Below are 458,769 nucleotides of genomic sequence, written 5' to 3'. Positions count from 1 at the left end.
GGAATGACGAAGGGGCGGAATGCGGGCGTGGCCACTTCCAGCCCCTCCACGGCGGAAAGGACGGAGATGGCCGGCGTGATCATCCCGTCGCCATAGAACAGCGCCGCGCCGAACACGCCTAGCACCGACAGCCCCCACGCCTTGCGCCCCGGCGGCACCACTCTCAGCGCCAGCGACATCAGCGCCATGATGCCGCCTTCGCCGCGGTTGTCGGCACGGGTGATGAACGTCACATACTTCGCCGACACCACCAGCATGAGCGCCCAGAAGATCAGCGACAGGATGCCGTACACATTCGCCGGGGTGACCGGCACCGCATGCGGGCCGTTGAACACTTCCTTCAGCGTGTAGAGCGGGCTGGTGCCGATGTCCCCATACACGACGCCGACTGCCGTGACCACGATGCCGGCGATGCCGCCCTTGTGCTCCTGCGCGTGCCCCGCTCCGTGCTCGGCGGGCAATTCGGCCCCGGTCGGTGTGTGCATGATGCTTTCTTCCGAAGTGCTGCGATGCGAAACGAGGGGCGGGGCCGAGCGATGCGCTGCCGTCATCCCATGGGGCGACGCCGAGGCCGCTTCATTCTACGCGCGCAACTGCGCCCGCACCGCCGAATCGCTCACGCAGCGCGCGCGCCGCCCGCGACACGCTGGCGCGCGCTTCCGGAAAGCATTTGCCGAGGGTGAGATAGCCATGGATCATCCCCGCGGCCACTTCGTAATCGACCTCGCCGCCTTCCGCCCGGACGCGGCTGGCGAACGCCGTGCAGTCGTCCACCAGCGGATCGAACTCCGCCCCCAGCAGCAGCATCGGCGGCAGGCCGGCAAGCGACGCCGCACGCATCGGCGAGACGCGCCAGTCCTCGGTGTTGCCATCCGGCAGGTAATGGCCGAAGAACCACGCCAGGGTGCCGCGATCGAGGAAGTAGCCCTCGGCGAAGCGCTCGCGCGAGGGCCGCCCGCTCACGATCTCGGTGCTCGGATAGACCAGCAGCAGAAAGCGCGGCAGGCGCAGGCCCTCGTCCCGCAGCGCGATCGAGGTGACGATGGCGAGGTTGCCGCCTGCGCTGTCGCCGCCCAGCGCGATGCGCGCGGGGTCGATGCCGAGGCTCGGCGCCTGCCCTTTGCACCAGTCGAAGGCGAGGCGGGCGTCATGGATCGCCGCCGGAAAGGGATGCTCGGGCGCAAGGCGGTAATCGACCGACAGCACCGCGCAGCCCGACTGGTTGCAGAGTTCGCGGCAGGTGACGTCGTAGCTGGCGACATCGCCGACGCACCAGCCGCCGCCGTGGAACCAGATCGCCAGCGGCAGCGCATCGCCGGCGTGGCTTTCCAGCGGCCGGTAAAGGCGGGCCAGCAGGGCCGAACCGTCCGGGCGCGGAATCGGCACCTCGGTGGTGGATGCGACCGGCGGCGCTTCGCCGCGAAAGGCGAACTGGAGCTTTTCGAAGGAGCGGCGCGCCTGGTCGACGGTGAGATCGTGAAAGCGCGGGGCGCCGACACGGTAAGCCATGTCGAGCAGGGATCTGGCCTCGGGGGTGAGCGGCATGGAGCTTTCGGGCCGGCATCCGGGCCGGCGCATACTGATTGAATGGGGCCGAATTCTACCCGCGGATGGGCGGGCATAGAACGCGGACGAGGGACGCGGCGGCGCCATGTCGGAAGGGAATCGCAATCTCCGTGGCGCGGGGGCTGGACGCAGACCGGCTCTGCTCGGGCAGACGGAAGGAGGCTTCGTCCCCAAGGGCGTTCAGGCTGGGTTCAGGTATCGTCTTCCATAGTGTGTTCCATCCCTTTCGGACACACTGCAGGAGCCAGACGATGAAAGCCCGTTCCCCCCTCGCCCTCACCCTGTCCGCCGCCGCCATCGCGGTGGCTGCCGGCATCGCGGCCGTAGCGGCCACGCCCGCGGCGGCCGACGATCGCCCGCGCGCCGACGAAGTCCGCAAGCTGCGCGAAGCCGGCAAGATCCTGTCGATGGAAGACATCCTCAACCGCAGCCGCGCCGCGCAGCCCGGGCAGGTCGTCGAGATCGAACTCGACGACGACGATGGCCGCTACACCTACGAGGTGAAGCTCATCGACGACGCCAACCGGGTGCACAAGCTGAAACTGGACGCCAGTACCGGCGAAGTGCTCCGCCGCAAGGCGAAGTGAGCCATGCGCCTGCTGCTCGTCGAAGACGATGCGGCGCTCGGGGAACGCCTGCGCGGCCGGCTCGCGCAGGCGGGGTACGCGGTGGATCTCGTCGCCGACGGGATCGACGGTGCCCACCTCGGCGCCACCGAGCCGTACGACGCGGTGATCCTCGACCTGGGCCTGCCGCGCAAGCCCGGGCTCGCGGTGCTGCGCGACTGGCGCGCCGCCGGAAACACGGTGCCGGTACTGATCCTCACCGCGCGCGACGGCTGGGCCGAGCGCGTCGAGGGCCTGCAGGCGGGTGCGGACGACTATCTCGGCAAGCCCTTCCACGGCGAAGAACTGGTTGCCCGCATCCAGGCCTTGCTGCGCCGGGCGGCACCGGTGCATGCGCCGCAGCTTCGCGTGGGCGACTGGCGTCTGGACGAAGCGCGCCAGTGCCTCGTCGACGACCGCCGGGGGCAGCAGCAGGCGCTCACCGGCACCGAGTTCCGCCTGCTGCGCTATTTCCTGCGCCATCCCGGTGAAGTGCTGTCCAAGACGCGGCTGTCCGAGCATGTGTACGACTATGACAGCGAGCGCGACAGCAACGTGATCGAGGTCTACGTCAAGCGGCTGCGGGCGCTCCTCGGTCCGGACCGCATCGAAACCCGCCGCGGGCAAGGCTACCTGCTGCGCCCGGATGCCTGAGCCCGAGCAGACCGGTGCCTTCCTTGCCATGAACTCGCTGCTGCGTCGCCTGTCGATTTCGCTCGCCGCCGTCCTGCTCGCGGCCGGAGCGCTGCTGGCGGTCGGGCTGCAGGACTTCCCACGTGGCCTGGTCGAGGACTACGTACTGTCGCGCCTGCGCCACGATGCCGATCTCCTCTATGTGCGCGCAGCCGAGGCCGGCCCCGACCCCGCCGCGCTCGAGGCCGCCACCCGCGGGGCCGCCGGGTCGACATACGAGTTGCCGCTGTCGGGGCACTACTTCCTCATCCAGCGCGGCGAGCAGTCGAACAGGTCGCGTTCGACGTGGGACGAGGACGTGCCCCTGCCCCGCAGCGCGGCCGGCACCGAGTCCGTCACGCACGTGCCGGGGCCGGCGGGCCAGCGGCTGCTCGCCCTGGCGCGGCGCTACGCCGACGCTCCGGACGCCCCGGAGATCGTCGTCACCGTGGCGGAGGACATCGCGGCGATCGACGGTGCCATCGCCGCATTTCGCACCCGCATGCTGGCCGGCGTCGCCTTTGCGCTCGGCGTGATGCTGATCCTGCAGCGCAGGCTGCTCGTGCGCGGGCTGGCACCGCTGCACCGGGCGGTGGATGCCTGCCGCCGCCTGGAGCGCGGCGAAGCCACCACGCTGGACGGCGACGCGCCGGCCGAGGTACAGCCGATGATCGATGCGGTGAACCGCCTCGCCCATCATCACACCCAGCGCCTGGGCCGCATCCGCCGCGCAGCGGGCAACCTGTCGCATGCGCTCAAGACTCCGCTCGCCGTGCTGTCGCAGACGGCCGACGAGATCGCCGCGCAGGGCGACGAGGCACATGCCGGGGAATTGCGCATCCACATCGATGCGATGCGCTCCACCATGGAACGCGAATTGCACCGCGCCCGGCTCGCGGGCGCCGGACCGACCCGGGAATACTTCGAGGCGCGCGGCCAGCTTGGTGCGCTCGCCGCCGCGTTGCAGAGATTGCATGCGGACAAGGACATCGCGATAGAACTCGACGTCCCCGACTGCCGCTTCCCGGTGGATCGGGAGGACATGCTCGAACTGTTCGGCAACCTGCTCGACAACGCCTGCAAGTGGGCGCGCCGCCACGTGCGCGTGTCGATCGACGGCGCCGTGGCACCCGGCGAGCTGTCGTGCCATGTGGACGACGACGGCCCCGGCGTACCGGACGACATGCTGCACAGGCTCGGCACCGCCGGCCTGCGCGCCGACGAGAACCGCCCCGGCCACGGACTGGGATTGGCGATCGTCGGCGACATCGTCGCCCAGTACGACGGCACGCTGCACTACGGACGCGCCCCGGCGCTCGGCGGCCTGCGCGTGAGCGTGCGGCTTCCCCTCGCCGACGACTGACATCCGTCATGCCGGTCCGTCCCGCGCTACGGCAGGCGGGCACCGAATCGGCCGGCGACTGTCTATATGCTTGTCGGAGATTCGCCCTCGAGGGGCAAGGCCGGGCATGCCCGGTCGGGTTCCGGGTTCAGACGGATCTCCGGCACTCGCTGGGGGATCAGGGGATGGAACCCGTATCGAGGAGATGATCATGACCCTGCATGATCTGCCCAAGATGTTCTACTCGTATTCCGAAGGCTGGTCCGAGCTCAGGCGCATCCACCCGGCGATGGGATGGCTGTTCGTGCTGTACGTGATGCCGCTGTCGCTGCTGCCGCCGGCGATGGTGACGTACTCGATGGAGGTCTCGCCTGGCGCGGTATTTCCCCAACTGGTGCCGGCGCTCAGCGGTGGCGAAGCCTTCGCCGTCGCCGCTGCGTTCTATGTCGCGCAGTTGCTCATGGTGCTGCTGATGGCCTCCATCATCCAGGACATGGGCGAACTCGTGGATGCGACCCCCAGCCATCACGACGCCTTCATGCTCGCCGCCGTCGCACCGACGCCCTTGTGGCTGTCTTCGCTGGCGCTGTTCGTCCCGTCGGCGTGGATCGTCGGCACGATCGTCGCCGCGGCATGGCTGGCATCGGCGGCGCTGATCTTCCACGGCGTCTGCCCGCTGTTCGGCATCACTGACCACGGCAAGGGGCGGCTGATGGGCTACTTCGTGCTGGCGCTGGGCGTCGTCGCATGGCTGGCGCTGCTGGTCGTGCTGGCGCTGATCCTGAGCATCATCGTCGGCCTGCGCTGATTCCGAAACGCGCTGCCGCCGCAGGCGGACTCCGGCCGCGCCGGGTCCGCCTCGTGTTCTTCACCGGTCGCGCGCCCATCATCCCGGACGCGGGGAAGCCTGCGGCGGGCATGCCGGCTCCCGCGCCGTCCAGGCCGACCGATTCACCCCCCGGACGGCCCTTCCCGCTTCATCCCATAGCGCTCCATCCATGCGCGAAAGCCTATGTCGCAGGGATCGCGGCGCAGGCGGGCGAGATGCAGCAGCATGTTCTCGACCATCGCATGCGCCGCGATTGCCGCCATCATCTCCAGACGCTGGTCCGCAGGCAGCCCGAATTCCTCGAGTTGACGGTTGATCTCGCAGAAATGCGCCGCCATCAGGCGCCGCGCACCCTCCACATCGATGGCGAGCGCGCCGAAGTCCATCGGATCCCCCGCCTCGATCTCGGCGATCAAGGCGGCAATCGTCTCGGGGGTCATGGATGCCTCCATGCATCTGAATGTGATGCTATGACCCCCCGCCGCGCGGAAGAGTGCCGCGCGACCGGGATCGCTCCAGCCCATGCGGCGGAACCGTCCGCCGCGCTCGCCGGGGCTCCGCATGCTGACCGGGATCGGGACGCCACCCGCCGCGCCTGCGAGCAGGACGCCGGGTTGCCATCGATCTGCCGCAATCCGGCCGCAAGAAGCCGGGGCAATCGGCGCCTCCGACGCCACGAAAAAATAAAGCCCTGAAGAGTCAGGGCCTTAGTTTCGATGTCTGGCGGAGAGGGCGGGATTCGAACCCGCGTTGGGATATTATCCCAAACACGCTTTCCAGGCGTGCGACTTAAACCACTCATCCACCTCTCCGTGGAAGCCGCGCATTCTAGCGGCAAAGGGATGGAGGGGGAAGCCCCGGCGGATGCTTTTGTCGCCACCGCTGTCGGCATGGGGACCGCCGTGCGGGGCGCGTCCGCAGACGGGCGGGATCGGATCGACGGGAGAAACATGAGCGAACAACGCAACGTCCTCGGCGGGCTGCTGCTCGCTTGCAGCTATGCTCCGTTGGCCGGGTTCTACCGCACCGGCTGTTGCGTGACCGGCCCGGAAGATGTGGGCCGCCATCTGATATGCGTGCGGGTGACGGCCGAATTCCTCGCCTTCTCCAAGCAGGTTGGCAACGACCTGACCACGCCGCTTCCGGAATATCGCTTCAAGGGCCTGAAGCCGGGGGACCGCTGGTGCCTGTGCTCCCTGCGCTGGAAAGAGGCCCTGGAGGCAGGCATGGCGCCGCCGGTGGTGCTCGAGGCCACCAACGAACTGGTGCTGCGCGTCATCGACCTCGACACCCTGAAAGCCCATGCGCATGGCGCGCCGATGGGGCCGGCTTCCTGAGGCGGCCCGGACGGGAGCGCTGAACCCGCACCGCGACCACTCTCCTCCGCCGCCCGGCGCGCCGTCCGCGCGGGCAGGTTCCCGGCGTATCGGGAGAAGAGCCCGGCGCCTTCGCATCCGGGCCGGCAGCCGCGCTCCCGTCAGGGCCTGCGCGCAGACCATCCGTCGAGAACCTGCATTGCGATGAGCGATATCGACAGCAGGCCGGCCATGCCGAGTGCGAGCGTCAGCGTGCTGCCCCACAGCACCGGCGCGAGCGCGCCGGCCGCGATCGAGTTCATGCCCATCTGCAGAAAACCCTGGCAACTGGAGGCCAGCCCGCGGCGCTCGGGGAACAGGTCCAGCCCCATCAGCGACATGCTGGGCATCGCCAGCGCCATGCCCAGCGTATACATCGGGATCGCCAGCATGGACCACGGCAGGCCCGGCGGCAGCATGGCGGCGAGCGAGACGTTCAGGATCGCGGCGCCGATCATTGTCGCGAACCCCACGGCGACGGCGCGCTGCGGCGGCCATCGTCCGGCGATCCGCCCCGACAGCATGGAACCGAGCATCATGCCCCCGACCGCCGGCACGAAGAGCCAGCCGAAACCGCCCGTACCCAGGCCGAGATGGGTCATGACGAAGACCGGCGCCGACATCACGTAGAGGAAGAAGCCGCCGAAATTGAGCGACACGGCGACGCCGAGCAGCATGAAGGCTGGGTTCGTCAGCACCGCCAGGTAGGCGCGCAGCAGCCCGACCGGATGCAGGGGCTGGCGGGCATCCTGGGCCAGGGTCTCGGGCAGGTATCGCCAGCACAGCGCGAACAGCGCGGCACCGAAGGCCGTCAGGAACACGAAGATGGCGCGCCAGCCGCCGAGCTCCAGCATCGATGCGCCCAGCAGCGGCGCGACGGCGGGGGCGACCGCGAAGATCACCATCACGCGCGACATCTGCTGCTGCGCCTGGGCGCCTTCGTGCAGATCGCGGATCACCGCGCGGCCCACCACCATCCCCGCTCCGCCGCACAGGCCCTGCAGGACGCGCCCGGCCCACAGCCATTCCACCGACGGCGCGCAGGCGCACAGCGCCGAGGACAGCGCAAACACCGCGGTCGACACCAGCAGCACCGAACGGCGCCCGTAGCGGTCGGCCAGCGCGCCATGCCACAGCACCATGCAGGCGAACGCCACCAGATAGGCGGTGAGCGTCTGCTGTATCTCCAGTTGCGACGCGCCGAGCGACCCGGCCATCGCCGGGAAGGCCGGCAGATAGGCGTCGATGGAGAACGGGCCGATCGCACTGAGGGCGGCGATCAGGAAGGCCAGCATGGGGTGGCTTGGGGGCATCGGATGGAATCGTCGGGATGAAGGGATGTGCGCGGGGCGGGCGCACGGCGCGGCATGGCGCCGCGGCGGCGCATCTGGCGCGGGCGGACCGGAGGCCGCCCGCCGGACGTCACGGACGGCCGATCAACCCCTTCAGAGCGCTCTGCAGATCGGCGGGCAGGACCACCACCTTGGCGCCGCCGGCCTGGCCGAGCGCCTGCATCGACGCGATGTACTTCTCGCCCAGCAGGTAGAGCATGGGCGCCGTCTGGTCGCCCACCGCGCCCGTCACGCGGCGGATCGCCTCGGCGGAAGCCTCGGCCAGCATCACCTGCGCATTGGCGTCGCGCTTGGCCGCCTCCAGCCGCGCCTCGGCTTCCAGGATGGCGGCCTGCTTCGCGCCCTCGGCCTTGGTCACCGCCGCCTTGCGCTCGCGCTCGGCCGCCGCCTGCAATTCCATGGCGCGCTGCATCGATTCCGACGGCTTGATGTCCTGGATCTCCACCGACTTCACCGTCAGGCCCCAGTCCACCGCCTCGTCGGCGATGCTCTCGCGCAGCCGCGCCTTGATCTTGTCGCGCGAGGACAGCGCCTCGTCCAGCTCCATCTCGCCGACGATGGAGCGCAGCGTGGTCATGATGAGGTTGCGGATCGCTTCCGAGAAATCGGTGACGCCATACACCGCCTTCACCGGATCGGTGACCTTCACGAAGGCGATCGCATTGGTGAGGATCACCGCGTTGTCGCGGGTGATGACCTCCTGCTCCTGCACGTCGAGGATGATGTCCTTGGTGACGAGCTTGTAGGCGACGTTGTCCAGATAAGGGATCAGGATGTTGAGGCCCGGCCGCAGCGTGCTGTGGTACTTGCCCAGCCGCTCGACCACCCATTCCTCGCCCTGCGCGACCAGCCGCACGCCCTTGGCGATGGTGACCGCCACGAAAACCAGTACCGCGATCGCAATTGCCAGCCCTGCACTCATCGATTCATCCTTGTCCGGAAAAAAGTCTCAAGCCTTCGTCACCCTGACGAAGCTTCCCTCGATCGCCACCACCCTCACCCGCTCCCCGGCGGGAATCGCGCTTTCCGCGCGACATACCCACTCGTCCGCGCCGAGCACCGGCCGCTGGAAGCGCACCTTGCCGTTCCGATAGGGCTCCACCGCCCCCACCAGCAGGCCCACCTCGCCGATGACCTCGCCATCGGCCGTGCCCACGAGGGTCTTGTGCCGGTTGCGCTTGAACACCCGGAACCACAGCACCACCATGGCCAGCGAGGCGACGATCCACAGCGAGATCTGCACCGTCAGCGACAGGCCGCCGGCAGCCAGCGTCGCCAGCGCGACGACGATCGCCCCCAGGCCGAACCAGATCACGAAGAAGGCGGGAATGGCGAGTTCCAGCAGCACGAGCCCGATCCCCGCGATCATCCAGTGCCACCATTCAGGAGTCATCATCCGCCCTTCCCCGGCCGCCGTCCGGCATGTTCGAAGCCCCGGAGTTTAACAGGCGGATGATTACCGGGAATGACGCCGCAGCGCGCAGTCCGGCGCGGCCGGAGGATGCGGCGAGGAACTGCGCATGACGGACGGGCGGCGGGCAGGTGCCGCGGGCGGGGGAGGCTCAGACCTGGAAGCGGTTGCGATCGATGCCGTACTTCTTGAGCAGCTTGCCGAAGGCCCGCCTTTCCTTGCCGGCATGCTGGGCGGCGAGCGACACGTTGCCCCGCGTCAGCGCGATCGCCTGTTCCAGGTAATCGCGCTCGAAGCGCGCGATCACCTCGGCCTTGGCGAGCTTCATGTCCATGCCGGAGAAATCGATGTTCCAGCCGCTGCCCGCCTCGCCGCCGGCCGCCGCGCCGGGCGATTCGATCGGCGCATCCAGCCGGACGACGTCGCCCTCGGCAAGCAGGAACTGGCGATGGACCACGTTCTCCAGCTCGCGCACGTTGCCCGGCCACGGATGGGCCAGCGCCACCGGGACGGAAGCCGCATCCAGCCTCGGTGCCGGGTGTCCGTACTCGCGGGCGAAGCGCGCGAGGAAATGGTCGATCAGCAGCAGGATGTCGTTGCCGCGCCGGCGCAGCGGCGGCAGGTCGACCGCCATGATCGCCAGGCGGTAATAGAGATCCTGGCGAAACCGGCCGCTGCGCACCAGTTCGCCGAAATCCTGGTTGCTCGCGGCGATCACCCGCACGTCGGCGCGCAGGTCGCCGTGCCCGCCGAGCTGGCGATAGTGGCCATCCTGCAGGAAGCGGAGCAGCGCCACCTGCCCCTTCAGCGACAGGCACTCGATCTCGTCGAGGAACAGCGTGCCGCCCTCGGCGCCGCCGATCAGCCCGCGCTGGCTCTCGCGCGCATCGGTGAACGCGCCGCGCGCATGGCCGAACAGCTCGTTCTCCATCAGGTTGTCGGGCAGCGCTCCGCAATTGACCGGCACGAAGGGCTTGTAGCGGCGGTCGCCGAGGTAGTGGATGGCGCGCGCGACGAGTTCCTTGCCGGTGCCCGTCTCACCCTGGACGAGGACATGGGCGGAAGTCTGCGCGAAGCGGCGCATCAGGTTCGTCGCCGCGATGAAGGCGGGAGAACGCCCGAGCAGGCCGAAGCCGGCCAGCGCGTCGCCATCCGCCCCGGGCGCGGCCCGCGCCCCGCCCGCTTCCCCCGCTGGTGATCGTCGATGCCCATGGCTGCCAGACATGCATTCCCCACTTGTCATTGCGGCGGAATATAGGTCTCCCGCTCGCACCAATGCATACCAGCGCCGCATGGCCGACGATACGAGCCGGGCCGAGCGCCGTGCTTCAATCTGGAATATGCCTTCCGTAAGGTCAACCGCAGTTACACCTGCGACGGCGGCATGCGCGCACGGCGGACTCGCCGTGCGGAACGAAGGCCCGGCCGCCCCGCGACGGCGGCTCTCAGCCGGAAAGCGGCAGGCCGGCCTGCCGCCAGAGGAGGCTGCGCAGGCGGGCAAAGGCCGGGGGAGGCTCCACCCGCTCGATCGCCACCGAATGGGCGCGCTCGCCGAGCACGACGTCGAGTTCCTCGCGATATCCGTCCCGCCCCTGCCGCACCGTTTCGGCGGGAAGCCCGAAGAACCCCGAGTGCGAGATCGCCCGCGCCAGCTCGCCGATCTCCGCCGCCTGCAGCCTGCGCACCGGGGTCCCGGGCCACGGCCCGCTCCAGTGCGTGCCGCGCGGGCAATCCCCCGTGACGACATCGACGAACAGGGAACCGTCGGCATCCAGGCGAATGCGATGGTTGCCGCGCGACGACAGCGCCTGCATGTGCCGGAACTCGATCCGCAAGATCGCAGGCGCCGCCGGAACGGTCATGAGAGTTTCCATTCCGCCTGCGCGATGTCGGGTGCCGTCATCCGCCCCAGCGCTTCCCACAGGGTGACGTAGTGGCGGGGCAGGACATCCACGCCGGCCGACATCTGGCTGGCCGTATTGACTCCCCACACCGCCGGTCCCTGCGCCCCGGCCGCCGTCACCAGCCCCGAGTAGAGGGTCTGCTGCGTGCCGAGGACGCCGGTGGTGTTGTTCTGGTATTCGTCCGGCAGGCCGAGCATGTGGCCGAACTCGTGTTCGCCGACGGAATAGCGGTTTGAGCTGTACGTCGTCTCGAACGCATGATCGGCGGTGATGTCGGCCTTGCGGTTGACGACATCGCCCGGCGCCCCCACCGGGCCGTGCCCGAGCACGCCGATGGGCTGGAGCACGCCCAGCCCCGCCAGGAAGCCGCGCACCGCGATCGCCCGCCGCTCCGACAGGCCGACGTTGTGCCCGTGCTCGCCCTCGCTGCTGGCAAAGCCGTCCACCTTGAGCGGAATGAGCGGGTCCGAAGGGTTCTTCTGCTTGAGCGCGGTGGCGAAGGCCGTCAGCGTCCCGGCCGCCGCCGGCGTGATGGCGTCCGAATTGTTGGCGAACAGGACGGGCGTCGCCGCCGCGGCCGCCAGCGCACTCTCGATGCGCTGGCGCTCCGACGTGGCGACGCTGGTGCTGTTGAAGTCCGGCTCCTCGCGCACGTCGGACGACCACAGCTCCGCCGTCGCGGGGCGCTCGGGATGGGCGACGTCCGGGTCGCTCGTCGACGACTTGTAGTCGATGCCGGGCCCGGGGCTCTTGTGGACCGTGACCACGTAATGGGCCGAGGCATCGTCGGCCACCTCGACCGGGCTCACCAGCGGCAACGCCCTGAAGTTCCAGCACGGCTTGGTCGACACCATGGAATGCTGCGCGCTCCAGCGCGTGGCGACGCGGGAGATGTAGTCGCTCCTGAACGTGTCGCGCTCGGTGTCGCTCCAGTAGAAGCGGCTCAGGTCCTCGCCGCCGAGCGTGCGGCGCATGCGCTCCCAGAAGCCGGGCGCATTGTCGGCGGAAACGAACTTGAACTTCATCTTCACCGTCACCGACATGAGCCCGAAGAGCGGGAAGTAATCGGCATCGAACATGCCGAAGGTCGTCGACGGGATGTTGCGGTCGAGATGGAAGCGCCGCAGCGCAAAGGCATCGCGGCGCCGGCCTTCGTCCTCGGTCAGGCAGGCGCCATACACGCTGTCGAACACGGGCGGGGCAGGCGCCGCCGGCACGCCCGCCGGCAGCGGCACGCCCGCGTCGGTCACGCCGCCTGCATCGGGCGCAGGGGCGGCGCCGGCATCGGGTTCCACCCCGGCATCCGCCTCCCGCGCCACGCGGTCGCCGGGGCCGGGGCTCACCACGTGCGCGAGTTCGTGCGCCAGCAGATGGCGCCCCTCGCCGGTCGCCGGTGCATAGCGGCCATCGCCGAACACGATGTCGTCGCCCACCGTGAACGCCTTCGCCGCCAGCGAGCGCGCCAGGCGCCCTTCATGCGGGCCCGCATGCACCCGCACCGATCCGAGATCGCGTCCGAACCGGGGCTCGAAATAAGCGCGCGTCGCCGCGTCGAGCGGCGCCCCGGAACCCAGCCCGCCCGCGCGCCGGCCGGCCGGCGCCGCCTTCGCGGCATCGGACGCGCATTTCACGCAAGGCGCGAGCGGCGTACACGCCGGGCACGCCGCCGGCTCCATGACCGCATCGGCAAGCGCATCCGCCCGGCGTTCGGCGGCATCGCCCGGCTTCGACAGCGTCATGCCGCCGCCCAGGAAACGCGGCATGCCCTTCCTCGCCGCGGGCGCGGCGGACGACCGCTCCGGCCGGCCCGGCATGCCCGTGCTGCGGGCCATCAGACTCAGGCTCATCGCACTACCCTCCTGCCGCCGCGCGGCGGAACACTCACGCATCCGCCGGCGCATCGGCGCCTCATTCACTATAGATGCCCGCCGGTCCGATGCCGCCGCTTTCCACGGCGCCCGCATCGCCGGCCGGCGCGGCACGGCTTTCCCGTCCGCGGGTAACCGTCCCGTCCTCTACCCGTCAGCCGCCCTTCATCCGCTCGACCAGCGCGCGCGCCATGGCGTCGAAGCGTTCCGGGCCGAGCACGGCGTCGCGCAGATGGGTGATGCGGCCGCGCAGCACCTGCTCGACCACCGCCCACCCCCTGTGCCGCGCGACCGCGAGGCCGGTGGCGAGGGCGCGGTAGGCTTCGTCGTGGCGGCCGGCATCGACGTGCAGCGCGGCGACGAACACGATCATGCTGACGTAGCCGATCACGCTGCCCTGGCGCGCGTAGCCCTTCGCCACCTCCAGCGCCGCGGCGACGGCCGCCCCGGCCTGGCCCTGCGCCGCCAGCGCGCGTGCGCTGGCAAGGCCGAGCAGGGTTTCGAGCTGGGGCTGCGGGTAGCGCTCGCACAGTCCGGCGGCGGCGTCGAAGCGGCACTGCGCCGCCGCGGCATCGCCGCAGGCGGCATGCAGGCTGCCGACGGCGAGTTCCATCTGGATCACCTCGGGCCAGGCGCCGGCGGCACGCAGCAGGTGCCGCGCTTCGTCGAGCCGGGCGCGCGCCGCCTGCGGCTCCACCTGGGCGATCAGGACGAAGCCGAGCGACTGCAGCATCTGGATGCGTTCTTCCACCACCTCGGCCGGCAGGCCGAGCAGCGCGGTGTGCAGCGTCGCCGCGGCGGCGGTGAATTCGCCGCATTCGAGCTGGAGTTCGGCGCGGGCGACGACGGGCAGCCAGCCGGTCCACCCGGCGTCGCGCGGTCCGGCCAGGGTTTCGAGCGTGGCCCGGGCGGCGTCGAACTGCTGCCGGCGCACCAGGATGCGCGCGCGCGTCGCCAGCAGCCAGCCGCGCCCGGATTCGGCTGGTGCGCCCCGGACCTCCCCGGCCTGCGCCAGCGCCGCCAGCGCTTCGTCGAATTCGCGCCGTCGCATCAGGACCACCGCCCGCCGCAGGATCAGGCGCCGCAGGGTTTCCGGTTCGCGCCGCGCGCGGGCGAGCGCCTGGGCCTGCTGCAGCCAGTCGTCGACCGGCGTCGGCCAGTCGGGGAACACCGGGGTGAACAACGCCGCGCGCTCCAGCGCGGCGAGCATGGCGGCATCGTCGCCCTGCGCGCGCGCCAGCGGCACCGCCATCAGCAGGTCGGACAGGAAGGCGCGCGCCTGCGCCTCGATCGCCTCAGGCGAGTGTGGCTTCATCGGCGGCCTCCTCCGGCGGCGGCGCTTCCCCGGCCGGTTCCACCATGCCGGCCAAGGCAAGGGCGTCCTCGCCGGCGCCTTCCTCTGCGGCCTCTTCCCCGCCGGCGACTTCCTCTTCCCCGGCTTCCGCTGCGGCGCTTTCCCCGGCCGCCATCGGGCCCGCCTCGCCCGCGGCCGCTTCGGCAGCGAAGAAGGGCTGGTAGCGCGCGCCGAAGTCGACGATCCACGCCTGCCCCTGCACTTCCTCGGCGACCAGCATCTGGTCGTGGGCCTGCAGCGCGGCCAGTAGCGCCTGCGCGTCCGCCCGGTCGGTCTGCGCGTCGGCGACGTTGACGTCGGCCTGGTCCATCGACTGCTGGTTGCGCTCCGCTTCGGCGGCGGCGACGTCCTGCGTTTGCTGCAGGCCGGCGTCGGTCTCCTGCAGGCTCGCGCCGCGCTGCGCGATGTCCTCGCCGCCGCCGTTCAGTTCGGCCTCGATCTCGTCCAGGCCGAGCGCCTGGTTGATCATGTCCATGATGAATTCGTTGATCGACTGCATCACCTGATTGACCTTGCGCCGTACCGCGCGCACCGCGGGAGCGATCAGATTGTCCCACAGCGCGCCGGCGGTCGCGTCCCAGGCGCGCTCCAGCCAACTGCGCTTGCGCGGCTCCTCGGGCTTGGGCTCGACGCTGACGTTGCCGCCTTCGGCCTGTACCGACTGTGCCTCGCCCTGGCCGCGCCCGGCCTCGCCCGAGGCGCGCGCATTCTCGGCCGCCATGTCCTGCTGCGCGCCGCCGGCCTGGCCGAGCTTGTCCTGCTCGCCGGCGACGGTGGCGCGCTCCGCCCCGGCGACGGCGCCCTGCTCGGCATTGCGCGCCTTCAGGTCGGCGGCGGCATCGCGGGCGCCGCGATTGTGGCGCTCGGCACTGCCGGCGTCGGCGATGAAGTCGGTGACGACCTCCATCGCCTCCGCAACCGCGTTGCGCTGCCCGCGGATCGACACCAGCGCCTGCGGACTGTACGGCACCGGCGCGGGCGGCGGCTCCAGCGCTTCGCCGTCCGCCGCCCCTTCTTCCGCGCCGGAACCGCCGGATGGCGGCAGAGCGATCCCGGAGTCGGGCGCGGCGGCCCCGGCCGGCGGCCCGATCTCTCCGCCGGGCAGCGGCAGCGACGCCATCGCGCCCTCGTCCGCCGCCAGCGGCGGCAGCAGGGCGGCAAGCTGCGGCGCCGGCGACGGGCCGCGCCGCGTCAGCGTGCGCGCACCGATGGCGGCGTCGATGAGCGCGGTCGCGCGCGGCTCCGGCGCACCTTCGCCGCCGGCCTGCGCGTCCGGCGTGCCCGCGGCCAGGCGGCCCGAACGCTTGATCGCCGGCACCAGCAACTGGCTGCCAAGCTCGCGCCGCAGGCCGATGCCCAGGCGCGAATTCATGTCGAAGATCTGCCGCGCAAGCTCGTTCTGCCAGTCCCAGCCGTGGCCGATGCCCAGGTGAGGGTTGAAGAACATGCGCCGGCCCGCCGCGCGGCGGTTGCGCCACACGCCGCTGCTGCCGTCGGCGACGAGGTCGTCGGCAAGGCCCCGGCCCATGAAGTAGTCGATGTCGGCGCGGGTGTAGCCGGGGACCTGCCCGCGGTCCAGCATGTCCTCGATGACTTCGCGGCGGTTGAGCGCCTGCCGCGTCCGCCCCGGGCGCGCGCCCGGCACGCGGTAGCCGCGCACTTCGGGGACGTGGGCCAGGCCCGGATAGGCATCGTCGATGAAACCCCGGTAGCTGCGGCTGTCGTTGACGATCTGGATGAAGCGCGGGTCGCGGCTGATCTGCGGCGCCATGCTCGCCGGCAGCGTGTGGTGGCCGGTCTTCGACACCGCCAGCGCCTCGCCGGCGGCGTCGCGCAGCGCCAGTCCGCCGCCCGGCCCGCGCGCCGGGTGCAACTGGGTGAAGGCGCGCAGTTCCTCCTCGGTCCACCGGCCCTTGATGAAGGGGCTGGCATTGACCGCGTCGGCCAGTTCGCGCGGCGTCGCCCCCGGCGGCAGGCGGTCGCGGACGAGCTGGATCTCGGCGAACTCGGTCTCGCGCACCGTGCGCAGGAACTCGGCATCGTCGCGCACGAACTGGATGTTGCCGCCGCGGCTGGTGCCGACCCCGGCGTGCCCCATGCGTTCGCGGCCGAAGCGGGTGCGCAGCGCGTCGTCGAGCTGGCGCGCGCTCCAGCCCGGGTTGGCCTGGCGCAGGGCGTCGAGTTCGTCGATCAGTTCGCGGCCCAGGCGCAGTTGATAGGCGCGCTCGACCGGGTCGCCGATGGCGCGCGCCACCATCACGTTGCGCTCGTGGATGCCGCGCAGGCGGCGGTTGTAGAAACGGCCGACGGCGCTGTCGGCGGTGGCCACGCCGCGCAGGCGCCGGCGCGCCCATTCCTCCGCCCCGCCGCCGAGGCGGTTCGCCCAGCGCACCGGCGCCGTGCCGCGCGCCCAGCCGAGCGCGCGCATGGCGCCGCCGCGCGCCGCACGGCGGGCGCTGCCGAATGCGCGCCGGCCGCCGACGGCGGCGATGCGCATCCCGCGCGCCGCGCGGCCGGCGAGCGAGGACGAACGCGACAGGCGGCGGAAACCGCCGCCGGCGGCACGCCCCGCCGCATGCAGGCCGCGCCTGCCGGCGCGCGCCGCCAGCCGTCCGGAAAGCCCCACCGCGCGCACCGCCCGCGCGCCGCGGCCGAGCGCGCCGGATGCGCGCGACGCGGCGCGCAGGCCGCCCGACACGCGCCGCCCGGCGCGGCCCAGCGCCCGTCCGGCACCCGGCGCCACCGCGGTGGCGACCGCGACCGCGCTCATCACCGTGCCCATCGCGTCCTGGCGCACCATGCCGAGCAGGCGGCGGCGCTCCTCGGGGTCGGTTTCGTTCTTCAGCCGGTACAGGTTGTAGCCGGTCAGGATGATGCCCAGCACCAGGCTGATCGCATCGAGGATCAGCGCGGCGACGTCGCAGAAGCGCCCGACGGTGAGCAGGAAGGCACCCACCGGCGGGATCAGCAGGCTCAGGATGAAGCCGCTGACGGTCGCCACCAGGCCGATGATGCCGACGATGCCGCCCAACTGGCCGGTGATGTCGCGCACGCGGGCAAGCGTGCGCAGCCACAGCGGCTCGCCTTCGTAGCCGGTGGCCGGCGCCCCCGGCTGCAGGGCTTCGCCGCCGAGGGCCTGCAGTGCGCTCGCCTCGGGGTCGGTGATCTGGCGCTCGCCGAGCAGGTCGACCGCCTCGAGCAGGGCCTGAGTCTGCGGGTCCAGCGCCGCCAGCCGCTCGGCGGACAGGTTGCCGTCCAGCCAGGCGGCGACGTCGGCGGCGACCAGGCTCTCGAACTCGGCGGCCGGGCCGGGCGCGGGCGGCGGCGGCGCGGGCGGTTCGCCGCCGCCGGCGCCCGCGTGCCGGCCATCCGCCCTGCCCCGCGCCGCGCCTCCTTCCGCCTGCGCTCCGCCTTCGCCGCCGTCTCCCGCGGTACCGCCCTCGCCGCCCGCAGCCCCGCCTTCGTCGCCGCCGTCGCCGCCCTCGCGCTCGACCTCGTTCAGCTTGCCCTCGGTGGATCTGTCGAGTTCGACCGTCGGCGCGCTGGTGTCCGCTCCTTCGGCGGGCGTGGCGGCGAGCCGTGCATCCATCTCCTCTTCCGAAAAGCCGAAGCTCTGGCGCGCCGCCGCTGCCGGGCCGGCCTCGGCGCCCGGCGGCGCCGTGTCCGCGCGGCGGCGCAGTGCCGCCGGCGCACGCCCCTGCTGCACGACGTGTGCCACCTCGTGCGCCATCAGGCCGAGATCGTCCGCGCCGGACCGCGCGCCGAGCCAGATGTCGCTGCCGTGGGAGAATGCCTTCGCCTGCAGTGCGGCGGCGGCATGCTCGGCATGCGGGCCGGTATGCACCCGCACCCCGCCCAGGTCCAGATCCAGCACCCCTTCGAGGCGGCTGCGTAGCGGCGGGGCGAGCGGTGCGGCGGTATCCGGGCGCCCGTCCTTGCCGGGACGTACCGGCGCCTTGCCGCCGCCGTCCGGCGCACCGCCGCGCGGCATCGGCGCCCGGACGACCACAGCGGCGGATGCCGCAGCGAGCGGGTCGGCCAGGGCATCGACACCGCGCGAACCGCGCACGGGCTGCGCCCTGCCACCGTCATCCGGCGTGCCGCCGTGCGGCATCGGCATCCGGACCGCCTCACCGGCCACGTCGACCAGCGCCTCGGTACCACCGGTGCGCGGCTCGCGCGGCGCGGCCGCACGTTCGCCGGACAGAAAGCGCGGCAGCGCACGGCCACCGTGCTGTACCGCCTGCGCAAACGCATCGGCCTCGCGCTCCAGCGGGTCGTCCACCGCGCCCACCTCGAGCCTGGCCTGCACCGCCCCGCCGCCGAGAAAGCGCGGCACCCCGGCTTCGCGCCCCGGCTCTTCCATGCCGGGGCCCTCAGTTTCCGGGCGCCGGGCGCCTTCCGCCGACTGCGGCTTGCGCGCGGCCTCGCGGGCGGCGTTCACCGAACCACCCTCCCGTCGTCGCGTGGCGGAAAGCCGGTCTTGCACGACCGGGCGGGGGCGCTCATCCCGGCCGCTCCAGGCCGGCCGGCAAGGGCTTGCCGAGCTTGCGGTATTCAGCCGCCAGCGCCGCGACCAGGTCGGCTTCGGCCATCGGTTCGCCGCGCTGGCGCGCGATCGCCGCGGCCGCCAGCACCGCGTTGCGGATGTGCCCGCCGGCCAGATCGCAACTGGCGGCGAAGCGGTTGAGCACCACCGCGTCGAGCCGGTGGGCGCCGCCCAGATGCGCCAGCCACAGCGCGCGGCGCTCTTCCGGGCCGGGCGCGGGGAACTCGATGATGGCGTCGAGCCGCCGGGTGAAGGCGGAATCGAAGCGGGCGCGGCTGTTGCTGGTCAGCAGCGTGATGCCCTCGTAGGACTCGATGCGCTGCAGCAGGTAGTTCGTCTGCTGGTTGGCGAAGCGGTCGTTGGCGTCCTTGACGTCGGTGCGCTTGCCGAACAGCGAGTCGGCCTCGTCGAACAGCAGCACGACTTCCGCATGCTCGGCCCTGGCGAACAGTTCGGCGAGGTTCTTTTCGGTCTCGCCGATGTACTTGCTGGTGACGGAGGCCAGATCCACCCTGTACAGCGGCAGGCCGAGCCGGGTGGCGATCCAGCCCGCCGCCAGCGTCTTGCCGGTGCCCGACGGGCCCACCAGCAGCCCGCGTACGCCGGGCCGGTAGCGTGCGCGGGCGGCGATGCCGAGCCCTTCGGCGAGCGCGTCGCGCACCCGGCAGCGGGCGAGCAGCGCTTCGAGTGCGTCGCGCAGTTGCGCCGTCAGCACCAGCGCATCGTCGGGGATGTCGTCCGCCAGCAGTTCGGCCAGCGCGCCGAGGTCCGCCCCCACGCCGGCGCGTGCGGCCTGCCCCACGTGGTCCGCCCGCAGCGTCTCCCCGGCGCGCGCGGCGGCCGAACGCGCCGCCTGGCCCAGTTCGGCGATGCGGCCGGCGGAATGGCGATGCGTGCCCGCGAGGGCATCGACCGCCACGCCGTCGCCGAGCGCCGCGCGCCACAGCAGCGCACGCTCCGCCGCTGCGGGCACGGGCACGCGCCACTGCGCCACCGCGCCCGGCGCTTCGATGCTGCCGTCCAGGCCGGTGGCGACGAGCACCGCGCCGTCGTGGCCAGGAATGCCCGGCAGGCGATAGCGCTCGCCCGGCCCGAGGCGCGGGCACAGCACCGGAACGCGGCCGCGCAGCCACAGCCACGTGCCCAGTCCGCGCGGGACGTCGCCTTCGACGAACGCCGCGCGGCCGCCCAGCGCCGCGGCCACCTGCGCGGCGGCGGCGCGCGCCTCCGCCGCGAGGCCGCTGCGCACCGCCAGCACGCGCGCCCCGCCCCGCTGCAAGCCTTCGGCATGGTGGCGCGCCGCATCGACGACCGACGCCGACAGCGCCGGCAGTCCGTCCTGCGCCGCATCCACGCCGTCCGTCCGGCCCTCGTGCCCGCCCAGCGCCAGCACCAGCGACGGAGGCACACGCACGCTGCGTTCGCACAGCGGACGGTCTTCCGGCAGCAGTTGCAGCACGCCGTGGGCGCATGCCGGCCCCTCGGCCAGCCGCGCGAGCGCATCGGGCTCGCCGACGCGCTCACACAGCGTCGCCAGCAGCCCGACGGTGGGCCGCGCCTCGCCCACCGGATGCTGCAGCCAGATCAGCGCGCGCGCTGCCATCGGCATCATCTCGCCGGCGCAGGCCAGGGCGATGGCGGCCGTCTCGGGCAGGCTCAGGCGGTCGCGGCCGGCAAGCGCATGCAGCCGGATGTCGCAGGCGGGCGGCTGCCTCTGCCACGCCGCCAGCGCGACGCGCACGGCATCGGCGCGCCCATGAGCCGCCGCGGCCACGCCCGTGGCGAAGCGGTCCACCGTCTCGCCCACTGCCGCCAGCCAGCCGGCCTCGCCGCCCGGCTCCCGCGCCTCGTCGTTCGCGGCCGGGGCGAGCAGCGCGAGCACGATCTCGAACAGCGGCGGAAGGCCGGGCCGGTCCGCATGCCGCCCTTTGGCGTCGTCGGCGGAGGCGGCCGGCCGTGCCGGCCCAGCGGACTGCGCAGGCAGGCGTTCGGGATGGTTCATGGCGCGGCATCGCCATAGTGGAAATGCACCACCCGCCCCAGCCACGGCACCCAGCCCGGATCGAGGTCCAGCCCCGCGCGGCGGATGCGCAGGTCGGTCTGCCCGATCGCCATCCAGACGTCGGCATGCGTGGCGGTGATGGCCAGGAGACCGGGCCGGCGGACCAGGTCGGCAAGACCGATGCGCGCGCCCATCCGCAGCCGGCGCCGGCAGGCGTTCAGCCACGCATCCTCGACCGTGCGCGCCTGCGCCGCACGCATGCCGGCCGCCGCGAGCATCGCCCATTGGCCCTCGCCGGAAATCCGAAACGGCACGGCGGGAAGCGCCACGGCGGGATCGAACGCCGCCAGCAGCCAGGCCGGATCACCGTCGTCGACACGGAGCCGCCGCAGAACCCGCCCGAAAATCCGCGCCGGCAGTTGCACACTCGCCCAGGCTGCGTCCGCGGCCAGCCACTCCGGCAGGCAGAGCGACTCCATCACCCGCAGCAGGAACAGCAGGCCGGCGGCCGACGTCGGTCGCGCCGCCGCAGTACCTTCCTGCGTCACGGTCATGCGGCGCATGGCATCCGGCTCCGGCACGCCGCGCTGCGAGCCGGCGGCGCCATCCGCGGCGCCGCCGGCGGTCTCGCCGGGCCGCGCCCCGGCAACGCCGCGCCTCGGCCGATCCGCTGCCCGCGAGAGCGGCACGCCTGGCGGACGGGGTTCCGCATCCTGCCGGGTGGCGCTCGCCTCCGCCGCCGGATCGCGCTTGCGCCGGACCTCCGCCGGCTCCGCGGCATGCCGCGCATCCGCGCCGTTCCGCATGGCCTGCGGGATCGCCTCGGGCATGCCGCCCGCGACCGTCCCCGGAATCCAAAGCGCGCACGCCTGCAGCAACTGCCGCCGCGCATCCGACGGCCCGAAGTGCCGGCCGGCCCAGCGCAGGGGCTCCCGCCATCGCGGTGCGGCCTCCGGTGCAGGCGCCGCCGGCACGCCCGCCGGCACATCGGCGGCGGGCCGGGCCGCGCCGGGCAGCGCGGCGGCCGGCCGCTGCGTGCGCGAAAGCGCGGCCGGCGGCAGCACCGCCAGCAGGCATACGGCATCGCCTTCCGACAGCGCGGCGAAAAGGCGCGGAACCGCCCCCCGCGCCGCGATCCCGTCCAGCCACAGAGGCAGGGCGGCCGCAGCCTCCGGAAGACCGGCGATGGACATGGCGATCGCCCGCAAGGCTTCGCCCGCGCCGAGCCCGGCATGGTAGCCGGGTACCGCGAGCGGCCAGCACCAGGCGTGTGGCGCGGCGCCGCCCAGCACGCGGGCGCCGAGTTCCAGCCGCGCGTGCAGCGGGTCGCGAAAACGCACCGCGGCGGCGGCGGCGACGTCGTCCTCGGACGTGGCGGCCGTCACCGGCAGCACGGCCAGCGCACGGCAACGCGCTTCCAGTGCGAGCGCCACGCTTTGCGGTGTGGCGGTGCCGCTGAACGGCGGCAGCCGCAGCCTGCGCACCAGCACCACCGCACCGCCCTGCCCCGGCAGGCTCGCGGTGCGCAGTGCATCTTCCACCAGCAGCCGCGCCCTGCGCGCCAGCGCTTCGTCCGGCGCGCGCACGCGCAGCCGGCGGATGGTGCGCTCGGCCGGCATGGGCGCTACCTCACGGCCACACTCTTGATGCGCGCCGCGCTCATCGCGGCCGGGCTCGCCGCATCGACGAACTGCACACGCGTCTCGGCCGCGAGTTCGACGCGGTTGCCGTCGGCCTGGATCACCGTCGCCGCCACCTGGGCGGAGCCGACGTCGTCCACCGTCGCCCGCGCCACCACGCGGTCGGCCTGATACACCAGCGCCTGCATGCCGACGCGCAGCTTGAGCACCTCGGTGACGCGGATCGGTATGCGCACGCCCGGAATCGCGACGACCGGCGCCGGCAGGCGGCCGGAGACGATGCGGTTGATCGGCGCATGGCTGGCCAGCAGCAGGCACATTCGCACGACGTCGTTCATCAGGCTTTCGGCCTCGGCGACGCCGGCGCGCATCTGGCCGAACAGCCAGTCGGCGGCCGCCTGCATGCGGCGGCGGTCGGCGTAGTCGATCTCGCCCCAGCGCGGCAGGCTCGCAAGGTTGCGCAGCCGCGGCGCCTCGTCGAACTGCGACATGCGCTCGGCCCAGTCCAGCCGGATCGACGGCAGCACCGACGAGAAGCCTTCGTGCAGGCAGGCGGCGATGCGCGAGACGTCGCCGAACAGCGCCGCCGCCTTCTGCGCCACGTCGCCGCGCCCGTGCTCGCCGTCGATCAGGTCGCCGAGCGAGACGATTTCCTCGGCCTGCGCACGCGCGCCCTGCCAGCCCAGGCCGGCGATCAGCGACGGATCGACCCTCGTCGCCACCGCGCGCAGGCTCTGCACGGTCTGCAACTGCCTGCCCTGCAGCGCGGCGATGCCGGCGGCCACGCCGCGCAGCGCGGTGGCCGCGGCGACGGCGACGGGGGCCGCGGCGGCCACCTTCAGCGACATGAGCTGGCTGCGCAACTGCGCCGACTGCACCGCCTTCACCAGCAGGTCGACGCGGTCGAGCCGGTCGAGCAGTACCGGCGCGCCAGCGAACCAGCGCGCCGGGGCTTCGCGCACCACCGCGAGCAGGTCGCGCAGTTCGTCGGGCGCGTCCAGGTGCTCCATGAAGCAGGCCGGCAACGGCGCTTCGAGCAGGCCGGGATCGAGTCCGCGCATCGGCGCGGCGGCGATCAGTTCGGCCTCGCGCGGCCGCTGGTAGGCGAGGAAATGCACGTGCTGCTGCAGCACTTGCGCGCGGCGCGCGTTGATCGAAGCCAGCCGGGCCTCTTCCTCTGCGATCAGGGCGCGCGTCACCGATACGTCGTGGCGCGCTTCCGCCAGTTCCTCGCCCACCGCGCGCAGGCGCAGTTCCAGGGCCGCCGCGCCGGCGCGCAGTGCGTCGAGCAGCTTCTGGCTGGCGGCGATCGCGTTGCGGTAGAGCTTGATGCGGCCTTCGAGCTGGCGCATCAGCGCCACCGTGTTGTCGGCCAGGTCCGCGCCGTCCGAGAACTGCGCCGACTCGTCCACCTTCACCCGCAGCGGCGAACGCAGCATCAGCGGCAGGCGCCAGCGTTGCGCCATCAGGTCGCTGAACGGCAGGCTGCGGCGCATGGTGTTCAGTTGCGCCTGCTGGTTCGGGTCTTCGGTGTCGACGCTGGGCAGTGGCCGGTCGGCGTTGTTGACTTCCTCTTCCTTGTCGAAGAACAGCGCGGGGTCGCCGCGCACACCGTGGAAGCTGACGCCTTCGAACAGCCCGGCCGGCTCGCCGCCGTCGGCGGCCTGCAGTTCGTCGGCGAACGCGAGCAGGCCGCGCACCGCCTCGAAGCGGGTGGAGGTGGTGTAGTCCTTGGCTTCGGTCGCCTTGGGCGCCGCCAGGCGTTCGGCGATGCTCGTCGTGCGCACGTCGGCCTTGCCGATCAGCGGCGCGGCATTGGTGATGTCCGATGGGGTGAAGGTGCCGACGGTGACGGGGAACTGCACCAGCGTCGCCTCGGCGAAGAAGTCCCGGGTCGTGCCGGTGCCGAGCGTGCTCTTGGCGGTGATGCCGGCCTTGGTCTGGATCAGCGCCGGCTCCGCGATGGTCGTGGTACGCAAGTTCGTCGCGCCGGCAAGCCCGAGCCCGCTCACCGCCGCCATGTCCGCGCCGAGCTTGACGGCGCGCGCGGCCGGCTCGGCGGCGCTCGCCGCCATGGCCCGCGGCTGGATCGCCGCGGCCTCCTTCTTCAATTCGTCGAAGAAGCCGGCGATGCGCTCGGTCGAGGCCACCGCGGTCTCGGACTGCGCGATGCCGGCCAGCGCCGGCGAGACCGCCAGCCGCGTGGCGGCGGTGGTGCCCAGGATCAACTGGCGCACGCGGTAGATGTCGGTCTGCACCTTGACGAAGTTGAAATCGACGAGGTCGTCGGCGCGGTCGGTGCGCGCCTTCAGGTAGGCGATGAAGCCCTCCAGCCCGAGCTGGAACAACTGGTAGCGCTCCTGCGCCGACAGCGGGGCCAGCGCCGCGTCGTCGTAGAGCCGGGCGAGCGCATCGACTTGGCCTTCGTTGCCGCCGGAGGTCGGCGCGCGCAGGTCGTGCTCCGACAGGAACTGCCAGATTCCGTACACCGTCGCGCGCGGCGGCAGGCTGCCGGAGAACCACTCGCGCGACGTCTCCGGCGCGGCGCCTGCCGGCACCAGCGCGCCGGAAGGACCGAAGGCCGCGGTGCCGTCGAAGAAGGTAAAGGCCATGCCGTTGATCTCCGCCCCCGCGAGGCCGACCGCATCCGGCGCGATCTCCAGCCTCACCCAGCGCCCCGGTCTCGGCAAGGCGCCCAGCCGGCGCCGCGACGCCGTGCCTTCCTGCCCCCAGTCGATGCGCGACAGCCCCCAGTAGGCCCTGTGCTCCCAGCTCGTACCGGTGCGCCACTGCAGCATCAGTTGCGTGGGCGGATCGTTGGGGTCGAGATACACCCAGGCGTAGAGGCGCTCGTTCGCCGCCGCGGTCAGCGTGACGCCGGCGTTTTCGAAGGCGTGCTGATGCAGGCCGGCGGCGGCCGGCTCGATGTGCCCACCGCCGCCCGGCGCGTTGGAGCCGTCGGCCGGCAGGATCACCGTATTCGCCTCGAACGGCGACCACAGGTCGTTGTGCGTGAGGAATTCCCAGCGCTCGTCGCCGTTCTGCTGCGCGCCGGTGGGCAGCACGCCGCAGAACCACTTGCGCTGGGTGCCGTCGGCCGCGCCCGCGCCGGTCATGCCGAACGCGGCCTGGCCGTCGTACAGGGCGAAGCTCATGCCGTTGGCCGTCTCCCCGTCCAGGCCGACGAGGCTCGCCGGCAGCGTCAGTTGCACCCACTGGCCCGCCGGCGGCAGGTCGCCCGCCCGCGCCCGCGCAGGCGTTCCGTCGTCGCCCCAGGGCAGGAGGTCTTCGCCCCAGTAGGCGCGGTGCTCCCAGGTGCCGGCATGCCATTGCAGCATCAGCGTGCGCGGCGGGTCGTCCGGGTCGAGATACACCCAGGCGAACAGGGTTTCGCCGGCCGCCACGGCCATCGTCCCGGTGGCGCCCTCGAAGAAGTGCTGGTGGATGCCCGCCCTGGACGGGGAGCGATGGCCGCCTCCGGCCGGCGGCGGCCCCCACGGGGCGAGCGATTCCGGCTCCAGCGCCTCGGTATCGTCGGCGATCGCCGGCACCGCCAGCGCCTTGCCCGAGATGGCGCGCGCCAGTATGGACGCGCGCGTGCGCAGCCCCTGCCGCGCGCCGAGCCAGCGCGCGCGCACCGCCAGGAACTCCGCCAGCGTGCGTGCGAACTCGGGGTCGATCACTTCCCGCAGCAGCAGGCGCGGCTCGAACACGGCCTGCGGCACGGGCACCAGCACGCGCACGCGGCCGCCGAGCGCGGCATCCAGCGGCGCCAGCGCGGCGGCCTCCGCCACGGCCGCATCGAGCTGTTCGAGCGGAATGGGCACCGCGTCGAGTTCGAAGGCCGCCGCGAAGAAATCGCTGCGCAACGCGCCCAGGTCCACCACGTTGGCCGGCAGCAGGCCGAAGGGCGGCAGCCGCGCGAAACCCTCGGCCAGCGTGGCGGCCGGCGGTGCGGAGTCGCCCGCCGCGGCCACCTGCTCGGCCAGTTGTTCGAACTGCGCCTGCCACAGGCCGGGCAGCCGCCAGTGGGTGGCGAGCCCGCCGGCGCCGCCGCCCATGCGCGAGTAGCGTGCGCGGCCGCCGGTGCGCACCACGCTGGCGCGGTCGAGGAAGAGTGGATTCCACGCCGCATCGCAGCACACCAGGCCGACGGGCACGCCGAAGGCTTCCCACGGCAGCGCGTCGGCGGCGGCGAGCCCGCGTTCGGCATCGAACACCTGCCAGGCGAGCAGGTTGCGCCACCGCGCCGGGGCCGCCGCCAGCACCACGTCGAGATCGAACGCATCCAGTTCGGCCGGCCACGCGTACCACAGCAGGCGTGCCGCGTCGCCGATGCGCCAGTCCTCGAAGGAGGTGACGTTGCCCGAACCGCAGCCGTCCAGCGAGCAGGGGTCGGTAGGGTCGAACGCACCGATGCGGTCGGCCGACACCGGCTGCAGCAGCAGCACGCCCACGCGGGCGATCGCGTCGGGGCGTTCCGCGACGAGATCGCCCAGGCGCGGCCCGATGACCTTGGCGCGCAGTTCGGCGCCCTCGCCGCCTTCTTCCCCGCCGGTACCGCCCATGCCCGCGAAGGCCGACGGATCGCCCACCACCGAGAGATCGGCAAGTGCGAACTCGACCGCCTGCGGCAGGCGCACGTCCTCGCCGCCCACCGCCAGCCCGCTCCCCTGCATCAGCGCGACGCGGGCGCCCGCCAGCCCGCCGCCATCGGCCAGCAGGGCGGCTTCGAGCCCGCGCACCACGCCCGCGGTGAAGGATCGGCCGCGCAGCGCCACGTGCGCCGCGGCCCAGCCCTGCCTGCCCTGCAGCGTCGGCCCGGTGAGCGTGCGCCCGGGAAAGAGATTGGGCCGCCGCAGCCACCAGCGCGACACGTCGGCAGTGTTCTCCGGGGCGAGGTGGATCACCTGTTCGCCCGGCAGGGAACCCTTGATCGGTGTGATGCTCACTGGACTACCCTCCTGCCGCTACGCGACGGAGAACCGGCTTTTCCTGGCCGGCCCGTTGTGCGGCGCTACGCAGTGCTCCGCGAAATCCCCGCTCCCCGCCCCCGGAGGGCGAGCCGTGCAAAGCCGGCCCCGCAGCGAGCGCGCCTTCCGGACGGGCGGGAGCGCCCACGCGGCACCTGCGTCATCCATGAAGCCGTCCCCCGGGCGGCCCGCTCACTTCCCGCCCGCCGGCTTGCGCCGCCGGCCGGAAGGCGAGGTCGAGTCCTGTTCGCCCGGCCCGGTCTCGGGCGGGGCTGCGCGGCGCCGGCCCGCCGCGGGCGCGGCCGTCCCCGCCTGTGCCTCGGCCGCGGCGCGCTTCGCCGCGGCGCCGGTCCGCCCCTTCGCCCCGGCCGCCTTGCCGGCCGGCGCCGCTGCCGGCGGAACCTCGGCCGACGGGACCGGTGCCGACCCGGCCGCCGCGGCTGCCGTACCGCGCGGCACCGGCGTCGCGCCGGGGGCCGCCACCGTGCGGACCACCTGCGGACGCAGCACCTTGTTGGCGAGCGGCGCCAGTTCCGCCTTCGTCGCCGCAGCCGCGGCGGTATCGGCGCCGCGCCAGTCGCCGCCGTCGGCGATCTCGCGCAGCGCCGTCTTGCTCGGCACCGTGTCCACCCTGGCCGTCTCGAGCTTCACCAGGCCGTCGCCCACGCCGGGCGCCGACAGGTCCGCCGCCACCCGCAGCACCGCCGCGCGGTCCACCGTCTCCGCCTTCGACAGCTCCGACAGCGCGGCCGCGGTCAGCGCGGGCGAATCGGCAAAGCGCGGGCTCGCCAGCAGGGCGCTCGCCTCGCTTGCGGCAAGCGGCGTCGCACGTTCCAGCACGCGGTTCAAGGAGGTATCCAGGCCGATCGCCTGCAGGCGGTTCACCACCACGTCGGAGCGGATCTCGAGCGAGGCCAGGCGCACCGCCTCGCCCGCCAGTTCGTCCCGGTACGCCAGGTTCCGCCGGCGCGCGAACCACAGGCCGGGCAGCGCCGCCAGCCGGGCCCATTCCGCGGTCGACGGGTCGGCCGGTTCCGGCGCGATCACCACGCGCGGGATGCGCAGCTTCTGCAGGATCTCCAGCGGCTTGCGCGTCGCCACCAGGTTGACCGCCGCCGGGCGCAGCGCCCGGGTGCGCGTCGCCAGCCGGCCGCTGACCACCCGCCATTCGTTGCGCGGCACCGGCGCCAGGATCAGCACCGCGGTGGCTTCCAGCGTGTCGGCGTCGGCCTCGAGGTCGATCGGCGGCAGCGTCAATGCTTCTTCGACCAGGGCCGGCAGTTCGTCCTCCGGGATGATGGAGAAATCCACCGCCATCTCCGGCGGGAAATAGCGCTGGGTGAAATCGCGCGTGTCGATGATACCGGGCGGCAGCGGCCCGGCCGGGGGCAGCGCCGGGAACTGCTCGCGGGCGGCGAAGGCGCGGCCGCCAACCTGCAGCACGTCGGCCAGATGCGCCTGGTGCTGCAGCAGGTGGGCGAGCCGCAGCGCGCGCGGCGCATGGCCCAGGCCCGGCAGGTCGGCACGGTCGGCGCCGAGTTCGCGCCGCACCATCGGCACGTCCACCCACGCCACCACGTTGTTCTGCAGGGCCACCATGGCCAGCGGCAGCACGTTGGACGACAGCGCCCCTGCGCCGCCCGCGGCGAAGATCGCCGCCGCGGCGCGGCCGCGCCGCGCCTGCAGCGCATCGGCGGCGCCGTCGTCGTCCCACGGCACCAGCACGATCGCGGTCGCCTCGATGATGTCGCCGTCCTCGACGGTGCGCTTGCCGGTGATCGAGGTCGGATAGGCGCCGATCGGCCCGGCGGTGAACTCCACCGGCCGCAGCGCCAGCACGAAGAGCCCGGTGCGGTTGCGCAGCGGCGGATGCGCGATGCGCCCCAGCCCGAAGCGCGCCGACAGTTGCTCCGCGCGCCGGACGTCGGCCAGCCGCAGTTCGACGTCGCGCGGCAGCAGCACGAGTTCGCCCGCCGGGGTGACGCCGTGGCCGGCCGACACGGCCAGCCGGTCGCCCGCGCCGCCTGCATCCACGTCCAGCCCGGCGGCCACGCCGCTGCCGGCGGCCTGGCCGAGATCGGCCTCGCGAGTGAGGATGTACTGCTGGTCGCGGATCAGGTCGCGCGCGGCGAGAAAGCGGCCGTCGAAGTAGCGCGGACGCTCGCGGCGCGGGTCCTCGATCAGCGCGCCCGCGGTGCGCAGCGCGGCAACCTCCGCCGCGGCCAGGCTCACCCTGGCGAGTCCCTTGGTCAAATCCATGGCTCCATCTCCCCGGCGCCTCGCGGCGCCGCTTGTCTCGGTTCAATCCAGCCCCAGGCCGAGCGCGCCGGCCAGCATGCCCAGGTGCGGCAGGAAGCGGCGCCCGCCGTTGTCCACCACCGCCCCGCCGCTGCGCGCCGGCGGGTCGCCCGCCTCCACGCCGATGAAGACGCGGGCGAGGAATACCGCGGTCGGGTCCAGCCCCGGCGGGTGCCCCGGCGGCGGCGCGAGCTGGCCGTCGGCGCCGACGCTCGCGGCGAGATCGGGCCAGCCGTCGAGCACCGCGTCCTGCAGCGCATCGCGCCGCGCCGCGCCGTCGAGCGCGGAAAGGTCGCGGTCGAGCAGCGGCAGGCCGTCGAAATCGTCGTCCAGGCCGTCGGTGCGCGGCACGAAGTGCACCTCGAAGGCGTCGCGCAGGCGCGAGGTCTCCACCGCGTCCAGGGCATCGAACGGCCCGTTCGCGAACGCCGGGGTCAGCGCCTGGCGGCAGGTGACGAAGCGCACGAACACATCGACGACCACCGCGCGCGCCGGCAGCGGGTCCGCGCCCGCGGCGATCCCGTCGTTCAGCCGCGCGCTGGCGAAGCGGGCGGCGTCGGCCTGCGCGGCGCGGCGCAGGTCGTCGCCGCCGTCGCGCGCGAGTTCGCCGTCGAACCAGCGTTGCAGCCGCAGGCACACCGGCCGCGGCACTTCGATGAGGCGGCCGAGCCGGTCCACCGCCAGCCCCGGCGCCACGCGGATCTCCTCCGGCTGCTCGCCGGATTCCGGCCGCTGCGTCACACGCAGCCCGGCCAGCGTGCCGCCGGCGAGGAAGCCGGTGGCGCCGGGGCTCTCCCCGGCGCCTTCGGGCAGCCTGCGCGCGCCGGCGCCGCTGGCGAAGGCGAGCGCGCGCGCCAGGCGGTTGCGGTGGTAGATCTGCTCGGCGGCGAAGTCCGCCGCATCCAGCAGCATGCCGGTGGCGTAGTGCGGACGTGCCGCGTCGGGCAGGCCGTAAAGCGGATCGTCCGCGGGCGGGCGAAGGTCTCCGTTCATGATGCGCTCCTGCGCTTGCCGCGGGCCTTGCTGCCCCCGGCGGCGGGTGTGGATGCGGAGGGATCGGGCGGCTCGCCGGGTTCGCCCGCCCGCGGCGTGCGGAGCGGTGCGGTGCCGGGCCGTGCCGGAGTCACGGTGGTCGTCGGCTGCGTGATCGTGACGGCCGGGCGGATCACCGGATCGACGGGCGTGGGCCGCACGACCGGCTGCAGCGGCTCCAGGATCTGCAGGCGCTGCACCGAAACGTCCACGACGTCCGCGGCGCTGCGCCGGCCATCTGCCGTCAGCACCTCGAGCTGGAACCGATGCACCCCGACCGCCAGCCCTGCATCCACGGTCACCACCGGCTCGGCCGTCCTGACCGCGCGCCCGACGACGAACGCGACCATGTCTCCCTCTCCCTCAGGTCAGCGGCTGGCCGAGATAGGTCCACAGGTAGGTCGTGACCCGCCCGCCGCCGGCATCGAAGGACTTCTCGCCGCTCAGCGTGAAGCTGGAACCGAAGGACACCGAGCGCGGCGCCGTCAGCACGGCCGTGGGGTTCCCGGTGTCGGCGACGATCACCACCACCTCGTCGGGAATCGACGTGTTGCCCGAATCGTCCACCACCACCAGCCGGAAGGTGTGCCGCCCCAGCGGCAGGGGCGTGTCGGTGGTCACCGTCACTTCGACGGTGGGCGTGTCGGTCTTGACTTCCTGGTTGATGACGAAGGTTGCCATGTCGATGCTCCTTTCAACGGTGAGTGATGCACGAGTGCTTCAATCGATGCGGCGCCAGCGGTATTCGGTGATGCGGCGCCCCGGCGCAGCCGCCGAACGGCTGCCGTCGAGGCGGAAGGATTCGCCGTGCCCGGCGCTGACGTCCGCGCCGGCGTCGGCCACCGGCCTGGGCCGCGGCAGCGGCTGCGGGATCTCGGCCGCAGCCCCGGAGAGGCGCGGGTCCAGGCTGCCGACCCCCAGCACGAGGTCGCCGTTGCCCAGGTCCGACACGCCGGCCCGCGCCGGCTGCGGCTTGCGCGGCGGGCCGAGATAGGTGTCCACACCGACGAGGCTGGCGATGCCCACCAGCAGCGGCCAGCTCGCCGCCTCCACCTGCACCTCGACGTGCGCCGGCGATTCGAGTTCGACGATGCGCCGGATGAGGCCGAAGTCCTGCGCCTCGACCTCCTGGTGCACCAGCACGAGGGCGCGGTACGCGAGCTTGTCGTAGAAGGCCAGCACCGCCTTGCGTTCGGCCTCGCTCGCGACCTCGTCGCGGAACAGCGCCAGCAGCTCCGCCCGTTCGGCCTCGCCCAGCACCAGCGTGTCGCCGACGATGGAATTGCCGCTGATCACCAGGCCGGGCAGCAGCGGATCGTCCTCCACCTCGAGGTCCACGCCCAGCAGGGTGGCCATCAGGCGCCGCATGCGAAAACCCTCCAGCACGACGATCTCGCCTCCCGCCACGCCGCCGCCGGTGGCGATGTCGAGCGCCAGGCGCAGGCCGCGGCGGGTGCCGTGGAAGCGCGCGAGTTCGGCCGCGCGCGCCAGCCAGTCGCGCCGCCGCGCGGCGGGCAGTGCGCCGTCGAAAGCGACGCCGATCCAGCCGCCCAGCCATTCCAGCGCATCGCCCGGGGCGAGGGCGGGATCGGTCAGCAGGTGTGCGCCGGCCACCCGGTCTTCCAGCACGGTGAGCCAGCCTTCCGCATTGCCCAGGAAGCGTTCGAGGAAGTCCGCCGGCGTCGCCGCTTGCGGGGCGTCCGGGCGCCCGGCCTCGGCCGCGGCGCCGAACTCGGTCTCGCGGTAGAGCCGCGGCAGATAGTGGTCGCGATACGAGAAGCGCGAGCCGTAGATGCGCAGCGCCGCCAGTTCGGGCGAATCGCGGCCGTCGCCGAAGAACGCCGCCCTCACCCACAGGTAGCGGCCGGCGAGGCTGCGCACGCGGCGGCCGTGGCGCTGCACCAGCACCGTCCATAGCCCGGCCCTGCCCGGCTGCGGCGCACCCCAGTTGCCGAGGCCGGGATGGCCGGGCAGTTCGGACGGCTGCCGTTCCCACGCCGCGCGCGGCAGCGCGCCGACCGGCACCACGCCGCCGGGAACGAGGCCGGGCGCCAGCGGCGGCACGTCGCCCAAGAGGTGCGGATGCCACGCCGCCGCGTCGTCCGCCGCGGGCGGCAGCGGCTCGGCGCTCGCCGCGAGCCACACGACCATGCCGCATGCGGCGGGCAGGCGCGCCTCGGCGCACAGGCGGTGCCACACCGTGCGCTGGTCGCCGCCGTCGATCAGGTGGAGGCCCGGCGTGCCCGGTCCGCCGAAGTTGGCGGCCTCGCCGAGCCGCGCGAGGTTGGCCAGCGACAGGCGGTGCAGCGGCTCGACCCGGTTGCCGCCCGCCGGATAGCGCGGCGGATCGTCGAGGCGGTGGGCAAAGGGCGCCTCCTCCGCATCCGCCGCCAGCGGATGGACCTCGCCGGCCGCCTGCAGGACGGCGGCGGCATCGGCATCCAGCGCGAGGCGGGGCACGAACACCGGCGCATCCCGCCGCCCGGGCACGCGCACCGCGACGCGGCCGCCCGGCAGCCAGTCGGCCGCGTAGGCGAAGCGCACGCCGGCCAGCGTCTGGCGCGCGCCGAGCACGCCGCTGGCGGCGTCGAACAGGCGCAGGCCGCTTTCTCCGTCGCCGGCCCAGCTCAGCAGCACGATGCGGCCGTCGGCGCCCGCGGCCAGCGCCTGCGGGCGTTCGCCCACGGGCCAGCCCACGCGCTCGCAGGGCAACAGGCGGGGCGGATCGGGGTTTTCCGGATCGGGGCGGAAGGTGGTGTGCGCGTAGTCGGCCGCCGGGCGTGCCGGCTGCACGCAGCCCGTCAGGCGCGCCAGACGGCCGCTGGCGCGTTCCAGCAGCCAGGCGCCGCCCTGCGGATCGGCCGCCAGCCGCCAGGGCTGGAAGCCGGGAGCGGGCAGTACCTCGTCCGGCCAGCGGCCGCGCAGGTCGTGCAGCAGCACGCGCCCGGACAGGGCCACGTAGAGGACGTCGTCGTAGCCGACGGCGAAGTCGGCCGGCCGTTCGGCCAGCGCCAGGGTGAGCGCCGTATCGGGCAGGTGGCTGCGGGCGACGATGGCCGACGCCGCCTCGTCCCACCACGCCGTCGCACCCTCGCGATCGACCGCCCGCGGCAGGCGCTCCAGCGCGGACACGGCGATGCTTGCCGCGTCGGCCGCCGGTTCGCCCAGCGTGCGCTCGCTGGCCAGCATCAGCGCGCGGCAGCCGCCGCGCCAGTCGACATGGCTGCGCGCCGGCCAGTGGCGGTCGTCGGCGAGCAGCCAGAAGCGCAGTCCGTTGGCGTCCATCAGCACACCTCGGGCACCACCGGCACCGCCACCGCGGTGTCGCCGGCGAAGGGATTCGGCACGGCGGAAAGGTCGGCCGGCGCGCCGGCCGTGCCGCCGGCATCGTCGACCGCCACCACGCTGAGCAATTCGGGCAGTTGCCAGGCGGCCAGTTCCAGCGTCTGCGTACCGTCGGCCGTGGCGCGGGTGAGCAGCGACCAGCGGTCGCGGCCATCCACCGTGGCGCGGCCGAAGAGGTTCAGCCCCGCCACCTCGGCCACGCCCGCCACCCGCGACACCTCGACTTCCAGCTCGCGCTCGCGCACGTCGCGACCCAGCGGCCAGCCGGCGCCGGCCTGCCCGCCCGGCGGCAGCGGCCACAGCAGGCGGCGCAGGGCCTCGCCCACTTCGTACAGCACCGCCTCGCGCGCAAAGCCGTCGCGGATGGCGACCGCCACCGAGATGCCGAGCGGCACGTATTCGCAGCCGATCACATAGAGTTCGGTGGCCAGCGGCGTGCGCGCCGACAGGTGGGCATGCACGCGCTCGATGAAGGGCCGGTCCGGGCGCGGATTGGGCGCCTTGCCCGGCACGCGCGCGGGCAGCACCATCACGCTGACCACGCCGGGCACGTCGGGGCGCCGTTCGCGGGGCTTGAAGCGCGGCAGCACCTCGACGCGGCCGACGTCGGTGCCGGGCGTCTCGGCGGCGAGGCGGCGGTAGTCCTCGGCGGTGACGGCGCGCTCGCGATGCCGCAGTTGCGCGGGGATGCGCTGCTCGGCGCGCGCCAGGGTCTCGGCATCCTCGCCGCCTTCGGTGGCCAGTGGCTGCCACGCCTTGATCGCCGGCATGGGGCGCGCCGCGCCGACCAGCGTCGCGCCCGACACCTCGGCCAGGCTGCCCGGCGGCAGATTGCCGGCCCGGCCGCCGCCGAAGCGTCCGCTGGCCAGCCGGATGCGCATCTGGCGCTCGGGTACGCGGCCGCGCACGCCGTCGCCGAAGCGCACGATGCCCGCCTCGGCGTCGAGTTCGAAGGCCGGCGCTTCGCGCGCGACGGCCGGGTCGGCCGAGATCGCGGCCAGGTCGTCGACGCGCGTCCATGGCTGGTAGCCTCGCCCCGGCGCCTCGACCTGCAGGACGAGGGAGGCGGGATCGACCGAACCCGCCGGGAGCTGGAACACCTGGTCGGCCGCGCCGGTGGAGGCGCCGATCACCCGGCCGGCGATCGTCACGCGCTGATCCACCTCGACCGCATTCACGCCCACCCAGGACAGGCGCAGGCTGCCAACCCCGCTGCCCGGCCTGGGCCGCAGCCGCAGCCAGCCGACGAGGCGCGCCGCGCGCTCGGCGTCGTCGATGCGCGGCGGGTTGTCCGCCACGCCGGCGCGCGGGTTCTCGCCGACGTCGTTGACCGGGGCGAAGATCAGGCTTTCGTCGGGCATCGGCAGGCGCAGCACGCCCGGCCGGGTCAGGCCGGCGGTGGTGTCGTAGGCGTCGCCCGGCAGCGGTTCCACCGTCAGGTAGTCGGCATCCAGGCCGTTGGCCGCCGCGGTCACCACCTCCCACAGCACCGGCACACGGGCGCGCGGACCGATCTCCTCGAACAGCGCCGGCGCGGCGATCGCCGGCACCACGCCCACCGACAGCAGCGCCGCCGCGCCGCTGTCGCCGCCGCCGAGCGCGGCGCGGGCTGCGGCGTTGGCCGCGGGCTGCCGTTCGGGCTGCGCCGCCACCGGCGCCAGCAGCGCCAGCCACAGGGCGCGGTCCACGCTGTCGGCGAACACGTCCACGCCCGCTCCAGCGGCCTGGCCGCCCTCGAACAGTGCGGTGGAGAGGTAGCCGCTGACTTCGTCGGCGATCCCGTGCACCCGCTGCAGCCCGCTCAGCACCTCGGCCATGCGCAGCCGGTCCGCCTCGGGCAGCGGGCGCTTGTAGTAAGCCTCGGCGGTGACCGGCAGCACGGTGGTCTCGCTCAGCGTCTCGAACGGCACCGGCGCCTTGATGCGCGCGCCCGCGGCCAGCGTCGCGCCAGCCAGTTCGGTGGGCTGCGCGAAGGCCAGCCCGACGATGCCGCGCGCCGGCTGCGCCGGGCGCAGCCCCTGGCCCAGCAGCTTCAGGAACACCAGCCGCTGGCGCTCGGGGATCAGGTTGGCGCGGTACAGCAGCGCATCGCCCAGCCAGGCGAACAGTTCGAGCAGCGTGCGGCCGGGATCGCCCAGGCGCGGGTTGGTCCATTCCGGCGTATGGGCCGGGATGCGGGCCAGCAGGTCGTCGAGCAGGTCGTCGAAACTGCGGTCGTCGAGACGGGGGGGCAGGATGGGCATGCTAGCCTTCCTCCAGTCGGACAGTCACGGCCAGCGCCGCGGGCATGCCGGTGCGCGCCAGGCGGTAGGCGATCTCGACCCGCAGGTCGGCGGGCTCGCCGGGCACCTCGAGCACCTCCACGCGGTCGAGCACGATGCGGCGCTCCCAGCGCTCCAGCGACTCCATGACCCAGTCGCGGATCTGGCGGCGTGTGCCGAGGTTGTTGGGCTCGTGCAGCAGCCGGTCCAGCCCGGCGCCGAATTCCGGCCGCATCAACTGCTCGCCGGGCCGCGTGCTGAGGATGATGCGGATGGACTGGCGCACGCTGGTTTCCAGCTCGGGCCAGCCGAGGCGGCCGTCGGCATCGGGCACCGCGAACAGCGGCCAGCCGATCAGGGGGCGGGGCAGGCCGTCGGCGCTCATTGGACTACCCTCCCGTCGCTGCGCGACACCCTCCCCACGGGAGGGAGAGCACCCCCTTCGGGCGGCCGTGCGGGGGCGCTCATTCCTCACCTCCGCCCTTCTTCGGGAAGGGAATGCAGATCTTGATGAACATCATCCAGCGGAAGAACAGGTCGAACAGCGACAGGAAGATGTTCAGCACGATGAAGGCGCAGATCGTGATGATCGGAATGTTGAAGCTGCAGATCCAGCCCAGCGCGAGGCCGCTGCCGGCCGGCTTCTTGCCGTCGAGCAGGTCCTGCGGGTCGCCCGCCAGCAGGTCGTGCAGCGAGGGCGGCACGGTGAAGGCGACGTTGGGCTTCAGCTTCTTCAGCATGTCCTTGTCGGTCGGATCGGGCAGCGCCACCTGCACCGGCGGCGCGCCGCCGCCCTCGTACCAGGGCGCGATCACGAAGGCGGGGCTGTAGGCGCTCCACACCGTGCGCGCCGGGCAGCGCCCGTCCGGCTTCAGGCGCACGAAGGCGCGCAGCACGTAGCGCGCATCGGGGTCGTCGTAGCGTCCGGCGGTGCCGGCCACCGCTTCGAAGCGGTTCATCAGCGTCACCGACAGCGCGCTCGCCAGCGCGGCGGTCGTGTCCCTGTCCAGCGCCGGCCAGCCCAGGGGCATCGCCGGCGGGTTCGCCACCGCCTCGCCGTCGAGCAGGACGCGGCTGGCCACGGCGAGGAAGTCGCCCGCCGGCGTGGTGAGGCCGGAGGGCAGGCCGTCGTCGCCGAGCAGCGGCAGGCCGATGCGGTTGAGCACCGCCACCAGCGCCTCGCCGTCGGCGTCGCCGCCGAAGGCATCGAACTCGATCGCGAGCTGGCGCAGCAGCAGCAGCAGGCGCTTCATGCTCGAATGGTCGCCGTCGCCCGCCGACGCCGGCTGGGCGATCGTGGCGAGCCCGGGCGTGAGTACCGCGCCGGCGCGCGGAAAACCGTCGGCCAGGCCGCGCAGCGGGCCGGCCAGATGAGCGCGGAAATCGGCGGATTCCGGGCCGAAGCCGGCGGCGTCGAAAGCCGGCGCCCCGCCCCCGGCGCGCTCGCTGCTGGTGGTCGGCACCAGGCCATAGAAGAAGGTGCGCCCGGCGGCGCGGCACACGTCCGGCGGCGCGACGAACATCGGCACCACATGCTCGGACAGCAGCGCCTCCTCGGCCTCGCCGAGCAGCGCGGCGACCGTGCGGTCCAGCACCGGCTGGCCGGTGGCCGGGCGCGCCAGCCGCCGCGCGGCCTCGGGGTCGTAGCGCGTGTCGGCGGCATCGGCCTCCACCCGCGCCCAGCCGCGCAGTTGCTCGCCGGCGCGCATCCAGCCCTGCTTCACTTCGCCGCCGCCGGCGTCCCGCCGCAGCCGCCGGATCACCAGTCCGGCACCCTCCACCTTGTCGGGGTCGAGCCGCGGATTGCCCGGCGCGAGGCAATGCGCCTCGATCACCGCGAGGTGGAACTGGCGCTGTATGGGCTGGAACAGCTTCAGCACCCGGGAACGCCCGGCGCTGTCGCGGATCTTCTCGGCGAGTTCGGCGACGGACCCGCCTGCGGCCGCCGGCGCGGGCGTTCCGCCCCCCGCGGCCTCGCGCCGGCCGTCCAGCCCGAGCAGGGAACGGATCGCAGAGCGCGCGTCCTTGCGCGCCCGCCTGCCGGTGTCGGTGCCGGCCGCCACGGCGGCTTCCTTCGCCAGATCGGCGCGCAGCGCGGCGCGGCCGTCCGCGTCGCGCAGCGCGGCCAGCACCGCCTCGACGAAATCCTCGTCGCTGCGCTGCAGGATGGCGGGCGCGCCGTCGTCGGCGAGGCCGCGCGGCGCACGCAGTACGATGTCGTGGTGCATCACCATACGTTCCCCGCTCCGGGCGTGTAGCTGGTGCCGACCACCGAAGTCGCGATCAGCACCTCGCATTTGACGACGCCGGAAAACTTGGCCATCGCCGTGTCCACGGTGACCATGCCGGCGCTCACCTTGACGTTGGCCGCCTCCACCTTGACCTGCGCGGCCGCCGTGACCGTGATGCCGCTGGATTCCAGCACCACGCTGTTGCCGTTGCTGTCCTCGATGCGCACCTTGCCCGGGCCGTCGGACAGCGTCATCTTCTGTCCGCCCGGGGTTTCCAGCACCAGCTTCTCCTGGCCCTGCTGGTCGTCGAGCGTGACGACGACGCCGTTCTTCGAGCGGATGCGCTTGTGCTGGTTGCTGCCGCCCGACAGCGAGGCCGGCGCTGCATTGGCGCCGCTCCAGAGCCCGCCCACCACCAGCGGATGGCGCGGGTCGCCCTGCACGAACACCACCAGCACCTCGTCGTCGACGTCGGGCATGAAGAAGGCGCCGCGGTCCGCCCCGGCGAAGGGGCATACGACGCGCGCCCACAGCGGCGCGTCCTGCCCGTCGGCGCCGTCGAAGGCATACAGCCGCACCTGCACGCGGTTGCGGCTCTCGGGGTCGTCGATGGAGACCACCCGTGCGAGATAGGCCGCCTGCAGCCAGCCGGCGCTGCGCTCGAAGTGCGGTGCGCGGTCCATCAGCGGCCCCCCAGGTAGGCGCATTCGCCGACGAATTCGGTGCGGTAGCCGGCATGCACGTCGTAGCGGTGGCGGGCCTCGACCACGTAATAGGTGTTGTCGAAGCGCGCCGACATGCCGCTGACCGCCACATGGGTGCCGACGCGCAGTTGCGGATTCCCCTCCGCCACCCCTTCCAGCCGCACGAAGCGGCGCGCCCGGCGGTCGAACGCCGCCTCGGCGATCGCCTGCGCCTCGGCATCGGTGCTCACCGCGAGGTGGCCGAGGTGTTCGGCGCGCTCGTCCAGCGCACGGGCCAGCCAGTCGCCGCCGCTGGTGCCGCTGCCAGGGCCGCCGTGGGTGAGGCGCGTCGCCTCGCCGGCGACGGCGCTGCCGCCGGCGGGGTCCCATCCGCCCGTGGTGAGCGTCGTCACCTGGTGGGCCAGATCGGCGACGACGCGCGCGCGGGCGAGCTGGCCGTGCATCTCCAGCGCGATTTCGCCGCGGCGCACGTCCCCGCGCGGCGACACCTGCAGTTCGTCGCCGACGATCTGCAGGTCGCCGTCGAAGCGGCCGGCCAGCCGGCGCAGGAAGGCGAGATCGCTTTCGTTGAGCTGCGCCCAGGTCGCGACCGGGGCATCGAGCCCCTGCACCGCGGGCCGCAGGCCGAGTTCGTTCGCTACCTGGCGCACCACCTCGGCGGGCGCCATGTCGGCGTAGACCTTGCTGCGGCGGGCCATGCGGGCCCTGGCCAGCGGGTCTTCGGCCATCACCGTCAGTTCGGGCGGCGTGCCCTGGCCGAACTCCGCCTCCAGCGCGCTGACGACGCCGCGGAAGATCTCGCGCGGCTGCGTCTCGTCGCCGGCATAGACTTCGATGGCGGTGCCGAGCGCCAGCCGCGAGCCGTCCTCGAAGCCGCTCTCGGCGCCGCCCGGGGTGCTCACCCAGTTCGAGAGGCGCAGTTCGGCCGTGCTCATGCCGCCCTCCGCCTCGGTGATGCACATCGAGATCAGCAGTTCCGACACCCGCTCATCGGCCTGCCCGGCCAGGCGCAGCGTCGGCCGCGCGCGATACACCGCCTGCTGGCTGACCGAGGTTTCGGACATGTTCCGCTGCTCCCGTGGAAAGAAAGTTCCGTCCATGCCGGCCCGCCGTGGCGGGCCGCCCTGTGTCCCGGGCGGGTGGCGCCGTCAGTCGGCCGCCACCCGCTGCATGCGCTCGTCGCGCACGCGCTGCTCGCGCGCGATGCGCTCCATGAGTTCCGCCTCCCGCGCGCCGTCGGAGGCGCCGCTCGGCGACGGCTGCGCCGGTGCCTCGCGTTCGGGCGTGACTTCCGCCTGCATCTCTTCGATCGTGATCGCCATGTCTTCGTCCTTCGTCGAAACCCTCGTCAGCGGATGCCGATGACGAAATCGGCCTCGGCGCCGACATCGGCCTTCAAGCCGCTGCCACCGTCGTCGATCAGGCGCCCGCCCGCCGCGACCGAGCCCCTGGCGGAGCCGGAGACCGCCGGTTGGAGCAGCATGCCGGTCGACAAGGCGTGGGTGGACACCGTCGTTTCCCTGCGCAGGCCGGAAAATCCGGCGCTCGCACCGGCGCTGGCGGAGAAGCCGCCCGCACCCGAGGCCCCGGCACCCGCGCCGATCGAAACGCCCGCACCCGCACCGATGCCGCCGCCCACCGACAGGCCGGCGCCCGCTCCCGCACCGCCACCCAGGCCGATCCCCCCACCGCCGCCCGCGGCGAAGGCGGCCGCGGGCAGCAGGTGGGCATCGCCCCCGGCCCCCGCGCCGAAGCCGGCACCGGCCGAGGCCCCGGCGGAAATGCCCGCCCCCGCCGACGCATCGATGCCCGCCGAGAAACCGGCGCCCACCGAAGCCCCTGCGGAAAAGCCAACGTTCGCCGAGGCGCCGACGGCCAGCCCCGCCCCGCTGCCGAAGCGCAGGCTGGAGGCGCCGTTGGCGGCGGCGATGCCGCGCGCGGCGCGCGGCGCGCCGAGCGAATTGGCCAGCCCCTGCGGGCCGCCGACCGGGCCACCGTCGTCGGGCACGACCACCGCCTCGGGCGTGATGTCGTCGTCTACGCTGGCCTTCCTGTCGCTGGTGCCGATGTCGAACACCTTGTCCTGGCTGGCCAGCGTCAGGTTGATCGACGCGCGCAGCGGCAGGCCGCCGGCGGCGAAGAAGTCGATGGTCTCCTTGTACTGCTCGACCAGGCCGGTGAAGGAATAGGCGCCCCACGCGAACTTCACCGTCGGCGGCACGAACTTGCTGCTGCCCTCGGCGACCGGCTGCAGCATCTGCGCCATCTTCCTGGTGGCGATGCGTACGTCCTCGCCGGTGTCGGTGGTGTCGAACACCAGGTCCATCGTCAGCTTGGCCGTGGTCTGGCTGACGTACTGCTTCTTCTTCGCCCCCTTGCCTTCTTCCTTCAGCGTGTTGCTCACCTGGTACTGCAGGCTGGCCGGGTTGAAATGCACCTCGACCTTGACCCTGGGGCCGGTCAGGGTCTCGAAGGTGGCGGGCGCATCGGCGAGGTCTTCGGGCAGTTCGGGCATCGCTCAGCCTCCGCTCACCGGCAGCAGCACCAGGCCCTCGTGCGCCAGGTGCAGTTCCTCGATCCCGACCTCGCTGCCCTTGGCGTTGAGGTCGGCCGCCTTGAACTTCACCGGCATCGCCCGGCGCAGCGCCCAGCGCACCACCGCCTCGTCGCGGGCGTTGCGCATCTCGATCTCCACCATCAACCGGTAGGCGTAGGCGCCGCCGCCGACCATGCCGAACCAGTTCCACAGGTCGCGCGTCTTCGTCATGCCGCGCTTGAGCACCACGGTGGCGAAGGTCACCGGGCCGGCACGCTGCGCCGCGCCGTAGTTGGAGCCGCCGGCCTTGATCACCTTGGGCTCCATGGTGGCTTCCAGCCCGGTGCATTCGGAGAACGCGCCCTGGCAGATCGGCACCTCGGTATCGCCGGCCGGCCGGTGGCCGAGTGCCTGCTTGCGGAAACTGACGTGGAAGCGGAAGACGTGCAGCGGCGCAAAGTCCAGCCGCTCCTGCTGTTCCCGGCTCAGCGGATCGGCCATCACGCCACCTCCCGCGCCGGCAGCGCGGCGCCGGTCAGTTCCAGGACGACGGTGATGCGCTCCACCGCCGCCACCGGCAGTACCGCGATCTCGGCCCGCACGCGGCCGTTGTCGAGGTCGTTCTGGCTCATGGTGCTGCGGTCGCAGCGCACGGCGAAGGCTTCGTCGGCGGTCGCGCCGCCGAGCGCGCCCTCGCGCCAGAACGCCAGCAGCGTCTGTTCGAGGCTGCGGCGCACGCGGCTCCACAGCGCCGGGCCGTTGGCATCGAACAGCGCCGATTCGCCCGCCCGCCGCGCCGCCCGCAGGATGGCGCCGAAAAGCCGGCTGACGCCGCCCGCGCGCCACGGCTCGACGTCGGAAGCGCTGGCATCGGAGCGCAGCGCCCAGCCGTCGGCGCCGGACGCCGCCACGCACACCCGGGCCGCCAGCCGGTCGGACGGCGTCCCGGCGACGCCGCTCCAGTCCAGCACCGGTTCGCTGCCGTAGACCGCCGGCAGCGGCGTGCCGGCGACCGAACGGAAGGTGCCGCGCGACAGGGCATTGCGCGCCAGCAGGCCGGCCAGCAGGCCGTCGGGCGGCTCCAGCAGCGCCGGCAGATCGCCGCTGTGCCGCGTCTTCAGCCAGGGCCAGCCGAACTGCACGAAGGCGGCCGGCGGCCGCCCCTGCGGATCGTCGTCGGCGTCGTGCCGCAGGATTTCGGCGCGCTCCAGCCAGGCGGCGAAATCGGCCTGGGCCCAGACCGTGCCGGACACCTCGACGCTGCGCACCCCGGCGTGCGGAAGCGGCAGCGCGGCGACCAGTTCCATCTCGCGGTGGTGGGTGGCGAACCGCGCCCGGGCGGCGGCCAGCGCGTCGCGCCATGCCTCGAAGCCCGCCCCGTCGCAGCGCGGCGGCGCCAGGTCGCGCAGGCCGACGTCCTCCTGCACGCCCGCCTCGCCGCCGTCGCTGCATTCGACGAACACCTCGGGCGACGACGGTGCCTCGACGGCCACGTCCACCACTTCGCCGTCGTCCGCGCATGCGTCCGCCAGGTCGGGCATGGCGACCAGCGCCACTTCGGGCAGGCCGAACAGGTGGCCCAGGCCGCGCCAGGTGGCGGGGTCGACCGCGGCGGCCTCGGGGGCGAGCAGCGCCGCGAGCCTGTCCCCGCGTGCCGCGGCCCTGCCGCCGGCCGCTTCGAGCACCGGCCACGGATCGCCCGTGCGCACGACCACCGCGCGGCGGCCGCCATGCGCAAAGAAGCTGCGCACCGCGGCGCCCAGGTAGGTGGCGCAGCGGCGCGGGGCGCCCGCCCGCACCGGCCGTTCGTCCCAGGCGAACAGGGCATCGAAGGCGGCCCAGTTGTCCACCGCCACCGGCACCTGCAGCAGCGCCTCGATCCCGTCCGCATCCGTCCGCCACGGTCCGGGCACCCAGCCGCGCGGGGCCGATGCATCGCGCACCAGCCAGCGCTGCGCGGCCAGGCCGTCGATGACGCTGGCGGGCAGCGCGCCCGGCCGCCGCGCCACGTAGCCGATGAAGCAGGCGACGTCGACCCGGTTGGGGTCCGGGCGCAGCGGCAGAGCCGCGGTCTCGAAGCGCAGGCCGTACATGGCGGATTCCGGGTGCCGGCGGCGTCAGGCCTGGATCTCGAAGCCTTCGGCCGACAGCACGATCTCTTCCATCGCCACGTCGGTGCCGCCCTTGCCGGCCAGCGTCGGGCCGGTGTACTTCATCGGGATGCAGCCGCGCAGCACCCAGGTGCGCACCGGCTTGCGCGCCTCGTCCATCAGCGTGATGGCGACCGTCTTCTGCGCCGCCGGCCCGTCGCTGCGGGTCTGCTGTATCCAGGCCCACAGGCTGTCGAAATTGACGATGCCGCGCTTGCAGGTCACGTCGCCGACCTTGTGCACGCCGGCGACCTTGCGCACGTGGTTCTCCTTGTCGTTGCCGGCGCGGTACTCGGCCACCGTCACCTCGGTGCCGATGCCCGACACGTCGGAGAATCCACCGAACTCCTCGCCGCCATCGAAGTTGACGATGAAGTTGAAGGCGCCATAGGGCGTGATGCGTTCAGCCATGATTCAGTCCCCCTCGCTCAGGCACTGGCATCGGCGGTCTTCTGGCCGATGCGGAAGATGACGAATTCGGCCGGCTTGATCACCGCCACGCCGATCAGGCACACCAGCCGACCGTTGTCGAGGTCGTTCTGGGTCATGGTGCTGCGGTCGCAGCGCACGAAGTAGGCTTCCTCGGTCTTGGTGCCGAGCAGCGCGCCGTTGCGCCACTCGTTGTAGAGGAAGTCCGAGATCGTCTGCCGCACGTTGGCCCACAGCCGCTCGCCGTTGGGCTCGAACACCGCCCACTGCGTGCCGCGGTCGATCGACGACTCCAGGTAGCTGAAGTAGCGCCGCACGCTGACGTACTTCCATTCCGGATCGGACGACGCCAGGCGCGCGCCCCACACCCGGAAGCCCCGCCCGGAGAGGTAGCGCAGGCAGTTCACGCCGATCGGGTTGAGCATTTCCTGCTGGGCGAAATTGATGTCCAGCTCGAAGCGCAGCGCGCCGCGCACTACCTCGTTGGCCGGCGCCTTCCACACGCCGCGCTCGATGTCGTTGCGCGCGTAGATGCCGCACACGAAGCCCGACGGCGGCAGCGCCAGTTCGCGCGGGATGTCCTCGCGCCCGGGCCGCGCCAGCGGGTTGGGCACCACCACCCAGGGGTAGTACACCGCGGCATAGCGCGAATCGATCAGCCCGCGCAGGGTGCGCGCCTGGCCGGGGATCTGCGCCGGCGGCAGGTCCAGCACCGCGATGCGGTACGCCCGCCGTGCCTCGGCGTGCGAGATCAGCAGGTTGTTCACCGCCTGCGCGTCGGCGTAGGCGGACGCGCCCGGCGCGGCGACGATGGACACGTCTTCCAGGCTGGCCAGTTCGCCCAGCGCCAGCGCGTAGTCGGCCGCCGCCGGCGCGGCGCCGTCTCCCCCGCCGGCCAGCGCGAAGCTGCGTTCCAGTTCGCCCGCGGCATTGGCCGCCGCCCCGGCGAACAGGGCATTGCGCAGTTCGAGCGCGCTGACGTTGCCGCCCACGCCGATGGCGAACATGTTCTGCAGGTGGTCGGCGCGGCGCGCGGGCGTGGCCGACATCAGATGGCCCACCCAGGCCGGATGCGTGCGGTCGAACCCCATGCCCTCGAAGCTCAGGTTCTCGCCGTCCGCATCGACGGCCACCGCCAGCAGCGTGACGATGCGCGGCGTGTCGCCGGCGAGCGTCGCCGCCGATTCCGCCGCGGCGGCCGGGTCGGTGGCCGGATGCCACTCGCTGCCGACCTTGAGGTGGTAGGCGGTGGTGCCGCCGCTGCCGGTCACCAGCAGCGTGCCGGCGGGCGCGTTCTGCATCGCCGGCAGCGCCACCGGGGCGAGCACCTCGCGCACCACGACGCGGCCGTTGCCGAGCGAACCGGGAAAGCGCGCGACGAAGCGCACCGCCTCGTCGTCCGCGGTGCCGCCGGGCGTCACGTCGCCCGCGGCAGCGGCGGCGTCGGCCCCCACCGCGCGCGAGACGTAGAGGCGCGAGCCGCCCTCGTTGAAGAAGGCGCGCACCGCATGCGCGAGGTAGTTGGTGGCGGGATCGGTGCCCGTCAGCGCGAGGTCGGAGATGCCGCCGTAGATGCGCTCGAAATCACCGAAGCTGGTGAGCAGTTCGGGCACCTCCTGCGCGTCCTGGTCGGTGCGGTACGGCCCCTTGCGGGCCGCGCCGACGAAGGCCGTCGTGCTGGTCCCCACGCCTTCGATGGACTTGGCGCGGAAGCTGGTTTCCTCGACATATACGCCGGGTGCAAGGTACTCGGGCATGTTTGGTCTCCTTTCATCGAGCGTGCTGGGCCGTATTCACGCCCAGGGAAACGGACTCCGATCTCATGGCAGGTCGAGGCCCAGGTTCAGGTGCGGCGCGCCCCGCGCGGCAAGGCTGAGGTCGCGCCGCGCTGCCGGCAGGGCGGCACGGCGCGCTTCCAGGCCATCCGGGTCCACCAGCGGCAGCCGCGCCGGCGGCCGGCCGGCCGCCACTGCGGAGCGGCTCACGCGCGTGCCGGCATCAGGATCGAAAAACACTTCGACGGTGGCGGCGATGCTGCTGACCACCACCGCGCCTTCTTCTTCCGACCAGGTCGTCACCGGCACGCCGGCGACCGGGACCAGGCCTTCGCCGCGCCAGTCGGTGAGGCCGCGGGCGACGACCCTGCCGCCCGACACCACCCGCAGCAGCGCGCCGCCGAGCGCATCGCCCGGCCCGCCGGCATCGCCGGGAGGGTTGCGGAACACGCTGACCCGCAGCGCGCACCAGTTGGTACCGAGGCCGGCCGTCGGCGCGGGGTACAGCGGTACGTCCAGCGGGGCGAAGAGCGAATCCCCCGCCTCCCCTTCCGGATCGCGGGGCAGCGCCATGCCGACGAGGCGCGGCAGGTAGCGGCCGGACAGGTCGCGCACGACGAGTTCCAGCACTTCGCTGCCGGCGGCGGGGTCCTCCGGCGGAAGATCGAAATGCCGCGAATACGCCGCCAGCCGTTCCCATGCGTGGATCACGAACAAACCGCTGCGGTTGCGCACGATGCGCGTCCCCGCCGCCTCCACCTGCACCGTGCCGTCCGCGGCCCGCAGCGGCATGCCGGTGACGCCGTCGACCGGGCGCAGGGCGCCGAGCACCCGCCATTCCAGCCGCTCGAGTTCCCGCAGTTCGCGCGTGCTCACCGGACTACCCTCCCCAGGGGAGGAAGAGCGCTCTCCTGCGGGCGGCCGGGCGGGAGCACTCTCATCGCGCTTCCTCGCCGAACGCGAAGCGGCTCGCCACCACCGGGCGGAATTCGGCCTCGTCGACGTCCGGATCGATCCGGACCAGCCGCGCGACCCAGGACACCGACAGCCGGTACGACGGCGTCAGTGCGTCCCAGATGCGCATCAGGTCCTCGGTTGACAGCTCGGAGGGCACGATCTGGATGACCTCGTCGGCCGCCCAGCCGGCCTCGGGCGACAGCGACGACACGTCCAGCACCGGATACTGGTGCAACTGGCGCAGGGCCCAGGTCAGGGCGACCTGTTCCTCGTGGGCGGTCATGCCCCAGGCGCTCATCAGGTAGTGCAGATCCAGCCCCAGCGGCCCCGCACCCGCGTCGGCCGCGCGCAGATGGGCGTTCTGGCGGCTGTGTTCATTCACCGAGATGCGGTACAGGAACAGCGTGATGCGGTTGCCTTCCTCCATCTCGCCGGCGAGCTGGCCGGCGCTCATCAGGCTGAACTCGCAGGCGGGCATGGCCTGGCCCGCCACGTCCTGCGGATAGGTATTCCGCAGGAAGGTCGCGATCGAGCTGCCGACCGAGTGCACACCCAATACGTTCGCCATCGCCCGTCCCGTACCGTTTCCCTTCAGTGCGTCCCGCCCGGGTCGCGACCGCCCGCCCAGGCATAGATCAGGCGTCCGTCGGGCATGCGCCGCGGCAGCACCAGCCCCCGCTCCACCAGCACGCAAAGCGCCGCCTTCACCTCGTCCTCGGAAGCCACCACGCCCTCGCCCACGAGCCACCAGCGCGCAATGCCTTCCGCGCTGTCCGCCGCGTCCGGATGACTGGCGAAATAGCCCTGGATCGCCCGCGTCACCCTCGAGAGGTTGCCACCGAGCATGGCGCCGGCTCCGAGTTCCGTCCTGGAGGTCCTATGCAAGACTCGGGCCACCGCCGCCGACACGCCGGAATCCCCGCCGGCAGCGAGGTCCGGGGCGAACGGGGACGCGAGCGGCGCACCGCCGCCGGGTCGGCCGCGACCCACCGTATCGACGGTATCGACGCCTCGGAACGGGCATCCGGTCAGGAGGTCGTCCACGCCCGCCGGATTGCGCGGGTGTGGGTCGGGCCATGCCGCGGCGGGTCGAATCTGCCCCGCCCGACGGAAGGCGCAAAGGGAAACGGGGCCGGCCCCTGGCGGCCGGCCCGTTCGTGCCCCGGACGTCCGAAAGGACTTACAGCACCTGGAAGGCGAGGATCGCCACGCAGGTCGGCGGCACGGCGGCGAGGAAGAGGCCGAGCGCGCTGATCGACTCGTCGTCGAAGCTCGACTTGAGGATGGTCGCACCCGCCGGATTGGGCGCGTTGGCGATGATCGTCAGGCCGCCGCCGGTGACCGCGCCCGCCACCAGCGCGTACTTGAATTCGGGCGTCACGCCCTCCACCAGCGAGCCGAGGTAGGTCAGCGCCGCGTTGTCGGTGATCGCCGTCAGCCCCGTGGCCAGGAAATAGAGCAGCGTCGGCTCGACCCCCAGCAGCGTCTGCTGCAGCCACCATTGCTGCAGCCCGCCCAGCACCACGAGCCCGGCGAGGAAGAAGGCGACCATCAGCCCCTCGCGCAGGATCAGCCTGTCCTGGTGCTGCTTGTACGCCTCGGTATAGCCGATGAAGAACAGGAACAGGCCCATGAAGACCGCCGGATGGTGCGCGAACACCACCACCGCGACGAGGAAGAGGATGTGGATGCCGGCGACGACGGCAGGCACGCGGTGCGAACCGGCATCGCCATGCACATGCCCTTTCTCGCCGATCTCGGCGCGGAAGAACCAGGTCAGCACCAGCGCGTTGAAGACCACCGCCACCGCACCCTTCCAGCCGAAGTGGGAGAACATGTACAGCGCGTCCCACCCCCACTTGCCGGCCACCATCAGCACCGGCGGCGCGGCGAAATGGGTCAGCGTGCCGCCGATGGAGATGTTCACGAACAGCAGGCCCAGGGTGCCGTACTTGAGCCGGTTGGAGAGCTGGTACTGGAAGAAATTCTCCCTGAGCATCAGCGCGGCCAGCGTCATCGCTGCCGGCTCGGTGATGAAGGAGCCCAGCATCGGTACCAGCGCGAGGATCAGGAAGTACATCGCCACCGCGCGCCGGATGGGGATGGCCGCAGCCAGCAGGCTGACGATGTTGACGACGGTGTTGAGGATGGGCCGGCTGGCGGCGATCACCATGATCACGAACACGAACATCGGCTCTGTGAAGTTGCGCCCGTCCAGGTAGCCGACCGCGGCGTTCTTGCCGGACAGCAGGAACATCGCCAGGATCAGGATGAAGGCCCAGAAGCCGAACACGACCTCGACCTCGGCCAGCAGATGCCACAGGCCGGCATGGCGCGGCTGCAGGTGGGCCAGCCTGGCGAAGAACTTGGTCGAAAAGGTGTGCAGCACCGCGATCGCGAAGAGCACGGTCGCGACGAGTTCGGGGGCAGTCGGTGCGAATCCGGACATGGTGGGGCTTGGCGACGAAAGGGCCCCGGACGATAACTCAACACTTGCGGCCCCCACAAGCCGCGCCGCGGCGTCATCGGACGCATCCGGCCGCACTGCGCGCGGTGATGCATCCCGGACTTCGCCCGCGGGCTTCGCGGCATCGGCGCCGCGCTGCGACGGCACCTCGGAGCATGGGCCGACGGCGGAGTGGCGGGCGCCCGCCGCGCCCTACCCGCCGTCCGGACGGCGCTCAGCCGGCCACCGGCCTCACGCGGCTCGCCGCGAGCCTGGCGCGTTCCCGCGCCTCGTCGATGGATTCGCCGTTGGCCACCGCAACGCCCATCCTGCGCTTGACGAAGGATTCCGGCTTGCCGAACAGGCGCAGGTCGCTGCGCGGCACGGCGAGCGCCTCGGCCACGCCGTCGAAGGCGATGCCGGCGGCCTCGATGCCGCCGTAGATCACCGCCGAGGCACCGGGTTCGCGCAGCGCGGTATCCACCGGCAGGCCGAGGATGGCGCGCGCATGCAGCTCGAACTCGGAGAAGCGTTGCGAGCACAGCGTCACCAGCCCGGTGTCGTGCGGGCGCGGGCTGACTTCCGAAAACCACACCTTGTCGCCCTTGACGAACAGTTCGACCCCGAACAGCCCGCGGCCGCCCAGGTTGCCGGTGACCGCCGCGGCGATGCGGCGCGACTCGGCGAGCGCCACCGCGCTCATCGGCTGCGGTTGCCAGGATTCCACGTAGTCGCCCGCCACCTGGACGTGGCCGATGGGCTCGCAGAACCAGGTCCCCACCTCGCCATCCTCGCCGCGTGCACGCACGGTGAGCAGCGTGATCTCGTAGTCGAAATCGACGAATCCCTCGACGATCACCCTGCCCTGGTTGACCCGCCCGCCCGCGGCGGCGTAGTCCCAGGCCGCTTCCACGTCGTCCGGGCCGCGCAGCAGCGACTGCCCCTTGCCGGAGGAGGACATCACCGGCTTGACGATGCACGGATAGCCGATGCCGCCGTCGATGGCGGAGCGCAGTTCGTCCAGCGAGCCGGCGAAGCGGTACGGCGAGGTGGGCAGGCCGAGTTCCTCGGCGGCGAGCCGGCGGATGCCCTCGCGGTTCATCGTCAGGCGCGCCGCGCGCGCGGTGGGGATCACCTCGGCGAGGCCCTCGGCCTCGATCCCGGCCAGCATGTCGGTGGCGATCGCCTCGATCTCGGGCACGATCAGGTGCGGTTTTTCCTGCTCGATCAGGTTGCGCAGCGCGGGGCCGTCGGTCATCGAGATGACGTGCGCCCGGTGCGCAACCTGGTGGCCGGGCGCATCCGGATAGCGGTCCACGGCGATCACCTCCACGCCGAGCCGCTGCAGTGCGATGATGACTTCCTTGCCGAGTTCGCCGGCACCCAGCAGCATGACCTTGAGCGCGCCGGGGGACAGGGGGGTACCGAATCTCATGGGTGGGTATTCCTTCAAGACCATCGGGTTGCGCAACCGGTGCGCAAGCGCGACGCAGCTCCGGCGGCCCCTCGGCAGGGCAGGCCGGATCAGCCCGCCAGGCGCTCCAGTGCCCGTTCCAGCAGTGCGACGCTGCGCTCGACCTCGTGCAGCTTGTCCAGGCCGAACAGGCCGATGCGGAAGCTGCGGTAGTCCGCCGGTTCGTCGCACTGCAGCGGCACGCCCGCCGCCACCTGCAGGCCGAGCGCCGCAAACTTCCTGCCGCTCTGGATGTCGGGATCGTCGGTGTAGCTGACCACCACGCTGGGCGCCTGGAAACCGGCCGCCGCCACGCTGCGAAAGCCCTTGCGCTCCAGCGCGGCGCGCACGCGCAGGCCGAGTTCGCGCTGCTCGCCGCGCACCCTGTCGAAGCCGTAGTCCCGGGTTTCCTGCATCACGTCACGCACGCGGGCGAGCGCATCGGTCGGCATCGTCGCGTGGTAGGCGTGGCCGCCGCCCTCGTAGGCTTCCATGATCTGCAGCCACTTGCGCAGGTCGCAGGCGAAGCTGGTGCTGGTGGTGTCGTCGATGCGCGCCCTCGCCCGCTCGCCCAGCATCACGAAGGCGCAGCACGGCGACCCGCTCCAGCCCTTCTGCGGCGCGCTCACCAGGATGTCGACACCGATGTCGGCCATGTCCACCCACAGCGTGCCGGAGGCGATGCAGTCCAGCACGAACAGCCCGCCCGCCTCGCGCACCGCGCCGGCGACGGCACGCAGGTAGTCGTCGGGCAGCATCATGCCGGAGGCGGTTTCCACATGGGGGGCGAAGACGATGTCGGGCCGTTGCTCGCGGATCGCGGCGACGACCTCGCCGATCGGCGCCGGTGCGAACTGCGCCTGCGGGCCAGGCCCGTTCGGGCGCGCCTTCAGCACCGTCTGTTCGGCCGGGATGCGCCCCATGTCGAGGATCTGCGTCCAGCGGAAGCTGAACCAGCCGTTGCGGATCACGAGGCACTTGCGGTCGGTGGCGAACTGGCGCGCGATGGCCTCCATGCCGAACGTCCCGCTGCCGGGCACGATGACGGCCGACTTCGCGCCGTACACCTGCTTCAGGATCGCCGAGATGTCCCTCATCACGCCCTGGAAGCGCTGCGACATGTGATTGAGCGCGCGGTCGGTGTACACCACCGAGTATTCGAGCAGCCCGTCGGGATCGACGTTGGATAGCAAGGCAGTCACAGGCAACTCCGCTGGAAGGAACGAGGTACGTGATCGTAACCGATGCGAACGGCTTTTCGGCCGGGGAGCGAACCACGAAAAACGGGCGGACCGCACCGGCCCGCCCGTCGCTGTGTCCTGCTTCGCTTCGGCACGCCGGCAGCCTCTCCGCCGGGCGCGTGCCGCGCTGCATTTCCTTCCCGGACAAGGCGGCGCCTTGCGGCCGAAGTGTCTCCTTCACCCGTTTCCGGACGCGTCGGATCGCGACGGTCGGGTGTTTCTTGTTCGCTTTGCCGGTTCGCTCCGGGCCGGTGGGCCGGAAACGCGCGGCATCCTACGGCGCCGTCGTCAGCGAGTCCAGCCGTTCCGCACGATCGGATGCCTCGGCGGACTGCCTCCAGTTGACGACTTCCATGCGGCCGTCGTAATGCTCGACGATGGCGCTGCAGGTATCGACCCAGTCGCCGCAGTTGAGGTAGCGGATGCGGCCGATCTGGCGGTCCGCCGCCCAGTGGATGTGGCCGCAGATGACGCCGTCCAGCCCGCGCTGCTGGGTGGCGTGGGCCACCGCGTCCTCGAAGTCGAAGATGAAGCTGACCGCGCGCTTCACCTTCTGCTTGGCATAGCCCGCGAGCGACCAGTAGCCGGGGACGTGCAGCAGGCGCCGCACCCGCGACAGCAGGTGGTTCATGCGGACCAGCGCGTTGTAGGCCACGTCGCCCAGCACCGCGACCCAGCGGTGGTGGCGGGTCACCTGGTCGTACTCGTCGCCGTGGATCAGCCAGTAGCGCCGGCCGTCGATGGCCTGGTGCACCCATTCGCTTTCCACGCGGATGTCGCCGAAGGCGATGCCGGCGTATTCGCGCAGGGCCTCGTCGTGGTTGCCGGGGATGAAGATCACCTTGTCGCCGCGGCGCGCCCTGCGCAGGATCTTCTGCACCACCGTGTTGTGCGCGCCCGCCCACTGGATGCTGCGGCTCATCGACCAGAAATCGACGATGTCCCCCAGCATGTAGAGGTACTCGGACTCGTATTCCCTCAGGAAGGCGATCAGGCGGTCCGCCTGGCACGCCCGGGTGCCCAGGTGGACGTCCGAGATGAAGACGGCGCGGACCTTCTGCATCAGCGCTCCATTCTCAGGTGCTCGGCCGCCACCGCCTCCGCCGGCACTGCGGCGGCGGTGCGCCAGACGCGGATCAGCGAGCCGGCGAAGTGGTCGATCACCCGCGCCCAGTCGAGCGCCTCGGCGCTGGCGCGCCCTTGCGCGGCAAGCCGCTGGCGCAGGACGCCATCGGTGGCGGCACGCACCGCGCGCTCGATGAAGGCGGGCTCGTCCCGGCTCGGCGCGCAAAGGCCGTTGTCCATGTCGCGCACGACCTCTGCCGCCGCGGCGTAGTCGTAGGCCACCGTGCACACGCCGCTCGCCATCGCCTCGAGCACGACGTTGCCGAAGGTCTCGGTGAGGCTGGGGAACAGGAACAGGTCGGCCGAAGCGTAGTGCGCCGCCAGATCCTCGCCGGTGCGCATGCCGCACAGCAGGGCCTCGGGGCAGTCGCGCGCCACCGCCTCCCGCATCGGGCCGTCGCCGACGATGACCAGCCGCGTCCGCGGGCATGCCTCGCGCACCGCGGCATAGGCGCGCAGCACCAGTTGCAGGTTCTTTTCCGGCGCCAGGCGGCCGACGCTGATCAGCGCCACGTCGTCCCGCTCCAGGCCCCATTGCGCGCGCAGCCCGGCATTGCGCCGCGCCGGCGAGAACAGGGCGGTATCCACGCCGCGCGACACCACCTCCACGTGCGCATAGCCCTGGGCGCGGAGCGCCCGCGCCATCTCGGCGGTCGGCACGAAGGTCGTTTCGGTGCGGTTGTGGAAGCGGCGCAGGTAGGCCGAGACCGGCTGCCGCAGCCAGCCGACGCCGTAGTGTTCGCTGTAGTGGTCGAAGTTCGTGTGGAAGTCCGACGTCACCGGCAGGCGCAGCTTCCTCGCCGCCGAGATCGCAGTCCAGCCCAGCGGCCCCTCGGTGGCGACATGCACGAGGTCCGGCCGCTGGCGGCTCCACGCCCGCACCAGCGCCGCCTTTGCCGGCAGGCCGAAGCGCAGGCCGTCGTAACGAGGCAGCTTCCAGCCGCGCGACAGCATTTCCTCATAGTCGCCGCTGGATTGCGCCACGTCGGAGCGGGCCTGCCGCGGACGTATGAGCTGCACCCGATGGCCGCGCCCGATCAGCCCGTCCACCATGCGCTGCAGCGTCATGGCCACGCCGTTGATCTCCGGCGGGTAGGTCTCGGTGACGAGCGCGATGCGCAGCCGCGGCTCGAGGCAGAGTTCCTCGGTGGTGAATTCGAGCGTCTTCATGCCGCGGCAGCTTAGGCGGCAAAGGCGACGTCTCCGTTACATTCCAGTGTCGCTACGATGACAGCGCCGACAGGACCCGCCCGTCGCGGCCGTAGATGTCCTTGCGGAAACGGACCGCGCCCGAGGCGTCCGTATCGGCCGTGTAATAGAGCAGCATGACCGGGATGTCGCGGCTCACCGGCACGGTTCGCGTCTTTCCGGAAGAGATCGCGGTCTTCAGCGCCTCGGCGTTCCATTGCTGCGGATCGCCGAGCAGCAGCACCGCCAGCTCTTGCGGATTCTCCACCCGTATACAGCCCGAGCTGTAGGCGCGGGCCGGCCGCTTGAACAGCGCGCGCGAGGGGGTGTCGTGCAGGTAGATCGCGTAGCGGTTGGCGAGCGCGAACTTGATCTGCCCCAGCGAGCCGTCCGGCCCGAGGACTGCACCACCTGGTAGGGGAAACCGCCTCCCGGGCTGCTCCAGTCGACCGCCGACGGGTCGACCGCGCGGCCGGAACGGTCCACCAGCCTCAGCCTGTGCGAATTCAGGTAACCGGGGTTGCGCCGCATGCCCGGGATGACGTCTTCGCGCAGGATGGTGGGCGGCACCACCCACTTCGGGTTCAGCACCAGGTGCTGGACGCTGTCCAGCAGCGACGGCGTCTCGCGCGAAGGCCGCCCCACCACCACGCGCGTCGCCCACACCGTCCGGTCCGCGAGGCGCAGTTCGGCGCGGAAACCGGCGATGTCCACGAGCAGCAGGTCCGGCCCGAAATCGCCCGCCACCCAGCGCAGGCGCTCGAGATTGACGCGGATCTGCGCGATCCGCTCGGCCACGCCGACGTTGAGCGCATCCAGCGTCGCCTTGCCCGCCGCACCGTCCGCGCCGAGTCCGTGACGCTCCTGGAACCGCGCCACCGCGGCGGCCAGCGCATCGTCGAAGCGATCCCGGGCTTCCCCGCCGGCCGCCTCGAGGTCGCCGCCGGCGATGAGGCGCGCCCGCAGCGCGGCCACCCGCGCCCCCCTGTCGCCACGCCGCAGCGTCGGGCCGGCCGCGACCTGCGGCCATCCCCCGGCACCCTCGATCGTCCGGTAGCGGGCCAGCGCCTCGCGCAGCCGGCCATAGGCTTCGAGCTGCGGCGCCTGCTGCGCAATCGCCGCCTGCAGCGGCTCGGCGTCGATCAGCGACTGCAGCCGCAGGGCCTGGACGGATGCATCCGGGGGCGGTGAAAAATTCCAGATCGAGTACAGCGAGGCGGGAGGCACCTTGCCGTACCGCAGATGGCGGACCAGCCGCGCCAGGGAGTCGGTGAACAGCACGTCCTGCGCCGCCAGCGCCGCCGGATCGTCCGGGGGTGCGGACAGGTGCGCCCGCAGTTGCGCGATGCGGTAATCCGCCGGCTCCAGGCCGTCGGCGCGGCTGTCCTCGACGGCGGCGACCAGCCCCGCCCTGCGCTCGGCGCTCGACCACGCCGGCCGGAAGCCGCGCCCTTCATAGACCGCGCGGACCACCTCGGCCTCGGCGCTGCCGCCCCGCGCGCCGATCTCGCGTTCGATCGCCTGTTCCACCGGTGCGAGCGGCTCCCCGCCTTCCGGTTGCGCCAGGGCCGCGCCCTGCATCACGGCGGCGCCGAAGGCGGACAGCGCGACGCGGCGCAAGGCGCGAAAATTTTTGCGCAATAGCATTGCCACATCGTCTACGATGCGTGCTTCGCCAAGTGCTTGTGTCTGCAACGATATTCCCATGCGTAATCACACTCCCTGCCACATCCTGCGGCGGCGGCGCCTGATGCTGAAAGGCTTCGTCGCGGCGCCTCTCGGGTTGCGGTTCGCGACCGCCCGTGCCGCCGGCGGCAAGGCGCCCGAACGTGAATTGTCGTTCCGCCACACGCATACCGACGAACGCCTCGAGATCGTCTACCACGACGGCCGCGGCTACCTTCCCCCGCCCTGCAGCGCATCGACCGGCTGCTGCGCGATTTCCGCACCGGCGAGGTCCAGGCGATGGACCCGCAACTGTTCGACATCCTGCATGCGCTCAGGATAACCCTTGGCGGCGGAACCTTCGAGATCATTTCCGCCTATCGTTCGCCGGCCACCAACGACATGCTGCGCAAGACCGGCGGCGGTGGCGTCGCCAAGCGCAGCCTGCACATGGACGGCCGCGCGATCGACGTGCGCCTGCCCGGCGTCCCGACCACCAGCCTGCGCGATGCCGCGATCGGACTGGGCCTGGGCGGCGTGGGCTACTACCCCGAATCCGATTTCGTGCATATCGACACCGGCGCGGTCCGCGCCTGGGGTCCGCGCACCGCCTGACTCCGTTTCTGTGACCGGCCGCGGCGGCGGGCGTTCATCCCGCGCTGGCGGCGGCCCGTTCAGCCGAAGAGCACCAGCCCCCACACCAGCACGACGTTGCACAGGCTCACCAGCACCGCCGCGCTGCCGATGTCCTTCGCGCGCTTGGCCAGCCGGTGGTTCTCGAGCGAGATGCGGTCCACGGTGGCCTCGACCGCCGAATTCAGCAACTCGGCCAGCAGCACCAGCGCAAGGCTGCCGACCAGTACCGCCTTGGCCACGCCCGACTCCCCCAGCCACAACGCCGCCGGCACCAGGATCAGCGCCAGCCGCAATTCCTGACGGAACGCATCCTCATGCCGCCAGGCTGCGCGCAGACCCTCGAGCGAATAATGGAATGCGTTCCACAGCCGGCGCAGGCCGGTCTTTCCCTTGTACGGACTTTCCATCGATCTGCATCGGTTCGAGCGAAGTGGAGGATGATGCCACGTGAACGTGACGGAAGCGGGCCGCGGGCACGGCCGTGTGTCGCGGTTGTGCAATAATCCGCGCCCGGCGCCGCGCCTGCCGCACTGCCCGCCCGCAACCCGGCTTCCGCGCGCCGCAGCCATGAACTCCCACGCCGCCGGTTCCCTTCCATGACGCAGCCAGGTCCAGACGCACCGCAACCCGACCCCGCCGTTCCGCCCCATGCCGCGGACGGCTCCGAAGGCGGAGCATTGCCGGCTGGCGGCACCGGACCCCATGCGGAGCCACGGCAGAAAGCGCTGGAATTCCTGCTGCGCCGCATGCGCCACAGGAGCGACTTCCCGGCGCTGTCGTCGTCGGTGGTGGCGATCAACCGCATCACCGCCAGCGAGTCGGAGAGCGTCGGCCAGCTCTCCGAGCTGATCCTGCGCGACTTCTCGCTCACCCACAAACTGCTGCGGGTCGTCAATTCGGCGCACTACCGGCCCTCCGGCAGCAGCATCAGCACGATTTCACGGGCGGTCATCGTACTCGGCTTCGACGCGGTGCGCAGTCTCGCGCTCACCGTGCTGCTGTTCGAGCATCTGCAGGGCAAGGCGGGCGCCGCGCAGTTGAAGGAGGAATTCCTGCGCGCCTGCCTCGCCGGCCTGCTGGCGCGCAGGATCGGCACGCGCATGCATCTGCGCGAACTGGAGCAGGCGTACATCTGCGCCGTCTTCCACAATCTCGGCCGGCTCGTGTCGCAGTACTACTTTCCCGACGAGAGCGAGGACATCCGCCGCGTCATGAAGCAGACCGGCTGCCGGGAGGACGTGGCCGCGCTGCAGGTCCTCGGCCTGAGCTACGAAGACCTCGGCACCGGCCTGGCGCGGGCCTGGGGCTTTCCGCCGGTCATCGTCGCCAGCATGCGCAGGCCCGCCGACGGCCCCGTACGCCGGCCGGACAGCCAGGAAGGACACCTGCGCGCGCTGTCGGGCTGCGCCAACGAGTTGTGCGACGCGGTCGCCTCCCTGCCCGCGCCGGAGCGCGACCGCGAGATCCGCCGGATCGCCGGCCGCTTCGCGGACGCGCTGCCCATGGCCGACGACGAGATGCGCGAAATGCTCGAAGACTCGATCGGAGAACTGGCCGGCCTCGCCCAGGTCATCCAGGTCCCACTTTCCGCCACGCGCATCGGCCGCCAGTTGAACCACTACCTCGGCACCGGCGGCAGCGCCCCTCCCGCGCACGAGGCGCCGCTGCCCGGCCAGTTGGCCGAGCCCTGCCGGGACGGCCCCGGCGCGGACGGGGAAGCCGCGGTCCCCCCCATCGACGCCCAGGCCGTGCTCACCGCCGGCATCCAGGACATCACCAGTGCGCTGATCGAGGGTCTCGGGCTCAACGACGTGCTGCGCATCATCCTCGAGACCATCTACCGCGCAATGGGCTTCACGCACGTGCTGCTGTGCATCCGCGATGCGCGCAGCAACGCCATGACGGGGCGCTTCGGTTTCGGGCCGGACATCGACGAACTGATCCGCGGCGTGCGCTTCAGCCTCGCCACCCAGCCCGACGACGTGTTCAACGTCGCCACCGCGAAGGGCGTGGACATCCTGATCAGCGACGTCGACGATCCGCAGATCGCCGGCCGCATCCCGCCGTGGTATCGCAAGGCGCTGGGCTCGCAGACCTTCGTGCTGTTCCCGCTGACGCTGAAGAACACGCCCGTCGCCCTGATCTACGCCGACAAGGACCACGCCGGCGACATCGTGATCGCCGAGCGCGAACTGGCGCTGCTGCGCACGCTGCGCAACCAGGCCCTGCTGGCGATCAAGCAGTCGGCCTGATTCTCACTGGGCGTCCAGCCTCAGGATGCGGCCGTTGGTGTCGTCCAGCAGCCACAGCCGCCCGTCGGGGCCCTGGCGCACGTCGCGGATGCGCATTCCCGCGTCCGCCAGCAGGCGCTCCTCATGCACCACCTTTTCGCCGTCGAGGACGAGGCGCACCAGCATGCGGTACTTCAGCGCGCCGACGAAGAGATTGTCCTTCCAGCGCGGGAACACGTCGCCGGTATAGAAGGCCATGCCCGACGGCGCGATCGACGGCGTCCACTGCGTCACGGGCGGCTGCACGTCGGCGCGCGCGGTGCCCTCGCCGATGCGCAGGCCGGTGACGTATTCGCGGCCGAAGGTGATCTGCGGCCAGCCGTAGTTGCGCCCGGGAAGCAGCACGTTCAGTTCGTCGCCGCCCTGCGGGCCGTGCTCGTGCGCCCACAATGCGCCGGTGACCGGATGCAGCGCCGCGCCCTGCACGTTGCGGTGGCCGTAGCTCCAGATCTCCGGCAAGGCACCGGCCCTGCCCGCGAAGGGGTTGTCCGCCGGCACGCTGCCGTCCGGCCCGATGCGCACCACCTTGCCGAGGTGGCTGCCCAGGTCCTGCGCGCGGTCGCGGTGGCTGAAGCGGTCGCCCAGCGTCACGAACAGCTTGCCGTCGCGCCCGAACACCAGCCGCGAGCCGAAATGATTGCCGCCGGACGGATCGTCCTTCTGCGCGAAGATCACCCGCACGTCCTCGAGCCGCAGCGCATCCGCGTCCAGCCGCGCGCGGGCGACCGCGGTGCGCGCACCGCCGGCGGTCGGCTGCGCGAACGAGAAGTAGATGAGGCGATCGGCCGCATGGGTCGGGCCGAGCACCACGTCCAGCAGGCCGCCCTGCCCGCTCGCATGCACGGCGGGCACGCCGGCCAGCGGCTGCGACAGCTCGCCCGCCGGCGACACCAGGCGCATGCGCCCTTCGCGCTCGGTCACCAGCATGCGGCCGTCGGGCAGGAAGGCGAGCGCCCAGGGGTTCTCCAGGCCGCGCGCCACCTCGGTGACGCGGATCGGCCCGGCCTCGGTCTTCACCTGCATGTCCGCGGCCGTGCCGGCGGACGGAAGGAAGCTCGCCGTGCAGAAGAAGGCGAGCAGGGCGGCAACGGGCATTCTGTTCATCGAAAGACTCCACGTCGGGTCATGAAGCGCAGGTCCGCCGCATCGCGGACCCGCGGGCGATCCCGCGAACGGCGGGCAGGCCGGCCTCCCCTCGAAAGGCCGGGAGCCGGCCGGAGGGCGGGTCCGCGCATTGCATGGCAGAATCCTGCCTCCCCGCCCCGCATGGCAACACTGATGCCCAAGCCCGCCCTTCGGTTCCCCGCCCGCCTGCTGTTCCTCGCCGCGCTGCCGCTCATGTTCTGGCTCGCGCTGCGCCCCGCGCCCGACATCGTGCAGGTCGTGTCGTGGCAGGACAAGATCGAGCACGCCCTGCTCTTCGCCGCGCTCGCGCTGCTGGGCCGCACCGGCTGGCCGCAGCGCCCCGGCATGCTCGCGCTCGGCCTGCTCGCCTACGGCGCGGCGATGGAAGTCGCCCAGTCCTTCACCGCCTACCGCGTCGGCGATCCGCTGGACTGGCTGGCCGATGCAGCCGGCCTGCTGGTACTGCTCCCGGCCGTGATGAGGCGCCCGCGCCGCACCGCCTGAGGCAGACGCGGTATCATTACGTCCTTTCCGATCAAGCGCTTGCGCGCGCCCTGCCGATGAGCATTGCAGCCCCCCGCGACCGCAAGGTCCTCGAACTCCTCGCCCCCGCCAGGACGGCCGACATCGGCATCGAGGCGATCAACCACGGCGCGGACGCGGTGTATATCGGCGGGCCGTCGTTCGGGGCACGCTCCGCGGCGGAGAACTCCGTGGCCGACATCGAGCGCCTCGTCCGCCATGCGCACCGCTACCACGCGAAGATCTTCGTCACGCTGAACACCATCCTGCACGACGCCGAACTCGAACCGGCGCGCCGGCTGGTGTGGGAACTCCACGACGCCGGTGCGGATGCGCTCATCGTGCAGGACATGGGCCTGCTCGAACTCGACCTGCCGCCGATCCAGCTCCACGCCAGCACGCAGACCGACATCCGCGACGCCGGCAAGGCGCGTTTCCTGCAGGACGTCGGCTTCTCGCAGATCGTGCTGGCGCGCGAACTGAGCCTGAACCAGGTACGCCAGATCGCCGGGGCCACCGACTGCCATCTCGAATACTTCGTGCACGGCGCGCTGTGCGTGGCGTATTCGGGCCAGTGCTACATCAGCCACGCCCACACCGGCCGCAGCGCCAACCGCGGCGAGTGTTCGCAAGCCTGTCGCCTGCCCTACGATCTGAAGGACAAGGACGGCAACACCATCGCCGGCAACCGGCACATGCTGTCGATGAAGGACAACAACCAGAGCGCCAACCTGCGTGCACTGGCCGGGGCCGGCGTCAGTTCGTTCAAGATCGAGGGCCGCTACAAGGACCTCTCCTACGTCAAGAACATCACCGCGCACTACCGCACGCTGCTCGACGAGATCATCGAGCAGCCCGGGGCCGACGGCGCGGCGTATCGCCGTGCGTCCAGCGGCCGCTGCACCTTCCTGTTCACCCCGCAGGCCGACAAGACCTTCAACCGCGGCTACACCGACTACTTCGCCAACGAGCGCCGTCACGGCATCGAAGCCTTCGAATCGCCCAAGTTCGTCGGCGAGCCGATCGGCCGCGTGACGAAGATCGACGCCAGGGGACACCGCTTCTTCGACGTCGAGCGCGTGGCGCCCATCCACAACGCCGACGGCCTCACCTGGTACGGCCCCAAGGGCGAACTCACCGGCCTGCGCGTCAATCGCGCCGAGGCCGATGCCGGCGGTGAGGGCGTGGACCGCATCTACCCGTCCGAGGCGCTGCCGGCCGACCTCGTGCCCGGCACCTCGCTGTTCCGCAACCACGACCACGAATTCGAGCGCGCGCTGGAAAGGAAATCGGCCGAGCGCCGCATCCGCGTCGACGCACGCTTCTTCGCCACCGCCGACGGCTACGCGCTGAGCCTCACCGACGAGGACGGCGTTTCCGCCACCGCCCGCATCGCCGCCGCGGCGGAGCCCGCGCAGAATGCCGGGCGCGCACTGGCGAGCCTGCGCGAACACATCGGCAAGCTCGGCAACACCATCTTCAGCATCGGCGACATCGTGCTCGACGTGGCGGACGCGCCCTTCCTGCCCGCCTCGCAGCTCAACGCGCTGCGCCGCGAGGCCGTCGAGCGGCTCGAAGCGGCGCGCCTGCAGGCCCACGTCCGCCCGCCGCGCGACGCTGCCGTCGAGCCGCCGGTGCCCTATCCGCAGGATGCGCTCGGCTACCTCGCCAACGTGCTCAACGCCCGGGCGCACGCTTTCTACGCCAGGCACGGCGTCAAGCTGATCGACGCCGCCTTCGAGGCCAACGAGGAACGCGGCGACGTCTCGCTGATGATCACCCGGCACTGCCTGCGCTACAGCTTCAACCTGTGCCCCAAGGAAGTGAAAGGCATCCGCCCCGATCCGATGCAGCTCGTCAATGGCAATGAGACGCTGACGCTGCGCTTCGACTGCAAGCGCTGCGAGATGCACGTGGTCGGCGCGCTCAAGCCTCACGTGGCGAAGATGCGCGACAGCGTGGTGGCGCAGAAGGTCAGCTTCTTCCCCGCCAGGCCGGGCAAGGACAAGGCGCCCGCGCGGGCCTGACGCCTCACGGCTTTCGATTCCACGCCTCCCGCATGCCCGGGCTGATCCCCATCGCCGAGCTTCCCTGCCACCCGCGCCTCGCCGCCGGGACGCTGGTGGTGGTGGCGCTGTGCGCCGAATGGTGCGGCACCTGCCGCGAGTTCCGGCCCATGCTCGAACGCATCGCCGCCGCCCATCCCGACGCCCTGTTCGCCTGGGCCGACGTCGAGGACGACGCCGATCTCGTCGGTGACATCGACGTCGACAACTTCCCCACGCTGGCGATTTTCAGGGACGGCAAGCCGTTGCATTTCGGCGTGTCGCTGCCGCTGGAACCCGTGGTTTCCCGCCTGCTGCAGAGCGTCGTCCGCGGCGGTGGGGCACAGCAGCAGGTCCCTGTCGAAGTCGCCGAGCTGGGAGGCCGGCTGGCCGGCTGAGTTCCGGGGCTCCCGCACGGGTTTTCAAGGCGACGGCATGGGATGCCGACCCACTATGCAAGAGCGGCAACCCGCTCGCGGTGCGCATTCCCAAGGAACCGGCTTTTCTCGATCCGGCGCCGGACATCAGCCGCCGGAGCATGCGGAAGGAGCGCAAATGCAGACCCTCGAAAACGACGTGCCCTACTGGAGCCGCACTGTTGCCGAGCTGATGGCCGCCCAGCGCAGTGCCCCCGACGGCCTGGCGGATGCCGAGGCGGCGCGCCGGCTGCAGCAGGCCGGCCCCAACACGGTGGAAGAGCGCGACGAGCGCACCGCGCTGCGCCTGCTGCTGCGCCAGTTCGAAAGCCCGCTGGTGCTGATCCTCGTGTTCGGCGCCTGCGTCTCGCTGTGGCTGCGCGAATGGGTCGATGCCGCGATCATCCTCGCCATCGTGCTGGGCAGCGCGCTGCTCGGCTTCGCGCAGGAATACCGCGCCTCGGCCGCCGTCGCCGCCTTGCGCCAGCGTCTGGCGCTGACCGTGCAGGCGTGGCGCGACGGCCGGCCGGCGACCATCCCGGCCGCAGCCGTCGTGCCCGGCGACGTCCTGCAGCTTGCCGCCGGCAGCCTGGTGCCGGCCGACGGCGTGATCCTCGAGGCGGTCGATTTCCTCGTCACCGAAGCCAGCCTGACCGGCGAGTCCTTCCCGGTGGAAAAACGCCCCGGCGCCGTGCCGCCCGACACGCCGCTCGCCGGACGGACGAACGTGGTGTTCCTCGGCACCTCGGTGCGCAGCGGCACCGCGAAGATGCTGGTCGTGCGCACCGGCCGTGGCACGGAATTCGGCGCCATCGCCGCGCGGCTGCGCTCGCGCGAGCCGGAGACCGAGTTCTCCCGCGGCGTGCGGCAGTTCGGCTACCTGCTGGTGCGCATCATGATCGTGATGGTGGTGTTCGTGCTGATGGTGAATCAGGCGCTGGGACGCCCGCTCATCGAATCCCTGCTGTATGCCGTGGCGCTCGCGGTCGGGATCTCGCCCGAACTGCTGCCGGCCATCGTCAGCGTCACCCTGTCGCGCGGCGCGCGCACCCTGGCGCGGCACGGGGTGATCGTGCGCCGCCTGGAAGCGATCGAGAACCTGGGCAGCATGGACGTGCTCTGCACCGACAAGACCGGCACGCTCACCGAAGGCGCCATCACCCTGGCCGCGGCGGTGGATGCGGCCGGCGCCGGCTCCGACGCCGTGCGGCGGCTCGCCTGGCTCAACGCGGTGCATGAGACCGGCATCGCCAATCCGCTCGATGCCGCCATCGTCGCCGCCGGCCAAAGCGCCGGCCTGGGCACCGACGACGCCGTCAAGATCGACGAGATCCCCTACGACTTCAACCGCAGGCGGCTGACGATCGTCGTCGCAGAACGCGATGCCGCCCCCGGCCGCCACCTGCTGGTGACCAAGGGTGCCTATGCGCAGATGGTCGAGGTATGCACGCGGGTGCGGATCGACGGCGCCGAGGCCGCGCTCGACGACGCGCAGCGCGCCCGGCTGGACGCCTATTTCCGCCGCTGCGGCGAGGACGGCTACCGCGTGCTGGCGGTCGCCACGCGGACCGTCGAGGCCAGGGCGGCCTACACGCACGCCGACGAGCACGACCTCTGCCTTGCCGGCTTCCTGCTGTTTTCCGATCCGCCCAAGGCGGACGCCGCCCGCACGATCCGCAACCTCGCCCGCCTGGGCTGCCGCACCAAGATCATCAGCGGCGACAACCGCTACGTCACCGCCCATCTGGCGGCCGGCATCGGCCTCGATCCGCAGGCGCTGCTGACCGGCCCGCAGATCGCCCGGCTCAGCGACGAATCGCTGTGGCACCTGGCCGAACGCACCGATCTCTTCGTCGAGGTGGACCCGCAGCAGAAGGAGCGCATCGTGCGCGCCCTGCAGCGCACCGGCCACGCGGTGGGCTACCTCGGCGACGGCATCAACGATGCGGCGGCGCTGCATGCCGCCGACGTCGGCATCTCGGTCGAAGGCGCCGTCGACGTGGCCCGCGACAGCGCCGACGTGGTGCTGCTGCAGAGCGACCTCGGCGTGCTGCGCACCGGCGTGGAGGAAGGGCGGCGCACCTTCGCCAACACGCTCAAGTACATCTCGATCACGACCAGCGCCAATTTCGGCAACATGGTGAGCATGGCCATCGCCACGCCGCTGCTGCCTTTCCTGCCGCTGGCGGCCAAGCAGATCCTGCTCAACAACTTCCTGTCCGACCTGCCCGCCGCCGCGATCTCCACCGACCGCGTCGACCGCGAACGCGTCGCCCGCGCACAGCGCTGGAACGTGCGCGAGGTGCGGCGCTTCATGATCGTCTTCGGACTCATCAGCAGCGGCTTCGACCTGCTCACCTTCTTCGTGCTGCTGAAGGTCTTCGCGGTGGACGAGCCCGCGTTCCAGACCGCCTGGTTCGTCGTCTCCCTGCTCACCGAACTCGCCGTGGTGCTGGTGCTGCGCACCCGCAGCGCCGCATGGCGCAGCGCCCCCAGCCGCCTGTTGCTGCGCGCCACGCTGGCCGTCGCCGCAACCGCGCTCGCCCTGCCCTACCTGCCCGGGGTGGCGTCCGCGTTCGGCTTCACCCCGCTCGGCATGCCGCTGATGGCCGTGCTGCTCGTCATCGTGCTGGGCTATGTGTGCAGCACCGAGATCGGCAAGCACCTGTTCTTCCGCCGGCACGACGCAGCCGGGCGCCGGGCCGGGCGGCGCCGGCATGCCGCCGGCTCCGCGCGCTGACTCCCGGCCGGCATCATTCCGCCGCGCCGCGATCCCGGATCTCCGCGAAGCGGAAGCAGGCCGCGAGGTGGTCGTTCACCATGCCGACCGCCTGCATGAAGGCATAGCAGATCGTCGGGCCGACGAAGCGGAAACCGCGCCGGCGCAATTCCTTGCTCATCGCTTCGGAGTCGGCGGTGCTGGGCGGCACCTCGGCCAGGCCCGGCCAGCCGGCATGCCGCGGCCGGCCGTCGACGAAGCGCCACAGAAAGGCATCCAGCGAGCCGAACTGCGCGCGGACTTCCAGCGCGGCACGCGCATTGGCGATGGCGGACTCGACCTTCAGGCGGTTGCGCACGATGCCGGGGTCGGCCAGCAGGCGCTCGACGTCCTGCGCGGTGTAGCCGGCGACGCGTCCGGCATCGAAGCCGTCGAAGGCGCGGCGGTAGTTCTCGCGCTTGCGCAGGATGGTGATCCAGTTCAGGCCGGCCTGCGCCCCCTCCAGGATCAGCATCTCGAACAGGCGGTGGTCGTCGTGGACGGGCACGCCCCACTCCTCGTCGTGGTAGGCAACGTAAAGCGGGTCGGTTCCGCACCATTCGCAGCGTCGTTTCATCGGCCGTCTCCGGGAATCGGTTGAGGGTATCGGCCGGCATGCCGGCCGGCGCATATCGGCATATCGTAATGCGATGCCCGGCCGGCGGGCCGAACAGGGGTAACGTTCGGGCGTTACAATAAGCGCTTTTCCAGGCAGCAATCCGGAGCCCCGCAATGTCCGTCGCACAGACAGAGAACCTCAACATCGCTTCCTTCGACCACATGCCCTCGCCGGACGAGATCAAGGCCCGCGTGCCGCTGTCCGAGCGCGCCGCGGCATCGGTACTGGCCGGTCGCAGGGCGCTGTGCGACATCCTCGACCGCAGGGACGGACGCCTCTTCGTCGTCGTGGGTCCCTGCTCCATCCACGACCCGGTCGCCGGCCTGGACTATGCCCGCCGCCTGAAGGCGCTGGCCGACGAGGTGGCCGACACCATGCTGCTGGTGATGCGCGTGTATTTCGAGAAGCCGCGCACCGCTACCGGCTGGAAGGGATTCATCAACGATCCGTTCATGGACGACTCGTTCCGCATCGACGTCGGCATGGAGCGCGCGCGCCGCTTCCTGCTCGACGTCTGCGAGATCGGCCTGCCCACCGGCACCGAGGCGCTGGACCCGATCGCGCCGCAGTACTACGGCGACCTGATCTCGTGGACGGCGATCGGCGCACGCACTTCCGAATCGCAGACCCACCGCGAGATGGCATCCGGCCTGTCGACCCCGGTCGGCTTCAAGAACGCCACCGACGGCGACCTCGAGGTGGCGATCAACGCCATCATCTCGGCCTCCAACCCGCACAGCTTCCTGGGCATCGACTCCCGCGGCGAATCCGCCATCACGCGCACCCGCGGCAACCGCTACGGCCACGTCGTGCTGCGCGGCGGCGGCGGCCGGCCGAACTACGACACGGTGTCGATCTCGCTCGCCGAAAAGGCGCTGGCCAAGGCGAAGCTGGCGCTCAACATCGTGGTCGACTGCTCGCATGCCAACTCGTGGAAGAACCCCGAGTTCCAGCCGCTGGTCATGAAGGATGTGGTGCATCAGATCCGCGAGGGCAACCAGTCGGTGGTGGGCCTGATGATCGAGAGCAACATCGTCGCCGGCAACCAGCCGATTCCCGCCGATCTCTCCCAGTTGAAGTACGGCTGTTCGGTCACCGACGCCTGCGTGAACTGGGAAACCACCGAGGAGATGATCCGCAACGCCGCCGCGCTGCTGCGCGACATCCACGCGCGCCGGGAACGGGCTGCATGAGCCTGGTCGTACTCGGCGAAGACGTCGACAATCTCGCGCTGAAATCGGTCGCCAAGCTGACCGGTGCCCGCGCGATCGAGCAGATCACGCCGCAGGCTTTCCGCCTGCTCGATGCCGTGCCGCACGACGGGCTCGCCGCGCGCTGCGCCGAAGCCGCGCTGGATTTTGCCTGGGTGCCGGACGGCCGCCGGCTGAGTGATTTCGGCCTTTTCGTCACCGACATGGACTCGACGCTGATCAACATCGAGTGCATCGACGAGATCGCCGACATGCAGGGGCTCAAGCCCCGGGTAGCCGACATCACCGAGGCGGCGATGCGCGGCGAGATCGACTTCCGCGAATCCCTCACCCGGCGCGTGGCGCTGCTGGCTGGGCTGCGCGAGGAAGCGCTGGGTGAGGTCTACGAGCGGCGGCTGCAGCTCAACCCCGGTGCCGAACGGCTGATGCGCGGCCTGCAGCGCGCCGGCATCCGCACCGTGCTGGTGTCCGGCGGCTTCACCTACTTCACCGACCGCCTGCAGCAGCGCCTGGGCTTCAACCATGCCTACTCCAACCTGCTCGAGGTCGCGGACGGCAGGCTCACCGGGCGGGTGGTCGGCGACATCGTCGACGGCGCGGCCAAGGCGGCGCATCTGGTGCGCGTCCGCGATGAACTGGGCCTCGCGCCGGAACAGGTGATCGCCGCCGGCGACGGCGCCAACGACATTCCCATGCTGCGCGCGGCCGGCTTCGGCATCGCCTTCCGCGCCAAGCCGGTGCTGCGCGACGTGGCGCAGTGCTGCCTCGACCATCGCGGGCTGGACGGCATCCTCGACCTCTTCGGCTGAGGCCGGCGCCGCCGTCCGCGGCGGATCGCGTCAGGCCGCCTGCGGCGGCGCCTCGGCGAGATGGCCGGCGCTCATGCGCAGCACCCGGGTGCAGCGGCGTGCGAGCGATTCGTCGTGGGTGACCAGGATCAGCGTGGTGCCCGCCTCGCGGTTGAGCCTGAAGATCAGCTCGATGATGGCGCTCCCGGTTTCGGCGTCCAGGTTGCCCGTCGGCTCGTCGGCCAGCAGCAGCCGCGGAGCCGGCGCGAAGGCGCGCGCCAGCGCCACGCGCTGCTGCTCACCGCCCGACAGATGCTTGGGATAGTGCCGCAGGCGGCCGCCGAGCCCGACGCGCTCGAGCCATCGGGTGGCGATCTCCCTGGCGTTTTCTGCGCCGGACAGCTCGAGCGGCAGCATGACGTTTTCCAGCGCGGTCAGCGCCGGCAGCAACTGGAAGGACTGGAACACGAAGCCGATGGACTCGCCGCGCAGCGCGGCGCGGGCGTCCTCGTCGAGCGCGAAGAGGTCGCTCCCGGCGAGGCGGACGGTGCCCCCGTCGGGAACGTCCAGCCCGGCGAGCAATCCCAACAGCGTCGATTTGCCCGAGCCGGAGGCGCCGACGATGGCCACCGACTCGCCGGCGCGTACGGCGAACTGCACATCCTGCAGAATGTGCAGCACGCCCTGCCCGTCGGCCACGGGCACCTGCTTGGACAAGCCGGCCACCTCGATGACCGGAATGGAGAACTCGATGCCGCTGCGATCCATCGCCACCTTCCTGTTTCTGCTGCTGTTCGCCGGCGCCGCGCCCGCGGCGTCGATCCTGGTGTGGGGCGACAGCCTGTCCGCCGGCTACGGCCTGAAGCCCGGCGAAGCCTGGCCCACGCTGTTGCAGACGCGTCTGGCGCGCGAAGGGTTCCGCCACAAGGTGGTCAATGCCAGCGTTTCCGGCGAAACCTCCGCCGGCGGCCGCTCGCGCCTGCCGGCGGCGCTCGCCGAGCACAAGCCCGACGTCGTGATCCTCGAACTGGGCGCCAACGACGGCCTGCGCGGGCTGAAACCGGAACTGCTGGCCGCCAACCTGCAGGCGATGATCACCGCCACGCACGAGGCCGGAGCGCGCGTCCTGCTGGTCGGCATGCGCATGCCGCCCAACTACGGCCCGGCCTACACCCGCCGCTTCTCGGACACCTTCGCCGACGTGGCGCGGACGCAGAAGGTGGCGCTGGTGCCCTTCCTGCTGGAAGGCTTCGCCGAACGTCCCGAGCTGTTCCAGGCCGACGGCATCCACCCCACCGCGCAGGCGCAGCCGCTGATCGTGGAGATCGTGTGGAAGGGGCTCGAGCCCCTGCTCGCCCCGCTGTCGCCGTCGACCCGCCGCTGACCACGCGCCGCGCGCGGCTCAGACCACCCTGACCGCGGCCTCGCCGGCGGCCATGCCGCCGATCACGGTGCCCGCCTCACCCTGCACGCCGCGGATCACCGCCTGCACGGCCTCCACCGCTTCGGGCGCGCACGCGATCAGGAGCCCTCCCGAGGTCTGCGGGTCGGTGACCAGCTTGCGCTGCCATTCGGCTGCGTCCGCCGGCAGGCGGACCGATGCACCGTAGCTCGCCCAGTTGCGCATCGAGGCGCCGGTGGCGACGCCGTCGCGCACCAGCCGGGCCGCCTCCGGGATGAGCGGCAGGTCGGCAAGACGCACGGTCGCTTCCAGGTTCGCGCCGCGGCACATCTCCAGCAGGTGGCCCGCCAGGCCGAAGCCGGTGACGTCGGTCACCGCGTGCACCGCATCGACGTCGGCCAGCAGCGCGCCGGCGCGATTGAGCGTCGTCGTCCAGCGCACCATCTCGCCGTAGCCTTCGGCCGACAGCAGGCCCTTCTTGAGCGCCGCGGACAGGATGCCGATGCCCAGCGGCTTGGTGAGGATCAGCACGTCGCCGGGCCGCGCGCCGGCATTGGTCTTCACCTTGGCCGGATCGACCACGCCGAGGCCGACGAGGCCGTAGATCGGCTCCAGCACGTCGATCGAATGCCCGCCCGCGACCGGGATGCCGGCCGCGCGGCAGACGTCGGCGCCGCCCTGCAGGATGCGGCCGATGACCGCCGGCGGCAGCTTGTCCAGCGGCATGCCGACCACCGCCAGCGCGAAGAGCGGCGTGCCGCCCATCGCATAGACGTCGGAGAGCGCGTTGGTCGCGGCAATGCGGCCGAAGTCGTAGGGGTCGTCGACGATGGGCGTGAAGAAGTCGGTCGTGGCGACGATGGCCTGGCGATCGTTGAGCCGATACACGGCCGCGTCGTCGGCGGTGTCGGTGCCCACCAGCAGGTCGGGCGGCATCAGGCCGGCGGGCATTGCGGCGAGCAGTTCGGTCAGCACGCCGGGCGCGATTTTGCAGCCGCATCCGCCGCCATGGGAGAATTGCGTCAGTTTGACTTGATCCATGGGAAAGGGAACGCGCGGCGGGAAACGCTCCGCCAGGCGCGAAAAACGATGAGAAAAGGCGTTGCGACCGTAGCACAGCTCCATGAGTTTGACGAGATCATCGATGCACGCACTCCGCTGGAGTTCGCCGAGGACAGGATTCCGCATGCGATCAACCTGCCGGTGCTCGAAAACGAGCAGCGCGTCGTCGTCGGCACGATCTACAAGCAGCGCTCCGCCTTCGAGGCGCGCCGGCTCGGCGGCGCGATGGTGGCCGAGAACATCGCGCGCCACCTGCACGGCCCGCTCAGCGACAAACCCAGGAACTGGCGGCCGCTGATCTACTGCTGGCGGGGCGGCCAGCGCAGCGGATCATTCGCCACCTGGCTGCGCATGGTGGGCTGGGACGCCTGCCAGCTCGAAGGCGGCTACAAGGCATTTCGCCACCACGTCATCGCCGAATTCGAGCGCCTGGCGCCGGTGCTGCCGTTCCGTGTGGTCTGCGGCCCCACCGGCAGCGGCAAGACGCGGCTGCTGGAGGCGCTCGCACGCCAGGGGGCGCAGGTCCTGGACCTGGAGGACCTCGCCGCGCACAAGGGCTCGGTGCTGGGCGCGCTGCCCGATCGCATGCAGCCGTCGCAAAAGGCGTTCGAGACGGCGATCTGCATGAAGCTGCAGCGTTTCGGGTCGGAGCGGCCGATCTTCGTCGAGGCCGAGAGCCGCAAGATCGGCCGCCTGTTCGTGCCGGAAGCGCTGATCCTGGCGATGCGCCGCGCGCCCTGCGTCGCCATCGACGCGAGCCGCGAGGCGCGCCTCGAATTCCTCGTGCGCGACTACGCCTACCTCGGCGACGACATCGGCCGCCTGCACCGCAACATCGACCACCTGGCCGATCTCCAGAGCCGCGAGACCATCACGCGCTGGAAGGAGCTCGCCAGCGCCCGCGCGCTGCCCGAGCTGTTCGCCGAATTCGTGGATCGCCATTACGACCCGCTCTACCGCCGCTCGCAGAACAGCAACTACGCGGGTTTTCGCGCCGCGCCGCGCTTTGCCGCGGAGGATCTGTCGCCGCAGGGAATCGATGCGCTGGCGGCCCGCATTCTCGCCGCGGCCGCCTAGATACGGCTCAGGGCAGCACGCCGGCCTGGCCGCTGCCCTTGATCGCGCACACGCGCTGCACCATCGCCGGCCGGGGTTCGCGCACCTCGCCCTGCTCGAAGGCGACGACGTTCCAGCCTTCGGCCAGGCGCTGCAGCATCTCGCCGGGTGCGAGCAGGAAATCCGGATTGCTGGGCTTGCCGAAACGTTCGTTGCCGAGCATGAAGGTCTCGTAGATCAGCACGCCGCCAGGCACCAGCAGTTCGAACAGCAGCGGCAGCCGCGGACGGTAGAGGTAGTTGGTGACGACCACCGCATCGAAGCGGCGCCCGCCGTACGGCCACGCACCCTGTTCGAGATCGGCGTGGCGCGTCCGCACGTGCGGCACGCCCTGCAGCAGTTCCAGCGCCACTCCGTCGCGGTCCACCGCCTCGACGCGGAACCCCCGCTGCGCCAGCCACCGCGCATGGCGGCCGCCGCCGCAGGCGAAATCGAGAACCTCTCCGCCCGCGGCGATCAGCGGTGCGAAACGGGTGACCCAGGGCGAAGGCGAAACCAGACTGGCATGCATGGCGGAAGGATCGCGGACGGAACGGAGAAGGCAAGGAGGAAGACCGGGGGCGGGCGCCGCGGCGGCCCGCCATCGGGCGCGCCCATTCTAGCGAACGCGGCGCCGGCCGGCACCGGCGGCGCCTTCCGGGGCCACGCCGTGCGGAACAACTGTGCTAGATTCAACGCGCCGATGCACGCATGCACACCGCCCCCAGACCGCTGGAGGATACCTTGCCGCACTCCCGGACCTCGTTCAGCCGCCTGTTCGCCACCGGCCGTCGCGCGCCCTTTCCGGCGGCGCCGGCACCCGCCTCCCGCGCCACCTGATACTGCGCGCAAGCCATGCTGAACACGGACATCGCGCCCGCCGTCGTGCTGGCCATGCTGGCCGGCGCCGCGCTCGGCTACGTGCTCGGACGGCGGCGCCTCCCTGCCCCGGCCGGTCCAGCGCAGACCGGCGACCCGGGCCCCGCGGCCGCAGGCGAAACCGGGAGCGCGGTCGATGCCCCGCGCGAGCCCGGCCACGCCTCGCCCGAATGCCAGTACCGGGAGCAGTATCGGCAGATGGTGGAATCGGTGAACAGCGTCATCTTCCGCCTCGACGAGGCGGGACAGCTCGTCTTTCTGAACGCCGCCTGGAAGCGCCTTTCCGGCTACGACGTCGCGCAGAGCCTGGGCCGCCCGCTGATCGACTTCCTCCACCCCGACGATCGCGAGACGGCGCACCAGCGATTCGAGGCGATGGCGCACGGCACCGACCGGGAGTGCAGTTGCCAGTTGCGCCTGCGCACACGCACCGGGGAGATCCGCTGGACCGAACTCACCGGCCGCACGGTCTGCGACGACGAGGGCTGCGGCCTCACCGGCACGATCGACGACATCTCGGCGCGCAAGGTGGCCGAACTCACGCTGCGCAACCTGAACCAGGAACTCGAATCGCGCGTGCGCATGCGCACCGCCGAACTGGAAGCCTCGAACCGCGAACTCGAAGCCTTCTCCTACTCCGTCTCGCACGACCTGCGCGCGCCGCTGCGCGCCATCGACGGTTTTGCCCGCATCCTCGAGGACGACCTCGGCGAGCGGCTCGACGCGGGCGCGCGCAGCCACCTCGAGCGCATCCGCAAAGCCTGCGAACGCATGGCCGACCTGATCGACGCGCTGATCAAGCTCGCCACGCTGACCCGCCAGCCCCTGCGCAGGGAAACCTTCGATCTGTCGGAACTCGCCCTGCCCATCATCGACGAACTGCGCGCGGAAGAACCCTCGCGCGCGGTCGAGGTGGAGATCACCCAGGGGCTCATCGTGAACGCGGACAAGGTCCTGATGCACGCGATGCTGGAAAACCTGCTGCGCAACGCCTGGAAATTCACCGCGCGCGCACCGCTGGCGCGGATCGTGTTCGGCGCCGTCCGGGAAGGCGGCCGCGTGATCTTCTGCGTCGAGGACAACGGCGTGGGTTTCGACATGGCCTACGCGGGCCAGTTGTTCCGGCCCTTCCAGCGGCTGCACAAGGCGACGGATTTTCCCGGCACCGGCATCGGCCTGGCCACGGTGCAGCGCATCGTGCAGCGCCATGAGGGTTCGATCTGGGTGGATTCCCGCCCCGACGGCGGCACGCGCTTCCGCTTCACGCTGGGCCATTGAGCGGCGGCCCCGGCGTATCGGGGGCCGTCCGGAACAAATGTCTCAGCGCGCGAAAAACTCGTCGCCGATCGAATTGTGCAGCGCAGTATAATTTGCGCGATCAACAATAATGTCCGGGGTCCGGGCTGACGCAGGGCCGACCCTCGGGCGCCACCGAACCCATGCGGGGCCAGACATGAACGAAAAGCACTACCTCTCTCCACTGCTCGAGCCCGCCTCGGTCGGCATCATCGGCGCAAGCGAGCGCGAATCCTCGCTGGGCGACGTGCTGATCCGCAACATGCTCGCGGCCGGATACAAGGGCAGGCTGTTCGCCATCAATCCCAAGTACGAGATCGTGCATGGCGTGCCGTGCTTCAAGTCGATCGAGGAAGTCCCGCAGCGTCTCGACCTCGCCGTGATCGCGGTGCCGGCCGAAAAGACGCCGGCCATCGTGGACGCCTGTGGCCGCGCCGGCGTGAAGGCGGTGATCGTGATGTCGGCCGGTTTTTCCGAAGCCGGCCCGCGCGGCGCGATGCTCCAGCGCCAGGTCATGGACGCGGCCCACCGCCACCGCATCCGCCTGCTCGGCCCCAACTGTTTCGGCGTGATCCGCCCGCAACTCGGCCTCAACGCCACCTTCGCGCACGCCGGCGCGGTCAAGGGCACCATCGGCCTGATCTCGCAGTCGGGCGCGCTGTGCGCGGCGATCCTCGACTGGGCCAAGCCCAACAACGTCGGCTTCTCCGCGGTGGTCTCGCTCGGCACCTCGTCGGACATCGACTTCGGCGAAGTGCTGGACTACATGATCTCGGACCCGCGCACCGAGAGCATCTTCCTGTACGTCGAGGGCGTGCGCGATGCCCGCCGCTTCATGAGCGCGCTGCGCGGCGCCGCCCGCGTGAAGCCGGTGCTGCTGATCAAGGCCGGCCGCCACCCCGACGTGTCGCGCGCCATCCTGTCGCATTCGGCCTCGTCCTTCGGCGACGACAAGGTGTTCGACGCAGCGCTGCGGCGCGCCGGCGTGATCCGGCTCTACAACATGGGCCAGCTCTTCGCCGCGGCGAACGCCCTGTTCTCGCATTTCCGCCCGCGCGGCAACCGCCTGGCCATCATCACCAACGGCGGCGGCCCCGGCGTGATGGCGGCCGACCGTGCGCTCGACATCGGCATTCCGCTGGCGCAGTTCTCCGAAAGCACGATGGAGAAGCTCAACGCCGTGCTGCCGCCAAGCTGGTCGCACGGCAACCCGGTCGACATCCTCGGCGACGCCGATCCGGAGCGTTACCGCAAGGCGGTGCATGCAGTGCTCGAGGGCGCCAACGTCGATGGCGTGCTGGTGATGCTGACGCCGCAGTCGATGACCGACCCCACCGGCGTCGCCGAAGCCATCATCGGTCTCGAGGAAAGCGCCGACAAGCCGGTGGTGACGTGCTGGATGGGCGAGGAAATGGTCGCCGAGAGCCGCGCCAGGTTCATCGAGGCCGGCATCCCGACCTTCCGCACGCCCGAGCCGGCGGTGGAGCTGATGAGCCACATCTCGGCCTACTACCGCAACCAGAAGCTCCTGATGCAGACGCCGGCCTCGCTGTCGCACCTGTCGCCGCCGTCGATCGAGAGCGCGCGGCTGGTGATCGAGATGGCGCTCGGCGAGCATCGCAAGAAGCTCAACGAGATGGAATCGAAGGCGCTGCTCGCCGCCTTCCGCATCCCCATCGCGCAGACCGTGGTCGCGCGCTCGGCGGCCGAGGCCATGGTGCTGGCCGCCGAGATCGGCCTGCCGGTGGTGATGAAGATCGACTCCCCGGCCATCGTCCACAAGTCGGACGTCGGCGGCGTGCGCCTGAACATCCGCAGCCTGGCGGCGGTGCGCTCGACCTACCAGGAGATCCTCGACGAGGTCAGGAAGTCGCAGCCCGACGCCGTCGTCAATGGCATCGCCATCGAGCCGATGATCCAGAAGCGCAACGGCCGCGAACTGGTGGTCGGCGTGCGGCGCGACCCGGCATTCGGGCCCGTCATCACCTTCGGCGAAGGCGGCAACAACGTCGATGCCAACCCCGAGGTCGCGATCGCCCTGCCGCCGCTGAACAGCTTCCTCGTCGGCGACATGATCCGCTCCACCCGCATCGCGTCGCGGCTGGGCGAGTTCCGCAACATGCCCGCGGTGGACATGGAGGCGCTGGAACTCGTGCTGCTGCGGGTGTCGGAAATGGTCTGCGAGCTGCCATGGCTCACCGAGATGGAGATCAACCCGCTCATCGTCGACGAGAACGGCGCCGTCGCGGTCGATGCGCGCATCATGGTCGAGAACATCTCGCCGACCGCCGATCGCTACGACCACATGGCGATCCACCCCTACCCGCAGCACCTGATCAGCACCTGGATCGTGCCGGACGGCACGACGGTGACGATCCGTCCGATCAAGCCCGAAGATGCCGATCTCGAGGTCGACTTCATGAGCCGGCTGTCGCCGGAAACCAAGTACTACCGCTTCATGAACACGATGCGCGAACTGCCGCCGGCCATGGTCGCGCGCCTCACCCAGATCGACTACGACCGCGAGATGGCCTTCGTCGCCACGGTCGCCGCCGGCGGCGCCGAGAGCGAGATCGGAGTCTGCCGCTACGCCGTCAACCCCGACGGCGAGTCGTGCGAATTCGCGGTGGTGGTGGTCGACGACTGGCAGCACCGCGGCCTCGCCCGCAAGCTGATGGGCGTGCTGATCGAGACCGCACGCGACCGCGGCCTCAAGTACATGAACGGCATCTTCCTGTCGAACAACGAACGCATGATCAAATTCGTGCAGAAGCTCGGCTTCGTGCTCAGCAACGATCCCGACGACAGCACGATCAAGGTCGGCGTGCTGAGCCTGCAGGACTGAACGCGATGCCGGCAGCGATCGAGACGATCGATTTCCACGGCCAGCCGGCCCTGCGGCTGGCCACGGCTTCGGGCGCGCAGGCGGTCGTACTGCTGCTGGGTGCGCAGGTGGTGTCGTGGACGCCGCCCGGCGGCCCGGAGCGCCTCTACCTCAGCGAACGGGCGGCATTCGACGGCAGCGCCGCGGTGCGCGGCGGCGTGCCGGTCTGCTTCCCGCAATTCGCCGCACGCGGCCCGCTGCCGCGCCACGGCTTCGTGCGGACGATGCCGTGGTCCGTGGAGACGCAGCGCACCGGGACGGATTTCGCCCTCGCCACGCTGCGCTGCACGGACACCGAAGCCACGCGGGCGCTGTGGCCGCACCGCTTCGCGCTCGAACTGACGGTCGCGATCGAGGAAAGCCGCCTGGACCTCGAGCTGGAAGTCGTCAATGAAGACGACGCACCCTTCAGCTTCACCGCGGCGCTGCACACCTATCTGAAGGTGCGCGAAGTGGAGGAAACCCGCATCGAAGGGCTCTACGGCCTCGACTACGAGGACAGCACCGACGCCGGACGGCTGCACCACGACAGCGGCGACGTGCTGCTGATCGAATCCGAGACCGACCGCATCTACCGCGAGGTGGCGCGCCCGCTGCTGGTGCGCGAATACGACCGGAGCCTGGGCATCAACCAGGAAGGATTCCACGACGTGGTCGTGTGGAACCCCTGGGAAGAACGCTGCGCCGCGCTGGCCGACATGCCCGACCGCGGCTTCCGCCACATGCTGTGCGTGGAGGCGGCGGCGGTGCACGCCCCCATCGAACTGGAAGCCGGCCTGAACTGGTGGGGGCGGCAGACCCTGGTCGCGCTCTGAACGCAGGCCGGCTCAGGAAGGGCGTCGAGTGGCGGATATCGACATGGCCGGGCCGGTGCCGTAGTCGGCCGTCCCGTTGTACGCCGGCTTCTTGACGCGGCTGGATTGGAGCGCCGTTTCGACTCCGCCATCCGGCACACCACCGTTACCGCAGACGAAATGTCGGGCGCCGAATGGCAGCGCTGGCGCTCTGTAATGTCAAGCGGCGCAAGAACCGCGCCGAGACGCTGCAGCGGATGAACTCATCCGTTCTCACGCAGGTACAGCTAGCGCCCCAGGAGAAGGTCTTGCGCGACCTACTGGGTCGCCCCCATGACTAGCGACGCGACGGCAGGGAAAGCCCTTGACGCGGACAGGCCCATGATCGGCGTGTCCAGGGAAAAGCCGGAGCGAGGGTACTGGTGGGGCAGTCCGTCAAAAGAAAACCATTGTCTTAGAAGGAGGAATAAACATGTACTGGCGTCCATTTATTCGTGAGGGTGACACACTAACTCCAGGTGGTGGCGTAGTACAGCCTGTTCCACAGCAATGTCCTGTTAGTTATGCCGGGAAAAATGCTTGCTTCGAGGGAGACCCCGTGTATTGCAATACTTGCAAAAGCTGGGGCATTACCAAGTGCGTCCCGCCCTATCGTCCGCATACCGCGCCCGATGGCAGGCAAGCAAATTTAGACGGTGACTTGTGTATCTGTAAATGTTCGACACCGCCACGCCTGAAGGCATTGTCTGACAATACACGGATGGGTTTTGAAGAGCACGAGATTGCACGAATGGCGGGCGCAGAACCCTGGCTCCAATATTCTGGATACAAGAGTTTTGCATATGACCAACATTTTCTGGCGCAAGACATAAAGACTGGAAAGCCATTAGAAAATGTAAAGTACAAAATTACACTTGATGATGGAAGAGAGTTTATTGGTTTTACAGACAGTAATGGATTAACAGAAAAGGTTTTTTCTAATTCTCCGCAGACGGCAACAATCGAGGTGCCTTACTATGGTAACAACGAGTGCAACACTAACCCCTGTCGTGAATCAGACGCCTGCGGTTGTTAATACCGGCAAAGAGTTAAGTGGCGCTCAGTGGGTGCCAAGATTTCAGGGGAGTAACCTCACCAGTGAGTTGAATGATACTTTTCGTGCGGCAACGGAATTCTTTATCTCTGCACTAAAAGCTGCTGGAGCAACTGTACGGATTTCCGCCACCTATCGCCCGCGTCAGCGTGCATACCTCATGCATTACAGTTCAAAAATTTCCAGAGATGAAATTTCGCCAGCCAATGTTCCTGAAATGGATGGAGTAGATATAGAATGGGACCATGGAAACGATGCCACGTCCAGGCAAGCAGCAATTGAAATGTCAAGCAGTTATGGAATTGTCTATCCGCCAGCGCTAATTTCAAGACATACGGAGCGCGCGGCCATTGACATGACAATCACTGGAATTATCGGCAGGACCATGCTCAATGCAAGAGAGCAAGAAATCGAAGTTACTAGCCATTTGATATTATATCAAATTGGCGCAACTTACGGATGCCACAAGTTGACATCGGACCCACCGCATTGGTCCGACAACGGTCATTGAAATATGGCAAAAATACTTTTTCTTCTTATTTTAAGCATTGCAAACCAATGCGTTGCAGCGATTGGCATTGGCTTTTCTGAAAGACGTCCCGATGGAAATGTTTTTCTATACACAAGTGAAAAAATAAGAGAATCAACCATCATCAGGTTGAAATTTGGAATAAACCAAGACGCAAAGTGCTGTCAGATTCTCCATGGACGGGATTTTCAGAAAACTGATTCCGTTGATTTCGTCATGGGGAACAAGGAAGTGGCAGGATATGAACTCAAGAAAAGAGGCTCGGAGAAGCGAGGCGAACGAAAAATTGGCGTTGCCATCATCAATTCCAGTAGTGCAAGAAATTACAAGAAAGACGTAAAAGCCTTTAAAGACGGGAAGCAATATCTAATAACAACATGCTTCGGAACGGAGGGGGTAAATTTAAAGCTCTATGGCGGCAGAGATTTGTTGGATAGTTTGTATTATTATCTTGGATATGATGTCCCTGCCACTTGTAATGACCGGTAGCGCTTGAGTCGAAAAATCCACTTCTCATATGCGCCGGCGCAGATTGGCCGACGTTCGTCACCGTGGAAGGAAGTCCCCTGAAACCTCTGCGCTATCCCAATGGGCCGCGGGGCCATCTGCTTTGATGCCGGCCTCTCCCATGGATTCGCCGGGCACCGGGGCCGGACCATGATGTCCGGGAGTCCCCGCCCGGCATCGGCCCGGACGCCGGAGACTTGTTCCGCGGCCCGGCTTGTTGCAACATCGCGGCCTTCCGCTGCCCCTTTCGGCCCCACTTCTGAAAACGCGCCCGCATGCACGGGCGCTTCGCATCCATGCTGCCTCCGATCGAACACCGCATCGCCGAAGAACTCGGCGTTTCTCCCCGTCAGGTCATCGCCGCCGTGCAACTGCTCGACGACGGCGCCACGGTGCCCTTCGTCGCCCGCTACCGCAAGGAAGCCACCGGCGGCCTCGACGACACGCAACTGCGCACGCTCGAAGAGCGCCTGGGCTATCTGCGCGAGCTGGAAGACCGCCGCGCCACCGTGCTCGCCTCGATCGAGGAACAGGGCAAGCTGACGCCCGAGCTGCGCGCCGACGTCGACAACGCCGACACCAAGCAGCGGCTGGAAGACCTCTACCTGCCCTACAAGCCCAAGCGCCGCACCAAGGCGCAAATCGCGCGCGAGGCCGGCATCGGCCCCCTGGCCGAGAGCCTGTTCGCCGATCCGGCGCTCACGCCTGAAGCCGAGGCGGAGAAGTACCTCGATGCGGACGCGGGCTTCGCCGACGTCAAGAGCGTGCTGGAAGGCGCGCGGCAGATCCTGATGGAGCAGTTCGCCGAAGACGCCGCGCTGCTGGGCGAACTGCGCGGCTACCTGCACGAGCACGGCGAGGTGCGTTCGACCGTCATCGAAGGCAAGGAGAATGAAGGCGCCAAGTTCCGCGACTGGTTCGACTTCCGCGAGCCGATCGCGAAGATGCCCTCGCACCGGGCGCTCGCGCTGCTGCGCGGACGCAACGAAGGCGTGCTGCGCCTGGCGCTGGACGTGGAACGCGCCGACCCGGACGCTCCCCACCCGTGCGAGGGCCGGATCGCCGCGCGTTTCGGCATCCGCAACCAGGGACGCCCGGCCGACCGCTGGCTGGCCGACACCGTGCGCTGGACATGGAGCGTGAAGATCTCGATCCACCTCGAACTCGAGCTGATGAACGAACTGCGTGAGCGCGCCGAGGAAGAAGCCATCCGCGTCTTCGCGCGCAACCTCAAGGCTCTGCTGCTCGCCGCGCCCGCCGGCAGCCGCCCGACGATCGGCCTCGACCCCGGCATCCGCACCGGCGTCAAGGTGGCGGTGGTCGACGCCACCGGCAAGCTGGTCGACACCGCCACGGTCTACCCCTTCGAGCCGCGCCGCGACCGCGAGACCTCCCTCGCCGCGCTGGCGATGCTGGCGAAGAAGCATGCGGTGGAACTGATCGCCATCGGCAACGGCACCGCCTCGCGCGAGACCGACGCGCTCGCCGCAGAACTGATCCAGCGCCATCCCGAACTGAAGCTGACCAAGGTCATGGTGTCGGAGGCCGGCGCCTCGGTGTATTCCGCCTCGGAACTCGCCGCGCGCGAGTTCCCCGACGTGGACGTGTCGCTGCGCGGCGCGGTGTCGATCGCGCGCCGCCTGCAGGACCCGCTGGCCGAACTGGTGAAGATCGATCCGAAGTCGATCGGCGTCGGCCAGTACCAGCACGACGTCAACCAGGGCCGCCTCGCCAAGAGCCTGGACGCGGTCGTCGAGGATTGCGTGAACGCCGTCGGCGTGGATGTGAACATGGCCTCGGCACCGCTCCTGGCGCGCATCTCCGGCCTCAACCCGGCGCTTGCCGCCAACATCGTCGAATACCGCAACAGCAACGGCCCCTTCCGCGACCGTTCGGCGCTGAAGGACGTGCCGCGCCTGGGGCCGAAGACGTTCGAGCAGGCCGCCGGCTTCCTGCGCATCCCCAACGGCGACAATCCGCTCGATGCGTCCTCCGTCCACCCGGAAGCCTACCCGGTGATCGAGCGCATCCTCGCCCGCATCCAGAAGGGCGTACGCGAGCTGATGGGCAACGGCGGCTTCCTGAAGACGCTCAGGCCCGCCGAGTTCACCGACGAGCGCTTCGGCCTGCCCACGGTGCAGGACATCCTCGCCGAACTGGAGAAGCCCGGCCGCGACCCGCGACCCGAGTTCCGCACCGCCAGCTTCCGCGACGGCATCGAAACGCTGAAGGACCTGCAGCCGGGCATGCTGCTCGAAGGCGTGGTCACCAACGTCACCAACTTCGGCGCCTTCGTCGACATCGGCGTGCATCAGGACGGCCTGGTGCACATCTCGGCCCTGTCCAGCACCTTCGTGAAGGACCCGCACAGCGTCGTGAAGGCCGGCCAGGTGGTGAAGGTGAAGGTGCTGGAGGTCGACATCCCGCGCAACCGCATCGCGCTGACGATGCGCCTGAGCGACGAGCCCGCACGGCAGACCGGGCGCGACGGCCGCGGCACCGACGACCGCCCGCGCAACCAGGCGCCGCGCGATGCCCGCCAGCCGGCACGGCGCGACGCCGGCGACCGCCGCCCCGCAACCGGCAGCGCACTGGCCGAAGCCTTCGCCCGCGCACGCGGCAAGTAGGCAAAGGACAAGGGAGGCCCGACATGGAAACCGTCATCTTCGGCATCAAGAACTGCGACACGATGAAGAAGGCTTTCGCCTGGCTGGATGCGAACGCCGTTCCGTACCGTTTCCACGACTATCGCAAGAGCGGCGTGGATGCCGCCACGCTCCAGCGCTGGTGCGTGCAGGTCGGTTGGGAAGCGCTGGTGAACCGGCGCGGCACGACGTGGCGCAAGCTCTCTCCCGAGCAGCAGGCGGTTGCCGGCGAGGCCGACGCGATCGCGCTGATGCAGGCCCAGCCCAGCCTGATCCGCCGTCCGGTCATCGAACACCGGCCTACCGCAGGCGGCGCGGCCGAACTGCTCGTCGGACTCGACACCGACCTCTACGCGCGCGTGCTGCGCAAGGACTGAACACCATGAACGAGCGCAAACCCGCGAGCTACGTCCAGCGCTTCCTGCTCGAAGAACTCGACATCCGCGGCGCGGTGGTGCATCTCACCGACGTCTGGCAGGCCATGCAGGCCGGCCGCAGCTATGCCCCCGCCGTCGCCCGCCTGCTCGGCGAGATGAGCGCCGTCTCCAGCGTGATCGCCGGAAACCTGAAGCAGCCCGCCCGCCTGACCTTCCAGATCGCCGGCCACGGCCCGGTCGGCCTGCTCGTCGTGGACTGCTCCGAAAGCCTCAACCTGCGCGGTTACGCGAAGGCGGAAGGGTCGCCGCAGGACGCCCCCCTGGCCGACCTGGTCGGCGACGGCCGGCTGCAGCTCTCGCTCGAAGCGGAAGGGATGGACCAGCCCTACCAGAGCCTGGTGCCGCTCGAAGGCAGCACCATCGCCGCATGCTTCGAGCACTACCTGGCGCAGTCGGAACAGCAGCCCGCCGGGCTGTGGCTCGCCAGCGACAGCCATGCCGCCGCCGCGCTGTTCATCCAGAAGATGCCCGGCGCCGACGTCAAGGACATCGACGGCTGGTCGCGCGCGCATCAACTGGCGCAGACCGTGCGCGGCGACGAACTGCTCGGCCTGCCGGCGGAAACGCTGCTGGGCCGCCTCTTCGCCGAGGAAACCGTGCGCCTGTTCGAGCCCCGCGCGGTCACCCACGACTGGCCGGCCGATCCGGAAAAGGTCGCGGCCATGCTGCGCGCCCTCGGCGAGGACGAGGTGCGCACGGTGCTCGCCGAACATGGCGAGGTGGTGGTGCATGACGACCTGTCGAACCACACCTACCGCTTCGACGCCGCCGACGTCGACGCCCTCTTCCGGCCGCCCACGCTGCATTGAGGGGCCGTCCGCCCGGGCGTCCGCACTGCTTGCCCCGGCGTCGGCTCGTCAGTACACTTCTTTGATTTTGAAGACCGTTCCGCCAATGTCCACCCCTGCGCCCGCCCGTCAGATCGAGTTCCGCAACACGACGCTCGGCGCCACCGTCGCCCTGGTGCAGGCGGTCGAACCCGCCACGCTGGCCGACGCCCTGCACAAGATGCTCGGCGGCATGCCGGACTTCTTCAACGGCGAAGCGCTGATCCTCGATTTTTCCGGCGTCGCGCAGTTGCCCGAGCGCATCGACTGGGCCGGCCTGCAGTCCCTGCTGCGCCGCTACCGCCTGCAGCCCATCGGTGTCTGCAACCTTCCCGAGAGCCTGGCCGCCGGCGCACAGCGTGCCGGCCTGGCGGTGCTCGACGCCGCGCTCCTGCGTGACCGCCCGTCGGAACCGGCGCGTCCGCCCGCTGCGGCGCAGCCGCCGGCCGCCGAGCCGGCACCGGTACCGGCCGCGGCACCCGCCGCCGCCTCGACCATGTATCTGGACCGCAACCTGCGCTCCGGCCAGCAGTTCTATGCGCGCGGCGCGGATCTCGTCGTCATCGGCAGCGTCAGCCCGGGCGCGGAGATCATCGCCGACGGCAGCATCCACTGCTACGGCCCGCTGCGCGGCCGCGCCATCGCCGGCGCGCAGGGCGACCACGGCGCGCGCATCCTCGCCACCGACTTCGGGCCCGAGCTGGTGTCGATCGCCGGCGTCTATCGCACCTTCGAGGGCGGCATCCCGGCGGCGTTCGCCGGCAAGCCGGCGCAGTTGCGGCTGGCCGGCGCGGAACATGCGCTCACAATCGAATCGCTGCAGCTCAACTAGGCCAGCACAACCAAGTTCTTCGGGGGATAAACCGTGAGAGTCATCGTCGTAACGTCCGGCAAGGGCGGCGTAGGCAAAACCACCACGAGCGCGGCGTTTGCCTCCGGACTCGCCTTGCGCGGGTTCAAGACGGCCGTCATCGACTTCGACGTCGGCCTGCGCAACCTCGACCTGATCATGGGCTGCGAGCGCCGCGTCGTGTACGACCTGGTCAACGTCATCAACGGCGAAGCCCGCCTGAACCAGGCGCTGATCAAGGACAAGCACTGCGAGAGCCTCTTCGTGCTCCCGGCCTCGCAGACCCGCGACAAGGACGCGCTGACCGAGGAAGGCGTCGAGAAGGTACTGAAGGAGCTCGAGCACATGGGCTTCGAGTACGTGGTGTGCGACTCCCCCGCCGGCATCGAGCGCGGCGCGGTGATGGCGCTGACCTTCGCCGACGAAGCCGTCATCACCACCAATCCGGAAGTGTCGTCGGTGCGCGACTCCGACCGCATCCTGGGCATCCTGCAGTCCAAGTCGAGGCGCGCCCGCGAAGGCGGCGAACCGGTGAAGGAACACCTGCTCGTCACCCGCTACTCGCCCAAGCGCGTCGACGAAGGCGAAATGCTGTCGTACAAGGACGTGCAGGAATTGCTGCGCGTGCCGCTGCTGGGCGTGATCCCCGAATCCGAATCCGTGCTGCACGCCTCCAACCAGGGCACGCCCGCCATCCATCTCAAGGGCACCGACGTCGCCGAAGCCTACACGGACATCGTCGCCCGCTTCCTCGGCGAGGACCGCCCGCTCCGCTTCGTCACCTACGAGAAGCCCGGCCTGATAAAGCGCCTTTTCGGAGGCAAGTGACATGTCCCTCCTGTCGCGCCTTTTCGGCGAAAAGAAGAAGACCGCGGAGATCGCCAAGAACCGGCTCTCGCTGCTGATCGCCCACGAGCGCGCCAGCAACAGCGCGTCTGCCGATTTCCTGCCCGCGCTGCAGCGCGAGTTGATCGAGGTGATCTCGAAATACGTCGCGGTCAATCCCGACGACATCAAGGTGCAGTTGGAAAAGCAGGACACCTACGAGGTGCTGGAAGTCAACATCGTGCTGCCGGAGCAGCCGCGCTAGCAGCGCCCCGCCCGGCATCCTCCCCTGGCGGCGAGCAGCGCCGGCATCGCGGTGCCGCGTCCGGCGGCACTGTACCCATCGCGTGCAGCCCGCATCGAGGCGCACGAACGCCTTGCTGGTAAACTTTCTGGCAACGAGACTCCCACCCGATACGTACGGGATCGGAATATCCGAAAACTTTTCGGAAATTTCCATACCAAAGTTGACCAGACGGGGCGTAAGGTGCGAAACTTGATGCGCAACGTATAATTACCTTCGACACGGACAGCCATACCATGGCAAGAGCCGCCCCGAATCAAGATCGAACGTTGGCGAAGAATCATGCGCGCAGCACGCCCGCAGGCCGTTCGATGGACGCTGCCCATCCCTCCGGGCGGAAAGGCGGGGAGCCTGAAACGCTCTTCCCGCTTCGCAGGCAGATGCTCGAACGTTACCGTACAGAAGCCGGCCTGAGCATCGACCGACTCGCGCAAAAACTCATGTTGCCGCCTCCCCGTGTGGCCGATCTCCTTGACGGCCGGGCCATCCTGGGCAACGAGATCGCGACTCACGTCGAGGAAATGCTGGGGCTCCCCTCATCATGGCTCGACGACTGCCACGAGGCCGCGGCCCCCGTTCGCCCGCCGCCTGGACACACCCCTCCACGAACGCTTTCCACGGTGTCTCCCAGGACGGCGGAGGACGTGGAGAACGGCACATCTCAGGATACCCAGGACATGGATACCGATATCGAACCCCCGAACCTCGCCGGCAAGCGCAACCGCGGCCAGAACAAGCAGCAGATCGGCGAACAACGGCGGCAAAACCTGGTCATGCTGACCGCGCGGCGCGGCAGCAAGAACCGGCTGGCTCAGCTTGCCGGGACCAGCGGCAGCCGGATCAGCCTGATGACGTCGGCGCGGAAACCCGTCTCGGACCCCTTCTCCCAGGCAATCGAGGATGGCCTGGGCCTGCCGCGGAACTGGCTCGACACCCCCCACACGCCCGACGACGTCCCGCCGCAGGTCTGGTCGCTCCTCGAATTCGAGCCGGCCGGCAACGGCCTCGCCTCCTCCATGCCGCCGAGGGGACGCGACGCCATCAGCCGCCTGCGCAAGACGATGGCCGAATCCCTTTCCCGGACTGCGAGCGTGGCCGGTAGCGCCAGTCGCGAAGGCAGCAGCGGCAATACCGACGGGCCGCAGATGGCGCCGATGCCGGAAGAAAAACCGGCCGGTATTCTCTCCCCCGCCCCGGAGGCCGGCTTCGTCCGCCTGCCGGATCACCCGGAGATTTTCGACAAGGAGCCCGGAAAGATCGGCGCCATCGCCGAGGCCCTGGCAAAGACCATCCTGCACCTGTCGGAAACGGACCGCCTCAGCGAAACGAGGGCCTTCCAGATCCTCGGCCTGCTGATGACGGGCGAGGGCCAGCGCTGAAGCAAAGGCCACGCGCCACCGCAGGAAGACGCGGCGTTCAGTAGATCAGCCATTCATCGGGATTTGCCGGGTCCAGCAGGCTCTCGCTTCGGCAGGCCCCGTCCGGCCCGACGTCGATGGCGTACATGTCGACGAGTTCGGGCATTCGCTCCGACCGGCCCGGGTCCAGCAGCGACACCGTAAGCTCGAGCGCGCCGCCTTCGCCGCTTCCCAGCCATTCGATCCGGAGCACGTGTCCGCGCGGCAGCCTGCCATGCCTGCCCGCAGTGAGAGCCTCGATCGCGAATCGCCCGCGATGTTCGCCGCAAGCGCCGATCAACGGCGGCGGTGAAGATCCGCAGCGGCCCCCCGCGGCGGGAAGTGCATACAGATGGATGAAGCCGGGATCTCCGGCATGGTCGACCTGCACCCAGTGCCATGCGGCGTCTTCGGAGCTGACGGCATGGACCCTGTCTCCCCCCGCCACAATGAATTCCAGCACGGTGAAACATGCCGGGTCGCGCGCCAGGTCGAACACGAACCAGCGCTCCGACGCCATCCGGCGCAACACGTCCGACAGCCGGACACCGAGGCGAAGCAGGCCGGGCTTCAGCCACGCACACTCGAGAACCTCCGTCACCACGACGGTTCCGAGCGACACGCCCGTGCCGTGGCTTTCGGGCAAGGGTGACGGGGCCCGCCCGCCGTACTCGACGAGAAGAAGACTGCCCTCGCCCTCATCGAAGCAAAACCTTACCTGCACCCCGGCCGACAGCGGAATGTCCCGCGCCGGCCGGCCGCCCTGCCCGGGGTCGATGCGATCCACCTGCACCAGTTGCCGGAAAACACCGTCGTCACAGATCTCGATCTTCACAGCGAACGTCCCCGGCCAGGCCGTAAAGGTTTCTGCAGCACTCGGAACACCGGCTTCGCCGCCCGGATTCCTGCGCGGAGCGCCGCCAATGTAATGTTTACAATCGTCCTGCCGGCACGAAGCGACAGATCCGTCGGTGCATGAAGCGGCGGCCAGCCGCGGCAGGCCCGGCCGGCTTCAATTTCACGCGGAAACGACGCCTCCCCATCGGCCGCAGCGCGTGCGCAGGCGAAGACCGCATGCGGCCGCCGACGTGGTACCCGGGACGGGACTCGAACCCGTAAGCCATGCGGCGGTGGATTTTAAGTCCACTGCGGTTACCGATTTCGCCACCCGGGCAGGGGCCGGAATTGTACTCCTTTGCCATTGCGTGCGAAATTCCGCACGAAATTCGCGAGCACGCCCACTCCTGCGCCGCGATGCGGAATGACGACGCCACGCCACCACCCGACCGGCGCCAAGATATTGGTTTTCCGGCGTTTATTGCCGCCGCATCGCGTTGTTTCAGGGCTGCCCTTGGCTTAGAATCCGCGGTTTCGACCTCGCCAGCGACCCGGAATCGCTGCATCCGGGGCACCATCTCCGCGCACCGCGGTCGACCGGATAGGCGACGATGGCCGCCATGACGTTTCATTCAACCAGACCTGCCCGCCACTGCCCGTGATCGTCCTCGACCTCTGCTGCGACAAGGAACATCGTTTCGAAGGCTGGTTCGGCTCCGCCGGAGCCTTCGAGGCCCAGCTTGCGCGCCACCTCGTCGAATGCCCGACATGCGGCTCGAAGAATCTGCAGCGCCTGCCCAGCGCGCCGTACGTGCAGACGCGCCATGCCTCGCCGCCGCAGGTGCCGGCGCCGGCTTCCCCGGCGGAGATCCCGGCAGCCGGGCAGGACACCTCGCCTTCAGCCCCCGCGGCGGCCGCGGCAGTGGTGTCCATGCTGCGCAAGCTCGCACACGAAGCCGAGGACGTCGGCGCCCGCCTGCCGGAAGAAGCGCGGAAGATCCACTACGGTGAAACCGAGGCGCGCAGCATCCGCGGTGCCGCCTCGCGCGACGAAGTGGAGGAATTGCTCGAGGAAGGCATCATGCTGATGCCGGTGCCGCCACTGGAAGAAGATCTGCACTGAGGGGTGGCGGCCTGCCCGCCAGGACGGCCGAGCGCCGCATGCCGGTCTCCGTCCAGGTTTTTGGCATGGATCAGCAGCCCCCACGGCTAGACGTGCCTCCCCATCCGCACCGGCTCGGGCGCGCCGTCGTTCAGCAATTCGCTGAGCTGCCAGAGCGCATGCTTGAGGGTCGTCCGATCCGGCGCGGCGTTGACGCAGACCCGCACCGAGTCCGAATCGTGCATCGCCCCAACGTCGAAGACGCCAAAAGGTGTCACCCCGACGCCGTTCGCCTCGGCGGCGCGGGCGAACGCCTCGCCGGTCCAGTCGTTCCTGAGCTTCAGCCGGAAATAGAAGGCCGCCGAGTTCGAAACGACCGAATCCTTCGGCAGATTGGCAAGGACGATCGCCTGCCGGGCCGCAGTTTCCGTGCGGACCGCGTCGATGATGCCGTCGATCGCATCCGAGCGGACGAGCCGCGCCGCCCATTCGGCGTTGATGGGGGAAGCCATCAGCGTCGAGGCGCGCAACGCGACGCCGAAGGCATGGACATAGCGCCGGGGCGCCGCCAGGAACCCGATCCGCAGGCCCGGACCGACGAGCTTCGAGATGCTGGAGACATGGACCGCGCGATCGGGCGCGAGCGCCGAGAGTGGAGCCGGCGCGGGTTCCGGCATGAAGCCGTAGACGTCGTCCTCGACGATCGTCACATCGTAACGCTCGCAGATCTGCACGATCTCGTTGCGTCGGCCGAGCGACATGGTCGCCGTAGTCGGATTGTGCAGGGTGGGCGTGCAGAAGAGCACGCGCGCACCGGTGCGCCGGCAGGCGTTCTCGAGCACGTCGGGGATGATGCCTTCCTGGTCCATGCGCACGCCGACCAATGAACGCCCCATCATCGCGGCCGCGGATTTGAGGCCGTAGAAGGCGTATTCCTCGGTGAGCGCGATGTCGCCCGGCCTGGTGAGGGCGCCGAGCGCCAGCATCAGCCCGTGCTGCGCGCCGCAGGTCACGAGGATGTCGTCCGCCATTGCCCTGACCCCGAAGCGTCCCAGCCAGTCGCTTGCGGCGCGGCGATGCGTCTCGAGACCGGCATCGTTCTGCGCGGCCAGCAAACCCGGGAAGTCGAGCGGCGCACAAAGCTCGGCCATGATGAGTTCCGCGGCGGGATGCGGCCCGATCTGCGCCGGGAAATTGTGCGACAGGTCGACGAAGTCGGTCCTGACGGAATGATCCCACAGCGTGGTCGGACCATCCGGTCCTTCCATGCGGTTGATGAAAGTGCCGCGCCCGACTTCGCCGCGGATGCGTCCCGATTTCTGCATCTCCGCATAGGCGTGCGTGACGGTGCCGATGTTGAGGTCGAGCCGCTCGGCCAGTTCGCGCTGGGGCGGCAGCCGGTCGCCCTCCTTCAGTTCGCCATTGGCGATCGCCGCCTCGACCGCCTGGATGATCGCCAGATAGCGCGCGCCCGCAAAACCGGCGACTCGCCCGGTCCAATGAAGATCGGTCTTTCCACTCATGTCTGCCCTCTCATGTCAAATGTACTATTCATTGCCATAGTTCATTGATGCGAATTTCTGGCAAAGCGAATCATTTTTCGCCTATCTTGCGTATTGTCATGCTTTATATGCAGTGATATGGTTCACACCTATGGCAATCGTTTTAATTGTACCACCAATAAGCAGGACAATTTCCCTTTGCCTGATCTATCAATTGAGACCAATGGAGGGTATGCCGTTGACTGAAGTCGCACAATCCGAGAAGCCGGCGATGCTGTTCCACATGGTGCCCGGCGCGCCACGTCCGGTTGCCCCGTTCAGCCATGCCGTCGAATGCGGCGGTTTCGTCTTCGTGACGGGACAGATGCCGGACTCCCCTGCGGACACGGGCGTATTGCCGGAAGGCGTGGTCCAGCAGACCCGCAACGTGATGGGCAACCTCACGACCGTTCTGAAAGCCATCGGGCTGGGTCTCGACGATGTCGTTGCAGTCCGTGCGTATTTGACCCGGTTCCACGACGACTACGGTTCGTTCAACGAGACCTACCGGGAATTCTTCCCCGCCGACCGGCTTCCCGCGCGGACCTGCGTCGGGGTCACGGGTCTTGCCTACGGCGCACTTGTCGAGATCGACCTGATCGCGCGGCGATGACGACGCGCGTCGGGATGGATGGCGTTCCAACATTCGAAAGGAAGATGACATGATGAATTTCAACAGACGCGCCCTGTTGCTGTGCGCAGCGGTGGCCCTGCCCCTGGCGGCCTGCTCGAAGAAAGGTCCGGACGGTTCCTCGCTCGAGGCGATCCAGGCGCGCGGCAAGATGGTTGTCGCGACCGAGGACAATTACAAGCCATTCGAATACATCGAGAACGGAGAGCCCAAGGGGCTCGATCACGATCTCCTGGCGGGGCTGAAGAAGAAGGCGGCCTTCGACATCCAGCAGCAGATCATTCCCTGGTCGGGCCTGCTGCCCGGCGTGACCACCGGCAAATACGACGCGGCGATCACGGCTGCGGTGATCACGCCGGAACGGCTGAAGACGCTCGACTTCACCATGCCGATCGCCGAGGCCACGCAGTATTACGTGGTCCGGGCCGGCGAGACCCGCATCAAGGGCGTGGCCGATCTCGCGGGCAAGAAGGTCGGCGTGCAGTCGGGCGGCGCATCCTTCGCCGCGCTCGACGACCTCAAGGTGACGCTCGCCAAGTCGGGCGGGGAACTCGGCGAGGTGGTGCAATACACGTCCTTCCCGGAAGCCTATCAGGATCTGGCCAATGGACGGCTGGACTACGTGATCAACGGCATCGTCAACCTTACCAGCCTTACCGCCGAGCAACCCGGCCGCTTCCGCATCGGAGAGGCCGCGGGAAGGCCGACCTATGCCGCATGGGCGGTGGCGAAAGGCAACATCACGCTGCTGAACTATCTCAACGCCTATCTGGCCGGCGCACGCGCCGACGGAAGCCTTTTCGAGCTTCAGCAGAAATGGCTCGGGGCCAGCTTCACCGACCTGCCCGACGCGGCACCGCAATGAACGGGCACGGCAAGGCCGCGAGGCGGATGCCTCGCGGCCGCCCACCGCGACACGACGGGAGCCTGCGGCGATGACACTGGCCGACATCCTCGACATCGGCGCCGGCGCGGTGACGACACTGGGTCTTTCGCTCTCCGGCATCGCGCTGGGGTTGCCGCTCGGCTTCGTCCTCGCGCTCGCCCGCTGGAACAAGGTTCCGATCCTCGACGGCGCGATCGCGCTCTATGTCAGCATGCTGCGCGCGACGCCGATCATCACCCTGGCGCTCTTCATCTTCTTCGTGCTGCCGACGTGGGGGCTGGAACTCGGGCCGGTGCCGGCCGCCATCATCACGCTCGGCCTCAACACCTCGGCCTTCAACTGCGAGATATGGCGCTCGGGCCTCGACAATTTCGCCCGCGACCAGCTCGAGGCGGCGAAGGTCTATGGCATGAGCCGCCGGCAGACCTTCCGCCGCATCATCTTTCCCCAGCTCTGGCGTTCCAGCCTGAGCCCGATCGTCAGCGAGGCGACGCTGCTGCTCAAGGCGACGCCTGCGGTGGCCGTCATCGGCGTCGTCGAGATCACGCGCGCGGCGACCCGGATCGGCGCGCAGACCTATCAGCCGCTGCCGCCGTTCCTGACCGCGACGCTCATCTACACGGCGCTCATCGCGGGCGTGGTGTGGGTGCAGCGGACGATCGAACGCGCCGTCGAGCGCAAATACGGGAGTGCGTGGCGATGAACGGCATCGAGATCCTCTGGCGCGAGCGCGACATCTTCCTCGCCGGGCTGGCGACGACCCTGTCGCTATGCATCGCGGCCGTCCTCCTGAGCCTCGCCCTGTCGGCGCTCGGAGCGGTCGCCATCCGCGAAGCCTCGCCCCGCGCCCGCGCCGCGATCGTCAGGTTCGTCGACCTCGTGCGCTGCGTCCCCTTCCTGCTGCTCGCCTACGTCGTCTACTTCGGGCTGCCGGAACTGGGCTGGAACATCGGTCCCTACTGGGCCGGGCTGCTGACGCTGACGATCTATACGTCGGCCTATTTCGTCGAGATCTTCCGTTCGGCGATGATGAACCTGTCGAGCGGCTGCACCGAGGCGGCCCGTGCCTACGGCTTCTCCATGCCAGCCCTGTACCGGCGGATCATCTTCCCGCAGGTCGCCATCACCACGGCGCCGCTGGTCGGCAACCAGATCATCATGGTGCTCAAGGACAGCGCCATGCTGATGATCATCACGGTGAAGGAAATCTCCTTCGCCGCCAACTACGTGAGCACCAACTATTTCTCACCCTTCGCGCCCTTCGTGCTCGCAGCGGGACTCTACTGGAGTGTTTCATTGCTGGTCGAACAGGGCGTCCGCTTTCTCTCGAAGATCAGGAGTCAAAGATATGGCTGAGATCGCCTTGTCCACCGAACGGCTCTGCAAGCATTTCGGCGACGTGGAAGTGCTGCGCGACATATCGGTCGACATTCCCGCCGGCACGACCAACTGCATCCTGGGCCCGAGCGGATCGGGCAAATCGACCTTCCTGCGCTGCCTGAACTGGCTCGAGGAACCGACGTCGGGCGCGATCACCGTTGCCGGCGTGCGGCTCCAGCAGCGGTCGGGCAAGCCGGCGCCCAGGCGGGAGCTGGCCCTGGCGCGCGGCAAGATGGCGATGGTTTTCCAGAACTTCGCGCTGTGGCCGCATCTCACCGTGCTGGAGAACATCGTCGAATCGCCGGTCCACGTCCTGCACCGTCCGCGGGACGAGGTGCGCGCCGAAGGCTTGGCGCTGCTCGAGCGCGTGGGGCTTGCCGCCAAGGCGGACGTCTATCCGCACACGCTTTCGGGCGGCCAGAAGCAGCGCGTCGCGATCTGCCGCGCGCTCGCCATGCGGCCGCAGATCGTGCTGTTCGATGAACCGACCAGCGCGCTCGACCCCGAGATGGTGGGCGAAGTGCTGGCCGTCATGCGCGAGCTTGCCGCCGGGGGCCTGACGATGCTGATCGTGACGCACGAGATGGCCTTCGCCCGCGACGTCGCCGACACGGTCATCTTCATGGACCAGGGACAAGTCCGCGAAATCTCGCCGCCGTCGGTCTTTTTCACCAACCCCGGGACCGAGCGCGCGCAGCGCTTCCTGCAGCGCTTCATGGGCTGAAGCGCTGCCCTTGCCGCGCGAGGCTCGACCCGTTCCACAGGACTTTCTCGAATGAACAAGACTCTCCGCAGTTATCGCGGGATGGTGACGTCGCCGCATCATCTGGCAAGCCAGGCCGGTCTCGACGTGCTCAAGGCCGGGGGCAACGCGGCCGAGGCCGCGGTCTGCGTCGCCGCCGTACTCTCGGTCGTCTATCCGCACATGAGCGGGATCGGCGGCGACAGCTTCTGGCTGCTTGCGCCCGCCGGCGGGCTGCCGGTCGGGGTCGAAGCCTGCGGCACGGCAGCCGCGCTGGCGACGCCCGGCTGGTATCGGCAGCAGGGCTGCGACCAGATCCCGACACGCGGCCCGCTTGCCGCCCTGACCGCTCCGGCGACCGTCGCCGGCTGGGCCAGGGTGCTCGACGAGGCAAGCCATTGGTCGCGGCCCCTGCCGGTGTCCGAACTGCTCGGGCCGGCGATCCACTATGCCGAAGCCGGCTTTGCGGTGAGCCGCAGCCAGGCCGAACTGAGCGCCCGGTTTCGCGCGGAACTCGAGCCTCAGCCGGGTTTCGCCGCAACCTTCATGCCCGACGGCGAGCCTCCGATCGAGGGCCGGAGGCTGCGGCTGCCCCGCCTCGCCCAAACCCTGCGGGAGCTCGCAAGCGACGGTCTCATGAGCCTCTATCGCGGTGCGCTGGCGCAACGCATCGCTGCCGAGCTGGAAGGTGTCGGCTCGCCGCTTCGCGAAGCCGATCTCCGCGAGGTCGAAGCGCGGATCGTGACGCCGCTCTCGGTCAGGATCGGCGGTGCCCGTCTCTTCAACATGCCGCCGCCGACCCAGGGCATCGCCTCATTGATGATCCTGGCGCTGTTCGACCGCCTCGGCGTCACCGAGGGCGAAAGCTTCGCCCACGTCCATGGCCTGGTCGAGGCCACCAAGGCGGCTTTCCGGGTCAGGGACGCCCATGTCGGCTGCCCTGCCACGATGAGCGCCGATCCGGCTGCATTGCTGGGGCCTTCCGCGCTCGACGCGCTTGCCGGGGAAATCGACAAGGAGCGCGCGCAACCCTGGCCGCATCCGGCAGGCAAGGGAGACACGACCTGGTTCGCCGTCGCCGACGGCGCGGGCAACATGGTGAGCGCGATCCAGTCGGTCTATTTCGAGTTCGGCTCGGGCGTGGTCCTCCCCGGGACCGGCATCACCTGCCAGAACCGCGGCCTTGCCTTCTCGCTCGACGGCGGCGGGCACCGGGCGCTGCGCCCCGGCGCACGGCCGTTCCACACCATCAACCCCGCGCTCGCCCTGTTCGACGACGGCCGCAAGCTCGCCTACGGCACCATGGGCGGCGAGGGCCAGCCTCAGACCCAGGCCGCGGTGTTCACCCGCTACGCGCGGTTCGGCATGGGCCTGCAGGAAGCCGTCACCGCGCCGCGCTGGCTGCTGGGCAGAACCTGGGGCGAGAATGCGGCCGATCTCAAGCTCGAGGGCCGCTTCGCGCCCGAACTGGTCGCGCGGCTGCGCGAGGCCGGCCACGAACTGCGCCTCGTCGAGGACTTCTCCGACATGATGGGCCATGCCGGCGCCATCGTCCGCCATCCCGACCAACTGCTCGAAGGCGCGACCGATCCGCGCTCCGATGGCGCCGTCGCGGCCTGGTGACGGCGCGACCACGCCTGGCTCCACGAAATCTGGAAACCCGCATGACTCCTTCCTGGCTCGGATCGTTCAAGGTCGATCCCTATCTCGTCGCGCTCGTCGCCACCGTCGCCTTCGCATCGATCTTTCCCGCACAGGGCGCCGGCGTCGAAGTCCTGGACTTCGCCGTCCAGATCGCGATCGCAGGACTCTTCTTCGTCTACGGCGCAAGGCTCTCCACCGGCCAGGTCCTGTCCGCGCTGCTGCGCTGGAAACCCCAGCTCGCGGTGTTCGCCACGACCTATCTCGTGTTCCCGCTGGTCGGGCTCCTGCTGGTCAGGCTCTTCGGCGGCAATGTCGACGAGGGCATCGCGATCGGCATCCTGTTCCTTTCGATCCTGCCGTCGACCGTGCAGTCCTCGATCGCCTTCACCTCGATCGCCCGCGGCAACGTCGCGGCGGCGCTCTGCGCGGCCTCGGTCTCCAACCTCGCCGGCGTCGTCCTCACTCCGGCCCTGATGGCCCTGCTCATCACCTCCACGGCGGGCCACGCGATGCCCGGGAGCGCGGTCAAGGACATCGCGCTACAGATCCTTGCCCCCTTCATCGCCGGCCAGTTCGCACGGCCCCTGCTCGCCGGATGGCTCGGCCGCCACAAGTTCGCGACAATGCTGTTCGACCGGGGCTCGATCCTGCTCGTGGTCTATTCGGCCTTCAGCGCGGGCATGCTGGCAGGCGTCTGGAAGGATGTCTCCGCGCAAAGCCTCGTCTGGATCGCGCTGCTCGACGTCCTGCTGCTCGCGCTGATCATGGCCTTCACCTGGCTCGCGAGCCGGAGCCTGCGTTTCGAGCGGGGTGACGAGATCGCCGTCGTCTTCTGCGGTTCCAAGAAGAGCCTGGCGAGCGGCATACCCATGGCGAACGTACTGTTCCCGGCGCATACCGTCAGCCTGGTCGTCATACCGCTGATGCTGTTCCACCAGTTGCAGCTCTTCGTCTGCGCAGTGCTCGCCCGCCGCTACGCCGCGAACGACCCCGCGCACGACGAGGCCACCGCATCCGAATAGGGTGAATCGCCCTATATGTCCTCGGCGCGGATCAGCGGCACCCACATCTCGTCCGCGCTGAGGCCGCCATGCACGCCGATCATCGCGTGCGGCTTTTCGCCTTCCACCGTGTCGACCAGCGTCCAGCCGCGCTCCATCAGCAGCGCACGATGCCCCACCCGTTCGCGCAGCCTGGCGTTCGGCTTGCCGGGCCCGAGCAGGCCGGAAGCGAGCAGTTCCCCGGCGGCCAGCACCACCGCCCTGCCCCGCAGTTCGGCCGCGGCCCAGGCGTCGAACTCGTCTTCCGCCCCCTCCCGCAGCGCACAGAAGGCGGTCCGCCGCTCGCCGAACAGCGGTGCGGCCAGCATCCGTGCCACCTCCGAGCCCGGTGCGATCGCAACGATTTTGTCCTCCGGCGCATCGATGAAGCCATGGTCGGCCGTCGCCAGCAGCACCGCGCCGCTACCGCGCATAGCCTGCAGCAGGAAGCCGAATCTGGCCTCGATGCGGCCGAACACCGACAGCGCCTGCGGCGATCCGGCACCGTACGCATGGCTGATCGCATCGAAGACCGGATAGTAGGCATGCACCAGGCCCCCTTTCCCGCGCAACGCGGCCGCCTCTTCCACGATCGCGGCCGCGAGCTGATCGAGCCCCTTGTAGGGGCGAACCCGGGCGCCGCGGGAGTGGTGCAGGGAAAAGCGCGAGAAGGCGATGTCCTCCGGCGACAGCACGGTCACCGGCCGTCGCGCGCCGCGGAACATGGATGAATACGGGAACAGGCGCGGGGCCAGCCGTACCGCCTCGATCGGCCCGTTGCCGCGCCTGGTCAGCGGCAGCGGCGCAATGACACCGCCAAAGCGGCGATCGTGGATGAACCAGCCGGTGAGTCCGTGCTCGGCCGGGGACAGGCCGGTGTGCAGCAGCGTGACCGCACTCGCGGTGGTGCTCGGAAAGACCGAACTCATCCGGCGCACGCGATGCGCAAGCAGAGCCGATCCGGCGCCGTGCCGGGCCAGGAAGCCGTCCCCCAGCCCATCGACGATCAGCAGCACGACGACGCGCCGCTCGTCCGCCTCGATGCCCGCCTGCGGCCACGCCGCGCCCGGATCGTGCAGCCAGCCGCGCAATCCGTGCGCAAAACCGTAGAGACCGTCGTTGCCGTAGTCGGGCAGCACGGCATCGCGCGGCACCGCCGGAAGCTTGACCTGCATGCCCCTACTCCAAAAGCAGAAAGCCGGATGAGCGCATTGCACTCATCCGGCTTCGGATACTGGAGCGGGAAACGAGTCTCGAACTCGCGACCTCAACCTTGGCAAGGTTGCGCTCTACCAACTGAGCTATTCCCGCGTTTCATGCTGCAGGCCGGATGAATTCGCCTTCATCCCGCACGGAAAACTCTGGTTCCGGAATTCTCTGATAGCCATTAACACATTGATTATTAACGGCTTTTTGCACCCATGAATCAGGAATGGACGCAATTATGGACTGGCTTCGGACGATTGGCAAGCCCTATCTCGGCACATTGCAGGGCGCACGCGGACGGTCCGGACCCGTGGCGGCCGGTCCGTCCGGTTTCATCCGGTCCGCGGGAGGTTCCGGCGAGACGGACGGCGTTGCGGCGCGGCATCGAGCGCTACGGGCAGGCGGCGCCCGGGCGGGTATCATCGCCCGCCATGCACCCCCACCCCGACCTTCCGCCCGACGGCGGCCGCTGCATCGGCAACGTCCGGCGCGACTTCGCCGAATGGCACCTGGGCCGGCCGCGCTACGCGCTGTGGGCGCTCGACGTCGACGTCCCCGCAGTGCGGCAGAGGATGGGCGCGGCGCAGGAGCACCTGGCCGGCCTGCTGCTCGACGGCTACCAGCGCCAGCCCCACATCACCGTGAGCCTGTGCGGCTTTCCGAGCGCCGCACCGCGGCATGCCGACGACTTCGGCGCCGCGGCGCTGCACGCCCACGTCGCCGCGCTGCGCCGCGCGTGGCCGGAGCCCTTCGACATCGAGATCGGCGCCCTCGCCAGCTTCGCTTCCGCGCCCTATCTCGCCGTAGGCGATGCTGGCGGACGCATCGCCGCGCTGCGCGCCTGTTTCGCGGCCGGCGATCACAACCATCCGGACGGGGAATACGTGCCGCACGTGACGGTGGGGCTCTACGCCGACGCCTGGCCGATGGCCGGCGTGCGGCCGCGGCTCGACGCCTTCGCCGCCGGGGCGCCGCTGCGCCTGCGCATCGGGCACATCGGCCTGCTGGGCTACGCCGCGGCCGACATCGGCGGACCGCTGGCACGCATCGCCGACTACGATTTCGCCGACGGCGTGCTGCACTGGCATGCGCCGCCGCCGTTCGCCCACGCCGCCGCCGCAGCGTTTGACACACTTTGACACGAACGCTAACCTGCACCGCTGTCATGGTTGCCTGCCGACGTCGGCAGGCATGAAAAGGGAAGCCGGTGCCGCGCCCATGCGCGAAATCCGGCGCTGCCCCCGCAACTGTAATCGGCGAGCCTTGCGCCCTCCACGCCACTGGAAATCATCCGGGAAGGCTGGCGCCAGGCGAAGACCCGTGAGCCAGGAGACCTGCCATGCACATCGTCTCGACTGCACGGGCGGGGAGCCCCTGATCTGACGCCATGATGCCTGCCGCCACTTCGCCCACCGTTCCGTTCGCTCCGGCAAACGCCCGCCCGACCGCGGGTGCGACGTCCTGCGCGCGGACGGCGGCCGGGCGTCGGGAACGGACGGCGCCTGGCCGTGCCCACTCTCCCTTGCAGTCCCTGCCGACCATCCTGGAGGAACACCCGATGCGAGAAAGCGCGGGCACGGCCTGAGCCGCCCGCAACGGATGGCGGCGTCCCCGGTCCGCCGCCATCCGCCAGCCCGCGGCAACGCGGGATCGACCGGGAATCATCCGGCAGGTGCCCCCGTTCCCAACCGGGACGGAGGTGAAACGGGAACAGGATGCGCGCGCCGCCACGCCGCGGCGCGCAATGTCCTGGCTGCCCCCGCAACGGTAGGCAAGTGCGGACGGACCACATCCGCCACTGTATCGACCGCGTGGCGCCGGCACGGCGCTGCGCACGGTATGGGAAGGCGGTCCGTCAAGACTTGCGAGCCCGGAGACCGGCCTGCCGGCCGTTGGCGCGCTCCGTCCACCGCAAGGATGTGGACGGCGGCGCGCTTCTTACTGACCGGCCGCGGGGATGCGGACGGCGCCAGGCGCAGCGGACGACGGCACGGGCCGCCGCATCGCAAGGCTCCGGACGCCCGGCCGGTCTCACCTGACTGGAGCCGTTCCGTGAAGCCTCGCCCCCGTTCCACCCGCCTCCCCCTCGCCGCCGCACTGCTCGCGGCCTTTCCCCTGCACGCCGCCGCGCAGTCCGCCGGCGACGCGACAGTGCTGTCGACCGTCGTCGTCACCGCCCAGCGCGCCGAGGCGCCGCTGGAGGAAACGCCGCAGCGCGTGCTGGTGATCGACCGCGAGGACATCGAGCGCACGCCATCGCGCGAACTGACCGACGTGCTGAAGAAGAACGCCGGCCTCGACGTGATCCAGTACCCGGGCAACCTGTCGGGCATCGGCATCCGCGGCTTCACGCCGGAGTTCTCCGGCATCAACAAGCGCTCGCTGCTGCTGATCGACGGCCGCCCGGCGATGAGCACCAACCTCAGCATCGTCGACATGAACCGGGTCGAGCACATCGAAGTGCTCAAGGGCCCGGCCTCGGCGCTGTACGGCTCGTCGGCGATGGGCGGCGTGGTCAACGTCATCACCCGCGAAAGCCGCGGCCCGCTCACCGGCTCCGCCGAAGTCGCCGCCGGCAGCTTCGACCTGCGCGAACTCAAGGGCCACCTCGGCGGCAAGCTGGGCGAAGCCTTCGACTTCGACTACAGCGGCTCGTGGTTCGACCAGGACGACTACAAGACCGGCAAGGGCCACGAACTGCCCACCAGCGCCTACGAGCAGCAGTTCCACGCCCTGCGCCTGGGGCTGGACCTGAACGCCGACTGGCGCGTCAATGCCAGCTTCAACACCTACCGCGGCCGCGACATCGGCACGCCCGACGACGTCGCTTACGCCGATCCGGCGCGCACCACGAAGGACATGGACCACGACGGCCTCGACCTGCGCCTGTCCGGCCGCATCGGCGCGCACCGCCTGTCGGCCACCGTGTTCTCCGGCCGCGAATACAGCGAATACGTCGCCCACGGCTCGCCCTGGTACAACCCGGCCCTGCTGCCGCGCAGCAGCTTCGCCGAAGAGACCGAATGGCAGGGCTGGCAATTGCAGCACCAGTGGGAATGGGCGCAGGACGCCCGGCTGGTGTGGGGGATCGACCACGAACGCGCCAAGGTCACCGGCAAGAGCTGGGACCTCTACGTCACCGGCGCGCGCAACGCCCCGTACTCGGCCGACAACGAACGCGAAGCAACGGGCATATACGTCGAGAACACCTGGACCTTCAACGGCGGCGACACCACCGTCAACGCCGGCATCCGCCGCGACGACATCCGCGTGAAGACGCTGGGCACGCCGCTGAAGACCAACTTCACGCCGACCACGTCGGACTTCGACACCGTCAACCCGAGCATCGGCTTCAAGCACCTGCTCGGCGCCGGCTTCCGCGTGCACGGCACCGCCGGACGCGCCTTCGTGCCGCCGACCGCGGCGGAGTTCACCGGCGAGGCCACCAGCATCAACTGGCAGGGCAAGACCGAGATCACGCGCGGCAACGCGAACCTGAAGCCAGAATCGAGCGTGACCGTCGACCTCGGCCTGGAATGGTCGGGCAACGGGCTGTACCTCGATGCGACGGTGTTCGACACCCGCGTCAAGGACAAGATCACGCGCGACGGCGGCACCGCGATCGACGCCGATACCACGCTGTTCACCTACATCAACGCCAACCGCGCGCGCATGCGCGGCCTCGAACTGGAAGGCCGCTGGCAGATCCGCCCCGGCCTCGGCCTGACGGCGGGGCTCACCCACATGTTCGCCGCACGCCAGGAAATCGGCTCGGACTGGGTGGACCTGAACAAGGTCGCGCGCCAGAACGCGCACCTGGCGCTGGATGTCGACCACGGCGCCTGGAGCGCGCGCGTGGGTGGGCGCTACGTCGGCCGCAGCAAGGACCTGGACTGGGTCAACAGCTCCGGCACCCAGGTCGGCTACGCGGGCTACACGGTGTGGGACGTGGCCGCGCGCTATCGCTTCGACGCCCGCCAGAGCGTGGCGCTGTCGATCGACAACGTGTTCGACCGCTACTACGCCGAGAAATACGGCTTTCCGCAGCCCGGCCGCGCCGCGCGGCTGGCCTACCGCTACGCGTTCTGATCCGCGCCGGACGCCAGCCCCGGCATGCGCACGGGGCCGGCACGGCCCGCCGCACGGCCGCCGCCCGCCCGGCGACCGCCCCTTCCCGCACGGAGGCGACACCATGACGACCCTTTCCACGCCGCAGCCCGCCACGCCCCCCATCGTCGATGAACCCGGCCTCGGCCGCGTCCAGTGCTGGCCGCTGCCCACCGACGAAAACACCCTGTGGCTGCTGCTCAAGGACATCTTCCAGGGCTACTGGCGCGACATCCATTTCGGCACCCTGGTGCCCGGCGCGGTATGGGAGATCCGCGCCCCCGGCGCGCCGGTCAACGTCGGCCTGCTCGACGGCTACGCCACGGTGGATTTCGGCGCATGGCACTTCCATCTGTGCATCGGCCACTTCAGCGGCACCACGCCGGAACAGGCCGCGCAGCGGCGCACCGGGCGCGCCGAGTTCTACCGCGTGCTGGGCCGCGACGGCGCGCCGAGATCCTGGGGCGTGCGCCTCTTCACCGCGGCGGGCGACCAGCAGATGACGGTGTTCCTGCCCAACCCCTTCCTCGGCGACGACGGCCGTCTCGCCAGGCAGCCGGACTGGTCGAAACTCGCGGCCTGGGACGAACTGCGCCGCGCCTACCTCGACCGGCCCGCCGATCCGCTGGACCGCAGCGGATCGGGCCCGGTCTGCGGCGGCTGACGCCATGCGCCCGGCCGCATCCCCGCCGTGCCGCCGCATCGCCCACGCGCTGCGCCTGCTGCCGCTCGCGCTGGCCGCGGCGGGGCCGGGCGCCGGGACCGCCGCGGCCACGCCGCAGCGCATCGTGTCGCTGAACCTGTGCACCGACCAGATCCTGCTGCAACTGGTCGGGCGCGAGCGCATCGCCGCCCTCACCCACCTCAGCCAGGACGCCTTCAGCGCCGCGCTGCACGAACAGGCGCGCGGCCTGCCCACGGTGCGCGGCAATGCAGAGGAAGTGCTGGCGCTGTCTCCGGACCTCGTGCTCGTCGGCACCTACACCACGCGCCACACCACCGCCATGCTGCGCCGCTACGGCATCCCGGTGGTCGCGGTGCCGGGCGCCAGCAGCTTTGCCGACGTGGCGGACGAGATCCGCACCGTGGCGCGCGCGGTCGGCGAAGAAGCGCGCGGCGAAGCCATCATCGGCCGCTTCAATGCGCGGCTGGCCGAACTCGCAGCCAAGCACCGCGAACCGCGCCCGGTCGCCACCCAGTTCGCCTCCGGCGGCTACAGTGCCGGCAGCGGCACGCTATACCACGACATCTTCGCCGCCGCCGGCCACGACAACGGCGCCGCGCGCGCCGGGCTGGCCGGCTACGGCATCCTGCCGCTGGAAAGGCTGGTCGGGCAGGCGCCGGACATCCTCGTCGGCAGCGACTACCGCCGCGGCACGCCGACGCTGGGCAACCGCCTGCTGCAGCATCCGGCCATCGCCAACCTGGGCGCGCGCGAGGTCGTGCTGCCCGCGCGCCTGACGATCTGCGGCGGCCCGTGGAACCTGGATGCGGCGGCCCTGCTCGCCGCCGGGGGAAGCGGCCGATGAACGCATCACCTCCCCCGCCGCCGGGCTCCGGCACGCACGACGCCACCGCGCCGAACGCCCGCGCGGGCGGGCGGAAGCTGGACGGTGCCGCATCCGGCATCGCAGCCGACGGCGGCACGGCCGCCTCGCGCCCCAGGCGCACGCCCCCCGCCCGGCGGCTGGCAGCAGCCGTCCTCGCCGCCGCAGTGGCGGCGCTGGCGGTGCTGTCGCTGTTCACCGGCTACGTCGATCTGAGCCCGCAGCGCCTGCTCGCCGGCACCCTGGCCGGCGAGACGATTCCGCAGCGCATCCTGCTCGACATCCGCCTGCCGCGCACCCTGCTGTGCGTCGCGGTGGGCGCGGCGCTCGGCATCACCGGCGCGGCGATGCAGGGCCTGCTGCGCAACCCGCTGGCCGAACCGGGCCTGCTCGGCGTCTCCAGCGGCGCCGCGCTGGGCGCGGTGCTGGCGCTCTACACTGGCTTCGCCGACGCCTTCTACGCCGCGCTGCCGCTGGCGGGCTTCGCCGGCACCGCGGCGGCCACCGCCTTCGTGTTCTTCCTCGCCGGCCGCCAGACCGGCACCACCACGCTGATCCTGGCCGGGGTGGCGGTGTCCTCGCTGTGCGGGGCGCTGATCTCGCTCGTCCTCAACTGGTCGCCCAATCCCACGGCGGTGACCGAGATCGTGTTCTGGCTGCTCGGCTCGCTGGCCGACCGCAGCAGCCGCGACGTCGAACTCGCCCTGCCCTTCATCGCCGCCGGCGGCGCGCTGCTGCTGGGCTGCGGCCGGGGGCTGCGGGCGCTGACGCTGGGCGAGGACACTGCCCGTTCCCTCGGCATCGATCTCGCCCGGCTGCGCCGCAACGTCCTCGCCGGCAGCGCGCTGGCGGTCGGCGCCGCGGTGTCGGTGTCCGGTGCGATCGGCTTCATCGGCCTGGTCGCGCCGCACCTGATGCGCCCCTTCTCCGGCGGCAACCCCGCGCGCCTCCTGCCGCTGTCGGCACTGGCCGGCGCTGCGCTGCTGACGCTGGCCGACCTGGGCGTGCGCATGCTCCACGAGGGCGGGCCGGAACTGAAGCTCGGCGTGCTTACCGCGCTGGTGGGTGCGCCCTTCTTCCTCACCCTGATCCTGCGTGCGCGCAGGGAGATCGCATGAGCGTGCTGCGCGGTACCGGCCTCGGCGTCGCCGTGCGCGGCCGGCGCCTGATCGACGGCATCGACGTCGAACTGCGGGCGGGCGAACTGACCGGCATCCTCGGCGCCAACGGCGCCGGCAAGTCGACGCTGCTCAAGGCCCTGGCCGGCCTGCTGCCCTGCAGCGGGCGGATCGCCCTCGACGGCCGCCCGCTGCATGCGTACTCCATCGCGGAGCGTGCGCGCCTCGTCGCCTATCTCGCCCAGGGCCACGCCGCCCACTGGCCGCTGCCGGTGCGCGAAGTGGTGGCGCTGGGCCGTCTGCCCCACGGCCGCGGCGACGGCCCGCACGACGATGCCGTCATCGAGCGCGCGCTGCACGCGACCGACATCGCGGATCTGGCCTCGCGCAACGTGCTGACGCTCTCCGGCGGCGAACGCGCCCGCGTGATGCTGGCACGCGCGCTCGCCGTCACGCCGCGGGTGCTGCTCGCCGACGAACCGCTGGCCGCGCTGGACCCGGCGCACCAGATCCGCATCATGCAGTTGCTCGCCGCCGAAGCCGCGGCAGGGCTGGCGGTCGGCATCGTGCTGCACGACCTCACGCTCGCGGCACGCTTCTGCACCCGCCTGGTACTGCTGGGCCACGGCCGCGTGCTCGCCGCCGGCGCGCCCCGCGACGTGCTCGGCGACGACCTGCTGGCCGCAGCCTTCGGCATCCGCGCGGTACATTTCGACCACGACGGCTGCACGCTGCCCGTTCCCTGGCAACTGACCGGCGTCGACGGTTAGGAGGACGCTGCGCGACCCTGCGGCTCGCGGCAGCAGTGCAATAGGGTCGGCCGGGAATCGTGAAAAATTCCCCTTTTCGTCGCTAGGGAACCCCTGATCAATTGATGTGCTGAGCACGCTCTTCCGACGACAGAGTCATCTCAGAAAAAGCCTGGCTCTTGACTGTAATAATTTCATTTCGATGGTGGCGCCGTTGGGCGCGACGATCGCGGCGAGCCGGCCGACGCCGTCGTACTGGAAGCGCCAGACATGGCCGTCCAGCGTAGTGCTCGCCAGCCGCCCGGCGGGCGTCCAGGCGTAGTCGAGCGCCTTGCCGCCGCGGCTGTCGACGATGCGCACCACACGGTGGGCGGCGTCGTACTGGTAGTCGTAGGCGACGACGAGGTTGCCCGCGCCGTCGCGCGTCTCGGCGCGGGTGACCTGGCCGAGCGCGTTGCGCGCATAGCTCACGCTCTGGCCCGCACTGCCGCTGCCCGGCACGCTGCGCCCGGCCAGCAAGCCGTGCAGCGCCGGATCGTAGCGGTAGGTGCTGCGCGTCGAGACCTTGGCCTGCTCGGGCGTCTGGCTGGCCACGAGGTTGCCGTGGGCGTCGTACTCGAACTTCCACACCCAGCCCAGCGCGTCGGTGCGCGTCAGCAGGTTGCCGCCAAGCGGCGCGGTCGCGCCGCGTTCGTACCCTCGTCCGAGCGTGGGGTTTGTCTCCCGCGAAGCGGCTGTTCTAGTTGTGAATGGGTCGGTGCGTAGAGAAAGACAGGATGCAAGCCCAACCTACAGGCGCTCAGTTTCGATCGAACTCAGTAATTACCGTGTCGTGCAATCCCTGCTATTTGCCTCGCCCAAACAATGCCATTGGTCGGACCAGTCAGTAGTCTTCCGCTCTTCTCGGCTGCGGCCTGAATGCAGGGTATATCTGTCGAGACGCCGCCAAGAGAACTGGAGAGTATGTCCGCCTCTTACTGCATGTTCAAGATGTGGATTTCTAGTCTCTATTCCATATCGATTCCTATAACCTCTCCATACGCAATAGTTTTCCCCTCCCACAAAGTAAATCTTGCCCCCAACCGGACTTGAGTAAGAACTTCATCAGGAGATAGGAAGAGCATCCTGACTTTCTCAACCTCGTCTCCAGGCTGAACAGGTTCAGGAACTTCTGAGATAAGAATACGACAATCGTATCCGTGGGAAGAAAGCTCCGGAATACCTTCGAAGAATACGGGGCAACCGAAAGTATCAGATGGTAGCGCTTGGGAACGCCCCCCTTCTGCTGTGCTAAGAAAGCGTATTTTCGCGACGATATTGGGCATTCCATCATCCACTATGGAAAAGGAGAATAATTCCATATCTGTAGCGTCAGCCCGGGAAGATGGTTACCTCGAATACCGATGCTGGCCGGCCGTACTCTCAAAAATCATACATGACGCGGCGCGCAATTCCACGACCGTACAAGACAATTGAAAATTTACCACTGCTTACTCCCCACCAAACACGTCGATCTAGCCCTGACGCCGAATAGGCAGTAGATGAGCCTCTCCTCAATCAGACTCAGCGATACCGGCGTCACGCAGTCGTCGAATATCTCTCATTACATCAGCAAAATCCTTCTTGTTGCGTTTCGGCGTGATGATTAAAAGCCCCTCCCCTCTTTCATTTTAGAGTTCGCCCTATAAAACCGTAACCGTGGCAGTCTTTCTATTTCCTTCGTAAAGTTCGAACGTGCCCACCTTTTTTAGTCTCCCCCAAGGGGCATCGGACACTAAGAATCGGGCAGTTGCAGCAAAATTACGCTTTTTGGCATCTTCAGGCTGAAATGCCAATGCAATGCTCCATCCTTCCCTTTGCCATGCCTCAGCATCTTCCATGAACTTTGCTGCCGTAATGTAGCTGCCGCCAGTTGGCAATTGCTCCATTTTCTCTGCATCCCAGCTTACAGCGACTTTGATCGGCGTATTCATCAATCAGGACCCTTGATAACCGCACCACGTAGCTGCTCAAGTCGCCATAGGGGGCAGTTCCAATCAGACGATTGAGTACGCAGCGACACCTACATTTTGTGCAGCAAGGGCCTACCGATCTAGTTCCGCGAGAGATCTTCCTTCTTCGAGTAGCTTCACGAACTGATCCCAATCGATCACCCTTCCACCAATACTTGAGTTGAAGGCGACTTCGAAGACCTCGTCATCCGTATATCCGGCATCCAGTACCGGTGTCTCACCGTCCAGTAACTCGAACAGCGGGTGCTTGCGATTGATGTCTGTGGTCTTCTGCCACCGATATGTACCGCGAGCCGCCATAGCCACAATCCTTATGGGTTGATGAAACCGATGAAACTGCCGTCAGATACCCATCGGGCACCGAATCCTTCTGGAACCTGAATCTGATCAAGCGATTCGCAAGAGGTACGGCTTACCTCAATTTCTACGCCACGAGGCACTTGTATGCACTCTTGCCATAGAGCGAACGCTTTTACCACGGCTTCTACGCCGCACTGCAAAAAACCGATCTCAGAAGTTAATGGGAGGAAACGCCCCTCGTATAACTTTTTAGCCAAGTAAAATGACAACCATAGGAACGATCACTCATAAGATCTTGCCGCCAACAACATATCAGCAACGTTTTTCCAATCTGGCCTCTTTGGCACAGGAAGCTTGTGGTTAAGGTAATAACCGTCCATATCGGAAACCCACGCTGCTAGCGCATCAAGATACGACCCAATGTCATTATTTTCCCATGATTCTGGATTCATCCGAAACGACTTGCTAAGCTCATTCACGAAAGCCACGAATTCATCTCGACTCTTAATTGACTCAAATTTTCTTATCTCATCCATGGTCATTCCCCTCGAACTCGGATCGATGTTCCTCCGTTTCGCGTAGTAAATTTCCAAGCCTCGGCAGCCGCCTCCTCTGGCGTTGCCATCCGGTAAGGAATCGGAGTTTCTGCCCTTCGGAAAGCTTCTAAACGTCGGTTGTCGAGCGTAAACAATTGGCCATCTCTCTCGACCAATCGGACTGCAGGAATCTCACTGGGTTTTGTCGCACCATTGCGAAGTGATGCGGCGAGATCGTCAATTGAGCTTCCAGAACTAAAGTTTCGACTAATGCTGCTCTGACTAAACCGGACAGTTGCTGGAGCATGTCATTGGCGCCGGTCAAACGAGTCCGACCCATTTGTTACAGGCGGTTTTGGATTCTGCAGAGCTGACAAAATCGCTTCGCGGACACTTGGACGGGATACCTGCGCTTTGCGAACGTAGTCGACCGCATTCTTTGCGCCGAAATCAGCGCCGTGATCTTTGAAGTGTCTGAAGGCATTCTCAGCAATGGATTGGGACTTGGTTGACGTCCACATCGTCCCCTTTGCGGCAAGGAATCTACGGCAACGTCCTCTCTCTCACCCAAGACCCCAACGGCAGGTCTCGAATCGCCTGAATCGACGCCAACAGGCCATGATCGTTGTCCACGACTGCACCGCTCTCAAACGGCACAGCCCGGATCAATGCTTCAATCAAATCACTTCCCTTCCATTCGAGCAAGAACGGCATCGGCTCGGCCAACATTGCCGAGAGTTCAGAGCGTTCCTCATCGTCATACTCATCGAGGACGCGGTCATCGCGCAAGATCGAGAGCCAGCTTGATTGGCCCTCAATCATGACTTGCCCACCAACACCTCGTTCGCCACCGTGCTGCATTGCCCAGGTTTCCGGCGACCACACGCTGTCGCGCTTCAGAAGCAGAACCAGTGTGTTCATGGCTTGACAATCTCAATCAGAGTTTGCTCGCAGTTTGTTGCTACACATCCCCGAAGGATGGAGGGCTTTAGGTCAGGCCCATAGCCGACAGTCGGCAGTCCTGTTGCTTGTTCTGTTCGTTGAAGTTGGCTCGTCAGGCCTTTGCCACCTCCTGACTTAACCTGCACGATGCCGTTCTTGAGGAGGATGTCAGCATCAGTGACAAGGCGCCCCGCTGCGTCCCGGATTGGTACGTTTACTCCAACGACATGGCCTGGGTACGCAGCATCGATTTTCGTTGCCAAGTTGCCGACCAGCGGGTCAGAGGAAGTGAAGATTCTCCCCCTTGCAGCTCCCGTACCTGACAACTCCGCAAACGTTGCCCCCGAGCCTAGCATGCCGCTGCCAGCGAGCGTCGCTCCGATGGCAGCAACGCCACGCAAATCCCCAGCTACGTCCTGCGCAACGGGGTTTCGCACATCCACCCACGAGTCCATGCGCCCGAACGAGCCCGATTCTTGGTGCAGGAACTGCTCAAACCAACCTGTTGCACCGTTGACCGTGTCTGGAACGAAGTTGCCAGCGGCCACTGCGGCCCCATTTCGAATCGTGGCGACCGTTTCTTGAACTATCGGCTGTCCCCAGTAGCTGGCCGCCGTATTCCACGCCAGTTGCGCCAGCAAGCCATCCGGATCGTTGTAGAGGACGGGATTCCCGCCCGCGTAGGCGTAGGGATTGATCCCCGCCGCCAGCCCCATCGGGTCGCGGCTGGCGAAGCGGCCGAGCGCGGGGTGGTAGTAGCGGGCGCGGTAGTAGACCAGGCCCGTGGCATCGGGCTCGCGGCCGGTGTAGCCGAAGGCCGGGATGCTGCCGCTCGCCTGCGTGACGTTGCCCCAGGCGTCGTAGCGGGCGGTGGCCACGCTGGCCGCGCCACCGTCCGCACTCATCGTCACCTCGGCCATCAGCACCAGGCTGCCGTTGCGCACGCCCTTGACGAGCACGCGCAGCGCGCTGCCGGGGGCGCCGGTGAGCACGATCTCGGGACTGTCTTCGCTGGTGTTGTTTGTCAGCGTGCCGACCGTCTGCCACGAATTGTCCGGTTTTCGGACCTGCACCTCGGCATCCTTGACCACGTAGTCGGGCAGGTAGCTGGCCACCCGGTGCAGCCTCACGCGGCTCACGCTTTTCTCCGCACCCAGTTCCAGCGTGATCACGGCTGGATCGGCAGCGAAGTTGCCCGAGCTGCCAGCCCAGAACCCGGTGCTTCCGGTCGTCTCGCCGTCGATCAGCTTTGCCGGCGGGTAGCTGCCGGCGCTGTAGCTGTGGGTGGCCGATACGCTCGCGGCACTGACCGGACCGCTGGCGCCGATCTCGCCGTAGGCCGCGACGATGCTGCCCAGCCCGTCCTGCGCGTAATGGTGCGCAGAAGCGGCCGGCGTGCTCGTCGCGCCGGTGAGGCGCAGCAGCGGTTCGTCGATGCCGGCACCGTGGGCATAGACCGCGGTGGGGCTGCCGGCCGGGCTGGCGTACTCGGCCAGGATGTCGGGACCGTCGTAGGCGAAGTGGGTGGCGCTGCTGCCCACCGTCTTGGTGATGCGGCGCCCAGCATCGTCGTAGCCATAGGTTTCGGTGGGCAGGCCCGTCCTGGCGGCCTGGATCAACTGGTCGAGGCCGTTCCAGGCGAGGCTCAGCACGGTGGTGCCGGTGCAATCGCTGGTGCCGCCGCTCGGGCTGCCGACGCAGTGCTTCCGGACGTTGCCGTTGTCGTCGTAGGCGAGCCGCTCGGTGGGGGTGCCGGCGACCTGCACCTGGGTGAGCTGGTGCGCCGCGTCGAAGAGATAGTCGGTGGTCACCCCGCCCGTGGTCTTGCTGGTGCGATTGCCGAAGAGATCGAAGGCATGGGTTTCGGTCGCACCGTCGGTGGTGACGGTCTTCAGGCGGTCGAGCGCGTCGTAGCCGTAGGCGAGGTTGCGGCTGGTGCCCGCGAGGGTCTCGGTGGCGCTCGTGCGGTTGCCCCAGGCATCGTAGGCATAGGCGAACTGTGCGAGCGCGCTGCCGCCCGCGCTGTGCTCGATGGCGGCGAGGCTGCCTTCGGGCAGCCAGTCGAAGGCGCTCTTCGCGCCGTCGGGCCAGCGCCGCTCGGTGAGCCGCCCGGCGGCATCGCGTGCCATCGCGATGGTGGCGCCGTTGGGCGCGACGATCGCGGCGAGCCGGCCGACGCCGTCGTACTGGAAGCGCCAGACATGGCCGTCCAGGGTGATGCTCGCCAGCCGCCCGGCGGGCGTCCAGGCGTAGTCGAGCGCCTTGCCGCCGCGGCTGTCGACGATGCGCACCACACGGTGGGCGGCGTCGTACTGGTAGTCGTAGGCGACGACGAGGTTGCCCGCGCCGTCGCGCGTCTCGGCGCGGGTGACCTGGCCGAGCGCGTTGCGCGCATAGCTCACGCTCTGGCCCGCACTGCCGCTGCCCGGCACGCTGCGCCCGGCCAGCAAGCCGTGCAGCGCCGGATCGTAGCGGTAGGTGCTGCGCGTCGAGACCTTGGCCTGCTCGGGCGTCTGGCTGGCCACGAGGTTGCCGTGGGCGTCGTACTCGAACTTCCACACCCGGCCCAGCGCGTCGGTGCGCGTCAGCAGGTTGCCAAAGTCGTCCCAGCTCTGGGTGAGCTGCACCGCGGGGCTGCCGGCGCAGGCGGCACTGGTGGGGTCGGTGGTGGCGCCGGCGCGCACCTGGGTGAGGTTCGAGAGTGCATCGTAGCTGTAGCAGACCTGCAGCCGCTGGCCGGCGTCGTCCGGCGCGGAGACGCTGCGCACCACGCGGCCAAGCTCGTCGTGGAAACGGTAGCCTTCGCGCGCTTCGCCGCCGGCCGAGACCTGGCGCACGCGGATGGGCAACCCACCCGCATCGTAGTCGGTCTCGGCGGCGCGGCCCGCGTTCTGGCCCGGGATGGCGGGCTGTTCGACGCGCGCGAGACGCCCGTCCTGCTCGTCGCCGTGATAGTCGTAGAGCGTCGCGGCGCCGTTGGGGTCGATGACCGCGCGCACGCGCCCGGCCACGTCGAAGGCGGAGAAGACGCGGTTGCCGTCTTCGTCGTAGGCCGAATAGGGCCGTCCGGCGAGGTCGTAGTCGAAGCCGATGGCGTAGCCGTCGGGGCTTTCCACGCTCACGCGGTTGCCTACCGCATCGTAGGCGTAGGCCACGCGGTTGCCGGCGTGATCGAGGACGTGGGCGACGCGGTCCTGCACGTCGAAGGCGGCCACCGAGGAATCGATACGGCTGCCGCCGGCAATCAGCTCCGTACCGATGCGGTTGCCGTTGACGTCGAACGCGTAGCGGCGCGGCTGGCCCGTGGCGTCGGTGGCGCGGGTGACGCGGTCGAGCACGTCGTAATCGAAGGCGACCGGATACCAGCGCCCGTCCACCCCGCCGGTGAGGCGCCCCAGCGCGTCGTGGGAGAAGATCGGGCTGGTCTCGCTGATCGCGCTGCCGTTGCGGTTGCCGCTGCGGCCGACGCTGGCGACGTTGAGCCTGGCCGCATCGAAGGTGGTGGTGACGACGGGGCCGCTGCCGCTGGCGAAATTGCCCAGGGTCGCGCCCGTCCAGTCGCGCAGGCGCTTGACGCCGGTGAGGTTGCCCACGCTGTCGCCCTGGTACTTGATCCAGGAAACGACGTTGGCCGCGGCAGGCGCGGTGCCGACGGTGGGGACCACGCCCGATTTGACCCGGATGGAGTCGGTCCGTGTCCCGGCGGTGTCGTAGTGGTGGAGCGTCCAGTTGCCGCGCGCGTCCTTGACGCGGCGGGGCTGGCCGAAGGCGTCGTAGTCGCGCCACTCCTGCACGGCGCCCGACGGCAGCGTCAGGGTCTGCAGATAGCCTTCGGCGGTATAGCTGTACTGGGTGACGCGGCCGACCGGGTCGGTCATGCGCGTGCGCAGGTGCGGATCGTTCGGGTCGGCGTACGCGTAGGTGTGGGTGGCACCGTTGGCGGCGGTCTGCTGGATCACGTTGCCGTGCGTGTCGAACAGGAAGCGCTCCTCCGCACCGCGGCCATCGACCGTCCAGCTCTCGCGCCGATAACTGTTGTAGTGGAAGGTCAGCGCCGATTCGGGGATGAGGCTGCCGCTGGTGTCGAACGGCGTGTGCCGGAAGACCTGGCCACCGGCGTAGTACTCGAACTCCATGCCGTTGCCGCGCGGCAGGGTGTGGCGGCGCAGGGCGTGGTCGAGCTTGGCACCGTCGGCACTGGTGTAGTAGCTGTAGCGCGTGGCTTGACCCAGCGGATCGGTGACGCGCGTGAGGTTGCCGCCAAGCGGCGCGGTCGCGCCGCGTTCGTACCCTCGTCCGAGCGTGGGGTTTGTCTCCCGCGAAGCGGCTGTTCAGGTTGTGAAGGAGCGTGCGCTCAAGTGGCCCACTTGCATGTCATTGGCGCCGGTCAAACGAGTCCGACCTTGCTTGCCAAAATCGCCGAAATTCATGCGAAGAGGCGTATTAGGACGAAAGCCACCTATGATTCATCGGCTACCAACTTGCTTGGACTTCAGAGAGGCTAAACTCTTTTGTCGCCGGAGCCATCGGGCCTTTCTTTTCGGCTAAGAAAGCGTTTTCAGGATCATAAAAATCCTCTTTAAACGCATCAATACCGAGAGCCATTAAGTACTCTTCGAGCATGGCCTCCGTGAATCTGCTACGAACAGATCTGTTGGCATACTGGTCGACCTGCTCGAAGCACTGCTTAGCACCAGCCTCTGAGAAAGCCCATTTCTTGCCGTCAAAAGCCACAGCTATAGAGCGTTCGGTGTTAACAAAGTCAGTTTTCTGCGCAGAAAATATTTCTAATGCTACTGCGCCATAACGCCCTGGTTGAGTTCCTTCCTGTGAATCGAGAGAGTGAGGAACATACAGCATGCGACCACCACGACATCCGATCATTTCCGCAAGATAGGAAATTGTGCTGTAAGCATCCGTCCCTCTCCATCCGTTGTCGAAATATGCACACCAACTACCCCTTGTCGAGACGAACAACATTCGTCTTCGTTCAACACTTGTTAGCGGCAAGAGATTTTCAAGCAATATATCAAGCGATTCACAGGAGGCACGGCTTACCTCGACCTCTACGCCACGTGGCCCTTGCATGCGCTTTTGCCACAGAGTGAACGCTTTCACTGCGGCCTCTACGTCACACTGCAAGAAACCAATCTCGGAAGTGAGCGGAGATAAACGCCCTTCGTATAGTTCAACTGACGAAATCGCTTCGTGGACACTTAGACGGGACACCGACTGCTTTATAGCATTTCCCATTGAAGGGTGCGGGGCATTTCGCCAGAGAGTAAAAACTCTTGAACTGCTCTGAATCCAGAGTCCAAGTCAACCAAATTTCTTTCTAGATATTCAGATTCTTCTGTACCATAGCAAAACGTTGTTGTTCCACTCGAATTCGACTCTCCGATGCTAATAAAATAAGGAGGATCATTCGATTTTTGAAACGTAAGAACGGTTTTCTCTCGGCCAATGCCGATACCAAGAGATACGCCTTCATGATTGAAAAACTCAACTATGGCAGGGATTTTAGCTGTATCTCTAACTTCATCTAATAGTGTAAATGCCTCATTGGATGTTGCCACATTTCGTTCGAAAACACTATTCCAGTCGGACCACTGAACGTTCCACTTCATTAGAAAACTCGCTAGTACGTCGTTAGTCAGGAGTGCCAATATAAACTTGAACACCATTTGGGTGTCGAATTGTTAAATGAGCCCCCTCCGGCAGCATTCGGGGAAGCAACCCATTACATCCACCACCACTACCAGCGGTGCAAGGTGCTTTGTTTATGTCCAGAACAGCCTCAGAGACCTTGTGAGTCCGCATGTAAGCAGCAGCATGACCTTCCACATGGGTCAACTGATTACCGTTGAATCCTGGCAAACCTTGACCTCTAACGACTTGAGACGGCCCCGCAATTCCGCTCGTGAGCGACAGTGATTCTTGCCCTGGAATGTGCAACATGCCAGATGTTTTTCCTCCAGTGTTGAGCGGAAGATTGGCTACTGGCGGATTGAAAGACGCGTTGGAGGCACGACCATACCGCAGCGGCGTCATCATTAACCCAACGGCTGCGACACCGCGCAGGTCCTGGGCTACGTCCTGCGCAACGGGGTTTCGCACATCCACCCACGAGTCCATGCGCCCGAACGAGCCCGATTCTTGGTGCAGGAACTGCTCAAACCAACCTGTTGCACCGTTGACCGTGTCTGGAACGAAGTTGCCAGCGGCCACTGCGGCCCCATTTCGAATCGTGGCGACCGTTTCTTGAACTATCGGCTGTCCCCAGTAGCTGGCCGCCGTATTCCACGCCAGTTGCGCCAGCAAGCCATCCGGATCGTTGTAGAGGATGGGATTGCCGCCCGCGTAGGCGTAGGGATTGATCCCCGCCGCCAGCCCCAGCGGGTCGCGGCTGGCGAAGCGGCCGAGCGCGGGGTGGTAGTAGCGGGCGCGGTAGTAGACCAGGCCCGTGGCATCGGGCTCGCGTCCGGTGTAGCCGAAGGCCGGGATGCTGCCGCTCGCCTGCGTGACGTTGCCCCAGGCGTCGTAGCGGGCGGTGGCCACGCTGGCCGCGCCACCGTCCGCACTCATCGTCACCTCGGCCATCAGCACCAGGCTGCCGTTGCGCACGCCCTTGACGAGCACGCGCAGCGCGCTGCCGGGGGCGCCGGTGAGCACGATCTCGGGACTGTCTTCGCTGGTGTTGTTTGTCAGCGTGCCGACCGTCTGCCACGAATTGTCCGGTTTTCGGACCTGCACCTCGGCATCCTTGACCACGTAGTCGGGCAGGTAGCTGGCCACCCGGTGCAGCCTCACGCGGCTCACGCTTTTCTCCGCACCCAGTTCCAGCGTGATCACGGCTGGATCGGCAGCGAAGTTGCCCGAGCTGCCAGCCCAGAACCCGGTGCTTCCGGTCGTCTCGCCGTCGATCAGCTTTGCCGGCGGGTAGCTGCCGGCGCTGTAACTGTGGGTGGCCGATACGCTCGCGGCACTGACCGGACCGCTGGCGCCGATCTCGCCATAGGCCGCGACGATGCTGCCCAGCCCGTCCTGCGCGTAGTGGTGCGCGGAAGCGGCCGGCGTGCTCGTCGCGCCGGTGAGGCGCAGCAGCGGTTCGTCGATGCCGGCACCGTGGGCATAGACGGCGGTGGGGCTGCCGGCCGGGCTGGCGTACTCGGCCAGGATGTCGGGACCGTCGTAGGCGAAGTGGGTGGCGCTGCTGCCCACCGCCTTGGTGACACGCCGCCCGGCATCGTCGTAGGCGTAGGACTCGGCGGGCAGGCCCGTCCTGGCGGCCTGGATCAACTGGTCGAGGCCGTTCCAGGCGAGGCTCAGCACGGTGGTGCCGGTGCAATCGCTGGTGCTGCCACTCGGACTGCCGACGCAGTGCTTGCGGAGATTACCGTTGTCGTCGTAGGCGAGCCGCTCGGTGGGGGTGCCGGCGATCTGCACCTGGGTGAGCTGGTGCGCCGCGTCGAAGAGATAGTCGGTGGTCACCCCGCCCGTGGTCTTGCTGGTGCGATTGCCGAAGAGATCGAAGGCATGGGTTTCGGTCGCACCGTCGGTGGTGACGGTCTTCAGGCGGTCGAGCGCGTCGTAGCCGTAGGCGAGGCTGCGGCTGGTGCCCGCGAGGGTCTCGGTGGCGCTCGTGCGGTTGCCCCAGGCATCGTAGGCATAGGCGAACTGTGCGAGCGCGCTGCCGCCCGCGCTGTGCTCGATGGCGGCGAGGCTGCCTTCGGGCAGCCAGTCGAAGGCGCTCTTCGCGCCGTCGGGCCAGCGCCGCTCGGTGAGCCGCCCGGCGGCATCGCGTGCCATCGCTATGGTGGCGCCGTTGGGCGCGACGATCGCGGCGAGCCGGCCGACGCCGTCGTACTGGAAGCGCCAGACATGGCCGTCCAGGGTAATGCTCGCCAGCCGCCCGGCGGGCGTCCAGGCGTAGTCGAGCGCCTTGCCGCCGCGGCTGTCGACGATGCGCACCACACGGTGGGCGGCGTCGTACTGGTAGTCGTAGGCGACGACGAGGTTGCCCGCGCCGTCGCGCGTCTCGGCGCGGATGACCTGGCCGAGCGCGTTGCGCGCATAGCTCACGCTCTGGCCCGCACTGCCGCTGCCCGGCACGCTGCGCCCGGCCAGCAAGCCGTGCAGCGCCGGATCGTAGCGGTAGGTGCTGCGCGTCGAGACCTTGGCCTGCTCGGGCGTCTGGCTGGCGACGAGGTTGCCGTGGGCGTCGTACTCGAACTTCCACACCCGGCCCAGCGCGTCGGTGCGCGTCAGCAGGTTGCCAAAGTCGTCCCAGCTCTGGGTGAGCTGCACCGCGGGGCTGCCGGCGCAGGCGGCACTGGTGGTGTCGGTGGTGGCGCCGGCGCGCACCTGGGTGAGGTTCGAGAGTGCATCGTAGCTGTAGCAGACCTGCAGCCGCTGGCCGACGTCGTCCGGCGCGGAGACGCTGCGCACCACGCGGCCAAGCTCGTCGTGGAAACGGTAGCCTTCGCGCGCTTCGCCGCCGGCCGAGACCTGGCGCACGCGGATGGGCAACCCACCCGCATCGTAGTCGGTCTCGGCGGCGCGGCCCGCGTTCTGGCCCGGGATGGCGGGCTGCTCCACGCGCGCGAGACGCCCGTCCTGCTCGTCGCCGTGATAGTCGTAGAGCGTCGCGGCGCCGTTGGGGTCGATGACCGCTCGCACGCGCCCGGCCACGTCGAAGGCGGAGAAGACGCGGTTGCCGTCTTCGTCGTAGGCCGAATAGGGCCGTCCGGCGAGGTCGTAGTCGAAGCCGATGGCGTAGCCGTCGGGGCTTTCCACGCTCACCCGGTTGCCCACCGCATCGTAGGCGTAGGCCACGCGGTTGCCGGCGTGATCGAGGACGTGGGCGACGCGGTCCTGCACGTCGAAGGCGGCCACCGAGGAATCGATACGGCTGCCGCCGGCAATCAGCTCCGTACCGATGCGGTTGCCGTTGACGTCGAACGCGTAGCGGCGCGGCTGGCCCGTGGCGTCGGTGGCGCGGGTGACGCGGTCGAGCACGTCGTAATCGAAGGCGACCGGATACCAGCGCCCGTCCACCCCGCCGGTGAGGCGCCCCAGCGCGTCGTGGGAGAAGATCGGGCTGGTCTCGCTGATCTGGCTGCCGTTGCGGTTGCCGCTACGGCCGACGCTGGCGACGTTGAGCCTGGCCGCATCGAAGGTGGTGGTGACGACGGGGCCGCTGCCGCTGGCGAAATTGCCCAGGGTCGCGCCCGTCCAGTCGCGCAGGCGCTTGACGCCGGTGAGGTTGCCCACGCTGTCGCCCTGGTACTTGATCCAGGAAACGACGTTGGCCGCGGCAGGCGCGGTGCCGACGGTGGGGACCACGCCCGATTTGACCCGGATGGAGTCGGTCCGTGTCCCGGCGGTGTCGTAGTGGTGGAGCGTCCAGTTGCCGCGCGCGTCCTTGACGCGGCGGGGCTGGCCGAAGGCGTCGTAGTCGCGCCACGCCTGCACGGCGCCCGACGGCAGCGTCAGGGTCTGCAGATAGCCTTCGGCGGTATAGCTGTACTGGGTGACGCGGCCGACCGGGTCTGTCATGCGCGTGCGCAGATGCGGATCGTTCGGGTCGGCGTACGCGTAGGTGTGGGTGGCACCGTTGGCGGCGGTCTGCTGGATCACGTTGCCGTGCGTGTCGAACAGGAAGCGCTCCTCGGCACCGCGGCCATCGACCGTCCAGCTCTCGCGCCGATAACTGTTGTAGTGGAAGGTCAGCGCCGATTCGGGAATGAGGTTGCCGCTGGTGTCGAACGGCGTGTGGCGGAAGACCTGGCCACCGGCGTAGTACTCGAACTCCATGCCGTTGCCGCGCGGCAGGGTGTGGCGGCGCAGGGCGTGGTCGAGCTTGGCACCGTCGGCACTGGTGTAGTAGCTGTAGCGCGTGGCTTGACCCAGCGGATCGGTGACGCGCGTGAGGTTGCCGTTGCCGTCCTCGTAGGCGTAGTTCACTTCCCGTCCGCTGACGTCCTTCACCTTGCCGATGCGGTTGCCGTTCCAGGTGAAGCTGAGCACCGTGCGGCCGAGGCTGTCGCTCACCGAGGCAAGCTGGCTGCCGCTGTAGTTGAGCGTCAGGGTGTTGCCGTGGCGGTCGGCGATGGCCAGCAGTCTTGCGCGCGGTTCGCTGCCCGCGGCCGGCGGGGTGGTCGGGCTCGTGAGCGATTCGAAGCTGTAGGTGAGGCCGTTGGTCTCGCGCACCTGGAAGCGGCCGTCGGCCAGACGCGACAGCGTCGTGAACACCCCGGCCTGCGCGGCCAGCGTCGTGCCCGGCGCAATGCTGCCGGCGGCGGCCACGGCGTAGAAGCGCTGGGCGCCAGTGCCGTCCACCCAGCCGACCTTGGACTGGCCGCTCTCGATGCCGTAGAAACGCAACTGATGGTTGAAGCTGTGCGTCCAGCCGAAGCCGAACGGCCCGTCGGTGGCGTTCTGCGCGTTGAACCAGCGCTCCAGCACGATCGGCAGTCCGCCCCGGCCCTTGATGGTGAAGTCGCGTGCCTGCAGCGTGTAGTTGCCGGTGAGCATGTTCACCGGGTCGCCGGCCTTGGTGATCCAGGAACTCTCGCCCTGGGTGCCGCCGGGCAGGGTCTGCACCGCACCGGCACCCCCGTTCGTGCCAAGGAGGGTGTTGGGCACGAAGGAATCGAAGTTGTAGAGATTGCTGAAGGGCGTGCTGTTGAGCAGCGGGAAGCCGCCGGCGATGGTGCCGTTGATGATCGCCCCGTACTCTCCGGTGACGGGGTTCTGAGACATGTAGACCGCGCCGGTCCATTTGCTCGCCGGATCGACGGGGTCGGCGTAGGCGATCTGGGCGCGCGGCACGGTGACGACGCCGTGGTTGCCGTTGTCCGAGCCCTTCACCGCGTTCTGGATCGCGCTCTTGTAAGCGGCCATGCTGGTGGCGCCGCTCATCTGCATGAGGCTGTCGTACTGGCCGATGTTGGCCGCGGTGAAGGTGACGAGCGGAATGCCCTGCTCGGCGGCGAACTGCAGCCCACGCACGGTGGACACCGCATCGGTGCGCAGCGCCTGCTGCCAGACGTGGTGTTCGAGCGCGGAGCCGGAGTAGATCGAGAGCTTGGCCAGATCCACGTTTTCGGCGGCGCGTGCCGCGGCCGTCTCGGCCGTGGTATCGAGTTTGACGAAACCGTAGAGGCCGCCCTTGAAGTCCACGAACACGCCGGCCGGCTTGATCGCGACCGGGATGTCGAAGAGGTAGTCGGTTTCGAGGTCGGACGCGGTCAGCCCGAGGTCGTACGGCCCCACGCTCTTGAAGCCGCGCAACGCGGCGTTGCGCTGGTCGGCCTGCTCGGTCTGGTGCAGGTAGTCCTGCAGCACCAGATGCAGCAATTCACCGACCGTGGCCTCGTAGCCGGCACCCGCGGCCGGCGTGGGCGCGACGGGATAGGCCTGCACGCCGGCCGCCAGCGCTTCGAGCCGCTGGCCGAGGAAGGCATTCGAGGTGTGCAGCGCATTCAGGCCCAGGGCGTGGTAGGCGCCGGCCTTGATGTTGGTGTAGACGGTCTTGTTGAGGCAGGTGCCGTCGGTGTCCTTCGGGTCGGCGGGGTTGCCGCTGTCGTTGATGCACGCGGCACCGCTGCGCTCGCCCTGCGAGACCTTGAGGATGACGTTGTGCACGCCGGCGAGCGGCAGCGCGTTGGCGGGCGCACCTGCGGCGAGCACGGTACCGTCGGCCTTGATCTGCGGCACGACCTGGATGCTGCCGTCGGCCGCGGCGGGCAGATCGCCCGTCCAGGCGTTCCAGGCCGCCTGCGAGGCGGCAGTCGGCTGATAGGACAGCGTGACGCGCTTGAAGGCGTTCTGCGGATAGGGCAGCGCGGCGCTCGCCAACGTGGTGGCGCCGTTCCTGACCGTCACGGTGAAGGTGTGGCGGTGTGCGTCCGGCAGGCTTGCGGTTTCGGACGAACCGAGGCCGGGCCAGTTGGTGAAGGCTTCGACCTCGTAGGGCAGCGAACCGGGCAGCACGTCGTAGCGCAGCGGCCGCGGCGTACCGGCGTAGGGCACGTCGGCCAGCGCCGCATTGGCGTCGGTCGCACGCGCCGCCTCCGCCACCTTCTGTGCGAAATGCTCGTGCGGCAACTGGTCGCTGCGCGCCGCCAGATAGGGCGTGTAGAACGCGGCATCGGTGAGCGGCACATCGACCGCGATGCCCTGCTGGTAGTCATGGTCCTTCACCGCCGCGTCCAGCGCCAGCCAGCGATAGCCGCCGGCTTCCGCGCGGGCACCGCGGTAAGCGCCATGGGGAACGCAGGCCTGGACCCAGACATGGCTGAAGCGGATGCCGCGGACGGTGCCGTCGATCGACTGCAGGCCGGCGGAAGTTCCGCCGCCGGCGAGTACCGCGGCCGATGCACGGTAGCGCTTGGTGCCCAGCCAGCGCTGCGCCCGCCCGCCTGCGTCGTCCTGCGCGGCAGTGTCGTTGAGCTGCACGGTGCCGCGTACGTAGCGGGCGGGAATGTTGGAGGCCCGCAAGAGTGCGATCAGCAGGCTGGCCTGGTCGGTGCTGTTGCCGGCGCGCGTCTGCAGCACGCCTTCCGCCCCCTTGAGTGCCCCCCAGTAGGGTTCGAAGGCGACGTTCTGCTGCGTCCAGCGCAGGATGCGTGCCGGTGAGTAGTCGAGCGATGCCGCGAGGTCGCGGATCGGCTGGGTCAGGCGCACGTCCTTGCCGTCGTCGGCCAGGTCGGCGCTGGTGGCGGAGCAGTCCGTTGCCGCCTCGGCCGCGACCGCCGGCGGCAGTGCGGCGACCTTCATCAGCCGGAAGCCACCGGGGGTAAAGGGGTCGCCAGTCGCGTCATCCGCTTGCGCATAGGCTGGCAAGCGCGCGGCCGGTGGGTTGGCAGCCGGCTCGCCGGCCGGTTGCAGGGGGCCGAGGGTAGGAACAGGAATCGCAGCCGGAGCCGGGGTGCCGGCATGGCGGAGCGTGGCGAGCGCGGCACGCAGTTCGCGGCGGGCCTGGCGGCGTTCGCTGCCCTGGGGCGCATTGCGCCAAGTGGTAAAAAGCCCTTCGAGCCGGTCGAAGCGTGCGTCCACCTGCCCGCGGATTCGACCGATGCGCTGCGTCGCCTCGGCCGAGCCGCTCGCCTTCGCGGCGTCCTCCAGACTGGCGAGATCCCGGCGCGCCTGTTCGCGCAGCGCGGTGAGTTCGCCCGCCCTTGCGGCAAAGCGTTGGCTGCGGGCGGGTACGTCGTCCGCTTCCGGTGCGGTGTCCAGCTCGCGTTGCGAGGCGTCCAGGTACTGGCGCAAGGCGGCAGCGGAGGCAAGGCCACGCGGCGCCAACCGCTCCTTGAGCTGGCGGGCGCTTGCTTCAGGCAGACGCCCCAGCATCGACGACGTGTCAGCCGCAGCAGGTGCGGCTGCCGCCGAAAAGGCGAGAAGGCAGGCGATCAGGCGGAAGGCACGCATGGCTGTCGTTCCGTTTGGGATTCAGATTGGGAAAGGCGGCCGTTCAGGCGCGGGCGCGTCGCTGCATGGCGTGGAGCATGGCGCCACCGAGCAGCGCGAGCGCCCAGGCCGGTAGCGGCACATCACCATCCGGACGGTTGTCCGGCGCACTGGCGACGTCGATCCGGCCGATGAGTCGAACGCTCTCGCCTGTGCTTGCCGCGGTGAACTCGAAGGCATAGTGGCCACCCTGGCTCGGCGTTCCTGCGAGCATCCCCGTCGCGGCGTCGAGGCTGATGCCGGGCGGCAGCGAACCGCTGGCAAACGTGAAATTGCTACCGCTCCCCAAGGAATAACTGAAGGCTTGGCCCACCGTGCCGGTGGCCGTGAAAGCGGAGATCGTGACACCCGGTTGCGACAGGTCCGGACTGGGCAGCGCACCGCCCGCGTCGGCGGTGGCCGTGTTGGTGCCCAGTTGTGTCTCGACCACATCGGGCAGTCCGTCGAGGTCGCTGTCGGTAAGCTGGTCGCCGGTGGCTGCCGGCAGTACTGCGAGTACCTGGGCGGTCACCAGGGCATCGCCGCGCCAGCTGCCGTCTGTGCCATCCTGCCGTGCGAGCAGATAGGCGAGGACGTTGCCGGTGGCCGGCTGTGCCGGGCTGGCCTGGCTGGCGAGCGCCCGGTAGGCCAGGGCGGAGACGACGATGTTCGATGCCCCCTTTGAACCGTCGGTACGCACCTCGCCAAAGCCGCCGTCCGCGTTCTGCTGCGCCACGAGCCAGTTTCCGGCTTCCTGCAGCAGGGTTGAGACGGTGTAAGCGGTGCCGTTGCAGGTCACGCCCGACCAGTTGAGGCGTGACTGCATCGCCCGAAGCTCGGCAAAGACGAGACTGCTGGCGACAACCGACGGCCGGGCACCGCCCGCGGCCTGCCCGCTCACCGCCGGCGCCACCGGCCATGCCGCCTGCCCGGATGCCGGTGCCAGCTTGCCGGTCGCGAGCCGGCACAGGGCACCCAGCAGCGGACTGTTGCCCTGTGCGGCCTTGCTGTCGTACGTGGCGTCGGCGACGCGCAGAGCGGTCAGTCCGAGCGCGGTGTCGACGAACGCCAGACTATGACCTGGATAGCCACCCCAGGCGGCCGTGTTCGCGGCCACACGCTGCGCGAAGAGCGTGTCCGCGGCTCGCTGCCCTGCCACGGTCATGCCCGCGGTCGCCAGGACTTCACTCTTGCGCGCCAACGCATCCGTGCTGTCGGCATCGAGGTTGGCGAGCCAGGCGAGGGCTGCACCGAACTGCGGGGCGTTCTTCAGGCCGCCACGGCGAAAGGCTTCGATGGCATTGGCGGTAGCCTGCGCTTCGAGTCCGGTCGCAGTGCTGCGCCAAGCCCCATCGCCATGCTGGTTCTGGACCAGCCATTTGAGACCCTTGGCTCGGGCATCGTCGACGGACCCGTAGGCGGGCAGGCTCATTGCCGCGCACAGTGCGGCAGCGACTATGACGCGACGGCGGTCCATGCTCATCCCCAGTGACTCGTTGTCGCGAGCCTAGAGGGGCATCATGACAAGCGGTCATGCGGAACGCATTGCCATATTGAACTGTTCGGACTATGCGCCCACCTGCGCCCGTTCCGTCATCGCAGGCCCGTCGGGAAACCCGCCCGCGGCAGCCGGCCAGCCGCGGGCGGCTGGAATCACGGCGCGATGGCGACCTTCAGCACGCCGTCGCGCTGGTTGGCGAACAGCTCGTAGGCGGCCACGATGTCGTCGAGCTTGTAGCGGTGCGTCACCAGCACGCCCAGATCGACCCGGTTGGATGCGACCACGTTCATCAGCCGGCGCATGCGCTCCTTGCCGCCGGGGCACAGGGCGGTGTTGATCCGGTGGTCCCCCAGGCCGGCGGCAAAGGCCGACAGCGGAATCTTCAGGTCGGTGGAATACACGCCCAGGCTGGACAGGGTTCCCCCGGCTTGAGCACGCGCAGGGCGGATTCGAAGGTTCCCTGGGTGCCCAGCGCCTCGATGGCCGAATCCACGCCGCGGCCGCCGGTGAGATCCATGATCTCGCCCACCACGTCGCAATTGCGGAAATTCAGCGTCACGTCCGCGCCCATCACCTTCGAGATGCCCAGCCGGTGGTCGTTGCCATCCACCGCGATGATGGTCGTCGCCCCCAGCAGGCGCGCGCCGGCGGTGGCGCACAGCCCGATCGGCCCCTGCGCGAACACCGCCACCGTGTCGCCGAGCTTGATGTTGGCGTTCTCGGCGCCCTTGAAGCCGGTGGACATGATGTCCGGACACATCAGCACCTGTTCGTCGGTGAGGCCGTCGGGAATCGGCGCGAGGTTGGCCTGGGCATCGGGCACCAGCACGTATTCGGCCTGGGTGCCGTCGATCAGGTTGCCGAAGCGCCAGCCGGCGGTGGCCTTGTAGCCATGGTGGCCGCACTGCCCGCTGGGGATGAGATAGCTGCCGTCCTGCGACGGCGCGCCGTCCTGGCTGGCATAGGAGGTGAAGCTGGGGCAGATGGCGCCGGCGATCACGCGCTGGCCCTCCACGTAGCCCTGCACGGCGCTGCCCAGCTTCTCGATCACCCCCACCGGCTCGTGGCCGATGGTCAGGCCGGGCACCACCGGATATTCGCCCTTGAGGATATGCACGTCGGTGCCGCAGATCGTGGTGGTGGTGATGCGTATCAGGGCATCGTTGGGGCCGACCTCGGGAATCGGCTTGTCCACCAGTTCGATACGGCCGGGAGCCACGAAAACGGTTGCCTTCATCATGGTCATGGGACCTCCTCCTGGATCGACCCGAAAACGTCTTTTCCAGTGTAGGCCATGCCGCCGTTCGTGCCTCCCCGCGGGCCTTGACCTGGGTCAACGGCCCGGCCCGGCGTCAGGCGCCGGCGCGCAAGGTCCGGGCGGCCGCGACCATGTTGGTGAGCGCGGGGATGACCTCGGACCACTGCCGCGTCTTCAGCCCGCAGTCGGGATTCACCCACAGCCGCTCCGCCGGGATGCGCTCGGCGGCCTTCCGCATGAGCTGCACGATGTGCCCGGTGGTCGGGATGTTGGGCGAATGGATGTCGTACACGCCCGGCCCGATCTCGTTCGGATACTTGAAGTCGTCGAAGGCGTCGAGCAGTTCCATGTCGGACCGCGAGGTCTCGATGGTGATGACGTCGGCGTCCATGCCGGCGATCGACGCGATGATGTCGTTGAACTCCGAGTAGCACATGTGGGTGTGGATCTGGGTCTCGTCGGCCACGCCGTTGGCGGTGATGCGGAAGGATTCGACCGCCCAGTCCAGGTACGCCTGCCACTGCGCCTTGCGCAGCGGCAGCCCTTCGCGCAGGGCCGCCTCGTCGATCTGGATCACGCGCACGCCGGCCTTCTCCAGGTCCAGCACTTCCTCGCGGATCGCCAGGGCGAGCTGCATGCACGACACCGAGCGCGGCTGGTCGTCGCGTACGAAGGACCAGTTGAGGATGGTGACCGGGCCGGTGAGCATGCCCTTCATCGGCTTGTCGGTGAGCGATTGGGCGTAGGTGATCCAGTCCACGGTCATCGGCCGGGGGCGGCTGATGTCGCCGAACAGGATGGGCGGCTTGACGCAGCGCGAGCCGTAGGACTGCACCCAGCCGAACTGGCTGAAGGCGTAGCCGTCGAGCTGCTCGCCGAAGTACTCCACCATGTCGTTGCGCTCGGCTTCGCCGTGCACCAGCACGTCCAGCCCCAGCGCCTCCTGCTCGCGCACGCTGCGGGCGATCTCGGCCTGCATGGCGGCCTTGTAGCCGGCGTCATCCAGCGCGCCGGCCTTGTAGCGGCTGCGCGCCTGGCGGATTTCCGCGGTCTGCGGGAAGGAGCCGATGGTCGTGGTCGGATAGGGCGGCAGCTTCAGCAAGGCCGCCTGCCTGGCCGCGCGCGCCGGGTAGGGGCTGTGGCGCCGGCCCAGGGCAGGGGTGACGGCCGCCAGCGCGGCTTGCACCGCCGGGTTGTGGACCCGGGGCGAATGGCGGCGCGCGTCGATGGCGGTCCGGTTGGCGGCCAGTTCGGCGGCGACGGCCGCGCGCCCCTGGTTCAGCGCCGTGGCCAGCACCTTCAGTTCGTCCAGCTTCTGCAGGGCGAAGGCCAGCCATGAGGTGATCCCGGCATCCAGCGCGTGCTCGCTGGCGAGGTCGACCGGCACGTGCAGCAGGGAGCACGACGGCGCGATCCACAGGCGATCGCCGAGGCGCTCGGCCAGCGGCGCCAGCCAGTCCAGCACGGCGTCGAGGTCGGTCTTCCAGATGTTGCGGCCGTTGATGACGCCCAGCGACAGCACCTTGTACGAGGGCAGCAGGTTCAGCAGCGGCATGACGTCGTCGCGGCCGTTGATCGCGTCGATGTGCAGACCCGCCACCGGCAGGTTGGCGGCGAGGTACTGGTTCTCCGCCAGTTGGCCGAAATAGGTCGCCAGCAGCAACTTGACGCGGCTGCTCTTCAAGTGGTGGTAGGCGGTATTGAAGGCATGCTGCCAGTCGGCGTCGAGTTCGGTGACCAGCAGCGGCTCGTCGATCTGCACCCATTCGACGCCCTGCGCGGCCAGCGTCTCCAGCAGTTCGGCATACACCGGCAGCAGGCGCGGGAGCAGCGCGAGCCGGTCCGAATCGTCCTTGGCCTTGCCGATCGCCAGATACGTCACCGGGCCGACGATCACCGGCTTGGCCTTCACGCCCTGCGCCTGCGCTTCTTCCAGCTGCGCCAGCAGGCGCGAGGCGTCCAGCCTGAATTCGGTGGCGGCGGTGAATTCCGGGACGATGTAGTGGTAGTTGGTATCGAACCACTTGGTCATTTCGCCGGCGGCCACGCCGCCGCAGCATTCGGCATGTTCCTCCGCCGACTGGGCGGAACGTCCCCGTGCCACACGGAAATAGTTGTCCAGGGCGTCGCCGTGGAAGCCCTGCACGCGCTCGGGCAGGTTGCCCAGCGTGAAGCTCATGTCCAGCACCTGGTCGTAGAAGGCGAAGTCGCCCACCGGCACCAGATCGAGCCCGGCCTGGTCTTGCCAGTGGCGCCGGCGCAGGCGGGCGCCCTCCGCCTTCAGTTCGTCGCGCGTCGATTGCCCTTTCCAGTAGGACTCAAGCGCGAACTTCAGCTCGCGCTTGGCGCCGATGCGGGGAAAGCCGAGGTTGTGCGTCCTTGCCATGGTGTGTTCCTCATTCCGTCGGGTACGTGTCGGGGCGGATCGTAGAGAGGATTGTCCATGACGTAAAATGGTGTTATTTCAACAATCGATCGACAGCATTCATGGATCGCAATGCTTGACCGAATTCACCTGACCATCGTCCGGGAAGTGGACCGGCAAGGGTCGCTGACCGCCGCGGCCGGCGTGCTCTGCCTGACCCAGTCGGCGCTGAGCCACACGATGAAGAAGCTGGAACAGCAGCTCGGCACCGACATCTGGCTGCGCGAGGGGCGCCGGCTGCGGCTGACCCAGGCGGGCGAATACCTGCTCGCGGTCGCCAACCGGGTCCTGCCGCAACTGGATCTGGCCGAAGCGCGCATCCGCCAGTACGCCCTGGGCGAGCGCGGCACGCTGCGCATCGGCATGGAATGCCACCCGTGCTACCAGTGGCTGCTGAAAGTGGTGTCTCCCTATCTGGCGGGCTGGCCCGACGTGGATGTCGACGTGAAGCAGAAATTCCAGTTTGGCGGCATCGGCGCGCTGTTCGGCTACGAGATCGACCTGCTGGTGACGCCGGACCCGCTGTACAAGCCGGGCCTCGCTTTCGAGCCGGTGTTCGACTACGAGCAGGTGCTGGTGGTGGGCCGCCGTCATCCCCTGGCCACCGCGGCCTGCGTGGAGCCGGCGCAACTGGCACCCGAGGTGCTGATCACCTACCCGGTGGAAATCGAGCGGCTCGACATCTACCAGCAGTTCCTGGTGCCGGCCGGCATCGCGCCGCGGCGGCACAAGACCATCGAGACCACCGACATCATGCTGCAGATGGTGGCCAGCGGCCGGGGCGTGGCGGCGCTGCCGCGCTGGCTGGTGGAGGAGTACGCGGAGAAGATGGACATCGTCCCGGTGCGCCTGGGGCGCGACGGCATCGCCAAGCAGATCTTCCTCGGCGCCCGCGAGTCCGACATCGGTATCGACTACCTCAAGGCCTTCATCGAACTGGCGCGCGAGCCGGCCGCCGCCGCGACCGCAGCGATCCGCTGAGGGAAGGCGAACCGTGCAAGGACGAGAACATCCGCTTCGCCGCGCAGTTGTCAAAAAGGCTTGAGCACGACCAGCGCGATGATCGCGGCGACGGCGCCCAGCAGCCCGGCCGGGGCAAGACGCAGGGCGGCGCTTGGTTTGCGCACGTCCTTCACCGTCACCCGGCGCAGGCTGGCGGCCAGCAAACCATGCAGCGCGGACAGGCCCAGTACCAGTGCGAACTTGGCGTGGAGCCAGCCCGCCGCGAACCAGTGGCCGCTTCCGGCCAGCGTCAGGCCCAGGCCCCAGGCGGCCAGCATGGCGGGTGTGATCGCGCGGCGCTGCCAGCGGCGCGCGGCCTCCAGCAAGCGCGCCTCCGGCAGCAGGAAACAGCCCTCGACGGGCCGCAGCGCGGCGAGCAGGGCGGCCATGGCCAGCATCCCGCCGGTCCACACGAACACGGCCACGATATGGCCGGCCTTGATGAGCAAGTAAGTCACGATACCGTTCCCCGAATCGATGAGCGCCGCGCTGCCGATTGTGGCGGCATGGCGGAGCATTCTGGCGGATGGGGTGGTCGTGGGCCATTGGCCGGAATGACAATCTTCGCAATAATCCGGCCATGCACAAGATCGCCATTTCCGCCTTTCACGGCGTGGTGCCTTTCGACCTCGCCTGCGCCTGCGAGGTCTTCCGCTGGACGCGCACCCCGGACGACCGGCCGGCCTACGAGGTGCGCGTTTGCAGCGAGGCGAAAACCGTGGCGGCCGGCGCCTTCGATATCCACGCGCCCTGGTCCCTGGACGCCCTCGCCTGGGCCGACACCATCGTCGTGCCCGGCATGGCGGATCTGGACGCGCCGATCTCGCCCCGCCTGCTCGCCCACCTGCGGGACGCGGCGGTGGCAGGCACGCGCATCGCCTCGATCTGCACGGGCGCCTTCGTGCTGGCTGCCGCCGGTCTGCTCGACGGCCGGCGCGCCACCACCCACTGGCGCGCGGCGGACGAACTGGCGCGACGGCATCCGCAGATCGAGGTCGACGCCGGCGTGCTGTTCGTGGACAACGGCCGGATACTCACTTCCGCCGGCGCCGCCGCCGGGCTGGATCTCTGCCTGTATCTGGTGCGCCGCGACCATGGCGTCGCTGTGGCCAACCAGGCTGCGCGCCTCTCGGTGATGCCCCCGGCGCGGGAAGGCGGTCAGGCCCAGTTCATCGAACGGGCGGTGCCGGAGAGTGCGGCCGCGCTGCAACCGCTGCTGGCCTGGCTGGAGCAGAACCTGCACCAGCCCCTCGACCTTGCCGGCATTGCCGCGCAGGCCGCCACCAGCGTGCGCACCCTGAGCCGGCGCTTTCAGGAACAGGTGGGCACGACGCCCATGCAATGGCTGCTCGCCGCGCGCATCCGCCAGGCGCGCGCCCTGCTGGAAACCACGAGTCTCGACATCGAGCGCATCGCCGCCGCCGCCGGCTTCGGTTCCGCCACCGCGCTGCGCGCCCATTTCCAGCGCGCCGTCGGCACCAGCCCGACACGCTATCGGCGGACTTTCGGCGGGCCTGAATCCTCAACCATGGACGCCCCCGGATGCTCGCCATGCCTGCAAGACGCGGTTTGAATTTCCTATGCCCCCTCACCGACTGAAGGCCGCCCCATGACCATCGAACGCAAACCCCTGCCCTTGCCCGGCGGGCAACGCAAAGTACTCCTGCACTCGTGCTGCGCCCCCTGCTCGGGCGAGGTGATGGAAGCGATGCAGGCTTCGGGCATCGACTTCACGATCTTCTTCTACAACCCCAACATCCATCCGCTCAAGGAATACGAACTGCGCAAGGACGAGAACATCCGCTTCGCCGAGCAGTTCGGCATTCCTTTCGTGGATGCCGATTACGACCGCGACGACTGGTTCGCGCGCGCGAAGGGCATGGAGAACGAGCCCGAGCGCGGCATCCGCTGCACCATGTGCTTCGACATGCGCTTCGAGCGCACCGCCCTCTATGCCCACGAGCATGGCTTTCCGGTCATGACCAGTTCGCTGGGCATCTCGCGCTGGAAGAACATGCAGCAGATCAACGAATGCGGCATCCGCGCCGCCGCGCACTACCCGGGCTTGATCTACTGGGACTACAACTGGCGCAAGGGCGGCGGCTCGGCGCGCATGATCGAGATCAGCAAGCGCGAGAACTTCTACCAGCAGGAGTACTGCGGCTGCGCCTACTCCCTGCGCGACACCAACCGCCACCGCGAGGCGACAGGCAGGCCGCGCATCCGGCTGGGCGAGTCGTACTATGGCCAGCCGCCGCGCGAAGACCCGACGGCGTCCGCCCCCGATGAAACGGATTCTCCGGGCTGACGGAGGCGCCACCTGCCCGGAGCGCCTGTGCCAGCGCGGGCAGGCGGGCTGCGCTCTCAGTCCGCCCGCGACCGCAGCAGGCCGATGATGCTCGAAAAATCCAGCCCGCCCTGCCCGGCGCGGCTGTGGGCGGCATAGAGCGATCCGGCCAGCCCGCCGAGCGGCACGGGCGTCCGGCTGGCGATGGCCGCCTCGGCCGCGAGGCCGAGATCCTTCAGCATCAGGTCGGTGCCGAAGCCGCCGCTGTAGCCACGCGCAGCCGGCACGCCTTCCATCACGCCCGGCACCGGGTTGTATTTCTCCAGCACCCAATTGGCGCCCGAGCTTTTCTGCATGATGCCCGACAGCACGGCCGGGTCCAGCCCCAGCGCCTCGCCCAGCGACAGCGCCTCGCTGGTGCCGATCATCAGGATGCCGAGCAGCATGTTGTTGCACAGCTTGGCGGCCTGGCCGGCGCCCGCGCCGCCGGCATGGAAGAGGTTGCGCCCCATGTGGCGCAGCAGCGGTTCGGCGCGGGCGAGGTCGGCGGCGTCGCCGCCGATCATGAAGGTCAGCGTGCTGGCGGCCGCGCCCGCGGTCCCGCCCGACACCGGCGCATCGAGTACCGCGATGCCGGCCGCGCGGCCGGCCTGCGCGAGCTTTTGCGCGCTGGCGGGCGCGATGGTGCTGCAGTCGATGACCAGGGTGCCGGCGGCGAGCCCGGCGAGCAGCCCCGGCGCTCCGTCGTGGCCGAGGAAGAGCCCTTCGACGTGGCGGCTCGCGGGCAGCATGCTGATCACCACGCCGGCCCCTTCCGCGGCGGCGCGGGCCGATTCGGCGATGCGGGCGCCGTGTTCGGCAACGCGCGCGCAGGCGGCCGGTTCGAGGTCGAAGGCCTGCACGGTCAGGCCGGCCCTGGCGAGGTTGGCGGCCATCGGCCCGCCCATGTTGCCCAGGCCGATGAAGGCGATGGTGTGGTCGTTCATGTCTGTGTCTCCTCGATGGTGTCAGGCCAGATCGGCCAGCGGGTGCGGGCCGGCGAAGCGGGGCCGGAAGTGGTCGGCGACGAAGTCCCCGCCGACCTCGGCGAGGCCGCCATGGCGCCAGCGCGGCTTGCGGTCCTTGTCGATCAGCAGCGCGCGTACGCCCTCGGCGAAGTCGCCATGCACGGTGCAGGCCACCGACGCCAGGTATTCCAGGCGGAACACCTCGGCCAGCGACAGCCGCGGCACGCGCTGCCACAGTGCCCAGGCGAGGTGGGCGGAACTGGGCGCGCCGCTGGCGAAGGTCTTGCCGGCGGTGGCGAGCCAGGGGTCCGCGTCGTCGGCGAGCGCGGTCAGGCGTGCGCCGAGGCTGGCCAGGCCGTCGTGGCCGATCAGCGTCTCGATGCGGTCGAAGTGTTCGCGCAGCGGCGACGCCGGCACGCCGTCGGCGAGCGCCAGGCGGTCGAGCAGCGCGCCCAGGCGGGCATGGTTCGCCGCGCTGCCGGCCGCGTCCGGCGCGTCCCAGCGGGTGTCGGCGAGCAATCCATGCAGGCGTTCGCGTTCCCCGTCGGCGACGATGACGTCCGCCAGCCCGGCAAAGCGCGCATCGGCGGCGTTGAGCGGCGTGCCGGTGAGCGCGAGGAACAGGCCCGTGCGCCCCGGCATGCGGCGCAGGAACCAGCTTCCGCCCACGTCCGGGTACAGGCCGATGCCGATTTCCGGCATCGCCATGCGCGTGGTGGGCGTGGCGACGCGGTGCGAGGCGCCCGCCATCAGGCCGATGCCGCCGCCCATGACGATGCCCTGGCCCCAGCACACGATGGGTTTCGGGTAGGTGTGGATACGGTAGTCGAGGCGGTATTCGCGCTCGAAGAAGGTGGCGGCTTCCGGCGGCGCCTCGCCTTCCGGCGCGGCCTTGATCGCGCGGTACAGCGCGGCCACGTCGCCGCCGGCGCAGAAAGCCTTCTCGCCCGTGCCGTCGAGCAGCACGCCGACGATGCCGGGGTCGGCCGCCCAGGCGTCGAACTGCGGCGCGAGGCGGTCGATCATCGCCAGCGACAGCGCATTGAGGCTCTTCGGCGCGTTCAGCGTGGCGTGGCCGAAGCGCCGCCCGCAGGCGGTGGGGATTTCGCGCAGGATCACGCACTCGTCCATCGGCGGCTCCTTAGGCGTTGCGCCACATCGGCGTGCGTTTTTCGAGGAAGGCGGTGACGCCCTCGTGCTGGTCGGCGGTGTCGAACAGCTTCACGAACGCGGCGCGCTCGCCCGGCAGGGCTTCGCCCGGCGGCATGTGGCGCGCGGCCTGGATCATGCGCTTGCAGGCGGCCACGCTGGTGGGGCTCTGGCGCTCGACCGATTTGGCCAGTTCCAGCGCGCGGGTCAGCGCCTCGCCGCGTCCGGTCACCTCCTCGACCAGCCGGATGCGCAGCGCGGTGGCCGCATCGAGCCGCTCGCCGCACAGGATCAGGCGCTTGGCCCAGCCTTCGCCCACCATCCACGACAGCCATTGGGTGCCGCCGGCGCAGGGCAGCAGGCCCACGGCGGCTTCGGGCAGCGCGAGCACCGCCTGTTCCTCGGCGATGCGGATGTCGCAGGCCAGCGCGCATTCCAGCCCGCCGCCCATGGCGTAGCCGTTGAGCGCGGCGATGGACACGCCGCGGAAGGCGGCCAGGGTCTCGAAGGCGCGGCCGAAGTGGTGCGCCATGCCGGCGGCGACCGCCTTGTCGCCGTCGGCGAAGACCTTGAGGTCGGCGCCGGCGGAAAAGAACTTCTCGCCCTGGCCGGTCACCACCAGGCTGTAGATCTCGCGGTCGGCATTGAGCGCCTCGACCACCTCGACCAGCGCGGCGAGGCTTTCCTGCGTCCAGGTGTTGGCCGGCGGGTTGGCCAGGGTGAGGATGGCGGTGTGGCCGCGCTTCTCGAGTTCGAGGCCGGGGTAGGTGTGTTTGCTCATTGGAGGATCTCCGTGGTGGTGTGCGCGAGCAGGCGGCGGGCGATGATGACGCGCATGATTTCGTTGGTGCCTTCGAGGATCTGGTGCACCCGCGCGTCGCGCAGGTAGCGTTCCAGCGGGTATTCGCGGATGTAGCCGTAGCCGCCGTGGATCTGCAGCGCTTCGTTGCAGATGGCGAAGCCCAGGTCGGTGGCCAGGCGCTTGGCCATGGCGCAGTACAGCGTGGCGTCCGCCGCCCCGGCATCGAGCCGGCTGGCGGCCAGGCGCACCATCTGGCGTGCGGCGACCAGTTCCGTGCCCATGTCGGCGAGCTTGAACTGCAGCGCCTGGAAGTCCGCCAGCGGGCGGCCGAACTGGCGCCGCTCCTGCACGTAGGCGAGCGCGGCGGCGAGCGCGCCCTGGGCCGCGCCCACCGAGCAGGTGGCGATGTTGATGCGCCCGCCGTCCAGCCCCTGCATAGCGATGGCGAAGCCTTCGCCTTCCTCGCCCAGCAGGTGGGCGGCCGGCACGCGCACGCCGTCGAAGGCGATGCTGCGGGTGGGCTGGCTGTTCCAGCCCATCTTGTGCTCCTTCTTGCCGTAGCCGATGCCGGGGCTGTTCGCCGCCACCAGGAAGGCGGAAATACCCTTCGGTCCGGCCTCGCCGGTGCGCGCCATGACCACCAGCACGCCGGTGGCGCCGGCGCCGGAGATGAAGGCCTTGGTGCCATCCAGCACGTAGTGGCCGCCGTCCCGTTGCGCGCGGGTAGTGAGCGAGGCGGCATCCGAGCCCGCGCCCGGCTCGGTCAGGCAGTAGGAGGCCAGCAGTTCGCCCGAGGCCAGCCGCGGCCCCCATTCGGCGGCGATCTCGGGCCGGGCGAAGCGGGTCACCATCCAGGTGGCCATGTTGTGGATGGTGAGATAGGCGGTGGTGGACGGGCAGGCGGCGGCCAGTTCCTCGAACACGATGCCGGCGTCCAGCCGCGGCAGGCCTAGGCCGCCGTATTCGGCCAGGGCGTAGAGGCCGCAGAAGCCGAGTTCGCCGGCATGGCGCAGCGCGTCCACCGGAAAGATGCCTTCTGCGTCCCAGCGCGCGGCCTGCGGCGCGAACTCGCGCCGGGAGAATTCGCGCGCGGTGTCGCGGAAGGCGCGCTGGTCTTCGGACAGTTCGAAGTCCATGGCGATGCTCCGGGCCGGCTTACTTGAGGCTGATGGTGGTGTTCACCGGCGCCACCACGTCGTCGTCGAACCAGCGCGCGGTGATGGTCTTGGTCTGGGTGTAGAACAGGATCACCTGCTTGCCGTAGGGCCCCAGATCGCCGAGCTTGGATGCGCGCGAACCGGTGAAGGAGAACAGCGGCACCGGCACCGGGATCGGCACATTGATGCCCACCTGGCCGACGTCGATCTCTTCCTGGAACTTGCGCGCGGCCGCGCCGGACCGGGTGAATACCCCGGTGCCGTTGCCGTTGGGATTGGCGTTGATCAGCGCGATGGCCTCGTCCAGCGTATCGACCGCCATCGTGCACAGCACCGGGCCGAAGATTTCCTCGTCGTAGATGCGCATGCCGGGCTTGACGCCGGAGAACAGCGTGGGCGCGACGAAGTTGCCGTCGGCATAGCCGGGCACGCGCGGGTTGCGGCCGTCCAGTTCCAGCGTGGCGCCTTCCTGCACACCGGCGGCGATCAATTCGAGGATGCGCGCCCTGGCCGTGCGCGAGATCACCGGGCCGAGGTCGGCGCCCGCCTCGTGGCCGGCATTCACCTTGAGCGTGCGGGCGCGCGCCACCAGTTCCGGCAGCCATTGCGCCGATTCGCCGACGAACACCACCACCGACGACGCCATGCAGCGCTGCCCGGCGGCGCCGAAGCCCGCGCCGGCCAGCGCGTTGAGGGTCTGTTCCTTGTGCGCGTCCGGCAGCACGACGACGTGGTTCTTGGCCCCCATCATGCACTGCGCGCGCTTGCCGGCCAGCGTGGCGCGGTTGTAGACGTGGGTGCCGACGCGGGTCGAGCCGACGAAGGACACCGCCTTGATGTCCGGGTGGTCGCAGAGGCCGTTTACCACGTCCGCCGCGCCATGCACCACGTTGAGCACACCGGGCGGGATGCCGGCTTCCACCGCCAGCTCGACCAGCCGCATGGTGGACAGCGGGTCCTGCTCCGACGGCTTGAGCACGAAGGTGTTGCCGCAGGCGATGGCCATCGGGAACATCCACAGCGGGATCATCGCCGGGAAGTTGAAGGGCGTGATGCCGGCGCACACGCCGATCGGCTGCAGCAGGGTGTAGGTGTCGACGCCGGTGGCCACGTTGTTGGCCAGCCCGCCCAGTTGCAGCGTGCCGATGTTGGCGGCGTGCTCCACCACCTCCAGGCCGCGGAACACGTCGCCCTCGGCGTCCGGCAGGGTCTTGCCCTGCTCGGCGGTGAGGATCGCCGCCACCTCCTTCATGTGTTCGCGGATCAGTTGCTGGTACTTCAGGAAGATGCGCGCGCGGGCGCCGATCGGCGTCCTGCGCCAGCCCGCGAAAGCCTTCTTCGCCGCCGCCACCGCGGCGTTCAGTTCGTCGGCGGTGGCCATCGGCACCCGCGCCAGCACCTGCTGGGTGGCGGGATTGACCACGTCGCGCCATTCGGTGGTGCGCGATTCGACGAATTCGCCGCCGATCAGCAGCTTGACGGTGGGGATGCTCGGGCTGGGCGCTTGGCTCACGGGGTGTCTCCTCGGTCGGTTTTCTGCGGGGCGTCCGGGACTTTCCGGCACGCTCGGAGCCATCGTATTTACAGCCTTCCAAATCAACAATAAGCTATTGATGTAAAAGAGAAATGTTGTAAATAAATTCGCAACCCGGAGCGTGATTCCGCGAATGTTGTGAATCCGGAGGGGACTTTCTTGAACCGCAAGCTCTTCATCGGCGCGCGCCTGCGCCGCCTGCGCGAACAGGCCGCGCTGAACCAGGCGGCGATGGCCACGCGGCTGGGCATCTCGCTCAGCTACGTGTGCCAGTTGGAGAACAACCAGCGCCCGGTCAGCGCCACCGTGCTGCTGAAGCTGGTCGAGGTGTTCGGCTGCGACGTCGGCGAGTTCTCGGAAGACCAGGACAAGCGCCTGCTCGGCGAACTGCAGGGGCTGTTCCGCGACCGCTCGCTGGTTGGCGAGGACGCCACGCAGGCCCAGCTTCTGCGCATGGTGGAACAGGTGCCCGAACTGGCCGCCGCCTTCGTCGGCCTCGCCCAGCGCCACCTGCGGTTGCAGGACGAGTACGCGCAGATGGTCGACCGCTTCTACGGCGAGCAATTGCCCACCCCGCTGGCGCCGCTGCCGCACGAGGAAGTGCGCGATTTCTTCAACCGCCGCAACAACCACATCGACGCGCTGGATGCGCTCGCCGAGGCGCTGGCGCAGGAACTCGCACTGCGGCCCGGCGAACGCGCCGCGAGGCTGCGCGAGCTGCTGCGGCAACGCCATCGCATCGAGGTGACGGCGCTGGACACGGCGGCCGGCGTGCTGCGCCGCTTCGACGCCCGCCGGCAGCGGTTGCAGGTGGCCGCCGGGCTGACCGACGCGCAGCAGTCCTTCCAGCTCGCCACCCAGCTCGCGCTCGTCGCCCACCACGATGCCATCGACGCGGAGATCGACACCGGTGGAATCGTCGATGAACAGAGCCGCGCGCTCGCGCGCCAGGGCCTGGCGCACTACTTCGCCGGCGCGCTGCTGCTGCCCTATGGAGACTTCCTCGCCGCGGCGCGCGCCGCGCGCTACGACATCGAGGCGCTGCAGCGGCGCTTCCACGTCGGCTTCGAGACCGTCTGCCACCGGCTGTCCACCTTGCAGCGGAGCGGCGCGCGCGGCGTGCCCTTCTACCTCGTGCGCGTCGACCAGGCCGGCAACATCTCCAAGCGCCAGAGCGCCACCGCCTTCCACTTCGCCCGCCACGGCGGCGCCTGCCCGCTATGGCACGTGCACGACGCCTTCACCCGTCCCGGCGAGATCCTCACCCAGATCGCGGAAATGCCGGACGGCTCGCGCTTCTTCGGCCTGGCGCGCACCATCGGCCGCGGCGGCGGCGCCTACCTGGCGCCGCGCAAGCTGTTCGCCATCGGCCTGGGCTGCGAGCTGTCCCACGCCCGGCACCTCGTCTATGCCGACGGCTTCGACCTCGCGTCGCCGCGCAACGTGGTGCCGATCGGCCCCGGCTGCCGCGTGTGCCCGCGCACCGGCTGCGTGCAGCGCGCCTTCCCGCCCGCCGGCCGGCCGCTGGAGACGGGCGTGGACGTCGAATCCCTGGTGTCCTACCGCTTCGAAGGCGCAGCCGATGAATGCGCCGATGCATCCTGAAGGCATTCGGCGGACAGGCCGGATTCGTCCATTTTTGAGGGAGGTCAAATCAACATTTAGTGTGTTCTGCTAAAAATATCACCACATTTAGTATTCATTGAGGTGAGTAACATGCACGACCCGGCCCAGCCCGACCTCGCCACCCTGCCGCGCGACACGATCAAGCGCGATGGCCGGCGCGTGGCCTTCGAGGCCGCCAAGATCCGTTCCGCGCTGCGCCGCGCGGGCAACGCCAGCGGCGAATACGGCGACGACGAGGCGGGCCGGCTCACCGCCCGCGTGCTCCGGGTGCTGGGGCACCGTTTCGGCCGGCAGGCGGTGAGCATCGAGCAGATCCAGGACCTGGCCGAGGAAACCCTGATCGCCGACGGCTTCACCGCCACCGCGCGCGCCTACATCGTCTACCGCGAGCAGCACGCCGTGCTGCGCGGCGAGCGCAAGGTGCAGGTGGACGTGGAAGCCTCGGTCAACGAATACCTCACCCGCGCCGACTGGCGGGTCAATGCCAACGCCAACCAGGGTTATTCGCTCGGCGGGCTGATCCTCAACGTCGCCGGCAAGGTCACCGCCAACTACTGGCTGTCCCACGTCTATCCGCCCGAGGTCGGCGCCGCGCACCGCGAGGGCGACATCCACATCCACGACCTCGACATGCTGTCCGGCTACTGCGCGGGCTGGTCGCTGCGCACGCTGCTGCACGAGGGGCTGAACGGCGTGCCGGGCAAGGTCGAGGCCGGGCCGCCGCGCCACATGTCGAGCGCGGTGGGGCAGATCGTGAATTTCCTCGGCACCATGCAGAACGAATGGGCGGGGGCGCAGGCGTTCTCGTCCTTCGATACGTACATGGCGCCCTTCGTGCGCAAGGACGGCATGCGCTACGAAGCGGTGCGCCAGAACGTCCAGGAACTGATCTACAACCTCAACGTGCCCTCGCGCTGGGGCACGCAGACGCCCTTCACCAACCTGACCTTCGACTGGACCTGCCCGGACGACCTGAAGGCGCAGATCCCGATCATCGCCGGCGAGGAAATGCCCTTCAGCTACGGCGAGCTGCAGGCCGAGATGGACATGATCAACCGCGCCTACATCGAGGTCATGTCGGCCGGCGACGCCAGGGGCCGGGTGTTCACCTTCCCGATCCCGACCTACAACATCACCCCGGATTTTCCCTGGGAGTCGGACAACGCCGCGCTGCTGTTCGACATGACGGCCAAGTACGGGCTGCCCTACTTCCAGAACTTCGTCAATTCCGAGCTGCAGCCCAACATGGTGCGGTCGATGTGCTGCCGCCTGCAGCTCGACCTGCGCGAACTGCTCAAACGCGGCAACGGCCTCTTCGGCAGCGCCGAGCAGACCGGCAGCCTGGGCGTGGTGACGATCAACTGCGCGCGCCTGGGTCATCTTTTCCGTGGCGACGAGGCCGGGCTGTTCGCCCGCCTCGACCGCCTGCTGGCAATCGGCCGCGACAGCCTGGAGATCAAGCGCAAGCTGATCCAGCGCCTGATCGACCAGGGCCTGTTCCCGTACACGAAGCGCTACCTCGGCACGCTGCGCAACCACTTCTCCACGCTGGGGGTGAACGGCATCAACGAGATGATCCGCAACTTCAGCGCCGATGCCGAGGACATCACCACCGCGTGGGGCCACGCCTTCGCGCTGCGCCTGCTCGACCACGTGCGCGCGCGCATCACCGCCTTCCAGGAAGAGACCGGCCACCTGTACAACCTCGAAGCCACGCCGGCCGAAGGCACCACCTACCGCTTCGCCCGCGAGGACAAGAAGCGCTGGCCCGACATCCTGCAGGCCGGCACCGCCGAACAGCCCTACTACACCAACTCCTCGCAACTGCCGGCCGGCTTCACCGACGACCCCTTCGAAGCCCTGGCCCGGCAGGAAGCCCTGCAGGCCAGGTACACCGGCGGCACGGTGCTGCACCTCTACATGGGCGAGCGCCTGTCCAGCGGCGAAGCGTGCAAGCGCCTGGTGCGCCGCGCGCTGGAGAACTTCCGCCTGCCCTACATCACCGTGACGCCCACCTTCTCGATCTGCCCGGCGCACGGCTACCTGGCCGGCGAGCATGCCTTCTGCCCGAAGTGCGACGAAGAACGCCTGGCCGCGAAGCGGGCGCGGCTCGCCGCCTGACCACTTTTCCGCCTCACGAGGAACCGCACCATGAACATGAACACCGCGATCGAAACCCGTCGTCTCGCCGATGCCGTCACCCTCAGCGACGAGGAGCGCCAGCCCTGCGAGGTGTGGACCCGGGTGATGGGCTACCACCGCCCGGTGGCGAGCTTCAACACCGGCAAGAAAGGCGAGCACGCCGAACGGCGCTTCTTCGCCGAGCGCCGCTGCGATCTCGGCGGCTGACGCCTGCCGCGCCATGAACCCGCTGCGCGTGGGCGGCCTGACGCCGCTCACCACCATCGACTTCCCCGGCCGGCTGGCCGCGGTGGTGTTCTGCCAGGGCTGCCCGTGGCGCTGCGGCTACTGCCACAACCCGCAGCTGATTCCGGCCGACGCCCCACCGGCGCTGCGCTGGGACGAGGTGCTGGCCTTCCTCGAACGCCGCCGCGGCCTGCTCGACGGCGTGGTGTTCTCCGGTGGCGAGCCGACCCTGCAGGCGGCGCTGCCGGATGCCCTGCGCGCGGTGCGTGCCCTGGGCTTCGAGACCGCGCTGCACAGCGCCGGCATGTACCCGGAACGCCTGGCCGCCGTCCTGCCGCTGCTCGACTGGGTGGGGCTGGACGTCAAGGCGCCTGCCGAGCACTACGACGCCGTCACCGCCACCCCCGGCGGCGCCGGGCGGGTGTCCCAATCGCTCGATCTGCTGCTCGCCAGCGGCGTCGACCACGAATGCCGCACCACCTGGCACCCCGGCCTGTTCGGCCGGGACGAACTCGACCGTCTCGGCGCCGGCCTGAAGCGGCGCGGCGTGCGGTGCTGGCAGGTGCAGCCCTGCCGCCTCCCCGGCCAACCGGCCGTCTCCATCGACGGCATCGGCGCACAGGTGCCGTCCGGCAGCCGCGGAGAGAACGACGGAATGTCGGGCCGGCACGGCGCACGGCCGGAGAAGTCCTAGCCGGCGCAGCGCGCGGTTGGCCTGCCGGACCGGCAGGCAAAGGCGCCAGGCGCGCAAAGGCAGCGCTCCGCCGGGCGAGGCGCCCGGCCCCGGGCACCCTACGAACCGGCGGCAACCGTGACGGGGCGGCCGGCCAGCCCCCGGCGCGCGACGGCGTAGTCGCGCCATGTCCGTTCCGCCTGAGCCGCGTCGTGCCGTGCCAGGGCGGCGGACAGCGCGGGAGCGGCGCGTGCGAAAAATTCCGCCTCGCCGCGGCAGTAGGCCGGGCCGAGGGCGAGCTGGAGCTTTTCGCGCAGGCGGGTGATGGCCTCGGCGGCGTAGCGGTTGCCGGCGGCTTCGAGCAGGCTCGCATGGTTCGCCAGCCCGGCGCCGGCGGCGAGGCCACGGCTCGCGGCTTCGCGCACGGCGTAGGCTTCCAGCAGATCGAGCGCGTCGAACAGCGCGGCCACGTCGGTTGCGGAGAATTCGGCGACGCAGCAGCCGCGGCGCGGTTCCATCGCGACCAGCCCCTCGTGGGCAAGCACCTTCAGCGCTTCGCGCACCGGCGTGCGGCTGACGCCATAGCCGGTGGCGAGCGCGACCTCGTCGAGCAGGCTGCCGGGCGGCAGTTCGTGGGTGAAGATGCGTTCGCGCACCGAGTCGGCGATGGCCTGGAAGAGCGCCCGGGGGCGCAGCAGTTCGTCGTTCATGGTGTCGGTCCTCCGGTGGCTGCGCCGCTGCACGGCGACGGGTCTTGCGTTCGGCATGTGGCCGCTGGACTGCCCTGGAACGAACGCTCTCCTTCGGGCAGCCGGGCGGGGGCTCTCATGCGGGCTCGAACTCGACCAGCAGGTCCTTGGCTTCCACCTGGTCGCCCGGGGCGACGCGGACGCGGGCGACGGTGGCGTCGCGCTCGGCGGTCAGCACGGTTTCCATCTTCATCGCCTCGATCGACAGCAGCGGCGTCCCCTTCCTCACGCGCTGGCCGGCCTCGACCGCAACCATCGCCACCGCGCCGGGCATCGGCGCCGGCAGGTGCGCGGCATTGCCGTCCTCGGCTTTCGGGTGCTTGCGCCCGGCCTGCACGAGGCCGGCACGGGCGATGCGGATCGGCCGCGGCTGGCCGTTGAGTTCGAAGAAGAGCTTGACCATGCCGTCGTCGTCCGGCTCGGTGCGGCCGACCAGGCGTACCGCCAGGGTCTTGCCGGCGTCGATCGGCACGTCGATCTCGTCGCGTTCGGCCAGCCCGTTGAAGAACACCGGGGTCGGCAGCACCGAGACGTCGCCATGGCGGCGCTGGTGGCGGGCGAAGTCGGCGAAGACCTTGGGATACATCAGCCAGGAGGCGAGATCGTTGTCGTCGATGTCGCGGCCGGCGGCTTCGGCGGCGCTGGCGCGCGCGGCGTCGAGGTCGGCCGGCGGCAGCACCGCGCCGGGGCGTTCGGCGAGCGGCGCCTGGCCCTTGAGCACCTTGCGCTGCAATTCGGCGGGAAAGCCGTCCGGCGGCAGGCCGAGTTCGCCTCGCATCAACTGCACGACGGATTCGGGGAAGGCGATCTCGCGTGCCGGGTCTGCTACGTCGGCCGGCGTGAGTTCGTTGGCGACCATGAAGATCGCCATGTCGCCGACCACCTTGGAGGTGGGCGTGACCTTGACGATGTCGCCGAACAGCATGTTGACGTCCGCATAGGCCTGGGCGATGGCCTCCCAGCGCTGCTCCAGCCCCATCGCGCGGGCCTGTTCGCGCAGGTTGGTGTATTGGCCGCCGGGCATCTCGTGGCGGTACACGTCGGCGGTGCCGGCGCGCATGTCGGCCTCGAAGGGGGCGTAGTGGCGGCGCACGCCCTCCCAGTAGTGCGAGAACGGGCGGAGCTGGTCCAGGGTGACGGCCGGCGCGCGCTCGCCGCCGTCGAGCGCGGCGACGATGGCGCCGAGCGAAGGCTGCGAGGTGAGTCCGCTCATCGCATCCACGGCGCCGTCGACCGCATCCACGCCGGCTTCGACGGCCGCCAGCACGCTGGCCGCCGAGGCGCCGCTGGTGTCGTGGGTGTGGAAGTGCACCGGCAGGCCGGTTTCCTCGCGCAGCGCCTTGACCAGCGCGGCGGCGGCGCGCGGGCGGCAGATGCCGGCCATGTCCTTGATGCCGAGGATGTGGGCGCCGGCGCGTTCGAACTGCTTCGCCAGATTGACGTAGTACTTGAGCGAATACTTGTCGCGCCGCGCGTCGAACAGGTCGCCGGTGTAGCACAGCGCGGCTTCGCACAGGGCGCCGGCTTCATTCACCGCGTCCATCGCCACGCGCATGTTGTCGGCGTTGTTGAGCGAGTCGAACACGCGGAACAGATCGATGCCTTCGGCCGCCGCGCGCTGCACGAAGAAGCGCACCACGTTGTCCGGGTAGTTGGTGTAGCCGACCGCGTTGGAGGCGCGCAGCAGCATCTGGAACAGGATGTTGGGGATGCGCTCGCGCAGTTGCGCGAGGCGCTGCCACGGGTCTTCCTTGAGGAAGCGCATGGCCACGTCGAAGGTGGCCCCGCCCCAGCACTCCAGCGACAGCAGGCCGGCCAGTTCGCGCGCGTAGTGCGGCGCGGCCGGCAGCATGTCGGCGGTGCGCATGCGGGTGGCGAACAGCGACTGGTGGGCGTCGCGCATCGTCGTGTCGGTGAGCAGCACGGCGCGCTGCTCGCGCATCCATGCGGCGAAGCCCTGCGGGCCGAGTTCGCGCAGGCGGTCGCGGCTGCCGGCGGGGATCGGCGCGCCCAGGCTGGCGGCCGGCCAGACCGGGGCGGTGTCGCCATGGGCGGGCGCCGGCGCGGCCTGGCGGCCCTTCATCTCCGGGTTGCCATTGACGACCACTTCGCCGATGAATTCGAGCAGGCGCGTGGCGCGGTCCTGGCGCGGTGTGGTGGCGAAGAGTTCCGGCGTGTCGTCGATGAAGCGGGTGGTGCAACTGCCGTCGCGGAAGGCCGGGTGGCCGACGATGTTCTCCAGGAAGGCGAGGTTGGTGCTGACGCCGCGGATGCGGAATTCGCGCAGCGCGCGGTCCATGCGCTGCGCCGCTTCGCCGGGGTCGCGGCCCCAGGCGGTGACCTTGACCAGCAGCGAGTCGTAGTACGGGGTGATCACCGCGCCGGTGTAGGCGGTGCCCGCATCCAGCCGGATGCCGAAGCCGGCGGCGCTGCGGTAGGCGCTGAGCTTGCCGTAGTCCGGCGCGAAGCCCTTGTCCGGGTCTTCGGTGGTGACGCGGCATTGCAGCGCGTGGCCGTTGAGGCGGATGTCCGCCTGCGCCGGCACGCCGGAAGCCGCATCGCCGATGCGCGCGCCTTCGCTGATGCGGATCTGCGCCTTGACGACGTCGATGCCGGTGACCTCCTCGGTGACGGTGTGCTCCACCTGGATGCGCGGGTTCACCTCGATGAAGTAGAACGCGCCGCTGTCGGCATCCATGAGGAATTCCACCGTGCCGGCGTGGGTGTAGCCCACGGAGCGGCACAGGCGCAGCGCGGCCTCGCACAGCTCGGCACGCCGGGTGTCGTCCAGATAGGGCGCGGGCGCCCGCTCGACCACCTTCTGGTTGCGCCGCTGCACCGAGCAGTCGCGCTCGAACAGATGCACGAGCTGGCCATGGGTGTCGCCCAGCACCTGCACCTCGACGTGGCGGGCGCGCACGATGCGCCTTTCCAGATAGACCTCGTCGTTGCCGAAGGCGGCCTTGGCCTCGCGCCGCGCGGCGGTGACCGCGGCCGCGAGTTCGTCCTCGCTGTCGATCGCCCGCATGCCGCGCCCGCCGCCACCCCAACTCGCCTTGAGCATCAGCGGATAGCCGATCGCGGCGGCCTGGGCCTTGATCGCATCGAGGTCGTCGGGCAGCGCGCCGGTGGCCGGAATCACCGGCACGCCGGCGGCGACGGCGGCATCGCGCGCCGCGACCTTGTTGCCCAGCGTGCGCATGACCTCGGGCGAGGGGCCGATGAATTCGATGCCGGCGGCGGCGCAGGCGTCGGCGAAATCCGGGTTTTCGGACAGGAAGCCGTAGCCGGGGTGGATGGCGTCCACACCCGCCTCGCGCGCGATGCGCAGGATGTCGTCGATGTCCAGATAAGCCTGGATGGGCGTCTTGCCCTCGCCGACCAGATAGCTTTCGTCGGCCTTGAAGCGGTGCAGCGCGAAGCGGTCCTCGCGCGCATAGACGGCCACGGTGCGGATGCCCAGCTCGGCGGCGGCGCGCATCACGCGGATGGCGATCTCGCTTCGATTGGCGACCAGCAGGCTGCGGATGTTCTTCATGTGGGATTCTTCAGTGCGGGATGGGCGGCAGCCCATCCCGGAAGGGGGACTGCGGACGGAATCAGGAATAGCGCTTTTCCAGCGCGTCCCATTCGGGCTTGCCGACCAGGCGCTGGCGCTCGGCGAAGGGCGCGACCAGGCCGCTCGACTCCTTCACTTCCTTCTCGTCGCGCAGCACGGTCAGCGCCTTCTGCATGCCGGCCACCGCACCCTGCAGCGCGGCGTTGGCATACAGCACGATGCCGTAGCCCAGTTCGCCCAGCTCGGTGGCGTTGAAGATCGGCGTCTTGCCGCCGATCACCATGTTCATCAGTTGCGGGCGCGGCAGGCGGCGGGGCAGTTCGCGGATTTCCTCGGCGGTGGTCACCGCCTCGACGAACAGGATGTCGGCGCCGGCCTCGGCGAAGCGCGCGGCGCGTTCGACGGCAGCCTCGAAACCATGCACGGCGGCAGCGTCGGTGCGCGCCATGATCAGCAGGCTCCCGTCGCGGCGGGCATCCACGGCGGCCTTGATCTTGCTCACCGCTTCCTCGGTGCTGATCACGTCCTTGCCGCTGAAGTGGCCGCAACGCTTGGGCGCGACCTGGTCTTCGAGCTGGATGCAGTCGGCACCGGCGCGTTCCAGCGTGCGCACGGTGTGATAGACGTTGAGCGCGTTGCCGAAGCCGGTGTCGGCATCGACGATCAGCGGCAGGCTCACCGCGTTGCGGATGCGGGCGGTGTGGTCGGCGATCTCGGCCAGCCCCATGAAGCCCTGGTCCGGCATGCCGAACCACATGTTGGTGACGCCCGCGCCGGTGATGTAGATGGCCTCGAAGCCGAGGTCTTCGACGACCTTGGCGGACAGGGCGTTGAACGCGCCCGGCACGATCACGCCACGGCGGGCTTCGGCGAGTGCCTTGAGGGTCTTGCGGGTGGACATGCTTGTTCCTTTTTTCTCGGAGGGGAATCAGAAAGCGTCGCCGGGCACGCGCACCCAGCCTTCCATCAGCACGCGGGCGCTGCGGCTCATGATGGCCTTGGTGACCTGCCACTGGCCCCCGGCCAGCTTCGCCTCGGCGCCGACGCGCAGCGTCCCGGACGGATGGCCGAAGCGCACCGCCTGGCGCTCGCCGCCGCCGGCGGCGAGATTGACCAGGGTGCCGGGGATGGCCGCGGCGGTGCCGATGGCCACCGCCGCGGTGCCCATCATCGCGTGGTGCAGCTTGCCCATGGACAGCGCGCGCACCAGCAGGTCGATGTCGGCGGCGCGCACGGCCTTGCCGCTGGACGCGGTGTAGTCCGCCGGCGGTGCGACGAAGGCGACCTTGGGCGTGTGCTGGCGGCCGGCGGCCTCGCTCACGTCGCGGATCAGGCCCATGCGCACGGCACCGTGAGCGCGGATCGTCTCGAACATCGCCAGCGCCCGGGCGTCGCCGTTGATGGCGTCCTGCAGTTCGGTGCCGGTATAGCCGATGTCCGCCGCGTTGAGGAAGATGGTCGGGATGCCGGCGTTGATCAGCGTGGCCTTGAAGGTCCCGACGCCCGGCACTTCCAGGTCGTCCACCACGTTGCCGGTGGGGAACATCGCGCCGCCGTCCTCGCCTTCGTCTGCGGGGTCGAGGAATTCGAGCTGCACTTCGGCGGCCGGGAAAGTCACCCCGTCCAGTTCGAAGTCGCCGGTTTCCTGCACGTCGCCATCGGTGATGGGCACGTAGGCGACGATGGTCTTGCCGATGTTGGCCTGCCAGACGCGCACCGTGGCGACGCCATTGCGCGGTACGCGACCGGCATCGACCAGCCCGCCGGCGATGGCGAAGGCGCCGACCGCCGCCGACAGGTTGCCGCAGTTGCCGGACCAGTCGACGAAGGCGCTGTCGATGGAGACCTGACCGAACAGGTAATCGACGTCGTGGTCCGGGCGTTCGCTTTTCGACAGGATCACCGTCTTGCTGGTGCTCGACGTGGCCCCGCCCATGCCGTCGATCTGCTTGCCGTAGGGGTCGGGGCTGCCGATCACGCGCAGCAGCAGTTTGTCGCGCGCCGCGCCCGGTACCTGCGCCGCGGGCGGCAGGTCCTGCAGGCGGAAGAACACGCCCTTGCTGGTGCCGCCGCGCATGTAGGTGGCGGGGATCCTGATCTGGGTTGGATGGCTCATGGGATGTGCTCCGGTCAGGCGGCCTGCGACGAGGCGAGGAAGTCCTGGGCGAAGCGCTGCAGCACGCCACCGGCCTCATAGATCGACACTTCCTCGTCGGAATCGAGGCGGCTGGTGACCGGCACCCGGACGGTCTCGCCGTTCCGGCGATGGATCACCAGCGCCAGGTCGGCGCGCGGCGCGCGCTCGCCGACCACGTCATAGACTTCCGTGCCGTCGAGGCCGAGGGTCTTGCGGTCGGTGCCGGGCTTGAACTCCAGCGGCAGCACGCCCATGCCGATCAGGTTGGTGCGGTGGATGCGCTCGAAGCCTTCGGCGACGATGGCTTCCACACCCGCCAGGCGCACCCCCTTGGCCGCCCAGTCGCGGCTGGAGCCCTGGCCGTAGTCGGCGCCGGCGACGATGATCAGCGGCTGGCGGCGGTTCATGTAGGTCTCGATGGCTTCCCACATGCGCATCACTTTTCCCTCCGGCTCGACGCGGGCGAGCGAACCCTGGCGCACGCTGCCGTCCGCGTTCCTCACCATCTCGTTGAACAGCTTGGGATTGGCGAAGGTGGCGCGCTGGGCGGTGAGGTGGTCGCCGCGGTGGGTGGCGTAGGAATTGAAGTCCTCTTCCGGCAGGCCCATCTTCGCCAGGTATTCGCCGGCGGCGCTGTCGGGCAGGATGGCGTTGGACGGCGACAGGTGGTCGGTGGTGATGTTGTCCGGCAGCAGCGCCAGCGGACGCATGCCGCGCAGCGTGCGTTCGCCGGCGAGCGCGCCTTCCCAGTATGGGGGACGGCGGATGTAGGTGGATTGCGGACGCCAGTCGTAGAGCGGCGACGCAGCGCGTTCGGCGGCGCGTTTCTCGAACATCGGGACATAGACCTGGTTGAACTGGGCCGGCTTGACGGCCTGCGCCAGGACGGCGTCGATCTCTTCGTCCGACGGCCAGATGTCCTTCAGCCGGACACCCTGGCCGGCGCTGATGGTGAACCAGTCCTGCTCGATGTCGAAGCGGATGGTGCCGGCGATGGCGTAGGCCACCACCAGCGGCGGGCTGGCGAGGAACGCCTGCTTGGCATACGGATGGATGCGGCCGTCGAAGTTGCGGTTGCCCGACAGCACGGCGGTGGTGTAGAGGTCGCGGTCGACGATCTCCTGCTGGATCTTCGGATCGAGCGCGCCGCTCATGCCGTTACAGGTGGTGCAGGCGAAGGCGACGATGCCGAAGCCCAGCGCCTCCAGATCTTCCAGCAGGCCGGCTTCCTTCAGATACAGCTCGACCACCTTGGAGCCGGGCGCCAGCGAGGTCTTCACCCACGGCTTGCGCCTCAGGCCCAGCTTGCGCGCCTTGCGCGCCAGCAGGCCGGCGGCGATGACGTTGCGCGGGTTGGAGGTGTTGGTGCAGGAGGTGATGGCGGCGATGATGACCGCGCCGTCCGGCATCAGGCCGGCGGCTTCCTGCTCGCGCGCTTCCCGCAGATTGCCGGCGATGCCGCGCTCGGCCAGCGCCGAGGTGGGCAGGCGGCGGTGCGGGTTGCTGGGGCCGGCCAGGTTGCGCACGACGGTGGAGAGGTCGAACTTCAGCACCCGCTCGTACTGCGCGGTTTCCAGCGTATCGGCCCAGAAGCCGGCGGTCTTCGCGTAGGTTTCGACCAGCTTCACCTGCTCGTCGCTGCGGCCGGTGAGCTTCAGGTAATCGAGGGTCTGTTGGTCGATGTAGAACAGCGCGGCGGTGGCGCCGTATTCCGGGCACATGTTGGAGATGGTCGCGCGGTCGCCGATGGTGAGCGCGGCGGCGCCCGCGCCGTGGAACTCCAGGTAGGCGCCGACGACTTTCTCGCGGCGCAGGAACTCGGTCAGCGCCAGCACCACGTCGGTGGCGGTGATGCCGGGCTGCGGCCGCCCGGAGAGTTCCACGCCGACGATGTCGGGCAGGCGCATCATCGACGCGCGGCCGAGCATCACGTTCTCGGCTTCCAGCCCGCCCACGCCCACCGCGATCACGCCCAGCGCATCCACGTGCGGGGTGTGGCTGTCGGTGCCGACGCAGGTGTCGGGGAAGGCCACGCCGTCCTGCACCTGGATCACCGGCGACATTTTCTCCAGATTGATCTGGTGCATGATGCCGTTGCCCGCCGGGATCACGTCCACGTTGTCGAAGGCGGTCCGGGTCCAGTCGATGAAGTGGAAGCGGTCCTCGTTGCGGCGGTCCTCGATGGCGCGGTTCTTCGCGAAGGCTTCGCGGTCGTAGCCGCCGCATTCCACCGCCAGCGAGTGGTCGACGATGAGCTGCACCGGCACCACCGGGTTCACCGCGGCCGGATCGCCGCCCTGGTCGGCGATGGCGTCGCGCAGGCCGGCGAGATCGACCAGCGCGGTCTGGCCGAGGATGTCGTGGCACACCACGCGGGCGGGGAACCACGGGAAGTCGCGTTCGCGCTTGCGCTCGATCAGTTGCAGCAGGCAGGCGTCGATGATCGCCGGGTCGGCCTTGCGCACGATGTTCTCGGCATGCACGCGGGCGGTGTACGGCAGCGTGGCCCAGGCGCCGGGGCGAAGGGCTTCGACCGCTGCGCGGGCATCGAAGTAGTCCAGCGACGTGCCGGATAGGGATTTGCGATAGCGTGTATTCATGGCGCGTAGTTTGTCCTGGCTCCCTCTCCCCTTGCGGGGCGGAGGCGGAAAAGCGAAGCACTGCTTCGCCCGCTGGAGCGCGCTGTGGCCGGCAGGCCACAGCGCCGGGGCGCGGAGCGGGTTAGGGAGAGGGGGCTGCGTTGGAAACTGGCTCAGCGCTCCCCTCTCCCCCGGCCCCTCTCCCGCGAGGGGAGAGGGGAGAAAAATAGGGGCTCAGTGGCGATCCTCGATCGGCACGAAGGCCAGATCGTCCGGGCCGACGTAGTTGGCGCTCGGGCGGATGATCTTGTTGTCCTGGCGCTGCTCGATGATGTGCGCCGCCCAGCCGCTGGTGCGCGCGATCACGAACAGCGGCGTGAACATCGCCGTCGGCACGCCCATCATGTGGTAGCTCACCGCGCTGAACCAGTCGAGGTTGGGGAACATCTGCTTCACTTCCCACATGACCTTTTCCAGCCGCTCGGCGATGTCGAACATCTTGGTCGAACCGGCCGCCTCCGACAGTTGCCGCGCCACGCGCTTGATGACCTCGTTGCGCGGATCGCTGACGGTATAGACCGGGTGGCCGAAGCCGATCACCACTTCCTTGCTCTCCACGCGGCGGCGGATGTCGGCTTCGGCCTCGTCGGGGTTGTCGTAGCGCTTCTGGATCTCGAAGGCCACCTCGTTGGCGCCGCCGTGCTTCGGGCCGCGCAGCGCGCCGATCGCGCCGGTGATCGCCGAATACACGTCCGAGCCGGTGCCGGCGATGACGCGGCCGGTGAAGGTCGAGGCGTTGAATTCGTGCTCAGCGTACAGGATCAGCGAGGTGTGCATGGCCCGCTCCCACAGCGCGGACGGCTTTTCGCCGTGCAGCAGATGCAGGAAGTGCGCGCCGATGGAGTCGTCATCTGTTTCGACGTCGATGCGCTGGCCCTTGGTGGACCAGTGGTACCAGTACAGCAGCATGGAGCCGAGCGATGCCATCAGGCGGTCGGCGATGTCGCGCGCGCCCGGCGTGTTGTGGTCGTCCTTCTCCGGCAGCACACAGCCGAGCGCCGACACGCCGGTACGCATCACGTCCATCGGATGGGCGGAGGCCGGCAGGCGCTCCAGCGCTTCCTTGACGCTCGCCGGCAGGCCGCGCATGGCCTTGAGCTTGGCCTTGTAGGCGCGCAGTTCGGCCCGGTTGGGCAGCTTGCCGTGCACCAGCAGGTGGGCTACTTCCTCGAATTCGCAGCGTTCGGCGATGTCGAGGATGTCGTAGCCGCGGTAGTGCAGGTCGTTGCCGGTCTTGCCGACGGTGCACAGGGCGGTGTTGCCGGCGGTGACACCGGACAGGGCGACGGATTTCTTCGGCTTGAAGCTGCTTTCCAGTTGGGTGCTCATGCTGCGCTCCGGTTGAAACAGAGGGAAGGGTTTGCAATTGCGCGACTTCGTTCGCAATATACGCATCTCAAAAACACCGTAAATGCCTGAATTGGCGTTGATTTGCGAATGGTTCGCTGCAATTTTGCGAATCTTGCGAACACTCTCTGACTGGACTTGCGATGAAGAAAGTATTTACCGGGGTGCGCCTGCGGCGCCTGCGCGAGGAACGCGGCCTCACCCAGGCGGCCCTGGCCCGCCTGCTCGACATATCCGCGAGCTATCTCAACCAGATCGAGCAGAACCAGCGCCCGCTCACCGTGCCGGTGCTGCTGCGCATCAGCGCGACGCTCGGCGTCGACGTGCAGCGTTTCTCCGACGACGACGAAGGCCGCCTGGTGGCCGAACTGCGCGACGTGCTCGGAGACGCCGGCCTGATGGCGGCGACCGGCGAGGCCGTGTCGCTGGCCGAGATCCGCGAACTCGCGAGCCAGATGCCCGCGCTCGCACGCGCCCTGCTGACGCTGGACCGGCAGCGGCGCGAAGCGGACGAGCGCCTTGCCGCCTATGCCGCCCGCCTGGGCGAGGACCGCGGCGCGCTGGCGGCGACCACGCCCATGCCTTACGAGGAAGTGCGCGACTTCTTCTACGCCCGCCACAACCACGTCGCCAGCCTGGATGCGCTCGCCGAACGCTGTTTCGACGACTGGAAGCTGGAGCCGGGCCGCATCGACCTGGGTTTGTCGGCACGGCTGGCCGACGTACACCGCATCGCCGTCACCGGGCCGGCAGGCGGGGCTGCCGAAGCGGAGACGGAATTCGCGCCGCTGAGGGAATTCGACGCGGCGCGCGGCGTCCTGCGCCTGTCGCCGCTGCTCGACGCCGGCCAGCGGGCCTTCCAGATGGCCACCCAGCTTGCCTTCCTGGAGGCCAACGAAGAAATCGAACGCCTGGTGGCGGAAGGCGGATTCCTCGGCGACGAGGCGCGCGTGCTCGCCCGCATCGGCCTGGCGAACTACTTCGCCGGCGCCTTGATCCTTCCCTACGGGCGCTTTCTCGCCGCCGCCGAAGCGCTCGCCTACGACATCGACCGCCTCGGGCGCCGTTTCGGCGTCGGCTTCGAAACCGTCTGCCATCGCCTGTCCACCCTGCAGCGGCCGCAGGCGCGCGGGGTGCCGTTCATCTTCGTGCGGGTCGATCGGGCCGGCAACATCTCCAAGCGCCAGTCCGCCACCGATTTCCATTTCTCGCGCGTGGGCGGCACCTGTCCGCTGTGGAACGTATACGAAGCCTTCGCCCAGCCCGACCACATCCTGACCCAGCTCGCGACCATGCCGGACGGCCGCACCTACCTGTGGATCGCGCGCACCGTCGTACATCGCCGCGGCAGTTGGGGCAGCCCGGAGAAGACTTTCGCCGTGGGCCTGGGCTGCGACCTCCGCCATGCACCGCGCCTGGTGTACTCGCGGGGCCTGAAACTGGACGACCCCCAGGCGCGCACGCCGATCGGCGCCGGCTGCAAGGTCTGCGAGCGCCCGTCATGCCCGCAGCGCGCCTTCCCGCCGGTCGGCACCCGGCTGGCCGCCGACCCCGACCGCAGCCGCTTCGAACCCTATGCCGCCGCCGCGGACGTGGAAAAGCCGTGACGCCCACCGGCCAGGAACATGAAACCCGCGGCCGGGCGGCGGATTCATCCCGATGCCATGCGAATGCTGACCAGAAAATCCTGACAGAAGCGTTTATTGTAGAGCGGCAGACGCTTTCCATATAATGTCTCTCATGGAATCAATATTGCTCATTTAACGCCCTGAAGGGAGCGTTTAAATTGGACTCCCCCGTCCCTTTGCCCGTCGAGCGCGCCATCCAGAAGCTCGGCAGCGACATTTCCCTTGCCCGCCGGCGGCGTCACATCTCCCAGGCATCGCTGGCCGAGCGCATGGGTGCATCCCTGTCCACCGTGCGTCGCATGGAAAAAGGCGACGTGCGGGTACCCATCCACTTCTTCGCCCGCGCGCTGCATGTGTTCGGCGAGATCCAGGCGCTGGCGCATCTGCTGGACACGCCAAACGACGAGATCGGCCTGACGCTGATGGATGAGCGCCTGCCCAAGCGCGTGCGCAGCAAGCCCGGCACCTCGGGAGCACTGTGATGACGGCTGTGGCACCGATTCGCCGACAGCTCCAGCTTTGCATCGGCAAGGCCGGTCTGCCGGTGGGCTCGCTCGTCTATGTCCGCCAGGGACGGCGGGAAAACAGCGCCTTCGCCTATGATCAAGGCTGGCTGGCCAGCCCGGCATGCTTCAATGTGTCGGCCGATCTGCAATTGATGCCGGGCCATCAGCCGCACAAGGCGGCCTCGCCGCACGATTCGGTATTCCACGGTGCGATCGCCGACACGGCGCCGGACGCCTGGGGCCGGCGCGTCATCGCCCGCGACCATGCCAGGCGCCGCAAGGACGATCCGAAGCTGCCGGCCCTCACCGAGCTGGACTACCTGCTGGCGGTGGACGACTTCAGCCGCGTCGGCGCACTGCGCATGCGCGGCCCGGATGGAACCTGGCATCGGACGGTGGCGGCCGGTCGGCGCAGCACCCCGCCCTTGATCGAACTGGAGCGTGTCTTCCAGGCCAGCCGCGCCGTGGAGCGCGGCCAGGAGACTGCGGAGGATTTGCGCTACCTGCAGGGCAAGGGCACCTCGCTGGGCGGCATGCGGCCCAAGTGCACGATGGTGGCCGAGGACGGCCGGCTCGCCATCGGCAAGTTTCCGAGTGTGGGCGACACGCGCAGCGTCACCCGCGGTGAAGTGCTGGCCCTGAAACTGGCGGTACAGGCGGGGATCGACGCCGCGCCCGCCCGCATCGTGTCGCTGGGCGAGGTACCGGTGGCCGTCATCGGCCGGTTCGACCGTGACGAGGCCGATGGCCGCATCCCGTACCAGTCCGCCGCGTCCCTGCTGCAGGCATCCCGCGAGGAGGATCGCAGCTACACCGAGATCGCCGACGCCATCCGCACCCACGGCCATGCGCCCACGCAGGACGTGCGGCAGCTCTGGCGCCGGCTGGCATTCAACCTGCTGATCACCAACGTAGACGATCACCTGCAGAACCACGGCTTCCTGCACGTGGCACACGGCCAGTGGCGTCTGGCGCCAGCCTTCGACATCAACCCGTTTCCGGACAAGGACCGGGAATCCAAGACCTGGCTGTCGGAGCAGGACGGGCCGATCACCGACGTGCAGATGCTGTTGGCCCGCGCGCCCTACTTCGCACTGGATGAGGAACTGGCCCTGGCCGTGCTGGCCGAGGTACATGCCGCCGTGTCGAACTGGCGGCAGGTCGCGCTCGGCCCGGAAGTGGGGTTGCGCGCAGCCGAGCTGGACGACTTCGCGCCGGCCTTCGAGCATGGGCAGATGGACGCAGCCGCCATGCTGCTGAGACGATGACGGATGCCCGTCACGCGCCTCTCGCTCCGCCGACAGGAATCCGGGTCCGCCGTCCCCGCAAACATGGACTGGAAAATGGACTGCGAAGTCGCGGCCGTGGGCAGGCTCCGGCGGACTTGGTCAGAATGAAAAATGGGGCTTTCGCCCCATTTTTCAATAACTTGCAGCACTCAGTGGAACTGCTGCAGAACAAATTCTGGAGCGGGAAACGAGTCTCGAACTCGCGACCTCAACCTTGGCAAGGTTGCGCTCTACCAACTGAGCTATTCCCGCGTGGTGAAGGGCGGCATTCTAGCCGATCTTCCCCTGCAGTCAACCCGCTCGTGGAAAAGCGCTCGTCCTGCAGGGAATCTGCTCCGGCGGGTCCCCTGCAGACGCATCGATCGTCGCGCCGGCCCGGACAGGCGCGACGGGCCTGCCGCGCGATGTGTGCCCGGGCCGCTGATATACTTCCAGCCGTAACAAAGACAAGAATCCGCGCCGCCCCGCATGCCATTCAATATTCCCAATTCCCTGACCTGGGCGCGCATCGCGCTGATTCCGCTGTTCGTCGGGATCTTCTACCTGCCCGAGAGCTGGATGACCACGACTCACCGCAACGAACTGGCGACGCTGCTCTTCGTCATCGCGGCGGTCACCGACTGGTTCGACGGCTACCTGGCGAGGGCGCTGCACCAGACCTCGGCCTTCGGCGCCTTCCTCGATCCCGTGGCGGACAAGCTGATGGTGGCGGCGGCGCTCATCCTGCTGGTCCAGCTCGCGCGGGTCGACGCCATCATCGCGGTGGTGATCATCGGCCGCGAGATCACCATTTCGGCGCTGCGCGAATGGATGGCGAGGGTGGGACGCTCGGCGAGCGTCGCGGTGGCCTACATCGGCAAGCTCAAGACCGCGGCGCAGATGGCGGCGATTCCGCTGCTGCTGTTCGATGCGCCGGTGCTGTCGATCGACGTGCGCCTGCTCGGCAGCATCCTGATCTACGTCGCGGCGGCGCTCACCCTGTGGTCAATGGGCTACTATCTGCACCGCGCGCTGCCGCTGCTGACGCAGCACGACGCGGAGTGAGCGGCCGATCCGGAATGGATTTCCGGTTGACAGGCGGGTTTCGCTAACTATAATGGCGGTCTTTCCCGAGCGGGAATAGCTCAGTTGGTAGAGCGCAACCTTGCCAAGGTTGAGGTCGCGAGTTCGAGACTCGTTTCCCGCTCCAAGCATTCCTGGATCGAGCATGCCGCTCGTTCCCTCGGCAGGCCAGACGGACCGGCAGCCGGCCAGCAGATCATGGCGCGATGGCAGAGTGGTTATGCAGCGGCCTGCAAAGCCGTGTACCCCGGTTCGATTCCGAGTCGCGCCTCCAGTAGATCGAGCAGAAAACCCGCCCGGCGCGGGTTTTCTGCTTTTTGCGTCCGTATCCCGCCCTGCGTTTCCGTTCCAGAGCCTGCAGGTGCGCCCCACGAAGTCGGCCGACACCCGAGGCCCGCGATGCACTCGGTGGCCCTCGCCGCCCCAGGGCGCAAGGCCGTGAAACCGGTGGCGCCGCCCATCGATTTCCGCCACGCCGCCGCCGATTTGCGCGAACATTCGAATCGATGACGCGTGCAACCAATCCGCTCGCACCGGGCGAGCACTGCTGATCATGGCCAAGACACGACGTGATGCTCCCGACGACGCTTCGCCCGCCGATGGCCGCGTCGATCCCGGTACGTTGGCGGCCCTGATGCAGGCCACGCACGGCGACCCGTTCTCCGTCCTCGGCATGCACGTCGCCGGCAGCGCAGTCATCGTGCGTGCCCTGCTGCCCGGCGCGCACGCCGTGGCGGTGCTGGACGGCGGGGCGCGACGCGTGGCGAGCCTCGTCCGCCAGGACGGCAGCGGCCTCTTCACCGGCCTCGTGCCGCGCCGGCGCAGGCCCTTCCCCTACCGGCTTCGGGTCGCATGGACGGCGCCCGGCGGCGGCGCCGGGCACGAATCCGACATCGACGACCCCTACCGCTTCCCGCCGCTGATCGGCGACATGGACGTCTGGCTGCTCGCCGAGGGAACGCACCACCGGCCCTACGAATGGCTGGGCGCGCATCCCAACCTGGTCGATGGCATCGCCGGCACGCGCTTCGCGGTCTGGGCCCCCGCCGCCCGCAGGGTGTCGGTGGTGGGCAGCTTCAACGACTGGGACGGCCGCCGCCACCCGATGCGGCTGCGCCACGAATGCGGCGTGTGGGAGATCTTCGTGCCCCAGGTGGGAGAAGGCGATCTCTACAAGTTCGAGATCCTCGGCTGCGACGGGCGGCTTCGCATCAAGTCCGACCCCTTCGCCTTCCGTGCCGAGATGCGCCCGCAGACCGCCTCGGTGGTGCAGCGGCTGATGCCGGGGCTGGCCGGCAGCGAGGCGCGGCGCCACGCCAACGCGCTCGATGCGCCGATCAGCATCTACGAGGTGCACGCCGGCTCGTGGCGCCGCAACGAACGCGGCGAATGGCTGAGCTACCGCGAGCTGTCCGCGCAACTGCTGCCCTACGTGCGCGACCTGGGCTTCACCCACATCGAGCTGATGCCGGTGCACGAACACCCCTTCGACGGCTCCTGGGGCTACCAGCCCACCGGCCTCTATGCGCCGACCTCGCGCTTCGGCACGCCGTGGGATTTCCGCGCCTTCGTCGATGCCGCGCACGCCGCCGGCCTGGGCGTGATCCTCGACTGGGTGCCGGCCCACTTCCCCACCGACGAGCACGGCCTCGCGCGCTTCGACGGCACCCATCTCTACGAGCACGCCGACCCGCGCGAAGGTTTCCACCGGGACTGGAACACGCTGATCTACAACTACGGCCGCACCGAGGTGCGCAACTACCTGGTCGGCAATGCGCTGTACTGGATCGAGCGCTTCGGCATCGACGGCCTGCGCGTGGATGCGGTGGCATCCATGCTGTATCGCGACTACAGCCGCAAGGAAGGCGAATGGGTCCCGAACCGCGAGGGCGGCCGCGAAAACCTCGAGGCGATCGGCTTCCTGCGCCGCATGAACCACATCGTCGGCACCCAGCGCCCCGAGGCGATCACGCTCGCCGAGGAATCGACCGCCTTCCCGCAGGTCACCCGCCCGCCCTCGCCCGACCTGCAGGGCGGCGGCCTGGGCTTCCACTACAAATGGAACATGGGCTGGATGAACGACACGCTGGGCTACTTCGCGCGCGACCCGGTGCATCGCAGGCACCACCACGACCAGATCCGCTTTTCGCTGATGTATGCCTTCAGCGAGAACTTCGTGCTGCCGCTGTCGCACGACGAGGTGGTGCACGGCAAGGGCTCGCTGCTGCGCAAGATGCCGGGCGACGACTGGCAGCGCTTCGCCAACCTGCGCGCCTGCTACGGTTTCATGTGGGGTCATCCGGGCAAGAAGCTGCTGTTCATGGGCTGCGAGTTCGCACCGTGGGACGAATGGAATGCGGATGCCGCCCTGCCCTGGCACCTGCTCGAACATGCACCGCATGCCGGCGTGCAGCGGCTGGTGCGCGACCTCAACGCGGTGCTGCGCCACTACCCAGCCCTGCACCAGCTCGACGCATCGCCCGACGGCTTCGCCTGGATCAGCCACGACGACGCCGCGCATTCCGTCATCGCCTTCGAGCGCCGCGCGCGGGACGGCGGCCCGGTGGTGGTGGTCTGCAACCTGACGCCGGTGGTGCGGCACGGCTGGCGCATCGGCGTGCCGCAGCCCGGCCGGTGGCGCGAGATCATCAACACCGACGCGGCCATCTACGGCGGCTCGGGCGTGGGCAACCCCGCCATCGACAGCGACTCCGTCGCATGGCACGAGCGCGCCCAGTCGGTGGTGATGACGCTGCCGCCGCTGGCCACCGTGATGCTGGTATGCGGTGACTGACATGCCCGGCGCCCCTTCCCTGCTGCAGACGCTGATGCCGGGCCGGCCATGGCCGCTCGGCGCGAGCGTCTGCGAGGCTTTGGAAACGCCCGCCGTTTCCGCGCCGACGGCCCGGGCATCCCCGGCCGGCGTGAATTTCGCGGTATGGGCGCCCGATGCCGATGCCGTCGAACTGTGCGTGTTCGACGACGAAGGCCGCCGGGAGATCGTGCGGCAGCGGCTGCCCGCCTGCAGCGAAGGCGTCTGGCACGGCTTCCTGCCCGGCGCGCGGCCCGGGCTGGTGTACGGCCTGCGCGCCCACGGTCCGTGGGCGCCGCACCTGGGGTATCGCTTCAACCCCGCCAAGCTGCTGCTCGACCCCTGGGCGCAGGAAGTCGTCGGCAGCTACGGCCGCCAGGCGCCGGGCCCGGCCGGCGATACCAGACTGGCGGCGGAACTCGCGCTGCACGTGGGGCACGCGGCGGCGGACCCGCAACAGCCCGACCCGCGCGACGATGCCGCCACGGCACCGAAGGCGCGCATCCCCGCCCCCATCGCGCGTGCATCGCGGCCGCCGCGGCCCGGCGTCCCGCGCGAGCGCACGGTGCTGTACGAAGCCCACGTCCGCGGCCTGACGATGCGCCACCCCGACATCCCCGAGGCCGAGCGCGGCAGCTACGCGGCGCTGGCCCATCCGGCGATGGTCGCCCACTACCGCAGCCTCGGCATCACCACGCTGAACCTGCTGCCGGTGCATTTCCGCGCCGACGAGGCCGCGCTGCAGCGCCGCGGCCTCGCCAACCACTGGGGCTATGCGCCGATCGCCTGGCTGGCGCCGGAAACCCGCTACTGGAGCGGCCGCCCCGGCACGTCGCCGGCGTCGGAGCTGCGCGGCGCGATCGACGCCCTCCACGCCGCGGGCATCGAGGTGGTCCTGGACGTGGTGTTCAACCACACCGCCGAAGGCGACGAGAGCGGGCCGACGCTGTCGCTGCGCGGCCTCGCCAACGCCCGCTACTACCATCTTGCGCCGGGCAACCCCGCGCGCTACCTGAACTGCACCGGTTGCGGCAACAGCGTGAACCTCGCCGAACCGCGGGTGGTGGAACTGGTGATCGGCGCGCTGCGGCACTGGGCGGAGCACTACCGCGTCGACGGCTTCCGCTTCGATCTCGCCGCCACACTGGCGCGCGACCGCCACGGCAATTTCGGCACCGGCGCCGGCTTCTTCGCCGCCTTGCAGGCCGACCCGGTGCTGGCGCCGCTGAAGTGGATCGCCGAGCCCTGGGACGTCGGCGCCGGCGGCTATCAACTGGGCGCGTTTCCCGCCGGCTGGCTGGAGTGGAACGACCAGTACCGCGATGCGATGCGCGCCTGGTGGCTGCGCGGCAGCGGCGACCGCGGCGAGTTCGCGCATCGTTTCGCCGGCTCCAGCACACAGTTCCGCCATGCCGCGCGCGCACCGACCGCCAGCGTCAATTTCATCACCGCGCACGACGGCTTCACGCTGCGCGACCTGGTGAGCTTCGAGCACAAGCACAACCTCGGCAACGGCGAGGGCAACCGCGACGGGCACCATCACAACAACTCGTGGAACTGCGGCGCCGAGGGCCCCACCGGCGACGCATCGGTGAATGCACTGCGCGCACGCCTGCAGCGCGCGCTGCTCGCCACGCTGCTGACCTCGCAGGGCACGCCGATGCTGCTGGCCGGCGACGAACTCGGCCACAGCCAGCGCGGCAACAACAATGCGTATTGCCAGGACAACCCGACCACCTGGCTGGACTGGAGCGGACGCGGCGACGACCTCTTCGTCTGCGCGCGGCGGCTGCTGGCGCTGCGCGCCCGCCATCCCGCCCTGCGCCAGCCCGGCTGGCTCGCAAGCCACCCCGATCCGCAAGCGCCGCAGCCGGTGCTGTGGTGGCATCCGGACGGGCACGTGCTGCACGGCAACGACTGGCAGGCGCACGGCGATCGCGCCCTGGCGATCCGCCTGCAGGCGCCCGCCACCGGCGGCGGCGACACCGGCGGCGTGCTGCTGCTGATCAACCCGGACGGCGAACGCGACTTCCGCCTGCCCCCGGGCCACTGGCGCCTGGCCTTCGACAGCGACCACGCCGATGGCCTGCCCGAAGCGGCCGCGACGATTTCGTCGCACCTCCATGCTCCCGCGCCGGCGTGGACGGTTCCGGCGCGCTGCATCCAGATCCTGGTCGACCCGCGATGGACGCCGGAGCCGGCGGCCGGCGCGCGCGACACCCCATCCACGTCCGATGAGACCCTCCCATGAAGATCCTCGACATCGCCACCCGGCCGTTCGACGGCCAGCGTCCCGGGACGTCCGGCCTGCGCAAGAAGGTCGGCGTGTTCCGGCAGCCGCACTACCTCGAAAACTTCGTGCAGTCGCTGTTCGACGCCCTGCCCGGCCTCGCCGGCCAGACCCTGGTGCTGGGCGGCGACGGCCGCTTCCACAACCGCAGCGCGATCCGGACCATCCTGCGCATGGCGGCGGCGAACGGCGTCGGCAAGGTGCTGGTCGGCCGCGGCGGGCTGCTGTCCACGCCAGCGGTCAGCGCGGTGATCCGCAAGCGCGGCGCGTACGGCGGCATCATCCTGTCGGCCAGCCACAACCCGGGCGGCCCCGACGGCGACTTCGGCATCAAGTACAACATCGGCAATGGCGGCCCCGCGCCGGAAAAGGTCACCGAGGCCATCTACGCGCGCACCCGCGAGATCGCGCGCTACCTCATCGCCGGCGACACGCCCGAGGTCGAAATCGACACCCTCGGCCCGCGCAGGCTCGGCGACATGCAGGTGGACGTCATCGACCCGGTCGCCGACTACGCCGAGCTGATGCAGGGGCTGTTCGACTTCGGCGCGATGCGCGCCTGGTTCGCCGCCGGCCATCGCATGCGCTGCGACGCGATGTGCGCGGTGGGCGGGCCCTACGCCAAGGCGATCCTCGAGGGCATGCTGGGCGCACCGGCCGGCACCGTGGTCAACGGCGAGCCACTGGAGGATTTCGGCGGCCACCATCCCGATCCCAACCCCGTCCATGCGACCGGACTCATCGGCGCGATGCGCGGCCCCGGTGCGCCCGACTTCGGCGCCGCCTCCGATGGCGACGCCGACCGCAACATGATCCTCGGCCGCGATTTCGTCGTGACGCCCTCCGACAGCCTCGCCGTGCTGGCCGCCAACGCCACCCTGGTGCCCGGCTACGCCACGGGCCTGGCCGGCATCGCCCGCTCCATGCCGACCTCGCGCGCCGCCGACGCGGTGGCCGGGGCACTCGGCATTCCCTGCTTCGAGACGCCCACCGGCTGGAAATTCTTCGGCAACCTGCTCGATGCCGGCCGCGCCACGCTGTGCGGCGAAGAGAGCTACGGCACCGGCTCCGCCCACGTGCGCGAAAAGGACGGCCTGTGGGCTATCCTGTTCTGGCTCAACCTGCAGGCGGCCACCGGCCTGTCGGTGGAAGAACTGGTACGCCGGCACTGGACGCGCTTCGGCCGCCACTACTACTCGCGCCACGACTGGGAAGGCATCCCGGCCGAGCGTGCCGAGGCGCTGATGGCCGAACTGCGCGGCAAGCTGCCCGGCCTCGCCGGCCGCGAGTTCGCCGGCGCGCTGCGCATCGCCCAGGCCGACGATTTCGCCTACACCGACCCGGTCGACGGCTCGGTGAGCACCGGCCAGGGCGTGCGCCTGCTGTTCGAGGGCGGCGGCCGCATCGTGTTCCGCCTGTCCGGCACGGGCACCGAGGGCGCCACGCTGCGCGTCTATCTCGAGCGCTTCGAGCCCGATCCGTCGCGCCACGACGTGCCCACCCAGGACGCCCTCGCCGCGCTCGTCGCGGCGGCCGAAGCGGTTGCCGGCATCCGCGCGCACACCGGCATGCAGGGCCCCGGCGTCGTCACCTGAGCACCGCCGGCAGGGCCGGCGCGATCACCGGAAGTCCGACAGAACGAGGGAGGAACATCATGCACATCCATGAAGGCGCAGACAGCCGCGCACTGGCGCGGCGCTCCATCGCACTCGTACTGGCCGGCGGCCGCGGCTCGCGGCTGCGCGACCTGACCAACGTGCGCACGAAGCCGGCGGTCCATTTCGGCGGCAAGTTCCGCATCATCGATTTCGCCCTGTCCAACTGCCTGAACTCGGGCATCCGCCGCATGGGCGTGATCACCCAGTACAAGAGCCACTCGCTGCTGCGCCACCTGCAGCGCGGCTGGAGCTTCCTGCGCAACGAGATGAACGAGTTCCTCGACCTGCTGCCCGCGCAGCAGCGCGTGGACGAGGAGCACTGGTACCAGGGCACGGCGGATGCGGTGTTCCAGAACCTGGACATCATCCGCACCAACCCGCGGCCGCCGGAATACATCCTCATCCTGGCCGGCGACCATGTGTACAAGATGGATTACCTGATCATGCTCGCCGACCACGCCGCCAGCGGCTGCGGCGTCACCGTGGGCTGCATCGAGGTGCCGCGCACCGAGGCCGGCGCGTTCGGCGTGATGGCGACCGACGGGCAGCGCAACATCACCGCCTTCGCCGAAAAGCCGGCTGACCCGCCGGCCATGCCGGGCAAGCCGGACATGTCGCTCGCCAGCATGGGCATCTACGTCTTCAACGCCGACTACCTGTACCACCTGCTCGAGGACGATGCGAAGAACGCCGCGTCCAGCCACGACTTCGGCAGGGACGTCATTCCGCGCGCGGTCGCCGAAAACCAGGCGCTGGCCCACCCCTTCTCCATGTCGGCCATCGCCACGCCGCCCTTCTCCGGCCCCTACTGGCGCGACGTCGGCACGGTGGACGCGTACTGGGCGGCGAACCTCGACCTCGCTTCCACCACGCCCGCGCTGAACATGTACGACAAGGAATGGCCGATCTGGACCTACCAGGAACAACTGCCGCCGGCCAAGTTCGTGCATGACCAGGACGGCCGCCGCGGCGAGGCGATCAACTCGCTGGTGTCGGCCGGCTGCATCGTGTCGGGCTCGGTGGTGCGCAACTCGGTGCTGTTCTCCAACGTCCTGGTGCGCTCGTATTCGGAGATCGACCAGGCCGTCGTGCTGCCCGACGTGCAGATCAACCGCCACTGCCGCCTCGGCCGGGTGGTGATCGACCGCGGCTGCAAGATCCCGGAAGGGCTGGTGGTCGGCGAGGATGCGGCGCTCGACGCTACGCGCTTCCATCGCACCGAAGGCGGCGTGGTGCTGGTCACGCAGCAGATGCTGCAGGCGCTGTGAAGGAGCCGGCCATGCGCGTACTGCAGGTGTGTGCCGAGATCTTTCCGCTGCTGAAGACGGGCGGGCTGGCCGACGTGGCCGGCGCCCTGCCCGCCGCGCTGCAGGCGCAGGGTGCCGACGTCCGGGTGCTGCTGCCCGGCTTCGCGCCCATCCTCGCCGGGCTCGCCGATCCGGTCGAGGTGGCGCAGCTCTCGCCCCCCGCGGCGATGGCGGCGAGCGGCGCACGCCTGCTCCGCGGCCGCCTGCCGGCCTGCGCGGCGGATGCCTACGTGATCGACGCGCCTGGCTACTATCACCGTGCCGGCGGCCCCTATGCCGACGCCGACCACCAGCCCTACGCCGACAACCACCTGCGCTTCGCCCTGCTCGGCTGGACCGCCGCCGCGCTGGCCCAGGGGCTGGACCCGCACTGGACACCGGAGGCCGTGCATACCCACGACTGGCACGCGGCGCTCGCCCCCGCCTACCTGCGCGCCGCCGCGCAGGCCCGCCGCCAGCGCATGCCGGGCAGCGTCTACACCGTGCACAACCTGGCCTACCAGGGCTTGTTCGACGCCCGCCACTTCGGCGAACTCGGCCTGCCCGGCCATTTCTTCGCCATGCACGGCATGGAATTCCACGGCCAGCTCAACTTCATGAAGGCCGGCCTGTACTACGCCGACCGCATCAGCACCGTCAGCCCGACCTATGCGCGCGAGATCCAGGGCCCGGAACAGGGCTGCGGGCTCGACGGCCTGCTGCGCGAACGCGCCCTGGACCTGAGCGGCATCCTGAACGGCGTGGACGAAGCCGTGTGGAACCCCGCGACGGACCGCCTGCTCACGGGCAACTACGACGCCGCCGGGCTCGACCGCAAGGCCGGGTGCAAGGCGGCGCTGCAGCGCGAACTCGGACTGCAGGCCGCCGCCGGCGCGCCGATCTTCTGCGTCGTCAGCCGCCTCACCGAGCAGAAGGGCCTGCACCTGGTGCTGCAGGCCCTGCCCGCGCTCGTCGCCCGGGGCGCGCAGTTCGCCCTGCTCGGCAGCGGCGACCACGGGCTGGAGGCGGCCTTCCGCGCCGCGGCCGACGACGACCCCGACGCGGTGGCGGTCAGGCTGGGCTACGACGAAGCCTTCGCCCACCGCCTGATCGCCGGCAGCGACGTCATCATGGTGCCGTCGCGCTTCGAACCCTGCGGCCTCACCCAGCTCTACGGCCTCAAGTACGGCACCCTGCCGCTGGTGCGCCGGGTGGGAGGGCTGGCCGATACCGTCGCCGACACGCGGCTGGAAACGCTGGACACCGATGCGACCGGTTTCGTCTTCGACGACTTCTCCGCCGGCGGCCTGCTGCAGGCCGCGCACCGCGCGCTCGCGCTGTACCGGCGCGCGGCCGACTGGCGGCAGGTGCAGCGCCGCGCGATGTCGCGGCCCTGCGGCTGGGATGTCGCCGCCGCGCGCTATCTGGCACTCTACCGGCAGGCTGCGGGCTGACACGGCCCGTCCCGCGCTTCCAATCGGACCCCGACCCGCCATGGACCTGCAGCAGTTCGAACATCAGTACGACCACCTGTCGCGCGACGTCGCCGCCTTCAAGCGGGCGATCTCCAACAAGCTGATGTACCAGATCGCCAAGAACGCGGAATCCGCCCGCACCGAGGACTGGCTGCACGCCGTGTCCTACGCGGTGCGCGACCACCTGGTCGAGCGCTGGATGAAGACCGTCCGCGCCTGCTACGAGCAGGACGCCAAGCGGGTGTATTACCTGTCGATGGAGTTCCTGATCGGCCGCACCTTCACCAACGCGATGCTGGCCGCCGACCTGATGCCGGTCGTGCGCCAGGCGCTGCGCGAACTCGACGTCGATCCGGACGGACTGCTCGACCTCGAGCCCGACGCCGCGCTCGGCAACGGCGGCCTCGGCCGCCTGGCCGCCTGCTTCCTGGATTCGATGGCGACGCTGGGCATCGCCGGCTTCGGCTACGGCATCCGCTACGACTACGGCATGTTCCGCCAGCGCATCATCGACGGCCAGCAGGTGGAAGTGCCCGACTACTGGCTGACCCACGGCAACCCGTGGGAATTCCAGCGCCCGGAGATCCGCGTGCTGGTGCGCTACGGCGGCCACCTCGAACAGCACGGCGACGCGGTGTGCTGGGTCGGCACCGAAGACGTGCTGGCGATGGCCTACGACCAGATGATCCCCGGCTACGGCACCGAGGTGGTCAACACCCTGCGCCTGTGGTCGGCCAAGGCGACGGAGGAAATGGATCTCTCCGCCTTCAACCGCGGCAACTACTTCGGCGCGGTGGAGAGCAAGAACCATTCGGAGAACGTGTCGCGGGTGCTGTACCCGGACGACTCCACCCTGTCGGGCCAGGAACTGCGGCTGCGCCAGGAATACTTCTTCGTGTCCGCCAGCCTGCAGGACATCGTGCGCCGCTACCTCGTCACCCACGACGATTTCGCTGCGCTGCCCGACAAGGTCAGCATCCACCTCAACGACACCCATCCGGTGCTGGCCATCCCCGAACTGATGCGCCTGCTGGTGGACGAGCACCGCATCGGCTGGAAGCGCGCCTGGGCGCTGTGCAGAAAGGTGTTCTCCTACACCAACCACACGCTGATGCACGAGGCGCTGGAGACCTGGCCGGTGGACATGCTCGGCCGCGTGCTGCCGCGCCACCTGCGCATCATCTTCGACATCAACGCCGACTTCCTCACCGCCGTGACCGCCGCCAACGGCCACGACATCGAGCTGATGCGCCGGCTGTCGCTGATCGACGAGCACGGCGAGCGCCGCGTGCGCATGGCCTACCTCGCGGTGGTGGCATCCCACTCGGTGAATGGCGTCTCCGCGCTGCATTCCGACCTGATGAAGGAATCCATCTTCGCCGACTTCGCCAGGCTGTTTCCCGAGCGCTTCAACAACAAGACCAACGGCGTCACGCCCCGGCGCTGGCTCGCCCAGGCCAACCCCGGCCTGGCCGCGCTGATCGACGAACGCCTCGGCCCGTCCTGGCGCCGCGACCTCGAGCGCCTGCACGCGCTGCGCGAATACGTGGACGATCCGGGCTTCATGCAGCGCTTCCGTGCGGTCAAGCGGCAGAACAAGGAAAACCTCGCGCGCTACGTGCGCGAGCGCCTGTGCATCGAGCTGAACCCGGACGCGCTGTTCGACGTGCACGTCAAGCGCATGCACGAATACAAGCGCCAGTTGCTCAACGTGCTGCACGTGGTCACCCGCTACCAGGCCATCCTCGCCCGGCCCGACGCGGACTGGGTGCCGCGGGTGGTCGTGTTCGCCGGCAAGGCGGCCTCCGCCTACCGGTTCGCCAAGCTGGTGATCCGCCTCATCAACGACGTCGCCGCCACCATCAACAGCGATCCGCGCGTCGGCGACCGCCTGAAGGTCGTCTTCCTGCCGAACTACCGGGTGAGCCTGGCCGAGCGCATCATCCCCGCCGCCGACCTGTCCGAGCAGATCTCCACCGCGGGCACCGAGGCTTCCGGCACCGGCAACATGAAGCTGGCGCTGAACGGCGCGCTCACCATCGGCACGCTGGACGGCGCCAACGTGGAGATCCGCGAGCAGGTGGGCGACGACAACATCTTCATCTTCGGCCACACCACCGCCGAAGTCGCCGACATCCGCGCGCGCGGCTACCAGCCGCGCACGTACTACGAAAACGACGCGGCGCTGAAGGCCGCGCTGGACGCGATCCGCGACGGCGTGTTCAGCGCGGCCGAACCCGGCCGCTACCAGCAGGTGTTCGACGTCCTGGTGAACTGGGGCGACCACTACCTGCTGCTGGCCGACTACGCGAGCTACGTCGTCGCGCAGCACAGGGGGGACGAGACCTTCCGCGACGCCGGGGACTGGAGCCGCCGCGCGCTGCTCAACGTCGCCGGCATGGGCGTGTTCTCGTCGGACCGCACGATCGCCGAATACGCGGACACGATCTGGCACACGCCGCCGGTCGACCTGCGCTGAAACCCGCCATCCCTGCCCACAATGAGAAACGACGAGCCCTCGCCGCTCTCCGGCCTGCATGCCGACGTCGACGCCCGCGTCCGCGCGATCCGGGCGTCGCACCCCGACTGGCAGTGCGCGCGCGGCTGCGCCGGCTGCTGCCGGCAACTGGCCGACGTGCCGCGCCTGACGGCGGACGAATGGGCCCTGCTGCAACAGGGGCTCGCCGCCCTGGCGCCGCAGCGCCTGGGCGACATCCGCCGCAAGGTCGCCGAGCTTGGCCGCGCGCCGTCGCGCCCGGTCGTCTGCCCGCTGCTGGATGAAAAGGAAGGGGCCTGCCTCGTCTATGCCCAGCGGCCGGTGGCCTGCCGCACCTACGGGTTCTACGTGCAGCGCGAACTCGGCCTCTACTGCGGCGACATCGAGGCACGCGCGGCGGCCGGCGAACTCGCCGGGGTGACGTGGGGCAACCACGACGCGATCGACCGGCGCCTGGCCACGCTCGGCGAATCGCGCCCGCTGACGGAGTGGTTCACCCGCGGCATGGCGGTGGAAGCCTGAGCCAGCCGTGACGGTATCCGTTGGCTTGAGCGATTCAAGACCAATCACTACGATTGGAATCGAATCGGAACCTCGCCGGAAGACCGTATCCCATGAAGGAGGCCCGACATGACACAAGCAGCAACCAAAGTGCTGACCGCACACGTGCCGCTTCCGCTGGCCGAAAAGGTGGATCAGATGGCCGCGCGGCTTGAACGCTCGCGCGGCTGGATCGTGAAGCAGGCGCTCTCCGCCTGGATCGCCCAGGAAGAAGAGCGCGACAGCCCGACCCAAGAGGCGCTGGCCGACGGGGACACCGGCCGCGTCATCGACCACCAGGCCGTGCAGGCGTGGGCCGACAGCCTTGGCACCGATCAGCCGCTGCCAACGCCGTGCTGATGGGCATACCCGGGAGAATCGCTGACCGCAGCCTGGCGAGTGCAGGCTTCGGCCTCGCCGGTATCCCACACAAAGCCGCCCGCGCCGCCTGGAATGCGCGGCAGGTTCAGGCGCCCGCCGCCTGCCCCGCCGCCTGCCCCGCCACCCGCCCGCACAGCGCCAGCAGCGCATCCTTCTCCTGCAGTCCGTCGATGAAGCGCGCGGGAATGCCGTCTATCCCCACCTGGGCGCCGACGAGTGCTCCTGCCAGCATGGCGCGCGCCATGTTCTGGCCGCCGCCATTCACCGCATGCAGCACGGCGGACTCGAAGTCGCCGGCGAAGCGCGCCGCCAGGTAGTAGGCGGCGGGGAACTGGTGATACACCGCGCACGGCATGCCGTACACCAGCGACACCTTCCATGCCGGTTCGATGCGGATGTCGGGGTCGTGCGCCGCCCGCGCGATCGATGACGGCGTCAGCAGCGCATCCGGCGACGGGAAGCGGCCGGCGGCCGGTGCCTCGGCTTCGCCGGCGCGCGGCGCCTGCAGATGGCCGGTGGTGACGGTATGGAAGGGCAGCGCCCCGGCCTTCACGCGCGCCATCAGCTTCGCGGAGATCTCCGCATCCAGCGCATGGCCCTCGATCAGCATGCCGAGCACGGCGCCAAAGGCAACCGTCATCGCCACCACCGTGCCATCGGTCTGCGTCAGCACGGTATTGCGGGTGACGGCGGCGGCCAGCGCGGCGGGATCGAGCGCGTAGCGCACCGCGATGGCGAGCGTGCGCTCGGCGGCCTCGGTGTTGTCGGCATTGCCGCCCACCTGCCCCCACGGCAGCCCCTGCTGCACGCGCTTGCGCCACGCCTCGCGGATGGACTGGCTGGTGTAGCCGCCGGGGCCGTGCATCGGCATGCCGTCGATCAGCGGGAAGAAGTCCTCGTCCATGCGGTGGCAGAAATCCGCCTCGTCGTAGCCGCCGCAGACCGCCAGCGACTCCAGCGTCAGGCGCAGCAGCAGGCCGGCCTGCGAGGACTGCCCCGCCTGCATGCCGGCGTGGTAGTGGCCGGGCATCGGCGCGGTGTAGTCCGAGATCCAGGGTCCGTAGCGCGCGCGCAGTTCGTCGAGGTCGTAGTACCAGTGCGGGCCGAGGGCCAGTGCATCGCCGATGAAGGCGCCCATCAGCGCGCCGAGCGCGCGGTCGGCGGTGGAAATCCCGTTGCCGGTCTTCATGGGCGGCACCTCCAGATCGTCAGTTCGGACAAGGTGTGCTGGTGCTTGCGGCGCGTTTCGCGGATCACGAAGGGCACCGCCTGCGGCCCCTGCACCAGTTCGAAGCCGGCGGCGAGCAGGTCCTTCAGGCCGTCCAGCGTAGTGTAGGACTCGCCGTCCTTCTTGAAGCCGCCGATCCATTCCTCGCGCCTGGTGTGCTCTTCCAGCCAGGTGCAGGGCGAAGCCAGCACCAGCAGGCCACCCGGATTCAGCCGGCGGCCGACGTCGGCGAAGAAGCGGCGCGGGCTGTACAGGCGGTCGATCAGGTTGGCGGCGAGGATCAGGTCGAAGCCGGCGAAAACTTCCTTCAGGTTGCAGGCGTCGCCCTGCCAGAACTCGACCCGGCCGGCGGCATCCGTGAGGCCCAGCGCGTCGAGCCGGCGTTCGTGGTAGGTCACGAGTTCGCCTTCGTCGGGCAGCGTGTAGCGCAGCACGCCGGTCTCGGCGAGCTTGACCCCGGCCTGGATGAAGCGCGCCGAGAAGTCGATGCCGGTCACATGGCCGAAGGCGCGCGCCAGCTCGAAGGTCGCGCGGCCGGTGGCACAGCCGAGGTCGAGCGCGCGGCCGAAGCGGCCGTTGCCCAGCCGGCGGTGGGCGTCGATGGCGATCTGCGCCAGCGCCCTGGGGAAGTTCGGCACGCCGAAGGCTTCGTCGCCATAGTGGAACTCGGCGTATTGCGACAGCAGCGCGTCGGTCTCGTAGGCGGAGGCCGGATTGGTCACCGGCGCGTCGCTGACGATGTAGCGGAAGCCCGCATGCTGAAAGAAATGGCGGCGGAAGGCGTAGCGCGAGGCGTGGCGCGACTCGTTGCCGGCGGAGATCCAGCTTCCGCCCTTGATGATGTTGTGGCGGTCGTCGAAGGTCGGCGTGGTGAAGTCGTCGTAGATGGGATGCACGTCGAAGCCGTCGAACGGATAGGTCGGCGTCTCGCACCACTGCCACACGTTGCCGACCACGTCGAACAGCTCGCCGTGGGCGAACGTCGTCACCGGACAGCTCGACGCCCAGTGATCCAGATGCAGGTTCGCGTTCGCGGGCGCGCCATGCGGGACGTCGGCCAGCCCGGCGTGGTCGTACAGCCGGTTCCACTCGTCCTCGGTCGGCAGGCGCACCGACAGACCGCTCTCGCGCGCCTTCCAGCGACAGAAGGCGCGCGCCTCCAGGCAATTCACCTCGGCCGGCCAGTCCCAGCGCATGGGCACTTCTTCCGTCATCAGCCGCAGGCGCCAGCCGTCCGCGCCCGGCACCCAGAAGGTGGGGTGCTCGGCGCGGGAGAAGCGCCGCCAGCCCAGGCCCTCCTCGTCCCACAGGCCGTCGTCGGCGTAGCCGCCGGCCTCGACGAAGGCAAGGTATTCGCGATTGCTGACGAGTTGGCGCGCCGCCCTGAAGGCCGGCACTTCGGCGCGGTGTTCGCCGTACTCGTTGTCCCAGCCGTAGATCGGCTCCTCGAAGCGGCGGCCGAGCACGACCCTGCCCGCCGGGATATCCACCAGCGCGTTCGGCGGCGGCTCGCCATGCTGCCCGCACGGCCGCCAGGCGGGGTGCGGCCGGACGTAGCGCAGCGCATGCTGGCGCATCAGTACCGACGAGGTTTCGAGGTGGATGCGCTCATGCTCGATGCCCATCAGCACCGCCCAGAACGGGTCCTTCCAGCCGATCGGCAGCGTGAAGGGCGTCTCGCGGATCACGCGGTCGACCACCGCCCTCACCTTGCGCCGGTACTCGGCGACCTCGGCCACCGTCGGCCAGTCGTAGCGGGTGTCGTCGAGATCGTCCCAGCTCATTTCGTCCACACCGACCGCGAACAGGGATTCGAGCCGCGGATCGAGGCGCTGGCCGACGAGGCCAGCGAGCATCAACTTGTTGATGAAGAAGGTCGCGGTGTGGCCGAAGTAGAAGATCAGCGGGTGGCGCAGGCTGATCGGCTTGCGGTAGCAGGCTTCGTCGCAGGCCAGTACCTCGAACAGGGACTCGTAGCGGTCGAAGGTGGAGTGGAAGTAGTCCAGCAGTTCGCGGCGCCTGGCTTCGACGTCGCCGCCGGCGAGCAAGGGGGTGCGCGGGAAGAGCGCACTCATCGTCCGCTGCCGGGGAATCCCGCCGCTGCCCTCGCGATCGCCGGGCGCTGCGGACGTGATTGCGGCATCGGCGGCGAGCGGAGCCCCGGCGGGACTCCGGCTGGCGTTTGGCGGTTCTCTCATCTTGCATGCCCTCGGAGGTTTGACGGGAACGGCGGTGGCGCCCGGCCGAATTCGGCGGCGAAAGCGCGGCGCGCGCCGGTGCCGGCAAAAGGATAATGGTAGAGATTTTCACCCGAATTGCCGAAGGGTGGCGAATACGCACCGTGACGGGGCGGGTTTCTCCCGCCGGGCGCCCACGCGCGGACCGCGCCCGCCGCGCTCAGCCGGCGAGGGTCAGCACCGCCTGCTGCCGTTCGGCATCGGCGTACAGGGTGGCGGCGCCCCGCGCGACGTCGGCCACGTGCAGCACCCCGCTCCACCGCGCGGCATCCGGCAGCAGATCGGCCAGCCGGTTGGGCAGGCGCTGCAGCGCCTCCTCGTCGAGATGGTTGCCGGCGAGCCTGGGGAACAGCGCGAAGTACAGCATGTCCGCCTCGATCAGCTCGTTCAGGAAGTGCGTGCCGAGCGACACGTCGGGCACGAGGTTGTCGTGCATCGCCACGATCTCGCACAGCGCGGCGACGTGGTTGATCTCGGCAAACGCCACCGGCAGCCCCAGCCACAGGTCGCGGGAACCCCAGCGTCCCGGCCCGAGCACCAGCAGGCAGCGCCCGGCGCTGGCCTGGTTGATGCGACCGACCAGCTGCGTCACCGCCAGGCGGTCGGCCTGGCCGAGTTGGCCGTAGACGGCCGGCCGCACCAGCACGATGCGTTCGGGGTGGATGACCCTGCCCGGCCCGATCACCGCGCCGCGCGCGGCAACGACCTGCCGCGCCCCTTCGGGCGGCCGCGCGTCGCCGGCACCTTCGCTGTCGCGGATCTGCATCGGCCGGCATTGCAGCAGGTTGATGCGGTAGGCATCGCCGCCGAAGTTGACGGCGAATTCCACCTCCACCGGGTGATCGTAGGCGGCATGCAGCACGGCGAGCAGCGCACGCAGGTCGTCGACGAAGGCGGTGCGCGACACCAGCCCGTCGAAGGTGAGGAAGGCCGGGCCGTCGTCGCGCTCGCGGCTGGTGAAGAGCGCAAGCGGGAAATCGCCCGCCCCCTTCACCAGTTCGGCGAACGGCCCGCTGACGAGCCTGTTCTGCTGCAGGTCGAGCGCATCCATGCGCCGCTGCGCATGGCGGGCGATGGCGCCGAAGTTCGTCTCCGGCCGCAGCGCCGGGGCGTTGAGGGCGATGAGCCGGGTGTAGTCGTCGTCGCTGCGGTCCACCGCCCGCGTGCCCAGGCCCGCCACCAGCCGGACCACGCCGGCGCGCATGTCGATCTGCGGATTCCACGGATACGGATTCACCGACAGCCCCACGCCGGCGGCATGCGGATGGAAATAGCGCCGGCCGGCGGTGCCCGACACCCGCATGATCAGCAGCGCCATCTGCTCGTGCTCGTGCAGCAGCCCGCGGCGCTGGCGGTAGCGCAGCGCCTGCTCGCCCAGCGTGCTGGCATAGACCTGGCGCACCGCGTCCAGCAGGTCGGCCAGCCGCTTGCCGCGCGGGCCCTGGTTCACGCAGAACACGCTGTCGTACTGGCCGGCGAAGGCGCTGCCGTAGCGGTCCTCCAGCCGCGAGCTGGAGCGCACGATGAAGGGCCATTCGCCGAAGTAGTCCAGCATCGCCTCGAAGCGGCGCACGATGGGTTCCGGAAACTCGCCCTGCAGGATGCGCCCGCGCGCCTCGTCCAGGCCCTGCAGGAAGCTCTCCGGCTCGCGCTGCCGGCGGCGGATCCACCACAGCCGGTTGAGGACGAAGAAGGTGTCGAACACCTCGGTGCCGACGTAGAAGGAGTCGTGCGCCTCGAGCCGCTCGTGCAGGGCCGGCAGGTCGCGGCGCAGGATTGCGCGCGCCAGCAGCATGCCCGCCGCCTTGCCGCCGATGGAGCCGTTGCCGATCATGCGGGCGCGGATCGCGAGCAGATCCTCCAGCCCCATGTAGCGCCCGATCAGCCGCAGCAGGCCGCCGCCCTCGGGAAACAGCAGCCGCGCCAGGCGTGCGAAGCAGTCCGCCTCGCGCGCGGCCTGCCCGCCGTCCGCGTCCGCCCGGCGACGGGCGAGCAGGCCGCGCGCGGCGGCGAAGTGGCGGTCCCAGTGGCCGGCGATGGCGCCGCCCTCCAGCCCGGCCCAGCCCGAGCCGGCCAGGATCTCCGACACCGTGCCGCTGTCGGCCACCGCGCGGAAGCGGTCGCCGTCCTCCCAGGCGTGGATGAGGTTCATCGCCCGGGCGGAGCGGTGCTGCACCTTGATCGGCCGGATGTACAGCCGGCCGCGGCAACGGAACACGTCGAGCAGGTACTGGGTGGTGTCGGCGATGGTGTCCATGCCGTCGCCGGCATGGGTGTTGCGGTACACGCCGAAGTAGGTGACGGTGTCGAGGTCGAACAGCCGCGGGCAGGTGAGGCGGAAGAAGTTGCCCATCATGCGGTCCGACTGCCACGCCCCGGCCAGTTCGGACAGGCAGTCGAAGACGTACATCGTCTCCCGCCCGGCAGCCTCGATCACCGAATGCACCTGGTCGACGAAGGCATCGAAGCCGTCCTGCGGGCGCGGATGGTGGATCTCCGCACCTTCGCCGGCCGCCAGCAGCGGCGCGTGCGAGGCGAAGCGGAAATAGATCAGCCGCCGCCGCTGCGCGCGCGCCGCGCGGGCGTACGGCTGCACGAGGGCGAGGTATTCGTCCAGCGACTGGATCTGCCAGACGACGTTGTCGCCGCGCTGCACGCCCCGCAGCACGGCGTCCAGCGCGGGCAGGCCGGTGGTCGGGGCGAAGGCGGAAGCGTCGTCGTCCATGGCTGCGCCCTTGCCGGTGCCGGTCAGCGCAAGGCGCCGTGGATCTGCTCGGCCAGCTTGCGGTTGATGCCCTCGACGCGGCACAGGTCCTCGACGGTGGCGTTGCGCACGCCGTCCAGGCCGCCGAAGGCCGCGAGCAGGTTGCGCCGCCGCGACGGGCCGACGCCGGGGATGTCCTCGAGCCTGGAGCCGATGCGCGCCTTGCCGCGCCGCGCGCGATGGCCGGTGATGGCGAAGCGGTGGGCCTCGTCGCGAATCTCGACGATCAGGTGCAGCGCCGCGGATTCGCCGCCCAGAGCGAGCCCTTCGCGGCCATCGGGAAAGATCAGCGTCTCCAGCCCGGCCTTGCGCCCTTCCCCCTTGGCCACGCCCACCATGCGCACCGATTCCAGCCCGACCTCGGCGAGGATCTCGCGTGCCGCGCTCACCTGGCCCTTGCCGCCGTCGATCAGGATGAGGTCGGGGCAGACGCCCTCGCCGGCCGCGACCTTGCCGTAGCGGCGCTCCAGCGCCTGGCGCATCGCGGCGAAGTCGTCGCCCGGCGTGATGCCGGTGATGTTGTAGCGGCGATATTCGGAGTTCTTCATCGCGCCGGCTTCGCACACCACGCAGGAGGCGACGGTGGCCTCGCCCATGGTGTGGCTGATGTCGAAGCATTCGATGCGCTGCGGCGCTTCCTCCAGGTCCAGCGCATCGCGCAGGGCCTCGAGCCGCTGCTCGATGCGGCCGGTGTCGCGCGCGCGGGCCTGGATCGCCAGCCGGGCGTTCTTCTCCGCCATCTCCATCCAGGCTTTTTCGGCGGCAAAGCGCGGCGCCACCACGCCGGGAGGCTGGTCGACGATCTCCGCCAGCGCCTCGCGCAGGGGTTCGGGGGAGAGGTTCACCAGGATGCGCGTGGGGACGGGATGCTGGCCGTAGTGCTGCTCGACGAACGCGAGCAGGCTGTCCTCCGCGCCCGACGCCGCCGCGCCGCTGGGGAACTGCGGCCGGTCGCCGAGGTGGCGGCCGCCGCGCACCATGGCGATGTTGACGCAGGTGAGGCCGTCCTCCTCGATCGCGGCGAGGATGTCGACGTCTTCGTCCTTGCGGCTGTCGGCGAACTGCTTGTGCAGCACCGCCTGCAGCACGCGCACCTGGTCGCGGCAGGCGGCGGCCTCCTCGAAGGCGAGCCGTTCCGCGGCGTCCTGCATCTTCGCGCTGAGGTCGTCGATGACTTCGCTGGCCTGGCCGTCGAGGAAGCGCGCCGCCAGGCGCACGTCGGCGGCATAGGCATCCTTGTCGATGAGGCCGACGCAGGGGCCGGTGCAGCGCTTGATCTGCTGCAGCAGGCAGGGGCGCGAGCGGTTCTGGAAGACGGTGTTCTCGCAGGTGCGCAACTGGAAGGTCTTCTGCAGCAAGTGGATGCTTTCGCGCACCGCCCAGGCGTTGGGGAACGGGCCGAAGTAGCGCGCGCCCTTGGCGAAGGCGCCGCGGTGGTAAGCGAGCCGCGGGAATTCGTCGGCGGAGAGTTCGATGTAGGGGTAGGTCTTGTCGTCGCGGAACAGGATGTTGTAGCGCGGCGCCAGGCTCTTGATGAGGTTGTTCTCGAGGATCAGGGCCTCGGCCTCGGAACGGGTGGCGGTGATGTCCACGCGCCGGATCTGCGCGACCATCATCGCCACGCGCGGGCTCGACAGCGTCTTCTGGAAATAGCTGGAGACGCGGCGCTTGAGGTTCTTGGCCTTGCCGACGTAGAGGACCTTGTCGTCGGCGCCGATCATGCGGTAGACGCCGGGTTCTTCCGGCACGGTCCGCAGGAAGGTCTTGGCATCGAAGGCGGGAGTCGGCGTCGGGTCGGTCATGGTGTGAGGTTTGCGGAGAAACGTCCTGGAGAACCGTCTTCCTGTTGGAGCGGGCGCGGGGCATTCGTTCCGTGGGCTGCGGAACTCGCCTGCTGCGCAGGCTCGGACAGTCCTCGCCCACTCCACGAATGCCCCGCACCCGCTCCGGCGTCGGTGGGTCTCGATGGCTTTCCGGCGTTTGTGAATACGGTCCCGGTGCGGCACAGCTCCGGGCGGTGATGCGGTCCGCGTGGATTCGGCGCCTGGCGCCGGCCGGAGCCGATGCCCTTCGGTCCGTCCTGCGCGTGGAGGATTATCCGTCCTTGCGCAGCAGTTCGGTGCGCTGCTCGCCTATCGTCGCCGCCGTCATCGTCGGCGACGGGCCGGCATCCTCGGCGATCGAGGCGACCTTGTCCCGCGCCTCCACATAGGGCGCGTGCAGTTCCAGCGCGAACGGGTCGGCGAGCCACGGGGCCCGCGACGCGCGCGGGGCGATGGCGGCGAGGCGCGCGCGGCTTTCCCCGTCGGGTCCGGGCGCCCAGCGGTCCAGCAGTTCCGCGGCGAGGTCGGGCCGGTTGCACACGAGCAGCATGTCGCAGCCCGCGGCATGGGCGGCCTTCGCGCGGCCGACGATGTCGCCGGCCACCCTGGCGCCTTCCATGTTGAGGTCGTCGCTGAAGATCACGCCCTTGAAGTCGAGGCGGCCGCGCAGGACGTCCTCGAGCCAGAACGGCGAGAAGCCGGCCGGTAAGGGGTCGGGAGTGGGATCGGCCTTCGGATAGACGACGTGGGCGGGCATCACGCCGGCGAGTTGGCGGCCGAGGCGGTGGCGGTAGGGGGCGATGTCCTCGGCCCAGATCGTGTCGAAGTCGCGTTCGTCGACCGGCACGTCGTGGTGCGAGTCGGCCTCGACGCAGCCGTGGCCGGGAAAGTGCTTGCCGACGCAGCCCATGCCGGCTTCCGCCATGCCGGCGGCGAGCGCCTGGGCGAGCGCGGCGACGGTCTGCGGGTCGCGGTGGAAGGCGCGGTTGCCGATGGCGCGGCTGACGCCGTAGTCGAGGTCGAGCACCGGAGTGAAGCTGAGGTCCACGCCGTGGGCGAGGAGTTCGGCGGCGAGCACGTAACCCGTGGCGCGGGCGGCGTCGAGGGCGGCGAGGTGGTCCCTGTCCCACAGCGCGCCGAGGCTGCGCATCGCGGGCAGGCGGGTGAAGCCGTCGCCGCGGAAGCGCTGCACGCGCCCGCCTTCGTGGTCGACGGCGATGATCGGCGCCGGGTCGCGCAGCGCGCGGATGTCGCGGGTGAGTGCGCAGAGCTGTTCGGAGTCGCGGAAGTTGCGCGCGAACAGGATCACGCCGCCGACCAGCGGGTCCAGCAGGCGCTCGCGCTCTTCACCGGTGAGTTCGGTGCCGGCGACGTCGATCATGACCGGACCGCGGGGAATGGTGGGAATCATGCGGTGCATCTCGTTTCGGATGGATGTGTGGGTGCCGGGGACGTTTGGCAGTGGAAGCGACGGACCTTGGGTACGGAATACTCGCCGCCGTTCGAGGCGGCGGCGCTGTTCGCGCGGCACCACGATAGTACGGCCATCGCGCAGTCAGTCATCGATCGCCGCCAGTTCGTATGCCGTGCTGCGCCCGCCCGCCGGCATCCTGCGCAGAACGCCCAGTGCCATCAGCTCGGTGATGTCGCGCAGCGCGGTATCAGGCGAACACTTCGCGATGGCCGCCCACTTGCCGCTGGTGAGCCAGCCTTCGAAGCCATCGAGCAGACGATTGAGCAGCTTCGTCTGCCGCGGGTTCATCGGCGTGCCGGCCCAGCGGCGCCAGAAGCGGGCCTTGAACAACACGCCGTCGAGCGCGAGTCGTGCGCTGTCGACGGCATGCTGCAGGCTGGCCAGGAACCAGGCCAGCCATTCGGTGACGTCTAGCGTCCCTTTCTGGGTGCGTTCCAGCACGTCGTAGTAGTCCTTGCGGGTGCGCTGGATCTGGGCCGACAGGCTGTAGAAACGCTGCGGATTGCCATCCGCCCGCGCCAGGAACAGGTCGCCGACGGCGCGGGCGATGCGGCCGTTGCCATCGTCGAAGGGATGCAGCGTGACGAACCACAGATGCGCGAGCCCGGCCTTGATCGCGGCCGGCTCTCCGGTGTCGCCGTTGGCCCAGGCGAGGAAGCGCGTCATCTCGGCTTCCAGCCTGTCGGCCGGAGGCGCCTCATAGTGGACCTTGCGGCGGTGGAGCGGACCGGAGACGACCTGCATCGGACCGGTGGCATCGTCGCGCCACGAACCGACCCGGATGCGCGTGAGGCCGCCGTACCCGGTGGGAAACAGCGCAGCGTGCCAGCCGGACAGGCGCTCGGCGGTCAGCGGTTCGCGACAGCGCGCCGTGGCATCGAGCACCATCTCCACGACACCTTCGACATGGCGGTCGACCGGCGCCAGCGCACCGATATCCACCCCCAGGCGGCGGGCGATGGACGAGCGCACGGAAGCGACGTCGAGCGATTCCCCCTCGATTTCACTGGTCTTGACCACGTCGTCGGTCAACACGGCCAGACTCGCCTGGTCGCGCAGCGCCACGCCGGCGTCGGCCAGGCGCCCGAGCAGCAGCCCCTGCGCACGGCTGGCCTCGGCCAGCGGCGGAGCGAGCACGGAGAGGTCGTAGCGCCACCGCGGCCAGTCCTCTGCCTGCCAGACGTAAAGACAATCTCCGCTTTTCATGCGGAGATTGTGTGCATCATTCGCCGCACCGGCAAGCTTTCCACCGTACAGGACTTCGTGGGCAGATGCCGGCAGCGGCCTCTGGATCGCGGACCGGGACGAGACCGTCGATTCACGCCCCGATCATCGGTTGCATGCATTCGATGACGGCGAACGCCACCACGTTGTCGTCCTCGTCGCTGAGGCTGAGATGGGCGCGCAGGTGGTTGTCGCGCATGTGGGCGGCGAGCCGTTCGTCGTAGCGGTATTCCGGCTTGCCGAGCGCATCGTGCCCGACCGCCACCGCATGCAGGGTGGCCGGCACCGCGACACCGGTGCCGAGCGCCTTGCCGAAGGCTTCCTTGGCGGCGAAGCGCTTGGCGAGCAGGCGCACCGGGTCGCGGCTCGCGCGCCACGCTTGGACTTCGGACTGCGCGAGGATGCGCAACGCGAAGCCTTCGCCGTGGCGTTCGATCGCGCGGCGCACGCGCTCGATGCGCACGATGTCGGTGCCGATGCCGTGGATCATGGCTGGCGCGCGGCGTCAGGCCGACGGCGCGGCGGCTTCGCGCATCAGGCGCTTCATCTCGGCCACCGCCTCGCGCAGGCCGACGAAGACCGCGCGGCTGACGATGGCGTGGCCGATGTGCAGTTCGCGCACGCCGGCGAGCCGGGCGATCGGCTGCACGTTGTAGTAGTTCAGCGCATGGCCGGCGTTGAAACGCATGCCCAGCCGCCGCACCGCCTCGCCGGCGGCCTTCACCTTGGCCAGTTCGGCGAGCACGGCAGGCGCTTCGGCATCGCGGCCGCTGCCGTGGAAGGCGTGGGCATAGGGGCCGGTGTGGATCTCGCACACGCGCGCGCCGATGCGCGCGGCCGCCTCGATCTGCGGATGCTCGGCGTCGATGAACACACTGGTGACGATGCCGGCGTCGGCGAGCCGTGCGATCATCTCCTTCAGCCGCGCTTCCTGGCCGACGATGTCCAGCCCGCCCTCGGTGGTGACCTCGTGGCGGCCTTCGGGCACCAGCATCGCCATCTCGGGCTCGAGGCGGCAGGCGATGCCCACCATTTCGTCGGTGGCCGCCATCTCGAGGTTGAGCTTGACCTGGGTCAGTTCGCGCAGCCTGCGCACGTCGTCGTCGTTGACGTGGCGGCGGTCTTCGCGCAGATGCACGGTGATGCCGTCTGCCCCGCCGAGATGGGCCTCCACCGCCGCCCACACCGGATCGGGCTCCCAGGTGCGGCGCGCCTGGCGCAGCGTGGCGACGTGGTCGATGTTGACGCCGAGTTCGATCACAGTTCAGCAATCTCCTTCAGGACCCGGCGCGACTGCAACGGCTGGCCGCCCAGGTAGTGGTTGATGAGGGCACGCAGCAGCAGCTTGGACTGCGTCAGCGTTTCCGCGTGCGAGAAATCGCCGGCCGCCATGTCGAGCAGGACCTGCCCCCGCACCGGCGGCTGGTCGCCCCAGCCCGCGGCTTCGTCGCCCGGCAGTGCCTGGACCGCGACCGGGCCGCGTTCGAAGACGTAGATGTAGCGCCCGTCGGCGCGCACCGGTCCGCCGCCGTCGCCCTCGGTATCGAGCCCGACGCCGTAGCCCAGTTCCTGCAGCAGCGCGAGTTCGAAACGGCGCAGCAGCGGCGGGACGGCATCGCCGCGGCCCAGCGCCGCAATGGCCGTGGCGTAGCTGCCGAAGAGCTGCGGGTGGGCGTCTTCGCGCGCGGTCAGCCGCATCAGCAGTTCGTTGAGGTAATAGCCGCAGATCAGCGCCTGGCCGGTCAGCAGCGGCTGGCCGCCCTGCCACTCGGCGCGGATGAGGGTCTTGACCTCGCCGCCGCCGGACCAGTCGACCAGCAGCGGCTGGAAGGCCATCAGCACGCCGCGCAGCACCGAATGCGGCCGCCGCGCGCCCTTGGCGACCACCGCCACGCGGCCGTGGTCGCGCGACAGCAGTTCCACGATCAGGCTGGTCTCGCGCCAGGGCAGCGTGTGCAGCACCCAGGCGGGCTGCTGCTCGATGCGCTGTCTCGAACCCACGGACGATGGACCCTTCGTGTCCTGGAAGCGGTGCTGGCGAAGCGCGCCCCGGGCTACTCGTAGCCCAGGCTCTTCAGGGCGCGCTCGTCGTCCGCCCAGCCGCTCTTGACCTTCACCCAGACCTCGAGGAAGACCTTGCCGTCGAACAGCTTCTCGAGTTCGACGCGCGCCTCGGACGAGATGCGCTTGAGCTTCTCGCCACCCTTGCCGATGACGATGCCCTTGTGGCCCGGCTTGTCGACGATGACCGCGGCGTGGATGCGGCGCAGGCGCCCCTCGGTCTCGAACTTCTCGATCTCCACCGCGATGCCGTAGGGCAGTTCGTCGCCCAGCAGGCGGAAGAGCTTTTCGCGCAGGAACTCGGCGGCCAGGAAGCGCTCGCTGCGGTCGGTGATCTCGTCCTCCGCGTACATCGGCTCGCCTTCGGGCAGCAGCGGGGTGGCAGCCGCCACCAGCGCGTCCACGTTGCGGCCGCGCTCGGCCGACAAGGGCACGATCTCGACGAAGTCGCGCAGTCCGCGCACCTCGTCGATGAAGGGCAGCAGCCGGGTCTTGTCCTTGAGCAGATCCACCTTGTTGATCACCAGCACCACGCGCGCGTCCGGCGGAATGACTTCCAGCACCTTGCGATCGTCCTCGCCGAAGCGCCCGGCCTCGATGACGAAGAACACCAGGTCGACGTCGGCCAGCACCTGGGACACGGTGCGGTTCATCGAGCGGTTGAGCGCATTGCGGTGATGGGTCTGGAATCCCGGCGTGTCGACGAACACGAACTGGGCGTCGTCATTGGTCAGGATGCCGGTCACCCGGTGGCGGGTAGTCTGCGCCTTGCTCGAGACGATGCTGATCTTCTGGCCGATCAGGCGGTTCAGCAGCGTGGACTTGCCGACGTTGGGGCGACCGACGATGGCGGCGAAGCCCGAGCGGAAGCCGGCGCACGCGCCCTGCATCGGCGAACCGGCCCCCTCGCCCGCGCCGTCGTCTTCCTTGTGGGTGTCGCTCATTTCTTCCTCAACTCCGCCAATGCCAGCTCGGCCGACTGCTGTTCCGCCGCTCGCCGACTGCCGCCGCGCCCCAGCGTGCGAATGCCGAATTGCGGGATCTCGCACGCCACCTCGAATTCCAGCGCATGCGCCTCGCCCATGACCTGGGACATCGTGTAGACAGGCAGGGCGACGCGGCGTCCCTGCAGCCATTCCTGCAGCGCCGTCTTCGGGTCCTTCGCCGGCTTGCGCGGATCGATCTCGCCCAGCAGCGGCACGTAGAGGGCGTCGATCACGCCCTTCGCCGCCTCGAATCCGGCATCCAGATAGACCGCGGCGAACACGGCTTCGAGGGCATCGGCCAGGATGGAGGGGCGCCTGGCTCCGCCGGACTTCAGTTCCCCTTCGCCGAGCTGCAGGTCGTCGCCGAGCTGCAGGCCGGCGGCCAGCCGATGCAGCGCTTCCTGCCGCACCAGCGACGCGCGCGCGCGCGACAGCTCGCCCTCGCGCAGTTCGCCAAAACGGCTGAACAGCGCGAGGGCGATGACGCAATTCAGGATGCTGTCGCCGAGGAACTCGAGCCGCTCGTTGTTGGGCTGCCCGAAGCTGCGGTGCGTCAGCGCCTGCTTCAGCAGCGATGCATCCTCGAAACGGTGGCCCAGCTCGCGCTGCAGCCGTTCCAGCGGCATCGGCTCAGCGGTCCGTGCTCGAGGCGTGGAATTCGATCAGCAGGCTCACGTTGGCCACGAGCGGCACCTTGCGCTCGTAGTCGACCTCGATGACCGTGCGATTGCCGTCCTTGGAGATGTCCAGGTCCGCCCCGCTTACGCTTTGGATCTCGTCGATCTCGCGGCGGCGGTCGAAACCGCGGCGCAATTCGATCGCCGGCGCGCCGTTGTCGCCGTCCTGCGCGAGCCCCTTGATGATGCGCTCGACGGCCATGAACTCGTTAACCGCCGGAACGGAGCGAAACCCGATCACGATCGCGAACACCGCCAGGCCGCCGACGATCAGGACGCTAATCAGGCTGAGGCCGGCCTGGCGCCTGATGTCCATGTTCCTGCCCGTCGATCGCCCGGCGGGCATCATGTCAGTTGAAGCCACCGATCCGCCCCATGTCGTTGAAATTGAACCAGATGAAGAAAGCGCGGCCGACGATGTTCCCGTCCGGCACGAAACCCCAGACCCGGCTGTCGCTGCTGGCGTCGCGGTTGTCGCCCATCATGAAGTAATGGCCGGCCGGCACGGTGCATCGAACGCCGCGGTTAGTATAGGTGCAGTTCTCGCGGCCCGGAAAATTCAGCACCTGCGGCACGAAGGCCGGCGCCTCCCGTTCGATCAGGATCGAATGCTCGGCGACGCCCAGCTTCTCGGTGTATTTCGGCGAGTAGTAGAGCCGGTCCGGGTGCAGGTAGTTGCCCGACTCGGAGACCGGCACTGCCTCGCCGTTGATCGTCAGGCGCTTGTCGATGTATTCGACCGTGTCCCCCGGCAGCCCCACGACGCGCTTGATGTAGTCCAGCGACGGATCGTCCGGGTAGCGGAACACCATCACCTCTCCCCGCCTGGGCTGGTTGACGTCGATGATCTTCTTGTTGATGACGGGCAGCCGGATGCCGTACGTCCACTTGTTGACGAGGATGAAGTCGCCCACCAGCAGGGTCGGGATCATCGAGCCGGACGGGATCTTGAACGGCTCGACGACGAAGGAGCGCAGGCCGAAGACGATGAGGATGACCGGAAAGAAGCTCGCGCCATATTCGACCCACCACGGCGTCGGCGCATCGGCCGGACGCCGCTTGCGGGCAAAGAAGTGGTCATAGACCCACAGCACACCGGTGGCGACGAGCAGCAGGAAGAGGATTAACGCAAAATTCACGCGGACTCCGGGAAAACTGTATGGATCGGGGAAAACCGACGGGAGGACGGCAGGGCGCTCTTTGCGCGGCGCCTACTTCCCGTCCTCGACGCGCAGCACGGCGAGGAAGGCTTCCTGCGGGATCTCGACGTTGCCGACCTGCTTCATGCGCTTCTTGCCTTCCTTCTGCTTTTCCAGCAGCTTCTTCTTGCGCGTGATGTCGCCGCCGTAGCACTTGGCCAGCACGTTCTTGCGCAGCGCCTTGATCGTTTCGCGCGCGATGATGTGCGAACCGATCGCCGCCTGCACCGCCACGTCGAACATCTGGCGCGGGATCAGCCCGCGCAGCTTGGCGGCGAGTTCGCGGCCGCGGTACTGGGCGCTGGAACGGTGCACGATGACCGACAGCGCATCCACCTTCTCGCCGCCCACCATCAGGTCGAGCTTGACGAGGTCGGCGCTGCGGTACTCCTTGAACTCGTAGTCCAGCGAGGCATAGCCGCGCGACACCGACTTCAGCTTGTCGAAGAAGTCCATCACCACTTCGTTCATCGGCATGTCGTAGATCAGTTGCACTTGGCGGCCGTGGTAGCGCATGTCCACCTGCGTGCCGCGCTTCTGGTTGCACAGCGTGATCACCGGTCCGACGTAGTCCTGCGGCAGGAAGATGTTGGCGGTGATGATGGGCTCGCGGATCTCCGCGTACTTGCCCGGTTCCGGCAGCTTGGCCGGGTTCTCGACGTGTATGACCTCGCCGCCGTTGAGCACGACTTCATAGACCACCGTCGGCGCGGTGGTGATGAGGTCCATGTCGAACTCGCGCTCCAGGCGTTCCTGCACGATGTCCATGTGCAGCAGGCCGAGGAAGCCGCAGCGGAAGCCGAAACCCAGCGCCTGCGAGACTTCCGGCTCGAACTGCAGCGAAGCGTCGTTGAGCCGCAGCTTTTCGAGCGAGTCGCGCAACTGGTCGTATTCGCTGGATTCCACCGGATACAGGCCGGCGAACACCTGGGGCTTGATCTCCTTGAAGCCTGGCAGCGGCTCGACCGCGGGCCGTCCGGCGAGCGTGATCGTGTCGCCGACCTTGGCAGCCTCGAGTTCCTTGATGCCGGCGATGACGAAGCCCACCTCGCCGGCCGACAACTGCTCGCGGCCGACCGACTTGGGCGTGAACACGCCGACCTGCTCGCACGGATACTGGGCGCCGGTCGACATCAGCAGGATGCGGTCCTTCGGCCGCAGCACGCCGTCCACGACGCGCACCAGCATCACCACGCCGACGTAGTTGTCGAACCACGAATCGATGATCAGCGCCTTGAGCGGCGCCCCCGCGTCGCCTCCGGGCGCCGGAATGCGTTCGACGATCGCTTCCAGCACGTCCTCGATGCCCAGGCCGGTCTTGGCCGAACACAGGATCGCGCGGGAGGCGTCGACACCGATGACGTCCTCGATCTCGCTGCGCGCGTTCTCCGGATCGGCCGCCGGCAGGTCGATCTTGTTCAGCACCGGCACCACCTCGACGTCGAGTTCGAGCGCGGTGTAGCAGTTCGCCACCGTCTGCGCTTCGACGCCCTGCGACGCGTCGACCACCAGCAGCGCGCCTTCGCAGGCGGAGAGCGAGCGGCTGACTTCGTACGAGAAGTCGACGTGGCCCGGGGTGTCGATCAGGTTCAGGTTGTAGACCCTGCCGTCCTTCGCCTTGTAGTGCAGGGCCGCGGTCTGCGCCTTGATCGTGATGCCGCGCTCGCGCTCGATGTCCATCGAGTCGAGCACCTGCGCTTCCATCTCGCGTTCGGACAGGCCGCCGCAGAACTGGATCAGCCGGTCCGCCAGCGTGGACTTGCCGTGGTCGATGTGGGCGATGATTGAAAAGTTTCGGATGTGCTGCATGCGATAACAAAACGGGTGCCTTTCAGCACCCGGTTCTGATTGGTTGACGGCGTCAGGCGCCGGATTCTAGCGGAAAACCCGCACAATAGACACGGACGGCCTCGGTATCGAGGCGGTATCGGCACAGTTCGGCGTCGCCGTGCAACAGGACCGGCACGAGTTCGTTCCAGCGTTCCTCCAGTTCCGGGTCCTGGTCGACGTCGAGCACGACGACGCGCCAGCCGAACTCGTCGGCGATCGGCCGCAGCGCCTCGACGAGGTCGTGGCACAGATGGCACCACTCCCGGCTCATCACGGTGAATTCGCGCCCGGGCGGGTTCATCGGCTATTTGTCCGCGCGCAGGCTGACGTAGGACGTTGCATCGCCGCGCTTGACGAGCAGCGTCACCTGCTGCCCTTCCTTCAGGTTCGCGACCTGGCGGTTGAATTCCTCGACGGACTTCAGCGGAACCTGCTTGCCGGCGATGACCAGCGCGAGCACCAGATCGCCTTCCCGGATCTCGGCACGGGCGGCGGCGCCGACGGCGCGCTCGACCACCAGGCCCTGTTCGATGCCGCGCTCGCGGCGTTGCGCCGGCGTCGGCGGCGCCAGCGCGAGGCCCAGCCGGTTGGGGGTGGCCTGCGACTTCGGTATCGTGCCCCGCCGGCCCGACTTGCCGTCCTGCCATTCGCCCACGGTCACCGCCAGTTCGCGCGGCTCGCCGCTGCGATAGACCTGCACCGGCACCCTCGTCCCCGGCCGGACGGCGGCGACGATGCGCGGCAGGTCGCTGGAATTCTCCACCGGCTTGCCATCGAAGCGCACGATCACGTCACCCTGCTCCATGCCGGCGCGGCCGGCCGGGCTGTCGGGTTCCACCGCGCTCACCAGCGCACCGGCTGCCCGCGGCAGGCCGAAGCCCTCGGCGAGGTCGCGGGTCACCTCCTGGATGGCGACGCCGATGCGTCCGCGCTGGACCCTGCCGTGGGTGCGCAACTGCTGCTGGACGTCCATCGCCACGTCGATCGGGATGGCGAACGACAGCCCCATGAAGCCGCCGGTGCGGCTGTAGATCTGCGAATTCATGCCGACCACCTCGCCCTTCAGGTTGAACAGCGGCCCGCCCGAGTTGCCGGGGTTGATCGCCACGTCCGTCTGGATGAAAGGCACGAAGTTCTCGTCAGGCAGGCTGCGCCCCTTGGCGCTGACGATGCCCGCGGTGACCGACTGCTCGAAGCCGAACGGCGAGCCGATGGCGACGACCCACTCGCCGACCTTGAGCTTCTCCGGGTCGCCGAGCGTGACCCTGGGCAGCCCCGATGCCTCGATCTTGATCAGCGCCACGTCGCTGCGGGCGTCGGCGCCGATCACCCGGGCGCGGAACTCCCGCTTGTCGGCCAGCCGCACGACGATTTCCTCGGCCTCGTCCACGACATGCGCATTGGTCAGGATGTAGCCGTCGGCGCTGACGATGAAACCCGAGCCGAGGGACTGGTCGTTGGGGCCGAAGCGCGGCGTCTCGGGATGCTTCGGGATGAACTTGCGGAAGAAGTCGAACATCGGGTCCGACTCGTCCAGCCCCGGAAACGGCATTTGCTGAGACCTGCCGCGCGCCTGCGTGGTGCTGATGTTGACGACCGCGATGCCCTGCCGCTCCACCAGCGCGGTGAAATCGGGAAGGTTGACGACGGACGATGCGAGCGCCGGGCCGGCGACGAAGGATGCGAACAGCCATGCCGCGGCATGGCGCAGGATGGAACGGATCATCAGGATTCCCGGACCGATGCAGAAGGGATTTGCGGGCAGGCGCCGTCAGCCACGACTTCCATGCCCAGGCCGCTGCGCCAGCGCCGGCTCCTGGACAGCAGGCGATTGATCGCGGCCGCGAGGCCAAGCCCGGCGACGGCACCGGCCGCGGCCGGCAGATCGGCCGCGCCCGCGGCGGCCAGCGCAGTGCCGGCCGCGGCGCCGGCCACCAGCAGCACGGCCCCCAGGCCATAGCTGCAAAGCGCCGCCTTCAGCGGTGCGCCGTCGGAAATGGAGATCCGCACCCGGTCGCCCACCCTGGCGCCGTCGTACGAAGGCAGGGCGAACTCGTCGGCCCTCCTGCCGAAGGCATGGGCGATCCGCACCGAGCGACAGCCGCCCGGCTCGTCACAGCGGCCGCAGCCTCCGCCCGCATCGTTCACCTTGAGCCACAAGCGATCGCCCTCGATACGCTGCACGCGAGCGAACGCCTCCATCATTGCACCGAATGTTCGATACCGTCCGCCAGGCGCTGCACTGCCCGCGCGGGCACTTCGCCGAGCGCGGTGATGAGATGGCGGTCCAGCGTGCGCTTGTAGATGTTGATTGCCCCCGAAGCGAGCAGGCCGGCCACCGGTGACGCACCCTGCTCCGGAAGCGGCTCGATGAACACCGAGATCGCCGCCAGTCCGTCGCTGTACACCATGTGGATGGCCTCGCCCCGCTCACGGCCGAGTGGACGCCGCATGACCGACACCAGCGAGTAGCCGGGCAGCGGCGAGCGCAGCATCCAGCCGCCGTCGCCCTTCGCAATCTCGCTGCCGCGCGCATTCACCACGCGCCAGTCGCCTCTCGGATCGAACCGCGACTTCAGCAGTTCGGAACCGACGTCGCCGCCGATGCGGACATCGCTGAAGGCGAACTGCTCGATGACCTCGCCGCGTTCGTCGACCATGCGCGACTTGAGCAGCAGGCCCGATTGCGCATCCGCCCACAGCACATGGCCGTAGCGCAGATCGTCGCGCGGCTCGAGGACGACGGACTGCGCCTCGTAGCCCGCAACGCGGCCGGACTCGCCCTTGCGGACGCGGTAGCTCTCGGCGAGATTCGCAAAGCTCGCCGGCAGACGGGCCGGAAAGGCGCGCCTGCCGCCCGGCTGATCGATGATCACCGTCTTCTGCTCGGGCAGGACGCAGCGGACCTCGTTGCCCGAACGGATCACCTCGCGCGGACTGCCGTCCAGTACCTCGAGCCGCTCATATTCGCCCGTCGCATCCATGCGGTGGGCGATGCGCGACGTTTCGAAGGTCCCGCGCGACTGATAGGTGAAGGTGCCGACGTAGTTGAGCATCTGCCCCGCGCTCGCGATGCGCCCGAGCCAGGTCAGCGGATCGGACGGCGTTTCGGCGCTGGCTGGCGACTGCGCGAACGTCACGCAGAGCGCGATCACGGCCGGGGCGAACCTCATCGGGCGGCATCCTCGCGCTGGTTGGAAATACTGCGGACGTACTGCAGGGCCGCAGGCACCGGCCCGCCGCCTACGACGCTCTGGTGCGCGAACACGTATTCCCGATGCAGATCCTCGCCCGAACGCGGCGCCGGATTCGCCTGCACCGGCGGCGCAATCAGCCGCGCCACCTGGTTCGGCGACTGCACCGCCGCACCCTGGCCCGCCGCCAGCCGGGCCGCCGGCTGCTCCTGCCCGGAGTACAGCGAAGCGGCTACCAGCCCCACCGCCGCGACCCCCATCACCGACGCCGCGACAGGCATCAGCGAACGCCAGCCGCTCCGGTTCGCCGCCACCGCGGCATTACGGGCCTGCGGGGCGAGGACGGTCGGCTCGTCGCCCAGGCAGGCCATCACGCGGTCGACGAAATCGGGCGAACCGGCGCGTTCTCCGCGCAAGGCATCGCCGATCAGGCAATAGGCGTCCCATTCCCGTCTGAGCCCGGAGTCGCGCTGCAAACCGTCGAGCACCGGCTTCATCGCCTGCTCCTCCAGATCACCGTCCAGAAGCGCCGAGAGTCTGTCCTTCATCCCTTGTACCTACCAACGTTTGTCCGGGGCCGTGTCGAGCAGCGGCCGCAGGCGTTCAGCAATCGCCTCGCGCGCCCGGAATATCCGGGAACGCACGGTTCCTATGGGGCAATCCATGATGCTGGCGATTTCCTCGTAGCTGAGCCCCTCCAGCTCACGAAGCATGATCGCCGTCCTCAGTTCCTCGGGCAGCGCCGCCATCGCCTCGTCGACGGTCTCGCCGATCTGGCGCGTCATCATCAGCCGCTCCGGAGTGTTGATGTCGCGAAGCTGCTCGCCATCCTCGAAACCCTCGGCTTCCTCCGAATCGAAACTCGTCGATGTCGGCGCCCGCCTGCCCTGCGAGACCAGGTAATTCTTCGCCGTATTGATGCCAATCCGGTACAGCCAGGTATAAAACGCACTGTCTCCGCGAAAGGAGCCCAGGGCACGATAAGCCTTGATGAAGGTTTCCTGCGCCACGTCCTCGACCTCGGCCGGATCGCGGATCAGCCTGGACAATAGGCGATTGAGCTTGCGCTGGTACTTGGATACCAGCAAGCCAAAAGCCTGCTTGTCACCGCGCTGAACGCGTTCGACAAGCGCCTGATCGATTTCACGATCGCTCATGTGGGGCGGATATTGCGTCTTGGTTGAGAAAACCGCCCGATTATAAGCGCCCGTCCGCGCGCTCTCACCAAAATTCGAAGATGTCACAACAGACACGGGCGCGCCCAATTAGTTCATAGGCAAACAGGGGTATTTCGGTGCGGACTCAATGATTTGCCGCACCGGTTCGGCAACGGCGCGAAGGCCCCCGGGCGTGCTATATTTTTGCCCCCAACCCGCCCGGACCGAAATCTTGCTGAAACAATACGACGTCCTCATCCTAGGCAGCGGAGCCGCCGGCCAGTCGCTTGCGCTGCGCCTTGCAGACCGGCTCAAGGTCGCGGTAGTCACCAAGCGCGAACTGTCCGACAGCGCCAGCGCGTGGGCCCAGGGCGGCATCGCCGCGGTGCTCGATACCACGGACAGCATCGAGGCGCACATCCAGGACACGTTCACCGCCGGCGCCGGCCTGTGCGATCCGGTCGCGACGCGATTCGTGGTCGAGAACGGCCGGCACGCCATCGAGTGGCTGATCGAGCGCGGCGTGCCATTCACGCGCGAAACCGAAACCCACTCCGAACTCGGTTACCACCTGACCCGGGAAGGCGGGCACTCCCACCGCCGGATCATCCATGCGGCCGACGCGACCGGGGCCGCCGTGCAGGCGACCCTCGGCGAGCAGGTCCGTGCGCATCCGAACATCGACATCTACGAGCACCACATCGCGGTGGACCTGGTGCTGGGCGACAAGGTCGGGCATCCGGGCGCCGGCTGCCTGGGAGCCTACGTTTTCGATATCCGCAACGACCACGTCGTCACCTTCAGCGCCCCCAACACGATCCTGGCCACCGGCGGGACGGGCAAGGTCTACCTGTACACCACCAATCCCGACGTCGCCACCGGCGACGGCGTCGCCATGGCGTGGCGTGCCGGATGCCGGGTGGCGAACCTCGAGTTCATCCAGTTCCACCCGACCTGCCTCTACCATCCGCAAGCGAAATCCTTCCTGATCTCCGAGGCGGTCCGCGGCGAAGGCGGCCTGCTCAAGCTGCCCGACGGCACCCGCTTCATGCCCGCGCACGACCCCCGCGCCGAACTCGCGCCGCGCGACATCGTCGCCCGGGCGATCGACTTCGAAATGAAGAAGCACGGCCTGGACTGCGTCTACCTGGACATCAGCCACAAGCCCGCGGACTGGCTGCGCGAGCACTTTCCCAACATCCATGCCCGCTGCCTGGAACTGGGCATCGACATCACGCGCGATCCGATCCCGGTCGTTCCCGCCGCACACTACTCATGCGGCGGCATCGTCACCGATCTGGCGGCGCGTACCGATGTTCCCGGCCTCTATTCGGTCGGCGAATCCGCCTTCACCGGCCTGCACGGCGCCAATCGCCTGGCGAGCAACTCCCTGCTCGAATGCCTGGTGTTCGGCGAGGCGGCCGCGCTCGACATCCTGTCCAAGCCGAAGATGCCGCATCCCCCCCTGCCCACTTGGGACGAAAGCCGGGTGACGGACGCGGACGAAGAGATCGTCATCACCCACAACTGGGCGGAGCTGCGCCGCGCCATGTGGGACTACGTGGGCATCGTGCGCACGACCAAGCGGCTGCAGCGCGCACAGCACCGCATCCGCCTGCTCGCACGCGAGATCAACGAGTTCTACTCGCACTTCCGCGTCAGCAACAATCTGATCGAGCTGCGCAACCTGGTCGTCACCGCCGATCTCATCGTGCGCTGCGCGTTGAAACGCAACGAAAGCCGCGGCCTGCATCATTCACGCGACTATCCCGAAACCCTCGCGCAGCCGCGCAATACCGTGCTGCGCCCGCCGCTCAGGAAACCGGCAGCCTAGCCCCCGGGGCTGCGATACGCCTTGTGTCGCAGCCAGGTGCGAAGTCCGCGCCAACACTCCGCGCCGACATTGCTGCGGATCAGCATCAGCGACCACCTGCGGCCCCGCAGGGAACTTTCCGGCGCAGGATCGCCGCTCTCGGCGCGCAGCCGCACCCAGACGGCCCAGCCGAAATCCACCGCGCCATTTTCGAGGCGATAGCGCCCGTCCCGGGGCGATGATTCGCACAGGAGCGTACCGTCGTCGACCAGCATGAGCCGCATCGCCCGCTTGCCCGATTCGGCACGCAGGCCCGCGACGAGCGACACCGCCAGCACCACGCAGCAGAACACTTGCATCGCGGGTAGCGAAACGGTGAGCGGCCCCAGCTCGAAGCCGGCAGTCCTCGCTGAAAGAACATGAAAAAACGCCAGTGCCGCTGCACCATGTGCTGCGACCACTGACGTCATGACGGCCCGCGAAGGCCGCAGATCCATGGCGAGCGGGTAACGCATGTGCCGCCCGCACATGCCCGGATCAGGCGCGACGGAACACCAGGGTGCCGTTCGTGCCGCCGAAACCGAAATTGTTCTTCAGCGCCACGTCGATCTTCATCGGACGGGCGACGTTCGCGCAGTAATCCAGATCGCACTCCGGGTCCTGCTCGAAGATGTTGATGGTCGGCGGCGAGACCTGGTTATGTATCGCAAGCACGGTGAACACCGACTCCAGGCCGCCCGCTCCGCCGAGGAGGTGGCCGGTCATGGATTTGGTGGAATTGACGACGAACTTCTTCGCCGCGTCGACGCCGAACGCCAGCTTGATCGCATCCGTCTCGTTCTTGTCGCCCAGCGGCGTCGACGTGCCGTGCGCGTTCAGATACTGCACCTCGTCCGGATTCACGCCGGCATTCTTCAGCGCATTCAGCATGCTGCGGCGCGGGCCGTCGGTATCGGGTGCGGTCATGTGATAGGCATCGCCGCTCATGCCAAAGCCGGCGAGTTCGGCGTAGATCTTCGCGCCGCGTTTCACCGCGTGCTCGTATTCCTCGAGCACCATCACGCCTGCCCCCTCGCCAAGCACGAAGCCGTCACGACCCTTGTCCCACGGCCGGCTGGCGGTGGCGGGATCGTCATTTCGCGTCGACAGCGCCTTCGCCGAACCGAAGCCGCCCAGGGCAAGTTCCGTCACGGTGGATTCGGCACCGCCGCAGACCATCACGTCGGCATCGCCGTATTCGATCATGCGGGCGCTCAAGCCAATGGCATGGAGCCCGGTGGTGCAGGCGGTGACCACCGCGATGTTCGGCCCCTTCATTCCGTACATGATGGACAGATTGCCCGAAATCATGTTGATGATCGTGCCGGGAATGAAAAACGGCGAAATCTTGCGCGGACCGCCCGCCAGGAAATCATTCTGCGTTTCCGCAATCATCGGCAGGCCGCCGATTCCGGAACCGATATTGACGCCGATGCGCTCGGCATTGGCATCGGTCACCTCGATTCCCGAATCACGGATCGCCTGGATGCCGGCCGCCATGCCGTAATGGATGAAGACATCCAGGCGGCGCGCTTCCTTGGCCGACAGGTAGGCGGAAACGTCGAAATTCTTAACTTCCCCGGCGATGCGGGCCGAAAAGACGCTTGCATCGAAACGGGTGACGGGGCCGATGCCACTCTTGCCGGCAACCAGATTTTCCCAGGCTTCGGAAACAGTATTGCCAACCGGCGAAACGAGTCCCAGACCGGTTACGACGACTCTACGACGCGACACGGGCAGCTCCGTATGGAATCAAGGAGAAAAAAGAGAAATCCGGACTCCGCGCAAGCAGAATCCGGACAGGAAGGATGCTTCCCGAATTACTTCTTGAGATGGGCGTTGACGTAGTCGATCGCCTGCTGGACGTTGGTGATCTTCTCAGCTTCTTCGTCCGGAATTTCGCACTCGAATTCTTCTTCGAGCGCCATGACCAGTTCCACGGTGTCCAGCGAATCTGCGCCAAGATCATCAACGAACGAAGAATCGTTCTTGATTTCCGATTCGTTCACGCCAAGTTGCTCAGCGACGATCTTCTTGACGCGCTGTTCGATGTTCTCCATGAAAAACTCCTTCCTGACAGATACAGGTTTGTAGTTGAAAAGCGGGCGTATTCTACCAAAAAGGCCGGGAACCGCTATCCCGGCCGACGATCACGACATGTACATGCCGCCATTGACGTGCAGCGTCGTACCGGTGACATAGGCTCCGGCGGGCGATGCGAGGAACGCGACCGCTCCGGCCACCTCTTCCGGCCGCCCGAGGCGGCCCAGCGCGATGTTGCCGAGCAGGGCGTCGCGGGCCGCGTCGGGCAGCGCGCGCGTCATGTCGGTGTCGATGAAGCCGGGCGCGACGCAGTTCACGGTGATGCCGCGGCTGCCCAGTTCGCGCGCCAGCGCCCGCGACATGCCGGCCACGCCGGCCTTTGCCGCGGCGTAGTTCGCCTGTCCGGGATTGCCCGCGCTCGCCACCACCGAGGTGATGTTCACGATGCGTCCGCCGCGCGCTTTCATCATGCCGCGCATGACGAGCTTGCTCATGCGGAAGACCGCGCGCAGATTGGTATCGAGCACGGCATCCCATTCCTCGTCCTTCATGCGCATGGCGAGATTGTCGCGGGTGATGCCGGCATTGTTCACCAGCACGCTGATCGTGCCGAAGCGCTTCTCGACTTCCGCCACGAATGCCTCACAGGCCGCCGCATCGGTCACGTCGAGGGCCAGGCCCGCGCCCTTGATGCCTGCATCGGCGAGCGTCTTGTCGATGTCCTGCGCGCCGCTGGCCGACGTCGCGGTGCCGACCACCACTGCGCCCAGGCGGCCGAGTTCCATCGCCACCGCACGCCCGATCCCGCGCGACGCGCCGGTGACCAGCGCAAGCTGCCCTTCGAGCGAAAAACTCATTGCTTACCTCACTGCCGCAATCGATTGTTCGAGGCTGGCCGCATCGTGCGCCGACCCCCCTTCCACTTTCTTGGCGATGCGCTTGGTCATGCCGGCCAGCACCTTGCCGGGGCCGCACTCGATGACGTGGCTCATGCCGCGGCGCCCCATTTCCTGCACGGTCTCGATCCAGCGCACCGGCGAGAACGCCTGGCGCACCAGCGCATCGCGGATACCCTCGGGCTCGGTGCAGACGGCGACGTCGACGTTGTTCAGCACGTCGATCTGCGGCGCGGAGATGGCGACCGAAGCCAGACGTTCGGCCAGGCGATCCGCGGCCGGCCGCATCAGTGCGCAATGAAAGGGAGCCGACACCGGCAGCAGCACCGCGCGCCTGGCGCCCCTGGCCTTCGCCACTTCCACCGCACGCTCCACTGCGGCCCTGGCACCTGCGATCACGATCTGGCCCGGCGCGTTCAGGTTGGCGGCTTCGACCACCTCGCCCTGCGCCGCCTCGGCACAGGCTTCGCGCACCGCGCCGGCCTCGAGCCCGAGCAAGGCCGCCATCGCCCCTTCGCCGGCCGGCACGGCCTCCTGCATGGCCTGGGCACGGAAGCGGACGAGCGGAACGGCGTCCCCGAAGGCGATGGCGCCGGCCGCGACCAGCGCGGAATATTCGCCCAGGCTATGCCCTGCCACCATGGCCGGCGCCGGTCCTCCGGCAGCGATCCACGCGCGGTAGGTCGCGACACCGGCGGTCAGCATCAGCGGCTGGGTATTGACGGTCAGCGCAAGGCGCTCGGCAGGGCCGTCGGCGACCATCGCCCACAGGTCCTCGCCGAGCGCATCCGAGGCTTCGGCGAAGGTGTCACGGATCACGGCCGAGTCGCCGTAGGCAGCCATCATGCCGACCGACTGCGAACCCTGGCCGGGAAAAACCAGCGCAAATGCCATGCTGTTCTCCGCTTGTCAGAAAAAGGAGGGAAGCTCAGAAATCGATCAGGGCCGCGCCCCACGTGAAGCCCCCGCCCACGCCCTCGATGATCAGCCTCTGGCCGCGGTGGACCTGCCCGCCGCGGACGGCCTCGTCCAGCGCGAGCGGGATCGAGGCCGCCGAAGTGTTGCCGTGGTGGCCGACGGTGGTGATGACGCGCTCCATCGGCAATCCGAGCCGTTTCGCGGTGGCCTGGATGATGCGGATGTTGGCCTGGTGCGGAATCAGCCAGTCGACGCTGCCCGCCTCCTCGCCCGCCTGCTCCAGCACCTGCAGCGCCACGTCGCCGAGCACCTTCACCGCGAACTTGAACACCGCCTGGCCGTCCATGCGCAGGAAGGGGTCGCCGATCACCTGGCCGGAGGCCACCCCGCCGGGCACGCACAGGATGGGATGATGGCTGCCGTCGGCATGCAGCGACGAAGCGCGGATGCCCGGCCGCTCGGACGCTTCGAGCACGACGGCGCCGGCGCCGTCGCCGAACAGCACGCAGGTGGCGCGGTCCGACCAGTCCAGGATGCGCGAGAAGACCTCGGCGCCGATCACCAGCGCACGCGCGTGGCTGCCCGAGCGGATGAACTTCTCGGCCACGGACAGCGCATACACGAAGCCGCTGCACACCGCCTGCACGTCGAAGGCCGCGCAGCCGTTGCGGATACCGAGCTTGGCCTGCACCAGGGCGGCGGTGCTGGGAAAGATGTAGTCGGGCGTGGAGGTGGCGACGATGATGAGATCGATGTCCTCGGGCTCACAGCCCGCCGCCTCGATCGCGTGCTCCGCCGCGATCCGGGCGAGATCGCTCGCCCCCACGTCGGCCGCCGCGAGGTGCCGGCTGTGGATGCCCGAGCGGGTCACGATCCATTCGTCCGACGTATCGATACCGCGCGCCACCAGATCGTCGTTGCTGACCGGATTGCCCGGCAGACAACTGCCGGTACCGGCGATCCGTGCATAGATCATGCCTTCACCTCGTTCATGCTCGACATACGTTCGGAGATGCGCTCGATGAGCCGGTTGGAAGCGGCTTCGGCCGCGCGCACCAGGGCATTCTCGAAGGCCAGCGCGTCGGCCGAGCCGTGGCTCTTCAGTACCACGCCGCGCAAGCCGAGCAGGGGCGCGCCGTTGTAGAGCCGATGATCCACGCGCCGCTTGAAGCGCCTGAGCACCGGCAGCGCGATCACCCCCATCAGCCTCGTCAGCGGCGAGCGCTTGAATTCTTCCTTGAGGAAGGCGCCGATCATCTGCGCGAGTCCCTCGGAAGTCTTCAGCGCGACGTTGCCGACGAAGCCGTCGCACACGACGACATCCACCGTACCCTCGTAGATGTCGTTGCCCTCGATGTTGCCGTGGAAGTTGAGGCCGCTGTTGCGCAGCAGCTCACCGGCTTCCTTGACCACGTCGTTGCCCTTGATGATTTCCTCGCCGATGTTCAGCAGGCCGACGCTGGGCCGCTCCTTGTGCTCCACGGCCGCCACCAGCATCGCGCCCATGACGCCGAACTGCAGCAGATGCTCGGCCGTGCAATCGACGTTCGCACCCAGGTCGAGGACGTAAGTATGCCCGGTCATCGACGGCAGCACGGTGGCGATCGCCGGACGATCGATGCCCGGCAGCGTCTTCAGCACGAAGCGCGAGATCGCCATCAGCGCGCCGGTGTTGCCGGCCGACACGGCGGCATCGGCCCCGCCCGACTTCACCAGGTCGATCGCCACCCGCATCGACGAGTCCTTCTTGGTGCGCATCGCGATGGCGGGCGGATCGTCCATCGTGACGACCTCGGCCGCCGGCTGCACGCGCAGCCTTTCGCCGAATCGCAGCGCCTCGTCGGCGAACAGCGGGCGCAGGATTTCCTCGCGACCCACGAGGATCGCGTTCGCATCAGGATGGCTGCGCAGGAAGGACAACGCAGCAGGCACGGTCACGGGCGGACCGTGATCGCCGCCCATGCAATCGATTGCAATCGTGACACCCATCGGCATCTCGCGTGATTACAGGGAGACCGTCGGACAAAAAAAGCGGCGCCGGCGCGCCATGCGCCGTGCGCCGCCTTCGTATCAGGCTGAAGCCTTATTCACCCTTGGTCTTGACGACCTTCTTGCCGCGATAGAAACCGTTGGGGCTGATGTGGTGGCGCAGGTGCACCTCGCCGGTGGTCGCCTCGACCGCCAGCGCCGGGCCGGTGAGGAAATCGTGCGCGCGGTGCATGCCGCGCTTGGACGGGGACTTCTTGTTCTGCTGAACGGCCATGGAAAGACTCCTGAATCAAAAATGTTCCGCCTACGCCTTGTCGCCGCCGCGCAGCGCGGCCAGCTTGGCGAAAGGCGATTCCTTCTCCGCCCCGCCATCGGGGCGAGGCGGTTGGCAATCATCGTGTCGCGGCGCAATCGGCAGCGCGAGCAGGACTTCCTCCTCGACGAGTCCGACGACGTCGAGATCGGCGCCGACTTCCAGCGCATCCACCTCGTCGTCTTCCAGTTCCTCGTCGGGGATGCCCTCCCCTTCCCGCACCGGCCGCAGCGAAACCCCGATCTCGACCGGCCAGTCCAGGCCGCCGAGACAGCGCTGGCAGCGCAGCACCAGACTCCCGCCGACGCCCAGGCTCAGGCGCGGCCGCCCTTCCTCATCGAGCGAACCTTCGATGCTGAAGTGCAGCACGCCCACGGAATCGGCCAGGCTGCCGGCCAGGCGGTCCAGCTTCGCCACGGCGACCTCGCCGTCGATACGGCGGCCATCGGCCGCGAACCGGAACGGATCGGCAATCGTCGTCGATGTGGTGCCATGTTGCGACATAAGCCGTGCATGATATTATTTTTTCGTCGTTCATGTCAAAGCCCGCGCGCCGAAAGCGGCGTGCCGCGCCGCCGTCCGGGCATCCGCCCCGAGACCGCGCCTCCAACCCGAGCAATCGCCCTCCGCCCGATGAAAATCGTCCTGGCTTCCACGTCCGCCTATCGCAAGATGCTGCTCGAGCGGCTGCAGATCCCGTTCGAAACCGCACGCCCGGAAACCGACGAGACTCCGCTTGCGGGCGAAACCCCCTCGGCGACCGCCGGACGCCTTGCCGTCGACAAGGCCCGGGCGGTGGCCGCGATGCATCCCGACGCACTGATCATCGGCAGCGACCAGGTCGCCCACCTGGACAGCGAGGTCTTCGGCAAGCCCGGCACGGAAGCACGCGCGATCGCGCAGTTGCAGCGCATGCGCGGCCAGACGGTGGTGTTCCACACCGCGCTGGCACTACTGAACACCCGCAGCGGCAACATCCAGTGCGAAGCCGTGCCCACGCTGGTGCGCTTTCGCGACCTCGGCGACGACGAGATCCGCCGCTACGTCGAGAAGGAACGCCCGCTCGACTGCGCCGGCAGCGCGAAATCCGAGGGACTGGGCATCGCCCTGCTCGAAGCCCTGTCGGGCGACGACCCCACCGCGCTGATCGGCCTGCCACTGATCGCGCTGTCGCGGATGCTGCGCGCCGAAGGCATCCAACTGCCATGAACGCGCCGGCCCGCGGCACGCTGTACCTCGTTCCCGTCGCGCTCGGCGATGCCCCGTGGCAGTCCTTCCTGCCCCAGCAGGCGCAGGCCACGGTCGCCGGCCTGAGGCACTTCGTGGTCGAGACGGCGCGCAGCGCGCGGGCGCATCTCAAGCAACTGGACTTCCCGCACCCGCTGCGCGAAACCGACGTCCGGGAGCTTCCCGCCGACCCGGCCGCGGTGCCGGACGCCGCCATCGACGCCCTGCTCGCCCCCGCCCTGGTCGGCGAGGACATCGGCCTGATGTCCGATGCCGGCTGCCCCGCGGTCGCGGACCCCGGCGCCAGGCTGGTCGCGCGCGCCCACGCGCTGGGCATCCGCGTCGTGCCGCTGGTCGGCCCGTCTTCCATCCTGCTCGGCCTCATGGGGTCCGGGCTCAACGGCCAGAGCTTCGCCTTCCACGGCTATCTGCCGGTCGCCGAGGCCGAACGCGACGAGCGCATCCGCACCCTCGAGAACGAATCCCGCACACGGCAGCGCACGCAGATCTTCATCGAGACGCCCTACCGCAACGACCGCCTGTTCGAAGCCCTGCTGCGCGTCTGCCGGCCGGACACCCGCCTCTGCGTCGCCTGCGACCTGAGCACTGCGGCCGAATACCTGGCCACCCGCAGCATCGGCGACTGGCGGCGCGGCGACAGGCCGGCGCTGTCCAAGCGCCCGGCCCTGTTCCTGCTGCTCGCCTGACGCTCCTCTCAAACGTTCTGCCGCAACCAGCGCCCCAGTTCGGCCGGCGTGTCCACGCAGGCGAGCGGCGCCTCGGCGCGCAGGGCCCGCGCGGGATGGGCGCCGAAGCTCACCGCCAGCGCAGCCACGCCCGCGTTCTTCGCCATCAGCAGGTCGTGGGTAGTGTCGCCCACCATCAGCGTGCGATCCGGCTCCACGCCGAGTTCATCCATGATCTCTTCGAGCATGGCCGGATGCGGCTTGGAAAAGCACTCGTCGGCACAGCGCGTGCTGTGGAAGCGGGCGACGAGCCCCGCGTGGCCGAGCGCCCGGTTCAGCCCGAGGCGGCTCTTGCCCGTCGCCACGCCCAGCATGCGCCCCTGTTCCGACAACCAGGCAAGGAGGTCCACGACCCCCGGGAAGAGCGTCAGTTCATGGTCGCTGGCCAGGTAGTGGTGGCGGTAGCGCTCGATCATGCGCGGATAGTCGCTTTCGGCGAGTTCCGGCACCGCATGGCGCAGGGCGTCGCCCAGCCCCAGGCCGATCACGTAGCGCGCCCGCTCCTCGCTGGGCTCGGGCAGCCCCAGGTCGCGGCACGACGCCACGATGGCGCGCACGATCGCGCCCGCCGAGTCCATCAGCGTGCCGTCCCAGTCGAACACGATGAGATCGAAACGTTCAGCCATTCGCCCTTCCCTGTCTTGAATCCAGTCCGTCGATGAAGCGCTGCAGATCCTCCGGCAGCGGCGCCTCGAAGCTCAGCCGTTCGCCCGTCAGGGGATGCTCGAAGCTCAGCTTCGCCGCGTGCAGGAACATGCGCTTCAGCCCTTCGGCTTCCAGGCGCTTGTTGAGCGCGAAGTCGCCGTACTTGTCGTCGCCGCACAGCGGAAAGCCCAGATGCGCCAGATGCACGCGGATCTGATGCGTGCGCCCGGTCTTCAGTTCCACCTCGAGCAGGCTGTAGTCGGGCCAGCGCCGTACCAGCCGCACCACGCTGTGCGCGGGCTTGCCCTCTTCGCTCACCCGCACCCGCCGCTCGCCTTCGGCGGTGAGGTACTTGTGCAGGGCCGCCTTCACGTGCTGCAGCGGATTCGCCCAGCGGCCGGGCACCAGCGTCAGGTAGCGCTTCTCGACCCTGCCCTCGCGCATCATGTCGTGCAGCGCGGTCAGCGCCGAGCGTTTCTTGGCGACGATCAAGAGGCCCGAGGTCTCGCGGTCGAGGCGGTGTGCCAGTTCCAGCATCCGCAGTTCGGGCCGCTGCACCCGCAGTTGCTCGATCACGCCGTAGCTCACGCCGCTGCCGCCATGGACGGCCTTGCCCGACGGCTTGTCGATCACGATGAGGGCGTCGTCCTCATACACGACGGGCAGCGGCCTGCCCGCCGGCGCGGGGGCGGCATGCACGGGCGCGGCGATGCGGATCGGCGGGATGCGCACCTCGTCGCCCGCCTGCAGGCGGTAGGTCTGCTGCACCCGGCGCCCGTTCACGCGTACTTCGCCGCTGCGCAGGATGCGATAGACGTGGCTCTTGGGCACGCCCTTGGCCATGCGCAGCAGGAAGTTGTCGATGCGCTGACCGGCCGCGGCCTCGTCGATGCGCTCGTGGCGCACTGCAATCGCTTTGCCTTCTGTCGTCGTCATGAAATATACTTCTGCGCCGTTGCATCCGGTTTTAGTCAGCCAAGTGCTCCGCCCATGGATACACCCGGATGCGGAGCAGACTGCTGGCGACGAGCCCTGAAGAGCGCTCCCGGATTCTTCGCCGCGTACCGTCCAAGGCCAAAAAAGGCGCCGATGGTAACGCAAACGAGCCAGTACGACATACCTGTCCAGCCCACAAACTGGACTTAAACGCCTAAATCGAAGCAGGCACACGCAGGATCAAATGTGCCGGCCCGCTGGCCCGAAACGGCAGCCGGGCGGGGACACGAGAATTTCGACCAGCCGACCCATCACAGCCCTTACCAACACCGGATGAAAGCAGCAGCCCTACCCGATCGCTCCTGATCCCGGAAAGCGCGATGGTGCGCGCCGTTCGTCCTGCCCGTGTGACCTGCGCGGGAGAAGGATCAAATGAAGCGCATGCTTTTCAATGCGACGCAGGCCGAGGAATTGCGCGTCGCGATCGTGGACGGTCAGAAACTGATCGACCTCGATATCGAATCGGCCGCAAAAGAAGAACGCAAGAGCAACATCTACAAGGCGGTCATCACCCGCATCGAGCCCAGCCTCGAGGCGGCGTTCGTCGACTACGGCGCGGAGCGCCACGGCTTCCTGCCGTTCAAGGAAATCTCGCGCGCCTACTTCCAGCCCGGCGTGGATGCCGGCAAGGCGTCGATCAAGGAAGCGCTGAAGGAAGGCCAGGAGCTGATCGTCCAGGTCGAGAAGGACGAGCGCGGCAACAAGGGCGCGGCGCTGACCACCTACATCTCGCTCGCCGGCCGCTACCTCGTGCTGATGCCGAACAACCCGCGCGGCGGTGGCGTGTCGCGCCGGGTGGAGGGCGACGAGCGCGCCGAACTGCGCGAGAACATGGACCAGCTCGACGTGCCGCAGGGCATGAGCCTGATCGCGCGCACGGCGGCGATCAGCCGCAGCGCCGAAGAGCTGCAGTGGGACCTCAACTACCTGCTGCAGTTGTGGACCGCCATCGAGGGCGCGGCGCAGGGCCAGAGCGGCGCCTTCCTCATCTACCAGGAAGGCAGCCTGGTGATCCGCGCCATCCGCGACTACTTCCAGCCCGACATCGGCGAGATCCTGATCGACACCGACGACATCTACGAGCAGGCGCGCCAGTTCATGGCGCACGTGATGCCGAACAACGTCGCCAAGATCAAGCGCTACTCGGACGACGTGCCGCTGTTCTCGCGCTTCCAGATCGAGCACCAGATCGAATCCGCCTATTCGCGCCAGGTCAGCCTGCCCTCGGGCGGCGCGGTCGTCATCGACCACACCGAGGCGCTGGTGTCGATCGACGTGAACTCCGGCCGCGCCACCAAGGGCGCCGACATCGAGGAAACCGCGCTGCGCACCAACCTCGAGGCCGCCGACGAGATCGCCCGCCAGCTCCGCCTGCGCGACCTCGGCGGCCTCATCGTCATCGACTTCATCGACATGGAGTCGGCCAAGAACCAGCGCGAGGTCGAGAACCGCCTGCGCGACGCGCTGCGCCACGACCGCGCCCGCGTGCAGACCGGCAAGATCAGCCGCTTCGGCCTGCTCGAACTGTCGCGCCAGCGCCTGCGCCCGGCGCTGGCCGAAACCAGCTACATCACCTGCCCGCGCTGCAACGGCACCGGCCACATCCGCAGCACCGAATCGTCGGCGCTGCACATCCTGCGCATCCTCGAAGAAGAGGCGATGAAGGAGAACACCGGAGCGGTGCACCTGCAGGTGCCGGTCGACGTCGCCACCTTCCTGCTCAACGAGAAGCGCGTCGACATCGCCCGCATCGAGATGCGCCACAAGGTGCAGCTCATCATCGTGCCGAACCGCCACCTGGAAACGCCGGCGCACGAGATCATCCGACTGCGCCACGACCAGCTCAACGTCGAGGACATCGCGCTCGCCAGCTACCAGATGGTGCAAAAGCCCGAGGAAGTCGAACAGCGCCTGCCGGGCAAGGCCGGCGAAAAGCCCGTGCGCCAGGAAGCCGCGGTGAAGGGCATCGCCCCCGCGCAACCCGCGCCGACGCCGGAAGCGCGCGGCGAAACCGCGGCCGAACCGGCGGCGGCAGCCCGGCGCCCCGGACTCATCGGCCGCATCCTCGGCTGGCTGCGCGGCGAACCGGCCGCTGCGCCGGCGCCGGTGCCGGCGGTCGAAGCGGCTCCGAAGCGCGAACCGCGCCCGCACGGCGAGCGCGGTTCCGAAATGCGCCGCGGCAACGGCGGCCGCAACCGCCGCGACCGCGATCGTGACACCGAAGCGCAGACCGCCCGCGGCGGCCGTCCGGAACGCGGCGAACGCACGGAACAGGGCGACAAGGCCGCACGCCCGGCCCAGCCGGCCGAGCGTGGCGAACGCCAGGAACGCGGCGAGCGCGCGGAAGGCGGCGGTCGCGGCCGCGGTCGCGGCGCGCGCGGCGCCCGTACCGGCGAGAGCGCGGAAAAGCCGGTGATCGCCCCTGTGGCTGAAACGGCCGTCGAACTCGCCGCTTCGGCCGCCGCTGCAGCCGCGGCCGAAGCGGCCCTCACGCCGCAGGAAGGCGTGGTCTCCGCCGAGGATGCCGCCACCGAGGAAGGTGCGCAGCCCGAGAAGCGCCGCCGCCGCAGCCGCGGCCGCAACCGCCGCGCAGGCGAGGCCGCAGGCGCAGTGACGGCGGCCGAGGAAGGCATCCAGCCGGCCGGCGAGGAAACGGCTGCGCAGGAGGTGCCGGAGCAGGAGGCGGCGGAAGCCGCGGAGGCCACGGAAATCGTGGCGGCGAGCACGCTGGAGCAGGCCGGGGAAACCGCCGCCCCGGCGGCAACCGTGGAAACGGAACCCGAAGCCGCGGCACTCGTCGTGCCTCAGGCGGCGCCGGCCGCCGAAGTGGTCGAGGCCATCGAGGCCGCTCCGCTGCCGATCGCCGTGGCGCCGGCCGTCGAGACGCCGGCCGAGCCCGCAGTAGCGGTTCCGCTGCCGGTCGCGGTGACGGTCGACCAGACGCCACCGCTCGAAGCGGCTGTCGAGGTGGTGCCGGCCGGCATCGAGAGCGCCCCGGTCGAGACCTTCGAGGCCGGGCAGCCCGAGTCCGCCTCTTCCACCGCAAGCGTGGAAATCGCCGGCGCGCAGGCCGAGGAAGCGGCAACGGAAGCCCGGCCGGCCGAAACCGAACCCGTGGTGGAAGGCGAACCCGCTGTGGAAGTTGCGTACGCCGCCGTGGAACCGGCGATCGCCGAACCCGTGACGGTCGAACCCGCAGCGGCTGAACCCGCAGCGGCTGAACCCGTGGTGGCTGAACCCCTGGCGACTGAACCCGCAGCGACCGAGACCCCGCCGGCCGAACCCCTGCCGGCCGAGCCGGCTCAGGCCGAAGTGCAGCCCGGGACGACCGCCCGGGCCGAGCCTCTGTCGGCGCCGATCGAGGTCGGCACCATGGCCGCCGAAAGCGGGCTGATCATGATCGAAACGGATGTCGGCAAGCTCGCGCAGTTCGGCAGCGGCGCGCCGGAAACGCCGCTCCGCCTCGGCCGCAAGCCGCGTCCGGCGCCGGTGATCGAGGACGAACCGCTGCAGCAGATCGAGACGCACAAGTAAGCCGCCTTCGGCACCAGGCAAGAGGCCGCCCCGCGGGGCGGCCTCTTGCTTTGGCGCATGGCGGCGGGCGCCGCTTCAGCCGCGCCGCGCGATCGACTCCAGCAAGCCCTGGATCGCGTCCTCGCACATGTCGAGCACCGCGTCGAAGCCCGTCGGCCCGCCGTAGTAAGGGTCGGGGACCTCGTCGAACTCACGGTTGCGGGCATACTCCATGAACAGCCCGAGACGCCCCCTGTAAAACTCCGGGCAGGTGCGCCGCATGATGTCGAGATGCCCGCGGTCCATCGCCAGCACCAGGTCGAAGCGCGCGAAATCGAGCGCCTCGATCTTGCGCGCGCGCAGCGCCGACAGATCGTAGCCGCGCCGGAGCGCCGCCTTCTGCGTGCGCGGATCGGGCGCCTCGCCGGCATGGTAGCCGTTGGTCCCTGCCGAATCGACCTCGATGCGGTCGCGGTAGCCGCCCACGTCGATGAAGTGGCGTGCCACCCCTTCCGCGGTCGGCGAACGGCAGATGTTACCCGTGCATACGAAGAGCACTCTCGTCATCACTCCTTCCTCCCTCCATCAGACACTGCCGTGCTGGTCTGCGCCAAATGCGCGCTGACGCAGCCTGAACAGCTCGTCGCGCGCCGCAGCGGCCTTCTCGAATTCCAGGTTGCGGGCGTGCTCCTGCATCTCCTTCTCGAGACGCTTGATCGCCCGCGCCAGCGCCTTTTCGTCCATCGTCGCATAGTCGGCTTCCTTGCCGGCCACGCGCGCGGCATCGCGCTTCGCGCCGTCGGCGTCGTAGACGCCGTCGATGATGTCCTTGATCCGCTTGGTCACCGACTTCGGCACGATGCCATGCGCCTCGTTGTGGGCGATCTGCTTCTGGCGGCGGCGCTCGGTCTCGCCGATCGCCGCCTTCATCGAATCGGTGATGCGATCCGCGTACAGGATGGCAGTGCCGTGCAGGTGGCGCGCCGCGCGGCCGATGGTCTGGATCAGCGAGCGTTCGGAGCGCAGGAAGCCCTCCTTGTCCGCATCGAGGATCGCCACCAGCGAGACTTCGGGAATGTCCAGCCCCTCGCGCAGCAGATTGATGCCCACCAGCACGTCGAATTCGCCCAGGCGCAGGTCGCGGATGATCTCCACCCGCTCCACGGTATCGATGTCCGAATGCAGGTAGCGCACGCGGATGCCGTTGTCGGCGAGATAGTCGGTGAGGTCTTCGGCCATGCGCTTGGTCAGCACCGTGACCAGCACCCGCTCCTGCACCGCCAGGCGATTCTTGATCTCCGACAGCAAGTCGTCGACCTGGGTCATCGCCGGCCGCACCTCGACGAGCGGATCGACCAGCCCGGTCGGACGCACCACCTGTTCCACGACCTGCCCCTGGTGCCGGGCCTCGTAGTCGGCCGGCGTGGCCGACACGAAGATGGTCTGCGGCATCAGGCGCTCGAACTCGTCGAACTTCAGCGGCCGGTTGTCTAGCGCCGACGGCAGGCGAAAGCCGTAGCCGACGAGGTTTTCCTTGCGCGAGCGGTCGCCCTTGTACATGCCGCCGACCTGGCCGATGGCGACGTGGGATTCGTCGACGAACAGCAGCGCGTCCGGCGGCAGATAGTCGATCAGCGTCGGCGGCGGCTCGCCCGCAGCGCGGCCGGAAAGATGGCGGGAATAGTTCTCGATGCCCTTGCAGAAGCCCATCTCGTTGAGCATCTCGATGTCGAAGCGGGTGCGCTGCTCCAGGCGCTGCGCCTCCACCAGCTTGCCTTCGCGCTGGAAGAGAGCGATGCGCTCGCGCAGTTCCTCCTTGATCGCCTCGAGCGCCTTCAGCACGGTGGCGCGCGGCGTCACGTAGTGGCTGGACGGATACACGGTGAAGCGCGCGAGCCGGTGCTTGAGGTGGCCGGTGAGCGGATCGAACAGCGTCAGGTGTTCGATCTCGTCGTCGAACATCTCGATGCGCACCGCCAGTTCGGCATTTTCCGCCGGGAACACGTCGATCACGTCGCCGCGCACGCGGAAGGTGCCGCGGCGGAAGTCGATGTCGGCGCGGGTGTACTGCATCGCCACCAGGCGCTGGATCAGGTCGCGGTGCGCCATGCGCTCACCTTCGCGCAGGTGCAGGATCATCGCGTGGTAATCGACCGGGTCGCCGATGCCGTAGATGCACGACACGGTGGCGACGATCACCACGTCGCGCCGCTCCATCAGGCTCTTCGTCGCCGACAGCCGCATCTGCTCGATGTGCTCGTTGATCGACGAGTCCTTCTCGATGAACAGGTCGCGCGACGGCACGTAGGCTTCGGGCTGGTAGTAGTCGTAGTAGCTGACGAAGTACTCGACCGCATTCTCCGGCAGGAACTCCCTGAACTCCGCGTACAACTGCGCCGCCAGCGTCTTGTTCGGCGCCAGCACCAGCGCCGGCCGCCCCATGCGGGCGATGACGTTGGCCATGGTGTAGGTCTTGCCCGAACCGGTGGCCCCGAGCAGGGTCTGGAACAGCAGCCCGTCCCCGATCCCCTCGCACAGCAGGCGGATGGCCTCCGGCTGGTCGCCGGCAGGCGGAAAGGGCTGGTGCAGGCGGAACGGACTGCCGTCGAACGTCAGCACCTCTCCGCTGCCTCCGGGTGCATCATCGGGGGTCTTCGCCTCGCTACTGCCTTGACTCGCCATGCTAAAATTCCCGCTCGTTTTCCGGCTGCATGCCCCGATCCGGTGCGCGCACGCGAAAGCAGTGATTATTTCCCAAATCGCGTCTCAAGGCACGGCTTACCGTCGGCTGCGGCGCGCATGAACCGCCAGCACAACTGGAACAACTGGAGTCGATATGTCCGCTTCGATCTTCGCCGCCGTCGAGATGGCGCCCCGTGACCCGATCCTCGGCCTGAACGAGTCCTTTGCCGCCGACGCCCGCAGCGAGAAGGTCAACCTCGGCGTGGGCGTGTATTACGACGACAACGGCAAGATCCCGCTGCTCGCCGCGGTGCGCACCGCCGAGAAGGCCCGCCTCGAGGCCGCCCCGGCGCGCGGCTACCAGCCGATCGAAGGCCCCGCCGCCTACAACGGCGCGGTGCAGAACCTGCTGTTCGGCACGGACTCCGCCCTCCTCGCCGACGGCAAGGTCGTCACCGCGCAGGCGCTCGGCGGCACCGGCGCGCTGAAGATCGGCGCCGACTACATCAGGCGCCTGCTGCCGGGCGCCACGGTGTACATCTCCGACCCGAGCTGGGAAAACCACCGCGCGCTGTTCGAGGCCGCCGGCTTCCCGGTGGAAAACTACCCCTATTACGAAGCCGGGACGCGCGGCGTGAACTTCGCCGGCATGAAGGCCAGGCTCGACACGCTGCAGCCCGGCTCGGTCGTCGTCCTCCACGCCTGCTGCCACAACCCCACCGGCGCCGACCTCAGCGACGCGCAGTGGAACGAGGTGGTCGAGGTCTGCCGCGCCCGCGGCCTCGTGCCCTTCCTCGACATGGCCTACCAGGGCTTTGCCGACGGCATCGAGCCCGACGCCGTCGCGGTCCGCGCCTTCTCGGCCAGCGGCCTGCAGTTCTTCATCTCCAGCTCGTTCTCGAAGAGCTTCTCGCTGTACGGCGAGCGCGTCGGCGCGCTGTCGATCGTCACCGCCGGCAAGGACGAATCCGCCCGCGTGCTGTCGCAGCTCAAGCGCGTGATCCGCACCAACTACTCCAACCCGCCGACCCATGGCGGCGCGATCGTCGCGGCGGTGCTCAACTCCGCCGAACTGCGCCAGATGTGGGAAGACGAACTGGGCGGCATGCGCGACCGCATCCGCGCCATGCGCACCGGCCTGGTCGAGCAACTGAAGGCCGAGGGCGTGGCGCAGGATTTCTCCTTCGTCGTCAAGCAGCGCGGCATGTTCTCCTACACCGGCCTCAGCGCCGCGCAGGTCGAGTCGCTGAAGAGCGACTTCGGCATCTACGCGGTGTCGACCGGCCGCATCTGCCTCGCCGCGCTGAATTCGAAGAACATCGGCTACGTGGCGAAGGCGATCGCGCAGGTCGTGAAGGCTTGAGCCGCAAGGCATGACGACGACGAGAAATCGTCGTCGTTTCCTTGACGAAGCGGTGCGCTCTGCCTAAAATGCGCGCCTCTGTTCCCCGATAGCTCAGTCGGTAGAGCGCCGGACTGTTAATCCGTAGGTCCCTGGTTCGAGCCCAGGTCGGGGAGCCAAAGTTTCAGGATGTGGCGTTTCGCGGAGAAACGCCATGTCGGCAGCAAAGCCGCGCAACGGCAATCGCCGTGCGGCACTCGAGCAAGACACAGGCAGCACCCCAAGCAACACGATTCCCCGATAGCTCAGTCGGTAGAGCGCCGGACTGTTAATCCGTAGGTCCCTGGTTCGAGCCCAGGTCGGGGAGCCAGATACGAAAAGCCGATCGTCTCATGACGATCGGCTTTTCCTTTTCTCGTGCTGCTCCCTGCCGGCTCACGACGCGCCGTGGCGCTGCCGGTGCTGGTGGCCGAGCGGCTTGTGTCCCTCGGCGTCTTCGTGGGCGCGCCGTGCCGCGGCCATCTCCGCGAGCACCGTCGCCACCTTGTGGTTCAACGTGCCGCGCGGGATCACGCCCTTGGCATCGGGCTCGCCGGCGGGCACGCCGGTCAGCACCGTCATCGCCTCGTCCACCGTGCGGATGGCATGGATGTGGAACAGGCCGTCGCGCGCCGCCTGCACCACGTCCTCGCGCAGCATCAGGTGGCGCACGCTTGCCGCCGGGATCACCACCGCGTGGCTGCCGTCCAGCCCGCGCGCCTTGCACAGGTCGAAGAAGCCCTCGACCTTCTCGTTCACGCCGCCGATCACCTGGACCTCGCCGAACTGGTTCACCGACCCGGTGATCGCGAAGCGCTGCCGGATCGGCACCTGGGCGAGCGCCGACAGCAGCGCGCACAGTTCCGCGAGCGAGGCGGAATCGCCCTCCACCATGCCGTAGGACTGCTCGAAGACCAGGCTGGCCGACAGCGACAGCGGCTGGTGCCGCGCATAGCGGGAGGCGAGGAAGGCGGACAGGATCATCACGCCCTTGGAGTGGATCGCGCCGCCCAGTTCGGCCTCGCGCTCGATGTCGACCACGTCGCCCTCGCCCAGGCGCACCGTCGCCGTGATGCGCACCGGATAACCGAAGCGCTCGCCGGCCAGTTCCACCACCACCAGGCCGTTGATCTGGCCCGAACGCTCGCCGGCGGTCGAGATGAGCGTCGTGCCGTCGAGCATGGATTCGCGCACGCGCAGCGGGTAGCGGCTGCAGCGCCGCGCGCGCGCGGCGAGCGCCGCCTCGACCTCGTCGCGCCCCGTCGCCTCGCGGCCGTTCATGCGGGCGTGATGGTCCGCCTCCCGCATCAGGTCGGACAGGAAGCGCGTGTTGAGAGACAGCTTTTCGGCATCCTCGGCCAGCCGCGCACCCTCCTCGATCAGCCGCGCCACGCCGCTGCGGTCGATCGGCAAGAGATCGGCGCCGCGCGCGAGCAGTGCCATCAGGCGGGCGTACTCGTATTCGTTTTCCGGCGTGCGCGGCAGGTCGTCCTCGAAATCGGCGGCCACCTTGAACAGGTCGGCGAATTCGGGGTCGTTCTCCATCAGCAGGTAGTAGAGTTCGCGGTCGCCGATCAGCACGACCTTCACCGCGCACGGCACGGCCTGCGGTTCCAGGGTGAGCGCGCCGCTCCAGCCCTGCGCTTCGGCAGGCGGCTCGATGCGGATCTCGCCGGAACGCAGGCTGCGCTTGAGCCCCTCCCAGGCGAAGGGCTGCGTCAGAAGGCGCTCGGCGTCGATGACGAGGTATCCGCCGCTGGCGCGATGCAGCGCGCCGGCGCGGATCATGTTGAAGTGCGTGACCTGCACGCCCTGCAGCACCACGTGCTCGATGCGGCCGATCAGGTTGCCGTAGCCGGGGTTGTTCTCGAACACCACCGGCGCGCCCTGCGTGGCGGCGTGGTCGACCAGCAGCTTGACCTGGTAGCGGTGGAAACGCATGGTTTCCTCCGGCTCGCTGGTGTCCTCGTCTTCCTCGTCCTGCGGAATGCCGTTGACCGCGTAGCCGAGCACGTCCTGGCTGACGGCATCGAGAAAGCTCAGCACCTCGGGCAGGTCGGCATGGCGCTCGCGCACCTCGCGCAGCAGGTGCGACACCGCGGGGCCCAGCGCCTCCTGCTCGGCGCGGGCGATCGATTCGCGCAGCGCCTTGCGCCAGCCGGGAAACTCGTTCAGCAGGTCTTCGAGCTTGTCGCTCCAGCCGGCCACGCGCGTCTCGATGTCGTCGCGCTCCTGCTGCGGCAGGGCCTCGAAGGCTGCGGACGACAGCACCTCGCCGTCGCGCGAGGGCGCGAACACGAAGCCGTCGGGCGTCTGCAGCAGCGAGATGCCCTCGGCGCCGCACGCCTGGCCGAGTTCGCGCAGCGTGTTTTCTTCGCGCGCCTTGTGGTTGTTCTGCAGCGCCTCCACGCGGTCGCTGTGGGTATCGCTGCCGAGGGCGGCTTCCACCGCCGGGCCCAGTTCGCGGATGAAGGTCTGCATCTGCGCGCGCAGCACGGCGCCGCGGCCCGCCGGCAGCATCAGCAGCCGCGGGTGCAGCGGTTCGTCGAAGTTGTGCAGGTAGCACAGGTCCGGCGGCACCGGCTCGGCGGCGGCGCGGGAGCGCAGCAGGCGGAAGGTGGTGGCGTGCTTGCCGCTTCCGGGCTCGCCGAGCACGAAGACGTGATAGCCGCTGTGGCCCATCGCCAGGCCGAAGTGGAGCGCCTCCACGGCGCGGGCCTGGCCGAGGTCGCCCGCATGGTCGGCCAGCGAGGCGGTGGAATCGAAGTCGAAGCGGGCCGGGTCGCAACTCGCGCGCAGGGCGGTTGCAGGAAGCGGCGCAAGATCGGCCATGTTGTTGTTCTCCTGGTGCCGAGAAAGTCTGGCGGTACGCCGTGTCGTGGCCGCCATCTTCACCTCCAAGCGCGGCGCAGGGCAAGCGCCTTGCACGCGTCCCGGGCGCCCGCCGATAATCGAATCATTCCCCGGCGAAACGGTCGACGCCATCGAGGGCCTGCCCGATTGATACCGGACAATGCGCCGCATCCCGTGCGCGGGCACCATCCGGCCACCTGACCGCGCGAGCGCCGTTTTTCCATGAAAGTCTTCCCCATCCGCGAGGCGGCGACCACTCTCTTCCTGCCCGAAGGCGCCGCACCGCGCCCGGGCGGCCCCGTGCTCGACCGCCGCGGACGCAACCTGCGGGATCTGCGCATCTCCGTCACCGACCGCTGCAACTTCCGCTGCATCTACTGCATGCCGCGCGAGGTGTTCGGCGAAGACCACCCTTTCCTGCCGCGCGAGGCGCTGCTGAGCTTCGAGGAGATCACCCGCGTGGCGCGCCGGTTCGTCGCGCTGGGCGTGCGCAAGATCCGCATCACCGGCGGCGAGCCGCTGCTGCGCAAGGATGTGGACCGGCTGATCGCGATGCTGGCCGGGATCGGCGGCGTCGAACTCACCCTCACCACCAACGGCGCGCTGCTGTCCAGGCTCGCCCAGCGGCTGAAGGCCGCCGGGCTGCACCGCGTCACGGTCAGCCTCGACGCGCTCGACGATGCGACCTTCCAGCGCATGAGCGACACCGACCTGCCGGTGTCCCGCGTGCTGGAAGGCATCGACGCGGCGCACGAGGCCGGATTGGGCCCGATCAAGGTCAACATGGTCGTCAAGCGCGGCACCAACGACCACTGCATCGAGGCGATGGCGCGCCACTTCCGCGGCAGCGGCCACATCCTGCGCTTCATCGAGTTCATGGACGTCGGCGGCTCCAACGGCTGGAAAATGGACGAGGTGCTGCCCTCGCGCGAGGTCATCGCACGCATCGGCCGCCTGTTCCCGCTCGAACCCGTCGATCCGAACTACGCCGGCGAAGTCGCCGAGCGCTGGCGCTACAGGGACGGCGCGGGCGAGATCGGCGTGATCTCCTCGGTCACGCGGGCCTTCTGTTCGGGCTGTACCCGCATGCGGCTGTCCACCGAGGGCAAGCTATACACCTGCTTGTTCGCGCGGAGCGGCCACGACCTGCGGGCCTTGCTGCGCGGCGGTGCCGGCGACGATCGGCTCGACGCCGCCATCGCCGCGGTCTGGCAGCGGCGCGAGGATCGCTACTCGGAAATCCGCACCGCCGCCACCGCGGCGACGCAGAAGATCGAGATGTCCTACATCGGAGGGTGAGGCCAGCCATGCGCATCGGTATTCCGAAAGAGATCAAGATGCACGAGTACCGCGTCGGCGCCACGCCGCACGGCGTGCGGGAACTCGTCGCCCACGGCCACGAGGTGCTGGTCGAGCAGGGCGCCGGCGCCGCGATCGGCCTGACCGACGAGCAATACCTCGCCGCCGGCGCCGAACTGGCCGATACGGCGGAGGAGGTCTTCGCGCGCGGCGAACTGATCGTCAAGGTCAAGGAGCCGCAACCACATGAATGCCGCTGGCTGCGCGGCGATCAGGTGCTGTTCACCTACCTGCACCTTGCCGCCGACCCGCAGCAGGCCAGGCTGCTGCTCGATGCCGGGATCACCGCCATCGCCTACGAGACGGTGACCGGCCCGTCGGGCGGCCTGCCCCTGCTCGCGCCGATGAGCGAGGTCGCCGGGCGCATGGCGATCCAGGCCGGCGCCACCTGTCTCGAGAAGCCGCGCGGCGGCTCGGGCGTGCTGCTGGCCGGCGTGCCGGGCGTGGCGCCCGGCAGGGTGGTGATCCTGGGCGGCGGCGTCGTCGGCTGCAACGCGGCGCGCATGGCGATCGGCATGGGCGCGGACGTCGTCATCGCCGATCCGTCGATCGACCGCCTGCGCCGCCTGGACGAACTCTTCGCCGGCACCGTCGGTACCCGCCACGCCACCGCCGGCATGATCGAGGCCCTGGTGCTGAAGGCCGATCTCGTCATCGGCGCCGCGCTCGTCCCCGGAGGGCGCACGCCGCGCCTGGTGCCGCGCGACTGGCTGTCCCGCATGCGGCCGGGCTCGGTGATGGTCGACGTGTCGATCGACCAGGGCGGCTGCTTCGAGACCAGCCGCCCGACCACGCATGCCGACCCGACCTACGTCGTCGATGGCATCGTGCATTACTGCGTGGCCAACATGCCGGGCGCGGTCGCCCGCACGTCCACGTTCGCGCTCGACAACGCCACCCTGCCCTTCGTCCTCGCGCTCGCCGGCAAGGGCTGGCGGCGCGCCTTCGCGGACGACCCGCATCTGGCCGCCGGACTCAACCTGCAAGGTGGTAAAGTCGCGCATCCCGCCGTCGCGGCGGCGCTCGAAGGGGCCTGATCCGCGGGCGGCGCGGCAAGGGCATCGCCCGTCTCCACTCCAGCCCGGCCCCGGCGGCCACATCGAAATTGCAGAGCGCCCGTTCGATTCCCTACCCCGGCCTCCACGCCGACACGCCCGCCGAACGCCCGTGGGTGGTACTCAAGCAGACCCTGCTCGTCGCCACGCTGATCGTCGTTCCGCTGTTCTACACCCTCGTGCCGCCGCTCGAGGACTACCCGAACCACCTCGCGCGCATGTTCGCGCTCGCCCGGCTTCCGGGCAGCGACACGCTGTCCGGCTTCTACGAGACCGCCTGGGCGCCGATCCCCAACCTCATCATGGATCTGACCGTGCCGCGGCTGGCATCGTGGGTCGGGATCTATGCCGCCGGACGCATCTTCATCGGCGCCACCCTGCTGCTCCTGCTGCTGGGCCCGATGTTCCTGCACCGCACCCTGTACGGCAACTGGTCCGCCTGGCCCCTGGTGGGAGGGCTCTTCGTCTACAACGGCTTCCTCTTCGTCGGGCTGATGAACTACCTGTTCGGCGTCGGCGTGGCCGTCTTCGGCCTGGCCGCGTGGATACGGCTATCGGATCGCCGGCTCCCCGTCCGGGCGCTGGCCAGCCTGGCCTTCTGCGCCGTCCTCTACGTCTGCCACCTGTCCGCCCTCGGGCTCTACGGCCTGGGCATCGCCAGCTTCGAAGCGTGGCGGCTGTGGACCGCCCGCCCGTCCAGGCCCGGCAGGGTGGCCGCCAGCGTGCTGGCGCTGGGGCTGCCCTTCCTGCCTTTCCTGTATCTGCTGCTGCACAGCCCGACCTGGGGGCTGGCGCGGGAAAACGTGTGGGAAGCGCAGGGCAAGTTCGCGGCGGTGATCCGCTTTCTGTCCGTCTATTCGGATCTGGTCGACATCCCCTTCCTCGCGCTGATCGTGGGGGCCATCGTCGTCGCCATCCGCCGCGGCCTGGTGCGCTTCCACCGCGCCGGGATGATCGTCGCCGCCGTGCTGACCCTCGCCTTCCTGGCAATGCCGCGCATGGCCTTCGGTTCGTGGATGGCGGACGAGCGGCTCGTCGTCGGCATCTTCTTCATGACACTGGGCTTCATCTCGACCGACCTGCGCAAGCTCGAAGGGCAGAACGCCTTCTTCGCCATCTGCCTGGCGACGATCGCCTTCCGCGTGGTGGACGTGTCGGTGAACTGGTCGTCGATCTCGCAGCCGCTGCTCGAACTGCGCAACTCCATCCGCACGATGCAGCCCGGCTCCCGACTGCTCGTCACCCAGGCCGACAACCTGCCCGACGGCGCGATCGGCGCCGCCATGTCGCACGCCCCCACGCTGGCGGTCATCGAACGCTCCGCGCTGGTGTCGCGGCTGTTCGTCGTCCCCGGCAAGCAGATCCTGCACGCGCGCGAGGGCTATCGCGGGCACGTGGATACCGAGGACGGCGAAACGCCGACGATCAGCCAGGCGATACTCGCGATCCACGCCACGGCTCCGGACGGCGAAAGGCACTACTGGGACGGCTGGCCCGATTTCTACGATTACCTGGTCGTCCTCGGCACCGATCCCGACGAGTGGGAAAACCCGGCGCCGCAACTGCTGCAACCGGTCCACAACGGGAACGGCTTCGCCTTCTACAGGATCAGGCGGAAGGGCTGACGCCTCCTCCCGCGGCGCGAAACGCAACGCCGGCCGGCGGCCGCCCTCATTGCCTGCGCATCATCTCGCGGATCATCGCCGAGAACTGCTCCGCCGTCTCGTGGCGTACCAAGGCCGGCCCGATGAGCGGCGGCAGCCAGAAGCCGGGCTCCACCTCGGCATGGTAGCGGAGGCGGGTGCCGGTGCTCTCTTCCTCGAGCAGCATGACGCTGTCCATGCTGCGGACGTTTCCGCCTGTGCCGTGGGCGCGGATCTCGCGCAGGGGCTTGAGGGTGAATTCGCGCACGAAGTCGAAGCGGACGGAGAAGGGGCCGTACGTGGCCTGCCCTTCCTGCCTCACCTTGACCACCGCGCCGCTGCGCTCGAGGACCTCGCTGAGGCGCAGGTTGGGCACGAAGCCGGGCATGTGCTCGAAATCGGTCAGCACCGCCCAGGCGCGCTGCACGTCGACCGGCGCGTGCGCCACCATGTCCACGGTGAAATGATCCCCCGCCCGCTCGACGCGCACGTCGCCGTCGGCCACCGCGTCGGCCTCGGCAGCGCATGCCGTCCCGCCCGCGGCGAGCGCACAGAAGAAGATCAGGATGAAGGGAACGTGCCGCATGCGATTCTCCCCGGATGGCGTTTTCGCGTAACCTGCCGCCCATGCTAATCCACCTCCCTGCCCCGCGAACGCGATGCGCCTGCTGCTGATCGAGGACGACCCGATGATCGGCGCCGGCGTGCAGCAGGCATTGCGCGGCGAAGGCTATTCCGTCGACTGGGTGCGCGACGGCGTCGCCGCCGAGCTTGCCGTCGCCGACAACCCCTACGAACTGCTGCTGCTCGATCTCGGCCTGCCGCGGCGCGACGGCATCGAACTGCTGCAACGGCTGCGCGGTGCCGGCCATGCCGTGCCGGTGCTGGTCATGACCGCCCGCGACGCGGTCGCCGACCGGGTCCGCGGCCTCGATGCCGGTGCCGACGACTACCTCGTCAAACCCTTCGACCTCGACGAACTCGGCGCACGCATACGGGCGCTGCTGCGCCGCCGCCGCGGCACCGCGGCGCCGCTGATCACGCTCGGTGCGCTGCAGGTCGATCCGGCCGCCCACCGCGTCACCCTGGAGGGCGCGCCGGTCCGCCTGTCGGCGCGCGAATTCTCGCTGCTGTGCGCCCTGCTCGAACAGCCCGGCAAACCGCTGTCGCGCGCGCAACTGGAGGAACGCATCTACGGCTGGGACGAGGAAGTCGAGAGCAATACGGTGGAGGTCCACATCCACGCCCTGCGGCGCAAGCTCGGTTCCGGATGGGTCCGCAACCTGCGCGGCGTGGGCTACTACGTGCCGGTGCAGCCGTGAACGCAGGCGCCGCCGCCCGCCCCCGCCCCGTCGCCGCCGCGGCGGCGAACCCCGGCAGGCCCCGATGAACTCCCTGCGCCGCACCCTGCTGCTGTCCCTGCTGGCGGCGCTCGCCGCCGTCTTCCTGAGCGGCGGGCTGGCGACCTTCGTCGCGGCGCGGGCGGAAATCGACGGCCTCATGGATTACCAGTTGCGCCAGCTCGCCCTGTCGCTGCGCGACCAGCAGTTCGGCCGGCCGAACGCCGCACCGCTCGCGCCGCCGGAAGAATCGCTCGACTTCGTCATCCAGGTCTGGGACAGCAGCGGCGTGCAGCTCTACCTGTCGCGCCCGCACAGCACCCTGCCCTCGCTCGCCCAGCTCGGCTACAGCACCGTGAGAACCTCGGAGGGCGACTGGCGCGTGTTCTCGATCCCGCTGCTCGACCGCGTGATCCAGGTCGCCCAGCCGATGTCGGTGCGCAGCCGCATGGCGGCCGATGCCGCGCTGCGCACGCTGATCCCGCTGCTGGCGGTGATCCCGCTGTTCGGCGCCCTCATCTGGTATCTCGTCGGCCGCGGGCTGCGGCCGCTGGAACGCCTCGCGCGCGACGTCGCCACGCGCCGCCCGGACTCGCTCGAACCGCTGCGCGCCGAGCACGTTCCCGACGAGGCGCGCCCGCTGGTCCATGCGCTGAACCACCTGCTCGACCGGCTGGACCAGGCCCTCGCCGCGCAGCGTGCCTTCGTCGCCGACGCCGCGCACGAACTGCGCACCCCGCTCGCCGCGCTGCAGATCCAGTTGCATCTATGCGAGCGCGCCGGCGACCCCCAGGCGCGCGCCGCCGCCCTCGGCGAACTGCGCGCCGGCCTCCAGCGCGCCACCCACATGGTCCAGCAGTTGCTGACCCTGGCCCGCCAGGAGCCGGGCGCCGCCGCACCGGCGCACGCGCCGGTGATGCTGGCCGACGTCGCACGCCGGACGCTGGCCGACCATGCGCCGCTGGCGGAGGCGCGCCGCATCGACCTCGGTGCGGAGGCGCTGGACGATCGACTCGCGGTGCTGGGCGATGCCGCCGCGCTGCGCACCCTCGCCGGCAACCTGATCGACAACGCCATCCGCTACACGCCGGAAGGCGGGCGCATCGACGTCGGCGTGCGCCGGGACGACGGCGACCCGCTCTGCTGGCTGTACGTATCCGACAGCGGCCCGGGCATCCCGCCCGCGGAGCGCGAGCGGGTACTCGACCGCTTCTACCGCCGCGCGGGCCAGGAACAGACCGGCTCCGGCCTGGGGCTCGCGATCGTGCGCAGCATTGCCGAACGGCACGGCGCCCGGCTCGTGCTCGACGCCTCGCCGCTGGGCGGCCTGCGCGTGGCGGTGGGCTTTCCGCCCGCCGCCGCGGCCGGCTGACCCTGCCTTCCGCCTTAAGTTTTCCTTAAGCCAGCCTCCCTTAGCCTGCAGGCGTCGCGGGCGGTGCTCGCCCGCTCCAGCATAAGGAGGCAGACATGAAAGCCACGGTCATCAAGTTCGGCATTCTCTCGACCGCCATCGCAAGCATCTTCCTGGGCGCCTACGAAGGAGCGCGCTTCGCCGGCACGGCGCATGCCGAATCCGCTGCGCCCGCCTTCGCCGCCGCGCCGGCCGGCGCGGCCACCGCCGCGCCCCCGCTGTCCCTGCCCGACTTCGGCAGCATCGTGGAACGCTACGGTCCGGCGGTGGTAAACATCAGCGTCGAAGGCACGGTCAAGGCCAGCGCGCGCACACAGTCGCCCTTCGGCAACATCGACCCCGACGACCCGTTCTACGACTTCCTGCGCCGCTTCGGGCCGCAGTTCCAGGTGCCGCAGGGCGAACAGATCAAGCGCGGCATGGGTTCGGGCTTCATCGTCAGCCCCGGCGGCGTGATCCTGACCAATGCCCACGTGGTCGAGGATGCGAACCAGGTCACCGTCAAGCTCACCGACAAGCGCGAGTTCAAGGCCAAGGTGCTCGGCGTCGACAAGCCGACCGACATCGCGGTCCTCAAGATCGATGCGCACGACCTGCCCACCGTTCCGCTCGGCGATCCGGCGCAGACCAAGGTGGGCGACTGGGTGCTCGCCATCGGCTCGCCCTTCGGCTTCGAGAACAGCGTGACGGCGGGCATCGTGTCCGCCAAGTCGCGCTCCCTGCCCGACGAGGGCTACGTGCCCTTCATCCAGACCGACGTCGCCATCAATCCGGGCAACTCGGGCGGGCCGCTGCTCAACCTGAAGGGCGAGGTGGTGGGCATCAATTCGCAGATCTACAGCCGTTCGGGCGGCTACCAGGGCCTGTCGTTCGCGATCCCGATCAACGTCGCCGCGCAGATCAAGGACCAGTTGCTCGCGCACGGCAAGGTCACCCGCGGCCGGCTCGGCGTCGCCATCCAGGACGTCAATCAGGGCCTTGCCGAATCCTTCGGCCTCGACGCCGCGCGCGGCGCGCTCGTGAGCCGGGTCGAAGCCGACAGCCCGGCGGCCAGGGCCGGCCTGGAGGCGGGCGACGTCATCCTGAAGTTCGATGGCGAAGCGGTCGCCTCGTCGGCCGAACTGCCGTCCAGGGTCGCGGCGGTCAAGCCGGGCAAGCCGGTGGCGCTGGAAGTCTGGCACAAGGGCAAGACGCGCTCGCTGACCGTCACCGTGGACGAGATGAAAACCGCCGAGGCCGCGGGCGAAGACGCCGCCTCGCCCGACCGCGGCCGGCTCGGCGTCGCGGTGCGGCCGCTCAGCCCGCAGGAACGGCAGCAGGCCGAGGCCCAGGGCGGACTGCTGGTGCTCGATGCCGGCGGACCGGCGGCGCGCGCCGGCATCGAGGGCGGCGACGTGATCCTCGCGGTGAACGGCAGGCCGGTCGCCAGCGCGGACGAACTGCGCAAGCAGGTCGCCGGAGCCGGCAAGCACGTCGCGCTGCTGATCCAGCGCAACGAGGCCCGCATCTTCGTGCCGATCGAACTCGGCTGATCCACGACTTCCACGCACCGGCGGCCGCAGCGGCCGCCACCCGATACGGAGACAGGCATGAAAGGCAGACACCGGATTTCCCGCCGCGCGATCAAGCGCTTTCTGCAACTGGCCGCCACCGCCTTCGCCATCGGCGTCGGCACCACGCCCGCACTCGCCGACGACAGCGCCCGGCAGCCGGCGACCGACAGCCGCGACGACGATGCGCACACCGACGATGCCGCGGCCGAGGCGCGGCACGGCTATCGGCACCGCTTCGCACTCGCCGGCATGGCGGCGGGTGCGCACGCGCCCGGTGGCGCCCTCGCCCATCTGCGCGTGCTCGACGCCGGCGGCCGCAAGGTCGTGCATCTCGCCCTTCATGGCGACAGCATGGTGGGACCGCTGGCACACGGCAGCTACACCGTGCTGCTGCGCGCCAACGGCCTGACCGAGGTGCATCGCATCCGCATCGGCAGCGATACGCTGCCCTATCTGCACTTCACCGAAACGATCTAGAGTGCACCCCCGCAGTTCCCCGCAGCCGAACCACGACCGCCGTCCCGCCGCCTCCGCCCCGATGGCAGGGGCCGGGCGGACAACCTTCCGAAGGAGCACACGATGTCCCGCCTGATCGCCGCAATCCTGACCGGCCTCGCCATCAGCAACCTCGCCCTCGCCCAGGCGCCGGCCGCACCGGCCGAGGCTGCCGCACCCGCCGCCGCCGCGCCCGCGGCAGCCTCGGGCTGCGAGTCCCGCGCAGTGGACAAGAACGGCAAGCCGCTGGCCGGGGCAGCGCGCGCCTCGTTCATGAAGAAGTGCAATGCCGAAGCGGGTGCAGGCTGCGCGGCGCGCGCCGTCGACAAGAACGGCAAAGCGCTGGCCGGAGCGGCCCGCAACTCGTTCATCAAGAAGTGCGAAGCGGGCGCGAAGGCCGCCTCCCGCTGACGGACCGCCGCCGGCGGCCGCGCGAAGCGCCGGCTCAGTCGCCGGTTCCGGCGCGGCTGGACGAACTGCCCGCCCCGCCGGCTTCGCCCGGCCCCGCGGGCAGTTCGTCCAGCCGCGCCGATTCTATCGTGTGGAAATGCGCGCTGATCTTGCGGCTCGAGGTCTGCACGTCTTGCACATCCTTGTTCGCCTGCTCGATGTGGCGCGCGAGCGCATTCATGCGCTCGTCGAAGCGGTGGAAATCCTTCGCCAGCTTGCCGAGCGCATCCTTGATGACGTGGATCTGCCTGCGCGTCTCGACGTCCTTGAGTACCGCGCGGGCGGTGTTGAGCACCGCCATCAGCGTGGTCGGCGACACGATCCACACGCGCTTCTGCTGCGCATGGGCGACCACTTCCGGATGGTAGGCATGCACCTCGGCAAACACCGCCTCCGCCGGCAGGAACATCACCGCGCCGTCCGAAGTCACGCCGGGCAGGATGTACTTCGACGCGATCGCATCCACGTGCCGCCGCACGTCGGCACGGAAAGCCTGCTGCGCCGCGCGCCGCCCGGGCTCGCCCAGCGATGAATCGAACATGCGGTGGTAGTTCTCGAGCGGAAACTTGGCGTCCACCGCCACCTGCCCGGTCGGCGGCGGCAGCGTGAGCACGCAGTCGGCCCGCGTGCCGTTCGGCAGCGCCGCCTGGAATTCATAGGCATCGGGCGGCAGCGCGTTCTGCACCAGCGCCTCAAGCTGGACCTCGCCGAAGGCGCCGCGCGCGCGCTTGTCGCCCAGCAGTTCCTGCAGGCTGACGACGTTGGTGGTGAGGCCGTCGATCTTCTTCTGCGCCTCGTCGATCGTCGCCAGCCGCGCCATCACGCTGGCGAAGGTCTCGTTGGTCTTGCGGAACCCCTCGTCGAGGCGCTGGTTCACATGGCCGGCGATGCTTTCCAGGCGGCCATCGACGCTGCGGGTCAGCACCTGGATGCTGCGCGACAACTGCACCGAGGCGGCGGCCAGGCCGCGCTGCAGCAGCTCGCGGTCGGCGCGCGCGTGCTCGCCGATGCGGTCGGTCTGGCGGCCCAGCCCCTCGTGCAGGTCGCGCAGCAGGGCGCGATGCTGCTCGCCCAGGTTCAGCGCCAGTTGTTCGCCGAGTTCGTCGCCCAGGCGTTCGGCCAGTTCGTCACGCAGGCGCGACAGCCGGAACACGGTCCACGACAGCAACAGAAGCGCCACGCCGAGCAGCGCGGCAAGGAGGATCTCGGTCTGCGTCATCGGGCCGTGGGTCAGGCCAGCGCCCGGAGGCTCGCCAGCGGCGGACGCGACAGCAGGCCGCGGGTGCCGAGCCAGCCGCCCGCCACCACGCCGCCGGCACCGAGCACGGTCGCCGCCAGCAGCGGCAGCACGCCCGGCACGTAGGCCATCTTGAACACGTAATGCGCCAGCGCCCAGCCGATGGCGCTGGCGCCGATGCCGGCGAGCAGCCCGGCCACTCCGCCGAGGACGACGAATTCCGCGAGCAGGGCCTGCCGCACCTGGCGATTGCGCGCGCCCAGCGTGCGCAGCATCGCGAGTTCGTATTCGCGCTCGTCGTGCGTCGCCTGCAGCGCGGCATACAGGACCATCAGTCCGGCCAGCACGGCGAAGCCGAACACGAACTGCACGATCACGATCAGCCGGTCGGTCATGCCCTGCACCTGCGCCAGCACCGCGGTGATGTCGATCACCGACAGGTTGGGAAAGGCATGCACCAGCCGGGCGACGAAATCGTGGTCCGAGGCCGGCAGATGGAAGCTGGTGATCAGGCTGGCGGGCGCGCCGTCGAGCACGCCCTCGGAAGCGACGAAGAAGAAATTGACCCGCATCGAATCCCAGTCGAGCGTGCGCACGCTGGTGATCGGCGCCTCCACCGCGCGTCCGGCCACGTCGAAGCTCACCACGTCGCCGATCTTGAGCCCGAAGGTCTCGGCCAGGCCCTTCTCCACCGAGAACTGCGGCGTGCGCGCCGCGCCGTGCCAGCGCCCGCCGATCACCGTGTTGCCGCCGGGCAGCGCCGCAGAATAGGACAGGTTGAACTCCCGCTCGACGAGCCGGCGCGTGCGCTCGTCCGCATAGGATCCGTGGGCCACCGGCGTGCCGTTGATCGCCGTCATGCGCCCGCGGATCATCGGCTCGATGCCGGGCACCGGCAGGCCGGCGGCGGCGAACAGTTGGCGCACGCCCTCGCGCTGGTCGGGCTGGATGTTGATGACGAAGCGGTTGGGCGCATCCGGCGGCGCCATGCGGCGCCAGTTGTCGAGCAGGTCGGAGCGGATCAGCGTCAGCAGCAGGAGCGCGGTCATGCCCAGGCCGAGGGCGGCGGCCTGCACCACGCTGCCGCCCACCCGCCGGCCGAGCGAGGCGACGCCGTAGCGCCAGCCGCCGCCGCGCAGGCTGCCCTGCCCCTTGAGCCGCGCGGCCAGCCCCAGCACCCACCATGCCGCCAGGGCGAAGACTCCCAGCGCCGCGGCGAACCCGCCCGCGACCATCAGGCCCAGGCGCACGTCGGCGGCGATCCAGAAGACCAGCGCCAGCAGGGCCGCGAGGCCGAACGCCCAGGCCGCGCCGGACACCGGCTCGGCGGCGCTGAACTCGCGCCGCAGCACGCGCAGGGTCGGCACCTTGCCCAGCCGCAGCAACTGCGGAAGCACGAAGCCCGCCAGCAGCACCATGCCCACCGCCACGCCGTGCGCAAGCGGCAGCAGCGACGGCGCCGGCAGTTCGGTGGCGAGGATCTCGCGCAGGCCGCCGGCCAGACCCCACTGCACCGCCCAGCCGATGGCCGAGCCGAGCACCGCGGCCAGCAGGCCGAAGATCAGGAACTCGCCGATGAAGATGCCCAGCACCTGCGCCTGCCGCGCCCCGAGGCAGCGCAGCACCGCGCAGCCGTCGAGGTGGCGCTGCATGAAGCGGCGCGCCGACAGGCCGACCGCCACCGCGGCGAGGATCACCGCCAGCAGCGCCGCCAGGCGCAGGAAGCGCTGTGCCTGGTCGAGCGAGGCGCGCACCTCGGGCCGCGCATTTTCTATCGTCTCCACCGCCTGTCCACGGCCCAGCCTGGTGCGCGCCCATTGCTCGAAGCCGGCCACCGCCTCGGGGGTGCCGGCTACGTGCAGGCGCCAGTTGGCGCGGCTGCCTTCGACCAACAGCCCGGTCGCCGCGAGGTCGGACAGGTTGAAGATCGCGCGCGGCAACAGGCTGAAGAAATTCGCGCCGCGATCCGACTCGAAGCTGACCATGCCGCCGACGCGGAACTCGACCTCGCCGAAGCCGACGCGCTCGCCGGCCTTCACGCCCAGATCGGCGAACAGGCGTTCGTCCAGCCATACCTCGCCCGGCCCGGGCGCCCGCCCGGCGATGGCGTCGGGCTGGTTCGGCCCCGGCGCGATGCGCACCGCGCCGCGCAGCGGATACCCCGCGTCCACCGCCTTGACGCCGGCCAGCACGGCGGTCTCCGCGGTGCTGGCCATGCTGGTGAACAGCACCGTGGTCGCCGTCTCCAGTCCGCGCCGGCGGGCCTCGTCGGCGAAGGACGGCGGCCACGGCCGGTCGGCACGCAGCAGCAGGTCGCCGCCGAGCAACTGGTTGGCCTCGCGGTCCAGCGCCCGCCCGACGCGGTCGGCGAGAAAACCGACGCTGGCGAGGCTGGCGACCGCGATCACGATCGCCAGCCCGAGCAGGTGGAGTTCGCCTGCGCGCAGGTCGCGCAGCATCATGCGCAAGGCAAGCCGGAGTGTTCTCATGTCGTCGGGAAGGTGCGCCGCGTGGTCCGCGCCTCAGCCGCCGTGCGGCAGCAGGCGTCGCGCGAGTTCGGCCCAGTAGGCCACGCCGGTGGGGATCACGTCGTCGTTGAAGTCGTAGTTCGGGTTGTGCAGCGTGCAGCCGCCCTCGCCCGGACCATTGCCGATCCACACGTAGGCGCCCGGCTTGTGCTGCAGGAAGAAGGCGAAATCCTCCGCCCCCAGGCTGGGCCGCGCCGAAGTGCTGACGCGCCCGGCGCCGACCAGCGCGCGCGCGGCCGCGGCGCACTCCCCGGCCTCGGCCGCAGTGTTGATCGTCGGCGGGTAGCCGCGGCGGTATTCGAAGTCGATGCGCACGCCATGGGCGGCGGCAATGCCCTCGCACATGCGCCGCAGCGCCGCCTCGACGCGGTCCTGCACCCCGGCGGAAAAAGCGCGCACCGTGCCGCACAGCTCGGCACGGTCGGGAATCACGTTGTACGCCTCCCCGGCGTGGAACTGGGTGATCGACACCACCGCCGCATCGACCGGGTCCAGCATGCGCGACACGATGGTCTGCGCCGCCAGCACCAGCGCCGCCGCGGCCGGCATGGGATCGGCGCCCAGGTGCGGCATCGCCGCGTGGGCGCCGACGCCGAACACGCGGATGTCGAAGCGGTCCGCGCTCGCCATCACCGGGCCGGAATGCACCGCGAAGGTGCCCGCTTCCAGGCCGGGCCAGTTGTGCATGCCGAACACCGCCTCCATCGGAAAACGGTCGAACAGGCCGTCGGCGATCATCTCGCGCGCGCCGCCTTCGCCTTCTTCCGCCGGCTGGAAGATCAGGTACACCACGCCGTCGAAATCGCGCCGCGCCGCCAGCACTTCCGCCGCGCCGAGCAGCATGGTCGTGTGGCCGTCGTGGCCGCAGGCGTGCATGCAGCCCTGCACCGTGGAGCGGTGGGCGAAGTCGTTGCGCTCGGTGATCGGCAGTGCGTCCATGTCGGCGCGCAGGCCGATCGCGCGCAGCCCGCGCCCGCCGCGCACCACGCCCACCACGCCGGTGCCGCCGATGCCGCGGTGGGTCTCGATGCCCAGCGCCTCGAGGTGGCGCGCGACCAGATCTGCCGTGCGGTGCTCGTCGAAGGCCAGCTCGGGATGCGCATGGATGTCGCGCCGGATCGCGGTGAGCTTGGCATGATGGGGCCGGATGCTTTCGATGACGCTCATGGCTGCACCAGTCGGAATCTGTGGCGGGTGGTCGAGTTTATTACAAAGCCGGGTCCAGGCCGCGACCGGCAGCCTGCCGCACGCAACGGCGCGCGGGCCCACTACAATCCACCTCGCCCGCCGCGCCCGCCGCGCCCGCCGCGCCCGCCCTGGGGAGACCATGGCGGGCGCCGGCCGGTTCCTCGGCGCGGGGAAACCCGTCGCCGCGTCCGCCGACCGCGCGCCGCTGGGCCTCCCGGCCGACCGCCCTGAAACCGCCGCCGCGAAACTCTCACCGTGAAGCTCCCGCAGTGAAGCTCTATTACGCCGACCACTTCGTGCTGCCCCTGCCCGCCGGGCACCGCTTTCCGATGGAGAAGTATTCGCGCCTGCGGGAGCGCCTGTCCGCCAGCGGCGTCTTCGCCGCGTCGGATTTCCGCGTGCCGGACGCCGCCGGCGACACCGAGATCCTGCGCGCGCACGACGCCGGCTATCTCGCCCGCATCGTCGCCGGCACGCTGGACGCCGCCCAGATGCGGCGCATCGGCTTTCCGTGGTCGCCGGAGATGGTGGAGCGCTCGCGCCGCTCCGCCGGGGCGACGCTGGCCGCCTGCCGCAGCGCGCTCGAAGCGGGCGAAGGCTGCGCGGCCAACCTCGCCGGCGGCACGCACCACGCGCACCGCGACTTCGGCTCGGGCTTCTGCGTGTTCAACGACGCCGCGATCGCCGCCCTGGCGATGCGCGCCGAGGGCCGCGCGCGCCGCATCGCGATCATCGACTGCGACGTGCACCAGGGCGACGGCAGCGCCGCCATCCTCGCGCACGAGCCCGAGGTCTTCACCTGCAGCCTGCACGGCGCCAGGAACTTTCCCTTCCACAAGCAGGCGAGCGATCTCGACATCGAACTGCCCGACGGCACCGGCGACGCTGCCTACCTGGCGGCGCTCGACGGCGCGCTCGGGCGCATCTTCGACGGCTTTCGCCCCGACCTGGCGATCTATCTCGCCGGCGCCGACCCCTACGAGGGCGACCGCCTCGGCCGCCTGTCGCTCAGCATGGCCGGCCTGGCCGCACGCGACGAGCGCGTGCTCGGAACCTGCCGCATGGCCGGCGTGCCGGTGGCGATCGCGATGGCCGGCGGCTACGCCAGCCCAATCGACGACACCGTGGCGATCCATGCCGGCACCGTGCTGGCCGCCGCGCGGCTGTTCGGCGCAGGCGGCAACGGGGGAATCGCGCCCGATGCCTGATTCCCGGCAGCCGCCCGCCACGGATGGCTGGACGCTGCTCGGCGTCGACTTCACCTCGGCGCCGCGGCGGCAAAAGCCGATCACCGCCGCCATCGGCCGGCTGGCCAGCGGCACGCTCGTCCTCGAACACGTCGAGGCGCTGCCGGACTGGCCTTCGTTCGAGGCGCTGCTGGCGCGGCCCGGCCCCTGGCTGGGCGGCTTCGACTTCCCCTTCGGCCTGCCGCGCGAAGCCGTCGCCGATCTGGGCTGGCCGCAGGACTGGCCGGCGCTGGTGCGGCACTGCGCCGCGCTCGGACGCGGCGGCTTTCGCGCCGCGCTCGACGGCCATCGCCGGAGCCGCCCGGCCGGAAGACGCTACGCGCACCGCGCCACCGATCTGCCGGCACGCTCGCACAGCCCGCTGAAGCTGGTGAATCCGCCGGTGGGGCTGATGTTTCTCGAGGGCGCGCCGCGACTGCTGGCCGCGGGTGTCACGGTTGCCGGCATCCTGGCCGCCGATCCGCTGCGGATCGCGCTCGAAGCCTATCCGGGGCTGCTCGCCCGCCGCATCACCACCGCCCCGTACAAGAGCGACGACAGGGCGAAGCAGACGGCGGCGCGGCGCGACAGCCGCGCCTGCATCGTGCAGGCGCTGCAGGCCGGCCACGCACCGCAGCGCCCTCCGCTGGCCGCGACCGGTGCCCTGCCGTCGCAACTGGTCGACGACGCATCGGGCGACCATCTGGACGCGGCGCTCGCCCTCGTCCAGGCGGCGGCCGCGCTGCGCGCGGGGGCGCCGAACTTCGGCCTGCCCGCCGGGGTCGATACACTCGAGGGCTGGATCGCCGGCGCCTGACGGTCACACTCCGCCGCCCGACGCGTCCGGCGGCGGACGAAACACGGATCGCCGCACGTCCGAAGCGCGCTATGCTCGATGTTCCGCCCCGATGCCCGCCGATCCGACCATGGCCGAATCCCCGATGTCCGATGCTCCCATTCCTGCGGTCGCTCCGCACTGGCCCCCGGTCCCGGCCTGCTACGGCTGGCTGTCCCTCGACCGCCGCGGCGGCTGGCGCCTGCAGCGCGAACCGGTGCGGCATCAGGGCTTCGTCGCCTTCCTGAACGCGCATTACGGAACGGATGGCAGCGGCGCCTGGCTGGTGCGCAACGGCCCGCAGAAGGTGTTCGTGGCGCTCGACTACACGCCGTGGGTGCTGCGGCTCGAAACCGACGGCCGGCTGACGACCCATACCGGCGCCGACGCCGGACGCATCGACACCGTCCATATCGACGACGAAGGCAACGTCCTGCTGCATGCCGGATGCGGCATCGGCCTGCTCGACGACCGCGACCTGCCGCGCCTTCTCGCGCAATGCCGCCTGGCCGACGGCGCCCCCGCCGGCGACGATGCGCTGATCGCCCTGCTGGCCGCCACGGCGGCGCCGGCAGACGTTCCCGCCGTGCGCTGGCGGAACCTGGCCGTGCAGCCCATCCGCCGCGCCGAGGTCGCGCAGCGCTTCGGTTTCGTGCCGGCCCCGGCGCCCGACCCCGCGCCCGGTTCCGTTCCATGAGCGACGCACGCCAGCCTGCTCCGCCCGTCACGGCGAGCTTTCGCTTCTACGAGGAACTGAACGACTTCCTCGCACCGCATCATCGCCGCCAGGAGTTCCCTGCGTGCTGCGCACGCGCGGCGACGGTCAAGCACATGATCGAGGCACTGGGCGTACCGCACACCGAGGTGGAACTGGTGCTGGTCAACGGGGAATCGTCCACCTTCGACCGTCCGCTGCAAGACGGCGACCGCGTGTCGGTCTATCCGCGCTTCGAGACCTTCGACATCACGCCGCTGTTGCGCGTGCGCGACCACCCGCTGCGGCAGACCCGCTTCATCGCCGACGCCCACCTCGGCGGCCTCGCCCACCTGCTGCGCCTGACCGGCTTCGACACGCTGTACGACAACCACTACGCCGACGACGAGATCGAGGCCATCGCCGCACGCGACGCCCGCATCGTGCTGACCCGCGACCGCGAACTGCTCAAGCGCCGCACGATCACCCACGGCTGCTTCGTGCATGCGCTCAAGCCGGCACTGCAGGTGGCCGAGATCTTCGACCGCCTCGACCTCGCGCGCAGCGCCCGCCCCTTCACGCTGTGCCTGGAATGCAACGCGCCGCTGCACACGATCGACAAGGCCCTGGTCGCGGACCGGCTCCCCGCCGGCGTGCGCGAGCGGCACGCGCGCTTCAGCACCTGCGACCTGTGCCGGCGCATCTTCTGGGAAGGCTCGCACTGGCAGCACATGCGCACCCTCGTCGCCCACCTGCTGCCGCACGGCTGAAGCCCGCCGCTGCGCGGGCCGCACGGCGCCCGCTCAGTGATGCCAGCGCCGCTCGGCGAAGTGCACGCGGCCGGCGCCTTCGAGCGGCGGGCGGGGAATCAGACCCGTTCGGCGATGAAGCGCTTCACCGCCTCGACGTCCGGCGCCATCACCTCGACGCGCTGCGGCAGCTTCTCGATGCCCTCGAGATCGGCCGGGCGCTCGGGCTCGCGGCCCAGGGCTTCGACGATGGTGTCGGCGAACTTTACCGGCAGCGCGGTCTCCAGCACCAGCAGCGGCACGCCGGCCGGCACCTCGGCCGCATGCTGCCGCGCGACCTTGACGCCGTCGGCGGTATGGGTGTCGATCATCACGCCGTACCGTTCGAAGACCTCGCGGATCGTCGCCAGCCGGTCGGCATGGCTGCTGGCTCCGGTAACGAAGGCGAAATCGGCGATGCGCGCGAATTCCGGCGTGCCGGACAGATCGAAGGCGCGGCCGGCCTCCACTTCCGCCCACAGCGCCGCGACCCGCCGCGGATCGCGGCCGACGAGGTCGAAGACGAAGCGTTCGAAGTTCGACGCCTTGGAGATGTCCATCGACGGGCTGGACGTCACGTGCGTCTCGGCGGCCTTGCGCGGACGATAGACGCCGGTGCGGAAGAACTCGTCGAGCACGTCGTTCTCGTTGGTGGCGAGGATCAGCTTCGCCACCGGCAGCCCCATCCGGCGTGCGATGTGGCCGGCGCAGATGTTGCCGAAGTTGCCCGACGGCACGCAGAAGGCGACCTGCTCGTCGTTGCTCTTCGTGGCGGCGAAGTAGCCCTTGAAGTAGTACACGATCTGGGCCGCGACGCGCGCCCAGTTGATCGAGTTGACCGCGCCGATCTTGTGCCTGGCCTTGAAGGCATGGTCGTTGGACACCGCCTTCACGATGTCCTGCGCGTCGTCGAACATCCCGGTGACGGCGATGTTGAAGATGTTGTCGTCCTGCAGCGAATACATCTGGGCGCGCTGGAAGGCGCTCATCTTGCCGTGCGGCGACAGCATGAAGACGCGCACGCCGTGCTTGCCGCGCATCGCGTACTCGGCCGCCGAGCCGGTGTCGCCCGAGGTGGCGCCGAGGATGTTGATCGTCTCGTCGCGCCTGTCGAGCACGTACTCGAACAGGTTGCCGAGCAGTTGCATCGCCATGTCCTTGAAGGCCAGCGTCGGGCCGTTGGACAGCTCCAGCAGGCCGAACCGGCCTTCTTCCAGCCAGTGCACCGGCGTGATGTCGGAGGCATCGTCGCCCTTGCGCACGTGGCAATACACCTTGGCGGTGTAGGTCTTGTCGCAGATCGCCTCGAGGTCCGCCGGCGGGATGTCGGTGATGAACTTCGACAGGATCTCGAACGCGAGCCCGGCATAGGACAGGCCGCGCCACGCATCGAGTTCGGCGCGCGTCACCTGCGGATAGCGTTCGGGCAGGTACAGGCCGCCGTCGGGCGCGAGGCCGCCCAGCAGGATGTCGCAGAACTCGGGGTTGGCGGGCTGGCCGGCGTGGCCTCGGGTGGAGATGTACTTCACGGGAAAATCCTCGATTGGCAGAAAGCGGGCGGCTGCCGGAAGCTGCACCGGGACCGCGAGCCCGCAAGTTTAACGAATGCCGCGCCGCAATCGTGGCCGGCGTTCGCCGTCCGGCCGCGTCGCGCGCCGTCCTTGCCTCCGATCGTCGGCCGCGAACCGCCACCGGGCTTGCCCGATCGATCCCCGGTAACCGAGGGACGACTACAATCGAAGCTCCACACAGTACACCCCGGGAGAACACCATGAGCTTCGGCAACATCATCGGCCAGATCCTGCAGCAAGGCATGGCCAGCCAGAGCCCTTCGCGGCTGGAACACACCTTGGGCCCGTCCGGTCTGGGCGGCGTCGGCGGCGGACTGGGCGATCTGCTCGGCTCCGTGCTCGGAGCGGGCGGCGGCCGGGCCGGCGGCGGCCTGGGCGACGTGCTGGGAGCCGTGCTCGGCGGACAGGGCGCGGGGCGGAGCGCGGGCGGCGGACTGGGAGACCTTCTCGGCGGCCTGCTGGGCGGCGGGTCGGCCGGCGGCCAGGCGGCCGCCGGCACGGGCGGCGGGCTGGGGGATCTGCTGGGCGGCGCGCTGGGCGGCGGCGCGGCGCGCGGGAGCGGAAGCAGCAACCCGCTCGGCGGCACCGGCATGGCCATCCTCGCCACGCTGGCGATGGCGGCATTGAAGAACTGGCAGGATTCGCGCGGCGCCGCCACCGCCGCCGGACTGACGGACGCCGCCGCGATGGCGCCGGGCCAGTTCGCCGAGATGACCGCGCCCGAGACCGAGAAACTGGTGCTGCGCGCGATGATTTCCGCCGCGAAGGCCGACGGCCAGGTCGACGAGGACGAGATCCAGCGCATCGTCGGCCGCATCGGCGAAGACGGCGTGACCCCGGACGAGAAGCAGTTCGTCGCCGAGGAACTGCGCCGCCCGCTGGACCTGCAGGGCCTGATCGACGCGGTGCCGAACGAGGCCGTCGCGGCTCAGGTGTATGGCGCGTCGCTCCTGGCCATCCGCCTCGACACCGACGCCGAACTCGCCTACCTGCAGCAACTCGCACGAGGGCTGGGGCTGGACGCGGGCACGGTTGCCCGCCTGCACCAGCTCACCGGCACCCAGGGCTGACCGGGCGCCCCTGGAGGCGCAGCCCGCCTCCAGGGGCCGCATCACCCATATACCGACGGCCGCAGGAACACATCCTGCGGCCGTCTTCTTCATGCACCACGCCCTGCCGACGCGCAGGAACCGGCGCGCCGCCCGCCCGGTTCAGCCCGCCGATTGCGGCTCGGACCTCTCCAGCCTGCGGATCAGCAGCGCACGCGATTCGCGCTCCGCGTGCTGGGCACGCGCCTGCATGCTCTCCTCGACGAAGGCGATGTGGCGGCGCACCGCCGCCCTGGCGCCGCCGGCATCGCGGTCGCGCACGGCCTCCCAGATCGCCGCGTGCTGGTCGCGCAAGCGCAGCCAGTCCTCTTCCACGCGGCGCAGGTGGCGCAGGTTGAGGTCGATGTGCTCGTGGATGACGCGGAACAGGCTCGCCGTCAGATGGCCGAACATCACGTTGTGCGCGGCCTCGGCGATCGCCTGGTGGAAGGCGAAGTCGGCCTTCACCTGTTCCTCGAAGACGCGCGCCGACGGCCCTTCCGCAAACAGGCCCTCCACCCGCCTGAAGGCTTCGCCGATGCGCTCGATGTCGGCATCGGTCGCACGCTGCGCCGCCATCGCCGCAGCCTCGGACTCCAGCATGCCGCGGAACTCGAGCAGGTCGGCCTGCAGGTTGGGATGCTGGCGCAGCATTTCGCCCCACGGATCGGTGAAGCCCGAGTCCAGCCGGTCGGTCACGAAGGTGCCCCCGCCCTGGCGGCTGTGCAGCAGCCCTCTCGACACCAGCTTCTGGATGGCTTCGCGCAGCGAGGGCCGCGACACGCCGAGTTCGGCGGCGAGTTCGCGCTCGGGCTGCAGCCGGTCGCCCGGTTTCAGCGCTCCGTCGAGGATACGGCGCTCGAGTTCGTGGGCGATGGTGTCGGACAGGCGCCGGACCGCGATCTTGCCTGTATTCATGGGGCCTCCGTCATTGGTCTGACCAAAATACTACTCGTGTCGCAGCGCCGTCCGCAAGCGCGGTGGCCGCCTGCCGGGCGGCGGCCGCGCGATAGATGAATGGAATCCACACGATTCACGAAATGAATCATTGACGCTGCCGCCGGATGCGGGTACATTTTCGGCCACGCAGTAAATTGGTCTTACCAATAAACCAAAACTGAGCGTGATGCGCCCGACGGGGCACGCCACAGGAGGAGACATGAGCAGTCCTTCGAACGGTACCGCGCAGTCCTCGCGCACCTATCCGCCGCGGCCCGCGGCGGTCTATTTCTATGCCACCTGCCTGGTGGACCTGTTCGTGCCGGAAGCCGGCATGGACGCCATCACCCTGCTCGAGCGCGAAGGCATCCGCGTGATCTTTCCCGAGAACCAGTCGTGCTGCGGCCAGCCGGCGTTCTCCAGCGGCTTCCCCGAAGAGGCGCGCAAGGTCGTCGCTGCGCAGCTCGACCTGTTTCCGGAGGATCACCCCGTCATCGTGCCGTCCGGTTCCTGCGCCGGCATGATGCGCTGGCACTGGGAGAAGATCTTCGCCGAGGATCCCGCCATGCGCTCGCGGGCCGCCGCGGTGGCTGCGCGCACCTACGAACTCGCCGAGTTCCTGGTCCACGTGGTCGGCTTCCAGCGGCGCGACGAGGGCGAGCCGATCACCGTCACGCTGCACACCTCCTGTTCGGCGCGGCGCGAGATGGGCACCCACCTGGTCGGCCGCGAACTCCTCGCCCGCCTCTCCAACGTCACACTCGCCCACCACGGCCACGAATCCGAATGCTGCGGCTTCGGCGGCAGCTTCTCGATCAAGCACCCCGACGTCTCGACCGCGATGGTGAGCGACAAGGTGGCCGCGCTGAAGGCGACCGGCGCGCACGAGGTGGTGACGGCGGACTGCGGCTGCCTGCTCAACATCACCAAGCGCGCAGAGAAGGAAGACCTCGACGCCGGCCGCACCCGGCCCTCGCTGCCCGGCGAGCACCTCGCCACCTTCGTGCTGCGCCGCACCGGCGGCCAGCCCTCGCGGAGGAACTGAAGTGAAACAGCCCCCACGCTCACCTCGTTCGCTGCCCCAAGGGGGGGCACCCAATGGCTTCGGGCCGGGCGCCAGGGAAGCGGGCACCACCCGCGACCGCATCCTGGCCAGACTGCGCGCCAGCCGCCCGTCCCAGCCCCTGCCCGCACCGGTGCTCGACGAGCACTACGCTCCGCGCGCGCGCAACGAAACGCTCGCCGGGCGCGTGGCGCGCTTCCGGGCCGGCATCGAGAGCTTCCACGCCGAAGTCCATCTCGCGAGCGAGGCCGGCTGGCCGGCGCTGCTCGCCCGCCTGTGCGCCGAGAAAGGCGTCGGCTCGCTGCTCTACGGCGCCGGCACGCCCGCCGGTGGCAGGCTCGACCAGTCCGCCTTCCCCGCCACCGCGCTGCGCCCGTGGGCGGGCTGCGTCGAAGACCTGAAGGCGGAACTCTTCCATCGCATCGACGCCGGCTTCACCCAGGCGCTGGGCGCGATCGCCGAGACCGGCACGCTGATCGTGTGGCCGTCCGAAGCGGAGCCGCGCACGCTGTCGCTGGTGCCGCCGATCCACTTCGCGCTGCTCGACGCCCGCAGCATCCATCCGACCTTCTTCGATGCGATCCGCGCCGGAAACTGGGCCGACGGCCTGCCCACCAACGCGCTGCTGGTCTCGGGCCCGTCCAAGACGGCCGACATCCAGCAGACGCTGGCCTACGGCGCCCACGGCCCGAAGGAACTGGTGGTGATCGTGATCGAGGCCGAAGGAGAGGTTCGATGAGCGCCCCTGCTCCCGCCACCTCGAAGGGCGACGCCCGCCCCATCGCCTTCGTGTCGGCGCAGGCCCTGCGCGAACGCATGCACGAGGCGGTCAACGACCCGCACCTGCGCACGAGCTTCCGCGGCGCGATGGACTTCCTGATGGCCAAGCGCGCGGCGCAGTTCCCGGACGAATCCGAACTGGCCTCGCTGCGCACGCTGTCCGAGGCCATCCGCCAGTACAGCCTGTCGAAGCTGCCCGACCTGCTGGAGCAGCTCGAAGCCAACCTGACGCGCAACGGCGTGCAGGTGCACTGGGCGGCGGACGCCGGCGAAGCCAACGCGATCATGCTCGGCATCGCCCGCCGCCACGCGGCGAAGTCCATCGTCAAGGGCAAGTCGATGGTCAGCGAGGAGATCGAGTTCAACCACGCGATGCAGGCTGCCGGCATCGAGGCGCTGGAGTCGGACATGGGCGAATACATCGTCCAGCTCGCCGGCGAAAAGCCCTCGCACATCATCATGCCGGCGATCCACAAGACCAAGGAGCAGATCGCCCGCCTGTTCGCCGACAAGGTGCCCGGCGTCGACTACACCGACAACGTCGATGCGCTGATCCAGATCGGCCGCCAGGTGCTGCGCGAGAAGTTCGAGCAGGCCGACATCGGCCTGTCCGGCGTGAATTTCGCGGTCGCCGAGACCGGCACCCTGTGCCTGGTCGAGAACGAAGGCAACGGCCGCATGTGCACCACCGTGCCGCGGGTGCACATGGCGATCACCGGCATCGAGAAGGTCGTCGAAAAGCTCGAGCACGTCGCGCCGCTGTTCTCCATCCTGACCCGCTCGGCCACCGGACAGGCGATCTCCACCTACTTCAACATGATCTCCGGCCCGCGCAAGCCGGACGAGAAGGACGGCCCCGAAGAGGTGCACCTGATCCTGCTCGACAACGGCCGCAGCCAGGCTTATGCCGACGAACAGTTGCGCAAGACGCTGCAGTGCATCCGCTGCGGCGCCTGCATGAACCACTGCCCGGTCTATACCCGCATCGGCGGCCATGCCTACGGCACGACCTACCCCGGCCCGATCGGCAAGATCGTGTCGCCCCACATGATGGGCCTGGAACAGACCCACCTGCTGCCGACGGTCTCCACCCTGTGCGGCGCCTGCGGCGAGGTCTGCCCGGTCAGGATCCCCATCCCCGAGCTGCTGGTGCGCCTGCGCGGCGAAGCCCAGAGCGCGCCCCACGCGAATCCGGCGATGGCCGGCCAGGGCGCGGGCTACAGCGCGCTGGCCTCCTTCGCCTGGCGGGCGTGGGCGCGCATCTACGCCAGCCCGGGCAACTACCGGCTGTTCAGCTGGCTCGCGTCGCGCCTGCGCGCGCTCACGCCGTCCCGCCAGAGCGGGTGGACCGCCGCCCGCACGCCGCTCACGCCCGCGCCGCGAAGGCTGAGGGACATGGTGCGCGACCGCCGCTAGACGCGCCCGGCCGCCCCGCCTCGCGCGGGGCGCCCACGGGCGAGCAACCGACCCATTCAACGCATCCCTGACGGGAGGACCCATTGTGTCCGCATTGATCGAAGCCCTGCGCCGCCGGCTGCCCGCCGGACGCGTGATCACCGACGAACTGCGCCGTCTCGCCTACGGCACGGACGGCAGCTTCTACCGGCTGATCCCCGAGGTGGTCGCCGTCGTCGACGACGAGGACGAAGTCCGCGACGTCGTCGGCCTCGCCCGCCAGTTCCGCCGGCCGGTCACCTTCCGCGCCGCGGGCACCAGCCTGTGCGGGCAGGCGGTCACCGACGGCGTGCTGGTGCTGCTCGGCGAGGGGCTGGCAAGCTGCCGCATCGCGGCCGACGGCGCCACGGTGGAAGTGGGGCCGGCGATCGTCGGCGCCGAGGTCAACCGCCGCCTCGCGCCGCTGGGGCGCAAGATCGGCCCCGATCCGGCGTCGATCAACGCCGCCAAGATCGGCGGCATCGCCGCCAACAACAGCAGCGGCATGTGCTGCGGCACGGCGCAGAACAGCTACAACACGCTGGCCGCGATCCGCGTGCTGTTCGCCGACGGCAGCCTGCTCGACACCGGGGACGAGGCCAGCGTCGCCGAATTCCGCGACAGCCGTGCGGCGCTGCTCGAACGCCTGGCCGCCCTTGCCGCCGAGGTGCGCGCCGACACGGAGCTGGCCGCGCGCATCCGCAGCAAGTACAAGATCAAGAACACCACCGGCTACAGCCTCAACGCGCTGGTCGATTTCGACGACCCGGTGGACATCCTCGCCCACCTGATGATCGGCTCCGAAGGCACGCTGGGCTTCATCTCCCTCGTCACCTACCGCACGGTGCCGGAATACGCCCACAAGGCAAGCGCGCTGGTGTTCTTCCCCGACATGGAGAGCGCCTGCCGCGCTGTGGCCGGGCTCAAGGCCGGACCGGTGGATGCCGTCGAGCTGCTCGACCGCGCCTCGCTGCGCGCGGTGGCGGACAAGCCGGGCATGCCGCCGCTGCTGCTCACGCTGGCCGACGGCGCCACCGCGCTGCTGATCGAAACGCGCGCGCCGTCGGCGCCCGGACTCGGCGAGCGCGTCGCCGCCGTGCTCGCCGAACTGGCGAACCACCCGCTGCTCGAGCCGCCCGCCTTCACCACCGACCCGGCCGAGATCGACCGCCTGTGGCACGTGCGCAAGGGCACCTTTCCGGCGGTGGGCGCGGTGCGCAAGCCGGGCACGACCGTCATCATCGAGGACGTCGCCGTCGCGGTGCCCGACCTCGCCGCCTGCTGCCTCGACCTGCAGCGCCTGTTCGCGAAGCACGGCTACCACGAGGCGATCATCTTCGGCCATGCGCTGGAGGGCAACGTCCATTTCGTGTTCACGCAGGATTTCGGCATCGAATCGGAAGTCGCGCGCTACGCCGCCTTCATGGACGAGGTGTGCGCCCTGCTGGTGGAAAAGTACGACGGCTCGCTGAAGGCCGAACACGGCACCGGGCGCAACATGGCCCCCTTCGTCGAGCTGGAATGGGGTGCCCGCGCGTACGCGCTGATGAAGGAGATCAAGCGCCTGTTCGACCCGGAGGATCTGCTCAACCCCGGCGTCGTCATCAACGACGATGCCCGGGCGCACCTCAGGCACCTCAAGCCGATGCCGGCGGCGGGCGCGCTGTACGCCCCGGTGGACCGCTGCATCGAATGCGGCTTCTGCGAGCCGCAATGCCCGTCGCACGGCCTCACCCTGTCGCCGCGCCAGCGCATCGTCGGCTGGCGCGAGCTGGCCCGGCGCGAAGCCGCCGGCGAGGATGCCGGCGAACTCGGCCGCGACTATCTCTACATGGGCCTCGACACCTGCGCCACCTGCGGCCTGTGCGCCACCGCCTGCCCGGTCGGCATCGAGACCGGCGCGCTGACGCGCGCGGTGCGCGGCGAAAAGCTGTCCACCGTCGCGCGCAAGCTGGGCCAGGTCGCGGCCAACCATTTCGGCGCCACCCAGGCACTGGCCCGCACCGCGCTGAAGGCGGGCCACGTCGCCGAATCGGTGGTCGGCACGCAGCTCCTCGCCCGCCTCACCGGCGGCGCATGGAAGGCGGGCATGCCGCGGCCGCAGCCCCCCGGCCGCGTCTCGGCGCGCGCCGGCGCGGGCGACAAGGTGGTCTATTTCCCGACCTGCGCCGGCCGCATCTTCGGCGCCGACACGCCCGAGGCGGCGCTGTCGGCCACCGTCATCCGCGTGCTCGAACGCGCCGGCTACGCGCCCGTGGTGCCCGAGGGCGTCGATGCGCTGTGCTGCGGACAGTCCTTCGTCAGCAAGGGCATGGCGGAGGACGCCGACCGCAAGTCGGCCGAACTCGAGGCGGTGCTGCGCCGCGCCAGCGAAGACGGACGCCATCCCATCGTGCTCGACGCCAGCGCCTGCTCGCTGCGCATGAAGACCTTCCTCGCCGAACGCCTGCCGGTATACGACCTCGTCGAATTCGCGCACGACGCCCTGCTGCCGCGCCTGATGCTGGCGAAAAAGGCCGGCCCGGTGCTGATCCACCTGAACTGCAGCGCGCGCCGCATGGGTTTCGAGGACAAGCTGACGAAGCTCGCCCGCGCCTGCGCCGACGAGGTCACGCTGCCGGCGCAGGTGAAGTGCTGCGGCTTCGGCGGCGACCGCGGCTTCGTCGTGCCCGAACTGAATGCCCATGCGCTGCGCAAGCTGCACGCGGAGGTGCCGGCCGGCTGCTGCGGCGGCTACTCCAGCAACCAGACCTGCGAAATCGGCCTGACCGCCGCCACCGGCCTGCCCTACCGCTCGATCGTCCACCTGCTGGACGAATGCAGCACGGAGGCGGCCCGCCTGGCGGCCTGTTGAACGCGACTCCGATCCACCACCCCAGCCGCGGGGGCCCTCCCCCGCGAACCAGCCCCGCCCGCCGCACGAGAACAACGACCGCCGGCCGCAACCCACGAGCCGCGGCAACCCGCGCAGCACCGTTCAAAACAACCCGATCGAAACGGATTCCTTGAGGAGGACCCACCCGATGCAACCGTGGATGCAAATTTACGATCCGCTGGGCAACCTATGGTTGTCTGCGCTGATCGCCGCCCTGCCTATCTTCTTTTTCTTCATCGCGCTGGCCGTGCTGCGCATGAAGGGCCACGTCGCCGGCACGATCACGGTGGCGATCGCCCTCGGCGTCGCCATCTTCTTCTACAAGATGCCCGTTCCGATGGCGCTGGCCTCCGCCGGCTACGGCTTCCTGTACGGCCTGTGGCCGATCGCGTGGATCATCATCGCCGCCGTCTTCCTGTACAAGATCACGGTGAAGACCGGCCAGTTCGACGTCATCCGCGCCTCGGTGGTGTCGATCACCGACGACCAGCGGCTGCAGATGCTGCTGGTGGGCTTCTCGTTCGGCGCCTTCCTGGAAGGTGCGGCCGGCTTCGGCGCGCCGGTGGCGATCACCGCCGCGCTGCTGGTGGGGCTGGGCTTCAACCCGCTGTACGCCGCCGGCCTGTGCCTGATCGCCAACACCGCGCCGGTGGCCTTCGGCGCGATGGGCATCCCGATCATCGTCGGCGGCCAGGTGACCGGCATCGACCCGTTCAAGATCGGCCAGATGGCCGGCCGCCAGTTGCCGCTGCTGTCGGTGATCGTGCCGTTCTGGCTGGTGGCGATGATGGACGGCTGGCGCGGCATCAAGGAAACCTGGCCCGCGATCCTGGTGGCCGGCGGCAGCTTCGCGGTGACGCAGTACTTCACCGCCAACTACATCGGACCCGAGCTGCCGGACATCACCTCCGCGCTGGTGAGCCTGATCTGCCTGACCCTGTTCCTGAAGAACTGGAAGCCCAAGCGCGTGTTCCGCTTCGACAAGCAGCACCATGCGGAACTCGGCGAGGACCGGCACTACGGCTTCGGCGAGATCGCCAAGGCGTGGTCGCCCTTCGTCATCCTCACCGCGATGGTCACGATCTGGAGCCTGAAGCCGTTCAAGGCGCTGTTCGCCAAGGATGGAGCGCTGTATGCAACGGTGTTCCAGTTCCCGGTGCCGATGCTCGACAAGCTGGTGATCAAGATGGAGCCGATCGTCGCGCAGGCCACGCCCTACGCCGCGGTCTACAAGCTCGACCTCCTGTCGGCCACCGGCACCGCGATCTTCATCGCCGCGCTGATCAGCATGCTCGTGCTCGGCATGAGGGGCGGCGACGCCGCGCGCACGCTGAAGGAAACCGTGCTCGAACTCAAGCGCCCGATCTACTCCATCGGCATGGTGCTGGCCTTCGCCTTCGTCGCCAATTACTCCGGCCTGTCGGCCACGCTGGCGCTGCTGCTGGCCGGGACCGGTGCGCTGTTCCCGTTCTTCTCGCCCTTCCTCGGCTGGCTCGGCGTGTTCCTGACCGGCTCCGACACGTCGTCGAACGCGCTGTTCTGCTCGCTGCAGGCCACCACCGCAAACCAGGTGGGCGTCTCCGACACGCTGCTGGTGGCGGCCAACACGACCGGCGGCGTGACCGGCAAGATGATCTCGCCGCAATCCATCGCCGTCGCCTGCGCCGCGGTCGGCCTGGTCGGCAAGGAATCGGACCTGTTCCGCTTCACCGTCAAGCACAGCCTGATGTTCGCCACCATCGTCGGCATCATCACCACGCTGCAAGCCTACGTGTTCCCGTGGATGATTCCGTGATCCGCGCCGCCGCCCGCTGAGCCGGGCGGGCGAACGCGGCAATGGCAGGGGACGGCCGGCAGAACCGGCCGTCCCCTTTTTCATCGGCGAAACGCCGGTGTCCGGCCGTCAGCCTTCCAGCCGGAATCCGACCTTCAGCGTCACCTGGAAATGCGCCACCTCTCCATCCACGACGTGGCCGCGGGTCTCGACGACCTCGAACCAGTCGATGTGGCGGACGGTCTTCGCAGCGGTCTCGATGGCATTGCGGATGGCGTCGTCGATGCCCGTCTTCGACGAACCGATGATCTCGACCTTCTTGTATACGTGATCCGACATGGTCTCCTCCTGAGCGTGTGGGCCGATCAGAGCTTCTTGTGGGAACCGTCGCAGTACGGCACGCCGGCGGTGTGCTTGCAACCGCACAGAAAGACGGTGCCGTCCGTTTCCGGCGTGAATTCCACCGGGCCGAAACCGCTGCCTTCATGCGAGCCGTCGCAGAACGGCTGGTTCCGGCTGCGGCCGCAGGCACACCAGAAATACTGCTTGCCCGCTTCCGCTTCGACGACGTAGGGCCCTCTCCTTGCGACGTGGGGACCGATGCCGGACATGGCGCTTCCTCCTCGTTGTCGGATGCGGCTGGACGACGTCCTTCGATCCGTCCTTCGGCCGAAGGGCGCGACGCAACAGTGCGCCCCGCGCCGAAGATCTGTCAATCCGGGCGGTGCCATGCCCCGGGGCCGCCGAAGGGAACGCTTATTCCCCCGGCGCCCCGCAGCGCGTGGGCCGTGCCGGCGCAGCGGGCCGCCGGCGCCGGGCGTGCCGTCAGCGGACGGCGGCCTGCGGCGCCGGGCAGCGCTCGCCGATCCAGCGCGCCTCGGTTTCCATCTTCATGTCGCCGCGTTCGGAGCGCAGGTCGATCCGCGTGGTGAATCGTTCCGGCGAGGCGATCGTCGCCTCGAACTCGCCGCTGCCCTTGGGCTGGGTGCAGGTCAATCGCCCGCGCACCGTGCCGCGGCCCTTCACCACGTCCGCCAGCGTGCAGTTGCCCTCGGTCTTGCCGGAATAGATGTTGTCCTGCTTCGCCTGCTCGGGCGTGATGCAACTGCGCACCGCCCCGTCGCCGCCCAGCGTCACGCCGCGCTCGGCCATCTGCTGCTCCAGCATGCGGCGGGTGTCGGGCGGCAGGTTCTTCAGTTGCTGCTGGATCTGCGCCATCTGCGACGACAGGTCGGGCAGCCCGGCGACGTTCATGCGCGTCGAGCGGAATTCCCACAACCCCGGGCGGATGTCCGCGGCATGCACGGCCGCGGCGGCAGACAGGACGACGAGACCGAGGGCGAGTTTTCGCAGCGTATTCATCGAGGGATTCCTTTTCGGCATTTCGGTTGCACGGTCGGGCAGCGGCCCGGAGCGTGGTTTTCATGTATTGCGGCCGCCATGGGCTTCCAGCCAGGCCGCCCGTTCGTTCAGCCGTGCCGCCTTGTCCGGCGCGAGCCCGGGCGCGGTCGCGATCCGGCGCAACAGCCCGGCATCCGGCCTGTGTTCGTTGATCACCTGCCAGTAGCGCGCAAGGCTGAGTTCGGGCGAAGGCCGCTCGAGCAGTTCGAGCCCGTCGCCGGCCTGCAGCGTCCCGGCATCTAGCACCCGGTAGTACCAGCCGGTCAAACCTTGTTGCGCAACAAAACGTGAGGCTTCGTCCACGCCCAGCCGATGGCTGATCTTCCAGCACGGCTGGCGTGGCTGGCTGACCTGGATGCGTGCCGTGCCGGCGCGAAAGACGTCGCCGATGCATACCTGCCGCTCGTCGAGCCCGGTAGTGGAGAGGTTCTCGCCCAGCGTGCCGGGCCGCAGCAGATCGGCGAGTTGCGGCCAGCGGAGGCGAAAGGCGGCGTAGTGCTCGGCCGGGAAATGATGCAGCGCCTTCTGCGGGCCGCCGTGATGCACCCGGTCGCCCTGGTGGTCGCCGGCGAGGCCGTCGCGGGTAAGGCTCACCGCGCCGTGTACCGGCTGCTTGAAGATGCCGGACAACTGCCCCTCGGGTTCGAGCGGGCGCAGGTCGCCGACGAAGATCCGGTCTATGGTCGCCATCGGGAGTTCATCCTGTTCGTCCTGGATCGCCGACGGCGCAATCCGTCGCCTCGGGATGCAGGCGTGCATTATGCGTCGTCGCACTGCGGCAGGTCGCCGAAGGCAATCCATCCACTGCCGGGGGCGCCGCTCCACGTGTCGGCGTAGGCCGCAGCCTTGGCCGTGCCTCCTTCCACCAGGCAGCGCGCCGGCACGCCGAAACTCGCGGCGACGATCCAGCCGTGCAGGCTGGTGCCGAGATAGGAAGAGGCGCCGGCCAGCAGCGCGCACAGATCGAACACATCGGCGGAAGGAAAGATCTCCGCCGGGATGCCGGGCACCAGGCGCGCGATCTGCGACGACAGGCGCTGCAGCACTTCCGGATCGTCGTGCCATGGCGCCAGGCCGGCGCAGAACAGCACGATGCCGGCACGGCGGGCCCGCGCCTCGACGGCGGCGGCCCGTGCGACGCGCGCCAGCGCGGCATCGTCCCCCCACGCGGCGGCGAGTTGCAGCGCCAGCCAGCGCGGCTGCCGGCGGCGCTGGCCGGCAAGGAGGCCGCCGGCCAGCCGCTCGGCGATACGTCCGCCGAACAACCCGCGCGTCCACGCGGCCGGGTCGGGCTGCAGTTCCGCCCGCACGCCCCGGCGCGCGAGTGCCGCCTGCGTGCCGCGGTCCCGCACCGAGACGGCGTCCGCAGCACGCAGCGCAGTCTCCAGTTCGCCCATCGCCTCCGCCGGCAGGCGATCGGCCGCCACGCCGCCCGCCGCGACGAAGCGGCTGGTCCATGCCGGGGGCAGTTCGGGCGGGCCGAGCACGTAGGGCAGCGCGCGAGGCGTGCCGAGGCATTGCGAAGCCCACGCCCGCTGCCCGGCGGGATCGCGGCCGAAGCGGGAAATCGCGCGCCGCGCCTCGTCCGGCGCCTGCAGCATGACTGCGGCCTCCCACGCGGTGGTGGTCAGGATCTCGCCGCCGACGTGCACGAGTTCAGCCGGCTCGTCGCCGTGCATGGCGATGACGTCGGCCAGCGCCTGCACGCGGTGTCCGCCCCAGGGACGCAGGTCGCGCGCCGCCAGCCCGGCGAACACCGGTTCGCGTCCGGCAAGGCCCGCTGCCGCGCAGTGCGCGAGCAGCAGGTCGCCGAAGTTGTGGCGATCGACGGCACCGAACAGGATGGTGCGGGGCTGCATGGGCTCTCGGAAGCGACGGATGGAGACGGAAAGGCCGCCCCAAAGGAGCGGCCCCGTTCAGCCTGTCTCGGATCGCGCTGCCGCGGGGCGATGCTCCGCGCTCAGAGCGATTCCATGCGCAGCTTGGTCACCTTGCCGGACACGACCGGCAGCGCCTCGATCCTGGCGATGGCGGCGTTCGCGTTCCGCTCCACCGTCTGGTGCGTCAGCATGATGATGTCGGTCTGCGATTCGCCTTCGGCGGCTTCCTTCTGCAGCAGCGCCTCGATCGAGATGTCGCTGTCGGCGAGGATGCGGGTGATGTCGGCGAGCACGCCCGGCTTGTCGTCCACCCGCATGCGCAGGTAGTAGGAGGTGATGACATCCTCGATCGGCAGCACCGGCACGTCGCGCACCTGGTCGGGCTGGAAGGCGAGGTGCGGCACGCGGTGCTCGGGGTCGGAGGTGTGCAGGCGGGTCACGTCCACCAGGTCGGCGATGACGGCCGAGGCGGTCGGCTCGGCGCCCGCGCCCTTGCCGTAATAGAGGGTGGCGCCGACGGCGTCGCCCTGCACCAGCACTGCGTTCATCGCGCCCTCGACGTTGGCGATCAGGCGCCTGGCCGGGATGAGCGTCGGGTGGACGCGCAGTTCCACGCCCCGCTCGCGGCGGCGGGCGATGCCCAGCAGCTTGATGCGGTAGCCGAGCTGCTCGGCATAGACGATGTCGGAGGCGTCGAGCCGGGTGATGCCCTCGACGTAGGCTCTGTCGAACTGCATCGGGATGCCGAAGGCGATCGCGCTCATGATGGTCGCCTTGTGCGCGGCGTCGATGCCCTCGATGTCGAAGGTCGGATCGGCTTCGGCATAGCCCAGCGCCTGCGCCTCCTTGAGCACCTCGGCGAACGACAGGCCCTTGTCGCGCATCTCGGATAGGATGAAGTTGGTCGTGCCGTTGATGATGCCGGCGATCCAGTCGATGCGGTTGGCCGACAGGCCCTCGCGCAGCGCCTTGATGATGGGGATGCCGCCGGCCACCGCAGCCTCGAAGGCGACCATGACGCCCTTCTTCTGCGCGGCGGCGAAGATCTCGTTGCCATGCACCGCGAGCAGCGCCTTGTTGGCGGTGACGACGTGCTTGCCGTTCTCGATCGCCTTCAGCACCAGTTCCTTCGCCACGCCGTAGCCGCCGATCAGTTCGACGACGATGTCGATCTCGGGGTCGGCCGCCACCGAGAACGCGTCTTCGGTCAGCCGGACGCCACCGCCGGTCACCTGGCGCGCAAGCTCGAGGTTCTTGTCGGCCACCACGGTGATGGTGATCGGGCGCCCCGCACGGCGGGAAATCTCTTCCGCATTGCGCTTGAGGACGGTGAAGGTGCCGCCGCCGACGGTGCCGATGCCGAGCAGGCCAACGTTGATCGGTTTCATTCAGTGTTTTCCGTGTGGTGATCGATGGGGAGCGGAAGCCGTGTCGCGCTCAGGTGCCGTGGCGCTTGCGATAGTTCTCGAGGAAGCGCGCGAGACGGGTGATCGCGTCGCGCAGGTCGTCCTCGTGCGGCAGGAAGACGAGGCGGAAGTGGTCGGGATGCGGCCAGTTGAAGCCGGAGCCCTGCACCAGCAGCACGCGCTCGGACTCGAGCAGTTCGGCGATGAAAGCCTGGTCGTCCTCGATCGGATAGACCTTGGGGTCGAGCCTGGGGAACATGTACAGCGCCGCCTGCGGCTTCACGCAGCTCACGCCGGGGATGGAGGTGATGAGCTGGTGCGCCAGATCGCGCTGGCGGCGCAGACGCCCGCCGTCGGCCACTAGGTCGTCGATGCTCTGGTAGCCGCCGAGCGCCGTCTGGATCGCGAACTGGCCGGGCACGTTGGCGCACAGCCGCATCGACGCCAGCATGTTGAGGCCCTCGATGTAGTCCGCCGCGCGCCGCCTGTCGCCGCACACCACCATCCAGCCGGCGCGGTAGCCGCAGGAGCGGTAGTTCTTCGACAGCCCGTTGAAGATGATGGTGAGCACGTCGTCCGACAGCGAGGCCACCGAGGTGTGCCGGGCGCCCTCGTACAGCACCTTGTCGTAGACCTCGTCGGCGTAGAGGATCAGGTCGTGCTCGCGGGCGATGCCGACGATCTCCTGGAGCACGTCGTCCGGATACAGCGCGCCGGTCGGGTTGTTCGGGTTGATGATGACGATGGCGCGGGTGCTGGGCGTGATCTTCGCGCGCATGTCGTCGAGGTCGGGCATCCAGCCCTTGTCCTCGTCGCACAGGTAATGCACCGGGCGCCCGCCGGAGAGGCTGACCGCCGCCGTCCACAGCGGATAGTCGGGCGCCGGCACGAGGACCTCGTCGCCGGCGTCGAGCAGCGCGTTCATCGCCATCACGATGAGTTCGGACACGCCGTTGCCGATGTAGATGTCCTCGATCGTGACGTTCTTGATGCCCTTCTGCTGCGTGTAGTGCATCACCGCCTTGCGCGCGGAGAAGATGCCCTTGGAATCCGAATAGCCGGCCGCGTTGGGCAGGTTGCGGATCATGTCCATCTGGATTTCTTCGGGCGCGTCGAAGCCGAACGAGGCCAGGTTGCCGATGTTCAGCTTGATGATCTTGTGGCCCTCGTCCTCCATCTGCTTGGCGCGGGTCAGCACCGGCCCGCGGATGTCGTAGCAGACCTCGGCGAGCTTGGCGGACTTGCGCACCGGGCGCGCGGCGGCTGCGGCCTCGGCCTTGACTGCCGATTCCTTGGGTACCGTCGCGAGTTCGAGTGGCTTGGCCGCTTTCATGTCCGTCATCCTGAGGTCGATGGGCTCGGCGGCACGCAAGATTGCACCGCCAAAGGGAAAAGTTGCTATCTTAGCCCCGCTGCCGCACTGCGGCAATTTGACCGCGATCCGCCCGGCCGGACGATCGCCGGGCGGCACGGACCGCCTACGGACGCCCCGAAACCACGACGCCACACCCGCCATCATGAAGCTCCATCTCGACAGCAATGCCAACGCCAACGTCGTCACCGGCTACGGCGCCGACCACGTCCTCGTCAACAAGGTGCGGCACGACGGCAACCTGCTGCTCACCGCCACGGCCATCGTCGGCGGCTGGGCGCCCGGCGGCTATGCCGGGCTCACCGCCGACGACTTCGCCGCGGCTCGCGACCTGGGGATGGAAATCGTCATCATCGGCACCGGCAGCCGACAGCGCTTTCCGTCGCCGGCGCTGCTGCGCCCGCTGATCGAGGCCCGCATCGGGTTCGAAATCATGGACCTGGCCGCGGCCTGCCGGACCTACAACATCCTCGTCGGGGAAGGCCGTGCGGTGGCGGCGGCGCTGCTGTTCGACACACCGGCCTGAAGAAGCCGCCACCCGCAACCCGGCCGCAAGATCGCGGTAACGCGATTGTCAGCGGAACACGGCTCCGCTACGCTGAGGCAAAAGAACCGCCAGCCTCAGGAGATCACATGAGCGAAACGCTCGCCCCCGACTTCACCCTGTCCGCCACCGCCGGCCGCACCATCACGCTGAACGCCCTGCGCGGCAGGAAGGTGGTGCTGTATTTCTATCCCAAGGACAATACGCCGGGCTGCACCAACGAGACCAGGGACTTCGGCGGGCATCATGCCGCCTTCGCCGCCGCCGGCTGCGAGGTGTTCGGCATCAGCCGCGACAGCCTGAAGAGCCACGAGAACTTCAAGGCCAAGCTCGAACTGCCGTTCGATCTCATTGCCGATCCCGACGAAGTCGCCTGCGAAGCCTATGGCGTGATGAAGATGAAGAACATGTACGGCAAGGAGGTGCGCGGCGTGGAACGCAGCACCTTCGTGATCGACGCCGGGGGCCGCATCGCGCGCGAGTGGCGCGGCGTGAAGGTGCCCGGCCACGCCGAGGAAGTCCTCGCCTTCGTCAAGTCGCTGTGAGTGCGGGCCCGCCGGCGCGAATGCCGGCAGGCCCTGCCCGGCCGGCCGCGCGACGCGCGGCCGGCGATCGACGCACCGTCCCTCCTTTCCGTCCCCGCCGCCCGTCCGCATACGCCCATCATGCCCGCCGAACGCAAACCCGCCCCCCGCTCCCGCCGCCGCAAAACCGAACCCGCACGCAAGCTGTTCGTGCTCGACACCAACGTGCTGATGCACGACCCCACCAGCCTGTACCGCTTCGAAGAGCACGACCTCTACGTGCCGATGATGACGCTGGAAGAACTCGACCATAACAAGAAGGGCATGAGCGAAGTGGCGCGCAACGCGCGCCAGGCCAGCCGCATGCTGGACGAGATCGTCAGCACCGCGATCAACGGCATCGAGAACGGCATCGGGCTCGACGGTCCGTCGCACGGCCAGGGAACCGGCAAGCTCTTCCTGCAGACGGAAGCGATCGACGTCCGGCTGCCGCCGGCGCTGCCCACCAGCCGCGGCGACAACCAGATCCTCGCGGTGGTCACCCACCTTGCCGGCAAGCACCCCGAGCGGCCCGTCATCCTGGTGTCCAAGGACATCAACATGCGCATCAAGGCCCGCGCGCTGGGCCTCGATGCGCAGGACTACTTCAACGACAAGGTGCTCGAGGACACCGACCTCCTCTACACCGGTACCCGGGAACTGCCGCCCGACTTCTGGGAAGCGCACGCGCGCAACATGCAGTCGTGGAAGGAAGAGGGCCACACCTACTACCGCCTGTCGGGGCCGCTGGCGCCCGATCTGACGCTCAACGAGTTCGTCTTCCAGAACGGCGACAACCCGCTGCAAGCCTGGGTCAAGGAAAAGGAAGGCCGCAGCGTGGTGCTGGAGACGCTGGTCGACTACAGCCACAACAAGAACAACGTGTGGGGCATCACCGCGCGCAACCGCGAGCAGAACTTCGCGCTGAACCTGCTGATGAATCCGGAGATCGACTTCGTCAGCCTGCTCGGCCAGGCCGGCACCGGCAAGACCCTGCTGACGCTGGCCGCCGGCCTGACGCAGGTGCTGGAGAGCAAGCGCTACGCCGAGATCATCATGACCCGCGTGACGGTGCCGGTGGGTGAGGACATCGGCTTCCTGCCCGGTACCGAGGAAGAGAAGATGGCGCCCTGGATGGGCGCGCTGGAGGACAACCTCGACGTGCTCAACGGCACCGCCGGAGAAGGCGGCGACTGGGGGCGCGCGGCGACGCGCGACCTGATCCGCAGCCGCATCAAGATCAAGAGCCTGAACTTCATGCGCGGCCGCACCTTCCTGAACAAGTACCTGATCATCGACGAGGCGCAGAACCTGACGCCCAAGCAGATGAAGACGCTGATCACCCGCGCCGGGCCCGGCACCAAGGTCGTGTGCATGGGCAACATCGCCCAGATCGACACGCCCTACCTCACCGAAGGCTCGTCGGGCCTGACCTTCGCGGTGGACCGCTTCAAGGGCTGGGCGCATTCGGGCCACATCACGCTGCAGCGCGGCGAACGCTCCCGGCTCGCCGACCACGCGGCGGAAGTGCTGTAGGGCAGCGCGCGCGGGGCCGGCCGGGCCTCGCCGGGGCGGCCGCCGCGGACCGGCCCGATCCGCGGCGCCTCGCCTATAATCTGCGCATCGCCTGCCTACGCCGTTCTCATGAGCACCACCGCCGCCCAAATGCTGGTCGGAGCCAGCACGGATTTTCTCCGCCACTTCTCTCCCTTCGATCGCATGGAGCCGGCGGCGCTGGCCTATCTGGCGCAGCACGCGGTGCTCGGCTTCCATCCCCGCGGCAGCGAGATCCTCACGCCGGAGATGGGGCCGGCGCGCCATTTCTACATCATCCAGCGCGGAAAGGTGCAGGCGCGCCAGACGGGCGCCACCGCCGTCACCGAATACGCCAGCCTGACGATGAGCGCCGGCGAGTGCTTTCCGATCGGCGCCATCTCCGCGCAACGCCCCTCCACCAATGCCTACGTGGCGGTCGAGGACAGTTTCTGCTTCCAGATCACGGGCGACGAGTTCCTGCACCTGATGCAGATCAGTCCCGTCTTCCACCTGTTCTGCACGCAGTACATCGCCAGCCTGCTCAACCAGTCCCGCCAGCAGTTGCAGACGACCTTTGCGCAGCGCGCCGCCGAACAGCAGACGATGACGACGCCGCTGGGCCAACTGGTCAAGCGCGAGCCGGTCTGCGTGACGCCCGAGACGCGCACGCGCTCGGCGCTGGAGAAGATGAACGAACTGCGCATCGGCTGCATGGTGGTGGCAGACGCCGGGCAGCGGCCGGTCGGCATCCTCACGCAGAGCGATCTGCTGCCGCGCGTGGTGCTCGCCGGCTTCGATCTCGAACGTCCGATCGGCGAAGTCATGACCGCGAACCCGCACCAGTTGCCCGCGACCGCCTCGGCCTACGACGCCGCGCTCGAGATGGCCACCCACGGCGTCCGCCACCTGCTGGTGGTGGACGGCAACGGCTGCCTGAAGGGCGTCATCTCGGAGCGCGACCTGTTCTCGCTGCAGCGCATCAGCCTGCGCCAGATCCGCGCCGGCATCGAGAACGCCGCCGACGTCGACGCCCTGCAGCACGCCAGCCGCGACATCCGGCAGCTCGCGCTGAACCTGATCGCCCAGGGCGTCGGCGCCGAGCAACTGACCCAGTTCATCTCCGCGCTGAACGACGCCCTGACCCGGCGCATCATCGAGCTCGCCCTCGACCGCCACGACCTCGTCGGCATCGATTTCGGATGGTTCGCCTTCGGCTCCGAAGGCCGGCATGAGCAGACGCTGTCCACCGACCAGGACAACGGCATCATCTGGCGCTGCCCCGAGCCGGAGGACGCCGAAGCCGTGCGCAAGCGCCTGATCGCCTTCGCCCGGGAGGTCAACCAGAACCTCGCCGCCTGCGGCTTCCCGCTGTGCAAGGGCAACATCATGGCGAGCAATCCGGACCTGTGCCTGACGCTGGACGAATGGAAGGAGCGTTTCGGCGACTGGATTCGCGAACCCGACCCGCAGGCCCTGCTCAACGCCTCGATCTTCTTCGACTTCCGCGTGCTGTACGGCAACGAGCGCCTCGGCGACCAGTTGCGGACCTGGCTCAACAAGCTGTCGCGCACCAGCACCAACTTCCTGCGCATGATGGCCGCCAACGCGCTGCAGGTGCCGCCGCCGCTGGGGCGCATCCGCGATTTCGTCCTCGAGGACGACGGCACGATCGACCTCAAGAAGTGCGGCGCGCGCCTCTTCGTCGACGCGGCGCGCATCATCGCGCTGCGCACCGGCGTGGATTCGAGCAGCACGGTGCAGCGGCTGCGCCAGGCGAGCGGCAAGATGGGCGTGTCGTCGGAGGAAGTGTCGGCCATCATCGACGGCTTCCACTTCATCCAGCTCCTTCGCCTGCGCTCGCAGCACCTCGAAACCGAGCACGACGCCGACGGCGACAACCGCATCGACCCCGATTCGCTGAACGAACTCGACCGCCGCATCCTCAAGGAAGCCTTCCGCCAGGCCCGCAAGCTGCAACTGCGTCTCAAGCTCGACTACCAGCTCTGACCGCCATGAACTGGATATCGCGATTCATCGGCGGACGCGGCGAGAGCGAAGCGCTCGACCGGGGCGTCGCCGAAACCCTGGCGCACTGGCAGTCGCTGGTGGACGCAGACCTTTCGCGCGCACACTTCGAAACCCGCTACGCCGTCCTCAACACCGAGGCGACCGGCCTCGACCTGGACCGCGACCGGCTGCTCGCCGTCGGCGCCATCGCCATCGAGGGCGGCCTGATCTCGCCGGCCGGCAGCTACTACTCGACGCTGGAACCCTCGCCGTCGCTGGCGCTGTGCGGGCTGCTCGAGTTCGTGCGCAAGGACCCGGTCGTGGTCTTCAACGCCGCATTCAACCTCGGCATGCTCGAACCCGTGCTCGACCAGCGGCTGGGCATCGCCCTCGACGCACAGACGATCGACCTGTATTTCCTGCTGCCGGCGCTCTTCCCGGAACGCCACGGCAACCCGGTCCGCCTCGGCGACTGGATGGAATCCTTCGGCATCGGAACCTTCCAGCGCCACCATGCGCTCGGCGACGGCTGGGCGGTCGCGCAGCTCTTCCTCGCCGCCCAGGCGCGCGCGCTCGCGCAGGGCGCGGCTTCGCCGCGCGCGCTGCAAGACCTCGAGAGGGCCTACCGGCAGTACCGGCGCAAAGCCTGAGGCAGGCACGCTCACCCCGCGCCGGCATCGTCGCGGGGCGCCCGGTTGCTAACAAGTCGTTACGTTTACAATCGCCGCCGACCTGCGTATATTCCGCCGAATGCATTTTCGCCCCATTCTTCTGACCCTGCTGCTGGGCCTGTCCGCAAGCCATGCGGGCCTCGCCGCCGAGCAGGCGCCCGAGGGCGATGTCCCGGCCACCCCGGCATTCCAGCGCTATACGCAGGCCGCGGAAGAACTGGTCGACCAGGCGATGGGCCACCTGGGCATCCGCTACCGTTTCGGCGGCACCTCGCCCGAGACCGGCCTCGACTGCAGCGGCCTGGTGATGAACGTGTTCCGCAACGCGATCGGCCTCGACCTGCCGCGAACCGCCGCCGAAATGGCGAGGATGGGCGAGAACATCGGCCGCAAGGAACTCAAGCCGGGCGACCTGGTGTTCTTCAACACGATGCGGCGCGCCTTCTCCCACGTCGGCATCTACCTCGGCGACGGGCAGTTCGTGCATGCGCCCTCGAGCGGCGGGAAGGTGCGTGTCGAGAACATGGCCAACAGCTACTGGGCCGCGCGTTTCAACGGTGCCCGCCGCCTGATCGACGACGACGAACCGGCCGCCGCCGGCATGGTGCTGGCGCGCTGAGCGCCGCGCCGGCCGCATCCGGCCATGCGCGGTGCCCGCCCTCCCCGGCCGATCCTTCCCCGATACTCACGCGCGCTGACGCGCGCATCCCTTGCCGCAGGCGTCGCAGCGTTCGGCCATGCGCCGGCCGAGCGCCTGCTGCAGCGCACACACCGAACGCCGGCAGCACACCACCATGACCTTTTCGCGCGTTGCCGCGTCGCGAAAGCGCTGCATCACGTTGTGGCCGAGGAAATCGGTGAACAGGATGACCAACTGGATTCCCGCCGGGAGCGACGCGCCGCGCCGCTGATGGCTGCTGTCGCGCCCGCTGACGTGCGCGGCGACGCGGATGCCGAACTCCTCGAGCACGTCGGGGATGTTGCCCAGGCGATCGGCGCCGACGATGAGTGCATTCATGACTGCTGTCCTTTTGCGAACGATTCGTATTTGCATTTTAACTAGATACGAATCATTTGCAATTGCGAACCCGTCTCGTTAGTATCGCGCCACCTCCACACACACCCGAAGGCTGACGCATGATGCTGAAAAAGATCCTGGTCTCGACGCTGCTCGCCGCATTCGGCGCCACCGCGATGCACGTCCAGGCCGCCGATACCGAACTGAACCTGTATTCCGCCCGCCACTACCAGACCGACGAGGATCTCTACGCAGAATTCACGAAGCAGACGGGCATCAAGATCAACCGCATCGAGGCGAAGGAAGACGAACTGCTCGAGCGCATCCGCAACGAGCAGGCCAACAGCCCCGCCGACGTGTTCATCACCGTCGATGCGTCGCGTCTGGCCAGGGCCGACGAGTTCGGCATCTTCGCGCCGGTCAGGTCCGCGTTCCTGGAAGACCGCATTCCGTCCCACCTGCGCACCCAGGACTGGTTCTCGTACTCGACCCGCGCGCGCCTGATCGTCTACAACCCCGAACTGGTCAAGGCCGAGCAGGTGCAGACCTACGAGCAACTGGCCGATCCGGCCCTGAAGGGCAAGGTGTGCACGCGCTCGGGCAGCCACCCCTACAACCTGTCGCTCGGCGCGGCGCTGATCCAGCACAACGGCGCGGCCAAGACGGAGGAATGGGCCCGCGGCGTGGTCGCCAACTTCGCACGCGCCCCCAAGGGCGGCGACACCGATCAGATCAAGGCGGTGGCAGCCGGCGAGTGCGGCGTGGCGATCGCCAACAGCTACTACCTCGCCCGCCTGATGAACTCGGACAAGCGCGAAGACCAGGCCGTCGCCGCGCGCGTCAAGGCGGTGTGGCCGAACCAGCAGAGCTGGGGCACGCACATCAACATCTCGGGCGCCGGGATGCTGAAGAACGCGCCGCACAAGGAAGCCGCGGTGAAGTTCCTCGAGTATCTCGCGTCGGACAAGGCCCAGATCTATTTCGCCGACGGCAACAACGAATGGCCGGTGGTAGCCAGCGTGAAGGTCGACAACCCGGCGCTGACCAAGCTCGGCCCGTTCAAGGCCGACACCCTGCCCGTCGGCGATCTGGCCAAGACGGTGGCCGAAGCGCAGCGCATCTTCGACCGCGCCGGCTTCCGCTGAGCCCGTCCGCGGGCGGCCGCTACCGGCCGCCTCCCGGCGCGTCCGCCCGCGCGGGCTCGCCGGCAAGGGACGGCGGCCCGGCGCTGTCGTCCCTTTCCATCACCGTCCGGTTCCGTCCCGAGTCCTTGGCGCGGTACAACGCCTCGTCGGCACGCGCGAGCGCATCGGCCGGCCCGGCATCGCCGGCCCGCAGAGTCGCCACGCCTGCGCTGACGGTCACCTGCACCTCGCCGAATTCACCACGCGCCGGGCTGTCCGCCACCATGCGGCGCAACCGCTCGGCGGTGCGGAACGCCCCGACCAGGTCCACGCCGGGCAGCAGGATGGCGAATTCCTCGCCGCCCAGGCGCGCGAACATGTCGCTGTCGCGCAGGCGCGCTCCGACCAGCGCGGTGAAGTGCTTGAGCACCGCGTCACCGGCGGCGTGCCCCCATCGGTCGTTGATGCGCTTGAAGTGATCGAGGTCCAGCAGCACCACCGCTGCCTGGCCCACCTTGCGCCGCACGCGGGCAAGCTCGTTGGCCAGCGCGGCATCGAAATACCGCCGATTGGCCAGGCCGGTCAGCGGATCGCTCGTCGCCTGCTGCACCAGACGCTCCTCCAGCGCCTTTCGCGCCGAGATGTCCTGGTGGATGCCGACGACGCGGACCGGGGCGCCTTCCTCGTCGCGCTCGATGACACTGCCCGAAGCCAGCACCCACACCCAGTGGCCATCCTTGTGGCGCAGCCGATGCTCGCAGGCGTAGCGCGCCGTGTCGCCGCGCAGGTGCGGCTCGAGCGATGCGCGGATGGTGGGCCAGTCGCCAGGATGGACCAGCCCTTCCCAGCTCTCCAGGGTCGGCTCGATCTCGTTCTGCGCCCGGCCGAGCATCCCGGCCCACTGGGCGTCGTAGCTGACCCAGCCGCTCGGGACGTGCCAGTCCCACAAGCCCAGCGACGCCGATTCCAGCGCCAGGGACAAGCGCCGCTCGCTCGCCGCGAGCTGTTCCTCGATCCAGCGGCGATCGGTGATGTCGCGGCTGATGCCGATCTCGCCCAGCAACGTTCCGTCCAGCGCGCGGAACGGAATGCGCATGGTGTCCAGCAGCCTGCGGCCGCCGTCGCGGCAGACGACCCATTCCTCCTGGCGCTCGGGCGTGGCTGAGGGCTCCCGGGTTGCGCCCCCGCCCGGCGGCCACGGCCCGAGCCGCGCCATTTCCGCATCGGTGCAGCCGAGGATCTCGTGTTCCGGATGGCCGTGGCAGTCGGAGAACGCGCGGTTGCAGCCCAGATAGGCGCCCCGCGTGTCCTTGAAGGCGATCTGGTCGGGTACGGAGTCGATCAGCGCCCGCAACAGTGCGCGCTCGCCCTCCAGCGCGGCATGCGGCCCCCTCACCCCCGACACGAAGAGGGCCCGGTAGATCATCATGAAGGCGGCCACCTTGTAGAAGTGTCCGAGCACGTTGAAGACGTCCGAAACCTCGACGTAGAGCGTCAGGAAGAGTTCCGCGAGGCCCAGCACCCAGGTGGCGGCGGCCAGCCACGACAGCGTCTCGTCCCGGTCCCGCCGGCCGCGCCGGTAGAGCAGCACCGCCACCAGCAGATGGAAGGCGGTCAGGCCGTACTCGACGCCGATCTTCAGTGGCGTCAGGCCGGCCCCCTGAATCATCGTGCGCGGCAGCAGATCCTGATGCGCGAGGGCGAGCCACCACCACAGCGCTGCCAGCGCCAGCATGCCGGCATTGACGCCCGCGGCCCTGCGGCCGGACCAGCGCCCGGGACGCAGGAACACCACGGCGAACAGTCCGCAGACCGCGACGAACCGCCCCGCGAGCCAGAGGCCGATCGCCTTTTCCCTGTCGCTGGCGCCGATGAAGTCCGGCATGCCTTCGAACACGAGGGTATGCCCGAAGTCGATCACCGCGACGCTCAGGAACACCGCGCCGAGCCATACCAGGCGGCTGCCGCGTTCGGTGTCGCGCAGGTTCCAGCCCAGCGCGAACACCATCGCGGACACGGTGATGCTGATGAACTCCAGCGCGGTATGCAGCGGCAGATACTGGTGCGGGCTGGAAAAGACCTTTGCCGCCGGCAATGCGATGCAAAGCACGAACAGCGCCGTCGCGGCGGACATCCAGAAGAGCGGCCCCCGCCGCCCTCCGCGCGCCCCTCCGAGGCCCGCGGCCGTCGAATGACTCATCAAGAAAATCTCCATCTGCGCCCGGTCTGCCTCCGGCAGCAATCTTCACCGTCGCGCGCCGATTATCGCCCGCCACCGGGGCCCGACGCGCCCCGGGTGCCTTCCGGCGTGCGCGCCGCCGTCCTCAGCGCCTGCGCCTGCCCACGATCTGGCGCGAGATCGCGAACATCGGCAGCAGGCCGACGGCGACGATGGTCAGCGCCGCGGTCGACGCCTCGGCCAGGCGCTCGTCGGCCGCCAGCGTATGGGCCTGCGTCGCCAGCGTGTCGAAGTTGAAAGGCCGGATCACCAGGGTCGCGGGCAGTTCCTTCATCACATCCACGAAGACCAGCAGCACCGCCGTCAGCAGGGAGCCACGCAGCATCGGCACATGTACCCGGCGCAGCGTCGCCCAGCGGCCCAGGCCGAGGCTGCGCGACGCGTCGTCCATGCTCGGCGTGATCTTGGCCAGGCTGCCTTCCACCGCCTGCAGCGCCACCGTCAGGAAGCGCGCGAGGTAGGCATAGATCAGCGCGCCGATGCCTCCGGTGATCAAGAGGCCCGGATTGACGCCGAACATGGCCTTCCACCACTGGGCCAGATGCGCATCCAGCCGGGTGAGCGGAATCAGCACGCCCACCGCGATCACCGAACCGGGCACCGCATAGCCCAGGGCCACGACCCGGTTGAGCAGATACGGCAGGCGCGAACGCGCCAGCCGCGCCGCATATGCCAGCACCACCGCCAGCGCCACCGCCAGCACCGCCGCCAGCGCCGCCAGCACGAAGCTGTTGCGTGCCAGGTGCAGGAAGCGTTCGCCGAACTGCGCATCGCCCTCCGTGAGGGTCATCTCGAGCAGCAGCCCGGCCGGCAGCACAAAGCCCAGCAGCAGCGGCATGAAGCAGGCGAAGGCCGCCAGCAGCCCCCAGCCCGCCGGCAGGCGCAGCCGGGCCGGCGCCACCTGCTGGCGCGAGGTGTTGTGGAAGCGCGCCCGCCCGCGCGTGGCGCGCTCCAGCGCGAGCACGACGATGACGAAGCCGAGCAGCAGGGCCGACAGTTGCGCGGCGGCGATGCGGTCGCCGAGGGAGAACCATGCGCGGTAGATGCCGGTGGTGAAGGTCTGCACGCCGAAATACGAAACCGTGCCGAAATCGGCCAGGGTCTCCATCAGCGCCAGCGCGACACCCGCCACCACGGCCGGACGGGCGAGCGGCAGCGACACGCGGAAAAAGCAGCTCCACGGCCCCAGGCCCAGCGAGCGCCCCGCTTCCAGCATGCCGCCGGCACGTTCGAGGAAGGCCGCGCGGGCAAGCATGTAGCAATACGGGTAGAGGACGAACATGAACATCGCCACCGCCCCGCCCACCGTGCGCACGTCCGGAAACCAGTACTGGCCGGCGCGCCAGCCGAAGGTCTCGCGCAAGGCCGTCTGCACCGGACCGACGAACTGCAGGAAATCGGTATAGACATAGGCCATGACGTAGGCCGGCACGGCCATCGGCAGCACCAGCGCCCACTCGAAGAAGCGGCGCCCTGGAAAATCGAGCATCGTCGTCAGCCAGGCGCAGGTCACGCCGATCGATCCGACCCCAAGCCCCACGCCGATGCACAGCACGACCGTGTTCAGCACGAATTCGCCGAGGACGGTGTCGGCGAGATGGGCCCACGTGGCGCCGGTACCGCCGACGAAGATGCTGGAAAACACCGACAGCACCGGCGCGGCGATCAGCAGCGCGATCACCGCCGCCGTCGCCGTGAGCGCGAATCCACTCTGCCCGAGCCGCGCAAGCGGACCCGGCCCACCCAGACATTTCATGGTGATTCCGTTGTTGTTCGTTCGTGTGCGGCACCGTGGCGCGCCGCCTTTGGAAGGTAAATTATAATTGATCGCATTTGGCCTGCCCGGGTGTAATAATCGCGAAATCTCATATCCGCACGGTCCCGGCCCGTCGCCCGCTGCACTCAATGTCTCATCTCGAACTCATCGACATCGACCTGGCCTTCGGCAGCCAGGAAGTGGTGCGCCATCTCTCCCTGCGCCTGGAAAAAGGGCGGATCGGCTGCCTGCTCGGGCCGTCGGGCTGCGGCAAGACGACGGTGCTGCGATGCATCGCGGGTTTCGAGCCGCTTGCCGCCGGCGAGATCCGCCTCGACGGCACGACCGTCAGCGGCAACCGCACGCACGTGCCGCCCGAGCGCCGCCGCATCGGCATGGTGTTCCAGGACTACGCCCTCTTCCCCCACCTGACGGTGGCGGAGAACATCGCGTTCGGCCTGCGCGGCGAAGAGGCCGCGGCGCGGCGCGCGCGCGTCGAGGAACTCCTCGGCCTGGTGGGTCTGGCCGACCAGGACGGCAAGTACCCACACGAGATGTCGGGGGGGCAGCAGCAGCGCGTCGCCCTCGCACGCGCGCTGGCGCCGCGCCCCAGCCTGCTGCTGCTGGACGAGCCTTTCTCCAACCTGGACGTGGAACTGCGCGAGCGGCTGTCGCACGAGGTGCGCGACATCATCAAGGCGACACACACCACCGCCATCCTCGTGACCCACGACCAGCACGAAGCATTCGCCGTGGCCGACGAGATCGGCATCATGCACCAGGGCCGCATCCAGCAGTGGGACACGCCGTACAACCTCTACCACCGCCCGGCCAACCGCTTCGTCGCCGATTTCATCGGCCAGGGCGTGTTCCTGCCTGGCGTGGTGCTCAACGAACACCAGGTCGAGGTCGAACTCGGCACGCTGCGCAGCGCCGTGCCGCTCGAGTGCAGCATCGGCTGCGGCACGTGCGGCAAGGGCTGCCGGGTGGACGTGCTGCTGCGGCCCGACGACATCATCCACGACGACGACAGCCCGCTGAAGGCGCAGGTGGCGCACAAGGCATTCCGCGGCGCCGACATCCTGTACACGCTGCGGCTGGACAGCGGCGCGAAAGTGCTGTCGCTGGTGCCCAGCCATCACAACCACTGCATCGGCGAGAGCATCGGCATCCGCCTCGACGTCGATCACGTGGTGGCCTTCCGCGACGACTCCGCGCCTGCCCGCGAGGCCGTGATCCGGTTCGCCGCATGATTCCCTGGCTCGTGGGGCGGCCGGCGTTTCCGCCCGTCGACCGCGCACTGGCCGAGCCGAACGGACTGCTCGCCGCCGGCGGCGCACTCAGTCCGCCCTGGCTGCTCGAAGCCTATCGCCACGGCATCTTTCCGTGGTTCAGCGAGGGCGAGCCCATCCTGTGGTGGAGCCCGGACCCGCGGCTGGTGCTGCCGCCGGCCGAGATCCGCATCAGCCGTTCGCTGCGCAAGCGCCTGCGGCGCAGGGAATTCGAGCTTCGCCTGGACACCGCCTTCGTCCGCGTCGTGGCCGCCTGCGCCGCGCCGCGCGAGGGCAGTTGCGGCACCTGGATCACCGGCAGCATCCAGGCGGCCTATCGCGCAATGCATGAACTGGGTCATGCACACAGTGTCGAATGTTGGCAAAACGGCCAACTGGTGGGCGGGCTGTACGGCATGGCCGTGGGGCGCGTGTTCTTCGGCGAATCCATGTTCGCGCGCGTGACCGATGCCTCGAAGGTGGCCCTCGCGCATCTGGCGCGGCTCCTGGAGCTGCGCGACTATGCGCTCATCGACTGCCAGATGACCACCGCCCACCTGCAGTCGATGGGCGCGCGCGAGATTCCGCGCGCCCTGTTCGCCGAGGGCCTCGTGCATTGGACGCGGGAAGGCCCTCTACCGGCGAAGTGGGAAAGCGATGCGCTGGCATCGCTGCCGTGGGATTGAGGCAGCAACTACCGCAGGGATTGCACGATGCAGAGGGACTATCCTTACGCGCTGATCCAGTTCTACGCGACGGCACCTTACGCATGCTCCTACCTGCCCGATCGCAATGCGCGATCGCAGGTCGCGACGCCGGGCCACCTGATCGACACCGGGCTGTACAGCGAACTCGTGCGCCGCGGCTTCCGCCGCAGCGGCGTCTTCACCTATCGCCCGCACTGCGACGACTGCAACGCCTGTGTGCCGGTGCGCATCCCCGTCGAACGCTTCATCCCCGCGCGCAGCCAGCGGCGGGCCTGGGCGCAGCATGCCGGCCTGCGCCCGTTCGAGCATCCGCTGGCCTACTCCGAGGAACACTACGCGCTGTACCAGCGCTACCAGGCCACGCGCCACCCCGGCGGCGGAATGGATCTCGACAACCGCGAGCAATACACCCACTTCCTGCTGCAGAGCCATGTCGACACCCGGCTGGTGGAGTTCCGCGAAGACGGTGCGCTGCGCATGGTGAGCGTCATCGACCGCCTCAACGACGGCCTTTCCAGCGTCTATACCTTCTTCGATCCCGACGTCTCCCGCGCCGCCTACGGGACCTACGGCATCCTGTGGCAGATCGAAGCCTGTCGCCAGATCGGCCTGCCCTACCTGTACCTGGGCTACTGGATCGCGGAGAGCCCCAAGATGGCGTACAAGGTGCGGTTCAGGCCGCTGGAGCGCTATCGCAACGGCGAATGGGTCGCGCTGGACGCGGCGCCGCGCGCATAGTGCATCGCACAAGACGCAGCCCAGTCGCTACAATCGGGCGATGCTCTACGACATCGTCCGCCCTTTCCTGTTTTCGCTCGATCCGGAAACCGCCCACGAATTCGCCATCGGCGCGCTGAGCCTCGTCGGCCGCCTGCTGCCGCCGGCCAGTCCCGAGCCGGGCGAGGCCATCGACGTGATGGGCCTGCGCTTCCCCAACCGCATCGGCCTCGCGGCCGGGCTCGACAAGAACGGCGAAGCCATCCAGGGGCTGGCGCGGTTCGGCTTCGGCTTCCTCGAGATCGGCACCGTCACGCCGCGCCCGCAGCCCGGCAACCCGCGCCCGCGCATGTTCCGCCTGCCCGAAGTGCGCGGCATCATCAACCGCATGGGCTTCAACAACCACGGCGTGGACGTGCTGGCCGCCAACGTGAAGGCGGCCAGGTACCGCGGCATCCTCGGCATCAACATCGGCAAGAACTTCGACACGCCGATCGAGCGTGCCGCCGACGACTATCTCGCCTGCCTCGACAAGGTCTATGCGCTGGCGAGCTATGTCGCGGTCAACATTTCCTCGCCCAACACCCAGAACCTGCGCCAGTTGCAGGGCGAATCCGAACTGGACGACCTGCTCGGCAGGCTGAAGGCGGCGCAGGCCCGGCTCGCCGACGTCCACGGCCGCTACGTGCCGCTCGCGCTCAAGATCGCGCCCGACCTGGAGCCGCCCCAGATCATCAGCATCGCCGACGCGCTGCGCCGCCACCGCATCGACGCGGTGATCGCGACCAACACCACGATCGCGCGCGACAAGGTGCAGGGCGTGCGCTTCGCCGAGCAGGCGGGCGGACTGTCGGGCGCCCCGGTGTTCGAGGCTTCCACGGCGGTCGTGCGCCAGTTGGCCGATGCGCTCGGCGGCGAGCTTCCCATCATCGCCGCGGGCGGCGTGCTGGACGGACGCGGCGCACGCGCGAAGCTGGAGGCCGGCGCGGTGCTGGTGCAGCTCTATAGCGGACTGATCTACCGCGGCCCCGGCCTCGTGCGCGAATGCGTGCGGGCGACGAGGCACGGCTGAGCCCCGCCTTCGCGGTCGGCGATGCGCCGGAAGCGCGGCGACGCCGCGCCGCGCGGATCGCCCGCCCGATCGGCATCGACGGCATCCGCGGCAAGGAGCCCGAGGTGATCGTGGTCGCGATTGCGGCACAATTGCTGCTCCTGCGCCCCCGATCCGAAGGCCGGCCTCCATGACGGAACATCCCGCTTCCCCGTCCGAACGCGCGCCGGACACGCGCGCGGTGCGCGGCGAGATCCTGTACTTCACCGGCGAGCCGGCCGCGCTCGGCGATGCCGCCATCGCGCATTTCCCCGACGGCCTGCTGCTGGTGCGCGGCGGCCGTATCGATGCCGTCGGGCCCGCCGCCGAACTGCTGCCGCGCCTGCCGTCCGGCGCGCCGCTGCACGACTATCGCGGCAAGCTGATCCTGCCCGGCTTCATCGACACCCACATCCACTACGCGCAGGTGGACGTCATCGCCAGCCCCGGCGAGCAGTTGCTGAACTGGCTGCAGAAATACACCTTTCCGGCGGAAGCGCGCTTCGCCGATCCGCAGCATGCCGCCGCCGCGGCGGATTTCTTCTGCGGCGAGCTGCTGCGCAACGGCACGACGACCGCGCTGGCCTTCGCCACCGTGCATCCCGGCTCCGCCGACGCGCTCTTTGCCGCGGCGCACCGGCGCCGGATGCGCATGATCACCGGCAAGGTGCTGATGGACCGGCACTGCCCGCCCGGCCTGTGCGACACCGGCACCACCGGCGAAGCCGAGTCGCGCGCGCTGATCGAGCGCTGGCATGGCCGCGACCGCCTGCTCTACGCCGTCACGCCGCGCTTTCCCGCCACCTCGTCGGCCGAGCAGATGCGGGCCGCCGGGCGGCTGTTCGCCGAACATCCCGGGCTCTACCTGCAGTCCCATCTCGCCGAGAACCGCCAGGAGGTGGCCTGGATCGCCCGCGTGCATCCCGAAGCGCGCAGCTACCTGGACGTGTTCTCGCGCTTCGGCCAGCTCGGGCCGCGCAGCGTGTTCGCGCACTGCATCTGGATCGACGACGAGGACCGCGAACGCATGGCCGGGACCGGCGCGGCGATCAGCTTCTGCCCCACCTCCAACCTCTTCCTCGGCTCCGGGCTGTTCGACCTCGAACGCGCGCGGGCGCACGGCGTGCGCATCGGCATCGGCACCGACGTCGGCGCCGGAACGAGCTTCTCGATGCTGCAGACGCTGGGCGAAGCCTACAAGGTGCTGCAGTTGCAGGGCCAGGCGCTCGGCGCCGCGCAGGCGTTCTACCTCGCCACGCTGGGCGGCGCGCGCAGCCTGTACCTGGACGGGCGCATCGGCAGCCTCGCCCCCGGCTGCGAGGCCGATTTCGTCGTGCTCGATCCCGCCGCCACGCCGCTCGTCGCGCGCCGCATCGCCGGCTGCGCGACGCTGGCCGAGCGCCTGTTCGTGTTCATGACGCTGGGCGACGATCGCGCCGTGCTCGCCACCCACGTGCTGGGCGAGCCGGCCTGGCGGCGCTGACCCTCCGGCCTCAGGTGCCGTGCTTCTCGCGCACCATCTGCTCGACGAGCCGGATCACGCTGGCGCTGGCATCCTCGGCCGCCTTCAGCGCCTCGACCACCTGCTCGCGCGTGCCGTCGTCGCGGCTGTCGCCGCTTCGCACCGCCTCCAGGGCCCTGCGCACCTGCACATGGACGCCGGCGTGCGGGCGGTCGAGTTCGGAGAACGCCCGCGTATGGCCGAACAGCTCGCGGCCGCCGCCGTCGTACCAGCGGCCCAGCCCGCAGCCGTGGTGATCGAGATCCACCGCCGCCGCCTCCGCGCCCTGGCCGGCGGCCTCCATCGCCACATAGGCATGCTGCATGTAGATCACGTGGTCCATCTTCGCGAGCGAGGCGACGGAGACGTCCTTCGCCCGGTTCAACTGCCCGATCGTCGCCTCCGATGACTGCGCCACCGCGGCGAACCGCTCGCGGAAGGCCGCCACCTCGCTGCTGACGCGCGCACTCTCCTCGCCGACGCGGGCGGTCTGCTCGACCATGGCGCCGACGCGGTCGCGGAACCCGCTGATCAACTGGCCGATCTCGGTCGTCGCCGTCTTGGTGCGCTCGGCCAGCTTGCGGACCTCGTCGGCCACCACCGCGAAGCCGCGGCCGACCTCGCCCGCCCGCGCGGCCTCGATGGCGGCATTGAGCGCCAGCAGGTTGGTCTGGTCGGTGATCTCGCCGATGATCTGCACCGTGCGCCCGATCGACGAACTCGCCTCCCCCAGTTCGCCCGCCGCGCCGGCCATGCTCTGCATGCGCTCGTTGATGTGCTCCAGCGCAGTGCCGATGCGCACGACCTCGTCGCTGCTGCGGGTGGCGCCGTCGCGGTTCTCCTGCGCGATCTGCAGCACGTCCTCCATCTGGCTCGACACCTGCACCAGGTCGCGCTGGTTGCCTTTCAGGTTGCCGAGCAGCGTGCCGGTGTTGAGCGCGTGCAGTTGCGAGCTGAGGCGGTTGCGCACCACGAAGCGCGCGTTCTCGTCCATGGTCGCGATCGCCCGGTTGATGTGCTCCACCGAATCCCTCAACTGCCCAGGCATGCCGTGCACCAGGCCGCTGCGATAGTAGTGGCCCTCCGCCACCATGCGAAAACAGGTCGTGATCTCGTTGACGTAGTTCTGCACCAGGTCGAGGAACTCGTTCAGCTCCCACGCCACCTTGCCGACCTCGCCCAGCCCGGCCGTGTTGGTGATGCGCTGATGAAGGTCGCCCTCGCCGCACGCCCGCAGGACCCCCTGCATGCGCTGCAGCACCGTCATCGGCCGCATGAAGCGCCTCCAGGCGTAGAAGCCGAAGCCGATCGACAGCAGCGGCACGATGGCGACGGTGGGCTCGAAGCCGTGCGCGACCGCCTGCCATACGGCCAGGGCCGTGACCATGGACATGTAGGTGAGGCACAGGATCAGGAACTGGCGGTCGAGGAAGGGGACGTTTTCGCTGACCCGGGCGCGGGATTCGTTCATGCTCGGCATTCCGTGTTCACTGCTGGTACAGGCCCAGCACGAATTTGTCGTAGGTGGTGTGCTGCCCGGCCAGCAACTGCCGCAGGTAGGCGACCGAAGCCTCGGGCGCCGCGACCGCGCTGCCTTCGCGTTCGATGCGCAGCATCTCCGCGTACAGCGGCACCACCGCGCGCACTGCGGCCGCCGGCGCCTGGCGGCGCACGGAGACGTAGCCCACCGTCTGGCCGGCGGCATCCACGTCGGCGGTGATGTTCGCGAACACCCAGTAGTAGTGCCCGTCCGACGTCAGGTTCTTCGCCAGGCCGAAGAATTCGCGCTCCTGCTTGAGCGTCTCCCACAGCAGGCGATAGATGCCGCGCGGCATGTCCGGATGGCGGACGATGTTGTGCTGCTCGCCCAGCAGTTCGGATTCGCGGTAGTTCGAGACCCGCATGAAGGCGCGGTTGACGTAGGTGATGCGTCCGGTCAGGTCGGTCTTGGACACGATCCAGTCGTCGCCCCCCAGCGGGACCTCGATGGAGGTCGGCGTGATCTTGTTCTTCACTTGTCCCTCGGCTGTCGCATGCTATGTGTCGATCCTCGGCGGGAACGCGGCGCCGGTCCCCATCCGGTCACCCTCCCGTCACGGAGGATTACGGCACGCGGCGGAGAAACTTCAGTGCGCGGGGCCGTCGGCCTCTGCCTCGTCCGCGGCCGGCACGCCGTTGCGCAGGCAGGCGGCGATCCCGGTGGCGATGCCGTCGGCCATGCGCGCCTGGCGCACCGGGTCGCGCAGCAGCAGTTCCTCGCCGCGATGCTTGATCACCCCGGCCTCGAACAGCACCGCGGGCATCGTCGCGTGGCGCAGCACGGCCAGCCCGTCGTAGTAATGGACGGCATGCTGCCGGTCCGCATAGGCGCGCCGCCGGCCGTTCTTGTGGGTGGGCTCGAAGCCGAGCCGCTGCAGCCGGGCGCCGATGACCCGCGCGCACAGGATGCTGCGTGCCGTGTCCGGGTTGTCGCGCGACACGAAGAGCGAATGGCCGGCGAACTCGTCGTTGTAGTCCAGCACCCGGCCCTCGAACGTCCACGGCACGAGTTCGTGCGCGCCGACCGAGTCGTGGTGGATGGACAGAAAGAAATCCGCCCCTGCCGCCTGCGCCGGCCGCGCGCGCAGCGAGGCGATGCGTCCGTCGGCATTGATCTCGCGCACCGCGATGCCATGCCGGCGCAGCGCGTCGGCCACCCGGCGGGCAAGATCGCGGTTGAATTCCAGCTCCGGCCGCCCGCGGGCACTGGTCGCGCCTGGCGCCGCCAGCGTGTGGCCGGCATCCACCGCCACGGCGGGCCCGTCCGCCCGCGCCGCGCGCCACGGCATGCCCAGCAGCGCGAGCGCCAGCATGCACGCGCCGGCATGGCGGGCACCGCGAAGAAATCGGCCGGAAGGGCCTGCGCCGGAAAATCGTGTCGCCATCGTGGTTCGTAACGATACCGGCAATGCGCCGGCACGTGCCGCCTCGCCAATGGGCGGCATAATCGAGCCGCTTCCGTCCCTTCCATCCTCTGCGAACCTGCCATGCGCCCCTGCACCGCCGCCGCCACGCTGCTGGCCACCCTCTTGCTGCTGGCCTGCAGCAAGCTCACGCCCGAGAACTACGACAAGCTGAGGATGGGCATGTCCTACGCGCAAGTGAAGGCCATCCTCGGCGACCCCGCGGGCTGCAGCGACCTCCTGACGGTGAAGACCTGCACCTGGGGCGACGAGAAGCGCTACATCAGCGTCAATTTCGTCGCCGACCAAGTCCTGCTGTTCAACTCATCCAACCTGCGCTGAGCGCCGCGGACGCCGGAAACGGCGCCAGGGCGATCGCACGATGGTTTTCCATCGGCCCGGACGGCGCAGCACGGCAGGTCTGTAGCGGGGGATGCGTGGAGCGGGCGAGGACTGTCCGAGCCCCGAGCGCAACGAGGGCGAGTTCCGCAGCCCGCGGAACGCATCCCCGCCACCAGACCGGATTCGAGAGACACGCCGAACGGGCGAAGACCGCCCAAGCCCCGAACAAAGCGAGCCCGAATTCCGCAGCCCGACGGAACGCATCCCCGCCACCAGACCGGATTCCAGGTACTCATGCGATCGCCCTCCCTGGATACGGCGCCGCGCCCGCACGGGGCGCGGCGTGGGGATAGGCTAGAATGAGCGACTTTTTCCGTGGCCTTCTTCAGGTGATGCCGGGAGTCCCTCCTGCCTTGCGCCGCGCCTCCCGCAACCAGGCGCCGCCTCTCCGCTCCATCCTCCCGCGCCCGGCCCGGGAGGCCGTCCGGCGGCCGCAGCCGGCCGGGACCGCGCGCCGATGAAACGCCTCGTCGCCGTCATCCTCACCGTCGCGCTGCTGGCGTGGCTCGTCCGCAACGGCCACTGGCGGGCACTGGCGGAGAGCTTCGCCCGCCTGCCCACGCCGGTGCTGGGGCTCGCGGTGCTGGGCTTCGCGGCCAGCTATGCATTGCGTGCCCTGCGCGTGTACGACGAATTCCGCGCCGACGCCGGCGGACGCTTCGCCGTCTGCCTGCGCATCGTGCTGATCCACAACGCCATGGTGAACATCGTGCCGTTCCGTGGCGGAGAGGCCGCCTTCCCGCTGCTGCTGCGGCAGACCTTCGGCACGCCGCTGGCCCGCGCCGTGGCCTCGCTGTTCTGGTTCCGCCTGCAGGATGCGCTGGTGGTGGGCGTCGTCGCCGCCGCCGTGTGGCCCGGCCTGCCGCCGGCGCTGCGCGCGGCGGGCGTCGCCGGCCTGCTGCTGTTCGCGCTCGCCCTGCCGCGCTGGGCGCGCGCGCGGCACGACTGGGCCAAACGCGGCGCGCTGGCGGCCCGGCTCGGCAAGCTGCGCGACGCGTTCGCCGACTCCACCCGGCACGCCCGTTTCGGCTGGTTATGGACGGTCGCCAACTGGTCGGTCAAACTCGCGTCCCAGGCACTGCTGCTGGCCGCGATCCTCGATGCCGGCCTCGCCACCGGCGCCGCCGGCGCGCTCGGCGCCGAACTGGCGGCCATCCTGCCCATCCAGGGCGTGGCCGGTTTCGGCACCTACGAGGCCGGCGCCGCCGCGGCACTGCTGCCGGCGGGAATCGCGTTCGAGGACGGTCTGCGCGCCGCCCTCGCGCTGCATCTGTTCGTCATCGGCTGCGCGCTGGCCGCCGGCGCGCTGGCCGCCCTGCTGATCGCCGCGCCGAAAGCCCACGGGAACGGGAACGCCCCCTCCTCCTGCGAATCTTCCAGCACTTCCCCTCATCCATGAACCTTCAAGCCAAATCCCCGCTCCCGCCCGCAGAACCGCAGATCCCGGAAGGGCTGCCGGAGCACACGCTGTCGGTCGTCGTGCCGATGTACAACGAAGCCGAGAACGTCGAACCCCTGCTCGACCGCATCCACCTCGCGCTCGACCCGTATCCCTGGCCCTGGGAGATCGTGCTGGTGGATGACGGCAGTTCGGACGCCACGCCGGCCGAGATCGAACGCTGCGCGAAGATCTTCGGCCCCCACGTGCGGGTCGTCGAGCTGATGCGCAACTTCAAGCAGACCGCGGCCATGCAGGCCGGCCTCGACGCGGCGCGCGGCAGCGTCATCGTGACGATGGACGGCGACCTGCAGAACGACCCGATCGACATCCCGCGCATGGTCCATCGCCTGCTCGCCGAAGACCTGGACCTGGTCGCGGGCTGGCGCAAGAACCGCCAGGACGGGCTGCTGCTGCGCAAGATCCCGTCGCGCATCGCCAACCGCCTGATCGCACGCATGACCGGCGTGCATCTGAAGGACTACGGCTGCAGCCTGAAGGTGTTCCGTGCCTCGGCGATCAAGAGCGTGCGCCTGTACGGCGAGATGCACCGCTTCATCCCCGCCTGGCTGGCGACGGTGACGACGCCGCGGCGCATCGCGCAGGAGGTGGTGACCCACCACGCGCGCATGTTCGGCCAGTCGAAGTACGGCATCTCGCGCACCTTCCGCGTCGTGCTCGACCTGATCTTCGTCTATTTCTTCATGCGCTACCGCACCCGTCCGGGCCACTTCTTCGGCGGCATCGGCATCGGCCTGGGGACGATCGGCACGCTGATCCTGACCTACCTGGCCAGCGTGAAGATCTTCCTCGGCGAATCGATCGGCACCCGCCCGCTGCTCTTCGCCGGCTTCTTCACGCTGATCGCCGGCGTGCAGATGGTGACCTCGGGCGTGCTCGCCGAACTGCTCGCGCGGGTGTATTACGAGTCCGGCGGCACGCAGGCGTACATCGCGCGCGAGCGGGCTCCCCTGGCCGACGACGCCGGGTGGCACCGCCCCGCGGCATGATGCCCGCCACGCCGCCGCGCCACCCGGCGCTCACCGCGCTGATCCTGCTGCTGCCGCTGGCCAGCTTCTTCCTGATGCTGGGGGCGACGCCGCTGTTCGACGTCGACGAGGGCGCGTTCTCCGAAGCCACGCGCGAGATGTTCGAACGCGGCGACTTCCTGTCGACCTACCTGAACGGCGAAAACCGCTTCGACAAGCCGATCCTGATCTACTGGCTGCAGGCGATCCCGTTCATGGCCTTCGGCGCCACCGAATGGGCGTTCCGCCTGCCGTCGGCGCTCGCGGCGACGATCTGGTGCTACGCGACCTGGCAGTTCGCACGCGAGCGCTTCGGCGCCGGCACCGCGCTCGCCGCCCTCACCGTGGCGGCGACGGCGATCGGCCCGCTGGCGATCGGCCGCGCGGCGACCGCCGACGCCCTGCTCAACATGCTGCTCGCTCTCGCTCTGTTCGACGCCTGGCGGCACCTCGAGAGCGGACGGCGCGCGCCGCTGCTGCGCAGCTACCTCTGGATCGGGCTGGGCGTGCTCACCAAGGGCCCGATCGCGCTGATCGTGCCCGGCGCGGTCACCTTCCTGTACTGCGCCAGCCGCCTGGAATGGCGCCGCTGGCTGCGCTCGGTGTTCGATCCGGCGGGCTGGACCATCCTCGCCGTGCTGGTGGTGCCGTGGTACGCGGCGGCGCTGAGCATCCACGGCCAGGACTTCATCGACGGCTTCATCCTCAAGCACAACGTCAAGCGCTTCACCGGATCGCTGGAAGGGCACACCGGCAGCCTCTTCTACTACGTGGCCGCGGTACCCCTGCTGCTGCTGCCGTGGACGGCGCCGCTCGTCTCCGCGCTGCGCCGCGTGCGCACCGACGCCGCCACCGGGGTGCGGCGCTTCCTGTGGCTGTGGGCGGGCTTCGTGGTGGTGTTCTTCTCGCTGTCGGGCACCAAGCTGCCGCACTACGTGCTGTACGGCTCCACGCCGCTGTTCCTGCTGGTGGCCGCGCACCGCGAGGATCTGCGCAGGGCCTGGCTGCACCTGCTGCCGCCCACCCTGCTGCTGGCGGGCTTCGCCGCGCTGCCGATCCTGGCCGGGCAGTTGTCGCAGGGGAGCGCGGGCAACGTCTATTACCGCGCGCAGCTCGCCGAGGCGCATGCGGTCACGTCGCCGGCCTACTACGTGGTGACGGCCGGGGCGCTGCTGCTGTGGCTGGCGGTCGCGATCTTCTGGAAATCCCCGGTCTGGTCGCGCCTGTCGCTGGGCGCGGCGATCTCCGTCGCCGTGCTGACCACGACGGTCTCGCCCTGGGCCGGGGCCCTCCTGCAGGGGCCGGTCAAGGAAGCCGCCCTTGCCGCGCGCGCGCTGGGCGGCACCGTCGTGGCCTGGCGTTTCGACGCCCCCAGCATCAGCGTCTATCGCGAGGCGGTGACGCCCCTGCGCGCGCCGGAGGCGGGAGAACTGGCCATCACCCGCATCGACCGCGTGCCGGAGGCGGGCTACGAGACGCTGTTCCGCAAGGGCGGCGTGGTGCTGGTCAGAAGGATCGCCGCGGCGGCGCAGTAGCATCCCGGTTCCGCCAGCGCAAAGCGGCAGGCCCCGCCGGCTTCCTCGCCGGCGGGGCCTGTGGTTTTTCAGGGGAAGCGCCGGCGCGCCGCCGGAGTCCGTTCAGTTGTAGCGCGACGGCACGATGGGGCGCAGGTCGGCCAGGTACTTCCCGCCCAGCGCCGCGAACCCTGCCATCGCCAGCGCCGACAGCCGGCAGTCCTCGAAACAGGCCCACTCTGCGTTGAAGCGGCCCAGTTCGATTCCCAGGCAGCGCAGCTCCGTCTCGTCATCCGCGAACGCGTAGATGTCCCCGCGGTATTCACGGCCGAAGGGGAAGCCGTCTTCAGGTTTCAAGCGTTGTCCCATGTCTCCCTGGGGCGCGAGCCCGGCTGAAAGCCAATACGGGGAAAGTCTCTCACCAAACCCATTCGCATGACGTGAAAAACGTCACGGATCGCCGGCCTGCGCCTGCGCCGTCCGGCCCGGCAAATCTTGATTCAAATCATGGTGCATGCCGGGGGCCGAAACCTAGTATCGGCCCACGTCCAGTACCTGCTGCAGAGGACGTTTTCCCCTTCCATCACCTTTGCGGACATAACCAGACCAACGATGAGGACCTCTCCATGAGCGGCATATTCACGAAAGCAATGGCGCGGAACATTTTCTATGGCGGGACGGTGTTTTTCTTCCTGCTGTTCCTGGCGCTGACCTTCGACACCAACAAGGCTTTACCGAAACTCGACAACTCCGCGAACCTGACGCCGAAGGTCATCGCCGGCAAGAAGATCTGGGAGACGCGCAACTGCATCGGCTGTCACACCCTGCTCGGCGAGGGCGCCTATTTCGCCCCCGAACTCGGCAACGTGTACAAGCGGCGCGGTCCGGAGTTCATCAAGGCCTGGATCCAGTCGCAGCCGACCGGCGCCCCCGGCCGCCGCCAGATGCCGCAATTCCATCTCACCGATGAAGAACTCGACAACCTCGTCGAGTTCCTGAAGTACACGTCGGAAATCAACGCCGCCAACTGGCCGCCCAACATCGAGGGCTGAGTCGAAGGCCGACCAAGCACAAGTGTGAGACGACAAGAGGAACACGTCATGCAATACAAATCACAAGCGGTCGCCAAGCCCTACTTCATAGCGGCGATCGGGCTGTTCGTGGGGCAGATCCTGTTCGGGCTCATCATGGGCCTGCAGTACGTGGTGGGGGATTTCCTGTTCCCCGCCGTGCCGTTCAACATCGCGCGGATGGTGCACACCAACCTGCTCATCGTCTGGCTGCTGTTCGGCTTCATGGGCTCGGCCTACTACCTCATACCGGAGGAGACCGAAACCGAGCTGTACAGCCCGAAGCTCGCGCTGGCGCTGTTCTGGATCTTCCTGGTCGCCGGCGCGCTCACGATCGTCGGCTACCTGGCCCTGCCCTACGCCACGCTGGCGAAGATGACCGGCAACGACCTGCTCGAGACCATGGGCCGGGAGTTCCTGGAGCAGCCGCTGCTCACCAAGATCGGCATCGTCATCGTCGCGCTGGGCTTCCTGTTCAACATCACGATGACGCTGCTCAAGGGCCGCAAGACCTCCATCAGCCTGGTGCTGCTCGTCGGCCTGTGGGGCCTGGCGATCTTCTTCCTGTTCTCCTTCTACAACCCGCACAACCTCGTCAAGGACAAGTTCTACTGGTGGTGGGTGGTGCACCTGTGGGTCGAAGGCGTGTGGGAACTGATCCTCGGCGCGCTGCTGGCCTACGTGCTGATCAAGGTGACCGGCGTCGACCGCGAGGTCATCGAGAAGTGGCTGTACGTGATCATCACGCTGGCCCTGGTCACCGGCATCATCGGCACCGGCCACCACTACTACTGGATCGGCACGCCGCAGTACTGGCAGTGGTGGGGTTCCATCTTCTCCGCGCTGGAGCCGCTGCCCTTCTTCGCCATGACCGTGTTCGCCTTCAACATGGTGAACCGCCGCCGCCGCGAGCATCCGAACAAGGCCGCGGTGCTGTGGGCGCTGGGTACCGGCGTGATGGCCTTCCTCGGCGCGGGCGTGTGGGGCTTCCTGCACACGCTGGCCCCGGTGAACTACTACACCCACGGCAGCCAGATCACCGCGGCGCACGGCCACATGGCCTTCTACGGCGCCTACGTGATGGTCGTGCTCACCGTCATCAGCTACGCGATGCCCATCCTGCGCGGCCGTGCCGCCAACCCGGAGAGGGCGCAGGTGCTCGAGATGTGGAGCTTCTGGCTGATGACGATCGCGATGGTGTTCATCGTCCTGTTCCTGACCGCGGCCGGCATCCTGCAGGTCTGGCTGCAGCGCGTGTCCGACACCCCGCTGTCGTTCATGGCGACGCAGGACCAGGTCTCGCTGTTCTACTGGATGCGCGAATGGGCCGGCGTCGTCTTCCTGATCGGCCTGCTCGTCTATCTGGTGAGCTTCTTCGTGAAGGGAGATTCGAAGAAGACCGCCGGCGCGTGATGGCGGACGTCTTTCTGTAGTACCCCCGGGCGACCGGAGGAAGGGGTTGGGGCGGCCGAAGGCCGCCCCTTTTTTCATCCGCCCGCGGCCAACCGGTAGAATCCCGCCTTTCCAGGCCAAATTCCCGCATCGATCGTGTCGCAGGCATCCTCCTCCCCGTTTCACGCCGCCCCTCCTTTCCGTCTCGCCATCAACGGCTACGGCCGCATCGGGCGCTGCTTCCTGCGCGCGCTGTACGAGGCCGGGCTGCAGCGCGACTTTCGCATCGCCGCGATCAACGAGCCCGCCGACCTCGCCAGCATCGCCTACCTGACCCGCTTCGACTCCACCCATGGCCGCTTTCCCGCCCGCGTGGAGGCCGGCGACGGCCACCTGCTGATCGACGGCCAGGCGATCCCGGTGTCGCACGCCAGGGTGCCGGAGGCGGTGGACTGGTCCGGCCACGGCATCGATCTGGTCGTGGAATGTTCCGGGCAGTACAGCGAGCGCAGCGGCCTGGCGCGCTTCATCGAGGCGGGCTGCCCGCGCCTGCTGCTGTCGCACCCGGGGAACAGCGCCGGCGACGTCGACGCGACCATCGTCCATGGCATCAACCACCACACGCTCACCGGCGGCGAGCGGCTGGTGTCCAACGCCTCGTGCACGACCAACGCCGTCGTGCCGGTGCTGGCGCTGCTCGATGCGGAACTCGGCATCGAGCACGCCATGCTCACCACGCTGCACTCGGTGATGAACGACCAGCCGCTGATCGACGGCTACCACCACACCGACCTGCGCCGCACGCGCTCGGCGATGCAATCCATCATCCCGGTGTCCACCGGCCTTGCCCGCGGCGTCGAACGGCTGCTGCCGGCGCTCGCCGGCCGCGTGCAGGCGAAGGCGATCCGCGTGCCCACGCACAACGTGTCGGCCATCGACATGGTCCTGTCGGTCGAGCGCGACGTCGGCGCGGCCCGCATCAACGAACTGCTGCGCGAGGCCGCATCCGGCCCCTACGCCGGCCTCATCGCCTGGTCGGACGAGCCGCACGCCTCCATCGACTTCAACCACGACGCCCATTCGGCCATCGTCGACGGCGGCCAGACGCGCATGATCGGCCCCCGCCTCGTCAACCTGGTGATCTGGTTCGACAACGAGTGGGGATTCGCCAACCGCATGACCGACGTCGCCCGCCACTGGCTGCAGGCCACGCGGCGGGCGGGCGCCGGTACGGGCGGCAGTTAACCGCGATCAAGTGAAAACGGTTCGCAGGCACCTACACTGCGGGCCATGGAACACGCCCGCATCACCGTTTCGCCCGCATCCGCCTCCGCCGTCGCCGCAGCCGCCCCGGCGGCCCCCCGCCTTGCCGGCGACCTCGCAATCTGGTTCTTCATCCTGGCCGAGCTGCTCGCCTTCGGCGTGTTCTTCGCCGCCTATGCCTTCACGCGGGCGGGCAACCTCGAACTGTTCAACGCCGAACAGCAGGCGCTGAACCGCAGCGCAGGCGTCCTCAACACGGTGCTGCTGCTCACCGCGAGCTATTTCGTGGTGCGCGCGGTACAGGCCGCCGAACGCGCGGCCCCGGCGCAGAGCGCGCGCTGGCTGCTGGCGGCGATCGGCTGCGGGCTCGGCTTCATCGCGGTGAAGCTGACGGAATACTCGGCCGCCTTCGACCACGGCGTGAGCCTGTCGAGCAGCCCCTTCCACATGTTCTACCTGTCGCTGACCTTCTTCCACTTCATGCACGTCATCCTCGGCCTGGTCATCCTCGCCGCGCTGTGGAACGGCGCGCGCAAGGGCCGCTACCACGCCGGCGACATGAACGGCATGGAAACGGGCGCGGCCTACTGGCATATGGTGGATCTGGTGTGGCTGATCCTGTTCCCCCTGGTCTATGTCATCCATTGAGAGGGCCGCGACGATGAGCACGGAAGTCCACGGCACCCCGCGGCGCGCCACCGTCCTGTGGCTGCTGCTGATCGCCGCCACGCTGCTGACCTGGGGCATGGGCGCGACCGACGTCGCCGGGCGGCTCACCATCCTGCTGCTGGCGGTGCTGTCGTTCTGGAAGGGCAGCGTCGTCATCCTCGACTTCATGGCGCTGCGGCACGCGCCGCTGCTGTGGCGCGCCCTCACCCTCGGCTGGATGATCCTCGTCTGGGCGTTGATCGCCATCGCGTACTGGAAAGGAATCGCACGATGAAACTCGACACGCCCAACCTCGCCACCCCCTTCTACCAGGCCGCGGGCGACGAGATCGCCGTGTTCGAGCACGCCTGGCGCAACCGCCTGCCGCTGCTCATCAAGGGTCCCACCGGCTGCGGCAAGACGCGCTTCGTCGCGTACATGGCCGCCCGCCTCGGCCTGCCGCTGTATACGGTGGCCTGCCACGACGACCTCACCGCCGCCGACCTCGTCGGCCGCCACCTCATCGGCGAGGGCCGCACCGTCTGGTGCGACGGCCCGCTCACCCGCGCGGTACGCGAAGGCGGCATCTGCTACCTGGACGAGGTGGTCGAAGCGCGCAAGGACACCACGGTGGTGCTGCACCCGCTGGCCGACGACCGCCGCATCCTGCCGATCGACCGCACCGGCGAACTGCTCGAAGCGCCGCCGGGCTTCATGCTGGTGGTGTCGTACAACCCCGGCTACCAGAACCTGCTCAAGGGCATGAAGCCCTCCACCCGCCAGCGCTTCGTCAGCCTGCGCTTCGACTTTCCCGCCGCGGAGCGCGAAGAGGCGATCCTGCGCGGCGAGACCGGCTGCACGCCGGACCTCGCGCGGCGCCTGGTCGGCATCGCCGGCGCGCTGCGCGCGCTCAAGGACCGCGACCTGGAAGAAGCGGCGAGCACCCGGCTGCTGATCTACGCCGCACTGCTCATCAAGGACGGCATGGATGCCGTCGCCGCCTGCCGCGTCGCCATCGTCGAAAGCCTCACCGACGACCCCGAGGTCGCCGAGGGCCTGATGGAAGTGGTGGCGGCCACCTTCGGCCGCTGAACGCCGTGCGACACCGCCCGCCCCGCCATGAACACCGCCGCCCGGACCTCCGAAGGGCACGCCCCCTCCCCCGCGGCAGGTCTCGCGCAGCGAGGGTAACCCGGTGAGCGCCGACCGCCCCGAGTCGCACAAGCAGGCCCTGCCCGGCCCGCCGCTGGCGATCGCCGCCGAAGCCCTGTTCCTCATCAACCTGATGCTGCTGCCCGGCCTCGCCTTCCTGGTGCTGCTGGCGCTGTGGGCGAAGTACCACCGCCATCCCGACCCGCTGGTGCGCAACCACCTGCGCCAGACCGGCATGACCTGCATCTGGGGCGGGCTGCTGCTGGTGACGATCAGCATCGGCGTCTTCCTGCTCGGCGGCTTCGACAATCCCTGGACGTGGGTCATCGGCGTGCTGTACTTCACCTTCGTGCATTCGACGCTGATCCTGCTCGGCGTGCTCGGCCTGTCGCGCGCGATCAACGGCCGCAGCTGGCGCTACCCGGTGTTCGGGCCGCGGGAGGATGCGTGACATGAACACCGCCGTAGAGCGCCCCGCGGCGCGCCGGGTGATCCCCATCGCCCGCGCCGACGCCCCCGCGCCCCGGCAGATGCAGACCCGCCGCCTGCTGTTCCAGATCGGCTTCTTCGTGCTGTTCGTGGCCGCACCGGTGTTCGACATCTTCCGCTACGACCTCAAGGCCAACCACGCCTGGCTGCTCGGCATGCAGTGGCGCCTGGGCATGGACGACTTCCTCGCCGGACGCATCGGCACGCTGGAAGCCGCCGCCAATCTGGCGCTGCGCCTCTTCCTGCCGTTGCTGGCGGGCGCTGCGGCATTCCTGTGGGTGGCATGGAAATGGGGCCGGCTCTATTGCGGCTGGCTGTGCCCGCACTTCTCGGTGGTCGAGACCATCAACCGGCTCATGGTGCGCGCCTCCGGCAAGCCCAGCGTGTGGGAACGATCCGCCCTGCCCCCGTGGCAGCCCGACGGCAGCCCGCTGCGCACCGATGCGCGCTGGTGGCTCGTCGTGCTGCCGGCCGCCGTCGGCTTCGCCTTCCTGTGGGCGGTGGTGTTCCTGACCTACCTGCTGCCGCCGTTCGAGGTCTATGCCAACCTCTTCGGCGGGGAACTGAGCCGCAACCAGACGATCTTCCTCGCCGCCGCCACCGTGGTGCTGTCGTTCGAGTTCCTGTTCGCCCGCCACCTCTTCTGCCGCTACGTGTGCGCCGTCGGCCTGTTCCAGAGCCTGGCCTGGATGGGCAACAAGTCTGCGATGGTGGTCGGCTTTCGCCGCAGCCGCGCGGCCGATTGCGCGAGCTGCCTGCCGGACCGGCAATCCGCCTGCGACGCCGTGTGCCCGATGCGCCTGACGCCGCGCAACATCAAGCGCCACATGTTCACCTGCACGCAGTGCGCGCAATGCGTCGACGCCTGCGCCCAGACCCAGCGCGACAACCCGGACGGCCCGCTGCTGAGCTGGGTGGCCGGCGAGGCCGCGCGCCAGAACGAGGCCGGCTTCCGCGCCGGACGGGAGCGCTGACGCCATGGAAGAAGCCGTCGGCAAGCTCTGGCATCGCCTGATCACCCGCGCCGCGGGCGGGCACCATCCCAAGGCGGCGGTACGGCTGAAGGATGTGGAGCGCGTCGCCGGCGTGTTCTTCCGTGCGCTCGGCGGCGACCCTGGGCTGCGCGTCGCCGCGGCGACGGCCGACACCCACGGCGCGCGCCGCAAGCTGCTGCAGCGCATCGCCGGCAGCGACGAGCGCATCGCCCGTGCGCGCATGGACATCGCCACGCTGCGCCTGCCGCCGGAGATCGACGCCTTTCCGGATGCCTCGCTGAACCGCGACCTCTACCTGTGGCTGGCGGCGCTGGCGGCAAGCCATGCCGCCGGCGGCGACGGCATGGACGAGGAAGCGGTCGGCAGCGCCGATCCGGCCCCGCCGGCCGACCTCGAATGCCGCCTGAACCAGCGGGCGGCCCGGCGCGCGCTGCGCCGCTGGCCCGGCCTCGCGCCGCGCTATCGCCGCCTGGTGGAGGCCGCCATCGCCCAGCGCCCGTCGCCGGAGCGCCTGCCGCCGGCGGAAGCCGCCCGCGAGCGCGCACTGCGCGAAGCCTTGCGCGACCCCGGCAGCGTGGCGGCGCTGCCGCCCGTCCCGGAGCACGCGCCGCCGGCGATGCCGGTGCTGCTGTGGCTGAGCGCCTTTTCCGGCGCCGTTGCCGCCGACACCGCCGGCGCTTCCGGCAGCGGCGCCGCAGCCGCCGGGCGCGGCAAGCACGACGAGCGCGACACCGCGCGCGAGGCGCACCGCGTGGAACGCGTCGATGCGCCGCAGGACAAGCACGGCCTGCTGATGATCTTCCGCGCCGAGAGCCTGCTGTCGGTGGCCGAGTTCATCAAGGCCAAGCGCAGCACCGACGACGAACCCGACGACAACGCCGCCGACGCCGCCGCGAACCTCGACCGGCTCTCCCTGGCGCGGGACGAGGAGCGCATCGCATCCAGGATCCGCTTCGACCTCGACCTGCCCTCCGCCGCCGAGGACGACGCGGTGCTGGGCGAAGGCATTCCGCTGCCGGAGTGGGACTACCGCAAGAACCTGCTGCGCGAAGACTACGTGCGGCTGAGCGAACTGCGGCCCTCGCCGCAGGACCCGCGCGCCGCGCCCGCGCCGCTGCCGCAGCACCTGCGGCGCACCGCCCGGCACCTGCACCGCCAGTTTGCCGCCCTGCAGCCCGGCCGGCGCTGGCTGAAGGCGCAGACCGACGGCAGCGAACTCGACATCGACGCGGTGGTGCGCGCCGCCACCGACCGCGCCACCGGCCACCATCCCTCCGACCAGCTCTACCTGTCGCTGGAAAAGCGCGAACGCGACCTCGCCTGCCTGGCGCTCGCCGACCTGTCGCTATCGACCGACGCCTGGGTCTCGTCCGAGGCGCGCGTCATCGACGTGATCCGCGACGCGCTGCTGCTGTTCGGCGAGGCGCTCAGCGCCACCGGCGACCGCTTCGCACTGTGCGGCTTCTCGTCGGTGAAGCGGGGCAACGTGCGCTTCCACCGCCTGAAGGACTTCGACCAGCGCTTCGACGACCGCGTGCGCGGCCGCGTGATGGCCATCAAGCCGGGCTACTACACCCGGCTCGGCGCCGCCATCCGCCACGCCACCGGCCTGCTCGACGCGCAGTCCGCCGCACGCCGCATCCTGCTCATCCTGTCCGACGGCAAGCCCAACGACCTCGACCTCTACGACGGCCGCTACGGCATCGAGGACACCCGCGTGGCCATCGTCGAAGCGCGTCGCCGCGGCATCGTGCCGTTCTGCGTGACGATAGACCGCGAAGGCGCCGGCTACCTGCCGCACCTGTTCGGGCCGGCCGGCTTCGCCGTCATCCGCAAGCCGGACGAACTGCCCGCCCGCCTGCCCCTGTTCTATGCCCAGCTCACGAGATGACGCGATGAATCACTGCGACATTCCCTGCAAGGAAAGCCTGGAAGCCATGCGGGCGCCCTCCGGCGCCGCCGCCTCCACGCCCGAGATCGAGCGCCTGAGCCAGTTGCTGACCCAGGCTCCACTGTTCAACGGACTGTCTGCCGTCGAGGTGGCGCGCATCGCCAAGGGCGTGCGCGAAATCAAGGTGCCCAAGGGCGAGATCCTGTTCCACCGCGGCGACGCCTGCACCGGCTTCCACCTCATCCTGTCGGGCCAGATCAAACTCGCCTTCACCTCCGCCGACGGCAACGAGAAGGTCGTCGAGATCCTGCGCCCCGGCCAGACCTTCGGCGAGGCGGTCATGTTCATGGACAAGCCCTACGTCGTCATGGCGCAGGCGCTCACCGAGGCGCAGTTGCTGCACATCGGCAAGCAGATCTTCTTCGACGAACTGGCGGTCGACCCGCTGTTCTGCCGCAAGATCATCGCCGGGCTGTCGCAGCGGCTGCACCGCCTGATGGCCGACGTCGAAAGCTACTCCCTGCGCTCGGGCCGCGACCGCATCATCGGCTACCTGCTGCGCGAGGAAGAGATCCGCGCCGACGACACCCCGCCCGAGGGCCGCGTCTCCATCCGCCTGCCCACCAGCAAGGGCACCATCGCCTCGCGGCTCAACCTCACGCAGGAGCATTTCTCCCGCATCCTGCACGAGCTGACCAATAACGGCCTGATCGAAGTCGAAGGCCGCACCATCCACATCCCCGACATCGCCCGGCTGCGCGACAGCCTGGGCTGATCCCGCCGCCGCCCTCCGCCGGGCCGGGGCGGTTCTACATCGCCTTGCCGAACTCGGGGTGTCCCTTGAGCAGCTCGTAGACGATGGTCCCGTTGCGGGGATCTTCCGCCGTCCACTTGCTGCCGAAAGATCGTCCCTTCAATTCAAGGCAGAACTCTTGCGGAACCCTGCCCGGCGGGAGCGACGTCACCGTCACGCAAATGCTGTCATCGGCCGCACGCCATACACCTTCGGCAGTCTGCCCTGGCAGACCGATGTGGCGGAATCGTCCGCCCTCGTAGAAATGAATCAGTGTCGGCCCGAACCGGTTGGAAACGGCGAGCGTATTGCCGGAGACGAGCCGATCCACGCTCGACGTGGATGTATCCTCGGCGCGCCCCTCCTGGGGAATCGCAATACAAAGCAGCGTGACCATGCACCCTGCCCCAATCCGTAACTTGACGGGGCCTACCATGCTGCCTCCCGATCGGCCATGAGACGAACATCGTCCCCGACAGAAAAATGCGATCAGCCGATACGCAACAGCGAATCCTTTCTTCGGCCTGTCTTGGCCCAATCCATGGCCGGTTTTTCGACAAGAAGATGAATCAATAGTGCCGCTGCATATGCGGCAACCGATGCTGCAGCAACCGCCGCCCCGAATCCGAATCCCAAATCAACGAAAACGTACATGATGGCGTAGCCGAACAGGGCATGCACCACGTACAAGGGATAACTGATATCGGACAGATGCGACAATAGTAGATTGGCCGTAATCTTTTGGCGCAGAACATAACACGCATGAAAGACAGCGACTGCCAGCAGATAGCCTCCCAACCAGCGCATCGTATAAACAGAAAACCGTGCAAAGCCCAGCCAGAGAAGCATGAGCAGGGCTATCACCACGACTTGGACAATCCAGAAATCCTTTACACCGATCCGCTGCTTCATTACGGAATAGTATGCAATCCCCAGCAGCAGTAGCAGCCCGGAACCCACTTGCACCCCGATCAGGTAGCCAGCGGACTTCATGGCGAGTGCTGCGGCGATTGCGATGACAACCGCTGCCGCAATGTATTGCTGTACGCGGAATTTCAGTACATAGGCACCGAGGACGCACATCACCAGATAGAAGTAGATCTCCACTTCCAGGGTCCAACTGATCCCATCTATCCGGTCGACTCCCAGCGGCCCACGCGTAATCACGCCAAAATGCGCCACGATATCAGCGAGCGAAAACTTGAAAGGGACACCCGTGTATGACGCCAATGCGTAAAGCGACAGAACCACAAGACTGAATCCGACGATATAAACGGGATATATTCTCATAGCCCGTCGCACGAGGAAGTCCACCCGAGTCGCGCTTTCGATTGAAAATGGAATCACCAATCCGCTCACCAGAAAAAACACACCGACTCCAAACTGACCAAATATGATGCAATTGTCGCCAATGACGGAGAAGGGAAAATCGAGTGACGGAAAATCCGGAACGACGGGAACCCCCATCAACGCGGAAATCTCCGGATGTGCGATCCAGAATATCCCGACATAGTGCGATATAAGTACGGAAACGGCACCGACACCTCGCAGAAGATGGGCAAATACTATTCTTTCGGATGTCATTGTTCACTCGTCTTTTTGCTTTGCCAAGCTCGGGAAGTATGCCGCAGCCACCACATTCACATCTCAACACCACGCATGGCAGCGGGTATGCCGTGAAATACGCGCAGCGTCGGGAGAACCGCAAGCAATGCGCGACTGCCTGAAGCATTGCAGGATTGGCCGCCGGGGCCGAAGACTACCACAGACGACTCTCCGCAACAATTATCCATATGATTTCACGGCCAATAGCCCAAGGCTTAAGGATATCAGACACCCTCCGCCTCCACCCTTACGCTGCATCCGTATCAGGGTATCTTTGCCTTTATCCTTTCCCACGATGAAGGAGGCAATGGAATATCGAACTCCCAATACGTAAAACCATCATCATTTAATGAAAAATCTTCCAACATTTGATCAGATTCAGATTTTTCGTACAGCTTCTCGCCAGTCCTTGTCGAATAAATCCTAATCAAGACATAGTCACGGCTGACATAGCACGTCTCCATGCGATACAGCCCATTGGGGGAACCATCTTTAATCCCGTGACATTTCGCATTAATCCTTATCAGGGCCAAAGGCAAATAAAAAACAAGCAGAAAAACCAGTCCCGCCAATATGAAATAAATCTTCGCTGTAAAAATCAATCTACTACCCACCTTTCCATCCATCCCCATTCTTTTTCTTTTTATAAGAGCAAAAGATATGCACACAGTCCACAAAACTAATATTGAAGCGAAAAATTTCAATGCAAAATATTCACGCAGTCCGATAAAAAACTCATACATATCGACCTCTATGCTGGCAAATAGATTCTTTCTCCTCCCTTTGGCGGATCGACCCAAAGTACATCCTTTGAATAAACAACGAAATCACCCCCTTGCTGCTTGACATCCTGCCATCGCCTAAACTCCGCATTCGTGACCAGGACTGCATTTCCTGTCAAGACATTTGATCTCGTCTTTCCGTCGCCAAATAAAATCTGCGCTCCCATCGAATAGCTATCTAAGATTGATTTCCAAGGCACCTCACCAAACGAGTAGCACTTCGACTTATCCCATAAGCCCAAAACTTCATGCAATCCATTGAAATCATATGTGTCACGCAAATAAATTCCAATCTTTTTGACATTAAAAAAATTACCCATAAATGGCAACCAGGAGGTTGAGCCAACAACAGCAATCTTGATAGTGCAGGTTCCAAGCGCCCCCAGCAATTCATCTACGACCAACCTATTGTCACTATGATCCGCCCTATTAACTTGGCAAATCGAATCAAGCTGCCTTGCTCCCATATTTATGCTACCCAACGAGAAAGACAATTTCTGATTTGGCTTCCACCCTGCTTTCATTAATCTTCTCACGAGGAGCTTTACCCCATTTTCGGTTGCCCATGCTCCTCGAAGCTCTGAAATACCTATAACCTTTCCGTTAAATAAAATATCGCGAGCACGTGGAAAACCGAGATACCATTGCATGGAAACAATGGAGTCATTATATTGATCTGGCGTCAATTCCATTGGATCAAGCTCAACAAGATCCTCTGCCACCGTCCTTTCTTCTCCATAATAAACAGAGCGATTCGGCTCCCACATATCCAGATCGTCAATAGACTTTCTATTTTTTTCTCTTTCACTTGCAATTCTTTCTGCAATCTCTATTTCCTTTTTATACTTCCTTTTATCTTCTTCATACTTTCTTATTGATTTCACAACTTCCTCATGGTTACGCTGCAACTCTTCAGGTGGTAGTGGCCTTTCTTTTTTTCCGCTACGCATTTCAATGGGCATTTTGTAAACGGGATTGGAGAACCATTGAAACATCAGAGCAGCAGCAATATTCCAACCCATTCCCTTCATCACATCAGGAATTTCGTTTATATAAAACGGCATGCGATATTTTCCTTTTTAAATTAGATCTTGCATTCCAATACGTATATTAAGATACAAGACTACATCCCGACATCGTTCGACTGTATAACGTCCTGGACTAACTCTGATCGGCGCGGCAGCCACAGGGCTGTTGTTACCTTATTTCTCTGGATACGGAGTGTCTTCAGCAATTTGTAACGATGGTCCCGTTGCGGGAGTCCTCGGCCGTCCATGCGCTGGCGATAGACCGTCCCTTCAATTCAAGGCAGAACTCTTGCGGAGTGCTTCCCGACGGGAGCAACGTTACAGTCACGCAAATGCTGTCATCGACAGAACGCCATACGCCTTCGCTGCCTGTCCCAGCAGACCAATATGGCGAAATCGGCCACCCTGGTAGAAGTGAATGAGTGTTGGCCCGAACCGGTTGGATACGGCGAGCGTATTGCCCGAGATAGGCTGGTACGCGCTCGATGTAGATGTATCCGCCGTAAGGCCATCCTGGGAAATGGCGACACAAAGTAGCGCTGCCAAGCGTCCCGCACTCATCCATGATCTGGCGGAGCGCATCATGGGCCTCCGCGTCAATCATGGGATGAACATCATCAACGACTACGTGCGAGCCATTCGCCATACCCATGAGTGCTCTCCGATGAGATGCCGGTATTCATACCGGCCTCATGAATGATATCGAACAGATATTCTCTTCGGGCAGCTTTTTCAGCTCATCGTCATTATTATGACGGGGACGAGGTAGCCCTCATGGGTTGGCTTGGGTGATTTTCGTCGTCGCGTGCGTGGGCAATCGGGCGGGGCTGCCCGTCGGACTGGCACGGAGATCCGTCCGCATTCATGCGAGACGACCAGGCGCATGCGCGCCGGCAGCGCCATGCGCAAGCCGGGCGCGGCGGCTGCCCGATGATGAACGTCAGGCTCCGATCACCCCGGCTTGCCGTCGACGCGCGCCCGCGTCAGGAAGGGGAAGTAGCGCCACGCATAGAGGGCGAACGCGATTGCCCACAAGGTGGCGGCCAGATGCACGCCGCCGGTGGCGGCGGCCGGGATGGCCGCTACCGTGAGTACGCGGGCGACGGCGGCGATCTGCACCAGCACGTAGGCGGCGGTTTCCACCGGGCCGGCGGCCAGCATGCGGCCGGTGTGGCCCAGTGCGGTGCGGGTGATCATGCCGATGATGAGGCCGCCGGTCGAGCCGATGGCCAGCGCGTGGATGCCGGCCGACCGTGGCAGCAGGCCCCATTGGGTGGCGGCCAGCAGCAGCAGCCCGACCGGAATCCACAGGTGCGACACGTGCAGCACCCACAGCAGGGCATTCACCCGCGTGGCCCACGGGTTCCAGCCCAGGGTGCGCGCGATCTGCATCAGCGCGGCGATCACCGCGACGATCGCGGCCAGCGGGCCGGCGTCGGCCACCCACAGGACCAGCGCGGCGGCGGTGAAGCCGATGGCGGTGTAGTCGAAGCCCTTGTTGCGCCACTGCTTGACGCCGCGCAGCGCGTTCGCGGTGAACATCGGCACGACGCGGCCGGCGATGATGGTCTCGAGCAGCACGATGAGGCTCAGCGCAAGATGCAGCGTCTTGAGCGGGTCCACGTCCGCGAGCCCGAGCTGCGCCAGGTGGAAGGTCAGGTTCACCAGCGACAGCACGCACAGCAGGCCGCCGATGAAATAGTTGCGCTTGCTCTTGGAGCGCAGCAGCACGGCGAAGAAGATCGCCGCGCAGACCGGCAGGAAGACCACGTCGACCAGCGCCGCGACGGTGTTGCTGCCGAAGGCCATCGCCAGCCGGCCGGCGATCCACAGCGCGGCGAGCGCGGCGAGCGGCTTGCCGGTGGGCGTGTCCAGCCCCGTCCAGGTCTTGCCCGCGGTGAACAGGAAGCCGACGATGACCGCTGCCGCAAAGCCGAAGATCATCTCGTGGGCATGCCACCAGATGCCGGGCATCCGGGTATGCAGCACGCCGGAGTACACCAGCGCCCAGATCGGGATGGCGACGACGGAGAACAGCACGGCGAGCAGGTAGAAGGGGCGGAAGCCGAGCGCGAACAGCGAGAAGGTGTCCGGCGGGATGCGGTGGGAGGTGGGTTCGTCGAGTCGTATCAGTGCCATGGCGTGTCGGGCTCTCTCTATCGGTACGGCGGCCGCGCCGGCGGGCGGGCCGCCTGTGTCATTGTCGTTCAGTGGCTGGTGCCTTCGTCGCGGCTGATCTTGTTCCACACGTTGTACTTGCCGACGGGCTTGCTCATCGGCAGGCGCTTGACCTCCTTCAGGCTCTGCGCGTCGTAGACGATGACCGCGCCGTCGTTCTCCCACAGGCTGGCGAGCGCGTAGCGGCCGTCGCGGGTGAATTCGATGTGGGCGAGCGTCTTGCCCGGCTCGCCGGCGATCTCCTTCACCACTTCCAGCGTGCGCTTGTCGATGACCTGCAGGATGTGCTTGGCGTCCTTGCTCATCATCGAATCGACGAAGGCGTAGGCGCTGTTGGAGTGGCTGCGCAGGAAGAAGCCCGGGCCGCGCGTCGGGATGCGCCGGATCACCTCCCAGCTCGCCATGTCGATCACGGTGACTTCGCCCGACTTCAGGTTGGTGCTCGCCATCACCGTGCGCGGCTTGCCGTCCGGCCCGGTCCAGTCCCAGGTGATGCCCGAACCCAGGTGCGGCATGCCGTCCAGCGGCAGGTTCGCCACCTTCTTGCGCACGTCCAGGTTCACCACCTGGCCCACGCCCTCGCGCGAGGCGCCCATCAGTTCGGAATAGTCCGGGGTGAAGAAGAAGTCGTCCAGCACCTCGTCGAGGACCGTGCGGCGCGGGTTCAGGTAGCCGGGGATGAAGCTGCCCTCGCGCTGCTTGAAGTCGTGGACGAAGCCGACGGGAATGTCCTCGACCGCCTTCGTGTAGCTGATCTCCCACACCTCGGGCACGTCCTTCAGCGCGGCGATGAAGGACTGGCGCGGCGTGGCGTCGTACACCGCGGACACGCGCGAACTGCGCTTGCCGTCGCGGTCGAGCGCCTCGATCGACTTCACCAGGTTGAGGTCGCCGTCGAGCAGCACCAGCGTGTTCGGCAGGTAGTTCGCCACCGCCACGTGCTTGCCGTCGGGCGACACGGCGACGTTGCGGGTGTTGATGCCGGCGCGGATCTCGGCCACCACCTTCAGGTTCCACATGTCGAACTTGGTGACCCAGCCGTCGCGCGAACCGAAGAACACGTAGCGCCCGCCGCCGGCGAACTTCGGCCCGCCGTGCAGCGCGTAGCGCGACTGGAAGCGGAAGATGGGCTCCAGCCGGTCGCCGTCGAGCACGCTGACGTGGTGGTCGCCCGCCTCCACCACCAGGAAGAGATTGAGCGGATCGGCGGCGAACACCGGCTTGTCGCCCAGCGTCTTCGGGTCTACGTGCTGGATGCGCGAGGCGCGGATGTCCGCCTCGGTCCATGCCGGCGCGGGCACCACCGGCGTGTAGATCAGTTCGGCGAGCGCCGCGATCTCGTCCCTGGAAAGCTGCCCGCCGAAGGCCGGCATCTGCGTCGCCGCGCGCCCGCCCCCGATCACCTGCACGGCCTCGGCCTTGCGCAGCCGCGCCAGGTTGTCCGGCAGCAGCGCCGGCCCCATGCCGCCGAGCCGGTCGGGGGAATGGCAGCTCGCGCAGTGCTGCAGGTAGAGCGCCGCCGCATCGGCGCGCGCGCCGCCCTCGGCGGCGAACGCCTGCACGGCGAAGATCGCGACCATCGCCAGCACCCACAGCACGATCACACGGACGAAGGGCTTCATGCGTCCACCTTCTGCAGCCGGACCCAGGGCGTCGTCACCACCCGCTCGCGGCCGTAGTCGGCCGGGGTGACGCCGATCTCGTCGTCGCTCAGGTAACAGGCCGGGTCTTCCGCCCACGGATTGCCCGTGACCTGGCCGGCGCGCACCCTCGAGCTGCCGTTGCAGATGTCGATGTGGCGGCAGGCGCCGCAGCGCCCCTCCAGCCGGCGCGGATGCTGCTTCAGCCCGGCGAGCAGCGGGTCGGAGAGATCGTTCCAGATCTCGCCGAAGGCGCGCTGGCGCACGTTGCCCAGCGGCACGTGCCACCACATCGTGTCGGGATGCACCACGCCGAGGTTGTCGATGTTGGCCACGTTCACCCCGCTGGCGTTGCCGCCCCACTGCCGCAGCTTGGCCTCGACGTGCGCCACGCGGTCGGGAAAGCGCCGGCGCACCCAGTGCAGCAGGAACACGCCGTCGGCGTCGTTGTTGCCGGTGACGAAATCCTTGTCGATGCCGCGCCGGTGCAGGTCCAGGCAGGTCTCGAACAGCAGTTCCATCGCCTCGCGCGTGGTGCGGTGGCGCGCATCGCCGGCGCGGTGCTTGTTGCCGCGCCCGGCATAGTTCAGGTGCGAGAAGTAGAACTTGTCGATGCCTTCGTCCTCCACCAGCTTCAGCAGGCCCCGCAGATCGTGGGCATTGCCCTCGGTCATCGTATAGCGCACGCCCACCTTGATGCCGCGCGCCAGGCACAGCCGGATGCCGGCCAGCGAGGCGTCGAACGCGCCCTGCTTGCGGCGGAAATGGTCGTGGGTGGCGCCGATGCCGTCCAGGCTGACGCCGACGTAGTCGAAGCCGATGCCGTCGATCGCGTCGATGTTGCCCTCGTCGATCAGCGTGCCGTTGGACGACAGCGCCACGTAGAAGCCCATGCCCTTCGCGCGGCGGGCGATGTCGAAGATGTCCGGCCGCAGCAGCGGCTCGCCGCCGGACAGGATCAGCACCGGCACGCGGGCGGCCTTAAGGTCGTCCATCACCTTGAACACCTCGGCGGTATCCAGCTCGCCGGGGAAATCCTTGTCCGCCGAGATCGAGTAGCAGTGCTCGCAGGTCAGGTTGCAGCGCCGGATCAGGTTCCAGATCACCACCGGGCCGGGCGGATTGCGGCGCGGTCCGGCGGGCGTGGGATGGTCGAGTTCGCGGATGAAGTGCGAGATGCGGAACATGGGGCTTCTCCTGTATGCGCCGATTACAACCGAGCGCATCAGGCAAGAAAATGATGCCGGTCAAGGGCACCGGCACGACGCGCCGCCCGCCAGCGGTGGATCGCGCGCATCCCCTGCAGCGCCGGCGGCCACCACACCGCACCGAGCGCGAGTACGGCCGCCGGCATAGAGCAAGCAGCTACGGAAAGCGGAAAACGTAACGCCGTCCTGAGCGCCAGCGGTGCAGGTGACGTTTCAAGAAGAAACCGAACGGGTTCCCGCTGTTGGGCATGTTGGAGAGAAAGAGGTTGTCCGCACCCGGAGCAAGATCGAAGACCATCTTGAAGCTGGTGCCGAAACTATAGGCGCTCCCTCCCTCACCCCCTTGCCCAGCCGTCAGGAAATCGCAATTGCGCCGCAAGGCCGAAACCGTCTCACGGGAACCGCCCTCGAATGGATGGGACGCAGACAACAACCGACGCAGCAGAGGATATCGGCGCAAGGTGTGGCGGTAATCGACGCTCGGAGCGCTTGAATCGGCGGCCTGTGCGGCCCGGAAAGCCTGGCGAATGAGGTGCTCCAGTGTTTCGGTCCGAGGCCAGTCGGCATCCGGCTCGAACAGGATCGCCAGTAGATTCCAGCGATGTGCCGGCCACAGGTCGAGATAGCGGGTCGCCAGCGGCAATGGCAGTGCGCTGGCCAACAGGTTGACACACAGGGTTTCGACCCAGCGTTCGAACAGCAGTGCCGGTTCCGTCTGCCGTGTATCCCCGCGCCAGCCGGCCAGGGGCGAAGCGGCGCGGTCGGAATCCTCCAGCGCGGCCCACAACCGAGGCAGCCAAACCTCGGCGCAGACGTCGACGCGATCATCCTGAATCGCGCTGAAGGCGGCCGCGTCAAGGCGAGGTGTCGCATCCAGCAAAGTCCGGATGCGACGCGCCCGTGACGGCGGATGCCAACGGTTGGAGAGATAAGGAGAGGCGGCGAATTCGGGTGAATATTGGTTGGCGTACATCACCGCATCTTCTGCCGGATTGAATTGCCGGGGCAGATCGTCGAATGGAACATACCCCTGCCACGCCCAGCGCACATCTTCGAGCGGCAAGACGAGACTGCCCGCCGCTTCACGCCCGGCGGCCCGGATCGGAAGCAGGCCGTAGATCTGGGTACCGATGTTGTCCTGTCCGTCGGCGTAGGCGGCAAGGCCCGGTGAGTTCTGTAACCGGGCCATTGCGACACGGAATTCATCCCAGTTGCGGGCGCGATTCAGCGCGTGCAGGCTGACGGACCCCAATCCCTGGTCGAGCGCCGGCCAGCGCAGAAATAGTCCGATGCCCCCTCGTTCAGTCAGTAATTGTCCGCCCGCGAAACCGTAGGTATCGTGACGCTGGCTCTTGCCGCCACGCAACCCGATGTCGCTCTCCCGGTGTGTCAGCGCCTGCCAGCCCTGGCTCGTCTTGACGCGTCGGCGAGGCAGGTCGACCTCGCCCCAGAAAAGGTCTTGATTGTCCATCATGACGCCGGTCATACCCCAGGCAATGTCCGGGTTGCGACCGACGACGATTCCCGGCGCACCCGGGAAGTTGGAACCGAAGGCATCGAGCCCCTCGGCCGAGCGCAGGTGGAAGATCAGATTGAAGCCGGGATTGACAAGCCCCATGTGCGGATCGTTGGCAAGCAGCGGAAAACCGCTGCGAGTTCGCCGCCCGCGCACGGCGAAGACATTCGAGCCGATGTCCGGTGACTCCAGCCCCAGCCGCTCCAGCCCGGCCTTGGCCGAAAGCAGCAGTTCCTCGAGCGCGCCTGCAAACTCGATGGTCAATGCTGTCGGCAAGGAGGGATAGGTCGCGCCGGCCTCGTCGATACTGGAAAACAAGCGGGCGGACCGGCGTGTTCCGAGGGCGGAAGTCACGAGCGTGTGATAAAGCTCAAACTGCCACGCGGAATTGATGAAATATTTGAGCTGCGCAACCAGATACGCATCAATCAGGCGGAAGGGCTGTGGCCGGTAGCCCAGCGCCAGGAATTCCGGCGGCAACAGCCTGGTTTCGGCCAGACCCTGGTTGATGCCATCCACGTAGGCTTGCAAGTGCTCACGTTCGGCGGCGCCATCCGGGTCGTCAGCCGCCCGTTCGGCCAATGCAGTGAGATCGAGGCTACGCTGGAAGCGGTCCGTCGACAGCGCAGTCCGGCCCAACACTTCTCCCAGCCGGCCGCTCGCCAGCCGCCGGGTGAGATCCAGTTGCCAGAGGCGCAACCGGGCACTGGCATAGCCTTGCGCGTAGTAGACGGCTAGATGGCTGTCACCATCGACAACTGCCAACTGTGGGTGGGAAAGATCGACGCGGGCGGCTCCATAGCCGCTTTTCAACAGGATGCCGCCCGTCATACCCGATTTCCGGCGGTGCGAAGGCTGCGCACATAGGCGTCGAAGCGGGAGTCGAATTCATCGCAAACCTGCTGCCATGGCCAGCCCAGTTCAGCCTCGGCTCGGGCACTGCTGTATAGGTAGGTGCTACCGTCCATGACCCGCAAGGTTTCCCTCGACAGCGGCAGGCGCAGGCCGAGCGGGCGCAGGGCGTCACAGAGCCGGGCTGGCCAGCGTAGCTGCTCGGGGGTGACCGTCCGGGGTGTCGGCAGGTGGCAAATCTGGGCGGCCCGAGTGATCAGTTGCTCCATCCCGACCGTCTGTCCGGTCAATAGATAATCCCGCCCACATACGCCCTGCTCGACCACCCGCCTGAGGCCATCGCACAGGGCTTCAACGGAGCACAACTGAAAGCGGCTCCCGCTCGCGACCTGGGCGGGCAGCCGGCCTTGCACGAACTGCCCAAGGGCCTGCGCCAAATCGCTACCGTCGCCCGACCCAAATACTCCGCCGGGAATGGCAATCATGAGCGGAACGCCTCTTCCCTTGAGCACCTCGGCCAAGCCGTGTGCAACGTGCTTGGTCTGCTCGTAAAAAGAACGGAAGCGGCCATTATGGCGCTGCGATTCGTCACCCAACCGCCCGAAAGTTTCGCCCAAGGCTGCGGTACTGCTGACGTGCACGATACGCCCTACGCCTCCCCTCCAAGCAGCGTGCAGAACGCGCCGCGTGCCTTCGATGTTGGAGGCGGCCATCTCGGCCCGGTCTACATTGCCGATGCGATAGCGTGCTGCAAGGTGAATGAGGGCATCGCAGGCTGCGAGTTCGTCCTGCCAGCTTTCCACCCCAGCCAGGTCGCCGCGAACCAGCCGCGCCGACCCCGGTATATCGACAGCGACGCCGGGGCGGACCAAGGTAATGATTTCATGCCCAGCCGCCGCCAGATGCTGCGTCAGATGCCGGCCGATGAAGCCATTCGCGCCAGTGAGAAATATCTTCATGCTGCGTACCGCATAGTGATCATTGCGTGTCACAACTCACGAAACTGACCCATTGGGCCAATTCCCAATGCCCATCGTGGGGCGCGGTCACAGGACGTTCGTGCATGCGTCCCAGGCGGCAGCGATGCAGCGCTGCCGCCTCCACCGGGCCGACGGCCGGCGATGGCCAGATACCCAGGGTCTGCAAGGGTAAAGAGGGCTCCTGCAGCTTCTCCAAGCCACCGACGATCAGACGGAAACCTCGTGGCATCCAGTACGCCACATCGGACGGCGAGCGTGTAACGGCCCAGCCCGTACCGGCATCGAGGGCGACGTCGACCGGCTCGCCCAAGCGTGCCAGGAGCCGCAACTCCTGCGCCTTGATCGACTGCTGCAGGCGAATTTCCTCCGGTAACGGCGGCATGACCGCCAGCCGCGCCGCCAATGCCGCAAACAGGGCTTCCGCTGCCGCCGCACCGGGGGTCAGCACGAACTGGGGAGAACTGCAGACGTTCTGCAGGAACAGGGTCGTGTCCCGTATCAGGGCATCGATACAGGCTGCCTGTTCTGTCGTCGAGACAGGCCACTCGGCAATGCAGGCCGCGCTCATCTGCGGGCCGTATTCGATCAGCCGCACGCGCTGAGCGGCAGCTCGGCGGTAATGTCGAATCAGCGCCTCGCTTCCGGCCAGCACGACGCCATCGACGCCTGCCAGCAATTCGGCATCGTTCTGCCCCTCGCTGCTCCAGTCGGCGATGCGACATGCTGCTTCATCCCAGCCCAGGGCATCCCGCAAGCTTCGCAGTGCCGCCAGGCCGGCCCGGGACTTGAGTGTCAGGCGGTTGCCGGTCAACGCTGCGGCCATCAACGCCGCCACGACGCCCAGATGATCGTTTTCGCTGACGACCGCCAGCACATGCCCCAAGGGTCGCCATGGCCGGCTGCCCAAATCGGCTGCGACTTTGGCAGTCAATACCGCCTCATCGGCAAGCCGCTCGAGCCTTTGCCGGCAAAAAGCCGTCGTGGCGGTATCGGCGGGCGGCCAGTCTGCCGGCAGGCTGGTAAGCCATTTCCGAAGGGCGCGGGCCACTTCGGCCGGGCTGCGCTTCAAAGCTGCACTCATGTCGCCCTGCCGCCGCCACCGGCCTGCCACGCGCACGTCGCCGCGGAGTCGCCAGCACGGCCGAGAAATTCCAGCCAGGGCCGGAGGCTGCCGCAAGCGCAGCCCGATTCCATACGCCCCATGTCTTCGCTCAACAGATCATGGCTGGGCAGCGAGGCGAAGAAGGGGTTTTGCAAGCGGATCAGGCCAGTCTCGCCGGCGGGTGCGGAGGCGCCATCGGCCGCCACGACTTCGAGGCGCGAATAGCGTGGAATGTGGAAGCGGCCATGCGCGCAACTGATGTAGTGCAATGGATGTTCGGTCATGCCGAAAATATCGCGGATGTCGACAGCGGCCCCGCCTCCCAGGACGCCTGCCAGCCGGGCGAGGATTTCCGGCCGGTCGAGTTGGCGGGTCATGCCTTTCCAGCCGCCGCCGGTGAGTCCCCGCACTTGAGTGTTGGAGGTTCTCGGCGTAGACGGCGCCGACAGTGCCAAGTGTTCGAAATGCACGGTCAGTCCGAAAATGAAGATCGGGATCGGCGCTGCGACCCAGCGTGTCAGCGTCTCCCATGCCAGATCCGGTAGAAACCGTCCGGCGTCGTCGACGGCGAAGATCAGTTCGCTGCTTGGAGCGCAGGCGGTGAAACGCAGGAAGCTGGTAGCGTAGCCAGGCTGCGGGCTGCGCCGGGGGTCGGGCGAGAGAAGGAGAAAGCGCGCCGGCTGCGCGCTGATCATGCCCTGATGGTAGAAGATCTGGCGCATGCCGCGCTCGATGCGCGCCATGCTGGAAGTGTCGAAATAAAGCGAGGCGGCTCCCTGCTGGCCCGTGCCCGAGCTGGACAGCCAAACTCCATCGCCTTCGACGGGCGTGTGCAGCGCAACGCGCTTGAAGAGCCCGACGGGCATCCGGGGGCGTTGCTCTCCCTGCCAGAGGGCGGCATAGGCCGGATTGCGGGCACGGTGCCAATTGTCGGCCTCCGCCATGGCCGCCCCGAATAGGACTTCGTCGTCGGCAGTGGATGCGGCGTAGGGATCTGCGAGCAAGCTGAGTTGTTCGATATGCGGCAGGGAATTCATGAGTATTCACACATGGAGATGATCGGCCGTGCATCTGAGCATGGCCATGTCCTTGACCAGGGCATAGAGATTGGGGCCGTGATTGATGAGGGCACGATGGTCGTGCGCGCGGCTGACGACAACGGCATTGTCTCCCCAGGGCATGGCGTCCAGCGAAGTCACCAACGGTCCGCAGGGAGCCTCCGTGATATGGCGCAAGGGAAAGTGGTCGTCGCCGATTTCCTGGCAGCGTTCCAGAATCTCCGGGGCACGCTTGCGGATCGTTTCCAGGGAAGTCGCCGCCGGTGCATTGCCCTCACCTTCAAGCGCGGCGCTGACTGCCTGGTTGGCGGCGTTGACAAACCACGTCTGCGGCACCGCGGCTTCGGCGGGATGCGTACCTGCAATGGCAGCAGCGAAGTCGCGCGCCTGCGCCAACTGCCCGGCCAGATTGGCTTGTTGGCACGGCAATCCGGCATCCCGCCAGTGGCCGGCGTCGAAAATGTCGAACCCGTCGATCCGTTCGCCCCTGCGGTCGATCATGCGCCCCTCGGCTGGCAACAATTGGTACACAGACGGACATGTACCGACTGCTTCCGCACTGAACCCGTGATACTTGCGGGTGGCCGGCCAGTAGCCGTTCTGCAGCATGTAGACCGAATTCCAAGTACCCCGCCAGGGCGGCCCGAATGCGTACCATTTGCCGATCGATTCGCGTATTTCCGGAGTGCAAGTCCGCAGCCAGTAACGGATAGCCGGATTCGCCACGGACTGGCCGATCAGGACGATCTTCTGGTGTTCCCCGAAACGCGACTGCAGGCGCCGGATTTCCAACTCGATCAGCCCGCCCAGGCGCCGATAGTCGCTACGCCAGTCGTAGGCAAGAAAGAAGAGATCGCAACCCAAGCGGTAACCGAGGCCGACTTCCAGCGCATTGACCACATCACGGGTGACGATGCTGCTGTAGATTCCCGGCACGATACGGAATTCGTGCAGGGTTTCGTTGGCAAGGACGCGTTGAGGGTCGGTCGGATCAAGCTCGAATCCGGCTTCGCCCGGCTGGCGGAAGAGCAGACCTCGATAGTCGCTCCACAGATAAACCTGGCGTTGCCGGTCGTAAAGCTTGGTACCAAAAATACCCGGCACGTAGAGAACCGGTGGATTGCGTCGTTCCTGCCGTAGCCTCCCCGGACGGAGGGACTTCAGGACAAGGTGCGAACGGAGCCGGGAATAGGTCTTGGAGAGCATTCTATCTATGGCGGGAGCCCGTCAACGGGGAATGATCAGGGCAGGCGGCACATCGCAACTACCGGTCTGCGACTGTGCCGCAGCGGCGGTCGGGAAATGGGCCCGGTCGAAGACCTCCAATACGCGCACGTCGGTATCCGCTTCAAGGTCGATACGCAGTGCGGCTACCCGCACACTCGGCCGGCTCACCAGGAAGCGCAGGCAAGAGGACTGTCCCCGTCCGATTTCCTCTCCCTCCACATCCAGAAAGACGTAGCGTATCGGGGACTCGGTCGGCTGCTCGATATGCGCCGCGCCGATGGCACCACGAAAGACATGGGTCAGGGAGCGCATGACCTTGCCCGATGTACTGGAAGTGCGGTCTGCCCAACTTGAATTGACGATGGGCAGGTCGCAACCGCAATGGCCGCACCGACTGCCATCGAGATGCATCTCGAGCGTCTCCCCGCTGCGGCGGATCACCGTTTGTCCACATTGGGGACAATAGGTATCGACGCTTGTCGTCCCTCCGGTATTACCCAGGTAGACGAACTTGACTCCAGCATCGAGCGCCTGCCTGCGAGCCGCTTCGAGGAAGTTCACATCGGTACGCTCAACGTGGGTGTACAGGTAATCCGGATGGAAGCGCACATAGTGCAGCGGGATACGATCATCGAGTTTGTCCAGCATCCAATCACAAACCCGGCGTGCCTCGATGAGATTGTCGTTGCGCCCGGTCAAGCACAGATTGGAGATTTCCAGATGCGGGCCGTCGCCATCGCTGCGCGCTCGATAAACTTGGAGGATGCCGTCCAGTACCGGCTGCAGCTCGCCTCGCGCAAATTTGCGGTAATACCCGGCATCCATCGATTTGAGAGAAATGCTGAAGATATCCATGACTTCCAGCAGTTCATCTATGGCTCCCGGCCCAATGGAGAAAGCCGACTTGTACAGGTTCTTCAAGCCGGCCTGACGGCCCAGGCGGGCGGTATCCATGACAAATTCGTGCCATACCACGGGGTCATTGTAGGTCCAAGACAGGATGCCGATTCCGTGGCGCACGGCGTAATCGACAACTTGCTCCGGCGTATAGCGGGCGATGTCCTGTTCACGCACCAGTCGTGCCTGACTGGTCTGCCAGTTCTGACAGAAATCACACTTGAACATACAGCCGATGTTACCCAGGGACAGAATTCGTGCGCCCGGCGCGTAATGATAGACGGCCTCCGACTCGATACGCTCTTCAGTGATCGGCACAGATTTGCCGTAATTGAGCGTTACCAGTCGGCCGCCCTGGTTATAGCGCACACCGCAAAAACCCAGACCCCCCTCGGGAATCTTGCATTCGCGGGGCGACAGGTGGCATTGCACGCGGCCATTGGCGAGTGGCTGCCACAGACGGGCCGGATGCGGGGCTTGTTGCAGTGAAGGGGTCAAGGTATGCAGTTTGTCAGCCATGATTCATTTATTTTTTCTTATTCCATTTCCATTGATAAAGCCGATCGTCTGTATTTTTGACGGACGCGCTTCAACACCGGGGTCGAAGCATGGACATATGATGCACATCCGCCATCCTAGATGAGGATGACATTAAATTGTAACATTAATGGATATTCGTGACAATCGAACAGCATGCCTCCCGAAAAAAGGCGGGAAGTGCGTTGCAACCGATCAGCGCAGTCAATCTGGAAGCCGGGGGGCGATGCGCGCAGAGGCGCCGCACGGCACGTGCGTGCGACGCGGAACGCCTGGCCGGCGCAGCCTCAGCCGCCGATGCGCAGGCCGGTCTTCTTCAGGATGCCATTGGAGAACAGGACGTCCCGGCCGCGGCAGGCGCCGGGGAAGCCGCCTTCGATGAGCGCTGCGATCTCGCCCACGCGCGCGAGCGCCTCTTCGCGGCCGGGCGCATGGACCATCGCGAACAGGTTGTAGGGCCAGTCCGGCAGATGGCGCGGGCGGCGGTAGCAGTGGGTGACGAAATCGAGCGCGCCGACACGCTCGCCCACCGCATCGACCACCGCGTCGTCGATGTCCCATACGCTCATGCCGTTGGCGGTGTAGCCGATGGCGTAGTGGTTGGGCACCGCGCCGATGCGGCGGATGCGGCCGGATTCGAGCATGGCCGCCAGCCGCCGGCGCACCTCCTCCTCGCTGGCGTCCACCTGCTGCGCGACGGCGGCATAGGGACGCGGCACCAGCGGCAGGCCGGCCTGGGTGGCGAGCACGAGGCGGCGGTCCAGGTCGTCCTGCGCGGCGGCGGGCGAAGAGGTGTTCATCAAGCCTCCAGCTTCATCTCGACGAAGTATTCGCGCTCCTTCGGGAACAGGTGCACCGCGAGCCCGGTGGCGGCTTCGATGCGGCGCGCGGCGTCGGCGATGCCTTGCGGCGATTCGGTGGCGAGCACGAACCACATGTTGAGCGCGTGCTCGCGGCGGTAATTGTGCGCGACCTCGGGAAAGGCGTTCACCGTCTCGACGATTCGGCCCCACTGCGCCTCCGGCACCGCGATCGCGGCCAGGCAGAAGGCGCCGCCCATGCGCTCGATCTGGAACATCGGGCCGAAGCGGGTCAGCACGCGGTCGTCGAGCAGGCTTCGCAGGCGCGACAGCACCTCGTCCTCGCTCAGGCCGAGCCGCACGCCGACCTCGGCATAGGGCGATTCCACGAGCGGAAAACCGCCCTGCAGCGCGTTGATCAGCCGGCGGTCGGTGTCGTCCGGCTCGCGCCTGGCGGCCACGCCGCGCCGCTCAGGCATGGGCGGCCTCCCGCGGCGGCAGGTAACAGGCGCCGGTCTGCTTGAAGCGGCGGCAACTGAACAGCACGTCGTGCGGATGGGCGTCGAGCCCGAGGCGGGCGGCGAGATCGTCGCGCGCGGCCAGCACCTCGCCGCGCGCGCTGCCGTGGATCATGCAGAAGAGGTTGTAGGGCCAGCCCGGCAGGGCGCGGCGGCGGCGGTAGCACAGCGTGACGGCCGGCTCCGCCGCGAGCCGCCTGCCGAGGCCGGAGACGACCTCGTCGGGCACATCCCACACGCACATCGCGTTGGCTCCGAGGCCGAGTTCGTGATGGCGCACGACGACGCCGAAGCGGCGCACCAGCCCTTCCGCCAGCCAGCGCTCGATCAGTTCCATCGCCATGCCGGCGCTCAGCCCGGCGCGCGCCCCGAGTGCGGCGAAGGGTTCGGCCACCAGCGGCAGCCCGGCCTGCAGCGCGGTGACCAGGTCGCGCTCCAGCGCCGGCAGGGCACAGGCGGATTCCATCGGCACCGCGGCGGCGGGCGAAGCCGCTCCCGCATCGAGGGCGTGGCAGGCGTGCCGCCGCGCCCTGCCGCCGGTCTTCAGGTCGAAGCCGAGATCGATGTGGAACTCTTCCTCCAGCGGCAGCACGATCACCGCGCAGCCGGTGTCGCGCTCGATGCCGGCCACCACTTCGCGCAGGCCCCCGGGCGATGCCGCGGTGACGACGAACCACAGGTTGTAGGCATGCTCGCGCTGGTAGTTGTGGTTGATCGCCGGCTCGCGGCTGATCCGCGCCGCCACCTCTTCCAGCCGCCCGGGCGGGGCGGCGAGTGCGGCGAGCGCGCTGGCGCCGAGCCGGCACGGCGCGAACACCGCGCCGACGCGGCTCACCAGGCCGTCGTCGACGAAGCGGCGATAGGCGGCGATGACGTCGTGCTCGGCCATGCCGACCTCGGCGCCGATCTGCGCGAACGGCCGCGGCACGACGGGAAAGTCGCGCTGCCAGTCGTTGAGCAGGCGAAAGCCCGCCGCATCCAGCGTTCGGGGCAGACGGACGTGGCGTGGCGTAGTGCTCATCGGGCGGCCTCCTGCCGCTGCGCCGCCGAGGGCCGGCCGTGCACGGCCGACCCGTCATGCGAACGCAGGGCGGTGCGCAAGACCCCTGCTCCACCCTCCTCCTCATGGGAGGGGGAGTGCCGCTGGGCGGGGGCGTCCATTCAGAACCCCGTACGCGCGGCGCGGCTGGTGAAGAAGATGCCGCTCGGGCTGGCGGCGTCGAACTGCGCGACCTGCCTGTGGCTCTTCGTGTCATAGACGACGACGCGGTTGTCGTCGCGCGCGGACAGCCAGACTTCCTCTCCGCGCGGGGTGAACTCCATGTGCAGGATCGCCCGGCCCGGCTGCAGCGTGTCGGTGATCCCGAGGCTCATGGTATCCACGACCTGCACCCAGCCGTTGTCCGGAAAGGCGAAGTTCACCCACACCTCGCGGCCGTCGGGGCGCGCCATGACGAACACCGGCTGGCTCTTCACCGCGATGCGGCCGACCTCCTGCCAGGTGTCCGTGTCGACCACCAGCACCTCGTGGCGGCCGATCGCCGGCAGGTAGGCACGCCCGCCCGCCACCGCCCAGCCACGCAGGTGGGGCATCTTGAACACCGGCAGCGGCTGCTCGCCGCGGCCGTAGCCGGAGAGGATCTTGCGCACGCCCTTCTCCGGCTGCCACAGGTCCAGCATCGCCAGGCCATCCTCGCCGAAGAGGCCGGCGATGTAGTGGCGACCGTCGGGCGTCACCAGCGCATCGTAGGGTTGCCTGCCGGCGGCGAAGGTCTGCGTGACCGGCTTCCCGCGGTCGGAGAGATCGGTGATGCGGATCTCGCCGGCGTCGAACAGCGAATAGATGAAGCGGTTGCCCGGCAGGTCGGCGAGCCCCACCACCTTGGAGCGCCTGCCTTCGTTGCCGTAGGCGGCGGGCACGTCGGCGATCAGCTCCAGCGTGTCGGCGTCGAAAGCCTTGATGCCGCCGGGCTCGTAGTTCTGCGCGACGACGATGCGGCCGTCCTGCGAGATGGCGCCGCCGATGGAGTTGCCGCCCTGCACCACGCGGCCGGCGATGCTGGCGGTCAGCAGGTCCACCTTGGTGAGCCCGCCGTCGCGGCCGAACACGTAGGCGTAGCGGCCATCGCGCGAGAACACCACCGAGGCGTGCGACAGGTCGCCCAGCCCGTTCACCCGGGCGAGCACGCTGCGGCCGCTGGTTTCGACGACCTGTACGCGGCCGTCGGCGCGTTCGATGACGACGCCCAGGTCGCCGGTGCCGCGCAGCCGGGTTTCCTGCGGCAGCGTGCCGCAGGCCGACAGCAGCACCACGATGGCCGGCAGCAGAATCGCCCACAGCACGGTTGGCGCGAGGCGAGCGGGTTGCAGAGACATGGGGGCTCCTACAGGCTCAGTGGGCCGGCGCGCCGGCCCCGCCATCGGCGGGAAAGCCGCGCATCAGTTGATCGACGATCCACCCCGCCTCGGCTTCGCTGACGATGCCGACGAAAGGCGGCATCGGCGTGCCGGGCCGGCCGCCGACGATGGTGGCGACGAGGCTGTCGGCGGGCTTGCCGGCGAGCGCGCCCGGCGTCAGCGCAGGGCCCAGCCCGCCGGCAAGCGTCAGCCCGTGACAGGAGCCGCAGTCCTGGCGGACGATGTGCACCAGCTCGCGGTAGCGCGGGGAGCCGGCGCGCGGCGCGCCGCCCTCTTCGGCGGCGGACGCGTAGGCGGCGATCAGGGCGGCGCCGATGAATACGGCGACATGGACGAGGAGAGGCGGAGGTTTCACCGTTGGACCCTGCTGCGTTCTAGGCAATGCCAGCATGCGGTCGGGCCGCGCGGCGCGCCTTGACTGGCATCAACCCCGCGCGGCGCCCGGCGCCTCAGTCGCCGACGATGACCACGCCGGTCATCTCGGGATGCGGGCCGCAGCGGTACTCGAAGCGGCCGGCCTGCTCGAAGGTGCGCGACCACCGCTCGTCGGGGAAGAAACGGGGCGACTCCTCCCCGGTGGCGGCGAACAGCACCGAATGGCTGACGCGCTTCTCGCGGTTCACCCACACCACCGAATCGCCGGGCCGGATGCGTACCTCGGCCGGCACGAACTTGTAGCCGGCGGCTTCGACGACCTGCTCGGCGGCCTGCAGCGGCGGCGCCAGCCCCAGCACCAACAGGCCACCCGCCAGGGTGGCCCGGAACATCGCACGCATGACGTTCTCCTGCGGCAGATGAAGCACGGCCGGCGCCCTACTGCTTGGCGGCGGTGATGTCGGCCTTGGTGTCGATGCCCAGCTTGTAGCCGAGCGAGACGTGGTGGAAGCGGCCGCTGGCGCTGTCGTCGTGGATGGCGAAGCCGAAGTTGTAGACCTTGCCGGCCTCCAGTGCCACGTCGCCCTCGCCGCCCGCGAACTTGCGCGCGAACACCACCGTCCAGGTGTCGCCGTTCTGCTTGCCGTCGGCGCTCACCAGCGCCTTGCCGCCTTCCATGACGCGCTTGTCGGCGACGTAGCCGTCGTACGCCTTCTTCTCGCCGCTGCGCCACTGGTGGAGGTCGTAGAACTTGCCTTCGGCGAGCGAGCCGCCCTTGACGTACTTGGTCTTGGTCTCGGCCGCGCCCGGCATCGTGCGCGAGTCGGCATGGCAAGTCGCCCAGCATCCGGCCTGGTTGGCCAGCTCCACCTTGCCGCCCGATTCCAGCATGAAGGCGATCTTCACCGGGTTCTTGTCGTCCATCTTGGCGCCGCCGGAGGCGGCCGGCTGCTTCCAGCTGAAGCGCAGGTACAGGTTCTCGCCGTCATGCGCCGCCTGCACCTTGACCGGAATGAAGGCCGCCTTGCCCGGGATCGGGCTGGGCTCGATCTTCTGGCCGCTGGCCATCTTCTTGCCCATGTCGGCCGTTTCCTCGTGGTGGCAGTCGGCACAGGTCTCGCCCTTCTTGAGCGCGCGCGCACCGCCGTGCTCGGTGCCCTTGTTGATCCATTCCAGCGGCGACACGCCCGGATAGAACAGGGTGATGTCCTTGGACGCCACCTTGCTCCAGTCGGCCGGCGCCGCCGCGACCGCAGCTCCGGCACCGAGCGCAAGGGCTGCGCCCACGGCGCCGGCAATCATCGTTCGTTTCATGGTCGATTCCTCACTGTGGATGGGTTGGACATGCTCCGCGCCGCAGCGCGGATCACTCCTCGTCCGCCTCGGTCATGCCTTCGGGCTTGTGGTGCGCGATGCCTTTGTGGCAGTCGATGCAGGTCATCTTGTCTTCCTTGGCGATCTCGTGCTGCTTGCGCGCACGCTGCTTCTGCGCCTCGGGGTTCATGCTCTCCAGCGTGTGGCAGTTGCGGCATTCGCGGGAATCGGCGGCCTTCATCCTCTTCCATTCACTGCGCGCCAGTTGCAGCCGCTTGGCCTCGAACTTCTCGCGCGTGTCGATGGAGCCGGTCAGCTTGCCCCAGACCTCCTTGGATGCCTGCACCTTGCGGATCATCTTGTGCGTCCAGTCTTTCGGCACGTGGCAGTCGGGACAGGTGGCGCGCACGCCGGTGCGGTTGGTGTAGTGGATGGTTTCCTTGTATTCCACGTAGACGTTGTCGTACATCTCATGGCAGGAAATGCAGAACTTCTCGGTGTTGGTCGCTTCCAGCACGGTGTTGAAACCGCCCCAGAACGACACGCCGATGACGAAACCTGCGACCAGCAAAACGCCCAGCGAATACTTCGACGACGGACGGCGCAGACGGGAGAAGAACCCGCCGGCATGTTCTTGTTTGGTGCTGCTGTCACGATCAGTCATGAGCTTCTTCCTCGCCGGCCCCGCGCGGGGACGCGGGGCTCGGGGTAAGGATCGACGAGGCGATCAATAAACGTCGTGCATGGTGTTGAAGACGTTGAACTTGCCGGTCGGCGTGACGATCGCCGGGTCGGTGATGACCTTCTTCAGCTTGAGCGTCTTGTCGTCATAGATGACGATCGCCGACTGGTCGGTCTTGCCGCCCCACAGCGAGATCCACACTTCGTTGCCGGCCTCGTTGTACTCGGGGTGCGTCGCGCGGCGGATCGCCTTGCTTTCCGGCAGGCCGGAATCCTTGGCGACGTCCAGGCGCGTCGGCTCCTTGGAGAGATCGTTCATGTCGAACACATACACCGACTCGGCGATCTCGCGTTCCGGGTTCATCGGCGCGTCGGCCCAGAAGTGCTTGGACTTCGGATGCGTCTTGACGAACAGGTTGCCCGCGCCCGGCATCTTCAGTTGCTGCACCACCTTCCAGTTGTTGCTCTTGTACTTGGCGTACTTCGGATCGTCCGACGCCGTGGAGATCAGCGACACGACGGCGTCGCCGAGGTGGCCGGTCGCCCACACCGGGCCGAACTGCGGATGCACGAAGTTGGCGCCGCGCCCCGGGTGCGGGATCTTCGCCGTATCGACCAGCGCCGCCAGCTTGCCGGTCTTGGTGTCGACCGCGGCGACCTTGTTGGACGCATTGGCCGCCACCATGAAGTAGCGCTTGGACATGTCCCAGCCGCCGTCATGCAGGAACTTCGCCGACTCGATGGTGGTGGTCTTCAGGTTCTTGATGTCCGTGTAGTCCACCAGCATGATCTGGCCGGTTTCCTTCACGTTCACCACCCATTCGGGCTTCACCATCGACGCGACGATGGAGGCCACGCGCGGCTCGGGGTGGTATTCCCCATCCACCGTCTGGCCGCGGGTCGAAACGATCTTGATCGGTTCGAGCGTTTCGCCGTCCATGATCGAATACTGGGGCGGCCAGTAGGTACCGCCGATCAGGTACTTGTCCTCGTAGCCCTTGAACTTGGACGTATCGACCGAGCGCGCGTCCGAACCCAGGCGCACGGTGGCCACCGTGGTCGGCTCCTCGTACCACATGTCGATGATCGTGGTCAGGCCGTCGCGGCCCACGGTATACACGTAGCGGCCGGAAGCCGACAGGCGCGAGATGTGCACCGCGTAGCCGGTGTCGAGCACCTTCCAGATCTTGTGCGTGTCGCCGTCGACCAGCGCGAGCTTGCCGGCGTCGCGCAGCGTGATCGCGAACACGTTCTTCAGGTTGACCTTGTTCAGTTGCTTCTTCGGACGCTGGTCGACCGGCACGATCAACTTCCAGCTGTCCTTCATGTCCTTCAGCGAGAACTCGGGCGGCACGTCGGGCGTGTTCTGGATGTAACGCGCCATCAGGTTGATTTCTTCCTTGGTCAGGATGTCGTCGTAATTGACCATCCCGCCTTCGGTACCGTAGGAAATGATCTTTTCCAGGCGCTCGGTGCCCAGCTTCAGCGTGCCGCCTTCCATCTTGGTGCCGTCGGGCATCGTCTTCGCCCAGTGCGGCTCCAGGTTCTTGCCGGTGGCGCCCTTGCGCAGCACGCCATGGCACCCCGCACAGCGCTCGAAATAGATCTGCTTGGCCTTCGCCTTTTCGTCAGCCGTCATTTCCGGCGCGCTCTGCGCCCACACGGCCCCTACCGCCATCGGCAGCATCGCCAACGCCAGCGTTTTCCCGATCCAGCCCTTGTTTTGCATTGCCCTCTCCTTGAACGACACGGAAACGATGCCGGCAGTATCGATTTCATGGCGGCCTGCAATCCTTGATTTGAATTAATTTCCCCTAGGCGGCATGGGGATAAAGTTCGTGGCATCCGAATTGCAACACAGGGCACGGCCAGCGACCTGCCCGCACGGGAGCCGATGCCATGCCTCATGCCTTGCTGCAGTCCCACGCCGCCGTGTCCGTCGCCGGCCTGCCCTCACGCCTGCGCAACCGCAGCAGCCTCGCCCCGTACCGGCCGCGCGCGTCCAGGCCCGGCGACGCGGCCGCGCCGTGCCGCCCTGCGGGCGAAGGCGGCAAGGTGTGGCTGGTCGGCGCCGGGCCGGGCGATCCGGACCTGCTGACGCTCAAGGCGGCGCGCCTGCTCGCCGCGGCCGAGGCGGTGGTGTACGACCATCTCGTCGGCACGGACATCCTGCAGATGATCCCGCCCGCGGCACGCCGCGTGTATGCCGGCAAGGAAGCCGGCAACCACGCCCTACCGCAGGCGCAGATCAACCAGGTGCTCGTGGACCTGGCGCGCGAGGGCCTGCAGGTGGTCAGGCTCAAGGGGGGAGACCCCTTCATCTTCGGCCGCGGCGGCGAGGAGATGCAGGCGGTGACGGCGGCCGGCCTGCCCTGTGAGATCGTCCCCGGCATCACCGCGGCCGCCGGCGCGGCCGCCGCCACCGGCATCCCGCTCACCCACCGCGAGCACGCGCAGACGCTGGTGTTCGCCACCGGCCACCTGAAGAACGACAGCGTCGATCTCGACTGGACCGCCCTCGCCCGCCCCAAGCAGACGGTGGTGATCTACATGGGGCTGGGCGCGCTCGACATCATCTGCCGCGAACTGGCCGCCCACGGGCTGCCGGCCGATACCCCCGCGGCGGTGATCCACGCCGCGACGACGCCGCAGCAGTGCGGCGTGCACAGCACGCTCGCCGGGCTGCCCGGCGCGGTGCGCGAGGCCGGCATCCGCGCCCCCGCGCTGATCGTGATCGGCGAGGTGGTCGGCGTCGAAGGCTGTCTTGCGGATTCCGCGCCGGCGCGGTTCGAACGGCAGGCCGCCGCGGGCTGAAGCGCAGGCCCGCCGTGCGGCGGTCTTCGCCGCGATGAATGCGGCCGGGCGCGGCGGCATGCCGCCGCGCCCGGCCAGACTCGACGATTGGCGCCGGCTACATTCTGCAGCCGCGCCCCGGATCGGCGAGCGCCTTCGCCGACACCTCGACGAAGTTGTTCTCCCGCCCTTCGGCCCTGCGCAGGTAGATGTCCTGCACCGGATTGTGCGAACGGGACAGCGTGAAGGCTCCGCGCGGGCTGTCGATCTTCGCCGCCTCCATCGCCGCTATCATCTCCTTGCGCCTGCCCAGGTCGCCCTTCACCGCGTCCAGACCCGCCGCCAGCAACTGCGCCGCGTCGTAGCCCTGCACCGCATAGACGTCGGGCTGGCTCTTGTACGCCTTCGCATAGTTGAGCCGGAACGCGTCGTCGCGCGGGTTCTTCAGGCCGTCGGCGTAGTGCAGCGTGGTCAGCAGGCCCTGGCCGGCCTCGCCCATCGCCTCCAGCGTGCCGTCGGTCAGGAAGCCGGGCGCGTACAGCGGGATGCGCTTCGACAGGCCCGACGCAACGTAGTCGCGCACGAACTTGGCCGCCCCCGCGCCGGCGAAGAAGACGTACACCGCCTCCGGCTTCAGCGCCGCGATCTCGGTGAGGAAGGGCTGGAACTCTACGTTGGGGAAAGGCAGCGTCATCTCGCGGACGATCCTGCCGCCGCCCTTCCCGTAGGCTTCCTTGAAGCCCTCCACCATCTGCAGGCCGGCGGCGTACTTCCACGTCAGCGTCACCGCCGTCCCGTGCTTCTTCGCCACGTATCCGCCCATGGCGTAGCTGGGCTGCCAGCTCGAGAACGAGGTGCGGAAGATGTTGGGCGCACACAGCGCGCCGGTCAGTTCGTCGGCCGCGGCGTTGGGCACGATCATCAGCGTGCCGGTCTCGCGCGCCACCTTGGCCAGCCCGAGCGCGACGCCGGAGTGGATGGCGCCGATCACCACGTCCACCCGGTCGCGCTTGATCAGCTTGCTGGCGTTCTCGGTCGACCTGGACGGATCGGCCTCGTCGTCCACCTGGAAGTACTCGACCTCCAGCCCGCCCAGCCTGCCGCCGTTCTCGGCGACGTACTGCTTGAAGCCGTTGGTCGCCGCGTTGCTGGGGCCGGCGTAGGTGCCCGAATAGCTCATCATCAGGCCGACGCGCAGCTTGCCGGGCTCGGCCAGCGCCGGTGCCGCGGCCAGGCTCGCGCCCAGCGCGAGCGCGCGAAAGAGCGCCCCGAACCGGCGGGAAACGCCCGCGGCGGGCATGTCGTCATTGTCCATTCTCATATCTCCTCCTGTGGTCGTTGGGGTGCACCGCCCGGGGCGATCGCACGATGCCTTTTTCACCGGCCCGGATGACGCGACACGGCAGGTCTGGTGGCGGGGATGCGTGGAGCGGGCGAGGACTGTCCGAGCCCCGAGCGCAGCGAGGGCGAGTTCCGCAGCCCGCGGAACGCATCCCCGCCACCAGACCGGATTCCAGGCACGCATGCGATCGCCCTGGTGCGCCGCCCGGGCGATCGTGTCGTGGTCAGACGTGGTAGATGTCGATGACCTGGTGGATGCGGTCGCTCTTCAGGATCACCTTCTTGCGCCTGATCCGGGTCTTGCCGTCGGCCTCGCGCGCCAGGTCGTACAGGCTGCTGCCGAAGTAGTGCTCCACCGCGCCGTGGCGCTGGCTGAAGGTCACCCAGTTGAAGCGCACTCTGCAGGCCTCGCCCTCCCGGCCGGTGACCAGGATGTTGCTCAGGTTGTGGCTGGTGCGGTGTTCCGGCGTGCTGGCGGTGGATTTGCCGGTGCGGATGCGGAACACGCGGTCCTCCAGCCCGTCGCGCCGCGGGTAGTACATCAGCGACACCTCGCGCTGCGGGTTGCCCGTCAGCGTGCCGTCGTCGTCCCAGGCCGGCATCCAGAACTCGACCTCCTTCGAGTACATGTCCAGCCAGGCGTCCCAGTCCTTGTCGTCCAGCAGCGCCGCCTCGGTGTGGAGGAAGTCGCGCACCTCGTCGTAGCAAAGGCTCATCGGCTTTCTCCCCTCGCCTCGCGTTCCACCGCGCGCGTCATCGCCTCGACCCAGTAGCGGTGATGCACCCCGTACAAGCCCTCGTCCTCCTGCCGCGCGCCGCACATCACCGGCTCCATGCCCAGCAGGCGGGCGTTGTCGTCCGCGCCATGCACCCAGTGCACAGCGCCGCGCGAGATGTCGCTCCATTTCGCCAGGCGGCCGTTGTAGCCTTCCTGGCAGGCACGGAATTCCTCCAGGTCGTCCGGCGTCGCCATGCCGCTGGCGTTGAAGAAGTCCTCGTACTGGCGCAGCCGCCGCGCACGCGCCTCGTCGCTCTCGCCCCTGGGCGCGATGCAGTGGATCGTCACTTCGGTCTTGTCCACCGACAGCGGGCGGAAGACGCGGATCTGCGAACTCATCTGGTCCATCAGGAACACGTTCGGGTACAGGCAGAGGTTGCGCAGGTGGGCGATCATCCAGTCCGCCCTCGCCTCGCCGAACCGTTCCGCCAGTTGCGCGCGGCGCTCGAACACCGGGCGGTCCTGCGGGTTCGGCCACTTGATCCACAGGCACATGTGGCCGTTCCCGAAGGCGAAGAAGCCGCCCTCCTGCCGGTTCCAGCTCCCCACGTCCATCGCCTTCACGTCGTCGGCGGAAAGCCCGGTCTTGCGCCGCGAGATGGTTGCGACGTAGTTCCAGTGCGTCGCGGTGACGTGATAGCCGTCGGCGCCGTTCTCGGCCTGCAGCTTCCAGTTGCCGTCGAAGACGTAGGTGGACGACCCGCGCACCACCTCCAGCCCTTCGGGCGCCTGGTCGACCATCATGTCGATGATCCGCGCCGCGTCGCCGAGATGTTCGGCCAGCGGGGCGACGTCGGCGTTCAGGCTCGCGAACAGGAAGCCGCGGTAGGACTCGAAGCGCGGCACGCGCGTGAGGTCGTGCGAGCCGCCGCGGTTGAACTGCTCCGGATAGCCGGCGCCCTCCGGGTCCTTCACCTTCAGCAGACGGCCGTCCGAACCGAACGACCAGCCGTGGAAGGGGCAGGAATACACCGCCCTGTTGCCCTTCCTGTCGCGGCACAGCGTGGCGCCGCGATGCGCGCAGGCATTCACGAAGGCATGCAGGACGCCGTCCCGGTCGCGCGAGATGATGACCGGCTGGCGGCCGACGGTGGTAGTGATGTAGTCGTTCGGTCTCGGGATCTGGCTCTCGTGGGCGACGTACAGCCAGTTGCCCTCGAAGATGTGCTTCATCTCCAGTTCGAACAGCTCCGGATCGGTGAAGACATCGCGCCGCATGCGATGGATGCCCCTGGCCGGGTCCTCCTCCACCGCGGTGGAGATCCTGTGCCGGATCTCGTTCCAATCGTTCATGGGCTCCTCCTCGTATCACGCCTCGCAGCGGCCCGAATGCCGCGCGACGAACTCTACGAAGGGGGGATCCGTTCAAATATCCACTGATTGCGGACCTTTGTCCGCCGCTTGCGAAATGCCCCGCCCGGGTCGAAAAATGCGCACCGGCAGGCGCGTGGGCGTGCATTAGAATCTTCTGGCCGTCCCGCCTGCGGACGGCTCACCGACCCCGGCACAGATCGGGGACACGGAAACGGGGACACGGAGACGACATGGCAGCCAATCTGCTGAAGACCGGCACGGTCTTCCACAAGGCGAGTCCGCTCGAGGTGTCGGCGTATGTCCGCAGCCACATCGGCAACCATACGCTGGACATCCTCAGCCCGACCGCACGCGCCACCCTGCGGCACAAGAACCTGGGCGCCGTGGCCTTGAGCGAGATCACCTACGGCGGCCGGGCGCTGGTGAAGAGTTCCGGCCTGGACCACTGCTACCACCTGCAGGTGGTGGTCGAGGGCGCCTGTACGGTCAATTACCCCGACGAGGAGATCCGCCTGCTGCCGGGCTGGGCGACCTTGATCAATCCGGGCAAGTCGGTGGATCTGCGCTATTCGTCGGATTGCCAGAAGATGATCCTGAAGCTGCCGAACACGGTGCTCAACGCCTGCTGCCGCGAGCAGTTCGGCCACGTTCCGCCGGCGGGCGTGGAATTCCGCAACACCGGTTTTCCGCTCGACCGCGACAGCGCCTTCTTCCGCCTGCTCGAGATGCTCTACCTGGAGGCGGACCAGCAGGACCGGCCGAACCGCCTGGCCGCCGCGCAGATGGAACGCCTCCTCGCGACCAAGCTGCTGGACCTCTTCCCCAGCAACGCCGGGGAAGGCCGCCGCGGCGCGGACGACGAGGATTTTCTCGACCGGGTGGACCGCTACATCGACGCCAACATCCGGCGCGAGATCTGCGCCGGGGAACTGGCGGCGCTGTTCAACATGAGCCTGCGCACGCTGTACGACCGCTTCCACCGCCTGCTCGGCATGGCGCCGGGCGCCTACGTCAAGCACCGCCGCTACGAAGGGGTGCGCCGGCAGATGCTCGAATCGTCCGCCGGCCTGCGCAACGTCACCGAGGCCGCGCTGGAATTCGGGTTCTCGCACCTGGGCCGCTTCGCCGCCGAATACCGCGGACTGTTCGGGGAGCTTCCCTCCGAGACGCTGGCCAGGCGCCGGCGCAGGTCCGCCGCGCCGGGCCGCTTCAACACCCCGCCGTGCTGACCGTCCGCGAAACGCGCGGATTCAGCGCGACGGCGCGCGCGCCGAACCCCCGCCGCCGCGGCCCCGCCCGCGGCACCGGGCCGCCCGAGCATGCAGGCGACGGCCTCGCTGGTGCGGAAGTCGATGCCCAGTTCGTGGGCCAGCGCCCGCTCGCGCTGCTTCACGATGCGCAGGTTGTCGAGCTTGACCGGCCCGTAGCCGCGGATGCCCTCGGCCAGCGACGCGAAGACGACGGCCTTGTCGAGGACATCCGCCGTCAGCCGCGGCAGCAGTGCTTCGATGGAGCGCGCGTAGTCCGCCGGCAGCGCCCTTTCCATGCGGCGCTCGCCGGTCCGTCCGAAGAAATCGAGCGCCGTGCCGCGCAGCACCTTGCCGCGGGCCAGCAGCTTCATCAGCGGCATCAGGCGCGGCCCGAACTCGATCTTGCGCGGCCGGCCGCTGCCGTCGGGCCGCGCCAGGAAGGGCGGCGCCATGTGGAAGCGCAGCGTGCAGCCGCCCTCGAACTGCGCCGCCAGCGCGGCCGAGAAGCTGCCGTCGGTGAAGAGGCGCGCGACCTCGTATTCGTCCTTGTACGACAGCAGCCGCGCATACACCCGCGCGACCGTGGCCGCCAGCCGCAGCGGCGCACCCTCGCCGACCACGCCGCGCTCGACCGCCGCCACCCGGTCCACCAGCGCGCGGTAGCGCATCGCATGGGCGGCATCCTGGTAGGCGGTGAGATGCTCGGCCTGGCGCGCCACGATGGCCTGCAGGTCCTCCCCGGCCGCGCGGGAAGGCAGCAGGCCGAGCCCTTCGTCGCCGGCCAGTCCGGCGAGCGCCGCCGGATCGGCCGCGGCCAGCCTGCCGAGGCGGAACGCGGCGAGGTTGGCCTGCACCGCCACCCCGTTCAGTTCGATCGCCCTGTCCAGCGCCTCGACCGACACCGGCACCAGCCCGCGCTGCCAGGCGTAGCCCAGCAGCAGCACGTTGGCGCCCGCCGTGTCGCCCAGCAGCCGCTGCGCCAGCATCTGCGCATCGCAGGTCTGCACCCTGTCGTCGCCGGCGGCGAAGCGCATCTTCGCCAGCAGGGCCGGCGCATGCAGGTCGGCGTCGGGGTCGTGCACGAAGCGCGCGGTCTGGATCTCGTGCGCGTTGGCGACGATCTGCGTGCGGCCGCGGCGCACCGTCTGCAGCGCGTCGTTGCTGGCGCCGACGACGAGGTCGCAGGCCAGCAGCGCATCGGCCTGCTGCGTGTCGATGCGCACCTGGTTGAGCAGTTCGGGGCGCAGCGCCAGGCGCACGAAGGCCAGCACCTGCCCGCCCTTCTGCGCGAAGCCCATGAAGTCGAGCACCGACGCGCTCTTGCCCTCGAGATGCGCGGCCATGCTGACGAGCGCGCCCAGCGTCACCACGCCGGTGCCGCCGACGCCGGTCACGAGCAGGTCGTAGGGCGCATCCCACGGCGGCGCGGGCGGCACCGGCAGCGCCGCCGCGAGCGCGTCGAGCCGCTCCGCGTCGATGCGCGCGCCGGCCGGCTTCCTGAGCCGGCCGCCCAGCACCGACACGAAGCTCGGACAGAAGCCGTTCACGCACGAGTAGTCCTTGTTGCACGACGACTGGTCGATCATGCGCTTGCGGCCGAAAGGCGTTTCCACCGGCACGATGGACAGGCAGTTGGACTGCCTGCCGCAGTCGCCGCAGCCTTCGCATACCGCGGTGTTGATGAAGATGCGCCGCGCCGGATCGGGATATTCGCCCTTCTTGCGGCGGCGGCGCTTTTCCGCGGCGCAGGTCTGGTCGTAGATCAGCACGGTGACGCCCTCCACCTCGCGCAGTTCGCGCTGCACCGCGTCGAGTCCGGCGCGGTGGTGGAAGGTGGTGCCACGCGGGAAGAAGCCCTCGTGCCCGCGGTACTTCTCCGGCTCGTCGCTGACCACCGCCACCCGCCGCGCGCCCTCGGCCTCGACCTGGCGGGCGATGCCGTCGACGGTGACCTTGCCGTCGATCGGCTGGCCGCCGGTCATCGCCACCGCATCGTTGTAGAGGATCTTGTAGGTGATGCTGGCCTGCGCCGCCACCGCCTGGCGGATGGCAAGGAAGCCGGAATGGAAATACGTGCCGTCGCCCAGGTTCTGGAACACGTGCGGCGTGCGGGTGAATTGCGAATGGGCGACCCAGTCGACGCCCTCGCCGCCCATCTGGATCAGCCCGCCCGTCTCGCGGCCGGGCATCCACGACGCCATGAAGTGGCAGCCGATGCCGGCCTGCGCGCGCGAGCCTTCCGGCACGCGGGTGGAGGTGTTGTGCGGACAGCCCGAGCAGAAGAAGGGCACGCGGCGCACGTCGTCCGCCTCGTTGGACAGCAGCGCCGGCGCGGTGAATTCGGCGACGTGGTCCACGATGTGCTGGCGCTGGTCCAGCGCCGGCCGGTGCCGGGCGAGCCATTCGGCCACCACCGGCATCACCCGCGACGGCCGCAGTTCGCCCAGCGCCGACAGCATCGGCGCGCCGTCGGCCGACGTCTTGCCGACGACCACCGGCCGCCGCGCCGGATCGGCGTTGTAGAACAGCTCCTTGATCTGGCGCTCGACGACCGGCCCCTTTTCCTCGACGACCAGGATCTCCTTCAGCCCGGCCGCGAACGCGCGGACGCGGCCCGGCTCCAGCGGAAAACTGAGCCCCGGCTTGTACCAGCGCACGCCGGCGGCATCCAGATCGTCCAGGCCGATGCCGAGCCGCCGGAACGCCTCGAGCAGGTCCAGGTGCGCCTTGCCGCAGGTGACGATGCCGATGTCGGCGCCGCTCGAGGCACAGATCGTCCGGTCGATGGAATTGGCCGCGGCGAAGGCGCGCACGGCGTCGAGCTTGGCCGCCAGGCGCTGCTCGATGGCGAGGCTGGGCAGGTCGGGCCAGCGGTAGTGCAGGCCGCCCGGCGGCGGCGTGAAATCGGCCGGCGCGTCGAATCGCGTGCGCAGCGCGTCGAGATCGACGGTGGAGCCGCTTTCCACCGTCTCCGAGATCGCCTTCAGCCCCACCCAGCAGCCGGAAAAACGCGACAGCGCCCAGCCGTAGAGGCCGAATTCGATCAGCTCGGCGATGTCCGCCGGGTTGAGCAGCGGCATGCCCCACGACTGCAGCGTGAAGTCGCTCTGGTGCGGAAACGACGACGACACGCAGCCGTGGTCGTCGCCCAGCACCGCGAGCACGCCGCCATGGGGAGAAGAGCCGTAGATGTTGCCGTGATGCAGCGCGTCGCCGGCGCGGTCCACGCCCGGCCCCTTGCCGTACCAGATCGCGAACACGCCATCGACGGTGCGCTGCGGGTCGCTCTCCACCTGCTGCGAACCCAGCACCGCGGTCCCGCCCAGTTCTTCGTTGACCGCCGGCATGAAGCGGATCCGGCTGGCGTCGAGCAGCGCCTGCACCTTCCACAACTGCTGGTCGTAGCCGCCCAGCGGCGAGCCGCGGTAGCCGCTGATGAAGCCGGCGGTATCCAGCCCGGCCGCGCGGTCGAGCGCGCGCTGCATCAGCGGCAGCCGCACCAGCGCCTGCGTCCCGGTCAGGAACACCCGGCCCCGTGCCGCTTCCAGATTGTCGGCCAGGCGATAGTCGTAGCGGATGGCCGCCCGCGGTGCGGCATGGACCGCTGCTTGCGTCGTGCTCACGAAAGGTCTCCTCCGGCCCCGCTTCTTGCCGATGGCAGGCGGGGCTCGCCGGTTTGATGCCTCGCCGGCGGATCAGCGCCCGCCGGCCGCCCTCGTCACGATTCGGCCTTCAGCACGCCGCGCCGCATCTGGTCGAGTTCCATCGACTCGAACAGCGCCTTGAAGTTGCCCTCGCCGAAGCCCTTGTTGCCCTTGCGCTGGATGAATTCGAAGAACACCGGACCGAGCTGGTTCTCGGAAAAGATCTGCAGCAGCAGGTCGCCCGGCGCCCCGTCGACGAGGATGCGGCGCTCACGCAGCGCTTCCAGCGGCTCGCCGTGTCCGGGGATGCGCTTTTCCAGCAGCTCGTAGTAAGTGTCGGGCGTGTCCAGCAACTGCACGCCGCCGGAACGCAGGCCGTCCACCGTGCGGTAGATGTCCGCCGCGGCCAGGGCGATGTGCTGGATGCCTTCGCCGTGGTAGCGGTCCAGGTATTCCTGGATCTGGCCCTTGGTGTCGTTGCCTTCCTCGTTGATCGGGATGTGGATCTTGCCGCAGGGCGAGGTCATCGCCTTCGACTTCACACCGGTGACCCGGCCCTCGATGTCGAAGTAGCGCGCCTCGCGGAAGTTGAACAGGCGCTGGTAGAACTCCGCCCACTCCGCCATGCGGCCGCGATGCACGTTGTGCGTCAGGTGGTCGATGGCGAGCAGGCCGAGCCCGGCCGGATGCTCGTCGGTGTTGCCATCGGCATCAGCGATCGGTTCGAAATCCACGTCGTAGATGCTGATGTCGCCGATTCCGCCGCGGCGGCCGTCCTTGCCGCGCCAGCGGTCCACCAGGTAGATCAGCGAATCGCCGATGCCCTTGATCGCCGGGATGTTGAGTTCCATCGGCCCGGAGTGCGAGTCGTAGCCCCAGGCGCCGAGTTCGATCGCGCGCCGGTAAGCCTTGCGCGCATCGGCCACGCGGAAGGCCATCGCGCACACCGACGGCCCGTGCAGGCGCGCGAAGCGCTGGGCGAAGGAGTCCGGCTCGGCGTTGATGATGAAGTTGATCCCGCCCTGGCGGAAAAGCGTCACGTCCTTGTGGCGGTGGCGCGCGATCGCCTTGAAACCCAGCCGGGTGAACACGCCGGCCAGCTCCACCGGATCGGGCGCCGCGTACTCGATGAATTCGAAGCCGTCGATACCCGTCGGGTTGTCCCACAAATCCTGGCTGCTCACTGTTCGTCTCCTCCGTCCGGCGGCAACCCTCGCCGCGCATGCCCGGATGGGCAGCGGCGGGCTGCGCATGTCGCGCATCTTGAACCAAACCTTCGACCGCCGGGCAAGGCTTTGGTGCGCCGCCGGCGCGGCGCGCGGCCTCTCCCGCCAGCCGCCGCTCAGAACGCCCAGCCGTGGCTGCCGGCGACCGCGCCGAGCACGGTCAGCAGGCTGACGGAGAGCAGGAACACGTGCAGCCGCACGATGCGGCGAAAGGTGCGCTCCGGGTCCCGCCGCGCGCTTTCCCGGAACCAGCGGTGCAGGAAGAGCGGTTCGGCGACGAAGAGCATGAGGGTGAACAAGGCCCACACCGCCACCATCGCATGCATCCACCAGAAGGCCGGGTCCAGGAAGCGCTCCCACAGGTTCCAGGCGTGGGTCATGTAGAAGCCGGTGGCGCCGACGAGCAGCGTGGTGCCGCGCGCCTGCATGGCGAAGCGCCCCTCGACCGCCTCGAAGAGGTCCACCCGCTCGGCCGGCGCCTTCAGGCGGCGCACCGCCGGCAGCAGGACGGTGGTGACGAAGGCGACACCGCCAATCCACAGCACGACGCCGAGGACGTGGAGCGCGCGGGCAAGAATCTGGTGTTCCATCGCTGCCGGACGAGGTGGTCGAAAACGCGTTAGCTTAGCCTGCCGCCGCCCCGGACGGGCCATGTGCGGGGCAATCGCATGATCGACCGAATCCGGTCTGGCGGCGGGGGATGCGCTCCGCGTCCTGCGCAACTCGCCCTCGCTTCGCTCGGAACTCGGACAGTGCTCGTCCGCTCCGCGCATCCCCCGCCGCCAGACCTGCCGTGACGTCGGACCAACGGCCGCAAGAACCTCTTCATACGATTGCCCCGCCGGCGCATGCGACATCCCTTCGGCACCGGCCCGCGGGCACGGCAGCGCCCTACCCGGCGGCCACCCGCGCCGGCCGCCGTCATTCGCCCAGGCCGTACTTGCGGACCTTGTCGTGCAGCGTGGTCTTCGCGATCGCCAGCGCCTCGGCGGTGCGCGCGAGGCTGCCGTGCCGGCGCAGCGCGTCGGCGATCAGGGCGCGCTCGAAGGCTTCGACGGTCTCGGCCAGCGGGCACGGCCGATCGCCCGCCGGCTGGCCGAACGGCGGCGAGCCCGCTTCGATGCCGAGCACGCAGCGGTCGGCGACGTTGCGCAGTTCGCGCACGTTGCCCGGCCACGGATGGCCGACCAGTTGCTGGATGCGTCCCGGCGGCGCCGGCGGCACCGGGCGGTCGTGGCGGGCCGCCGCCTGCAGCAGGAAGTGCTCGAACAGCAGTGGGATGTCCTCGCGCCGCTCGCGCAGCGGCGGCAGCGGCACGGTGGCGACCGACAGGCGGTAGTAGAGGTCGGCGCGGAAGCGCCCCTGCCCGGCCAGCGCCAGCAGGTCTTCCTTGGTCGCGGCGATGATGCGGCAATCGACAGCGATCGGCGTGTTCGAGCCCAGGCGCTCCAGCGTGCGCTCCTGCAGCACGCGCAGCAGCTTGATCTGCATCGGCACCGGCATGGTCTCGATCTCGTCGAGGAACAGCGTGCCGCCGTTGGCATGCTCGATCTTGCCGATGCGGCGCTTGCCGGCGCCGGTGTAGGCGCCCGCCTCGTGGCCGAAGATCTCGCTGTCGAACAGGGTCTCGGGCAGGCCGCCGCAGTTGATGGCGACGAAGTTGCCCTTGCGCCGCGGGCTGGCGTCGTGCAGGCAGCGCGCCACCAGTTCCTTGCCGGTGCCGGTTTCGCCGTGGATCAGCACGTCCGCCGCGCTGCCGGCGAGGTTGCCGATCAGCGCGCGCACGCCGACCATGCCGGGCGAATTGCCGATGAGGCGCGCCTCCAGCAGGTCGCGCTGTTCGAGCCGGCGGCGCAGCGCGCGCACTTCGAGCACGAGGCGGCGCTTTTCCAGCGCACGGCGCGCGGTATCGACCAGTTGTTCGGGCGCGAACGGTTTCTGCAGGAAGTCGTAGGCGCCGTCCTTCATCGCCTGCACCGCCATCGAGACGTCGCCGTGGCCGGTGATGAGGACCACCGGCAGTTCCGGGTCGAGGGCGTGGAGTTCGCGCAGCAGGTCCATGCCGTCCTGGCCGGGCAGGCGGATGTCGCTGACGACGATGCCGGCGAAGTCGGGGCCGAGCCGCCGCCGGCCCTGTTCGGCGCTGGCGGCGCGCTCCGCGGCAAGCCCTTCGAGCTGCAGCGCCTGCACGCAGCCCAGCGCCACGTCGGGATCGTCTTCGATGATGAGGATCTTGAGTTCGTCAGCCATGGCCGGGAGCAAGCGGGAGTTCGAGAGTGAAGACGGCGCCGCCCTCCGGATGGTTGGCACCCTGCAGGCTGCCACCGAAGTCGCGGACGATGCCGGCGGAAATGGCCAGGCCCAGCCCCAGGCCGTCGCCGGCCGGCTTGGTCGTGAAGAAGGGCTCGAACAGGCGCGAGCGGGCCTCGTCGCTGAGGCCCGGCCCGTGGTCGCGCACGCGCAGCCGGACCACGCCGCCGTCACGTTCCCAGCTCAGGTCGAGGCGCGGCTGCGCCTGGCCGGCCATCGCATCGAGGGCGTTGCCGACCAGGTTGACCAGCACCTGCTCCAGCCGGTTGGCGTCGCACATCGCCACCGGCTCGTCGGCCGGGCAACTGCGCTCGACCGCCGCGCCGCTGCGCCGCAGCCGGGCCTCCAGCAGCGCCAGGGCGTTGTCCAGGGCATGGCACAGTCGCACCGGCTCGGACTGCCCGCTGGACTTGCGCGCGAAGTTGCGCAACTGCCCGGTGATGCGGCCCATGCGGTCGGCCAGCTCGGCGATGCGCTCCAGGTTCGCGCGCGCGGTGCCGGCATCGCCGCGTTCCAGGAAGCGGCCGGCGTTGGCCGACAGCGTGCGCAGCGCGGCCAGCGGCTGGTTCAGCTCGTGGGCGATGCCGGTCGACAACTGCCCGATCACCGCCAGCTTGCCGGCCTGCACCAGTTCGTCCTGCGCGGCGCGCAGGGTGCGCTCGGCGCGGATGCGCTCGGCGATCTCGTCCTGCAGCTTCTGGTTGGCGGCGGAAAGGTCGACGGTGCGCTCCTCGACCTTGCGTTCCAGTTCGTCGTGGGCCTTCTGCAAAGCCTCGCGCGCGGCCAGCCGGTGGCGCAGGTGGCGCCGCCGCAGGGCGACGATGATGGCCAGCATGCACAGGCAGGCGGCGGCGATCGCCGCCAGGGCGGCGCGGGTCTGCGCGAGATCGTCGACCTGTTCGAGCTGCGACAGCACCGTCAGCGTCCATGGCGTGCCGGGCAAGGCGCGCGACTGGGCGAGGAAGCGCCCGCTGACCGGATAGACGGACACGATCTGCGGCCCGTCGGCAGCGATCCGCACCAGCCGGGCGCCGTGCCCGTAGCCTTCGATCTCGCGCATGCCCAGCGGCTGGAGCGCGCGGCGGTTGTACTGCTGGCTGTGGTCGAAGGCGGCGCGCGTGTTGTCGTCCAGCGGGCGCAGCGTGGTGAACTTCCAGCCGGCGACGGCCGACAGGATGACGACGCCGTTCTCGTCGGCCACCAGCACCGGCGCCTCCACCGTCGACCACGATTTTTCCAGTTGCTCGAGGCTGACCTTGACCACCGCCACGCCCAGCACCTCCTGCTCGCCCGCCAGCGCGGCGGCGAGGTAGTAGCCAGGGTCCCCCCGCGTGGTGCCGATGCCGAAGAAGCGGCCGCTGCCGGCAGCCATCGCCTCGCGGAAATAGGGGCGGAACGAAAGGTCCTCGCCGACGAAGCTGTCGGGGCGCCGCCAGTTGCTCGCGGCCACCACCCTGCCCTGCGTGTCCATGACGTAGATCGCCAGCGTGCCGGCGCGCTCGTTGAGCCTTTCCAGGTAGGTGCTGACGCGGCCGGCCGCCTCCGCGCCCCGCGGGCCGGAGAGCAGGTCGAGCACTTCCTGCTCCAGGCTCAGCGTGCCGGGCAGGAAGGCGTACTTGCCGATCTCGCGCTCCAGGCTGGCGGCGTACAGGTCGAGCCGGTGCAGGCCGGTCGCCTGCAGTTCGGCGATCCCCAGCCGCTGCGCAACCCGGTAGGCGGCCAGGCCGCTCAGCCCGGCCAGGACGGCACAGAACAGCAGCAGCGCCAGCGAACGGGAACGGAACATGAAGGAACCGCCGGGTCGGGATGGGCCATGGTAGCAGCGTCCTCAGCCGACGAGGTCGGCCACCTGCTTGGCGATCAGCACGATCACCACGCCGAGGAAAGCCTTGCGGATGAAGCCTGCGCCGTGCTTGAGCGCGAGCTGGACGCCGAGGTAGGAGCCGGCCAGGTTGCAGACGGCCATCAGCAGCCCGATCTGCCACAGGATGGGGCCGTGGCTGGCGAAGAAGGCGATCGCCGACAGGTTGGTGGCGAAGTTGATGACCTTGGCGCTGGCCGAGCCCTGCACGAAGTCCATGCCGAACAGGCGCACGAAGCCGAAGATCAGGAAGCTGCCCGTGCCGGGGCCGAAGAAGCCGTCGTACACGCCGATCACGCCGCCGAACAGCGCGCCCTTCCAGCGGTCGGCGCGGGTCACGGTGCGCGTCACGCGGTGGCCCAGGTCCTTCTTCATGAAGGTATAGACCGCCACCACGATCATCATCACCACGACCAGCGGCCGCATCGTCTCGCGCGGCAGCCAGGCGACCAGCGCCGCCCCGCCCCAGGCGCCGGCCAGCGCCGCCGCCGTGGCCGGCAGCACGACGCTCCAGGGAATGCGTACGCTGCGCGCGTAGCGCCACAGCGCCGCACCGGTGCCGGTGATGCTCGCCACCTTGTTGGTACCGAAGAGCGTCGGGATCGCAGTCTGCGGAAACTGCGACAGCAGCACCGGGATCTGGATCAGGCCGCCGCCGCCGACCACGGCGTCCACCATGCCGGCGAAGAAGGCTGCGGGGGCGAGGATGTACCAGTCGATCATCGTTGGGTCTTGCGTCGTGTTGACAGGAAAAGCCCGGTGCGGGGCACCGGGCCGTCGGGCGGGTCCGGCCGCCGGAGGGGCCGAACCCGCGCCACGTCCGCCTCAGGCGGCCTGCGGAACCAGCTCCTCGGGTACCGGCAGCGCTTCCTCGGACTCGGCCAGCGCGGGGTCGACCGGCTCGATCGCCCCCTCCCACTTTGCCACGACCGCGGTGGCGATCGCATTGCCGAGCACGTTGGTGACGGTGCGCCCCATGTCGAGGAAGTGGTCGATGCCCAGGATCAGCAGCACGCCGGCCTCGGGCAGGCCGAACATCGGCAGCACCGCGGCGACGACGACCAGCGCGGAGCGCGGCACCCCGGCGATGCCCTTGCTCGACACCATCAGCACCAGCAGCATGGTGACCTGGGTCGCCAGCGGCAGTTCGATGCCGTAAGCCTGGGCGATGAAGAGCGCCGCGAACGAGGTGTAGATCATCGAGCCGTCGAGGTTGAAGGAATAGCCCAGCGGCAGCACGAAGCCGGTGACGCGGTTGCTGACGCCGAACTTTTCGAGCTGCTCCATCAGCTTGGGGTAGGCCGACTCGCTGCTCGCCGTCGAGAAGCCGAGCAGCATCGGGTTGCGCACCAGCTTGAGCAGGCTGAACACCTCGCGCCCCAGGACCAGGTAGCCGGCCAGGATCAGCACCGCCCACAGCACGGCCAGCGCCAGGTAGAAACCCAGCATGAACTTGCCGAACACTGCCAGCATGCCCAGGCCCTGCGTGGTGATGGCACCGGCGACCGCCGCGAACACGCCGATCGGGGCCGCGCGCATCACGTAGTCGGTGACCTTGAGCATCACATGGACGATGTCGTCCATCGTGCCGACCAGCGAACGCGCCGTCTGGTTGTGCAGATGACCGAGCGCCAGGCCGAAGAACACCGCGAAGACGAGGATCTGCAGGATCGAATTGCCGGCCATCGACTCGACGATGCTCTTCGGGAAGACGTGGGTGATGAAGTCCTTCAGGTTCAGCGCGCCCGTCTTGAGGTCGGTGGCGGTGCCGGCTTCGGGCAGGGCGACGCCGAGCCCCGCGCCGGGCTGCAGCAGGTTCACCGCGATCAGGCCGATCATCAGCGACACCAGCGAGGCGCCGACGAACCATGCCACCGCCCGGCCGCCGATGCGCCCGACCGTCTTCGAATCCCCCATGTTGGCCAGGCCGGCCACCAGGGTCGCGAACACCAGCGGCGCGATGATCATCTTGATCATGCGCAGGAAGATGTCGGTGAGCATGCCGAAGTAGCCGGCGATCTCCTTCGCCGCCGCGGGGCTGCCCGCCAGCGTGTTGCAGGCGTAGCCCACGATGACGCCGAGCACCATGGCGATGACGATCCAGGTCGTCAGGCGATTCATCTTCATGTCGTCCTCCTTTTCTTGTCTCGTCCGCGATCAGGCGCCGGTGGCGGGGATGTGCTGCGGGCGGGTCAGCACTTCGGGGCGCAGCACCTCGGCCAGCCTCTCGGCGCTCATCAGCCCGCGGTCGAGCACCACCTCGGCCACGCCGCGGCCGCTGCGGAAAGCCTCGGCGGCCACCTCGGTGGCGTTCGCATAGCCGATGTAGGGGTTGAGCGCGGTGACGATGCCGATCGAGCGCTCGACCGAGGCGCGCAGCAGTTCGCGGTTGGCGGTGATGCCGGCGACGCAGTGGTCGGCGAGCACGCGGCAGCCGCTGGACAGGTGCAGCACGCTCTTGAACAGGCTGTGGGCGATGATGGGCTCGAAGGCATTGAGCTGCAGTTGCCCGGCCTCGGCGGCGAAGCTCACCGTCAGGTCGTTGCCGATGATCTCGAACGCGATCTGGTTCACCACCTCCGGGATCACCGGATTCACCTTGCCCGGCATGATCGACGAGCCGGCCTGGCGGGCGGGCAGGTTGATCTCGCCCAGGCCGGCGCGCGGCCCCGACGACAGCAGGCGCAGGTCGTTGCACACCTTGGAGAGCTTGACCGCGACGCGCTTGAGGACGCCCGACAACTGCACGAAGGAGCCGCAGTCCTGCGTCGCCTCGATCAGGTTCGGCGAGGTCACCACCGGGACGCCGCTGATCTCCGCCAGCCGGCGGCACACCAGCGGCGCGTATTCCGGATGGGCATTGATGCCGGTGCCGATCGCGGTGGCGCCGAGGTTGATCTCGCGGATCAGCAGCGCCGCCTCCTTCAGGCGCTCCTCGTCCTCGCCCAGCATCACCGCGTAGGTCGAGAATTCCTGCCCCAGCGTCATCGGCACCGCGTCCTGCAACTGGGTGCGGCCCATCTTCAGCACGTCGGCGAACTCGTCCGCCTTGCGCTCGAACGCCTTGCGCAGATAGGCCATTGCATCGACCAGGCGGAAGATGCCGACGTAGGTCGCGAGCTTGAGCGCCGTCGGATAGACGTCGTTGGTCGACTGGCTCATGTTCACATGCTCGTTCGGATGCAGGTGCGCATACTCGCCGCGGGCATGGCCCAGGAGTTCCAGCGCGCGGTTGGCGATGACCTCGTTGGCGTTCATGTTGGTCGAGGTCCCCGCCCCGCCCTGGATGACGTCCACGACGAACTGGTCGTGCCACCGTCCGTCGATGATCTCGCGGCAGGCGGCGACGATGGCGTCGCAGCGGCGCGCATCCAGCAGGCCGAGCTGGCGGTTGGCTTCGGCCGCGGCCTTCTTGATCTGCGCCAGCGCCCGGATCAGGTCGGGATAGGCGGCGATGGTGATGCCGGTGATCGGGAAGTTCTCGCAGGCGCGCAGCGTATGCACGCCGTAATAGGCCGAAGCCGGCACCTCGCGGTCGCCAAGCAGGTCGTGTTCGATGCGAACGGGCAATGTTTCCACGGTCTGTCTCCTTTGGTATGAAGCCCCCCGCGGTCGGGAAGAGCTGCCAGGACATCGCACGTCGCGTGCCAGCGGAGACAGTTTGCAAATATCTGTTTTTACATATGAAATTTTTTCATTTCGAGGCCGCGGCACGAAATCCCGAACGGATGCCCGGTTTCGCCGTCCGGAAATCCGGACGGCCGCGCCGGCGGCCGGCCCGCGTCAGACCGGCCCCGACTCCACGCCGGCGCGGCCGGGGCTGGCCGCACCGTCGGCCACGGGCGCGACGGCCGGCCCCTGCGCGTGCGCCGACCACACGCTGTCCCGCGGTCCCGAGCGCACCCGGCGCGCGGTGGCCCGCGCCATCCACGCGAAGCAGAAGGCGCCGCCCAGCGCGGTCGCATCCACGCCCAGCGCGGCGGCACTGCCGTGCGCCCACATGCCGAGCGACGGGACGCTCCACGCCAGCAGGGTCGTCAGTGGAATGGCCAGCGTGCAGGCGGCCGCCGCCTGCAGCAGATGCACCGAGGCGACGGCCGCACCGCGCGCAAATGCCCAGGCGATGCTGCAGAAGAACACCGCGTAGTAGATATAGCGGTGCCATGCGTTCACGTCCTCCACGTGGCCATGCAGCCACTTGCCGGCGGCGATGGTAAGCGAGATGCCGCAGATGCAGCCAAGGCACACGCCGACGGTGGCCGAGGCCATCAGGCGCACGTCGCGGCGCTGCGCGGGGATGCCGGTTTCGCCGCGGGCAGCCTTGCGCCGGCGGGACTCGACCCACAGCAGGTTGCCGCTGTAGAACAGCCAGACGCCCGCCAGGCCGAGCACGAAATACATCCACTGCACCGGCGTGCCGCCGAAGGCAGCCATGTGCAGCGCGAAGAAACTGCTGACGGTCGTGTGCGCGCCATCCTGCCGCCCGGGCAGATAGTCGGTACTGAGCACGCGGCCGCTGTACGGGTCGATCGCGACGAAGCCGCCGAGCGCCCGCGGCGACAGCGCCGCGGCGTCCTTGCCCCACACGCGCACCGCCGCGCGGGGACCGATCACGTTCTGATACTGCAGCGTCTCGGGCTCGAAGTCGGGCGACACGGCCTGCGCCCGGGCGACCAGTTCGGCGGGCGGCAGCATCGTCGCCGGGTCGGGGGGCGACAGGGACGATGGGGGCGCCGCGGCGCTCCGCCCGCCCTGGAAGTTGCCGGCCAGCCTGCCCTCGTGGAACATCTTGTCCTGCAGGTAGTAGATGCCGTCGTGAAAGGCGAACACCACGGCGGTAAGCGCCATCACCAGGTGGAACGGCAGGCTGACGATGCCGACCACGTTGTGGGCGTCGAGCCACATGCGCTTCAGATTCCGGCCCACGCGCAGGGCGAAGAAATCCTTCACCAGCGAGGGCAGCAGCACGATCACGCCGGACACCAGGGCGAGCGTGTAGAGCGCCGCCACCACGCCCATGATCCAGCGGTTCGGGTCGCTGTCCACCGGCAGGCCCACGACGCGGTGCAGCACGTCGATGAACTTGGACAGTTGAGAGGGGCGGGCCTCTTCGACCTTCACCCCGGCTCCGGCGTCCAGCGAGGCGACGTAGTGCCGGGCCGACGTTTCGTCGTGATCGTCCGCGCCTTGCTCGCGCACCCGCCAGCTCATCCGCGCGGGAAGGTGCTCGGCCTCGCGCAGGTGGATGGTGAAGTCGCGGGCGGCTTCGGGATGCGCCTGCAGCGTGCCGACGATGAGCGCCTGCGCATCCTGCAGCGGCACCGCCCGGCCCTCGGCCGGCGGCGACGCCCAGCGCGCGATCGGCTCCTGGAAGACCGTCAGCGCGCCGGCATAGAACGCGATGAACAGGGCCATGCCGGTGATGATGCCGGTCCAGGTATGGACGGCCTTGTAGATGCGGATGATGTCCGAACGCATGGGTTGCCCGCCGAGGATCAGGATGCGCGTGCCGCTGCCAGCACCGCGAGGATGAGAAGGTTCGCGCCGCCCAGCCAGAGCCAGGCGCGCATTCCGCTGTGGAAGAAGAACGTGCCGCCCAAGACGCCCAGCCAGATGGGCGGAACCATCCACATCGCCAGTTGCGCCTCGATGGAGGCCGCCATGTCGGGGCCGAACACGACGAAGAGGCCGCTGCACCCCAGGGCGAGCGTCAGGCCCAGCAGCGTGCCCGCGGTGGTCTTGGACAGCCAGTCGCGCCGGATGGCCGGGGGTTTGCGCGCGTTCATTCCGATGCCCTCCCCTTCGCCTTCTCCCTCACCCGGAAGGCCGCCGCGTAGGGCAACGACACGAAGAACAGCATCAGGCAGACCACGAAAGCGAAGACCGCCGCCACGGGCTGGAAGAACTGCAGCAAGGCGACCTGGCCCGCGGCCAGCAGCAGCCAGCCCGCCGCCCGCGACGGCCCGCGGGGCCAGGGCCTGTCGCGCCAGTTCTGGTTCGGCGAGGCCAGATAGATGCACACGCAGCCCGCGAAGGCGGCGGCCAGGCCGAGGGGGACGAAAGTGGAAGATGTCATGCGCCTGCGCCCCGCACGGCAATGTTCGCGACATTCCCCGGCCGCATCAGGGCTGCGCCAGGAAGAACTGCATGCCGCGGCTCGAGGCCGGCATCCACCCGATGGCGCGCGGTCACCATCCGGCCGCCGGCAGGCGGCGGCGAGGCGGGCTCCGACACGTAGATGCGATAGCGGTGCCCGCTTCGCCCGGAACGGACTTCCGCCTGTTGCACGGCGGGCAGCACCACCGGGGCCCACGCCTCCCCGCTTGCCGCGGGTCCGGCGGCGAGCGCGGCGCGGCCGGCGGCGAGGATGCACAGGCCCGCGACGATCGGGCAGCGAATCCGCATCACGTCAGAAATCCACCGTCGCCGATGCGGTGACCGAGCGCGCCGGCCCCAGCGTGGCGAAGTTCTCGCTGAAGCTGCCGGACCAGTAGTGCCGGTCGAACAGGTTGGCGACGTTGAGCCGCAGGGCCACGTCGTGCCCGCCCACCTTCGTCCCGTACCGGACGCCGACATCGACCTGGCTCCAGCCCGGAATGCGCTGGGTATTCGCGGCGTTGATGTACTGGCTGCTGGTACCGATCACCCGTCCGCTCAGGGTCAGGCCGGGAAGCCACGGGGTATCCCATTCCAGGCCGAGATTGGCCTGCCAGCGCGGCACGGCGGTCGCATCCTTGCCGTTGTAGAGGTTGTTCGCGGTCTTGGTCTGGGTGCCGCGGGTGTGCGCGATGCCGCCCAGCAGGCGCACGTCCCGCGACAGCGCTCCGAAGGTGGTCCATTCGACGCCGCGGATGCGCTGTTCGCCCTCGTCGGTGTAGGTGTCGCCGATCTTCACCAGGGTCGGCTTGGTAAGCTCGAACGCCGCGAGCGTGTTGGCGAAGCTGCCGGCGTCCCACTTGGCGCCGATCTCCTTTTGCTCGGTCTTGTAGGGCGCGAAGACGTGCCGGTAGTTGGTGGCGGTGGCATCGGTCACCGTTCCGCCCTGGCTGAGGCCCTGCACATAACTGGCGTACAGCGACAGCGCCGGGCCCCACGGCTTGACCAGCACCGCCACCGCAGGCGTCAGCGCGTCCTTGTCGTACTTCGCCGTCACCGCGCCGGTGTTGCTGTTGAAATTGGTGGTCTCGACGCCCTGCTTGCGCGCGCCCAGCGTCAGTTGCACCGCGTCATCCATGAAGGACAGCGTATCCACCAGGGCGAGGCTCGCCAGCGTCGTCTCGCTGGTCTTGCCCGCGCGCGCGGGGAGCCGGCCGACGATGGGCACCGAAGGATGGTAGATGTTCGACGTGTAGGTGGGCCCGATGAGCACCCCCGAGCCCGCCTCCATGTCGAGGCGGGATGCATGGACGACGACCTGGTGCGCCACCTCGCCCCTCTCGAAGCGCACCCGCAGCCCTGCTTCGGCGCTCACGTTGTCGTTGTAGCCGAGCTGTCCGGAGGCCCAGGCGCTGTAGTTGCCGTTGGCCGCGATCTGGCGGGCATGGGTGCCGTTGATGAAACCGGAGTAGTCGTGGTTCATCACCCCGGCGCTGGCGAACGCAGATATCTGGGGACTGAATTCGTACTCCACGCGGAAGACCGCACCCGAGCTTTCCAGGGTGCCGTACAGCCCCCGGAACAGGTTGATGTCGGGGTCCGGCGCCTTCGGGATGTCGGTCAGCGCGGCCCGGAACTGGTACATCGCCGGCGTGCCCCCGGTGTAGGACTCCTTGCTCTGGTAGGCATCGACGGACGCCTTGAGGGCGTCGCTGCGGTAGTCCGCGCCGACCGACAGGAACTCCCGCCTCTTGGACTGCCCGTCCAGATCGGTGTCACCGTCGGTGTAGGAAGCGTTGACGCGCACGCCCACCGCCTTGTTCTCGCCCAAGCGCCGCCCCGCGTCGATGCTGCCGCCCCACTGGCCTTCGGAACGGTAGCCCAGCGACAAGCGCGCGAGCGGCTCATCCCCCGCGCGCTTGGGAACGAGGTTGATCACGCCGCCCACGCCGCCACCCGGCACCATGCCGCTGAACAGCGCGCTGGGCCCTTTCAGGATTTCGACCCGCTCGACGAACTCGATCGGCACATGGCCGACCGGCACCAGCCCGAAAGTGCCATTGACCGCCAGTTCGGAAGCGTTGATGTCGAACCCCCGCACCCGGAAGTTCTCGTACATGTGGCCGTTGGATGTCGTGAAACGCACCGACGGATCGTTGACCAGCACTTCCCCCACCGTGCTCGCCTGCTGGTTCCGGATCACTTCGGAGGTGTAGCTGGTGATGCTGAACGGCGTGTCCATGACGTCCGTGTTGCCCAGCGCGCCCAGGCGGGCCCCCTTGGCAACCTGGCCGCCCGCGTACACCCCCGGCAGCTCGTCGGGCCACGCACCAGCCGTCGCGTGCACCCGCACGGCTGGGAGCGTGGCCGTACCGTCGGACGAGGGCTCCTGCGCGGATTCGGGAACCAGCACGTACCCCGCCGGATTGCGGCCGAGCCGGAATCCGCTGCCGGCGAGCAGCCTCTGCAGGCCCTCTTCCGCCGTCACGCTGCCCGTGATGCCCCGAGAGGATTTCCCCTTCAGCTTGCCGGCATCCACCGCCAGCGAAATGCCCGCCTGCACCGCGAAGCGATTGAGCGCCTCGGCCAGCGGCCCCGCGGGGACGTCGGCGGCGACGGCCGTCCGCGCCCCGCCGGGCTGCGCCTGCGCGGCAGCCTGCGGAACGACTCCGCCCGCCACCAGCGCGACGAGGGCCAGTTGCACGGCCAAGGGTCTGGGAACAATGCTCCTGCCGGAAGATGCGGCAAGGCGGTGCGCCGTCAGGGCACGGCAAAGAGCGCCCAAGCGGGCATTCGTCATGATTCGACCTCGTATCGATGAAAGGCGATGGCGGTTCCGGCCGCCCGGTGGACGGGCTGGCCTTCTACAGACGCGCACCGCCGCCGGCCGGTACGGCCCGAGGCCGGATGTCCCGCGCCGGCAAGGGCGCGTGGCGGGCAGGTTCCGGGAGCGTTCGCGGCGCGAATGCGTCGTCTTCAAGTGCCTTGACGAACGAGAAGCGCAAAGTGGAACCGCCACGCGGAAGAAATTCGTCGCGCCCTGCGGGGAAGGCGCGGCGAACCCGGAAACGCACCGGCGCCGCCTCGCGGACGGCCCCGTCAGCCGCGCGGGCCGATCAAGACCAGCCAGGGCGTGAGGGTGCGCATCCTCAACTGCGGGAACTCCGCCAGCAGCAGGCGCAGGGCCTGGTCGGTATCGTCGAGCGGCAGCACCGCGGTCACCCGCAAACCCTCGACGTCGCCGCGCCGGTAGCGGACGAGGCCGCCGCGATGGCGGCCCAGCTCGTCCAGCACGTCGGGCAGCGGGCGGTCGTTCGCCACCAGGCGGCGGTGCATGAAAGCCTCTTCCTGCAGCCGGGAATCGACCTCGCCCACGGTCTCGATACCACGCTTCGACAGACGCACCTGCTGCCCCGCGCCGACCGTCCTCGTCGCCCCTTCCGCCTGCCGGAGTGCAGGGGCGGCCGTACTGACTTCGGTACGGGATTCGAGCATGGTCAGCAAGGTGGCATCCGCCTCGTTGCGCACGATGAAGCGCGTCCCGAGAGCACGGATCCGGCCGTGGGGCGTTTCCACCACGAAGGGATGCGCCTCGTCCCTGGCCACGTCGACATGGATCTCGCCTTGCAGAAGCCGGACGCACCGCCGCTGCCCATCGACACGAAAGTTCGCGGCGGTGGCGGTGGAGAGGGTGAGGCGGGTGCCATCCAGCAGGATTTCGTGATGCCGCTCGCCGGCGGATGTATGCAGGTCGGCCAGCATCACGGCCGGCGATCCCATGGCCAGGGTCAGCACGGCAGCAGCCGCCACGGCCAGCCCCAGCACGCCGCCGATGCGCTTCATCCGCGCCCTGCGTGCCGCGTCGCCTGCACCGCGCCCGACCAGCGCGGCGAGCGTGGCGCGGGCCGCGCGCGCCGCAGGCGGGGCCTCGTCGCACCCCGCCCCCGCCTGGCCGACCAGGCCACGCGCGCGGTCGAGAAAAGCCTCCATGTCGGCCGCCGCGGCGGCGTGCCGCGGGTCCGCGGCCTTCCACGCGGCGAAACCCTCGCGGGCGCGGCGGCGCTCCTCCGGATCGTCCGAACCGAGGGAGACGATCCACTGTGCGGCTTCACGGGCAGCCGCCTCCTGCGCCGGAGAGAGATGCCCGGGTGCGGCGGCGGAGGCTGGAGGACGATGTTCCGCGGACGGCGACACGTGAGGCTCCGGACGCCGCCGTCTCAAGCACCAAGCCCGATGCAGCGGACCTCGACGAGGACCCGGACGAGGTACTTCTGGATCATCTTCGTCGACACCCCCAGTTCGTCCGCCACGGCGGCCTGCGTCTCGCCGTCGATGTAATGGCGGACGAACGCCGTGCGCGCCTTCGCCGAGACGCTCTCCAGCACCGAGCACAACTGCATGAGGGCCTGCACTGCGGCGAGGATCTGCTCGGGCGACGGTGACCAGTCGTCCTCGCCCAGCGCCGCCAGTTCGGCCAGGTAAGCCTGCTCGATCCGTTCCCGGCGGACCTCGTCGACGATGAGCCGCTTCGCGGTGGTGGTCAGCCAGGCCCTCGGCTGCTGCACGTCGGCCAGTGAATGGCGCCCCGCGATCACGCGCAGAAAGGTGTTGTGCGCCACGTCGGCCGCACGGTGCGGGCAGCCCAGGGTCCTGCACAGCCACGCCTTGAGCCATCCATGGTGATCGGAATACCACGCATGGACCTGCTGTTGGACGGCGGCTTCGGCGGACACGACACACTCCTGTCAACGGTTGGGCGCACTCGAAACGCATGTTGCAAACGAGAATTGTTCGCATTATACATTGAGAGCCGCCGCATCCGGGAGTGCCCTTGACCTCGCCGCGCCTGCGGCGCCCGCGAAAACCGGCCGTCCATGGGAAATTCGAGCACTTCACCGCGCGTGGATAGTTTTTGCCGGACTTGCAGCGGCGCAGCATCCGTCCAGGCTCGGGCGCGTTCCGCAGGGACCGCGACATCGCCTCCCGTCCTCGTCCGGCGACCGCAAGCCGGAGTCCTTCACGAGGCCGGCGACGATGTGGCTTCTGTGCCGCCGTGGCCGGACTCGATCCGCCAGCCACCGCCGAATGCCTTGAACAGATCGACCGCCGCCTGCAGTCGCCCCTGTCTGAGCTGCACCGCCTCGTCCTGCGCCGCATGCACCGTGCGCTGCGCATCGAGCAGGCCCAGCAGGGCCTCGGCGCCGGCGCGGTAGCGGCTCTCGGCCAGCGCCAGCGCCTGCTGCGCCTCGGCCAGCACTTCGGCCTGGGCGGCAATCTGCCCGTCGAGCCGGGCGGCGGCATCGAGCGCGACCTCCGCCTCCGCAAAGGCGGCGACGATAGCCTGGCGATAGGCCGCCAGCAGTTCTTCCCGCCGCGCGAGCGCCAGATCGCGCCCGGCGGCGAGCCGGCCGCCATCGAAGATCGGCGCGGCCAAGCCCGCCGCCAGGGCATATGCCGGATTGTCGAAGAGGCGGCGCAGCCGGTTGCCGCCGGAACCGAGGTCGGCGACGAGCGTCAGGCTCGGCAGCATGGCGGCGCGCGCCGCCGCCACGTCGGCATCGGCCGCTGCCAGCCGGGCTTCGGCCCGCGCGATGTCGGGCCTGCGGGAGAGCAGTTCGGACGGCAGGCCCGCATGGACAGGGGGCGCGGACAGCGATGACAACGAGCCTGTGCGGATCTCGATGCCGCCGGCCTGCCCCAGCAGCACACCTACCGCCGTCTGCGCATCCTCGGACTGCTGGCGCAAGGCCAGCAATGCGCGCCGCTGACCGGCCGCCAGCCCGCGTTGGCGGGCCAGTTCCAGTGGTGTCGCCGCACCTGCCCGGGCACGCGATTCGACCAGGGCGAGCAGACGCTCGGCGTCATGCAGATTCCGCTCGCCGATATCGATGCGCTCGCGCAGCGCCACGGCCTCCAGCCAGGCGCGAGCCACGCCTGTCGTCACGGTGAGCATGACCTCGTCCCGCTCGAAGGCCGTAGCCTGCAGGATGGCCCGTGCGCTGTCGCGGCCGGCGCGATACCTCCCGTGGAAATCCGGCTCGTAGCTTGCGGACACCCCTGCCCCATGGCGCTTGCCGTCGATGCCGGCATTGCCTCCCAGACGGCCTTCGCGGCGAGCCTGCGCCTCTGCAGTCACGATGGGCAGCAGCGCGGCGCCGGCCATGCGCGCGTCTGCCTCGGCCTGCCGCACGCGCGCCGCGGCGACGGCCACGTCATGGCTGCGTGCCTGCGCGGTCCGGATCAGCGCATCGAGTTCGCCGCTGCCGAAGGTCCGCCACCAGCCACGGGTAGGTTCCTTCGCCGCCGGCGGTGCCGACTGTGCGTCGTGCCGCCACTTCGCGGGCAATTCGGGCCCGGGCGGGCGGGCAACCGGCGCTTGCGCGGCACACCCCACCAGCAGTGCGGCGGCAAGCGGGATCAGGCGCGGCAGGATCTGGCGCGCGTCGCACGACATCATCCTCACTCCCCCGCCAGCGCCACCACCGGGTCCAGCCGCGCGGCCTGGCGCGCCGGCATGAAGCCGAACACCAGGCCGGTGGCCACCGCGCAGCCGAAGGCAAGCAGCATGGCCCGGATCGAGAAGACCACGGGCACCGCCCAATAGATCAGCCCCACGCCGATCACCAGCCCGATCGCCATGCCCGCCACGCCGCCCACCAGCGACACCATCACCGCTTCGGTCAGGAACTGGCGCCGGATGTCGCGCTGGCGCGCGCCCGTGGCCATGCGGATGCCGATCTCGCGCGTGCGCTCCTTCACCGCCATCAGCATGATGTTCATGATCCCGATTCCGCCCACCACCAGCGAGATGCCGGCAATCAGCGCCAGCAACAGGCTCTGCTGGCGGGCGGCTTCATTCTGTGCGCGGGCATGGGCCGGGTTGTTGGCGATGTTGAAGTCGCGCACCCGATGCGCTTCTTCCAGCACCGCCGTCACATCGGCCACCGTCCGGTCGATCCTGGCCGGATCGACCACCTTCACCTGGATCAGCCCGGGGTACGGCGTGCCCAGCACCCGGCGGCTGGCCGTGGCGAATGGGATCGCGGCGATGTTGTCGCCGTCGTCCTCGCCCGTTTCCGCCAGTTCGCCGATCACGCGGAAAGGCACGTTGTCAAGCAGCACGTAGCGGCCGATCGCATCGCCATCCGGGAACAGCCGCTCGCGTGCCAGCTTGCCCAGCACCACCACGGTCGCCAGTTGGCGCTCGTCCTCCTCACTGAAGAACACGCCGCGCGCCAGTTGCCAGTTGAACAGCCGCAGACCTTCATGGCCCATGGACCAGACCAGGGTGTAGAGATCGGTGCCGCCGGCGCGCAGCATCACGCTGCCGGTCAGGAACGGCATGGCGATGTCCACGTTGGGCACCTCGCTCACCAGCCGCACGTCCGCTTCGGTGAGCAGCCCGCGCAGGCCGCGCGCGTTGTCGGTGCCCGGGCGGATGGACATGCGGTGTGTGTTGCCGAAGGCGGCCATCTGCGCCAGCGTCTGCTCGCTGGCACCCTGACCCACCGCCATCAGCACGATCACCGAAGCCACGCCGATGACGATGCCCAGCAGCGTCAGCAACGTGCGGAAGCGGCTGACCCACAGGGTGCGCCACGCGCTGCCCAGGGTCTCCTTCACGTCGGCGAACCACGAGGCGCCATGTGCCGCGCCCCGGGCCATGCCGGCCATGAAGTGCCGGGCATCGCATTCGGGCGCTGCCGGCTCGGGGCTTACCCCGGAGCGGTCCTGCCCGCCATCCCCGACGATGTCTCCGTCGCTGATGCGCACCACGCGCCGCGCCTGGGCGGCCACCTGCGGATCGTGGGTGATCAGGATCACCGTGTGGCCCGCATCGGCCAGTTCGCGCAGCAGCGCCATCACTTCGGCGCCGCTGTGGCTGTCCAGCGCCCCGGTCGGTTCGTCGGCCAGGATCACATGGCCGCCGTTCATCAGCGCACGGGCGATGGACACCCGCTGCTGCTGCCCGCCGGAGAGCTGGCCGGGCCTGTGGCCCGTCCGTTCTCCCAACCCCAGCCGGGCGAGCAGGGCCTGCGCGCGGCCTTGCCGCTCGGGAGCCGGCATGCCGGCATACACCGCCGGCACCTGCACGTTGTGGCAGGCGTCCAGCGTGCGGATGAGGTGGTAGCCCTGGAACACGAAACCGAATGCCTCGCGCCGCAGCCAGGCCAGTTCGTCTGCGCCGAGGGACGAGATGTCCTGCCCCGCAAAGCGGTAGCTACCGCTGCCAGGCCGATCCAGGCAACCCAGTATGTGCATCAGCGTGGACTTGCCCGAGCCCGAGGCGCCGACGATGGCGACGAATTCCCCCGCCCGGATGTCGAGGTCGATGCCGTGCAGGATCTCCACGCTCGGTTCGCCGCCGGTGCCCCCATAGGACTTGCGGATGTTGCGCAGTTCGATCAGCGGTTGGCCCGCGGCCGGGCGCGCAGCTACCACCGCAGCCTCCGCGACGCCCGTTCATGCCTGACGGCGGTGACGATCCGCTCGCCTTCGTCCAGGCCGTCCAGCACTTCGCCCGACAGCCGGTCGCGCACGCCGATGCGCACCTCGCGCGACTGCAGCGCATCGCCCGTCAGCACCCGGGCAGTGAAGCGCTCGGCGTCGCCCGCCAGCGGCGACAAGGCTGCCAGCGGTGCTACCAGCACGTCATTCGCGGCAGCCGCGATGAAGAACACCTGCGCGCTCATCTGCGGCATCAGCGCGCCGTCGGCGTTGTCCACGTCGAACAGCGCGGTGTAGAGCACCACCTTGCCGGCAGGCGCGGCGTTCTGCGTGCCCGGTTGGGCCGCGGCACCCTGCGCAGCAGGCGGCGCCGGCAGCACCTGGCGCAGCCGGCCCGGCCAGCGGCGCGGCCGGCCGGCCGCATCCTGCAGGCCCAGCGTGGTGAAGTAGACCGGCATGCCGGGACGGATGCGGCCCACGTCGGCCTCCGACACCTCGGCCCAGACCGTCATGCGCGACAGGTCGGCGATGCGCATGACGTTGGGCGTCTGGTAGGTGGCGTTCAGCGTCTGGCCCTCGCGCGCATCCAGGGTCACCACCGTGCCGGCGATGGGTGCGTAGATGCGTGTGTAGCCCAGCAGCGCCTCGTTGCCCTGCAGTGTGGACCTCGCGCCGTCGATCTGGGCGCGCAGGCTGTCGATGCGGGCCCGGGCGATGCGCAGGTTGGCCTGCGCGGTCTGCACGTCTTCCAGCCGCGTAGCACCTTCGGCCGCCATCTGCTGCTGGCGGTCGGCCTGCTGGCGCGCCAGGTCGCGCTGGGCTTCCTGCTCGGCCAGTTGCGCACGCAGGCTTGCCAGCGTGGCACGGTTGGCCTGTACCGTGGCCTGCTGCACGGCCGGATCGATCTCCAGCAGCAGATCGCCCTTGGCGACCCCATCGCCGGCCTTGACGGCGATGTGCCGGATCTGGCCCGACACCTGGGCACCGACGTCCACGTAGCGCTGCGGCTGCAGCACGCCGAGGGCCGTCACCGCGTTCTCGATGCTGGCGCGGCGCACCGGCTCGGTCTCGACGGTTTCCACGGTGCGGAAGAACCCCCACCACAGGAGCGAAGACAGCAGGCAGGCCGTACCGGCGGCGGCGAACAGCCCGGGGCGGATCGAAGGCATGGGCATGTACGGACGGCGCATGCGGTTTCAGGAGCCTGGCCGCGCGGGCGGCGGCGTGGCGTCGATGTCGCGGCGGTCGACGTCCACCGTCTGACCGTCGATGCCCACTCCGTACATCAGCACGCCGAACTCGCCTTCCGGCCGTGCGAAGCGCGCCCGGCCGCTGGCATCCGTCCGCACGGACGACAACACTTCGCCACCGCGGCCGAGGACGTCCAGCGACGCATTCGGCAACGCGGAACCCATCGACCACCTGCTTTCGCACACCACGGCATCGCCATCGTTCCAGCACCGCAACAGCGGGACGTTCGAATGATCGGGCGCATGCGACAGCGCCTCCCCCGCGCCCGCGAAGACCACCATGCCCGCCAGCACCGCCCGGACACCGGCATCCGTCCAGAGACTGTTCATGTGTTTCATCTGGTGCGCTCCTGAATGAACCGGGCGGTGGCGGGCGAAACGCGGGATACCTCCAGCGCCGCCCGGTGGGTCCGCCCGTCCTTGCCGACGACGGTCAACCAGAGTTGGTCTTTCGGCGTGACGGCCGTCGGAATGGCGAGCACCGCTTCGCGCTGCCGGCGCTCGCCCATGAAGCGAACCCCCTTCGAGCGGCTCGAACGCGGCTCGCGCAACTGGACGTAGGCTGCCCGGATGCCGCCCTCGCAGGCATCGCAGAAGCGCAGCATCAGATGCTTGACGGGCACGCCGGCGGGCGTGTCCTCGGGTGCTGCCTGCTCTTCCTCCACCAGTGTGAAGGCCCACGGCCCGATCCGGCCCTGCACCGCATCGGCGCGCAGCAGCGGATGCACCGGCGCCTGGTACAGGGCCCAGCCGAAGCCGGCCGGGATCACGAGCAGCCCGGCCGCCGCCACGCCCCGCCGGCAGCGTTGCCAGCAGGGCGTGGCGGCGGGCGTCCGCTCTGCGTCCCGCCCCCTCTCCAGGCGGGACGCAGGCTCGCGCGGGGCCGGCCGCCACGGCCGGTACGCGATGCCGAATACGACGGCCAGCGCCGCCACCGTCAGCCAGCCGAACCACACCACCGCGCCGAAGTTGCCGCGCCAGCCGAGCACGCACACCGCCAGAGCGGCTGCCAGCAGCGGCCAGCCCATCAGGCGGAAGGCCAATCTCTGCGCGGCCGACGGCGCGCGGCGCAGCAGCGCCTTGCCCTCCCGCTCGCTGGCCAGGGCCAGCAGGGCAAAACCGGCGAAACAGAGCAGGAAGACGGCCAGATCCCACCAGAACGGTTGCAGGGGCATCATGCCGCACCTCCTTGCCGGATCAGCATCCAGCACGCGGCATAGACGACCAGCGTCCAGCCGGTGAGCCATGCCCAGGCCCGCGTCGCGCTGCGGGTATGGAAGACCCACAGCAGGATGGCGGCGTGGATGGCATGGATCAGCAGGCGTGCCGCTTGCGCTGCCTGCGGAAAGGGCGGCTCCTGCGGGAACGGCAGGGTCAGGACGAGCAGCAGTTCGATGGCCGCCGCCAGCGCATAGCCGCCGATCACCGCGGCCAGCACCCTCGAAGCCACGCTCAGCCGGTAGGAAACGGAATCCGTACGGCGCAGGGAGGGGGTATGCGAACTCATCAGCCCACCTCCGCGACGGCGTCGCGCCGGCCCGGCGCGGCTTCCCCGGGCTCGCCGCCGGCGGCCCATCGGCGCCGCAGCTTCCAGGCAATGGCGCCGAACAACGCCGCCAGTGCCATCATGGACAGGTCCACGCCCGCCAGGGCCCAGTCGCCATGTGCGATGGTCACGCCCAGGTGCCTGTCGGTGGTGACGAGGTTCAGCAGCGGGACGGCGCCGAAGGCCGCGGCCGCGAGCCCCGCGGTCTCGACCCAGGCCCGGCGGACGGGGCGCAGCGCGGCGTAGAGCAGAACCCAGCCCCAGGTCAGGAACAGGCAGTGCGCTTCCCAGCCGGCGCGGCCATCCAGCCCCGGCGGCAACAGGCGGTTGGCCCAGAAATAAGCCGCCACGCCGACCGGCAGGCCGACGAGCACGCCCACGTTCATCCGCTCCACGAGGCGCAGGCCGATGGGGTTCCCGCCGTGCCGCTCGTGCCGTTCGCGGCGCTTCACCGTCCACAGCACCTGCCCGGTGGCGATCATTGCGCAGCCCAGCAGGCCGCAGCAGAAGAACAGCCAGCGCAAGCCCGCGCCCGCGAACCAGGCGAAGTGCGCGCCGACCAGCCACCACAGCGCCTTGTGCGGCAGGGGCTGGCCGAAGGTGTATTCGACGTCCAGCGGCTCGCCGGTCACCGCGCTGAAGCTCAGGAAACTGCCCTCCCTGCCGGCGAAGGGGTATTCGGTGCCCCAGCGCCTGGACACGGTGATGCGCGGTTCCTGGCCTTGCGGATGGCTGAGTTCGATCTCGCCGATCTCCCCGACCCCCAGCACCGCCTCCGAGCGGGCGATGACGGCCGCCATGGGGATGGCCGGGCGCAGCACGGGCGCATGCTCGCCGGCCGGTGCCCGCACGATGGCGGGCGCCTGCAGCAGCGGCGCGGGCATGTAGCCGATTTCCACCATGCCGCTGTAGGTGATCATCAGGAAGAACGGCAGCGCCATCACCCCGAACACGTTGTGCGCGTCCAGCCACGAGCGCTGCCCCTTGCCCGGGCGGAAGGTGAAGAAGTCCTTGAAGATCTTCTTGTGGACGACGATGCCCGTCAGGATGGCCAGGAAGGCCACCATCGTGCCGATGGCGACGATGATCCTGCCGGTTTCCTCGCTCATGTAGTGCAGGCTGTAGTGCATTTCGTCGAGGAGATCGCCCCCCTCGGTGTCACGCGTGGCCGGCAGCGGCGGCAGCGGCCGGCCGGTCGTGCTGTCCAGCCGCTCGGTGTTGCCGGCCCACGACACGGTCAGTTCGGACGGATAGTCCCGCAGCGGCCGGCCGCATCCGGGGCCGCAGCCCACGCGCCGCCCGTCCGCCGGCAGCAGGATTTCCCAGGTGTGGGCAGCCTCCGGCTGCCGCCCCAGGTAGTCCAGCGCCAGTTCCGCCATCATCGTGGCCGGCGGATGCTGCGCATGGACCGGCAGCGGCATCTCCGGCTTCATCCAGCGGGTGATGTCGTCCTTGAAGTAGGTGGCCGACCCGGTCACGAACACGAAGAACAGCAGCCACCCGGCCACCAGTCCGGACCATGTGTGCAGCCAGGACATGCTCTGGCGGAAGGTGCCGTTCATGCCGCCTCCCTGCTGGGACCGCCGCAGGGCGCGTGAACGCGGCCCCGCTCGCGCATCGGAGCGCGCACGTCGTCGGATCTCATGGGCCGCCTCAGAAGTCGAAGGTGGCGGACAGCAGGACGGTGCGCGGCGTCGACTGGTACACGCCGTAGGTCCGCGAGATCCAGAAGTTCTTGTCCAGGGCGTTCTCGATGGTCAGCCGCAGGACCGCGGGCTCGTTCCACAGCGAGGTGAACCGGTACCGGGCGCCGACGTCCAGCAGGGTCCACGACGGTACGCTGCGTGCGTTGGCGGTGTCGATATAGGCCATTTCCGAATGCTTGACGCGCGCCGTGAGGGTGAGCCCCGGCACCAGGCCGGTGTCCCATTCGCCGCCCAGCGTGGCCTGCCATTTGGGCACGGCCGGCGCCTGGTTCCCGTCGTCGGCGCCGCCCTCCGTCTTGCGCAGTTCGGCATCGATGACCATCAGCCCGCCGGTCAGGCGCACGCCGTTCCAGGGCTGGCCGAACATGCTGAACTCGAGCCCGCGGTTGCGCTGCTCGCCGTTGAGTGCCAGCGCAGGCAGCGGTACGCCGGGGATCGTCACCGTGTTTGGCTGGGCGATCTGGAAAGCGCTCACGGTGGTGATCAGGTTGCCGCTCCAGTCGACCTTCACCCCGGCCTCGTATTGCTTGGACCGATAGGGCGGGAAGATCTGGCCGGCATTGGCATAGGTCTCCCCCACCACGGTGCCCGGCCGCAGCCCCTCGATGTAGTTGGCGTAGATCGACACGCCGTCCCGCGGCTTGACGATCACCCCGACCGCCGGGCTCCAGACATGGCTCTCGTAGCTCGACGTGACCGCGCCCGTCGCAATGCTGATGTTCTTCGACGACACCGACTGGCGCCGCGTGCCCACCGTGATCTGCAGACGGTCGCCGAACATCGACAGCGTGTCGGCGATGCCGAAGCTGGAGCGCTTCGCCACGCTGGACGGACGCAGGTCGCCGACGACCAGCGCAGGCTCCGGCACATGCACCGGGTGGTAGAGATTGGAGGTGAATTCGAAGTCGCTGCCCCAGAGCTGCGCATAGTCCGCGTCTTCGGTGATCCGGGCGGCATTGACCGCGATGGCATGGCGCACCGGGCCGGTATCCGCCGCGAACCTCAGGCCTGCCGTCGCCGACCGCGTCTGGCTGGCCGAAGCGGAGCGCGACGGCGTGGCTTCCCAGTCGCCCTCGGCATCGAGCAGGACGGGGTTGATGAACAGGACTTCCTTGCCGTCGGTCTTGCGCATGCCATAGGCCGCGTAGGCGGTGATGCCTTCGGCGATGTCCCATTCCGCCTGCACCATGCCGAACGTGCTGCCGCCGTTCCAGATGGTCCAGGGCGGCAGATAGCTCTCGTCGTTGCGCGGGAGTTTCGGAATCCGTACCCCCGCTCCCAGGAACAGGGGGCGGTTCGCGCTCGAGAGATCGCGTTCCTGATGCCCGAAGTCGGCCGACAGGCGCACGCCTTCACCCTGGTAATCGAGCCCCAGCACGCCGGAGACCATTTTTTCCTTGGTGGGGTCGACCGACAGCCCGCCATCGCGCCAGGTGCCGTTGAAGCGCACGCCGAATGCTCTGTCTTCCCCGAAGCGGCGCCCGATGTCGGCGGACACGCCCGGCTGGGACCGCGACGCATGGCTGACGGTGATCTGCGCGAGGGGTTCGTACGGCGCGCGCTTGCTGACGAGATTGACGGTGCCGCCGACCGCGTCGGCCGTCGGCATGCCGTTGAGCAGCGCGCTCGGCCCCTTGAGCACCTCGACGCGCTCGGCCATGCCGATGCCCGTGGCGTCCGCCGGCAGGATGCCGTACAGGCCATTCAGCGACACCGAACTCGTTCCGTCGCCGGTGGAAAAACCGCGAATCACCGTGGCCTCCCAGCCGCTCGCACTCGGATTGTCGATGGCGACCGACGGATCGCTGGACATCACGTCGGACAGCGTGCGCGCCTGCCGGTCGGCGATGAACTCGGCGGTATAGCTGGTCTGGCTGAACGGGGTGTCCATGACATCCTTGTTGCCGAGCATACCCACCCTGCCGCCACGCGCCACCTTGCCGCCGGCGTAGGGCCTGGGCAGTTCGCCGGCGGCTTCGCCGCTGGCCGTGACGCGGACTTCCGCCAACTGCGCCACCCGGGGTTCCGCCGCGGCGGCAGGCACCGGAGCCGCCGGCGCCTTGTGCAGTGAATAGGCGTCGTTGCCCTGCTTCACGAGTTGGTAGCCGCTGCCACGCAGCAGTTGCTCGAAGCCCTCGCGGACACCGTAGCGGCCTTGCAGGCCCGGACTACGCCGGCCGGCCAGCGCGGCGGGATCGAATACCAGTTGCACGCCCGCGGTGGCGGCGTACTGCGCCAGCACGTCGCCCAGTTCGCCCGCACCGATCGCGTACTGACGCTGCACCATGGCAGCGGCCGGTTCGGCGGCGACGGCCGGCGATGCCACGATGATGCCCAGCGCCGCGCTCATCGCCATCGCCTCGATGGCGGCCCGGATGGCCGCGGGGGGCGCCGCGATCCTGGATGCGCGGATTCCCGCAAAGCGGCCCATGTGCTGGCTCTTCATGTCGATTCGTCCTTTCTTGTGCTGTGTATGGAGAAAAGGCTGGCGATGCGCCTGCAAGGGCATCGCATTTCCCCGTACACCGGACGAGCCGGAAAAAGTGATCACTCCCACGACGTTTTCTTGCCGGCACCGGATCGGCCGGCAAGAAGGCCGACGCCCGCTGCCCGCCGGCTCAAGCGCGGGGGGCGACCGTCACCCAGTAGCGGGTGTTGCGCTCGATGCGCAGCGGCAGGGTGCGCACCAGCAGCGCAAGCCCGGCATCGGTGTCGGCCAGCGAGATGGCGCCGGACACGCGCAGGTCGGCCACGGCGGGATCACAGCGCAACACGCCCGGGCGATGCCGCGCCATCTCGGCGATCACGTCCGCGAGACGCATGTTCCTGGCGAGCAGCATGCCCTGCTCCCACAGCGCGGTACTGGCCTCGACCTCCACCGGCTGCCGCACCTCCCTGGTGCCGAAATCCGCCTGTTCACCGGCGCGCAGGATGCGGGCATCCCCGCCCAGCGGACGTATCTCCACCTTGTCCTGGAAAACGGCGACGCGGCAGGTTTCCCTGTCCAGGTGGCGCACACTGAAGCGCGTACCCAGCGCACGCACGGCCCCGTGCGGGGTGTCGACGAGGAAGGGCCGGTAGGCTGGAGCAGGATCGGCATGCGTGGTGACGAGGATCTCGCCGGCCAGCAGGCGGATGCGGCGCTCGGCGGCGCTGAAGAAGATGTCCACCGCACTGGCCGTGTTGAGCACGAGGCGCGAGCCGTCGGGCAGGGCCAGCGTCCTGCGCTCGCCGGTTGCGGTCGCCACGTCGGCAGTCCATTCCCGCCACGGCGACTGGCGCCAGGCCAGCCAGCCGGCGGGCGCCGCCACCAGCAGCGCACCCAGCAAGCGCAAGCTGCGCCGCCGGCCGCTGCCGTGCCCCAGAGAATGGAGCGCCTCCCTGCCGGCACCGGCCGGCACCTGGTCGAAGGCATGGAAAACCGCCTCGGCGCGCGCCCAGGCTGCATCGTGCGAAAGGCTCTGCCGCCGCCAGCGGTCGAAAGCCTGGCGCTCGGACTCGGTCGGCGTGCCGTACCGGAATGCCATCGCCCAGTTGGCGGCCTCCTCGAGCAAAGCGGTATCGGGAGATACGGGCGACGGCATGGCGGATCAGCGCGGGGGAAGGGCCGCGGGTCTCGTCAGGCGATGGCCATGCAGGCCACCAGCGCCTTGTGGATGTGCCTGCGCACGGTGATCACCGGCATCTGCGTGCGCTCGGCGATCTGCTGCAGCGTCAGGCCGTCGAGCTGCGCCAGCAGGAAGATCTCACGCGTGCGGCCGGACAGGCTGGCGAGCATGGCATCGATGCGGAGCAGCGCCTCGATGATGAGCAGGCGCGATTCCGGCGAAGGCGCTTCGGGCTCAGGAAGATGGGCGACGGCTTCGAGGTAGGCCCGCTCCACCTCCTGGCGCCGCCAGTGGTCGATGACCAGCCCCCTGGCAATGTGCGTCAGCAGCGCCCTCGGCTCCTCTCCGAGCGACTCCCGCCGGCCGGCGATGACACGCAGAAAGGTATCGTGCGCCAGATCGGCCGCATGCTGCGCGTCGCCCAGTTTCCGGCGCAGCCATCCCTGCAGCCATCCGTGATGATCGCTGTACCACGCATGGACTTGCTGCTGGATGGCGGCTTCGGCAGACACGACGCACTCCTGTCGGCGGTCGGGCGTGCTCTGAACGCCCGCTATAAACGAGAATTGTTCGCATTATATATAAGGATGGTGGTATTCGGGAGTCACGCCGGCCTGGCCCTGTCCGCTTCGCCTTGCCTACCTCGTCGGCTCGGCCGCATCCGCCGGCAGAGATCCGCCGTCCAGGTGATCGGGCAATTCACCCCCGGCATCGTGCCGGTTTCTTCCGCAGGCCCCGCGCATGAGGCCGGGCCGATCGAGGCGATTTCCGGTCCGGCACGCCGGACGGCTATGATGCGCGCTTTCCTCACGCGGCATCGCTCCGCCCCGTCCCGCATGAACCTGCTGCGCGCCCTCGCCACCGTGAGCGGCATGACCCTGCTGTCCCGCATCCTCGGCTTCGTCCGCGACTTCGTCATCGCGCGCGCCTTCGGTGCGGGCATGGCGACCGACGCCTTCTTCGTCGCCTTCCGCCTGCCCAACCTGTTGCGGCGGATGTTTGCCGAGGGCGCGTTCTCGCAGGCCTTCGTCCCCATCCTGGCCGAATACAAGAACCGCCAGGGGCCGGAGGCGACGCACACCCTCGTGAACCGGGTCGCCACGCTGCTCGGCCTCGTCGTGGCGGCGGTGGCCGCCCTCGGCGCGCTGGCCGCGCCGGCCATCATCTACGTGTCGGCGCCGGGCTTCGCCGGGGATGCGGGCAAGTTCGAACTCACCGTGGCGCTCACCCGCATCACCTTCCCCTACATCTTCTTCATGGCGCTGGTGGCACTGGCCGGCGGCGTGCTGAACACCTGGAGCCGCTTCGCCATTCCGGCGTTCACGCCGGTACTGCTGAACCTGTCCTTCATCGGCATGGCGCTGTTCGCGGTCCCCTATTTCGACCCGCCGGTGCTGGCGCTGGCGTGGGCGGTGCTCCTCGGCGGCGTGCTGCAGGTCGCGCTGCAGTTGCGGCCCCTGAAACGGATCGGACTGCTGCCGGCCTTCGACCTGAAACTGTCCGACCCGGGCGTGCGGCGCGTGCTGAAGCTGATGGCGCCGGCCATCCTGGGAGTGTCGGTGAGCCAGATCTCGCTGCTCATCAACACCATCTTCGCGTCCTTCCTCGAGAGCGGCAGCGTGTCGTGGCTCTACTATGCCGACCGCCTGATGGAGTTTCCGTCCGGGCTGCTCGGCGCGGCGCTGGGCACCATCCTGCTGCCCAGCCTTTCCAAACTGCATGCGGACGAGCAGCACGATGCCTTTTCGTCGCTGCTCGACTGGGGCCTGCGGCTCACGCTGCTGCTGACGCTGCCGGCCGCGCTCGGCCTCGCCATCCTGTCGGTGCCGCTGGTGGCGACGCTTTTCAACTACGGCGCGTTCACCGCGTCCGACGTGATGCAGACGCGCAGCGCCCTGGTCGCGTACAGCGTCGGCCTGACGGGGCTGATCCTGGTGAAGGTGCTGGCGCCCGGCTTCTATGCCCGGCAGGACGTCCGGACGCCGGTGAAGATCGCGATGATCACGCTCGCCGCGACGCAGTTGATGAACCTCGCCTTCATCGCGCCGCTGCGCCATGCCGGGCTCGCGCTCGCGATCGGGCTGGCTTCGTGCCTGAACGCGGTGCTGCTGTACCGCGGCCTGCGCCGGCGCCGGATCTATCTGCCGCAGGCGGGATGGGGCGCGTTCTGGGCCAGGCTCGCCATCGCGCTGCTGGCGATGGGTGCCGTGCTGTGGTTCGGCAGCGGACCCGAGGCACAGTGGGTGGAGATCCGCGGGCTCGAGCGCGGGCTGCGGCTGGCGGCGGTCATCGTCGCCGGCGCGGCGGTCTATTTCGCCACGCTGTTCGCGCTGGGTTTCCGGCTGCGCGATTTCCGCCGCCGCGCCGCGGAGTAGCGGACGGCGACGGACGGCGTCCGGGCCTCCGGCAAGGGTGCGGCAGCCGGACATGCGGACATGATCGGCGCCGGTCACGGCACCGGCGGTAGCGGGATCTGGTCGCTGCGCCGTGCGCCGGCGGTGAAGCTGCGGCAATCCTGCAGGAACTGGCGGATCGCGGCGGTGTGGTACTTGCCGCGGTGCCAGACGAAATTGAAGCTGCGGCGCAGATCCAGCGCCGGCGTTTCGACCGGCACCAGGCTGCCGCGGCGGAAGGCGTCGCGCAGCGCGAGCCGCGAGATGCAGCCTATGCCCAGCCCGCTCTCCACCGCCCGCTTCACCGCCTCGGTGTGCTCGAGTTCCAGCCGCGGCGTGATCCCCCGCGGCAGGTGGCGCAGGGCCTCGTTGAACGTCTTCCGCGTGCCCGACCCCTGTTCGCGCAGTATCCAAGGCTGCGCGGCGAGTTCGTCGGGGCCGGCGACGCGGCGCTTGGCGAGCGGATGGTCCGGCGCGCAGAAGACGACCAGTTCGTCCTCCACCCAGGGCTCGGATTCGAGTTCGGCGTCGCGCACCTGGCCTTCGATGAGGCCGAGATCGATCTCGTAGTGCAGCAGCAGGCTGGCGATGGCCGTGGTGTTGTGCACCTGCAGTTGCACGCGGCTTTCCGGATGGCGCTGCAGGTAGCCGGCGACGATCAGCGGCAGCAGGTAGTTGCCGATGGTGAGCGTGGCCCCGACCCGCAGGTTGCCCAGCCCGCGCTCGCCGCGCAGCAGCGCCTCGATCTCCTCGGCGCGGTCGAGCAGTTCGACGGCGCGCGGCAGCAGCAGGCGCCCCTGTTCGTTGAGCCGCAGCCGCTTGCCGCGGCGGTCGAACAACTGCTGGCCGAACTGGCTCTCGAGTTCGGACAGCGCCGCGCTGGTGGCGGACTGCGACAGGCTGAGCCCCTCGGCCGCGCGGGACACGTTCTCGTTGCGCGCGATGGCGACGAAGACTTCGATCTGCCGCAAGGTGTATCGCATATCCATCCAACCGATAAGAGATATAAAAATTATCCACCAAGTCGGTATGCATGGCGAAATAGAATCGGCCTCATCCAGTCACCCTCCAGCCTCGACCCATCATGAGCAACCTGCGCACCGAACGTATCCTGAGCGTCCATCACTGGAACGAATCCCTGTTCACCTTCCGCACCACGCGCGATCCGGGCCTGCGTTTCGAGAACGGCCAGTTCGTGATGATCGGCCTCGAGGTGGAAGGCCGGCCGCTGACCCGCGCCTACAGCATCGCCAGCCCGAACTACGAGGAGCACCTCGAGTTCTTCAGCATCAAGGTGCCCGACGGCCCGCTGACCTCGCGCCTGCAGCACCTGCAGGAAGGCGATGAGATCGTCGTGAGCAAGAAGCCCACCGGCACGCTGGTGCTGCACGACCTGCACCCTGGCAAGCACCTGTACCTGCTGTCGACCGGCACCGGCCTGGCCCCCTTCATGAGCGTGATCCAGGACCCGGAGACCTACGAGCGCTTCGAGAAGGTCATCCTGGTGCACGGCGTGCGCACGGCGTCGGAGCTGGCCTACTCCGATTTCATCACCCGCGAACTGCCGGACAACGAGTTCTTCGGCGACCAGGTGCGCGAAAAGCTGATCTACTACCCGACCGTCACCCGCGAGCGCTTCCGCAACATGGGCCGCGTCACCGACCTCATCGAATCCGGCAAGCTGTTCCACGACATCGGCCTCGCCCCGCTGCACCCGGCGCGCGACCGCGTGATGATCTGCGGCAGCCAGGCGATGATCACCGACACCTGCAAGCTGCTCGACGCCCGCAACTTCCGCGTTTCCCACCGCATCGGCGAACCGGGCGACTACGTGATCGAGCGCGCCTTCGTGGAGAAGTGACGGGCCGGGCCGGCCCTGGGGTACACTCCGGCGCTTGCACCGGGGCCGTTCCGGCCGGAACGGCCCGCCCCGGCAAGCGTGAACAACCCATCCGCAGGAACCCATGGCCCAATACGTAATGTCGATGCTGCGCGTGAACAAGATCGTTCCGCCCAAGCGTCAGATCATCAAGGACATCTCCCTCTCCTTCTTCCCCGGTGCCAAGATCGGCCTGCTCGGCCTGAACGGCTCGGGCAAGTCCACCGTGCTGCGCATCATGGCCGGCGTGGACAAGGAGTACGACGGCGAGGTGCAGTGGCAGCCGGGCGTGGGCATCGGCTACCTGCCGCAGGAGCCCGAGCTCGATCCGGCCAAGACGGTGAAGGAAGAGGTCGAGGCCGGCCTGGGCGAGATCGTCGAGGCGCGCAGCAAGCTCGAGGAGATCTACGCCGCCTACGCCGAGCCCGATGCCGACTTCGACAAGCTCGCCGAGGAGCAGGCGAAGTACGAGAACATCCTCGCCGCCGCCGGCAGCGACATCGAGAACCAGATGGAGATCGCCGCCGACGCGCTGCGCCTGCCGCCGTGGGACGCGGTGATCGGCAACCTGTCGGGCGGCGAGAAGCGCCGTGTCGCGCTGTGCAAGCTGCTGCTCTCCAAGCCCGACATGCTGCTGCTGGACGAGCCCACCAACCACCTCGACGCCGAATCGGTCGAATGGCTGGAGCAGTTCCTGACCCGCTTCCCCGGCACCGTGGTGGCCGTCACCCACGACCGCTACTTCCTCGACAACGCCGCCGAATGGATCCTGGAACTGGACCGCGGCCACGGCATCCCGTGGAAGGGCAACTACTCGTCCTGGCTGGAACAGAAGGGCGACCGCCTGGCGCAGGAAGCCAAGCAGGAAGCCGCCCACATGAAGGCGATGAAGACCGAGCTGGAATGGGCGCGCTCCAACCCGAAGGCGCGCCAGGCCAAGTCCAAGGCACGCCTGGCGCGCTACGAGGAAATGGCCAGCGTCGAATACCAGCGCCGCAACGAAACGCAGGAAATCTTCATCCCGCCCGGCGAGCGCCTCGGCGACAAGGTCATCGAGTTCCACGGCGTCAGCAAGGGCTTCGGCGACAAGCTGCTGATGGACGACGTCAGCTTCAGCGTCCCGCCCGGCGCCATCGTCGGCGTGATCGGCCCCAACGGTGCCGGCAAGTCGACGCTGTTCAAGATGATCGAAGGCCGCGACAGGCCCGATTCCGGCGAGGTGGCGATCGGTTCGACGGTGAAGATCGCCGCGGTCGACCAGAGCCGCGAGGGGCTGGCCAACGACAAGACGGTGTTCGAGGCGATCTCCGACGGCGCCGACGTGCTGACGGTGGGCCGCTTCGAGATGCCCAGCCGCGCCTACATCGGCCGCTTCAACTTCAAGGGCGGCGACCAGCAGAAGATCGTCGGCAACCTGTCGGGCGGCGAGCGCGGCCGGCTGCATCTGGCCAAGACGCTGATCCAGGGCGGCAACGTGCTGCTGCTGGACGAACCGTCCAACGACCTCGACGTCGAAACCCTGCGGGCGCTGGAGGATGCGCTGCTGGAATTCGCCGGCTGCGCGATGATCATCTCGCACGACCGCTGGTTCCTCGACCGCATCTGCACCCACATCCTGGCGGCCGAAGGCGATTCGCAATGGACCTTCTTCGCCGGCAACTACCAGGAATACGAAGAAGACAAGAAGAAGCGCCTGGGCGAGGAAGGCGCCAAGCCCAGGCGCATCCGCTACAGGCCGATCGCGCGCTGAACGGCGGAAACGACGCGGCCCCGTCGAGGGGCCGCGCATCATTCCGGCGACACGAAGGCCGCCGGCGGCAGCCGGCGGATCAGCGTCCGCCCGAGCAGCCGCAGCCTCCGCCGCCACCGCCGCACGAGCCCTCCTGGGCGCCGTACTGCGCCGGCGCCTGTTCCTGCGCACCGAGCTGGATCGAGAAATCGATGACGATGTTGCCCGGCTCGCGGGCCACGTACTTGATCCCCACCTGGTTGCCGTAGCGCTGCTGGATCTGGTTCAGCAAGGGCAGTGGATCGTGGTCGTTCACGAAACGCATCGTCTCGCCGTCGTCCAGCGACTCGAGCGCGCCGAAGATGGCCGCATGGCGGAAACGCTTGGCGACGCCGCGGGCGTCGAAGCCGAACACCGCCTCGTTGATGACGGGCAATTCACTCATCGTTCTTCCTCTCCTTGGGTTGTCGGCACCGGGCTGCCGCGTGGCATGCATGATGTCCGCCGCCGGCGGCGAAAGCCTTGAGCCAGAACAAGAAATCGAAGGCCGGCCGGTCTCGCGCCCATCGGCGGGCAGGCGGGCTGCCACCATACCCGGCGATGCTGCTAGAGTGAGGCCCGCATTCACCAAGTTCCGGGAGTTCATCATGCTGCACGCCGCGCTGCGCCGACTTTCCCTGCTGCTCGCCTTCGCCGCCGTACTGGGGCTGTCGGGCTGCGGCTACAACGACTTCCAGCGCCTCGACGAGCAAGGCAAGGCTGCCTGGGCCGAAGTGCTCAACCAGTACCAGCGCCGCGCCGACCTGATCCCCAACCTGGTGAGCACCGTCAAGGGCGAGGCGAATTTCGAACAGGAGACGCTGACCCGGGTCATCGAAGCGCGCTCGCGCGCCACCGCGATCCAGGTCACACCCGAGACGCTGAACGACCCGCAGGCGATGGAACGCTTCCAGCAGGCGCAGGGGCAGTTGGGCAGCGCATTGTCGCGCCTGCTGGCAGTGGCCGAGAACTACCCCAATCTGAAGGCCAACCAGGCTTTCCAGGAACTCAGGGTGCAGCTCGAAGGCACGGAGAACCGCATCACCGTCGCGCGCAACAAGTACATCGAGGCGATACAGCAGTACAACGTGCTGGCCCGCAGCTTCCCGACCAATTTCACCGCGATGGTCTTCGGCTACGCGCCCAAGGCCGGCTTCACCGTTGCCAACGAGGCCGAGATCTCGCGACCGCCGACGGTGGACTTCGGCTCCTCGCCGGCGCAGAACCGCTGACCGGCATGCATGCCCGTCGCCCTGCGGCCATCGCCGGTGCCTGATCCATGCCGCCGGCCGCTCCGTCGCCATCTCTCCGGCTCCGCCCGCCGATGAAGACCGCAGCCCGCCTGCCCGGCGCCGCGCTGGCCGGCCTGCTGATCGCGGTGCTCGGGCTGCTGTGGCTGCTGGCGCCGGCGCAGGCCATCGCGCAGCCGGTGCAGCCCGTTCCCGAACCGAGCGCGCGGGTGGTGGAGCGCAGTGGCACGCTGACGCCCGCGCAGGTGCAGGCGCTCGACGAACGGCTCGCCGCCTTCGAGCGCGAACGCGGCACGCAGATCGTCGTGCTGCTCGTTCCCACCACCGCCCCGGAAGACATCGCCGCCTACGCCTTCCGCGTGGCCGACACCTGGAAGATCGGCCGGCGCGAGGTAGGCGACGGCATCCTGATGGTGGTGGCGAAGAACGACCGGCGCGTCCGCATCGAGGTGGCGCGCGCCCTGGAGGGGGCCGTGCCCGACGTCGCGGCGTTCCGCATCATCGACCGCATCATCACGCCCGCCTTCCGCCAGGGCGACTTCGCCGGCGGCATCGGAGCCGGGGTCGACGCCCTGATGGCCCTCGTCCGCGGCGAGGCGCTTCCGCTTCCCGAGGCTGAACGACGCGACGGGCAGCAAACCTCGCTGGAGGATCTGGGCGCCTTCCTGTTCGTCGCGGTACCGGTGGCCGGCGCCTTCCTGATGGGCGTGCTTGGCCGCAAGCTGGGCGCGCTGGCGACCGGCGGAGCCGCCGGCTTCGTGGTCGAGATCCTGACCGGCAGCCTGCTGCTCGCAGGCATTGCCGGCGTGCTGGCGGCGGTGTTCGTCCTCGTGCTCGGCATCGGAGGCGGCGGCGGCTTCGGCGGTGGTGGCTTTGGCGGCGGCGGGTCGTACCGCGGCGGCCCGGTCATCCGCGGCGGCGGCGGTCGCGGCGGTGGCGGCTTCCGCAGCGGCGGAGGCGGCAGCTTCGGCGGCGGCGGCGCGTCGGGGAGCTGGTGATGGGATTCCTGCAGCTTCTGCGTCACCTTTGGCTCGACGACGGCGACGCCCGGCGCGCACTGGGCGCGGGCGCCCTGGAACGGTTGACCGAGCGCGTGCGCGACAGCGAGCGGCACCACAGCGGCGAGATCTGCATCTGCGTGGAGGCATCGCTGCCGCTGCGCTACCTGTGGCGCCACCTCCGCCACCGGGAAGCCACCGCCCGGCTCTCCCGCGAACGGGCGCTGGAACGCTTCGGCGAGCAGCGCGTATGGGACACCGAATACAACAACGGCGTGCTGATCTACGTGCTGCTGGCCGAGCACCGCATCGAGATCGTCGCCGACCGCGGCATCGTCCCGCACACGGACTCCGCCCGATGGCAGGACATGCTGCGCGACATCTCGGCCTGCCTGGGCAGCGGACGTCTCGAAGACGGCCTGGCGCATGCGATCGACGCGGTGGACCGCGTGCTGCGGCAGTGCTTCCCGAGCGACGGCGGGCCGTCGCAGGCGGACGGACGGGACGGCGGCGGGTTGCCGGACCGGCCGGTGATCCTCTGATCCATCGCCGGCGCGGCAGCCGGCGGCGTCACCGCGACGCACCAAGACAGGGAACCCGCCCCTGCGCGCCCGCACCACCTGCGAACGCGCAGGCTTTCCCCTGTGCTATTGTTCAATAAGAGGCGGGCGGGAATCTGGCCCGGTCAGCGTCATACCAATGATGAATAGGCCCGTCCGGACCTCGCAAAATTCCTATTATCCGTGAGAGTGGAGAATGTGTATGGCCGGAAAGCAAGAGCAGATGAACGAACTTCAGAAGAAAAACCTGGAAGCTGCCATGCGGCTGGCACAGCTTTCCATCGAGAATTCCCAGCGCATCATGGAAATCCAGGTGACGACCGCGAAGACTCTGTTCGAGGAAGGCGTGCATAACGCCAAGGCGCTGTCCACGGTGAAGGACCCGAAGGAAATGATGGATCTGCGCACCCAGTTTGCGCAGAGCACCACCGAAAAGATGCTGGCTTGTGCCCGCGAGATCGCCGAGATCACGACGCGTACGCAGGCCGAAGTGGGGAAGCTGGTCGGCGAGCAGTTGACGACCGGCAGCCACGACGTCTTCGAGGCGATGCAGAAGATGTTCAAGGGGATGCCGATCACCGATCAGAACGCATTGGGCGCGATGCAGTCCGCGATGGAAACCACGCGCGCCGCCTTCGAGCAGATGACCCGCGCGTCGACCGAGGCTTTCCAGGCTTTCACGCAGCAAGGCACGAAAGGCCGCAAGTAAGGCCGACGGTGGCCGGACCGCCGCCAGCGAGGGGGTCCGGTGAAAAAAGGACGGCGCCGCAAGGCGCCGTCCTGCATTCGGCCCGGCATCGCCGCGTCAGCGGCCCCGCCGGCGGGTGTCCTGTCCCTGCTCCCCTGCGCCGGCAGCCGCTGCGGCATCCCCTGACCAGCGTGCGGCCGCCGCGTCGTCGCCTTCCCGCGCATCGACCCAGCGCGCACCGGCCGGCGTCTCCTCGCGCTTCCAGAAAGGCGCGCGGGTCTTGAGGTAATCCATGATGAATTCGCAGGCCGCGAACGCCTCGCCGCGATGCGACGCCGCCACGCCGACGAACACGATGCGATCACCCGGCACCAGCCGCCCGACGCGGTGTATCACCCTCACCGACAGCAGCGGCCAGCGCGAGCGCGCCTGAGCGACGATCTCGCCGAGCGCGCGCTCGGTCATGCCGGGGTAGTGCTCCAGCGTCATCGCCGAGACGCCGCTGCCGTCGTTCGCCTCCCTCACCAGGCCGACGAAGGTCGCCACCGCGCCGACATCCCTGCGTTCGCCGCCCAGCGCCGCGATCTCCGCGCCGACATCGAAATCGGCCTCCTGCACGCTGACGATCCCGTCCCGCCCGGCCATCCGTCGTTGCTCCATCGATCAGCCGCCGGTGACCGGCGGAAAGAAGGCGACCTCGTCGCCCTGCCCGACCGGCGCATCGCCGCCGGCCATGTGCTGATTGACGGCCGCCTTGACACTGCCCGCCGCCAGCCGCTGCCAGCTACCGCCGCGGGCGGCGAGGCAGTCGCGCAGGGCGGCCACGCTGGCGACGCCCGGCGGCAGGTCGAACTCTTCGGCGGAAACGCCCAGCGCTTCGCGCAGGGCGGCAAAGTAGAGAATCCTGACTCCCATTGCAGAGGCTCCGATCCTTCAGTTCAGCAATCCGGCATAGGGCAGGAAGCGCACGGCGTCGCCCCGCGCGACAGCCTGCCCCGCCGGGATGTCGACGAGCCCGTTCGCCCATACGGTGGAATTCAGCGCGGCCGAACCCTGCCTGGCGAAAAGTTCGACGCCACCCTGGGCATTCATGCGCGCCCGCAGAAACTCCCGCCGCCGGTCCGGCTGCGGCCAGTCGAAGTCGGCGCGCAACGCCAGTTCGACCGGCGCGACGTCGGCGACGCCCTGCGTGGCGAGCAGAAAAGGCCGCACCAGCATCACGAACGTGACGAAGCTCGACACCGGGTTGCCCGGCAGGCCGATGAAGGCGGCCCCATGCACCCGGCCACAGGCGAGCGGCTTGCCCGGTTTCATCGCGATCTTCCACATGTCGAGGCTGCCTTCGGCCTCCACTGCCGGCTTGACGTGATCCTCCTCGCCGACCGACACGCCGCCGCTGGTCAGGATGAGGTCGTGCCCCTGGGCCGCCCGCCGCAGCACTTCGCGCGTTGCGGCGAGATCGTCCGGCACGATGCCGAAATCGGCGACCTCGCAGCCCAGGCCGGTGAGCAGGGCATAAAGCAGGAAGCGATTGGAATTGTAGATCCCCCCCGGCGGCAGCGCCTCGCCGGGCATCACGAGTTCGCTGCCGGTGGAGAACATCGCCACCTTCACGCGCCGGTAGACCGGCAGTTGCGCGAGGCCGATCGAGGCCGCCAGGGCGACGGCCTGCGGCGTCAGGCGCAGGCCGGCGGGCAGGACCTCGGCGCCGAGCGCGATGTCCTCGCCGGCGCGGCGCACCGATTCGCCCGTGCGCGGTACGTGGTTGACCACCACCGCGTCGCCGTCGACTTCGCACAGTTCCTGCATCACCACCGTATCGGCACCCGGCGGCAGCGGCGCGCCGGTGAAGATGCGCGCCGCGGTGCCCGCGGCCAGGGCGTGGCCGACGCTGCCGGCCGGGATGCGCTGGCTGACCGGCAGGCGCGTCCCGGGCGCCGGCACGTCGGCCGCGCGCAGCGCGTAGCCGTCCATCGCCGAGTTGTCCATCGGCGGCTGCGCCAGGCCGGAATGCTGTGTCACCGCGAGCACGCGGCCGCAAGCGACGAAGGTGTCGATCTGTTCGATCTCGCGCACCGGGCGCACGAAGCCGAGCAGCGTGTCATGCGCCTCGTCGAAGGAAAGCATGGGGGCATTCATTGGACGTCGGGATATTCCAGGATGAAGGCGGCGACGGCAGCCGGCTCGTTGAGCGGCAGCCGCGGCAGCGGACAGTCGATGTCGGCATCGGAGGCGACGGCGACGACGTGGGGATTCTCCGGCCACAGCGGCGGCTTGCCCAGCGACGGGCGATGGATCTCGATCTTCGGCACGGCGGCCTCCTTGTAGCCTTCGATCAGCACCAGATCGCAGGGTGCGAGCAGGCGCAGTTGCTCTTCCAGCGTCGGCTCCGGCGCGCCGCGCAACTCGTGCATCAGCACCCAGCGTTCGTTGGACAGCATCAGCACCTGAACCGCACCCGCCTCGCGATGGCGGTAGGAGTCCTTGCCGGGGCGGTCGAGGTCGAAACCGTGGTGGGCATGCTTGATGACCGACACGCGCAGGCCGCGCGCGGTGAAGTGCGGGATCAGTTTTTCGACCAGCGTGGTCTTGCCGGAGCCGGACCAGCCGGCCATGCCTATGACTTTCATCGTTTGCAGGGAGGTCCCCGTTTCTCGGGCAGAGGGGAGGATAACGCAATGTGCGCGGGGTCGCCCGGAGCAAGGTCAAGGACGGCGCGCCGCCGTTGCGCTCCGGCCCGCAGGGCGGCGGGGGCACCCGCCTTCCGGATGCCGCCGCGGCGGTGGCCACCTGCCGACCGCGGCTCTTAGCCGGAGGATTTCGGCGGCGGCAGGGCCTGCAGGAAGGCGACCGCGTCGGCTTCCACGCGCGTGCGCCGCATCGGCGGCAGGCTGCGCCAGACGACCTTGCCGTAGGACTTCCCGATCATGCGCGGATCGCATATGCACAGCACGCCGCGGTCGCGCTCGGTACGGATGAGGCGGCCGGCGCCCTGCTTCATGTTGATCACCGCGCGCGGCAACTGGTGATGGACGAAGGGGTTGAGCCCCTGCCGCTGCATGTGTTCGACGCGCGCGGCGAGCACCGGATCGTCGGGCGGCGCGAACGGCAGCTTGTCGATCACCACCAGCGACAGCGCGTCGCCCGGCACGTCGACGCCTTCCCAGAAGCTCTGGCTCGCGACCAGCACCGCGTTGCCCAGCCGACGGAAGCGTTCGAGCAGTTCGGTGCGCGATCCCTCGCCCTGCAGCAGCAGCGGCAGGGCGTCGCCCGAGCGCTGCAGGCCGTCGGCGATCAGTTCGTGCACGCGGCGCATCGCGCGCAGCGAGGTGCACAGCACGAAGGCCCGCCCGCGCGCCGCACGGATCAGCGGCAGCGCCGCGCGCGCCACCGCCTCGGTGTAGTCGGGCGCGTTCGGTTCGGGCATGTCGGCCGGCGCATACAGCAGGGCCTGTTCGCCGTAGTCGAAGGGGCTGCCCCATACCTCGGTCAGCGGCGGCGGTTCCAGCCAGGCAAGGCCGAGTTCGCGGCAGTAGTGGCCGAAGTCCCTGCCCACCGCGAGCGTGGCCGAGGTGAAGATCCACGCCCGCGGATGGCCGTCGAGCTGGCGCTTGAACACGTCCGACACGTGCAGCGGCGTGGCGTTGAGGGCCAGCGACTGGGCGAATACCTCCACCCAGCGGATCAGTTCCTTCTCCTGCGGGTTGCGCCAGCGCGCCAGCCTTTCGCCCATTTCCTGCGTGCGCCGCAGGCAGTTGGCGAGCCCTTCGGAACGCTCGGCCTGGGTGTCGAGCACGGAATGGAAGGTATCGAGCGCCTTCTGCAGCGCTTCCAGTTGCGGCGCGAACGCGTCGCGCTCGGCGGCCTGCGCGGCTGACAATCGCGTGGCCTCGTTGCCGAACACCAGGCGCAGGTCGCGCGCGGCCTTTTCCAGCTTGCGCGATTCGTCGATCAGGGCGATGCAGTCCCGCGCCGCGGCCAGCGTCTCCGAGCGCGTGTCGCGCGCCAGTTCCAGCACCTGCGAGGTCGACACGCTCTCGCCGAAGAACAGGCTGGCCGTCTCGGGCAACTGGTGGGCCTCGTCGAAGATCACCGCGTTGCAGGCCGGCAGCAGTTCGCCCATGCCTTCGTCGCGCAGCATCACGTCGGCGAAGAACAGGTGGTGATTGACCACCACCACGTCGGCCTCCATTGCCGAGCGCCTCGCCTGCATGACGAAGCATTCCTTGACGTTGGGGCAGTCCTGGCCGAGGCAGTTGTCGCGGGTGGAGGTGGCGGCGATCCAGGCCGCGGAATCCTCGCGCACGTCGGTGCATTCGGCCTTGTCGCCGGTCGCGGTGGCCCTGGCGAAGCGCTCGATGGCGCGCAGGTCGGCCGCGTCCTGGGCGGTGAGGAAGCGGCCGTCGCGCGCGTTGCGCTCGAGATGGTAGGGACAGACGTAGTTCGCCCGGCCCTTGAGCAGCGCGATCGACACCGGCACCTTGAGCGCCGCGCGCACGGTCGGCAGATCGCGGTTGAAGAGCTGGTCCTGCAGCGTCTTGGTGCCGGTGGAGATGATGACCTTGCCGCCGGCCATCAATGCCGGCACCAGATAGGCGAAGGTCTTGCCGGTGCCGGTGCCGGCCTCGGCCACCAGCACCCGGTTGCCGTGGATCGCCTCGGCGATCTTCTGCGCCATCTCGATCTGCTGCGGACGCGCGCGAAAACCGGGAATCGCAGCGGCCAGCGGGCCGTCCGGAGCGAAGATCGGTGCGGGATCGGACATCGGGTCGGTTCGTCGGATGGGGCGGGAGGCAAGGGCCCGGAAGGTGCGCGATGCGGGCGGCGCGGGTTTGCGCCGGCGCCGCCTACGCCGCGCCGACCGCCTCCACCCGGTGCGCCTCGGCCAGGTAGTCGCGCGAGCGCATCTCGACCAGGCGGCTCACCGTGCGCACGAACTCGTGCGCATTCTGGCCCTCGACGTAGAGTTCATGCGCCTCGACGGCCGCGCTCATGATCAGCTTGACGCGATGGTCGTACAGCACGTCGATCAGCCAGGTGAAGCGGCGCGCCTCGGCGGCATTGCCGGCCAGCATGCAGGGCACGTCCGACAGCAGCACGGAGTGGTGCTCGCGCGCGATCTCGAGGTAGTCGTTCTGCGAGCGCGGGCCGCCGCACAGCGTGGCGAAGTCGAACCAGATCACGCCGGGCGCGCGGCGCACGACCGGCAGCTTGCGCTCGGCGATCTCGATGGTTCCGCCCTGTCCGTCGCCGCCGGCCAGGCGGCGGAAATCATCGCGCATCTTGCGCTCGGCGCTCTCGTCGGCGGGGACGAGGTAGATCTCGATCCTCTCCAGTTGGCGCAGGCGATAGTCGGTGCCGTGATCCACCTCGACGACGTCGAAGCGGCGCTTGATCATCTCGATGGTCGGCAGGAAATTGACCCGCATCAGGCCGTTCGGATAGAGGCCGTCGGGCGGGTAGTTGGAGGTCATGACGAAGATCACGCCGCGCGCGAACAAGGCGTCGAGCAGGCGGCCGAGGATCATCGCGTCGGCGATGTCGGAGACGTGGAACTCGTCGAAGCACAGCAGCCGCGTCTGGCGGGCGATGCGGTCGGCGACCTTCTGCAGCGGGTCGGGCTCGTGATTGAAGTTCTTCAGATCGTTCTGCACTTCCTGCATGAAGGCGTGGAAGTGGGTGCGGCGCTTGCGCCTGTAGGGCACGGAATCGAAGAAGCAGTCCATCAGGAAGCTCTTGCCGCGCCCCACCCCGCCCCAGAAATACACGCTGCGCGGCATCGCCGGGCGCGAGAAGAGCTTGCGCAGCGCACTGCTGCGCGCCGCCTTGAACGAAAGCAGATCGGTGTAGAGCCGCTGCAGGCGCTGGACCGCGGCCCGTTGCGCCGGGTCGGACCTGTAGCCGCGCGCCTTGAGCTGGGCGTCGTAGGCGTCGAGCATGCCGTGCTCGGCGACCTTGAGGGTGCGATGGGGCATCTTGATGAAGGATGGCGGTTGACGGAAAAGGGTGAGTGCGAGGAGGACCCTCGCACTCACCCCGCGAGGATACTTCAGCTCAGAAGTGCAGCGGCCGCTTGTCGCACGCCAGCGCGGCTTCGTGCACCACCTCGGACAGCGTCGGGTGCGCATGGCAGATGCGCGCCAGGTCCTCGCTGCAGCCGGCGAACTCCATCGCCACCACCGCCTCGGAGATCAGCTCCGACGCGTTGGCGCCGATGATGTGCACGCCGAGGATGCGGTCGGTGCTGGCGTCGGCCAGCATCTTGACGAAGCCGGTCGGCTCGCCCATGCCGAGCGCGCGGCCGTTGGCGAGGAAGGGGATCTTGCCGGCCTTGTAGGCCACGCCTTCGGCCTTCAGTTGCTGCTCGGTCTTGCCGACCCAGGCGATCTCCGGACTGGTGTAGATCACCCACGGGATGGTGTCGAAGTTGCAGTGGCCGGCCTGGCCCGCCATCAGTTCGGCGACCATCACGCCCTCTTCCATCGCCTTGTGCGCCAGCATCGGGCCGCGCACCACGTCGCCCACCGCCCACACGCCGGGCAGGTTGGTGCGGCAATGGCCGTCGACCTCGATCATGCCGCGCTCGGTGATCTTCAGCCCGACGGCTTCGGCATTCAGGCCCTCGGTATTGGGCACGCGGCCCACGGACACGATCAGGCGGTCGGCCTCGAGCTTCTGGTCGGCGCCGTCCTTGTCCTTGTAGGCGATGACGACGCCCTTCTTGCCCAGCTTGACCTCGCCGATGGTGACACCGAGGTGGATCTTCAGGCCCTGCCTGGCGAAGACCTTGTGCGCTTCCTTGGCCACGTCCTGGTCGGCGGCGGCAAGGAACTCCGGCATGGCTTCGAGCACCGTGACGTCGGCGCCGAGGCGGCGCCACACCGAGCCCATCTCGAGGCCGATCACGCCGGCGCCGATCACCGCGAGCCTCTTCGGCACCGCGTCGAGGTCGAGCGCACCGACGTTGTCGCAGACGATCTTGTTGTCGACCGGGATGCCCGGCAGGTGGCGTGCCGACGAACCGGTGGCGACGATGACCTGCCTGGCCGTCACGACTTCTTCGCCGACCTTCACCTGCCAGCCCTCGTCCACCTGGCCGACGAAGGAACCGTGGCCGTTCAGCAGCGTGATCTTGTTCTTCTTGAACAGGCCCTTGATGCCGCCGGTGAGCTGGTCGACGATGCCGGCCTTGCGGGTGATCATCTTGGCGACGTCGATCTTGGGCGTGCCGACGCTGATGCCCTGGGCCTCGAACGCATGGCCGGCCTCCTCGAACAGGTGCGAGGTGTGCAGCAGCGCCTTGGAGGGGATGCAGCCGACGTTGAGGCAGGTGCCACCCAGACGCGGCTCACCCTTCGGATCGGCATAGGGGTTGGATTCGCAGCAGGCGGTCTTGAAGCCGAGTTGCGCCGCGCGGATGGCGGCCACGTAGCCGCCGGGACCGCCGCCGATGACTAGGACGTCGAATTGCTGAGACATTGAGTTCTCCCTCTCGGAAAGAACGGGGCACACGCGGGCCGGAAGACGAAGCTTTCCGGCGCGGTGCGCCCCGGCTGGGTCGTGTGTTAGACGTCGAGGACCAGGCGGGCCGGATCTTCCAGCGCTTCCTTCATCGTCACCAGGCCGAGCACCGCCTCGCGACCGTCGATGATGCGGTGGTCGTAGGACATGGCGAGGTAGTTGATCGGACGGATCACGATCTGGCCGTTTTCCACCACCGGGCGGTCCTTCGTGGCGTGGATGCCGAGGATGGCCGACTGCGGCGGGTTGATGATCGGCGTCGACAGCATCGAGCCGAACACGCCGCCGTTGGAGATCGAGAACGTGCCGCCCGAGAGTTCCTCCAGCGACAGCTTGCCGTTCTTGGCCTTCTCACCGAACTCGGCGATCTTCTTCTCGATCTCGGCGATGGACATCGCTTCGGCGTTGCGCAGGATGGGCACCACCAGGCCGCGCGGCGAACCGACCGCGATGCCGATGTCGATGTAGCCGTGATAGACGATGTCGTTGCCGTCGACCGAGGCGTTCAGGATCGGGAACTTCTTCAGCGCGGCCACGGCGGCCTTGACGAAGAAGCCCATGAAGCCCAGGCGCACGCCGTGGGTCTTCTCGAACTTCTCGCCGTACTGCTTGCGCAGCGCCATGACCGGGCCCATGTTCACTTCGTTGAACGTGGTCAGGATGGCGTTTTCGTTCTTCGACTGGATCAGGCGCTCGGCGATGCGGGCGCGCAGGCGCGTCATCGGCACGCGCTCTTCCGGACGATCGCCGGCCAGCGTGACGGAGGCTGCGGCCGGCGCGGCGGCAGCGGCGGCGCGCGGCGCCTGGGCGACGACGGCATCTTCCTTGGTCACGCGGCCGCCGCGGCCGGAGCCCGCCACGTCGGCGGCGGCGATGCCCTTCTCTTCGAGGATCTTGCGCGCAGCCGGGCTGGCCGCACCGGCGGCGGCAGGCGCCGCCGCGGGCGCGGGCGCCGCAGCAGCCGGGGCTGCAGCCGCCGGTGCCGCGGCGCCGGCGGCCGCCTTGGCCTCGGTGTCGATCTGCGCGATGAGCTCACCGGAGGTGACGGTGCCGCCATTGCCCTTGATGATCTTCACCAGCACGCCGTCGGCGGGCGCCGGCGTCTCGAGCACGACCTTGTCGGTTTCGATGTCGATCAGGTTCTCGTCGCGCGAGACGGCATCGCCTTCCTTCTTGTGCCAGGAGACCAGCGTGGCCTCGGACACGGATTCGGACAACTGTGGAACTTTGACTTCGATCAGCATGGAACTCTCTCCCGATTCGCTTCGTTATACGTTGGGTGACTGCGGCGTGGTGTCCTGGATCGGACCGAAGGCATTCTCGATGACCGCCTTCTGTTGCTGGTTGTGCTTGGCGTAGTAGCCCACCGCGGGCGAGGCGGCAGCCGGCCGGCTGACCAGCAGCAGACGCCGCTTGGTGCCCAGCACATTGACGAGGTACTGGCGCGAGGCCAGCCAGTACCACGCCCCCTGGTTGCGCGGCTCTTCCTGGCACCACACCACTTCCTTCGCATTCGGGAACTGGTTGATGGCCTTGGCGAACTCCTGCGCCGGGAAGGGATAGAGCTGCTCCAGGCGAACAAGGGCAGTGTCGATGATCTTGTTCTCGCGGCGATGCGCGAGCAGTTCGTAGTAGAGCTTGCCCTGGCACAGCACGACGCGCTTGACCTTCTTCGGATCGAGGTTGTCGATCTCCGGGATCACCGTCTGGAAGTGGCCGCTGGCGAGTTCGTCGATCGACGACACCGCTTCCTTGTGGCGCAGCAGCGACTTCGGCGTGATGATGATCAGCGGCTTGCGCAGCTTGCGGATCATCTGGCGGCGCAGCAGGTGGAAGATCTGCGCTGGCGTGGTCGGCACGCAGACCTGCCAGTTGTTCTCTGCGGCCATGCTCATGAAGCGCTCGGGACGCGCCGACGAGTGCTCGGGGCCCTGCCCCTCGTAGCCGTGCGGCAGCAGCATCACCAGGCCGGACAGGCGGCCCCACTTGGCCTCGCCCGAACTGATGAACTGGTCGATGACGACCTGGGCGCCGTTCACGAAGTCGCCGAACTGCGCTTCCCAGACCACGAGTTCGTTGGGTTCGGCGGTGCAGTAGCCGTACTCGAAGGCGAGCACCGCTTCTTCGGACAGCACCGAGTCGTAGCACTGGAAGCTCGCCTGGCCGTCCTGGATGTGGTCCAGCGGCTTGTAGGTGCCCTCGTCCCAGCGTTCGCGCTTCTGGTCGTGCAGCGCGGCGTGGCGGTGGAAGAACGTGCCGCGGCCGACGTCCTCGCCGGAGAGGCGCACGCCGAAGCCCTGAGCCAGCAGGCTGGCGTAGGCGAGGTTCTCGCCCATGCCCCAGTCGAGCGGCAGCTCGCCGCGCGCCATCGCGCCGCGATCGTCGATGATCTTCTTCACGCGCGAATGCAGCGCGAAGGTCTCCGGCACGGTCGCGAGGCGTTCGCCGAGGCGCTTGATCTCCTGCACCGGGATCGAGGTGTCGCACTCGTCGGTGTAAGGCTGCTTCAGATAGGGCGACCAGTCGGTCGAGAACTGGCGCTGATGGCCCGACAGCACCGGGTTGTACAGCAGTTCGCCCTTGTCCAGGTGCTCGCGGTACTCGGCGATCATCTTGTCGGGCTCGTCGCCGCTGCAGGTGCCTTCGGCGATCAGGCGGTCGGCGTACAGTTTGCGCGTGCCCGGGTGCTGCTGGATCTTGCGGTACATCAGCGGCTGCGTGACCATCGGCTCGTCCTGCTCGTTGTGGCCGAGCTTGCGGAAGCAGACGATGTCGATCACCACGTCCTTCTTGAACTGCTGGCGGAATTCCACCGCCAGCGCGGTGACGAAGGCCACCGCTTCGGGGTCGTCGCCATTGACGTGGAAGATCGGCGCCTCGACCATCTTGAAGATGTCGGTGCAGTACAGCGACGAGCGGTAGTCGCGCGGATCGGAGGTGGTGAAGCCGATCTGGTTGTTGATGACGATGTGCACCGTGCCGCCGGTGCCGTAGCCGCGCGTCTGCGAGAAGTTCAGCATCTCCTGGTTGACGCCCTGGCCCGCGACGGCGGCGTCGCCGTGGATCAGCACCGGGACGACCTGGCTCTTCTCGGTGTCCTTGCGGCGCACCTGGCGCGCATAGACCGAGCCTTCCACCACCGGATTGATGATCTCGAGGTGCGACGGATTGAACGCGAGCGTCAGGTGCATCGGGCCGCCCGGGGTCATGACGTCGCTCGAGAAGCCGAGGTGGTACTTGACGTCGCCGGCGGTGAGGTCGAGTGCGGCCTTGCCTTCGAATTCGGAGAACAGCATCGCGGGCGACTTGCCCAGCGTGTTGACCAGCACGTTCAGGCGGCCGCGATGCGCCATGCCGATCACCACTTCCTGGCCGCCGAGGCTGCCGGCAACGCGGATCAGTTCGTCCATCGCCACGATGGACGTCTCGCCGCCTTCGAGCGAGAAGCGCTTCTGGCCGACGTAGCGGGTGTGCAGGTAGCGCTCCAGCGTCTCGGCCGCGGTGGTGCGCTCGAGGAAGCGCTTCTTCATCTCCACCGAGAACTTGGGCATGCCGCGCACGCTCTCGAGGCGGCTCTGGATCCAGCGCTTGTGACCGATGTCGGTCATGTACATGTATTCGGCGCCGATCGAGCCGCAATAAGTCTGGCGCAGCGCCTCGAGGATCTCGCGCAGGCTGGCGTGCTCGGTCGAGAAGCCGTGGAAGGAGCCGACGTTGAAGGTCTGCGACAGGTCGGCCTCGGTGAAGCCGTAGTAGGACGGCTCGAGTTCGGCGATCTGCGGACGCTCCGTGCGCTTGAGCGGATCGAGGTTCGCCCAGCGGTTGCCGAGGAAGCGGTAGGCGTTGATCAGTTGCAGCACCGACACCTGGCGCTTGTCCTCGCCGCCCGCGGCGACGACGGTGCGCACCGGGCCGCGCCTGGCCATCTGCTCGAAAGCCGCGATCACCGGGCCGTGGGCCACGTCGCGCGTCGCCGCGCCGGCCTGGGCCTGCAGCTTGTCGAAGTAGTCGCGCCACTCGTCGGCGACCGAGGCCGGGTCGGCCAGGTAATTTTCGTAAAGCTCTTCGATGAACGGCGCGTTCGAGCCGAACAGGTGCGAAGTTTGTTCGAGTTGCTTCATCATGATGAAAGCCACCTTTGGTCTTCTGTTGTCCTGCCTGGGGGTGTTCTGACGGTCAGCGCGAACCCGCTGCCCGAAGGAAAAACGGGATGGCCGCAAAGCCGCGACCATCCCGCTGGAGCTGGTTTCGATGGAGCCTCCCCTCCCTCTCCATCGACGCTTACGGACGCTGCTCGATCGCCGGCACGTCGCGTCGCGCCGCACCGACGTACAACTGGCGCGGACGGCCGATCTTGTATTCCGGATCGGTGATCATCTCTTCCCACTGGGTGATCCAGCCCACGGTACGGGCCAGCGCAAAGATGCAGGTGAACATCGAGGTCGGGATGCCCAGGGCCTTCTGCACGATGCCCGAGTAGAAATCGACGTTCGGGTACAGCTTCTTCTCGACGAAGTATTCGTCTTCCAGCGCGATCTTCTCGAGTTCCTTGGCGAGCTTGAACAGGCGGTCGTTCTCGAGGCCCAGTTCGCCCAGCACGTCGGCGCAGACCTTGCCCATCAGCTTGGCACGCGGGTCGAAGTTCTTGTAGACGCGGTGGCCGAAGCCCATCAGCTTGAAGCTGTCGTTCTTGTCCTTGGCACGCTTGATGTATTCGCCGACGCGCGACACGTCGCCAATCTCTTCCAGCATGTTCAGGCACGCCTCGTTCGCGCCGCCGTGCGCCGGCCCCCACAGGCAGGCGATGCCGGCCGAGATGCACGCGAACGGGTTGGCGCCCGACGAGCCGGCCAGTCGGACGGTCGAGGTCGAGGCGTTCTGCTCGTGGTCGGCGTGCAGCGTGAAGATGACGTCCAGCGCGTGCACGAGCACCGGGTTCGGCTCGTACTTCTCGCACGGCGTGCCGAACATCATGTGCATGAAGTTCGCCGTGTAGTCGAGATCGTTGCGCGGGTACATGAAGGGCTGGCCGCTGTTGTACTTGTAGGCCATCGCGACGATGGTCGGCAGCTTGGCGATCAGGCGGTTGATCGAGATATTGCGATGCGCGGCATCGGAGAAGTCCATCGCTTCGTGATAGAACGCCGACAGCGCGCCGACCACGCCCACCATCACCGCCATCGGATGCGCATCCCGGCGGAAGCCCGAGAAGAACTTCGTCATCTGGTCGTGCAGCATCGTGTGGTTCTTGATGATCGACTCGAACTCGGTCTTCTGCTGCTGGTTGGGCAGTTCGCCGCTCTTCAGCAGGTAGGCCACTTCGAGGAAGTTGCACTTCTCGGCGAGTTGCTCGATCGGGTAGCCGCGGTACAGCAGTTCGCCCTTGTCACCATCGATGAAGGTGATGGTGGACTTGCAACTTGCGGTCGACAGGAAACCGGAGTCGTAGGTGAACAGACCGGTCTTCGCACCCAGGGTACGAATATCGATCACGTCGTTGCCATGGGTACCGGTCATGACCGGGAATTCGACAGTCTTCCCGTCGACGGTGAGGGTTGCATTGCGCTCAGTGCTCATGGATCGTCCCTTCATCAAGAAGTTTTCTTACGACTTGCTCCCGTTTCCCATGACCAGCCTGGCCGATCAGGCGCCCGGGGCGCGCTGGCTCAGCAGGCCGATCATCTCCTTCCAGCGGTCCGCCTCGCATGCCTTGCTGCCGTTGACCATCGCCCAGATGTCGTAGTCGTCGCAGCGCAGCAGGTCGTCCAGATCCGCCAGTTGATCGTCGGTCAGACGATCGAAGTGCTGCTCGAGGAAGCGCGTGAGGACAAGGTCGAGCTCCAGCAGAGCCCGACGACATTGCCAGCGCACGCGTCCCCGGTTGATGCTCATGTCGTTCCGCCCGCCCGGATCAGATCGCGCGGCGGACCATCATGTCCTTGATCTTGCCGATCGCACGGGTCGGGTTCAGACCCTTGGGACAGACGTCGACGCAGTTCATGATGGAGTGGCAGCGGAACAGGCGATACGGGTCCTCGAGGTTGTCGAGGCGCTCGTTCGTGTCCTGGTCGCGCGTGTCGGCCAGGAAGCGGTACGCGGCAAGCAGGCCGGCCGGCCCCACGAACTTGTCCGGGTTCCACCAGAACGACGGGCAGGAGGTCGAGCAGCAGGCGCACAGGATGCACTCGTACAGACCGTTGAGTTCCTCGCGGTCTTCCGGGGTCTGCAGGCGCTCGCGCTCCGGCGGCGGATCGTTGTTGACCAGATAGGGCTTGATCGAGTGGTACTGCTTGAAGAACTGGGTCATGTCCACGATCAGGTCGCGGATGACCGGCAGCCCCGGCAGCGGACGCAGCGTGATCGGCTGCGCCACGCTGTCCACGTCGGTCAGGCAGGCCAGGCCGTTCTTGCCGTTGATGTTCATCGCGTCCGAGCCGCACACGCCTTCGCGGCAGGAGCGGCGGAAGGACAGGGTGTCGTCCTTGGCCTTCAGCCGCACCAGGGCGTCGAGCAGCTTCTTGTCGGACTGTTCGAGCTCGACCGAGATGTCCTGCATGTAGGGCTTCTCGTCCTTGTCCGGATCGTAGCGGTAGATCTTAAATTGAACGGTACGCTTGGTCATTTGATCTGTTCTCCCGCGCTCAGTAGGTACGCTTGGCGAGCGCGATGGGTTCCACGTCGTCGGACAGCGGCTTCAGGTTCACCGGCTTGTAGTCGAGGCGGTTGCCGTCGCGGTACCACAGGGTGTGCTTGAGCCAGTTCTGGTCGTCGCGGCCGTTGGGATGCTCGGCGGTGTCCGGCGCGTCGTCGCGGACGTGGGCGCCGCGCGATTCCTTGCGTGCCTCGGCCGACACCATGGTCGCCTTGGCGACCTCGATCAGGTTGTCGAGTTCGAGCGCTTCGGTGCGCGCGGTGTTCCAGACCTTGGACTTGTCGGTGATCTCGGTATGCAGCGACTGTTCGGCCACTTCCAGGATGCGGGTGACGCCTTCGGACAGCAGGTCCTTGAAGCGGAACACGCCGGCATGCTTCTGCATGGTGCGCTGCATGGCCAGGCGCACTTCATGCACGTCGGTGCCGTTCTTCTGGTTCTCGAGGCGGGCGATGCGCGCCAGCGAAGCGTCGGCGGCGTCGGCCGGCAGCGGCTTCAGCGTCAGGTTGCCGGACGTGAAGTCCTCGACCACGCTCTCGCCCGCCGACTTGCCGAACACCAGCAGGTCGAGCAGCGAATTGGTGCCCAGGCGGTTGGCGCCGTGCACCGAGGCGCAGGCGCATTCGCCGGCGGCGTAGAAACCGACCACCGGCACGTTCGGGTTGCCGTCCTTCGGCGCGATGACCTGGCCCTTGTAGTTGGTCGGAATGCCGCCCATCTGGTAGTGGGCGGTCGGCACCACCGGGATCGGCGCCTTGATGGGGTCCACACCGGCGAACTGGATCGAGATCTCGCGAATGCCGGGCAGGCGCTTCATGATGGTCTCGGGCGACAGGTGGGTGATGTCGAGCAGCACGTGGTCCTTGTCGGCACCGCAGCCACGGCCTTCGTTGATTTCCGTGACCATGGAGCGGGACACGACGTCGCGCGAGGCCAGATCCTTCAGGTTGGGCGCATAGCGCTCCATGAAGCGCTCGCCGCTGCTGTTGCGCAGGATGCCGCCTTCGCCACGCACGCCTTCGGTGATCAGCACGCCCGCGCCGGCCACGCCGGTCGGGTGGAACTGCCAGAACTCCATGTCTTCCAGCGGGATGCCGGCGCGCGCCGCCATGCCCAGGCCGTCGCCGGTGTTGATGAAGGCGTTGGTGGAGCTGTAAAAGATGCGGCCCGCGCCGCCGGTGGCGAAGATCGTCGCCTTGGCGTGGAAGATGGAGACCTCGCCGGTTTCCATCTCGATCGCGGTCACGCCGAGCACGTCGCCTTCGCTGTTGCGGATCAGGTCCAGCGCGTTCCACTCGACGAAGAACTGGGTGTTGGCGCGCACGTTGCGCTGGTAGAGCGCGTGCAGCATGGCGTGGCCGGTACGGTCGGCGGCGGCACAGGAACGCATCACCGGCGCCTGGCCGTAGTTCATCGAGTGGCCGCCGAACGGGCGCTGGTAGATCTTGCCGTTGTCGGTGCGGTCGAAGGGCATGCCGTAGTGTTCGAGTTCGACGACGACCTCGTTGGCCTTCTTCACCATGAATTCGATGGAATCCTGGTCGCCCAGCCAGTCCGAGCCCTTCACGGTGTCGTACATGTGCCAGTGCCAGTTGTCCTCGGTGGTGTTGCCCAGCGAGGCAGCCACCCCGCCCTGCGCCGCCACGGTGTGCGAGCGGGTCGGGAAGACCTTGGTGAGCACTGCTGTCTTGAGACCGGCTTCGGAAAGTTGCAGGGCCGCACGCAGGCCGGCACCGCCGGCGCCGACGATGACCGCATCAAAGGTACGCTTCGCGACGTTCACGCTTACAGCCTCCAAAGAATCTGGGCCGCCCAGCCGGCATAGCCGACGAGCAGGAAGAGGGTGACGAGATGCAGCACCAGGCGCAGGCCGTCAGGCTTGACGTAGTCCATCCAGATGTCGCGCACGCCGATCCAGGCGTGATAGAACACCGACAGGAAGAACAGGAAGGAGAGAAACTTGAACACGCCGTTCGAGAACAGACCCGACCAGGCTTCGTACGACAGCTCCGGCAGGGTCAGCGCACAGACTGCGAACACGACCGTGTAGAGCGCCATGTACACCGCGGTCGCGCGCTGCGCGATCCAATCCTTCAGCCCGTAGTGGGCGCCGACGACTTTGCGATTCACCACAGCTTCACCCCGATGATCACGGTGAGCGCGATGCTCACGATCAGAACGATGCGCGACGAGTTGCGCGCGGCCTGCAGCTCCAGCCCCTTGTGGAGATCGAGCGCGAGAAAGCGGATACCGGCACAGAAGTGATGCAGGAAGGCCCACAGCAGACCGAGGAGTATCAGCTTGACCAGCGGATGGCCGACGACGGCCTCGAAGGTGGCGAAACTCTCGGGCGAACCCAGGCTGCGATCCAGCAGGTACAGCAGGAAGGGCAGCAGCAGAAACAGCCCGGCCCCGCTGACACGGTGAAGAATCGACACGATCCCCGGCAGCGGCAGCCGGATCTCGTTCACGGCCAGGTGCTTCGGCCTTTGTTTGCGTACTGTCACTTCTGACATGAAGACTCCCCTCGACATGTGCGGCGGCCATCCGCCGCTGACTCCCAAAACCCCACAATCCTCGACTCTAGCCGAAGCCCGCTGACATCAGCCTGACACCGGCCCCACCCGGACGGCAAGGCGTCCAATTCAATTGAGCTCGTTCAAGTAAAAATGATCGGCCGTGGAATACAGGCCACGGCGCCACTCGACCGGCTTGTCGCCATATGTATAGGTCACGCGCTCGACCGACAGCAGCGGCGTGCCCTCGGCCAGCTTCAGCGCCTCGGCCGCGGAACGGTCGGCCGCCACGGCGCGGATGCGCTCCTGCGCGCGGATCATGCGCATGCCGAAACGCGTCTCGAACAGGCTGTACAGCGATCCGCTCCAGTCCTGCAGCACTTCCAGGTTCAGGCCCTGGAACAGGTCGCCGGGCAGGTAGATCTCGTCGATGACCACCGGCTTGGCGCCGAACCTGAGAAGACGGCGGAGGATGATGATGGGTGCGCCGGGCTCGATGCCCAGCATGCGCGACGCTTCCTGCCCCGCCTTCGCCCGCCAGCAGTCGAGCGGCACGCTCTGCGGATGGGAGAGGTTGCCATCCATCGGCACCAGGCGTAAAAAGCGGAATAGCGCGCGCGGATCGTTGTGCGACGCAACGTAGGTCCCCTTGCCCTGCTTGCGCACCAGGAGGTTGTCTGCCGCCATTTCGTCGATGGCCTTGCGGACCGTGCCCTGGGAGACGCTGAAACGGGCGGCGAGCTCCTGCTCGCTCGGGATGGCCTGACCCGGACGCCATTCCCCCGCCTCAAGCGCCTGCAGAATCAAGGCCTTGATCTGGCGGTAGAGCGGACTGAAGGTCGGGGCGTCGTGCGACATGCAAGTATTGAAACACAAATTTTCCGGCACGTCCATGTCATGTCTTATGTCTTATATAAGATTAAGGACCTCATTTGACACGCCCCTGCCTTGCTTCTAACATCTGGGCGCCTTGGAGGCTGCCCGGTAAGCCGTCTTCCGATCCATCCCGGATCGTTCGAAGCCGGCGCCATCGGCACGCATCATCGATCAGCCAGTCAGTCTTTTTTGAGGGAGTCACCACATGAGCAAAGCCCCCGTCCGCGTCGCAGTGACCGGTGCCGCCGGCCAGATCGGCTACAGCCTGCTGTTCCGCATCGCCAGCGGCGAAATGCTGGGTAAGGACCAGCCCGTCATTCTCCAGTTGCTCGATCTGCCCCAGGCCCAGAAGGCCGTCAAGGGCGTGATGATGGAACTGGAAGACTGCGCCTTCCCGCTGCTGGCCGGCATGATCGCGACCGACGATCCCAACGTCGCGTTCAAGGACGCCCAGGTCGCCCTGCTCGTGGGTGCCCGCCCGCGCGGCCCCGGCATGGAGCGCAAGGACCTGCTGACCGAGAACGCCAAGATCTTCACCGTGCAGGGCGCCGCGATCGGCCAGTACGCCGCTCCGGACTGCAAGGTGCTGGTGGTGGGCAACCCCTGCAACACCAATGCCTACATCGCCATGAAGACCGCCGAGAAGTACGGCCGCGTGCCGGCGAAGAACTTCACCGGCATGCTGCGCCTGGACCACAACCGCGCCCTGTCGCAGCTCGCCGCCAAGTCCGGCCGCGCGGTGTCCAGCCTGAAGAGCCTGGTCGTGTGGGGCAACCACTCGCCCACCATGTACGCCGACTACCGCTTCGTGACCTCCAACGGCGACGCCGTCAAGAGCCTGATCAACGACGAAGCCTGGAACCGCGACGTGTTCCTGCCCACCGTCGGCAAGCGCGGCGCCGCCATCATCGAGGCGCGCGGCCTGTCGTCCGCGGCTTCGGCCGCCAATGCCGCCATCGACCACATCCGCGACTGGGTGCTGGGCTCGAACGGCGAATGGGTCACCATGGGCGTTCCGTCGGACGGCTCGTACGGCATCCCCGAAGGCATCATCTACGGCTTTCCGGTCACGACCGAGAACGGCGAATACAAGATCATCCAGGGCCTGGACATCGACGCCTTCTCGCGCGAGCGCATGACCAACACGCTGAACGAGTTGCTGGAAGAGCGCGAAGGCGTGAAGGACCTGCTCGGCTGATCGCGCGGCCGGCATTCGCCGGCCGGCCCCGGGCATCGAGAGCGCGCGGCCGTGGCCGCGCGCTTTTTCGTCGACCGGACCGCTGCTATCCTAGCCCGCCTCCCGACCGCAGACGCCCCGGAGCCGCCACAAGATGAGTACCCCCACACATCCGCGCGACGTCCTGTTCGCCGGTGAAAAGCCCTTCCCCGCCCTGCCCGCCGTCGACCACTACGCCGGCTCGGAAAAGCTCATGCGCAAGGCCCTTGCGCTGCAGCAGGAACTCGGCCCGGTCTTCGACCTCACCTGCGACTGCGAGGACGGCGCGCGCGCCGGCGCCGAAGCCGGGCATGCGCAGATGGTGGTCGAGATCGTCAACGGCGCCGACAACCGCTTCGGGCGCGTCGGCGCGCGCATCCACGACATCACCCATCCGCACTGGGAGCGAGACCTCGAAATCCTGGTCGGCGGCGCCGGCCCGCGGCTGGCCTTCATCACCTTGCCCAAGGTGCGGTCCGCGACCGATACCGCGGCGCAGATCGCCCGGCTGCGGCACATCGAGGCCGCGGCGGGCGTGCCCCGGCCGCTGCCGGTCCACGTGCTGATCGAGACCCACGGCGCACTGCGCGAAGTGTGGCGGATCGCCGCGCAGGACGGCGTCGAGTCGCTCGACTTCGGCCTGATGGACTTCGTCTCCGGCCATCACGGCGCCATTCCCGGCGCAGCGATGAAGAGCCCAGGGCAGTTCGAGCACCCGCTGATCGTGCGCGCCAAGACGGAGATCTCCGCCGCCGCGCTGGCCTGCGGCGTCGTTCCGTCGCACAACGTGACCACCGAGTTGAAGGACGTCGATTTCATCCGCCGCGATGCCGAGCGCGCCCGCCGCGAATTCGGCTACCTGCGGATGTGGAGCATCCATCCGAACCAGATCCTGCCCATCGTCGAGGCGATGCGCCCGGACTTCTCCGAGGTCGAGGAGGCGACGGAGATCCTCGCCGCCGCGCAGGACGTCGCCTGGGGCCCCATCCAGCACGGCGGCCGCCTGCACGACCGGGCGTCCTATCGCTACTACTGGGAGCTGCTGCAACGCGCGCAGCAGACCGGCATGGCGCTGCCGCAAGCCGCGCGCAGCCGCTTCTTCGCGAACTGAGGCCACCCGGCCGCTGCGGACGCCCCGTGCCCGCCCCCCCATCCGGCCGGCCCTCGCCGGCGGCCACCGCAGACGATCGCCTCATGGCGGGCACGCCCGCCTTCCAGCGCGCCAACCTGGCGATGTTCGTCGGCGGCTTCGCGACCTTCGCCCTGCTGTACGGCACGCAGCCCATGCTGCCGCTGTTCGCCGCCTCGTTCGGCGTCAACCCGGCGAGTGCCAGCCTCACCGTGTCCGCCGGCACCGCGGCACTGGCACTGGCGCTGATCCCCGCCAGCGTGCTCGCCGACCGCGTCGGCCGCCAGCCGGTGATGAAGGGGGCGCTCGCACTGGCGGCGGTGCTGTCGATCTGCTGCGCCCTGGTTTCCGATTTCGGCCAGTTGCTGGTGCTGCGCGCGCTGCTGGGCGCAACGCTCGCCGGCCTGCCGGCGGCGGCGATGGCCTATCTCGGCGAAGAAGTGGCACCGAACGCGCAGGGGCGCGCCATGGGCCTCTACATTGCCGGCAACGCGCTGGGCGGCATGAGCGGCCGCGTACTCGCGGCGCTGCTCACGGAATGGGGGTCGTGGCGCGTCGCCCTGGCGGTGCTGGGCGTGCTGGGCGTGATCGCCGCGGCGGTGTTCTGGCGCCGGCTGCCGCCATCGCGCCATTTCAGGCCGCGCGCGGCGTCGATCGGCCGCATCGTCCGCGACGCGCGCGACCTGTTCGCCGATGCCGGCCTGCCCTGGCTGTTCCTCACCGCCTTTCTCGCCATGGGGGCCTTCATCGGCCTCTACAACTACCTCGGCTTCCGCCTCGGCGACGCACCCTTCGGGCTGAGCCAGAGCGCGATCGGCGCGATCTTCCTGCTCTACGTCGTGGGCACCTGGGCGTCGGCGTGGGCGGGACTGCTGGCCGACCGCCACGGCCGCCGCAACGTGCAGTGGATCATGGTGGCGATCATGCTCGGCGGCCTGCTGCTGACGCTGTCGGACACGCTCGCCGTCATCATCGCCGGGGTGGCGGTCTTCACCTTCGGCTTTTTCGCCACCCACTCGCTCGCCAGCGGCTGGGTCGGGCGCCGGGCGCAGGAACGGCGCGCCCTGGGCGCCGCCGTGTATCTGTGTTGCTACTACCTGGGCAGCAGCAGCATCGGCAGCCTGTCGGGCATCGCCTGGTACGACGGCCGCTGGACGGCGGTCGTGGCCATCCTCGGGCTGTGCACTGCGGCGGTGCTGGGCATCGCGCTGCGCCTGCGCCGCCTCGCACCGCTCGGGCCGGCGGAGGGCGGCAAGGGCTGACGTCCGTCAGCGCATGGTCAAGGCCATCAGCACCGGCGTGGTGACCGCGGAGCACAGCGTGGACAGCACCAGGCTGCCCGCCACCTCGCCCTCCAGCACCTTGAACTGCAGCGCCATCATGTAGACGTTGACGCCCACCGCGATCGACGCCAGCAACACCACCACCTGCGTTTCCATGGGCGGCAGCCCCAGGCCGAACGCGATGAGCCATACCACCAGCGGCTGCACCACCAGCTTGATCGCGGAGATCGCTCCCGCCACGCGGATGCCTGCGCGCACGCTGTACTGGGCCAGCCCCATGCCCAGCACGATGAGCGCCATCGGCGCGGCGGTGTCGGACACCATGCCCAGCGTGGTGCCGACGAAGGCCGGCAGCGGCAGGCCCAGCATGCCGAACAGCGTACCCGACAGGATCGCCACGATCAGCGGATTGGTCAGCACGCCGCGCGCCGTCTTGGCAAAGCCCTGCACCGAGAACTGGCCGTGGCGCGCCCATTCCACCGACACGGTGACCAGGGTCCACAAGGTCAGCGCGTTGAAGACGAGCACGAGTGCGACGGACGGCACGGCGGCCTCGCCCAGCGTGAGGCGCGCGATCGGCAGGCCGAGCATGACGTTGTTGGAGAACACCCCGCCGAGTGCGAACACCGACTGCGACACACCGTCGAGCCGGAACACCTTCCAGGCCACCAGCCGCCCGATGCAGAACACCGCCAGGCAACTGCCGAAGAACGCGATCAACAGGCGCGCATCGACGGCGGGCAGCTTGGAGAAATCGCTCATCAGATGGAACAGCATGGCCGGCATCGCCACCGAGAACACGAAGCGCGACAGCGCATCGCTCACCGCCTTCGTCCAGCCGCCGATGCGAACCAGCGCATAGCCCGCGAACACGAGCAGGAACAGCGGCGCGGAGAGGGTCAGTTGATGCAGGAAATGGCTCATGGGCTGACCGGATGGAGCAGGGCCGGATCGACACGGGCGCTGCAAAGGGCCACATCCTAGCGCATGGCGGCGGTGCGGACGCGGCGCGCGGCCGGCCGCCCCCGGGGCAGCCCGGATGTGCGGCCGGGTGGAAGGGTGGTCTAATGGTGGTTTCCAATTTCCACCATCTCACCCATGCCGAAGACGCCGCTGTCCATCCTCGACCTCGCCCCCATCGTGGAAGGTGACACGCCCGCGCAGGCGCTGTGCAACGCCACCGACATCGCCCGCCAGGCCGACCTCTGGGGCTACAACCGCTACTGGCTCGCCGAGCACCACAACATGACCGGCATCGCCAGCGCCGCCACGTCGGTGATCATCGGCCACATCGCCGCCAACACCTCGCGCATCCGCGTCGGCGCCGGCGGCATCATGCTTCCCAACCATGCGCCGCTCGTCATCGCCGAACAGTTCGGCACGCTGGAATCGCTCTACCCCGGACGCATCGACCTGGGGCTGGGCCGCGCTCCGGGCACCGACCAGTACACCGCGCGCGCACTGCGCCGCAACCTGGGCAACAGCGACGACACCTTCCCGCAGGACGTGCTGGAACTGCAAGGCTATTTCAAGCCCGTGCGACCGGGCCAGCATGTGCGGGCGGTACCCGGCGCCGGCCTCGGGGTGCCGATCTGGCTGCTGGGGTCCAGCCTCTTCAGCGCGGAGCTGGCCGCCCATCTCGGCCTGCCCTACGCCTTCGCATCGCACTTTGCGCCGCGCTACCTCCTGCGTGCGATCGAACTCTACCGCGACCGCTTCCAGCCATCGGAGACGCTCGGACGCCCCTACGTGATGGTGGCCGCCAATGCCATCGCGGCCGACAGCGACGAAGAGGCGCAGCTCCTCTTCAGCTCGCTGCGCAACCGCTTCGCCCACATCGCGCGCGGCGTCCGCGGTCCGCTGCAGCCGCCCTCGCTCGAGCACGGGAAGGACTGGACGCCCGGCGAGCGCGACTTCGCCGACGAGGCGACGGCCTGCTCGGCCGTCGGCGGCCCCGATACCGTCCGCCAGGGCCTCGAGCATCTGCTCGCCGAAACGGGCGCCGACGAGCTGATCGTCACCGCCCAGATCTTCGATCACGCCGCGCGCCGGCGGTCGTTCGACATCGTCGCCCGGACCTGGGGCCTGACGCCGGCCTGAAGCGGGTGCCGGCCGGCGGCATGCCGCCGGGCCCCACGCCTATGGGATACTCGGGGCCCCGACACCACGCTCCGAGGCTTCCCATGCAGAAGAACACACCATCCCGCCTGCTCCGCCATCTGCTGCACTGCGCCACCGCGCTGCTCTTCGTCGCCGGCGCCGGCCTGGCCACGGCGGCGGCACCGCAGACCAAGACGCAGGTGCCCGGCTACTACCGGATGCTGCTGGACGACGTCGAGATCACCGCGCTCTACGACGGAGCCATCGAACTCGACACCAAGCTCCTGAAGAACGTCGGCGAGAAGGATCTCGACAGCCTGCTCGCGCGCAGCTTCCTGAAGGCGCCCAAGGTACAGACCGCGGTCAATGCCTATCTCATCAACACCGGCGGCAAGCTCGTACTCGTCGATGCCGGCGCCGCCGGGCTGTTCGGGCCCACGCTCGGCCACGTCGCCGGCAACCTGCGCGCCGCCGGCTACGATCCGGCGCAGATAGACGTGGTGTTGCTGACCCATCTGCACGGCGACCATGTGAACGGCCTCGTCGACGCGGAAGGCAAGGCGGTGTTCGCCAACGCCGAGATCTGGTCCGCGCAGGCCGACAGCGACTTCTGGCTGAACGACGACGTCGCCGCCAAGGCAGCGAAGGACGTGCAGCCTCTGTTCAAGATGGCGCGCGACGCCGCGGCGCCCTACCGCGCCAGCGGCAAGTGGAAGACCTTCGCCACCGACCAGGACATCGTTCCCGGCGTCTCCAGCGTCGCCGCCCACGGCCACACGCCGGGCCACAGCGGCTACCTCGTCGGCAGCGGTGCGCAGAAGCTGCTGATCTGGGGCGACCTCGTGCATAACCACGCGGTGCAATTCGCCCGTCCGGACGTCGCCATCGAGTTCGACGTCGACCGCAAGACCGCCGTCGCCACCCGCAAGAAGATCTTTGCCCGCGCGGCGAAGGAAAAGCTGCTGATCGGCGGCATGCACCTGCCCTTCCCCGGCATCGGCCACGTCCGTGCCGAAGGCAAGGGCTATGCGTGGGTGCCGGTGGAGTTCGGCCCGCTCCCGCGATAACCGAGCGGGAGCAAGCTCCCGCCGAAAACGGAACGCCCCTGCCCGGCCCTGCCGGCAGGGGCCCGACCCGACCGGCATAGCGGGATTTTCATCAGGCGGTGAGATTCCTGCGGCCCTGGTCGCCCGTAACGATTTCACCAGGCGATGAAATCCCCGTCGCCCCCTCTGCATTGCGCCGCCGCAATGCGTTGCGGCCGGTCGGCTGCATCGCCGCTCACCGAAGCCTTTTCCGCACGTTTCGCACCGCACCACGCAGAAGCGGTTCTCCCGACTGGCACTGGCCTTGCTCAGTGGCTTGCAGCGGCAATGAACGAATTGCCGCCCCAAGATCGATCCATCCGGACCAGAAGAGGAGAAGACACGGTGGCATTGCTAGACCGCAGCGAATGGTACGACCTCGCCCGCAGTACCAACTGGACGCCAGCCCACGTTACCGACGGCGAACTGTTCCCCGACATCATGACCGGCGCCAAGGGCGTGCCGGTCGACAAGTGGGAGGTATACGACGAGCCCTACAAGACCTCGTATCCCGAATACGTCCACATCCAGCGCGAAAAGGATGCCGGCGCCTATTCGGTGAAGGCCGCGCTGGAACGCAGCCGCATGTACGAGGATGCGGACCCGGGCTGGGTGTCCATCCTCAAGGCGCACTACGGCGCCATCGCGCTGGGCGAATACGCGGCCATGAGCGCCGAGGCCCGCATGGCCCGCTTCGGCCGCGCGCCGGGCATGCGCAACATGGCGACCTTCGGCATGCTCGACGAGAACCGGCACGCGCAGTTGCAGCTCTACTTCCCGCACGAGCACTGCGCCAAGGACCGCCAGTTCGACTGGGCGCACAAGGCGTACCACTCCAACGAATGGGGCGCCATCGCCGCCCGCCACACCTTCGACGACCTGTTCCTGGCCAGGAGCGCGACCGACATCGCGGTGATGCTGACTTTCGCGTTCGAAACCGGCTTCACCAACATGCAGTTCCTCGGCCTCGCCGCCGATGCGGCTGAAGCCGGCGACTTCACCTTCGCCAGCCTGATCTCCAGCATCCAGACCGACGAGTCGCGCCATGCCCAGATCGGCGGCCCGGCGCTGCAGGTGATGATCGCCAACGGCCGCAAGGAAGAGGCGCAGAAGCTGGTCGACGTCGCCATCGCCCGCGCCTGGCGCCTCTTTTGCCTGCTCACCGGCACGTCGATGGACTACGCCACGCCGCTCGAACACCGCAAGCAGTCGTTCAAGGAATTCATGCTGGAGTGGATCGTCGGCCAGTTCGAACGCACCCTCATCGACCTCGGCCTCGACCTGCCCTGGTACTGGAACCAGATGATCGCCGAGTTCGACTACCAGCATCACGCCTACCAGATGGGCATCTGGTTCTGGCGCCCGACCGTGTGGTGGAACCCGGCCGCGGGCATGACGCCGGAGTGCCGCGACTGGCTGGAGGAAAAGTATCCCGGCTGGAACGACAGCTTCGGCAAGGCGTGGGACGTCATCATCGACAACCTGCTCGCCGGCAGGCCCGAACTCACGGTGCCCGAGACCCTGCCCGTCGTCTGCAACATGAGCCAGTTGCCGATCTGCGCCATTCCCGGCAAGGGCTGGAACGTCAAGGACTACCCGCTGGATTACCAGGGCCGCACCTACCACTTCAATTCCGAGATGGACCGCTGGGTCTTCCAGCAGGACCCGCAGCGCTATCGCGGCCACATGACCCTGGTCGACCGCTTCCTGGCCGGTCTGATCCAGCCGCCCAACCTCCCGGGCGCGCTGCAGTACATGAACCTGGCCCCCGGCGAGATCGGCGACGACGCCCACAAGTACGCCTGGGTCGAGGCTTATCGCAACGTTCCGTATCAAAGGAAGGCCGCCTGAACGGCCGCCGGAAAGGAGACAAACCCATGGCAGCATTTCCGCTGATTTCCAACTTCCAGTACGACTTCGTCCTGCAACTGGTCGCCGTCGATACCGAGAACACCATGGACGAGGTGGCCGCGGCCGCTGCCCACCATTCGGTCGGCCGGCGCGTCGCGCCGCAGCCGGGCAAGGTCGTCCGGGTGCGCCGCCAGGGCGACGCCGCGTTCCTCCCGCGGCACGCGAAGCTGGGCGAGACCGGCATCGCGCCAATGGAAACGATCGAGTTCGTCTTCGCGGAGGCTTGAGCGGCCCATGTCCTACAAGAAAGTCTGCACGCTCGACGATCTCTGGGAAGGCGACATGACCGAGGTCGAACTGGACGGCCGCCAGATCCTGCTGGTCTGGCCGCAGGGGGAGCAGTTGCGCGCCTTCCAGGGCATGTGCCCGCACCAGGACATTCCGCTGGCCGAAGGCAGGTTCGACGGCCGCGTGGTCATGTGCCGCGCCCACCAATGGACCTTCGACGCCAGCAGTGGCCAGGGCATCAACCCCGGCAACTGCCGCCTAGCCGAATACCCCGTGCGGGTCGAAGGCGACGACGTGTTGGTGGAGGTGGAAGGCGTCGAACCCCTCTTCGCCCAAGCCTGACCCACTACCGAGGAAATCATCTTGAACATCACCGCATCCCTCAACGCTTACCGCAACAACCGGGTCGGCCCGATCCTGCGGGCGAGCGACATCACCGAAGGCGTCATCGAGGCGGCCATCGAGGACAACCCCGACAAGGAAGTCTCCGTCCAGGACAAGACCGCCTACGTGCGCATCGAAGCCGACGGCGAGCTGATCCTCAGGCGTTCGACCCTGGAGCGCACGCTCGGCCGTCCGTTCCGCATGTCCGAGCTGGAAGTGAACCTCGGCTCCTTCGCCGGCCGCATCGAAACCACGAACGACTACGTTCGCTTCTATTACGAAAAGACGCTCTGACAGAGGCCCCGACATGAACCAGACCGAAGTCCTGAAGCCCCTCAAGACCTGGAGCCATCTCGCGGCCCGCCGCCGCAAGCCCAGCGAATACGAGATCGTCTCCACCAACCTGCACTACACGACCGACAACCCGGACGCGCCCTTCGAACTCGATCCCGATTTCGGCATGGCGCAGTGGTTCAAGCAGTACCGCAACACCTCGCCGCTGCGGCACGCCGACTGGAACGCCTTCCGCGATCCCGACGAGATCGTCTACCGCACCTACAACATGCTGCAGGACGGGCAGGAGACCTACGTCCTCGGCCTCTTCAACCAGTTCTCGGAGCGTGGCCACGACGCGATGCTCGAACGCGGCTGGGCCCACAGCCTGGCGCGCCTGTATACGCCGGGCCGCTACCTGTTCCACGCCCTGCAGATGAGCGCGGCCTACCTGTGCCAGATGGCGCCGGCCTCGACCATCTCGAACTGTGCCACCTACCAGACCGCGGACTCCTTGCGCTGGCTGACCCACACCGCCTACCGCACCGCCGAACTGGCCAGGACCTTCGCCGACGCCGGCTTCGGCGAAGACGAACGCAGTCATTGGGAAACCGCCCCGGCCTGGCAGGGTTTCCGCGAACTCGTCGAGAAGGCGCTGGTCGCCTGGGACTGGGGCGAGAGCTTCGCCGCCTTCAATCTCGTCGTCCGCCCGGCGGTGGAGGAAGCCGTGCTGCGCGGCCTGGGCCAGGCGGCGCGCCACAATGGCGACACCCTGCTCGGCCTCCTGACCGACGCCCAGCTCGCCGACGCCCAGCGCCACCGCCACTGGACCGGCGCCCTGGCCAGGATGGCGCTGGAGCAGGAAGGCAACCGCGAAGTCCTGGCCGCCTGGGTGCGCAAATGGGAGCCGCTGGCGGACGCGGCCATCGACGCCTATTGCGCCGCCCTGCCGGACACCGGGGCGACCGCCGGCCAGGCCCGCGAGGCCACCCGGGCGCTGCGCGCGAGCTTCGGCCTCTGATTCCGGCGCGGGGCGGCCCGTCCGCCCCGCCCGGCTTCCAATCATGGAGCACATCATCACGATAGAGGGTGGTGCGGCCTTTGCCGTCTCCACCGAAGAGGACTCCCTGTTGCGCGGAGCACTGCGCGCCGGCATCGGCATGCCGCACGAATGCAGCGTGGGCGGCTGCGGCGCCTGCCGCTTCGACCTCGTCAGCGGCGACATGGAAACCCTGTGGGCCGAGGCGCCCGGACTGTCGGAACGCGACCGCAAGCGCGGCAAGCGTCTGGCCTGCCAGAGCCGGCCGCGCGGCGACTGCACCATCCGCATCCGCTGCGCCGACGAGTACACACCCGCCGTCGCGCCGCGGCGCGGCCTGGCGCGCCTCGAAGGACGCCGGCAACTGACGCCGGACATGAGCGAATTCAGCCTGCGCACCGCCTGGCCGGCGGCCTTCCTCCCCGGCCAGTACGCCCTGCTGTATCCGCCCGGGACGGAGGGCGCCCGCGCCTATTCGATGTCCAACCTGCCCAACGCGGACGGCCTGTGGCAGTTCGTCATCCGCCGCGTGAGCGGGGGGCGGGGCAGCAACGCCTTGTTCGACCGGCTCGGCGTCGGCGACGAGGTCGCCATCGACAGCCCCTACGGCAATGCCTGCCTGCGCGACACGCCGGCGCGCGAGATCGTCCGCATCGCCGGCGGGTCCGGCCTGGCGCCGATGCTGTCGATCGCCCGCGCCGCCCTGGCGCGGCCGGATGCGCCGCCGGTCCGTTTCTTCGACGGCGCGCGCACGGCAGCCGATCTCTGCGGCGAGTCCTTGCTCGGCGACTGCCCGCCGCCGCACCGGCTGTCGTACACGCCGGTGCTGTCCATGCCCGATGCAAGCCCGGGCTGGCGCGGCGCCGTCGGCTTCGTCCATGAAGAGGTGAAGCGCGCCCTGCCGCAGCCCCTGGACCGCTACGAGTTCTACTTCGCCGGCCCGCCGCCGATGATCGACGCCGTCCAGACCATGCTGATGCACAAGCACGGCGTGCCCTTCCAGCAGATCCACTTCGACCGTTTTTTCTGATCCGGAGTCAACGCATGTCCCATTTCCAACGTCTCGTCCTCATCGTCCTGGGCGCCCTCGGGCTGGCCGGCCCGGCGAGCGCCACCAACGTCTTCCGCCTGGAAGGCTACGGCGCGGTTTCCCGCGCCATGGGGGGCACCAGCGCCGCCCACGACACCGGCAGCGCGGCGCTGCTCGCCAACCCGGCCACCCTCGGGCTCGGCAGCGGAGGCAGCCGCCTCGATCTCGGCATCGATCTGGTCACCACGAGCCATCTCGAAATCGAAAATGCCGCGACCGGCGAGACCGCGCGATCCGGCCACCGCGACGTCGCCAGCGCCTATTACGCGCCGCAGGCCGGCTATGTGCGCCGCTCCGGCGCCCTGACCTGGGGGGTCGGCGCTTACGCCGGCGGCGGCCTGGGCACGGAGTACGGCAAGAACAGCTTCCTGTCGCGCACGCCGGGCGGCATCGACACCGGCCTCGAGAATTCGAGCCGCCTGCTCGTCCTCCATATCCCCTTGGGCATGTCCTACCAGGTCGATGACCGCCTGACGGTCGGCGGCGCCATCGAAGCGCAATGGACCGGCATGAACCTCGGCCTGCTGCTGGGCGCGGACCAGGTCGCCTCCCTGATCGGCCGGAATCGCGCACGCGGTTCCCTGGTGCCGGCGCTGGCCGGCATCCCCGGGCTGGAAGGCGCGCATTTCAGCTTCTCCAGGAGCAGCGACGTGGAGAGCGGGGCCGATGCCTGGGGCTGGGGCGGGCGCCTGGGGCTGACGTACAGGCTGTCGGAATCGACCCGCATCGGCGCAGCCTACGGGTTCAGGTCGCACATGGACGACCTCGAGGGCAAGGCCCGCCTGACGGCGGTCAGCTCGGTCGCCGGCCAGATCGCGCTGCCGGGCAGGATCCGCATCGTCGATTTCCAGATGCCCTCGACCCTCACCGTCGGCATCGCGCACCAGGCGACGGAGAATCTGCTGCTGGCGGCGGACGTCTCGCACGTCGGCTGGAAGAAGGTGATGAAGGACATCAAGGTCCGCTATGCCGCAGACGGCGGTGGCGAGCTGGCGGTGGAACTGCCGCAGAACTACCGCGACGTCACCATCCTCAGCCTCGGCGCCGCCTACCGGATCGACCGCTGGACGCTGCGCGCCGGCGCCAGCATCGCCAATCAGGCCATTCCCGACAACACGCTGTTCGGCGTCATTCCGGCGACGCCGACCCGGCATCTCTCGGCCGGCTTCTCTTACGATTTCGGCAGGTCGAACACGCTCGATTTCGCCTATTCGCATGCGCTCAGGGAAAGCCTGGGCAACGCCAGCGAACCCAATGTCTCGTCCGGCGCTCCAATCCGTTCCACGCATGCGCAGGACAATTTCGTGCTCAGCTACACGCACCGCTTCTGAAGGCGCCCGTTTCCAGCCCGTTGCCACAGGGAGGTAGCAGCGCGAGAATCCCCCACCGGTTTTTTCCGGCTCCCGGAATTCCACGACAATCGATGAGGCCCGACCGGCCCGGCCGGTACGGACCCGCAGGCAGAAGGAGGAGACGATAATGACGAAACGCCCGGGGAAAAGGGCGTCCGAGCGCTTGTCGCCGGCTGAGCCCCACCAATCGGAACATGCCCCTGCCACCGAGCGGATACCCGTCCCGGATATCCGCGACCTCGCCAAGCGCCTGCGCTTCGCTCCGCAGCAGGGGCGCATCTGGCTCGACGACCAGCGGATGCTGCTGATGCATCTCAGTTCCTTCGGCTCGCTGCGCCAGGAACTGATCGAGAGCCTCGGCAAGGAGACGGCGCGCGGGCTGATCACCCGCATCGGCTACCAGGCCGGCAACCACGACGCCGCGATGACGCGCAAGATCCGCGCCGGCTTCAAGACCAACGACGACTTCCTGGCGGGGCCGCAGCTCGTCTCGCTCGAAGGCATCGTCCATTGCGAGCCGGTCGCGCTGGAGATCGATGTCGAGCGCGGCCACTACTACGGCGATTTCCGCCTGATCGACTGTTCGGAAGCCGAGGCCCACATCGCCAGCTACGGCATTGGCAACGAGGACGTCTGCTGGATGCTGGTCGGCTACGCCTGCGGCTACACCAGCGCCTTCATGGGGCGTCCCATCCTGTGGCGGGAAATCGAATGCCGCGCCATGGGGCACTCGCATTGCCGCGTCGTCGGCAAGCCGGTGGAGGAATGGGACGATGCGGAGAACGACCTGCGCTTCCTGCAGATCGGCGACTTCGTGAAATGGTCACCCAGGCGGCAGGAACCCGCACCGGCGGAAAACAGCCTCATTGCGGCGCGCATCTCGACCGCGACGGAGAACAGCTTCGGCATGGTCGGCATCTCGGCCGGCTTCAACACCGTCTGCCACATGGTGAAGAAGGCGGCGCCGACCGAGGCGACCGTCCTCTTCCTGGGCGAAAGCGGCGTCGGCAAGGAAATCTTCGCCAACAACCTGCACCGCCTGAGCCGGCGCAGCGACGGCCCCTTCGTCGCCGTCAATTGCGCCGCCATCCCCGAGCATCTGATGGAATCCGAACTGTTCGGCGTGGAAAAGGGCGGCTACACCGGCGCCACCACGTCGCGGCCCGGCCGCTTCGAACGGGCCGATGGCGGCACCCTCTTCCTCGACGAAATCGGCACCTTGACCTTCACCGCCCAGGGCAAGCTGCTGCGCGCCCTGCAGCAGGGCGAGATCGAACGCGTCGGCGACATCCGCATGCGCAAGGTGGATGTCCGCCTCATCGCGGCCACCAACGTCAATCTGCGCGAGGCGGTCAAGGCCGGCACCTTCCGCGAAGACCTGTTCTTTCGCCTGAATGTCTTTCCGATCAAGGTGCCGCCGCTGCGCGAACGCCGCGACGACATCCCGCTGATGATGAACTGGTTCCTGCAGCGCCTGGCCAAGCGGCACGGCAAGATCATCACCGGCTTCCGCGAGCGGGCGGTCGATGCCCTGTTCGGCTACGACTGGCCGGGCAACGTGCGGGAACTCGAGAACATGATCGAACGCGCCGTCATCCTGGCCGAAGACGGCGGCGCACTCGATCTCTGCCACCTCTTCACGAGCGGCGAAGAGGTGGATGCCGCTTCCTTCGTGCTCAAGCGCAACGGCGAGATCATCCCGGCGGCCGGCCCCATCGCCAGGGAACCGGAGCCCAGGCGGCCGAACGGCATGCCCAGCCTGGAGGAAACCGAAGCGGCCATGCTGCGCGCCGCCGTCGCCGAAGCCGGCGGCAATCTCTCGAAAGCCGCCCGGCTGCTCGGCATCGGCCGGCCCAAACTGGCCTATCGGCTGCAAAAGCACGGAATCGCGGCGGAGCACGGCTGAGGCATCTCCGCCCGGGTTCTCCGCGGGAAGGCTGCGCCGCGTTCGCAGACGCCGGCCGCGGTTCGCAATCGGTCCGCCTTCCCGCCCGGCTGCGGCATGCGCCGGGCGCGGACATGCCGCGGCGCCGGCGCGAAGCCGGGCCGCACCCGCAATGCAAACGCCCCCGCCGGCTTCCCGGACGGGGGCGTTTTCCGCTTGCGCGGCGGGCACGACGAGCGTGCCCGCCGCGGTCCGCCGGCCTTACATCTCGACGGTGTCGGCCACGCTGCGGAATTCCTCGATCTGGTCGAAGTTCATGTAGCGGTAGATGTCGGCCGCCTTCTTGTTCACGACCTCGACCTGCTCCATGTACTCCTGGACGGTCGGGATCTTGCCCATCAGCGCGCACACCGCGGCCAGTTCGGCCGAGCCCAGGTAGACGCGGGTGTCGATGCCGAGGCGGTTGGGGAAGTTGCGCGTCGAGGTCGACATCGCGGTGCTGCCCTTGCGGATCTGCGCCTGGTTGCCCATGCACAGCGAGCAGCCCGGCATCTCCATGCGGGCGCCGGAGCGGCCGAGCACGCCGTAGTAGCCTTCCTCGTTGAGGATCATCGCGTCCATCTTGGTCGGCGGCGCGATCCACAGGCGGGTCGGGATGTCGGACTTGCCGTCCAGCACCTTGCCGGCGGCGCGGAAGTGGCCGATGTTGGTCATGCACGAGCCGATGAACACTTCGTCGATCTTGTCGCCGGCGACTTCGGACAGGAACTTGACGTCGTCCGGGTCGTTCGGGCAGGCGACGATCGGCTCCTTGACGTCGGCCAGGTCGATCTCGATGACCGCGGCGTACTCGGCGTCGGCATCGCCCTTCAGCAGTTCGCCGTTGGCGATCCAGTCTTCCATCGCCTTGATGCGGCGCTTGAGAGTGCGGGCATCCTCGTAGCCGTTGGCGATCATCCACTTCATCAGCGTGATGTTCGAGTTCATGTACTCGACGATCGGCGCCTTGTTCAGATGCACCGTGCAGCCGGCGGCGGAGCGTTCGGCCGAGGCGTCGGTGAGTTCGAACGCCTGTTCCACCTTCAGGTCGGGCAGGCCCTCGATTTCGAGGATGCGGCCGGAGAAGATGTTCTTCTTGCCCTTCTTCTCGACCGTCAGCAGACCCTGCTTGATCGCGTACAGCGGGATGGCGTTGACCAGGTCACGCAGCGTGACGCCCGGCTGCAGCGTGCCCTTGAAGCGCACCAGCACGGACTCCGGCATGTCGAGCGGCATCACGCCGGTGGCGGCGGCGAAGGCCACCAGACCGGAGCCCGCCGGGAAGGAGATGCCGATCGGGAAGCGGGTGTGGCTGTCGCCGCCGGTGCCGACGGTGTCGGGCAGCAGCAGGCGGTTGAGCCAGGAGTGGATCACGCCGTCGCCCGGACGCAGGCTGACGCCGCCGCGGGTGCTGATGAAGCTCGGCAGCTCGCGGTGCATGCGCACGTCGACCAGCTTCGGATAGGCGGCGGTGTGGCAGAAGGATTGCATCGTCATGTCGGCGGAGAAGCCGAGGCAGGCGAGGTCCTTGAGTTCGTCGCGGGTCATCGGGCCGGTGGTGTCCTGCGAGCCGACGGTGGTCATCCTGGGTTCGCAGTAGGTGCCCGGGCGGATGCCCTGGCCTTCCGGCAGGCCGCAGGCGCGGCCGACCATCTTCTGCGCCAGCGAGAAGCCCTTGCCGCTGTCGACCGGGGCCTGCGGCAGGCGGAACAGGGTGGAGGGCGGCAGGCCGAGCGCTTCGCGCGCCTTGGTGGTGAGGCCGCGGCCGATGATCAGCGGGATGCGGCCGCCGGCGCGCACTTCGTCGAGGATCACCAGGGTCTTGAGCTGCGATTCGGCGATCACGGCGCCGTTCTTCGTCGCGGTGACCTTGCCGCTGGCCTGGTCGACCGCGAGTTCGATCTCGTCGCCCATGTCCATCTGGCCGGCGTCGATCTCGATCGGCAGCGCGCCGGCGTCTTCCATGGTGTTGAAGAAGATCGGGGCGATCTTGGAGCCCAGGCACACGCCGCCGAAGCGCTTGTTCGGCACGAAGGGGATGTCCTCGCCGGTGAACCACAGCACCGAGTTGGTGGCGGACTTGCGCGAGGAGCCGGTGCCGACCACGTCGCCGACGTAGGCGACCAGGTTGCCCTTGGCCTTGAGGTCTTCGAGGAACTTGACCGGGCCGCGCACGCCGGCTTCTTCCGGTGTGATGCCCGGACGCGGATTCTTCAGCATGGCCAGCGCGTGCAGCGGGATGTCGGGGCGCGACCAGGCGTCCGGCGCCGGGGAGAGATCGTCGGTATTGGTTTCGCCGGTGACCTTGAACACGGTGAGCTTCTGCGAGGCCGGCACTTCCGGGCGGCTGGTGAACCACTCGGCATCGGCCCAGGACTGCATCACCGCCTTGGCGTTGGCGTTGCCGGCGACAGCCAGTTCCTTGACGTCGTGGAAGTAGTCGAACATCAGCAGGGTCTTCTTCAGGCCCTCGGCGGCGACCGCGCCGACTTCGGCATCGGCGAGCAGGTCGATCAGCGGCTTGATGTTGAAGCCGCCCAGCATGGTGCCGAGCAGTTCGGTGGCCTTGGCGCGCGACACCAGGCCACAGCTTTCCTCGCCCTTGGCGACCCTGGACAGGAACTCGGCCTTGATCTTGGCGGCATCGTCGACACCGGCCGGAACGCGGTAGGTCAGCAGTTCGACGAGGAAAGCCTCCTCGCCGACGGGGGGATTCTTCAGCAGTGCGACCAGTTCGGTGACCTGCTGCCTGGACAGCGGCAGCGGCGGGATTCCGAGGGCGGCACGTTCGGCGACATGGGCACGGTAGGCTTCAAGCACGGCGACTTCCTCACTTTTCGTGGCGGTGATCAGGGCCCCGCACGGGGATCGCCCATGCGGATCGGAGCAGATTATATGTCTTTTATAAGACTTGCGGTGCGGTGCAGCACGAAAGTCCGGGTGCAGCGACGATCGGCCGGATTCTACGCCTTCTGCAAACAGGAAACAGGATGCATCACGGGCACGGCGCACACCCCGCCGCATGCGGGGAAGGAAGGCATGCCGGCCGCCCCGTCGGCCGCTGCTTGCCAGGGATGGCCCCGTGGGCCAGGATGCGGCCTTCCCGCAACGACGCTCCCCGGATGACGGCACCATTGCGCCGCCCTCCGCAACGCACCCGACATGAAGACCCCACCCTGCCCATGCGGTTCCGGCAAGCCGCTCGCCGTGTGCTGCCAGCCGGTCCTGGCCGGCACCAAGCCGGCGGCCAGTGCAGAGGCGCTCATGCGCTCGCGCTACACCGCCTTCGCCCTGGGCGACGCGCGCTGGCTGCTCGCGTCATGGCATGCAAGCACCCGCCCGGCCGACCTGGACCCCGGCGATGAACCCCGCCCGAAGTGGATCGGCCTCGAGATCCGGTGCCATCGGAACGTGGACGCCGACCACGCCGAGGTGGAATTCGTCGCCCGCTGCCGCGTCGGCGGACGCGCCCGGCGCCTGCACGAAACGAGCCGCTTCGTGCGCGAAGACGGACGCTGGTACTACGTCGACGGCGACATCCACGACTGAGTCCCGCGCCACGGGCGGCGCCGGCCGGCGAACCGGCGTCCTGCCGGCGCGGGATCGCCGAGCCTATAATCGATTGCGCGTGGAGCCACATCGGACACCCAGCGGGACGAGAACAACATGAACCTCGAAAAGGTCGTCTTCGGTTTCTTCATCGTACTGGCCGCGACGCTGAACTTCGGCTTCTTCGTCGGCGAGATCGACAACCCCAGCCACCACGACGTCTACGAGTTGTTCGCCGCGCTCGTCGTCAGCCTGGTGGCGACGGTGCTCAAGTTCGGCGACCGGACGCAGATCGGCGCAGTCCATCTTTCGACCAGCCTGGTGGCCGACCTGCAGTTGTTCGCGGCGGCGATGGTGTGGGGCTACGCCGCCCACGTCTCGCCCGACGGCGTCACGGCGGAGATGGTCTCGCGCGTCGTCTCGCTGTCCGGCGGCGCGCTGTTCGCCAACGTCGTTTCGGTGATCATCCTGATCGCCGAGACCATCATGCAGCGCCGCTGAGCACCGCGTCGCACGCTTGGGCGACGGCTCGACGATGACTCCGCTACCGCGCCATCAGAGCATCTTCTTCCTCGTCCTGCGGCGCATGCGCATGCCGCTGATCCTGCTGATCGTCATCATGGCGATCTCGGTGCTGGGGCTGACGCTGGCCCCCGGCGTGGACGCCGACGGCAAGGTCCAGCACCTGAGCATCTTCCACGCCTTCTATTTCATCAGCTACACCGCCACCACCATCGGTTTCGGCGAGATTCCCTACGCCTTCTCGGACCAGCAGCGCCTGTGGGTGATGATCTCCATCTACCTGTCGGTGATCGGCTGGGCCTACACGCTGGGCAGCCTGTTCTCGCTGCTGTCCGATCGCAACCTGCAGCAGGCTTTCGCCATCCAGCGCTTCTCGCGCTCGGTGCGCCGGTTGCGCGAACCCTTCTACCTCGTCTGCGGCTACGGAGAAACCGGGCGGCTGGTGTGCGATGCGCTCGACCGGCTGCGCCACCGCGCGGTGGTCATCGAACTGGACGAATCCAGGGTCGGCGAGATCGAACTGCAGGGCTATGTCGCCGACGTGCCGGCCATCGCCGCGGACGTGCGCAATCCCGAGACCCTCAAGTTCGCCGGGCTCACCCATCCGCAATGCGTGGGCGTGATCGCGCTGACCAACGACGACGAGAGCAATCTGGCCGTCGCCATCTCCGCGCGGCTGCTGGCGCCCAAGATTCCGGTGCTGTGCCGCGCGCAGCGCGCCGAGACGGCTGCGACGATGACGGCATTCGGCACGCGCCACGTGATCAACCCCTTCCAGGAATTCGCCGAAACGCTTGCGCTCGCGCTGCATGCCCCGGCCGCCTGGCAGCTCACCCACTGGCTCACCGGCCTGCCCGGCACCACCGTCGAGCGCTACCGCAACCCGCCGCGCGGCCACTGGATACTGTGCGGCCACGGCCGTTTCGGCCAGCAGATGGTGAGCGCGATGGATGCCGAGGCGGTGCCGGTCACCATCATCGACCGCGACCTTCCGGACGATCTCGAACACCGCTGGGTCCACGGCGAGGGCACGAGCCCCGACGCATTGCACCAGGCGGGCGTGCTGGCCGCCGTGGGCATCATCGCGGCGACGCGCTCCGACATCGACAACCTGTCGATCGCGGTGGCCGCGCGCGAACTCAACGACTCGCTGTTCGTCATCCTGCGCCAGAACCACTACGCGAACCGCGCACTGTTCGAAGCCTACGACGCGGACACCACCGTGGTGCCGAGCGAGATCATCGGCCACGAATGCCTGGCCATCCTCAGCACTCCGCTCCTGGTGCCCTTCCTGAACATGCTGCGGCGCACCGATCCGGCGTGGTGCACCGGGCTGTTCGAGCACCTGACGGACCGCCTCGGCTGGGACGTGCCCGAGGTGTGGAGCGTGCGCATCAACCTCGCCACGGCGCCGGCCCTGTACCGGCGCCTGATGCGCGGCGAGACCGTCACGCTGGCCATGCTGCTGCGCTCGCCGCAGGATCGCGCCGAGCGGCTCGAATGCGAGGTCCTGTACCTCGATCGCGATGCCGACGACCACCGCATGGCGCCGGACGCCGACACGGCGCTGAGGGCGGGAGACGAGATCCTCCTCGCCGGCAAGCCCGGCAGCCGCAACGGCTTCGCCCTCACCATCGCCAACGAGCACACCCTCAACTACGTGCTCGCCGGTACCGACCTGCCTGGCGGCTGGATCTGGGAAAGGATGGCCGGATCGAGGAAAGCCGCGCCGCGCCCGAATCTGCCATGATGCGGCGTGGATCGCCGCCGTGCCGCAGGCATGGACGCATCCCTCCGACCGGGCCCGGCCGCCGGGCCGGTCACTCTGCCAACCACCCGAGGAGACCTCTGCATGAAGCTTTACTACAGCCCCGGCGCCTGCTCGCTGTCCCCCCACATCGTCCTGCGCGAAGCGGGCGCGGATTTCGCGCTCGTGCGCGTGGACCTCAAGGCCAAGAAGACCGAGGACGGCAGCGACTATCTCGCGATCAATCCCAAGGGCTACGTTCCGGCGCTGGAACTCGACAACGGCGAACTGTTGACCGAAGGGCCCGCGATCATCCAGTACCTGGCCGACCTCCATCCGGCCGCCGGCCTGGCACCGACGCCCGGCACGCTGGAACGCGCGCGGCTGCAGGAATGGCTCAACATGATCTCCACCGAGCTGCACAAGTCGTTCACCCCGCTGTTCCGCGGCGCGGGGGAGGAATGGCGCAATGCCGCGCTGGAGAACATCAACCGGCGCTTCGACTTCGTCGCCCGGCATCTGGCGACGCGCCCCTTCCTGATGGGAGACGCGTTCAGCGTCGCCGACGCCTACCTCTTCACCGTGCTGAGCTGGACCGCCTTCGTGAAGTTCGACCTGTCGCCGTGGCCCGAACTGCAAGCCTACTCGCAACGCATCGGCGCGCGCCCTACCGTGCAGGCCGCCCTGCGCGCCGAGGGCCTGCTGAAGTGAGTGCCGCGGTCAGCCCCCGGCGGCCACCAGCACGATCTGCCGGCCGTCGAAGCTGACCGTCTGGCCGGGCCGGAGCTTCGCCCGCTTGCGCTGCTCCGGCCTGCCGTCCACCTCCACCTGTCCGGCCTCGACCGCCAGATGGGCGGCGCCGCCCGAGGTGACGAGGTTGGCCGCCTTCAGCAGTTGATCGAGCTGGATATGGTCGCCGCGCACGGCGAAGGTGATGCGCATGATGTTTCTCCCGTAAAGAGCGGATGCCTGCGGACGCCGTACGCGAGCCGGCGCCGTGTCAGAATCCGTGAATTGTCCTTCGCCTGCCGCTCCGATGACCAGCCCGCCCAGCAGCACCTTGCTCGACCGCAGCGCCATCACCACGCGCAATGCGCTGAAATCCGGCGCACTGCTGCCGATCCGCACCAACCACACGACGATCGAAGAGCGCGGCCTGCGCTTCGCGGTGCGCTGGGTGTCCTCGCTCGCGCTGAAGGACCAGGCCCGGGTCGCCACCGTCAGCCGGCGCAACCCCGACTTCAACCCCTTCCTGCCGCCCGAACCGGAGCTGACGGTGGGCGCGCTGGGCGACGCGCACCTGGTCGTGCTGAACAAGTTCCCGGTCATCGACCACCATCTGCTGATCGTCACCCGTGCGTGGGAATCGCAGTCGGCGCCGCTGACCTGCGCCGACTTCGCCGCCCTGGCCCAGGTCGTCGGCCCCCACGGCGGCCTCGGCTTCTACAACGGCGGCACCGAGGCCGGCGCGAGCCAGCCTCACAAGCACCTGCAGTGGGTGCCGCACGTGCAGGACGACGGCAGCCCGCCACGGCTCGACGCGCCCGGCGGCCTCGCCGCGGGGTTGCCGCCCGCGCCGCAGGGATCGCCGGTCGCCAACGCCGCACTGCCCTGGCTGCATGCCTTCGTGGCGCTGGACGGCCGCGGGTGGCAGCACGCCGGAGAGGCCGGCGACATGCTCCACCAGGCTTTTTCGTCCGCCTGGCGGGCCATGGACATGCCGGCGCCGAGCGAACCGATGGCGCCCTACAACCTGCTCGTGACCCGTGACTGGCTGCTCGTCGTGCCCCGCCGCCGCGAGAAGTGGCGGCACGTGTCGGTCAATTCGCTCGGCTACGCCGGCTCGCTGTTCGCCCGCACGCCCGAGCAGATCGAGGAACTGCGTAGCGCCGGCCCGCTGGCGGTGCTCGCCGCGGTCGGCCTGCCCGCCTGAACGCTCACGCCGCCGCCGGCAGCGTCCCCGGATGCCACGGCAGCGGCGGCAGGCCGATGCTGGCACGCAGTTCGTCGCACTTCGGATTCGGCGTACCGTCGTCGAAATACGCCGGGAACTCGCGGCACGGCGTCGGCCTGTTCTCGTAGATGGTGCACGCCACCCGCTCGCCCACCTTGCCCGACAGCGCCGAGCAGCGCCGCGGCAGGTCGTTGCTGCCTTTCATGCAGCGCATGTGGTGCGTCAGTTTCTCGGTCATCGCCGCTGGCACGAAGCCGCCCGGCGCGTCGTCGGCCTCGGCCCAGTAGAACGCAATGCGGAAATGGGTGCAGCAGATGCCGCAGCTCAGGCAGGGATTGAACGTGTACTCGTCCATGTTCGGGTCCGACGTCTTTCGGTATTCAGGATTCGGTTCGGGTGGTCCGCGCGGCCGGCTTCGCTTCCGCGGCGGGCAGGCGCGTCACAACGGCGGCAGGCCATGCCGCAGCCGCGCCCGGCGGCAGGCGTCGTCCCCGATCCCCAGCGCGGCATAGGGGGCGAAGTCGCGGCAGGGCGAGGGACGGCTGGAATAGATGGAGCACCGCACCGAGCGGCCGATCTCGCCCTCGAGCGCAGCACAGCGCGGCGGCGCCTCGTCCGTGCCCCGCATGCGGCGCAGCATCGCGGTGACCTGCACCGCCATCGCATCGGGCACGCCGCCGGCCTCGCACGACGCAAGCTCGGCCCGGTGGAAATCGACCCTGTAGGCGGCGCAGCAGGCGCCGCAGCGGGTGCAGTGATCCTCGTGCACCGATGGCGTCAGTCCTTGTCGGCTCCGCAGCATTTCTTGTACTTCTTGCCGCTGCCGCAGGAGCAGGGATCGTTGCGGCCGGGCTCCGTCCCGGCCGCCGCCTGCGGCGGCAACTCGATCTCCAGCGGTTGGGGGGGGGGAAGGCCGATGTCGCGCCAGTGGGCGAAGATGTCGTTGACGCCCTCGCCGACCTCGGCCAGCCAGCCGAGGCGGGTCTCGTCGTCCACATCGCCATCGGCCAGGGACGGAACCTCGTCGTCCTCGCCGTCGCCGCCCGGCCGCCAGGGCGCCAGCACCTCGTCGAGCGTGGACTGCACTGCTTCGATGGTGTCTTCCGACAGGCCCTGTTCCCAGTCCTGCGGCCACAGTTCCAGGCCATGGGCGAAGCCCTCGATCCACTCTTCGCCGAGCCTGAGCGTGTCGCCATCGGCAATCGCGAAGCAGAACGGCTCCCAGCAGGCTTCTTCTTCCTCGTCCAGGCCGAGGGTCGTCGCCATCTCGTTGTAATAGGACAGCACCAGCCGGATCGCCCGCTGCACGCCGCTGCCCGAGCCGAAGCCGACGTCGTCCTCGTGCGCCGACCACACCGCCGGCAGCCAGCGCTCCACCGGGATGACCCGCGGCGACAGCAGCACGCCGGCCAGGAAGCCGTCCAGCATCTCGAGGTCCATGCAGTCTTCGGGCACGATGTCCGAGGTGAGGATCTCCTCCAGCGCCTCGAAGGCTTCGTCGCTCATCAGGTAGGGATTTTCTGCGGGATGGCCCGGGGCAGTGGTTTCGCTCATGTTCGATCTCCGGAAATTGGGTGCAGCGTGGCCGATCGGCCGCGCCGGAGCAAGCAATATTTCAATGTCTAGAGATCCGCCACGAGGCGATACAGGGTCTGCCCGGAATCGCGGTACTTGCGCTCGAACGGCGTCAGCGGCGCCGGTGCTTCGAATGCCTCCCACGGCACCTCGCGGCCCAGCGCCAGCGTCAGTGCAAACGCCATTTCTTCAATATAGACGCGCCAATTGCTCCGGCATTCGAGGCGCCCGCCCAGCCGCGGCAGCCACGGAAACACCGGATGCGCATGCCAGCGGCGCGCGAGATGCCCGATCTTGGGCCAGGGATTCGGATAGAGCACGTAATGCCGCGCCAGACGCAGCCCGGCCTCGTCGAGCAGGCGCCAGTAGTCCACCAGGTCGGCGCGCACGAAGACCATGTTGCCCGGCAGCAGGGCCTCGGGATAGGGCTTGCGCCGCTGCAGGCGGTCCTGCGACTGATCGACGCCGATCACCCAGTGGTCCGGATTGCCCCGCGCGATCTGGATCGTGCTGTGGCCGACGCCGCAGCCGGCATCGAGGATCAGCGGCGCGCGACCGTCCCAGCGCGCGAGGCTGGCGTCGAAGGCGGCGCGGTTGTAGTCGGCGTAGGGCTTGCGGAAGGGTTCGGCCAGATGCCGGGCGACGACGCGCGCCAGATTCTCGTGCACGCCCTGCTGGGCGCTGTCGGGGATGCGCGAATTCGCGTAGCTCACGCGCTCCTCCGCAGCATCGCATCCGCGCCCGCCGATGCGACGCGGACGCCGGCGGCGGCAAACGCGCGATCGATGTCGGGCATCGTTCCCAGACCGCGGATCTGCTGGAAAAGATGCTCCGCCTGCGCGAAATTGCGGCGTAGCAGATTCAGCCACTGCTTGATGCGGCCCGGCGCATGGCGCGGCACCACCTTGCGCAGCACGCGCTCGCGGAACTCGCCGAGCATGCCGCGCAGTTCCTCCCATTCCAGCGCGCGCGCCGCGGCATCCGGTGTCTCGAGCCGTCCGGCGCGCAGGCGGCGGGCGAGGAACGGGTCGGCGACCGCGCCGCGGCCGAGCATGACGTCGCCGACGCCGGACTCGGCGCGGCAGCGCCGCCAGTCCCCGGCGTCCCACACTTCGCCATTGGCCACCACCGGCACCCTCACCGCCTCGGCGATGCGCCCCACCCACTGCCAATGGGCCGGCGGGCGATAGCCTTCGTCCTTGGTGCGGGCATGCACCACCAGCATGGCCGCGCCACCGTCGGCCAGCGCCTGCGCGCATTCGATCGCACGCCCGGCGTCGCGCACCCCCAGCCGCATCTTCGCCGTCACCGGCACGCCGGCCGGCGTGGCGCGGCAGACGGCATGCGCGATCGCATGCACCAGTTCCGGCTCGTCGAGCAGCACCGCGCCGCCGCGATGGCGGTTGACCGTCGGCGCCGGGCAGCCGAAGTTCAGATCGATGCCCGACGGCGCCAGGCGCGCCAGTTGCGCCGCGTTGTCGGCCATGCAGGCGGGATCGGAACCGAGCAGTTGCACCCGCACCGGCGTGCCGCCCGCGGTGCGGCTGCCGTTGGCGAGTTCGGGCGCGATGCGGCGGAAGAAGCGCTCCGGCAGCAGGGTACCGGACACGCGCGCGAACTCGGTGACCGCATAGTCGTAACCGCCGCAGGGTGTGATCACCGCGCGCAGCACGTCGTCCAGCAGTCCCTCCATCGGCGCCAGCAGCAGATGCACCGTCGATTTCCCCCGCCCGCGAACCGGGCCGTGTCCGAAAGCGCGCGATTGTAGTCGAGTTGCAGCGGCGCAGGGCTTGCCTTGTTCAAACAGTGCGCGGATAATTGCGGACTCTTCAAATCAGGGCGGTCACATCCGCCGCCCGCTTGCGCCAGGAAACAGCCATGAAAGCGGACATCCATCCCAAGTACAACGACGTGAACGTGACCTGCTCGTGCGGCAACGTCTTCGTCACGCGCTCCACGATCACCAAGCCGGCACTGCACGTCGAAGTGTGCGCCGCCTGCCACCCCTTCTACACCGGCAAGCAGAAGATCGTCGACACCGCCGGCCGCGTCGAGCGCTTCCGCCAGAAGTACGGCAACGTTCAGCGCCTGGGCTGATCCGCCCGGCATCGAACGCGGCACCCCCGGGTGCCCTCGCAGGAAAGGCAGCCTCGGCTGCCTTTTTTGTTGCGCCGTGGCCGCACCGGTGTGCGCCCGAACCGCCGGCGCGCGTGCCATCCGCATCGTGCCGGCCCGCAGGCCGTAGAATCTGGCCTTTGCCGTCCGCGCGACGGAATTCCCAAGCCCATTCCCGCATGATCAGTGAACCGCGACCGACCTCCCTGCTGCAACGCAGAATCTACGGCACCCTGGGCATCACGCTGCTGGTCGGCCTGTACCTGATCGTCGGCCTCACCGGCCATGATCCCTGGCGCGGGGACGATGCGCGGTATTTCGGCCCGGTCTGGTCCATGCTGCGAGGCGAGGGCCTGCTCTTCCCGCAGTTGGCCGGCGAGCTGTTCGCCGAATTTCCCCCGCTCTACTACTGGCTCGCGGCGCTGACCGCGTGGATCACGACGCCGCTGCTGACACCCCACGACGGGGCGCGGCTGGCATCGGCCATCTTCACCGCCGTCGCCGTCTATTGCATCGCGCGCGCCGCCGAAGCCCTGTACGGCCGCCCCGCGCGAACGCCGGCCGCCATGCTGACGCTGGGCTCGCTGGGCCTCGTGCTGCACGCACACGAAACGCAGCCGATGATCGCCGTGGCCGCCATGCTCGCACTCACGCTGCGCGGCCTCGCCCGCGTGCCGCAGGAGCCGGTCGCCGGCAGCGTCACCGCGGGCCTGGGCAGCGCCCTTGCCGTCCTCGCCGGCGGCCTGCCGGCCGCGCTGCTGACGATGCCGCTGTTCCCGCTGGTGATGACGCTCAGCCGCGACTGCCGCACGCCCCACGCCAGCGGCGGCCTGCTGCTCGGACTGTCGATTGCGCTGAGCCTGGGCGCCCTGTGGCCGCTCGCCGTCCTGCTGCAGCAGCCCGACGCCTTCACGCTGTGGCTGCACGCGAGCTGGCGGGACATCTCTTCCGGCCCGCTGGGCATGCAGGAGATCCTCCGGCTGATCGAACTGCTGGGCTGGTTCACCTGGCCGTTGTGGCCGATCGCGCTCTGGACGCTGTGGCGCGGACGCCGCGATCTCGACGCCCTGCCGCTGCTGCTGCCGCTGTTGTCGGCGATGATCTCCCTGGCGTGGCTGCTGGTGGACGGCGAACTCTCGCAGGTCGCCGCCCTGCCCCTGCTGCCGGCGCTGGCGCTGCTCGCGGCGGGCGGCGTGCCCACGCTCAGGCGCGGCGCCGCCAATGCGTTCGACTGGTTCGGCCTGATGACTTTCGGCGTGTTCGGCGTGCTGGTATGGCTGGCCTGGACGGCACAAGCCTACGCCTGGCCGCCCGGCCTGGCGCGCCACATCGGCCGCGTGGCGCCGGACTTCATACTCCACGGCGGCGCGATGCGACTGGCTGCCGGCCTGCTGATCAGCGGATTGTGGCTGCTGCTCGTCTGGCGGCTGCCGCGCACGCCGTCGCGCAGCCCGTCGACCTGGGCGATGGGCATGACCATGCTGTGGTGCCTGGCCGTCACCCTGCTGATGCCGTGGTTCGACCACGGCCGCAGCTACCGCCCCGTCATGAAGTCGCTCGAGCAGGCGGTGGCCGGGGAGGTGGTGGATTGCATCGCCACGACCGGGCTGCCGGCTGCGCTGCGCAGCTCGCTCGACTACTTCGCCGGCATCCGCACGGTGCAGGTGCATGCCGATGCCACGCCCTGCTCGCTGCTGCTCGTGCATGACAACCGCCGCGTCGACACCCCCGAACTCGCGCCCGAATGGCGCCTGATCTGGGACTACCGCCGTGGCGGCGGCAAGCAACTGGAAACCTTCAGGCTCTACAAGCGCAGCCCCGCCTGATGCCCGGGCGGGCGCCGGCCCTCACTGCAGGCGCAGGAAGTGGTCGCGGTAATGCCGCAGTTCGGCGATGGATTCGTGGATGTCGGACAGCGCGGTATGCGCGCCCTTCTTCGATACGCCGCCATAGACTTCCGGACGCCAGCGCTTGGCGAGTTCCTTCAGCGTCGACACGTCCAGGTTCCGGTAGTGGAACCAGGCTTCGAACTGCGGCATGTAGCGGGCGAGGAAGCGCCGGTCCTGGCACACCGAGTTGCCGCACATCGGCGAGGTGCGGGCGGGCACCCACTGCTGCAGGAAGGCGAGCATCCGCGCCTCGGCCTGCGCCTCGCCCACCTCCGACGCGCGCACGCGGTCGATGAGGCCCGACTTGCCGTGCGTGTTCTTGTTCCAGTCGTCCATCGCATCGAGCACCGTATCGGGCTGATGCACGACGATGACCGGCGCCTCGGCGACGGGCTCGAGCTGCTCGCTGGTGATGACGACGGCGATCTCGATGATGCGGTCGCGATCCGGTTCCAGGCCGGTCATCTCCATGTCCAGCCATATCAGGTGTTTCGGGTCCTGTGCCATAATCTCGCGCTTCTTTGCAATGCCTGCGGGTGAGGGCTTTCGCGGCGAAAGCCCGGCGATGAAAACTTGCCGGGCGCGATTGTGTCACACATCGCGACGGCGATGCGGCGCGGGAATTCGAGCCCTCTCCCGATGCCGCGAACCGCCCCGCTTCATCGTCCCACATCACCCGATCCGCCATGCCCGCCGACGACGCCAACCTGCTGACCAGCCTCTTCCTCGCCATGCTGCTTTCCAGCGTGGCGGTCAAGACCGCGCTGATGCGGCGCCAGATCCGCCACGTCGGCGCGCACCGCGGGGAGGTTCCCGCAGCCTTCGCCGGCGCGATCAGCCTGCAGGCCCACCAGCGCGCGGCGGACTACACGCTCGCGCGCATGCGCCTGGGGGTGGTCGCCACCGTCGTCGGCGCGCTGCTGGTGCTGGCGCTGACGCTGGGCGGTGGCCTGCAGATCCTGCATTCGGCGTGGTCGGGGCTGCTGGAGGCGAGCGGGATCGCCCACGGCGTGGCCCTGCTCGCCACGCTCAGCGTGATCGGCTGGATCGTCGATCTGCCGGCGGTGCTCTATCGCACCTTCGTCATCGAAAAACGCTTCGGCTTCAACCGCATGACGCCGGGGCTCTTCGTCGCCGACACGCTCAAGGAAGCGGCGCTCGGCGCGGTGATCGGCCTGCCGCTGATCGCGCTGGTGCTGTGGCTGATGAAGGCGATGGGCGATCTGTGGTGGCTGTGGGTCTGGGCCTTCTGGCTGGCCTTCAACGTGCTGGTCATGCTGGTGTGGCCGACTTTCATCGCCCCGCTGTTCAACAAGTTCACGCCGCTCGCCGACGAGGCCCTGAAATCCCGCGTCGAGGCGCTGCTCGCCCGCTGCGGCTTCCAGTCCAAGGGGCTGTTCGTGATGGACGGCTCGCGCCGCTCCGCGCATGGCAACGCCTATTTCACCGGCTTCGGCGCCGCCAAGCGCATCGTCTTCTTCGACACCCTGCTCGACAAGCTGAGCCCCGAGGAAGTCGAAGCCGTGCTCGCGCACGAACTGGGGCACTTCCGCCACCGCCACATCCTCAAGCGCATGGCGCTGCTGGCGCCGGCGACGCTGGCCCTGCTGGCCCTGCTCGGCTGGCTGATGCAGCAGGAATGGTTCTTCTCCGGGCTCGGCGCCCGCGCCGCCGACACGGCCACCGCGCTGGCGCTGTTCTTCCTCGTGCTGCCGGCGTTCACCTTCATGCTGTCGCCCGTCGCCAGCCACTGGTCGCGCGTACACGAATACGAGGCCGACGCCTATGCGGCGCGGCAGACGCGCGCGTCCGACCTCGTCGCCGCGCTGGTCAAGCTGTATCGCGACAACGCTTCCACGCTGACGCCCGATCCGGTGTATTCGCGCTTCTTCGACTCCCATCCGCCGGCGGCGCTGCGCGTCGCCCGGCTGCAGGCCATGGCCTGATGGCGCAGCGGCAACGCAGGGATGCAGCGCGGCTCCACGGGCTGATCGTCGCCGCATTCGGCCGCCACTACGAAGTAGCCACCCCCGCCGGCCGGCTGCAATGCACCACGCGGGGCAAGAAGAACACGTTCGCATGCGGCGACGAGGTGGAACTGCTGCCCAGCGGCGACGGCCAGGGGGTCATCGAGCAACTGCGGCCGCGCCGCAGCCTATTGTGGCGTTCGGATGCCTTCCGCGAAAAGCTGATCGCCGCCAACCTGAGCCACGTCGCGATCGTCGTCGCCACCGAGCCCGGATTCTCGGACCTGCTGATCTCGCGCTGCATCGCCGCCGCCGAAAGCCAGGACATCACCCCGCTGATCGTGCTCAACAAGGCGGACCTGGGCGACCGCCTCGATGCCGCGCGCGCGCAGCTCTCGCCCTTCAGCACGCTCGGCTACGAAGTGATCGAACTGTCGGCGCTGGCGGGCGCGGAGGCGTTGCGGGCGCGGCTCGCCGGCACGCATGCCATCCTCGTCGGCCAGTCGGGGATGGGCAAGTCGACGCTGACCAATGCGCTGATTCCCGAGGCCAACGCTGCGACGCGCGAGATCTCGACGGCGCTCGATACCGGCAAGCACACCACCACCTTCGCCCGGCTGTACCCGTTCGGCACCGACCTGCAACGCGACGGCTGGCTGATCGACAGCCCCGGCCTGCAGGCTTTCGGCCTCGCCCACCTGACCGCCGAGGCGCTGGCGGAGAGCTTCGTCGAGTTCCGCCCCCTGCTCGGCCAATGCCGCTTCCGCGACTGCCGGCACGAAGCCGAGCCGGGCTGCGCCCTGCTGGCCGCACTCGGATCGGGTGCGATCAACGCGCGGCGGTTCGAGCACTTCCGCACCATCCGCACCGAGATCGCGGAAGCGAAACGGCTCAACCCCGGCTGGTAGGCGGCGTCGCGCAGCGGCGCACGCGGCGCCTCATTCGTCGCGCAGCGCGATCAGCAGCGCCGAGGTGAAGTCGCGGCGGTACAGCACGACGGCGATCACGGTCGTCATCGCCATGAAGATCCACGGCTGCACGAACCACGCCACCGCGGCGAGCCCGAAGTAATAGGCGCGTATGCCGCGGTTGAACTCGTCGCCCGCCAGCGAATTCACCCTGCCCAGGCGGCGTGCGGCGATCTCGGCCAGGCGCGGATCGTAGCTCTCGTTTTCCTCCTTCATCACCGGCGTGCTGCCGATCAGGATGGAAAGCAGATTGAACTGCCGCAGGGCCCAGGTGAACTTGAAATAGGCGAACACGAACACGCAGAACAGCAGCGCCAGCTTCATCTCCCACAGCGCGCGCGAAGTCTCGCGCGCGAACGGCAGATCCTCGGTGAAGCTGATCACCTGGTCCAGCGTGCCCAGCAGCGCCAGCACGCCGGCGATGATGTAGATGGTGGTGTTGGCGTAGAACGACACGCTCTGCATCAGGTTGCCCACCAGCGCGGCGTCCGGTATGCGCACCTCGCGGCGCAGCATCTGCCATCCCCAGGCGAGGCGATGCCTGTCGCCCACGTCGGCCAGCCCGTGGCGAGCCCAGGGGCTGTGCTCCGACAGCCAGCCGTAGCCGATCCAGACGACCAGGAACCACGCCAGCGCCATCGCGTCGGCATAGCTGACGACGGAGAAAAGGCCGGACGGCATGGGCGAGGCTCAGCCGGCGAGCAGGAAGTCGCGCACCACCGCAATCTGCTCCGCATCCATCAGCATCGGCGCGTGGCCCACGCCGGGGAATTCCACCGTCTGCGCACGCGGCCCGCGCACCGCCATCTGCTCGAGGGTGGCATGCTCCAGCAGATCGGATTCCACCCCCTCAGGACCAGGGTCGGGCAGGCGATGCGTTCGTATACCGCCCACAGGTCGACATCCTCCTGGACCGGCGTCGTGCGGAAGACATCGCCGATGGCGGGGTCGTACACCATCGTGAAGCCGACGCCCGACTCGCCGTGGACCGGCCTGACCGAATACTGGGTGAGATGCCGCCACTGCGCATCGGTGAGCGTGCCGAAGGGTGCGCTCACCTCGCGGATGTAGGTCTCGGCCGCCTCCATGGACGGGAACACCGGCGCCCTGCCCACGTAGTCGCCGATGCGCTGCAGCGACACCGCGGTGATGACCGGCCCGACGTCGTTGAGCACCAGGCGGGTGATCGGGCCGTGGGGCTGGCTGGCGATGAACATCCCGATCATGCCGCCCATCGAGGTCCCGACCCAAGACACCGTCTCGACGTCCAGGCGCGCGATCAGCGTGACCATGTCCGGTACATAGACCGGAAAGCCGTAGTCGGTCTTCACGCCCAGCCAGTCGCTGCGCCCGCGGCCGACCACGTCCGGGCAGATGACGCGGAAGTCGTCCGCCAGTGCGCGTGCCAGGTCGTCGAAGTCGCGGCCGTTGCGCGTCAGCCCATGCGCGCAGACCACCACGCGCGGATTGTCGCGGTCGCCCCATTCCACATAGGCCACGCGATGCAGTCCGTGAGGACCGATGCACTGCACGCTGCGCTCGCGCAATGCATGGCGGGGGCGTTCGGGCTCGAAAGCCTGGCGGATGTCGGAAATGAGGCTCATGGCGGGCATCTCCCGAAGGGCAAAGGTCGGTTCGAGTCTAGCATTGCGCACCGCGGCGCGGAGGCCGCCCTTCAGCGGCCGTGCCAGTAGCGCGGACGCTGCTCCCGCGCGGCGGCGACGTCGATGCCGGCCGCCGTCACGCGGATGCCGATCGCCCCCTGGCTGTCGGTGCGCCAGTTGCGCGCGCCGGCCCCGGCCCAGCGCGCCCATACCGCCGGATGGGGATGGCCGAAGCGGTTGCGGTAGCCTGCGGAGTGGATCGCGGCCTCGGGCATGACGGCATCGACGAAGGCGGGCGAGGACGACGAGCGGCTGCCGTGATGGCCGACGACGACGACCGAACTCGCCAGCGCATCCACGCCGTGGCGCGCGATCATCGCCGCCTCGCCGGGCGCCTCGAGATCGCCCACCAGCAGCAGGGAGCCGCCGCCGGCCGTCACCTTGACCACGCACGACAGGTCGTTGTTGCGGCGCGCGGGCCTCCCCCCGGGCCACGGATGCAGCACCTCGAAGCGCACGCCATCCCACTCCCAGCGCTGCCCGGCGCCGCAGGCCAGGCGCCCGCCGCCGGGCGCCACGGTGTCGTGCCGGAAGCCCGCAGCATCGTCCCCCGAGGCAAGCATGGCGCCCACCTCGACCCCCTCCAGCACGCTGCGCGCACCGCCCACGTGGTCCGCATCGTCGTGCGACAGCACGAGGCGGTCGAGCCGCGCGACGCCGCTGGCGGCCAGAAAGGGCAGGATCACGCGCTCGCCCGCATCCGCCTCGTCGCCGTAAGGCGGACCGGCATCGTACAGAAGCGAATGCGTCGCCGTCTGCACATGGACGGCCAGCCCCTGGCCGACGTCGAGCACGGTCGCGGCGAAGTCGCCGGGCGCCGGCCGTCCGGGCTGCCACAGCAGCAGCGCGGCGAGCACCACGCCCGCCGGCGCACGGACCGGCGTGGCGCGCGGCAGCAGCACCACCGCCGCGGCGGCGGCCCCCGCCAGCAGCAGCCAGGCCGGTGCCGCCGCCTGCCGCCAGAGCGCCAGCGGCGTCGCCGACAACCACTCCACCGGCTGCATCAGCACCGAGAACGAGGCATGGGCCAGTTGCAGCGGCCACTCGAACGGCAGCAGCGCGGCCAGGAACGCGAGCGGCGTGACGAGGAAGCTCACCACCGGAATCGCCAGCGCATTGGCCAGCGGCGAGACGACGGAGAAGGACTGGAACAGCGCGATCAGCAGGGGCACGGTTGCCAGGGTGATCGCGATCTGCGTCTTCACCGCCGCACGCCAGCCATCCCCCCGCCCGCGCACGCCGTGGCGGGCGCCCAGCACCAGCAGGATGACGCCGACGGCGGCGAAGGACAGCCAGAAGCCCGCGGCGAGGACGGCCCACGGATCGGCGATCAGCACGCCGGCCAGGGCGAGGAGCAGCACCCGGGACGGCGACGGCGAACGCCCGAGCAGGAGCGCCAGCCCCACGACGCACAGCATGATCAGCGCGCGCAGCACCGGAATCCCCATGCCGGCGAGCAGCGCGTAGCCGGTCGCCGCGGCGATCGCGGCCACGGCCGCCGCCTTTCTCGCCGGCAGGCGCAGGACGAGGGCCGGCACGCGGCGCCACAAGGCGCCGGCCAGAGCCGCGCCAAGCAGTCCGGCAAGCGAGATGTGCATGCCGGAGATGGCGACCAGGTGCGAGATGCCGGTGCGGCGGAAGACCTCCCACTGCCCGGCCGGAATCGCCCGCTGGTCGCCGACCACCAGCGCGACCAGCACGCCGGCATAGGGCGCGTCGCCGAGCACGGCGAGGAAGCGGTCGCGGATCGCGGCGCGTGCCCGATGCACCCGGTGCATGAAGGACGCCGCTCCGGAATCGAGCCTGCCGGCGTCGCCGCGCACGTAGCCGCTCGCCCTCAGGCCGCGCTCGAGCAGCCATGCCTCGTAGTCGAAACCGGCCGGATTGACGAAGCCGTGGGGGCGCTTCAGGCGCACGACGAAACGCCAGCGTTCGCCCGCCGCGACGTCGGGTGGCGCCTCGTCGTCCCGCAGCCGATACCACGACAGCAGTATCCGCCGTGGAACGCCCTCCGCGCCGGCGTCCGGCACGAATGCGAAGCGCACACCGTCGGCCAGTTGCTGCGGCAACTCGTCGACACGCCCGGTGAGCGCGATGTCCACGCCTTCGAGCACCATCGGCAGGGCGTCGGTGAGCCGCCATTCGGCGCGCTGCGCCGACCACAGGAATCCGGCGCACAGCGCCATGCAGCCGGCGGCCGCGGCGAGCGCGAGCCGGCGGACGCCGCCATCCCCTGCCTGCACCGGGCGATGCGCGAGCCGGAACAAGGCCGGCAGCGCCACGGTCCACCCACACCAGCCGTAGATGCGCCAGGCGGGCACCGGCAGGTCGGCCTGCTGCTGGAAGAGCCAGACCCCGATACCGAACAGGACGATCAAGATTCGCATGGCATCCAATGATGCCAACGTCAATCCCCTGGCGGCAAGCCCCGCGTTCCCGCATGTGCCATGCTGCCGGAACCGCCGCCGCTCCCGACCATGCGCAAACGCCTCAAGCAGCTCCTTCCCGATCACGATGCCATCCGCGACAACCGCTGGCTGCGCCCCTTCGCCGGCACGCTGCTGCATCCGCGCCTGTGGCACCTGAACCGGCATTCGGCCGCGGGCGCGGTGGCGGTGGGACTGTTCTGCGGGCTGATCCCCGGTCCGCTGCAGATGCTGGGGGCGGCGATCTGCTGCGTCGTGCTGCGGGTGAACCTGCCGCTCGCGCTGCTATGCACGCTGTACACGAACCCGATCACCATCGTCCCCCTCTACGTCGTCGCCTTCGAGCTGGGCAACTGGGTGATGGGCAACGGGACCACGCACTTCACCCCGCCGCCGGAGATGGCAGGCATGGATCTGGGGGGCTGGGTGTCCGGGCTGATCGGCTGGATGGCGGGCCTGGGCAAGCCGCTCGCGCTCGGGCTCGTGCTGCTGGCGGCCATCCTGTCGCTGGCGGGCTACCTGGGCGTGAAGGCGTGCTGGCGCTGGTGGCTGATCCGCCACTGGCGCAGCCGCCGGGCCCGGCATGCGGCGGCGCGGAATCCGGCAAACGGCGCCTGATGGCGGGCGCCCCTGCCCGCCCGGCCCGGCCCGGCTGCGGCTCAGGCGAGCCGGCCGTCCTCCAGCCGCAGCATGCGCTGGGCGCGCCGCGCCAGCCCCTCGTCGTGGGTCACGATGACGAAGCTCGTCGCCAGGCGCTCGTTGAGCGACAGCATGAGGTCGAACACCGCCTCGGCGGTGCGGCGGTCCAGGTTGCCGGTGGGCTCGTCGGCGAGCACGCAGGCCGGCTGCGTGACCAGCGCCCGCGCGACCGCGGCACGCTGGCGTTCGCCGCCGGACAGTTCGCCCGGGGTGTGGTCGAGCCGGTGCCCTAGGCCGACCTCGCGCAGCATCGCCGCGGCCTGCTCGTCGGCCTCGGCCCGCGCCATGCGGCGGATGTAGAGCGGCATGGCGACGTTTTCCAGCGCGGTGAATTCGGGCAGCAGGTGGTGGAACTGATAGACGAAGCCCAGCGCCGCATTGCGCAGGCGTCCGCGCTCAGCCTCGGACAGCGTGGAGAAATCCCTGCCCATCAGCCGCACGGCGCCGGCACTCGGCGCATCCAGGCCGCCCAGCAGGTGCAGCAGCGTGCTCTTGCCCGAGCCCGAGGCGCCGACGATGGCCAGCCGTTCGCCGCGCGCCACCGCCAAGCTCACGCCGGCCAGCACCTGCACCGCATCCGCGCCTTCGCGAAAGCGCTTTTCCAGCCGCTCGCAGGCCAGCACCGGCCCGCCGCCCGCGGCATCGTTCCTCGCGGTTCCGATCACGTTCTCACTCATAGCGCAGCGCCTCCGCCGGATTCACCTTCGATGCCCGCCAACTGGGGTACAGCGCCGCCAGCAGGGTGAGCGCGAAGGACACCGACACGATGCTGACGACGTCGCTCCACAGGACCTTGGACGGCAGCTCGTCGATGTAGTAGATCTCCTTGTTCCACAGCGTCATGCCGGTGATCGTCTCGAGCACGGGGATCACCACGTCCAGGTTGTGCGCGATCAGCAAGCCGCCGGCCACGCCGCCGGCCAGGCCGACGAGGCCGATGATCGTGCCCTGCAGCACGAACACCGCCATGATCGATGCCGGGCTGGCGCCCAGCGTGCGCAGGATGGCGATGTCGGCATACTTTTCCTGCACCGCCATCACCAGCGTGGACACGATGTTGAAGGCGGCCACCGCGACGATCAGGAACAGGATCAGCGTCATCATCGTTTTCTCCAGCGCCACCGCGCGGAAGAAATTGGCGTGGCTGCGCGTCCAGTCGGCAACGACGAGGCCCGGTTCCGTCAGCGTGGCGGCCAGTTCGCGCGCCACCCGCGGCGCGGCGAACAGGTCGTCGAGCTTGAGCCGCACCCCGCTCACCTCCTCGCCCATGCGGTACAGCGCCTGGGCATCGGCGAGGTGGATCAGGGCGAGGCCCGAGTCGTATTCGTACATGCCGGCCTCGAACACGCCAACCACCTCGAACTGCTTGACGCGGGGCAGCACCGCCGCCGGCGTCACCAGGCCCTGCGGCGCGATCAGCGTGACCTTGTCGCCCGGCGTGACGCGCAGCGCCAGCGCCAGGTCGCGCCCCAGCACGATGCCGAAGCGGCCCGGCTGCAGCGCCTCGAACGCGCCCGCCTTCATGTGCTGGGCGAAATCGGCCACCTTGTCCTCCTCGGAGGGGATCACGCCGCGCACCATGGTGCCGCGCACCGCCTCGTCGAAGGACAGCATGCCCTGCTCCTGCACATAGGGCGCCGCCGCCTTCACCGACGGATGCCGCACCGCTTCGTCGGCCACCTGCTGCCAGGACGCCAGCCCGGTGCCGATCCCCTGGATCTGCACGTGCGAGGCCACGCCGAGGATGCGGGTGCGCAGTTCCTCCTGGAAGCCGTTCATCACCGACAGCACCACGATCAGCGCCGCGACGCCGAGCGCGATGCCCAGCATCGACACCAGGGAGATGAAGGAGATGAAGCGGTTGCGGCCCTGCGCCCGCTTGCGTGAGCGGGTATAGCGCAGGCCGACGAGAAATTCGTAACGCATCGATCGATCGGGGACGGGCCGGAGATGGCGAGGCCGGCATTGTGCCGGGGATGACGGCCGCTGGGGAGCCCGACGACAAATGAGTGTGTAAGCGGCGATGGGCAGCGGCACGGCAGAGAGGGCACGGATGCCCCTGCCGCCGCCGCGGCGGCCGGAATGCGGCAGGCCCGTGGCGGCCGGCTCCCCCTGGCATCAGAGGGCCGCTGTTGACTTCGATGACTGTATTTAAATACAGTTTTCAACATGCTTCCCCCCTACGCCGAACTCCATTGCCTGACGAACTTCAGCTTCCAGCGCGGCGCTTCGCACCCCGAAGAACTCGTCGCGCGGGCAGCCGGGTACGGCTACGCCGCGCTGGCGATCACCGACGAATGCTCGCTCGCCGGCGTGGTGCGCGCCCATCGCGCATTGCAGGATCTGCCGCCCGGTGCCGCGCCGAAGCTGATCGTCGGCAGCGAGATCCACCTCGCCGGCGGGCCCTGCGTGGTGCTGCTGGCCACCTGCCGCGCGGGCTACGGCCAGTTGTCGCGGCTGATCACCACCGCGCGGCGTGCCGCGGCAAAGGGCGAATACCACTTGGCGCGCGAGGCGTTCGGGCGCATCGCCCCGGCCGGCCTGCGGGACTGCTTGGCGCTGCTGGTACCGCCGCCCGGCCTGCCGGACGCCACCGCCCTGCCCGCCGACGCCCGCTGGCTGGCCGGGCTCTTTCCCGGCCGCGCCTGGCTGGCGGTGTCGGTCGGCTTCGACGGCCGGGACCGCGCCCGCATCACCGCCCTGCGCCGCCTCGCGCGCGCCGCCGGCCTGCCGGCGGTGGCCGCCACCGGCGCACTGATGCACGACGCCGCCCGCCGCCCGCTCGCCGACGTGCTCACCGCCACGCGGCTGCATTGCAGCGTGGCCGAAGCCGGACTGCAACTGGCGCCGAACGCCGAACGCCGGCTGCACGACCGCGATGCGCTGGCGCGGCGCTACCCGCCGGCATTGCTGGCGGAAACCCTGGCGGTGGCCGCGCGCTGCCGCTTCAGCCTGGACGAACTGCGCTACGAATACCCGGAAGAACTGGTCCCGCCCGGCGAGACGGCCACCTCCTGGCTGCGCCGGCTGGTCGAGGACGGGCTGCGCTGGCGTTTCCTGCGGCACGAAGCCGTGCCCGACGTGCCGGGGTCGGACGTGCCGGAGCCGGACGCCGGCCGGACGCCGCCGCCGTCCGACCCGGTGCCGCCCGCCGTCCGCGGCCGGATCGAGCACGAACTGGCGCTGATCGCCGAGCTGGGTTACGAGGCTTACTTCCTCACCGTGCACGACGTCGTGCGCTTTGCCCGCAGCGCCGGCATCCTGTGCCAGGGGCGCGGCTCGGCGGCGAATTCCGCGGTGTGCTGGGCGCTGGGCGTCACCGAGGTCGATCCCGCGCTGGGCATCATGCTGGTCGAACGCTTCATCTCGCGTGAACGCAACGAGCCGCCCGACATCGACGTCGATTTCGAGCACGACCGGCGCGAGGAAGTCATCCAGTACATCTACCGCAAATATGGCCGCGAACGCGCCGCGCTGGCCGCCACCGTGATCACCTACCGCGCCCGCAGCGCGCTGCGCGACGTCGGCCGCGCGCTGGGCCTGGGCGAAGCGCAGATCGAACGCCTGACGCGCGACCATTTCTGGTTCGACGGCCGCCAGATCCTGCCCGAGCGGCTGCGGGATGCGGGCGTGGACCCGCAAAGCCCGGTGGTGCGCCACCTCGCCGCCCTCGTCGAGGAACTGATCGGTTTTCCGCGCCACCTGTCGCAGCACGTCGGCGGCTTCGTCATCGCCCGCGGCCGGCTCGACGAACTGGTACCGGTGGAGAACGCGGCGATGGCCGAACGCACCGTGATCCAGTGGGACAAGGACGACCTCGACACCGTCGGCCTGCTGAAGGTCGACGTGCTCGCGCTGGGAATGCTGTCGGCGCTGCGCCGCAGCATGGCCCTGGCCTCGGCCTGGCGCGGGCGGGAACTGACGCTGGCGAACATCCCGCGCGAGGAGCCCGCCGTGTACGAGATGCTGTCGCGCGCCGATGCGATCGGGCTGTTCCAGGTCGAGTCGCGCGCGCAGCTCACCATGCTGCCGCGGCTCAGGCCGGAGCGTTTCTACGATCTGGTGGTGGAGGTCGCCATCGTGCGTCCCGGTCCCATCCAGGGCGGCATGGTGCATCCCTATCTCGAGGCGCGCGCCCGCGCCAGGCGCGGCGAAGACCCGCTCGCCGGCCTGCGCCCGGAGATCCGCGAGGTGCTGGCCCGCACCATGGGCGTGCCCATCTTCCAGGAACAGGTGATGCAGCTCGCGGTGGTGGCGGCCGATTTCACCGGCGGCGAAGCCGACCGGCTGCGCCGCGCGATGGGCGCCTGGCGGCGCAAGGGCGAACTCGAGCGTTACCGCGACAAGCTGCTGAGCGGCATGGCCGCCAACGGCTACGACGCCGATTTCGCCGAGCGCCTGTGCCGCCAGGTCGAAGGCTTCGGCAGCTACGGCTTCCCGGAATCCCACGCCGCCAGCTTCGCCCTGCTGGTGTATGCGTCGGCGTGGCTGAAGCGCTTCGAGCCCGCCGCCTTCCTGTGCGGCCTGCTGAACAGCCAGCCGATGGGTTTCTACTCGCCCTCGCAACTGATCCAGGACGCGCGCCGCCACGGCGTCGAGATCCGCGCGCCCGACGTCAACGCCAGCGAGCGGGAGTGCACGCTGGAAGCGATCGAGGCGTCGGCCGGACCGGCGGTGCGGCTGGGCCTGCGCATGGTGCGCGGGCTGCCCGCTGATGCGGCCGGGCGTATCGTCGCCGCCCGCACCGGCGGTTCCGCGGCCGGCCGGGCGGCAAGGGCCGGCGGCCGCTTCGCCGGCGTCGAGGAACTCGCCGTGCGGGCCGCGCTCGATGCCGGCGCGCTGCACGCTCTCGCCACCGCCGGCGCGCTCGCCAGCATCGCCGGCCACCGCCGCCAGGCGCTGTGGCAGGCCGCCGGCGGCACGCCGCTGCCGGGCCTGCTGGCCGATGCGCCTGGCGCCGACGTGCCCGCCGCGCTCCAGCCCCCCACGGAGGCCGAAGACCTGCGCGCCGACTACGCCCGGCTCGGCTTCACCCTCGGCCGCCATCCGCTCGCCCTGCTGCGCGCCGAACTCGCCGTGCTGCGCTTCCTGTCGGCGGCCGAGGTCGCCTCCGCGCCCGACCGCATGCTGGTGCGCAGCGCCGGACTGGTGACCTGCCGCCAGCGCCCCGGCACCGCCAAGGGCGCGATGTTCATCACGCTGGAAGACGAGACCGGGCTGATCAACGTCATCGTCCGCCCCGAACTGCTCGAGCGCCAACGCCGCATCCTGCTCGGCGCCAGGCTGCTCGGCATCTACGGCCAGGTCAGCCGCCGGAGCGGCGTGGTGCATCTGCAGGCCAGCCGCGCGGTGGACCACTCCGCCCTGCTCGGCGAACTCGACACCCGCAGCCGGGACTTCCACTGAACCCGCCGCGGCGCCGCCGGACGGCAGGCGATCCCCCAAGCGGGCGCCGATCCTCCGCCGATTTCCCTCACGATTTCCCTCACGCCGGGCACCGCAGGCGCGCCCCGCACCGGTTTCCGCGATAATCGGGCTTTCGCCGCCAGCCCCGGGGCCGCGCCCGCACGGCACCGCCGCACGCGGCCCGTTCCGCAACATCCGTCATGGAGCCCCACGTCATGAGCGACACCTCTTCCGGCCAGCCCCTGCTCCACACCCCGCTGCATGCGCTGCACCTCGAACTGGGCGCGCGCATGGTGCCCTTCGCCGGCTACGACATGCCGGTCCAGTACCCGGCTGGGATCATCAAGGAACACACCCACACCCGCACCCGGGCCGGCCTGTTCGACGTGTCCCACATGGGCCAGATCCGGCTGGGCGGACCGGATGCCGCGGCGGCACTCGAATCCCTGGTGCCTGTCGACGTCGTCGGCCTGCCGGCGGGCACGCAGCGCTATGCGCTGTTCACCAACGCCGCCGGCGGCATCCTGGACGACCTGATGGTGGCGAATCTCGGCGACAGCCTGTTCCTCGTCGTCAATGCCGCCTGCAAGGCGCAGGACATCGCCCACCTGCGGACACACCTCGCCGGCCGCTGCGGCATCGAGGTGCTGGAAGACCGCGCCCTGCTCGCGCTGCAAGGCCCCGCCGCGGGCGCCGTGCTGGCGCGCCTTGCGCCCGAGACCGCGAAGATGGTGTTCATGACGATCGCCCGCGTGCAGTTGCACGGTGCCGATTGCATCGTCAGCCGCTCCGGCTACACCGGCGAGGACGGCTTCGAGATCTCGGTGCCCGCCGACCAGGCGGAAGCGCTCGCCCGCCTGCTGCTGTCCCAGCCGGAAGTCCAGCCGGTGGGCCTGGGCGCGCGCGATTCGCTGCGCCTCGAAGCCGGCCTGTGCCTCTACGGCCACGATCTCGACCCGGCCACCACGCCGGTGGAAGGCAGCCTGCTCTGGGCCCTGTCCAGGGAACGCCGCCCCGGCGGCGCCCGTGCCGGCGGCTACCCCGGCGCGGACCTGATCCAGCGCCAGATCGCCGAGGGCGTGGCGCGCAGGCGCGTGGGCCTGCTGCCCAGGGAACGGGTGCCGGTCCGCGAGGGGGCGGACGTCGTCGATGCCGACGGACGCGTCGTCGGCACGGTCACCAGCGGCGGTTTCGGCCCGACGCTGGGCGCACCGGTGGCGATGGGCTACGTGGAAACCGCGCTGGCAACGCCCGGCACCCGCCTGGGCGCCATCGTGCGCGGCAAGACCGTGCCGGTGGATGTCGCGAAGATGCCCTTCGTGCCGCAGCGCTACTACCGGGGCTGAGCGGCGGCCGCACGTCCCGCCACGCGGCACTTCGGTCCGGATTGCGCAATGGCTATACTCGTGCGCTCGATCACAAGAGGGAGTACCACTGAATGAAGCTCGAGACTCTCGCCGTCCACGGCGGCTACTCGCCCGATCCGACCACCAAGGCGGTGGCGGTGCCGATCTACCAGACGACGTCCTACGCCTTCGACGACACGCAGCACGGCGCCGATCTGTTCGACCTCAAGGTGCAGGGCAACATCTACACCCGCATCATGAACCCGACCACCGCGGTGCTCGAGCAGCGCGTGGCGGCGATGGAAGGCGGCATCGGCGCGCTGGCGGTGGCCTCCGGCATGGCGGCGATCAGCTACGCGATCCAGACGATCGCCGAGGCGGGCGACAACATCGTGTCCGCGGCGACCCTCTACGGCGGCACCTACAACCTGTTCGCGCACACCTTCCCGCAACTGGGCATCGAGGTGCGCTTTGCCGACTACCGCGACCCGGACGCCTTCGCCGGGCTGATCGACGGGCGCACCAAGGCCATCTTCTGCGAATCGGTGGGCAACCCGCTCGGCAACGTCACCGATTTCGAGCGCCTGGCCGACATCGCGCACAAGGCCGGCGTGCCGCTGATCGTCGACAACACGGTGCCCACGCCCTATCTGTGCCGGCCGTTCGAGCACGGCGCCGACATCGTGGTGCATTCGCTGACCAAGTACCTCGGCGGCCACGGCAATTCGATCGGCGGCGTCATCGTCGATTCGGGCAAATTCCCGTGGGCGGAGCACAAGGCGCGCTTCCGGCGCCTGAACGAACCCGACGTGTCCTACCACGGCGTGGTCTATACCGAGGCGCTGGGCGCCGCGGCCTACATCGCCCGCGCCCGCGTGGTGCCGCTGCGCAACACCGGCGCCGCGCTGTCGCCCTTCAACGCCTTCCTGATCCTGCAGGGCATCGAGACGGTGACGCTGCGCATGGACCGCATCTGCACGAACACGATCGAGGTCGCCGAGTTCCTGCGCGGGCATGCCAAGGTGGAGTGGGTGAACTATGCCGGCCTTCCCGACCACCAGGACTACGGCCTGGTGCAGAAGTACATGGGCGGACGCGCGTCCGGCATCCTGTCCTTCGGCGTGAAGGGCGGCCTCGAGGCCGGGGCGCGCTTCCAGGACGCGCTGAAGCTGGTGACCCGCCTGGTGAACATCGGCGACGCCAAGTCGCTCGCCTGCCACCCCGCCTCCACCACGCACCGCCAGCTGGCGCCGGAAGAACTCGCCAAGGCCGGCGTGTCGCCCGACATGGTGCGCCTGTCGATCGGCATCGAGCACATCGACGACATCCTCGCCGACCTCGACCAGGCACTGGCCGCGGTCTGACCTCCGCCATGCCGGAAAGGGCGCCCCTTCCCTTCCAGCGCATGAGGCACGCCGCCACGCCAGGCGGCGTTTTCGCTCCCGGCGGCCGCACCGGCCGCTGGCGGCGCCCGGTACCGTGGCCGCAGCAGAAGCACGCAGTGAACACCCTGTTCGAAATCCCCAGCCCTTTCCCCGACGAGCCCGGCACCATCCGCTTGCTCGAGCCCCCCGGCAGCGATGCCGAAACCCTGCGCGCACGCCTGCTCGACGGCAGCTACGGACGCCCCTTCGTGCTCGAGCACGGCGGCCTGCGGGCCCTGCACTTCAGCCTCGGCTACGTGCAGAGCGTCGTCAAGGTGGCCGATCCCTGCACGCTGCAACTGGGCTACGCGCAGCGCATGATGGCCTTCCTGCTGTTCCATCCGCGGCCGCGCAGGATGGTGATGATCGGGCTGGGCGGCGGTTCGCTGGTCAACTTCTGCCACCGGCACCTGCCCGCCACCGAACTCGCCGTGGCCGAGATCGACGCCGACGTCATCGCATTGCGCGAGCAGTTCCGCGTGCCGCCCGACGATGACCGGCTGCGGGTGGTCCATGCCGACGGCGCGCAGTTCGTGGCCGTGCATCCGGGCCGCATCGACGTGCTGCTGGTCGATGCCTTCGGCGCCGACGGCCTGGCCGAGGAACTCGCCAGCTTCGAGTTCTACGAGCAGGCGCGGCGGCGTCTGTCGGCCAACGGCGTGCTGGTCATGAACGTCGCCGGCGGCAGGGAGACCTACGCGCGCCACGTCGAGCGCCTGCTCACCGCGTTCGACGACGCGGTGATCGCGATGTCGGTACGGGAGGACGGCAACTACGTCCTCTTCGCCTTCCGCGATGTCGCCTTCGAGCCGCGCTGGAAGTTCATGCGCGCCATCGCGCTCGAACTGCAGAAGCGGCTGAAGCTGGATTTCACCGCCTTCGCGCAGCAACTCGAGCGCGGCCAGACGCTGCGCCTGGCCCAGCGCCTGTCGGCCTGAGCGCCGCCGCACGGCCGCCCGAAGGCGGCGTCCCTCCCCCGTGGAGGGTGCAGGGGTTTCGCAGAGCACTGCTCTGCGCCTGCGCAACGGGCCGGCCGTGCAAAGGCCGGCGCAGCGGCAGGGTGGCCCGGAGAACGGGCCGTTCAGCGCAGCGAGAACTGCACCTGCCCGCCCTCGGCGATCGCCTCGACCTTGGGTTCGAGCAGAAAGATCCGCTCGCCCGGCACCTGGCCCTCGGCCATCAGCCAGTCCTTGACCTCTTGCGCGCGCTGCTGGGCGAGTGCGCGCAGTTCGCCCTCGCCGACGGCGGTATTGGCGATCATCAGCGCTTCCATCTCCGGCACGGGCAGATCCTTGGCGAGGCCGATGAGGTTGCGGGGCTTCTTGAAATCGGCCTCCTTGTAAGCCTTCTTCAACAGTTCGGGATACTCCTGCGCGCCGACCTCGATGTCGTCCACCGATGGCGCCTCCTGCCCCTTGGCGACCATCGCCTTGAGCTTCTGCGCACGCACGGTGCGCTGCAGCAGCGCCTGCTTCAGCCCTTCGCTGTCCTTGGCCGGATCGGCCCGGCCGGTGACGTCCAGGCGCAGCGCCGGCCGGTCCACCAGCGCCTGCGAAAGCGTCTTCAGCTTCTGCTGCTGCGCCTCGCCCGGCCGCGCGAGCCCCGGCGCGTACTCGATCTGGGACAGTTCCTCGCCGCCGCCGAGCACCGAGCCCAGCAGCGCGAACGGCGCGGTGATCGCCTTGCCGATCAGGTTCACCAGGACCTTCACGACCAGGCCGAATACGCTGAACTGCGGATCGTCCAGCGTGCCGCTGACCGGCAGGTGCAGGTCGATCTCGCCGCGCGAGTTCTTCAGCAGCGACACCGCGAGCTGCACCGGCAGGTTCAGCGCATCGGGGCTGTCGACCTTGTCGCCGAAGGTGAGCTGGTCGAGGAAGATCTGGTTGGTCGCGGTGAGCTTGCGCTCCTCGATCTTGTAGTTGAGTTCGGCCGACAGCTTGCCCTTGGCGATGCCGTAGCCAACGTACTTGCCCGAGTAGCTCGACAGCCCGGTGAGTTCGAAATCCTTCACCGTGGCGAGGATGTCGAGGTGGGCATCCTGGCGGAAAGGGTTGAGTTCGCCGGTGACCTTGACCGGGGCGGCGTTGTCCACCTTGCCGCCCAGGTCCAGCTTCGCGATGGAGGCCGGGTCCGACGACAGGCCGACGAGCGAGCCCGCCATGCCGGTCAGGTTCACGTCGTAGTTGGGCCGGATGAAGCGGTCGCTGAAGGCGACGTTGCCGCCCTTGATATCGATGCGGCCGACACGGATCGGCGGCGGCGCGGCGCGCGGCGGCAGTTCGACGCTGCGCGTGCCGCCGTCCGCAGCCCGGGGCGTGCCAGGCGCGGTGTCCACGCCCCCCGGCCCTTCCACGACCACGGACGCCGCGGGCGCCGCGGGTGCAGCCGGCGCCGCCTGGCCTGCGGCTGCCGGCGCTTCGCCGCCATCGCCGCGGATCTCGCGCATGTTCAGGCGCCCCTGCTCGTCGAGGATCAGGCGGGTGTAGAAGTCGCTCAGCGCGACCTTGTCCACGTCGAGCGCGAAGGGTTCCAGCTTCAGGTCGATGCCGCCGACGTTGAGCGCGCGCCAGCGCACGAAATCGGTGGCGTTCAGCCTGTCGACCGAGGCAAAGTCGGCCACGCCGACGTCGCCGCGAAAGCGGCCGAGCAGGCTGCCGTTCTTCGCCGTCTGCAGGTCGAGGCTGCCGCGCGTGGAAAGACTGCCGCGCGAGATCGCGATCTTCGTCTTTTCCAGCACGTAGGGCTGCAGCGGCAGCAGGTCCACGCTGCGCAGATCGAGCTTGAGATCGGCCTTCAGCGGCTGCAGCGCCAGCGCGCCGCTGGCGCCGAGCCTGCCGCGCCGGTTGATGCGCGAATCCAGCTTGAGCTGTGTCGTCGCCCCCTTCGCGGTCGACAGGTTGTCGAGCTGCAGGCCGATGCCGTCGACCGCCAGCACGACCGGCTTGGCCACGGTGCGATCCTCGACCCGGACCGCCGCGTTCTCCAGCGCCAGCCTGGCGACCTCGACGGTCCACTCGGGCCCCTCGCTCTTCGGCTTGGGCTTGTCGCCGGCGATCTCCATGAGATCGAAGCGGCCGTTCTTCAGGCGCACGGCGGACACCGCCACGCCCTTCACGCCGAGTTCGGCCAGCTTGACCGTACGCGCACCGACGTCGATGGCGAGATCCCGGACGTCGAGCGCCGGCACCTTGACCGCGGGCTCCTTGCTCCCCTTGAGCGCAAGCGCGAAATCGCGCAGCGCCAGGCCCTCGCTGCCTATCCTGATGTCGGGCTTGCCGTCCTCGCCGAGGGCGACGCGGTAGCGCACCGCGCCGTCGATCTGGCCGCCGCGCAATTCGCCGCCGGGCAGGGCCGCCGCCGCATACGGCGCGTAGCGCGCCGGCTTGATCGCCTCCAGCGTCGCGACGCCTTCGAACACGAAGGGCGCGAGGCTGACCTTGTCCTCGTGGGCGATCTTCTCGCCGCCGTCGGTGACGTAGTCGAGCCGGATCTCGGCGGGCATGTCGCCGGTGTTGGTGAGATCGCGCATGTCGAGGTTGATCGCCTCGAGGCGGGCGCGGAAGGGTTCGCCCAGGGTCCGGTCCTCGAAGCGCACCACGCCTTCGCGGATGCGCGCATCGGCGAGCAGGAAATCCTGCTTGGCAGGTGCCGCCGCGGCTTCGGCCCCGGCAGCCGGCTTGCCGTCCCCCTTGGCGGGCGGCGGCGCCAGGGTCGCCAGATTGATGCCGCCGTCCTTGAGGCGGACGAGATCGATTTCCGGCTGGTGCAGACGCAGCCGGGTGAAATGCCATTTGTTTGCGAACGGCTCGACGTCGGCCAGTTCGAGCGCGAACTCGCCGACCTTGATCGCCGGCGCCCCCGTCCTGTCCTGCACCTCCAGCCTGGTGACCCCGACCTGCCCGCGCAGCGTCACCATCGGCCTGGCATCCGGCTGCTGCGTGAACGACAGTTCCAGGTTGGTGCTCAGCAGCCCCGAAGGCAGGCGGAAGGTCGGCTCGAACGGCAGGTAGGCCGTCCAGGGCGACATGTCGAAGTCCTTCAGCGACAGGTCGAGGATGGTTTCCTGCGAGTCCTTGAACGGCTTGCTGCGGGCGCTCACGCCCACCGGATCGCCGTCGAGCGTCGCCGCCAGCCTGGGTTCGACGAACACATCGACCTTGACCGGCAGGTTCGACACGAAAGGTACGCCGAGTTCGATGTCGGCAAGCTCGTGCTTGAGCCCGCGCGGTTCGTCGCTCACCGCGATGCGGCCGCCGCTGATGCGGATGTTGCCGACCGAGAACACGGTCTCGCCGCTGTCCTCGCTCTTCGGCCGCGCAGCCAGGCGGTCGAGCACGTCCTTCCAGTTGTGCCGCCCTTCGCCCTGCAGCACGACGTTGATCCGCGGGCCGGTGAGCGACAGCTCATGCAACACCGGCCCGCCCCGGATCAGGGATTCCAGCTCGGCATTGACGCGCAGCATGTCGAAGCCCAGCGCCTCGCTGCCGCCGCCGGCCTCCATCACGCGTACGCCGTGCAGTTCGGCGGCGAGCGTGAAAGGGTTGAAATGCACCCGCTCGACGCTCACCTCGCGCCCGAGCATCTCGCTGGCGATCTTCACCGTGTAGTGTTTTGCCACGGGCGGCACCGCGCCGAAGCCGATCGCGGCCACGGCGACGAGCACGCCCACCCCCCACTTCGCAGGGCGCGCGAAGCGCCGCAAGACACTCGGCGCGGCCTCACTGGTGGTGGTCTCTGTCATGTGGGCACTCCCTGAATCCGCTTGTCCTTGTTGTTCCATGCAGGTGTCCGGATGGCTGCCGGCCGTGATTGCCGGTGCGTTGCGCAGCGCGTATTCTGCGCCGCTTTCATTGCAGCAGGTACCGCAGATGGGCAAGCAGCCGGCCGACCACGGCTTCGACGTCATCGTGATCGGTGCCGGCGCGGCCGGCATGATGTGCGCCGCCACTGCCGGCCGGCGCAAACGCCGGGTGCTGCTGATAGACCATGCCGCCCGGCTGGCGGAGAAGATCCGCATCTCCGGCGGCGGCCGCTGCAACTTCACCAACCGGCACGTCGGCGCCGGGAATTATCTCAGCCGCAACCCGCATTTCGTGCGCTCTGCACTATCCCGTTACACGGCCGGCGATTTCATCGGGCTCGTGGAGCGTCATGGCATCCGCTATCACGAACGCGACTGGGGGCAGTTGTTCTGCGACGATTCCGCGCAACAGATCATCGACATGCTGCGTGCGGAATGCGAGGACGGCGGCGTGCGCTGGGCGATGCCGGCGACCGTCCGACGCATCGAGCACCACGGCGAGGCCGCGCCCGAACCCTTCGTGGTCGATACCGACCGCGGCAGCTTTGCCGCCCGCAGCCTGGTGATCGCCACCGGCGGGCTGTCGATCCCCAAGATCGGCGCCACGCCCTTCGGCTACAAGGTGGCCGAGCAGTTCGGCGTGCCGGTCGTGCCACCTCGCCCGGCACTGGTGCCGCTGACGCTGCCGCCCGAAACGCTGGCGCGGCTCGCGCCGCTGGCCGGCGCCTCCTTCGACGTGACCGCAGCATGCGGCGGCGGCAGCTTCCGCGAGGCCGCGCTGATCACCCACCGCGGCCTGTCGGGCCCCGCCATCCTGCAGGTCTCGAGCTACTGGCAGGCGCAGGGCTACGACCGGCAGGACGGCGCCAGCGATGACGGCGGAAACGGCTGGGCGCCGGTCACGCTGGACTTGCTGCCCGGCATCGACGCGCAGGCGTGGCTGCTCGAACATGCGCACGACCGCGGCCTGCTCGCCAACCTGCTCGCCGAGCGCCTGCCGCGCCGCTTCGCCCATGCCTGGTGCGAGCTGCATGGCTGGCAGCGGCCGCTGAACCGGTTCCGCCATGCCGAGCTGCGGGCGGTCGCGGCCGAGCTGTCGGCGTGGACGCTGATGCCGTCCGGCACCCAGGGCTATGCCAAGGCAGAAGTCACGCTCGGCGGCGTCGACACCCGGGCGCTGTCGTCCAAGACCATGGAGGCGCGCGACCGTCCCGGCCTGTTCTTCGTCGGCGAGGTGATGGACGTCACCGGTCATCTGGGCGGCTACAACTTCCAGTGGGCGTGGTCGTCGGGCCACGCCGCGGGAATGGCAGCCTGAATCCGGGCAGCAGCGGCAGGAAGGCCAGCACCTGCAGCGCGATCAGTCCGGCGAAGGCGATCCGCAGGGCATCGCCCATGGTCTGCCCGCCGGCCGTCAGGGCATCGAGCGCGAGCCCCATGCCCCATTGGATGGCAAAGGCACCGGCGAAGGCCATCAGGTTGGTCGCCGTGCTGACGCGGCCGAACAGGGCGCGCGGGAAATGCGACGAAGTGGCCAGATAGGTCTGCGAGTTCACCGCCGACAAGAGACCGAGCAGGAACCACAGCACCGCCGGCGGGCCGGCGTCGAACAGGATGGCCAGTTGCAGGATCAGCAGGATGCCGTAGCCCGCCTGCAGCATGTTCACCGGCTTGACGCCGCGGCGCGCGAGATGCGTGCCGAGGATGCCGATCGACAGTTGGCCGCCCAGCATGCCCAGGTTGAGCAGCACCAGGGTGCGCGCCGCGTGGCCGATGTCGAGCCCGTTGACGTTCATCAGCCACGGCACCGCCCACAGGCTCTGCAGCGCCATGAACCCGCCCACGAAACACATGGACGAACCGGCGAAGCGCAGGAACGGCGGCGACAGGTAGATGCCCGCCACGACGAGCAGCGCCTCTCCCGGCGACTCTCTGCCGCGCGGCCGGGTCTCGCCGGGCAGCAGGCGGAAGATCATCAGCGAGGCGGCCAGCGCGATGGCGGCAATGATCCAGAACACGCCGCGCCAGCCCGTCAGGGGCAGCGCCGCCTCGATCGGCACGCTGGCCGTCAGCGCGCCCAGCGCACCGGCCGACATGATGAAGCCCGTCATCGAACTCTGGCGTTCGCGCGGATACCACCGCGAGAACCCGCTCAGCGCCCCCATCAGGCAGGCGGACACCCCCAGGCCGATGAGCGCGCGCGCAGCGCCCAGCGACGCCAGCGTATCGCCGAGCGCGAAGCAGGCCGCACCCGCCGCCGCGACCAGCAGCAGGAATCCTTCGACGCGCCGCGGCCCGAAGCGGTCGAGGGCGATGCCCACCGGGATCTGCGCCAGCCCGAAGGCGAGGAAATACGTGCTGGTGAGCAGGCCGAGATCCGCCGCGGACAGGTGCAGTTCCCGGGTCAGTTCCGGCGAGATCACCGCATTGACCGTGCGCAGCAGGTAGGAGAGGAAGTAGCCGAGGGCGAAGGGCAGGAATATCTTCAGCCACGAGCCCGGAACAGGAAGGTCGGACATACCGTACCGATGCAGAGCGAGGGCTGCATTGTGCCCGTTCCCGGCGCGGCAGGGGCCGGTCGCGGCGGTGGCGGCGCCGGACTTGCGCCTCCGCCGACTTGACTCGCATCAATGCTGCCGGGGAGCGCGCGGGGAAAATAGTTCCACCCGCCGACCGGAGCTGCACATGACCCTGATATCCACCCTGATGACGCAGGACCATCGTGACTGCGACCACGAATTCGCGCTCGCCGAGAGCCTCGTCGCCCGCCGCGAATGGGACGCCGCCGCGAAAGCGGTCAACGCGTTTGCCGGCGCGCTCGAGACCCATTTCAACGCCGAGGAACAGAAACTCTTCCCGCGCTTCGAGGCCGTCACCGGAATGACCCACGGCCCGACCGAAGTCATGCGCGGCGAGCATGCCGAGATGCGCTCCATCGTCGCCAGCCTCAAGGACGCGCTGGCCCGGCGCGATGCGGACGATTTCGCCGGCGAGGCCGAAACCCTGCTGATCATGATGCAGCAGCACAACATGAAAGAAGAGAACATCCTCTATCCGATGTGCGACGCACGCCTGTCGGTGGAGCGCGACGCGCTGACGGAGGATCTCGGCCGCCGCATCGCCCGGAAGACGCCGGCATGAGCGCCCCCGCACGGCAGCCCGAAGGCGGCGCTCATCCTCCCTCGGGGAGGGTGGAGCAGGGGTTTCGCAGAGCATTGCTCTGCGCCTGCGGACCGGGCCGGTCGTGCAAGGCCGGCACTGCATCGCGTAGCGACAGGAGGGTAGTCCAGTGAGCACCGTCATCGTCGATGCGCGCGGCCTCGAGCCGCCGGAACCCTTCGAGCGCGCCATGGAGGCGCTGGCCGACCTGCCCCCCGGGGGGAAATGACCCTGCTGCTGGACCGCATGCCTTATCCCCTGCTCCGCATGCTGGACCGCGACGGCTATCCCCACCAGGATCTGGTGCGCGACGACGGCGTGGTCGAGATCCGCATCACCCGGCCATGAGCGGCGCCAATCCGGGCCTGTCCTACGACGACACACCGCCGTTCGCAGCACCGCTGCGCTATTTCCTCACCGCCCCGCTGTTCGGCATCGCGGCGGGCCTGCTGCTGCTCGCCGACGACGGCGTCCTGTCCTCGCGCTGGTCTCCCGGCGCGCTCGGCGCGGTCCATCTCGCGGCCACCGGCGTCATGCTGCAGGTGATGCTGGGCGCGCTGATGCAGATCCTGCCGGTGGTCGCGGGGGCATCGCTGCTCTCTCCGCTGCGCATCGCACGCATCACACACGGGTTCATCACCGCCGGCAGCATCGGCCTGAGCTGGGGACTGTGGCGCGGCCGGCCGGCCGCGACGCTGACCGGCGCGACGCTGCTGGCCGTCGGCCTGGCGGTCTTCCTGCTCGCCGCGGCGCTCGCGCTGCACCGCGCACGCGCCGCCCAGGCCCGGAGCGACACGCCGCGCGACCTCCGCCTGGCCCTCGTCGGCCTGGCCGTCGCCGTTGCGCTGGGCGTCATGCTGGCCGCCACGCTGGGGCTCGGCCTGCCGCCGCCGGTCGATCTGCCGACCCTCGTCAATCTGCACGCCGGCTGGGCGTGGATGGGCTGGGGGGCGCTGCTGGTCGCCGCAACCAGTTGGGTCGTCGTCCCGATGTTCCAGATCACGCCCGCCTATCCGCAGCGCCTGACCCGCCTGTGGGCACCGACGGTGGTCGCGCTCCTCGTGCTGTGGTCCATCGCCACCGGCATCCCGCTGCGCGGCGCAGGCATCGCGATTGCGGCCCTGCTTTGCGCACTGGCCGCCGCCTTCGGCGCCACGACGCTGCGCCTGCAGTCGCGCTCCCGCCGCAGCACGCCCGACGCCTCCTTCCTCGCCTTCAGACTCTCGATGGCCGCGGTGATGGCCGGCTCGCTCGCCGTGCTCGCCGCGCTCGCCACCGACTTGGACGCCCTGCCGCTGCTGGCCGGCGTGCTGATCCTGCATGGCGGATTCATCGGCGCGATCAGCGCCATGCTCTACAAGATCGTGCCCTTTCTCGCCTGGCTTCACCTGACCCAGGCCGGCATCAAGGCACCGAACATGAAAAAGCTGTCGCCCGACCTCCCTGTCCGGCGGCAGCTTCGCGTCCATGCCGCCGCGCTGGCGGCGCTGCTCGCCGCCGTGCTCCTTCCGCCGCTCTCCTATCTTGCGGGTGCCGCGGTCACGATCGAATTCGCCTGGCTGTTCTTCAACCTCGCGCGCATCATCCTGGCATGGCGCCGGGCGGGCGGACGATGGAATTCCATCCACGGCCCTGCGGGCAAAAAATATGTTTGACGCGCCTGCCGGGGACCTATATAGTGCGCGGCTCTCGGGGTGTAGCGCAGTCCGGTAGCGCGCTTGCTTTGGGAGCAAGATGTCGGGGGTTCGAATCCCTCCACCCCGACCAGCTCACCCCCCGGATGCCCGCAGGAATCTGCCCGTAGCTCAATTGGATAGAGCACCGGCCTTCTAAGCCGGGGGTTGCAGGTTCGATCCCTGCCGGGCAGGCCAGGAGAAGTTTCTTGGGCTTCGGTTCTACCGGGGTCCGGTAGTGGCGGCATTAGCTCAGTTGGTAGAGCACTGGATTGTGGCTCCAGGTGTCACCGGTTCGATTCCGGTATGTCGCCCCAGCAAATCGAAGGGCTGTGGATGGTCATCCACGGCCCTTTTCCATTTCATTGTCTGCCCGCCACTTTACAGTTTTCGCAATTTGGATCGGGGAATGATCGTCTTGTCACCACCCGAATTCCGCTCGGCTCAGCGGAAGTCCGGGAGCGCCACCTTTTTCTCGGCCCGGCTCCGGCCTGCATCCACTCGGGCGACATGAGCCGCGCCGCTCCTGCCCAGCCGTTTCGGGGCATCGGCTTGCTGCTGTCCCGCGATTCTGCTATTAAGTCCGCTCGTTCCAATCACCAACCTACGGAAGTCGATTCATGGCTGAAGATACCCTGCACAAACAATTCCCGCCGTACGTCCCCGCCGCTGGCGAGGAATACATGAGCGAGAAGCAGATGGCCCACTTCCGCGAAATCCTCGGCACGCTCAAGGGCGAGTTGATGGAGGACATCGAGCGCACGGTGCACACGATGCAGGACGAGGCCACCGTTTTCGCCGATCCGAACGACCGCGCCAGCCAGGAATCCGACATCGCCCTCGAACTGCGCAACCGCGACCGCGAGCGCAAGCTGATCAAGAAGATCGACGAGGCGCTGGAGCGCATCGACGCGGGCGAATACGGCTACTGTGACAGTTGCGGCGTGGAAATCGGCCTGAAGCGCCTGGAAGCGCGCCCGACGGCGACGATGTGCATCGACTGCAAGACGCTCGAGGAAATGCGCGAACGCCAGGTCGCGAAGTAAGCGGGCAAGCACCCGCAGCAAGCAAAGAAAGGGACGCGCGGGCGTCCCTTTTTTCTGGTTCCCTCGCACCTTTCCAAGGCCGATCGCCCCGACGCATGCATCCCGGCGACGGCAGCAGCCCAGACGAAAAAAGGACGCCGAAGCGTCCTTTTTTGCAGGAAGGCCAGGCGCACCGCCCGGCCCCGAAGCCTGCCTTACACGGCGCTCTCGTTCAGCAGCGCCTTCATGCTCAAGCGGATCTTGCCGCGCTCGTCGGTCTCGAGCACCTTCACGCGCACCGCCTGGCCTTCCTTGACGTAGTCGGCCACGTTGTTGACGCGCTCGTTGGCGATCTGCGAGACGTGCAGCAGGCCGTCGCGGCCCGGCATGATGTTGACGATGGCACCGAAGTCCAGCAGGCGGATGACGGTGCCATCGTACACCTTGCCCACCTCGACTTCGGCGGTGATCGCCTCGATCCTGGCCTTCGCGGCCTGGGCGCCCTCGGCGCTGACCGACGAGATGGTGACCGAGCCGTCGTCCTCGATCTCGATCACGGTGCCGGTTTCTTCCTGCAGCGCACGGATCACCGCCCCGCCCTTGCCGATCACGTCGCGGATCTTCTCGGGGTTGATCTTCATGTTGAGCATGCGCGGCGCGTATTCCGACACTTCGCCGCGCGACTGGGCCAGGGACTGTTTCATCAGGCCGAGGATGTGGAGGCGGCCGGTCTTGGCCTGCTCCAGCGCGGCCTGCATGATTTCCCTGGTGATGCCCTGGATCTTGATGTCCATCTGCAGGCCGGTCACGCCATTGACCGTGCCGGCGACCTTGAAGTCCATGTCGCCCAGATGGTCCTCGTCGCCGAGGATGTCGGTCAGCACCGCGAAGCGGTTGCCTTCCTTGATCAGGCCCATGGCGATGCCGGCCACGTGATCCTTCAGCGGCACGCCCGCGTCCATCATCGCCAGCGAACCGCCGCAGACCGAAGCCATCGACGACGAGCCGTTCGACTCGGTGATCTCCGACACGACGCGGACGGTGTAGGAGAATTCCTCGGCCTTCGGCAGCATCGCCACCAGCGAACGCTTGGCCAGGCGGCCGTGGCCGACTTCGCGGCGCTTGGTGACGCCGAAACGGCCGGTCTCGCCGGTGCAGAACGGCGGGAAGTTGTAGTGGAGCATGAAGCGCTCCTTGTACTCGCCGCCGATCGCGTCGATGATCTGCTCGTCGCGGCCGGTGCCCAGCGTCGCCACCACCAGCGCCTGGGTCTCGCCGCGCGTGAACAGCGCCGAGCCGTGGGTGCGCGGCAGCACGCCGGTGCGGATCTCGATCGGACGCACCGTGCGGGTGTCGCGCCCGTCGATGCGCGGCTCGCCGTTCAGGATGCGGCTGCGGACGATGCCCGACTCGATGTTGAAGAAGATGTCCTTGATCTCGTTGGCCGACGACGGGTTGTCGACGCCTTCGGTGAGCTGGGCGGTGACGCGCTTGCGGATGTCGGCCAGGCGGTTCGAGCGCTCCTGCTTGCTGGTGATGCGGAAGGCGTCCTCCATCTCGGCCTTGGCCAGTCCGGCGACGCGCGCGATCAGTTCGTCGTTGGCCGGCGCCGGCTGCCAGTTCCATTCGGGCTTGCCGGCGACTTCGACCAGTTCGTTGATCGCCCTGATCGCCACCTGCATCTGCTCGTGGCCGAACACCACTGCGCCCAGCATCACCTGCTCAGGCAGTTCGTCGGCTTCGGACTCCACCATCAGCACCGCGGCCTGCGTACCGGCGACGACCAGGTTCATCTGGCTCGTCTCGAGCTGCGAGGCGGTCGGGTTGAGGATGTACTGGCCATCGGCGTAGCCGACGCGCGCCGCGCCGATCGGGCCGTTGAACGGAATGCCGGAGATCGCCAGGGCCGCCGACGCGCCGATCATCGCCGGGATGTCGGAGTCGATCTCGGGGTTCAGCGACAGCACGGTCACGATGACCTGCACTTCGTTGTAGAACCCTTCGGGGAAGAGCGGGCGGATCGGGCGGTCGATCAGGCGCGAGGTGAGGATTTCCTTCTCGGTCGGGCGGCCTTCGCGCTTGAAGAAGCCGCCGGGGATGCGGCCCGCGGCGTAGAACTTCTCGACGTAGTCGACGGTGAGCGGGAAGAAGTCCTGGCCCGGCTTGGCCTCCTTGGCGCCGACGACGGTGGCGAGCACCACCGTCTCATCCATGTTGACGATGACGGCGCCGCCGGCCTGGCGGGCGATCTCGCCGGTCTCGAGCGTGACGGTGTGCGCGCCGTAGGCGAAGGTTTTCTTGATTGCGGTAGGCAAGGGACGATTCCTTTATCGATGAAAGCAGCAAGCTACAACTGCATGTGCGGGAACGAAGGCCCGCGGGGAAGCATTCCGACTGCAGCCGGGCGCAGCGTGTCGCCGAAACGACAAAAGCCGGCGCGACCCGCATGGGCTCGCACCGGCTTTGCTGGCTTAGGTCGCCCTGATCGGCGCTGTCGGGCTCGTCACGGACGCAATTACTTGCGCAGGCCGAGACGCTCGATCAGATTGCGGTAGCTGTCGGCGTTACGACCCTTCAGGTAGTCCAGCAGCTTGCGGCGCTGGCTGACCATCTTCAGGAGGCCGCGGCGGGAGTGGTGATCCTTCGCGTGCTCCTTGAAGTGGGGGGCAAGACCGTTGATGCGGGCGGTCAGGAGCGCGATCTGGACTTCCGGCGAACCGGTGTCGCCCTGGGCGCGCTGGAAGTCGGAGACGATCTTCGACTTGGATGCGATATCAAGAGCCATGTGTGTCTTTACTCGTGTTTTTCTGCCAATCAGAAGCCGCGGATTATACCCCGCGCCATCCCAAAAACTCAATCGATATCATGCGGATGCGTTTCCCGCAGGGTCGGTGCCGGTGGCGATCATGCGCCTGGGCGCGAGCGTGCCGTCGGCCTGCCACAGCGCCAGTCCGAGAAAGCCCTGCGGCCCGTAGGCGCGTACCGGCCCGGGCACGTCAGGAGGCGCGATGCGCAGGGTGCGCCCCTGGAGCAGGAACCCCGCCTGCCCGGCCTCCAGGAGGACGTCGCCGAACTCCCGCACCAGCGCATCCACCGGCGCGAGCAGCGCATCGCGCCCTTCGGCGGGAGCCGCCTCCAGTCGCTCCAGCGTCACCGCGCCGGACACGTCGAACGGCCCGATGCGCGTGCGGCGCAGCCCGCACAGGTGCGCTCCGCAGCCCAACGCGGCACCGATGTCCATCGCCAGGGTGCGGATGTAGGTGCCCTTGCTGCAGGAGACGCGGATCGAGAAGCGCTCGCCGGCGAAGCCGAGCAGGTCCAGCGCGTGGATGGTCACCCGCCGCGCCGCGCGCTCCACCTCGATGCCCTCGCGGGCATATTCGTAGAGCGCCTTGCCGTCGCGCTTGAGGGCGGAATACATCGGCGGCACCTGTTCGATGTCGCCACGGAAACGCGCCAGCACCCCGGCCAGTTGCGCCTCGTCCACCGACACGGCATGCGTCGCGACGACCTTGCCGTCGGCATCGCCGCTGTCGGTCTCGACGCCGAGCTGCACCACCGCTTCGTAGGTCTTGTCGGCGTCGAGCAGCATCTGCGAGAACTTCGTCGCCTCGCCGAAAGTGAGCGGCAGCAGCCCGCTCGCCATCGGGTCCAGCGTGCCGGTGTGGCCCGCCTTGGCCGCGTTCAGCAAGCGGCGCGCCGCCTGCAGCGCGTGGTTGGAACTCAGCCCCTGCGGCTTGTCGAGCAGCAGCACGCCATCGACGATGCGGCGCACGATCCTGCGCTGCACCGCCTTGGGACGCCTGGACTTCGCCGCAGTCTCAGGCTTTGCCGCTGTCACCTTGCCCACCGCCGGACCCGGCATCGTCGTGGTGGCGCGCCTCGTCTTCGCGCACCACGTCGTCGATCAGCCTGGAGAGGCGGCTGCCCTCCTCCACCGAGCGGTCATAGTGCCAGTGCAACTCGGGCGTGGTGTGGATGCGCACCCGGCGCCCCAGCTCGCGGCGCAGGAAACCGCTGGCGCGCCGCAGCCCCTGCAGGATCTCGGGCACGTCCGCTTCGCCGGTCATGGAGGTGAAGTACACCTTGGCGTGGGCGTAGTCGGGCGTGATCTCGACGTCGGTCAGGGTGATGAAGCCGACGCGCGGGTCCTTGACTTCGAGCCGGATCAGTTCGGCCAGCTCGCGGCGGATCTGCTCCACCACGCGCTGGCTGCGGGAATACTCCTTGGGCATCGCTTACAGCGTCCTCGCCACTTCCTTGATCTCGAAGATCTCGAGCTGGTCGCCTTCCTGGATGTCGTTGTAGTTCTTGAGCTGCAGGCCGCATTCGTAGCCGGCCTTCACTTCCTTCACGTCATCCTTGAAGCGCTTGAGCGAATCGAGTTCGCCGCTCCACACCACCACGTGGTTGCGCAGCAGGCGCGCCGAGGCGCCGCGCTTGACCGTGCCTTCGAGCACGTAGCAGCCCGCCACCGAGCCGACCTTGGAGATCGTGAACACCTGGCGGATCTCGACCAGGCCGATGACCTCCTCGCGCTTCTCCGGCGCCAGCATGCCCGACAGCGCCGCCTTCACCTCGTCCACGGCGTCGTAGATGATGTTGTAGTAGCGGATGTCGACGCCGAAGCTCTCGGCCAGCTTGCGTGCGCCCGCATCGGCACGGGTGTTGAAGCCGATGATGACCGCACCCGATGCCTGTGCCAGGTTGACGTCGGATTCCGACACCGCGCCGACGCCGGCGTGGATGACGTTGACGCGGACCTCGTCGGTGGAGAGCTTCTGCAGCGACTGCACCAGCGCTTCCTGCGAACCCTGCACGTCGGCCTTGATGATGAGCGGCAGGCTCTTGACCTCGCCCTCGGCCATCTGCTCCAGCATGTTCTCGAGCTTGGCGGCCTGCTGCTTGGCGAGCTTGACGTCGCGGAACTTGCCCTGGCGGAACAGCGCGATCTCGCGCGCCTTCTTCTCGTCGACCAGCGCGATGGCTTCGTCGCCCGCCGCCGGCACGTCCGACAGGCCGAGGACCTCGACCGGGATCGACGGGCCTGCTTCGTCGACCTGCTTGCCGTTTTCGTCCAGCATCGCGCGGATGCGGCCGAAGGTGCCGCCGGCCAGCAGCACGTCGCCCTTGCGCAGGGTGCCGGACTGCACCAGCAGGGAGGCCACCGGGCCGCGGCCCTTGTCGAGGCGCGCCTCGATGATGAGGCCCTTCGCCGGCGTATCGACCGGCGCCTTCAGTTCCAGCACCTCGGCCTGCAGCAGCACCCCCTCGAGCAGTTCGTCGATGCCGGTGCCCTTCTTCGCCGACACCGGCACGAACATCACGTCGCCGCCGTAGGCTTCGGGGATCACCGACTCGGCGATCAGTTCCTGCGTCACGCGCTCGGGATTGGCTTCCGGCTTGTCGATCTTGTTGATCGCCACCACCAGCGGCACGCCGGCCGCCTTCGCGTGGTGGATCGCTTCGCGCGTCTGCGGCATCACGCCGTCATCGGCCGCCACCACCAGGATGACGATGTCGGTCGCCTTCGCGCCGCGCGCACGCATGGCGGTGAACGCCTCGTGGCCCGGGGTGTCGAGGAAGGTCAGCATGCCGCGCGCGGTCTCGACGTGATAGGCGCCGATGTGCTGCGTGATGCCGCCGGCCTCGCCCGCCGCCACCTTGGCGCGGCGGATGTAGTCGAGCAGCGAGGTCTTGCCGTGGTCGACGTGGCCCATGACGGTCACCACCGGCGCACGCGGCAGCACCTCGACGTCCCTGTGCTCCACTTCCTCGAGGAAGGCATCCGGCTCGTCCAGCTTCGCGGCGAAAGCCTTGTGGCCCATTTCCTCGACCACGATCATCGCCGTTTCCTGGTCCAGCACCTGGTTGATGGTGACCATGGACCCCATCTTCATCAGGGCCTTGATGACCTCGGTGGCCTTCACCGCCATCTTGTGCGCCAGATCGGCCACGGTGATGGTCTCGGGCACATGGACCTCGCGGACGATCGGCTCGGTGGGCGCCTGGAACGCCTGGCGCTCGTCCTGCGACCGGCCATGACGGCCGCCGCCCTTGCCGCCGCCGCGCCAGCCGCTGCCCGCGGCCGCGCCCACCTCGCCGCGCGTCTTCAGGCCGCCCCGGCGCTTCGCGCCGTCGGTCTCGCGCGCAGGCGCGGCGGGGCCACGCCTGCCGTCCTTGGCAGACTTGTCGTCGGACTTGGCCGGACGGTGCAGCGTGCCCGACGGCCCCTTGGCCGGCGCCGGCTTGGCGACTTCATCCTTCTTCTGCTGCTCGGCGCGCAGACGGGCCTCTTCCTCGGCCTTGCGCGCTTCGGCGGCGGCGCGCGCCGCGGCCTCGCGCTCCTGGCGGGCGCGCAGGTCGGCCGCCTGGCGCTCGGCCAGCGCGCGCGCGCGCATCGCCTCGCGTTCGCGGACGGCGCGTTCCTCGTCGCTCAGCAGTTCGTTGATCGATACCGGCTTCGGACGCACCAGCGTCGTGGTCGTCTTCGCGGCCGGCTTGTCATCGCCTTCGGCAACGGCAGGCTCCTCGGCAGGCGCCTCGGGCTCCGCCTCCACCTCTGCCTCGATCTCCGGCGCAGGCTCGGGTTCGGCAGCCGGCGCGGGCGCCTCGACGGCCTCGACCACCTGGGGCTGCTCGATCACGGGCTCCACCGGCGCTGCGGCGACCGGTTCTGCCACCGCCTCGACGGGCACCACCGGCTCGAGCGGCGGCAGTTCGGCCGCGGCCGGCTGCTCCGCCGGCGCCGCACCCTCGCCGGCGGCAGCGGCGGCTTCCGCCACGAGTTCGTCGCGCTTGACGAAGGTGCGCTTCTTGCGCACTTCGACCTGCACCGTACGCGCCCGCCCGGTGGAATCGGTCGAGCGGATCTCGGTCGTCTGCTTGCGCGTCAGGGTGATCTTGCCCTTGGGCTCGGTATCGCCATGCGAACGGCGCAGATACTCCAGCAGCCGTGCCTTGTCCTGTTCGGTGAGCAGGTCCGCGGGGCCTGCCTTGTCGACGCCCGCACGCTTCAACTGCTCGAGCAGCGCCGCGGCCGGCATTCTCAGTTCGCCGGCAAACTGGGTCACGCTCATTTGTTCCATTGCTGCCCTCCCATCATTCCTCGAACCAATGGGCGCGCGCGACGGAAATCAGCGCCTTGGCTCGCTCTTCGTCGATCCCGGCCATTTCGACCAGTTCGTCGACGGCGAGGTCGGCGAGGTCGTCACGGGTACGAATGCCCTTCCGGGCCAGTCCGGCGGCAAGGGATTTATCCATGCCGTCAAGGTTGAGCAGGTCGTCGGAGACGTTCTCCAACTGCTCTTCGGTGACGATCGCCTCGGTCAGCAGCACGTTGCGCGCACGGTTGCGCAGCTCGTTGACCGTGTCCTCGTCGAAGGCTTCGATCTCGAGCATCTCGGCCAGCGGCACGTAGGCGATCTCTTCGAGCGAGGAGAAGCCTTCCTCGATCAGGATGTCGGCGACTTCCTCGTCGACGTCCAGCTTTTCCATGAACAGGGCGCGCAGGCCCTGCTGCTCCTGGGCGGTCTTCTCGGCCGATTCCTGCTCGCTCATCAGGTTGATCGTCCAGGCCGTGAGTTCGGAGGCGAGCTTCACGTTCTGGCCGTTGCGGCCGATCGCGATGGCGAGGTTGTTCTCGTCGACCACCACGTCCATCGCGTGCGCTTCCTCGTCGACGACGATGGACACCACCTCGGCCGGCTGCAGCGCGGCGACCACGAACTGGGCCGGGTCCGGCGCCCACACGATGATGTCGATCTGCTCGCCGCCGATCTCGTTGCGCACCGCGGTGACGCGCGAGCCGCGCAGGCCCACGCAGGTGCCGATCGGGTCGATGCGCGGATCGTTCGACTTCACCGCGATCTTGGCGCGCAGCCCGGGGTCGCGGGCGCAAGCCTTGATCTCGAGCAGGCCGTCCTCGATCTCGGGCACCTCGAGTTCGAACAGCTTCACCAGGAACTCGGGCGCGGTGCGCGACAGGATCAATTGCGGGCCGCGGGCGCCGCGGTCGATCTTGAGCAGATAGGCTTTCACGCGATCGCCGACGCGCAGGTTCTCGCGCGGGATCTGCTGGTCGCGCGGCAGCACCGCCTCCATGCGGCCCACCTCGATGATCGCGCTGCCGCGCTCCATGCGCTTGATGGAGCCGGAGACGAGGAATTCCTTGCGGTCGAGGAAGTCGTTCAGCACCTGTTCGCGCTCGGCGTCGCGGATCTTCTGCAGGATGACCTGCTTGGCGGCCTGCGCGCCGATGCGGCCGAAGTCGATCGGCTCGAGCTGTTCCTCGATGTACTGGCCGAGCTGGATGTCGGGATCGATCTCGCGCGCATCGATGATGCCCATCTCGGCCTCGTCGTTGGTGACCTCCTCGTCGGGCATCACCACCCAGCGCCGGAACGACTGGTGATCGCCCGTCTCGCGGTCGATCGACACCACCACGTCGGCATCGTCGTGGATGCGCTTCTTGGTCGCGGAGGCCAGCGCGGACTCGAGCGCGGCAAACACGATGTCCTTGGCGACGTTCTTTTCCCGTGCCAGCGCATCGACAAGCAGCAGAATTTCGCGGCTCATTTCAGTAAAACCTCCACTTCCACAGTCTCAGAATTTGGGTACAAGGCGTGCCTTTTCGATGTCGTCGAACGGGAACAGCATCTCGCCCTTGTCGGTGGCGAGTACCACGGCGCCATCGCGCACCCCCTCGAGCACACCGACGAAATTACGCTGGTTGTTGATGGGCAGCGACACGCGCAACTGGATCTCGCTGCCGGCGAAGCGCTCGAAGTCGGCAAGCTTCTTGAGCGGGCGGTCCAGCCCCGGCGAGGACACCTCGAGCCGGTCGTAATCGACGTTTTCCACCTCGAACACGCGCTGCAACTGGTTGCTGACGGTGGCGCAGTCATCGACGGTGATGCCGCGCTCGACGTCGATGAAGACGCGCAGCAACCGCCCCTTGGGGGAGAACTCGACATCCACGAGTTCGAAGCCCAGCCCGGTCACGACCTGTTCGATCAGTTTCTCGATTCCTGCCCGCATCACCACCACCCGCGCCACAAATAAAAAATGGGCGAAACGCCCATTCCTGCCGACCACGCCGAATTCCGCCGGTCACCGAATTCCGCTGGCCACAACTGGATGACAGATCGCCCGCCAAATGCGTCCGATAAGCCACATTCAGAAAAACCATCCATCAAAGCCGACTGATTATAGCTTCAAAACCGAAAGCCGGGCAAACTCGGGTGGCACAGGCCGCCCGGCGGCGGATGGGCGAGGCAGGCGCGGCGTTTTCAGCGCGCCCGGGGCATGGTGTGGTGCAGCTTGGGAGGACGCTTGTCGCGCTCGTCCGGCCGGCGCTGGGGCACCGGGACGCCGGCCAGCCTGCAGGCGTCGGCCTCGGGCATCTCCATCCACATCCCGCGCTTGAGCCGCGCGGGCAGTTCGACCGGGCCGTAGCGGACGCGCATCAGGCGGCTCACGGTGAGGCCGACCGACTCGAACATGCGCCGCACCTCGCGGTTGCGCCCTTCCGAGATGGTGACACGATACCAGTGGTTCGCGCCTTCCCCGCCTTCGTCGCGCAGGCCGTTGAAACGCGCCACGCCGTCCTCGAGCTGGATGCCCTCGGTGAGCGAACGGGCCTGCTCCTCGGTCAGTTCGCCGAGCACGCGCACCGCGTATTCGCGCTCCAGTTCGTAGCGGGGGTGCATCAGCCGGTTGGCGAGTTCGCCGTCGTTGGTGAACAGCAGCAGGCCCGAGGTCGTGAAGTCCAGCCGCCCCACCGCCAGCCAGCGCCCCTTGCGCAGCACGGGCAGGCGCTCGAACACGGTCGGGCGGCCTTCGGGATCGTCGCGCGACACGATCTCGCCCTCGGGCTTGTGATAGATCAGCACGCGCGGCGTGCGCTGGGCGAAGCGCAGCGGGATCAGCTTGCCGTTGAGCTTGACGCGGTCGCCCGGGCCGATCTTCTGCCCCAGCGAGGCCGGCAGCCCGTTCACCGAGATGCGGCCGGCGATCACCAGTTCCTCGATCTCGCGCCGCGACGCCACGCCCGCCTGGGCGAGCACCTTCTGCAGGCGCTCGGGTTCGGCCAGCACGGTCGGGGCGTTGCGTCCGCCGCCCTGCCCCCGCCTGCCCGCGCCGCGCGCGGGACGCTCGCCGCGCTCCGGGCGGCCGAGCGCGGACTGGTGCGCATCGGGCCGCGACTCGGCATTCCCGTCCTCGCGCGGCTCGCCGCCCTTTCGTGCGCCGCGCGGCGCGCGCGGCCCCCTCGGGTCGGCGTTCAGGTGGGCGTCGCGGCCGCGCGGCTGCGCATCCTCGTCGCGCTGTCCGCGGTCGCCGGCGCCCCCCCCGCGCCGCGGCCCGTCGCTGCGGTCGAGGATCTCGATCGCCTCAGGCTTCTTCTTCAGGGGCGGCCGCAGCGGCCGGTTCGATTTGCGAGGTGTCGACAAGATCCATGATCCTTTCTATTTCGGTCAGCGCAGGCAGTTCGGTCAGGCTGCGCAGCCCCATGTCGTCGAGAAAGCGCCGCGTGGTCGCGAACAGCGCGGGCCGGCCGGGCGTGTCGCGGTGGCCGACGACATCGATCCAGCCGCGCGATTCCAGTGTCTTCAGGACGTTGGGCGACACCGCGACGCCGCGGATGTCCTCGATGTCGCCGCGCGTCACCGGCTGGCGGTAGGCGATGATCGCCAGCGTTTCCATCACCGCGCGCGAGTAGCGCGGCGGTTTCTCTTCCTTGAGCCGGTCCAGGTAGACCTGATATTGCGGCCGCGTCTGGAAGCGCCAGCCGCTCGCCAGTTGCACCAGTTCCACGCCGCGGCCCGCAGCGGCCCATTCGGCGCGCAGTTCGTCCAGCAGCCGGCGCACCGTCTCCGGCCCCGGGTCTTCGTCGAACAGCCGGCGCAGGTCCGACACCGCCAGCGGCGCCGGCGTCGCCAGCAGGGCGGCCTCGATGATGCGCAGCCAGGCTTCAGGCGTCGTCGCGGGTTCCATCGGCCAGTTTCACGTAGATGGGCGCAAAAGCCTCGTTCTGGGTCACTTCGACCAGCTTTTCCTTGACCAGCTCGAGCACGGCGAGAAAGCTCACCACCAGCCCGGGCGCGCCGAGACCGACGTCGAACAGCGTGTCGAACACGACATAGGCGCCGTCCTGCAGCCTGCGCAGGATGGACGTCATGTGCTCGCGTACCGACAGTTGTTCGCGGCCGACACGGTGGTGCTGCGTCAGCCGCGCCTTCTTCATGATGCGCAGCCAGGCCAGTTGCAGGTCGTGCAGGCTCACCTCGGGCTGGCGCTCCACCACCTTTTCGGCGACGAACACGCCCACCCACTCGAAGTCGCGCTCGGCCCGCGGCAACTGCTCGAGCCGCGCGGCGGCGAGCTTCATCTGTTCGTACTCGATCAGGCGGCGCACCAGTTCGGCGCGAGGGTCCTCTTCCTCGGCGCCGTCGCGCGGCGGGCGCGGCAGCAGCATGCGGGACTTGATCTCGAGCAGCACCGCCGCCATCAGCAGGTACTCGGCCGCCAGTTCCAGGTTCGACGCCCGCATCGCCTCGACGTATTCCAGATACTGCGCCGTCAGCGGCGCCATCGGAATGTCGAGCACGTTGAGGTTGGCCTTGCGGATCAGGTACAGCAGCAGATCCAGCGGCCCCTCGAAGGCTTCGAGGAAGACCTGCAGCGCGTCGGGCGGAATATACAGGTCTTTCGGCAGTTCGAGCAGGGGCTCGCCATACAGCCGCGCCACCGTGTCGAGCCCGGCCGCGGATTCGAGCGGCACCAGTTCCAGCGGGAGGTTCATGCGCGCACGGCGGCAGAGCGCCGTTCATCGGACCGGGGCATCGTCTCCCTCACCGCTTCAGAAGCCGAGCGCCAGCGCGAGCAGGTAGCGGAAGATCGCCATCAGCGGCCACAGGATCATCCCCAGCACACCGGTGAACAGCAGCACGAGCAGGATGGGGAAGCCGTACGGTTCGATGCGCGCGAACTGCCATGCGAGGCGATTGGGCAGCAGGCTGACCGCGATGCGTCCGCCGTCGAGCGGCGGCAGCGGAAACAGGTTCAGCACCATCAGCACGATGTTGATCTGCATGCCGGCATCGGCCATCTTCATCATCGGGACGGTGTACTCGCCCGCCGAGGTGCTGGTCGCGATCTTGAACAGGATGCCCCAGCCCAGCGCCATCAGCAGGTTGGCGAAGGGACCGGCCGCCGCCACCCACAGCATGTCCGCCTTGGGATTGTGCAGGCGGCCGAAATTGACCGGCACCGGCTTCGCCCAGCCGAACAGGATGCCGCCGCCGCTGAACAACGAACTCGCGGCGAGGATCAGCGCCGGCACCAGCACCGTGCCGACCGGGTCGATGTGGCGCAGCGGATTGAGGGTGATGCGGCCGGCCAGGTCCGCCGTGGGATCGCCGAAATGGCGCGCCACGTAGCCGTGCGCCGCCTCGTGCAGCGTGATCGCGAGCACGACGGGCAGCGCCCAGATGGCGAGCGTGGAGATCAGGGAATCCATGTGACGACGGGCAGGGAAATGCGCATTCTAGCAGAGCCCCTCCGCCCCGCCCCGCCCCGCCCCGCGGCGCATGCCGCCGGCCTGCGGGCGCCCTACGCGGCTTCCAGGCCGAAGGGCGACAAGTCGCCGCGCCCCGCGCGCACGAGTTCCGGGACACCCGAAGTGAGGTCGATGACGGTGGTGGCCTCCGGCCCGCAATAGCCGGCATCGATCACCAGATCGATCTGCTTGCCCAGGCGGTCGCGTATATCCTCCGGGTCCGACAGCGGCAGATCCTCGCCCGGCAGCAGCAGCGTCGAAGTCAGCAGCGGGCCGTCAAGTTCGGCCAGCAGGGCGCTGACCACCGCGTGTTCCGGGATGCGCAGCCCGATGGTCTTGCGCCGGGGATGCAGCACGCGGCGCGGCAGTTCCTTCGTCCCCTCCAGGATGAAGGTGTAGGGGCCGGGCGTGACCGCCTTCAGCAGGCGATACTGGCTGTTGTCCACGCGGGCGTAGGTGGCGATCTCGGACAGGTCGCGGCACATCAGGGTGAAGTGGTGGCGCTCGTCCACGCCGCGGATGCGGCGGATGCGCTCGAGCAGGCTGGCGTCGCCCGCGAGACAGCCCAGCGCATACGCCGAATCCGTCGGGAAGGCCATCAGCCCGCCGTTGCGCAGGATTTCGGCGGCCTGCCGGATCAGTCTCGGCTGGGGTTGCTCGGGATGCACGGAAAAGAACTGGGCCATTTTTTTCGTAGCGGCGTCGTGTTGTCGTTTTCAGATGAGGCGCGTCCACACCGGCGCGAGGTCGGGCGGCAGCGGGTTGCAGCGGCCGACGTCGACCGGGCTTTCGTGCTCGCCGTGGAAATCGGAGGCGCGCGAGGCGAGCAGGCCGCGCTGGCGGGCGACGGTGGCGAAGCGGCGCATCTCGTCGTCGCTGTGCGCGCCGGATACCACCTCCACGCCCTCGCCGCCGGCGGCGGCGAACTCGTCGAACAGCCGCGCCATGTCGGCCGACGACAGGCGGTAGCGCGCCGGATGAGCGACCACCGCGATGCCGCCGGCAGCCCTGATCCAGCCCACCGCTTCCGCCAGGGGCGCCCACCGGTGGTCGACGAAGCCGGGCTTGCCGCGCGCGAGATAGTGGTCGAACACGGTCTTGACGTCCGGCATCACGCCGCTCGCCACCAGATGGCGGGCGAAATGCGCGCGGCTGACGAGCGCCGGATTGCGGGCGAAGCGCCGGGCGCCCTCGTAGGCGCCGGCGATGCCGCAGCGCGCCAGTTCGTCGCCCATGCGCCTCGCGCGCCCATCGCGGCCGGCGCGCAGGGCGGCAAGCCCCTCGACCAGCGTCGGGCAGCGGTGGTCGATGCCCAGCCCGACGATATGCACCGTCTCGCCGGCGAACGAGACCGAGACCTCCACGCCCGCCACCAGCCGCACGCCCAGCCCCGCAGCAGCCTCGGCCGCGGCATCGATGCCGCTCACCTCGTCGTGGTCGGTCAGCGCCAGCAGCTCGACGCCGTTGGATGCGGCACGGCGCACCAGCGCCTGCGGCTCCAGCCAGCCGTCGGACACGGTGGAATGACAATGGAGATCGACGTTCGTGGGACTCATGGTCTTTGCATGGCGAGGCCGGTACGCGCCCTTGCAGCCGGGGTCGGCCGGGCGTCCGGTCCGTTATTGTGACAGCAGGAAGGGCTCGATGATTCGCGCCAGCGCCTCCGGCTGCTCGTGGTGCAGATTGTGGCCGGCGCCCTCCAGCGTCACGACGCTGAGCGCGCGAAAGCAGTCGCGGGCCGCGTCGTGCGCTTCGTCGCCCACGCCCAGGTGCCGGCGCAGAGCCGGATCGGCGGGCTCCACCCACATCACCGGTGCGGTCGCCCGGCGCCAGCAGGCTTCGGCCTCGGCCCGGCGATAGAGCACCGGATTCACCCGCCGGTGCGCGGGATCGCCCGCCAGGCGCACCACGGTGCCGCCCTCGCACCCGACCCGCTCGCCCAGATGCCCCGCCAGCCAGCGCGCGCGTTCGGCCGGCAGGCGCGGATTATCCCGCTGCAGCCGCTGCGCGAGCGCATCGAAATCGGCATAGTCGCGAAACGTGGCCGGTCCGGCGAGTTCGTTCAGCCACTTCTCGTAGCGGCCGGGCGCCTCGTCGGCCGCACGGTCCACCAGGCCGAAGGCATCCAGCGCCACGACCCTGGCAACCCGGGAGGGGCGCACGCCGGCATACATGCAGGCCACGTTGCCGCCCATGCTGTGCCCGACCAGCCGCACCGGCGCATCGGGTTCGACCATGCGCAGGATGGCGTCGAGGTCGGCGAGGTAGTCGGGAAACCAGTACCCGTCGCCCCACCAGCCGCTGCGGCCGAAACCGCGCCAGTCGGGCGCGATCACGTGCCATTCGTGCGCGAGCGCATCGACGACGAACTGGAACGAGGCCGACACGTCCATCCAGCCATGCAGCATGAACAGCTTGGGCGCACCTTCCCCGCCCCACTCGCGCAGGTGGTAGCGCACGCCGCGCACGTCGGCAAAACGGGATCGTGACGTTTTCATCGCCGGCATCATAGCAAAGCCCTCCGGCCTGCCGCCGCACGCGCGCCCGGTGTCGGCCGCGCGTGCGGGCCGCTATCATCGGCGGACCGCAACCGCATTCCACCCTGCCTCGCTCCGCCATGACCGCATCCGCTCCGCTCCCGACGCCCGCTCGCCACAGCCTGATCGAAGACGTGCAGGGCGTACTGATCGGCAGCCTGTTCGTCGGGCTGGCGGTGGTGATGTTCCGCGAGGCGGCGCTGCTCACCGGCGGCACGACCGGGCTTGCCTTCCTGCTGCATTACGCGGCGGGCTGGCCGCTCGGTGTGCTGCTGTTCGCCTTCAACCTGCCCTTCTACGTGTTCGGGCTGCGGGCGATGGGCAAGAGCTTCACGGTCAAGACCTTCTGCGCGGTGGGCGCCCTGTCGCTGTACACCGAACTGCTGCCGCGCCTGGTCTCGTTCGACCGGCTCGACCCGGTGTTCGCCGCGATCATGGCCGGGCTGCTGGCCGGCACCGGCATCCTGATCCTGATCCGCCACGGCGCCAGCCTCGGCGGCATCGGCGTGCTGGCGATCTACCTGCAGAAGACGCGGGGCTGGCGCGCGGGGACGGTGCAGATGGCCGCCGACTGCGCCATCCTCGGCGGCGCGCTGGCCTTCGTCGCCCCCGGCAAGGTGGCGCTGTCGGTGCTGGGCGCGCTGGCGCTCAACCTGGTGATCATGATCAATCACCGCCCCGACCGCTATTTCGGCGTCTGAGCAGCCGATGAACGCCCGCCCGCCCCTGCCCGTCGGCGAACTGCGCCGCTGCCCGACCTGCAACCGCTGGGGTGGCGAACGCCGCATCGGCGAGGACGGCCGGACGGTGCATCTGAATCCGGCCAACAGCCGCGGCCCGTGCAACGAAGGCCCGTGGCACGGCTCCCTGCGCGGCCCGCGCAACGCCTGCGGGCAATGGCTGCAGTGGACGGAGATCAAGCCCTGCAACGACGGCACGCTCTGAAAGCGACCGCCGCCGCGGCGAGACCGGCACACGGCGGCCACGACTCGCCGGCGGAGTGCCTCACTCCTCGTCGTCTTCGAGCGGCGCCTGGTCGGATTCCGGCTCGCCAGCGGCCCGGGCCGCACAGGCCACGGCGATCATCGCCGCCCGCGTGTCCGGCGTCTCCAGGCTGATGCGGCCGAGCGCGCCGTCGCGGTAGTCCTGCAGCAGGACCTGCGCCGCCTTTTCCAGGTCGATCCCGCCGCCCTTCACCAGGCAGCCGCGCCGGCGCCCCACCGCCTCGACCAGCGCCGGGCCGTCGAGCCCTGCGGCGTCGAGCCTGTAGCGCGCCGCGACCAGCGCCGGATACCGCGCCAGCAGGATGTCGCCGAGAAAGACCGCCACCTCCTCGTCGATCACCGCGTTGCGGCCGATCGCATGGCTGGCGGCGAGCATGTAGCCGTCTGAGTCGAACTCGATCTTCGGCCACATCATGCCGGGCGTGTCGGTCAGCGTCTGCCCCGGACCGAGATCCAGCGTCTGCTGGTGCTTGGTGACGGCCGGTTCGTCGCCCACCTTGGCCGCCTTGCGTTTGAGCAGGGCGTTCATCAGCGTCGATTTACCCACGTTGGGGATACCCATGATCATCATGCGCAAAGGCTTGATGCCGTCGTCGCGATGCGGCGCCAGTTGCCGGCACAGGGCCGGGATACGCGCAACGTCGCCCGCGTTCCTGGCCGAGATCGCCACCGCCTTCACGCCCGGCTGGCGGTTGTAGAACGCCATCCAGGCGTGCGTCGCGTCCGGGTCGGCCAGGTCCGACTTGTTCAGCAGCTTGAGGCAGGGCCGGTTACGGAAGCGCCGCAGTTCGGCGATCATCGGATTGCTGCTGGCTTCGGGCAGGCGCGCATCGGTGACTTCGATGACGACGTCGATGGCCGCCATGGCCTCGGCCGCCTTCTTGCGCGCCGACGCCATGTGGCCGGGGAACCACTGGATGGGCATGACTGATCCCTGAACTCGAATGCACGCATTATCCCACGCCGTGCAAGGCATCTTGGCGCCGCCGCCCGCGAACGGCCCGCATTGCGCGACGCCGGACGGACTTTCTCCGCTTCCAATAGAAATAAAGAAATAAATTCGCACACGCCGCGGAAACCGTGTATCTTGCTGCACGCAGTCGATTCAAGCAGTGGTTGTTCTGGTGGTTACCCAGCGTGTTTCAAGAGAACGCGTGCCGGTCTGATTCCTCTGGATTACGTTTCTTGATCGTTCCTGCACTTTTCGGGCGCATGCCCAATCTTTTTTGAAAATGGAACGCATATGAGCACTCAAACCGGTACCGTCAAGTGGTTCAACGACGCCAAGGGCTTCGGCTTCATCACCCCGGAAAACGGCGGCGAAGACCTGTTCGCCCACTTCTCCGAGATCCAGAGCAAGGGTTTCAAGAGCCTGGCCGAAAACCAGCGCGTCGAATTCGAAGTCAAGACCGGCCCGAAGGGCCTGCAGGCGGCGAACATCCGCCCGCTGTAATCGGCGCCTGAGCCGATCGATCGAAACGCGGCCTCGTGCCGCGTTTTTGCTTTTCTGTAGCCCGTCTTCCGCTTTGCGGCCCATTCGGGGTTGCGGCCCGTTCTCCAGCCTGCTTTCGCGATGCCGCCCGGCTCCGCGAACCCATCGTGCGCCTTTCGGCCCCGTGCCGCCCCTTCGCGCACGCCTTGCACCGCAATACCGCCGAATTCGTGCGGCATCCCGCGCTTTTCCCATTTGCACCCCCGGATCGCCGATAATTGCATTTTGATGTCTGCCGTCCGCGCGACCTGACCGCCATGACCGAATCCACCATCCGTTTCGCCGACCTCGGCCTGCCCGAGCCCATCCTCACCGCGCTCACCGAAGTCGGCTACGAGACGCCCTCGCCCATCCAGGCTGCCTGTATCCCGGAACTGCTCGCCGGCCGCGATCTTCTGGGAGAAGCCCAGACCGGCACCGGCAAGACCGCGGCCTTCGCCCTGCCGATGCTGGCGCGGCTCGACCTGTCCGACGCCCGTCCGCAGGTGCTGGTGCTGACGCCGACGCGCGAACTGGCGATCCAGGTGTCGGAAGCCTTCGCCAAGTATGCGCACCACCTGAAGGGCTTCCACGTGCTGCCGATCTACGGCGGGCAGAGCATGGTGGTGCAGTTGCGCCAGCTCTCGCGCGGCGCCCAGGTCGTGGTCGGCACGCCGGGCCGCATCATGGACCATCTCGAGCGCGGCAGCCTGAAGCTCGACGCGCTGAAGTCCATCGTGCTCGACGAGGCCGACGAAATGCTGCGCATGGGCTTCATCGACGACGTCGAATGGATCCTCGAGCACACGCCCGCCACGCGCCAGACCGCGCTGTTCTCGGCGACCATGCCGAACGCGATCCGCGACGTCGCCCACCGCCACCTGCGCGAACCCAGGGAGGTCAAGATCCGCGCCGCCACCGCCACCGTGGCCAAGATCAGCCAGCGCTACTGGCTGGTGCGCGGGGTGGACAAGCTCGACGCGCTGACGCGCATCCTGGACGCGGAGGAAAGCTTCGACGCCGCCATCGTCTTCGTCCGCACCAAGATCGCCACGGAGGAACTCGCCGACAAGCTGGCCGCGCGCGGCTACGCGGCCGCGGCGCTGAACGGCGACATGACGCAGGGCCTGCGCGAACGCGTGATCGAGCAATTGAAGAACGGCAGCCTCGACATCGTCATCGCCACCGACGTCGCCGCGCGCGGCATCGACGTGCCGCGCGTCTCCCACGTCATCAACTACGACATCCCCTACGACACCGAAGCCTACGTGCACCGTATCGGCCGCACCGGCCGTGCCGGCCGCGAAGGCGCTGCGATCCTGTTCGTCGCGCCGCGCGAGACGCGCATGCTGAAGATGATCGAGCGCGCCACCCGCCAGCCGATCACGCCGATCGCGCTACCCAGCAGCGAGGAAGTCTCCAACCTGCGCGTGGCGCAATTCAAGCGCCTGGTGGTGGACACGGTGGGCGGCCAGGACCTCGGCTTCTTCATGGATGTGGTCAATGGCCTCGTCGAGGAAAACGAGATCGACATCCACGAGGTCGCCGCCGCGCTGGCCTATCTCGCGCAGCGCGACCGCCCGCTGCAGATCGAGGAGAGCGGCCGCGGCTGGGAACTCGCCACCACGCCGACGCACAACGGCGGCCGTCCGCCGCGCGACGAAGCCTTCACCACCGGCATCGCCCGCGAGCGCCCGCAGCGCCCGAACCGCGACGAGATACTGCAGCGCCGCCGGGCCTTCGCCGACGGCGCGCTGGTGCGTTACCGCATCGAGGTCGGCCGCAACCAGGGCGCAAGCCCGAAGGAGATCGTCGGCGCCATCGCCAACGAGGGCGGCATCGAGGGCAAGTACATCGGCCAGATCCACCTGTTCAACGACTTCAGCACCGTCGAACTGCCTGCCAACCTGCCCGCCGACCTGCTCGACACGCTCAGGCGCACCCGGGTGCGGCAGATGCCGCTCAACATCCGCCCGCTGACCGATGCCGAGGCCACCGCCATGCCGGAGCGCCGCCGCCCGTCGCGCGACGACGAGCCGCGCCGCGGCTACGGCGACGAAGGCCGCAGTCCGCGTTCCTACGGCGAAGCGGGCAGGACGGGCTGGGTCGAGCGTGGCGCCGGCCACGCCAGGCCCGGCGGCTACGGCAAACCCGGAGCCCCGCGCCGCGACGAGCGCAAGCCCTATCCCGGCACGCATGAAGACCGCGGCGGCAAGGCGCCGTTCTCGACGCACAAGCCCAGGCGCCACCGGGGTGAATAAGACCGTTCCCGCCACGCGATGACCCGCCGCCGCACGTCCTCGCCGCCGGCCGCCGCCGAGCCGGCCGCGGCGCCGGCGCCCTTCGCCGTGCTGACGCCCGATTTCGTGCTCGACGCGATCGAGAGCGTCGGGCTGCGCCCGGATGGCCGCCAACTGGCGCTCAACAGCTACGAGAACCGCGTCTACCAGGTGGGCATGGAAGATGGCCCGATGTCGGTGGTGAAGTTCTACCGCCCCGGACGCTGGCGCGACGCCGCGATACTCGAAGAGCACGCCTTCACCGCCGAGCTGGCCGAACGCGAAGTCCCCGTGGCCGCCCCGCTCGTCATCGGCGGCGACACGCTGCACCACCACGGCGGACTGCGCTTTGCGCTGTTTCCGCGGCTGGCCGGCCGCGCACCGGAGCTGTCCGATCCGGCCACGCTGGAGCGGCTGGGGCGCTACATCGCCCGCATCCATGCCGTCGGCGCCACGCGGCCCTTCGCTGCGCGGCCGACGCTGGACATCGCCGGCTTCGGCGAAGACTCGCGCGACTGGCTGCTGGCGCACGATTTCATCCCGCCCGACGTGCTGCCGGCGTGGCGCAGCAGTGCAGACCAGGCGCTGGACGGCGTCCGCCGCGCCTACGAGCGTGCCGGCCCGGTCCGCCACCTGCGCCTGCACGGCGACTGCCACCTGGGCAACGTGATGTGGCAGGCGGAGGATCGCGGCGGCTTCGCCGGGCCGCAGTTCGTGGACTTCGACGACGCGCGCATGGGGCCGGCCGTGCAGGACCTGTGGATGCTGCTGTCCGGCGAGCGCCACGAGATGTCGCGCCAGCTCGCCGACGTGCTCGCCGGCTACGAGGACTTCATGGAGTTTTCACCGCGCGAGCTGCACCTGGTGGAGGCCCTGCGCACCTTGCGCCTGCTCCACTATTCCGCATGGCTCGCCCGGCGCTGGAACGACCCGGCGTTTCCGGCTGCCTTCCCATGGTTCAACACCCAGCGCTACTGGCAGGACCGCGTGCTCGAGCTGCGCGAACAGATCGCGCTGATGGACGAGCCGCCGCTGTGGCCCGCCTGATCCGCAAAGCGTTTCAGGCGCCCGCGCGCGCCGAGCGCACCGACTCGGCGTAGGCTCGCGCGTCGGGCAGGAATTCGAGGAAATCCGCCTCGAAGCCCGCGTAGCCGCGCAGCAGCTCCTCGCCCGCCCCCGCCAGCGGATTGGGCCGGCGCAGGCGGTGTTCGGCCATGCGGTCGAGCGCGCGGGCGACGTTGTCCGCATCGCGATAGCTCGCCAGCCAGTCGTGCGCGGCCATGCGCTCGAACACCGGGCGGAAGGATTCCGGCAGCGGCCCGCGATACAACCCGATCAGGCGGTAGGTCTGGGCAGTGAATTCGGCCAGCGGCTCGGGGCTGAAGCGGCTCCAGCGCCGCGCGAGGAAATGGTCGTAGAACAGATCGACCATGATCCCGCCCAGCCGCCGCCGCTCCGTGCTCACACGGGCGCGGCTGCGGCGAAAGGCCGGATGCGTCTCGGCAAAGCTGTCGATGCGGCGATGCAGCATGACACCCGCCGCCAGTTCGGCGTCCAGCCCCGGCGGCAGCGGCTCCAGCCGGCCCTTGACGAAGTCGCCGATCACGCCGCCGATGCGGTCGGCGGCGAGCGGGCCAGCCAGGTAGGCATGGGCGAGGAAATTCATTTCAGCATGCGGTGGGTCGTCTAAAACGTACCGACGCCACTCGAGGGCAGCAAACGCAGCAGGCGCGGATGCGTTTCACTTCGGCCCGCGACGCTCAGCGTACTGGGCGCGCCATCAGCGGCTGAGGTTCGACCTGCACCGTGTCGCGGCCGTTCGTGACCCAGACGTGGCCGTCCTGGATCGTGAACTGCAGGCGCATGCCGCGCTCGGTGAGTTGCGCCAGTTGCGGCGCCGCCTCGGGCGGCAGGTTGAGGACGGAGAGCTTGTCCTGGCGGCCGAGCCGGTCGCGCACGCCGTTCCACCAGATGTCGGCCGCGCGGCCGTAGCTGACCACCACCACCTCGCCGGCGCGGCCGCAGGCTTTGCGTATCCATTTCTCGTCGGGCTGGCCGACGTCGATCCAGCGCTCGATGGCGCCGGTCAGGTCGCGCTGCCACAGGTCGGGCTCGTCATCGACGCACAGGCCCTTGCCAAAGGCCAGCGCGGGATCGGCGAACAGCGCGAAGGCGAGCAGGCGCACCATCATGCGCTCGTCGGTTTCCGACGGATGGCGCGCGATCGTCAGATTGTAGTCGCCGTAGTGGCCGCGATCCATGTCGGCGATCTGCAGCTCGGCCTTGTAGATGGTGGCTTTCAGTGCCATCGGTCCGGCTTCCGTTCAATGCACCGTGGCCGACGAGGCGCGGCCGGCCTGCTGCCAGGCGATCACCGCGCGGCCCGCATGCGCCATCACCGCGTCGCGCTGCGTCGCCGGCAACTCGCGCGACAGCGCGCCGAAGAGCGCCTGCGTCGCCTCCTGCGCCACGCCCTCGCTCGCCAGTCCGTCGGCCAGGCAGCGGATCTGGATCGAGGCCAGGGCATCGGCCACCAGGCGCCAGCCGGCAAGCGGCATCATGCGCACCAGCGCAAGCAACTGGCCGCCCAATTGCCCCGCCAGCCGCAGCGCCTCGTCGCGCTCCTCGGCGGCGATCGACGAGTGCCACAGCGCCAGATGGATGCCGCGGCGCAGCTCGACCTTGAAATCGATCGCGTTCTGCTCGGCCTCGCCGAGCGCCTCGAACTGGCGCAGGAAGCGCGCCTCGTCCCCGGCGCCGAGCCCGGTGCGCAGCGCGCCGATCAGTTCGGTCAGCCCCGGGATGGCCACCAGGCCGAAAGCCTGCGACCACGCCAGCCCCCACTGGTCCATGCCGCTCATCAGCAGCGCCAAGCGCAGTGCGCGGGCCTCATCGCTTCCGGCCGCCTGCGCCCAGTTGCGCAACGCGCCGTGCAGTTCGGCGACGCCGGCGTGGCGTACCGCCTCCGAGTCGCCCACCGTGAGGCGGAAGACGCGTGCAAAGGCATCCTGGGCCATGCGGGCGGCCTGGCGCTGGGTCCCTGCATCGACCCACGCGGCAAGGGGATCGGCGGGGAAAACGGTTTCGGCGGAAGAGGACATGAGGCGGCGCCCGGACTGGAAGGGCGCCATTGTGCCGAGCGGGCGGCCGCGCGGCAATGCGCCGCCGCCACATGGGCACCGGCGGCGGCGAAGATCAGCGCGCCGGATCGCATCCGCGGCGCAGCGGGCCGCGCCGTGTCAGGCCCACAGGGAGGGAGCGCGGCGCACGGGCAGTTCCCAGTCGTCCTCACGGAAACCGCCGAGCATGCGGTGCAGCGCATGCGCATCCTCTTCGGTGAAACCGCGCTTGAAATCGGTCAGCAGCAAGCGCGAACGCGACATCCAGTTGCCTGGCGCATCGTCGATCGCGCACCACGCCGTGGCGTCGATGTCCGGCTCGTGCTGGGTCAGCCACAGCATCGCCTCGCGTTCGCGCAGGCCGTGCAGCTCGGCGCCGTTCTTGGGCAGCATGTGCGGCGAAGCGCCGGCGATGCGCGGGCGGATGTCTTCCGAAAAGCGCGACTTCAGCTTCTGCAGCGAAAACAGCGTGCGCCAGTCCGACGAAATGACGATGCGCGCCTCATCGAACTCGCGCACCACTGTCTCGATCAGCGGCAGGCAGCGAAAATCCTCGACCTCACCCCACGGATGGGTGACGCCGTCGAAGTCCATGAAGATGTAGGTGTGGCGTGTCATGTCTGGCTTTGAGAAGAAACCCCGATGCCCGGTATCTGAATGCTGCAATGCGGAATATACTTCATGTAAAACCTGCAAGGCAGGAATTCATTCAGTGTCCGTGGCGGATTTGCAGCGCATTCGTGATGCAGGGCGCAAATGCTGCAATGCATTATCCGCACACTTCGCCCCAGCCTTTCAACCAGGAGCAATCATGACCCCGATCGTCAATCTCGAAGGCAAGGTGGGCCTGATCACCGGCATCGCCAACGAAAAATCCATCTCCACCGGCGTCGCGGAAGCCTGCGCGCAAGCCGGGGCGAAACTGATCGTCACCTACCAGAACGAAAAGACGCGCGCATTCATCGAGCCGGTGATCGACCGTCTCGGCATCACCGACGTCTTCCTGCTCGACGTGACGCAGCCCGAGACCCTGGACAAGACCTTCGCCGAGATCGACGCGCGCTACGGCAGGCTCGACTTCGTGCTGCACAGCATGGCCTTCGCCAAGCGCGACGACCTGCACGGCCGCGTGGTCGACACCTCGGCCGACGGCTTCGGGCTGGCGATGGACGTCTCCACCCATTCCTTCGTCCGCCTGGCGAAGAAGGCCGAGCCGCTGCTGGAAAAGGCGGGCGGCGGTTCGCTGGTGACGATGACCTACCTCGGTTCGGAAAAGGTCATTCCCAACTACGGCGTGATGGGCCTGTGCAAGGCGGCGCTCGAGGCCGCCACGCGCTACATGGCGGCCGAACTCGGCCCCAAGAACATCCGGGTCAACGCGGTGTCGCCCGGCCCGCTGATGACGCGCGCCGCCTCGGGCATCGCCGGCTTCGACGGCCTGATGGCGACCGCCGTCGAACGCTCGCCGATGCATGCCCTGGTGACGCCCGAAGACATCGGCGCGCTGACGGCCTTCCTCTTCTCCGATGCCGGCCGCCTGATCTCCGGTGGAGTGCATTTCGTCGATGCCGGCTACAACATCATGGCGTAAGCGGAGGGCGGCACCGTGATCGACCTCGACGCCGCGCGGGCATGCCTCGGCCGCGGGGCCGTCGTGCTGCCCGATCCGGTACCCGCGCACCCGCTGCTGGACGGCAAGCGGGAAATCGGCCGCGGCGAGTATTCCATCGTGCTCGACAAGGGCGACGGCGAACGGGTCTACAAGATCGTCAGTTCGCCGGCCGACTACTTCCTGTACACCGCCGACGACCGCCCGCGCGGCAAGCACTTCCCCGTCATCCATGCCGACCACGGCATCATCGGGCGCGCACGCTCGGGCTACCCGCTGCACCTGATCGAGATGGAACGCCTGTATCCGCTCGCCGCGGGCTCCCCGGCGGCCGAGCTGGCGATGCTGCTGATCGAGTTCTACTGGGCGGCGTGCGAACAATGGAGCCGGCTCGGCTCCAACATGGGACGCATCGCGCTGTACCACATGACGCAGAACCCGGTCGGCGTGGACCAGGGCATCCGCGAGGCGCTGAAGGCGTTGTCCGATTTCGTCGAGGAATACCAGGTCCTGCCGGACATCCTCAACGCCAACAACCTCATGATGCGCAAGGACGGCACGCTGGTGTTCTCCGACCCGGTGTTCATCGCCTGATCCGCGTCGCGGGCCGGCCGGCGGCCGACGCGCGTATCATCGCCTCATCCCCCAGCGAGGCTCCGACGATGAACCACCCGGAAGATCACGCCCCCTTCCACGACCACGGCCCGCAGCCCGAGAGCATCGGCATCCCGCGCCGGGGCCGGTTCGACCCGGCGGCCTTCGAACGCGCCGTCGCCGACCTGCTGCTCGCCTGCGGCATCGATCCCGCCACCGCGCATACCGGCCGCACCGCCCGGCGCGTGCGCGAACTGTGGCAGCACCGGCTGCTGGGCGGCTATGAACTCGACCCGGCGGAGGTCCTCGGCGACGGTTTCACCGATCCGCGCGAGGACATGGTGGTGGTGCGCGGCATCGCGGTGCACGGCGTGTGCCCGCACCATCTCGTCCCCTTCCGCGGCGTGGCCCACGTCGCCTATCTGCCGGGCGGGCGGCTGCATGGCTTCGGCCGCATCGCCCGCCTCGTGGACGCGATCGGCCACCGCTTCACCTACCAGGAATGGATGACGCGCGACATCGCCGACGCGCTGATGACGCACGGAAAGGCCCGCGGCGCGGCCTGCGTGATCGAGGCCGAACAGCTCTGCCTGCTACTGGGCGAGGATCGCCGCGGCGACGAACGGGTCGTCACCCAAGCCTGGTCGGGCGTCTTCGCCGGCTCGGCCCAGTTGCGCAACGAATTCCTGCACGCGCTCGACCGCCGGCGCGGCTGAAGCCGCACGTCGCCCGGCCCGTTCACCCTTCCGGACCGGAGAGCCCGCCCTGCGCCAGCCGCCAGGCGCCGACGTCGAGCAGCACGACGTCCCGCCCCCGCAGCACCACCGAGCCGTGAAAGCGGTCGTAGCCGGAGCGGGAATACTCGAATTCGAAAGCGCGCTGCAGCACGAGGCGGCCGTCCTCGTCCCGCACCGGCCTGAGCCCGCGGCCGACCACCGTCTCGTCGAGAAACTGCAGCCCTTCGCGCCGGCACGCCACACGCGCGGCGGCGACACCCGCCTCGCGCGCCTGCAGGCTGTCGAACCAGAACCAGACCAGCAACCCCAGCGCCAGCAGCGCGAGCAGTTCGGGAAACGAGATCATCGTGGCAGTGCTCCGCCGATCACATGGAACAGGGCGGCGGCCGTCAGTGCCGAGACGGGCACGGTGACCACCCATGCGGCCAGGATGCGCCGCAGTTGCGAACGCCGGACCAGTTCCTGCCGGTAGGCGCGGCGCATGGCCTTGCGCTCCCACTTGGCGAAGCGGGCCGGGTCCTCGCCGCTCCTCGACTGGCGCTTGAGATTCTTCAGCAGTTCGCCCTTCCCGTCCGGCGACGCAGCCCCGAAACGCTGCATGAAGTCGTCGATCGCCTCCTGGTCGCCCTGCGGATGATGCGCCTTGAACTCCTCGACCATGCGCTCGTGGCTGCCATCGAGGTATTCGCGCAGGAAACCCACGCCCAGCACGCTGCCCACCACCACATGGGTGGAACTGACCGGCAGCCCGAGCAGGCTGGCGAGGATCACCGTCAGCGCCGAACCCATCGCGACGCTGAAGGCGCGCATGTTGTCGAGTTCGGTCAGCTCGGAACCGATCGTGCGGATCACCCTCGGCCCGAACAAGGCCAGGCCGACGCCGATGCCCAGCGCCCCCACCAGCATCGCCCAGCCGGCCACGGTCGCTCCCTGGCCCGGACCGCTGCCATAGGTCACCGCATGCACGATGGCGGCCAGCGGCCCGACGGCGTTGGCGACGTCGTTGGAGCCGTGGGCGAAGCTCATCACCGCCGCGGCGAACATGAGCGGCAGGACGAAGAGGCGATTCACGCCGTGCTCGGTATTGGGGATGAAGAGGCCCCGATCGCGCACCCGCGCACGCACGATCGCGAAGGTCAGCACGCCGGCGCCCAGGCCGCACGACAGCGCGAGCCCCCGGGTGACGGACGGCAGCCGGCCCAGCCCCTCGACGAACAGGAAGGTGGTGAAGATCCAGGCCATGACGCCCAGCAGCGCCGGCACCACCCGGCGCGCCGCGGCCGCCATGTCTATCTGGTGGGTGATGCTGCGCTTGATGAAGTACAGGAACATCGCCGCCAGCACGCCTCCCAGCACGGGCGACACCACCCAGCTCGCGACGATGCGGCCCATCACCGGCCAGTTGACGATCTCCGGCCCGTGCGCGGCGATCCCTCCACCCATGATCGCGCCGACGATCGAGTGCGTGGTCGACACCGGCGCCCCCAGCGCGCTGGCGATGTTGATCCACACCGCGCTCGCCAGCAGCGCCGCGAGCATGACCCACACGAGGATCTGCGGCTCGGAGAGCATGCCGGGGTGGATGATGCCGCTGCGCATGCGCTCGATCACGCGCTCGCCTGCTATCAGCGCGCCGGCGATGTCGAACACCGCGGCGATGCCGAGCGCGCCGAGGAGGCTGAAAGCCTTCGCGCCGACCGCCGGGCCGACGTTGTTGGCGACGTCGTTGGCGCCGATGTTCATCGCCATGTAGGCGGCGGCGGTGGCCGCCATCACCAGCAGCAGTTCCCCCTCGCCGGCGCCGTGCGTGGCGGCGAGAAACATCACCCCGACCATGAACAGGAAGCTCGCGCCGAAGCGCACGAGTTCGCCCTTGCCGCCCGCGACCGCCCTGTCGAATTCGCTGATGTGCTGCAGTTCCACGTCCGCCCGCCGCCGTCCGGATCAGCCCAGCCTGTCGTACTTGTCGGCGCGCCCGTGCGCCTTGTCCGCCGGATAGCGCAGGGCGTTGATCGCCATCTTGCGCTGCGCCGCCTGCGCCAGATCGATGTCCAGCACGTCGGCCAGGCGCACGAGGTAGAGCAGCACGTCGGCGAGTTCGAGCGCCACCGCATCGCGGGTGCCGGCATCGAGCGCCGCCGACTGCTCGGCCGTCAGCCACTGGAAATGCTCGATCACCTCGCCCGCCTCGCCGGAAAGCGCCATCGCGAGGTTCTTGGGCGTATGGAACTGCTCCCAGGCGCGCTCGGCGGCGAACACGCGCAGCGCATCGCGCAGCGCCTGCAGCGTATCGGGCGCATCAGGCATGTCGGGCTTCATTCGATCACATGCTCCAGGTCGAACCCGGCACCCTCGTCCTCCGCCAGCACCCCGCTCAGCCACGGCAGGGTGGATTCGAGACGCTCGGGCAACACCCACGGCGGGTTGACGATGTACATGCCGCTGCCGAACATGCCGAACCCGTCCTTCGGCGGACCCTTCACCGCCAGCCGCACGTCGAGCCAGCTCTCCACGCCGAGGCCGGCGAGCCGCTCGTGCAGTAGCCGCGCTTCGGGCCGGGCCAGCATCGGATACCAGAGCGCGTACGTGCCGGTGGGAAAGCGCTTCATCGCATCCTTCAGCACCTCGATCACGCGGCGGTAGTCCTCCTTCACCTCGTAGGGCGGATCGATCAGCACCACCGCGCGGCGCGAGGGCGGCGGCAGCAGGCCCTTCAGCGCGCCGAAGCCGTCGGCCCTGCGCACCTGCACGCGCTCGGCCTCGCCGTTGAAGGTGCGCTGCAGGGAGTCGAAATCCGCCGGATGCAGTTCAAAGAGGCGCAGGCGGTCCTGGGGGCGCGCGCACGTCATCGCCAGTGCCGGCGATCCCGGGTAGAACAGCAGCCGGCCGTGCGGGTTGAACTGCCGTACCGACGCCACGTAGTGCTCCAGCATCTCGGGCAGGTCGTCCCTGTCCCACAGCCGGCCGATGCCGTCGGCGAACTCGGCCGTCTTCCCCGCCTGCTCGCTGTCCAGCGCATAGCATCCGCCGCCGGCATGGGTGTCGACGTAGAACCAGGGCTTGTCCTTGCGGTTGTAGTAGTCGAGCAGCTCGAGGAGGACGGCGTGCTTCAGGACGTCGGCGTGATTGCCGGCATGAAAGGCGTGGCGGTAGCTGAGCATGAGCATCGACGGGCGGCGGAAGCCGCGAATCCTACCACCACCGCGGCCGGACCGCCCCGCCGGGGCTGCCGCGCGGGCGCAGCATGCGCGGCCCCGGCTCCCCCATCCGGGCAGCGAATTCCCGCCGGCCGGCCGCGGAATGTGCACCAAGCGCCTGAGCTTGCTATGATCTCGCCCCCGCGCCGGTCGGCAGGCGCAGGTTCGACAAGAGAGAGACGATGAGCATTTACGCCCTGGGCGAGCATACGCCCCGCTTCGGCGATGGCTGCTGGGTCGCACACAACGCCACGGTGATCGGCGCAGTCGAGGCCGGACGCAATGTGAACATCTGGTACAACGTGGTCATCCGCGGCGACCGCGACCCGATCAGGATCGGCGACGACACCAACATCCAGGACGGCTCGATCCTGCACACGGACGAAGGCGTTCCCCTGACGGTCGGCGCCAACGTCACCGTCGGCCACATGGCCATGCTGCACGGCTGCACGGTGGGCGACGGCAGCCTGATCGGCATCAACGCGGTGGTGCTGAACAACGCGGTGATCGGCAAGGACTGCATCATCGGCGCCAAGGCGCTCATCCCCGAAGGCAAGGTGATCCCCGACCGCTCGCTGGTGGTCGGCTCGCCCGGCCGCGTGATCCGCGAACTGACCGACGCCGACGTCGCCAACCTGCGCGCCAATGCGGCGCACTACGTCGAAAACGCGCGCCGCTACGAGGCCGAGATGCGCGCACTCGACCCGAGCGCGGCGCTCGACCAGGCCGCGCGCTAGTCAGGCGCGCCCTTCCGCACTGCCCTCGGCGGCCTTGTCCGCACCCGTCGCCGCATCCGCGCGGGACGCGGCGCTGCTGCGGGTCAGCCAGACGACGGCGGCGAGGATGATCGCGCCGCCGGCAAGCTGCAGCCGGTTCATCGGCTCGTCGAGGAAGACCGCGGCCAGCACGATGGTGACGGCCGGTTCGAGCGTCGACAGCGTGGCCGCATCGGCCGCGCCGAGCCGGCGGATGCCGGCGAAGAAACCGCCCATGGCGATCACGGTGGACACCACCGCGATCGCCAGCACCGCCGCCCAGCCGGCCGGCTCGCCGGGAAAGCGCGGCGCCGTGGCGAGGGCGATGGCGCCGAACACCACGGCCGCGGCGATCATCACCACGGTCGCGGCGCCCATCGCATCCTCGGCGGCGAGCACCCTGCTCCCGACCAGGATATAGGCGGAATAGATCAGGGCCGCGGCCAGGCCGAGCACGACGCCGAGCGGCTCGCCGGCGATGCCTCCGCCCAGGGTCAGCGCCGTCCCGCCCAGTGCGGCGAGCACGGCGAACACGCGCCCCGCGCTCAGCGGCTCGCGCAGGAATATCGCCCCCAGCATGGTGACCAGGAAGGGATACAGGTAGAGCAGCAGCGCCACCAGTCCCGCCGATGCGTGATTCAGCGCGGAAAAGAAGGCGAAGGACTGCCCCACGTAGCCCACGCCCCCCATCGCGGCGAGGATCGCCAGGTTGCGCCCGCGCGGCCAGCGCCGGCGCGCCGCCAGCATGTAAGCGCCCATCAGCGTTGCGGCGATCGCGAAGCGCAGGAACAGCACAGCGATGACGTCGGCGCCATCGGCATAGGCATAGCGGGCGAAGATCGCCATCGCGCCGAAACTCACCGCCGAAACGGCGACCAGGATGGCACCGAAGACTCGCTGGTTCATCGCAGGGAACAGGTCGAAAGCTGAGCCCGCCAGCATGCCGGGCGGAGTACCCGCGGTCAATGCACACCCACCGGATGCGCCGGCCGCCGGCTACGCACGGGCAGCCGCCTCACAGGCATTTACATCGAGGCGCTGCGCAGCCGCGTGCGAATGGGGTATAAACGCCCGACATCCGCCGGCGACGGCCCGCATCGCGCCCGCATCGACGACCAATAACGACGAGGTATCCCAGTCATGCAACTTCGCACCCGCTTCCTGGCCAGCACGTTCTGCACGCTGCTGGCCTTCCCCCTCTCCGCCGCGGCCGCCGATGCCCCCGCGCGTACCGTCGAATTCACCGCCGAGGCCAGCCGCGCTGCGCCCAACGACCTGGTCGTCGCCGTGCTCTACGCCGAACGTTCGGGCGCCGATGCCGCCGCGCTCGCGCGCGAGGTCAACCGCGTGATCGCCGCCGCGCTCGACACCGCGCGCGCCTATGCGAACGTGAAGACGCAGACCGCCGGCACGTCGACCTGGCCGGTGTATGGCAAGGAGGGGCGCGGCCGCATCGAGAGCTGGCGCATGCGCGCCGAGATCCGCCTCGAAGGGCGCGAGGTGGGCGCGGTCTCCGAGCTGATCGGCAAGCTGCAGTCCACGCTCGCCCTCGCCCAGGTCGTCATGCAGCCGGCTCCCGAGACGCGGCGCAAGGCGGTGGACGAGGCCACGGTGGACGCCCTGCGTGCCTTCGAGAAGCGCGGGGAACTGATCGCCGGCGCGCTGGGCAAGCGCTATCGCCTGTACCAGATGAGCATCTCCGAGAGCGGCATGCACACCCCGGTCTACGCGCGGATGCGCGCCGCCCCGGCAATGGCTGCGGACGCGGCGCCGGCGCCCCTCGAAGGCGGCGAAAGCCAAGTCGGCGTCAGCGTCACCGGGCGCGTCGAGCTGCTCGACTGATGACGTTCCCGGGGTGGACGGCCGCCCGGCCATGTCCTATCTTTCGCCGCATGACAGCGCCACGCCTCCGACATGCCAGCGATCCCGCCACCGCCCTCTGGACGGCGTCCGGCCTCGTGCGCGAAGGGGGCACCCGGCGCGCGCCGGGCACCGCGCCGCCGCACGGTCCCGTCGATACCATGAGGGCC

The 458,769-nt window shown here is 69.0% G+C and carries 394 protein-coding genes, 11 tRNA genes, 5 pseudogenes and 2 riboswitches (2 of these 412 cut by a window edge); of the genes and pseudogenes, 170 read left to right on the top strand and 240 right to left on the bottom strand.

Going from position 1 to position 458,769, the window contains the following annotated elements:
• Together CCZ27_RS08005 and CCZ27_RS08000 are read right to left on the bottom strand one after the other, a co-directional pair.
• Positions 1 to 485, bottom strand: partial view of a potassium transporter Kup gene (locus CCZ27_RS08005; protein ID WP_096452334.1) — the 5' end (the start) only. The gene continues 1,435 nt to the left of window position 1, outside the view; only the first 485 of its 1,920 coding nucleotides appear in the window; the start codon lies at positions 483 to 485; its stop codon lies beyond the left edge, outside the window.
• Between the two features lie 91 nt (positions 486 to 576).
• Positions 577 to 1,545 (bottom strand): alpha/beta hydrolase, encoded by a 969-nt coding sequence (locus tag CCZ27_RS08000; protein WP_096452332.1) that lies wholly within the window; start codon positions 1,543 to 1,545, stop codon positions 577 to 579.
• A 272-nt stretch (positions 1,546 to 1,817) separates the two neighbouring features.
• Here CCZ27_RS08000 and CCZ27_RS07995 point away from each other — a divergent pair, with 272 nt between their 5' ends.
• From CCZ27_RS07995 to CCZ27_RS07980, 4 genes are all read left to right on the top strand, one after another.
• Positions 1,818 to 2,153 carry a PepSY domain-containing protein gene (locus tag CCZ27_RS07995; protein WP_096447137.1) on the top strand — a complete coding sequence of 112 codons (336 nt, stop codon included), beginning with the start codon at positions 1,818 to 1,820 and terminating at the stop codon, positions 2,151 to 2,153.
• A 3-nt stretch (positions 2,154 to 2,156) separates the two neighbouring features.
• On the top strand, positions 2,157 to 2,825 hold the full coding sequence (locus CCZ27_RS07990; protein WP_096447135.1) for a response regulator transcription factor: 669 nt from the start codon (positions 2,157 to 2,159) through the stop codon (positions 2,823 to 2,825).
• Positions 2,818 to 4,206: a sensor histidine kinase gene (locus CCZ27_RS07985; protein WP_232516597.1), complete on the top strand. Its 1,389-nt coding sequence runs from the start codon at positions 2,818 to 2,820 to the stop codon at positions 4,204 to 4,206. Before CCZ27_RS07990 ends, CCZ27_RS07985 begins: the two co-directional genes overlap by 8 nt.
• A 190-nt stretch (positions 4,207 to 4,396) precedes the next feature.
• On the top strand, positions 4,397 to 4,993 hold the full coding sequence (locus tag CCZ27_RS07980) for a Yip1 family protein (RefSeq protein ID WP_096452330.1): 597 nt from the start codon (positions 4,397 to 4,399) through the stop codon (positions 4,991 to 4,993).
• Positions 4,994 to 5,136: 143 nt separating this feature from the next.
• On the opposite strand, the gene CCZ27_RS07975 is transcribed toward CCZ27_RS07980, so the two are convergent.
• Together CCZ27_RS07975 and CCZ27_RS07970 are read right to left on the bottom strand one after the other, a co-directional pair.
• The gene (locus tag CCZ27_RS07975) at positions 5,137 to 5,454 is read right to left on the bottom strand and encodes a hypothetical protein (RefSeq protein ID WP_096452328.1); all 318 of its coding nucleotides are present in this window, start codon (positions 5,452 to 5,454) and stop codon (positions 5,137 to 5,139) included.
• A gap of 281 nt (positions 5,455 to 5,735) precedes the next feature.
• Positions 5,736 to 5,826, bottom strand: a tRNA-Ser gene (locus CCZ27_RS07970).
• 138 nt (positions 5,827 to 5,964) lie between these two features.
• Here CCZ27_RS07970 and CCZ27_RS07965 point away from each other — a divergent pair.
• Complete coding sequence (locus tag CCZ27_RS07965) at positions 5,965 to 6,351, top strand: DUF2237 family protein (RefSeq protein WP_096447131.1); 387 nt, start codon at positions 5,965 to 5,967, stop codon at positions 6,349 to 6,351.
• A 140-nt stretch (positions 6,352 to 6,491) separates the two neighbouring features.
• Here CCZ27_RS07965 and CCZ27_RS07960 read toward each other — a convergent pair whose 3' ends face one another.
• The 37 genes and pseudogenes from CCZ27_RS07960 to CCZ27_RS07790 form a co-directional block, all read right to left on the bottom strand.
• Positions 6,492 to 7,682 carry a multidrug effflux MFS transporter gene (locus tag CCZ27_RS07960; RefSeq protein ID WP_096447129.1) on the bottom strand — a complete coding sequence of 397 codons (1,191 nt, stop codon included), beginning with the start codon at positions 7,680 to 7,682 and terminating at the stop codon, positions 6,492 to 6,494.
• A gap of 109 nt (positions 7,683 to 7,791) precedes the next feature.
• Positions 7,792 to 8,643, bottom strand: a complete 852-nt coding sequence (locus CCZ27_RS07955; protein ID WP_096447127.1) for an SPFH domain-containing protein — start codon at positions 8,641 to 8,643, stop codon at positions 7,792 to 7,794.
• Positions 8,644 to 8,670: 27 nt separating this feature from the next.
• The gene (locus CCZ27_RS07950; RefSeq protein WP_096452326.1) at positions 8,671 to 9,114 is read right to left on the bottom strand and encodes an NfeD family protein; all 444 of its coding nucleotides are present in this window, start codon (positions 9,112 to 9,114) and stop codon (positions 8,671 to 8,673) included.
• A 169-nt stretch (positions 9,115 to 9,283) separates the two neighbouring features.
• Positions 9,284 to 10,357 carry a sigma-54 interaction domain-containing protein gene (locus CCZ27_RS07945; protein ID WP_096447125.1) on the bottom strand — a complete coding sequence of 358 codons (1,074 nt, stop codon included), beginning with the start codon at positions 10,355 to 10,357 and terminating at the stop codon, positions 9,284 to 9,286.
• Positions 10,358 to 10,577: 220 nt separating this feature from the next.
• Positions 10,578 to 10,994 (bottom strand): hypothetical protein, encoded by a 417-nt coding sequence (locus CCZ27_RS07940; RefSeq protein WP_096447123.1) that lies wholly within the window; start codon positions 10,992 to 10,994, stop codon positions 10,578 to 10,580.
• Positions 10,991 to 12,883 (bottom strand): eCIS core domain-containing protein, encoded by a 1,893-nt coding sequence (locus CCZ27_RS07935; protein WP_096447121.1) that lies wholly within the window; start codon positions 12,881 to 12,883, stop codon positions 10,991 to 10,993. Before CCZ27_RS07935 ends, CCZ27_RS07940 begins: the two co-directional genes overlap by 4 nt.
• A gap of 175 nt (positions 12,884 to 13,058) precedes the next feature.
• Positions 13,059 to 14,219, bottom strand: a complete 1,161-nt coding sequence (locus tag CCZ27_RS07930; protein WP_096447119.1) for a hypothetical protein — start codon at positions 14,217 to 14,219, stop codon at positions 13,059 to 13,061.
• Entirely contained in the window at positions 14,200 to 18,702 is a 4,503-nt protein-coding gene (locus CCZ27_RS07925; protein WP_096447117.1) for an eCIS core domain-containing protein, read from the bottom strand. The genes CCZ27_RS07930 and CCZ27_RS07925 overlap by 20 nt, the downstream gene beginning before the upstream one ends.
• A gap of 61 nt (positions 18,703 to 18,763) precedes the next feature.
• The gene (locus CCZ27_RS07920; RefSeq protein WP_157748491.1) at positions 18,764 to 20,809 is read right to left on the bottom strand and encodes an ATP-binding protein; all 2,046 of its coding nucleotides are present in this window, start codon (positions 20,807 to 20,809) and stop codon (positions 18,764 to 18,766) included.
• The gene (locus tag CCZ27_RS23410; protein ID WP_157748490.1) at positions 20,806 to 22,428 is read right to left on the bottom strand and encodes a hypothetical protein; all 1,623 of its coding nucleotides are present in this window, start codon (positions 22,426 to 22,428) and stop codon (positions 20,806 to 20,808) included. Before CCZ27_RS23410 ends, CCZ27_RS07920 begins: the two co-directional genes overlap by 4 nt.
• A 5-nt stretch (positions 22,429 to 22,433) precedes the next feature.
• Entirely contained in the window at positions 22,434 to 27,401 is a 4,968-nt protein-coding gene (locus tag CCZ27_RS07910; protein WP_096447111.1) for a hypothetical protein, read from the bottom strand.
• A gap of 213 nt (positions 27,402 to 27,614) precedes the next feature.
• Positions 27,615 to 29,681, bottom strand: coding sequence for a hypothetical protein (locus tag CCZ27_RS07905; RefSeq protein ID WP_096447109.1), 2,067 nt, complete (start codon positions 29,679 to 29,681; stop codon positions 27,615 to 27,617).
• 42 nt (positions 29,682 to 29,723) lie between these two features.
• The gene (locus tag CCZ27_RS07900) at positions 29,724 to 30,713 is read right to left on the bottom strand and encodes a hypothetical protein (RefSeq protein WP_096447107.1); all 990 of its coding nucleotides are present in this window, start codon (positions 30,711 to 30,713) and stop codon (positions 29,724 to 29,726) included.
• Positions 30,710 to 31,102, bottom strand: coding sequence for a hypothetical protein (locus CCZ27_RS07895; RefSeq protein ID WP_096447105.1), 393 nt, complete (start codon positions 31,100 to 31,102; stop codon positions 30,710 to 30,712). Before CCZ27_RS07895 ends, CCZ27_RS07900 begins: the two co-directional genes overlap by 4 nt.
• 13 nt (positions 31,103 to 31,115) lie before the next feature.
• The gene (locus CCZ27_RS07890; protein ID WP_096447103.1) at positions 31,116 to 31,433 is read right to left on the bottom strand and encodes a hypothetical protein; all 318 of its coding nucleotides are present in this window, start codon (positions 31,431 to 31,433) and stop codon (positions 31,116 to 31,118) included.
• A gap of 39 nt (positions 31,434 to 31,472) precedes the next feature.
• The gene (locus CCZ27_RS07885; protein WP_096447101.1) at positions 31,473 to 34,037 is read right to left on the bottom strand and encodes a phage tail protein; all 2,565 of its coding nucleotides are present in this window, start codon (positions 34,035 to 34,037) and stop codon (positions 31,473 to 31,475) included.
• Positions 34,037 to 36,340: a putative baseplate assembly protein gene (locus CCZ27_RS07880; RefSeq protein WP_096447099.1), complete on the bottom strand. Its 2,304-nt coding sequence runs from the start codon at positions 36,338 to 36,340 to the stop codon at positions 34,037 to 34,039. The genes CCZ27_RS07885 and CCZ27_RS07880 overlap by 1 nt, the downstream gene beginning before the upstream one ends.
• Before the next feature lies 1 nt (position 36,341).
• Positions 36,342 to 36,743 (bottom strand): GPW/gp25 family protein, encoded by a 402-nt coding sequence (locus CCZ27_RS07875; protein WP_096447097.1) that lies wholly within the window; start codon positions 36,741 to 36,743, stop codon positions 36,342 to 36,344.
• Positions 36,744 to 36,822: 79 nt separating this feature from the next.
• Entirely contained in the window at positions 36,823 to 38,586 is a 1,764-nt protein-coding gene (locus CCZ27_RS07870; protein WP_157748489.1) for a hypothetical protein, read from the bottom strand.
• Positions 38,586 to 39,272, bottom strand: coding sequence for a phage baseplate assembly protein V (locus tag CCZ27_RS07865; RefSeq protein ID WP_096447093.1), 687 nt, complete (start codon positions 39,270 to 39,272; stop codon positions 38,586 to 38,588). The genes CCZ27_RS07870 and CCZ27_RS07865 overlap by 1 nt, the downstream gene beginning before the upstream one ends.
• The gene (locus CCZ27_RS07860) at positions 39,272 to 40,357 is read right to left on the bottom strand and encodes a phage late control D family protein (protein ID WP_096447091.1); all 1,086 of its coding nucleotides are present in this window, start codon (positions 40,355 to 40,357) and stop codon (positions 39,272 to 39,274) included. Before CCZ27_RS07860 ends, CCZ27_RS07865 begins: the two co-directional genes overlap by 1 nt.
• A gap of 84 nt (positions 40,358 to 40,441) precedes the next feature.
• The gene (locus CCZ27_RS23405) at positions 40,442 to 40,615 is read right to left on the bottom strand and encodes a hypothetical protein (RefSeq protein ID WP_157748488.1); all 174 of its coding nucleotides are present in this window, start codon (positions 40,613 to 40,615) and stop codon (positions 40,442 to 40,444) included.
• A gap of 26 nt (positions 40,616 to 40,641) precedes the next feature.
• Positions 40,642 to 41,808 carry a CIS tube protein gene (locus CCZ27_RS07855; protein WP_096447089.1) on the bottom strand — a complete coding sequence of 389 codons (1,167 nt, stop codon included), beginning with the start codon at positions 41,806 to 41,808 and terminating at the stop codon, positions 40,642 to 40,644.
• 3 nt (positions 41,809 to 41,811) lie between these two features.
• Positions 41,812 to 42,330, bottom strand: coding sequence for a phage tail protein (locus tag CCZ27_RS07850; RefSeq protein WP_096447087.1), 519 nt, complete (start codon positions 42,328 to 42,330; stop codon positions 41,812 to 41,814).
• Positions 42,330 to 43,922, bottom strand: a complete 1,593-nt coding sequence (locus CCZ27_RS07845) for a phage tail sheath family protein (RefSeq protein ID WP_096447085.1) — start codon at positions 43,920 to 43,922, stop codon at positions 42,330 to 42,332. The genes CCZ27_RS07850 and CCZ27_RS07845 overlap by 1 nt, the downstream gene beginning before the upstream one ends.
• 24 nt (positions 43,923 to 43,946) lie before the next feature.
• Positions 43,947 to 44,390 carry a phage tail protein gene (locus CCZ27_RS07840; RefSeq protein WP_096447083.1) on the bottom strand — a complete coding sequence of 148 codons (444 nt, stop codon included), beginning with the start codon at positions 44,388 to 44,390 and terminating at the stop codon, positions 43,947 to 43,949.
• A 17-nt stretch (positions 44,391 to 44,407) separates the two neighbouring features.
• Entirely contained in the window at positions 44,408 to 46,165 is a 1,758-nt protein-coding gene (locus CCZ27_RS07835) for a phage tail sheath family protein (RefSeq protein ID WP_096447081.1), read from the bottom strand.
• Positions 46,166 to 46,228: 63 nt separating this feature from the next.
• Entirely contained in the window at positions 46,229 to 47,059 is an 831-nt protein-coding gene (locus CCZ27_RS07830) for a hypothetical protein (protein ID WP_096447079.1), read from the bottom strand.
• A gap of 61 nt (positions 47,060 to 47,120) precedes the next feature.
• Positions 47,121 to 47,708 (bottom strand): Pvc16 family protein, encoded by a 588-nt coding sequence (locus CCZ27_RS07825; RefSeq protein ID WP_096447077.1) that lies wholly within the window; start codon positions 47,706 to 47,708, stop codon positions 47,121 to 47,123.
• Positions 47,709 to 47,731: 23 nt separating this feature from the next.
• The gene (locus CCZ27_RS23400; protein WP_157748487.1) at positions 47,732 to 48,025 is read right to left on the bottom strand and encodes a hypothetical protein; all 294 of its coding nucleotides are present in this window, start codon (positions 48,023 to 48,025) and stop codon (positions 47,732 to 47,734) included.
• A 295-nt stretch (positions 48,026 to 48,320) separates the two neighbouring features.
• Positions 48,321 to 49,589, bottom strand: a complete 1,269-nt coding sequence (locus CCZ27_RS07815) for a putative Na+/H+ antiporter (RefSeq protein WP_096447073.1) — start codon at positions 49,587 to 49,589, stop codon at positions 48,321 to 48,323.
• A gap of 232 nt (positions 49,590 to 49,821) precedes the next feature.
• On the bottom strand, positions 49,822 to 51,021 hold the full coding sequence (purT, locus tag CCZ27_RS07810) for a formate-dependent phosphoribosylglycinamide formyltransferase (RefSeq protein ID WP_096447071.1): 1,200 nt from the start codon (positions 51,019 to 51,021) through the stop codon (positions 49,822 to 49,824).
• An 89-nt stretch (positions 51,022 to 51,110) separates the two neighbouring features.
• Positions 51,111 to 52,241, bottom strand: a complete 1,131-nt coding sequence (locus tag CCZ27_RS07805) for a pyridoxal-phosphate-dependent aminotransferase family protein (RefSeq protein WP_096447069.1) — start codon at positions 52,239 to 52,241, stop codon at positions 51,111 to 51,113.
• A 313-nt stretch (positions 52,242 to 52,554) separates the two neighbouring features.
• Positions 52,555 to 53,343 (bottom strand): UDP-2,3-diacylglucosamine diphosphatase, encoded by a 789-nt coding sequence (locus CCZ27_RS07800; protein WP_096447067.1) that lies wholly within the window; start codon positions 53,341 to 53,343, stop codon positions 52,555 to 52,557.
• Positions 53,343 to 54,575 carry a glycosyltransferase family 4 protein gene (locus CCZ27_RS07795; protein ID WP_096447065.1) on the bottom strand — a complete coding sequence of 411 codons (1,233 nt, stop codon included), beginning with the start codon at positions 54,573 to 54,575 and terminating at the stop codon, positions 53,343 to 53,345. Before CCZ27_RS07795 ends, CCZ27_RS07800 begins: the two co-directional genes overlap by 1 nt.
• 52 nt (positions 54,576 to 54,627) lie before the next feature.
• Positions 54,628 to 54,837: a hypothetical protein gene (locus CCZ27_RS24240; RefSeq protein WP_232516596.1), complete on the bottom strand. Its 210-nt coding sequence runs from the start codon at positions 54,835 to 54,837 to the stop codon at positions 54,628 to 54,630.
• A gap of 57 nt (positions 54,838 to 54,894) precedes the next feature.
• Positions 54,895 to 56,174 (bottom strand): annotated as a pseudogene (locus CCZ27_RS07790) (L,D-transpeptidase scaffold domain-containing protein); the annotation flags it as partial.
• 252 nt (positions 56,175 to 56,426) lie between these two features.
• On the opposite strand from CCZ27_RS07790, the gene CCZ27_RS07785 reads away from it, so the two are divergent.
• Complete coding sequence (locus tag CCZ27_RS07785; protein WP_332460900.1) at positions 56,427 to 56,873, top strand: YcbK family protein; 447 nt, start codon at positions 56,427 to 56,429, stop codon at positions 56,871 to 56,873.
• A gap of 59 nt (positions 56,874 to 56,932) precedes the next feature.
• On the opposite strand, the gene CCZ27_RS07780 is transcribed toward CCZ27_RS07785, so the two are convergent.
• A complete protein-coding gene (locus CCZ27_RS07780) occupies positions 56,933 to 57,301 on the bottom strand; it encodes a diacylglycerol kinase (RefSeq protein WP_096447063.1) in 369 nt (122 codons plus the stop codon).
• A 291-nt stretch (positions 57,302 to 57,592) separates the two neighbouring features.
• Here CCZ27_RS07780 and CCZ27_RS07775 point away from each other — a divergent pair.
• Positions 57,593 to 59,146 (top strand): annotated as a pseudogene (locus tag CCZ27_RS07775) (HDOD domain-containing protein); the annotation flags it as partial.
• Between the two features lie 3 nt (positions 59,147 to 59,149).
• Here CCZ27_RS07775 and CCZ27_RS07770 read toward each other — a convergent pair.
• Entirely contained in the window at positions 59,150 to 60,280 is a 1,131-nt protein-coding gene (locus CCZ27_RS07770) for a PQQ-dependent sugar dehydrogenase (RefSeq protein ID WP_198363346.1), read from the bottom strand.
• A gap of 183 nt (positions 60,281 to 60,463) precedes the next feature.
• Between CCZ27_RS07770 and CCZ27_RS07765 the strand changes: the two genes are divergently transcribed.
• The 4 genes from CCZ27_RS07765 to mgtA all read left to right on the top strand — a co-directional run bounded on the left by CCZ27_RS07765 (position 60,464) and on the right by mgtA (position 66,033).
• Positions 60,464 to 60,814, top strand: a complete 351-nt coding sequence (locus CCZ27_RS07765) for a VanZ family protein (RefSeq protein ID WP_096447057.1) — start codon at positions 60,464 to 60,466, stop codon at positions 60,812 to 60,814.
• Positions 60,815 to 60,870: 56 nt separating this feature from the next.
• Positions 60,871 to 62,859, top strand: coding sequence for a peptidase U32 family protein (locus CCZ27_RS07760; protein ID WP_096447054.1), 1,989 nt, complete (start codon positions 60,871 to 60,873; stop codon positions 62,857 to 62,859).
• Between the two features lie 32 nt (positions 62,860 to 62,891).
• Complete coding sequence (locus CCZ27_RS07755; RefSeq protein WP_096447052.1) at positions 62,892 to 63,275, top strand: thioredoxin family protein; 384 nt, start codon at positions 62,892 to 62,894, stop codon at positions 63,273 to 63,275.
• A gap of 157 nt (positions 63,276 to 63,432) precedes the next feature.
• Positions 63,433 to 66,033 (top strand): magnesium-translocating P-type ATPase, encoded by a 2,601-nt coding sequence (gene mgtA, locus CCZ27_RS07750; protein ID WP_096447050.1) that lies wholly within the window; start codon positions 63,433 to 63,435, stop codon positions 66,031 to 66,033.
• A gap of 13 nt (positions 66,034 to 66,046) precedes the next feature.
• Here the strand turns inward: mgtA and CCZ27_RS07745 are convergent, their stop codons facing one another.
• Entirely contained in the window at positions 66,047 to 66,628 is a 582-nt protein-coding gene (locus CCZ27_RS07745) for a DNA-3-methyladenine glycosylase I (RefSeq protein ID WP_096447048.1), read from the bottom strand.
• Positions 66,629 to 66,783: 155 nt separating this feature from the next.
• Between CCZ27_RS07745 and CCZ27_RS07740 the strand changes: the two genes are divergently transcribed.
• Positions 66,784 to 67,863 (top strand): 3-deoxy-7-phosphoheptulonate synthase, encoded by a 1,080-nt coding sequence (locus CCZ27_RS07740; protein ID WP_096447046.1) that lies wholly within the window; start codon positions 66,784 to 66,786, stop codon positions 67,861 to 67,863.
• Positions 67,860 to 68,690: a phosphoserine phosphatase SerB gene (gene serB / locus CCZ27_RS07735; protein ID WP_096447044.1), complete on the top strand. Its 831-nt coding sequence runs from the start codon at positions 67,860 to 67,862 to the stop codon at positions 68,688 to 68,690. The genes CCZ27_RS07740 and serB overlap by 4 nt, the downstream gene beginning before the upstream one ends.
• A 30-nt stretch (positions 68,691 to 68,720) precedes the next feature.
• On the opposite strand, the gene CCZ27_RS07730 is transcribed toward serB, so the two are convergent.
• Positions 68,721 to 69,437 (bottom strand): ABC transporter ATP-binding protein, encoded by a 717-nt coding sequence (locus tag CCZ27_RS07730; protein WP_096452324.1) that lies wholly within the window; start codon positions 69,435 to 69,437, stop codon positions 68,721 to 68,723.
• Between CCZ27_RS07730 and CCZ27_RS07725 the strand changes: the two genes are divergently transcribed.
• Entirely contained in the window at positions 69,421 to 70,053 is a 633-nt protein-coding gene (locus tag CCZ27_RS07725) for an arylesterase (protein ID WP_096452322.1), read from the top strand. The two genes, CCZ27_RS07730 and CCZ27_RS07725, sit on opposite strands and share 17 nt — an antisense overlap.
• Before the next feature lie 18 nt (positions 70,054 to 70,071).
• Here the strand turns inward: CCZ27_RS07725 and selD are convergent, their stop codons facing one another.
• The gene (gene selD, locus CCZ27_RS07720) at positions 70,072 to 71,112 is read right to left on the bottom strand and encodes a selenide, water dikinase SelD (protein WP_096447042.1); all 1,041 of its coding nucleotides are present in this window, start codon (positions 71,110 to 71,112) and stop codon (positions 70,072 to 70,074) included.
• A 48-nt stretch (positions 71,113 to 71,160) separates the two neighbouring features.
• Between selD and mnmH the strand changes: the two genes are divergently transcribed.
• The gene (mnmH, locus tag CCZ27_RS07715; RefSeq protein ID WP_096447040.1) at positions 71,161 to 72,210 is read left to right on the top strand and encodes a tRNA 2-selenouridine(34) synthase MnmH; all 1,050 of its coding nucleotides are present in this window, start codon (positions 71,161 to 71,163) and stop codon (positions 72,208 to 72,210) included.
• A 7-nt stretch (positions 72,211 to 72,217) separates the two neighbouring features.
• Here the strand turns inward: mnmH and CCZ27_RS07710 are convergent, their stop codons facing one another.
• Positions 72,218 to 72,760: a class I SAM-dependent methyltransferase gene (locus tag CCZ27_RS07710; RefSeq protein ID WP_096447038.1), complete on the bottom strand. Its 543-nt coding sequence runs from the start codon at positions 72,758 to 72,760 to the stop codon at positions 72,218 to 72,220.
• A gap of 323 nt (positions 72,761 to 73,083) precedes the next feature.
• Here CCZ27_RS07710 and CCZ27_RS07705 point away from each other — a divergent pair, with 323 nt between their 5' ends.
• From CCZ27_RS07705 to CCZ27_RS07650, 13 genes are all read left to right on the top strand, one after another.
• On the top strand, positions 73,084 to 74,385 hold the full coding sequence (locus tag CCZ27_RS07705) for a sensor histidine kinase (RefSeq protein WP_198363292.1): 1,302 nt from the start codon (positions 73,084 to 73,086) through the stop codon (positions 74,383 to 74,385).
• Positions 74,386 to 74,560: 175 nt separating this feature from the next.
• Positions 74,561 to 77,248 (top strand): bifunctional acetate--CoA ligase family protein/GNAT family N-acetyltransferase, encoded by a 2,688-nt coding sequence (locus tag CCZ27_RS07700; RefSeq protein WP_096447036.1) that lies wholly within the window; start codon positions 74,561 to 74,563, stop codon positions 77,246 to 77,248.
• A gap of 5 nt (positions 77,249 to 77,253) precedes the next feature.
• Entirely contained in the window at positions 77,254 to 78,102 is an 849-nt protein-coding gene (locus CCZ27_RS07695; protein ID WP_096447034.1) for a D-hexose-6-phosphate mutarotase, read from the top strand.
• Between the two features lie 451 nt (positions 78,103 to 78,553).
• Positions 78,554 to 79,156, top strand: coding sequence for a PAAR domain-containing protein (locus CCZ27_RS23950; RefSeq protein WP_198363291.1), 603 nt, complete (start codon positions 78,554 to 78,556; stop codon positions 79,154 to 79,156).
• Positions 79,131 to 79,685: a hypothetical protein gene (locus tag CCZ27_RS07685; RefSeq protein WP_096447032.1), complete on the top strand. Its 555-nt coding sequence runs from the start codon at positions 79,131 to 79,133 to the stop codon at positions 79,683 to 79,685. The genes CCZ27_RS23950 and CCZ27_RS07685 overlap by 26 nt, the downstream gene beginning before the upstream one ends.
• 3 nt (positions 79,686 to 79,688) lie before the next feature.
• Positions 79,689 to 80,192 (top strand): hypothetical protein, encoded by a 504-nt coding sequence (locus CCZ27_RS23395; protein WP_157748486.1) that lies wholly within the window; start codon positions 79,689 to 79,691, stop codon positions 80,190 to 80,192.
• A gap of 314 nt (positions 80,193 to 80,506) precedes the next feature.
• Entirely contained in the window at positions 80,507 to 82,837 is a 2,331-nt protein-coding gene (locus tag CCZ27_RS07680; protein ID WP_096452318.1) for a Tex family protein, read from the top strand.
• A gap of 23 nt (positions 82,838 to 82,860) precedes the next feature.
• On the top strand, positions 82,861 to 83,232 hold the full coding sequence (locus tag CCZ27_RS07675) for an ArsC family reductase (protein WP_096447030.1): 372 nt from the start codon (positions 82,861 to 82,863) through the stop codon (positions 83,230 to 83,232).
• Between the two features lie 5 nt (positions 83,233 to 83,237).
• Entirely contained in the window at positions 83,238 to 84,101 is an 864-nt protein-coding gene (gene hslO / locus CCZ27_RS07670) for an Hsp33 family molecular chaperone HslO (protein ID WP_096447028.1), read from the top strand.
• An 85-nt stretch (positions 84,102 to 84,186) separates the two neighbouring features.
• Complete coding sequence (gene minC, locus CCZ27_RS07665; RefSeq protein WP_096447026.1) at positions 84,187 to 84,951, top strand: septum site-determining protein MinC; 765 nt, start codon at positions 84,187 to 84,189, stop codon at positions 84,949 to 84,951.
• A 33-nt stretch (positions 84,952 to 84,984) separates the two neighbouring features.
• Complete coding sequence (gene minD, locus CCZ27_RS07660) at positions 84,985 to 85,797, top strand: septum site-determining protein MinD (protein ID WP_096447024.1); 813 nt, start codon at positions 84,985 to 84,987, stop codon at positions 85,795 to 85,797.
• Position 85,798: 1 nt separating this feature from the next.
• Positions 85,799 to 86,059, top strand: a complete 261-nt coding sequence (minE, locus tag CCZ27_RS07655; RefSeq protein WP_096447022.1) for a cell division topological specificity factor MinE — start codon at positions 85,799 to 85,801, stop codon at positions 86,057 to 86,059.
• 350 nt (positions 86,060 to 86,409) lie between these two features.
• A complete protein-coding gene (locus CCZ27_RS07650; protein ID WP_157748485.1) occupies positions 86,410 to 87,477 on the top strand; it encodes a helix-turn-helix domain-containing protein in 1,068 nt (355 codons plus the stop codon).
• A 37-nt stretch (positions 87,478 to 87,514) separates the two neighbouring features.
• Here the strand turns inward: CCZ27_RS07650 and CCZ27_RS07645 are convergent, their stop codons facing one another.
• Both CCZ27_RS07645 and CCZ27_RS07640 read right to left on the bottom strand, forming a co-directional pair.
• Positions 87,515 to 88,330, bottom strand: a complete 816-nt coding sequence (locus tag CCZ27_RS07645; protein ID WP_096447017.1) for a thiamine pyrophosphate-dependent enzyme — start codon at positions 88,328 to 88,330, stop codon at positions 87,515 to 87,517.
• Positions 88,331 to 88,584: 254 nt separating this feature from the next.
• Positions 88,585 to 88,669 (bottom strand) — tRNA-Leu (locus CCZ27_RS07640).
• A gap of 321 nt (positions 88,670 to 88,990) precedes the next feature.
• On the opposite strand from CCZ27_RS07640, the gene CCZ27_RS07635 reads away from it, so the two are divergent.
• Complete coding sequence (locus CCZ27_RS07635; RefSeq protein WP_096447015.1) at positions 88,991 to 89,455, top strand: DUF1178 family protein; 465 nt, start codon at positions 88,991 to 88,993, stop codon at positions 89,453 to 89,455.
• Between the two features lie 86 nt (positions 89,456 to 89,541).
• Here the strand turns inward: CCZ27_RS07635 and CCZ27_RS07630 are convergent, their stop codons facing one another.
• The gene (locus tag CCZ27_RS07630) at positions 89,542 to 90,957 is read right to left on the bottom strand and encodes an aminotransferase-like domain-containing protein (protein WP_096447013.1); all 1,416 of its coding nucleotides are present in this window, start codon (positions 90,955 to 90,957) and stop codon (positions 89,542 to 89,544) included.
• Between the two features lie 217 nt (positions 90,958 to 91,174).
• On the opposite strand from CCZ27_RS07630, the gene CCZ27_RS07625 reads away from it, so the two are divergent.
• The 7 genes from CCZ27_RS07625 to CCZ27_RS07595 all read left to right on the top strand — a co-directional run bounded on the left by CCZ27_RS07625 (position 91,175) and on the right by CCZ27_RS07595 (position 97,280).
• A complete protein-coding gene (locus CCZ27_RS07625; RefSeq protein ID WP_198363290.1) occupies positions 91,175 to 91,588 on the top strand; it encodes a RidA family protein in 414 nt (137 codons plus the stop codon).
• A 49-nt stretch (positions 91,589 to 91,637) separates the two neighbouring features.
• The gene (locus tag CCZ27_RS07620; protein ID WP_198363289.1) at positions 91,638 to 92,471 is read left to right on the top strand and encodes a transporter substrate-binding domain-containing protein; all 834 of its coding nucleotides are present in this window, start codon (positions 91,638 to 91,640) and stop codon (positions 92,469 to 92,471) included.
• 70 nt (positions 92,472 to 92,541) lie between these two features.
• A complete protein-coding gene (locus tag CCZ27_RS07615) occupies positions 92,542 to 93,195 on the top strand; it encodes an amino acid ABC transporter permease (protein ID WP_096447011.1) in 654 nt (217 codons plus the stop codon).
• Positions 93,192 to 93,848: an amino acid ABC transporter permease gene (locus CCZ27_RS07610; RefSeq protein WP_096452312.1), complete on the top strand. Its 657-nt coding sequence runs from the start codon at positions 93,192 to 93,194 to the stop codon at positions 93,846 to 93,848. Before CCZ27_RS07615 ends, CCZ27_RS07610 begins: the two co-directional genes overlap by 4 nt.
• Entirely contained in the window at positions 93,841 to 94,596 is a 756-nt protein-coding gene (locus tag CCZ27_RS07605; RefSeq protein ID WP_096447009.1) for an amino acid ABC transporter ATP-binding protein, read from the top strand. Before CCZ27_RS07610 ends, CCZ27_RS07605 begins: the two co-directional genes overlap by 8 nt.
• A gap of 51 nt (positions 94,597 to 94,647) precedes the next feature.
• Complete coding sequence (locus CCZ27_RS07600; protein WP_096447007.1) at positions 94,648 to 96,237, top strand: gamma-glutamyltransferase family protein; 1,590 nt, start codon at positions 94,648 to 94,650, stop codon at positions 96,235 to 96,237.
• A gap of 41 nt (positions 96,238 to 96,278) precedes the next feature.
• Entirely contained in the window at positions 96,279 to 97,280 is a 1,002-nt protein-coding gene (locus tag CCZ27_RS07595) for a bile acid:sodium symporter family protein (RefSeq protein WP_096447005.1), read from the top strand.
• 11 nt (positions 97,281 to 97,291) lie between these two features.
• Here the strand turns inward: CCZ27_RS07595 and CCZ27_RS07590 are convergent, their stop codons facing one another.
• Both CCZ27_RS07590 and CCZ27_RS07585 read right to left on the bottom strand, forming a co-directional pair.
• Positions 97,292 to 98,473 (bottom strand): alkaline phosphatase family protein, encoded by a 1,182-nt coding sequence (locus CCZ27_RS07590; RefSeq protein WP_096447003.1) that lies wholly within the window; start codon positions 98,471 to 98,473, stop codon positions 97,292 to 97,294.
• 60 nt (positions 98,474 to 98,533) lie between these two features.
• Positions 98,534 to 98,609: transfer RNA gene (locus tag CCZ27_RS07585), tRNA-Gly, on the bottom strand.
• A 326-nt stretch (positions 98,610 to 98,935) separates the two neighbouring features.
• Between CCZ27_RS07585 and CCZ27_RS07580 the strand changes: the two genes are divergently transcribed.
• From CCZ27_RS07580 to CCZ27_RS07555, 6 genes are all read left to right on the top strand, one after another.
• Positions 98,936 to 99,643 (top strand): 2'-5' RNA ligase family protein, encoded by a 708-nt coding sequence (locus CCZ27_RS07580; RefSeq protein WP_157748484.1) that lies wholly within the window; start codon positions 98,936 to 98,938, stop codon positions 99,641 to 99,643.
• Between the two features lie 10 nt (positions 99,644 to 99,653).
• Positions 99,654 to 99,860: riboswitch (cobalamin riboswitch) on the top strand.
• A 297-nt stretch (positions 99,861 to 100,157) separates the two neighbouring features.
• A riboswitch (cobalamin riboswitch) is annotated at positions 100,158 to 100,404 on the top strand.
• 152 nt (positions 100,405 to 100,556) lie between these two features.
• Positions 100,557 to 102,593 (top strand): TonB-dependent receptor, encoded by a 2,037-nt coding sequence (locus CCZ27_RS07575; RefSeq protein ID WP_157748483.1) that lies wholly within the window; start codon positions 100,557 to 100,559, stop codon positions 102,591 to 102,593.
• Positions 102,594 to 102,696: 103 nt separating this feature from the next.
• Positions 102,697 to 103,275 (top strand): DUF7676 family protein, encoded by a 579-nt coding sequence (locus CCZ27_RS07570; RefSeq protein WP_096446997.1) that lies wholly within the window; start codon positions 102,697 to 102,699, stop codon positions 103,273 to 103,275.
• 4 nt (positions 103,276 to 103,279) lie between these two features.
• Positions 103,280 to 104,140 carry an ABC transporter substrate-binding protein gene (locus CCZ27_RS07565; RefSeq protein ID WP_096446995.1) on the top strand — a complete coding sequence of 287 codons (861 nt, stop codon included), beginning with the start codon at positions 103,280 to 103,282 and terminating at the stop codon, positions 104,138 to 104,140.
• Positions 104,137 to 105,276: a FecCD family ABC transporter permease gene (locus CCZ27_RS07560; RefSeq protein WP_096446993.1), complete on the top strand. Its 1,140-nt coding sequence runs from the start codon at positions 104,137 to 104,139 to the stop codon at positions 105,274 to 105,276. Before CCZ27_RS07565 ends, CCZ27_RS07560 begins: the two co-directional genes overlap by 4 nt.
• Positions 105,273 to 106,046, top strand: a complete 774-nt coding sequence (locus CCZ27_RS07555; RefSeq protein WP_096446991.1) for an ABC transporter ATP-binding protein — start codon at positions 105,273 to 105,275, stop codon at positions 106,044 to 106,046. The genes CCZ27_RS07560 and CCZ27_RS07555 overlap by 4 nt, the downstream gene beginning before the upstream one ends.
• Positions 106,047 to 106,181: 135 nt before the next feature.
• Here the strand turns inward: CCZ27_RS07555 and CCZ27_RS07550 are convergent, their stop codons facing one another.
• From CCZ27_RS07550 to metE, 13 genes are all read right to left on the bottom strand, one after another.
• Positions 106,182 to 106,655, bottom strand: a complete 474-nt coding sequence (locus CCZ27_RS07550; RefSeq protein ID WP_096446989.1) for an RHS repeat domain-containing protein — start codon at positions 106,653 to 106,655, stop codon at positions 106,182 to 106,184.
• Positions 106,656 to 107,032: 377 nt separating this feature from the next.
• A complete protein-coding gene (locus tag CCZ27_RS23390; RefSeq protein WP_157748482.1) occupies positions 107,033 to 107,350 on the bottom strand; it encodes a hypothetical protein in 318 nt (105 codons plus the stop codon).
• Positions 107,351 to 107,707: 357 nt separating this feature from the next.
• Positions 107,708 to 107,998, bottom strand: a complete 291-nt coding sequence (locus tag CCZ27_RS23385; protein ID WP_157748481.1) for a hypothetical protein — start codon at positions 107,996 to 107,998, stop codon at positions 107,708 to 107,710.
• A gap of 620 nt (positions 107,999 to 108,618) precedes the next feature.
• The gene (locus CCZ27_RS23380) at positions 108,619 to 108,879 is read right to left on the bottom strand and encodes a DUF7660 family protein (RefSeq protein ID WP_157748480.1); all 261 of its coding nucleotides are present in this window, start codon (positions 108,877 to 108,879) and stop codon (positions 108,619 to 108,621) included.
• A gap of 537 nt (positions 108,880 to 109,416) precedes the next feature.
• Positions 109,417 to 109,794 (bottom strand): hypothetical protein, encoded by a 378-nt coding sequence (locus CCZ27_RS07540; protein ID WP_096446985.1) that lies wholly within the window; start codon positions 109,792 to 109,794, stop codon positions 109,417 to 109,419.
• Complete coding sequence (locus tag CCZ27_RS07535; RefSeq protein ID WP_096446983.1) at positions 109,791 to 113,951, bottom strand: RHS repeat-associated core domain-containing protein; 4,161 nt, start codon at positions 113,949 to 113,951, stop codon at positions 109,791 to 109,793. The genes CCZ27_RS07540 and CCZ27_RS07535 overlap by 4 nt, the downstream gene beginning before the upstream one ends.
• A 337-nt stretch (positions 113,952 to 114,288) precedes the next feature.
• Positions 114,289 to 114,933 carry a hypothetical protein gene (locus CCZ27_RS23375; protein WP_157748479.1) on the bottom strand — a complete coding sequence of 215 codons (645 nt, stop codon included), beginning with the start codon at positions 114,931 to 114,933 and terminating at the stop codon, positions 114,289 to 114,291.
• 119 nt (positions 114,934 to 115,052) lie between these two features.
• The gene (locus CCZ27_RS07530) at positions 115,053 to 115,442 is read right to left on the bottom strand and encodes an Imm1 family immunity protein (RefSeq protein WP_157748478.1); all 390 of its coding nucleotides are present in this window, start codon (positions 115,440 to 115,442) and stop codon (positions 115,053 to 115,055) included.
• Between the two features lie 22 nt (positions 115,443 to 115,464).
• Positions 115,465 to 123,249 (bottom strand): RHS repeat-associated core domain-containing protein, encoded by a 7,785-nt coding sequence (locus CCZ27_RS07525; RefSeq protein WP_096446979.1) that lies wholly within the window; start codon positions 123,247 to 123,249, stop codon positions 115,465 to 115,467.
• Between the two features lie 43 nt (positions 123,250 to 123,292).
• Positions 123,293 to 124,750 (bottom strand): Ig domain-containing protein, encoded by a 1,458-nt coding sequence (locus CCZ27_RS07520; protein ID WP_096446977.1) that lies wholly within the window; start codon positions 124,748 to 124,750, stop codon positions 123,293 to 123,295.
• A 170-nt stretch (positions 124,751 to 124,920) separates the two neighbouring features.
• Positions 124,921 to 125,169: an MDR/zinc-dependent alcohol dehydrogenase-like family protein gene (locus CCZ27_RS24235; protein WP_232516593.1), complete on the bottom strand. Its 249-nt coding sequence runs from the start codon at positions 125,167 to 125,169 to the stop codon at positions 124,921 to 124,923.
• Positions 125,151 to 126,014: an alcohol dehydrogenase catalytic domain-containing protein gene (locus tag CCZ27_RS07515; RefSeq protein WP_232516592.1), complete on the bottom strand. Its 864-nt coding sequence runs from the start codon at positions 126,012 to 126,014 to the stop codon at positions 125,151 to 125,153. Before CCZ27_RS07515 ends, CCZ27_RS24235 begins: the two co-directional genes overlap by 19 nt.
• Positions 126,015 to 126,120: 106 nt before the next feature.
• Positions 126,121 to 128,412, bottom strand: coding sequence for a 5-methyltetrahydropteroyltriglutamate--homocysteine S-methyltransferase (metE, locus tag CCZ27_RS07510; protein ID WP_096446975.1), 2,292 nt, complete (start codon positions 128,410 to 128,412; stop codon positions 126,121 to 126,123).
• Positions 128,413 to 128,523: 111 nt separating this feature from the next.
• Between metE and CCZ27_RS07505 the strand changes: the two genes are divergently transcribed.
• Entirely contained in the window at positions 128,524 to 129,432 is a 909-nt protein-coding gene (locus tag CCZ27_RS07505) for a LysR family transcriptional regulator (protein WP_096446973.1), read from the top strand.
• A gap of 50 nt (positions 129,433 to 129,482) precedes the next feature.
• Here CCZ27_RS07505 and CCZ27_RS07500 read toward each other — a convergent pair whose 3' ends face one another.
• Positions 129,483 to 129,911, bottom strand: a complete 429-nt coding sequence (locus CCZ27_RS07500; RefSeq protein WP_157748477.1) for a CopD family protein — start codon at positions 129,909 to 129,911, stop codon at positions 129,483 to 129,485.
• 122 nt (positions 129,912 to 130,033) lie between these two features.
• Between CCZ27_RS07500 and CCZ27_RS07495 the strand changes: the two genes are divergently transcribed.
• Together CCZ27_RS07495 and CCZ27_RS07490 are read left to right on the top strand one after the other, a co-directional pair.
• Complete coding sequence (locus CCZ27_RS07495; RefSeq protein ID WP_096446969.1) at positions 130,034 to 131,026, top strand: GlxA family transcriptional regulator; 993 nt, start codon at positions 130,034 to 130,036, stop codon at positions 131,024 to 131,026.
• A 36-nt stretch (positions 131,027 to 131,062) separates the two neighbouring features.
• Positions 131,063 to 131,761, top strand: a complete 699-nt coding sequence (locus tag CCZ27_RS07490; RefSeq protein WP_096446967.1) for an epoxyqueuosine reductase QueH — start codon at positions 131,063 to 131,065, stop codon at positions 131,759 to 131,761.
• Positions 131,762 to 131,817: 56 nt separating this feature from the next.
• On the opposite strand, the gene mmsB is transcribed toward CCZ27_RS07490, so the two are convergent.
• Genes mmsB through CCZ27_RS07465 form a run of 5 tightly spaced genes read right to left on the bottom strand, consistent with a single transcriptional unit; the run spans position 131,818 to position 137,368 of the window.
• The gene (gene mmsB / locus CCZ27_RS07485) at positions 131,818 to 132,726 is read right to left on the bottom strand and encodes a 3-hydroxyisobutyrate dehydrogenase (RefSeq protein WP_096446965.1); all 909 of its coding nucleotides are present in this window, start codon (positions 132,724 to 132,726) and stop codon (positions 131,818 to 131,820) included.
• A gap of 21 nt (positions 132,727 to 132,747) precedes the next feature.
• A complete protein-coding gene (locus tag CCZ27_RS07480) occupies positions 132,748 to 133,878 on the bottom strand; it encodes an enoyl-CoA hydratase/isomerase family protein (protein WP_096446963.1) in 1,131 nt (376 codons plus the stop codon).
• Between the two features lie 10 nt (positions 133,879 to 133,888).
• Complete coding sequence (locus tag CCZ27_RS07475) at positions 133,889 to 134,677, bottom strand: enoyl-CoA hydratase (protein ID WP_096446961.1); 789 nt, start codon at positions 134,675 to 134,677, stop codon at positions 133,889 to 133,891.
• Entirely contained in the window at positions 134,674 to 135,834 is a 1,161-nt protein-coding gene (locus CCZ27_RS07470) for an acyl-CoA dehydrogenase family protein (RefSeq protein WP_096446959.1), read from the bottom strand. The genes CCZ27_RS07475 and CCZ27_RS07470 overlap by 4 nt, the downstream gene beginning before the upstream one ends.
• A gap of 19 nt (positions 135,835 to 135,853) precedes the next feature.
• Positions 135,854 to 137,368, bottom strand: a complete 1,515-nt coding sequence (locus CCZ27_RS07465; RefSeq protein ID WP_096446957.1) for a CoA-acylating methylmalonate-semialdehyde dehydrogenase — start codon at positions 137,366 to 137,368, stop codon at positions 135,854 to 135,856.
• A 180-nt stretch (positions 137,369 to 137,548) separates the two neighbouring features.
• Between CCZ27_RS07465 and CCZ27_RS07460 the strand changes: the two genes are divergently transcribed.
• From CCZ27_RS07460 to CCZ27_RS07445, 4 genes are all read left to right on the top strand, one after another.
• A complete protein-coding gene (locus CCZ27_RS07460) occupies positions 137,549 to 138,994 on the top strand; it encodes a helix-turn-helix domain-containing protein (RefSeq protein WP_096446955.1) in 1,446 nt (481 codons plus the stop codon).
• A gap of 111 nt (positions 138,995 to 139,105) precedes the next feature.
• Positions 139,106 to 141,136: a ribonucleoside triphosphate reductase gene (locus CCZ27_RS07455; protein ID WP_096446953.1), complete on the top strand. Its 2,031-nt coding sequence runs from the start codon at positions 139,106 to 139,108 to the stop codon at positions 141,134 to 141,136.
• A gap of 30 nt (positions 141,137 to 141,166) precedes the next feature.
• Positions 141,167 to 141,364, top strand: coding sequence for an anaerobic ribonucleoside-triphosphate reductase (gene nrdD, locus CCZ27_RS07450; protein WP_096446951.1), 198 nt, complete (start codon positions 141,167 to 141,169; stop codon positions 141,362 to 141,364).
• Between the two features lie 13 nt (positions 141,365 to 141,377).
• Positions 141,378 to 142,076, top strand: coding sequence for an anaerobic ribonucleoside-triphosphate reductase activating protein (locus tag CCZ27_RS07445; RefSeq protein ID WP_096446949.1), 699 nt, complete (start codon positions 141,378 to 141,380; stop codon positions 142,074 to 142,076).
• A 98-nt stretch (positions 142,077 to 142,174) separates the two neighbouring features.
• Here the strand turns inward: CCZ27_RS07445 and CCZ27_RS07440 are convergent, their stop codons facing one another.
• From CCZ27_RS07440 to prpC, 6 genes are all read right to left on the bottom strand, one after another.
• Positions 142,175 to 142,765 carry a GntR family transcriptional regulator gene (locus CCZ27_RS07440; protein WP_157748476.1) on the bottom strand — a complete coding sequence of 197 codons (591 nt, stop codon included), beginning with the start codon at positions 142,763 to 142,765 and terminating at the stop codon, positions 142,175 to 142,177.
• 115 nt (positions 142,766 to 142,880) lie between these two features.
• Positions 142,881 to 146,342, bottom strand: coding sequence for a pyruvate carboxylase (locus tag CCZ27_RS07435; protein ID WP_096446945.1), 3,462 nt, complete (start codon positions 146,340 to 146,342; stop codon positions 142,881 to 142,883).
• A 61-nt stretch (positions 146,343 to 146,403) separates the two neighbouring features.
• Positions 146,404 to 147,264, bottom strand: a complete 861-nt coding sequence (locus CCZ27_RS07430; protein ID WP_096446943.1) for an isocitrate lyase/PEP mutase family protein — start codon at positions 147,262 to 147,264, stop codon at positions 146,404 to 146,406.
• 27 nt (positions 147,265 to 147,291) lie between these two features.
• Positions 147,292 to 148,479, bottom strand: a complete 1,188-nt coding sequence (prpF, locus tag CCZ27_RS07425; protein WP_096446941.1) for a 2-methylaconitate cis-trans isomerase PrpF — start codon at positions 148,477 to 148,479, stop codon at positions 147,292 to 147,294.
• A 14-nt stretch (positions 148,480 to 148,493) separates the two neighbouring features.
• On the bottom strand, positions 148,494 to 151,100 hold the full coding sequence (gene acnD, locus CCZ27_RS07420; protein ID WP_096446939.1) for a Fe/S-dependent 2-methylisocitrate dehydratase AcnD: 2,607 nt from the start codon (positions 151,098 to 151,100) through the stop codon (positions 148,494 to 148,496).
• A 213-nt stretch (positions 151,101 to 151,313) separates the two neighbouring features.
• A complete protein-coding gene (prpC, locus tag CCZ27_RS07415) occupies positions 151,314 to 152,468 on the bottom strand; it encodes a bifunctional 2-methylcitrate synthase/citrate synthase (RefSeq protein ID WP_096446937.1) in 1,155 nt (384 codons plus the stop codon).
• A 161-nt stretch (positions 152,469 to 152,629) separates the two neighbouring features.
• Here prpC and CCZ27_RS07410 point away from each other — a divergent pair, with 161 nt between their 5' ends.
• The 3 genes from CCZ27_RS07410 (at position 152,630) to CCZ27_RS07400 (ending at position 155,888) form a co-directional block, all read left to right on the top strand.
• Positions 152,630 to 154,093, top strand: coding sequence for a short-chain fatty acyl-CoA regulator family protein (locus tag CCZ27_RS07410; RefSeq protein WP_096446935.1), 1,464 nt, complete (start codon positions 152,630 to 152,632; stop codon positions 154,091 to 154,093).
• A gap of 179 nt (positions 154,094 to 154,272) precedes the next feature.
• Positions 154,273 to 154,596 (top strand): helix-turn-helix domain-containing protein, encoded by a 324-nt coding sequence (locus tag CCZ27_RS07405; protein ID WP_096446933.1) that lies wholly within the window; start codon positions 154,273 to 154,275, stop codon positions 154,594 to 154,596.
• A complete protein-coding gene (locus CCZ27_RS07400; RefSeq protein ID WP_096446931.1) occupies positions 154,596 to 155,888 on the top strand; it encodes a type II toxin-antitoxin system HipA family toxin in 1,293 nt (430 codons plus the stop codon). The genes CCZ27_RS07405 and CCZ27_RS07400 overlap by 1 nt, the downstream gene beginning before the upstream one ends.
• Positions 155,889 to 156,085: 197 nt before the next feature.
• On the opposite strand, the gene CCZ27_RS07395 is transcribed toward CCZ27_RS07400, so the two are convergent.
• A tRNA-Gly gene (locus CCZ27_RS07395) sits at positions 156,086 to 156,161 on the bottom strand.
• Positions 156,162 to 156,377: 216 nt separating this feature from the next.
• Between CCZ27_RS07395 and pgsA the strand changes: the two genes are divergently transcribed.
• From pgsA to CCZ27_RS07340, 11 genes are all read left to right on the top strand, one after another.
• Complete coding sequence (gene pgsA / locus CCZ27_RS07390) at positions 156,378 to 156,953, top strand: CDP-diacylglycerol--glycerol-3-phosphate 3-phosphatidyltransferase (protein ID WP_096446929.1); 576 nt, start codon at positions 156,378 to 156,380, stop codon at positions 156,951 to 156,953.
• 69 nt (positions 156,954 to 157,022) lie between these two features.
• Positions 157,023 to 157,098: transfer RNA gene (locus tag CCZ27_RS07385), tRNA-Gly, on the top strand.
• 73 nt (positions 157,099 to 157,171) lie between these two features.
• A tRNA-Cys gene (locus CCZ27_RS07380) sits at positions 157,172 to 157,245 on the top strand.
• A gap of 279 nt (positions 157,246 to 157,524) precedes the next feature.
• Positions 157,525 to 159,765 carry a 1,4-alpha-glucan branching protein GlgB gene (gene glgB / locus CCZ27_RS07375; protein ID WP_096446927.1) on the top strand — a complete coding sequence of 747 codons (2,241 nt, stop codon included), beginning with the start codon at positions 157,525 to 157,527 and terminating at the stop codon, positions 159,763 to 159,765.
• Between the two features lies 1 nt (position 159,766).
• Positions 159,767 to 162,034 (top strand): glycogen debranching protein GlgX, encoded by a 2,268-nt coding sequence (glgX, locus tag CCZ27_RS07370; protein WP_232516591.1) that lies wholly within the window; start codon positions 159,767 to 159,769, stop codon positions 162,032 to 162,034.
• A complete protein-coding gene (locus CCZ27_RS07365; protein ID WP_096446925.1) occupies positions 162,031 to 163,668 on the top strand; it encodes an alpha-D-glucose phosphate-specific phosphoglucomutase in 1,638 nt (545 codons plus the stop codon). Before glgX ends, CCZ27_RS07365 begins: the two co-directional genes overlap by 4 nt.
• A 59-nt stretch (positions 163,669 to 163,727) precedes the next feature.
• Positions 163,728 to 164,999, top strand: coding sequence for a glucose-1-phosphate adenylyltransferase (gene glgC / locus CCZ27_RS07360; RefSeq protein WP_096446923.1), 1,272 nt, complete (start codon positions 163,728 to 163,730; stop codon positions 164,997 to 164,999).
• Positions 165,000 to 165,010: 11 nt separating this feature from the next.
• On the top strand, positions 165,011 to 166,471 hold the full coding sequence (gene glgA, locus CCZ27_RS07355; protein ID WP_096452308.1) for a glycogen synthase GlgA: 1,461 nt from the start codon (positions 165,011 to 165,013) through the stop codon (positions 166,469 to 166,471).
• A gap of 40 nt (positions 166,472 to 166,511) precedes the next feature.
• Positions 166,512 to 168,971 (top strand): glycogen/starch/alpha-glucan phosphorylase, encoded by a 2,460-nt coding sequence (locus tag CCZ27_RS07350; protein WP_096446921.1) that lies wholly within the window; start codon positions 166,512 to 166,514, stop codon positions 168,969 to 168,971.
• A gap of 21 nt (positions 168,972 to 168,992) precedes the next feature.
• Positions 168,993 to 169,511 (top strand): YkgJ family cysteine cluster protein, encoded by a 519-nt coding sequence (locus CCZ27_RS07345; RefSeq protein ID WP_096446919.1) that lies wholly within the window; start codon positions 168,993 to 168,995, stop codon positions 169,509 to 169,511.
• 108 nt (positions 169,512 to 169,619) lie between these two features.
• On the top strand, positions 169,620 to 169,889 hold the full coding sequence (locus CCZ27_RS07340) for a CopG family ribbon-helix-helix protein (RefSeq protein WP_096446917.1): 270 nt from the start codon (positions 169,620 to 169,622) through the stop codon (positions 169,887 to 169,889).
• A gap of 106 nt (positions 169,890 to 169,995) precedes the next feature.
• Here the strand turns inward: CCZ27_RS07340 and CCZ27_RS07335 are convergent, their stop codons facing one another.
• The 20 genes from CCZ27_RS07335 to rpoE form a co-directional block, all read right to left on the bottom strand.
• The gene (locus CCZ27_RS07335) at positions 169,996 to 171,099 is read right to left on the bottom strand and encodes an ADP-ribosylglycohydrolase family protein (protein ID WP_096446915.1); all 1,104 of its coding nucleotides are present in this window, start codon (positions 171,097 to 171,099) and stop codon (positions 169,996 to 169,998) included.
• Entirely contained in the window at positions 171,096 to 173,213 is a 2,118-nt protein-coding gene (ovoA, locus tag CCZ27_RS07330) for a 5-histidylcysteine sulfoxide synthase (protein ID WP_096446913.1), read from the bottom strand. Before ovoA ends, CCZ27_RS07335 begins: the two co-directional genes overlap by 4 nt.
• A gap of 322 nt (positions 173,214 to 173,535) precedes the next feature.
• On the bottom strand, positions 173,536 to 176,100 hold the full coding sequence (locus CCZ27_RS07325; RefSeq protein WP_096446911.1) for a PEP/pyruvate-binding domain-containing protein: 2,565 nt from the start codon (positions 176,098 to 176,100) through the stop codon (positions 173,536 to 173,538).
• 23 nt (positions 176,101 to 176,123) lie between these two features.
• Positions 176,124 to 177,941, bottom strand: coding sequence for an excinuclease ABC subunit UvrC (gene uvrC / locus CCZ27_RS07320; RefSeq protein WP_096446909.1), 1,818 nt, complete (start codon positions 177,939 to 177,941; stop codon positions 176,124 to 176,126).
• 292 nt (positions 177,942 to 178,233) lie between these two features.
• Positions 178,234 to 179,373 (bottom strand): beta-N-acetylhexosaminidase, encoded by a 1,140-nt coding sequence (nagZ, locus tag CCZ27_RS07315; protein ID WP_096452306.1) that lies wholly within the window; start codon positions 179,371 to 179,373, stop codon positions 178,234 to 178,236.
• 144 nt (positions 179,374 to 179,517) lie between these two features.
• Complete coding sequence (locus CCZ27_RS07310) at positions 179,518 to 180,642, bottom strand: Fic family protein (protein ID WP_096446907.1); 1,125 nt, start codon at positions 180,640 to 180,642, stop codon at positions 179,518 to 179,520.
• Positions 180,643 to 180,754: 112 nt separating this feature from the next.
• Positions 180,755 to 181,150 carry a holo-ACP synthase gene (acpS, locus tag CCZ27_RS07305; protein WP_096446905.1) on the bottom strand — a complete coding sequence of 132 codons (396 nt, stop codon included), beginning with the start codon at positions 181,148 to 181,150 and terminating at the stop codon, positions 180,755 to 180,757.
• Between the two features lie 15 nt (positions 181,151 to 181,165).
• Positions 181,166 to 181,921 (bottom strand): pyridoxine 5'-phosphate synthase, encoded by a 756-nt coding sequence (locus CCZ27_RS07300; RefSeq protein ID WP_096446903.1) that lies wholly within the window; start codon positions 181,919 to 181,921, stop codon positions 181,166 to 181,168.
• Positions 181,918 to 182,661, bottom strand: a complete 744-nt coding sequence (gene recO / locus CCZ27_RS07295) for a DNA repair protein RecO (protein WP_096446901.1) — start codon at positions 182,659 to 182,661, stop codon at positions 181,918 to 181,920. The genes CCZ27_RS07300 and recO overlap by 4 nt, the downstream gene beginning before the upstream one ends.
• Positions 182,662 to 182,714: 53 nt before the next feature.
• A complete protein-coding gene (era, locus tag CCZ27_RS07290; protein WP_096452304.1) occupies positions 182,715 to 183,611 on the bottom strand; it encodes a GTPase Era in 897 nt (298 codons plus the stop codon).
• Positions 183,612 to 183,661: 50 nt separating this feature from the next.
• Entirely contained in the window at positions 183,662 to 184,333 is a 672-nt protein-coding gene (gene rnc, locus CCZ27_RS07285) for a ribonuclease III (protein WP_096446899.1), read from the bottom strand.
• 4 nt (positions 184,334 to 184,337) lie between these two features.
• Complete coding sequence (locus CCZ27_RS07280; protein ID WP_096452302.1) at positions 184,338 to 184,700, bottom strand: DUF4845 domain-containing protein; 363 nt, start codon at positions 184,698 to 184,700, stop codon at positions 184,338 to 184,340.
• A 34-nt stretch (positions 184,701 to 184,734) separates the two neighbouring features.
• The gene (gene lepB, locus CCZ27_RS07275; RefSeq protein WP_096446897.1) at positions 184,735 to 185,523 is read right to left on the bottom strand and encodes a signal peptidase I; all 789 of its coding nucleotides are present in this window, start codon (positions 185,521 to 185,523) and stop codon (positions 184,735 to 184,737) included.
• A 72-nt stretch (positions 185,524 to 185,595) separates the two neighbouring features.
• On the bottom strand, positions 185,596 to 187,392 hold the full coding sequence (gene lepA, locus CCZ27_RS07270; protein ID WP_096446895.1) for a translation elongation factor 4: 1,797 nt from the start codon (positions 187,390 to 187,392) through the stop codon (positions 185,596 to 185,598).
• Between the two features lie 52 nt (positions 187,393 to 187,444).
• Entirely contained in the window at positions 187,445 to 187,714 is a 270-nt protein-coding gene (locus CCZ27_RS07265) for a glutaredoxin family protein (RefSeq protein WP_096446893.1), read from the bottom strand.
• A 3-nt stretch (positions 187,715 to 187,717) separates the two neighbouring features.
• A complete protein-coding gene (locus tag CCZ27_RS07260) occupies positions 187,718 to 189,139 on the bottom strand; it encodes a DegQ family serine endoprotease (RefSeq protein WP_096446891.1) in 1,422 nt (473 codons plus the stop codon).
• Positions 189,139 to 189,618, bottom strand: a complete 480-nt coding sequence (locus tag CCZ27_RS07255) for a SoxR reducing system RseC family protein (RefSeq protein WP_232516590.1) — start codon at positions 189,616 to 189,618, stop codon at positions 189,139 to 189,141. The genes CCZ27_RS07260 and CCZ27_RS07255 overlap by 1 nt, the downstream gene beginning before the upstream one ends.
• Entirely contained in the window at positions 189,615 to 190,586 is a 972-nt protein-coding gene (locus CCZ27_RS07250; protein ID WP_096446887.1) for a MucB/RseB C-terminal domain-containing protein, read from the bottom strand. Before CCZ27_RS07250 ends, CCZ27_RS07255 begins: the two co-directional genes overlap by 4 nt.
• The gene (locus CCZ27_RS07245; RefSeq protein ID WP_096446885.1) at positions 190,583 to 191,155 is read right to left on the bottom strand and encodes a sigma-E factor negative regulatory protein; all 573 of its coding nucleotides are present in this window, start codon (positions 191,153 to 191,155) and stop codon (positions 190,583 to 190,585) included. The genes CCZ27_RS07250 and CCZ27_RS07245 overlap by 4 nt, the downstream gene beginning before the upstream one ends.
• Before the next feature lie 9 nt (positions 191,156 to 191,164).
• Positions 191,165 to 191,764: an RNA polymerase sigma factor RpoE gene (rpoE, locus tag CCZ27_RS07240; RefSeq protein ID WP_096446883.1), complete on the bottom strand. Its 600-nt coding sequence runs from the start codon at positions 191,762 to 191,764 to the stop codon at positions 191,165 to 191,167.
• Positions 191,765 to 191,996: 232 nt separating this feature from the next.
• On the opposite strand from rpoE, the gene nadB reads away from it, so the two are divergent.
• On the top strand, positions 191,997 to 193,598 hold the full coding sequence (gene nadB / locus CCZ27_RS07235) for an L-aspartate oxidase (RefSeq protein WP_096446881.1): 1,602 nt from the start codon (positions 191,997 to 191,999) through the stop codon (positions 193,596 to 193,598).
• Here nadB and CCZ27_RS07230 read toward each other — a convergent pair.
• From CCZ27_RS07230 to CCZ27_RS07190, 9 genes are all read right to left on the bottom strand, one after another.
• Positions 193,595 to 194,092 carry a protein YgfX gene (locus CCZ27_RS07230; RefSeq protein ID WP_157748475.1) on the bottom strand — a complete coding sequence of 166 codons (498 nt, stop codon included), beginning with the start codon at positions 194,090 to 194,092 and terminating at the stop codon, positions 193,595 to 193,597. The two genes, nadB and CCZ27_RS07230, sit on opposite strands and share 4 nt — an antisense overlap.
• 22 nt (positions 194,093 to 194,114) lie before the next feature.
• Positions 194,115 to 195,350, bottom strand: a complete 1,236-nt coding sequence (gene fabF, locus CCZ27_RS07225) for a beta-ketoacyl-ACP synthase II (protein ID WP_096446877.1) — start codon at positions 195,348 to 195,350, stop codon at positions 194,115 to 194,117.
• A gap of 86 nt (positions 195,351 to 195,436) precedes the next feature.
• Positions 195,437 to 195,676, bottom strand: a complete 240-nt coding sequence (gene acpP / locus CCZ27_RS07220; RefSeq protein ID WP_096446875.1) for an acyl carrier protein — start codon at positions 195,674 to 195,676, stop codon at positions 195,437 to 195,439.
• A 90-nt stretch (positions 195,677 to 195,766) separates the two neighbouring features.
• Positions 195,767 to 196,516, bottom strand: a complete 750-nt coding sequence (gene fabG / locus CCZ27_RS07215) for a 3-oxoacyl-ACP reductase FabG (RefSeq protein WP_096446873.1) — start codon at positions 196,514 to 196,516, stop codon at positions 195,767 to 195,769.
• Between the two features lie 3 nt (positions 196,517 to 196,519).
• Positions 196,520 to 197,449 (bottom strand): ACP S-malonyltransferase, encoded by a 930-nt coding sequence (fabD, locus tag CCZ27_RS07210; protein WP_096446871.1) that lies wholly within the window; start codon positions 197,447 to 197,449, stop codon positions 196,520 to 196,522.
• Between the two features lie 34 nt (positions 197,450 to 197,483).
• On the bottom strand, positions 197,484 to 198,449 hold the full coding sequence (locus tag CCZ27_RS07205; RefSeq protein WP_096446869.1) for a beta-ketoacyl-ACP synthase III: 966 nt from the start codon (positions 198,447 to 198,449) through the stop codon (positions 197,484 to 197,486).
• Entirely contained in the window at positions 198,446 to 199,462 is a 1,017-nt protein-coding gene (plsX, locus tag CCZ27_RS07200) for a phosphate acyltransferase PlsX (RefSeq protein WP_096446867.1), read from the bottom strand. Before plsX ends, CCZ27_RS07205 begins: the two co-directional genes overlap by 4 nt.
• Positions 199,463 to 199,556: 94 nt before the next feature.
• Positions 199,557 to 199,736 carry a 50S ribosomal protein L32 gene (rpmF, locus tag CCZ27_RS07195; protein ID WP_096446865.1) on the bottom strand — a complete coding sequence of 60 codons (180 nt, stop codon included), beginning with the start codon at positions 199,734 to 199,736 and terminating at the stop codon, positions 199,557 to 199,559.
• A 30-nt stretch (positions 199,737 to 199,766) separates the two neighbouring features.
• On the bottom strand, positions 199,767 to 200,279 hold the full coding sequence (locus CCZ27_RS07190) for a YceD family protein (protein WP_096446863.1): 513 nt from the start codon (positions 200,277 to 200,279) through the stop codon (positions 199,767 to 199,769).
• 129 nt (positions 200,280 to 200,408) lie between these two features.
• Here CCZ27_RS07190 and CCZ27_RS07185 point away from each other — a divergent pair, with 129 nt between their 5' ends.
• Both CCZ27_RS07185 and CCZ27_RS07180 read left to right on the top strand, forming a co-directional pair.
• Positions 200,409 to 200,984 (top strand): Maf family protein, encoded by a 576-nt coding sequence (locus CCZ27_RS07185; RefSeq protein ID WP_096446861.1) that lies wholly within the window; start codon positions 200,409 to 200,411, stop codon positions 200,982 to 200,984.
• Positions 200,981 to 201,709 (top strand): SAM-dependent methyltransferase, encoded by a 729-nt coding sequence (locus CCZ27_RS07180; protein WP_096446859.1) that lies wholly within the window; start codon positions 200,981 to 200,983, stop codon positions 201,707 to 201,709. The genes CCZ27_RS07185 and CCZ27_RS07180 overlap by 4 nt, the downstream gene beginning before the upstream one ends.
• Positions 201,710 to 201,717: 8 nt before the next feature.
• On the opposite strand, the gene CCZ27_RS07175 is transcribed toward CCZ27_RS07180, so the two are convergent.
• Positions 201,718 to 202,374 (bottom strand): HAD-IA family hydrolase, encoded by a 657-nt coding sequence (locus CCZ27_RS07175; RefSeq protein WP_096446858.1) that lies wholly within the window; start codon positions 202,372 to 202,374, stop codon positions 201,718 to 201,720.
• Positions 202,367 to 203,329, bottom strand: coding sequence for an RluA family pseudouridine synthase (locus tag CCZ27_RS07170; RefSeq protein ID WP_096446856.1), 963 nt, complete (start codon positions 203,327 to 203,329; stop codon positions 202,367 to 202,369). The genes CCZ27_RS07175 and CCZ27_RS07170 overlap by 8 nt, the downstream gene beginning before the upstream one ends.
• A gap of 432 nt (positions 203,330 to 203,761) precedes the next feature.
• Here CCZ27_RS07170 and CCZ27_RS07160 point away from each other — a divergent pair, with 432 nt between their 5' ends.
• Positions 203,762 to 206,923, top strand: a complete 3,162-nt coding sequence (locus tag CCZ27_RS07160) for a ribonuclease E/G (protein WP_096446854.1) — start codon at positions 203,762 to 203,764, stop codon at positions 206,921 to 206,923.
• 75 nt (positions 206,924 to 206,998) lie between these two features.
• Here CCZ27_RS07160 and CCZ27_RS07155 read toward each other — a convergent pair whose 3' ends face one another.
• Positions 206,999 to 207,469: a low molecular weight protein-tyrosine-phosphatase gene (locus tag CCZ27_RS07155; RefSeq protein ID WP_096446852.1), complete on the bottom strand. Its 471-nt coding sequence runs from the start codon at positions 207,467 to 207,469 to the stop codon at positions 206,999 to 207,001.
• A gap of 18 nt (positions 207,470 to 207,487) precedes the next feature.
• Positions 207,488 to 209,584 (bottom strand): excinuclease ABC subunit UvrB, encoded by a 2,097-nt coding sequence (gene uvrB / locus CCZ27_RS07150; RefSeq protein WP_096446850.1) that lies wholly within the window; start codon positions 209,582 to 209,584, stop codon positions 207,488 to 207,490.
• A 154-nt stretch (positions 209,585 to 209,738) separates the two neighbouring features.
• On the opposite strand from uvrB, the gene CCZ27_RS07145 reads away from it, so the two are divergent.
• The 3 genes from CCZ27_RS07145 to CCZ27_RS07135 all read left to right on the top strand — a co-directional run bounded on the left by CCZ27_RS07145 (position 209,739) and on the right by CCZ27_RS07135 (position 211,296).
• Positions 209,739 to 210,947: an amino acid aminotransferase gene (locus tag CCZ27_RS07145; protein WP_096446848.1), complete on the top strand. Its 1,209-nt coding sequence runs from the start codon at positions 209,739 to 209,741 to the stop codon at positions 210,945 to 210,947.
• An 82-nt stretch (positions 210,948 to 211,029) separates the two neighbouring features.
• Positions 211,030 to 211,105: transfer RNA gene (locus CCZ27_RS07140), tRNA-Asn, on the top strand.
• A gap of 115 nt (positions 211,106 to 211,220) precedes the next feature.
• Positions 211,221 to 211,296, top strand: a tRNA-Asn gene (locus CCZ27_RS07135).
• Between the two features lie 65 nt (positions 211,297 to 211,361).
• Here CCZ27_RS07135 and CCZ27_RS07130 read toward each other — a convergent pair.
• A complete protein-coding gene (locus CCZ27_RS07130; protein ID WP_096446846.1) occupies positions 211,362 to 213,797 on the bottom strand; it encodes a Lon protease family protein in 2,436 nt (811 codons plus the stop codon).
• A gap of 243 nt (positions 213,798 to 214,040) precedes the next feature.
• Between CCZ27_RS07130 and moaA the strand changes: the two genes are divergently transcribed.
• The 3 genes from moaA to CCZ27_RS07115 all read left to right on the top strand — a co-directional run bounded on the left by moaA (position 214,041) and on the right by CCZ27_RS07115 (position 217,857).
• Positions 214,041 to 215,117 carry a GTP 3',8-cyclase MoaA gene (gene moaA, locus CCZ27_RS07125; protein WP_096446844.1) on the top strand — a complete coding sequence of 359 codons (1,077 nt, stop codon included), beginning with the start codon at positions 214,041 to 214,043 and terminating at the stop codon, positions 215,115 to 215,117.
• 8 nt (positions 215,118 to 215,125) lie between these two features.
• Positions 215,126 to 216,214, top strand: coding sequence for an alanine dehydrogenase (gene ald / locus CCZ27_RS07120; RefSeq protein ID WP_096446842.1), 1,089 nt, complete (start codon positions 215,126 to 215,128; stop codon positions 216,212 to 216,214).
• Positions 216,215 to 216,282: 68 nt separating this feature from the next.
• The gene (locus CCZ27_RS07115; protein ID WP_096446840.1) at positions 216,283 to 217,857 is read left to right on the top strand and encodes a hypothetical protein; all 1,575 of its coding nucleotides are present in this window, start codon (positions 216,283 to 216,285) and stop codon (positions 217,855 to 217,857) included.
• A 46-nt stretch (positions 217,858 to 217,903) separates the two neighbouring features.
• On the opposite strand, the gene CCZ27_RS07110 is transcribed toward CCZ27_RS07115, so the two are convergent.
• Positions 217,904 to 218,461 carry an SRPBCC family protein gene (locus tag CCZ27_RS07110; protein WP_096446838.1) on the bottom strand — a complete coding sequence of 186 codons (558 nt, stop codon included), beginning with the start codon at positions 218,459 to 218,461 and terminating at the stop codon, positions 217,904 to 217,906.
• 73 nt (positions 218,462 to 218,534) lie between these two features.
• On the opposite strand from CCZ27_RS07110, the gene CCZ27_RS07105 reads away from it, so the two are divergent.
• From CCZ27_RS07105 to CCZ27_RS07085, 5 genes are all read left to right on the top strand, one after another.
• Complete coding sequence (locus tag CCZ27_RS07105) at positions 218,535 to 219,197, top strand: response regulator (RefSeq protein WP_096446835.1); 663 nt, start codon at positions 218,535 to 218,537, stop codon at positions 219,195 to 219,197.
• A gap of 64 nt (positions 219,198 to 219,261) precedes the next feature.
• A complete protein-coding gene (locus CCZ27_RS07100; RefSeq protein ID WP_096446833.1) occupies positions 219,262 to 220,587 on the top strand; it encodes an ATP-binding protein in 1,326 nt (441 codons plus the stop codon).
• Positions 220,588 to 220,682: 95 nt separating this feature from the next.
• Entirely contained in the window at positions 220,683 to 222,158 is a 1,476-nt protein-coding gene (locus tag CCZ27_RS07095; RefSeq protein WP_096446831.1) for a DegQ family serine endoprotease, read from the top strand.
• A gap of 57 nt (positions 222,159 to 222,215) precedes the next feature.
• On the top strand, positions 222,216 to 222,656 hold the full coding sequence (locus tag CCZ27_RS07090) for a hypothetical protein (protein ID WP_096446829.1): 441 nt from the start codon (positions 222,216 to 222,218) through the stop codon (positions 222,654 to 222,656).
• A 102-nt stretch (positions 222,657 to 222,758) separates the two neighbouring features.
• Positions 222,759 to 223,085 carry a hypothetical protein gene (locus CCZ27_RS07085; protein ID WP_096446827.1) on the top strand — a complete coding sequence of 109 codons (327 nt, stop codon included), beginning with the start codon at positions 222,759 to 222,761 and terminating at the stop codon, positions 223,083 to 223,085.
• 34 nt (positions 223,086 to 223,119) lie between these two features.
• On the opposite strand, the gene CCZ27_RS07080 is transcribed toward CCZ27_RS07085, so the two are convergent.
• From CCZ27_RS07080 to CCZ27_RS07070, 3 genes are read right to left on the bottom strand one after another with little or no spacing between them, the layout of a single operon-like run.
• The gene (locus CCZ27_RS07080) at positions 223,120 to 224,343 is read right to left on the bottom strand and encodes a DNA recombination protein RmuC (protein WP_096446825.1); all 1,224 of its coding nucleotides are present in this window, start codon (positions 224,341 to 224,343) and stop codon (positions 223,120 to 223,122) included.
• An 11-nt stretch (positions 224,344 to 224,354) separates the two neighbouring features.
• Complete coding sequence (locus CCZ27_RS07075; protein WP_096446823.1) at positions 224,355 to 226,850, bottom strand: ABC transporter permease; 2,496 nt, start codon at positions 226,848 to 226,850, stop codon at positions 224,355 to 224,357.
• Between the two features lie 33 nt (positions 226,851 to 226,883).
• The gene (locus CCZ27_RS07070) at positions 226,884 to 228,056 is read right to left on the bottom strand and encodes a M20 aminoacylase family protein (protein ID WP_096446821.1); all 1,173 of its coding nucleotides are present in this window, start codon (positions 228,054 to 228,056) and stop codon (positions 226,884 to 226,886) included.
• 290 nt (positions 228,057 to 228,346) lie between these two features.
• On the opposite strand from CCZ27_RS07070, the gene CCZ27_RS07065 reads away from it, so the two are divergent.
• From CCZ27_RS07065 to CCZ27_RS07050, 4 genes are all read left to right on the top strand, one after another.
• Complete coding sequence (locus CCZ27_RS07065; RefSeq protein ID WP_096446819.1) at positions 228,347 to 229,285, top strand: histone deacetylase family protein; 939 nt, start codon at positions 228,347 to 228,349, stop codon at positions 229,283 to 229,285.
• Positions 229,278 to 230,120, top strand: coding sequence for a DUF429 domain-containing protein (locus tag CCZ27_RS07060; protein ID WP_096452300.1), 843 nt, complete (start codon positions 229,278 to 229,280; stop codon positions 230,118 to 230,120). Before CCZ27_RS07065 ends, CCZ27_RS07060 begins: the two co-directional genes overlap by 8 nt.
• A 124-nt stretch (positions 230,121 to 230,244) precedes the next feature.
• Positions 230,245 to 230,835, top strand: a complete 591-nt coding sequence (locus CCZ27_RS07055) for a DUF2946 family protein (RefSeq protein WP_096452298.1) — start codon at positions 230,245 to 230,247, stop codon at positions 230,833 to 230,835.
• Positions 230,832 to 231,602, top strand: a complete 771-nt coding sequence (locus CCZ27_RS07050) for a Mut7-C RNAse domain-containing protein (protein ID WP_096446817.1) — start codon at positions 230,832 to 230,834, stop codon at positions 231,600 to 231,602. The genes CCZ27_RS07055 and CCZ27_RS07050 overlap by 4 nt, the downstream gene beginning before the upstream one ends.
• Positions 231,603 to 231,700: 98 nt before the next feature.
• Here CCZ27_RS07050 and thrC read toward each other — a convergent pair whose 3' ends face one another.
• Entirely contained in the window at positions 231,701 to 233,149 is a 1,449-nt protein-coding gene (thrC, locus tag CCZ27_RS07045; RefSeq protein WP_096452296.1) for a threonine synthase, read from the bottom strand.
• Between the two features lie 242 nt (positions 233,150 to 233,391).
• Between thrC and CCZ27_RS07040 the strand changes: the two genes are divergently transcribed.
• The gene (locus tag CCZ27_RS07040) at positions 233,392 to 234,261 is read left to right on the top strand and encodes a tellurite resistance TerB family protein (RefSeq protein ID WP_096446815.1); all 870 of its coding nucleotides are present in this window, start codon (positions 233,392 to 233,394) and stop codon (positions 234,259 to 234,261) included.
• A 141-nt stretch (positions 234,262 to 234,402) separates the two neighbouring features.
• On the opposite strand, the gene CCZ27_RS07035 is transcribed toward CCZ27_RS07040, so the two are convergent.
• Positions 234,403 to 235,197 (bottom strand): FCD domain-containing protein, encoded by a 795-nt coding sequence (locus CCZ27_RS07035; protein WP_096446813.1) that lies wholly within the window; start codon positions 235,195 to 235,197, stop codon positions 234,403 to 234,405.
• A gap of 241 nt (positions 235,198 to 235,438) precedes the next feature.
• Here CCZ27_RS07035 and CCZ27_RS07030 point away from each other — a divergent pair, with 241 nt between their 5' ends.
• The 5 genes from CCZ27_RS07030 to lldP all read left to right on the top strand — a co-directional run bounded on the left by CCZ27_RS07030 (position 235,439) and on the right by lldP (position 243,165).
• Entirely contained in the window at positions 235,439 to 236,263 is an 825-nt protein-coding gene (locus CCZ27_RS07030) for a (Fe-S)-binding protein (RefSeq protein WP_198363288.1), read from the top strand.
• 1 nt (position 236,264) lies between these two features.
• Positions 236,265 to 237,020: a LutC/YkgG family protein gene (locus CCZ27_RS07025; protein ID WP_198363287.1), complete on the top strand. Its 756-nt coding sequence runs from the start codon at positions 236,265 to 236,267 to the stop codon at positions 237,018 to 237,020.
• The gene (locus CCZ27_RS07020; RefSeq protein ID WP_096446809.1) at positions 237,017 to 238,477 is read left to right on the top strand and encodes a LutB/LldF family L-lactate oxidation iron-sulfur protein; all 1,461 of its coding nucleotides are present in this window, start codon (positions 237,017 to 237,019) and stop codon (positions 238,475 to 238,477) included. Before CCZ27_RS07025 ends, CCZ27_RS07020 begins: the two co-directional genes overlap by 4 nt.
• Positions 238,478 to 238,562: 85 nt before the next feature.
• Complete coding sequence (locus tag CCZ27_RS07015) at positions 238,563 to 241,349, top strand: FAD-binding and (Fe-S)-binding domain-containing protein (protein ID WP_096446807.1); 2,787 nt, start codon at positions 238,563 to 238,565, stop codon at positions 241,347 to 241,349.
• Between the two features lie 181 nt (positions 241,350 to 241,530).
• On the top strand, positions 241,531 to 243,165 hold the full coding sequence (gene lldP / locus CCZ27_RS07010; protein WP_269769095.1) for an L-lactate permease: 1,635 nt from the start codon (positions 241,531 to 241,533) through the stop codon (positions 243,163 to 243,165).
• A 108-nt stretch (positions 243,166 to 243,273) separates the two neighbouring features.
• Here the strand turns inward: lldP and CCZ27_RS07005 are convergent, their stop codons facing one another.
• From CCZ27_RS07005 to CCZ27_RS06975, 7 genes are all read right to left on the bottom strand, one after another.
• The gene (locus CCZ27_RS07005) at positions 243,274 to 243,483 is read right to left on the bottom strand and encodes a dodecin (RefSeq protein ID WP_096446803.1); all 210 of its coding nucleotides are present in this window, start codon (positions 243,481 to 243,483) and stop codon (positions 243,274 to 243,276) included.
• Positions 243,484 to 243,509: 26 nt separating this feature from the next.
• Entirely contained in the window at positions 243,510 to 243,755 is a 246-nt protein-coding gene (locus CCZ27_RS07000) for a CDGSH iron-sulfur domain-containing protein (RefSeq protein ID WP_096446801.1), read from the bottom strand.
• Between the two features lie 214 nt (positions 243,756 to 243,969).
• Positions 243,970 to 244,506, bottom strand: a complete 537-nt coding sequence (locus tag CCZ27_RS06995; RefSeq protein ID WP_096446799.1) for a DUF3617 domain-containing protein — start codon at positions 244,504 to 244,506, stop codon at positions 243,970 to 243,972.
• A gap of 60 nt (positions 244,507 to 244,566) precedes the next feature.
• Entirely contained in the window at positions 244,567 to 245,235 is a 669-nt protein-coding gene (locus CCZ27_RS06990; RefSeq protein WP_096452292.1) for an MOSC domain-containing protein, read from the bottom strand.
• Positions 245,236 to 245,303: 68 nt separating this feature from the next.
• Entirely contained in the window at positions 245,304 to 246,404 is a 1,101-nt protein-coding gene (locus CCZ27_RS06985; protein ID WP_096446797.1) for a polysaccharide pyruvyl transferase family protein, read from the bottom strand.
• A 101-nt stretch (positions 246,405 to 246,505) separates the two neighbouring features.
• Positions 246,506 to 247,813, bottom strand: a complete 1,308-nt coding sequence (locus CCZ27_RS06980; RefSeq protein WP_096446795.1) for a homoserine dehydrogenase — start codon at positions 247,811 to 247,813, stop codon at positions 246,506 to 246,508.
• A gap of 49 nt (positions 247,814 to 247,862) precedes the next feature.
• On the bottom strand, positions 247,863 to 249,164 hold the full coding sequence (locus CCZ27_RS06975; RefSeq protein ID WP_096452290.1) for a pyridoxal phosphate-dependent aminotransferase: 1,302 nt from the start codon (positions 249,162 to 249,164) through the stop codon (positions 247,863 to 247,865).
• A 184-nt stretch (positions 249,165 to 249,348) separates the two neighbouring features.
• Between CCZ27_RS06975 and CCZ27_RS06970 the strand changes: the two genes are divergently transcribed.
• From CCZ27_RS06970 to CCZ27_RS06945, 6 genes are all read left to right on the top strand, one after another.
• Entirely contained in the window at positions 249,349 to 249,729 is a 381-nt protein-coding gene (locus CCZ27_RS06970; RefSeq protein ID WP_096446793.1) for an Mth938-like domain-containing protein, read from the top strand.
• 107 nt (positions 249,730 to 249,836) lie between these two features.
• Entirely contained in the window at positions 249,837 to 250,292 is a 456-nt protein-coding gene (locus tag CCZ27_RS06965) for a peroxiredoxin (RefSeq protein ID WP_096446791.1), read from the top strand.
• A gap of 120 nt (positions 250,293 to 250,412) precedes the next feature.
• Positions 250,413 to 251,846 carry a PhoH family protein gene (locus CCZ27_RS06960; protein WP_096452288.1) on the top strand — a complete coding sequence of 478 codons (1,434 nt, stop codon included), beginning with the start codon at positions 250,413 to 250,415 and terminating at the stop codon, positions 251,844 to 251,846.
• Between the two features lie 108 nt (positions 251,847 to 251,954).
• Positions 251,955 to 253,853, top strand: coding sequence for a DUF294 nucleotidyltransferase-like domain-containing protein (locus CCZ27_RS06955; RefSeq protein ID WP_096446789.1), 1,899 nt, complete (start codon positions 251,955 to 251,957; stop codon positions 253,851 to 253,853).
• Positions 253,854 to 253,858: 5 nt separating this feature from the next.
• Entirely contained in the window at positions 253,859 to 254,503 is a 645-nt protein-coding gene (locus CCZ27_RS06950; protein WP_096446787.1) for a 3'-5' exonuclease, read from the top strand.
• 100 nt (positions 254,504 to 254,603) lie between these two features.
• Entirely contained in the window at positions 254,604 to 255,143 is a 540-nt protein-coding gene (locus CCZ27_RS06945; protein WP_096446785.1) for a C40 family peptidase, read from the top strand.
• Between the two features lie 66 nt (positions 255,144 to 255,209).
• Here CCZ27_RS06945 and CCZ27_RS06940 read toward each other — a convergent pair whose 3' ends face one another.
• A complete protein-coding gene (locus CCZ27_RS06940; RefSeq protein WP_096446783.1) occupies positions 255,210 to 255,542 on the bottom strand; it encodes a DUF2325 domain-containing protein in 333 nt (110 codons plus the stop codon).
• Between the two features lie 122 nt (positions 255,543 to 255,664).
• Between CCZ27_RS06940 and CCZ27_RS06935 the strand changes: the two genes are divergently transcribed.
• Positions 255,665 to 256,687 (top strand): Fe(3+) ABC transporter substrate-binding protein, encoded by a 1,023-nt coding sequence (locus CCZ27_RS06935; RefSeq protein WP_096452286.1) that lies wholly within the window; start codon positions 255,665 to 255,667, stop codon positions 256,685 to 256,687.
• Between the two features lie 19 nt (positions 256,688 to 256,706).
• Here CCZ27_RS06935 and CCZ27_RS06930 read toward each other — a convergent pair whose 3' ends face one another.
• Positions 256,707 to 258,866, bottom strand: coding sequence for a sensor domain-containing diguanylate cyclase (locus tag CCZ27_RS06930; RefSeq protein ID WP_232516589.1), 2,160 nt, complete (start codon positions 258,864 to 258,866; stop codon positions 256,707 to 256,709).
• Between the two features lie 124 nt (positions 258,867 to 258,990).
• Entirely contained in the window at positions 258,991 to 260,661 is a 1,671-nt protein-coding gene (locus tag CCZ27_RS06925) for an ABC transporter permease (RefSeq protein WP_096446779.1), read from the bottom strand.
• Positions 260,662 to 260,810: 149 nt separating this feature from the next.
• Between CCZ27_RS06925 and CCZ27_RS06920 the strand changes: the two genes are divergently transcribed.
• Genes CCZ27_RS06920 through guaD form a run of 6 tightly spaced genes read left to right on the top strand, consistent with a single transcriptional unit; the run spans position 260,811 to position 265,929 of the window.
• On the top strand, positions 260,811 to 261,914 hold the full coding sequence (locus CCZ27_RS06920) for an ABC transporter ATP-binding protein (RefSeq protein ID WP_096446777.1): 1,104 nt from the start codon (positions 260,811 to 260,813) through the stop codon (positions 261,912 to 261,914).
• Entirely contained in the window at positions 261,911 to 262,618 is a 708-nt protein-coding gene (gene aat, locus CCZ27_RS06915) for a leucyl/phenylalanyl-tRNA--protein transferase (protein ID WP_096446775.1), read from the top strand. The genes CCZ27_RS06920 and aat overlap by 4 nt, the downstream gene beginning before the upstream one ends.
• Before the next feature lie 27 nt (positions 262,619 to 262,645).
• Positions 262,646 to 263,377 (top strand): arginyltransferase, encoded by a 732-nt coding sequence (locus CCZ27_RS06910; RefSeq protein ID WP_096446773.1) that lies wholly within the window; start codon positions 262,646 to 262,648, stop codon positions 263,375 to 263,377.
• Positions 263,378 to 263,417: 40 nt separating this feature from the next.
• Positions 263,418 to 264,428, top strand: coding sequence for a quinone-dependent dihydroorotate dehydrogenase (locus CCZ27_RS06905; RefSeq protein ID WP_096446771.1), 1,011 nt, complete (start codon positions 263,418 to 263,420; stop codon positions 264,426 to 264,428).
• Positions 264,401 to 264,601 carry a hypothetical protein gene (locus CCZ27_RS23945; RefSeq protein WP_096446769.1) on the top strand — a complete coding sequence of 67 codons (201 nt, stop codon included), beginning with the start codon at positions 264,401 to 264,403 and terminating at the stop codon, positions 264,599 to 264,601. The genes CCZ27_RS06905 and CCZ27_RS23945 overlap by 28 nt, the downstream gene beginning before the upstream one ends.
• Positions 264,598 to 265,929: a guanine deaminase gene (gene guaD, locus CCZ27_RS06895; protein ID WP_096446767.1), complete on the top strand. Its 1,332-nt coding sequence runs from the start codon at positions 264,598 to 264,600 to the stop codon at positions 265,927 to 265,929. The genes CCZ27_RS23945 and guaD overlap by 4 nt, the downstream gene beginning before the upstream one ends.
• A 10-nt stretch (positions 265,930 to 265,939) precedes the next feature.
• Here the strand turns inward: guaD and CCZ27_RS24535 are convergent, their stop codons facing one another.
• The 3 genes from CCZ27_RS24535 to CCZ27_RS06880 all read right to left on the bottom strand — a co-directional run bounded on the left by CCZ27_RS24535 (position 265,940) and on the right by CCZ27_RS06880 (position 268,799).
• Positions 265,940 to 267,418: a methyl-accepting chemotaxis protein gene (locus CCZ27_RS24535; protein WP_157748474.1), complete on the bottom strand. Its 1,479-nt coding sequence runs from the start codon at positions 267,416 to 267,418 to the stop codon at positions 265,940 to 265,942.
• A 16-nt stretch (positions 267,419 to 267,434) separates the two neighbouring features.
• On the bottom strand, positions 267,435 to 267,962 hold the full coding sequence (locus CCZ27_RS06885; RefSeq protein WP_096446763.1) for a PAS domain-containing protein: 528 nt from the start codon (positions 267,960 to 267,962) through the stop codon (positions 267,435 to 267,437).
• 111 nt (positions 267,963 to 268,073) lie between these two features.
• Entirely contained in the window at positions 268,074 to 268,799 is a 726-nt protein-coding gene (locus CCZ27_RS06880) for an N-acetylmuramoyl-L-alanine amidase family protein (protein ID WP_096446761.1), read from the bottom strand.
• 174 nt (positions 268,800 to 268,973) lie between these two features.
• Here CCZ27_RS06880 and CCZ27_RS06875 point away from each other — a divergent pair, with 174 nt between their 5' ends.
• From CCZ27_RS06875 to CCZ27_RS06860, 4 genes are all read left to right on the top strand, one after another.
• Positions 268,974 to 269,231: an outer membrane protein assembly factor BamE domain-containing protein gene (locus CCZ27_RS06875; protein WP_096446759.1), complete on the top strand. Its 258-nt coding sequence runs from the start codon at positions 268,974 to 268,976 to the stop codon at positions 269,229 to 269,231.
• 517 nt (positions 269,232 to 269,748) lie between these two features.
• Positions 269,749 to 270,690, top strand: a complete 942-nt coding sequence (locus tag CCZ27_RS06870) for a lysylphosphatidylglycerol synthase domain-containing protein (protein ID WP_096446757.1) — start codon at positions 269,749 to 269,751, stop codon at positions 270,688 to 270,690.
• Positions 270,687 to 271,739, top strand: a complete 1,053-nt coding sequence (locus tag CCZ27_RS06865; protein ID WP_096446755.1) for a glycosyltransferase family 2 protein — start codon at positions 270,687 to 270,689, stop codon at positions 271,737 to 271,739. The genes CCZ27_RS06870 and CCZ27_RS06865 overlap by 4 nt, the downstream gene beginning before the upstream one ends.
• Positions 271,718 to 273,292, top strand: a complete 1,575-nt coding sequence (locus CCZ27_RS06860; protein ID WP_232516588.1) for an ArnT family glycosyltransferase — start codon at positions 271,718 to 271,720, stop codon at positions 273,290 to 273,292. Before CCZ27_RS06865 ends, CCZ27_RS06860 begins: the two co-directional genes overlap by 22 nt.
• 102 nt (positions 273,293 to 273,394) lie before the next feature.
• On the opposite strand, the gene CCZ27_RS06855 is transcribed toward CCZ27_RS06860, so the two are convergent.
• Positions 273,395 to 273,628, bottom strand: coding sequence for a hypothetical protein (locus CCZ27_RS06855; protein ID WP_157748473.1), 234 nt, complete (start codon positions 273,626 to 273,628; stop codon positions 273,395 to 273,397).
• Positions 273,629 to 273,897: 269 nt separating this feature from the next.
• Between CCZ27_RS06855 and CCZ27_RS06850 the strand changes: the two genes are divergently transcribed.
• The 10 genes from CCZ27_RS06850 (at position 273,898) to CCZ27_RS06805 (ending at position 282,946) form a co-directional block, all read left to right on the top strand.
• The gene (locus CCZ27_RS06850) at positions 273,898 to 274,323 is read left to right on the top strand and encodes a c-type cytochrome (RefSeq protein WP_096446751.1); all 426 of its coding nucleotides are present in this window, start codon (positions 273,898 to 273,900) and stop codon (positions 274,321 to 274,323) included.
• Between the two features lie 48 nt (positions 274,324 to 274,371).
• Positions 274,372 to 275,754, top strand: coding sequence for a cbb3-type cytochrome c oxidase subunit I (locus CCZ27_RS06845; RefSeq protein ID WP_096446749.1), 1,383 nt, complete (start codon positions 274,372 to 274,374; stop codon positions 275,752 to 275,754).
• Between the two features lie 135 nt (positions 275,755 to 275,889).
• Complete coding sequence (locus tag CCZ27_RS06840; RefSeq protein WP_198363286.1) at positions 275,890 to 276,978, top strand: type I glyceraldehyde-3-phosphate dehydrogenase; 1,089 nt, start codon at positions 275,890 to 275,892, stop codon at positions 276,976 to 276,978.
• Positions 276,979 to 277,023: 45 nt separating this feature from the next.
• On the top strand, positions 277,024 to 277,644 hold the full coding sequence (locus CCZ27_RS06835) for a cytochrome c oxidase subunit 3 family protein (RefSeq protein WP_096446747.1): 621 nt from the start codon (positions 277,024 to 277,026) through the stop codon (positions 277,642 to 277,644).
• 13 nt (positions 277,645 to 277,657) lie between these two features.
• Positions 277,658 to 277,939: a cytochrome C oxidase subunit IV family protein gene (locus CCZ27_RS06830; protein WP_096446745.1), complete on the top strand. Its 282-nt coding sequence runs from the start codon at positions 277,658 to 277,660 to the stop codon at positions 277,937 to 277,939.
• Positions 277,936 to 278,736 (top strand): CbbQ/NirQ/NorQ/GpvN family protein, encoded by an 801-nt coding sequence (locus CCZ27_RS06825; protein ID WP_096446743.1) that lies wholly within the window; start codon positions 277,936 to 277,938, stop codon positions 278,734 to 278,736. The genes CCZ27_RS06830 and CCZ27_RS06825 overlap by 4 nt, the downstream gene beginning before the upstream one ends.
• A 103-nt stretch (positions 278,737 to 278,839) precedes the next feature.
• Complete coding sequence (locus tag CCZ27_RS06820; protein ID WP_096446741.1) at positions 278,840 to 279,247, top strand: magnetosome magnetite crystal formation protein family; 408 nt, start codon at positions 278,840 to 278,842, stop codon at positions 279,245 to 279,247.
• Positions 279,240 to 280,259 carry a 4Fe-4S binding protein gene (locus CCZ27_RS06815; RefSeq protein WP_385961118.1) on the top strand — a complete coding sequence of 340 codons (1,020 nt, stop codon included), beginning with the start codon at positions 279,240 to 279,242 and terminating at the stop codon, positions 280,257 to 280,259. Before CCZ27_RS06820 ends, CCZ27_RS06815 begins: the two co-directional genes overlap by 8 nt.
• 4 nt (positions 280,260 to 280,263) lie before the next feature.
• Positions 280,264 to 282,171, top strand: a complete 1,908-nt coding sequence (locus tag CCZ27_RS06810) for a nitric oxide reductase activation protein NorD (protein ID WP_096446737.1) — start codon at positions 280,264 to 280,266, stop codon at positions 282,169 to 282,171.
• A 4-nt stretch (positions 282,172 to 282,175) separates the two neighbouring features.
• Positions 282,176 to 282,946, top strand: a complete 771-nt coding sequence (locus CCZ27_RS06805; protein ID WP_096446735.1) for a Crp/Fnr family transcriptional regulator — start codon at positions 282,176 to 282,178, stop codon at positions 282,944 to 282,946.
• Positions 282,947 to 282,980: 34 nt separating this feature from the next.
• Here CCZ27_RS06805 and CCZ27_RS06800 read toward each other — a convergent pair whose 3' ends face one another.
• The 22 genes from CCZ27_RS06800 to CCZ27_RS06700 form a co-directional block, all read right to left on the bottom strand.
• Complete coding sequence (locus CCZ27_RS06800) at positions 282,981 to 283,361, bottom strand: hypothetical protein (protein WP_096446733.1); 381 nt, start codon at positions 283,359 to 283,361, stop codon at positions 282,981 to 282,983.
• Between the two features lie 92 nt (positions 283,362 to 283,453).
• Entirely contained in the window at positions 283,454 to 284,548 is a 1,095-nt protein-coding gene (locus CCZ27_RS06795) for an acyltransferase family protein (protein WP_096446731.1), read from the bottom strand.
• Positions 284,549 to 284,832: 284 nt separating this feature from the next.
• Positions 284,833 to 285,312 (bottom strand): hypothetical protein, encoded by a 480-nt coding sequence (locus CCZ27_RS23365; RefSeq protein WP_157748472.1) that lies wholly within the window; start codon positions 285,310 to 285,312, stop codon positions 284,833 to 284,835.
• 8 nt (positions 285,313 to 285,320) lie between these two features.
• Positions 285,321 to 286,415 carry a DUF6402 family protein gene (locus CCZ27_RS23360; protein WP_157748471.1) on the bottom strand — a complete coding sequence of 365 codons (1,095 nt, stop codon included), beginning with the start codon at positions 286,413 to 286,415 and terminating at the stop codon, positions 285,321 to 285,323.
• 915 nt (positions 286,416 to 287,330) lie between these two features.
• Entirely contained in the window at positions 287,331 to 288,518 is a 1,188-nt protein-coding gene (locus tag CCZ27_RS06790) for an NnrS family protein (protein WP_096446729.1), read from the bottom strand.
• A gap of 68 nt (positions 288,519 to 288,586) precedes the next feature.
• On the bottom strand, positions 288,587 to 290,137 hold the full coding sequence (locus CCZ27_RS06785) for a cytochrome D1 domain-containing protein (RefSeq protein WP_385961123.1): 1,551 nt from the start codon (positions 290,135 to 290,137) through the stop codon (positions 288,587 to 288,589).
• 38 nt (positions 290,138 to 290,175) lie between these two features.
• Entirely contained in the window at positions 290,176 to 291,384 is a 1,209-nt protein-coding gene (gene nirJ / locus CCZ27_RS06780; protein ID WP_096446725.1) for a heme d1 biosynthesis radical SAM protein NirJ, read from the bottom strand.
• Between the two features lie 178 nt (positions 291,385 to 291,562).
• A complete protein-coding gene (locus CCZ27_RS06775; RefSeq protein WP_096446723.1) occupies positions 291,563 to 293,752 on the bottom strand; it encodes a penicillin acylase family protein in 2,190 nt (729 codons plus the stop codon).
• Positions 293,749 to 294,732, bottom strand: a complete 984-nt coding sequence (locus CCZ27_RS06770; protein ID WP_096446721.1) for an NAD-dependent epimerase/dehydratase family protein — start codon at positions 294,730 to 294,732, stop codon at positions 293,749 to 293,751. The genes CCZ27_RS06775 and CCZ27_RS06770 overlap by 4 nt, the downstream gene beginning before the upstream one ends.
• Positions 294,733 to 294,751: 19 nt before the next feature.
• Positions 294,752 to 295,834: an acyl-CoA reductase gene (locus CCZ27_RS06765; RefSeq protein ID WP_157748470.1), complete on the bottom strand. Its 1,083-nt coding sequence runs from the start codon at positions 295,832 to 295,834 to the stop codon at positions 294,752 to 294,754.
• On the bottom strand, positions 295,831 to 296,892 hold the full coding sequence (locus CCZ27_RS06760) for a LuxE/PaaK family acyltransferase (RefSeq protein ID WP_096446717.1): 1,062 nt from the start codon (positions 296,890 to 296,892) through the stop codon (positions 295,831 to 295,833). The genes CCZ27_RS06765 and CCZ27_RS06760 overlap by 4 nt, the downstream gene beginning before the upstream one ends.
• Positions 296,893 to 296,898: 6 nt before the next feature.
• Entirely contained in the window at positions 296,899 to 298,119 is a 1,221-nt protein-coding gene (locus CCZ27_RS06755; protein ID WP_157748469.1) for a lipase/acyltransferase domain-containing protein, read from the bottom strand.
• A gap of 21 nt (positions 298,120 to 298,140) precedes the next feature.
• Positions 298,141 to 299,556 carry an AmmeMemoRadiSam system radical SAM enzyme gene (gene amrS / locus CCZ27_RS06745; RefSeq protein ID WP_096446711.1) on the bottom strand — a complete coding sequence of 472 codons (1,416 nt, stop codon included), beginning with the start codon at positions 299,554 to 299,556 and terminating at the stop codon, positions 298,141 to 298,143.
• A gap of 305 nt (positions 299,557 to 299,861) precedes the next feature.
• Complete coding sequence (gene ahbB / locus CCZ27_RS06740; protein WP_096446709.1) at positions 299,862 to 300,374, bottom strand: siroheme decarboxylase subunit beta; 513 nt, start codon at positions 300,372 to 300,374, stop codon at positions 299,862 to 299,864.
• The gene (locus tag CCZ27_RS06735; RefSeq protein WP_096446707.1) at positions 300,374 to 300,853 is read right to left on the bottom strand and encodes an Lrp/AsnC family transcriptional regulator; all 480 of its coding nucleotides are present in this window, start codon (positions 300,851 to 300,853) and stop codon (positions 300,374 to 300,376) included. The genes ahbB (CCZ27_RS06740) and CCZ27_RS06735 overlap by 1 nt, the downstream gene beginning before the upstream one ends.
• Positions 300,846 to 301,913, bottom strand: coding sequence for a siroheme decarboxylase subunit beta (gene ahbB / locus CCZ27_RS06730; RefSeq protein WP_096446705.1), 1,068 nt, complete (start codon positions 301,911 to 301,913; stop codon positions 300,846 to 300,848). The genes CCZ27_RS06735 and ahbB (CCZ27_RS06730) overlap by 8 nt, the downstream gene beginning before the upstream one ends.
• A gap of 140 nt (positions 301,914 to 302,053) precedes the next feature.
• Positions 302,054 to 303,268 (bottom strand): cytochrome D1 domain-containing protein, encoded by a 1,215-nt coding sequence (locus tag CCZ27_RS06725; protein ID WP_096446703.1) that lies wholly within the window; start codon positions 303,266 to 303,268, stop codon positions 302,054 to 302,056.
• 16 nt (positions 303,269 to 303,284) lie between these two features.
• Entirely contained in the window at positions 303,285 to 303,665 is a 381-nt protein-coding gene (locus CCZ27_RS06720; RefSeq protein ID WP_096446701.1) for a c-type cytochrome, read from the bottom strand.
• A gap of 94 nt (positions 303,666 to 303,759) precedes the next feature.
• Complete coding sequence (locus tag CCZ27_RS06715; protein WP_096452280.1) at positions 303,760 to 304,086, bottom strand: cupredoxin domain-containing protein; 327 nt, start codon at positions 304,084 to 304,086, stop codon at positions 303,760 to 303,762.
• A 37-nt stretch (positions 304,087 to 304,123) separates the two neighbouring features.
• Positions 304,124 to 304,999 (bottom strand): ethylbenzene dehydrogenase-related protein, encoded by an 876-nt coding sequence (locus CCZ27_RS06710; protein WP_096446699.1) that lies wholly within the window; start codon positions 304,997 to 304,999, stop codon positions 304,124 to 304,126.
• Between the two features lie 52 nt (positions 305,000 to 305,051).
• Positions 305,052 to 305,663, bottom strand: coding sequence for a NapC/NirT family cytochrome c (locus CCZ27_RS06705; protein ID WP_096446697.1), 612 nt, complete (start codon positions 305,661 to 305,663; stop codon positions 305,052 to 305,054).
• 63 nt (positions 305,664 to 305,726) lie between these two features.
• Complete coding sequence (locus CCZ27_RS06700) at positions 305,727 to 307,409, bottom strand: nitrite reductase (protein ID WP_096446695.1); 1,683 nt, start codon at positions 307,407 to 307,409, stop codon at positions 305,727 to 305,729.
• Positions 307,410 to 307,579: 170 nt separating this feature from the next.
• On the opposite strand from CCZ27_RS06700, the gene cobA reads away from it, so the two are divergent.
• Positions 307,580 to 308,494, top strand: a complete 915-nt coding sequence (gene cobA, locus CCZ27_RS06695) for a uroporphyrinogen-III C-methyltransferase (protein WP_096446693.1) — start codon at positions 307,580 to 307,582, stop codon at positions 308,492 to 308,494.
• A gap of 97 nt (positions 308,495 to 308,591) precedes the next feature.
• Here cobA and CCZ27_RS06690 read toward each other — a convergent pair whose 3' ends face one another.
• From CCZ27_RS06690 to CCZ27_RS06680, 3 genes are all read right to left on the bottom strand, one after another.
• Positions 308,592 to 309,788, bottom strand: a complete 1,197-nt coding sequence (locus tag CCZ27_RS06690; RefSeq protein ID WP_232516587.1) for an ABC transporter substrate-binding protein — start codon at positions 309,786 to 309,788, stop codon at positions 308,592 to 308,594.
• A 250-nt stretch (positions 309,789 to 310,038) separates the two neighbouring features.
• Entirely contained in the window at positions 310,039 to 310,530 is a 492-nt protein-coding gene (locus CCZ27_RS06685; RefSeq protein ID WP_096446691.1) for an aromatic-ring-hydroxylating dioxygenase subunit beta, read from the bottom strand.
• Positions 310,527 to 311,885, bottom strand: coding sequence for an SRPBCC family protein (locus CCZ27_RS06680; protein WP_096446689.1), 1,359 nt, complete (start codon positions 311,883 to 311,885; stop codon positions 310,527 to 310,529). Before CCZ27_RS06680 ends, CCZ27_RS06685 begins: the two co-directional genes overlap by 4 nt.
• Before the next feature lie 251 nt (positions 311,886 to 312,136).
• On the opposite strand from CCZ27_RS06680, the pseudogene CCZ27_RS06675 reads away from it, so the two are divergent.
• A pseudogene (locus CCZ27_RS06675) lies at positions 312,137 to 313,021 on the top strand (AraC family transcriptional regulator); the annotation flags it as partial.
• On the opposite strand, the gene CCZ27_RS06670 reads toward CCZ27_RS06675, so the two are convergent.
• The 25 genes from CCZ27_RS06670 to CCZ27_RS06550 form a co-directional block, all read right to left on the bottom strand.
• Positions 312,931 to 316,779, bottom strand: a complete 3,849-nt coding sequence (locus CCZ27_RS06670) for an indolepyruvate ferredoxin oxidoreductase family protein (protein ID WP_232516586.1) — start codon at positions 316,777 to 316,779, stop codon at positions 312,931 to 312,933. The pseudogene CCZ27_RS06675 and the gene CCZ27_RS06670 overlap by 91 nt on opposite strands.
• 95 nt (positions 316,780 to 316,874) lie before the next feature.
• The gene (hppD, locus tag CCZ27_RS06665) at positions 316,875 to 317,984 is read right to left on the bottom strand and encodes a 4-hydroxyphenylpyruvate dioxygenase (protein ID WP_232516585.1); all 1,110 of its coding nucleotides are present in this window, start codon (positions 317,982 to 317,984) and stop codon (positions 316,875 to 316,877) included.
• A gap of 158 nt (positions 317,985 to 318,142) precedes the next feature.
• On the bottom strand, positions 318,143 to 318,616 hold the full coding sequence (locus CCZ27_RS06660) for a hypothetical protein (RefSeq protein ID WP_096446685.1): 474 nt from the start codon (positions 318,614 to 318,616) through the stop codon (positions 318,143 to 318,145).
• A gap of 331 nt (positions 318,617 to 318,947) precedes the next feature.
• Entirely contained in the window at positions 318,948 to 320,276 is a 1,329-nt protein-coding gene (locus tag CCZ27_RS06655) for a sigma-54-dependent transcriptional regulator (RefSeq protein ID WP_096446683.1), read from the bottom strand.
• Positions 320,269 to 322,122, bottom strand: a complete 1,854-nt coding sequence (locus CCZ27_RS06650; protein WP_096446681.1) for a sensor histidine kinase — start codon at positions 322,120 to 322,122, stop codon at positions 320,269 to 320,271. Before CCZ27_RS06650 ends, CCZ27_RS06655 begins: the two co-directional genes overlap by 8 nt.
• A gap of 42 nt (positions 322,123 to 322,164) precedes the next feature.
• A complete protein-coding gene (locus CCZ27_RS06645) occupies positions 322,165 to 322,920 on the bottom strand; it encodes a sulfite exporter TauE/SafE family protein (protein ID WP_096446679.1) in 756 nt (251 codons plus the stop codon).
• Between the two features lie 102 nt (positions 322,921 to 323,022).
• Complete coding sequence (locus CCZ27_RS06640; RefSeq protein ID WP_096446677.1) at positions 323,023 to 324,324, bottom strand: dicarboxylate/amino acid:cation symporter; 1,302 nt, start codon at positions 324,322 to 324,324, stop codon at positions 323,023 to 323,025.
• 30 nt (positions 324,325 to 324,354) lie between these two features.
• A complete protein-coding gene (gene aspA, locus CCZ27_RS06635) occupies positions 324,355 to 325,776 on the bottom strand; it encodes an aspartate ammonia-lyase (RefSeq protein ID WP_096446675.1) in 1,422 nt (473 codons plus the stop codon).
• 204 nt (positions 325,777 to 325,980) lie between these two features.
• Positions 325,981 to 327,675, bottom strand: coding sequence for a PepSY-associated TM helix domain-containing protein (locus tag CCZ27_RS06630; RefSeq protein ID WP_096446672.1), 1,695 nt, complete (start codon positions 327,673 to 327,675; stop codon positions 325,981 to 325,983).
• A gap of 17 nt (positions 327,676 to 327,692) precedes the next feature.
• Complete coding sequence (locus tag CCZ27_RS06625) at positions 327,693 to 327,983, bottom strand: hypothetical protein (RefSeq protein ID WP_096446670.1); 291 nt, start codon at positions 327,981 to 327,983, stop codon at positions 327,693 to 327,695.
• Positions 327,980 to 328,273: a hypothetical protein gene (locus CCZ27_RS06620; RefSeq protein ID WP_096446668.1), complete on the bottom strand. Its 294-nt coding sequence runs from the start codon at positions 328,271 to 328,273 to the stop codon at positions 327,980 to 327,982. The genes CCZ27_RS06625 and CCZ27_RS06620 overlap by 4 nt, the downstream gene beginning before the upstream one ends.
• Positions 328,270 to 328,605 carry a hypothetical protein gene (locus CCZ27_RS06615; RefSeq protein WP_157748468.1) on the bottom strand — a complete coding sequence of 112 codons (336 nt, stop codon included), beginning with the start codon at positions 328,603 to 328,605 and terminating at the stop codon, positions 328,270 to 328,272. Before CCZ27_RS06615 ends, CCZ27_RS06620 begins: the two co-directional genes overlap by 4 nt.
• A gap of 1 nt (position 328,606) precedes the next feature.
• The gene (locus CCZ27_RS06610; protein ID WP_198363284.1) at positions 328,607 to 330,997 is read right to left on the bottom strand and encodes a TonB-dependent receptor; all 2,391 of its coding nucleotides are present in this window, start codon (positions 330,995 to 330,997) and stop codon (positions 328,607 to 328,609) included.
• A 395-nt stretch (positions 330,998 to 331,392) separates the two neighbouring features.
• Positions 331,393 to 332,487 (bottom strand): FecR family protein, encoded by a 1,095-nt coding sequence (locus CCZ27_RS06605; RefSeq protein ID WP_096452274.1) that lies wholly within the window; start codon positions 332,485 to 332,487, stop codon positions 331,393 to 331,395.
• Positions 332,488 to 332,510: 23 nt separating this feature from the next.
• Positions 332,511 to 333,026 (bottom strand): sigma-70 family RNA polymerase sigma factor, encoded by a 516-nt coding sequence (locus CCZ27_RS06600; RefSeq protein ID WP_096446662.1) that lies wholly within the window; start codon positions 333,024 to 333,026, stop codon positions 332,511 to 332,513.
• A gap of 284 nt (positions 333,027 to 333,310) precedes the next feature.
• The gene (locus CCZ27_RS06595) at positions 333,311 to 334,750 is read right to left on the bottom strand and encodes an efflux transporter outer membrane subunit (RefSeq protein ID WP_198363283.1); all 1,440 of its coding nucleotides are present in this window, start codon (positions 334,748 to 334,750) and stop codon (positions 333,311 to 333,313) included.
• 2 nt (positions 334,751 to 334,752) lie between these two features.
• A complete protein-coding gene (locus CCZ27_RS06590; RefSeq protein WP_096446660.1) occupies positions 334,753 to 336,735 on the bottom strand; it encodes an ABC transporter permease in 1,983 nt (660 codons plus the stop codon).
• A complete protein-coding gene (locus CCZ27_RS06585; protein WP_232516584.1) occupies positions 336,729 to 337,931 on the bottom strand; it encodes an efflux RND transporter periplasmic adaptor subunit in 1,203 nt (400 codons plus the stop codon). Before CCZ27_RS06585 ends, CCZ27_RS06590 begins: the two co-directional genes overlap by 7 nt.
• 6 nt (positions 337,932 to 337,937) lie before the next feature.
• Positions 337,938 to 338,330 carry a hypothetical protein gene (locus CCZ27_RS06580; protein ID WP_157748467.1) on the bottom strand — a complete coding sequence of 131 codons (393 nt, stop codon included), beginning with the start codon at positions 338,328 to 338,330 and terminating at the stop codon, positions 337,938 to 337,940.
• Positions 338,327 to 339,169 carry a DUF3325 domain-containing protein gene (locus CCZ27_RS06575; protein ID WP_198363282.1) on the bottom strand — a complete coding sequence of 281 codons (843 nt, stop codon included), beginning with the start codon at positions 339,167 to 339,169 and terminating at the stop codon, positions 338,327 to 338,329. Before CCZ27_RS06575 ends, CCZ27_RS06580 begins: the two co-directional genes overlap by 4 nt.
• Complete coding sequence (locus CCZ27_RS06570; RefSeq protein ID WP_096452272.1) at positions 339,166 to 339,498, bottom strand: iron transporter; 333 nt, start codon at positions 339,496 to 339,498, stop codon at positions 339,166 to 339,168. Before CCZ27_RS06570 ends, CCZ27_RS06575 begins: the two co-directional genes overlap by 4 nt.
• Positions 339,498 to 341,099, bottom strand: a complete 1,602-nt coding sequence (locus CCZ27_RS06565) for a PepSY-associated TM helix domain-containing protein (RefSeq protein WP_096446652.1) — start codon at positions 341,097 to 341,099, stop codon at positions 339,498 to 339,500. Before CCZ27_RS06565 ends, CCZ27_RS06570 begins: the two co-directional genes overlap by 1 nt.
• Before the next feature lie 91 nt (positions 341,100 to 341,190).
• Positions 341,191 to 343,689, bottom strand: a complete 2,499-nt coding sequence (locus tag CCZ27_RS06560; protein WP_198363281.1) for a TonB-dependent receptor — start codon at positions 343,687 to 343,689, stop codon at positions 341,191 to 341,193.
• 172 nt (positions 343,690 to 343,861) lie between these two features.
• Entirely contained in the window at positions 343,862 to 344,827 is a 966-nt protein-coding gene (locus tag CCZ27_RS06555; RefSeq protein WP_096446648.1) for a FecR domain-containing protein, read from the bottom strand.
• Between the two features lie 35 nt (positions 344,828 to 344,862).
• Positions 344,863 to 345,363 (bottom strand): sigma-70 family RNA polymerase sigma factor, encoded by a 501-nt coding sequence (locus CCZ27_RS06550; protein ID WP_096446646.1) that lies wholly within the window; start codon positions 345,361 to 345,363, stop codon positions 344,863 to 344,865.
• A 324-nt stretch (positions 345,364 to 345,687) separates the two neighbouring features.
• Between CCZ27_RS06550 and murJ the strand changes: the two genes are divergently transcribed.
• Positions 345,688 to 347,226: a murein biosynthesis integral membrane protein MurJ gene (gene murJ, locus CCZ27_RS06545; protein WP_096446644.1), complete on the top strand. Its 1,539-nt coding sequence runs from the start codon at positions 345,688 to 345,690 to the stop codon at positions 347,224 to 347,226.
• 74 nt (positions 347,227 to 347,300) lie between these two features.
• Here murJ and CCZ27_RS06540 read toward each other — a convergent pair whose 3' ends face one another.
• Positions 347,301 to 348,227 (bottom strand): LysR family transcriptional regulator, encoded by a 927-nt coding sequence (locus CCZ27_RS06540; protein WP_096446641.1) that lies wholly within the window; start codon positions 348,225 to 348,227, stop codon positions 347,301 to 347,303.
• Between the two features lie 101 nt (positions 348,228 to 348,328).
• Between CCZ27_RS06540 and CCZ27_RS06535 the strand changes: the two genes are divergently transcribed.
• The gene (locus CCZ27_RS06535; RefSeq protein WP_096446639.1) at positions 348,329 to 349,105 is read left to right on the top strand and encodes a ferredoxin--NADP reductase; all 777 of its coding nucleotides are present in this window, start codon (positions 348,329 to 348,331) and stop codon (positions 349,103 to 349,105) included.
• A 103-nt stretch (positions 349,106 to 349,208) separates the two neighbouring features.
• Positions 349,209 to 350,873: an energy-dependent translational throttle protein EttA gene (gene ettA / locus CCZ27_RS06530; protein ID WP_096446637.1), complete on the top strand. Its 1,665-nt coding sequence runs from the start codon at positions 349,209 to 349,211 to the stop codon at positions 350,871 to 350,873.
• 79 nt (positions 350,874 to 350,952) lie between these two features.
• On the opposite strand, the gene CCZ27_RS06525 is transcribed toward ettA, so the two are convergent.
• A complete protein-coding gene (locus CCZ27_RS06525) occupies positions 350,953 to 351,297 on the bottom strand; it encodes a DUF2249 domain-containing protein (protein WP_096446635.1) in 345 nt (114 codons plus the stop codon).
• A 202-nt stretch (positions 351,298 to 351,499) separates the two neighbouring features.
• Here CCZ27_RS06525 and CCZ27_RS06520 point away from each other — a divergent pair, with 202 nt between their 5' ends.
• From CCZ27_RS06520 to CCZ27_RS06505, 4 genes are all read left to right on the top strand, one after another.
• Positions 351,500 to 352,123 (top strand): LemA family protein, encoded by a 624-nt coding sequence (locus CCZ27_RS06520; RefSeq protein ID WP_096446633.1) that lies wholly within the window; start codon positions 351,500 to 351,502, stop codon positions 352,121 to 352,123.
• Positions 352,124 to 352,215: 92 nt separating this feature from the next.
• The gene (locus CCZ27_RS06515; protein ID WP_096446631.1) at positions 352,216 to 353,139 is read left to right on the top strand and encodes a TPM domain-containing protein; all 924 of its coding nucleotides are present in this window, start codon (positions 352,216 to 352,218) and stop codon (positions 353,137 to 353,139) included.
• Positions 353,139 to 353,681: a TPM domain-containing protein gene (locus CCZ27_RS06510; RefSeq protein WP_096446629.1), complete on the top strand. Its 543-nt coding sequence runs from the start codon at positions 353,139 to 353,141 to the stop codon at positions 353,679 to 353,681. The genes CCZ27_RS06515 and CCZ27_RS06510 overlap by 1 nt, the downstream gene beginning before the upstream one ends.
• A gap of 220 nt (positions 353,682 to 353,901) precedes the next feature.
• On the top strand, positions 353,902 to 354,408 hold the full coding sequence (locus tag CCZ27_RS06505; protein WP_096446627.1) for a phasin family protein: 507 nt from the start codon (positions 353,902 to 353,904) through the stop codon (positions 354,406 to 354,408).
• A gap of 96 nt (positions 354,409 to 354,504) precedes the next feature.
• On the opposite strand, the gene moaE is transcribed toward CCZ27_RS06505, so the two are convergent.
• From moaE to CCZ27_RS06425, 16 genes are all read right to left on the bottom strand, one after another.
• Positions 354,505 to 355,047 carry a molybdopterin synthase catalytic subunit MoaE gene (moaE, locus tag CCZ27_RS06500; RefSeq protein WP_232516583.1) on the bottom strand — a complete coding sequence of 181 codons (543 nt, stop codon included), beginning with the start codon at positions 355,045 to 355,047 and terminating at the stop codon, positions 354,505 to 354,507.
• Between the two features lie 3 nt (positions 355,048 to 355,050).
• Entirely contained in the window at positions 355,051 to 355,302 is a 252-nt protein-coding gene (gene moaD, locus CCZ27_RS06495; protein ID WP_096446623.1) for a molybdopterin converting factor subunit 1, read from the bottom strand.
• A gap of 18 nt (positions 355,303 to 355,320) precedes the next feature.
• Entirely contained in the window at positions 355,321 to 356,526 is a 1,206-nt protein-coding gene (locus CCZ27_RS06490; protein ID WP_096446621.1) for a molybdopterin molybdotransferase MoeA, read from the bottom strand.
• Positions 356,523 to 357,017 carry a molybdopterin-guanine dinucleotide biosynthesis protein B gene (mobB, locus tag CCZ27_RS06485; protein WP_096446619.1) on the bottom strand — a complete coding sequence of 165 codons (495 nt, stop codon included), beginning with the start codon at positions 357,015 to 357,017 and terminating at the stop codon, positions 356,523 to 356,525. The genes CCZ27_RS06490 and mobB overlap by 4 nt, the downstream gene beginning before the upstream one ends.
• A gap of 176 nt (positions 357,018 to 357,193) precedes the next feature.
• Positions 357,194 to 359,152 carry a DNA repair helicase YoaA gene (yoaA, locus tag CCZ27_RS06480; RefSeq protein ID WP_096446617.1) on the bottom strand — a complete coding sequence of 653 codons (1,959 nt, stop codon included), beginning with the start codon at positions 359,150 to 359,152 and terminating at the stop codon, positions 357,194 to 357,196.
• Positions 359,153 to 359,234: 82 nt separating this feature from the next.
• Entirely contained in the window at positions 359,235 to 360,362 is a 1,128-nt protein-coding gene (zapE, locus tag CCZ27_RS06475; protein WP_096446615.1) for a cell division protein ZapE, read from the bottom strand.
• A gap of 79 nt (positions 360,363 to 360,441) precedes the next feature.
• On the bottom strand, positions 360,442 to 361,866 hold the full coding sequence (lpdA, locus tag CCZ27_RS06470) for a dihydrolipoyl dehydrogenase (RefSeq protein ID WP_096446613.1): 1,425 nt from the start codon (positions 361,864 to 361,866) through the stop codon (positions 360,442 to 360,444).
• 86 nt (positions 361,867 to 361,952) lie between these two features.
• Positions 361,953 to 363,152: a 2-oxoglutarate dehydrogenase complex dihydrolipoyllysine-residue succinyltransferase gene (gene odhB, locus CCZ27_RS06465; protein ID WP_096446611.1), complete on the bottom strand. Its 1,200-nt coding sequence runs from the start codon at positions 363,150 to 363,152 to the stop codon at positions 361,953 to 361,955.
• A gap of 24 nt (positions 363,153 to 363,176) precedes the next feature.
• The gene (locus tag CCZ27_RS06460) at positions 363,177 to 366,032 is read right to left on the bottom strand and encodes a 2-oxoglutarate dehydrogenase E1 component (protein WP_096446609.1); all 2,856 of its coding nucleotides are present in this window, start codon (positions 366,030 to 366,032) and stop codon (positions 363,177 to 363,179) included.
• A 157-nt stretch (positions 366,033 to 366,189) separates the two neighbouring features.
• Positions 366,190 to 367,485: a citrate synthase gene (gltA, locus tag CCZ27_RS06455; RefSeq protein WP_096446607.1), complete on the bottom strand. Its 1,296-nt coding sequence runs from the start codon at positions 367,483 to 367,485 to the stop codon at positions 366,190 to 366,192.
• A 66-nt stretch (positions 367,486 to 367,551) separates the two neighbouring features.
• Positions 367,552 to 367,800, bottom strand: coding sequence for a succinate dehydrogenase assembly factor 2 (locus CCZ27_RS06450; protein ID WP_096446605.1), 249 nt, complete (start codon positions 367,798 to 367,800; stop codon positions 367,552 to 367,554).
• Positions 367,801 to 367,819: 19 nt separating this feature from the next.
• Entirely contained in the window at positions 367,820 to 368,530 is a 711-nt protein-coding gene (locus CCZ27_RS06445; protein ID WP_096446603.1) for a succinate dehydrogenase iron-sulfur subunit, read from the bottom strand.
• A 19-nt stretch (positions 368,531 to 368,549) separates the two neighbouring features.
• The gene (gene sdhA / locus CCZ27_RS06440) at positions 368,550 to 370,343 is read right to left on the bottom strand and encodes a succinate dehydrogenase flavoprotein subunit (RefSeq protein ID WP_096446601.1); all 1,794 of its coding nucleotides are present in this window, start codon (positions 370,341 to 370,343) and stop codon (positions 368,550 to 368,552) included.
• A gap of 2 nt (positions 370,344 to 370,345) precedes the next feature.
• A complete protein-coding gene (sdhD, locus tag CCZ27_RS06435; RefSeq protein ID WP_096446599.1) occupies positions 370,346 to 370,693 on the bottom strand; it encodes a succinate dehydrogenase, hydrophobic membrane anchor protein in 348 nt (115 codons plus the stop codon).
• On the bottom strand, positions 370,687 to 371,076 hold the full coding sequence (gene sdhC / locus CCZ27_RS06430; RefSeq protein ID WP_096446597.1) for a succinate dehydrogenase, cytochrome b556 subunit: 390 nt from the start codon (positions 371,074 to 371,076) through the stop codon (positions 370,687 to 370,689). The genes sdhD and sdhC overlap by 7 nt, the downstream gene beginning before the upstream one ends.
• Positions 371,077 to 371,205: 129 nt before the next feature.
• A complete protein-coding gene (locus tag CCZ27_RS06425) occupies positions 371,206 to 371,934 on the bottom strand; it encodes a GntR family transcriptional regulator (RefSeq protein WP_096452270.1) in 729 nt (242 codons plus the stop codon).
• A 223-nt stretch (positions 371,935 to 372,157) separates the two neighbouring features.
• On the opposite strand from CCZ27_RS06425, the gene CCZ27_RS06420 reads away from it, so the two are divergent.
• The 3 genes from CCZ27_RS06420 (at position 372,158) to CCZ27_RS06410 (ending at position 375,559) form a co-directional block, all read left to right on the top strand.
• Positions 372,158 to 373,150, top strand: a complete 993-nt coding sequence (locus CCZ27_RS06420) for a malate dehydrogenase (RefSeq protein WP_096446595.1) — start codon at positions 372,158 to 372,160, stop codon at positions 373,148 to 373,150.
• Between the two features lie 133 nt (positions 373,151 to 373,283).
• Complete coding sequence (locus CCZ27_RS06415) at positions 373,284 to 374,279, top strand: HpcH/HpaI aldolase/citrate lyase family protein (RefSeq protein WP_096446593.1); 996 nt, start codon at positions 373,284 to 373,286, stop codon at positions 374,277 to 374,279.
• A gap of 83 nt (positions 374,280 to 374,362) precedes the next feature.
• Positions 374,363 to 375,559 (top strand): MFS transporter, encoded by a 1,197-nt coding sequence (locus tag CCZ27_RS06410; RefSeq protein ID WP_232516582.1) that lies wholly within the window; start codon positions 374,363 to 374,365, stop codon positions 375,557 to 375,559.
• 6 nt (positions 375,560 to 375,565) lie between these two features.
• Here CCZ27_RS06410 and CCZ27_RS06405 read toward each other — a convergent pair whose 3' ends face one another.
• Positions 375,566 to 376,504, bottom strand: a complete 939-nt coding sequence (locus CCZ27_RS06405) for an AEC family transporter (RefSeq protein WP_096446591.1) — start codon at positions 376,502 to 376,504, stop codon at positions 375,566 to 375,568.
• Between the two features lie 174 nt (positions 376,505 to 376,678).
• Between CCZ27_RS06405 and CCZ27_RS06400 the strand changes: the two genes are divergently transcribed.
• From CCZ27_RS06400 to CCZ27_RS06355, 10 genes are all read left to right on the top strand, one after another.
• Positions 376,679 to 377,680, top strand: coding sequence for an LLM class flavin-dependent oxidoreductase (locus CCZ27_RS06400; RefSeq protein ID WP_096446589.1), 1,002 nt, complete (start codon positions 376,679 to 376,681; stop codon positions 377,678 to 377,680).
• An 83-nt stretch (positions 377,681 to 377,763) separates the two neighbouring features.
• The gene (locus tag CCZ27_RS06395; protein WP_096446587.1) at positions 377,764 to 378,747 is read left to right on the top strand and encodes an MBL fold metallo-hydrolase; all 984 of its coding nucleotides are present in this window, start codon (positions 377,764 to 377,766) and stop codon (positions 378,745 to 378,747) included.
• Between the two features lie 363 nt (positions 378,748 to 379,110).
• On the top strand, positions 379,111 to 380,616 hold the full coding sequence (locus CCZ27_RS06390) for a ferritin family protein (protein ID WP_096446585.1): 1,506 nt from the start codon (positions 379,111 to 379,113) through the stop codon (positions 380,614 to 380,616).
• A gap of 26 nt (positions 380,617 to 380,642) precedes the next feature.
• Positions 380,643 to 380,903, top strand: a complete 261-nt coding sequence (locus tag CCZ27_RS06385) for a toluene-4-monooxygenase system B family protein (protein WP_096446583.1) — start codon at positions 380,643 to 380,645, stop codon at positions 380,901 to 380,903.
• Between the two features lie 7 nt (positions 380,904 to 380,910).
• On the top strand, positions 380,911 to 381,246 hold the full coding sequence (locus CCZ27_RS06380; protein WP_096446581.1) for a monooxygenase system ferredoxin subunit: 336 nt from the start codon (positions 380,911 to 380,913) through the stop codon (positions 381,244 to 381,246).
• A gap of 21 nt (positions 381,247 to 381,267) precedes the next feature.
• Entirely contained in the window at positions 381,268 to 381,582 is a 315-nt protein-coding gene (locus CCZ27_RS06375) for an MmoB/DmpM family protein (RefSeq protein WP_198363280.1), read from the top strand.
• Positions 381,583 to 381,595: 13 nt separating this feature from the next.
• The gene (locus tag CCZ27_RS06370; RefSeq protein ID WP_096446577.1) at positions 381,596 to 382,582 is read left to right on the top strand and encodes an aromatic/alkene monooxygenase hydroxylase subunit beta; all 987 of its coding nucleotides are present in this window, start codon (positions 381,596 to 381,598) and stop codon (positions 382,580 to 382,582) included.
• 43 nt (positions 382,583 to 382,625) lie between these two features.
• Complete coding sequence (locus tag CCZ27_RS06365; RefSeq protein ID WP_096446575.1) at positions 382,626 to 383,630, top strand: 2Fe-2S iron-sulfur cluster-binding protein; 1,005 nt, start codon at positions 382,626 to 382,628, stop codon at positions 383,628 to 383,630.
• Positions 383,631 to 383,644: 14 nt separating this feature from the next.
• Positions 383,645 to 385,021: an OmpP1/FadL family transporter gene (locus tag CCZ27_RS06360; RefSeq protein ID WP_096446573.1), complete on the top strand. Its 1,377-nt coding sequence runs from the start codon at positions 383,645 to 383,647 to the stop codon at positions 385,019 to 385,021.
• 148 nt (positions 385,022 to 385,169) lie between these two features.
• Positions 385,170 to 386,948: a sigma-54-dependent Fis family transcriptional regulator gene (locus CCZ27_RS06355; RefSeq protein ID WP_096446571.1), complete on the top strand. Its 1,779-nt coding sequence runs from the start codon at positions 385,170 to 385,172 to the stop codon at positions 386,946 to 386,948.
• A gap of 240 nt (positions 386,949 to 387,188) precedes the next feature.
• On the opposite strand, the gene acnB is transcribed toward CCZ27_RS06355, so the two are convergent.
• Positions 387,189 to 389,786: a bifunctional aconitate hydratase 2/2-methylisocitrate dehydratase gene (gene acnB / locus CCZ27_RS06350; protein WP_096446569.1), complete on the bottom strand. Its 2,598-nt coding sequence runs from the start codon at positions 389,784 to 389,786 to the stop codon at positions 387,189 to 387,191.
• Between the two features lie 342 nt (positions 389,787 to 390,128).
• Here acnB and CCZ27_RS06345 point away from each other — a divergent pair, with 342 nt between their 5' ends.
• The 4 genes from CCZ27_RS06345 (at position 390,129) to gstA (ending at position 393,495) form a co-directional block, all read left to right on the top strand.
• The gene (locus tag CCZ27_RS06345) at positions 390,129 to 390,515 is read left to right on the top strand and encodes a YchJ family protein (RefSeq protein ID WP_096446567.1); all 387 of its coding nucleotides are present in this window, start codon (positions 390,129 to 390,131) and stop codon (positions 390,513 to 390,515) included.
• A 117-nt stretch (positions 390,516 to 390,632) separates the two neighbouring features.
• The gene (locus CCZ27_RS06340) at positions 390,633 to 391,016 is read left to right on the top strand and encodes a DUF6394 family protein (RefSeq protein ID WP_096446565.1); all 384 of its coding nucleotides are present in this window, start codon (positions 390,633 to 390,635) and stop codon (positions 391,014 to 391,016) included.
• A 34-nt stretch (positions 391,017 to 391,050) separates the two neighbouring features.
• Positions 391,051 to 392,787: a potassium channel family protein gene (locus tag CCZ27_RS06335; protein ID WP_096452265.1), complete on the top strand. Its 1,737-nt coding sequence runs from the start codon at positions 391,051 to 391,053 to the stop codon at positions 392,785 to 392,787.
• Between the two features lie 102 nt (positions 392,788 to 392,889).
• Positions 392,890 to 393,495 carry a glutathione transferase GstA gene (gene gstA, locus CCZ27_RS06330; protein WP_096446563.1) on the top strand — a complete coding sequence of 202 codons (606 nt, stop codon included), beginning with the start codon at positions 392,890 to 392,892 and terminating at the stop codon, positions 393,493 to 393,495.
• A gap of 9 nt (positions 393,496 to 393,504) precedes the next feature.
• Here gstA and CCZ27_RS06325 read toward each other — a convergent pair whose 3' ends face one another.
• Positions 393,505 to 393,726 carry an RNA-binding S4 domain-containing protein gene (locus CCZ27_RS06325; RefSeq protein ID WP_096446561.1) on the bottom strand — a complete coding sequence of 74 codons (222 nt, stop codon included), beginning with the start codon at positions 393,724 to 393,726 and terminating at the stop codon, positions 393,505 to 393,507.
• A gap of 94 nt (positions 393,727 to 393,820) precedes the next feature.
• On the opposite strand from CCZ27_RS06325, the gene CCZ27_RS06320 reads away from it, so the two are divergent.
• On the top strand, positions 393,821 to 394,717 hold the full coding sequence (locus CCZ27_RS06320) for an ATP adenylyltransferase family protein (RefSeq protein WP_096446559.1): 897 nt from the start codon (positions 393,821 to 393,823) through the stop codon (positions 394,715 to 394,717).
• Positions 394,718 to 394,721: 4 nt separating this feature from the next.
• Here the strand turns inward: CCZ27_RS06320 and CCZ27_RS06315 are convergent, their stop codons facing one another.
• The 5 genes from CCZ27_RS06315 to CCZ27_RS06295 all read right to left on the bottom strand — a co-directional run bounded on the left by CCZ27_RS06315 (position 394,722) and on the right by CCZ27_RS06295 (position 398,027).
• Positions 394,722 to 395,093 carry a YkgJ family cysteine cluster protein gene (locus tag CCZ27_RS06315; protein ID WP_096446557.1) on the bottom strand — a complete coding sequence of 124 codons (372 nt, stop codon included), beginning with the start codon at positions 395,091 to 395,093 and terminating at the stop codon, positions 394,722 to 394,724.
• A gap of 84 nt (positions 395,094 to 395,177) precedes the next feature.
• Entirely contained in the window at positions 395,178 to 395,507 is a 330-nt protein-coding gene (locus tag CCZ27_RS06310) for a YkgJ family cysteine cluster protein (RefSeq protein WP_232516581.1), read from the bottom strand.
• 8 nt (positions 395,508 to 395,515) lie between these two features.
• A complete protein-coding gene (locus CCZ27_RS06305; protein ID WP_096446555.1) occupies positions 395,516 to 396,292 on the bottom strand; it encodes a YecA/YgfB family protein in 777 nt (258 codons plus the stop codon).
• Positions 396,293 to 396,360: 68 nt separating this feature from the next.
• Positions 396,361 to 397,026 (bottom strand): tRNA (guanine(46)-N(7))-methyltransferase TrmB, encoded by a 666-nt coding sequence (trmB, locus tag CCZ27_RS06300; RefSeq protein WP_096446553.1) that lies wholly within the window; start codon positions 397,024 to 397,026, stop codon positions 396,361 to 396,363.
• The gene (locus tag CCZ27_RS06295; protein ID WP_198363278.1) at positions 397,023 to 398,027 is read right to left on the bottom strand and encodes a tRNA dihydrouridine synthase; all 1,005 of its coding nucleotides are present in this window, start codon (positions 398,025 to 398,027) and stop codon (positions 397,023 to 397,025) included. Before CCZ27_RS06295 ends, trmB begins: the two co-directional genes overlap by 4 nt.
• A gap of 164 nt (positions 398,028 to 398,191) precedes the next feature.
• Between CCZ27_RS06295 and rpmE the strand changes: the two genes are divergently transcribed.
• Together rpmE and CCZ27_RS06285 are read left to right on the top strand one after the other, a co-directional pair.
• Positions 398,192 to 398,410: a 50S ribosomal protein L31 gene (gene rpmE / locus CCZ27_RS06290; RefSeq protein WP_096446551.1), complete on the top strand. Its 219-nt coding sequence runs from the start codon at positions 398,192 to 398,194 to the stop codon at positions 398,408 to 398,410.
• A 197-nt stretch (positions 398,411 to 398,607) separates the two neighbouring features.
• Positions 398,608 to 400,254, top strand: a complete 1,647-nt coding sequence (locus CCZ27_RS06285; protein ID WP_096446549.1) for an ArnT family glycosyltransferase — start codon at positions 398,608 to 398,610, stop codon at positions 400,252 to 400,254.
• A 21-nt stretch (positions 400,255 to 400,275) separates the two neighbouring features.
• On the opposite strand, the gene orn is transcribed toward CCZ27_RS06285, so the two are convergent.
• A complete protein-coding gene (gene orn, locus CCZ27_RS06280) occupies positions 400,276 to 400,824 on the bottom strand; it encodes an oligoribonuclease (protein ID WP_096446547.1) in 549 nt (182 codons plus the stop codon).
• Positions 400,825 to 401,003: 179 nt separating this feature from the next.
• Here orn and CCZ27_RS06275 point away from each other — a divergent pair, with 179 nt between their 5' ends.
• Entirely contained in the window at positions 401,004 to 402,263 is a 1,260-nt protein-coding gene (locus CCZ27_RS06275) for a M48 family metallopeptidase (RefSeq protein ID WP_096446545.1), read from the top strand.
• A complete protein-coding gene (gene rsgA / locus CCZ27_RS06270) occupies positions 402,263 to 403,192 on the top strand; it encodes a ribosome small subunit-dependent GTPase A (RefSeq protein ID WP_096446543.1) in 930 nt (309 codons plus the stop codon). The genes CCZ27_RS06275 and rsgA overlap by 1 nt, the downstream gene beginning before the upstream one ends.
• A gap of 30 nt (positions 403,193 to 403,222) precedes the next feature.
• Here the strand turns inward: rsgA and CCZ27_RS06265 are convergent, their stop codons facing one another.
• From CCZ27_RS06265 to CCZ27_RS06255, 3 genes and pseudogenes are all read right to left on the bottom strand, one after another.
• Positions 403,223 to 403,933: a DUF599 domain-containing protein gene (locus CCZ27_RS06265; RefSeq protein ID WP_096446541.1), complete on the bottom strand. Its 711-nt coding sequence runs from the start codon at positions 403,931 to 403,933 to the stop codon at positions 403,223 to 403,225.
• Between the two features lie 9 nt (positions 403,934 to 403,942).
• Positions 403,943 to 404,856 (bottom strand): annotated as a pseudogene (locus CCZ27_RS06260) (alpha/beta fold hydrolase).
• A gap of 71 nt (positions 404,857 to 404,927) precedes the next feature.
• Positions 404,928 to 407,303 carry a DNA internalization-related competence protein ComEC/Rec2 gene (locus CCZ27_RS06255; protein ID WP_096446539.1) on the bottom strand — a complete coding sequence of 792 codons (2,376 nt, stop codon included), beginning with the start codon at positions 407,301 to 407,303 and terminating at the stop codon, positions 404,928 to 404,930.
• Positions 407,304 to 407,393: 90 nt separating this feature from the next.
• On the opposite strand from CCZ27_RS06255, the gene CCZ27_RS06250 reads away from it, so the two are divergent.
• The gene (locus CCZ27_RS06250) at positions 407,394 to 407,960 is read left to right on the top strand and encodes a DUF2062 domain-containing protein (RefSeq protein WP_096452259.1); all 567 of its coding nucleotides are present in this window, start codon (positions 407,394 to 407,396) and stop codon (positions 407,958 to 407,960) included.
• A 41-nt stretch (positions 407,961 to 408,001) separates the two neighbouring features.
• Here the strand turns inward: CCZ27_RS06250 and lolD are convergent, their stop codons facing one another.
• A complete protein-coding gene (gene lolD / locus CCZ27_RS06245; RefSeq protein ID WP_096446537.1) occupies positions 408,002 to 408,718 on the bottom strand; it encodes a lipoprotein-releasing ABC transporter ATP-binding protein LolD in 717 nt (238 codons plus the stop codon).
• Positions 408,711 to 409,967, bottom strand: a complete 1,257-nt coding sequence (locus CCZ27_RS06240; protein WP_096446535.1) for a lipoprotein-releasing ABC transporter permease subunit — start codon at positions 409,965 to 409,967, stop codon at positions 408,711 to 408,713. The genes lolD and CCZ27_RS06240 overlap by 8 nt, the downstream gene beginning before the upstream one ends.
• 243 nt (positions 409,968 to 410,210) lie before the next feature.
• Here CCZ27_RS06240 and CCZ27_RS06235 point away from each other — a divergent pair, with 243 nt between their 5' ends.
• The 4 genes from CCZ27_RS06235 to CCZ27_RS06220 all read left to right on the top strand — a co-directional run bounded on the left by CCZ27_RS06235 (position 410,211) and on the right by CCZ27_RS06220 (position 417,155).
• A complete protein-coding gene (locus tag CCZ27_RS06235; protein WP_096446533.1) occupies positions 410,211 to 413,447 on the top strand; it encodes an error-prone DNA polymerase in 3,237 nt (1,078 codons plus the stop codon).
• Between the two features lie 215 nt (positions 413,448 to 413,662).
• Positions 413,663 to 414,793 (top strand): glycine cleavage system aminomethyltransferase GcvT, encoded by a 1,131-nt coding sequence (gene gcvT / locus CCZ27_RS06230; protein WP_096446531.1) that lies wholly within the window; start codon positions 413,663 to 413,665, stop codon positions 414,791 to 414,793.
• 92 nt (positions 414,794 to 414,885) lie between these two features.
• Positions 414,886 to 416,157, top strand: a complete 1,272-nt coding sequence (locus CCZ27_RS06225; protein WP_096446529.1) for a bifunctional O-acetylhomoserine aminocarboxypropyltransferase/cysteine synthase — start codon at positions 414,886 to 414,888, stop codon at positions 416,155 to 416,157.
• 137 nt (positions 416,158 to 416,294) lie between these two features.
• On the top strand, positions 416,295 to 417,155 hold the full coding sequence (locus tag CCZ27_RS06220) for a fused MFS/spermidine synthase (RefSeq protein WP_157748466.1): 861 nt from the start codon (positions 416,295 to 416,297) through the stop codon (positions 417,153 to 417,155).
• A gap of 143 nt (positions 417,156 to 417,298) precedes the next feature.
• Here CCZ27_RS06220 and CCZ27_RS06215 read toward each other — a convergent pair whose 3' ends face one another.
• Positions 417,299 to 420,961 carry a DUF748 domain-containing protein gene (locus CCZ27_RS06215; protein WP_096446525.1) on the bottom strand — a complete coding sequence of 1,221 codons (3,663 nt, stop codon included), beginning with the start codon at positions 420,959 to 420,961 and terminating at the stop codon, positions 417,299 to 417,301.
• A gap of 127 nt (positions 420,962 to 421,088) precedes the next feature.
• Here CCZ27_RS06215 and CCZ27_RS06210 point away from each other — a divergent pair, with 127 nt between their 5' ends.
• Positions 421,089 to 422,339, top strand: coding sequence for a BaiN/RdsA family NAD(P)/FAD-dependent oxidoreductase (locus tag CCZ27_RS06210; RefSeq protein WP_096452257.1), 1,251 nt, complete (start codon positions 421,089 to 421,091; stop codon positions 422,337 to 422,339).
• Here the strand turns inward: CCZ27_RS06210 and CCZ27_RS06205 are convergent.
• Positions 422,266 to 423,540 (bottom strand): MFS transporter, encoded by a 1,275-nt coding sequence (locus CCZ27_RS06205; RefSeq protein WP_096446523.1) that lies wholly within the window; start codon positions 423,538 to 423,540, stop codon positions 422,266 to 422,268. The two genes, CCZ27_RS06210 and CCZ27_RS06205, sit on opposite strands and share 74 nt — an antisense overlap.
• Positions 423,541 to 423,706: 166 nt before the next feature.
• Here CCZ27_RS06205 and CCZ27_RS06200 point away from each other — a divergent pair, with 166 nt between their 5' ends.
• From CCZ27_RS06200 to dksA, 7 genes and pseudogenes are all read left to right on the top strand, one after another.
• Entirely contained in the window at positions 423,707 to 424,162 is a 456-nt protein-coding gene (locus tag CCZ27_RS06200) for a hemerythrin domain-containing protein (RefSeq protein ID WP_096446521.1), read from the top strand.
• Between the two features lie 148 nt (positions 424,163 to 424,310).
• A pseudogene (locus tag CCZ27_RS06195) lies at positions 424,311 to 424,528 on the top strand (DUF2249 domain-containing protein).
• Positions 424,525 to 425,835 (top strand): hypothetical protein, encoded by a 1,311-nt coding sequence (locus CCZ27_RS06190; RefSeq protein WP_096446519.1) that lies wholly within the window; start codon positions 424,525 to 424,527, stop codon positions 425,833 to 425,835. The pseudogene CCZ27_RS06195 and the gene CCZ27_RS06190 overlap by 4 nt, the downstream one beginning before the upstream one ends.
• A gap of 35 nt (positions 425,836 to 425,870) precedes the next feature.
• Positions 425,871 to 425,947, top strand: a tRNA-Pro gene (locus CCZ27_RS06185).
• Positions 425,948 to 425,974: 27 nt separating this feature from the next.
• Positions 425,975 to 426,051, top strand: a tRNA-Arg gene (locus CCZ27_RS06180).
• Positions 426,052 to 426,094: 43 nt separating this feature from the next.
• A tRNA-His gene (locus CCZ27_RS06175) sits at positions 426,095 to 426,170 on the top strand.
• 303 nt (positions 426,171 to 426,473) lie between these two features.
• Entirely contained in the window at positions 426,474 to 426,899 is a 426-nt protein-coding gene (dksA, locus tag CCZ27_RS06170) for an RNA polymerase-binding protein DksA (protein WP_096446517.1), read from the top strand.
• A gap of 194 nt (positions 426,900 to 427,093) precedes the next feature.
• On the opposite strand, the gene pnp is transcribed toward dksA, so the two are convergent.
• From pnp to CCZ27_RS06100, 14 genes are all read right to left on the bottom strand, one after another.
• Entirely contained in the window at positions 427,094 to 429,193 is a 2,100-nt protein-coding gene (gene pnp / locus CCZ27_RS06165) for a polyribonucleotide nucleotidyltransferase (protein ID WP_096446515.1), read from the bottom strand.
• A 200-nt stretch (positions 429,194 to 429,393) separates the two neighbouring features.
• Entirely contained in the window at positions 429,394 to 429,663 is a 270-nt protein-coding gene (gene rpsO, locus CCZ27_RS06160) for a 30S ribosomal protein S15 (protein WP_004322624.1), read from the bottom strand.
• A 78-nt stretch (positions 429,664 to 429,741) separates the two neighbouring features.
• Positions 429,742 to 430,743, bottom strand: coding sequence for a tRNA pseudouridine(55) synthase TruB (gene truB / locus CCZ27_RS06155; RefSeq protein ID WP_096446513.1), 1,002 nt, complete (start codon positions 430,741 to 430,743; stop codon positions 429,742 to 429,744).
• Complete coding sequence (gene rbfA, locus CCZ27_RS06150; RefSeq protein WP_096446511.1) at positions 430,700 to 431,113, bottom strand: 30S ribosome-binding factor RbfA; 414 nt, start codon at positions 431,111 to 431,113, stop codon at positions 430,700 to 430,702. Before rbfA ends, truB begins: the two co-directional genes overlap by 44 nt.
• A gap of 3 nt (positions 431,114 to 431,116) precedes the next feature.
• Complete coding sequence (gene infB / locus CCZ27_RS06145; protein ID WP_096446509.1) at positions 431,117 to 433,966, bottom strand: translation initiation factor IF-2; 2,850 nt, start codon at positions 433,964 to 433,966, stop codon at positions 431,117 to 431,119.
• A gap of 13 nt (positions 433,967 to 433,979) precedes the next feature.
• Entirely contained in the window at positions 433,980 to 435,455 is a 1,476-nt protein-coding gene (gene nusA / locus CCZ27_RS06140; protein ID WP_096446507.1) for a transcription termination factor NusA, read from the bottom strand.
• A gap of 27 nt (positions 435,456 to 435,482) precedes the next feature.
• Complete coding sequence (gene rimP, locus CCZ27_RS06135) at positions 435,483 to 435,917, bottom strand: ribosome maturation factor RimP (RefSeq protein ID WP_096452255.1); 435 nt, start codon at positions 435,915 to 435,917, stop codon at positions 435,483 to 435,485.
• Positions 435,918 to 436,168: 251 nt separating this feature from the next.
• Positions 436,169 to 437,329: a 23S rRNA pseudouridine(2605) synthase RluB gene (gene rluB / locus CCZ27_RS06130; RefSeq protein WP_096446505.1), complete on the bottom strand. Its 1,161-nt coding sequence runs from the start codon at positions 437,327 to 437,329 to the stop codon at positions 436,169 to 436,171.
• Positions 437,271 to 437,873 (bottom strand): SMC-Scp complex subunit ScpB, encoded by a 603-nt coding sequence (gene scpB / locus CCZ27_RS06125; RefSeq protein ID WP_096452253.1) that lies wholly within the window; start codon positions 437,871 to 437,873, stop codon positions 437,271 to 437,273. The genes rluB and scpB overlap by 59 nt, the downstream gene beginning before the upstream one ends.
• Positions 437,851 to 438,681, bottom strand: coding sequence for a segregation and condensation protein A (locus CCZ27_RS06120; protein WP_096446503.1), 831 nt, complete (start codon positions 438,679 to 438,681; stop codon positions 437,851 to 437,853). The genes scpB and CCZ27_RS06120 overlap by 23 nt, the downstream gene beginning before the upstream one ends.
• 57 nt (positions 438,682 to 438,738) lie before the next feature.
• A complete protein-coding gene (locus tag CCZ27_RS06115) occupies positions 438,739 to 439,398 on the bottom strand; it encodes a site-2 protease family protein (protein WP_096446501.1) in 660 nt (219 codons plus the stop codon).
• Between the two features lie 92 nt (positions 439,399 to 439,490).
• On the bottom strand, positions 439,491 to 440,123 hold the full coding sequence (locus CCZ27_RS06110; protein ID WP_096446499.1) for an L-threonylcarbamoyladenylate synthase: 633 nt from the start codon (positions 440,121 to 440,123) through the stop codon (positions 439,491 to 439,493).
• Between the two features lie 30 nt (positions 440,124 to 440,153).
• Entirely contained in the window at positions 440,154 to 440,993 is an 840-nt protein-coding gene (locus tag CCZ27_RS06105; RefSeq protein ID WP_096446497.1) for a 3',5'-nucleoside bisphosphate phosphatase, read from the bottom strand.
• 63 nt (positions 440,994 to 441,056) lie between these two features.
• Positions 441,057 to 441,935: an alpha/beta fold hydrolase gene (locus tag CCZ27_RS06100; RefSeq protein ID WP_096452251.1), complete on the bottom strand. Its 879-nt coding sequence runs from the start codon at positions 441,933 to 441,935 to the stop codon at positions 441,057 to 441,059.
• A gap of 119 nt (positions 441,936 to 442,054) precedes the next feature.
• Here CCZ27_RS06100 and CCZ27_RS06095 point away from each other — a divergent pair, with 119 nt between their 5' ends.
• Together CCZ27_RS06095 and CCZ27_RS06090 are read left to right on the top strand one after the other, a co-directional pair.
• The gene (locus CCZ27_RS06095) at positions 442,055 to 442,675 is read left to right on the top strand and encodes a YitT family protein (RefSeq protein ID WP_096446495.1); all 621 of its coding nucleotides are present in this window, start codon (positions 442,055 to 442,057) and stop codon (positions 442,673 to 442,675) included.
• Between the two features lie 7 nt (positions 442,676 to 442,682).
• Positions 442,683 to 442,919 (top strand): hypothetical protein, encoded by a 237-nt coding sequence (locus CCZ27_RS06090; protein ID WP_096446493.1) that lies wholly within the window; start codon positions 442,683 to 442,685, stop codon positions 442,917 to 442,919.
• Positions 442,920 to 442,979: 60 nt separating this feature from the next.
• Here the strand turns inward: CCZ27_RS06090 and ylqF are convergent, their stop codons facing one another.
• Complete coding sequence (gene ylqF / locus CCZ27_RS06085; protein WP_096446491.1) at positions 442,980 to 443,903, bottom strand: ribosome biogenesis GTPase YlqF; 924 nt, start codon at positions 443,901 to 443,903, stop codon at positions 442,980 to 442,982.
• A gap of 318 nt (positions 443,904 to 444,221) precedes the next feature.
• On the opposite strand from ylqF, the gene cspE reads away from it, so the two are divergent.
• From cspE to CCZ27_RS06070, 3 genes are all read left to right on the top strand, one after another.
• Positions 444,222 to 444,431, top strand: coding sequence for a transcription antiterminator/RNA stability regulator CspE (gene cspE, locus CCZ27_RS06080; RefSeq protein WP_096446489.1), 210 nt, complete (start codon positions 444,222 to 444,224; stop codon positions 444,429 to 444,431).
• 296 nt (positions 444,432 to 444,727) lie between these two features.
• Positions 444,728 to 446,710, top strand: coding sequence for a DEAD/DEAH box helicase (locus CCZ27_RS06075; protein ID WP_096446487.1), 1,983 nt, complete (start codon positions 444,728 to 444,730; stop codon positions 446,708 to 446,710).
• An 18-nt stretch (positions 446,711 to 446,728) separates the two neighbouring features.
• Positions 446,729 to 447,775 (top strand): serine/threonine protein kinase, encoded by a 1,047-nt coding sequence (locus tag CCZ27_RS06070; RefSeq protein WP_096446485.1) that lies wholly within the window; start codon positions 446,729 to 446,731, stop codon positions 447,773 to 447,775.
• Positions 447,776 to 447,788: 13 nt separating this feature from the next.
• Here CCZ27_RS06070 and CCZ27_RS06065 read toward each other — a convergent pair whose 3' ends face one another.
• The 4 genes from CCZ27_RS06065 to CCZ27_RS06050 form a co-directional block, all read right to left on the bottom strand.
• Complete coding sequence (locus CCZ27_RS06065) at positions 447,789 to 448,394, bottom strand: acyl carrier protein phosphodiesterase (RefSeq protein WP_096446483.1); 606 nt, start codon at positions 448,392 to 448,394, stop codon at positions 447,789 to 447,791.
• A 94-nt stretch (positions 448,395 to 448,488) separates the two neighbouring features.
• A complete protein-coding gene (locus CCZ27_RS06060) occupies positions 448,489 to 449,037 on the bottom strand; it encodes a YaeQ family protein (protein WP_096446481.1) in 549 nt (182 codons plus the stop codon).
• Positions 449,038 to 449,052: 15 nt separating this feature from the next.
• Positions 449,053 to 449,829 (bottom strand): hypothetical protein, encoded by a 777-nt coding sequence (locus CCZ27_RS06055; protein ID WP_096452249.1) that lies wholly within the window; start codon positions 449,827 to 449,829, stop codon positions 449,053 to 449,055.
• Between the two features lie 138 nt (positions 449,830 to 449,967).
• Entirely contained in the window at positions 449,968 to 450,465 is a 498-nt protein-coding gene (locus tag CCZ27_RS06050; RefSeq protein WP_096446479.1) for an HAD domain-containing protein, read from the bottom strand.
• A 193-nt stretch (positions 450,466 to 450,658) separates the two neighbouring features.
• Between CCZ27_RS06050 and fabI the strand changes: the two genes are divergently transcribed.
• From fabI to folE, 3 genes are all read left to right on the top strand, one after another.
• On the top strand, positions 450,659 to 451,438 hold the full coding sequence (gene fabI / locus CCZ27_RS06045) for an enoyl-ACP reductase FabI (protein ID WP_096446477.1): 780 nt from the start codon (positions 450,659 to 450,661) through the stop codon (positions 451,436 to 451,438).
• A gap of 15 nt (positions 451,439 to 451,453) precedes the next feature.
• The gene (locus CCZ27_RS06040) at positions 451,454 to 452,050 is read left to right on the top strand and encodes a hypothetical protein (protein WP_096446475.1); all 597 of its coding nucleotides are present in this window, start codon (positions 451,454 to 451,456) and stop codon (positions 452,048 to 452,050) included.
• Between the two features lie 68 nt (positions 452,051 to 452,118).
• Positions 452,119 to 452,766, top strand: a complete 648-nt coding sequence (gene folE / locus CCZ27_RS06035) for a GTP cyclohydrolase I FolE (protein WP_096446473.1) — start codon at positions 452,119 to 452,121, stop codon at positions 452,764 to 452,766.
• Between the two features lie 22 nt (positions 452,767 to 452,788).
• Here folE and CCZ27_RS06030 read toward each other — a convergent pair whose 3' ends face one another.
• From CCZ27_RS06030 to CCZ27_RS06015, 4 genes are read right to left on the bottom strand one after another with little or no spacing between them, the layout of a single operon-like run.
• Entirely contained in the window at positions 452,789 to 453,130 is a 342-nt protein-coding gene (locus CCZ27_RS06030; protein ID WP_096452247.1) for a DUF3301 domain-containing protein, read from the bottom strand.
• Entirely contained in the window at positions 453,130 to 454,710 is a 1,581-nt protein-coding gene (locus tag CCZ27_RS06025) for an inorganic phosphate transporter (RefSeq protein ID WP_096446471.1), read from the bottom strand. The genes CCZ27_RS06030 and CCZ27_RS06025 overlap by 1 nt, the downstream gene beginning before the upstream one ends.
• Positions 454,711 to 454,731: 21 nt before the next feature.
• Complete coding sequence (locus CCZ27_RS06020; RefSeq protein WP_232516579.1) at positions 454,732 to 455,106, bottom strand: nucleotide pyrophosphohydrolase; 375 nt, start codon at positions 455,104 to 455,106, stop codon at positions 454,732 to 454,734.
• On the bottom strand, positions 455,103 to 455,948 hold the full coding sequence (locus CCZ27_RS06015) for a 23S rRNA (adenine(2030)-N(6))-methyltransferase RlmJ (protein ID WP_096452243.1): 846 nt from the start codon (positions 455,946 to 455,948) through the stop codon (positions 455,103 to 455,105). The genes CCZ27_RS06020 and CCZ27_RS06015 overlap by 4 nt, the downstream gene beginning before the upstream one ends.
• A gap of 218 nt (positions 455,949 to 456,166) precedes the next feature.
• Between CCZ27_RS06015 and CCZ27_RS06010 the strand changes: the two genes are divergently transcribed.
• Positions 456,167 to 456,721 (top strand): gamma carbonic anhydrase family protein, encoded by a 555-nt coding sequence (locus tag CCZ27_RS06010; protein WP_096446469.1) that lies wholly within the window; start codon positions 456,167 to 456,169, stop codon positions 456,719 to 456,721.
• Here the strand turns inward: CCZ27_RS06010 and CCZ27_RS06005 are convergent, their stop codons facing one another.
• On the bottom strand, positions 456,722 to 457,645 hold the full coding sequence (locus tag CCZ27_RS06005; protein ID WP_096452241.1) for a DMT family transporter: 924 nt from the start codon (positions 457,643 to 457,645) through the stop codon (positions 456,722 to 456,724).
• 234 nt (positions 457,646 to 457,879) lie between these two features.
• Here CCZ27_RS06005 and CCZ27_RS06000 point away from each other — a divergent pair, with 234 nt between their 5' ends.
• Both CCZ27_RS06000 and CCZ27_RS05995 read left to right on the top strand, forming a co-directional pair.
• Entirely contained in the window at positions 457,880 to 458,581 is a 702-nt protein-coding gene (locus tag CCZ27_RS06000; RefSeq protein WP_096446467.1) for an SIMPL domain-containing protein, read from the top strand.
• 179 nt (positions 458,582 to 458,760) lie between these two features.
• On the top strand, positions 458,761 to 458,769 hold the 5' end (the start) of the coding sequence (locus CCZ27_RS05995) for a C40 family peptidase (protein ID WP_096452239.1). Its footprint extends 507 nt past the window's final position; only the first 9 of its 516 coding nucleotides appear in the window; it begins with the start codon at positions 458,761 to 458,763; the stop codon falls past the right edge of the window.

It is taken from the genome of Thauera sp. K11, assembly GCF_002354895.1.
Lineage (GTDB): Bacteria > Pseudomonadota > Gammaproteobacteria > Burkholderiales > Rhodocyclaceae > Thauera > Thauera sinica.
This window is presented reverse-complemented; position numbering and strand designations above follow the sequence as displayed.

Bases quoted from the DNA above. Each gene is read 5' to 3' on its own strand.
- CCZ27_RS08000 (WP_096452332.1), bottom strand. From the start codon at position 1,545: ATGCCGCTCACCCCCGAGGCCAGATCCCTGCTCGACATGGCTTACCGT.
- CCZ27_RS07995 (WP_096447137.1), top strand. From the start codon at position 1,818: ATGAAAGCCCGTTCCCCCCTCGCCCTCACCCTGTCCGCCGCCGCCATC.
- CCZ27_RS07990 (WP_096447135.1), top strand. From the start codon at position 2,157: ATGCGCCTGCTGCTCGTCGAAGACGATGCGGCGCTCGGGGAACGCCTG.
- CCZ27_RS07985 (WP_232516597.1), top strand. From the start codon at position 2,818: ATGCCTGAGCCCGAGCAGACCGGTGCCTTCCTTGCCATGAACTCGCTG.
- CCZ27_RS07980 (WP_096452330.1), top strand. From the start codon at position 4,397: ATGACCCTGCATGATCTGCCCAAGATGTTCTACTCGTATTCCGAAGGC.
- CCZ27_RS07975 (WP_096452328.1), bottom strand. From the start codon at position 5,454: ATGACCCCCGAGACGATTGCCGCCTTGATCGCCGAGATCGAGGCGGGG.
- CCZ27_RS07965 (WP_096447131.1), top strand. From the start codon at position 5,965: ATGAGCGAACAACGCAACGTCCTCGGCGGGCTGCTGCTCGCTTGCAGC.
- CCZ27_RS07960 (WP_096447129.1), bottom strand. From the start codon at position 7,682: ATGCCCCCAAGCCACCCCATGCTGGCCTTCCTGATCGCCGCCCTCAGT.
- CCZ27_RS07955 (WP_096447127.1), bottom strand. From the start codon at position 8,643: ATGAGTGCAGGGCTGGCAATTGCGATCGCGGTACTGGTTTTCGTGGCG.
- CCZ27_RS07950 (WP_096452326.1), bottom strand. From the start codon at position 9,114: ATGACTCCTGAATGGTGGCACTGGATGATCGCGGGGATCGGGCTCGTG.
- CCZ27_RS07945 (WP_096447125.1), bottom strand. From the start codon at position 10,357: ATGTCTGGCAGCCATGGGCATCGACGATCACCAGCGGGGGAAGCGGGC.
- CCZ27_RS07940 (WP_096447123.1), bottom strand. From the start codon at position 10,994: ATGACCGTTCCGGCGGCGCCTGCGATCTTGCGGATCGAGTTCCGGCAC.
- CCZ27_RS07935 (WP_096447121.1), bottom strand. From the start codon at position 12,883: ATGAGCCTGAGTCTGATGGCCCGCAGCACGGGCATGCCGGGCCGGCCG.
- CCZ27_RS07930 (WP_096447119.1), bottom strand. From the start codon at position 14,219: ATGAAGCCACACTCGCCTGAGGCGATCGAGGCGCAGGCGCGCGCCTTC.
- CCZ27_RS07920 (WP_157748491.1), bottom strand. From the start codon at position 20,809: ATGAACCATCCCGAACGCCTGCCTGCGCAGTCCGCTGGGCCGGCACGG.
- CCZ27_RS23410 (WP_157748490.1), bottom strand. From the start codon at position 22,428: ATGCCGGCCGAGCGCACCATCCGCCGGCTGCGCGTGCGCGCGCCGGAC.
- CCZ27_RS07905 (WP_096447109.1), bottom strand. From the start codon at position 29,681: ATGGATTTGACCAAGGGACTCGCCAGGGTGAGCCTGGCCGCGGCGGAG.
- CCZ27_RS07900 (WP_096447107.1), bottom strand. From the start codon at position 30,713: ATGAACGGAGACCTTCGCCCGCCCGCGGACGATCCGCTTTACGGCCTG.
- CCZ27_RS07895 (WP_096447105.1), bottom strand. From the start codon at position 31,102: ATGGTCGCGTTCGTCGTCGGGCGCGCGGTCAGGACGGCCGAGCCGGTG.
- CCZ27_RS07890 (WP_096447103.1), bottom strand. From the start codon at position 31,433: ATGGCAACCTTCGTCATCAACCAGGAAGTCAAGACCGACACGCCCACC.
- CCZ27_RS07885 (WP_096447101.1), bottom strand. From the start codon at position 34,037: ATGGACGCCAACGGACTGCGCTTCTGGCTGCTCGCCGACGACCGCCAC.
- CCZ27_RS07880 (WP_096447099.1), bottom strand. From the start codon at position 36,340: ATGCCCATCCTGCCCCCCCGTCTCGACGACCGCAGTTTCGACGACCTG.
- CCZ27_RS07875 (WP_096447097.1), bottom strand. From the start codon at position 36,743: ATGAGCGCCGACGGCCTGCCCCGCCCCCTGATCGGCTGGCCGCTGTTC.
- CCZ27_RS07870 (WP_157748489.1), bottom strand. From the start codon at position 38,586: ATGCACCACGACATCGTACTGCGTGCGCCGCGCGGCCTCGCCGACGAC.
- CCZ27_RS07865 (WP_096447093.1), bottom strand. From the start codon at position 39,272: ATGGACCGCGCACCGCACTTCGAGCGCAGCGCCGGCTGGCTGCAGGCG.
- CCZ27_RS07860 (WP_096447091.1), bottom strand. From the start codon at position 40,357: ATGTCCGAAACCTCGGTCAGCCAGCAGGCGGTGTATCGCGCGCGGCCG.
- CCZ27_RS23405 (WP_157748488.1), bottom strand. From the start codon at position 40,615: ATGGCGATCACGATCGAAGAGATGCAGGCGGAAGTCACGCCCGAACGC.
- CCZ27_RS07855 (WP_096447089.1), bottom strand. From the start codon at position 41,808: ATGCCCGAACTGCCCGAAGACCTCGCCGATGCGCCCGCCACCTTCGAG.
- CCZ27_RS07850 (WP_096447087.1), bottom strand. From the start codon at position 42,330: ATGGCCGATCCGCTGAGCCGGGAACAGCAGGAGCGGCTGGACTTTGCG.
- CCZ27_RS07845 (WP_096447085.1), bottom strand. From the start codon at position 43,922: ATGTACGGCCTGCGCTTCGAGACCGCGGCTCTGCCGCTGCGCCCGGAC.
- CCZ27_RS07840 (WP_096447083.1), bottom strand. From the start codon at position 44,390: ATGGCTGAACGCATCACGCCCTATGGCGCCTTCAACTTCATCGTCAAC.
- CCZ27_RS07835 (WP_096447081.1), bottom strand. From the start codon at position 46,165: ATGCCCGAGTACCTTGCACCCGGCGTATATGTCGAGGAAACCAGCTTC.
- CCZ27_RS07825 (WP_096447077.1), bottom strand. From the start codon at position 47,708: ATGGCGAACGTATTGGGTGTGCACTCGGTCGGCAGCTCGATCGCGACC.
- CCZ27_RS07815 (WP_096447073.1), bottom strand. From the start codon at position 49,589: ATGTCCGGATTCGCACCGACTGCCCCCGAACTCGTCGCGACCGTGCTC.
- purT (WP_096447071.1), bottom strand. From the start codon at position 51,021: ATGAGATTCGGTACCCCCCTGTCCCCCGGCGCGCTCAAGGTCATGCTG.
- CCZ27_RS07800 (WP_096447067.1), bottom strand. From the start codon at position 53,343: ATGCAGAAGGTCCGCGCCGTCTTCATCTCGGACGTCCACCTGGGCACC.
- CCZ27_RS07795 (WP_096447065.1), bottom strand. From the start codon at position 54,575: ATGAAGACGCTCGAATTCACCACCGAGGAACTCTGCCTCGAGCCGCGG.
- CCZ27_RS07780 (WP_096447063.1), bottom strand. From the start codon at position 57,301: ATGGAAAGTCCGTACAAGGGAAAGACCGGCCTGCGCCGGCTGTGGAAC.
- CCZ27_RS07770 (WP_198363346.1), bottom strand. From the start codon at position 60,280: ATGCCCGTTGCCGCCCTGCTCGCCTTCTTCTGCACGGCGAGCTTCCTT.
- CCZ27_RS07765 (WP_096447057.1), top strand. From the start codon at position 60,464: ATGCCCAAGCCCGCCCTTCGGTTCCCCGCCCGCCTGCTGTTCCTCGCC.
- CCZ27_RS07760 (WP_096447054.1), top strand. From the start codon at position 60,871: ATGAGCATTGCAGCCCCCCGCGACCGCAAGGTCCTCGAACTCCTCGCC.
- CCZ27_RS07755 (WP_096447052.1), top strand. From the start codon at position 62,892: ATGCCCGGGCTGATCCCCATCGCCGAGCTTCCCTGCCACCCGCGCCTC.
- mgtA (WP_096447050.1), top strand. From the start codon at position 63,433: ATGCAGACCCTCGAAAACGACGTGCCCTACTGGAGCCGCACTGTTGCC.
- CCZ27_RS07745 (WP_096447048.1), bottom strand. From the start codon at position 66,628: ATGAAACGACGCTGCGAATGGTGCGGAACCGACCCGCTTTACGTTGCC.
- CCZ27_RS07740 (WP_096447046.1), top strand. From the start codon at position 66,784: ATGTCCGTCGCACAGACAGAGAACCTCAACATCGCTTCCTTCGACCAC.
- serB (WP_096447044.1), top strand. From the start codon at position 67,860: ATGAGCCTGGTCGTACTCGGCGAAGACGTCGACAATCTCGCGCTGAAA.
- CCZ27_RS07725 (WP_096452322.1), top strand. From the start codon at position 69,421: ATGCCGCTGCGATCCATCGCCACCTTCCTGTTTCTGCTGCTGTTCGCC.
- CCZ27_RS07730 (WP_096452324.1), bottom strand. From the start codon at position 69,437: ATGGATCGCAGCGGCATCGAGTTCTCCATTCCGGTCATCGAGGTGGCC.
- selD (WP_096447042.1), bottom strand. From the start codon at position 71,112: ATGGATCAAGTCAAACTGACGCAATTCTCCCATGGCGGCGGATGCGGC.
- mnmH (WP_096447040.1), top strand. From the start codon at position 71,161: ATGAGAAAAGGCGTTGCGACCGTAGCACAGCTCCATGAGTTTGACGAG.
- CCZ27_RS07710 (WP_096447038.1), bottom strand. From the start codon at position 72,760: ATGCATGCCAGTCTGGTTTCGCCTTCGCCCTGGGTCACCCGTTTCGCA.
- CCZ27_RS07705 (WP_198363292.1), top strand. From the start codon at position 73,084: ATGCTGAACACGGACATCGCGCCCGCCGTCGTGCTGGCCATGCTGGCC.
- CCZ27_RS07700 (WP_096447036.1), top strand. From the start codon at position 74,561: ATGAACGAAAAGCACTACCTCTCTCCACTGCTCGAGCCCGCCTCGGTC.
- CCZ27_RS07695 (WP_096447034.1), top strand. From the start codon at position 77,254: ATGCCGGCAGCGATCGAGACGATCGATTTCCACGGCCAGCCGGCCCTG.
- CCZ27_RS23950 (WP_198363291.1), top strand. From the start codon at position 78,554: ATGTACTGGCGTCCATTTATTCGTGAGGGTGACACACTAACTCCAGGT.
- CCZ27_RS23395 (WP_157748486.1), top strand. From the start codon at position 79,689: ATGGCAAAAATACTTTTTCTTCTTATTTTAAGCATTGCAAACCAATGC.
- CCZ27_RS07680 (WP_096452318.1), top strand. From the start codon at position 80,507: ATGCTGCCTCCGATCGAACACCGCATCGCCGAAGAACTCGGCGTTTCT.
- CCZ27_RS07675 (WP_096447030.1), top strand. From the start codon at position 82,861: ATGGAAACCGTCATCTTCGGCATCAAGAACTGCGACACGATGAAGAAG.
- hslO (WP_096447028.1), top strand. From the start codon at position 83,238: ATGAACGAGCGCAAACCCGCGAGCTACGTCCAGCGCTTCCTGCTCGAA.
- minC (WP_096447026.1), top strand. From the start codon at position 84,187: ATGTCCACCCCTGCGCCCGCCCGTCAGATCGAGTTCCGCAACACGACG.
- minE (WP_096447022.1), top strand. From the start codon at position 85,799: ATGTCCCTCCTGTCGCGCCTTTTCGGCGAAAAGAAGAAGACCGCGGAG.
- CCZ27_RS07650 (WP_157748485.1), top strand. From the start codon at position 86,410: ATGGACGCTGCCCATCCCTCCGGGCGGAAAGGCGGGGAGCCTGAAACG.
- CCZ27_RS07630 (WP_096447013.1), bottom strand. From the start codon at position 90,957: ATGAGTGGAAAGACCGATCTTCATTGGACCGGGCGAGTCGCCGGTTTT.
- CCZ27_RS07620 (WP_198363289.1), top strand. From the start codon at position 91,638: ATGATGAATTTCAACAGACGCGCCCTGTTGCTGTGCGCAGCGGTGGCC.
- CCZ27_RS07615 (WP_096447011.1), top strand. From the start codon at position 92,542: ATGACACTGGCCGACATCCTCGACATCGGCGCCGGCGCGGTGACGACA.
- CCZ27_RS07610 (WP_096452312.1), top strand. From the start codon at position 93,192: ATGAACGGCATCGAGATCCTCTGGCGCGAGCGCGACATCTTCCTCGCC.
- CCZ27_RS07605 (WP_096447009.1), top strand. From the start codon at position 93,841: ATGGCTGAGATCGCCTTGTCCACCGAACGGCTCTGCAAGCATTTCGGC.
- CCZ27_RS07600 (WP_096447007.1), top strand. From the start codon at position 94,648: ATGAACAAGACTCTCCGCAGTTATCGCGGGATGGTGACGTCGCCGCAT.
- CCZ27_RS07595 (WP_096447005.1), top strand. From the start codon at position 96,279: ATGACTCCTTCCTGGCTCGGATCGTTCAAGGTCGATCCCTATCTCGTC.
- CCZ27_RS07590 (WP_096447003.1), bottom strand. From the start codon at position 98,473: ATGCAGGTCAAGCTTCCGGCGGTGCCGCGCGATGCCGTGCTGCCCGAC.
- CCZ27_RS07580 (WP_157748484.1), top strand. From the start codon at position 98,936: ATGCACCCCCACCCCGACCTTCCGCCCGACGGCGGCCGCTGCATCGGC.
- CCZ27_RS07570 (WP_096446997.1), top strand. From the start codon at position 102,697: ATGACGACCCTTTCCACGCCGCAGCCCGCCACGCCCCCCATCGTCGAT.
- CCZ27_RS07565 (WP_096446995.1), top strand. From the start codon at position 103,280: ATGCGCCCGGCCGCATCCCCGCCGTGCCGCCGCATCGCCCACGCGCTG.
- CCZ27_RS07560 (WP_096446993.1), top strand. From the start codon at position 104,137: ATGAACGCATCACCTCCCCCGCCGCCGGGCTCCGGCACGCACGACGCC.
- CCZ27_RS07555 (WP_096446991.1), top strand. From the start codon at position 105,273: ATGAGCGTGCTGCGCGGTACCGGCCTCGGCGTCGCCGTGCGCGGCCGG.
- CCZ27_RS23390 (WP_157748482.1), bottom strand. From the start codon at position 107,350: ATGCCCAATATCGTCGCGAAAATACGCTTTCTTAGCACAGCAGAAGGG.
- CCZ27_RS23385 (WP_157748481.1), bottom strand. From the start codon at position 107,998: ATGAATACGCCGATCAAAGTCGCTGTAAGCTGGGATGCAGAGAAAATG.
- CCZ27_RS23380 (WP_157748480.1), bottom strand. From the start codon at position 108,879: ATGACCATGGATGAGATAAGAAAATTTGAGTCAATTAAGAGTCGAGAT.
- CCZ27_RS07540 (WP_096446985.1), bottom strand. From the start codon at position 109,794: ATGAACACACTGGTTCTGCTTCTGAAGCGCGACAGCGTGTGGTCGCCG.
- CCZ27_RS07535 (WP_096446983.1), bottom strand. From the start codon at position 113,951: ATGGAGTTCGAGTACTACGCCGGTGGCCAGGTCTTCCGGCACACGCCG.
- CCZ27_RS07530 (WP_157748478.1), bottom strand. From the start codon at position 115,442: ATGAAGTGGAACGTTCAGTGGTCCGACTGGAATAGTGTTTTCGAACGA.
- CCZ27_RS07525 (WP_096446979.1), bottom strand. From the start codon at position 123,249: ATGCGTGCCTTCCGCCTGATCGCCTGCCTTCTCGCCTTTTCGGCGGCA.
- CCZ27_RS07520 (WP_096446977.1), bottom strand. From the start codon at position 124,750: ATGAGCATGGACCGCCGTCGCGTCATAGTCGCTGCCGCACTGTGCGCG.
- CCZ27_RS07515 (WP_232516592.1), bottom strand. From the start codon at position 126,014: ATGACCATGATGAAGGCAACCGTTTTCGTGGCTCCCGGCCGTATCGAA.
- metE (WP_096446975.1), bottom strand. From the start codon at position 128,412: ATGGCAAGGACGCACAACCTCGGCTTTCCCCGCATCGGCGCCAAGCGC.
- CCZ27_RS07505 (WP_096446973.1), top strand. From the start codon at position 128,524: ATGCTTGACCGAATTCACCTGACCATCGTCCGGGAAGTGGACCGGCAA.
- CCZ27_RS07495 (WP_096446969.1), top strand. From the start codon at position 130,034: ATGCACAAGATCGCCATTTCCGCCTTTCACGGCGTGGTGCCTTTCGAC.
- CCZ27_RS07490 (WP_096446967.1), top strand. From the start codon at position 131,063: ATGACCATCGAACGCAAACCCCTGCCCTTGCCCGGCGGGCAACGCAAA.
- mmsB (WP_096446965.1), bottom strand. From the start codon at position 132,726: ATGAACGACCACACCATCGCCTTCATCGGCCTGGGCAACATGGGCGGG.
- CCZ27_RS07480 (WP_096446963.1), bottom strand. From the start codon at position 133,878: ATGGACGAGTGCGTGATCCTGCGCGAAATCCCCACCGCCTGCGGGCGG.
- CCZ27_RS07475 (WP_096446961.1), bottom strand. From the start codon at position 134,677: ATGAGCAAACACACCTACCCCGGCCTCGAACTCGAGAAGCGCGGCCAC.
- CCZ27_RS07470 (WP_096446959.1), bottom strand. From the start codon at position 135,834: ATGGACTTCGAACTGTCCGAAGACCAGCGCGCCTTCCGCGACACCGCG.
- CCZ27_RS07455 (WP_096446953.1), top strand. From the start codon at position 139,106: ATGCACGACCCGGCCCAGCCCGACCTCGCCACCCTGCCGCGCGACACG.
- nrdD (WP_096446951.1), top strand. From the start codon at position 141,167: ATGAACATGAACACCGCGATCGAAACCCGTCGTCTCGCCGATGCCGTC.
- CCZ27_RS07445 (WP_096446949.1), top strand. From the start codon at position 141,378: ATGAACCCGCTGCGCGTGGGCGGCCTGACGCCGCTCACCACCATCGAC.
- CCZ27_RS07440 (WP_157748476.1), bottom strand. From the start codon at position 142,765: ATGAACGACGAACTGCTGCGCCCCCGGGCGCTCTTCCAGGCCATCGCC.
- CCZ27_RS07435 (WP_096446945.1), bottom strand. From the start codon at position 146,342: ATGAAGAACATCCGCAGCCTGCTGGTCGCCAATCGAAGCGAGATCGCC.
- CCZ27_RS07430 (WP_096446943.1), bottom strand. From the start codon at position 147,264: ATGTCCACCCGCAAGACCCTCAAGGCACTCGCCGAAGCCCGCCGTGGC.
- prpF (WP_096446941.1), bottom strand. From the start codon at position 148,479: ATGAGCCATCCAACCCAGATCAGGATCCCCGCCACCTACATGCGCGGC.
- acnD (WP_096446939.1), bottom strand. From the start codon at position 151,100: ATGAATACACGCTATCGCAAATCCCTATCCGGCACGTCGCTGGACTAC.
- prpC (WP_096446937.1), bottom strand. From the start codon at position 152,468: ATGAGCACCCAACTGGAAAGCAGCTTCAAGCCGAAGAAATCCGTCGCC.
- CCZ27_RS07410 (WP_096446935.1), top strand. From the start codon at position 152,630: ATGAAGAAAGTATTTACCGGGGTGCGCCTGCGGCGCCTGCGCGAGGAA.
- CCZ27_RS07400 (WP_096446931.1), top strand. From the start codon at position 154,596: ATGACGGCTGTGGCACCGATTCGCCGACAGCTCCAGCTTTGCATCGGC.
- pgsA (WP_096446929.1), top strand. From the start codon at position 156,378: ATGCCATTCAATATTCCCAATTCCCTGACCTGGGCGCGCATCGCGCTG.
- glgB (WP_096446927.1), top strand. From the start codon at position 157,525: ATGGCCAAGACACGACGTGATGCTCCCGACGACGCTTCGCCCGCCGAT.
- glgX (WP_232516591.1), top strand. From the start codon at position 159,767: ATGCCCGGCGCCCCTTCCCTGCTGCAGACGCTGATGCCGGGCCGGCCA.
- CCZ27_RS07365 (WP_096446925.1), top strand. From the start codon at position 162,031: ATGAAGATCCTCGACATCGCCACCCGGCCGTTCGACGGCCAGCGTCCC.
- glgC (WP_096446923.1), top strand. From the start codon at position 163,728: ATGCACATCCATGAAGGCGCAGACAGCCGCGCACTGGCGCGGCGCTCC.
- glgA (WP_096452308.1), top strand. From the start codon at position 165,011: ATGCGCGTACTGCAGGTGTGTGCCGAGATCTTTCCGCTGCTGAAGACG.
- CCZ27_RS07350 (WP_096446921.1), top strand. From the start codon at position 166,512: ATGGACCTGCAGCAGTTCGAACATCAGTACGACCACCTGTCGCGCGAC.
- CCZ27_RS07345 (WP_096446919.1), top strand. From the start codon at position 168,993: ATGAGAAACGACGAGCCCTCGCCGCTCTCCGGCCTGCATGCCGACGTC.
- CCZ27_RS07340 (WP_096446917.1), top strand. From the start codon at position 169,620: ATGACACAAGCAGCAACCAAAGTGCTGACCGCACACGTGCCGCTTCCG.
- CCZ27_RS07335 (WP_096446915.1), bottom strand. From the start codon at position 171,099: ATGAAGACCGGCAACGGGATTTCCACCGCCGACCGCGCGCTCGGCGCG.
- ovoA (WP_096446913.1), bottom strand. From the start codon at position 173,213: ATGAGTGCGCTCTTCCCGCGCACCCCCTTGCTCGCCGGCGGCGACGTC.
- CCZ27_RS07325 (WP_096446911.1), bottom strand. From the start codon at position 176,100: ATGGACGACGACGCTTCCGCCTTCGCCCCGACCACCGGCCTGCCCGCG.
- uvrC (WP_096446909.1), bottom strand. From the start codon at position 177,941: ATGACCGACCCGACGCCGACTCCCGCCTTCGATGCCAAGACCTTCCTG.
- nagZ (WP_096452306.1), bottom strand. From the start codon at position 179,373: ATGATTCCCACCATTCCCCGCGGTCCGGTCATGATCGACGTCGCCGGC.
- CCZ27_RS07310 (WP_096446907.1), bottom strand. From the start codon at position 180,642: ATGAAAAGCGGAGATTGTCTTTACGTCTGGCAGGCAGAGGACTGGCCG.
- acpS (WP_096446905.1), bottom strand. From the start codon at position 181,150: ATGATCCACGGCATCGGCACCGACATCGTGCGCATCGAGCGCGTGCGC.
- era (WP_096452304.1), bottom strand. From the start codon at position 183,611: ATGCAGGGCGCGTGCGCCGGCTTCCGCTCGGGCTTCGCCGCCATCGTC.
- rnc (WP_096446899.1), bottom strand. From the start codon at position 184,333: ATGCCGCTGGAACGGCTGCAGCGCGAGCTGGGCCACCGTTTCGAGGAT.
- CCZ27_RS07280 (WP_096452302.1), bottom strand. From the start codon at position 184,700: ATGGACATCAGGCGCCAGGCCGGCCTCAGCCTGATTAGCGTCCTGATC.
- lepA (WP_096446895.1), bottom strand. From the start codon at position 187,392: ATGCAGCACATCCGAAACTTTTCAATCATCGCCCACATCGACCACGGC.
- CCZ27_RS07265 (WP_096446893.1), bottom strand. From the start codon at position 187,714: ATGAACCCGCCCGGGCGCGAATTCACCGTGATGAGCCGGGAGTGGTGC.
- CCZ27_RS07260 (WP_096446891.1), bottom strand. From the start codon at position 189,139: ATGATCCGTTCCATCCTGCGCCATGCCGCGGCATGGCTGTTCGCATCC.
- CCZ27_RS07255 (WP_232516590.1), bottom strand. From the start codon at position 189,618: ATGATGGAGGCGTTCGCTCGCGTGCAGCGTATCGAGGGCGATCGCTTG.
- CCZ27_RS07250 (WP_096446887.1), bottom strand. From the start codon at position 190,586: ATGAGGTTCGCCCCGGCCGTGATCGCGCTCTGCGTGACGTTCGCGCAG.
- CCZ27_RS07245 (WP_096446885.1), bottom strand. From the start codon at position 191,155: ATGAAGGACAGACTCTCGGCGCTTCTGGACGGTGATCTGGAGGAGCAG.
- rpoE (WP_096446883.1), bottom strand. From the start codon at position 191,764: ATGAGCGATCGTGAAATCGATCAGGCGCTTGTCGAACGCGTTCAGCGC.
- CCZ27_RS07230 (WP_157748475.1), bottom strand. From the start codon at position 194,092: ATGCGTTACCCGCTCGCCATGGATCTGCGGCCTTCGCGGGCCGTCATG.
- acpP (WP_096446875.1), bottom strand. From the start codon at position 195,676: ATGGAGAACATCGAACAGCGCGTCAAGAAGATCGTCGCTGAGCAACTT.
- fabG (WP_096446873.1), bottom strand. From the start codon at position 196,516: ATGAGTTTTTCGCTCGAAGGGCAGCTTGCGCTGGTCACCGGCGCGTCG.
- fabD (WP_096446871.1), bottom strand. From the start codon at position 197,449: ATGGCATTTGCGCTGGTTTTTCCCGGCCAGGGTTCGCAGTCGGTCGGC.
- CCZ27_RS07205 (WP_096446869.1), bottom strand. From the start codon at position 198,449: ATGATCTATGCACGGATCGCCGGTACCGGCAGTTGTCTGCCGGGCAAT.
- plsX (WP_096446867.1), bottom strand. From the start codon at position 199,462: ATGGGTGTCACGATTGCAATCGATTGCATGGGCGGCGATCACGGTCCG.
- rpmF (WP_096446865.1), bottom strand. From the start codon at position 199,736: ATGGCCGTTCAGCAGAACAAGAAGTCCCCGTCCAAGCGCGGCATGCAC.
- CCZ27_RS07190 (WP_096446863.1), bottom strand. From the start codon at position 200,279: ATGTCGCAACATGGCACCACATCGACGACGATTGCCGATCCGTTCCGG.
- CCZ27_RS07185 (WP_096446861.1), top strand. From the start codon at position 200,409: ATGAAAATCGTCCTGGCTTCCACGTCCGCCTATCGCAAGATGCTGCTC.
- CCZ27_RS07180 (WP_096446859.1), top strand. From the start codon at position 200,981: ATGAACGCGCCGGCCCGCGGCACGCTGTACCTCGTTCCCGTCGCGCTC.
- CCZ27_RS07175 (WP_096446858.1), bottom strand. From the start codon at position 202,374: ATGGCTGAACGTTTCGATCTCATCGTGTTCGACTGGGACGGCACGCTG.
- CCZ27_RS07170 (WP_096446856.1), bottom strand. From the start codon at position 203,329: ATGACGACGACAGAAGGCAAAGCGATTGCAGTGCGCCACGAGCGCATC.
- CCZ27_RS07160 (WP_096446854.1), top strand. From the start codon at position 203,762: ATGAAGCGCATGCTTTTCAATGCGACGCAGGCCGAGGAATTGCGCGTC.
- CCZ27_RS07155 (WP_096446852.1), bottom strand. From the start codon at position 207,469: ATGACGAGAGTGCTCTTCGTATGCACGGGTAACATCTGCCGTTCGCCG.
- uvrB (WP_096446850.1), bottom strand. From the start codon at position 209,584: ATGGCGAGTCAAGGCAGTAGCGAGGCGAAGACCCCCGATGATGCACCC.
- CCZ27_RS07145 (WP_096446848.1), top strand. From the start codon at position 209,739: ATGTCCGCTTCGATCTTCGCCGCCGTCGAGATGGCGCCCCGTGACCCG.
- CCZ27_RS07130 (WP_096446846.1), bottom strand. From the start codon at position 213,797: ATGGCCGATCTTGCGCCGCTTCCTGCAACCGCCCTGCGCGCGAGTTGC.
- moaA (WP_096446844.1), top strand. From the start codon at position 214,041: ATGAAAGTCTTCCCCATCCGCGAGGCGGCGACCACTCTCTTCCTGCCC.
- ald (WP_096446842.1), top strand. From the start codon at position 215,126: ATGCGCATCGGTATTCCGAAAGAGATCAAGATGCACGAGTACCGCGTC.
- CCZ27_RS07110 (WP_096446838.1), bottom strand. From the start codon at position 218,461: ATGCGGCACGTTCCCTTCATCCTGATCTTCTTCTGTGCGCTCGCCGCG.
- CCZ27_RS07105 (WP_096446835.1), top strand. From the start codon at position 218,535: ATGCGCCTGCTGCTGATCGAGGACGACCCGATGATCGGCGCCGGCGTG.
- CCZ27_RS07100 (WP_096446833.1), top strand. From the start codon at position 219,262: ATGAACTCCCTGCGCCGCACCCTGCTGCTGTCCCTGCTGGCGGCGCTC.
- CCZ27_RS07095 (WP_096446831.1), top strand. From the start codon at position 220,683: ATGAAAGCCACGGTCATCAAGTTCGGCATTCTCTCGACCGCCATCGCA.
- CCZ27_RS07090 (WP_096446829.1), top strand. From the start codon at position 222,216: ATGAAAGGCAGACACCGGATTTCCCGCCGCGCGATCAAGCGCTTTCTG.
- CCZ27_RS07085 (WP_096446827.1), top strand. From the start codon at position 222,759: ATGTCCCGCCTGATCGCCGCAATCCTGACCGGCCTCGCCATCAGCAAC.
- CCZ27_RS07080 (WP_096446825.1), bottom strand. From the start codon at position 224,343: ATGACGCAGACCGAGATCCTCCTTGCCGCGCTGCTCGGCGTGGCGCTT.
- CCZ27_RS07075 (WP_096446823.1), bottom strand. From the start codon at position 226,850: ATGAGAACACTCCGGCTTGCCTTGCGCATGATGCTGCGCGACCTGCGC.
- CCZ27_RS07070 (WP_096446821.1), bottom strand. From the start codon at position 228,056: ATGAGCGTCATCGAAAGCATCCGGCCCCATCATGCCAAGCTCACCGCG.
- CCZ27_RS07060 (WP_096452300.1), top strand. From the start codon at position 229,278: ATGCCTGATTCCCGGCAGCCGCCCGCCACGGATGGCTGGACGCTGCTC.
- CCZ27_RS07055 (WP_096452298.1), top strand. From the start codon at position 230,245: ATGTCCGATGCTCCCATTCCTGCGGTCGCTCCGCACTGGCCCCCGGTC.
- CCZ27_RS07050 (WP_096446817.1), top strand. From the start codon at position 230,832: ATGAGCGACGCACGCCAGCCTGCTCCGCCCGTCACGGCGAGCTTTCGC.
- CCZ27_RS07040 (WP_096446815.1), top strand. From the start codon at position 233,392: ATGAGCTTCGGCAACATCATCGGCCAGATCCTGCAGCAAGGCATGGCC.
- CCZ27_RS07035 (WP_096446813.1), bottom strand. From the start codon at position 235,197: ATGAATACAGGCAAGATCGCGGTCCGGCGCCTGTCCGACACCATCGCC.
- CCZ27_RS07030 (WP_198363288.1), top strand. From the start codon at position 235,439: ATGAGCAGTCCTTCGAACGGTACCGCGCAGTCCTCGCGCACCTATCCG.
- CCZ27_RS07020 (WP_096446809.1), top strand. From the start codon at position 237,017: ATGAGCGCCCCTGCTCCCGCCACCTCGAAGGGCGACGCCCGCCCCATC.
- lldP (WP_269769095.1), top strand. From the start codon at position 241,531: ATGCAAATTTACGATCCGCTGGGCAACCTATGGTTGTCTGCGCTGATC.
- CCZ27_RS07005 (WP_096446803.1), bottom strand. From the start codon at position 243,483: ATGTCGGATCACGTATACAAGAAGGTCGAGATCATCGGTTCGTCGAAG.
- CCZ27_RS07000 (WP_096446801.1), bottom strand. From the start codon at position 243,755: ATGTCCGGCATCGGTCCCCACGTCGCAAGGAGAGGGCCCTACGTCGTC.
- CCZ27_RS06995 (WP_096446799.1), bottom strand. From the start codon at position 244,506: ATGAATACGCTGCGAAAACTCGCCCTCGGTCTCGTCGTCCTGTCTGCC.
- CCZ27_RS06990 (WP_096452292.1), bottom strand. From the start codon at position 245,235: ATGGCGACCATAGACCGGATCTTCGTCGGCGACCTGCGCCCGCTCGAA.
- CCZ27_RS06985 (WP_096446797.1), bottom strand. From the start codon at position 246,404: ATGCAGCCCCGCACCATCCTGTTCGGTGCCGTCGATCGCCACAACTTC.
- CCZ27_RS06980 (WP_096446795.1), bottom strand. From the start codon at position 247,813: ATGAAACCGATCAACGTTGGCCTGCTCGGCATCGGCACCGTCGGCGGC.
- CCZ27_RS06975 (WP_096452290.1), bottom strand. From the start codon at position 249,164: ATGAAAGCGGCCAAGCCACTCGAACTCGCGACGGTACCCAAGGAATCG.
- CCZ27_RS06970 (WP_096446793.1), top strand. From the start codon at position 249,349: ATGAAGCTCCATCTCGACAGCAATGCCAACGCCAACGTCGTCACCGGC.
- CCZ27_RS06965 (WP_096446791.1), top strand. From the start codon at position 249,837: ATGAGCGAAACGCTCGCCCCCGACTTCACCCTGTCCGCCACCGCCGGC.
- CCZ27_RS06960 (WP_096452288.1), top strand. From the start codon at position 250,413: ATGCCCGCCGAACGCAAACCCGCCCCCCGCTCCCGCCGCCGCAAAACC.
- CCZ27_RS06955 (WP_096446789.1), top strand. From the start codon at position 251,955: ATGAGCACCACCGCCGCCCAAATGCTGGTCGGAGCCAGCACGGATTTT.
- CCZ27_RS06950 (WP_096446787.1), top strand. From the start codon at position 253,859: ATGAACTGGATATCGCGATTCATCGGCGGACGCGGCGAGAGCGAAGCG.
- CCZ27_RS06945 (WP_096446785.1), top strand. From the start codon at position 254,604: ATGCATTTTCGCCCCATTCTTCTGACCCTGCTGCTGGGCCTGTCCGCA.
- CCZ27_RS06940 (WP_096446783.1), bottom strand. From the start codon at position 255,542: ATGAATGCACTCATCGTCGGCGCCGATCGCCTGGGCAACATCCCCGAC.
- CCZ27_RS06935 (WP_096452286.1), top strand. From the start codon at position 255,665: ATGCTGAAAAAGATCCTGGTCTCGACGCTGCTCGCCGCATTCGGCGCC.
- CCZ27_RS06930 (WP_232516589.1), bottom strand. From the start codon at position 258,866: ATGAGTCATTCGACGGCCGCGGGCCTCGGAGGGGCGCGCGGAGGGCGG.
- CCZ27_RS06925 (WP_096446779.1), bottom strand. From the start codon at position 260,661: ATGAAATGTCTGGGTGGGCCGGGTCCGCTTGCGCGGCTCGGGCAGAGT.
- CCZ27_RS06920 (WP_096446777.1), top strand. From the start codon at position 260,811: ATGTCTCATCTCGAACTCATCGACATCGACCTGGCCTTCGGCAGCCAG.
- aat (WP_096446775.1), top strand. From the start codon at position 261,911: ATGATTCCCTGGCTCGTGGGGCGGCCGGCGTTTCCGCCCGTCGACCGC.
- CCZ27_RS06910 (WP_096446773.1), top strand. From the start codon at position 262,646: ATGCAGAGGGACTATCCTTACGCGCTGATCCAGTTCTACGCGACGGCA.
- CCZ27_RS06905 (WP_096446771.1), top strand. From the start codon at position 263,418: ATGCTCTACGACATCGTCCGCCCTTTCCTGTTTTCGCTCGATCCGGAA.
- CCZ27_RS23945 (WP_096446769.1), top strand. From the start codon at position 264,401: ATGCGTGCGGGCGACGAGGCACGGCTGAGCCCCGCCTTCGCGGTCGGC.
- guaD (WP_096446767.1), top strand. From the start codon at position 264,598: ATGACGGAACATCCCGCTTCCCCGTCCGAACGCGCGCCGGACACGCGC.
- CCZ27_RS24535 (WP_157748474.1), bottom strand. From the start codon at position 267,418: ATGAACGAATCCCGCGCCCGGGTCAGCGAAAACGTCCCCTTCCTCGAC.
- CCZ27_RS06880 (WP_096446761.1), bottom strand. From the start codon at position 268,799: ATGCTGGCGCTCGCGCTGCTGGGCATGCCGTGGCGCGCGGCGCGGGCG.
- CCZ27_RS06875 (WP_096446759.1), top strand. From the start codon at position 268,974: ATGCGCCCCTGCACCGCCGCCGCCACGCTGCTGGCCACCCTCTTGCTG.
- CCZ27_RS06870 (WP_096446757.1), top strand. From the start codon at position 269,749: ATGAAACGCCTCGTCGCCGTCATCCTCACCGTCGCGCTGCTGGCGTGG.
- CCZ27_RS06865 (WP_096446755.1), top strand. From the start codon at position 270,687: ATGAACCTTCAAGCCAAATCCCCGCTCCCGCCCGCAGAACCGCAGATC.
- CCZ27_RS06850 (WP_096446751.1), top strand. From the start codon at position 273,898: ATGAGCGGCATATTCACGAAAGCAATGGCGCGGAACATTTTCTATGGC.
- CCZ27_RS06845 (WP_096446749.1), top strand. From the start codon at position 274,372: ATGCAATACAAATCACAAGCGGTCGCCAAGCCCTACTTCATAGCGGCG.
- CCZ27_RS06835 (WP_096446747.1), top strand. From the start codon at position 277,024: ATGGAACACGCCCGCATCACCGTTTCGCCCGCATCCGCCTCCGCCGTC.
- CCZ27_RS06830 (WP_096446745.1), top strand. From the start codon at position 277,658: ATGAGCACGGAAGTCCACGGCACCCCGCGGCGCGCCACCGTCCTGTGG.
- CCZ27_RS06825 (WP_096446743.1), top strand. From the start codon at position 277,936: ATGAAACTCGACACGCCCAACCTCGCCACCCCCTTCTACCAGGCCGCG.
- CCZ27_RS06815 (WP_385961118.1), top strand. From the start codon at position 279,240: ATGCGTGACATGAACACCGCCGTAGAGCGCCCCGCGGCGCGCCGGGTG.
- CCZ27_RS06810 (WP_096446737.1), top strand. From the start codon at position 280,264: ATGGAAGAAGCCGTCGGCAAGCTCTGGCATCGCCTGATCACCCGCGCC.
- CCZ27_RS06805 (WP_096446735.1), top strand. From the start codon at position 282,176: ATGAATCACTGCGACATTCCCTGCAAGGAAAGCCTGGAAGCCATGCGG.
- CCZ27_RS06800 (WP_096446733.1), bottom strand. From the start codon at position 283,361: ATGGTCACGCTGCTTTGTATTGCGATTCCCCAGGAGGGGCGCGCCGAG.
- CCZ27_RS06795 (WP_096446731.1), bottom strand. From the start codon at position 284,548: ATGACATCCGAAAGAATAGTATTTGCCCATCTTCTGCGAGGTGTCGGT.
- CCZ27_RS23365 (WP_157748472.1), bottom strand. From the start codon at position 285,312: ATGTATGAGTTTTTTATCGGACTGCGTGAATATTTTGCATTGAAATTT.
- CCZ27_RS23360 (WP_157748471.1), bottom strand. From the start codon at position 286,415: ATGCCGTTTTATATAAACGAAATTCCTGATGTGATGAAGGGAATGGGT.
- CCZ27_RS06790 (WP_096446729.1), bottom strand. From the start codon at position 288,518: ATGGCACTGATACGACTCGACGAACCCACCTCCCACCGCATCCCGCCG.
- CCZ27_RS06785 (WP_385961123.1), bottom strand. From the start codon at position 290,137: ATGGTCGCGATCTTCGCCGTGCAGGCGTTCGCCGCCGAGGGCGGCGCG.
- nirJ (WP_096446725.1), bottom strand. From the start codon at position 291,384: ATGTTCCGCATCTCGCACTTCATCCGCGAACTCGACCATCCCACGCCC.
- CCZ27_RS06775 (WP_096446723.1), bottom strand. From the start codon at position 293,752: ATGACGGGCGGCATCCTGTTGAAAAGCGGCTATGGAGCCGCCCGCGTC.
- CCZ27_RS06770 (WP_096446721.1), bottom strand. From the start codon at position 294,732: ATGAAGATATTTCTCACTGGCGCGAATGGCTTCATCGGCCGGCATCTG.
- CCZ27_RS06765 (WP_157748470.1), bottom strand. From the start codon at position 295,834: ATGAGTGCAGCTTTGAAGCGCAGCCCGGCCGAAGTGGCCCGCGCCCTT.
- CCZ27_RS06760 (WP_096446717.1), bottom strand. From the start codon at position 296,892: ATGAATTCCCTGCCGCATATCGAACAACTCAGCTTGCTCGCAGATCCC.
- CCZ27_RS06755 (WP_157748469.1), bottom strand. From the start codon at position 298,119: ATGCTCTCCAAGACCTATTCCCGGCTCCGTTCGCACCTTGTCCTGAAG.
- amrS (WP_096446711.1), bottom strand. From the start codon at position 299,556: ATGGCTGACAAACTGCATACCTTGACCCCTTCACTGCAACAAGCCCCG.
- ahbB (WP_096446709.1), bottom strand. From the start codon at position 300,374: ATGAACACCTCTTCGCCCGCCGCCGCGCAGGACGACCTGGACCGCCGC.
- CCZ27_RS06735 (WP_096446707.1), bottom strand. From the start codon at position 300,853: ATGCCTGAGCGGCGCGGCGTGGCCGCCAGGCGCGAGCCGGACGACACC.
- ahbB (WP_096446705.1), bottom strand. From the start codon at position 301,913: ATGAGCACTACGCCACGCCACGTCCGTCTGCCCCGAACGCTGGATGCG.
- CCZ27_RS06725 (WP_096446703.1), bottom strand. From the start codon at position 303,268: ATGTCTCTGCAACCCGCTCGCCTCGCGCCAACCGTGCTGTGGGCGATT.
- CCZ27_RS06715 (WP_096452280.1), bottom strand. From the start codon at position 304,086: ATGCGTGCGATGTTCCGGGCCACCCTGGCGGGTGGCCTGTTGGTGCTG.
- CCZ27_RS06710 (WP_096446699.1), bottom strand. From the start codon at position 304,999: ATGAAACGAACGATGATTGCCGGCGCCGTGGGCGCAGCCCTTGCGCTC.
- CCZ27_RS06705 (WP_096446697.1), bottom strand. From the start codon at position 305,663: ATGACTGATCGTGACAGCAGCACCAAACAAGAACATGCCGGCGGGTTC.
- CCZ27_RS06700 (WP_096446695.1), bottom strand. From the start codon at position 307,409: ATGCAAAACAAGGGCTGGATCGGGAAAACGCTGGCGTTGGCGATGCTG.
- cobA (WP_096446693.1), top strand. From the start codon at position 307,580: ATGCCTCATGCCTTGCTGCAGTCCCACGCCGCCGTGTCCGTCGCCGGC.
- CCZ27_RS06690 (WP_232516587.1), bottom strand. From the start codon at position 309,788: ATGGACAATGACGACATGCCCGCCGCGGGCGTTTCCCGCCGGTTCGGG.
- CCZ27_RS06685 (WP_096446691.1), bottom strand. From the start codon at position 310,530: ATGAGCCTTTGCTACGACGAGGTGCGCGACTTCCTCCACACCGAGGCG.
- CCZ27_RS06680 (WP_096446689.1), bottom strand. From the start codon at position 311,885: ATGAACGATTGGAACGAGATCCGGCACAGGATCTCCACCGCGGTGGAG.
- CCZ27_RS06660 (WP_096446685.1), bottom strand. From the start codon at position 318,616: ATGGAACACCAGATTCTTGCCCGCGCGCTCCACGTCCTCGGCGTCGTG.
- CCZ27_RS06655 (WP_096446683.1), bottom strand. From the start codon at position 320,276: ATGGCTGACGAACTCAAGATCCTCATCATCGAAGACGATCCCGACGTG.
- CCZ27_RS06650 (WP_096446681.1), bottom strand. From the start codon at position 322,122: ATGTTCCGTTCCCGTTCGCTGGCGCTGCTGCTGTTCTGTGCCGTCCTG.
- CCZ27_RS06645 (WP_096446679.1), bottom strand. From the start codon at position 322,920: ATGATCGACTGGTACATCCTCGCCCCCGCAGCCTTCTTCGCCGGCATG.
- CCZ27_RS06640 (WP_096446677.1), bottom strand. From the start codon at position 324,324: ATGAAGATGAATCGCCTGACGACCTGGATCGTCATCGCCATGGTGCTC.
- CCZ27_RS06630 (WP_096446672.1), bottom strand. From the start codon at position 327,675: ATGCGTTCGGACATCATCCGCATCTACAAGGCCGTCCATACCTGGACC.
- CCZ27_RS06625 (WP_096446670.1), bottom strand. From the start codon at position 327,983: ATGAACGCGCGCAAACCCCCGGCCATCCGGCGCGACTGGCTGTCCAAG.
- CCZ27_RS06620 (WP_096446668.1), bottom strand. From the start codon at position 328,273: ATGACATCTTCCACTTTCGTCCCCCTCGGCCTGGCCGCCGCCTTCGCG.
- CCZ27_RS06595 (WP_198363283.1), bottom strand. From the start codon at position 334,750: ATGATGTCGTGCGACGCGCGCCAGATCCTGCCGCGCCTGATCCCGCTT.
- CCZ27_RS06585 (WP_232516584.1), bottom strand. From the start codon at position 337,931: ATGCGCCGTCCGTACATGCCCATGCCTTCGATCCGCCCCGGGCTGTTC.
- CCZ27_RS06580 (WP_157748467.1), bottom strand. From the start codon at position 338,330: ATGAAACACATGAACAGTCTCTGGACGGATGCCGGTGTCCGGGCGGTG.
- CCZ27_RS06575 (WP_198363282.1), bottom strand. From the start codon at position 339,169: ATGATGCCCCTGCAACCGTTCTGGTGGGATCTGGCCGTCTTCCTGCTC.
- CCZ27_RS06570 (WP_096452272.1), bottom strand. From the start codon at position 339,498: ATGAGTTCGCATACCCCCTCCCTGCGCCGTACGGATTCCGTTTCCTAC.
- CCZ27_RS06565 (WP_096446652.1), bottom strand. From the start codon at position 341,099: ATGAACGGCACCTTCCGCCAGAGCATGTCCTGGCTGCACACATGGTCC.
- CCZ27_RS06560 (WP_198363281.1), bottom strand. From the start codon at position 343,689: ATGAAGAGCCAGCACATGGGCCGCTTTGCGGGAATCCGCGCATCCAGG.
- CCZ27_RS06555 (WP_096446648.1), bottom strand. From the start codon at position 344,827: ATGCCGTCGCCCGTATCTCCCGATACCGCTTTGCTCGAGGAGGCCGCC.
- murJ (WP_096446644.1), top strand. From the start codon at position 345,688: ATGAACCTGCTGCGCGCCCTCGCCACCGTGAGCGGCATGACCCTGCTG.
- CCZ27_RS06540 (WP_096446641.1), bottom strand. From the start codon at position 348,227: ATGCGATACACCTTGCGGCAGATCGAAGTCTTCGTCGCCATCGCGCGC.
- CCZ27_RS06535 (WP_096446639.1), top strand. From the start codon at position 348,329: ATGAGCAACCTGCGCACCGAACGTATCCTGAGCGTCCATCACTGGAAC.
- ettA (WP_096446637.1), top strand. From the start codon at position 349,209: ATGGCCCAATACGTAATGTCGATGCTGCGCGTGAACAAGATCGTTCCG.
- CCZ27_RS06525 (WP_096446635.1), bottom strand. From the start codon at position 351,297: ATGAGTGAATTGCCCGTCATCAACGAGGCGGTGTTCGGCTTCGACGCC.
- CCZ27_RS06520 (WP_096446633.1), top strand. From the start codon at position 351,500: ATGCTGCACGCCGCGCTGCGCCGACTTTCCCTGCTGCTCGCCTTCGCC.
- CCZ27_RS06515 (WP_096446631.1), top strand. From the start codon at position 352,216: ATGAAGACCGCAGCCCGCCTGCCCGGCGCCGCGCTGGCCGGCCTGCTG.
- CCZ27_RS06510 (WP_096446629.1), top strand. From the start codon at position 353,139: ATGGGATTCCTGCAGCTTCTGCGTCACCTTTGGCTCGACGACGGCGAC.
- CCZ27_RS06505 (WP_096446627.1), top strand. From the start codon at position 353,902: ATGGCCGGAAAGCAAGAGCAGATGAACGAACTTCAGAAGAAAAACCTG.
- moaE (WP_232516583.1), bottom strand. From the start codon at position 355,047: ATGGAGCAACGACGGATGGCCGGGCGGGACGGGATCGTCAGCGTGCAG.
- moaD (WP_096446623.1), bottom strand. From the start codon at position 355,302: ATGGGAGTCAGGATTCTCTACTTTGCCGCCCTGCGCGAAGCGCTGGGC.
- CCZ27_RS06490 (WP_096446621.1), bottom strand. From the start codon at position 356,526: ATGAATGCCCCCATGCTTTCCTTCGACGAGGCGCATGACACGCTGCTC.
- mobB (WP_096446619.1), bottom strand. From the start codon at position 357,017: ATGAAAGTCATAGGCATGGCCGGCTGGTCCGGCTCCGGCAAGACCACG.
- yoaA (WP_096446617.1), bottom strand. From the start codon at position 359,152: ATGTCCGATCCCGCACCGATCTTCGCTCCGGACGGCCCGCTGGCCGCT.
- zapE (WP_096446615.1), bottom strand. From the start codon at position 360,362: ATGCCCCATCGCACCCTCAAGGTCGCCGAGCACGGCATGCTCGACGCC.
- lpdA (WP_096446613.1), bottom strand. From the start codon at position 361,866: ATGTCTCAGCAATTCGACGTCCTAGTCATCGGCGGCGGTCCCGGCGGC.
- odhB (WP_096446611.1), bottom strand. From the start codon at position 363,152: ATGCTGATCGAAGTCAAAGTTCCACAGTTGTCCGAATCCGTGTCCGAG.
- CCZ27_RS06460 (WP_096446609.1), bottom strand. From the start codon at position 366,032: ATGATGAAGCAACTCGAACAAACTTCGCACCTGTTCGGCTCGAACGCG.
- gltA (WP_096446607.1), bottom strand. From the start codon at position 367,485: ATGAGCACTGAGCGCAATGCAACCCTCACCGTCGACGGGAAGACTGTC.
- CCZ27_RS06450 (WP_096446605.1), bottom strand. From the start codon at position 367,800: ATGAGCATCAACCGGGGACGCGTGCGCTGGCAATGTCGTCGGGCTCTG.
- CCZ27_RS06445 (WP_096446603.1), bottom strand. From the start codon at position 368,530: ATGACCAAGCGTACCGTTCAATTTAAGATCTACCGCTACGATCCGGAC.
- sdhC (WP_096446597.1), bottom strand. From the start codon at position 371,076: ATGTCAGAAGTGACAGTACGCAAACAAAGGCCGAAGCACCTGGCCGTG.
- CCZ27_RS06425 (WP_096452270.1), bottom strand. From the start codon at position 371,934: ATGTCGCACGACGCCCCGACCTTCAGTCCGCTCTACCGCCAGATCAAG.
- CCZ27_RS06420 (WP_096446595.1), top strand. From the start codon at position 372,158: ATGAGCAAAGCCCCCGTCCGCGTCGCAGTGACCGGTGCCGCCGGCCAG.
- CCZ27_RS06415 (WP_096446593.1), top strand. From the start codon at position 373,284: ATGAGTACCCCCACACATCCGCGCGACGTCCTGTTCGCCGGTGAAAAG.
- CCZ27_RS06410 (WP_232516582.1), top strand. From the start codon at position 374,363: ATGGCGGGCACGCCCGCCTTCCAGCGCGCCAACCTGGCGATGTTCGTC.
- CCZ27_RS06405 (WP_096446591.1), bottom strand. From the start codon at position 376,504: ATGAGCCATTTCCTGCATCAACTGACCCTCTCCGCGCCGCTGTTCCTG.
- CCZ27_RS06400 (WP_096446589.1), top strand. From the start codon at position 376,679: ATGCCGAAGACGCCGCTGTCCATCCTCGACCTCGCCCCCATCGTGGAA.
- CCZ27_RS06395 (WP_096446587.1), top strand. From the start codon at position 377,764: ATGCAGAAGAACACACCATCCCGCCTGCTCCGCCATCTGCTGCACTGC.
- CCZ27_RS06385 (WP_096446583.1), top strand. From the start codon at position 380,643: ATGGCAGCATTTCCGCTGATTTCCAACTTCCAGTACGACTTCGTCCTG.
- CCZ27_RS06380 (WP_096446581.1), top strand. From the start codon at position 380,911: ATGTCCTACAAGAAAGTCTGCACGCTCGACGATCTCTGGGAAGGCGAC.
- CCZ27_RS06370 (WP_096446577.1), top strand. From the start codon at position 381,596: ATGAACCAGACCGAAGTCCTGAAGCCCCTCAAGACCTGGAGCCATCTC.
- CCZ27_RS06365 (WP_096446575.1), top strand. From the start codon at position 382,626: ATGGAGCACATCATCACGATAGAGGGTGGTGCGGCCTTTGCCGTCTCC.
- CCZ27_RS06360 (WP_096446573.1), top strand. From the start codon at position 383,645: ATGTCCCATTTCCAACGTCTCGTCCTCATCGTCCTGGGCGCCCTCGGG.
- CCZ27_RS06355 (WP_096446571.1), top strand. From the start codon at position 385,170: ATGACGAAACGCCCGGGGAAAAGGGCGTCCGAGCGCTTGTCGCCGGCT.
- CCZ27_RS06345 (WP_096446567.1), top strand. From the start codon at position 390,129: ATGAAGACCCCACCCTGCCCATGCGGTTCCGGCAAGCCGCTCGCCGTG.
- CCZ27_RS06340 (WP_096446565.1), top strand. From the start codon at position 390,633: ATGAACCTCGAAAAGGTCGTCTTCGGTTTCTTCATCGTACTGGCCGCG.
- CCZ27_RS06335 (WP_096452265.1), top strand. From the start codon at position 391,051: ATGACTCCGCTACCGCGCCATCAGAGCATCTTCTTCCTCGTCCTGCGG.
- gstA (WP_096446563.1), top strand. From the start codon at position 392,890: ATGAAGCTTTACTACAGCCCCGGCGCCTGCTCGCTGTCCCCCCACATC.
- CCZ27_RS06325 (WP_096446561.1), bottom strand. From the start codon at position 393,726: ATGCGCATCACCTTCGCCGTGCGCGGCGACCATATCCAGCTCGATCAA.
- CCZ27_RS06320 (WP_096446559.1), top strand. From the start codon at position 393,821: ATGACCAGCCCGCCCAGCAGCACCTTGCTCGACCGCAGCGCCATCACC.
- CCZ27_RS06315 (WP_096446557.1), bottom strand. From the start codon at position 395,093: ATGGACGAGTACACGTTCAATCCCTGCCTGAGCTGCGGCATCTGCTGC.
- CCZ27_RS06305 (WP_096446555.1), bottom strand. From the start codon at position 396,292: ATGAGCGAAACCACTGCCCCGGGCCATCCCGCAGAAAATCCCTACCTG.
- rpmE (WP_096446551.1), top strand. From the start codon at position 398,192: ATGAAAGCGGACATCCATCCCAAGTACAACGACGTGAACGTGACCTGC.
- CCZ27_RS06285 (WP_096446549.1), top strand. From the start codon at position 398,608: ATGATCAGTGAACCGCGACCGACCTCCCTGCTGCAACGCAGAATCTAC.
- orn (WP_096446547.1), bottom strand. From the start codon at position 400,824: ATGGCACAGGACCCGAAACACCTGATATGGCTGGACATGGAGATGACC.
- CCZ27_RS06275 (WP_096446545.1), top strand. From the start codon at position 401,004: ATGCCCGCCGACGACGCCAACCTGCTGACCAGCCTCTTCCTCGCCATG.
- rsgA (WP_096446543.1), top strand. From the start codon at position 402,263: ATGGCGCAGCGGCAACGCAGGGATGCAGCGCGGCTCCACGGGCTGATC.
- CCZ27_RS06265 (WP_096446541.1), bottom strand. From the start codon at position 403,933: ATGCCGTCCGGCCTTTTCTCCGTCGTCAGCTATGCCGACGCGATGGCG.
- CCZ27_RS06255 (WP_096446539.1), bottom strand. From the start codon at position 407,303: ATGCGAATCTTGATCGTCCTGTTCGGTATCGGGGTCTGGCTCTTCCAG.
- CCZ27_RS06250 (WP_096452259.1), top strand. From the start codon at position 407,394: ATGCGCAAACGCCTCAAGCAGCTCCTTCCCGATCACGATGCCATCCGC.
- lolD (WP_096446537.1), bottom strand. From the start codon at position 408,718: ATGAGTGAGAACGTGATCGGAACCGCGAGGAACGATGCCGCGGGCGGC.
- CCZ27_RS06240 (WP_096446535.1), bottom strand. From the start codon at position 409,967: ATGCGTTACGAATTTCTCGTCGGCCTGCGCTATACCCGCTCACGCAAG.
- CCZ27_RS06235 (WP_096446533.1), top strand. From the start codon at position 410,211: ATGCTTCCCCCCTACGCCGAACTCCATTGCCTGACGAACTTCAGCTTC.
- gcvT (WP_096446531.1), top strand. From the start codon at position 413,663: ATGAGCGACACCTCTTCCGGCCAGCCCCTGCTCCACACCCCGCTGCAT.
- CCZ27_RS06225 (WP_096446529.1), top strand. From the start codon at position 414,886: ATGAAGCTCGAGACTCTCGCCGTCCACGGCGGCTACTCGCCCGATCCG.
- CCZ27_RS06215 (WP_096446525.1), bottom strand. From the start codon at position 420,961: ATGACAGAGACCACCACCAGTGAGGCCGCGCCGAGTGTCTTGCGGCGC.
- CCZ27_RS06210 (WP_096452257.1), top strand. From the start codon at position 421,089: ATGGGCAAGCAGCCGGCCGACCACGGCTTCGACGTCATCGTGATCGGT.
- CCZ27_RS06205 (WP_096446523.1), bottom strand. From the start codon at position 423,540: ATGTCCGACCTTCCTGTTCCGGGCTCGTGGCTGAAGATATTCCTGCCC.
- CCZ27_RS06200 (WP_096446521.1), top strand. From the start codon at position 423,707: ATGACCCTGATATCCACCCTGATGACGCAGGACCATCGTGACTGCGAC.
- CCZ27_RS06190 (WP_096446519.1), top strand. From the start codon at position 424,525: ATGAGCGGCGCCAATCCGGGCCTGTCCTACGACGACACACCGCCGTTC.
- dksA (WP_096446517.1), top strand. From the start codon at position 426,474: ATGGCTGAAGATACCCTGCACAAACAATTCCCGCCGTACGTCCCCGCC.
- rpsO (WP_004322624.1), bottom strand. From the start codon at position 429,663: ATGGCTCTTGATATCGCATCCAAGTCGAAGATCGTCTCCGACTTCCAG.
- truB (WP_096446513.1), bottom strand. From the start codon at position 430,743: ATGCCGGGTCCGGCGGTGGGCAAGGTGACAGCGGCAAAGCCTGAGACT.
- rbfA (WP_096446511.1), bottom strand. From the start codon at position 431,113: ATGCCCAAGGAGTATTCCCGCAGCCAGCGCGTGGTGGAGCAGATCCGC.
- infB (WP_096446509.1), bottom strand. From the start codon at position 433,966: ATGGAACAAATGAGCGTGACCCAGTTTGCCGGCGAACTGAGAATGCCG.
- nusA (WP_096446507.1), bottom strand. From the start codon at position 435,455: ATGAGCCGCGAAATTCTGCTGCTTGTCGATGCGCTGGCACGGGAAAAG.
- rimP (WP_096452255.1), bottom strand. From the start codon at position 435,917: ATGCGGGCAGGAATCGAGAAACTGATCGAACAGGTCGTGACCGGGCTG.
- scpB (WP_096452253.1), bottom strand. From the start codon at position 437,873: ATGGAACCCGCGACGACGCCTGAAGCCTGGCTGCGCATCATCGAGGCC.
- CCZ27_RS06120 (WP_096446503.1), bottom strand. From the start codon at position 438,681: ATGAACCTCCCGCTGGAACTGGTGCCGCTCGAATCCGCGGCCGGGCTC.
- CCZ27_RS06115 (WP_096446501.1), bottom strand. From the start codon at position 439,398: ATGGATTCCCTGATCTCCACGCTCGCCATCTGGGCGCTGCCCGTCGTG.
- CCZ27_RS06110 (WP_096446499.1), bottom strand. From the start codon at position 440,123: ATGGCCCAGTTCTTTTCCGTGCATCCCGAGCAACCCCAGCCGAGACTG.
- CCZ27_RS06105 (WP_096446497.1), bottom strand. From the start codon at position 440,993: ATGAGTCCCACGAACGTCGATCTCCATTGTCATTCCACCGTGTCCGAC.
- CCZ27_RS06100 (WP_096452251.1), bottom strand. From the start codon at position 441,935: ATGAAAACGTCACGATCCCGTTTTGCCGACGTGCGCGGCGTGCGCTAC.
- CCZ27_RS06095 (WP_096446495.1), top strand. From the start codon at position 442,055: ATGACCGCATCCGCTCCGCTCCCGACGCCCGCTCGCCACAGCCTGATC.
- CCZ27_RS06090 (WP_096446493.1), top strand. From the start codon at position 442,683: ATGAACGCCCGCCCGCCCCTGCCCGTCGGCGAACTGCGCCGCTGCCCG.
- ylqF (WP_096446491.1), bottom strand. From the start codon at position 443,903: ATGCCCATCCAGTGGTTCCCCGGCCACATGGCGTCGGCGCGCAAGAAG.
- cspE (WP_096446489.1), top strand. From the start codon at position 444,222: ATGAGCACTCAAACCGGTACCGTCAAGTGGTTCAACGACGCCAAGGGC.
- CCZ27_RS06075 (WP_096446487.1), top strand. From the start codon at position 444,728: ATGACCGAATCCACCATCCGTTTCGCCGACCTCGGCCTGCCCGAGCCC.
- CCZ27_RS06070 (WP_096446485.1), top strand. From the start codon at position 446,729: ATGACCCGCCGCCGCACGTCCTCGCCGCCGGCCGCCGCCGAGCCGGCC.
- CCZ27_RS06065 (WP_096446483.1), bottom strand. From the start codon at position 448,394: ATGAATTTCCTCGCCCATGCCTACCTGGCTGGCCCGCTCGCCGCCGAC.
- CCZ27_RS06060 (WP_096446481.1), bottom strand. From the start codon at position 449,037: ATGGCACTGAAAGCCACCATCTACAAGGCCGAGCTGCAGATCGCCGAC.
- CCZ27_RS06055 (WP_096452249.1), bottom strand. From the start codon at position 449,829: ATGTCCTCTTCCGCCGAAACCGTTTTCCCCGCCGATCCCCTTGCCGCG.
- CCZ27_RS06050 (WP_096446479.1), bottom strand. From the start codon at position 450,465: ATGACACGCCACACCTACATCTTCATGGACTTCGACGGCGTCACCCAT.
- fabI (WP_096446477.1), top strand. From the start codon at position 450,659: ATGACCCCGATCGTCAATCTCGAAGGCAAGGTGGGCCTGATCACCGGC.
- folE (WP_096446473.1), top strand. From the start codon at position 452,119: ATGAACCACCCGGAAGATCACGCCCCCTTCCACGACCACGGCCCGCAG.
- CCZ27_RS06020 (WP_232516579.1), bottom strand. From the start codon at position 455,106: ATGAAGCCCGACATGCCTGATGCGCCCGATACGCTGCAGGCGCTGCGC.
- CCZ27_RS06015 (WP_096452243.1), bottom strand. From the start codon at position 455,948: ATGCTCAGCTACCGCCACGCCTTTCATGCCGGCAATCACGCCGACGTC.
- CCZ27_RS06010 (WP_096446469.1), top strand. From the start codon at position 456,167: ATGAGCATTTACGCCCTGGGCGAGCATACGCCCCGCTTCGGCGATGGC.
- CCZ27_RS06005 (WP_096452241.1), bottom strand. From the start codon at position 457,645: ATGAACCAGCGAGTCTTCGGTGCCATCCTGGTCGCCGTTTCGGCGGTG.
- CCZ27_RS06000 (WP_096446467.1), top strand. From the start codon at position 457,880: ATGCAACTTCGCACCCGCTTCCTGGCCAGCACGTTCTGCACGCTGCTG.